At 43.6% G+C, this 461,373-nt stretch carries 437 protein-coding genes, 3 tRNA genes, 3 rRNA genes and 4 pseudogenes (1 of these 447 cut by a window edge); 262 read left to right on the plus strand and 185 right to left on the minus strand.

What is annotated here, in order from left to right; translation table 11 throughout:
• Window positions 1–95: 95 nt before the first annotated feature.
• Together FO440_RS08010 and FO440_RS08015 are read right to left on the minus strand one after the other, a co-directional pair.
• Entirely contained in the window at window positions 96–527 is a 432-nt protein-coding gene (locus FO440_RS08010; RefSeq protein WP_144247670.1) for a hypothetical protein, read from the minus strand.
• Window positions 528–656: 129 nt separating this feature from the next.
• Window positions 657–1,211 carry a hypothetical protein gene (locus tag FO440_RS08015; protein ID WP_144247671.1) on the minus strand — a complete coding sequence of 185 codons (555 nt, stop codon included), beginning with the start codon at window positions 1,209–1,211 and terminating at the stop codon, window positions 657–659.
• Window positions 1,212–1,318: 107 nt separating this feature from the next.
• On the opposite strand from FO440_RS08015, the gene FO440_RS08020 reads away from it, so the two are divergent.
• The gene (locus FO440_RS08020; protein WP_144247672.1) at window positions 1,319–1,921 is read left to right on the plus strand and encodes a Crp/Fnr family transcriptional regulator; all 603 of its coding nucleotides are present in this window, start codon (window positions 1,319–1,321) and stop codon (window positions 1,919–1,921) included.
• Between the two features lie 172 nt (window positions 1,922–2,093).
• Complete coding sequence (locus FO440_RS08025; protein WP_144247673.1) at window positions 2,094–2,915, plus strand: alpha/beta fold hydrolase; 822 nt, start codon at window positions 2,094–2,096, stop codon at window positions 2,913–2,915.
• Between the two features lie 81 nt (window positions 2,916–2,996).
• On the opposite strand, the gene FO440_RS08030 is transcribed toward FO440_RS08025, so the two are convergent.
• From FO440_RS08030 to FO440_RS08060, 7 genes are all read right to left on the minus strand, one after another.
• Complete coding sequence (locus tag FO440_RS08030) at window positions 2,997–3,719, minus strand: SDR family oxidoreductase (protein WP_144247674.1); 723 nt, start codon at window positions 3,717–3,719, stop codon at window positions 2,997–2,999.
• Window positions 3,716–4,516 (minus strand): helix-turn-helix domain-containing protein, encoded by an 801-nt coding sequence (locus tag FO440_RS08035; protein WP_144247675.1) that lies wholly within the window; start codon window positions 4,514–4,516, stop codon window positions 3,716–3,718. Before FO440_RS08035 ends, FO440_RS08030 begins: the two co-directional genes overlap by 4 nt.
• A 20-nt stretch (window positions 4,517–4,536) precedes the next feature.
• A complete protein-coding gene (locus FO440_RS08040) occupies window positions 4,537–5,442 on the minus strand; it encodes an SDR family NAD(P)-dependent oxidoreductase (RefSeq protein WP_144247676.1) in 906 nt (301 codons plus the stop codon).
• Between the two features lie 110 nt (window positions 5,443–5,552).
• Window positions 5,553–6,200, minus strand: coding sequence for a Pr6Pr family membrane protein (locus FO440_RS08045; protein ID WP_144247677.1), 648 nt, complete (start codon window positions 6,198–6,200; stop codon window positions 5,553–5,555).
• 24 nt (window positions 6,201–6,224) lie between these two features.
• Window positions 6,225–8,726, minus strand: a complete 2,502-nt coding sequence (locus FO440_RS08050; protein ID WP_144247678.1) for a YfhO family protein — start codon at window positions 8,724–8,726, stop codon at window positions 6,225–6,227.
• Window positions 8,727–8,843: 117 nt separating this feature from the next.
• Window positions 8,844–9,383 carry a hypothetical protein gene (locus FO440_RS08055; RefSeq protein ID WP_144247679.1) on the minus strand — a complete coding sequence of 180 codons (540 nt, stop codon included), beginning with the start codon at window positions 9,381–9,383 and terminating at the stop codon, window positions 8,844–8,846.
• A gap of 7 nt (window positions 9,384–9,390) precedes the next feature.
• Window positions 9,391–9,765 (minus strand): DUF2746 domain-containing protein, encoded by a 375-nt coding sequence (locus FO440_RS08060; protein WP_144247680.1) that lies wholly within the window; start codon window positions 9,763–9,765, stop codon window positions 9,391–9,393.
• 331 nt (window positions 9,766–10,096) lie between these two features.
• Between FO440_RS08060 and FO440_RS08065 the strand changes: the two genes are divergently transcribed.
• Window positions 10,097–11,599: an alpha-amylase family protein gene (locus FO440_RS08065; protein ID WP_144247681.1), complete on the plus strand. Its 1,503-nt coding sequence runs from the start codon at window positions 10,097–10,099 to the stop codon at window positions 11,597–11,599.
• A gap of 16 nt (window positions 11,600–11,615) precedes the next feature.
• Here the strand turns inward: FO440_RS08065 and FO440_RS08070 are convergent, their stop codons facing one another.
• On the minus strand, window positions 11,616–13,022 hold the full coding sequence (locus tag FO440_RS08070) for a serine hydrolase domain-containing protein (RefSeq protein ID WP_144247682.1): 1,407 nt from the start codon (window positions 13,020–13,022) through the stop codon (window positions 11,616–11,618).
• 304 nt (window positions 13,023–13,326) lie between these two features.
• Between FO440_RS08070 and FO440_RS08075 the strand changes: the two genes are divergently transcribed.
• Window positions 13,327–13,674: a hypothetical protein gene (locus tag FO440_RS08075; protein ID WP_144247683.1), complete on the plus strand. Its 348-nt coding sequence runs from the start codon at window positions 13,327–13,329 to the stop codon at window positions 13,672–13,674.
• Window positions 13,675–13,724: 50 nt separating this feature from the next.
• Here the strand turns inward: FO440_RS08075 and FO440_RS08080 are convergent, their stop codons facing one another.
• From FO440_RS08080 to kbl, 8 genes are all read right to left on the minus strand, one after another.
• Window positions 13,725–15,287 (minus strand): family 43 glycosylhydrolase, encoded by a 1,563-nt coding sequence (locus FO440_RS08080; protein WP_222103944.1) that lies wholly within the window; start codon window positions 15,285–15,287, stop codon window positions 13,725–13,727.
• Between the two features lie 172 nt (window positions 15,288–15,459).
• Window positions 15,460–16,254, minus strand: a complete 795-nt coding sequence (locus tag FO440_RS08085; RefSeq protein WP_144247684.1) for a uracil-DNA glycosylase family protein — start codon at window positions 16,252–16,254, stop codon at window positions 15,460–15,462.
• A 162-nt stretch (window positions 16,255–16,416) separates the two neighbouring features.
• Window positions 16,417–16,998 (minus strand): TetR/AcrR family transcriptional regulator, encoded by a 582-nt coding sequence (locus FO440_RS08090; RefSeq protein ID WP_144247685.1) that lies wholly within the window; start codon window positions 16,996–16,998, stop codon window positions 16,417–16,419.
• Window positions 16,999–17,001: 3 nt separating this feature from the next.
• Window positions 17,002–17,415, minus strand: a complete 414-nt coding sequence (locus FO440_RS08095; RefSeq protein ID WP_144247686.1) for a Rieske (2Fe-2S) protein — start codon at window positions 17,413–17,415, stop codon at window positions 17,002–17,004.
• Window position 17,416: 1 nt separating this feature from the next.
• Window positions 17,417–18,451, minus strand: a complete 1,035-nt coding sequence (gene pheS, locus FO440_RS08100) for a phenylalanine--tRNA ligase subunit alpha (protein ID WP_186292601.1) — start codon at window positions 18,449–18,451, stop codon at window positions 17,417–17,419.
• The gene (locus FO440_RS08105; protein ID WP_144247688.1) at window positions 18,451–18,867 is read right to left on the minus strand and encodes a PIN domain-containing protein; all 417 of its coding nucleotides are present in this window, start codon (window positions 18,865–18,867) and stop codon (window positions 18,451–18,453) included. The genes pheS and FO440_RS08105 overlap by 1 nt, the downstream gene beginning before the upstream one ends.
• Window positions 18,857–19,141 (minus strand): DUF6364 family protein, encoded by a 285-nt coding sequence (locus FO440_RS08110; RefSeq protein WP_144247689.1) that lies wholly within the window; start codon window positions 19,139–19,141, stop codon window positions 18,857–18,859. Before FO440_RS08110 ends, FO440_RS08105 begins: the two co-directional genes overlap by 11 nt.
• 48 nt (window positions 19,142–19,189) lie before the next feature.
• Window positions 19,190–20,380: a glycine C-acetyltransferase gene (gene kbl / locus FO440_RS08115; protein WP_144247690.1), complete on the minus strand. Its 1,191-nt coding sequence runs from the start codon at window positions 20,378–20,380 to the stop codon at window positions 19,190–19,192.
• Between the two features lie 122 nt (window positions 20,381–20,502).
• On the opposite strand from kbl, the gene FO440_RS08120 reads away from it, so the two are divergent.
• From FO440_RS08120 to FO440_RS08140, 5 genes are all read left to right on the plus strand, one after another.
• Window positions 20,503–22,992 carry a DUF5686 family protein gene (locus FO440_RS08120; protein ID WP_144247691.1) on the plus strand — a complete coding sequence of 830 codons (2,490 nt, stop codon included), beginning with the start codon at window positions 20,503–20,505 and terminating at the stop codon, window positions 22,990–22,992.
• Between the two features lie 125 nt (window positions 22,993–23,117).
• The gene (gene trhO / locus FO440_RS08125) at window positions 23,118–24,068 is read left to right on the plus strand and encodes an oxygen-dependent tRNA uridine(34) hydroxylase TrhO (RefSeq protein WP_144247692.1); all 951 of its coding nucleotides are present in this window, start codon (window positions 23,118–23,120) and stop codon (window positions 24,066–24,068) included.
• A gap of 76 nt (window positions 24,069–24,144) precedes the next feature.
• Window positions 24,145–24,936 carry a M15 family metallopeptidase gene (locus tag FO440_RS08130; RefSeq protein ID WP_144247693.1) on the plus strand — a complete coding sequence of 264 codons (792 nt, stop codon included), beginning with the start codon at window positions 24,145–24,147 and terminating at the stop codon, window positions 24,934–24,936.
• Window positions 24,937–25,101: 165 nt separating this feature from the next.
• Window positions 25,102–27,504, plus strand: a complete 2,403-nt coding sequence (locus FO440_RS08135) for an ABC transporter permease (RefSeq protein WP_144247694.1) — start codon at window positions 25,102–25,104, stop codon at window positions 27,502–27,504.
• Between the two features lie 43 nt (window positions 27,505–27,547).
• Window positions 27,548–28,309, plus strand: coding sequence for a DUF4846 domain-containing protein (locus tag FO440_RS08140; RefSeq protein ID WP_144247695.1), 762 nt, complete (start codon window positions 27,548–27,550; stop codon window positions 28,307–28,309).
• A gap of 140 nt (window positions 28,310–28,449) precedes the next feature.
• Here FO440_RS08140 and FO440_RS08145 read toward each other — a convergent pair whose 3' ends face one another.
• Window positions 28,450–28,776, minus strand: a complete 327-nt coding sequence (locus FO440_RS08145) for a hypothetical protein (protein WP_144247696.1) — start codon at window positions 28,774–28,776, stop codon at window positions 28,450–28,452.
• A gap of 34 nt (window positions 28,777–28,810) precedes the next feature.
• Window positions 28,811–30,181, minus strand: coding sequence for a methyltransferase RsmF C-terminal domain-like protein (locus FO440_RS08150; protein WP_144247697.1), 1,371 nt, complete (start codon window positions 30,179–30,181; stop codon window positions 28,811–28,813).
• A 741-nt stretch (window positions 30,182–30,922) separates the two neighbouring features.
• Here FO440_RS08150 and FO440_RS08155 point away from each other — a divergent pair.
• The 6 genes from FO440_RS08155 (at window position 30,923) to FO440_RS08180 (ending at window position 37,158) form a co-directional block, all read left to right on the plus strand.
• Window positions 30,923–32,444: ribosomal RNA gene (locus FO440_RS08155) — 16S ribosomal RNA — on the plus strand.
• Between the two features lie 305 nt (window positions 32,445–32,749).
• Window positions 32,750–32,824 (plus strand) — tRNA-Ile (locus FO440_RS08160).
• 95 nt (window positions 32,825–32,919) lie between these two features.
• Window positions 32,920–32,993: transfer RNA gene (locus FO440_RS08165), tRNA-Ala, on the plus strand.
• A gap of 244 nt (window positions 32,994–33,237) precedes the next feature.
• Window positions 33,238–36,112: ribosomal RNA gene (locus FO440_RS08170) — 23S ribosomal RNA — on the plus strand.
• A 252-nt stretch (window positions 36,113–36,364) separates the two neighbouring features.
• Window positions 36,365–36,476 (plus strand): 5S ribosomal RNA (gene rrf, locus FO440_RS08175).
• The 16S, 23S and 5S rRNA genes sit together here with 2 tRNA genes alongside, the layout of an rRNA operon.
• Before the next feature lie 148 nt (window positions 36,477–36,624).
• A complete protein-coding gene (locus FO440_RS08180) occupies window positions 36,625–37,158 on the plus strand; it encodes a DUF922 domain-containing protein (protein WP_144247698.1) in 534 nt (177 codons plus the stop codon).
• A gap of 80 nt (window positions 37,159–37,238) precedes the next feature.
• On the opposite strand, the gene FO440_RS08185 is transcribed toward FO440_RS08180, so the two are convergent.
• Together FO440_RS08185 and ftcD are read right to left on the minus strand one after the other, a co-directional pair.
• A complete protein-coding gene (locus FO440_RS08185; protein ID WP_144247699.1) occupies window positions 37,239–37,859 on the minus strand; it encodes a hypothetical protein in 621 nt (206 codons plus the stop codon).
• A 128-nt stretch (window positions 37,860–37,987) separates the two neighbouring features.
• On the minus strand, window positions 37,988–38,998 hold the full coding sequence (gene ftcD / locus FO440_RS08190) for a glutamate formimidoyltransferase (protein ID WP_144247700.1): 1,011 nt from the start codon (window positions 38,996–38,998) through the stop codon (window positions 37,988–37,990).
• Between the two features lie 321 nt (window positions 38,999–39,319).
• On the opposite strand from ftcD, the gene FO440_RS08195 reads away from it, so the two are divergent.
• Both FO440_RS08195 and FO440_RS08200 read left to right on the plus strand, forming a co-directional pair.
• The gene (locus tag FO440_RS08195) at window positions 39,320–42,103 is read left to right on the plus strand and encodes a TonB-dependent receptor (RefSeq protein ID WP_144247701.1); all 2,784 of its coding nucleotides are present in this window, start codon (window positions 39,320–39,322) and stop codon (window positions 42,101–42,103) included.
• A 7-nt stretch (window positions 42,104–42,110) separates the two neighbouring features.
• Window positions 42,111–42,884, plus strand: a complete 774-nt coding sequence (locus FO440_RS08200; RefSeq protein WP_144247702.1) for a GLPGLI family protein — start codon at window positions 42,111–42,113, stop codon at window positions 42,882–42,884.
• Window positions 42,885–42,888: 4 nt separating this feature from the next.
• Here the strand turns inward: FO440_RS08200 and FO440_RS08205 are convergent, their stop codons facing one another.
• Both FO440_RS08205 and FO440_RS08210 read right to left on the minus strand, forming a co-directional pair.
• Window positions 42,889–43,971: an alpha/beta hydrolase family protein gene (locus FO440_RS08205; RefSeq protein WP_144247703.1), complete on the minus strand. Its 1,083-nt coding sequence runs from the start codon at window positions 43,969–43,971 to the stop codon at window positions 42,889–42,891.
• 108 nt (window positions 43,972–44,079) lie between these two features.
• On the minus strand, window positions 44,080–45,918 hold the full coding sequence (locus tag FO440_RS08210) for a chloride channel protein (RefSeq protein WP_144247704.1): 1,839 nt from the start codon (window positions 45,916–45,918) through the stop codon (window positions 44,080–44,082).
• A gap of 269 nt (window positions 45,919–46,187) precedes the next feature.
• Here FO440_RS08210 and FO440_RS08215 point away from each other — a divergent pair, with 269 nt between their 5' ends.
• The 4 genes from FO440_RS08215 (at window position 46,188) to FO440_RS08230 (ending at window position 50,916) form a co-directional block, all read left to right on the plus strand.
• Window positions 46,188–47,384, plus strand: a complete 1,197-nt coding sequence (locus tag FO440_RS08215; protein ID WP_144247705.1) for a carboxypeptidase-like regulatory domain-containing protein — start codon at window positions 46,188–46,190, stop codon at window positions 47,382–47,384.
• 37 nt (window positions 47,385–47,421) lie between these two features.
• Window positions 47,422–48,537, plus strand: a complete 1,116-nt coding sequence (locus FO440_RS08220; protein ID WP_144247706.1) for a carboxypeptidase-like regulatory domain-containing protein — start codon at window positions 47,422–47,424, stop codon at window positions 48,535–48,537.
• Window positions 48,538–48,565: 28 nt separating this feature from the next.
• Window positions 48,566–49,675, plus strand: coding sequence for a carboxypeptidase-like regulatory domain-containing protein (locus tag FO440_RS08225; protein WP_144247707.1), 1,110 nt, complete (start codon window positions 48,566–48,568; stop codon window positions 49,673–49,675).
• 107 nt (window positions 49,676–49,782) lie between these two features.
• The gene (locus FO440_RS08230; protein ID WP_144247708.1) at window positions 49,783–50,916 is read left to right on the plus strand and encodes a putative sensor domain DACNV-containing protein; all 1,134 of its coding nucleotides are present in this window, start codon (window positions 49,783–49,785) and stop codon (window positions 50,914–50,916) included.
• 11 nt (window positions 50,917–50,927) lie between these two features.
• On the opposite strand, the gene FO440_RS08235 is transcribed toward FO440_RS08230, so the two are convergent.
• Complete coding sequence (locus FO440_RS08235; RefSeq protein ID WP_144247709.1) at window positions 50,928–51,353, minus strand: SRPBCC family protein; 426 nt, start codon at window positions 51,351–51,353, stop codon at window positions 50,928–50,930.
• 24 nt (window positions 51,354–51,377) lie between these two features.
• A complete protein-coding gene (locus FO440_RS24370; protein WP_186292602.1) occupies window positions 51,378–51,551 on the minus strand; it encodes a hypothetical protein in 174 nt (57 codons plus the stop codon).
• Between the two features lie 401 nt (window positions 51,552–51,952).
• On the opposite strand from FO440_RS24370, the gene FO440_RS08240 reads away from it, so the two are divergent.
• Window positions 51,953–52,615 carry an adenylate/guanylate cyclase domain-containing protein gene (locus FO440_RS08240; protein ID WP_144247710.1) on the plus strand — a complete coding sequence of 221 codons (663 nt, stop codon included), beginning with the start codon at window positions 51,953–51,955 and terminating at the stop codon, window positions 52,613–52,615.
• A 451-nt stretch (window positions 52,616–53,066) separates the two neighbouring features.
• Here the strand turns inward: FO440_RS08240 and FO440_RS08245 are convergent, their stop codons facing one another.
• Together FO440_RS08245 and FO440_RS08250 are read right to left on the minus strand one after the other, a co-directional pair.
• Window positions 53,067–53,258: a hypothetical protein gene (locus tag FO440_RS08245; RefSeq protein ID WP_144247711.1), complete on the minus strand. Its 192-nt coding sequence runs from the start codon at window positions 53,256–53,258 to the stop codon at window positions 53,067–53,069.
• Window positions 53,259–53,319: 61 nt separating this feature from the next.
• Window positions 53,320–53,493, minus strand: a complete 174-nt coding sequence (locus FO440_RS08250) for a DUF2158 domain-containing protein (RefSeq protein ID WP_144247712.1) — start codon at window positions 53,491–53,493, stop codon at window positions 53,320–53,322.
• 213 nt (window positions 53,494–53,706) lie between these two features.
• On the opposite strand from FO440_RS08250, the gene FO440_RS08255 reads away from it, so the two are divergent.
• Window positions 53,707–54,120, plus strand: coding sequence for a response regulator (locus FO440_RS08255; RefSeq protein WP_186292603.1), 414 nt, complete (start codon window positions 53,707–53,709; stop codon window positions 54,118–54,120).
• Window positions 54,121–54,167: 47 nt separating this feature from the next.
• Here FO440_RS08255 and FO440_RS08260 read toward each other — a convergent pair whose 3' ends face one another.
• Window positions 54,168–54,374, minus strand: coding sequence for a hypothetical protein (locus FO440_RS08260; protein ID WP_144247714.1), 207 nt, complete (start codon window positions 54,372–54,374; stop codon window positions 54,168–54,170).
• A gap of 220 nt (window positions 54,375–54,594) precedes the next feature.
• Between FO440_RS08260 and FO440_RS08265 the strand changes: the two genes are divergently transcribed.
• Together FO440_RS08265 and FO440_RS08270 are read left to right on the plus strand one after the other, a co-directional pair.
• Complete coding sequence (locus tag FO440_RS08265; RefSeq protein ID WP_144247715.1) at window positions 54,595–56,490, plus strand: DNA topoisomerase IV subunit B; 1,896 nt, start codon at window positions 54,595–54,597, stop codon at window positions 56,488–56,490.
• 225 nt (window positions 56,491–56,715) lie between these two features.
• Entirely contained in the window at window positions 56,716–57,201 is a 486-nt protein-coding gene (locus FO440_RS08270) for a cytidine deaminase (protein ID WP_144247716.1), read from the plus strand.
• 63 nt (window positions 57,202–57,264) lie between these two features.
• Here the strand turns inward: FO440_RS08270 and FO440_RS08275 are convergent, their stop codons facing one another.
• A complete protein-coding gene (locus FO440_RS08275) occupies window positions 57,265–57,690 on the minus strand; it encodes an SNARE domain-containing protein (RefSeq protein WP_144247717.1) in 426 nt (141 codons plus the stop codon).
• 155 nt (window positions 57,691–57,845) lie between these two features.
• Between FO440_RS08275 and FO440_RS08280 the strand changes: the two genes are divergently transcribed.
• Window positions 57,846–58,358: a YdeI/OmpD-associated family protein gene (locus tag FO440_RS08280; RefSeq protein ID WP_144247718.1), complete on the plus strand. Its 513-nt coding sequence runs from the start codon at window positions 57,846–57,848 to the stop codon at window positions 58,356–58,358.
• Here the strand turns inward: FO440_RS08280 and FO440_RS25090 are convergent.
• Together FO440_RS25090 and FO440_RS08285 are read right to left on the minus strand one after the other, a co-directional pair.
• Window positions 58,353–58,436, minus strand: a pseudogene (locus FO440_RS25090) (hypothetical protein); the annotation flags it as partial. The gene FO440_RS08280 and the pseudogene FO440_RS25090 overlap by 6 nt on opposite strands.
• Before the next feature lie 40 nt (window positions 58,437–58,476).
• The gene (locus FO440_RS08285; protein ID WP_144247719.1) at window positions 58,477–58,725 is read right to left on the minus strand and encodes a hypothetical protein; all 249 of its coding nucleotides are present in this window, start codon (window positions 58,723–58,725) and stop codon (window positions 58,477–58,479) included.
• A gap of 138 nt (window positions 58,726–58,863) precedes the next feature.
• On the opposite strand from FO440_RS08285, the gene FO440_RS08290 reads away from it, so the two are divergent.
• Window positions 58,864–61,662, plus strand: coding sequence for a DNA gyrase/topoisomerase IV subunit A (locus FO440_RS08290; RefSeq protein WP_144247720.1), 2,799 nt, complete (start codon window positions 58,864–58,866; stop codon window positions 61,660–61,662).
• Window positions 61,663–61,790: 128 nt separating this feature from the next.
• Complete coding sequence (locus tag FO440_RS08295; protein WP_144247721.1) at window positions 61,791–62,531, plus strand: PLDc N-terminal domain-containing protein; 741 nt, start codon at window positions 61,791–61,793, stop codon at window positions 62,529–62,531.
• Between the two features lie 9 nt (window positions 62,532–62,540).
• Here the strand turns inward: FO440_RS08295 and FO440_RS08300 are convergent, their stop codons facing one another.
• The 3 genes from FO440_RS08300 to FO440_RS08310 form a co-directional block, all read right to left on the minus strand.
• A complete protein-coding gene (locus tag FO440_RS08300) occupies window positions 62,541–63,299 on the minus strand; it encodes a class I SAM-dependent methyltransferase (protein WP_144247722.1) in 759 nt (252 codons plus the stop codon).
• Window positions 63,300–63,302: 3 nt separating this feature from the next.
• Entirely contained in the window at window positions 63,303–64,169 is an 867-nt protein-coding gene (locus tag FO440_RS08305; protein WP_144247723.1) for an aldose 1-epimerase family protein, read from the minus strand.
• Between the two features lie 63 nt (window positions 64,170–64,232).
• Window positions 64,233–65,024, minus strand: coding sequence for a 5'-nucleotidase, lipoprotein e(P4) family (locus tag FO440_RS08310; protein ID WP_144247724.1), 792 nt, complete (start codon window positions 65,022–65,024; stop codon window positions 64,233–64,235).
• Between the two features lie 163 nt (window positions 65,025–65,187).
• Here FO440_RS08310 and FO440_RS08315 point away from each other — a divergent pair, with 163 nt between their 5' ends.
• Entirely contained in the window at window positions 65,188–65,577 is a 390-nt protein-coding gene (locus FO440_RS08315; RefSeq protein ID WP_144247725.1) for a DoxX family membrane protein, read from the plus strand.
• 121 nt (window positions 65,578–65,698) lie between these two features.
• On the opposite strand, the gene FO440_RS08320 is transcribed toward FO440_RS08315, so the two are convergent.
• Window positions 65,699–66,742, minus strand: a complete 1,044-nt coding sequence (locus FO440_RS08320) for a hypothetical protein (protein ID WP_144247726.1) — start codon at window positions 66,740–66,742, stop codon at window positions 65,699–65,701.
• A 129-nt stretch (window positions 66,743–66,871) separates the two neighbouring features.
• Entirely contained in the window at window positions 66,872–67,756 is an 885-nt protein-coding gene (locus FO440_RS08325) for a class I SAM-dependent methyltransferase (RefSeq protein WP_144247727.1), read from the minus strand.
• A 176-nt stretch (window positions 67,757–67,932) separates the two neighbouring features.
• Here FO440_RS08325 and FO440_RS08330 point away from each other — a divergent pair, with 176 nt between their 5' ends.
• Complete coding sequence (locus tag FO440_RS08330; RefSeq protein WP_144247728.1) at window positions 67,933–68,757, plus strand: hypothetical protein; 825 nt, start codon at window positions 67,933–67,935, stop codon at window positions 68,755–68,757.
• A 158-nt stretch (window positions 68,758–68,915) separates the two neighbouring features.
• Here FO440_RS08330 and FO440_RS08335 read toward each other — a convergent pair whose 3' ends face one another.
• A complete protein-coding gene (locus tag FO440_RS08335) occupies window positions 68,916–69,668 on the minus strand; it encodes an ABC transporter ATP-binding protein (protein ID WP_144247729.1) in 753 nt (250 codons plus the stop codon).
• On the minus strand, window positions 69,665–70,396 hold the full coding sequence (locus FO440_RS08340; RefSeq protein WP_144247730.1) for an MlaE family ABC transporter permease: 732 nt from the start codon (window positions 70,394–70,396) through the stop codon (window positions 69,665–69,667). The genes FO440_RS08335 and FO440_RS08340 overlap by 4 nt, the downstream gene beginning before the upstream one ends.
• A 241-nt stretch (window positions 70,397–70,637) precedes the next feature.
• Here FO440_RS08340 and FO440_RS08345 point away from each other — a divergent pair, with 241 nt between their 5' ends.
• From FO440_RS08345 to FO440_RS08355, 3 genes are read left to right on the plus strand one after another with little or no spacing between them, the layout of a single operon-like run.
• Entirely contained in the window at window positions 70,638–71,342 is a 705-nt protein-coding gene (locus FO440_RS08345; RefSeq protein ID WP_144247731.1) for an SDR family oxidoreductase, read from the plus strand.
• 24 nt (window positions 71,343–71,366) lie between these two features.
• Window positions 71,367–71,966, plus strand: a complete 600-nt coding sequence (locus FO440_RS08350) for a PspC domain-containing protein (protein ID WP_144247732.1) — start codon at window positions 71,367–71,369, stop codon at window positions 71,964–71,966.
• Between the two features lie 21 nt (window positions 71,967–71,987).
• Window positions 71,988–72,977, plus strand: a complete 990-nt coding sequence (locus tag FO440_RS08355) for a LiaI-LiaF-like domain-containing protein (RefSeq protein WP_144247733.1) — start codon at window positions 71,988–71,990, stop codon at window positions 72,975–72,977.
• Window positions 72,978–72,988: 11 nt separating this feature from the next.
• Here the strand turns inward: FO440_RS08355 and FO440_RS08360 are convergent, their stop codons facing one another.
• Window positions 72,989–73,612 (minus strand): RDD family protein, encoded by a 624-nt coding sequence (locus FO440_RS08360; protein ID WP_144247734.1) that lies wholly within the window; start codon window positions 73,610–73,612, stop codon window positions 72,989–72,991.
• A 111-nt stretch (window positions 73,613–73,723) separates the two neighbouring features.
• Here FO440_RS08360 and ispG point away from each other — a divergent pair, with 111 nt between their 5' ends.
• Window positions 73,724–75,757 carry a (E)-4-hydroxy-3-methylbut-2-enyl-diphosphate synthase gene (ispG, locus tag FO440_RS08365; RefSeq protein ID WP_186292604.1) on the plus strand — a complete coding sequence of 678 codons (2,034 nt, stop codon included), beginning with the start codon at window positions 73,724–73,726 and terminating at the stop codon, window positions 75,755–75,757.
• On the opposite strand, the gene FO440_RS08370 is transcribed toward ispG, so the two are convergent.
• Window positions 75,741–76,076, minus strand: a complete 336-nt coding sequence (locus tag FO440_RS08370; protein WP_222103945.1) for a hypothetical protein — start codon at window positions 76,074–76,076, stop codon at window positions 75,741–75,743. The genes ispG and FO440_RS08370 overlap by 17 nt on opposite strands.
• 239 nt (window positions 76,077–76,315) lie before the next feature.
• Between FO440_RS08370 and FO440_RS08375 the strand changes: the two genes are divergently transcribed.
• Window positions 76,316–78,052 (plus strand): thiamine pyrophosphate-dependent enzyme, encoded by a 1,737-nt coding sequence (locus FO440_RS08375; RefSeq protein ID WP_144247736.1) that lies wholly within the window; start codon window positions 76,316–76,318, stop codon window positions 78,050–78,052.
• A 54-nt stretch (window positions 78,053–78,106) separates the two neighbouring features.
• Here the strand turns inward: FO440_RS08375 and FO440_RS08380 are convergent, their stop codons facing one another.
• The 4 genes from FO440_RS08380 to FO440_RS08395 all read right to left on the minus strand — a co-directional run bounded on the left by FO440_RS08380 (window position 78,107) and on the right by FO440_RS08395 (window position 81,212).
• A complete protein-coding gene (locus tag FO440_RS08380; protein ID WP_144247737.1) occupies window positions 78,107–78,757 on the minus strand; it encodes an energy transducer TonB in 651 nt (216 codons plus the stop codon).
• Window positions 78,758–78,886: 129 nt separating this feature from the next.
• Window positions 78,887–79,885, minus strand: a complete 999-nt coding sequence (locus FO440_RS08385) for an MBL fold metallo-hydrolase (RefSeq protein ID WP_144247738.1) — start codon at window positions 79,883–79,885, stop codon at window positions 78,887–78,889.
• Between the two features lie 51 nt (window positions 79,886–79,936).
• Window positions 79,937–80,767 carry an alpha/beta hydrolase gene (locus FO440_RS08390; RefSeq protein WP_144247739.1) on the minus strand — a complete coding sequence of 277 codons (831 nt, stop codon included), beginning with the start codon at window positions 80,765–80,767 and terminating at the stop codon, window positions 79,937–79,939.
• 43 nt (window positions 80,768–80,810) lie between these two features.
• The gene (locus FO440_RS08395) at window positions 80,811–81,212 is read right to left on the minus strand and encodes a DoxX family protein (protein ID WP_144247740.1); all 402 of its coding nucleotides are present in this window, start codon (window positions 81,210–81,212) and stop codon (window positions 80,811–80,813) included.
• 176 nt (window positions 81,213–81,388) lie between these two features.
• Here FO440_RS08395 and hemA point away from each other — a divergent pair, with 176 nt between their 5' ends.
• A complete protein-coding gene (gene hemA, locus FO440_RS08400; RefSeq protein WP_144247741.1) occupies window positions 81,389–82,612 on the plus strand; it encodes a glutamyl-tRNA reductase in 1,224 nt (407 codons plus the stop codon).
• A gap of 121 nt (window positions 82,613–82,733) precedes the next feature.
• Window positions 82,734–83,195 (plus strand): hypothetical protein, encoded by a 462-nt coding sequence (locus tag FO440_RS08405; protein ID WP_144247742.1) that lies wholly within the window; start codon window positions 82,734–82,736, stop codon window positions 83,193–83,195.
• Between the two features lie 85 nt (window positions 83,196–83,280).
• Here FO440_RS08405 and arr read toward each other — a convergent pair whose 3' ends face one another.
• On the minus strand, window positions 83,281–83,688 hold the full coding sequence (arr, locus tag FO440_RS08410) for an NAD(+)--rifampin ADP-ribosyltransferase (RefSeq protein ID WP_144247743.1): 408 nt from the start codon (window positions 83,686–83,688) through the stop codon (window positions 83,281–83,283).
• Between the two features lie 228 nt (window positions 83,689–83,916).
• Between arr and FO440_RS08415 the strand changes: the two genes are divergently transcribed.
• Window positions 83,917–84,429 (plus strand): hypothetical protein, encoded by a 513-nt coding sequence (locus FO440_RS08415; protein ID WP_144247744.1) that lies wholly within the window; start codon window positions 83,917–83,919, stop codon window positions 84,427–84,429.
• Window positions 84,430–84,486: 57 nt separating this feature from the next.
• On the opposite strand, the gene FO440_RS08420 is transcribed toward FO440_RS08415, so the two are convergent.
• Window positions 84,487–84,948, minus strand: coding sequence for a carboxymuconolactone decarboxylase family protein (locus FO440_RS08420; protein WP_144247745.1), 462 nt, complete (start codon window positions 84,946–84,948; stop codon window positions 84,487–84,489).
• Window positions 84,949–85,181: 233 nt separating this feature from the next.
• Between FO440_RS08420 and FO440_RS08425 the strand changes: the two genes are divergently transcribed.
• The 14 genes from FO440_RS08425 to FO440_RS08490 all read left to right on the plus strand — a co-directional run bounded on the left by FO440_RS08425 (window position 85,182) and on the right by FO440_RS08490 (window position 101,667).
• Window positions 85,182–87,569 carry an ABC transporter permease gene (locus FO440_RS08425; protein ID WP_144247746.1) on the plus strand — a complete coding sequence of 796 codons (2,388 nt, stop codon included), beginning with the start codon at window positions 85,182–85,184 and terminating at the stop codon, window positions 87,567–87,569.
• Between the two features lie 22 nt (window positions 87,570–87,591).
• A complete protein-coding gene (locus FO440_RS08430; protein WP_144247747.1) occupies window positions 87,592–90,033 on the plus strand; it encodes an ABC transporter permease in 2,442 nt (813 codons plus the stop codon).
• Window positions 90,034–90,202: 169 nt separating this feature from the next.
• Complete coding sequence (hemC, locus tag FO440_RS08435; RefSeq protein ID WP_144247748.1) at window positions 90,203–91,777, plus strand: hydroxymethylbilane synthase; 1,575 nt, start codon at window positions 90,203–90,205, stop codon at window positions 91,775–91,777.
• 89 nt (window positions 91,778–91,866) lie between these two features.
• Window positions 91,867–92,838: a porphobilinogen synthase gene (hemB, locus tag FO440_RS08440; RefSeq protein ID WP_144247749.1), complete on the plus strand. Its 972-nt coding sequence runs from the start codon at window positions 91,867–91,869 to the stop codon at window positions 92,836–92,838.
• Window positions 92,839–92,943: 105 nt separating this feature from the next.
• Window positions 92,944–94,311, plus strand: a complete 1,368-nt coding sequence (hemL, locus tag FO440_RS08445) for a glutamate-1-semialdehyde 2,1-aminomutase (protein WP_144247750.1) — start codon at window positions 92,944–92,946, stop codon at window positions 94,309–94,311.
• A gap of 6 nt (window positions 94,312–94,317) precedes the next feature.
• Window positions 94,318–95,184 (plus strand): sensor histidine kinase, encoded by an 867-nt coding sequence (locus FO440_RS08450; RefSeq protein ID WP_144247751.1) that lies wholly within the window; start codon window positions 94,318–94,320, stop codon window positions 95,182–95,184.
• 87 nt (window positions 95,185–95,271) lie between these two features.
• A complete protein-coding gene (locus FO440_RS08455; RefSeq protein ID WP_144247752.1) occupies window positions 95,272–95,976 on the plus strand; it encodes a response regulator transcription factor in 705 nt (234 codons plus the stop codon).
• 3 nt (window positions 95,977–95,979) lie between these two features.
• Complete coding sequence (locus tag FO440_RS08460; protein WP_144247753.1) at window positions 95,980–96,501, plus strand: tetratricopeptide repeat protein; 522 nt, start codon at window positions 95,980–95,982, stop codon at window positions 96,499–96,501.
• A gap of 114 nt (window positions 96,502–96,615) precedes the next feature.
• Complete coding sequence (gene hemE, locus FO440_RS08465) at window positions 96,616–97,680, plus strand: uroporphyrinogen decarboxylase (protein ID WP_144247754.1); 1,065 nt, start codon at window positions 96,616–96,618, stop codon at window positions 97,678–97,680.
• A 41-nt stretch (window positions 97,681–97,721) separates the two neighbouring features.
• Complete coding sequence (locus FO440_RS08470) at window positions 97,722–98,252, plus strand: CopD family protein (RefSeq protein ID WP_144247755.1); 531 nt, start codon at window positions 97,722–97,724, stop codon at window positions 98,250–98,252.
• A 163-nt stretch (window positions 98,253–98,415) separates the two neighbouring features.
• Window positions 98,416–98,985: an RNA polymerase sigma factor gene (locus FO440_RS08475; RefSeq protein ID WP_144248237.1), complete on the plus strand. Its 570-nt coding sequence runs from the start codon at window positions 98,416–98,418 to the stop codon at window positions 98,983–98,985.
• Window positions 98,969–99,739, plus strand: a complete 771-nt coding sequence (locus tag FO440_RS08480; protein ID WP_144247756.1) for a hypothetical protein — start codon at window positions 98,969–98,971, stop codon at window positions 99,737–99,739. Before FO440_RS08475 ends, FO440_RS08480 begins: the two co-directional genes overlap by 17 nt.
• Window positions 99,740–99,768: 29 nt before the next feature.
• The gene (locus tag FO440_RS08485; protein ID WP_144247757.1) at window positions 99,769–100,590 is read left to right on the plus strand and encodes an outer membrane beta-barrel protein; all 822 of its coding nucleotides are present in this window, start codon (window positions 99,769–99,771) and stop codon (window positions 100,588–100,590) included.
• 78 nt (window positions 100,591–100,668) lie between these two features.
• Complete coding sequence (locus tag FO440_RS08490) at window positions 100,669–101,667, plus strand: ABC transporter ATP-binding protein (RefSeq protein ID WP_144247758.1); 999 nt, start codon at window positions 100,669–100,671, stop codon at window positions 101,665–101,667.
• Window positions 101,668–101,905: 238 nt separating this feature from the next.
• On the opposite strand, the gene FO440_RS08495 is transcribed toward FO440_RS08490, so the two are convergent.
• The gene (locus tag FO440_RS08495; RefSeq protein ID WP_144247759.1) at window positions 101,906–103,030 is read right to left on the minus strand and encodes a sialidase family protein; all 1,125 of its coding nucleotides are present in this window, start codon (window positions 103,028–103,030) and stop codon (window positions 101,906–101,908) included.
• A 596-nt stretch (window positions 103,031–103,626) separates the two neighbouring features.
• Between FO440_RS08495 and FO440_RS08500 the strand changes: the two genes are divergently transcribed.
• The 3 genes from FO440_RS08500 (at window position 103,627) to FO440_RS08510 (ending at window position 105,942) form a co-directional block, all read left to right on the plus strand.
• The gene (locus tag FO440_RS08500; protein ID WP_144247760.1) at window positions 103,627–104,244 is read left to right on the plus strand and encodes a hypothetical protein; all 618 of its coding nucleotides are present in this window, start codon (window positions 103,627–103,629) and stop codon (window positions 104,242–104,244) included.
• Window positions 104,245–104,959: 715 nt separating this feature from the next.
• A complete protein-coding gene (locus FO440_RS08505; protein ID WP_144247761.1) occupies window positions 104,960–105,250 on the plus strand; it encodes a hypothetical protein in 291 nt (96 codons plus the stop codon).
• Window positions 105,250–105,942 carry an FRG domain-containing protein gene (locus FO440_RS08510; RefSeq protein ID WP_186292605.1) on the plus strand — a complete coding sequence of 231 codons (693 nt, stop codon included), beginning with the start codon at window positions 105,250–105,252 and terminating at the stop codon, window positions 105,940–105,942. The genes FO440_RS08505 and FO440_RS08510 overlap by 1 nt, the downstream gene beginning before the upstream one ends.
• Before the next feature lie 184 nt (window positions 105,943–106,126).
• Here the strand turns inward: FO440_RS08510 and FO440_RS08515 are convergent, their stop codons facing one another.
• Window positions 106,127–106,819 (minus strand): hypothetical protein, encoded by a 693-nt coding sequence (locus tag FO440_RS08515; protein WP_144247763.1) that lies wholly within the window; start codon window positions 106,817–106,819, stop codon window positions 106,127–106,129.
• Between the two features lie 794 nt (window positions 106,820–107,613).
• Between FO440_RS08515 and FO440_RS08520 the strand changes: the two genes are divergently transcribed.
• Window positions 107,614–109,878, plus strand: a complete 2,265-nt coding sequence (locus FO440_RS08520) for an aconitate hydratase (RefSeq protein WP_144247764.1) — start codon at window positions 107,614–107,616, stop codon at window positions 109,876–109,878.
• An 80-nt stretch (window positions 109,879–109,958) separates the two neighbouring features.
• On the opposite strand, the gene FO440_RS08525 is transcribed toward FO440_RS08520, so the two are convergent.
• Entirely contained in the window at window positions 109,959–110,306 is a 348-nt protein-coding gene (locus FO440_RS08525; RefSeq protein ID WP_144247765.1) for a winged helix-turn-helix transcriptional regulator, read from the minus strand.
• A gap of 99 nt (window positions 110,307–110,405) precedes the next feature.
• Between FO440_RS08525 and FO440_RS08530 the strand changes: the two genes are divergently transcribed.
• The 5 genes from FO440_RS08530 (at window position 110,406) to FO440_RS08550 (ending at window position 113,578) form a co-directional block, all read left to right on the plus strand.
• Entirely contained in the window at window positions 110,406–110,792 is a 387-nt protein-coding gene (locus FO440_RS08530; protein ID WP_144247766.1) for a carboxymuconolactone decarboxylase family protein, read from the plus strand.
• Window positions 110,793–110,801: 9 nt separating this feature from the next.
• Entirely contained in the window at window positions 110,802–111,401 is a 600-nt protein-coding gene (locus FO440_RS08535; RefSeq protein ID WP_144247767.1) for a short chain dehydrogenase, read from the plus strand.
• A gap of 191 nt (window positions 111,402–111,592) precedes the next feature.
• Window positions 111,593–112,165, plus strand: coding sequence for a Crp/Fnr family transcriptional regulator (locus FO440_RS08540; RefSeq protein WP_144247768.1), 573 nt, complete (start codon window positions 111,593–111,595; stop codon window positions 112,163–112,165).
• A 75-nt stretch (window positions 112,166–112,240) separates the two neighbouring features.
• Window positions 112,241–112,987, plus strand: coding sequence for an SDR family oxidoreductase (locus FO440_RS08545; protein WP_144247769.1), 747 nt, complete (start codon window positions 112,241–112,243; stop codon window positions 112,985–112,987).
• Between the two features lie 129 nt (window positions 112,988–113,116).
• Window positions 113,117–113,578 (plus strand): MaoC family dehydratase, encoded by a 462-nt coding sequence (locus FO440_RS08550; RefSeq protein ID WP_144247770.1) that lies wholly within the window; start codon window positions 113,117–113,119, stop codon window positions 113,576–113,578.
• Between the two features lie 4 nt (window positions 113,579–113,582).
• On the opposite strand, the gene FO440_RS08555 is transcribed toward FO440_RS08550, so the two are convergent.
• Entirely contained in the window at window positions 113,583–114,692 is a 1,110-nt protein-coding gene (locus tag FO440_RS08555; protein ID WP_144247771.1) for a DUF4062 domain-containing protein, read from the minus strand.
• A 121-nt stretch (window positions 114,693–114,813) separates the two neighbouring features.
• On the opposite strand from FO440_RS08555, the gene FO440_RS08560 reads away from it, so the two are divergent.
• Window positions 114,814–115,824: an LLM class flavin-dependent oxidoreductase gene (locus FO440_RS08560; protein ID WP_144247772.1), complete on the plus strand. Its 1,011-nt coding sequence runs from the start codon at window positions 114,814–114,816 to the stop codon at window positions 115,822–115,824.
• A 64-nt stretch (window positions 115,825–115,888) separates the two neighbouring features.
• On the opposite strand, the gene FO440_RS08565 is transcribed toward FO440_RS08560, so the two are convergent.
• Entirely contained in the window at window positions 115,889–117,187 is a 1,299-nt protein-coding gene (locus FO440_RS08565; protein WP_144247773.1) for an IPT/TIG domain-containing protein, read from the minus strand.
• Window positions 117,188–117,443: 256 nt separating this feature from the next.
• Between FO440_RS08565 and FO440_RS08570 the strand changes: the two genes are divergently transcribed.
• Window positions 117,444–118,181, plus strand: a complete 738-nt coding sequence (locus FO440_RS08570) for an acyl-CoA desaturase (RefSeq protein WP_144247774.1) — start codon at window positions 117,444–117,446, stop codon at window positions 118,179–118,181.
• A gap of 122 nt (window positions 118,182–118,303) precedes the next feature.
• Window positions 118,304–119,560 (plus strand): pyridoxal phosphate-dependent aminotransferase, encoded by a 1,257-nt coding sequence (locus tag FO440_RS08575; RefSeq protein WP_144247775.1) that lies wholly within the window; start codon window positions 118,304–118,306, stop codon window positions 119,558–119,560.
• A 163-nt stretch (window positions 119,561–119,723) separates the two neighbouring features.
• On the opposite strand, the gene dnaA is transcribed toward FO440_RS08575, so the two are convergent.
• From dnaA to FO440_RS08590, 3 genes are all read right to left on the minus strand, one after another.
• On the minus strand, window positions 119,724–121,151 hold the full coding sequence (gene dnaA, locus FO440_RS08580; protein WP_144247776.1) for a chromosomal replication initiator protein DnaA: 1,428 nt from the start codon (window positions 121,149–121,151) through the stop codon (window positions 119,724–119,726).
• A 363-nt stretch (window positions 121,152–121,514) separates the two neighbouring features.
• Entirely contained in the window at window positions 121,515–123,062 is a 1,548-nt protein-coding gene (locus tag FO440_RS08585; protein WP_144247777.1) for an acyl-CoA mutase large subunit family protein, read from the minus strand.
• Between the two features lie 4 nt (window positions 123,063–123,066).
• Window positions 123,067–123,597 (minus strand): DUF7935 family protein, encoded by a 531-nt coding sequence (locus FO440_RS08590; protein ID WP_144247778.1) that lies wholly within the window; start codon window positions 123,595–123,597, stop codon window positions 123,067–123,069.
• Window positions 123,598–123,691: 94 nt separating this feature from the next.
• On the opposite strand from FO440_RS08590, the gene FO440_RS08595 reads away from it, so the two are divergent.
• The gene (locus FO440_RS08595) at window positions 123,692–124,045 is read left to right on the plus strand and encodes a HesB/IscA family protein (RefSeq protein WP_144247779.1); all 354 of its coding nucleotides are present in this window, start codon (window positions 123,692–123,694) and stop codon (window positions 124,043–124,045) included.
• Window positions 124,046–124,119: 74 nt separating this feature from the next.
• On the plus strand, window positions 124,120–124,443 hold the full coding sequence (locus FO440_RS08600; RefSeq protein WP_144247780.1) for a hypothetical protein: 324 nt from the start codon (window positions 124,120–124,122) through the stop codon (window positions 124,441–124,443).
• Window positions 124,444–124,513: 70 nt separating this feature from the next.
• Here the strand turns inward: FO440_RS08600 and FO440_RS08605 are convergent, their stop codons facing one another.
• A complete protein-coding gene (locus FO440_RS08605) occupies window positions 124,514–125,023 on the minus strand; it encodes a DUF3347 domain-containing protein (RefSeq protein WP_144247781.1) in 510 nt (169 codons plus the stop codon).
• Window positions 125,024–125,156: 133 nt separating this feature from the next.
• Between FO440_RS08605 and FO440_RS08610 the strand changes: the two genes are divergently transcribed.
• Window positions 125,157–126,398 (plus strand): ABC transporter permease, encoded by a 1,242-nt coding sequence (locus FO440_RS08610; protein ID WP_144247782.1) that lies wholly within the window; start codon window positions 125,157–125,159, stop codon window positions 126,396–126,398.
• Window positions 126,399–126,495: 97 nt separating this feature from the next.
• Here the strand turns inward: FO440_RS08610 and FO440_RS08615 are convergent, their stop codons facing one another.
• From FO440_RS08615 to FO440_RS08635, 5 genes are read right to left on the minus strand one after another with little or no spacing between them, the layout of a single operon-like run.
• Complete coding sequence (locus tag FO440_RS08615; RefSeq protein ID WP_144247783.1) at window positions 126,496–127,239, minus strand: tyrosine-protein phosphatase; 744 nt, start codon at window positions 127,237–127,239, stop codon at window positions 126,496–126,498.
• Entirely contained in the window at window positions 127,240–128,292 is a 1,053-nt protein-coding gene (gene rfbB, locus FO440_RS08620) for a dTDP-glucose 4,6-dehydratase (protein ID WP_144247784.1), read from the minus strand. It abuts the gene before it with no gap.
• A gap of 13 nt (window positions 128,293–128,305) precedes the next feature.
• Window positions 128,306–129,328: a UDP-glucose 4-epimerase GalE gene (galE, locus tag FO440_RS08625; RefSeq protein WP_144247785.1), complete on the minus strand. Its 1,023-nt coding sequence runs from the start codon at window positions 129,326–129,328 to the stop codon at window positions 128,306–128,308.
• A 12-nt stretch (window positions 129,329–129,340) separates the two neighbouring features.
• The gene (locus FO440_RS08630) at window positions 129,341–130,321 is read right to left on the minus strand and encodes a UDP-glucuronic acid decarboxylase family protein (protein ID WP_144247786.1); all 981 of its coding nucleotides are present in this window, start codon (window positions 130,319–130,321) and stop codon (window positions 129,341–129,343) included.
• On the minus strand, window positions 130,321–131,631 hold the full coding sequence (locus FO440_RS08635; RefSeq protein WP_144247787.1) for a UDP-glucose dehydrogenase family protein: 1,311 nt from the start codon (window positions 131,629–131,631) through the stop codon (window positions 130,321–130,323). Before FO440_RS08635 ends, FO440_RS08630 begins: the two co-directional genes overlap by 1 nt.
• Window positions 131,632–131,811: 180 nt before the next feature.
• Here FO440_RS08635 and FO440_RS08640 point away from each other — a divergent pair, with 180 nt between their 5' ends.
• Window positions 131,812–132,900: a 3-deoxy-D-manno-octulosonic acid transferase gene (locus FO440_RS08640; protein WP_317129790.1), complete on the plus strand. Its 1,089-nt coding sequence runs from the start codon at window positions 131,812–131,814 to the stop codon at window positions 132,898–132,900.
• A 9-nt stretch (window positions 132,901–132,909) separates the two neighbouring features.
• Here FO440_RS08640 and FO440_RS08645 read toward each other — a convergent pair whose 3' ends face one another.
• From FO440_RS08645 to FO440_RS08660, 4 genes are all read right to left on the minus strand, one after another.
• Entirely contained in the window at window positions 132,910–135,180 is a 2,271-nt protein-coding gene (locus tag FO440_RS08645; RefSeq protein ID WP_144247789.1) for a Tex family protein, read from the minus strand.
• A 75-nt stretch (window positions 135,181–135,255) separates the two neighbouring features.
• On the minus strand, window positions 135,256–136,293 hold the full coding sequence (locus FO440_RS08650; protein ID WP_144247790.1) for a DUF5677 domain-containing protein: 1,038 nt from the start codon (window positions 136,291–136,293) through the stop codon (window positions 135,256–135,258).
• A gap of 79 nt (window positions 136,294–136,372) precedes the next feature.
• Entirely contained in the window at window positions 136,373–136,744 is a 372-nt protein-coding gene (locus tag FO440_RS08655; protein ID WP_144247791.1) for an iron chaperone, read from the minus strand.
• A gap of 151 nt (window positions 136,745–136,895) precedes the next feature.
• Window positions 136,896–138,773: a M1 family metallopeptidase gene (locus FO440_RS08660; protein WP_144247792.1), complete on the minus strand. Its 1,878-nt coding sequence runs from the start codon at window positions 138,771–138,773 to the stop codon at window positions 136,896–136,898.
• Window positions 138,774–139,250: 477 nt separating this feature from the next.
• Here FO440_RS08660 and FO440_RS08665 point away from each other — a divergent pair, with 477 nt between their 5' ends.
• From FO440_RS08665 to frr, 9 genes are all read left to right on the plus strand, one after another.
• Window positions 139,251–139,493, plus strand: a complete 243-nt coding sequence (locus FO440_RS08665) for a hypothetical protein (protein WP_144247793.1) — start codon at window positions 139,251–139,253, stop codon at window positions 139,491–139,493.
• Window positions 139,494–139,586: 93 nt separating this feature from the next.
• The gene (locus FO440_RS25095; protein WP_394348364.1) at window positions 139,587–139,775 is read left to right on the plus strand and encodes a type II toxin-antitoxin system RelE/ParE family toxin; all 189 of its coding nucleotides are present in this window, start codon (window positions 139,587–139,589) and stop codon (window positions 139,773–139,775) included.
• A gap of 112 nt (window positions 139,776–139,887) precedes the next feature.
• Window positions 139,888–140,325, plus strand: coding sequence for a 50S ribosomal protein L13 (gene rplM / locus FO440_RS08675; protein WP_144247794.1), 438 nt, complete (start codon window positions 139,888–139,890; stop codon window positions 140,323–140,325).
• Between the two features lie 25 nt (window positions 140,326–140,350).
• Window positions 140,351–140,737, plus strand: coding sequence for a 30S ribosomal protein S9 (rpsI, locus tag FO440_RS08680; protein ID WP_144247795.1), 387 nt, complete (start codon window positions 140,351–140,353; stop codon window positions 140,735–140,737).
• A gap of 21 nt (window positions 140,738–140,758) precedes the next feature.
• On the plus strand, window positions 140,759–141,625 hold the full coding sequence (gene rpsB, locus FO440_RS08685) for a 30S ribosomal protein S2 (protein ID WP_144247796.1): 867 nt from the start codon (window positions 140,759–140,761) through the stop codon (window positions 141,623–141,625).
• An 88-nt stretch (window positions 141,626–141,713) separates the two neighbouring features.
• Entirely contained in the window at window positions 141,714–142,565 is an 852-nt protein-coding gene (gene tsf, locus FO440_RS08690) for a translation elongation factor Ts (RefSeq protein WP_144247797.1), read from the plus strand.
• A 149-nt stretch (window positions 142,566–142,714) separates the two neighbouring features.
• Window positions 142,715–143,833, plus strand: a complete 1,119-nt coding sequence (gene nagA, locus FO440_RS08695) for an N-acetylglucosamine-6-phosphate deacetylase (protein WP_144247798.1) — start codon at window positions 142,715–142,717, stop codon at window positions 143,831–143,833.
• A gap of 51 nt (window positions 143,834–143,884) precedes the next feature.
• Complete coding sequence (pyrH, locus tag FO440_RS08700; protein WP_144247799.1) at window positions 143,885–144,589, plus strand: UMP kinase; 705 nt, start codon at window positions 143,885–143,887, stop codon at window positions 144,587–144,589.
• 44 nt (window positions 144,590–144,633) lie between these two features.
• On the plus strand, window positions 144,634–145,197 hold the full coding sequence (gene frr / locus FO440_RS08705) for a ribosome recycling factor (RefSeq protein WP_144247800.1): 564 nt from the start codon (window positions 144,634–144,636) through the stop codon (window positions 145,195–145,197).
• A gap of 57 nt (window positions 145,198–145,254) precedes the next feature.
• Here the strand turns inward: frr and FO440_RS08710 are convergent, their stop codons facing one another.
• On the minus strand, window positions 145,255–145,686 hold the full coding sequence (locus FO440_RS08710) for a hypothetical protein (protein ID WP_144247801.1): 432 nt from the start codon (window positions 145,684–145,686) through the stop codon (window positions 145,255–145,257).
• An 89-nt stretch (window positions 145,687–145,775) separates the two neighbouring features.
• Here FO440_RS08710 and FO440_RS08715 point away from each other — a divergent pair, with 89 nt between their 5' ends.
• Window positions 145,776–147,551: an ABC transporter ATP-binding protein gene (locus FO440_RS08715; protein ID WP_144247802.1), complete on the plus strand. Its 1,776-nt coding sequence runs from the start codon at window positions 145,776–145,778 to the stop codon at window positions 147,549–147,551.
• Between the two features lie 127 nt (window positions 147,552–147,678).
• On the opposite strand, the gene FO440_RS08720 is transcribed toward FO440_RS08715, so the two are convergent.
• The 5 genes from FO440_RS08720 to FO440_RS08735 all read right to left on the minus strand — a co-directional run bounded on the left by FO440_RS08720 (window position 147,679) and on the right by FO440_RS08735 (window position 153,309).
• Window positions 147,679–148,977: an MFS transporter gene (locus FO440_RS08720; protein WP_144247803.1), complete on the minus strand. Its 1,299-nt coding sequence runs from the start codon at window positions 148,975–148,977 to the stop codon at window positions 147,679–147,681.
• Window positions 148,978–149,163: 186 nt separating this feature from the next.
• Window positions 149,164–151,272, minus strand: coding sequence for an ATP-dependent DNA helicase RecG (gene recG, locus FO440_RS08725; protein WP_144247804.1), 2,109 nt, complete (start codon window positions 151,270–151,272; stop codon window positions 149,164–149,166).
• A 10-nt stretch (window positions 151,273–151,282) separates the two neighbouring features.
• Window positions 151,283–151,663, minus strand: a complete 381-nt coding sequence (locus FO440_RS08730) for a RidA family protein (protein ID WP_144247805.1) — start codon at window positions 151,661–151,663, stop codon at window positions 151,283–151,285.
• Between the two features lie 51 nt (window positions 151,664–151,714).
• Window positions 151,715–151,858 (minus strand): DUF6728 family protein, encoded by a 144-nt coding sequence (locus tag FO440_RS24375; RefSeq protein WP_186292606.1) that lies wholly within the window; start codon window positions 151,856–151,858, stop codon window positions 151,715–151,717.
• 107 nt (window positions 151,859–151,965) lie between these two features.
• Entirely contained in the window at window positions 151,966–153,309 is a 1,344-nt protein-coding gene (locus tag FO440_RS08735) for an OmpA family protein (RefSeq protein WP_144247806.1), read from the minus strand.
• 152 nt (window positions 153,310–153,461) lie between these two features.
• On the opposite strand from FO440_RS08735, the gene FO440_RS08740 reads away from it, so the two are divergent.
• Entirely contained in the window at window positions 153,462–154,751 is a 1,290-nt protein-coding gene (locus tag FO440_RS08740) for an aminopeptidase P family protein (protein ID WP_144247807.1), read from the plus strand.
• Window positions 154,752–154,907: 156 nt separating this feature from the next.
• Here FO440_RS08740 and meaB read toward each other — a convergent pair whose 3' ends face one another.
• Complete coding sequence (gene meaB / locus FO440_RS08745) at window positions 154,908–155,810, minus strand: methylmalonyl Co-A mutase-associated GTPase MeaB (RefSeq protein WP_144247808.1); 903 nt, start codon at window positions 155,808–155,810, stop codon at window positions 154,908–154,910.
• Window positions 155,811–155,894: 84 nt separating this feature from the next.
• Here meaB and FO440_RS08750 point away from each other — a divergent pair, with 84 nt between their 5' ends.
• Entirely contained in the window at window positions 155,895–156,950 is a 1,056-nt protein-coding gene (locus FO440_RS08750; RefSeq protein ID WP_144247809.1) for a glycosyltransferase family 4 protein, read from the plus strand.
• 5 nt (window positions 156,951–156,955) lie between these two features.
• On the opposite strand, the gene FO440_RS08755 is transcribed toward FO440_RS08750, so the two are convergent.
• Window positions 156,956–157,675: a glycosyltransferase family 2 protein gene (locus FO440_RS08755; protein WP_144247810.1), complete on the minus strand. Its 720-nt coding sequence runs from the start codon at window positions 157,673–157,675 to the stop codon at window positions 156,956–156,958.
• A 130-nt stretch (window positions 157,676–157,805) separates the two neighbouring features.
• On the opposite strand from FO440_RS08755, the gene FO440_RS08760 reads away from it, so the two are divergent.
• From FO440_RS08760 to FO440_RS08790, 7 genes are all read left to right on the plus strand, one after another.
• The gene (locus FO440_RS08760; RefSeq protein ID WP_144247811.1) at window positions 157,806–158,684 is read left to right on the plus strand and encodes a glycosyltransferase family protein; all 879 of its coding nucleotides are present in this window, start codon (window positions 157,806–157,808) and stop codon (window positions 158,682–158,684) included.
• On the plus strand, window positions 158,681–159,856 hold the full coding sequence (locus FO440_RS08765) for a glycosyltransferase (protein WP_144247812.1): 1,176 nt from the start codon (window positions 158,681–158,683) through the stop codon (window positions 159,854–159,856). Before FO440_RS08760 ends, FO440_RS08765 begins: the two co-directional genes overlap by 4 nt.
• Window positions 159,856–160,995, plus strand: a complete 1,140-nt coding sequence (locus FO440_RS08770; RefSeq protein WP_144247813.1) for a glycosyltransferase family 9 protein — start codon at window positions 159,856–159,858, stop codon at window positions 160,993–160,995. Before FO440_RS08765 ends, FO440_RS08770 begins: the two co-directional genes overlap by 1 nt.
• A gap of 47 nt (window positions 160,996–161,042) precedes the next feature.
• Window positions 161,043–162,878 carry an ABC transporter ATP-binding protein gene (locus tag FO440_RS08775; RefSeq protein WP_144247814.1) on the plus strand — a complete coding sequence of 612 codons (1,836 nt, stop codon included), beginning with the start codon at window positions 161,043–161,045 and terminating at the stop codon, window positions 162,876–162,878.
• 87 nt (window positions 162,879–162,965) lie between these two features.
• A complete protein-coding gene (locus FO440_RS08780; protein ID WP_144247815.1) occupies window positions 162,966–163,922 on the plus strand; it encodes a nucleotide-diphospho-sugar transferase in 957 nt (318 codons plus the stop codon).
• A 15-nt stretch (window positions 163,923–163,937) separates the two neighbouring features.
• A complete protein-coding gene (locus FO440_RS08785; protein WP_144247816.1) occupies window positions 163,938–164,843 on the plus strand; it encodes a glycosyltransferase in 906 nt (301 codons plus the stop codon).
• Entirely contained in the window at window positions 164,843–165,907 is a 1,065-nt protein-coding gene (locus tag FO440_RS08790) for a glycosyltransferase family 61 protein (protein WP_144247817.1), read from the plus strand. Before FO440_RS08785 ends, FO440_RS08790 begins: the two co-directional genes overlap by 1 nt.
• Here the strand turns inward: FO440_RS08790 and FO440_RS08795 are convergent.
• Window positions 165,904–166,974 (minus strand): acyltransferase, encoded by a 1,071-nt coding sequence (locus FO440_RS08795; RefSeq protein WP_144247818.1) that lies wholly within the window; start codon window positions 166,972–166,974, stop codon window positions 165,904–165,906. The two genes, FO440_RS08790 and FO440_RS08795, sit on opposite strands and share 4 nt — an antisense overlap.
• A gap of 327 nt (window positions 166,975–167,301) precedes the next feature.
• On the opposite strand from FO440_RS08795, the gene FO440_RS08800 reads away from it, so the two are divergent.
• A complete protein-coding gene (locus FO440_RS08800; protein ID WP_144247819.1) occupies window positions 167,302–169,020 on the plus strand; it encodes a glycoside hydrolase family 3 protein in 1,719 nt (572 codons plus the stop codon).
• A 9-nt stretch (window positions 169,021–169,029) separates the two neighbouring features.
• Here the strand turns inward: FO440_RS08800 and FO440_RS08805 are convergent, their stop codons facing one another.
• Window positions 169,030–169,263: a hypothetical protein gene (locus FO440_RS08805; protein WP_144247820.1), complete on the minus strand. Its 234-nt coding sequence runs from the start codon at window positions 169,261–169,263 to the stop codon at window positions 169,030–169,032.
• Between the two features lie 127 nt (window positions 169,264–169,390).
• Between FO440_RS08805 and FO440_RS08810 the strand changes: the two genes are divergently transcribed.
• The gene (locus tag FO440_RS08810) at window positions 169,391–172,564 is read left to right on the plus strand and encodes an ATP-dependent helicase (RefSeq protein ID WP_246104192.1); all 3,174 of its coding nucleotides are present in this window, start codon (window positions 169,391–169,393) and stop codon (window positions 172,562–172,564) included.
• A 71-nt stretch (window positions 172,565–172,635) separates the two neighbouring features.
• Window positions 172,636–174,018 carry a M20/M25/M40 family metallo-hydrolase gene (locus tag FO440_RS08815; protein WP_222103946.1) on the plus strand — a complete coding sequence of 461 codons (1,383 nt, stop codon included), beginning with the start codon at window positions 172,636–172,638 and terminating at the stop codon, window positions 174,016–174,018.
• 17 nt (window positions 174,019–174,035) lie between these two features.
• Here FO440_RS08815 and FO440_RS08820 read toward each other — a convergent pair whose 3' ends face one another.
• The gene (locus FO440_RS08820) at window positions 174,036–174,248 is read right to left on the minus strand and encodes a hypothetical protein (protein WP_144247822.1); all 213 of its coding nucleotides are present in this window, start codon (window positions 174,246–174,248) and stop codon (window positions 174,036–174,038) included.
• 202 nt (window positions 174,249–174,450) lie between these two features.
• On the opposite strand from FO440_RS08820, the gene FO440_RS08825 reads away from it, so the two are divergent.
• Both FO440_RS08825 and FO440_RS08830 read left to right on the plus strand, forming a co-directional pair.
• Complete coding sequence (locus FO440_RS08825) at window positions 174,451–175,482, plus strand: sensor histidine kinase (protein ID WP_144247823.1); 1,032 nt, start codon at window positions 174,451–174,453, stop codon at window positions 175,480–175,482.
• 1 nt (window position 175,483) lies between these two features.
• Entirely contained in the window at window positions 175,484–176,215 is a 732-nt protein-coding gene (locus tag FO440_RS08830) for a LytR/AlgR family response regulator transcription factor (protein WP_144247824.1), read from the plus strand.
• 8 nt (window positions 176,216–176,223) lie between these two features.
• Here FO440_RS08830 and FO440_RS08835 read toward each other — a convergent pair whose 3' ends face one another.
• From FO440_RS08835 to metK, 4 genes are all read right to left on the minus strand, one after another.
• Window positions 176,224–177,096 carry a TraB/GumN family protein gene (locus FO440_RS08835; RefSeq protein ID WP_144247825.1) on the minus strand — a complete coding sequence of 291 codons (873 nt, stop codon included), beginning with the start codon at window positions 177,094–177,096 and terminating at the stop codon, window positions 176,224–176,226.
• A 16-nt stretch (window positions 177,097–177,112) separates the two neighbouring features.
• Window positions 177,113–177,850, minus strand: a complete 738-nt coding sequence (locus FO440_RS08840) for a lysophospholipid acyltransferase family protein (protein ID WP_144247826.1) — start codon at window positions 177,848–177,850, stop codon at window positions 177,113–177,115.
• Window positions 177,851–177,890: 40 nt separating this feature from the next.
• On the minus strand, window positions 177,891–178,457 hold the full coding sequence (locus FO440_RS08845) for an NUDIX domain-containing protein (protein WP_144247827.1): 567 nt from the start codon (window positions 178,455–178,457) through the stop codon (window positions 177,891–177,893).
• A gap of 101 nt (window positions 178,458–178,558) precedes the next feature.
• Window positions 178,559–179,809 (minus strand): methionine adenosyltransferase, encoded by a 1,251-nt coding sequence (gene metK, locus FO440_RS08850; protein ID WP_144247828.1) that lies wholly within the window; start codon window positions 179,807–179,809, stop codon window positions 178,559–178,561.
• 205 nt (window positions 179,810–180,014) lie between these two features.
• Between metK and FO440_RS08855 the strand changes: the two genes are divergently transcribed.
• From FO440_RS08855 to FO440_RS09000, 31 genes are all read left to right on the plus strand, one after another.
• Window positions 180,015–180,890 carry a diacylglycerol/lipid kinase family protein gene (locus tag FO440_RS08855; protein WP_144247829.1) on the plus strand — a complete coding sequence of 292 codons (876 nt, stop codon included), beginning with the start codon at window positions 180,015–180,017 and terminating at the stop codon, window positions 180,888–180,890.
• Window positions 180,891–180,973: 83 nt separating this feature from the next.
• Window positions 180,974–181,315: a translation initiation factor gene (locus FO440_RS08860; protein WP_144247830.1), complete on the plus strand. Its 342-nt coding sequence runs from the start codon at window positions 180,974–180,976 to the stop codon at window positions 181,313–181,315.
• Between the two features lie 670 nt (window positions 181,316–181,985).
• On the plus strand, window positions 181,986–182,816 hold the full coding sequence (locus FO440_RS08865; RefSeq protein WP_144247831.1) for a MotA/TolQ/ExbB proton channel family protein: 831 nt from the start codon (window positions 181,986–181,988) through the stop codon (window positions 182,814–182,816).
• An 86-nt stretch (window positions 182,817–182,902) separates the two neighbouring features.
• A complete protein-coding gene (locus FO440_RS08870) occupies window positions 182,903–183,517 on the plus strand; it encodes a biopolymer transporter ExbD (protein ID WP_144247832.1) in 615 nt (204 codons plus the stop codon).
• Window positions 183,518–183,521: 4 nt separating this feature from the next.
• Window positions 183,522–184,058 carry an ExbD/TolR family protein gene (locus tag FO440_RS08875; protein ID WP_144247833.1) on the plus strand — a complete coding sequence of 179 codons (537 nt, stop codon included), beginning with the start codon at window positions 183,522–183,524 and terminating at the stop codon, window positions 184,056–184,058.
• Between the two features lie 31 nt (window positions 184,059–184,089).
• The gene (locus FO440_RS08880) at window positions 184,090–184,911 is read left to right on the plus strand and encodes an energy transducer TonB (protein ID WP_144247834.1); all 822 of its coding nucleotides are present in this window, start codon (window positions 184,090–184,092) and stop codon (window positions 184,909–184,911) included.
• A gap of 1 nt (window position 184,912) precedes the next feature.
• Window positions 184,913–185,134, plus strand: a complete 222-nt coding sequence (locus FO440_RS24680; RefSeq protein ID WP_144247835.1) for a hypothetical protein — start codon at window positions 184,913–184,915, stop codon at window positions 185,132–185,134.
• Complete coding sequence (locus FO440_RS08890; protein WP_144247836.1) at window positions 185,124–186,050, plus strand: PstS family phosphate ABC transporter substrate-binding protein; 927 nt, start codon at window positions 185,124–185,126, stop codon at window positions 186,048–186,050. The genes FO440_RS24680 and FO440_RS08890 overlap by 11 nt, the downstream gene beginning before the upstream one ends.
• Window positions 186,051–186,085: 35 nt before the next feature.
• Window positions 186,086–187,840, plus strand: coding sequence for a tetratricopeptide repeat protein (locus FO440_RS08895; protein ID WP_246104193.1), 1,755 nt, complete (start codon window positions 186,086–186,088; stop codon window positions 187,838–187,840).
• A 72-nt stretch (window positions 187,841–187,912) separates the two neighbouring features.
• A complete protein-coding gene (locus FO440_RS08900) occupies window positions 187,913–188,284 on the plus strand; it encodes an NADH-quinone oxidoreductase subunit A (protein ID WP_144247838.1) in 372 nt (123 codons plus the stop codon).
• A 161-nt stretch (window positions 188,285–188,445) separates the two neighbouring features.
• Window positions 188,446–188,988 carry an NADH-quinone oxidoreductase subunit B gene (locus tag FO440_RS08905; protein WP_144247839.1) on the plus strand — a complete coding sequence of 181 codons (543 nt, stop codon included), beginning with the start codon at window positions 188,446–188,448 and terminating at the stop codon, window positions 188,986–188,988.
• On the plus strand, window positions 188,988–189,491 hold the full coding sequence (locus tag FO440_RS08910; protein ID WP_144247840.1) for an NADH-quinone oxidoreductase subunit C: 504 nt from the start codon (window positions 188,988–188,990) through the stop codon (window positions 189,489–189,491). Before FO440_RS08905 ends, FO440_RS08910 begins: the two co-directional genes overlap by 1 nt.
• A 3-nt stretch (window positions 189,492–189,494) precedes the next feature.
• The gene (locus FO440_RS08915; protein ID WP_144247841.1) at window positions 189,495–190,706 is read left to right on the plus strand and encodes an NADH-quinone oxidoreductase subunit D; all 1,212 of its coding nucleotides are present in this window, start codon (window positions 189,495–189,497) and stop codon (window positions 190,704–190,706) included.
• Window positions 190,699–191,223 (plus strand): NADH-quinone oxidoreductase subunit NuoE family protein, encoded by a 525-nt coding sequence (locus FO440_RS08920; RefSeq protein WP_144247842.1) that lies wholly within the window; start codon window positions 190,699–190,701, stop codon window positions 191,221–191,223. The genes FO440_RS08915 and FO440_RS08920 overlap by 8 nt, the downstream gene beginning before the upstream one ends.
• A gap of 11 nt (window positions 191,224–191,234) precedes the next feature.
• Window positions 191,235–191,414: a hypothetical protein gene (locus FO440_RS08925; protein WP_144247843.1), complete on the plus strand. Its 180-nt coding sequence runs from the start codon at window positions 191,235–191,237 to the stop codon at window positions 191,412–191,414.
• Between the two features lie 17 nt (window positions 191,415–191,431).
• On the plus strand, window positions 191,432–191,602 hold the full coding sequence (locus FO440_RS24380; protein WP_186292607.1) for a hypothetical protein: 171 nt from the start codon (window positions 191,432–191,434) through the stop codon (window positions 191,600–191,602).
• A 1-nt stretch (window position 191,603) separates the two neighbouring features.
• On the plus strand, window positions 191,604–192,977 hold the full coding sequence (gene nuoF, locus FO440_RS08930) for an NADH-quinone oxidoreductase subunit NuoF (protein WP_144247844.1): 1,374 nt from the start codon (window positions 191,604–191,606) through the stop codon (window positions 192,975–192,977).
• A gap of 126 nt (window positions 192,978–193,103) precedes the next feature.
• The gene (locus FO440_RS08935) at window positions 193,104–194,102 is read left to right on the plus strand and encodes a 2Fe-2S iron-sulfur cluster-binding protein (protein ID WP_144247845.1); all 999 of its coding nucleotides are present in this window, start codon (window positions 193,104–193,106) and stop codon (window positions 194,100–194,102) included.
• A complete protein-coding gene (nuoH, locus tag FO440_RS08940; RefSeq protein ID WP_144247846.1) occupies window positions 194,102–195,136 on the plus strand; it encodes an NADH-quinone oxidoreductase subunit NuoH in 1,035 nt (344 codons plus the stop codon). The genes FO440_RS08935 and nuoH overlap by 1 nt, the downstream gene beginning before the upstream one ends.
• A 1-nt stretch (window position 195,137) precedes the next feature.
• Window positions 195,138–195,635 (plus strand): NuoI/complex I 23 kDa subunit family protein, encoded by a 498-nt coding sequence (locus FO440_RS08945; protein ID WP_144247847.1) that lies wholly within the window; start codon window positions 195,138–195,140, stop codon window positions 195,633–195,635.
• A 62-nt stretch (window positions 195,636–195,697) separates the two neighbouring features.
• Window positions 195,698–196,198 carry an NADH-quinone oxidoreductase subunit J family protein gene (locus FO440_RS08950; protein WP_144247848.1) on the plus strand — a complete coding sequence of 167 codons (501 nt, stop codon included), beginning with the start codon at window positions 195,698–195,700 and terminating at the stop codon, window positions 196,196–196,198.
• Window positions 196,199–196,209: 11 nt separating this feature from the next.
• Window positions 196,210–196,527, plus strand: coding sequence for an NADH-quinone oxidoreductase subunit NuoK (gene nuoK, locus FO440_RS08955; protein WP_394348361.1), 318 nt, complete (start codon window positions 196,210–196,212; stop codon window positions 196,525–196,527).
• A gap of 101 nt (window positions 196,528–196,628) precedes the next feature.
• Window positions 196,629–198,533 (plus strand): NADH-quinone oxidoreductase subunit L, encoded by a 1,905-nt coding sequence (gene nuoL, locus FO440_RS08960; protein WP_144247850.1) that lies wholly within the window; start codon window positions 196,629–196,631, stop codon window positions 198,531–198,533.
• Between the two features lies 1 nt (window position 198,534).
• Complete coding sequence (locus FO440_RS08965) at window positions 198,535–200,001, plus strand: complex I subunit 4 family protein (RefSeq protein WP_144247851.1); 1,467 nt, start codon at window positions 198,535–198,537, stop codon at window positions 199,999–200,001.
• A 2-nt stretch (window positions 200,002–200,003) separates the two neighbouring features.
• Window positions 200,004–201,386, plus strand: coding sequence for an NADH-quinone oxidoreductase subunit N (locus FO440_RS08970; protein ID WP_144247852.1), 1,383 nt, complete (start codon window positions 200,004–200,006; stop codon window positions 201,384–201,386).
• A 57-nt stretch (window positions 201,387–201,443) separates the two neighbouring features.
• Window positions 201,444–202,079: a DedA family protein gene (locus FO440_RS08975; RefSeq protein WP_144247853.1), complete on the plus strand. Its 636-nt coding sequence runs from the start codon at window positions 201,444–201,446 to the stop codon at window positions 202,077–202,079.
• Between the two features lie 19 nt (window positions 202,080–202,098).
• Complete coding sequence (locus FO440_RS08980) at window positions 202,099–202,644, plus strand: inorganic diphosphatase (RefSeq protein WP_144247854.1); 546 nt, start codon at window positions 202,099–202,101, stop codon at window positions 202,642–202,644.
• A 7-nt stretch (window positions 202,645–202,651) separates the two neighbouring features.
• Entirely contained in the window at window positions 202,652–203,995 is a 1,344-nt protein-coding gene (locus tag FO440_RS08985) for a hemolysin family protein (RefSeq protein WP_144247855.1), read from the plus strand.
• An 11-nt stretch (window positions 203,996–204,006) separates the two neighbouring features.
• Complete coding sequence (locus FO440_RS08990; protein ID WP_144247856.1) at window positions 204,007–204,714, plus strand: 16S rRNA (uracil(1498)-N(3))-methyltransferase; 708 nt, start codon at window positions 204,007–204,009, stop codon at window positions 204,712–204,714.
• 69 nt (window positions 204,715–204,783) lie between these two features.
• On the plus strand, window positions 204,784–205,446 hold the full coding sequence (locus FO440_RS08995) for a DUF4159 domain-containing protein (RefSeq protein ID WP_144247857.1): 663 nt from the start codon (window positions 204,784–204,786) through the stop codon (window positions 205,444–205,446).
• 4 nt (window positions 205,447–205,450) lie between these two features.
• Entirely contained in the window at window positions 205,451–205,951 is a 501-nt protein-coding gene (locus FO440_RS09000; RefSeq protein WP_144247858.1) for a biotin/lipoyl-containing protein, read from the plus strand.
• 58 nt (window positions 205,952–206,009) lie between these two features.
• Here FO440_RS09000 and FO440_RS09005 read toward each other — a convergent pair whose 3' ends face one another.
• Entirely contained in the window at window positions 206,010–207,590 is a 1,581-nt protein-coding gene (locus tag FO440_RS09005; RefSeq protein ID WP_144247859.1) for an SUMF1/EgtB/PvdO family nonheme iron enzyme, read from the minus strand.
• A gap of 217 nt (window positions 207,591–207,807) precedes the next feature.
• Here FO440_RS09005 and porV point away from each other — a divergent pair, with 217 nt between their 5' ends.
• Window positions 207,808–208,986 (plus strand): type IX secretion system outer membrane channel protein PorV, encoded by a 1,179-nt coding sequence (gene porV, locus FO440_RS09010; protein WP_144247860.1) that lies wholly within the window; start codon window positions 207,808–207,810, stop codon window positions 208,984–208,986.
• Window positions 208,987–208,989: 3 nt separating this feature from the next.
• Complete coding sequence (ispF, locus tag FO440_RS09015; RefSeq protein ID WP_144247861.1) at window positions 208,990–209,472, plus strand: 2-C-methyl-D-erythritol 2,4-cyclodiphosphate synthase; 483 nt, start codon at window positions 208,990–208,992, stop codon at window positions 209,470–209,472.
• Window positions 209,473–209,970: 498 nt separating this feature from the next.
• Here ispF and FO440_RS09020 read toward each other — a convergent pair whose 3' ends face one another.
• From FO440_RS09020 to FO440_RS09035, 4 genes are all read right to left on the minus strand, one after another.
• Window positions 209,971–210,345, minus strand: coding sequence for a hypothetical protein (locus tag FO440_RS09020; protein WP_144247862.1), 375 nt, complete (start codon window positions 210,343–210,345; stop codon window positions 209,971–209,973).
• A gap of 196 nt (window positions 210,346–210,541) precedes the next feature.
• Window positions 210,542–210,907, minus strand: a complete 366-nt coding sequence (locus FO440_RS09025; protein ID WP_144247863.1) for a hypothetical protein — start codon at window positions 210,905–210,907, stop codon at window positions 210,542–210,544.
• A gap of 150 nt (window positions 210,908–211,057) precedes the next feature.
• Window positions 211,058–214,423, minus strand: a complete 3,366-nt coding sequence (locus FO440_RS09030) for a glycosyltransferase (RefSeq protein ID WP_144247864.1) — start codon at window positions 214,421–214,423, stop codon at window positions 211,058–211,060.
• A gap of 33 nt (window positions 214,424–214,456) precedes the next feature.
• Window positions 214,457–214,618 carry a FeoB-associated Cys-rich membrane protein gene (locus FO440_RS09035; protein ID WP_144247865.1) on the minus strand — a complete coding sequence of 54 codons (162 nt, stop codon included), beginning with the start codon at window positions 214,616–214,618 and terminating at the stop codon, window positions 214,457–214,459.
• Window positions 214,619–214,786: 168 nt separating this feature from the next.
• On the opposite strand from FO440_RS09035, the gene typA reads away from it, so the two are divergent.
• The 8 genes from typA (at window position 214,787) to FO440_RS09075 (ending at window position 223,386) form a co-directional block, all read left to right on the plus strand.
• On the plus strand, window positions 214,787–216,595 hold the full coding sequence (gene typA / locus FO440_RS09040) for a translational GTPase TypA (RefSeq protein WP_144247866.1): 1,809 nt from the start codon (window positions 214,787–214,789) through the stop codon (window positions 216,593–216,595).
• Window positions 216,596–216,684: 89 nt separating this feature from the next.
• Window positions 216,685–217,461 (plus strand): hypothetical protein, encoded by a 777-nt coding sequence (locus FO440_RS09045; RefSeq protein WP_144247867.1) that lies wholly within the window; start codon window positions 216,685–216,687, stop codon window positions 217,459–217,461.
• Window positions 217,462–217,545: 84 nt separating this feature from the next.
• Window positions 217,546–218,229 carry a class I SAM-dependent methyltransferase gene (locus FO440_RS09050; RefSeq protein ID WP_144247868.1) on the plus strand — a complete coding sequence of 228 codons (684 nt, stop codon included), beginning with the start codon at window positions 217,546–217,548 and terminating at the stop codon, window positions 218,227–218,229.
• A gap of 58 nt (window positions 218,230–218,287) precedes the next feature.
• Window positions 218,288–219,058: a class I SAM-dependent methyltransferase gene (locus FO440_RS09055; protein ID WP_144247869.1), complete on the plus strand. Its 771-nt coding sequence runs from the start codon at window positions 218,288–218,290 to the stop codon at window positions 219,056–219,058.
• Between the two features lie 2 nt (window positions 219,059–219,060).
• Window positions 219,061–220,182 (plus strand): glycosyltransferase, encoded by a 1,122-nt coding sequence (locus tag FO440_RS09060; RefSeq protein ID WP_144247870.1) that lies wholly within the window; start codon window positions 219,061–219,063, stop codon window positions 220,180–220,182.
• Window positions 220,179–221,678: a lipopolysaccharide biosynthesis protein gene (locus tag FO440_RS09065; protein ID WP_144247871.1), complete on the plus strand. Its 1,500-nt coding sequence runs from the start codon at window positions 220,179–220,181 to the stop codon at window positions 221,676–221,678. The genes FO440_RS09060 and FO440_RS09065 overlap by 4 nt, the downstream gene beginning before the upstream one ends.
• A 16-nt stretch (window positions 221,679–221,694) precedes the next feature.
• Window positions 221,695–222,468, plus strand: a complete 774-nt coding sequence (locus FO440_RS09070; RefSeq protein WP_144247872.1) for a class I SAM-dependent methyltransferase — start codon at window positions 221,695–221,697, stop codon at window positions 222,466–222,468.
• Window positions 222,469–223,386, plus strand: a complete 918-nt coding sequence (locus tag FO440_RS09075) for a glycosyltransferase (RefSeq protein WP_144247873.1) — start codon at window positions 222,469–222,471, stop codon at window positions 223,384–223,386. It begins immediately after the preceding gene.
• Between the two features lie 468 nt (window positions 223,387–223,854).
• On the opposite strand, the gene FO440_RS09080 is transcribed toward FO440_RS09075, so the two are convergent.
• The 4 genes from FO440_RS09080 to asnS form a co-directional block, all read right to left on the minus strand.
• Entirely contained in the window at window positions 223,855–224,052 is a 198-nt protein-coding gene (locus tag FO440_RS09080) for a hypothetical protein (RefSeq protein ID WP_144247874.1), read from the minus strand.
• 16 nt (window positions 224,053–224,068) lie between these two features.
• The gene (locus tag FO440_RS09085; protein WP_144247875.1) at window positions 224,069–224,446 is read right to left on the minus strand and encodes a VOC family protein; all 378 of its coding nucleotides are present in this window, start codon (window positions 224,444–224,446) and stop codon (window positions 224,069–224,071) included.
• A gap of 73 nt (window positions 224,447–224,519) precedes the next feature.
• A complete protein-coding gene (locus FO440_RS09090; protein WP_144247876.1) occupies window positions 224,520–224,984 on the minus strand; it encodes an SRPBCC family protein in 465 nt (154 codons plus the stop codon).
• A 119-nt stretch (window positions 224,985–225,103) separates the two neighbouring features.
• Window positions 225,104–226,540 carry an asparagine--tRNA ligase gene (asnS, locus tag FO440_RS09095; protein WP_144247877.1) on the minus strand — a complete coding sequence of 479 codons (1,437 nt, stop codon included), beginning with the start codon at window positions 226,538–226,540 and terminating at the stop codon, window positions 225,104–225,106.
• A 187-nt stretch (window positions 226,541–226,727) separates the two neighbouring features.
• Here asnS and FO440_RS09100 point away from each other — a divergent pair, with 187 nt between their 5' ends.
• From FO440_RS09100 to FO440_RS09130, 7 genes are all read left to right on the plus strand, one after another.
• Window positions 226,728–226,958, plus strand: a complete 231-nt coding sequence (locus FO440_RS09100; protein WP_144247878.1) for a DUF433 domain-containing protein — start codon at window positions 226,728–226,730, stop codon at window positions 226,956–226,958.
• Entirely contained in the window at window positions 226,955–227,317 is a 363-nt protein-coding gene (locus FO440_RS09105) for a DUF5615 family PIN-like protein (RefSeq protein WP_144247879.1), read from the plus strand. Before FO440_RS09100 ends, FO440_RS09105 begins: the two co-directional genes overlap by 4 nt.
• Before the next feature lie 129 nt (window positions 227,318–227,446).
• Window positions 227,447–228,316, plus strand: a complete 870-nt coding sequence (locus tag FO440_RS09110; protein WP_144247880.1) for a DMT family transporter — start codon at window positions 227,447–227,449, stop codon at window positions 228,314–228,316.
• Between the two features lie 304 nt (window positions 228,317–228,620).
• Window positions 228,621–230,543, plus strand: a complete 1,923-nt coding sequence (dnaG, locus tag FO440_RS09115) for a DNA primase (RefSeq protein ID WP_144247881.1) — start codon at window positions 228,621–228,623, stop codon at window positions 230,541–230,543.
• Window positions 230,543–230,908 (plus strand): YraN family protein, encoded by a 366-nt coding sequence (locus FO440_RS09120; RefSeq protein ID WP_144247882.1) that lies wholly within the window; start codon window positions 230,543–230,545, stop codon window positions 230,906–230,908. The genes dnaG and FO440_RS09120 overlap by 1 nt, the downstream gene beginning before the upstream one ends.
• Before the next feature lie 5 nt (window positions 230,909–230,913).
• Entirely contained in the window at window positions 230,914–231,996 is a 1,083-nt protein-coding gene (locus tag FO440_RS09125; protein WP_144247883.1) for a glutaminyl-peptide cyclotransferase, read from the plus strand.
• A gap of 115 nt (window positions 231,997–232,111) precedes the next feature.
• Window positions 232,112–233,218 (plus strand): glutaminyl-peptide cyclotransferase, encoded by a 1,107-nt coding sequence (locus tag FO440_RS09130; RefSeq protein ID WP_144247884.1) that lies wholly within the window; start codon window positions 232,112–232,114, stop codon window positions 233,216–233,218.
• A 60-nt stretch (window positions 233,219–233,278) separates the two neighbouring features.
• On the opposite strand, the gene pgi is transcribed toward FO440_RS09130, so the two are convergent.
• Window positions 233,279–234,925 carry a glucose-6-phosphate isomerase gene (gene pgi, locus FO440_RS09135; RefSeq protein ID WP_144247885.1) on the minus strand — a complete coding sequence of 549 codons (1,647 nt, stop codon included), beginning with the start codon at window positions 234,923–234,925 and terminating at the stop codon, window positions 233,279–233,281.
• A gap of 255 nt (window positions 234,926–235,180) precedes the next feature.
• Here pgi and FO440_RS09140 point away from each other — a divergent pair, with 255 nt between their 5' ends.
• The 6 genes from FO440_RS09140 (at window position 235,181) to FO440_RS09165 (ending at window position 241,608) form a co-directional block, all read left to right on the plus strand.
• Window positions 235,181–235,615 (plus strand): hypothetical protein, encoded by a 435-nt coding sequence (locus tag FO440_RS09140; RefSeq protein WP_144247886.1) that lies wholly within the window; start codon window positions 235,181–235,183, stop codon window positions 235,613–235,615.
• 104 nt (window positions 235,616–235,719) lie between these two features.
• Window positions 235,720–236,812, plus strand: a protein-coding gene (gene prfB / locus FO440_RS09145; RefSeq protein ID WP_144247887.1) for a peptide chain release factor 2 whose coding sequence is annotated in 2 segments (ribosomal slippage) — window positions 235,720–235,779 and window positions 235,781–236,812 — 1,092 coding nt in all. Because the reading frame shifts where the segments join, the coding sequence is not laid out codon by codon here.
• A 233-nt stretch (window positions 236,813–237,045) separates the two neighbouring features.
• A complete protein-coding gene (locus FO440_RS09150; RefSeq protein WP_144247888.1) occupies window positions 237,046–238,773 on the plus strand; it encodes a sensor histidine kinase in 1,728 nt (575 codons plus the stop codon).
• A 13-nt stretch (window positions 238,774–238,786) separates the two neighbouring features.
• The gene (locus FO440_RS09155; protein ID WP_144247889.1) at window positions 238,787–239,551 is read left to right on the plus strand and encodes a LytR/AlgR family response regulator transcription factor; all 765 of its coding nucleotides are present in this window, start codon (window positions 238,787–238,789) and stop codon (window positions 239,549–239,551) included.
• A 278-nt stretch (window positions 239,552–239,829) separates the two neighbouring features.
• Window positions 239,830–240,849: a UDP-N-acetylmuramate dehydrogenase gene (gene murB, locus FO440_RS09160; RefSeq protein ID WP_144247890.1), complete on the plus strand. Its 1,020-nt coding sequence runs from the start codon at window positions 239,830–239,832 to the stop codon at window positions 240,847–240,849.
• Window positions 240,850–241,071: 222 nt separating this feature from the next.
• Window positions 241,072–241,608: an RNA polymerase sigma factor gene (locus FO440_RS09165; RefSeq protein WP_144247891.1), complete on the plus strand. Its 537-nt coding sequence runs from the start codon at window positions 241,072–241,074 to the stop codon at window positions 241,606–241,608.
• A 58-nt stretch (window positions 241,609–241,666) separates the two neighbouring features.
• On the opposite strand, the gene FO440_RS09170 is transcribed toward FO440_RS09165, so the two are convergent.
• Window positions 241,667–242,596, minus strand: a complete 930-nt coding sequence (locus FO440_RS09170) for a glycerophosphodiester phosphodiesterase family protein (RefSeq protein WP_246104194.1) — start codon at window positions 242,594–242,596, stop codon at window positions 241,667–241,669.
• On the minus strand, window positions 242,568–243,320 hold the full coding sequence (locus FO440_RS09175) for a ThuA domain-containing protein (protein ID WP_144247892.1): 753 nt from the start codon (window positions 243,318–243,320) through the stop codon (window positions 242,568–242,570). The genes FO440_RS09170 and FO440_RS09175 overlap by 29 nt, the downstream gene beginning before the upstream one ends.
• A 131-nt stretch (window positions 243,321–243,451) precedes the next feature.
• On the opposite strand from FO440_RS09175, the gene FO440_RS09180 reads away from it, so the two are divergent.
• The 3 genes from FO440_RS09180 (at window position 243,452) to FO440_RS09190 (ending at window position 246,742) form a co-directional block, all read left to right on the plus strand.
• Window positions 243,452–244,648 (plus strand): aminotransferase class V-fold PLP-dependent enzyme, encoded by a 1,197-nt coding sequence (locus tag FO440_RS09180; RefSeq protein ID WP_144247893.1) that lies wholly within the window; start codon window positions 243,452–243,454, stop codon window positions 244,646–244,648.
• Window positions 244,649–244,678: 30 nt separating this feature from the next.
• Complete coding sequence (locus tag FO440_RS09185) at window positions 244,679–245,743, plus strand: hypothetical protein (RefSeq protein WP_222103947.1); 1,065 nt, start codon at window positions 244,679–244,681, stop codon at window positions 245,741–245,743.
• Between the two features lie 384 nt (window positions 245,744–246,127).
• Window positions 246,128–246,742 (plus strand): trimeric intracellular cation channel family protein, encoded by a 615-nt coding sequence (locus FO440_RS09190; RefSeq protein WP_144247894.1) that lies wholly within the window; start codon window positions 246,128–246,130, stop codon window positions 246,740–246,742.
• A gap of 38 nt (window positions 246,743–246,780) precedes the next feature.
• Here the strand turns inward: FO440_RS09190 and FO440_RS09195 are convergent, their stop codons facing one another.
• Both FO440_RS09195 and FO440_RS09200 read right to left on the minus strand, forming a co-directional pair.
• A complete protein-coding gene (locus FO440_RS09195; protein ID WP_144247895.1) occupies window positions 246,781–247,578 on the minus strand; it encodes a carbon-nitrogen hydrolase family protein in 798 nt (265 codons plus the stop codon).
• Window positions 247,579–247,645: 67 nt separating this feature from the next.
• Window positions 247,646–247,993 (minus strand): hypothetical protein, encoded by a 348-nt coding sequence (locus tag FO440_RS09200; RefSeq protein WP_222103948.1) that lies wholly within the window; start codon window positions 247,991–247,993, stop codon window positions 247,646–247,648.
• A gap of 142 nt (window positions 247,994–248,135) precedes the next feature.
• Here FO440_RS09200 and FO440_RS09205 point away from each other — a divergent pair, with 142 nt between their 5' ends.
• On the plus strand, window positions 248,136–248,915 hold the full coding sequence (locus FO440_RS09205; RefSeq protein WP_144247896.1) for a DoxX family protein: 780 nt from the start codon (window positions 248,136–248,138) through the stop codon (window positions 248,913–248,915).
• Window positions 248,916–248,993: 78 nt separating this feature from the next.
• Here the strand turns inward: FO440_RS09205 and FO440_RS09210 are convergent, their stop codons facing one another.
• Window positions 248,994–249,380, minus strand: coding sequence for a VOC family protein (locus tag FO440_RS09210; RefSeq protein WP_144247897.1), 387 nt, complete (start codon window positions 249,378–249,380; stop codon window positions 248,994–248,996).
• A gap of 166 nt (window positions 249,381–249,546) precedes the next feature.
• On the opposite strand from FO440_RS09210, the gene FO440_RS09215 reads away from it, so the two are divergent.
• From FO440_RS09215 to FO440_RS09245, 7 genes are all read left to right on the plus strand, one after another.
• Window positions 249,547–250,722 (plus strand): MFS transporter, encoded by a 1,176-nt coding sequence (locus tag FO440_RS09215; RefSeq protein ID WP_144247898.1) that lies wholly within the window; start codon window positions 249,547–249,549, stop codon window positions 250,720–250,722.
• A 5-nt stretch (window positions 250,723–250,727) separates the two neighbouring features.
• On the plus strand, window positions 250,728–251,411 hold the full coding sequence (gene rpiA / locus FO440_RS09220; protein WP_144247899.1) for a ribose 5-phosphate isomerase A: 684 nt from the start codon (window positions 250,728–250,730) through the stop codon (window positions 251,409–251,411).
• A 220-nt stretch (window positions 251,412–251,631) separates the two neighbouring features.
• Window positions 251,632–253,908 (plus strand): GH92 family glycosyl hydrolase, encoded by a 2,277-nt coding sequence (locus FO440_RS09225; RefSeq protein WP_144247900.1) that lies wholly within the window; start codon window positions 251,632–251,634, stop codon window positions 253,906–253,908.
• Window positions 253,909–253,919: 11 nt separating this feature from the next.
• On the plus strand, window positions 253,920–254,693 hold the full coding sequence (locus FO440_RS09230; protein WP_144247901.1) for a 3-keto-disaccharide hydrolase: 774 nt from the start codon (window positions 253,920–253,922) through the stop codon (window positions 254,691–254,693).
• A gap of 71 nt (window positions 254,694–254,764) precedes the next feature.
• Window positions 254,765–255,373, plus strand: coding sequence for an SMI1/KNR4 family protein (locus FO440_RS09235; protein WP_144247902.1), 609 nt, complete (start codon window positions 254,765–254,767; stop codon window positions 255,371–255,373).
• Window positions 255,374–255,544: 171 nt separating this feature from the next.
• On the plus strand, window positions 255,545–257,251 hold the full coding sequence (locus FO440_RS09240; RefSeq protein ID WP_144247903.1) for a sialate O-acetylesterase: 1,707 nt from the start codon (window positions 255,545–255,547) through the stop codon (window positions 257,249–257,251).
• A 123-nt stretch (window positions 257,252–257,374) separates the two neighbouring features.
• On the plus strand, window positions 257,375–259,834 hold the full coding sequence (locus FO440_RS09245) for a glutaminase family protein (protein WP_144247904.1): 2,460 nt from the start codon (window positions 257,375–257,377) through the stop codon (window positions 259,832–259,834).
• A gap of 78 nt (window positions 259,835–259,912) precedes the next feature.
• Here FO440_RS09245 and FO440_RS09250 read toward each other — a convergent pair whose 3' ends face one another.
• Entirely contained in the window at window positions 259,913–260,515 is a 603-nt protein-coding gene (locus FO440_RS09250) for a hypothetical protein (RefSeq protein WP_144247905.1), read from the minus strand.
• A gap of 103 nt (window positions 260,516–260,618) precedes the next feature.
• Between FO440_RS09250 and FO440_RS09255 the strand changes: the two genes are divergently transcribed.
• Window positions 260,619–260,843: a hypothetical protein gene (locus tag FO440_RS09255; protein ID WP_144247906.1), complete on the plus strand. Its 225-nt coding sequence runs from the start codon at window positions 260,619–260,621 to the stop codon at window positions 260,841–260,843.
• Between the two features lie 20 nt (window positions 260,844–260,863).
• On the opposite strand, the gene FO440_RS09260 is transcribed toward FO440_RS09255, so the two are convergent.
• The 13 genes from FO440_RS09260 to FO440_RS09320 all read right to left on the minus strand — a co-directional run bounded on the left by FO440_RS09260 (window position 260,864) and on the right by FO440_RS09320 (window position 273,700).
• Entirely contained in the window at window positions 260,864–261,292 is a 429-nt protein-coding gene (locus FO440_RS09260) for a lipocalin family protein (RefSeq protein ID WP_144247907.1), read from the minus strand.
• 25 nt (window positions 261,293–261,317) lie between these two features.
• Entirely contained in the window at window positions 261,318–262,499 is a 1,182-nt protein-coding gene (locus tag FO440_RS09265) for a glycoside hydrolase family 27 protein (protein WP_144247908.1), read from the minus strand.
• A gap of 9 nt (window positions 262,500–262,508) precedes the next feature.
• A complete protein-coding gene (locus tag FO440_RS09270) occupies window positions 262,509–263,330 on the minus strand; it encodes an SGNH/GDSL hydrolase family protein (protein WP_144247909.1) in 822 nt (273 codons plus the stop codon).
• A gap of 167 nt (window positions 263,331–263,497) precedes the next feature.
• Entirely contained in the window at window positions 263,498–265,513 is a 2,016-nt protein-coding gene (locus FO440_RS09275) for a beta-L-arabinofuranosidase domain-containing protein (RefSeq protein WP_144247910.1), read from the minus strand.
• A gap of 144 nt (window positions 265,514–265,657) precedes the next feature.
• Window positions 265,658–266,104 (minus strand): DUF4395 domain-containing protein, encoded by a 447-nt coding sequence (locus tag FO440_RS09280; RefSeq protein ID WP_144247911.1) that lies wholly within the window; start codon window positions 266,102–266,104, stop codon window positions 265,658–265,660.
• Window positions 266,105–266,107: 3 nt separating this feature from the next.
• Window positions 266,108–266,950, minus strand: a complete 843-nt coding sequence (locus FO440_RS09285) for a glycoside hydrolase family 172 protein (RefSeq protein ID WP_144247912.1) — start codon at window positions 266,948–266,950, stop codon at window positions 266,108–266,110.
• The gene (locus FO440_RS09290) at window positions 266,932–267,699 is read right to left on the minus strand and encodes a DUF2961 domain-containing protein (protein WP_144247913.1); all 768 of its coding nucleotides are present in this window, start codon (window positions 267,697–267,699) and stop codon (window positions 266,932–266,934) included. The genes FO440_RS09285 and FO440_RS09290 overlap by 19 nt, the downstream gene beginning before the upstream one ends.
• 18 nt (window positions 267,700–267,717) lie before the next feature.
• The gene (locus FO440_RS09295) at window positions 267,718–268,548 is read right to left on the minus strand and encodes an SGNH/GDSL hydrolase family protein (protein WP_144247914.1); all 831 of its coding nucleotides are present in this window, start codon (window positions 268,546–268,548) and stop codon (window positions 267,718–267,720) included.
• A 69-nt stretch (window positions 268,549–268,617) separates the two neighbouring features.
• On the minus strand, window positions 268,618–269,931 hold the full coding sequence (locus FO440_RS09300; protein ID WP_144247915.1) for an APC family permease: 1,314 nt from the start codon (window positions 269,929–269,931) through the stop codon (window positions 268,618–268,620).
• A gap of 129 nt (window positions 269,932–270,060) precedes the next feature.
• On the minus strand, window positions 270,061–270,627 hold the full coding sequence (locus FO440_RS09305; protein WP_144247916.1) for a Crp/Fnr family transcriptional regulator: 567 nt from the start codon (window positions 270,625–270,627) through the stop codon (window positions 270,061–270,063).
• Window positions 270,628–270,661: 34 nt separating this feature from the next.
• Window positions 270,662–272,074: an MFS transporter gene (locus FO440_RS09310; protein WP_144247917.1), complete on the minus strand. Its 1,413-nt coding sequence runs from the start codon at window positions 272,072–272,074 to the stop codon at window positions 270,662–270,664.
• A complete protein-coding gene (locus FO440_RS09315; RefSeq protein ID WP_144247918.1) occupies window positions 272,067–272,870 on the minus strand; it encodes an isocitrate lyase/PEP mutase family protein in 804 nt (267 codons plus the stop codon). The genes FO440_RS09310 and FO440_RS09315 overlap by 8 nt, the downstream gene beginning before the upstream one ends.
• Window positions 272,871–272,881: 11 nt before the next feature.
• Window positions 272,882–273,700, minus strand: a complete 819-nt coding sequence (locus tag FO440_RS09320) for an SDR family NAD(P)-dependent oxidoreductase (RefSeq protein ID WP_144247919.1) — start codon at window positions 273,698–273,700, stop codon at window positions 272,882–272,884.
• Window positions 273,701–274,013: 313 nt separating this feature from the next.
• Here FO440_RS09320 and FO440_RS09325 point away from each other — a divergent pair, with 313 nt between their 5' ends.
• Window positions 274,014–277,040: a glycosyltransferase family 117 protein gene (locus tag FO440_RS09325; protein ID WP_144247920.1), complete on the plus strand. Its 3,027-nt coding sequence runs from the start codon at window positions 274,014–274,016 to the stop codon at window positions 277,038–277,040.
• A gap of 73 nt (window positions 277,041–277,113) precedes the next feature.
• Here FO440_RS09325 and FO440_RS09330 read toward each other — a convergent pair whose 3' ends face one another.
• Both FO440_RS09330 and FO440_RS09335 read right to left on the minus strand, forming a co-directional pair.
• Window positions 277,114–277,866: a glucose 1-dehydrogenase gene (locus FO440_RS09330; protein ID WP_144247921.1), complete on the minus strand. Its 753-nt coding sequence runs from the start codon at window positions 277,864–277,866 to the stop codon at window positions 277,114–277,116.
• An 83-nt stretch (window positions 277,867–277,949) separates the two neighbouring features.
• Window positions 277,950–278,537: a Crp/Fnr family transcriptional regulator gene (locus FO440_RS09335; protein ID WP_144247922.1), complete on the minus strand. Its 588-nt coding sequence runs from the start codon at window positions 278,535–278,537 to the stop codon at window positions 277,950–277,952.
• Window positions 278,538–278,686: 149 nt separating this feature from the next.
• On the opposite strand from FO440_RS09335, the gene FO440_RS09340 reads away from it, so the two are divergent.
• On the plus strand, window positions 278,687–278,980 hold the full coding sequence (locus tag FO440_RS09340) for a putative quinol monooxygenase (RefSeq protein ID WP_144247923.1): 294 nt from the start codon (window positions 278,687–278,689) through the stop codon (window positions 278,978–278,980).
• Between the two features lie 53 nt (window positions 278,981–279,033).
• Here FO440_RS09340 and FO440_RS09345 read toward each other — a convergent pair whose 3' ends face one another.
• On the minus strand, window positions 279,034–279,705 hold the full coding sequence (locus FO440_RS09345; protein WP_144247924.1) for a hypothetical protein: 672 nt from the start codon (window positions 279,703–279,705) through the stop codon (window positions 279,034–279,036).
• A 247-nt stretch (window positions 279,706–279,952) separates the two neighbouring features.
• On the opposite strand from FO440_RS09345, the gene FO440_RS09350 reads away from it, so the two are divergent.
• Complete coding sequence (locus FO440_RS09350; RefSeq protein ID WP_144247925.1) at window positions 279,953–280,306, plus strand: nuclear transport factor 2 family protein; 354 nt, start codon at window positions 279,953–279,955, stop codon at window positions 280,304–280,306.
• Window positions 280,307–280,312: 6 nt separating this feature from the next.
• Here the strand turns inward: FO440_RS09350 and FO440_RS09355 are convergent, their stop codons facing one another.
• The 9 genes from FO440_RS09355 to FO440_RS09395 form a co-directional block, all read right to left on the minus strand.
• Complete coding sequence (locus FO440_RS09355) at window positions 280,313–280,891, minus strand: DinB family protein (protein WP_144247926.1); 579 nt, start codon at window positions 280,889–280,891, stop codon at window positions 280,313–280,315.
• Between the two features lie 6 nt (window positions 280,892–280,897).
• Entirely contained in the window at window positions 280,898–281,728 is an 831-nt protein-coding gene (locus tag FO440_RS09360; RefSeq protein ID WP_144247927.1) for a helix-turn-helix domain-containing protein, read from the minus strand.
• A gap of 143 nt (window positions 281,729–281,871) precedes the next feature.
• Window positions 281,872–282,795 (minus strand): serine hydrolase domain-containing protein, encoded by a 924-nt coding sequence (locus FO440_RS09365; RefSeq protein ID WP_144247928.1) that lies wholly within the window; start codon window positions 282,793–282,795, stop codon window positions 281,872–281,874.
• Window positions 282,792–282,977, minus strand: coding sequence for a hypothetical protein (locus tag FO440_RS09370; RefSeq protein ID WP_144247929.1), 186 nt, complete (start codon window positions 282,975–282,977; stop codon window positions 282,792–282,794). Before FO440_RS09370 ends, FO440_RS09365 begins: the two co-directional genes overlap by 4 nt.
• Before the next feature lie 351 nt (window positions 282,978–283,328).
• Window positions 283,329–283,994 carry a flavodoxin family protein gene (locus tag FO440_RS09375; RefSeq protein ID WP_144247930.1) on the minus strand — a complete coding sequence of 222 codons (666 nt, stop codon included), beginning with the start codon at window positions 283,992–283,994 and terminating at the stop codon, window positions 283,329–283,331.
• Between the two features lie 3 nt (window positions 283,995–283,997).
• Window positions 283,998–285,197, minus strand: coding sequence for an NAD(P)/FAD-dependent oxidoreductase (locus tag FO440_RS09380; protein ID WP_144247931.1), 1,200 nt, complete (start codon window positions 285,195–285,197; stop codon window positions 283,998–284,000).
• Window positions 285,198–285,381: 184 nt separating this feature from the next.
• Window positions 285,382–285,900, minus strand: coding sequence for a GNAT family N-acetyltransferase (locus tag FO440_RS09385; RefSeq protein ID WP_144247932.1), 519 nt, complete (start codon window positions 285,898–285,900; stop codon window positions 285,382–285,384).
• Between the two features lie 295 nt (window positions 285,901–286,195).
• Complete coding sequence (locus FO440_RS09390; protein ID WP_144247933.1) at window positions 286,196–288,715, minus strand: beta-L-arabinofuranosidase domain-containing protein; 2,520 nt, start codon at window positions 288,713–288,715, stop codon at window positions 286,196–286,198.
• 213 nt (window positions 288,716–288,928) lie between these two features.
• On the minus strand, window positions 288,929–290,137 hold the full coding sequence (locus tag FO440_RS09395; RefSeq protein WP_144247934.1) for an SGNH/GDSL hydrolase family protein: 1,209 nt from the start codon (window positions 290,135–290,137) through the stop codon (window positions 288,929–288,931).
• A gap of 212 nt (window positions 290,138–290,349) precedes the next feature.
• Here FO440_RS09395 and FO440_RS09400 point away from each other — a divergent pair, with 212 nt between their 5' ends.
• From FO440_RS09400 to FO440_RS09415, 4 genes are read left to right on the plus strand one after another with little or no spacing between them, the layout of a single operon-like run.
• Window positions 290,350–292,194: a right-handed parallel beta-helix repeat-containing protein gene (locus FO440_RS09400; RefSeq protein WP_144247935.1), complete on the plus strand. Its 1,845-nt coding sequence runs from the start codon at window positions 290,350–290,352 to the stop codon at window positions 292,192–292,194.
• A 56-nt stretch (window positions 292,195–292,250) separates the two neighbouring features.
• Window positions 292,251–294,446 (plus strand): alpha-N-acetylglucosaminidase, encoded by a 2,196-nt coding sequence (locus FO440_RS09405; RefSeq protein ID WP_144247936.1) that lies wholly within the window; start codon window positions 292,251–292,253, stop codon window positions 294,444–294,446.
• Window positions 294,447–294,458: 12 nt separating this feature from the next.
• Window positions 294,459–297,407, plus strand: coding sequence for a beta-galactosidase (locus FO440_RS09410; protein WP_144247937.1), 2,949 nt, complete (start codon window positions 294,459–294,461; stop codon window positions 297,405–297,407).
• An 11-nt stretch (window positions 297,408–297,418) separates the two neighbouring features.
• Window positions 297,419–298,546, plus strand: a complete 1,128-nt coding sequence (locus tag FO440_RS09415; protein WP_144247938.1) for an acyltransferase family protein — start codon at window positions 297,419–297,421, stop codon at window positions 298,544–298,546.
• A gap of 260 nt (window positions 298,547–298,806) precedes the next feature.
• Here FO440_RS09415 and FO440_RS09420 read toward each other — a convergent pair whose 3' ends face one another.
• Both FO440_RS09420 and FO440_RS09425 read right to left on the minus strand, forming a co-directional pair.
• The gene (locus tag FO440_RS09420) at window positions 298,807–299,541 is read right to left on the minus strand and encodes a LytR/AlgR family response regulator transcription factor (protein ID WP_144247939.1); all 735 of its coding nucleotides are present in this window, start codon (window positions 299,539–299,541) and stop codon (window positions 298,807–298,809) included.
• On the minus strand, window positions 299,538–300,602 hold the full coding sequence (locus FO440_RS09425; protein ID WP_144247940.1) for a sensor histidine kinase: 1,065 nt from the start codon (window positions 300,600–300,602) through the stop codon (window positions 299,538–299,540). The genes FO440_RS09420 and FO440_RS09425 overlap by 4 nt, the downstream gene beginning before the upstream one ends.
• A 271-nt stretch (window positions 300,603–300,873) precedes the next feature.
• Here FO440_RS09425 and FO440_RS09430 point away from each other — a divergent pair, with 271 nt between their 5' ends.
• The gene (locus tag FO440_RS09430; RefSeq protein ID WP_144247941.1) at window positions 300,874–303,702 is read left to right on the plus strand and encodes a TonB-dependent receptor; all 2,829 of its coding nucleotides are present in this window, start codon (window positions 300,874–300,876) and stop codon (window positions 303,700–303,702) included.
• A 59-nt stretch (window positions 303,703–303,761) separates the two neighbouring features.
• On the opposite strand, the gene FO440_RS09435 is transcribed toward FO440_RS09430, so the two are convergent.
• On the minus strand, window positions 303,762–304,226 hold the full coding sequence (locus FO440_RS09435; RefSeq protein WP_144247942.1) for a DoxX family protein: 465 nt from the start codon (window positions 304,224–304,226) through the stop codon (window positions 303,762–303,764).
• Window positions 304,227–304,421: 195 nt separating this feature from the next.
• Between FO440_RS09435 and FO440_RS09440 the strand changes: the two genes are divergently transcribed.
• Both FO440_RS09440 and FO440_RS24385 read left to right on the plus strand, forming a co-directional pair.
• On the plus strand, window positions 304,422–305,522 hold the full coding sequence (locus tag FO440_RS09440; RefSeq protein ID WP_144247943.1) for a permease: 1,101 nt from the start codon (window positions 304,422–304,424) through the stop codon (window positions 305,520–305,522).
• Window positions 305,523–305,524: 2 nt separating this feature from the next.
• The gene (locus FO440_RS24385; protein WP_186292608.1) at window positions 305,525–305,686 is read left to right on the plus strand and encodes a hypothetical protein; all 162 of its coding nucleotides are present in this window, start codon (window positions 305,525–305,527) and stop codon (window positions 305,684–305,686) included.
• A 41-nt stretch (window positions 305,687–305,727) separates the two neighbouring features.
• On the opposite strand, the gene FO440_RS09445 is transcribed toward FO440_RS24385, so the two are convergent.
• Both FO440_RS09445 and FO440_RS09450 read right to left on the minus strand, forming a co-directional pair.
• Window positions 305,728–309,207, minus strand: a complete 3,480-nt coding sequence (locus FO440_RS09445; protein ID WP_144247944.1) for a glycosyl hydrolase — start codon at window positions 309,205–309,207, stop codon at window positions 305,728–305,730.
• 205 nt (window positions 309,208–309,412) lie between these two features.
• Entirely contained in the window at window positions 309,413–310,129 is a 717-nt protein-coding gene (locus FO440_RS09450; protein ID WP_144247945.1) for a basic secretory protein-like protein, read from the minus strand.
• A 434-nt stretch (window positions 310,130–310,563) separates the two neighbouring features.
• Here FO440_RS09450 and FO440_RS09455 point away from each other — a divergent pair, with 434 nt between their 5' ends.
• Window positions 310,564–311,148 (plus strand): RNA polymerase sigma factor, encoded by a 585-nt coding sequence (locus tag FO440_RS09455; protein WP_144247946.1) that lies wholly within the window; start codon window positions 310,564–310,566, stop codon window positions 311,146–311,148.
• Window positions 311,145–312,797 carry a porin family protein gene (locus FO440_RS09460; RefSeq protein ID WP_144247947.1) on the plus strand — a complete coding sequence of 551 codons (1,653 nt, stop codon included), beginning with the start codon at window positions 311,145–311,147 and terminating at the stop codon, window positions 312,795–312,797. The genes FO440_RS09455 and FO440_RS09460 overlap by 4 nt, the downstream gene beginning before the upstream one ends.
• Before the next feature lie 57 nt (window positions 312,798–312,854).
• Here the strand turns inward: FO440_RS09460 and FO440_RS09465 are convergent, their stop codons facing one another.
• Window positions 312,855–313,772 carry a PfkB family carbohydrate kinase gene (locus tag FO440_RS09465; protein WP_144247948.1) on the minus strand — a complete coding sequence of 306 codons (918 nt, stop codon included), beginning with the start codon at window positions 313,770–313,772 and terminating at the stop codon, window positions 312,855–312,857.
• 195 nt (window positions 313,773–313,967) lie between these two features.
• Between FO440_RS09465 and FO440_RS09470 the strand changes: the two genes are divergently transcribed.
• The gene (locus tag FO440_RS09470) at window positions 313,968–314,258 is read left to right on the plus strand and encodes a GIY-YIG nuclease family protein (RefSeq protein WP_144247949.1); all 291 of its coding nucleotides are present in this window, start codon (window positions 313,968–313,970) and stop codon (window positions 314,256–314,258) included.
• A 113-nt stretch (window positions 314,259–314,371) separates the two neighbouring features.
• A tRNA-Asn gene (locus tag FO440_RS09475) sits at window positions 314,372–314,448 on the plus strand.
• Here FO440_RS09475 and FO440_RS09480 read toward each other — a convergent pair.
• Window positions 314,411–315,700, minus strand: coding sequence for a recombinase family protein (locus tag FO440_RS09480; RefSeq protein ID WP_246104195.1), 1,290 nt, complete (start codon window positions 315,698–315,700; stop codon window positions 314,411–314,413). The genes FO440_RS09475 and FO440_RS09480 overlap by 38 nt on opposite strands.
• Before the next feature lie 40 nt (window positions 315,701–315,740).
• On the opposite strand from FO440_RS09480, the gene FO440_RS09485 reads away from it, so the two are divergent.
• From FO440_RS09485 to FO440_RS09555, 15 genes are all read left to right on the plus strand, one after another.
• Window positions 315,741–316,877 (plus strand): plasmid transfer protein, encoded by a 1,137-nt coding sequence (locus tag FO440_RS09485; RefSeq protein WP_246104196.1) that lies wholly within the window; start codon window positions 315,741–315,743, stop codon window positions 316,875–316,877.
• A 19-nt stretch (window positions 316,878–316,896) separates the two neighbouring features.
• Window positions 316,897–317,511 carry a conjugative transposon protein TraK gene (traK, locus tag FO440_RS09490; protein ID WP_144247952.1) on the plus strand — a complete coding sequence of 205 codons (615 nt, stop codon included), beginning with the start codon at window positions 316,897–316,899 and terminating at the stop codon, window positions 317,509–317,511.
• A complete protein-coding gene (locus tag FO440_RS09495) occupies window positions 317,489–317,905 on the plus strand; it encodes a hypothetical protein (RefSeq protein ID WP_144247953.1) in 417 nt (138 codons plus the stop codon). The genes traK and FO440_RS09495 overlap by 23 nt, the downstream gene beginning before the upstream one ends.
• Window positions 317,906–317,909: 4 nt before the next feature.
• Complete coding sequence (gene traM, locus FO440_RS09500; protein ID WP_144247954.1) at window positions 317,910–319,094, plus strand: conjugative transposon protein TraM; 1,185 nt, start codon at window positions 317,910–317,912, stop codon at window positions 319,092–319,094.
• A 3-nt stretch (window positions 319,095–319,097) separates the two neighbouring features.
• Window positions 319,098–319,934, plus strand: coding sequence for a DUF4138 domain-containing protein (locus FO440_RS09505; protein WP_144247955.1), 837 nt, complete (start codon window positions 319,098–319,100; stop codon window positions 319,932–319,934).
• The gene (locus tag FO440_RS09510) at window positions 319,934–320,200 is read left to right on the plus strand and encodes a hypothetical protein (protein WP_144247956.1); all 267 of its coding nucleotides are present in this window, start codon (window positions 319,934–319,936) and stop codon (window positions 320,198–320,200) included. Before FO440_RS09505 ends, FO440_RS09510 begins: the two co-directional genes overlap by 1 nt.
• A 123-nt stretch (window positions 320,201–320,323) precedes the next feature.
• Window positions 320,324–322,339 carry a type IV secretion system DNA-binding domain-containing protein gene (locus tag FO440_RS09515; RefSeq protein ID WP_144247957.1) on the plus strand — a complete coding sequence of 672 codons (2,016 nt, stop codon included), beginning with the start codon at window positions 320,324–320,326 and terminating at the stop codon, window positions 322,337–322,339.
• Window positions 322,340–322,359: 20 nt separating this feature from the next.
• The gene (locus tag FO440_RS09520) at window positions 322,360–322,773 is read left to right on the plus strand and encodes a hypothetical protein (RefSeq protein ID WP_144247958.1); all 414 of its coding nucleotides are present in this window, start codon (window positions 322,360–322,362) and stop codon (window positions 322,771–322,773) included.
• Window positions 322,774–322,781: 8 nt separating this feature from the next.
• Complete coding sequence (locus FO440_RS09525; RefSeq protein ID WP_144247959.1) at window positions 322,782–323,957, plus strand: ArdC family protein; 1,176 nt, start codon at window positions 322,782–322,784, stop codon at window positions 323,955–323,957.
• Complete coding sequence (locus tag FO440_RS09530) at window positions 323,950–324,378, plus strand: M23 family metallopeptidase (RefSeq protein ID WP_144247960.1); 429 nt, start codon at window positions 323,950–323,952, stop codon at window positions 324,376–324,378. The genes FO440_RS09525 and FO440_RS09530 overlap by 8 nt, the downstream gene beginning before the upstream one ends.
• Window positions 324,379–324,392: 14 nt before the next feature.
• The gene (locus FO440_RS09535) at window positions 324,393–325,655 is read left to right on the plus strand and encodes a zincin-like metallopeptidase domain-containing protein (RefSeq protein WP_144247961.1); all 1,263 of its coding nucleotides are present in this window, start codon (window positions 324,393–324,395) and stop codon (window positions 325,653–325,655) included.
• 5 nt (window positions 325,656–325,660) lie between these two features.
• The gene (locus FO440_RS09540; RefSeq protein WP_144247962.1) at window positions 325,661–326,443 is read left to right on the plus strand and encodes a DUF4099 domain-containing protein; all 783 of its coding nucleotides are present in this window, start codon (window positions 325,661–325,663) and stop codon (window positions 326,441–326,443) included.
• Window positions 326,443–327,075, plus strand: coding sequence for a hypothetical protein (locus FO440_RS09545; RefSeq protein WP_186292609.1), 633 nt, complete (start codon window positions 326,443–326,445; stop codon window positions 327,073–327,075). Before FO440_RS09540 ends, FO440_RS09545 begins: the two co-directional genes overlap by 1 nt.
• Window positions 327,076–327,091: 16 nt before the next feature.
• Complete coding sequence (locus tag FO440_RS09550; protein WP_144247964.1) at window positions 327,092–327,565, plus strand: PH domain-containing protein; 474 nt, start codon at window positions 327,092–327,094, stop codon at window positions 327,563–327,565.
• Window positions 327,566–327,689: 124 nt separating this feature from the next.
• Entirely contained in the window at window positions 327,690–327,914 is a 225-nt protein-coding gene (locus FO440_RS09555; RefSeq protein ID WP_144247965.1) for a hypothetical protein, read from the plus strand.
• A gap of 95 nt (window positions 327,915–328,009) precedes the next feature.
• On the opposite strand, the gene FO440_RS09560 is transcribed toward FO440_RS09555, so the two are convergent.
• From FO440_RS09560 to FO440_RS09570, 3 genes are all read right to left on the minus strand, one after another.
• A complete protein-coding gene (locus FO440_RS09560) occupies window positions 328,010–328,378 on the minus strand; it encodes an RNA recognition motif domain-containing protein (RefSeq protein ID WP_144247966.1) in 369 nt (122 codons plus the stop codon).
• An 80-nt stretch (window positions 328,379–328,458) separates the two neighbouring features.
• The gene (locus FO440_RS09565) at window positions 328,459–329,232 is read right to left on the minus strand and encodes a DNA-formamidopyrimidine glycosylase family protein (protein WP_144247967.1); all 774 of its coding nucleotides are present in this window, start codon (window positions 329,230–329,232) and stop codon (window positions 328,459–328,461) included.
• Between the two features lie 5 nt (window positions 329,233–329,237).
• Complete coding sequence (locus FO440_RS09570; RefSeq protein WP_144247968.1) at window positions 329,238–329,486, minus strand: hypothetical protein; 249 nt, start codon at window positions 329,484–329,486, stop codon at window positions 329,238–329,240.
• A gap of 20 nt (window positions 329,487–329,506) precedes the next feature.
• Here FO440_RS09570 and FO440_RS09575 point away from each other — a divergent pair, with 20 nt between their 5' ends.
• The 3 genes from FO440_RS09575 to FO440_RS09585 are packed head-to-tail and all read left to right on the plus strand — an operon-like array spanning window position 329,507 to window position 331,558.
• Window positions 329,507–330,409 (plus strand): DUF72 domain-containing protein, encoded by a 903-nt coding sequence (locus FO440_RS09575; RefSeq protein ID WP_144247969.1) that lies wholly within the window; start codon window positions 329,507–329,509, stop codon window positions 330,407–330,409.
• A 5-nt stretch (window positions 330,410–330,414) separates the two neighbouring features.
• Window positions 330,415–330,669: a hypothetical protein gene (locus tag FO440_RS09580; RefSeq protein WP_144247970.1), complete on the plus strand. Its 255-nt coding sequence runs from the start codon at window positions 330,415–330,417 to the stop codon at window positions 330,667–330,669.
• Window position 330,670: 1 nt separating this feature from the next.
• Window positions 330,671–331,558, plus strand: a complete 888-nt coding sequence (locus FO440_RS09585; RefSeq protein WP_144247971.1) for an SOS response-associated peptidase — start codon at window positions 330,671–330,673, stop codon at window positions 331,556–331,558.
• 1 nt (window position 331,559) lies between these two features.
• Here FO440_RS09585 and FO440_RS24820 read toward each other — a convergent pair whose 3' ends face one another.
• The 6 genes from FO440_RS24820 to FO440_RS09615 all read right to left on the minus strand — a co-directional run bounded on the left by FO440_RS24820 (window position 331,560) and on the right by FO440_RS09615 (window position 339,649).
• Complete coding sequence (locus FO440_RS24820; protein WP_246104197.1) at window positions 331,560–332,174, minus strand: cupin domain-containing protein; 615 nt, start codon at window positions 332,172–332,174, stop codon at window positions 331,560–331,562.
• Window positions 332,175–332,203: 29 nt separating this feature from the next.
• The gene (locus tag FO440_RS09595; protein WP_186292611.1) at window positions 332,204–333,658 is read right to left on the minus strand and encodes a serine hydrolase domain-containing protein; all 1,455 of its coding nucleotides are present in this window, start codon (window positions 333,656–333,658) and stop codon (window positions 332,204–332,206) included.
• A gap of 237 nt (window positions 333,659–333,895) precedes the next feature.
• The gene (locus FO440_RS09600; RefSeq protein WP_144247973.1) at window positions 333,896–337,108 is read right to left on the minus strand and encodes an error-prone DNA polymerase; all 3,213 of its coding nucleotides are present in this window, start codon (window positions 337,106–337,108) and stop codon (window positions 333,896–333,898) included.
• Window positions 337,105–338,607, minus strand: coding sequence for a Y-family DNA polymerase (locus FO440_RS09605; protein ID WP_144247974.1), 1,503 nt, complete (start codon window positions 338,605–338,607; stop codon window positions 337,105–337,107). Before FO440_RS09605 ends, FO440_RS09600 begins: the two co-directional genes overlap by 4 nt.
• A complete protein-coding gene (locus FO440_RS09610) occupies window positions 338,600–339,331 on the minus strand; it encodes an ImuA family protein (protein ID WP_144247975.1) in 732 nt (243 codons plus the stop codon). The genes FO440_RS09605 and FO440_RS09610 overlap by 8 nt, the downstream gene beginning before the upstream one ends.
• Before the next feature lie 12 nt (window positions 339,332–339,343).
• A complete protein-coding gene (locus FO440_RS09615) occupies window positions 339,344–339,649 on the minus strand; it encodes a hypothetical protein (protein ID WP_144247976.1) in 306 nt (101 codons plus the stop codon).
• Between the two features lie 90 nt (window positions 339,650–339,739).
• Here FO440_RS09615 and FO440_RS09620 point away from each other — a divergent pair, with 90 nt between their 5' ends.
• The 3 genes from FO440_RS09620 to FO440_RS09630 all read left to right on the plus strand — a co-directional run bounded on the left by FO440_RS09620 (window position 339,740) and on the right by FO440_RS09630 (window position 341,331).
• On the plus strand, window positions 339,740–340,048 hold the full coding sequence (locus FO440_RS09620) for a hypothetical protein (protein WP_144247977.1): 309 nt from the start codon (window positions 339,740–339,742) through the stop codon (window positions 340,046–340,048).
• Window positions 340,008–340,616 carry an alpha-ketoglutarate-dependent dioxygenase AlkB family protein gene (locus FO440_RS09625; protein ID WP_144248244.1) on the plus strand — a complete coding sequence of 203 codons (609 nt, stop codon included), beginning with the start codon at window positions 340,008–340,010 and terminating at the stop codon, window positions 340,614–340,616. The genes FO440_RS09620 and FO440_RS09625 overlap by 41 nt, the downstream gene beginning before the upstream one ends.
• A 199-nt stretch (window positions 340,617–340,815) precedes the next feature.
• On the plus strand, window positions 340,816–341,331 hold the full coding sequence (locus FO440_RS09630) for an ACT domain-containing protein (RefSeq protein WP_144247978.1): 516 nt from the start codon (window positions 340,816–340,818) through the stop codon (window positions 341,329–341,331).
• Here the strand turns inward: FO440_RS09630 and FO440_RS09635 are convergent.
• The 4 genes from FO440_RS09635 to FO440_RS09650 are packed head-to-tail and all read right to left on the minus strand — an operon-like array spanning window position 341,328 to window position 342,654.
• Window positions 341,328–341,570, minus strand: coding sequence for a hypothetical protein (locus FO440_RS09635; protein ID WP_144247979.1), 243 nt, complete (start codon window positions 341,568–341,570; stop codon window positions 341,328–341,330). The two genes, FO440_RS09630 and FO440_RS09635, sit on opposite strands and share 4 nt — an antisense overlap.
• Window positions 341,567–342,139, minus strand: coding sequence for a hypothetical protein (locus tag FO440_RS09640; protein ID WP_144247980.1), 573 nt, complete (start codon window positions 342,137–342,139; stop codon window positions 341,567–341,569). Before FO440_RS09640 ends, FO440_RS09635 begins: the two co-directional genes overlap by 4 nt.
• A complete protein-coding gene (locus tag FO440_RS09645; RefSeq protein WP_144247981.1) occupies window positions 342,129–342,359 on the minus strand; it encodes a hypothetical protein in 231 nt (76 codons plus the stop codon). Before FO440_RS09645 ends, FO440_RS09640 begins: the two co-directional genes overlap by 11 nt.
• 43 nt (window positions 342,360–342,402) lie before the next feature.
• Complete coding sequence (locus FO440_RS09650; RefSeq protein WP_144247982.1) at window positions 342,403–342,654, minus strand: DUF3253 domain-containing protein; 252 nt, start codon at window positions 342,652–342,654, stop codon at window positions 342,403–342,405.
• 49 nt (window positions 342,655–342,703) lie between these two features.
• Here FO440_RS09650 and FO440_RS09655 point away from each other — a divergent pair, with 49 nt between their 5' ends.
• From FO440_RS09655 to xth, 5 genes are read left to right on the plus strand one after another with little or no spacing between them, the layout of a single operon-like run.
• Window positions 342,704–342,976, plus strand: a complete 273-nt coding sequence (locus FO440_RS09655) for a hypothetical protein (protein WP_144247983.1) — start codon at window positions 342,704–342,706, stop codon at window positions 342,974–342,976.
• A complete protein-coding gene (gene ku, locus FO440_RS09660) occupies window positions 342,973–343,743 on the plus strand; it encodes a non-homologous end joining protein Ku (RefSeq protein ID WP_144247984.1) in 771 nt (256 codons plus the stop codon). Before FO440_RS09655 ends, ku begins: the two co-directional genes overlap by 4 nt.
• Before the next feature lies 1 nt (window position 343,744).
• Window positions 343,745–344,083 carry a hypothetical protein gene (locus FO440_RS09665; RefSeq protein ID WP_144247985.1) on the plus strand — a complete coding sequence of 113 codons (339 nt, stop codon included), beginning with the start codon at window positions 343,745–343,747 and terminating at the stop codon, window positions 344,081–344,083.
• Window positions 344,084–344,098: 15 nt separating this feature from the next.
• Window positions 344,099–344,338, plus strand: coding sequence for a hypothetical protein (locus tag FO440_RS09670; RefSeq protein ID WP_144247986.1), 240 nt, complete (start codon window positions 344,099–344,101; stop codon window positions 344,336–344,338).
• 2 nt (window positions 344,339–344,340) lie between these two features.
• Entirely contained in the window at window positions 344,341–345,117 is a 777-nt protein-coding gene (xth, locus tag FO440_RS09675; RefSeq protein ID WP_144247987.1) for an exodeoxyribonuclease III, read from the plus strand.
• Window positions 345,118–345,256: 139 nt separating this feature from the next.
• Here the strand turns inward: xth and FO440_RS09680 are convergent, their stop codons facing one another.
• The 4 genes from FO440_RS09680 to FO440_RS09695 form a co-directional block, all read right to left on the minus strand.
• Window positions 345,257–345,658, minus strand: coding sequence for a hypothetical protein (locus FO440_RS09680; RefSeq protein WP_144247988.1), 402 nt, complete (start codon window positions 345,656–345,658; stop codon window positions 345,257–345,259).
• Window positions 345,659–345,664: 6 nt separating this feature from the next.
• Window positions 345,665–348,382, minus strand: a complete 2,718-nt coding sequence (ligD, locus tag FO440_RS09685; protein ID WP_144247989.1) for a DNA ligase D — start codon at window positions 348,380–348,382, stop codon at window positions 345,665–345,667.
• Window positions 348,383–348,452: 70 nt separating this feature from the next.
• Window positions 348,453–348,629: a DUF3606 domain-containing protein gene (locus FO440_RS09690; protein WP_144247990.1), complete on the minus strand. Its 177-nt coding sequence runs from the start codon at window positions 348,627–348,629 to the stop codon at window positions 348,453–348,455.
• Between the two features lie 99 nt (window positions 348,630–348,728).
• On the minus strand, window positions 348,729–349,271 hold the full coding sequence (locus FO440_RS09695) for a DUF1599 domain-containing protein (RefSeq protein WP_246104209.1): 543 nt from the start codon (window positions 349,269–349,271) through the stop codon (window positions 348,729–348,731).
• Between the two features lie 190 nt (window positions 349,272–349,461).
• Here FO440_RS09695 and FO440_RS09700 point away from each other — a divergent pair, with 190 nt between their 5' ends.
• Complete coding sequence (locus FO440_RS09700; RefSeq protein WP_222103949.1) at window positions 349,462–353,250, plus strand: YobI family P-loop NTPase; 3,789 nt, start codon at window positions 349,462–349,464, stop codon at window positions 353,248–353,250.
• A 34-nt stretch (window positions 353,251–353,284) separates the two neighbouring features.
• Here the strand turns inward: FO440_RS09700 and FO440_RS09705 are convergent, their stop codons facing one another.
• Entirely contained in the window at window positions 353,285–354,163 is an 879-nt protein-coding gene (locus tag FO440_RS09705; protein ID WP_144247992.1) for a DUF4238 domain-containing protein, read from the minus strand.
• 12 nt (window positions 354,164–354,175) lie between these two features.
• Window positions 354,176–355,315: an exodeoxyribonuclease VII large subunit gene (locus FO440_RS09710; RefSeq protein ID WP_144247993.1), complete on the minus strand. Its 1,140-nt coding sequence runs from the start codon at window positions 355,313–355,315 to the stop codon at window positions 354,176–354,178.
• 60 nt (window positions 355,316–355,375) lie between these two features.
• Between FO440_RS09710 and FO440_RS09715 the strand changes: the two genes are divergently transcribed.
• The 6 genes from FO440_RS09715 (at window position 355,376) to FO440_RS09740 (ending at window position 362,222) form a co-directional block, all read left to right on the plus strand.
• Window positions 355,376–355,654: a hypothetical protein gene (locus FO440_RS09715; protein ID WP_144247994.1), complete on the plus strand. Its 279-nt coding sequence runs from the start codon at window positions 355,376–355,378 to the stop codon at window positions 355,652–355,654.
• Window positions 355,655–355,793: 139 nt separating this feature from the next.
• A complete protein-coding gene (locus FO440_RS09720; protein WP_144247995.1) occupies window positions 355,794–357,440 on the plus strand; it encodes an ATP-binding protein in 1,647 nt (548 codons plus the stop codon).
• A gap of 3 nt (window positions 357,441–357,443) precedes the next feature.
• Window positions 357,444–358,322 carry a hypothetical protein gene (locus tag FO440_RS09725; RefSeq protein WP_144247996.1) on the plus strand — a complete coding sequence of 293 codons (879 nt, stop codon included), beginning with the start codon at window positions 357,444–357,446 and terminating at the stop codon, window positions 358,320–358,322.
• A gap of 43 nt (window positions 358,323–358,365) precedes the next feature.
• Window positions 358,366–359,649, plus strand: a complete 1,284-nt coding sequence (locus tag FO440_RS09730; RefSeq protein ID WP_144247997.1) for a DNA-methyltransferase — start codon at window positions 358,366–358,368, stop codon at window positions 359,647–359,649.
• Window positions 359,650–359,658: 9 nt separating this feature from the next.
• Complete coding sequence (locus FO440_RS09735; protein ID WP_144247998.1) at window positions 359,659–361,449, plus strand: DGQHR domain-containing protein; 1,791 nt, start codon at window positions 359,659–359,661, stop codon at window positions 361,447–361,449.
• A 143-nt stretch (window positions 361,450–361,592) separates the two neighbouring features.
• On the plus strand, window positions 361,593–362,222 hold the full coding sequence (locus tag FO440_RS09740) for a uracil-DNA glycosylase family protein (protein WP_186292614.1): 630 nt from the start codon (window positions 361,593–361,595) through the stop codon (window positions 362,220–362,222).
• A 773-nt stretch (window positions 362,223–362,995) separates the two neighbouring features.
• Here the strand turns inward: FO440_RS09740 and FO440_RS09750 are convergent.
• Window positions 362,996–364,123 carry a recombinase family protein gene (locus tag FO440_RS09750; protein WP_222103950.1) on the minus strand — a complete coding sequence of 376 codons (1,128 nt, stop codon included), beginning with the start codon at window positions 364,121–364,123 and terminating at the stop codon, window positions 362,996–362,998.
• The gene (locus FO440_RS24690) at window positions 364,069–364,485 is read right to left on the minus strand and encodes a recombinase family protein (RefSeq protein WP_222103951.1); all 417 of its coding nucleotides are present in this window, start codon (window positions 364,483–364,485) and stop codon (window positions 364,069–364,071) included. Before FO440_RS24690 ends, FO440_RS09750 begins: the two co-directional genes overlap by 55 nt.
• Window positions 364,486–365,018: 533 nt before the next feature.
• On the opposite strand from FO440_RS24690, the pseudogene FO440_RS09755 reads away from it, so the two are divergent.
• Window positions 365,019–366,152, plus strand: a pseudogene (locus FO440_RS09755) (tyrosine-type recombinase/integrase); the annotation flags it as partial.
• Here the strand turns inward: FO440_RS09755 and FO440_RS25100 are convergent.
• Window positions 366,109–366,588 (minus strand): CHC2 zinc finger domain-containing protein, encoded by a 480-nt coding sequence (locus tag FO440_RS25100; protein ID WP_144248002.1) that lies wholly within the window; start codon window positions 366,586–366,588, stop codon window positions 366,109–366,111. The pseudogene FO440_RS09755 and the gene FO440_RS25100 sit on opposite strands and share 44 nt — an antisense overlap.
• 79 nt (window positions 366,589–366,667) lie before the next feature.
• Between FO440_RS25100 and FO440_RS09765 the strand changes: the two genes are divergently transcribed.
• Entirely contained in the window at window positions 366,668–366,943 is a 276-nt protein-coding gene (locus FO440_RS09765; RefSeq protein ID WP_144248003.1) for a hypothetical protein, read from the plus strand.
• A gap of 76 nt (window positions 366,944–367,019) precedes the next feature.
• Here FO440_RS09765 and FO440_RS09770 read toward each other — a convergent pair whose 3' ends face one another.
• Both FO440_RS09770 and FO440_RS09775 read right to left on the minus strand, forming a co-directional pair.
• On the minus strand, window positions 367,020–368,000 hold the full coding sequence (locus tag FO440_RS09770) for a hypothetical protein (RefSeq protein ID WP_144248004.1): 981 nt from the start codon (window positions 367,998–368,000) through the stop codon (window positions 367,020–367,022).
• A gap of 175 nt (window positions 368,001–368,175) precedes the next feature.
• The gene (locus tag FO440_RS09775; protein ID WP_144248005.1) at window positions 368,176–368,748 is read right to left on the minus strand and encodes a TonB-dependent receptor plug domain-containing protein; all 573 of its coding nucleotides are present in this window, start codon (window positions 368,746–368,748) and stop codon (window positions 368,176–368,178) included.
• 449 nt (window positions 368,749–369,197) lie between these two features.
• Here FO440_RS09775 and FO440_RS09780 point away from each other — a divergent pair, with 449 nt between their 5' ends.
• From FO440_RS09780 to FO440_RS09805, 6 genes are all read left to right on the plus strand, one after another.
• Window positions 369,198–370,544 carry a DUF3863 domain-containing protein gene (locus tag FO440_RS09780; RefSeq protein ID WP_186292616.1) on the plus strand — a complete coding sequence of 449 codons (1,347 nt, stop codon included), beginning with the start codon at window positions 369,198–369,200 and terminating at the stop codon, window positions 370,542–370,544.
• Window positions 370,545–370,692: 148 nt separating this feature from the next.
• Window positions 370,693–371,139: an AraC family ligand binding domain-containing protein gene (locus tag FO440_RS09785; RefSeq protein WP_144248007.1), complete on the plus strand. Its 447-nt coding sequence runs from the start codon at window positions 370,693–370,695 to the stop codon at window positions 371,137–371,139.
• Window positions 371,140–371,172: 33 nt separating this feature from the next.
• On the plus strand, window positions 371,173–371,583 hold the full coding sequence (locus FO440_RS09790; protein WP_144248008.1) for a helix-turn-helix domain-containing protein: 411 nt from the start codon (window positions 371,173–371,175) through the stop codon (window positions 371,581–371,583).
• A gap of 520 nt (window positions 371,584–372,103) precedes the next feature.
• Window positions 372,104–375,367: a SusC/RagA family TonB-linked outer membrane protein gene (locus FO440_RS09795; protein WP_144248009.1), complete on the plus strand. Its 3,264-nt coding sequence runs from the start codon at window positions 372,104–372,106 to the stop codon at window positions 375,365–375,367.
• A gap of 11 nt (window positions 375,368–375,378) precedes the next feature.
• Entirely contained in the window at window positions 375,379–377,133 is a 1,755-nt protein-coding gene (locus FO440_RS09800) for a RagB/SusD family nutrient uptake outer membrane protein (protein ID WP_144248010.1), read from the plus strand.
• A gap of 310 nt (window positions 377,134–377,443) precedes the next feature.
• On the plus strand, window positions 377,444–378,331 hold the full coding sequence (locus FO440_RS09805) for an AraC family transcriptional regulator (protein ID WP_144248011.1): 888 nt from the start codon (window positions 377,444–377,446) through the stop codon (window positions 378,329–378,331).
• A 76-nt stretch (window positions 378,332–378,407) separates the two neighbouring features.
• Here FO440_RS09805 and FO440_RS09810 read toward each other — a convergent pair whose 3' ends face one another.
• Window positions 378,408–379,964: a family 43 glycosylhydrolase gene (locus FO440_RS09810; protein WP_144248012.1), complete on the minus strand. Its 1,557-nt coding sequence runs from the start codon at window positions 379,962–379,964 to the stop codon at window positions 378,408–378,410.
• Between the two features lie 25 nt (window positions 379,965–379,989).
• The gene (locus tag FO440_RS09815; protein WP_144248013.1) at window positions 379,990–381,423 is read right to left on the minus strand and encodes an arabinose isomerase; all 1,434 of its coding nucleotides are present in this window, start codon (window positions 381,421–381,423) and stop codon (window positions 379,990–379,992) included.
• Between the two features lie 728 nt (window positions 381,424–382,151).
• Between FO440_RS09815 and FO440_RS09820 the strand changes: the two genes are divergently transcribed.
• From FO440_RS09820 to FO440_RS09850, 7 genes are all read left to right on the plus strand, one after another.
• Window positions 382,152–383,411 (plus strand): dienelactone hydrolase family protein, encoded by a 1,260-nt coding sequence (locus tag FO440_RS09820; RefSeq protein ID WP_186292617.1) that lies wholly within the window; start codon window positions 382,152–382,154, stop codon window positions 383,409–383,411.
• Between the two features lie 392 nt (window positions 383,412–383,803).
• The gene (locus tag FO440_RS09825; protein WP_186292618.1) at window positions 383,804–384,565 is read left to right on the plus strand and encodes an SGNH/GDSL hydrolase family protein; all 762 of its coding nucleotides are present in this window, start codon (window positions 383,804–383,806) and stop codon (window positions 384,563–384,565) included.
• Between the two features lie 9 nt (window positions 384,566–384,574).
• Window positions 384,575–386,521 carry a glycoside hydrolase family 30 protein gene (locus FO440_RS09830; RefSeq protein WP_144248016.1) on the plus strand — a complete coding sequence of 649 codons (1,947 nt, stop codon included), beginning with the start codon at window positions 384,575–384,577 and terminating at the stop codon, window positions 386,519–386,521.
• 586 nt (window positions 386,522–387,107) lie between these two features.
• The gene (locus FO440_RS09835) at window positions 387,108–388,052 is read left to right on the plus strand and encodes a sensor histidine kinase (RefSeq protein ID WP_144248017.1); all 945 of its coding nucleotides are present in this window, start codon (window positions 387,108–387,110) and stop codon (window positions 388,050–388,052) included.
• A gap of 5 nt (window positions 388,053–388,057) precedes the next feature.
• The gene (locus FO440_RS09840) at window positions 388,058–388,540 is read left to right on the plus strand and encodes a response regulator (RefSeq protein ID WP_186292620.1); all 483 of its coding nucleotides are present in this window, start codon (window positions 388,058–388,060) and stop codon (window positions 388,538–388,540) included.
• Complete coding sequence (locus FO440_RS09845; RefSeq protein WP_186292621.1) at window positions 388,518–388,676, plus strand: response regulator transcription factor; 159 nt, start codon at window positions 388,518–388,520, stop codon at window positions 388,674–388,676. The genes FO440_RS09840 and FO440_RS09845 overlap by 23 nt, the downstream gene beginning before the upstream one ends.
• 64 nt (window positions 388,677–388,740) lie before the next feature.
• Window positions 388,741–390,033, plus strand: coding sequence for an outer membrane protein assembly factor BamB family protein (locus tag FO440_RS09850; RefSeq protein WP_144248020.1), 1,293 nt, complete (start codon window positions 388,741–388,743; stop codon window positions 390,031–390,033).
• A gap of 113 nt (window positions 390,034–390,146) precedes the next feature.
• On the opposite strand, the gene FO440_RS09855 is transcribed toward FO440_RS09850, so the two are convergent.
• Complete coding sequence (locus FO440_RS09855; RefSeq protein WP_144248021.1) at window positions 390,147–390,461, minus strand: hypothetical protein; 315 nt, start codon at window positions 390,459–390,461, stop codon at window positions 390,147–390,149.
• Between the two features lie 132 nt (window positions 390,462–390,593).
• On the opposite strand from FO440_RS09855, the gene FO440_RS09860 reads away from it, so the two are divergent.
• The 6 genes and pseudogenes from FO440_RS09860 to FO440_RS09880 all read left to right on the plus strand — a co-directional run bounded on the left by FO440_RS09860 (window position 390,594) and on the right by FO440_RS09880 (window position 394,748).
• Window positions 390,594–391,700, plus strand: a complete 1,107-nt coding sequence (locus FO440_RS09860) for a PAS domain-containing sensor histidine kinase (protein ID WP_144248022.1) — start codon at window positions 390,594–390,596, stop codon at window positions 391,698–391,700.
• Window positions 391,700–392,146 (plus strand): BLUF domain-containing protein, encoded by a 447-nt coding sequence (locus tag FO440_RS09865; RefSeq protein WP_144248023.1) that lies wholly within the window; start codon window positions 391,700–391,702, stop codon window positions 392,144–392,146. The genes FO440_RS09860 and FO440_RS09865 overlap by 1 nt, the downstream gene beginning before the upstream one ends.
• A 118-nt stretch (window positions 392,147–392,264) precedes the next feature.
• Window positions 392,265–392,414: a hypothetical protein gene (locus FO440_RS24390; RefSeq protein ID WP_222103952.1), complete on the plus strand. Its 150-nt coding sequence runs from the start codon at window positions 392,265–392,267 to the stop codon at window positions 392,412–392,414.
• A gap of 107 nt (window positions 392,415–392,521) precedes the next feature.
• Window positions 392,522–393,285: pseudogene (locus FO440_RS09870) on the plus strand (DUF808 family protein).
• A 39-nt stretch (window positions 393,286–393,324) separates the two neighbouring features.
• Window positions 393,325–393,999: a DoxX family protein gene (locus tag FO440_RS09875; protein ID WP_144248024.1), complete on the plus strand. Its 675-nt coding sequence runs from the start codon at window positions 393,325–393,327 to the stop codon at window positions 393,997–393,999.
• A 20-nt stretch (window positions 394,000–394,019) separates the two neighbouring features.
• Complete coding sequence (locus FO440_RS09880) at window positions 394,020–394,748, plus strand: nuclear transport factor 2 family protein (protein ID WP_144248025.1); 729 nt, start codon at window positions 394,020–394,022, stop codon at window positions 394,746–394,748.
• On the opposite strand, the gene FO440_RS09885 is transcribed toward FO440_RS09880, so the two are convergent.
• From FO440_RS09885 to FO440_RS09895, 4 genes are read right to left on the minus strand one after another with little or no spacing between them, the layout of a single operon-like run.
• A complete protein-coding gene (locus tag FO440_RS09885) occupies window positions 394,725–395,513 on the minus strand; it encodes a TolB family protein (protein ID WP_144248026.1) in 789 nt (262 codons plus the stop codon). The genes FO440_RS09880 and FO440_RS09885 overlap by 24 nt on opposite strands.
• Entirely contained in the window at window positions 395,488–395,652 is a 165-nt protein-coding gene (locus tag FO440_RS24395; protein WP_186292624.1) for a hypothetical protein, read from the minus strand. Before FO440_RS24395 ends, FO440_RS09885 begins: the two co-directional genes overlap by 26 nt.
• A 3-nt stretch (window positions 395,653–395,655) precedes the next feature.
• Entirely contained in the window at window positions 395,656–396,414 is a 759-nt protein-coding gene (locus tag FO440_RS09890) for a DUF3108 domain-containing protein (protein ID WP_144248027.1), read from the minus strand.
• A gap of 1 nt (window position 396,415) precedes the next feature.
• Entirely contained in the window at window positions 396,416–397,348 is a 933-nt protein-coding gene (locus FO440_RS09895; RefSeq protein WP_144248028.1) for a PD40 domain-containing protein, read from the minus strand.
• A 147-nt stretch (window positions 397,349–397,495) separates the two neighbouring features.
• Between FO440_RS09895 and FO440_RS09900 the strand changes: the two genes are divergently transcribed.
• The 8 genes from FO440_RS09900 (at window position 397,496) to FO440_RS09935 (ending at window position 403,029) form a co-directional block, all read left to right on the plus strand.
• Window positions 397,496–398,185: a DUF3108 domain-containing protein gene (locus FO440_RS09900; protein WP_144248029.1), complete on the plus strand. Its 690-nt coding sequence runs from the start codon at window positions 397,496–397,498 to the stop codon at window positions 398,183–398,185.
• Window positions 398,166–399,227: a sensor histidine kinase gene (locus FO440_RS09905; protein WP_144248030.1), complete on the plus strand. Its 1,062-nt coding sequence runs from the start codon at window positions 398,166–398,168 to the stop codon at window positions 399,225–399,227. The genes FO440_RS09900 and FO440_RS09905 overlap by 20 nt, the downstream gene beginning before the upstream one ends.
• Entirely contained in the window at window positions 399,224–399,922 is a 699-nt protein-coding gene (locus FO440_RS09910) for a LytR/AlgR family response regulator transcription factor (protein WP_144248031.1), read from the plus strand. Before FO440_RS09905 ends, FO440_RS09910 begins: the two co-directional genes overlap by 4 nt.
• A 196-nt stretch (window positions 399,923–400,118) precedes the next feature.
• Window positions 400,119–400,460 (plus strand): hypothetical protein, encoded by a 342-nt coding sequence (locus FO440_RS09915; RefSeq protein ID WP_144248032.1) that lies wholly within the window; start codon window positions 400,119–400,121, stop codon window positions 400,458–400,460.
• Complete coding sequence (locus tag FO440_RS09920) at window positions 400,364–400,726, plus strand: hypothetical protein (protein WP_144248033.1); 363 nt, start codon at window positions 400,364–400,366, stop codon at window positions 400,724–400,726. Before FO440_RS09915 ends, FO440_RS09920 begins: the two co-directional genes overlap by 97 nt.
• Before the next feature lie 423 nt (window positions 400,727–401,149).
• Window positions 401,150–401,899, plus strand: coding sequence for an MBL fold metallo-hydrolase (locus FO440_RS09925; RefSeq protein ID WP_144248034.1), 750 nt, complete (start codon window positions 401,150–401,152; stop codon window positions 401,897–401,899).
• A 17-nt stretch (window positions 401,900–401,916) separates the two neighbouring features.
• Window positions 401,917–402,423: an FUSC family protein gene (locus FO440_RS09930; protein ID WP_144248035.1), complete on the plus strand. Its 507-nt coding sequence runs from the start codon at window positions 401,917–401,919 to the stop codon at window positions 402,421–402,423.
• A 15-nt stretch (window positions 402,424–402,438) separates the two neighbouring features.
• On the plus strand, window positions 402,439–403,029 hold the full coding sequence (locus FO440_RS09935) for a Crp/Fnr family transcriptional regulator (RefSeq protein WP_144248036.1): 591 nt from the start codon (window positions 402,439–402,441) through the stop codon (window positions 403,027–403,029).
• A gap of 150 nt (window positions 403,030–403,179) precedes the next feature.
• Here FO440_RS09935 and FO440_RS24695 read toward each other — a convergent pair whose 3' ends face one another.
• On the minus strand, window positions 403,180–403,578 hold the full coding sequence (locus FO440_RS24695) for an SDR family NAD(P)-dependent oxidoreductase (protein ID WP_394348365.1): 399 nt from the start codon (window positions 403,576–403,578) through the stop codon (window positions 403,180–403,182).
• Window positions 403,469–403,932: pseudogene (locus FO440_RS25105) on the minus strand (SDR family NAD(P)-dependent oxidoreductase). The gene FO440_RS24695 and the pseudogene FO440_RS25105 overlap by 110 nt, the downstream one beginning before the upstream one ends.
• A gap of 217 nt (window positions 403,933–404,149) precedes the next feature.
• On the opposite strand from FO440_RS25105, the gene FO440_RS09945 reads away from it, so the two are divergent.
• The 16 genes from FO440_RS09945 (at window position 404,150) to FO440_RS10020 (ending at window position 427,748) form a co-directional block, all read left to right on the plus strand.
• Window positions 404,150–404,731, plus strand: coding sequence for an RNA polymerase sigma-70 factor (locus FO440_RS09945; RefSeq protein ID WP_144248037.1), 582 nt, complete (start codon window positions 404,150–404,152; stop codon window positions 404,729–404,731).
• 79 nt (window positions 404,732–404,810) lie between these two features.
• Window positions 404,811–405,887 carry a FecR family protein gene (locus FO440_RS09950; RefSeq protein ID WP_186292625.1) on the plus strand — a complete coding sequence of 359 codons (1,077 nt, stop codon included), beginning with the start codon at window positions 404,811–404,813 and terminating at the stop codon, window positions 405,885–405,887.
• A gap of 187 nt (window positions 405,888–406,074) precedes the next feature.
• Entirely contained in the window at window positions 406,075–409,473 is a 3,399-nt protein-coding gene (locus tag FO440_RS09955) for a SusC/RagA family TonB-linked outer membrane protein (protein ID WP_246104200.1), read from the plus strand.
• 4 nt (window positions 409,474–409,477) lie between these two features.
• On the plus strand, window positions 409,478–410,881 hold the full coding sequence (locus FO440_RS09960; RefSeq protein WP_144248040.1) for a RagB/SusD family nutrient uptake outer membrane protein: 1,404 nt from the start codon (window positions 409,478–409,480) through the stop codon (window positions 410,879–410,881).
• Between the two features lie 77 nt (window positions 410,882–410,958).
• Entirely contained in the window at window positions 410,959–411,900 is a 942-nt protein-coding gene (locus FO440_RS09965) for an ABC transporter ATP-binding protein (protein WP_144248041.1), read from the plus strand.
• The gene (locus tag FO440_RS09970) at window positions 411,897–414,281 is read left to right on the plus strand and encodes a Gldg family protein (RefSeq protein WP_144248042.1); all 2,385 of its coding nucleotides are present in this window, start codon (window positions 411,897–411,899) and stop codon (window positions 414,279–414,281) included. The genes FO440_RS09965 and FO440_RS09970 overlap by 4 nt, the downstream gene beginning before the upstream one ends.
• Window positions 414,282–414,285: 4 nt before the next feature.
• Entirely contained in the window at window positions 414,286–416,955 is a 2,670-nt protein-coding gene (locus FO440_RS24825) for a MutS-related protein (protein WP_246104201.1), read from the plus strand.
• 23 nt (window positions 416,956–416,978) lie between these two features.
• Window positions 416,979–419,774, plus strand: coding sequence for a M16 family metallopeptidase (locus FO440_RS09980; protein ID WP_144248043.1), 2,796 nt, complete (start codon window positions 416,979–416,981; stop codon window positions 419,772–419,774).
• Between the two features lie 34 nt (window positions 419,775–419,808).
• Window positions 419,809–420,861, plus strand: a complete 1,053-nt coding sequence (locus tag FO440_RS09985) for a PLP-dependent cysteine synthase family protein (RefSeq protein ID WP_144248044.1) — start codon at window positions 419,809–419,811, stop codon at window positions 420,859–420,861.
• Between the two features lie 545 nt (window positions 420,862–421,406).
• Window positions 421,407–421,775, plus strand: a complete 369-nt coding sequence (locus FO440_RS09990) for a PhnA domain-containing protein (protein WP_144248045.1) — start codon at window positions 421,407–421,409, stop codon at window positions 421,773–421,775.
• Window positions 421,776–422,008: 233 nt separating this feature from the next.
• Window positions 422,009–422,230, plus strand: coding sequence for a hypothetical protein (locus FO440_RS09995; RefSeq protein ID WP_144248046.1), 222 nt, complete (start codon window positions 422,009–422,011; stop codon window positions 422,228–422,230).
• 3 nt (window positions 422,231–422,233) lie between these two features.
• On the plus strand, window positions 422,234–425,050 hold the full coding sequence (gene ligD, locus FO440_RS10000) for a DNA ligase D (RefSeq protein WP_144248047.1): 2,817 nt from the start codon (window positions 422,234–422,236) through the stop codon (window positions 425,048–425,050).
• 20 nt (window positions 425,051–425,070) lie between these two features.
• Window positions 425,071–425,619, plus strand: coding sequence for a GNAT family N-acetyltransferase (locus tag FO440_RS10005; protein ID WP_144248048.1), 549 nt, complete (start codon window positions 425,071–425,073; stop codon window positions 425,617–425,619).
• 68 nt (window positions 425,620–425,687) lie between these two features.
• Window positions 425,688–426,083, plus strand: coding sequence for a response regulator (locus tag FO440_RS10010; RefSeq protein WP_144248049.1), 396 nt, complete (start codon window positions 425,688–425,690; stop codon window positions 426,081–426,083).
• 419 nt (window positions 426,084–426,502) lie between these two features.
• Complete coding sequence (locus FO440_RS24400) at window positions 426,503–426,652, plus strand: hypothetical protein (protein WP_186292626.1); 150 nt, start codon at window positions 426,503–426,505, stop codon at window positions 426,650–426,652.
• 4 nt (window positions 426,653–426,656) lie between these two features.
• Window positions 426,657–427,748, plus strand: a complete 1,092-nt coding sequence (locus tag FO440_RS10020; RefSeq protein ID WP_144248050.1) for an AI-2E family transporter — start codon at window positions 426,657–426,659, stop codon at window positions 427,746–427,748.
• A 9-nt stretch (window positions 427,749–427,757) separates the two neighbouring features.
• On the opposite strand, the gene FO440_RS10025 is transcribed toward FO440_RS10020, so the two are convergent.
• The 9 genes from FO440_RS10025 to FO440_RS10065 form a co-directional block, all read right to left on the minus strand.
• Window positions 427,758–428,213: a DUF2147 domain-containing protein gene (locus FO440_RS10025; protein WP_144248051.1), complete on the minus strand. Its 456-nt coding sequence runs from the start codon at window positions 428,211–428,213 to the stop codon at window positions 427,758–427,760.
• Window position 428,214: 1 nt separating this feature from the next.
• Window positions 428,215–428,844, minus strand: a complete 630-nt coding sequence (locus tag FO440_RS10030) for a mechanosensitive ion channel family protein (protein ID WP_144248052.1) — start codon at window positions 428,842–428,844, stop codon at window positions 428,215–428,217.
• A gap of 27 nt (window positions 428,845–428,871) precedes the next feature.
• Window positions 428,872–430,611: an APC family permease gene (locus tag FO440_RS10035; RefSeq protein WP_144248053.1), complete on the minus strand. Its 1,740-nt coding sequence runs from the start codon at window positions 430,609–430,611 to the stop codon at window positions 428,872–428,874.
• A gap of 9 nt (window positions 430,612–430,620) precedes the next feature.
• Window positions 430,621–430,836, minus strand: coding sequence for a hypothetical protein (locus FO440_RS10040; RefSeq protein ID WP_144248054.1), 216 nt, complete (start codon window positions 430,834–430,836; stop codon window positions 430,621–430,623).
• A 10-nt stretch (window positions 430,837–430,846) separates the two neighbouring features.
• A complete protein-coding gene (locus FO440_RS10045; protein ID WP_144248055.1) occupies window positions 430,847–431,239 on the minus strand; it encodes a hypothetical protein in 393 nt (130 codons plus the stop codon).
• A gap of 4 nt (window positions 431,240–431,243) precedes the next feature.
• On the minus strand, window positions 431,244–431,678 hold the full coding sequence (locus tag FO440_RS10050; RefSeq protein WP_144248056.1) for a hypothetical protein: 435 nt from the start codon (window positions 431,676–431,678) through the stop codon (window positions 431,244–431,246).
• Between the two features lie 94 nt (window positions 431,679–431,772).
• On the minus strand, window positions 431,773–432,255 hold the full coding sequence (locus FO440_RS10055; protein WP_144248057.1) for a MarR family winged helix-turn-helix transcriptional regulator: 483 nt from the start codon (window positions 432,253–432,255) through the stop codon (window positions 431,773–431,775).
• Window positions 432,256–432,329: 74 nt separating this feature from the next.
• Window positions 432,330–432,707, minus strand: coding sequence for a hypothetical protein (locus FO440_RS10060; RefSeq protein WP_144248058.1), 378 nt, complete (start codon window positions 432,705–432,707; stop codon window positions 432,330–432,332).
• 16 nt (window positions 432,708–432,723) lie between these two features.
• Window positions 432,724–434,283, minus strand: coding sequence for a hypothetical protein (locus tag FO440_RS10065; RefSeq protein WP_144248059.1), 1,560 nt, complete (start codon window positions 434,281–434,283; stop codon window positions 432,724–432,726).
• A gap of 110 nt (window positions 434,284–434,393) precedes the next feature.
• Here FO440_RS10065 and FO440_RS10070 point away from each other — a divergent pair, with 110 nt between their 5' ends.
• A complete protein-coding gene (locus FO440_RS10070) occupies window positions 434,394–435,746 on the plus strand; it encodes a chloride channel protein (RefSeq protein ID WP_144248060.1) in 1,353 nt (450 codons plus the stop codon).
• Window positions 435,747–435,784: 38 nt separating this feature from the next.
• Here the strand turns inward: FO440_RS10070 and FO440_RS10075 are convergent, their stop codons facing one another.
• Both FO440_RS10075 and FO440_RS10080 read right to left on the minus strand, forming a co-directional pair.
• On the minus strand, window positions 435,785–437,023 hold the full coding sequence (locus FO440_RS10075; RefSeq protein WP_144248061.1) for a cation:proton antiporter: 1,239 nt from the start codon (window positions 437,021–437,023) through the stop codon (window positions 435,785–435,787).
• Complete coding sequence (locus FO440_RS10080; protein WP_144248062.1) at window positions 437,020–438,885, minus strand: mechanosensitive ion channel family protein; 1,866 nt, start codon at window positions 438,883–438,885, stop codon at window positions 437,020–437,022. Before FO440_RS10080 ends, FO440_RS10075 begins: the two co-directional genes overlap by 4 nt.
• Before the next feature lie 74 nt (window positions 438,886–438,959).
• On the opposite strand from FO440_RS10080, the gene FO440_RS10085 reads away from it, so the two are divergent.
• Window positions 438,960–439,601, plus strand: a complete 642-nt coding sequence (locus FO440_RS10085) for a DUF4396 domain-containing protein (protein ID WP_144248063.1) — start codon at window positions 438,960–438,962, stop codon at window positions 439,599–439,601.
• Window positions 439,602–439,608: 7 nt separating this feature from the next.
• On the opposite strand, the gene FO440_RS10090 is transcribed toward FO440_RS10085, so the two are convergent.
• Both FO440_RS10090 and FO440_RS10095 read right to left on the minus strand, forming a co-directional pair.
• On the minus strand, window positions 439,609–440,499 hold the full coding sequence (locus FO440_RS10090) for a glycoside hydrolase family 130 protein (RefSeq protein ID WP_144248064.1): 891 nt from the start codon (window positions 440,497–440,499) through the stop codon (window positions 439,609–439,611).
• The gene (locus FO440_RS10095) at window positions 440,496–441,287 is read right to left on the minus strand and encodes an SDR family NAD(P)-dependent oxidoreductase (RefSeq protein ID WP_144248065.1); all 792 of its coding nucleotides are present in this window, start codon (window positions 441,285–441,287) and stop codon (window positions 440,496–440,498) included. Before FO440_RS10095 ends, FO440_RS10090 begins: the two co-directional genes overlap by 4 nt.
• Before the next feature lie 133 nt (window positions 441,288–441,420).
• Between FO440_RS10095 and FO440_RS10100 the strand changes: the two genes are divergently transcribed.
• The 6 genes from FO440_RS10100 to FO440_RS10125 all read left to right on the plus strand — a co-directional run bounded on the left by FO440_RS10100 (window position 441,421) and on the right by FO440_RS10125 (window position 445,482).
• Window positions 441,421–442,023, plus strand: coding sequence for a cupin domain-containing protein (locus FO440_RS10100; RefSeq protein WP_144248066.1), 603 nt, complete (start codon window positions 441,421–441,423; stop codon window positions 442,021–442,023).
• Between the two features lie 53 nt (window positions 442,024–442,076).
• Entirely contained in the window at window positions 442,077–442,400 is a 324-nt protein-coding gene (locus tag FO440_RS10105; protein ID WP_144248067.1) for an RNA polymerase sigma factor, read from the plus strand.
• A 307-nt stretch (window positions 442,401–442,707) separates the two neighbouring features.
• Window positions 442,708–443,187, plus strand: a complete 480-nt coding sequence (locus tag FO440_RS10110; RefSeq protein ID WP_144248068.1) for an RNA polymerase sigma factor — start codon at window positions 442,708–442,710, stop codon at window positions 443,185–443,187.
• The gene (locus tag FO440_RS24405; RefSeq protein ID WP_186292627.1) at window positions 443,171–443,755 is read left to right on the plus strand and encodes a hypothetical protein; all 585 of its coding nucleotides are present in this window, start codon (window positions 443,171–443,173) and stop codon (window positions 443,753–443,755) included. Before FO440_RS10110 ends, FO440_RS24405 begins: the two co-directional genes overlap by 17 nt.
• Before the next feature lie 5 nt (window positions 443,756–443,760).
• Window positions 443,761–443,982 carry a hypothetical protein gene (locus FO440_RS10120; protein ID WP_144248069.1) on the plus strand — a complete coding sequence of 74 codons (222 nt, stop codon included), beginning with the start codon at window positions 443,761–443,763 and terminating at the stop codon, window positions 443,980–443,982.
• A gap of 687 nt (window positions 443,983–444,669) precedes the next feature.
• On the plus strand, window positions 444,670–445,482 hold the full coding sequence (locus FO440_RS10125; RefSeq protein ID WP_186292628.1) for a glycerophosphodiester phosphodiesterase family protein: 813 nt from the start codon (window positions 444,670–444,672) through the stop codon (window positions 445,480–445,482).
• A 68-nt stretch (window positions 445,483–445,550) separates the two neighbouring features.
• Here the strand turns inward: FO440_RS10125 and FO440_RS10130 are convergent, their stop codons facing one another.
• From FO440_RS10130 to FO440_RS10145, 5 genes are all read right to left on the minus strand, one after another.
• The gene (locus FO440_RS10130) at window positions 445,551–445,751 is read right to left on the minus strand and encodes a hypothetical protein (protein WP_144248071.1); all 201 of its coding nucleotides are present in this window, start codon (window positions 445,749–445,751) and stop codon (window positions 445,551–445,553) included.
• A gap of 39 nt (window positions 445,752–445,790) precedes the next feature.
• Window positions 445,791–446,471 carry a peroxiredoxin gene (locus tag FO440_RS10135; protein ID WP_144248072.1) on the minus strand — a complete coding sequence of 227 codons (681 nt, stop codon included), beginning with the start codon at window positions 446,469–446,471 and terminating at the stop codon, window positions 445,791–445,793.
• Between the two features lie 7 nt (window positions 446,472–446,478).
• Window positions 446,479–446,652, minus strand: a complete 174-nt coding sequence (locus tag FO440_RS24410; protein WP_186292629.1) for a hypothetical protein — start codon at window positions 446,650–446,652, stop codon at window positions 446,479–446,481.
• Between the two features lie 83 nt (window positions 446,653–446,735).
• Complete coding sequence (locus FO440_RS10140) at window positions 446,736–447,377, minus strand: Crp/Fnr family transcriptional regulator (protein WP_144248073.1); 642 nt, start codon at window positions 447,375–447,377, stop codon at window positions 446,736–446,738.
• Between the two features lie 92 nt (window positions 447,378–447,469).
• Complete coding sequence (locus FO440_RS10145) at window positions 447,470–447,706, minus strand: cytochrome b5 domain-containing protein (RefSeq protein ID WP_144248074.1); 237 nt, start codon at window positions 447,704–447,706, stop codon at window positions 447,470–447,472.
• Between the two features lie 377 nt (window positions 447,707–448,083).
• Here FO440_RS10145 and FO440_RS10150 point away from each other — a divergent pair, with 377 nt between their 5' ends.
• Window positions 448,084–453,654 (plus strand): carboxypeptidase-like regulatory domain-containing protein, encoded by a 5,571-nt coding sequence (locus FO440_RS10150; RefSeq protein WP_144248075.1) that lies wholly within the window; start codon window positions 448,084–448,086, stop codon window positions 453,652–453,654.
• 158 nt (window positions 453,655–453,812) lie between these two features.
• Here FO440_RS10150 and FO440_RS10155 read toward each other — a convergent pair whose 3' ends face one another.
• The 5 genes from FO440_RS10155 to FO440_RS10175 are packed head-to-tail and all read right to left on the minus strand — an operon-like array spanning window position 453,813 to window position 457,043.
• The gene (locus tag FO440_RS10155; RefSeq protein ID WP_144248076.1) at window positions 453,813–454,100 is read right to left on the minus strand and encodes a response regulator receiver protein; all 288 of its coding nucleotides are present in this window, start codon (window positions 454,098–454,100) and stop codon (window positions 453,813–453,815) included.
• Window positions 454,101–454,103: 3 nt separating this feature from the next.
• Window positions 454,104–454,820: a pirin family protein gene (locus FO440_RS10160; protein ID WP_144248077.1), complete on the minus strand. Its 717-nt coding sequence runs from the start codon at window positions 454,818–454,820 to the stop codon at window positions 454,104–454,106.
• A gap of 52 nt (window positions 454,821–454,872) precedes the next feature.
• Window positions 454,873–455,463: a Crp/Fnr family transcriptional regulator gene (locus tag FO440_RS10165; RefSeq protein WP_144248078.1), complete on the minus strand. Its 591-nt coding sequence runs from the start codon at window positions 455,461–455,463 to the stop codon at window positions 454,873–454,875.
• Between the two features lie 19 nt (window positions 455,464–455,482).
• The gene (locus FO440_RS10170) at window positions 455,483–456,106 is read right to left on the minus strand and encodes an alpha/beta hydrolase (RefSeq protein WP_144248079.1); all 624 of its coding nucleotides are present in this window, start codon (window positions 456,104–456,106) and stop codon (window positions 455,483–455,485) included.
• Window position 456,107: 1 nt separating this feature from the next.
• The gene (locus FO440_RS10175) at window positions 456,108–457,043 is read right to left on the minus strand and encodes a ring-cleaving dioxygenase (protein WP_144248080.1); all 936 of its coding nucleotides are present in this window, start codon (window positions 457,041–457,043) and stop codon (window positions 456,108–456,110) included.
• A gap of 191 nt (window positions 457,044–457,234) precedes the next feature.
• On the opposite strand from FO440_RS10175, the gene FO440_RS10180 reads away from it, so the two are divergent.
• Window positions 457,235–457,624 carry a hypothetical protein gene (locus tag FO440_RS10180; RefSeq protein ID WP_246104202.1) on the plus strand — a complete coding sequence of 130 codons (390 nt, stop codon included), beginning with the start codon at window positions 457,235–457,237 and terminating at the stop codon, window positions 457,622–457,624.
• A gap of 3 nt (window positions 457,625–457,627) precedes the next feature.
• Here FO440_RS10180 and FO440_RS10185 read toward each other — a convergent pair whose 3' ends face one another.
• The gene (locus FO440_RS10185) at window positions 457,628–458,494 is read right to left on the minus strand and encodes an AraC family transcriptional regulator (protein WP_144248081.1); all 867 of its coding nucleotides are present in this window, start codon (window positions 458,492–458,494) and stop codon (window positions 457,628–457,630) included.
• 182 nt (window positions 458,495–458,676) lie between these two features.
• Between FO440_RS10185 and FO440_RS10190 the strand changes: the two genes are divergently transcribed.
• On the plus strand, window positions 458,677–460,029 hold the full coding sequence (locus FO440_RS10190) for an alpha-L-fucosidase (RefSeq protein ID WP_144248082.1): 1,353 nt from the start codon (window positions 458,677–458,679) through the stop codon (window positions 460,027–460,029).
• 33 nt (window positions 460,030–460,062) lie between these two features.
• Window positions 460,063–461,373: the 5' portion of a UxaA family hydrolase gene (locus tag FO440_RS10195; protein ID WP_144248083.1), read on the plus strand. Its footprint extends 351 nt past the window's final position; only the first 1,311 of its 1,662 coding nucleotides appear in the window; its start codon is at window positions 460,063–460,065; the stop codon falls past the right edge of the window.

Here is a 461,373-nt window from a genome sequence, read left to right on the forward strand (position 1 = left end):
AGATAGCTATTCTTTTTTCCAATGTCCCGGCGGGATATTACGCAGGAACTTTGTGTACGATATTGTTTCTTATTCCGAAATCAGGTTTAATAATTCTATTTAACCCTGACCCAAATATCGTTGTCGATAGTGACGAAGCTGTCGGCCTTGTACTTGCTCTTTCCGCCAAACCTGATCCAGTAAGCTTTACCAAAATGGTTTGTGTGAAATTCATACAGATCGGTAGGGTAAAAGCTTATAGACTCGCCCCGGCCCTGCAATTGCTTTAAAATAATGCCGCCTTTTACAGAAATTATTGTGACATAAACGTCCCTTCCATTATCGTCCATAGTTTTGTATTTCCCTGCAAACATTGCCAATTGAGCGGCGGTAAGTTTTATAGCTTTTTGATCGATTACATTACCGGCTTTGCTATTTGATTGTTGGGCATTGGCTAAATTTATGTTGAGGCAAAACCCCATTACAAGAGACAATATAATAACATGGCTTAATGGCCTTTTTCCGGGGATCTGATTAGGATTTTTCATTTGTATATATGATAACGTATGGTATCCCAATATACACAATGAGTGTGATTTAATAAAACGTTTTACCAAGTTATATATTTCAATAGATGCAAAAAGCCTTAAGCTTAAAACTTAAGGCTTTTTGTTTGATCAGGCAGTCTGGTTAACTGTTTTTGACAGTCGCAACGCGGCCAGCAAATAATAGAATGCACCGAACGCGGCATAGCCGGCTAAACTGGTAATGCCTTTTGTAGGGTCGTGCGCCAGGATGATAAACGAGGTGCCGCCAAGCATAGACTGGCCGCCACTGATGATCATGGGCCATTGGCCGCCTAACAATTTACGGCGGCGTAAACCTAAAATCAGTTGGATCAACCCTGTACCAATGGCCCAGGCACCGAAAACCATCAGTGCTTCCGGCACGCCTTTTTGTATGGCAATGCCAACGGCCACGGTAGTAATGCTGCTGATAACCAAGTTTACATACTGCGGCGTTTTTGATGGACTGTTCTTATTGGCGCGAATATCAAGAAAAGTACCCACAACATCCCAGGCCGGGTAAATGATCAGCAAAAGGCTGCCAATGCCTGGCGATGTTTTTGCAAAAAGGGCGACAAGGATCACCCAGGTAATTGAAAATGCTGCGCGGATAAAGTATAGCTTACGTAATGATCCGGCTGTTTTTGATGAAATATTTGATGTCATGATTTTTTAAATTATTGTTTTATGATGCCAAAGGTCAGGCTTATTATCTGTCGTAATTTTCACTTAAGTGAAAATGCGTGTGTCAGATTCCTGCTATATTTGATCAAGTGATAGACAAGAACGAAATATTAACAAAGTATCTAAAGGAATTTGCGCCATTAACCGACAAGGATCTCAGCGACAGCCAGCCATTTTGGAAAGCACGTAAGATCAATAAAGGCGATTTTTTTAATATGCAAAGCATGGTTTGCAATGACCTTGGGTTGGTGGTAAAGGGTATCTTCAGGATCTATTACCATGACCCGGATACCAAAGAAGATAAGAACATCTTCTTCTTTTCTGAAAATCAGTTTGTGGTTTCTTTCAGGAGTTTCATCTCCCGCAACCCCTGCTGGTATTTTATCGAAGCGATGGAAGATTCAGAGATCTTCTTCATTTCTTACAAAGATTTGAACAATCTTTATGCGAGCCATCCCAACTGGGGGACATTTGGCAGGCTGCTGGCCGAATCGTTCTTTGCCAATGCGCAAACCCGTACCGAAGAATTTATTTTCTTCTCGCACGAACAACGTTACCTGCGTTTGCTTAAAGACCATCCCAAGATCGTCGAACGCATCCCGGCTTATCATATTTCGTCGTACCTCGGCATTACCAACCCTTCTTTAAGCCGGATCAGGAAACGGATCGAAAATAAGGCTAAGGAGGGATAGGCGAGTTATTTTAAACAACTGTTGAGACTTGGCAGAAATATTTATTGTTTTCATCAAACAAAACGATGCTATAGTTTCTTTTTTATTTCTTGATCTACATTAAGTTTAACCGCGGAAAATAGCCCCACATTTGTTTCAACAAACAAAATACTTAACTCAAAAACTAAACGACATGAGCACAATCACCACCAAAGACGGAACCGAAATTTATTACAAAGACTGGGGAACAGGCAAACCGCTGTTCTTTCACCATGGCTGGCCATTATCAAGCGACGACTGGGACGCGCAAATGATGTTCTTCCTTGAAAAAGGCTACCGCGTTATTGCCCACGACCGCAGGGGACACGGCAGATCAAGCCAGGTTTCTGATGGTCATGACATGGATACCTACGCAGCCGACGTTGCGGCAGTTACAGAAGCGCTTGACCTGAAAGATGCAGTACACATCGGCCACTCAACAGGTGGTGGCGAAGCTATTCATTACGCGGCTAACCTTGGTAAAGACCGAGTATCAAAAGTAGTGCTGATCAGCGCGGTTACTCCATTGATGGTCCAAACCGAAAATAATCCGGATGGCGTACCCATGTCTGTTTTTGACGAGATCCGCCAGGGTACCGCGTTTAACCGTGCTCAATATTTTGAAGATTTTACCATTCCTTTTTATGGATATAACCGCGAAGGTGCCAAAATATCAGTAGGCATTCGTAAAAACTGGTGGCGCCAGGGTATGATGGGCGGTGTAAAGGCACATCATGACGGTATTAAGGCTTTCTCTGAAACAGATTTCACAGAAGATCTTAAAAGTGTTGATATCCCCGTGTTGGTATTGCACGGCGAAGACGACCAGATCGTGCCGTTCCCGCTTTCTGGCGCTAAAGCTATCAAGCTTTTGAAAAACGGAAAACTGATCTCTTACCCGGGCTTCCCGCATGGTATGCCGGCTACCGAAGCTGAAACTATCAACAAAGACCTGCTGGCTTTTATCCAGTCATAAGCTTTAGATAATGACCAAAATAAAGAACGGGATGATAAAGCATTATGCTTTGTCATCCCGTTCTTGTATAGAAAGAAATTACTACGGGTTCATCCTGTTAAAATAATCCATAATAGTTTCATTATTGGCTTCTGCTCTTGCTTCGCTGGTGCCGAAAGTTAATTCGGTTTTACCTTCCTGCAATTGTTTAAATATGGATACTATAAACTCACTTACAGGAGGGTGCGCATCGTGAAGCCCCTTTGCACCAAGATCAGTATTTAATGCCGGCGGGATAATTTCAATTACCTCTGTACCGGTATCTTTCAATTGGTGCCTTAACGAAAGCGTGAACGACCGTAAGAAAGCTTTGGTACCGCAATACACCGGCACCTTTGAAAGGGGTACAAAAGCCAATCCCGATGTAACATTCATAACAGTGGTTAACGATTTCAGCTTTAAAAATAGCTGCGTTAAATGGATAGGAGCAATAACGTTAATGGTGATCTCGTTGGCGGCTTTTTCATAAAAGTTATCATCCGCAATGTTCATCCAGTTTTGAATGCCGGCATTGTTTACCAGTACATTCAGGTCCGGGTGGTTAGCCGCTACCCAATTGTAAAGTTCTGCGCGTTCTGCTTCGTTTGCAATGTCGCATACTTTGGTGATCACACCCGGGAATTTTTCAGCTACTTCGTTTAATACTGATTCCCGTCTGCCGCAAATAATAACGGTGTTGTTTTCCCGGATAAACCTTTCGGTTAGTCCCAGGCCGATGCCGGTAGCGCCGCCGGTGATCAGGATCTTGTTGTTTGCTAATTTCATAGTGATGTTTTAATGGATGTTTTTTGTTGTTCGGACAGTTGCGTAGGCGTAAGCCCGAATAGTTTTTTAAATGCAAATGAAAAATGCGACAAAGCTTCAAAGCCCAGGTCGAGATAAATTTCTGACGCTTTCTGATCCTTTGTACCGATCAGGAAATAAGCCTCCTGCAAGCGTTTTTTAACCAGCCAACGGTTAGGCGTTTCATTAAAGATAGTTTTAAAGTCACGCTTAAAAGCCGATATACTACGGCCCGTTAAATAAGCAAAACGATCTATACTTACATTGAACTTATAGTTACGGTTCATAAACTCTTCCAGGTTTATTTTCTGTGGCACGGCAAAGTCAAAAAACAACCCTGCAAGTTCGGGTTGATTTTGCAGCAGGATAATAAGTAGCTCTTCCCGTTTTACATCTGCAAAAGGGGGAGTTATTTTTCCATGATCGTAATATGGCAGTAACGACTTGATGAAATTTGGTAACAACTTATTTTCCGGCAGGCGTAAAATCGTTTCGTCTGATTGAAATTTCAGCACACGCGGTTGATGTTTTTCCTGAAATGCTTTAAGAAATGTCTCATCAAAAAAAACGAAGACTTTTTCCAGTTCTCCGTTTACTTTTTCTTTCTTAAATCTTATCAAACGATTTTTTCGGGCAAGTCCGCATTCCCCTGATTTGAACACATAGTTGCTGCTTCCGTCATACAGGTGCATTTCGCCATTGATGATATAAGCGAAAGTATGTTCGGCTACAAATTGTTCGGGTGAGATCACCCCGATATGATAATCTGATATGGGCATGTTGGCATTTCAAATTTACCTTATTTAACGATTGATAACAAGGCGCGTGTTTCATTCACTACGCGATCTTGAAACTCCGGATCGCGAACCTGCGCCGAGCCATCCATTGGCTTGCCTTTCTCGTCAAAATACATGCCTGTTTTACCGGAACCATCAGTCAGGATCTTTGTGATCACTATCGCTGATTTTTTTGGCGTACTGCTGTATGCAGAGAAAGGAGGAATGATCGCCATCAAATGACCGAACAAAAATCGGACAAATGCATTCGTGCTTTCACCACCAAGACCGGTTCCGCGGGTTATTCCCGGTTCTACGGCATTATAATTTAATTTGGGGTTTTCACGTGCAAGCGCCATTGCCGCCGCGAGAATGCATTGTTTTGATGTGGCATAAGCATCAATGCCCGGCATTTTAGACCCTCCCGTTTTCCATTCGCCGCGGGCACTGGCCTCGGCAGATAAGTAACGACCGCCTTTCATCCCCATGATCTTTGCCGGTTTGCGTTCGGGGTCCTCAATGGCTGATGCTATAAAAACAACGTTCGCTCCGTCAATAAGATGGGGCGCAAGTGCCTCGGTCAGTGCAAATGCCCCGAGATGGTTCGTGGCAAATGTCATATCCCAGCCTTGTGCACTTTTGGCTGGTTTGGCCGGCATTATACCTGCGTTATTAAGTAATCCGGCAAGGGGCAGCTTAAGCGCGATGATCTGTTCAGACGCACGCTTTACGCTTTTTATATCTGATATGTCACACACCACAGGCATGGCATTGTACCCTTTGGCTTTTATCTCGTTTTGTATCTGACTCAGTTTTTCTGCATTCCTGCCTACAAGAATGACAGTGCCATGTTTTGCCAATTCAAGCGCCGTGGCATAACCAATGCCCGATGTCGGACCGGTAATTATATAGGCTTTATTATTTTTCATGATCTGAAAATTTACACTGCAAAGTTCAATGTAAATTTTTAGATAAGCTTTCTTGGAAAGTCCAAGTTTGTTATCCTGAAAGGTCCAAAAGTAATAGGCATGTAGATTCTTTAAGCAGCACTATTACCGCGGTTAACCAACCTGCTAACCCCGATCAAAAAACTGCTCAATATCAAAAATATCACCAACACGCCGGTCGAATTGATCAACACCTGCGCGTAACCAAACTTGGCGGCGTTTAAAAACGGGTAAGGATAGTAGCCGGTACTTGCACCACGCGCCAGGCTATACACCAAATAAAGCAGCGGGAATATTGCCCAGGATAATAACAGGTTCCATTTTAGTTTTTCCTTCGGCACAAAAAGTACCCAGAATAATAAAAAACTAACCGTGCTTATTTCATGCAATAAAACATCCGTCAGTTTAAATAGTCCGTGCAATTGCCAGATGCCTTTTAATACCGTAGCGTAAACCAACCCTACTATCAGTATGTAAACCGCGATGGCTGTTAATACCGAAGCGCGCCCGAAGAAACTGCCCCAACGGGAACCCGGCGCGAATAGAATTGCGGTAAGTGCCACCGCTATCAGGAGATTGGTTTGTATGGTATAAAAGCTCAGGATCTGTACCAGCGCACCAAAAAATGACCGGCCTTCTGACTGATACATCCCGGTAGAGATAATAAACTGCAATACCAGCGCGAACCAGAGCATCAGCATATTTATCCATAAAAATATCAGCCCTGGTTTGTTTTTCATTTGTTGGTGTACTGTTTGTTTCTCCTAACTTTTCACTTCGTTATCAGGGATATATTTACGGATCTTATTACCAAATAATGCACCGCCCAACAATAACACCAGTAGTATAGAGCCGGCTGTAGAGATCTCTTCGCCCACGTAGTAAGACCTTGGGTGGAAAATAAATTCAATTTTATGCTGCCCTGCCGGGATAGGCGCGGCCCGCAACAGGTAATCGGCCCTGAAATATGGGCTCTCCGTGCCATCAATAAGCAATTTCCAGCCTTTGTTGTAATAGATCTCCGAGAAAACCGCAATACCCGCTGTTTTTGAAGATGATCTGTAAACCATGTGGTCGGGATTGTAGGCGGCCAATTTTATCGTAGCGCTGCTATCGGGCGCTATCTGTTCATTGCCTATTATAGTTTGGTACTGTTTATCCGCTATCGCTTCATCTTTAGGCTCAAAGTGGGTAAGCGCCTGCATTTCTTCATCGGCATTGGCAACATATTTTATACGCTTAACAAACCATACATTGCCACAGGCGGCAGGGTTGGGGTACAGGGTTTCTCCCTGCTTGCCTGAATCGGGTGCTATGATGTATTTGGTGTTAAGCATGTTCAATACAGCCGGGTTTGCCCGCCCGTTAAATTGATTGTCCATCAATTCATCATACCGTTTCATGCGCGCGGCAGAGTAACCGCCTAATGTTTTATGGAAGAACGGATTCTGTACGTCCTGCTTCATACTTGCCGTTGCATCGAATACCCTGAAATCTGGATCCGGGTCTTTGGCTATCTCTGTATCGACAGGCCTTTGCGGTACCGATGTTTCCTGCTTATCGGTAAAGTTGGTGTCTTTTAAATAACGTTTGTCTACCTGCCAAAGATCAACCAATATCAGCGCCAGCAGAACAACGGAAAAGGTGGCCAGGTTTAGTTTTTGTTTGATAAACAGCCATACAACACCAAACGTAAACAACACAAATACCAGCGACCGTGTAGCGTCGGCGCGTTCAAGATTGACCCTGTCCTTCACCACAGCATTAGCCAGCGCGTTGGCCGTAGCACCATCGCCCCGTAAAGCCTGGGTTAAATTGGCCACGCTGCTTACCTGGTCGCTTGGTCTGAAACTTAAAAACAATTCAGGCAGGACTATCAGTATTAATAAGAGCCCGCCGGTTATATATAACGACAGCAATAGTTTTTTAACCAGGATCTTTTTATCCGCGGTAGCTATCACTTCCCTGATGGCTAAAAAAGCCAGCACCGGCACGCACAGGCTGGTGACAGCCAGAATAGAATCAACCGTGCGGAATTTATTATACAGCGGGAAGTATTTTAAAAACAGATCCGACAAATAAGGCCAGTTGCCACCGAAGGACAGCAGCATAGTTAATACCACGGTACCCAGCAGCCACCATTTCAACCGGTCATTAACTATCAATAAGCCTAATACAAACAACAGGCAAATGCCTGCGCCGAAGTAATTCGGCCCGCTGGTGTCAGGACGTTTATCGCCCCAGTAAAGCGATAGACCTTCCATACCCGGCCTGGTGGTTATTTGTTGTATAATGTTTAACGCCTGTTCTGCCGGCTGCCCTTTATCTGTGAAAACCTTAACCATTTCAGAGTTTTCGTCAAACAGCTGCGGCCCCGAAGCACCACCCGAAGCGTTGGGCACTAAAAAGGTAAAACATTCTGCAACGCCCTGGCTGTATTGATAAATGTAATCCCTGTCAAGGCCATCCCGCGGTTCTTTGGAGTTATTGGTCAGGTTTGATTTGCCCCTGTAACTGTCTTTGCCATATTCGTAGGTGCTCCATAAAATTGACGCGTTTACCGCGAAGGCCAGTAACGATGCCGCTGCCAGGTAACACAATGATTTTACAAATTGCGCGACGGTTTTATTTTTTATGGCATGATACAATTCGATACCTATCAGTATCAAAATGGCCATCATTAAATAATAGGTCATTTGCAGGTGGTTGCCCTTGATCTCGATAGCCAGAAACAGCGCCATCAATGATGATCCAAGCAAATACCTTCCCCTTAACGTTAACAGGATACTGGCCAGTATCGGCGCAAAAAAAGCAATGGCAAAAGCCTGTTCAGAATGCCCCGCCGCCAGCAGGATCATATTGTATGATGTAAAGGTAAAAGCCACCGCACCGGCTGCTGCCAGCCACGGGCTTAACCTTAATACGCTAAATAAAAAGTACGTACCCAGTAACAGCACCAATACCAAACCTACCGGGCTGGGTAGCCAGTAACTAATGGCGGTTACAATATGTGTAGCTATGTTGGCTTTGTAAGGTGCCCACAATTGATAAGCGGGCATGCCGCCAAAGATCTGGTTGGTCCACAAAATGGTGGTATCGCGGGCGCGGTAATCCATGATCTCTTTGGTGGTTGATTGCGCGCCAAGCGTATCTCCCTGCCCCAACACCTTACCCTGAAAGGCAGGCGAAAAATAGAAAAAGCACAGTACTAAAAATATCCCGGCAACAGCAAAATGTATCCCGTTACGTTTTAACCAATCCATCATAAGCAGCAATAAGTAAACGGTTTAAAAATACAATTATAGGTCATATAATTTTTATTCTTTTTAAACGGGTTATTTATGCCGTCTAACGATTTTAACCGGGAATTTGCAAGGCCATTCTTAATGCGCTATGATCAGCGCGATAACCGCGCCTATTACCAAACCACCCAAACCAAACTTAACAGCTTTCGAGTTGCGGTCGCGTTGCTCTTTGGCCAGCAGGTCCTGCGCTTTTTTTAATTCTTCCTGGGCGGCGGTCAGGTCGGTGGTTGATTTACCTAAGCTGCTGTCAATATTATTTAACTTGCTGCTTGATTGATCGGCCATGGATTTGCTCGCGCTATACAACGAATCATACTTGCTTTTCAATTGCTGGTAGTAACCCTCTTTCACGGTGTTCAGGCTGTCCTTAGTTTGAATGATGGACATGTACTGGTCCGTCAGGCTTTTTACCTGTTTGGGATATGATTGGAATTTTGAGTAGGTCAGTTTATTTAATACAATAGCCGTATCAACTTTAATAAGCAGTAACTGGCCGTTAAAAAAACGGTTTACCTTTTCGTTCGCGGCGTCATTAAACTCGATGGTTTTTTGGGCCAAGCAATGTGTGCTTATCAACAGAAACAAAGCGGCTGTTATGGTTAGTTTTAAGGTTTTCATGATCGGTTCAATTAGCGTTTAGTATTTCCATTTCTTTAAGCAACGAATCTCTTTTTTGGGTAAGCGTTTTTACCTTGCTGTTTACCTGGCCCTGCGCTTTGGCTTCGTCAAGTTCTTTTTTCACGTTCATTACCTCTACGTTGGTTTGGATCTTGTTAATGTTGTCTTTAAAATCCTGGATATCTTTTTGCATCGCGTTTATTGAGTCGCGGGCGCTTTTTAAGTTATTAAGCGCGTCCTGGATATTGTTTTGCGACAGCGTGATGTTATTCTTGATCTCGCCCAGCTGGCTTTTTTGAAAAAGCATGATAACTACGTTAACCACCGTAACTACCAGTATGGTAATTAAGATTATCTTGAGCGTTTTGTCGGTATTTTCCATAACTGAAAAAATTAATTGTAAAACTTAGGTTAAGTATAAATTGGTTAAGGGTATCTTGATTTAAGGGCCGGAGATTGGCTGCACCGGTTTGAAGAAAGGTATTTTTAACTTGCAGGATAAATTGCTTTACCGGGGATAAAGAAACGTGCATCCATGTAAGTATAAAATAAGGTTTAATCATGTCATCAGGAATAACAGGTAATCAAATTTAAAAATAAAAATCTCTTTTCCAATAACTTACATGATTAATTATAGGTTGATAAGTTGCCCGTTTTTTTACGGGTTTATTCTTTTTTGAGTGTATAAAATCTTAATATCGCTGTTAATTAAAATGAAAAATAACATACTATTAGCATTGGCTTGCCTTGCGGCATTTGCAGGTTATGCCCAGAAAAAACAGGTTTCATTGATCCCGGCAAAACCTTCGGCAGCGGCTGATTATTTTTGTACCTGGAATGTGCAGGGCTATGTGGTTAGTTACAGTTCGACACCTGCGACAAGGCAGGCCATGAACGAGCAAAGCATTTTCGGCAATGGCAAGTTTGAGGGCTGGGCGCGCATGTTTGCTAAACTACATAAAGATCTTTTTTTGGTATTGGATGATGATTGGGAAACCCCGTTGAATGGTGATAGAAATCATTACGGAAGCTTAATTGTTAATGACGAAAGGTTCCCATCAGTAAAGGGAATGTCGCCAGCACAGAAACTTACTGTGCTATCTGATAAGGTAAAACAATTAGGCTGGAAAGGCCTGGGCCTATGGATCTGCGCGCAACAGGCACCACATTATAAAAACAATGACGACGCGGCCTACTGGACCGAACGTTTTAACTGGATGAACAAAGCCGGCATCGGCTACTGGAAGGTAGACTGGGGCCAGCAGGAAAAGAGCGCGGAGTGGCGGGCCTCGCTAACCAAACTGGGCCAAAAAATCGCACCAAACCTTGTCATTGAGCAAGCTATGACACCGGCCGTACTTTCGACCGCAGCGGCATACCGTACTTATGATGTTGAAAATATTATAGCGGTACCTCATACTATTGACCGTGTGGGAAAACTGCTGACCGCTTTGCCCGAAGGCCAGGCCGTTAGTGTAATCAATTGCGAGGACGAGCCTTATATAGCAGCCGGTTTAGGCTGCGCGACGGGTATTATGCGGCACGAATATAACGGCAAACTGCCCGACGGTAAACAAGATTACGCGTTTCCACCGGTTGGCCGCGACCTTAAAAGCAGGTTGGACGAAGTGACCCGTTGCGTGATGTGGCACCGGATAGCCCTGCCGTTTGGCATTAATAAGACCAGCGTTTTTGTTGATACCACGCTATTGCATGATTACTGGATAGTACAAGACCGCGAAACATGGATGGACCGGCCCAATGGTTTTAAAAACGCCTGGCAGGCCCCCGCCGTTATTACCCGCGGACTTGACAAACCTATCATCACCCTACAAAAAAGCGACACTATCAAACCTTATATCCTGGCATCAAAATACCCTAATGGGGCTATCGCTATCGCGTCTATCGGCCGTACCATCGGGCGCGAATACCTTACACCACGCGCCGATGTTACTTTAAAGGCTGATGCGTTGGATAAGCCTTTCGGCATATTCGGGCATTATAACAGCCTCAACATCGTTGTTGCTCAACCAGTACACTTTACCAAAGTTTTGGCGCAGGACCTTGCCGGTAATACACCTGTTGACATTACCCGACAGATTGTACACCACGGTAATAGAATAACCATACCGGGGACAATTATTGACAAAGTAGGGCTATCCGCAGCAACTAAAGGCGATAAATCAGAGCCGGGTATGGTAGTGGTGTTTAGATAATAGCAAACCCAAAAGATCAGGAAGCTTTCTGCTTTAAGATTTTCTGTATTGCTATAATTGTTTTTCCTAACTGTACTTTGTTGTTTGATAAGACCACACAACCGCTGTTTAGTTCGGGGAATATGGAGATATGCGCGGTTGATCCTTGTGTGCTGCCATTATGCTGATACTCGCGCGATGTGCCGCTGTTACGTACACCCCAGCCTAAGCCGATATCATTAACCGTTGGCCGGTGGGTAAGTTTAATGGCTGCGCTGTTTTCGGCAATTTGGGCGTTCATATAGATCAGCAGATCTTTTACTGTAGTGCATAATCCGCCGGCGGGCGAAAAATAATGTTCATCGGTAATTGGTAATATCCGGTCGTTTTCGCTGTGTGGTATGGCTATGTTGGAGTAAGGCTTTTCATTAATATACCAGGTTCTATTCATGTGCAGGGGCGATGTGATGTACTGCCTGATCAGTACCGCCATAGGCTTGCCATACACTTTCTCCAGGATGTGCCCTAAAACTGACATGCCCCAGTTTGAATAGCGGAATTTATGGCCGGGTATGGTATCAATTGTCACTTTAGAAAGCGCAGTGTAAAACCGGGCCGAGTCGTAATGTAATTCGGGATTAACAGGGTCATAACCGGCCAGGTCGCCTATATCGGCAGGTAACTCGGGTAAGCCTGAGGTATGGTTCGCTAAATTTTCGAGAGTAATGGGTACACCGTTAAAGCTAAGGTTAGGGTAATTACCCGGCAGGTATTTCCTGATATCATCCTTGAGCGATACCTTATTATCTGACACGGCTTGACCAAGGATGGTGGCCGTAAATGTTTTGGTGATAGAGCCTATTTCATACCCTGTTTGCGCGGACGGCAGCTTACCATTTTCCTTATTTGTTTCGCCGTAATTGTAAATATGTGGTTTGCCGTTTTGCAGGATACCTATGCTGAGGCTGTTAACCTTTGCATTACGGAAATAATCAAGGGCAATCGAATCAACAGCCTTATCAAGCGCAGATTTGAGCGGGTTATCTGTTAACACTTTTGGCGCATGGTCAAGCAGCACAGGCGGCACGTTCAGAAAGCCCAGTGTGGTGATCTTTTTATCCGGTTTTACCTGTAAGTGCATCACCATATCTCTTAATTCAAAATTTAACAAGTAAGACGCCACGCCTTTGTCTTCGGACTGGAAAGCAGAGCCAAGGATCTTGCCTGAGTTTTGGATCCCCTTTAAAAATCTTACCAGTTGGGCCGATGAAATATTTTTGCTGAATGATGTGTCTAAAAGGCTGTAAATATCCTGATAATCATTCCTGTTAAACTTAGACACAACGCTGTCTTTCACTTCATCATACAATGGGCGGTTAACCTGCGCGGCCACAGGCAGGCAATACAAGGACAAAAGAAAGGCTATGAGGCGAGCTGTTTTCATCAGGACATATGATTGTTTTAATCGATGAAACCTAAAACATGCCAAAGTTTTAAAATGCTTATAATTAACACTTTAAAAATTTGGTTGCTGTAAAAGCCTGTACGACAGCGAGACAACAAGTGTACGAATATGATACGCGTTGCCATGATCTGTTTAATCTTTTTGATATTCGCCAAGTTTACCGCATAATATTAAAAACACTTAAAATATATTTTAGAATGAAGTTTCAAGATTCGATCATTAGAAGACATATTAAAAATAATGACGTTACCATAATAATCGTAAATTACAATACATTAGATATATGACATCATTAAACTTTTTTAGAAAAGATGATTTGAAAACAAAGATCTCGTTGATAAAGCAAGATCTTAAAAAAATAGTATCCAATGTATGTGATGAACCAATAGTAGTATTGTCGTATGGTGTTTATGATATTAAACCTGAACATTTAATTATTTGGATAACCGTCGAGTCTGATAAAATGAAAAAATGGCTTAAATCCAACAACGCATTGAACGTTGACATACGAAAACTTTTAGATATATATGATTATCCCCAAGAAGCAAGAGATAAGGTAATAATTGATTTCGAATCACAACAAACTGTAGACAGAGAATCTGAAGGCGATTGGCATTTACATTTTAAATAAAGACATTATAGTCTCCGCACGCTCTTCAAAGAGAACCCTGTGCTTAAACCTTATTTCCCAAACACCTTAAGCTCAAATATGCTCAACGCGTTGTCTGCATTTACCGGGTCCGATTCATCCGCTGTTTTCGGGATATCAGCATGAGTGATGGTGAGGCGGACAAACCTGGCGTTAACAGGCTGCTTAACCCTGTCTGTCACCGGCGATAACTTTGCACCGGAGGCTAAACGGTCTGTAAACATCTTCCAGTTTTTTTGCGCCGCTACAGTTGCTAAACTCCCGGCATCTTTGGCGTTCAAATATTCTAATTTGTAATAATAAGCCCGGCTGGTAAATTCAAACATGGTTTCAATGCTGTCAATTTTATGGTCGGCAGCCAGGTCTACAATTATCCAGGGTTCTTTTGCGTCAAGGCCCGCATCCCAATGGGTGCCGTAGTTTTCGTCCACGGCATATTTGCCTTCATACTTAAATGAGATATCGTGCGTGCGGTAGCGTTTTGCATAAGGCCCGTTAGCATAAACCCTGTCAGACGAGGTTAAGGTTTGTTTACCCAAAGCCAGGTTTTTAGATTTAGCTGGCGCGATCTTTTTTAACTGCACACCGCGGTGTGTAGGTGTTACTTTTTTGATACTTCCGTCGGTATTAAAAAGCATTTCGTCAATGCAGGTTTGGCGCTTGCTGTCAACAAACGGAAAATGCTGGCGGTGGTATGCAATATAAGTATGCCCGTTGTAATCAAAAACCGAATGATGGCCGGGGCCAAGGATATTGTTTTTATCGTCGCGTTGTAAAATAGGCACGGTTTCAGAACTGTCCAGTTCGGTATAGGGGCCGGTAACTTCTTTAGAAACAGCGTAGCGCACATTATATTCCTCGCTGCCTTTAAACGACCACATGAGGTAATAAAGGCCCTTTCTTTTATAAATGAACGATGCCTCAAAAGCGTTCTTCAGCCCCGCAGCCAGTACGTAATGATAGCTTCCTAAAAATTCCGTAGCCTCTGTTTTGGTGAAACGCGCGTCATCGTTATCGAAAAATATCTTGCCGGCCGCGTCAAAACGGAATTTGATGATCCTGAACGGGTTCGAATTAAAGTTGAAATAAACCTTTTGGTCATCATCAACAAAAAACTGCCCGTCATAACCTTTAAAAAACATTTTACCCGGTGCTTCGCCATTGGCATCTTCCCATGGCCCCAGCGGCGAATTGCTCATGGCGATAAAAACATTAAAGTTGATGCTGTACATGAGGTAATATTTGCGCGTAGGCTGGTAGTAGATCATGCTTGGCGCCCAAACGGCGGTAGTGCCTGCAAAATCTGTCCATGATTTGGGCAGATCAATGATCTTGTTTTTCCAGGTTTTGCCATCGTAAGAGTACCAGGCCTGCGGCGGGAAAACATTGCCGCCACCGGCACCGTCATTGGTGCCGAAAGCATAGAACGCGTTGGTTTTGGCATCGTAAAAAAAGGACGCGTCGGCCAGGTAAGCCGGGATAACCGGGTTGCCGGTATGCTGTGCAAATACGCCCAGGTCTTTTACAGTCTGCGCAAAGCCCGCTGACCATATCATGACCAACAAAAAAGTTAGGTTAAGGAATATCTTTTTCACGGTTTTAAGATAGGTATTATTGGTAATTAATTACAAAATTGGCTTTTTTCGGGTTTATTTGGTTGTAATAATAGTCACAATTTAGCTGAGAGCTAAATGGATTTTGGGACAGATTTGCAAACTTTGACAAATGAGGGAATTAACTATGTATTCTCTCTCAATCTAACATATTTCAAATCGACATCACTTTGTTTGCCATATAGGCTACTTTGTTGGCAGCAGAGCAATTCATCAGAAGATTGGGATAGTGACTTGAGAACAACTTCTTCCAAGCACCATTAGCCGTTTTTGAAGGATGCAGAAACTCAATTATCTTTCCATTAGTTTTGATATCCATATTAGCCAGAGCTTGAGAAGCTTTCTTTCCATAAACAATAATAACAGATGGATTGATTAAATCAATTTCTGATTGTAATGTACTTTTAAAATGCATTAACAAATCTTGAGGAAAAGCTTCTTTTATAGCATTATCTTTCTTTAACAATATTTTATTAATATCAGTGATATATACATTAAAGTCATTGTTTAACAATGTCTCGTGAAAATCCCAGTACTCTTTTAAACTTTTTCGGCACGCATCCAAGTGACTTGCAAAAGGTGTACCTAATAGAGCATGTTGACGGGCCTCGCTAATTAAAGGGTCTAAAGGGTTTCGTAGAGGATCTTCAGCGACGATTATTGCATTCTTATTGTTGTTAGTTTTACTAATGAATATTGGCAGATCGATACCCAAACAATATGTTGCGTCATTATACTTATTTAGAAAGTCCTGATCTGAAGTATTCGGTTGAATATCTTTTCGCAGTAAATAAGGGGTTTTGTACGATATATGCGCATTTGGATCATCGGAACAGCCTTTAAAAAACAAATAAGGCGTGAGTAGCAGAGATCTATCGAAAGAAAAAGTTAAGTGTAAAGCATCCGTAAGGCGCTGAAAAGTCTTTTCGTTGAAGTTGCAAAAATCCATTATGATAGGTTTGTATATCGCAATATAGGGATATACGAATATAAACTATCCGAAATGTTTATTAATATCTTAGTCTCATTGTGCTTTGGTCTGTGACTACACTTTTAGTGATACACTATCTTATGTGAATCACTTCATTAATCATAAAGAAATTTGATGGGGCTAAATAGTTATCGCTGCCTTAACCAGGTAAGGCAGGATCTCTTTCTGGAAGGATACGAAATTCTTACGTACGTCCGAGTCGGACACAGAAGTGAACGCGAAACTGAACACAATGCTTTTGCTGCATTTGATCAAAAATCGCATGCGCTGGTGGTAGTTATCTGTTTTGCGGATAGCGGTTATGCGCGTAAATGAGGCCAGTAGCAAGTCCTCCAGCTCATTACTCAGGTTCTTTAAAAAATCCTGCGAGTTGGCGCTTTCGCGGATAAAGTCCCAGCCTATAAATTCGTTGCAAACGGTGTAGCTTAAGCGGCAGGTTTTCATGATGAGGTTACCAAGGTGGGCCTCTTCGTCCATTTCGGGCGTGTTGGTCAGTATCAGGTCGTCAACACTAACGCGGATGTAGTCCATCAGTAAGGTATGCAGTACATGCTCCTTGCTGTCAAAATACTTGTAAATTGTAGCTTTGGCTATTTTGGCCCGCTTGGCAATTTCGTTAACGCTGGTTTTGTGGTACCCAAATTTGCGAAACAGATCTTGCGCCGCACGTTTAATGCTATCTTTTATTTTATCTGCTTCCATTAATCAGTTCTGTACAAATATATTATACCCATCAGTATATGCTTGGTATTCTTTTAATGATTTTATCGCCGGTGCTTTTACTGGAGTGCCATCTTCTAAACTCCATTTTGAGCCACTACATGGATCGGTAACAGTATATGAAGGGTTATCTATAGCTAAAATACATTTATTTTGCGGTAAATAAGCACTGCAAGCGTCATACGCGGCATAAGTACCATCTGCTCTTCGATATAAAATCAAACCAGCAACACCGTATCCTTTGATATAAATAGCACCAAAGTTATGGTGTAGAACACTTAGTTTCGGATCAATAGGCATCACAAAATTAACCGAAACATTAGGGACGTAGTCGCCTGCTTTACCGCAGCCCAAGCAGCTTAGCAGCAGTAATGTTATTATCCCTAATTTTTTGACCATGCTATATAATTTCAGTTTGAAACTGTTTCAGGAAACGCTCATCGTTCTCACTAAATAAACGCAGATCACGTATAACATATTTTAGGTTGGCTATACGTTCCATGCCCATACCAAAGGCAAAGCCGGTGTAAACTTTACTGTCTATACCGCAATTCTCCAACACGTTAGGATCAACCATGCCGCAGCCCAGTATCTCAACCCAGCCGCTGTATTTACACATATTACAGCCTGATCCTTTACAGATGGTGCAAGACACATCCATTTCGGCAGATGGTTCGGTAAACGGAAAGTATGAAGGGCGGAAACGTACCTTGGTACCTTCGCCGTAAAGCTCCTGCACAAAGTGATAAAGCGTTTGCTTTAGATCGGCAAATGACACATTCTCATCAATATACAAGCCTTCAACCTGGTGGAAGAAACAGTGTGCACGGGCAGAGATGGCCTCGTTACGGTAAACACGGCCCGGCATAATAGCGCGGAACGGCGGTTTGCCGTTCTCCATCATACGCACCTGTACAGACGAGGTATGGGTACGCAAAGCGATATCATCTTTGCCATTGTTTTTCTTGATAAAGAAGGTATCCTGCATATCGCGTGCCGGATGTTCCTCTGGGAAGTTCAGGGCCGAGAAATTATGCCAGTCGTCTTCTATCTCCGGGCCTTCGGCAACTGTAAAGCCAAGGCGCTTGAATATATCTATGATCTCGTTACGCACCAAAGACAACGGGTGGCGCGAACCAACCTGGAAGTTATCGCCGGGTAAAGTAAGATCAATTTCGGATTTCGAATTTTCAACTTCAGATTTAAAAGATTCCTGCAGATCCTGGTGCTTAGCCTCTGCCAGTTGTTTAAACTGGTTCAATACCTTGCCAAATGTGCGTTTCTCTTCTGAAGAGACCGTTTTAAATTGCTCAAAAAGGTCTTTAATGATCCCCTTGGTGCCTAAAAATTTTATCCGGAACGTTTCCAGTTCATCCGCGTTAGCAGGCGAAAAGGCATTGATCTCGGCGGTGTATTGATCTATTTGGTCTTGCATTATAATGTTCTTAAAAATTGTTCGGCTGTTAAAACCGGTATTGGAAATTTTTTATAGTGTTTGATATTTCTGCTGATAATCAAATCACATTGATTTTTTTCGGCAATAAAATATTGGATGGTGTCTTCAAAATCGGCATGTTCATTATCCAACGCTTTTTTGATATCATCTGATTCAAAAGCTAGCGGATCTACAATTTTGGTCAACACTTTAAGTTGTTCTTTTGCAACCTGCCTGTTAAGATTTTTTGCCACCATGTAATGGATATTGGCAAATATCAAGGTTGATGTTTTTAAACTTAAACTACCATTTAATCCTTGTTGTAAGAGTATTTGGCTGAATGGTTCGAAAGGCTGCCTGCGTAACAGTAGATCAAGCAGGACATCACTGTCAACAAAAATGTTTTTATAAGCCATTCTTCTCTTTCAGGTATTCATATTTCACATCCCACAAATTGACATCATCAGGATATTTGCCTTTTAATATGCCTGTTAAAGACAATATCTCATCCGATATTTTCATATCCTTATATTTTTCAAGCACCGGATTTGTCTTTTCTCTCTTTGTAGCGAAGTCGGTAAGTAATTTCTTAAACAACTTAGAAACGCTTATGTCGTCCTCAGAGGCTATCCTTTTAGCCAGCTCGACTGTTTGCTCATCAGCACTTAAAGTCAATTTTGTGGTTGCCATAGCACTTTCTTTTTTATACGTACAAATATAAATAATTTATACGTAACATTATTTTATCACCCCTAACTCTTTACCAACCTTGGTAAATGCGGCAATGGCTTTATCCAGGTGTTCAACGTCATGCGCGGCAGAGATTTGTACCCTGATCCTTGCTTTGCCTTGCGGAACCACCGGGTAGTAAAAGCCGATCACGTAAATCCCTTCATCCAGCATTTTAGCGGCAAATTCCTGCGCCAGTTTGGCATCGTACAGCATTACCGGTACAATTGGGTGGACGCCTGGTTTAATATCAAAGCCTGCTTCGGTCATCGCTTTGCGGAAATATTGGGTATTGCTTTCAAGTTTATCGCGCAGCTGGGTGGTTTCGCTTAACATGTCCAATACTGCAATTGACGCCCCGGTAATGGCCGGTGCCAAAGTGTTCGAGAACAAGTACGGCCTTGAACGCTGGCGCAGCATATCGATGATCTCTTTCTTTCCTGAGGTAAAACCGCCTGACGCACCACCTAATGCCTTGCCTAAGGTGCCGGTAATGATATCAATCTTACCCATTACGTTATGATGCTCATGCGTGCCACGGCCTGTTTTACCCATAAAGCCCGAGCAATGGCTCTCATCTATCATTACCAAAGCATTATATTTTTCTGCCAGTTCGCAGATTTTATCTAATTGAGCAATAGTGCCATCCATAGAGAAAGCGCCATCTGTAACAATTATTCTGTGGCGAAGATTGGCGGTCTCTTGCAATTTAGCTTCTAGGTCGGCCATGTCATCATGCTTATAGCGATGGCGCTGGGCCTTGCACAAACGTACACCGTCAATAATAGATGCATGGTTCAACTCGTCAGATATAATGACATCCTGGGCATCAAATAAAGGTTCAAACACACCTCCGTTAGCGTCGAAAGCGGCTGCATATAATATAGTATCCTCGGTGCCTAAAAATTCGGCTATCTTTTTTTCCAGTTCTTTGTGGATATCCTGTGTACCGCAAATGAAACGTACTGATGATAAGCCGTAACCATGGGTGTCCATAGCTTGTTTGGCAGCTTCAATAACTTTGGCATTGCCCGACAGGCCCAGGTAGTTATTTGCACAAAAATTTATCACTTCCTGGCCGCCCTGCACTGTAATATCAGCCCCCTGTGGCGAAGTTATTATGCGTTCTTTTTTATATAATCCTGCTTCTTCTATTGCTGCAAGCTCTTGTTGCAAAACCGGTTGTAGTGTATTGTACATGTTGTAGTTAATTTTTGCAAAATTAAGCATTAACTGGCATTTAGCTTCAAAAGCGCGCGTTTAAAATAATAATATGGGTTAACTCAAACATTTAAGTCTTTAAAACCTTATTTGTGAACCATATGAAGAGATTTTTACTTTTAGTTTTCCTGCTGCTGAATGCTTTTATTTTTAAGGCGTCGGCGCAACAGTATATTTTGTCGGGCCATGTTACTGATCAACGCGGCGGGCCGGTTTCATTTGTATCTGTTTATATACGTAACACAACTTATGGTACCACAAGTAATGAGCAAGGAGTTTATAAGTTTAACATTGGTGCCGGCGATTATGATGTTATTTATCGCTACGTAGGCAACAAAGAACAGATAGATCACATTACCATAACTGACCATGATGTATTGCACAATGTGCAGATGGAGGATGAAGTATTTCAACTTAAGACTGTTAAGGCAGTCGACAAGCGTAACCGTGATACTGCCGCTTATACCATAATGCGTAAAGTCATTGCCAAACGCGAATTCTATTTAAATGAGGTAAATTCATACTCGGCCGCTATATATGTAAAGGGTATGCAAAAGCTTACAGGCGCGCCGAAAAAATTATTGACCAATGGGGTATCGAAAGTTTTAGATCTGGATACTAATGGCCATGGTATTTTATACCAGTCTGAGTCAATTTCCAACTACAACTTTCAACGCCCTGATAAGGTTAAAGAAATAACGGTATCATCTCGCGAGGCGGGTATTTCACCTACGTTTAGCTACAATAAGGCATCAGATCTGCAAGCTAATTTTTACGAGAACTTGTTTGAAGTAGAAGGGTTAAGCAGCCACGCGTTTGTATCGCCAATTGCAAAAAATGCTTTTAAGTACTACCGATATTATTTAGAAGGTGCTACTGTTGAAAACGGACGCACCATAGATAAGATCAAACTTATTGGCCGGAATAAAGGCGAGTACAGTTTTGAAGGATATATCTATATTCTTGACGGCGACTGGCGAATATACAGCGTAGACCTGCAACTCACCAATAAAGTGAACCGTCTTAACTTTGTGGATACCATGAAGGTTAGCCAGCAATATATACCTGTGCAGGACAATATCTGGATGCCTACATCTATACAATATAATTATAACGGCAATGTATTTGGGTTTAAGTTTGATGGATATTATGTTGGTGTATATAATAATTACAAATTTAATGTAGCGTTTCCGCCGGACTATTTTAACGGCGAGGTCATGCGGCTGGACACCAACGCCCGGATAAAAAATGCTGACTATTGGTTTAAAAACCGGCCGATACCTTTAACTGCCCAGGAAACGCGTGATTATCAGAAAAAGGACAGCATACAGCGCCTGCAAAAGTCAAAACCTTACCTTGATTCGTTACAGAAAAGCAAGAACCGCGTTTTGGTAATACCTTACACCGTGTTTGGTTTTACCATGACCAGCAGAAATAACAAGGACTCATTATATGTTTATCCTTTTAACCAAACGCTGTTTTATAACACGGTTGAGGGGGTAGGACTTAACCTGAAAGCACGGTTATCGCATACGTCTAACGATTTTAAGACTATAGGTATCACCCCTAATATCCGTTACGGTTTTGCCGATAATTTATTGAGTGCTAATATCCATTCGTATTACTATTATGATCCATTTCACGAAGGGCATTTCTTCCTTGATTTTGGTAATGATGTTTTAGACCTTAATAATGTAGGCACACGCTCGGTTTACTTTAATACATTGAGTACGTTGTTAAGTAATAACAACTACGTAAAATATTATCGCTCGGAGTTTGGCGATGTAGGCTTTATGCGCGAACTGGCAAACGGTATTTTATTTAAGGGAACGTTATCTTATGCAAACCGTACGCAAATGTTTAACAACTCCTACGCGCATATTTTTACTTCAAAAACCAGGCATTATACATCTAATAACCCATTAGCGCCTGATAGTGTCGCGGCTAATGACAGATCGGTACTGTTCCCGCAAAACCAGGCGCTGACGCTAAATACATCTGTTAAGTTTACGTTTGATCAGCAATACATTACCCGCCCTACAGGTAAGGTTTACCTGCCGTCAAAATACCCAACTTTAACCGTAAACTACCGTAAAGCTATTCCGGGTGTATTTGGCTCAGATGCTGATTACGATTTTGTTTCTGCAGATATATCGCAGGATAAAATTCGTCTTGGTGTGATGGGATATTCATCATTTAAGCTGTCAACCGGTGACTTCCTGAATAAAAACAAGCTTTATTTTATGGATTACAACCACTTTTTAGGTAACCAGGGCCGAACTTTTGACCCAACCTATGTAGGTAGCTTCCATTTCCTGCCGTTTTACCAATTTAGCGCTAACAGTTTTTACCTGGAAGCACATTACCAGCACAACTTTGCCGGATCATTGCTGAACAACATTGGCTTTATGCGTAACTTAAAACTGGAAGAGATTGTGGGCGCCAACTACCTTACGGAAAAGAATAACAAAGATTACCGTGAGTTTTACGTAGGCCTGCAACGTTTTATATTCCGGGTGGACTATGGCGTATCCTACGCCGGCAACAAGAAGTATCTACAGGGTATCAGGATCTTCTATGGTATCAGGTAAGCTAAAAGCTTAAAGCCGAAAGACCAAAGCTTTTGGGTGCTTTTTGCTTTAGTCTTTTTGCTTTCGGCTTTAATCACTAAATTTGCGCCTCATTTAACGCCGTTTGCAGCGGCATCAATGATTTTATGGGACAATACAATACACTACTTTACTATTGTTATTCAACAATAGCAGATGCGGAGCAATTTGCTGCCGATCATTTAAAATTTTGCAAATCGCTTAACCTTACCGGTCGCATTATTGTCGCCGAAGAGGGACTTAACGGCACCGTTTCAGGTTCGAAAGAATCATGTCAGCTCTATATGGATACCGTACACGCCGACCCGCGTTTCGCCTCGGTAGACTTTAAGGTTGACGAAGTGGACACCCCGTCGTTTGTGAAAATGCACGTGCGATATAAATCAGAGATCGTACACTCCGGCCTGCGCGACCCTAATATCATCGATCCGCAGAAGAAAACCGGCAAGCATTTAGAGCCTAAAGAATTTCTTGAACTGAAGAACAGCGAAGACGTAGTGATATTGGACGTACGTTCAAACTACGAACATAACCTGGGTAAGTTTAAGAACGCCATTACGCTTGACATCGAGAACTTCCGCGATTTCCCCGACAAGATCAACGAACTTGCCCAATACAAGGATAAAAAAGTGGTGACCTATTGCACCGGCGGTATCAAATGCGAGAAAGCCTCGGCATTGCTGATCCACGAAGGGTTTACCGATGTGTACCAACTGCACGGCGGTATCATTAAATACGGTAAAGAAGCCGGGGGCGAGGACTTTGAAGGTAAATGCTATGTGTTTGACAACCGTTTATCGGTAGATGTGAATACGGTTAATCCGGTTACTATCTCTACCTGTTACAATTGCGGCAAGACTACTGATAAAATGATCAACTGCGCTAACCCCGAGTGTAACGAACACTTTACCCAATGCGACGAGTGCGGCACCGTTATGGAAGGCTGTTGCAGCGATGCCTGTAAAGAGCATCCGCGCAAGCGTGTTTATGATGGCACTGGGTATTATGTAAAGGTACCGCAGCCGGTTAACGTAAAGAGCAAGATAGCGTTGGCTTAAATCATTGAAAATATGGTGAGGTGAATCACCCAAAGTGAATCACCTTATTTTAAATTAAGTTGACTAATTTGCAGCTATGGGTCTATCGGTATCGCTGATTTCTTTTCTGCTGTTATTTAATTTAAATACGCTGCCAAACAAAGTTAACCAAAGGGAACAGATCCCCGTCGTGGCACAAAAGCTGATCAGATCCTATCCTGATTTTATTACCGGCTATGCCAATAACCACATCCTGTTTAAAGACGGTACCAAACTTTTATGGGATGACGGTGGCCACGATAAGTCATTCGCGCAATTATTAAACAGTCCTGATCTTAAGGATATGTTCGTGCAAAGCTATCCGGCAGGAAAATTAGCTGACCCTCCCGCACAAAGCTACGACCCGGGACGGATAAGGAACGAGCGGTTTTTTGAGAAGATGTATGGCGCTACCGAAAAGGAGGTAAGGCGCAACCTGACGGATATAACCTGGTGCCCCAAACTTGTTGGGCAGAAAATTACGGTCACCAAAATAAACGGGGTTGATAAAAAGTTAATGCAGATCTCTAAAGAACTGGACGAACACCCCGAGTTGAAAAAATATACCATCAACATTGGCGGCACTTTTAGCTGGCGTAAAATTAACGGTACCAACCGACACAGCATGCACAGTTTCGGCATGACGATAGACATCAACACAACTTATTCAGACTACTGGCAATGGACCTGTAAATGCACCGCAGAAAACACCGCGATTAAATATAAAAACCGCATCCCTCAGGTTATCATTGATATTTTTGAAAAGCATGGTTTTATTTGGGGCGGCAAATGGTACCACTATGATACTATGCACTTTGAGTACCGGCCCGAGTTGATAAACGCCGGATAATACCCACCCGTCCGGCTAAAACCGAACATCCCCTGCATCATAAACGGACACCTGTCTAAATCCAATTAATTTATAAATTAATCATTGTCAATAAGTTAACTACTTGGCACCTGTTTTGGAAATGGTAAATAACCATTTAAACTTTGACCAATAATTACTTGAGCGATGATAAAAAACTATTTCAAAACTGCCATCAGAAACTTATCACGGCATAAGATCAACTCCGTGATTAACATTGCAGGCCTTGCCGTTGGCTTTGCCGCTTTCCTGCTGATATTTTTGGTGGTACAATATGAACAGAGTTTTGATGCTTTTCATACCAAAAAAGACAGGATCTATCGTGTGGTTCGCAACTCGACAGACAAGGTTAATCCCGGCTACCGCACCGGCGTACCTGTACCGGTTACGGCCACCTTGCGCCATGAACTGCCCGAAGTGAAAAACGCCGCCGCCATAAGCAGCGCCGGCGATGTGCAGGTGGTGGTGCCGGCAGAAAACGCATCTGCATTAAAAAAATTCAGGGAAAAAGACGGCATTTACTTTGCCGAGCCGCAGTTTTTCCAAATGTTTGATTTCAGCTTGTCAGAAGGCGACCTAAAAACTGCTCTTACCGAACCCAATACCGTATTGCTTACCAAAGCTACCGCCATTAAATATTTTGGCGATGCAAAAGGGGTAATTGGCAAAACCATTAAAATGAGCGGAAAACTTGTTAAAATAACAGGCGTGCTGAATGATCCCCCAACCAACACAGATTTCCCGATGAAAGCAGTGGTATCTTATATTACAGTTGCTGCCCGTAACGCCAATAACTGGGGCGGGATAAATGATGAGAATTATTGCTTTGTTGAACTTGCCGCCGGCGACACACAAAGCAGGCTTGACCGCGCGCTGGCAGGTTTCACCACCCGTTACATCAAACCGGTAAACCATGATTATTACCTGGCAGCGCAGCCCCTGGCCGGATTGCACTATGATGAACGCTACGGCAATTTTACCGGGCGTACTTTTAGCAAAGGCCTTATTTTGGCGCTTAACCTTATCGGTTTGTTCCTGTTGATTGTGGCATGCGTAAACTTTATTAACCTTACCGTTGCGCAGGCTATTAACCGGGGCAGGGAAGTAGGGGTAAGAAAAGTATTGGGCGGCAGCCGCTTACAATTGATGGTACAGTTTTTAGGAGAAACGGGTATCACCAGCTTTTTTGCGTTCTTGTTTTCATTGCTTATTGTTGTGTTTTGCCTGCCGGGGCTTAGCAATTTAATGGATATTCATTTATCAGCAGCCACCCTTTATAGCGGTAAGTTAATTGTATTTATGCTGGGTACATTAATTATCGTATCGCTTATTTCGGGCATATACCCCGCTTTGGTACTTTCGGGTTTTAACCCCGTGGCCGTATTAAAAGGCGGTGGTATGGGTGCTGATCATACACGGGGCGTGTTTTTCAGGCGTGGGCTGGTTGTTTTCCAGTTTGTAATAGCGCAGGCGCTTATAATAGGTACGCTGGTGGTTACTTCGCAGATGGACTACTTCCGCAATGCCGATATGGGCTTTAGAAAAAGCGCGGTCATTTATGCAAGTTTCCCGACGGACAGTGTTGCCCGTACCCGGGTTGACTACCTGCATAACGAATTAGCAAAAATACCCGGTGTTGAAAAGGTGGGCATGAGTATGTTCCCCATGGTTGATGAAGGTGGCTGGGCTACAGAGCTGCGCACGCCGACAAAGAATACGCCCGACTCATATATAGTTGTTAATATGAAGATCTCTGACCCCGGTTTTTTCAGCGTGTATAATCTCCGGCTCGCTGCAGGCAGGGCTTATTTCCCATCAGATACCATGCGCGAATATGTGGTGAATGAAACTGTGGTTAAAAGTTTAGGCATCCGCAACAATCAGGAAGCTATAGGTAAATTGATCAATGTTGGCGGGAGGATTTTACCGATAGTAGGCGTTGTGAAAGATTACCATTATAATTCGCTTCGCGATGCTATTGGCCCTATTGTAATGTCGTCCGACAAAAGGGGCTTCCATTTGGCCAGCTTGCAGATAGACCTGCGTCAATCAAAATCTGTAGTTGAGGCGATGGATCGTTTATGGGGCAAAACATTCCCGGAATACTCGTTCGAATATCATTTTATGGATCAGGCTGTCGAGAATTACTACAAACAAGAAAACCAGCTTTCAAAACTATACACCATATTTTCAGGGATTGCCATTTTTATATCTTGTTTAGGGTTATATGGCTTGATCTCATTTATGGCTGTTCAGCGTAAAAAAGAGATCGGCATCCGTAAAGTGCTTGGTGCGCCGGTAAAAAATATAGTGATGCTGTTATCAAAAGAATTTACCGTACTGGTTATCATTGCGTTTTTCATTGCCGCGCCGCTGGCCTGGTATTTTATGCACCAATGGTTGCAGAACTATACCTTCCATATTAACCTGGGCATTTGGTTTTTCGCCGCCACTATACTATCTTCGATAAGTATAGCCTGGCTAACCGTGGGTTATACGGCAATAAAAGCAGCGCTGGCAAACCCGGTAAAAAGTTTAAGAACCGAATAGAGGGGCAAATACCGGGAGTTTGCCGTTGTTTTATACTAAACCAATGAAAATCATCCTTGTATTTTGCCTTATCAGTTTATTGAGCTTTAACAAAGCCGGCGATAATGTCCTGTCGCGTTTTAAAACCCCGGTGGGTTACGCGCAGCAAAAAGTTGAGGCTGGCAGCTTTGCCGAATGGTTGCAGCAACTGCCGCTTAAACCAAAAGGCACACCAACGCGCACTTATAATGGGGCTATAGCCCGTACAGATATTTACACTGCCGCGGTAGTCGATATCAGTGTTGGCACCCAAGATTTGCAGCAATGTGCCGACGCGGTTATGCGCCTGCGCGGCGAATATCTTTATCATCAAAAAAAGTATGACGCCATATCTTTCAATTTTGTAAGCGGCTTTAAGTGCGATTATGTGCATTACGCCAATGGCTATCGCTACAAAAACAATAAATGGGTGTTAAGCGCGAAAAAGGATTATAGCTATCCTGCCTTTTTAAGATACATGAACCTGGTGTTTTCTTACGCGGGCACCTTATCGTTAGAGAAAGAGCTTAAACCGGTCAGAACGGTCAATGATGTAAGAACCGGGGATGTATTTATCCACGGCGGTGCGCCGGGTCACTGCTTTATCGTGATGGATGTGGTAGAAAATCCGCAGCATAAAAAGCAGTTTTTACTGGCGCAAAGCTTTATGCCCGCCCAAAATATCCAGGTGCTGCAAAACGGCTCGCCTTGGTTCAGTATGGATCAGCCCAGTGATATCGCCTACGGCGAACTGATCAATCCTTTTTATTTACGGCGGTTTGAGTGATTTTCGTTTTGCTAATTTTTAGACTGCTTTCAAATATTAAGATATTGTTGCTGTCAAAGATTAGCGTATTAGCAGCTTTCTTGTTTTATTGCCATATACAACTTGAAAAGAATGAGCAGAGATAACATTTTTGCATTTTATTATCTTATAAAAGCAAGCCATTCTTGTAATAATTGTAAAAAATCAGAAATTGGAATTCTTCTGTTTAAATAATTTATTTGGACAGTTTTTTCGGTTGGAAAAATTTGCAGTGATGAGCCTCTGACTTCGCCCCATTCTTCTTGAACTGGAATGCCGTGTAATACTTTTTGTAAATCTTCTATTTGGATTTCCGTTATTCTTACCTCACAATTGCTTAAATGATTTGCGATTTCAGCATTATTTATATCAGTTGAAATTGCAAAGTAATATAAGTCACCTGAAGGTGTGGTTTTCTTTTGAAATGTTATGCCGTATTCTTCTTTCATTGGCTAAATTGTGGTTGATTCCAATAAATAATTATCACTTTGGTCCCTGCGATAAAATCCTTAACTCTTTAGGATAATAATTATTAACCCGGTTGGGCAGTAACTTGGCCCAGCCAAGCGCCTGGCCCTGGTAGGTCATCAGGCTCCAACCTTTTTTGGCCTCATTAATGATAAGGTTCTCGCGACGCAGATACAATATAGCGTCATCATAGCTAAGTTCTGTCTCTGCTACCGCATTCTTATTAACTATAGTACTTAAAGCCAGCTCATGGTCAGCCACCAGATCGCGCCCTGCCAGTTTGCCAATGCGCACACCCGATTTTTTAATATATAAATGATGCTGTAATAAATTCAGGCTTTCTTTATGCTGCTGGTTTATGGCCAGCCAATCATCATTCATCTTAAAAAAGTAATAATTGGCCGGGTCATTAATATAAGGTTTAACCAGGTCAAACTCGGTATTTACCAGTTTCTGGTTCTTGTTGTTTTTAAAAGATATTAAATTGCCGCTGCTTTCCTTCTTTTTTAAGCACGATACAAACAAACCCTCGCCTTTAACCTTGCCGGGATAAAAACGATACCCCCATGCCTTTTTCTCTGCAGATTGCGTTTCAACAATTCCCCAGTCTACATTAATAGGTATGCGAATAGTTTCCAATTCAAATTCGGTACAAAGCCAATCCAATATGTCCTCGTTTTCCTGGTGCGAGTAAGAGCAGGTACTATATATAAGGTAGCCGTCTTCGGTTAGCGCCGGGTAGATATCGGCCAGTATACGTTCCTGCCGCTGGTGGCAAAGGTTAACATTGGCCTCGCTCCATTCGTCCATAGCTGCGGGGTCTTTCCTGAACATGCCCGAGCCTGAACATGGCGCGTCAACTAATATAATATCGAAAAAGCCATGCAGGCGGTTAAAGTCTTTTGGGTCGTTATTAGTTACTATGGTATTTGCTGTGCCCCATCGGCTCAGGTTATCGGCCAGGATAGGTACGCGTGTTTTAATGATCTCGTTAGCCACCAACAGGTCGTCGGGCGTCATGGCCGAGTTTAATAAAGTGCTTTTACCACCGGGCGCGGCACACAGGTCAAGTATTTTTACAGGCTCAGCTGGTTTGATCTGCTTTAATATATGGGCGATAAACATGGACGATGCCTCCTGCACATAATAACTGCCGGCATGAAAAAGCGGGTCGAAAGTAAAGGATGGGCGGGTATCTAAATAAAAACCTTCGGGGCACCAGGGGACCTGGTCATCGGTTTTTAACGTTGTTTTTTTAAAAGGATTGACTCTTATTGAGGTTGGCGGCTCATTATTTTGATGCGCTTCAACAAAATTTACGCGGTCAAAACCGGGCTCGTCACTTAATGAATCAATAAAATTAGCAGGAAATTGATGGTTTTGCATGTGATTTCAAATATACAAAATCAAAAATTTCCCCGGTATTTATCAGTAAATGTTATTTGTAATTGCTGTTTTTCAGCAGGTTATAAACATTGTTGAAAAAAGTGAAGATTTTCTTTGCCGGATAGCAGATTCTTCCTACATTTGCAACCCGCTCAATCAAAAAGGGCGGTTGTTTTTTGAAAAGCGAAGGTTAAAAATAAATATTAAAAAAGTAAAATAAATACTTTGCAGATATCGATTTAAAATGTACCTTTGCAACCCGCAAACGAAGGATCTGAGAAGTTCAAAAGTGAGCGAAGCCCCCTCAAATTATTTTAAAATAAATTTGGGAAAGAAGAAAAAGGTTTATACCTTTGCAGTCCCAAAACGGGGGAGGCCGAAAGGCGAAAAAGCTGAAAGCGAATTTCAGCAGAGAATTGAAAAGAGTTACGATAAAAAGTAACCAACAAAACAGAAGATTTAACCTTCGAAAGAAGGTCAAAATTATAAAAGGTTCACTGCGACAGTGGCACCGAGAAAGTTCTTTTAGGAAATAGAAAATCATGTAGTAAAGCGGGCCGTTTATGAGTTGGCAGTTTGAAGTTAGTAGTCAGCAATGACTTAATGACCAATGACCAATGACGAATAAATGGTTTGCGAGAAAAAGAGGAATCGGAAGATATTGTATAAAGATATATAATACAAAGATTAGAAGATTCTGTTATTTATAATAGGGTCAGAGCAATCGAACTTAGACATTTTACAATGGAGAGTTTGATCCTGGCTCAGGATGAACGCTAGCGGCAGGCCTAATACATGCAAGTCGGACGGGATTGGAGAGCTTGCTTTCCATGAGAGTGGCGCACGGGTGCGTAACACGTATGTAACCTACCCTTGTCAGGGGGATAGCCTCTCGAAAGAGAGATTAAGACCGCATAACATTGTTTTATGGCATCATAGGACAATCAAATATTTATAGGACAAGGATGGGCATGCGGAACATTAGCTAGTTGGTAAGGTAACGGCTTACCAAGGCTACGATGTTTAGGGGATCTGAGAGGATGGCCCCCCACACTGGTACTGAGACACGGACCAGACTCCTACGGGAGGCAGCAGTAAGGAATATTGGTCAATGGACGGAAGTCTGAACCAGCCATGCCGCGTGCAGGAAGACGGCCCTACGGGTTGTAAACTGCTTTTGCAGGGGAATAAACCTCTCTACGTGTAGAGAGTTGAATGTACTCTGAGAATAAGGATCGGCTAACTCCGTGCCAGCAGCCGCGGTAATACGGAGGATCCAAGCGTTATCCGGATTTATTGGGTTTAAAGGGTGCGTAGGTGGCCTGTTAAGTCAGGGGTGAAAGACGGTAGCTTAACTATCGCAGTGCCCTTGATACTGATGGGCTTGAATGAACTAGAGGTAGGCGGAATGTGACAAGTAGCGGTGAAATGCATAGATATGTCACAGAACACCAATTGCGAAGGCAGCTTACTATGGTTTTATTGACACTGAGGCACGAAAGCGTGGGGATCAAACAGGATTAGATACCCTGGTAGTCCACGCCCTAAACGATGAATACTCGATGTTGGCGATATACGGTCAGCGTCTAAGCGAAAGCGTTAAGTATTCCACCTGGGGAGTACGCCCGCAAGGGTGAAACTCAAAGGAATTGACGGGGGCCCGCACAAGCGGAGGAGCATGTGGTTTAATTCGATGATACGCGAGGAACCTTACCCGGGCTTGAAAGTTAGTGAATAGAGCAGAGACGCTCTAGTCCTTCGGGACACGAAACTAGGTGCTGCATGGCTGTCGTCAGCTCGTGCCGTGAGGTGTTGGGTTAAGTCCCGCAACGAGCGCAACCCCTATGTTTAGTTGCCAGCATGTAAAGATGGGGACTCTAAACAGACTGCCTATGCAAATAGAGAGGAAGGAGGGGACGACGTCAAGTCATCATGGCCCTTACGTCCGGGGCTACACACGTGCTACAATGGTTGATACAGAGGGCAGCTACCTGGTAACAGGATGCCAATCTCACAAAGTCAATCACAGTTCGGATTGGGGTCTGCAACTCGACCCCATGAAGTTGGATTCGCTAGTAATCGCAGATCAGCAATGCTGCGGTGAATACGTTCCCGGGCCTTGTACACACCGCCCGTCAAGCCATGGAAGCTGGAAGTGCCTGAAGTGCGTAACCGCAAGGAGCGTCCTAGGGTAAAGTCGGTAACTGGGGCTAAGTCGTAACAAGGTAGCCGTACCGGAAGGTGTGGCTGGAATACCTCCTTTCTGGAGCAATATCTTACCTCCTTTTAAAGTAAAGCAGAACTGCTTACTGCATGATTATTTCTTAAAATAGAGATCAGTGATTAAAGATTGGAGATTAGTTGAATGCAACATTCACTAATTCACTCAATCAATAACTCACTCATTATCTATTAAACGTAAACCCAAAGATGAAGCCATCATGTGGGCCGGCCTTAAGAGCCAGGACACGGTTGGCAGTTCACAGTTGGCAGATAACAATTGGCAGTTAGCACGAAAGCGAAGCTAACCACTGCAAACTGCAAACTGACAACTGCAAACTAAAAAACAGTCCTGTAGCTCAGCTTGGTTAGAGCACTACACTGATAATGTAGGGGTCAGCAGTTCAAATCTGCTCGGGACTACAATAAGGCAATGATCGAAGGAATGAATTATTGAAATATTGAATATTAAATCATTCATTAATTCAGGCATTCACTAATTCAGACATTAATCTTTCGGGGGATTAGCTCAGCTGGCTAGAGCACCTGCCTTGCACGCAGGGGGTCAACGGTTCGAATCCGTTATTCTCCACGCTTTGTAAAGTAGGCAGTAAACAGTTTACAGTAAGCAGTTAATACTGCAAACTGAGAACTAAAGACTGCAAACTAAACAAAAAACGTTCTTTGACATATTGGAAGAAGTAAATTGAAAGAGAAAACAACAGATAGAGACAGTTGTAGGCTTTCGAGGAAGAGTTATAGCAATATAACAGGACTAAGAAACGACGACTTATCTAAATAAAAGCATACCATACGGCGCAAAAGGCGTATGAGTAGAAGAAAGTAAGAAAGGGTACACGGGGGATGCCTTGGCTCTCAGAGGCGATGAAAGACGTGATAAGCTGCGATAAGCTGCGGGGATCAGCAAATATGAATTGATCCGCAGATTTCTGAATGGGGAAACCTGACTATCTGAAGGATAGTCGCAATAGCGCGAACCTGCTGAACTGAAACATCTAAGTAAGCAGAGGAAGAGAAAATAATAATGATTTCCAGAGTAGTGGCGAGCGAAATGGAAGAAGCCCAAACCTGTTATGTTACGGCATAGCAGGGGTTGTAGGACCACAACATGACTACTAAAATGAACCGGAACGGGGTGGGAAACCCGGCCATAGAGCATGAGAGCTGCGTACGGGTAAGTAATAGTAAGATAGTGGTATCCTGAGTACCGCGAGGTCGGAGACGCCTTGTGGGAATCTGCCGGCACCATCCGGTAAGGCTAAATACTCCTGAGAGACCGATAGTGAACCAGTACCGTGAGGGAAAGGTGAAAAGAACCCCGAACAGGGGAGTGAAATAGAACCTGAAACCGTGTACTTACAAGCGGTCGGAGCACGAAAGTGTGACGGCGTGCCTTTTGCATAATGAGCCTACGAGTTACTCTTCTCTGGCAAGGTTAAGTGTTTAAGACACGGATCCGAAGCGAAAGCGAGTCTGAATAGGGCGTATAGTCAGAGGAGGTAGACGCGAAACCTTGTGATCTACCCATGGACAGGTTGAAGGTGCCGTAACAGGTACTGGAGGACCGAACCGATAAACGTTGAAAAGTTTCCGGATGATCTGTGGGTAGGGGTGAAAGGCTAATCAAACTGGGAAATAGCTCGTACTCCCCGAAATGTTTTTAGGAACAGCCTGGCGGTTGAGTTATAAAGAGGTAGAGCTACTAATTGGGTGCGGGGGAGTCAAATCCTACCAAATCCAGATAAACTCCGAATGCTTTATAATATACGCTGGAGTGAGGCTATGGGTGCTAAGGTCCATGGCCGAGAGGGAAAGAACCCAGACCATCAGCTAAGGTCCCCAAATTAACGCTAAGTTGAACTAACGAGGTCCGATTGCACAGACAGCTAGGATGTTGGCTTGGAAGCAGCCATTCATTTAAAGAGTGCGTAACAGCTCACTAGTCGAGCGATCGGGCATGGATAATAAACGGGCATTAAGCGTTATACCGAAGCTATGGATTTGCAGTAATGCATCTGGTAGGGGAGCATTCTATTTGCGGTGAAGCAGGAGGATAACCGACTGTGGAGGGAATAGAAAAGCAAATGTAGGCATAAGTAACGATAAGGCGGGAGAGAAACCCGCCCACCGAAAGACTAAGGTTTCCTGATCAACGCTAATCGGATCAGGGTTAGTCGGGGCCTAAGGTGAAGCCGAAGGGCGTAGCCGATGGACAACTGGTTAATATTCCAGTACTTTTTATAACTGCGATGCGGTGACGGAGTAGTGAAACTGACGCGAACTGACGGAATAGTTCGTTAAAGGCCGTAGGTATATGGACTGTAGTTAAGTACGCAGACCATGCTGAAAGCTGATAGTACCTTGAGCCTTCGGGTAAGGGGATAGTTCAGGTAATCAGACTTCCAAGAAAACCCGCTAAGCTTCAGGTTATAAAAACCCGTACCGTAAACCGACACAGGTAGTCGAGGAGAGAATCCTAAGGTGCTCGAGTGAATCATGGCTAAGGAACTCGGCAAAATGGCCCTGTAACTTCGGGAGAAGGGGCGCTGGCAGCAATGTCAGCCGCAGTGAAAAGGCCCAGGCGACTGTTTAACAAAAACACATGGCTATGCAAAATCGAAAGATGACGTATATGGCCTGACACCTGCCCGGTGCCGGAAGGTTAAGAGGGGATGTTAGTCGCAAGGCGAAGCATTGAATCGAAGCCCCGGTAAACGGCGGCCGTAACTATAACGGTCCTAAGGTAGCGAAATTCCTTGTCGGGTAAGTTCCGACCTGCACGAATGGTGTAACGATCTGGGCGCTGTCTCAGCCATGAGCTCGGTGAAATTGTGGTATCGGTGAAGACGCCGGTTACCCGCAACGGGACGGAAAGACCCCATGCACCTTCACTACAACTTAACATTGATATCGGATACAGGATGTGTAGGATAGGTGGGAGACTGTGATCCGGCTTCGCCAGGAGTCGGTTAGTCAACGTTGAAATACCACCCTTTCTGTATTTGGTGTCTAACTCGTCCAAGACGAGGACATTGTTTGGCGGGTAGTTTGACTGGGGTGGTCGCCTCCAAAAAGGTAACGGAGGCTTTCAAAGGTAAGCTCAGTACGCTTGGTAACCGTACGCGGAGTGCAATAGCATAAGCTTGCTTGACTGTGAGGCAGACAAGCCGAGCAGGGTCGAAAGACGGATATAGTGATCCGGTGGTTCTGCATGGAAGGGCCATCGCTCAAAGGATAAAAGGTACGCTGGGGATAACAGGCTGATCTCCCCCAAGAGCTCATATCGACGGGGAGGTTTGGCACCTCGATGTCGGCTCGTCACATCCTGGGGCTGGAGAAGGTCCCAAGGGTTGAGCTGTTCGCTCATTAAAGTGGCACGCGAGCTGGGTTCAGAACGTCGCGAGACAGTTCGGTCCCTATCTGTTGTGGGCGTTGGAAGTTTGAGTGGGGCTGACCTTAGTACGAGAGGACCGGGTTGGACAAGCCTCTGGTGAATCTGTTATGGCGCCAGCTGTATTGCAGAGTAGCTACGCTTGGAATAGATAAGCGCTGAAAGCATCTAAGTGCGAAACTAGCCACAAGATGAGACTTCCATTGAGGGTCGTAGCAGACTACTACGTTGATAGGTTACAGGTATAAAGGTGGTGACATCATAGCCGAGTAATACTAATCGCCCGAAGCTTTCTTCGTGTTGGAATAATAGGGGCAGGTTCGCCTGCCCCGACCAAAACAACAGACAGATAATAATACATCTGTTGTTTTCTCGATCTACTTACTTCTTTCAATAATATGTCATTGTTTGTTCAGTGGTTCAATAATATCAATGTTTCATTGGTACTGCCCGCAACAACAAACTAATAAATACGATATCGGTCACGGAATACGGCCATTATGTTCATACTAATGAACTAATGAACCAGTAAACCAATGAACCAAAAGCATTCAGGTGCCTATATCGGCGGTGTCCACCTCTTCCCATTCCGAACAGAGAAGTTAAGCCCGCCAGAGCCGATGGTACTGCGGTAAAACGTGGGAGAGTAGGTCGGTGCCCAATTTTATAAACCCTGTGAACTAGCGTTCATGGGGTTTTTTGCGTTTGAAACTTTTGTTGATATCGACATAGATAGGGATTTGTAATCTTTTTGTTCAAAAAGCTATTGACAATAGCTCATCCTTATATTCGTTAAACCAAAACCTGCTGTATGCGCCTGTTACGAATAATCTTACTGTTATCATTGTTGTATTGTACTAACACCGTCAAGGCACAGGATATTCCATGGATCAAGGATAAGCCGCTAAAGTGGAAAGACTTTGCCGGCACGCCTGATAATGGACCTCATGATGCTACAACTCATTCTTATCTTAGATACACATTTTACCATCACCTGCAGGATACTGTGCACCAGCTTAGTTTTAAGGTAGAGTGCCTGTTCAGTACGCAGCGATCATGGGTACGACCGGGACATGAAGGCGAAAATCTGTTAAAGCATGAGCAACTGCATTTTGATATCACTGAACTTTTTGCTCGTAAATTAATGGCTGCATTTAACGCGGCAACTTATACAGCAAACTATCGCGAAGAAATTCAGGCTATATTTCAGCGGATCAATAATGATCGCCGGGATATGCAAACCAAGTATGACACCCAAAGCAATCACTCGCACGATAAAGGATTACAGGCTGTTTGGGAACAATATGTACATAATAAACTGGAGCAATTCCCCAGAAACTATTAGTAATATCGCTATATAATAGCGTAAAGAAGAGCAGAAATCACACTACCAATCTTGGATCTTCAACAACAAATCTTTAAGATCTAATCTTTAAATTTCAAACAACTACAGGCCGCGTTCATGTTCTTGAAAAATTCAGGCCCTTTTTCGTTAGAAAAGCAGATGGTGAAAACAGTGCCCACATTGGTTTTTGTGAGCGCGGTTAGCAGGGCGTATTTATAATGCTTTGTGATCGGCGAGTCGTCAAGGTTAAATAAAAAAGTGCTGCCATCGTCAGCATTATAACGCTCTAAAATATAATCTGGCACTTTTCTTTTTAGGTAGCCATCATCCGGTGTAAACGCGGCTATCTGATTCTCGGCTAACCTTACGTACAGCGAATCAGGATTAACTACATGTATATTCTTTTCGATAATGAATTTTTCGTTTTCTTTTTGTGTGCTAACCCGAAACCACACCTCGAAATCCGCGTCGGGCAGTTCCATGGCATAATCAAAAGGGAGGCTTTCTGTATCGGGGGCCTTAATTTCTTTAAATCCCTCGGGGAAAGTAAAAGCAAGGTTTACCTGGTTTAGCGCGTTAGTAAAGCTTTTAAACTGGCTTACCTGTTGTGTATGATTAGTTTGTGCAAACGCCGGGGTAATTAGCGTAAGTAATAAAATATAAATTAATAAGGAGTTAACTTTTTTTGTGACAGTGTTCATTTGCAATTAAAACCCAAAAACGTTGTTTTTTAGCTTTACATATACGCCGAACTAAAAATAAGGATAATTGTAATATTAATTAAAAATATTATACAAGATTAAATTAAAAATTAAACGGAAAGCCTGATTTAACCCAACTGGTACTCAATGATCCGTTTTTGCGGATCGAAAGGGGCAAGCTCATTTAGACCCATAGCTTGTATGGCCGCGTCAATTAACTTGCGCTCGTTAACCAGATAAGTGATTCCCTGCTGGTGCAAAAAATGACGCCCTGCTTCAACCATTGCTTTTAACGGGATCATGCCTATCAGTTCGCTGCCCGTAACGGTAACGCCATGATCTGCCGCTTTTGCAGCTACCTCGTCAAATACCTGGTGTATGGGGGTTTCGGTTATATTGGTTAAATTCATGGATACCTGCGCTTTGCCGTACTCCTCAATATACCAGCCTATGGCCTTTACATGCTTTAAAGCACCCGGGATGCGTTCCTTTCCGTTTTCATTAATGATGATCTTACCGGTTTCCCTTACTTCCTGCGCAATTTCATTAGCGATATGGGTAGACGATGTATTCAAATTGATGTTATAAGCTACCAGAAAATCGCGTGCGCCAATTACAGTGGCGCCTCGTTTGGCGTCCAGTTCGGCAGGGCCAAAATCAGGCTGCCACATGGGTAACTTTATCTTTTTAAAAAAGCCTTCGTACTCGCCCGCTCTTATCGCGGCCAGGTTGCTGCGCTTTTTGTTGGGTTGCGCGTGCTCGTATAAATAAACCGGGATCTTCAATTCATCGCCAACCCTTTTAGCCAGTTGTATGGCATATTGGGCAGTTTCATCCAGGCTGATATTACTCACCGGGATAAGCGGGCAAACATCTGTAGCTCCCATGCGCGGGTGTTCACCTTTTTGCGTTCGCATATCGATCAATTCGCCGGCCATCTTTATCCCTTGGAAAGCTGCTTCAACAACAGCTTCAGGCTCGCCGGCAAAGGTTACTACCGTGCGGTTAGCCCCGCGACCGGGATCGACATTAAGCAATTTAACTCCTTCAACCGACCCTATCGCGCCAGTAATACTGTGAATGATGCCCTGATCAACACCCTCGCTAAAATTTGGTACACACTCTATAATTGGTTTCATTGGGCGTGCAATTTAAATATTATTTGTAAACATAAAACGTGTACTGTCATTTACGGTTAGCTTACTCGTCGGCCTTTATATCCTATTGGGATTTTCATCCCCGCTTTTTATGGTTTCATCACTTTTAGTAGGGCAAAACAGCAGGCCCCCGTACCTTGGCAGTATATTATTTAACAAGATAATTTATTTACAAGACTGTAACAGAGCTAACAAACCAGTGTCTTAAGGGCGCTTATCAATGTTAAATAAAGTTAAGAGATGTTAAAATATTTTCATCACTAATAATTTAGTTATACATTAGTCTTATCTAAAACCTACCTAATGAAAATCACAATTTTGTCAATTGCGCTGCTTGTGCTGTTCTCGTTAACCAGCTATGCGCAAAGCAACTATGCCATAAAAGGAGTAGCTGTCGACACCTCAGAAAAAAAGACTTTATCAAATACCGTTATCATGGTGCTGAATGTTAAAGATTCGGTGCTGCGCAAATTTACCCGCGCTGGTAATGATGGTTCGTTTGCTGTCAACGGACTTGCACCGGGTAAGTTTATCCTGGTGATGTCCTATCCCGGTTATGCCGATTATACAGAAGATTTTACTTTAGATGAAAAGGCACAAATACATGACTTTGGAAAGACCGGCCTCACGCTTAAATCGCGCCTGTTAAAAGATGTTATTATAAAAGGGGAAGTACGGGCAATTAAGATTAAGGGTGATACCACCGAGTTTAATGCCAAAGCTTACGTTATTCAGCCTAATGACAAGGTAGAAGATCTGATCAAACAATTCCCGGGGATCCAGGTAGATAAAGATGGAAAAATTACCGCACAGGGGCAAAAAGTTACTAAAGTGCTGCTGGATGGCGAGGAGTTTTTTGGCGACGACCCAACCCTTATTACTAAAAATATTCGTGCCGATATGGTTGACAAAGTACAGCTGTATGACAAGAAAAGCGACCAGGCTACCTTTACCGGCATAGACGATGATAAAACCACCAAAACTTTAAACATCAAATTAAAAGATGGCAAAAAAGCCGGCTCGTTTGGTAAGGCGGTAGCCGCAGCGGGTACCGATAAATACTACCAGGGCCAGCTGATGTACAATAAATTTCAGAATAAAGAAAAGATCTCTGTTTATGGCATCGGTTCAAACAATGGTACCACCAGCCTTAACTGGGACGACGCTCAAAAATATGGGGATGGCAATAATATGGAGATGATGGATGATGGCGGCATGTATTTTTCGTACGGCGGCGATGACCTGTACTATAACGGCAGCGGATTACCTAAAGCTATTACAGGCGGCGTACACTATGATAATAAGCTGGACAGTGGTAAGTATGCAGTTAACGGAAACTACAAGATCGGCCAGCTAAATATCGACGGAAACCAGAGCGCCATTACCCAGAATAACCTACCCGACCGTGTAATTAACAGTAAAAGCAGCCAGGTAGATCACAAATCAAATTTTCGCCAAAAACTGGACGCTAAAGTTGAAGTTAAACTGGATACCACCGCTAATTTAAAAATCACTGCATCTGGCAGTTTCAAAAACAATAAAAGCAACAGCTTTAGTACTGATACCAGCCGGCGCGGTGATAACACGCTGCTTAACCTGAATAGCACCAGCACTATCAATAATAACGACGACCATAGATTTGACGCGAGTGTTTTCTATACCAAAAAACTGAAGAAAAAGGGGCGTACCTTGTCTGTACTCATAAGCGGCAATGCTGATAACAACGAGGGCACAAGCTTTCTTAAATCGAACCTGCAATCGTTCCAGGACGACGGGACACCAAACGCCGCGCAGCCAACTGACCAGCATAAAACGTCTGACAACAAAAGCCAGGTTTTAAATACCAATATTACTTATACCGAGCCTATTGTTAAAGGCCTTAACCTGGTTTTTAATTATGGCTTTAACATTGATCAGGCCAGCTCAAACCAACGCGCTTACAGCCGCGGTACAAATGGTGATTACAATGTATTAGTTGACTCCTTGAGCAACTTTTTTAAACTCAATCAGCACTCGCAGCTGGCCGGTGTTATTTTGAACTATAACAAGGGCAAAACTGTTATAAATATTGGCAGCAAAGCTGCTGATGTATCATTCGATCAGATCAACCTTTATACCGGTAACGAGCTAAAGCGGCAATTCATCAATTGGTTTCCGCAAGCCAGTTATGTATATAAGTTTTCGCAGCAAAGCGCCTTTAGGGTAAATTATAATGGCAATACTCAGCAGCCAAGCATCAGCCAGATCCAACCGATTAAAGACAATAGCAATCCCTTATATGTCACCCTGGGTAATCCGGACCTGACACCGTCATTTCATAATAACTTCAGGATGTCGTACAACTCTTATAAAGTTATTAGCGGCGAAGACCTTTATATAAGCGGAAATTATGCTTTTACAACTAACCCAATTGTAAGTAATACCAGTACCGACGCAATTGGTAAAACTACCAGCCAGTACTTTAACCTAAGCAGTAAAATACAGCACAGTTATTACGGATACTTTAATTATGGCCGTAAAATAGCAGGAATAAACGTCGGCATTAGCAGTAACATTAGTGGCAGGACTACTTATAATATGGTGACAAACGGTGTTAATGGAATCAGCCAGTTAAATACCACAAAAAACAACAGTTACGAAGGTGACCTCAGCGTGAGTAAATATGTTGATAACAAATATGACTTCAATATATCAGCAGGCCCTACTTACAGCATCAATCAAAGCTCTTTACAAACCGCTTACAATAGCAACAGTGCTGGTTTTAATTCAAGGGGATGGGCTGGCTTGTACCTGCCTCATAACTGGCAGATAGGCTCGGACATTGATTATACTTATACCGCCAAAACAGCTGCGCTACCACAGTTTAAACGTACCTTATGGAACGCCTCAATAAGCAAGGCTTTCTTTAAAGAGAAAAGTTTGAAAGTAATGGGTACGGTGAATGATATCCTTAACCAAAACCAGGGCTTTAACCGTTATGCTAACGGCGGCATTATTACCGAGGAGCGGTACACCACTATTAAAAGATATTTTCTGCTAACCTTATCGTACGATTTTTCAAAAATGAGTGCGGGTACATCAAAATAATTTACCTATGAAAAACCTGATCATCATTATTTATTGCTTTTTCACGTTTACAGTTGCCTGCTTGGCCCAGGAGGCGCATTTCGCCTCATCAGGCGTTATTGAGTATGAAAAAAAAGCTAACATGTATGCTTTGATCCGTAAAGAGATCAATAAAGACAACGAAGGCTGGCTGGCCAAACCTTTTGAGGACTATCAAAAATCAAATCCCCAGTTTAAGGTGATGAAGAGCACACTTAAATTCGGCGCTAATAAAAGCTTATTTGCCCCTGTGGTAGATGAAGATGAAAAACCTAATGGCTGGTTTGATCTGCAAATGGCCAATCAGTCGAACACTATTTTTAGCGATTTTAATACAGGCATGAATACGGCTCAGAAACGAGTTTTTGAGGAAACTTTTTTATTGAAAGACACCATCCGTAAGATCAACTGGAAAATAACTGACGAAACCCGCGATATTGCCGGCTACCCGTGCCGCCGCGCCAATGCCATTGTGATGGATTCTATTTATGTGGTAGCTTTTTATACAGACAAGATTATTGTACCTGGCGGGCCCGAATCATTTACCGGCCTGCCCGGTATGATACTGGAGGTCGCCCTGCCGCATGAAAATGTCGCCTGGATAGCAACTAAGGTAACCGATACCAACATCCCCGAAAGTGAAATAGTACCGCCAAAAAAAGGTAAGCCCGTGAATAATCTATCGTTTAAGCAAACATTAAACAAAGCTATAGGTGATTGGGGTACCTGGGGTCACTCTTTCCTGAAAGCTTTTATTTTGTGACGCTTTAGTTGAGCAGGTATTTGCAGAAGAATTGACAGGTCAATTCTGTATCCTTAGCGTTAAACACATGGCCCAGGTTGGGTTGAATTTCAATATCCAGTTTGTCTAAAGCATTTTTAGCTTTATAGGCTTCTGTTGCTGTCGCGAAACCTATCTGCGCGCCGGGATAGGGGTTGTTTTGGTCTTTATCTTTGCTTAATATCAGCAGTGGCCGCGGCGCAAAAAGGCGGATCATTGACGGGCAATCAAACTCGCCGGTTATGTCGGGCAGTATTTTGTCCCATACGGCTTTAACGTTGGTTTGGTTAACGGTCGAGTCGCCAAGATCATGCGCGGCCCTTTTATGCGCGTCGCCAATGGTACCAACACGGCCCTGCCATTTATTGTTATCTAAAGACCATTTAAAGCTTTGCACTGCGATACCCAATACCGCCGCGCGGATCCTGGTGTCAACCGATGCTGCCATCCAGGTTTCAATACCACCCATGGATATGCCGCCCATACCTATCCTGTCGGCTTTAACATCGGGGCGTGTAATTAGGTAGTCAACCAGTCGCCATAAGTCGTATGAGGTATCGTATAAAAACGGGTAGGCATGATGATTTTGGTCATTGGTTTTAAATGCCCGGTAAGCAGCGTCGGTATACTCTTTTGCGCCGTGTGCACCCCCGGCAATACGCTGGCCATGGTAACGCGCGTCAATAGCTACGCCCATAATGCCCTGCTTAGCCAGTTTAATAAATATCGACCTAATATCTCCCTCGTCCTTACTGCCTCCGGTACCATGCAGAAATATCACTACCGGGAACTTAGTTTGTCCCTTTACAACAGGTTTGTAAATAAGTATGGGCATTTTCTCGGTTTCTTCTGTGTAGATCGACCCTTTATCCACTTCTATAGAATCTTTGCGGACGTTGGTAAACTCGGGTTTAAAATCAACTACCGGGCGGTTTAGTAATGCCTTAAAATCCCGCGCTACCTGTGCTGCCGGTGGGTATTGCGGCGTTTGCGCAAATATTACTGATGCCTTTATGAAAAACACAAGGCACAGCAATACTGTTTTACTTTTAAGGCTGATGTTAGGCATGGCTATTTAATTGGCTGATAAATACTTATCCGGTAGGTAAATATAACCGTTTATGGATAGCTGTTGCGTAACATTTTTATTGGAGATACTCAAGCTTTAATCTATCCACTAAATCTTAGCCCGTCTTCTGCGCTTTAAAGAGATCTTCACATGGGCTGATTCGTTTTTTTTGATATTTTGTGTGTACGCGTTGATAATATCTTTATAAGATAATACCCCGATAACTTTATTATGGTTAGACAATACCGGCAGAATTTCGGCACCGGCTTTTGACATTTTCTCTATCGCCCGGCGTAAAGTGTCTGTGCCTTTAAGAGCGCTAACAGTATCGATGGTAACAAGCTCTTTTAAAGGCTTGCTATCATCCGTCGTGTTATTATATATATCGGCCAGTTTTACACTACCCGCATATTCGTTTTGATCTGTTACTACAATAAAATGATTTTGGTTGGTTTTACCAGAACCTATTCGTTCGCGCGCTTCGCGGATGATGATGTTCTGATTGAGTATCGTGTCGTCATCAGTAATAACCTGCGATACCAGCAGTTTCTGCAATAGGTCCGGTTCAAACGAATCGGGTGTAGCTACACCGCGACGAGCAATCTTTTCGGTCATTATGGTGTTTTCCATCAAAAAGAAAGATACAATATAGGCGCCTGTACAAGCGCCTAATAAGGGCAGTAAAGCGTGCGACTGCATGGTAGCCTCTAACGCGAATACAATACTGGTTAAATAAGCCCTTGATGCCCCCGCGAACATGGCCGACATACCGATGAGCGCGGCCAAAGGAATGTTGATACCAGCATCAGGAAAAAATTTTAAAACGACCATGCCGATAACTGCGCCGGCCGCGCCGCCCATCGTTAACAAGGGTGCCAGCGTTCCGCCGGATGTACCGCTGCCCAATGCTATTGCCCATGATATGAATTTAAAGATACACAAGCTAAGTACCAACGTTAACGGCCAGGTGCCCGATAAAATGCCGGTAATATTATCATAGCCAACGCCCAGCGTGTGTGGCGCGTAAAAACCTATTATGCCTACTGCCAGTCCGCCTATGGCAGGCCACCACATCCAGTGGATGGGTAGTTTTTCAAACAGGTCTTCTATCCAATATACTATTTTGGTGATGCCTAATGATAAAAAGCCGATAACGATCCCCATAAAACTATAAATACCCAATGCCAGGTTTGACGGTACGGCTACGCCTGGCATTTCAAATACCGGCCCCGATTCGAATAATAAATGATGACCCGCTGCACCGGTAATACAAGCAAGAGCTACCGGTAATATAGCACGGGGCGAAAACTCGAATAATAACAGTTCGATAGCTAAAAATATAGCGGCTATGGGCGTTCCAAATATAGCCGACATGCCGGCTGTAGCGCCGGCAGCTAAGATGATCTTACGCTCGTTAGCCGTAACCTTAAATATTTGGCCCAATGTTGACCCTAATGCACCACCGGTAGCAATGATAGGCCCCTCGGCGCCAAACGGGCCGCCTGTACCTATAGCTATGGCCGATGATATGGGTTTTAATAAGGTGATGGATGGTTTGATACTGCTCTCGTTCACCAGGATCTGTTCCATAGCTTCGGGGATTCCGTGGCCGCGAATAGCTTTTGACCCGTATAAAGCCATTAACCCAACTATGATACCGCCGATAGCCGGAATAACAATTACCCATACCCCTAAATGATTATTTGCAGGGCTATGAAAAGCCAGGCTGATAGAACCAAAAAATGCGATGTTGGTAACCAGGTTGATCAGCGAAACCAAAACCTTGGCTATGAAACTAATGGCAACAGCAACTAAAACCGCGTAAGCAGATATGGTAAGCAAACGGCCTTTTAAGATAAAGGGCTTTTTGATATTACCTTCGGCTATTTCTAAACTGTTTAATAATGGCGAAACAGGGATGCCATTTGGAGAACCGGCGTTTTTCATAATAAAGAGAAATAGATCAGTGCAGGGGCGATAGCGGATGCGCTGGAGTGTTTTTCAAATTTTCTGCAAAAATATTGCTTATATAATATAAATAACAATATTTTATTAAATATATTTCAATTTGTATTGTTTAAAATATATTATGGTATTTATTGTTTATGCTGACTAACGCCAGATTACTATATTCATGGACTACTCTTTACCCGGCACAAGTTATTTGCACTTAATTTAAAAACATGTACATTTAACTACCCTATCACACGCCTGTTATGAAACATCTTGCCTGCCGGTTGCTTTTTATTTTATTCGTTTTTTTAAGTGCCAACGTAATGGCGCAAGCGGGTTATACGCTTTCGGGCACGGTAACTGACGAGAATAATCAGCCAGTTAAAGGTACCACTGTATTTATCAGCGGTAGTCAGCAGATTACCTCTACCAACAAAGATGGTCAGTTTACATTTGGCAATATGGGCGCGGGTAATTATTTGGTCTCGACCAATATGTTGGGGTATGCCGCTTCGTCGCAGGATGTTACCATTTATGATAAATCTGTTGACATTACCATTAGTCTGAAAGTTAAACCTATTACATTAAAAGAGGTTAAAATAGGCAGCGATAAAAATTGGGCAAAACATTATGCGCTGTTTAAAGATCAATTTTTAGGCACATCGGCAGACGCAAAAAATTGTACCATATTAAACCCCGAGATCATCAACTTTAGTACGCAAAAAATACCTCGTAATATATTTGAGGCCGAAGATCATTTAATTTTAAAGGCTGATGCTGACGATTTTTTGATCATAGAAAATAAAAAACTGGGTTACCGAATAAAATACCTGCTCAAAACGTTCGAGCATAATTCAGCAAACCTCCATACTTTTTATGACGGCGACAATAGTTTTGAAGAAATGGACGGTACTGCTGATCAAAAAAAGGTGTGGGCTCAAAACCGTCTTGCAGCTTATAAAGGGTCGTTAATGCATTTTTTACGGGCGGTGTATGCCAATACCGTGTTAAAAGAAGGCTTTATTACCAATCAGCTGTTCAGAAGCAAAAATCAGTGGGACAAGCAAAATTATGTAGACCCTAACCCTGTAAGGTTCGACACTTTGGTAACTGTTATCAACAGCTCTCATGTGTCGTTTAAATTTAAGGCGATAAACATTGCTTACGATCCTAAAAAAGCGGCCCGCTTACTCAATCATGAAACGACCAAGGAAGAAAAACAGGAAGAAGCAAACGCCAGGTTATTCGGCAAGTCAAACAGCCAAACCAGCACCGTATTGGTTACCCAAACCAATAATAATTCGCAGTTATTGCTGTATTTAAAAGAGGCTGTGATTGATGCCAGGGGAAGCGTTTTTACAGGTTATATCAAAACCTTTTTGATCAGGGGCGAGTGGGCTAACAAACGTATAGGCGACCAACTGCCATTTGAATATCAGCCACCCAATAACACCAATTAAATTTATCATAATTTTAATTAATACGTTACAATCCCTGATGAAATATCTGCTTTTTATAACCGGTCTTTTTATAAGTATTAACTTATTTGCGCAGGGAAGTTACGCTGTTAGCGGAGCTATTGTTGACGAAACAGGATCGCCGGTAATACATGCCACAGTATTTATCAGCGGTACCGAAAAAACAACCGTGTCTGACGACAATGGAAAGTTTGAATTTAACGCTGTAGGCCCGGGTGCTTACCAGGTATCAACAATGATAATGGGATATTATCCGGATAAGCAAAACGTAATAGTTAAAACCGCGCCCATTGTTCTTAATATTCAACTCAAAGTAAAATCGATATTATTAAAAAATGTGGTGATAGGATCTGGCAGTAACTGGGACGGATTTTATAAAATTTTTAAAAGCCAGTTTTTAGGTACCTCAAAAAACGCCGAAGATTGCGAAATATTAAATCCCAAGGTATTAAGTTTCAACTTTAACCAAAAAACAGGCCTTTTGACAGCAGAGGCTGATGAATTTATGATCATACAAAATAAAAGCCTGGGTTATAAAATACGTTACCTGCTTAAAGACTTTCAATTTAATATTGCAAGTAATACGGCTATCTATGATGGTGATACCAATTTTGAACAACTGAATGGCAGCGTGGGGATGAAAAAAAATTGGGATAGAAACCGGCTTGAAACCTACAAAGGGTCGTTTATGCATTTTTTGCGCTCGGTTTACCGCAATACGGCATTAAAAGAAGGCTTTATAACTAATCGCATTTATAAAACTTATTTAAAGCCTGACAATTATTTGCCTATGATTTCTTTGGATGAGAATCCATTGAAGTTTGATACAGTCACGAGTGTTATTGACACCTCGTTTATCAGGCTAAATTGTAACCTAATCTATGTTACCTACGACCCCAAAAAGGCCAATGCGCTAAAAGTACATAGCGCTTCAACGTCTGCAAGAAAAGAGGTGGAAATGGATGACATTAAAAGCTCAGTAATAAAATTGACCTCGGCAGAAGCGATCATTGACAACAGGGGTAATTATACGGACTACCGTGCTTTCTTTATCCGTGGCAGCCTGGCTGCGAAACGAGTGGGCGACCAATTGCCGTTTGAATATCAACCACCGACAACGCCGATAAACCCTTAAATTGCTTTAGTAAACCTAATCCAGTCGAATGAGATACCTGCTTTTTATAGTCGCTGTTTTTTTAGGTAGTAAATCTTTTGCGCAATCGGGTTATTCGGTTAGTGGGTCTGTAGTTGATGAAAATAACAGGCCGCTTAATAACGCTACCGTTTTTATGAGCGGGTCACAGAAAATAACCATTACCAATGATTCAGGTAAATTTATTCTTAGCCGATTAAATACAGGTTCTTACCAGATGGTTATTAAACTAATGGGGTATACGCCTTTCTCTCAAAATATAATGGTCAGGCAAAACATTACCAATTTTAAAGTAAGCCTGAAAATCAATCCGTATCAAATTAATGAGGTCATTATTGGTGGCGATCGGGACAGGCCGGGAAAATATGATCTGTTTAAAGATAATTTTTTAGGCACTACAAAGAATGGCAGTCAGTGCAAAATTCTGAATCCTGAAATTATTAATTTAAAGAACAATCGTAAAAACGGGACATTAGAAGCAACCACCAATGACTTTTTGATAATTGAAAATAAGCAACTTGGGTACAGAATAAGGTACTTGTTAAAGGCCTTTGAATATCACTATAATAACAGGATAACAAATTACTATGGCGAGACAAGTTTTGAAGAAATGGACGGCCTTGATAAACTGAAAAAGGAATGGAAAAAAAATCGTTTGAAAGCTTATAAAGGCTCCCTGATGCATTTTTTAAGATCGGTATACGAAGGTAAAGACACGCCCGTTAAGGAAGGCTTTTTCGTCCGGCAGATCTACGACGAAATAGGCGACGGTAATCAAGGCCGACTTACACTTTTTACTATTGGTGTCGGCCCGGTCAAATTTGACAACCTTGTTTCTGTTATTGATACTTCATTTGTCGCGCTAAAATTTAATCGTGGTTTATATATAACTTATGATCCTCATATTGCTTTTAAAGTTAAGTTTACCGGCAATTACAACAATACCGATAAAATACAGGTAAAGTTTAGCTATGACGCGTCAGTTTTACAACTCCATTTAAACGATGCTGTAATTGACAGCAGAGGAAGTTTTACAAATTATCGTGCTTTTTTTATTCGCGGTGAATTAGGTGAAAAACGAGTGGGCGACCAACTGCCATTTGAATATCAACCAGACTAAGATTATCCTACAAATCTTAGTCAATTATTACTCTGCCGTGTTACGCCATTTAAAACTTTAAAGATACTTTTGAGTTAACAATGCAAGTGGCGATAAACGAAATTAATATGCTGTCAGAACCAACCTATATACCTGCACGTATGGTGGCTTGCACCATCGAGATGCATTTTGCCAAACACTTGGCAGCAGCACGTGCCCAGGGAACAACCAACCTTGCCGACGAACCGCAGTCGCCGGTTATTGAGGCTGTTATTGATGTGGCTTTTTGGGCAAGCCTGCGTAAAGAAGAAGGCCATTCGCCCAAAATATCCATCGCGATATTGCCGCCCGAACAAGCCACCCAGCCGCTGGTATTTGGCAACCGTTTGCGCTTAACCCCGCATAATTTGACCAAACTGGCACCCGCTGTTGAAAGCCCCGGCATACACCTGGGCGTGTGGTATGAAAACGACGAGCTTTATGTTTGGGGCACTACGCTAACCATCCCGGGTATTTGTTTTGTGTTGGAGGTTATTGAACCAGGGCTGCTAGTTATAAAGCACAGCCGAACAGACGGCTTTGGCAAATTTGTTAATATAGCCGTGTTAAAAGGCGACGAAATAAAAGTTATTGACGAGCAGAACACCGGCGATTTCCCGGCCCTGATGGACTCGCGGTTGTATATGCCTGCACCGTTTACAGACAACTCTGTGAATATCATGGTCGAGCTGGCTGCCTCTATGCGCAAGCATGGGCGTGGCGGTTTGGTGCTGATAGTCCCTGAAAATACTACGGCCTGGCAGGACTCCATTATCCACCCCATTAATTACCCCGTGGTACCCACCTTTAAGGGTGTAACCAAGCTGATTAAACAGAAGAAGTGCGACCATACAAAGGTCGACTGGCAGGAAGCGCTGTTGCGCGCCATAGATATTGTGGGCGGATTTACGGCAGTGGATGGCGCTACTATTATCGATCGTAATTACGAGCTGCTGGCGTTTGGCGCCAAGATAGCGCGGTCAGGCATCAGCTCGCCTGTAGACCAGATCATTACTACCGAACCTGTGGTTGATGGCTCCCCAACCCTGATGCACCCGGGGCAAAATGGAGGCACAAGGCATTTGGCAGCAGCACAGTTTGTGTATGATCAGCGCGACGCGATAGCCCTGGTGGCATCGCAGGATGGCAGGTTTACTATTTTTGCGTGGTCGCCTAAGTTAGAGATGGTGCACGCGCATAGGATAGATATACTGTTGCTGTAACCCGATATTGTTCACCTCTCCAAAAACTCCTTCAAACTGGTACCTGTAATATAGGTCCATCCTTTAGCGAAGCTTTCTTTAGCAAACGACGAGTTATCCGCAGGGAAGGTTTCAAGTCCGCTATGGGTTAGCCTTAACCTGGTCTTATCGCCCTCGTCAAACAGCTCGATACTTACCAGCGAGTCGCCGGGGTATTCAAGGTAACGCCAGGTGTACGATAGCTTTTTAAGTGGTATCACTTCCTGCACAATACACTCATGCCAAAAAGTTACGCCTTTATCCGTGCCGCTAAACCTGAAGGTGAAACCAACCTCGGCTTTAAAGTCATCCAGCATGAAATACCATTCCTTTAATTGGTTGTTGTCGGTTAGCGCTTGCCATACCTGGCTTACAGGTACATTGTAGGTTTGCTCAATTACAAAAGGTTGTGTACTCATATTGGTAATGGTTGTGATGGTTGTTCAGCTCGCCCGTTTCATCCTGGTGCTGCCATGCACAAAATGCCCGTCAGTGAAACCAATGACTGACATCATGTTCATTCCCGTTGTGAAATAGATTGTTCCTTTAGGGCTAACACAGTATTTGCTTTTGGGGATAACCGGGTGCTCGTTTGGTTTTGTATTGTCTTTTGTCATTTATAGATAGGGGGTTAATTTGATATATAAACGAAGCACCACGATAGATGTTTTGATGTATGTAACTAAATAGCTAAAATGATATTCCCGCGGGGACTCACCCGGTCTTTGCTTCGCTCGACCACCCTCTCTTTCGCAAGCGATAAAGAGGGTTAATTGTTTAGGCTTTTTACCCTCTTTCCGCCGAAGGCGAAGAGAGGGTCGGCCAGCGTAGCGCAGTCGGGGTGAGTCGGCGGCGCGCATTCACCGCCCCAAAACCACCCTTTACCGACCATCCCCATACCCCAGCCAATTTACCATAGCCGCCTTGCCCTGTGGGCGCTACTTTTACGGCGTCATTTAAAAGCGGCATTTATTTGCATTTGCTTAAAATGTTTTAAAAGGCTAATCGTCTAACTATTATGGAAAACAACTACCTTACCCTCAACACCACCGCCGCGCTGCCCGACAGGGAGCAGGATCTGGCTATCCTTTTCCTGGACATCCGCAACTTTACCGGCCTGATGGAGCAGCAGCCCGAGCAGACCGTTATTGAGGTGGTGCGCCGTTTGTTTACGGCCTTTAACCAGGTGATCAAGAAGTTTGAGGGTAAGGTGGTGGAGATTGCCGGCGACAGCATGTATGCCGTGTTTGGCTTGCAGGCGGGTTTAAAGGAGTCGGTGAATAATGCTTACCAGGCGGCTAAGGTAATGCTGCGCACCGTGACCTTGTTTAACGAGGCGCACGACGTTCCGTTTGATGGCGGCCCGCTCGAGATCGGTGTGGGCCTGCATGCGGGCCGCGTTTTCGTGGGCGAGTTTGGGTTGGACAACGCGCCCCAGCTATCTGTTATGGGCCTGCCCGTAAACATAGCCTCAAGGCTGCAGGCCAAAACCAAGGAACTGAATAACGACCTCATCCTGTCAGAAGATGCATGGCAACTGCTCACCGGCGAACACGGCGTAATGCAGCACCAAACCGTAAAGCTACAAGGCATAAGCCACCACCAGCAAGTGCGCCTGGCCGGCAAACCCTACAATGACCATGCCCCCGAACTTGATTACCTGCTGGCTATATCAGGATAAGGTTTCTGAATGCCAGCCAAAGCCCACTAAACATACAAGGGCCGGCCTATACGATTCCCCTCTTGAGAGGGGTGTAGGGGTGTGTCCTGCCGCTTGGTTAACACACCCCTGCCGATGCGCTGCCCACCGCGCCCCCTCTCAAGAGGGGAGCTTTATGTGAGGGGTAGGAATGTAACTGTACCAGGTGTACCAAACTGAATGTGTGCCGGTGATACACTTTGGTACACCGTTTTTTTTAATTGATTGACAGTTAGTAAATTGATTTTATAAAACTGACCTCATGATACAGTTTGGCACACTTTTTTTGATTTTTTGCTAAGTTTTAGGGTTGTGTTTAGTGACGTAATGGTGTCACCATTTTTTAATGAATGTTTATTATGGTGTACGCAAGCAGAATGCTGTATTATAAGGATGTTTGCTCTGTTGCTAAACTTTGATAAGTGAGGGGATATCAATCTTTAATCGAATAAACCGCGTCGATAAGCTCTCTTAATAACTCATTATTTTCATCAAGCGATTGTTTAATACCTCTAATCGCTTTTCCCAAAGTATCTATTTCGTTTTTCACATCGTAAATATCAGACGTGTTGCTTTTTATATCTTCTAAAACTTCTAATAAAGCATTTAATTGATTCGTTTCCATTTAAATTATTTTTATCAATGATTATTCAAGTTAAATATAATAAGGAATAATTTCCCTATCATCAAAAGGCTAAGGTTAAAGTGATAGAAGGAAATACTTCATCTTTTAAAATTTCTTCTTTTGTAAAATAATAACACTTAGCATATGTGTCATCATTATAAAGTTCATAAATTGTCATAATCGGACCGCCGGATTTTAAAAGAACGACATCGCCTTTTTTTAATTTAGTTTCCATATTTTATTTATTGTTATTTTTACTTGTTTTTATTAAGCAGCTAAATTAGGTCGGGTAAATCCCCAATGTATCGGATAAATACCATGTGGCATTTCTTTGAACGGCCAATAATGCTCTTTTAAGTAAAATTCATATCCATAGCGAGATTAAACAATGGTACACTTATTGCCACAACGTTTGGCTATTAGGCATATATTACCCCTGATTTTATTAATGGTAACTTTAAGAAAACAAACTTTACTTGTGCTGGATGACGATGATGTGTTTCACCGGATCATGACGTTGGCTAACAAGCCGCAATTTTTTAAAAATATCTGCCACTTTAATGAGGTGGATGTAGTGATAGCGTACCTTAAAAATAACAGGAACAATCATTTTAAATTACCCGATGTGATGTTTATAGATCTGGGGATGCCGGGTAAAGACGGCTGGAGTTTCCTGGATGCCTATGCCGAAATATATGGATCTTTATCAAAGCGTATAAAAGTTTACATTGTAACGGTGTCTGTCAGGAAGGTGGATCATGAAAGGTTATCCGGCTATCCGTTTATCGAGCAGTTAATTACCAAACCCATTTCGATGGATAAATTTAGAGCCCTTGCCCGCCTTAACGATTTAGCCGCATAGATAAACTAATACGCCGCATCATTGCAGCCGGCAGGGAATTAAATAGGTTAAGCCGCCTTAACCAGCTTTAAAGAATAAAGCCAGGCGATGGATGAGGCCACGAACATCGGCACTAAATACAGCAGAGCAGCTGCGCCGATAAAATGGTTGGCAAAAAGCTGCATGAGCCTAAAGAAAGTGTAAAAGGTAAAAAAGCCCGATACACTCATCAAAAAGTAAGAAATTGTTTCGCGTCGTAGTATAAATGCTTTCATAGTATGCTCTTTTAACAACGTAATCAACCTTTGGTTTTAAAGTTAGCAAAAAAAATTAAAAATTTTTCGCAAAATGGCAATGGTGCTGAATGCTATATCAAATTTTAAGCGCCTAATGTTAATAAGTTAGCAGATTTGGGTTAGGAGTTGCGCCGCTAAACTTTATTTTTGCCATAATGAGGCTTCCTGTCTCCCCCGTACAAATAACACACGTTTAAAAATGGCAGAACCAGTAAATTATAGTGAAGATAGTATCCGGTCGCTCGACTGGAAAGAGCATATCCGCCTGCGCCCCGGCATGTACATTGGCAAGCTGGGCGATGGGTCGGCTTATGATGATGGGATATATGTATTACTGAAAGAAATTGTAGATAACTCGATAGATGAGTTTGTAATGGGCTCGGGCAAAACCATCGAGATCAACATCAGCGACCACAAGGTTGCCGTGCGCGATTATGGCCGCGGGATCCCCCTGGGTAAGGTGATTGATTGCGTATCAAAAATAAACACGGGCGGTAAGTATGACAGCAAGGCCTTCCAGAAATCGGTAGGTTTGAACGGGGTGGGTACCAAGGCGGTTAACGCGCTGTCGACATCGTTCACGGTACAATCATACCGCGACGGCCGCACCAAAATTGCCGAGTTTGAAAAAGGCGAACTGATACGCGACGAACCTGAAAAAGAAACTTCGCAGCGTAACGGTACGGCCATTAACTTTTTCCCTGACGATAGCATTTTCCGCCATTATCGCTTTATCCCCGAGTTTGTGGAGAACATGATCTGGAATTATGTTTACCTTAATTCGGGCCTTACCGTAAACTTTAACGGGCAAAAATATTTCTCTGAACGCGGCCTGTATGACCTGCTTACCAAGCGTACGGATGTAGAGACGCTGCGTTACCCCATCATCCACTTAAAGGGTGATGACATAGAAATAGCCATGACCCATGGCCAGCAATACGGCGAAGAATACTACTCGTTCGTTAACGGGCAGAACACAACGCAGGGCGGTACCCACCAGGCGGCCTTTCGCGAAGCGGTAGTAAAAACCATCCGCGAGTTTTATAAAAAGGAGTTCGACGCGTCGGACGTTCGCGCGTCTATTGTGTCGGCTATCGCGATAAAAGTACAAGAGCCGGTGTTCGAGTCGCAGACAAAAACTAAGTTGGGGTCGCAAAATGTGGGGCCGGAAGGGCCTACCGTGCGCACGTTTATCAGTGATTTTGTAAAACGCGAGCTGGATAATTACCTGCATAAAAACCCGGCAACTGCCGATGCGCTGTTGAAACGCATTATGCAGTCTGAACGTGAGCGTAAAGACATTGCCGGCATTAAAAAACTGGCTAATGAGCGTGCCAAAAAAGCATCGTTACATAACCGTAAACTGCGCGACTGCAAGCTGCATTTTGATGATACCCACGAGCGTAAGCAGGATACCACGCTGTTTATTACCGAGGGTGACTCGGCCAGCGGGTCGATCACCAAATCGCGCGATGTGATGACGCAGGCGGTATTTAGTCTAAAGGGTAAGCCGCTAAACTGTTTCGGCCTTACCAAAAAAGTGGTGTATGAAAACGAGGAATTTAACCTGCTGCAACACGCGCTGAACATTGAGGACGGCCTTGACGCCCTGCGCTACAACAACATTGTAATAGCTACCGATGCCGATGTGGACGGTATGCACATCCGCCTGCTGCTGATGACCTTTTTCCTGCAGTTCTTCCCAGACCTGGTGAAAGCCGGGCACGTATTTATATTGCAGACACCGCTGTTCCGCGTGCGTAACAAAAAAGAAACCATTTACTGCTACAGCGACGAAGAGCGTAAAAACGCCATTGCCAAATTAGGCGTAAAGCCCGAGATCACCCGCTTTAAAGGCCTGGGCGAGATTTCGCCCGACGAGTTTGGCTTGTTCATAGGTAAAGACATACGCCTTGATCCGGTGATACTAAAAGATGCCAATATTAAAGGCCTGTTAGAATACTTTATGGGTAAAAATACCCCTGCAAGGCAACAGCACATTATTGGTAACCTAAGGATTGAAAAAGACGACGAAACCGTAAACCCAACCATAGTCGCGGATGCGGAAACGGAAGAGTTGCCGATAGCGGTGTAGTTATTTACTAACGTCATTGCGAACGAGGAACGAGTGTGGCAATCTCTACACGATAGGAATCGGTAACCTGTCGTGTAGAGATTGCCACGCTACGCTCGCAATGACGCTTTTTTATTTAAGATTTTATCTTTATCTTGTTTCCCCGCTCTTTAAAAAGGAGCGGGGATTTGTTTTTTTATAAACTTAAAAAGAACCCTCTCCTTTGGAGAGGGCAGGGTGAGGTAAATGACTAACCACGAAATAAAAATAGCTTTCAAAGAATATACTTCTGTAGCAGAGCTGGATAATAGTGACCGGGAACTGTGTGCCGCGGCGGTAGAGGCGATGAAAAATTCGCATTCGCCTTATTCAAAATTCAGGGTGGGGGCGGCGCTGCGGTTGCAAAGCGGTAAGATCATACAGGGCAGCAACCAGGAGAATGTAGCCTATCCGTCAGGCTTATGTGCCGAGCGGGTGGCATTATTTCACTGGGGCTCAAACCACCCGGATGATCCGATCATCAGCATGGCGGTTACCGCGCATACGGACGAGTTTGAACTTAAAAGGCCGGTAACCTCATGCGGCTCATGCCTGCAGGTATTGGCCGAGTATGAGAAAAAGCAACAACAAGCTGTAAAGGTTATCCTGTTTACCGACAAGAGCCCGGTTTGGGTTGCCAACGGTATTGAAAGCTTTTTGCCGTTCCTGTTTTTTGAGGATAGGTTATCATAAAAAAGAAAAGGGCTCCCCGCTTACGAGAGCCCTTAACCAATAAATAAACAAACTAAACTAAAATTAAGATTGTGTTTCGATCTTAGTGATCTTAAAATCGGCATGGTTCAATGCAATGGTTACCATGTTGGTACGTTCATAACCATCATATTTCATAGTTATTTTTACTACCATGCCATTGTCGGTTTCATCCTGGGTATAAGTAGTATAAGTGCAGCCTTGCTCAATGTTTTCTGATGCTTTAAATGATTCAAGGATCTGTGCCTTGTCAAGGTTGAATTCTTTTTCGCCGCGGTGCATGATCAATTTTACGTTTTTGTCGAGGATGTTTTCAAGGCCATCTATTTTGCCATGAACCAAAGCGTTTACGTAGATATTTAATACATCGTTTTTAGATAAGACAGCTGCTGCCGGTTTAACTGAGGCGTTAGTAACGGTACTAACAACTACTAATGCTAACCCAAGCATGATTGATTTAAGAGTTTTCATAATATGGTATTTAAGGTTATTAATTAATTTTTATATCTATAAGACATCCGTACTATCCCAAACGTTACACAGAAAAAACAATTTATTGCCGATTTAACCGAAATTTAACATTTGCCCTATTTTTACAGTGGCGTTAATTGGCTGATATTTATAGCATGATAGAGTTTAAAACCATCATATTGCAATTTGGCGAGCAGGGCGAAAAAACCGGCTGGAGATATATTGAGATCCCGGTTGATCTTGCACAGCAATTGAAACCCGGTAATAAGCAATCTTTCAGGGTGCGCGGGATGCTTGACAATTTTGCAATAGCAGGTTTCGCCTTAATGCCTATGGGCGATGGTGGATTTATAATGGCTTTAAAAGCCGATGTGCGTAAGAGCATTCGCAAGGAAGCAGGCGCAATGCTAACCGTAAAACTGGAAGAAGATAAGGACTATAAAGTAGAGATCCCCGCCGACCTGCAGGAATGTTTTGATTTTGATCCCGAAGCGCTCGTGCAATTTAATACCTTGCCCATGTCGCATCGTAACTATTTCATTAAATGGATAGAAAGCGCCAAGACAAATGAAACCCGCGCAAAACGCATTGTCAACACGGTAAATGCCATGTTGCGTAAGTGGACTTATAATGTGATGATCAGGGAGATGAAGAAGGAAAATTTATAGTATTGGATCAATTGTAACCACAATTCTAAACCCATCAGGATCAATTAGGGTAACACCATTAGCTGCCCAATAGGGGTTTTTGCAGGTACCTGTTTAATATTATTAGCTAAAGCTTTCGCTATAATGATAGCGTATTCTTTTTCATCAACATAAAAACTAAAAGATCGTCTTCATCGGCATGATGGTCGGCATTGTTGGCCGATGTGGTAAACTCCAAATGCCATTCCGAATTTTTGCCGCCTATAAACACACCGTCATAGCCTGCATGATCTGTAAAACTGCCAATAACATCGAGGCCTAAAACAGTGGTATAAAAACTGATTAAAGGTTTTAAGTTGGATGTATGGCGGGCTACTCTTAGTTTCATTAATGTTATAATTTGTGATAGTAAATATGCCCAATTTAAGTTAAGAACGGATAGAATGTTTATAAAATCTGCACATCAAACCCCGCGCACTTCTGTACATTTCCCTATCTTTATCCATCCAAAAATATTTTTTTAATAATGAGTGAAAATCTAAACGATCCCGATAGCTATCGGGACGAGATACCTGATAATAATGATGAAAAAATACATAACGTTACCTCACTCGACGGATTGTATGAAAACTGGTTTCTTGATTACGCGTCGTATGTAATACTTGACCGTGCCGTTCCGCATATTAATGACGGATTGAAACCGGTACAGCGGCGTATCCTGCATTCGCTAAAGGAGATGGACGACGGTCGTTTCAATAAAGCGGCCAACGTTATTGGTAATACCATGAAATACCACCCGCATGGCGACGCTTCTATAGGCGATGCCATGGTGCAGATAGGCCAGAAAAACTTGCTGATAGACTGCCAGGGTAACTGGGGCGACCCGGTAACCGGCGACTCTGCAGCGGCGCCGCGTTACATTGAGGCACGCTTATCTAAATTTGCTTTAGAAGTTGTTTTTAACCCGGATACTACCATATGGCAGGCCAGTTATGATGGCCGTAATAAAGAGCCTATTACGCTGCCCGTAAAGTTCCCGCTGTTGCTGGCGCAGGGTGCCGAGGGTATAGCCGTAGGTTTGGCCACCAAGATTTTACCGCACAATTTCATCGAGTTGCTTGATGCGTCTGTAGCGGTATTAAGGGGGCAAACGCCAAACCTGGTGCCTGATTTCCCTACGGGTGGAATGGCAGATGTGTCGGGCTATAACGATGGTCAGCGGGGCGGGCGTGTCCGTGTGCGTGCCAAGATCGTGGAGACCGATAAAAAAACGCTCACCATTACAGAGATTCCTTTTACCACCACTACGGGCAGTTTGAAAGACAGCATTATAGCTGCCAATGAAAAGGGTAAGATCAAAATAAAAAAGATAGACGATAATACCGCGCAAAACGTAGAACTGGTTATTCACCTGGCGCCGGGTATCTCGCCTGATGTGACCATTGACGCGCTGTATGCCTTTACCGATTGCGAAGTTGCCATATCGCCAAATACCTGCGTAATACAGGATGACAAGCCGCGCTTTATGAGCGTGAACGATATGCTTACCGAAAGCACCGAATTCACCAAAGAGCTGCTTAAACAGGAGCTGCAGATCAAGCTGAAGGAATTGATGGAAAAAATATTTTTTAGCTCGCTGCTTAAAATATTTATCCAGGAGGGGATGTATAAAAACCCGGATTACGAAACATCAGGAACGTTTGATGAAGTGCTGGTTGTTTTGGGCCGTTTGTTCGAGCCATTCTTGTCGCTGTTTTATCGCCCTATACTGGCTGAGGATTACCGCAAGCTGATAGACAAGCCGATGAGCAGTATCACCCGGTTTGACTTCAAGAAAACAGACGAGCAGATCAAGAACCTGGAGAACGAGATAAAGACGGTTAAAAACCACTTGAAACACCTGGTTGATTATACCATCGATTGGTTTGAAAGACTGAAAGAGAAATATGGCAAAGGACGCGAACGTAAAACCGAGCTGCGCACTTTTGATAAGGTAGAAGCATCGCAGGTTGCACTGGCAAATGCTAAACTTTACGTTAACAAAGTAGATGGTTTTATAGGTACTGGTTTAAAACGTGATGACGCGGTTACTTTTGTAGGCGACTGCTCGGATATCGACGAGATCATCGTATTCCGTGAGGACGGGCGTTGCATTGTCACCAAGGTGCAGGACAAAGTATTTGTGGGTAAAGAGATCATTCACGTGGCGGTATTTAAAAAGAACGACGAGCGGACGATCTATAACATGATCTACAAAGACGGGCAGAGCGGCGTAAGTTATATTAAGCGTTTTGCGGTTACCGGTGTTACCCGCGATAAAGAATATGATCTGACCAAGGGCAGCAAAGGTTCAAAAGTGCTTTACTTCTCTGCCAACCCTAACGGCGAGGCCGAGGTGGTAAATGTGCAGCTAAAGCCTCACCAAAAGCTAAAAAAACTGCAGTTTGATGAGGACTTTGCACAGCTAGCTATAAAAGGCCGCGCATCTATGGGTAACATCATTACCAAGTACCCGGTTAAAAAGATCATTTTAAAATCTAAAGGCATCTCCACACTTGCCGGGCGTAAGATCTGGTATGACGATATTTTAAAACGCCTTAATGTTGATGGCAGGGGTAAGTTTTTAGGCGAATTTGATGGTGACGACCGCATCCTGACTGTTTTCCCGAATGGAATTTACGAGTTAACCAGCTTTGACCTGAATAACCATTTTGATGATAAAATGGTGATCATAGAAAAATACAACCCCGAAAAGGTTTATTCGGTTGTGCACTATGATGGTAAATCAAAAAATTACCTGGTGAAACGCTTCGTGTTTGAAAACACGGCGATAGGCAAACAAACCAGTATCATCAGCGATGAAGGCGGTTCAAAAATGATCGTGATATCGGGCGCGTCGCAGGCTGTAGTGAAGGTGGATCAACTAAAGGGTGCAACCAAAACACCTGAAACGGTTGAACTTAACCTGGCCGACCTGATCGATGTAAAAGGGATGAAAGCCATGGGCAATCGTTTATCTGTGCACGTGGTGCAAAGTGTGGTTTTAGAGGCCGAACACGATGATGAAGAGGATGTACCAGATCCGGAACCGGATTCGGTTGCTGATACAGAGATTTTGATCACGCCCGAAGATAAAACGGTAACCGATGAAACTCTGCAAGCAGAAGAATCAGTAGAGTCAGCCGAAGAAGAAGTACAATCCTCTTCAAAACCGGATGAATCTCAAATAAAATCAGTGGAATCTCCACCAAAGAAGATTGATTTTGAGATCACCAACCCGGATGATATCGATATGGACGATAAAGGTCAGCTGGGATTATTTTAACAGGAACACAAGACTTACGAAGTTTCAAAAACTTCGTAAGTCTTACACATTCGGTTATCAAAAATTAACGATATTCATTGCGCTATTTTGCTATTTTTGATTAATTATCACATCAGCCTGCTTATCGTATGTTTTTTTCCGGAGGGTACTATTACTACATTACCATAGCTTTACAAATAGGCTGTGCGATACATTGTTTAAACCGGGGTACACAAGGCAAGTGGATCTGGCTGATCATTTTTTTACCGGTGATAGGCAGCTTGATCTATATCTACAGCGAAGTGCTAAGCAACCGCAGCTATAAAACCCCTAATATTGACGTTGGCGCTATAGTTAATCCCGGTGGCAGGATCAAAAAAATGGAAGCCGAGCTGCAATTTGCAGACACCTTTGCCAACAGGATCAAACTGGCAGATACTTACCTTGATGCTGGGATGAATGATAAAGCCATTGAGCTTTACACAGCAAGCCTTACCGGTGCTTTTAGCGAGAATGAGCATGTTTTGATGCAACTGGTAATTGCTTATCTGCGGGTTCAGCGCTATGAAGATGCCATCGCGGCAGCAAAAAAGGTGTATAAATTGCCTCAGTTTATCCGTTCAAAAGCGCACATAGCTTATGCCCAGGCTCTGGAGTTTTCAGGAAATACAGAACAGGCCGAAAACGAATTTAAAGCAATGAAAGGCCGTTATTCTTATTTTGGTCCGCGTTATGAATATGGCTTATTTTTGGTAAGGGCAGGGCGCGATGAAGATGCGGCCAATATTTTCCAGGATATGCTTTCAGAAGAACCCCATCTTAGCCCGGTCGAAAAGAAAAGCAACCGCGTATGGTTCTCAAAGGCTAAAGAGGAATTAAGGAAGTTATAATTATCGCCGCTAAACTTTACCTAAATAGATCTCCGTCTGGTACACAAAGTTTACCGTACCATCTGTTTGGTATTGTTCAAATAATGCTTTAAGTTCAGTAAGGAATGTTTGCCCCGCCGCTGTATCTTTCGGAGGGATGTATGACGAAGAGAAAGCCCTGCCGATCAATCCGTCTTCATTAAAAACCTGTACGTTGTTGTATTTGGCTACTTTATATTTACCACCTTTAAAAAAGTTAGTGAAGTTAACATCCGTTATATTGCGGTGGTTCACTTCATTGTAGTCAGAACTTTGCTGTTGTAATAACAGTTCGTAGGCTACGGCAAACGCATCTATATCAATTTGACGGTTGTTCCAGATCAATGCTGCCTGCCCGCCGGGTTTTAAGATCCTTTTAAACTCGGCTTTTGTTTTTTCCTGGTCAAACCAATGAAAAGCCTGCGCACATACAACCAAGTCTATGCTCTTTTTGTCGAGGGTTGTGTCTTCTGCAGCGCCGTCAACCGAATGGAAATTGGCATACCCGCTTAATTGCTCTTCGGCGCTGTTACGCATGGCTTCGTTAGGCTCCACCGCATAAACGGTATAACCTTTGTCCAGTAAAAGCCGGGTAAAGATGCCCGTACCCGAGCCGATATCTGCAATTAGCGATTGTTTTGTAAGGTGTGCTTCCTTTGCTAAAAAGTCAATGGTTTCGCCGGGGTAACCCGGTCGGTACTTTACATAATTTTCTACTCGGTTGCTAAAACGCTGGGTAGGGGCGGCCATAAATTAAACGCTGATAAAAAACGCGCCCTCAAAAACGTGGCCCATGTGTAATTTTTGTATCGCTTCTTTTTGGGTGATATCCACGTGTTTATCTTCGGTATCGGCGCAGCCCAGCCACGGCTCAATACAAACAAAATCAGCTCCCGGTTTTGCCCAGATGCCCAGGTAATTAAAATGCGGGAACTCAACTGTAAGCGTTTTATCGTGCTGCGTACTTTTAATGGTCACCACGCGCGATCTTAAATTTTTAAACACCAGCGCGTCTTTATCAAATAGCTCGCGGGTTAAAAATAGCTTTCCTTTATCTGTCGGTACAGGTAATGTTTGCCCGTTAAAAAAACCATCGGCAGATAGCTGGTGGGTTTCCAGCTTTTCATCAACCTCAAACTCCAGGTAATAATCCTCATATTTTTCGCCTTTGGTAAAAGGCACGTTAAAAGCAGGGTGGCCGCCTACTGAAAAATAGATGGTTTTTTTATCCAGGTTGATCACTTTGTAGGTAATGCGCAAAGCATCATCTATCAGATCATAATGAATCTGGAAATCAAATTTATAAGGGTACTTAGCCAGTGTTTTTTCGCAATAAGGCAAAGAGAACCACGCAGATTGCTCGTCCGAATGGATCAGTAATAATTCTGACGTACGGTTAAATCCGTGGCGGGGCAATTCATACGTCTGTCCATCAACCAATAATTCATTATTGATCAGTCCGCCTACTATCGGGAACAGGTTTGGCGCATGCCAGGGCCATATATTAGCGTCGGCCTGCCATAAATGTTCAATACCTGTAGTTTTATTGTAAAATGAAGTTAACTCACCGCCCTGCGAACGGATGGCAACTTTAAAAAGGTCGTTCTCTATAATAGTCATTGGTATGAGGTTTCAGCTAATTGTTTCTTTATAACACTACAAGTTTAAGCAATGTTTTATGAATTACTTATCCAGTTTGATAACTGATCTAATAACCGAATCCTTTTGTGCTTCGGTAAGTTTGTAATCAAATTTAAACAAAGCATTTTCAAAATCACCGTACGATGGATTAGGAATGATAATATACTTGCTGCCAAATTGCTTTTTTAATTTCTCTGTAGCCGCGTCACGATTTGCTTCGGATGGTTTGTTATCATACAAGGCATCAAAATCTGCCAGATTATCGCCGCACAGCAGCACAATATTGTATTTGGCCAATACCTGTTTACGGCGGTCTTTTTTGCTTGATGTCGATTGTTTAAAAATGAGGTGCGTGGCATCTATATACGGCAGGTTATAAAGCTTCAAATTTTTTGCTGTCCCGTCGCGTTCATTCTCATCACGATTGGTAATGTAAAAAACAGCTACCCCTTTTGATGCCGCGTGTTTAAAAAATGATGGAGCACCGGGTACGGTATCCGCAATGCCTTTGGCGGTCCATTGTTTCCAGGTTTTCAGATCAAACGGTTGATTGTTGATCGCTCTTTCGGCATCGTATGGGCTGTTATCCAGTAAGGTTTCGTCTATATCGGTAACCACGGCCAGCGGCTTTTTGCCTTTGTGTTTAATGGCTTCATCCAGGCGCCAGTGGGCAATGTTGTAAGCCTGGAAACATAGGGCTTTGTATTCAGCGGCGCATTGCTGGTACGCCAATGCCCAGACTTTACCGCCATTGGTGATGGATAATGGGGCATTTTGTGCATCGACAATCAATACGCTAAATAATAGAACTTTAAACAGCAGGAATTTTTTCATAGAGATATTAATTTAATTTTAAAGCAACTATTGGGAGCTAATCATTGTATAATCAATATATAACAAAGGTATGACACTTTGATATAAAAATTAGATGTTTAAACTCTTATTTTTGTGAAACTTAATTATCAAATTATTAGTTAATCACTTAAAACAAAAAAATATGAAAATTGCAGTATTAATTGCCCGGATTTTACTGGGTTTAATCTTTGTAGTGTTTGGATTGAATTTCTTCTTTCCTTTTATCCCAAAACAACCCATGCCAACAGGCGCGGCTGGCGCATTTAGCGGCGGACTTTACGGATCAGGTTACTTTTTTCAGTATATGAAGGTATTAGAAATTTTAAGCGGCTTGTTTTTATTAGCTAACCGTTATACTGCTTTCTTTTTACTGGTATTATTACCTATCAGCTTAAATATAGCCTTATATCATACAATATTAGCTCCGGCAGGTGCGCCTATTGGCATTAGTATTATTGTATTGAATGTGTTTTTATGTATTGCATACATCAAATACTACAGCAGCGTATTTACTGCCAAGCCTACGGTATAACCCCTCTAATCTCCCCAAAGGGGAGACTTCTAAACAAAAAAACCTTAAGGATTACCTCAAGGTTTTTTTGTTTAAAATAGCTCTTTTATAGCCCTCCCTGCTGGGGAGGGTTGGGAGGGGGTTATTGATATTGTATATACATTGGATAAGGTTTCTTTTTCAAAACCTCCTCTGGTGTTAGCATGTGGTGCGGCGCTTTTTTGATGTCGTTTTTATAGAACAACTTAAAGCCTGTAAATTGTACCGGTTCGTTATGAACAAAGTAGCGCCAGGTGCCTTCTTTCAGGTCAGGCTCGCCCCAGCCGTCCATATCAATTACCAACTGAATTTCAGGATGCAATTTGATGTTCTGATAGTTGGTCAGCATTTTCTTAGTGAAACGGTGAACGATCAGGATCTTTGGAGGCAGGTTATATTTTTTAACCAGGCCTGCTAAGTAGTTTGATACATAGTTAACATCGGCTGCATCATAAGTACCTATTTTTTTACCGGGCAAGCTGCCGTCTTTCATCGAGAATTCAGGGTCCATACCAAAATGCACTTGCGGCATCATTAGGTATTTTTCAAGCAATGGCAATTCTGTATGGATATTGCTTAGCGCAACCTGTACATCTAAAAACACAATGGCATGGGCTTTTTTGGCTAACACCAATACACTGTCAATTTGTTTAAACGGCATGCGGTTACGGTATTTTCCGTCTTTACCGGCGTTACCGCTGGCTACAACAGCAATATAGTGTAATGCCGGTTGTACCGGTACCTGCGGATCAGCTTTCTCCCAATGCTTAACTTCGCCTTTTAGTTTGGCAAGCATTTCATTAGGCGGCAATTCGCCCAGGATGCCCATTTTTTTAGCATAAAGGTTACCGTAATAGGCAACAACCCTTTTAAAGGGTAGAATAGCGCCCGGTAAAGGGTATGGCGTATTTTTAACCGGCCATTTGCCTGTAGTATCGCCATGGGCCATACGTTTCATTAATGAATCATATAGTTTCTTATCCAACGGAGGGTACACCACTTTAGCTGTTGAAGTATCTTCTGCAGCCTGAACATTTGCGGCGGTTTTTGTTTTGCTATCCTTAACGCCTGATTTGGTTTGGGTGCAGTTAGAGAACAGACCTAACGAAGACAGCATAAATACTGTTGACAGAAATATATTTTTCATTTAAAAAAATTAGATTTTTACTTTTTGTATTGTGATACAGTTACTTAAAGTATGAACTTAATGGTACTATACGTGTCGCAAAATAGGGTTTTTAATGTGCCTGTAAGTTTTAAATTATCCACAAAATGGTTATTTGTGTTTATAAAACTTACCGAATACGCCCAACGGCAGTTTAATGCCCGATGTCGCCTGCAAGTAAAGTTCGCCAATTTCCAGGTTCTGTACCTTGGGGAAAGCACTCTTGATCAGGTTCTCAACAATAACTGCCGAGAAGCCCAGCGAATAGGTGTTTAGTATTAAAAAATGCTCGTCAGGGTCAAGCAATTGTACTACATCCTGCATCATTTCGTTAATATGGTCTTCCAGTTTCCATTTCTCGCCGTTAGGGCCGTGGCCGTAAGCGGGAGGGTCAAGGATGATGCCGTTATATTTTTTGCCGCGTTTCAGTTCGCGTTTTACAAATTTCAGGGCATCCTCAACAACCCAGCGGATATCCTTTAAGCCCGATAGTTCCTGGTTCTCGTTACCCCAGGTAACTACCTGTTTTATCGAGTCGACGTGTGTGGTATCAGCACCTGCCGCGCGGGCAATTAATGATGCGCCGCCGGTGTAGGCAAACAGGTTTAATACTTTAGGATCAGGTGTTTTAAATTTTTTGATGTTTTGCGAGATATAATCCCAGTTAACCGCTTGTTCAGGGAAAATACCCAAATGCTTAAATGAAGTAAGCGCCAATCTGAATTTAATAGCTGCTTCAGGGTTTTTATACTCGATATGCCAGCGATCAGGCGTAGCAGGATTTTTCTTGATCCACTCGCCCGATGTGGCAGAGCGGCCCTTAAACCTGATATGGTGTAAACGCTGCCATTCGGTTTGCGGCAATACCTTACTCCAAACCGCCTGTGGTTCGGGGCGGATAAGTATTACGTTACCAAAGCGTTCCAGCTTCTCAAAATCGCCGCAGTCGATCAGCTCATAATCTTTCCAGTGTGTAGGCGTAAGCAGTTGGATCATTTAATATCAGGAATTAGTTACCGGCGGCAAATATAAGGATAAAGGTAATATTATCTAATGGGCTACTTGCCGGCGAGCATCTGTAGTTAACGGGTAACATATTTGTTAGATAGGGTAAAAGTTTTCACGCACTTGTGTTTAATCAGTAATTTTAGCTCACTAATAAATTTATCCGCGTGAAAAAGTTTTTTAAACCCTCGCTAACGCTGCTGTTGCCCGCTGTTTTGTTTAGCATTGCAGCTAATGCGCAAAAGTTACCTAAAATCCAGGTGACAAGTGTAGCCGCTCCGGCCAACATTAAAGTTGATGGTAAAACAACCGAATGGAACAATAAATTCCAGGCATTTAACCGTACTACCGAAGTTTATTATACACTATCAAACAGCGCTACAAAATTGTATTTAACCATACAGTCTGACGAGCAACGGATCATTCGGAAAATAACATCAAACGGGATCACGCTAACCATAATGGCCGACCCTAAACAAAATAAGGACGGGTTAGCGGTTACATTCCCGGCATATGCTAAAACGCAACGCCCGGTCTACTTTAATTTAAAAGACCCTTACCTGGCTGTAAAGGACACCAATGTAAATAATACCATGGCCGATTCTGTAATGAATGCCTACAACGCTACATTAGATGCCGCCTTTAAGGCAATAGGCGTTACAGGCGAGCCGACAATACCGGATAGTACGCTTTCTGTATTTAATACCGAGGGGTTTAAAGCGGTTGCGCGTTTCAATCGTAAATTGGTTTATACTTACGAACTGGCCATACCGCTTAGCTATATAAAATTTGCTGCCGATAAACCGGGAACATTTAAATATATGCTACAGGTTAACGGCCCTCCGGGCGAAGTTAGGGTAGTAGACGATGGCCGGCGCATGGTTTATACCGCCGGCGACGGTACCGAAGTTAATATAGGCTACCCGGGACCTAACAATTTAGGCTTTGCAAATCCAACCAATTTTACAGGGGAATATACGCTGGCGAAGTGAGTCATTAGTCATTAGTCATTAGTCATTAGTCATTAGTCATTAGTCGATTTTGAGGCTATACAAGTTACTAAAAAGGCGATAAGTGTTGAAACTTATCGCCTTTTTATTTAGCCATTGACAGGCCCTAATCTCTAATTAACTAATCTCTAATCACCTAACTAAAGCTTCGCTTTTGCCGCTTGCATAAACTTGCTGGCGAAAACGAAGTCGTTTAGCTCTTTGTTATCAGTATGGGCAATTTCTTTGTTGCTGCCTTCCCACCATTTTTCGCCGTTGTGCAGAAAGATAATATGCTCGCCAATACCCATTACCGAGTTCATGTCGTGGGTAACAATAACGGTGGTCATGTTATACTCTTCGGTCAGCTCATTGATCAGGTCGTCAATAAGTATAGAAGTTTTTGGGTCGAGGCCCGAGTTAGGCTCATCCACAAATAAATATTTGGGCTGCATGGATATAGCGCGCGCTATACCCACACGCTTTTTCATCCCTCCCGAAAGTTCGGCTGGGTAAAGCTTGTTTTTTCCAGCCAGGTTAACCCTTTCTAAACAGAAATTAGCGCGATCCAGCTTTTCTGCAGCGGTTTGTTTAGTAAACAGATTTAGCGGGAACATGATGTTCTCTTCCACCGTCATGGAGTCAAACAAAGCCGAGTTTTGAAAAAGCATACCAATATGTGTACGGATAGGTACCCGCTGCTCAAAATTCATTTCGGTAAAGTTTTCGCCGCTAAAAAAAACAGAACCCTTGGTAGGCTCATGCAAGCCTACAATACATTTTAAAAGGGTTGTTTTACCAGAGCCCGATCCACCGATGATGAGGTTGTTTTTACCGGCTATAAAGTTTGCTGAGATGCCTTTTAATACTTTATTCTCGCCAAAGGTTTTATGAATGTCCTTGATCTCGATCATAGCATAATACGGGTTATAACCAGGTCGGCAAATAGAATCATTACGCAGCTGTAAACCACGCCGCGGGTTGATGATTGCCCAACCTCAAGCGCGCCGCCTGATGTGTAAAAGCCCTGGTATGCACAAATAGAAGCTATAATAAAACCAAAAACTACGGCCTTAACCAGGGCAACCTGTATGGTTAACCCGTCAAAACCATCGCGAACCCCTATCAGGTAGTCGTCGGGCGTAATATCGCCGGATACCAGGCAGGCAATGTATCCGCCGGTAATACCCAAGGTTATAGAGATGATCACCAGTAAGGGTATCATGGTCATGCTGGCAATTATTTTGGGCGATATAAGGTAACCGGGCGCGTTCACGCCCATAATCTCTAAAGCGTCAATTTGTTCAGTAACCCGCATGGTGCCTATTTGCGACGCGATGCTTGAACCTACCCGGCCCGCCAGCACCAATGCTGATATGGTGGGACTAAATTCCAAAATGGTAGAGTCGCGCGCTATTTTACCGGCAATACTCATGGATACCAGCGGGCTGCTTAACTGAAATGCCACCTGTATGGTAGTAGCCGCGCCGATAAAAACGGAGATGATAGCGATAATGCCCAATGAACCAACGCCGATGGATACCATCTCGCGCATTACCTCGGCCCAGTAAACACTAAATTTTTCGGGTTTCCTGAAACTTAAACGTAGCAGAAGTATGTATTTGCCTAAACTGTAAAACATGCTATCATATAAAACCGGGTTAAAAATACATTTTTACCTTGAAGCCTGGTAATGCCTGCAACTGATAATTTGTGCACAGGCTTAAGATTAACTAAATATGTCATGATTTGTTTAAAAGAGTATTAATTTAATATTGATTGATTAATTGATACGCGGGATAAATTTCCATTTTCACCGACTATTCCACCCCGTTCCCCGATTTGTATAAGCGGCTTTTCTCAATTATATCTACTTTTAACCTATGAACAACGCAATAATAACCGGAGCAACTAAAGGAATGGGCAGGGCAATAGCCATTGCATTTGCAACAGAGGGCATCAGCCTGGCCATAAACTCACGTAAAGCTGACGAGCTTGACGCCTTTAAAACCGAACTATTGACAATTAACCCGGCCATAAAAGTTTTTACCGCTGTTGCCGATGGCAGTAACAAAGACCAGCTGCTGCAATTTGCAAAAAGCGCAGAGCAGGAATTGGGCACCATCAACATCATTGTTAACAACCTGGGCATGTATGAATATTCGCGGATCTTGAATGATGGAGACGCGTTGTTTCAGAAAATGTTTAATACCAACCTGATGCCGGCTTATGAGCTTTATCGCCTTTTTGGTAAAAGCATGATAGCCGCCGGCAACGGGCATATCTTCAACATCTGTTCCGTTGCATCATTAAACCCCGTAGTCGACGCGGGAACTTATAGTGTAACAAAAGCGGCCTTGTTAAGCCTGAATAATGTAATGCGCTTAGAGATGCAGGAGCATGGGGTTAAGGTAACTGCAGTTATCCCCGGCTCAACACTAACCGCTTCATGGGATGGCCAGGCTGTTGACAAAGACACAATGGTTTTACCGCAAGACATCGCATCGGCCATTGTAAATATTTATAAAATGAGCAAAGGTGCCAATGTCGACCAAATAATTATAAAACCCGCTGGCGGGCAATTATAAACAAACAATTAAAAAACTAAGATCATGGAAAAGAAACTCCAACGCGACGAACATAATAAAATGATAGCTGGCGTATGCGCCGGCATCGCGGAATATTTAAGTATTGATGTAACATTAGTGAGGGTATTATTTGTATTAGCATTGATATTGCATGGCTGTGGCATAGTGCCTTACATTATACTGTGGATAGTAATGCCTAAAAAAGTTTATGGCTTTAACACTACAGGTTTTAATAACCCCGGCCCTTTTAATTATACCGTACCGCCAAAAACAGATGGCCCGGTTGATTACACTGTACCTAACCCCTTCGGTAATTTCACCCGGCCACAGGACGCGCCGTTTGCAATGCCGCCTAAGAAAAGGTCTAATGCCGGTGTAATTATCGGTGTGGCGCTGGTAGCATTTGGCTCATTCTTTATGCTGGATAACTTTGACTTGTTACCCGACTGGCAATTTGACCGCTTATGGCCTTTAGTATTGGTTACCGCCGGCATAGTCCTGGTATTTTCACGCAGAGCCCTGCACCCATGGGAACAAGAAAACTGGCATACCACTAACACCGACCCTGCAACTACCGAAACAAAAGAAGAAGACAAAACCGGAGATAACAATCCAACTGTTTAACCAGCTATAAAAAATAAGATCATGAAAAACGATAAAATAATTCCGGGCCTGGTCCTGATATTGATAGGAGCGGTTATACTGCTTCACAACTACGGTGTAATTCCCTTCCATTGGGGTAACCTTTTTTACCTGTGGCCAATATTTATAGTTGTGGCCGGTATTAACCTGATATTTGCACACAACCGGTCAAACAGTGCTACAGCGTTAAAGATCGCTGTCATAGTTGGCGGGTTCTGCCTGATCATCTTCGGCAACTTTGATAAAAAAGAACATTTTTGGAACAAGTACAACAACAACTTTAATGATAACAGTGACGATGATGATAACGACGACGATAACGACAGCCTTAGTGTAACCAAAGTTGAAGGCAACAGTCAGTTTAATACACCTTTTGCCGCCAATACCAAGGTTGCGCGTTTAAGCATCAGCGGTGGCGGTACAACTTATACGCTAAGCGATACTACCAACCAGCTGTTTACAGCCAATACGCACGAGTTTAAAGGCAAATACGAGTTTACCCATAATCAAAAAGATTCTGTAGCTGATCTTAACTTCAGCATGAAGGGCCGCCACGGTATCAGTTTTGATTTTGACGACAATGATAAGGACAGCAGCAAAAGTAATTCTGCCGTATTTAAACTGAATACCGCGCCCGAGTGGGACATCAACATAAAAACCGGCGCAACCAAGCTTGACTTTGATCTTGCTAAATTTAAGATACGCTCACTTTCATTAAGCGGCGGCGCTGCAGATTTTGATGTTAAACTTGGCCAGCCATTGGCAGCAACCAATGTTGACGTTGAAACAGGCATGTCGGCGGTAACGATCAGGATCCCGGCTAATGCGGCTTGCCATATAAAAAGCAGCACAGGTTTATCATCAACAAACTTTGAGGGCTTTGTTAAACAAGACGACGGCACTTACGAAACCGCAGGTTTCAGCAGCGCCAAAAATAAGATCTATATAAAAATGAGCGGCGGTATGGCCGACTTTAAGGTTAAGAGATACTAAATCTCTTAACCTTAAACCGTTGTTATAACGTAAGTTTTGGCAAGGCTGTCATACCAGGCCTGGCGGTGTTCGCTAAAAAACACGCTTATAAATGGGATCCAGATGGTGAGGGATAACACCACCCCAAGGTTGCGCAGTAACGACCGCGGTAATGATAAACGTTGCCCATATATATCAACCACAATCAGTTTAAATATTGTTTTACCAACAGTGCCTTTTAAATTGGTAGCCTCGCAAATGGTTTTGTACAGCAAAAATATGGTAACCACACTTGCCGACATGATCAGCATTGATGTAGGTACAGGCTTCCTGAACGAATAATCTATATCTAAAGGCAGAACAACCAATCCGGTACGTACGGCAATATTTGATACAATGATATATATGCCGAAGTAATCAATAATAAAAGCGCTCAACCGTTTCCCTAATGAGGCCAGGTTATCCATGGTAGGAAAGTAAATGCCCTGAGCCTCAAAATAATCGATAAACTCCGGCAATTCTGACGCGTATTGCGGCTGATCACTTAACGGGGTGATCAACTCTGTATGGATATCAAGATCCATCTGGGTCAATTCATGATAAGTGTATGGCCCTTTTTTTTCTTCGCCTTCAACCAGGTAATATTCGTCGTTCATGTTGGGTGTAAATTAGCTTTAACAGCTATTTATAAATTCTTTACAAAATGTTGTAAATATAGCAATAGGTAAATCGTTAACTTTGTATTTAATTAAAAGATTATACGCTGCATGGATACTTCTGCTATAAAATTACTTCCCGGCCGTTATTGTAACTCGTTGACCGAGTATTCGCGCTTTGTTACCCGCGAGGTTAATATTGGCGATGTAGCCATGGGCGGCAATAATCCCATCCGCATACAAAGCATGACCACTACCGATACCATGGATACCATTGGTACGGTTGAGCAGTCTATCCGGATGATAGAGGCTGGTTGCGAATACGTGCGGATTACCGCGCCAAGCATAAAAGAAGCGCAGAACCTTTTAGAAATAAAGAAACAATTACGCCAAAGAGGTTATAAAACCCCTTTAGTAGCCGATATCCATTTTACCCCCAACGCTGCAGAAGTTGCCGCGCGCATCGTAGAAAAAGTGCGGGTTAATCCCGGCAACTATGCCGATAAAAAGAAATTTGACCAGATAGATTATACCGATGCACAGTACCAGGGCGAATTGGACCGCATTTACCAGAAATTCGCGCCACTGGTAAAAATTTGCAAGGAGTATGGTACCGCCATGCGTATCGGCACCAATCACGGGTCGTTAAGCGACCGGATCATGAGCCGTTACGGTGATACTCCGCAGGGGATGGTAGAGTCGGCTATGGAGTTTATGCGGATGTGCGAGACGCTGAACTATTATAACCTGGTGATCTCCATGAAGTCGAGCAATCCGCAGGTAATGGTGCAGGCTTATCGTTTACTGGTTGAAACAATGGTTGCCGAAGGTATGAATTACCCGCTGCACCTGGGCGTTACCGAAGCCGGCGACGGCGAGGATGGCCGTATCAAATCGGCCGTCGGTATTGGTACCTTGCTTGAGGACGGCCTGGGTGATACCGTCCGCGTATCCCTTACCGAAGAACCAGAAGCCGAAGCACCGGTGGCTATTGCGCTGGTAAACCGCTATGTTGAACGTGGTAAGCTTAAAGGTGAAAGGCAAAAGGTAAAAGGTGATGTCACTGTTGAAGAAAACCTTTCACCTTTAACCTTTGACCTTTTACCTCCACAATACAATCCCTACGAGTACAAAAAACGTGATACCTACGAAGCCAATGCCTTTATAGGCGGGCACATGGTACCGCGTGTGGTGGTTGATCTGTCGAAAGAAAATTTGAAGGATGCCTCGGTGTTGAATGCCGCCGGATATCTTTATTCGCCATTGCTGGATAAATATAATATGGCCGACCAGTCGGTTGATTTTGTTTATTTTGGAGATGAACTGCCATCGTTCAACCTGCCATCAAATTTAAAACAGCTGTATAATTACAAGACCTGGAAAAAACTGGCCGATAAAACCCTATGCCACCCGGTATTTACCTTGACAGAATTTATTGAAGCTGACGACCAATCATCGGCCTTAAACCTGGTGAGGATAAAACCTGCGGATATAGACTCGGATGCGTTTGGTTCCTTGCCGTTCAGTAATTCGCTGGTTTTTGTTTTAGAAACCGATGCCGCACACGGCATGGCCGACCATCGCGCGTTCTTCTTTAAAATGGAAGAGTTGGGATTGGATGTGCCGGTAATTATAAAGCGTTCTTACAGCTTTAATACTCAAGACTCGGAACTCAAGACTCAAGACTTACAGCTTTTTTCCGCCACCGACTTAGGCGCTTTGCTGATAGACGGTTTTGGTGACGGTATCTGGATTGACGCACCGGAAGTGGATGTAAAAACCATTACCTCAACAGCCTTTGGTATTTTGCAGGCTACACGCTCACGCATCTCAAAAACAGAATATATTTCATGCCCAAGCTGCGGCCGTACCTTGTTCGATCTGATGGTTACCACACAGATGATCCGCAGCCGTACCAGCCACTTAAAAGGATTGAAGATCGGTATTATGGGCTGTATCGTAAACGGACCCGGCGAAATGGCGGATGCCGATTACGGCTATGTTGGTTCGGGAACTGATAAAGTAACCCTTTATCGCGGTAAGGAAGCAGTGAAGAAAAATATCAGCGCCACAAACGCCCTTGACGAATTGATCGGCATCATCCGCGAGGATGGAAACTGGATAGAACCTAGTTTAGCGGAGTAAACTCGGCAAATAAACTGGCCGATTCAGGCAAACGGTTTAACGGGGTATATGTACAAACTTCGGCATATTCGCGCCACATTTTTTGTACCTGCTCGTTAGTGTGGGCCTTTTTCATGGCCTGTTCTGATTTCCATTCAAAAACTTCAACTATTGTTCCGTCTTTGGTTTCTAATATAAATGATTCTTTGTCTGTTGCCAGCCCTGCCTCTTTTAAACAAGGTACATACTTTTTAATAAGCGTTCGTAAGGCCGCTTCTTTACCCGGCATCGGCTTATAGGCAACTATTGCTACTCGTCCCATATCTTTATTTTGTTGCATTTTATTGCAAAAATACGAATTTTAAAGCTAATTTGGTGTTAACTTATCAATAAATCTGTTTATCTATTGCGAATGTTTATATAAAATGGCTTTAATATGATTTTATAAAAATGCGATAGACTTTAAAATTTATAGCTTATCCTGTCCTATACTTACCATTCTGATAAGCCTGGTCGTCATTTTGCAAATTTTAAAACTCTGCAGGTGCTTAATGGTTAGAGTTAAAACAAATAAGCATTATGGCAAAAAGTGTTGCAGATCAACTGGTACAAATGCTGGTAAACGCCGGTATTAAAAGAATATACGCTGTAACCGGCGATAGTTTAAACGAAGTAAACGATGCCGTTAGGCGTGAGGGCAGCATAAAATGGGTACATGTGCGGCATGAAGAGGCAGGCGCGTTCGCCGCAAGTGCCGAAGCCCAGTTAAACGGGTTTGCCTGCTGCGCAGGCAGCAGCGGCCCGGGGCATGTACACTTAATTAACGGCTTGTATGACGCGCATAAATCAGGCGCGCCGGTAATTGCCATCGCATCAACGGTAATGAGTACCGAATTTGGTACCGATTATTTCCAGGAAACCAATACCATAAAGTTATTTGACGATTGCAGTTATTACAACCAAATGGCTACTACGCCGGCGCAGTTCCCGCGGATGCTGCAGGCGGGTATACAACATGCTTTACATAAAAAAGGGGTAGCCGTAATTGGCCTGCCCGGCGATCTGACCAAAATGGATGCTGATGAAGGCGTTTCATCAACACAAAATTATAATCCTGTAGCAGAAGTAAGGCCGTTGGCAAAAGATCTGCAACAACTGGCAGACTTGATAGATCAGCATAAAAAAATCACCATCTTTTGCGGTATCGGTGCGAGCGGTGCCCATGACGAGGTAGTGGCCCTGGCCGGTAAATTAAATGCCACCGTTGGTTATTCGTTTAAAGGCAAAATGAGTATCCAGTATGATAACCCTAACGAAGTTGGTATGACCGGTTTATTGGGTTTACCATCTGCTTTTCACAGCATGCACGAGTGCGACTTGCTGATATTGCTGGGCACAGATTTCCCTTACGCGCAGTTTATGCCGCCAAAGTGTAAAATTGTGCAGGTGGATATCAAACCCGAGCGCCTGGGCCGCCGCGCTAAAGTTGACGTAGGTTTATGCGGATCGATAAAGGATACTTTAACAGCCCTGTTGCCATTGGTTGCCCAAAAAACTGATGATAGCTTTTTAAAAGCTCAACTTGAGCTGTATGCCGAAGTAAAAAAACAAATGCAAAGCTACGTGGATGACGGCGGCGAGACAGATAAGATCCACCCTGAAATGGTAGCCGGTGTATTAGATAAACTGGCTACTGATGATGCCATCTTTACGGTAGATACCGGTATGTCATGCGTTTGGGGCGCTCGTTATATTAACGCTACAGGTAAGCGCGAAATGCTGGGGTCATTCAACCATGGATCGATGGCTAATGCTATGCCGATGGCTATCGGTGCAGCTTTTGCCCAACCCGACAGGCAGGTAATAGCCATGTGCGGTGACGGCGGTATATCCATGTTGCTGGGCGACCTGGCGACAATTGCCCAATATAAATTACCGGTTAAGATCATCATATTTAATAACCGGTCGTTAGGGATGGTGAAATTGGAAATGGAAGTTGCCGGGCTGCCCGATTGGCAAACCGATATGGTAAATCCTGATTTTGCCTTGGTGGCACAGGCCATGGGCATTAAAGGCATGACTGTAACAGAACCCGCCGATGTCAAAACCGCGTTGCAGGAAGCCCTGAACTTTAATGGTCCGGTATTAGTAAACATAATGACCGATCCGAACGCCTTAGCCATGCCGCCAAAAATTGAATTTGAACAGGTAAAAGGCATGGCGCTATCCATGACCAAACTGGTACTAAACGGCAGGATGGAAGAGGTGTTGGATACCCTTAAATCAAATTATAAGCATTTGAAGGAAGTTTTGTAGCAGTTGGCAGTAATTGGTTGGCAGTTGGCACGGTTATTTTTGTCAATTATTATGTCAATTTTGAAATTTCACAGGCAAAGTAAACGACGAGTTAACGGGCTTACCTTGTAGGGTAGCCGGTGCCCATTTTGGTGATAATTTTATTACTCTTAAAGCCTCTTTGTCACTGGATGCATCTAAACTGGCTATTACTCTGAGGTTTTTTACTTTGCCCGATGTATCAACATCAAAACGTAACCTCACTTCACCGTTTCTACCTTTATAATTTAAGTGTTTTTTTAAAAAAATGTCTAATGCTTCTTTGCCGCCAATAAATTGCGGCGATGAATTAATTATCGCAATTTCTCCCATTAGAATGCGTCCCGAATGATACGCGTTGGTATCGGTTTTTGGGACGTTGTTTTGCGCTATTGCTTTGATATTAAATAAATTAAAGCCGACCAATACCATTGCAGCCGAAACCCATTTTTTCCAAACTGGAATAATGCGTGGCTGCACTGATGCCTGCGATGCCGTGAACCTTCCGCAGATATTAGAATTATTTTCTGATAAAATTAGATCGAGATCGTTTTGAGTGCTATTGGTAAAATCGAAAACCTTTTTTTGGCAAAGCTGACAATTTCTGCCGCCGGTTGTTGTTGCCATACTATCCCAATCTGCACAGCAATTAAATTTTAGTTGAGCGTTAATGATTTGCTTATCCATATTTCTTTTATTTAAAAACAGGATGCAGCATCAGCGCAAATTCCATAAAAGTATTTTATAAATAAAATTCGCAAGCTGGCAGAGATTATTTTTGCCAACTGCCAACTGCCAACTGCCAACTGCCAACTGTTAACTCATAAATGGTTTCCACCATCTCGAATTATATGCGCCATTCACTTCCGTTGGTTTGCCCGGTTCGGGTACAAAGAGTTCTATTTTTTTGTCGATGGCGTATTGTTGTAGCCGCTCTATGGGTTCAAACCAGTCATGCAGGGCAAGATTGAAGGTGCCCCAGTGTATGGGCATCATCAGTTTTGCGTTGAGTTGCAGGAACGCGTTCGATGCATTATCTGGCCCCATATGGATATCGGGCCAGTATTGGCCGTAGGCGCCTATCTCCAGCATGGCCAGGTCGAACGGGCCAAAGGCTTCGCCGATATCTTTAAAGCCGGGGAAATAGCCCGAATCGGCACCAAAGAAAATATTGTGCTTGCTGCCTTTGATCACAAACGACGACCATAAAGTTTCATTCCGCCCAAAAATACCCCTGCCCGAAAAATGCCTTGAGGGCGTAGCTGTAATTACGCAATCATGATCTATCATGGCGCTGTCGCCCCAATCCAGTTCGGTAATATAGTTTTTAACAATGCCAAAGCTTTCCAGGTGTTTGCTTACGCCCAGCGAGCAATAAAACGGAACAGTATTACCCGCAAAATATTTGATGGTGGCTTTGTCCAAATGATCGTAATGATCATGCGATATAATTATCGCATCCAACGGCGGCAGATCGCTTAGTTGTATGGGTGGATCAAAAAAACGTTTAGGCCCCATCAACTGGGTAAATGATACGCGCTGGCTCCAAACCGGGTCGGTTAAGATGGTGCGCCCGTCAATTTCAATTAATAAACTCGAGTGCCCAATCAGAGTGATGCGTAAGCCGCTTTTTGGCGGTGTTTGGTATATCGATGGATCCGTTTTAAATGGCCCTAACTTTTTTTTAGGGACAACTTCGGCTTTATTGGTGGCATAAGCCCGCATCATCGGGATAATGTCGCCCGGTTTAACCTCGCCGGTAGGTATGGGGTTTAAAAATTTTCGGCCTTGTTTTTTTGATGGAGATATGCCCATGGGTAAAATGTCTTATCAGGTAAATACCGGCAACGGTGTAATTGTTGGCATTTATTTATTAAAAAAGTTAATGGCGCGGTCGCAAAAATCATGCAACTGTGCCGGTAATGTGTTTGCAGCATAGGGGTGCGTGCCGCCAAAGGTATGGTCGCCATTCTTAATGATGGAAAGTTCAGCCTTGGGTTGCGCTTTCTTTAGATCTTCGGCATGGCTAAGCGGTACGGTTTTATCTTCGTCGCCGTGGACGATCAGCCAGGGCTGGGTTATGGTTGCCGCTTTCGCCAGGATGTCCAACCTACCCGGGTTGCGATGCATGTCATCCAGCAGGGTTGACTTTAACGGCATTTGCTGGTTGGTACGGCTGTTAAGCATGTACAAAATTCCCTGTAAGCGCCATTGTTCCTCGGCAGCTTTTGGCCATAAATTATAAAATGTGGCTAATGATGCCATGCTTACCAGTTTCTTTACGCGCTTATCCTCGGCAGTTTTAATAATGCTGATGCCGCCGCCCATGCTATGGCCTATCAGATAAACACCATCGGCACGGGGTATAGCCGAACCATTGCAGGCAAAATCAATCACCGCTTTCAGGTCGTCCAACTCAATCGAAAATGTATTATCGCTAAAGGCTATCAGGTCGGCAAAGTCAATAGGATTATCGGGCGTGGTACCATTATGGCTAAAATTGAACTTTAAAAACCGGTAGCCATTTTGTGCAAAATAATTTGCCACCAGGTTATGCGTACCCCAGTCTTTAAAACCTTTAAAGCCATGGGCAAAGATAACAAGCGGAGCGGTTTTATGCCGGCTGTCGTATGTAAGGTCCATCAGCATGGCCCTGCCTTTAGCGCCGGGGAGTGTGAAATATTCTTTTTTGATCATTGTGAGATAGTCAATATTACCACAATCAGCAACGTCAACCAAATTATAGATGATTTTTATGCGGAGTTGTTACACGTTCCGTTTTTACATACCACCACGCCCACAAAATCAACAGCGGCTGTAACAACAAACGCAGCCAGGCAACCAAAGGGGTAACAGTAAACGTACCTAAGGTAAATGGTGCATCAATGATCATCTGGATATGTACGGGCAAAAAGGCTATTAACATCAAACAAATACCTAATGTTGCATAAGTGCGGGTATTTTTAAAAGCAAGCAATAGTCCGAAGCAAATTTCGATTACGCCCGACAAATAATTTACAAATATGGGAAACGGAATATAATGCGGAATAATGCGGATGTATGACGCCGGGTTACGAAAATGATTGATCCCTGTGTACAGGTAGCCAATTATGAGAATCAGCAGACTTGCCTTTTTTATCATTTTTGTAATTTTGATGCCGTTTTGTATGGTTTAGTTACGTTTTTTGCTGTTAAACAGATGTTTTAATAAAAACAGCGCGATTATTTATAAGCATTCTAAATACCACTGTATGACAAAGTTTTGACATTGGTTGTGGTTCAAGATGCTATTTTTGTTGGGTCAAATTTAAAAATGCTTTGAAGTATTTAAAGGTAATAGCTTTTACGCACAAACAGATCGAATTGAAGGAGCTGGGGAAGTTGGTGATCTGTGAGGAAAACTTAACGGATAAGCTCCATGAAGTGAAAGCCGAATTTGGCATTTCCGAACTATTTTACCTGGCTACCTGCAACCGTGTAGAGTTTGTAATGCTTACCCCGCATGTGGTTGATAAAGAGTTTGCCAAAAAATTCATTGCTAAATTAGATACCGGCCTTTGTTCGCACCACAGCGGCTTATTTATTGATGCCGCCGTAATTTACGAAGGCCGCGAGGCATTGAACCACTTGTTACGAATGTCATGCTCGCTGGAGAGCCTGATAGTAGGCGAGAAGGAGATCCTTGCCCAGCTGCGAAAGGCTTATGACAGCGCCCGTGAAGAAGGCCTTACCGGCGATGGTTTACGAATGTTTATGAATTGTGTCGTCAAAACAGCTAAAGAGGTTTACACACATACCAACATCTCAAAAAACCCCATCTCGGTAGTATCATTGGCCTACCGCAAGCTAAATGACCTTCGCCTTTGTTCAAATGCCCGTATCCTCATCATCGGCGCAGGCGAAACCAACCAAACAATTTCAAAATATCTTCAAAAACATAAATTCAGCAACTTCGCGGTATTTAACCGCACGCTGTCAAAAGCGCAGAAGTTAGCTGTCGATCTGAATGGCGAAGCTTTTACGCTGGATGCTTTAAAAGATTACAACAAAGGTTTTGATGTGATCATTACCTGTACATCAGCAACCGAGCCTATCATTACACCCGAGATCTACGCGTCATTGCTAAACGGCGAAACCAGCAAAAAAACCATTGTCGATCTGGCTATCCCTAATGATACCGCACCCGAGGTTTTAGAGCAATTCCCGGTTAACTTTATCGAGGTATGTTCATTGAACGAAGTTGCCAAGCGTAACCTGCAGGAGCGCTACCAGGAACTTACCCACGCCGAAGCCATCATTGAAGAAAACATAACCGAGTTTTGTTTACAGCTTAAACAACGCAAGGTTGAACTGGCCATGCGCCAGGTACCCGAAAAGATCAAAGAGATCCGCAACACCGCCATCAATAGCGTTTTCGCCGACGAACTGCTTGGCATGGACGCCCAATCGCGCGAAGTATTGGAAAAAGTGATCAACTATATGGAGAAAAAATACATTAGCGTACCTATGGTAATGGCTAAAGATATTTTGATCAATAATTAGTCAAACTCCCCAACAAATCTTACGGAATGTCATGTTGAACTTGTTTCAGCATCCATGCAATTTTTCATTAATAACTTTTTTGTCGATGTAATTTAATAGCTTAGAAAGTATCTAAAGCTAAATGAAGTTTACCACGCCAAGTATTGTTGCAACCAATCCAGTCCCCGAAGAAACCAGGATATATTATTCTAAAACTCGTGCGGTGAGTAAAATGTGGTTTTCCTTGGTCATCCTTTGCGTTGGAATATTCAACCTGATATTTGGTGTTTTAATTGCAGCGTTGATATGCTTTATTTTTGCAGGACTTTCTTTATATGCCAGGATAAACATGTTTTTGGATGAATCGCCTCAAATAATACTAAATAAAAAAGGTATCCAGACTGCCTATAAACAGTTTTATACATGGCAACAAATAAAAGCAATTGATATAGATAGCATGTCGATGGGCAGAGGTGGCAGGCATTATTTCCTGGTATATAAGCCCCCCGATAATGAAAAAGTAGAAGTAAAGATCAATAATTTAAATATCGATCAGGAACTATTGAAAAAGCTGGTGCACTTTTATAGTCTATATGAAATATAGTAGCGGTAATAGACTTACGAAGTTTCAAAAACTTCGTAAGTCTTAACAAGTTTACGCATGTGTAAACATCCGATTATGTAACAGCTTAATTCTCTATAGCTTCTATACCTTGTTCTTTTAATTTTGCTAACCCGTTTTTCATGGCTTTGACTTGTTCTGCAGGGTGTTCCTGCCAGATCGTAATTTCGCCAACGACTTTAAACGGATGTTTTGAACGGTAAGACAGAGTAGGGTTACCCGGAAACTTTTTGTCTGTTAAATTAGGATCATCTTCTATCGGGCCCGTTGGCTCTACCAAATATATACGTTGACTTTCTTCGCCATGAGCCAGTTCAGCGCCCCAAATTGCAGCATCCAGCGTAGCTGTAAGGTAGATGTATTTAGCCTGGTTTCTTTGTCCGTAATTAGAGTTCATACCAATGGTTATCAGGTCGCCTATCTTTAGGTCAGCTTTGGTACCGTGAAAATATGTCTGTGAAAAAACGCTTTGCATAAGGATGATTGTCTTTATTTCGATCAAAAATACAAGGCGTATCTCGTCAAAATAAGGTTTTTCGACTATATTTTTTAGCGCGCAATACAATGGGCGTAAAGCCGTTATGTTTACAACGATACGGGTTTTCTGCCCGTGTACGTTTTTGGTGTTGTCATCCTACAGGAACTTGCCGTTAATTATTTTTTGTCAATGTAATTTTATAGCTTAGATAGCATCTAAAGCTAAATGAAATTTACCACGCCAAACATTGTTGTTACTAATCCAATCCCTGAAGAAACCAGGATATATTACTCAAAATCAAAGGAGCTAGTCACTATAGTTTTATCCATATTGGCATTGGTCTTTGGTATATATTGTCTAACACTTGGTATTGATTATTTAGCAGGTGCTTTGTTGTGCTTTGTAGTTGGCGGCGCTTTTTTGTATTTTAAATTAAAAAATTTTACAAATGAATCGCCTCAAATAATACTGAATGAAAAAGGCTTACAAACAGTTAACAACCCATTTTATTATTGGGAATATATAACCGAAGCTGGTGTAACTAAATTAGAAATGGGAAGATCTACTTATTATCATTTTACTTATAAAACAAAGCTTGATAGCAATGAAATATCTTTAAGAATTGACAATTTAAATATAAGTAGAAAAAATTTAAGCTTGTTGATTCGCTTTTATATCGAAAAAAATAAACGCCCCAGTTTTACATATTTAGATCTTAAAGATTTAAAAGACACTTAGGATTGAAAAGACTTACGAAGTTTAAAAAACTTCGTAAGTCTTAACAGGTTTAAGCATTTACGCAAACTGCCCAACCTGGTAACTACCAGCCGGCGTACGGAACGCGATATTGATGCGGTTATAGGTATTGATGGTGGTAACGGCCAGTGTCAGGTCTATCAGTTCGGTTTCTGAGAATTGTTTTCTGGCATCATTATAAACAGCATCAGGCACATCATTGCCGGTAAGTTTGGTTACGGCTTCGGCCCAGGCCAGCGCGGCGCGCTCTCGGTCAGTGTAAACGGTAGCTTCGCGCCAGGCAGCTATCATGTACAGGCGCTGTTCTGTTTCGCCTTTGGCGCGCAGGTCTTTTGAATGCATATCCAAACAGAAAGCACAACCATTAATTTGCGATACCCTGAAATAGATCAGATCTAAAAGCCGGCCCTCAACGGGGGATTTAGCCAAATAACCGCCTACACCATACAGGGCCTTTAAAGCGCCCGGTGCTTTCTCAAAAGCATTAATTCTTTGTTCCATTGTGTATTTTTTTTGTTGAAATTATACCTTAATGACGACCGGGGTTAGCAAAATTGGACAGGGGCTTAAATTATATGGAGAAATTTGCCGACGTTGTTTCGTAACCGCACGGGTACTGTTCGTTTTTATTACAATAGTGCACTCTTTATTTTTGTAATGTATTGATATATAGGTATTTATTTTAATGGCATAGTATTGTGTGCTTTTTAATGAATATTTTTATTCATTTAAGTATGATCAAAAATTACATAAAGATAGCCTGGAGAAGCCTGAGTAAAAATAAGTTTACGGCTTTGATCAACATCGGCGGTTTATCCATCGGCATGGCGGTAGCCCTGCTAATAGGCTTATGGGTTTATAATGAATTTACGTTTGATCATTACCATAAAAATTATAAAAACATAGTAAGGGTAATACAAAATGAAACCATGAACGGCGAGGTTAACACCAACAGATCATTACCTATGCCATTAGGTTACCAGTTAAGCCGCGAGTATCAGCACGATTTTAAAGCAGTAGTAATGGTTCGCCCTACCCAAAATGTTTTGACGGCAGATAATCGTAAGCTACGCGTTAATGGCATGTTTATGCAAGCAAAAGGCCCTGAAATGTTTACGCTTCGCAGGTTAAAAGGCTCGCTAAATACCTTATCAGATCCCTCGTCTGTAATTTTATCGGCATCATTAGCCAAAGCATTGTTTGGCGATGTCGATCCTATTAACCGTCCATTAAAAATCGATAATAAATTAAATGTAAAGGTTGCCGGTGTTTATGAAGACTTGCCTAAAACAACATCACTTAAAGAGCACAGCGATTATATAGCTTCATGGGAATTATACATGACCACCAGCCCCGACTTAAAAGACGCGGTAACCATGTGGGGGCGAAATTCATGGGCGATATATGCCGAATTACAACCAAACGCTGATATTAATGTGGTGAACACTCACATCAAAGATTTGAAAATGAAAGGGCTGGCGCTTAATCATGATGAGGTTGGTTTGTCGTTTAAAGCGCAATTATTTTTGCAACGCATGGGCGACTGGCGTTTATATCAGGAATTTAAAAATGGTAAAAACGTAGGCGGCGAAATTCAGTTTGTCAAAATGTTTATCATGATAGGCGTGTTTGTGCTATTACTGGCTTGTATCAATTTTATGAACTTAAGCACGGCACGTAGCGAGAAACGTGCCAAAGAGGTAGGGATCCGTAAAGCGATAGGTTCGTTACGCAGTCAATTGGTCGCACAGTTTTATGCCGAGTCGCTGTTGCTGGCTTTTCTGGCTTTTTTCTTCGCTTTGCTTATGGTACAACTATCGCTGACATGGTTTAATCAAGTTGCTCAAAGCGATATTCATATCCCTTACACTAATTATTTTTTTTGGCTATTGTGCATATTCTTTACGGTGTTTACCGGCGTGCTTGCGGGCAGTTACCCGGCGCTTTATTTATCGTCATTTAATCCGGTAAAAGTATTAAAAGGAACTTTTAAGGCAGGCCAGATGGCTGCCATACCACGTAAGGCCTTGGTAGTGGTACAATTTGCAGTGTCGGTAGCGCTGATTATAGGTACCGTGGTGATATTTATGGAGGTTAATTACTCTAAAGACAGGCCCGTGGGCTATAGCCAAAAAGGACTGCTGCTGACGCAAAATATTACCGGCGGTACTCAGCATTATGAAGCTTTTAAGCATGATCTGATTACATCAGGAGCGGTAGCGGCCATGAGTATTGCAACCAGCCCGGTTACTGAAATATGGAACAACTTTAGCGGATTATCCTGGGAGGGAAAAGATCCTAAACTGCAGGATAATTTCGGGATTGTTGCTGTTAGCCGTGATCATGGTGCAACCGTGGGTTGGAAGATAATGGCAGGGCGTGATTTTTCACCTGAATTGGGTACTGACTCTTCGGCCATTATCATTAATGAATCGGCGGCCCATTTTATGAATTTGAAAAATCCGTTGGGTAAAATAGTGCATTTTGACAGTAATTATACCATTATAGGTATTGTTAAAGATGTAGTAACGTCGCCGTTTGAGCCCGCCAAACCTACTTTGTATGGTTTTTTGAAAGGCACGGGCGATGTTTTGCAAATTCGCGTTAACCCTAAAATGAGCATGGCGGAAGCTTTGCCCAAGATCAAAAAGATCTATAACGCTTACGATCCGGAAAGCCCATTCGACTATCATTTTGTTGATACTGATTACGCCAAAAAATTTGCGACAGAAGAGCGCGTAGGCAAGCTTGCCGGCGTATTTACCATACTGGCTATTTTTATCAGTTGCCTGGGGCTGTTCGGTATGGCGTCGTTTGTAGCAGAGCAACGCAAAAAGGAGATAGGCGTACGCAAGGTTTTAGGCGCTTCGGTTGTTGGTTTATGGCGCTTACTATCAACAGAGTTTGTGGTATTGGTAACCATATCGCTGCTGATTGCTATGCCGCTGGCTAATTACTTTATGCAACAATGGTTATCGCATTATACCTACCGTGTAGAGCTGTCCTGGTGGATTTTCGCCCTAACCGGAGCAGGCGCGCTGCTGATAACCCTTGCAACCGTGAGCTGGCAAACTGTAAAAGCATCGTTAGCTAATCCGGTTAATAGTTTAAAGTCTGAGTAAAGAATCCTAATCTTATTTGATCATGATAAAAAATTACTTCAAAATAGCATTATATAATTTCAGGCGGCATAAGCTGTTAACGTTTATCAATGTTATCGGCTTATCTATAGGTATCAGTGCCTCGCTGGTTATTTTCCTGATCGTTTATCATGATTTTACGTTCGACAAGTTTCACAAAGACAAAGAGCGCATCTATCGTGTTGTTACAGATTATATGTTTTCGGGCGAGCCTTTTTACAATAAAGGAGTAACCGGCCGTTTGCCCGACGCGGTAAAAAACGAAGTTACCGGCATTGAAAATTCTGCACCGGTTTACCTGCAAAATTATAAAGTAAATATCCCCGGCCCGTCAGAGATCAAGCTTAAAAACGTTGATGATATTGTTTATGCGGATAAGCGTTATTTTGATATTTTTTCATACACCTGGCTTGCAGGCTCGGCAACTGCGCTCAACCAGTTAAACCAGGTAGTATTGTCTGCAGATCAGGCAAAGAAATATTTCCCGGCTTTATCTTACCAGGATATGTTGGGGAAGCAGGTTGTTTATGACGATTCCATAAGAACAACCGTATGCGGAATTATTGAACCATTTACCGAAAACACCGATTTTAAGTTTCATGATTTTATTTCGTATGCTACTATCCAAACAAATAAAAATCTTAAAGAACAGCAGTCGCAGTGGGCTGCAACAAACGGTTCGTCGCAATTTTTTGTTAAACTTACGCCTGCATCTAACGTAACGGGTATCGAGCAGCAGCTACGAAAAGTCCTGCTTAAATATCAGCCCGATCAAAAGGGAAAAGACGGCTATAAAACCAATTTTAGATTACAAGCACTAAACGATATCCATTTTAACGAAAACTACCATGCTATCAGTACTGAAGCTGTTAACAAGCCTACTTTATACGGTTTAATGGTTATCGGCTTGTTTTTACTGGCGCTTGCCTGTATCAATTTCATTAACCTGACCACTGCGCAAGCATCACAGCGAACCAAAGAAATAGGTATCCGTAAAACTATGGGCAGCACCCGTCTGCAACTGATCGGGCAGTTTTTAAGCGAAACATTTTTTGTTACGCTACTGGCCGTTATCATATCAGTGGCGTTAGTACCGGTTGTTTTAAAGCTATTTTCGGGTTTTATTTCTGCGGAGGTGAAATTTAATTTATTAAGCCAACCGGTTATACTTCTTTTTGCGTTGGTGCTGCTTGTGGTGGTCAGTTTCATTTCCGGATTTTACCCGGCCCTGGTGTTATCGCGCTACCAGCCTGTTAAAATACTTAAGAACCAATTTTCTGCGACCGAGGGTACAGGCAGGTCATGGCTGCGCAAATCGCTCACTGTTACACAGTTTGCTATCGCTCAATTTTTTATAATAGCTACCCTGGTAGTAAGTAAACAAATTTACTATGCCTTGCACAAAGACCTGGGGTTTAAAAAAGAAGCTATTGTATATATCAACATCCCCTGGAAAAACCAGGACGCGCACTTAAAACAAGTTTTTATTAATAAGATAAAAAGCTTATCGCAGGTTGAACTGGTTAGCCTGGGCGGCGATGTTCCGTCATCAGGTGGATGGAGCTCAAATGATGTTAGCTATCGCGATGGCAAAAAAGAGATCAAAACAGAGCTTTACCATAAATCAGGCGACGAAAATTATATTAAAATATATCAAATCAAACTTTTGGCCGGACGTAATATTAAGCAAAGCGATACATCATCGGCAATGCTGATAAATACTACTTACGCGCACATACTCGGGTTTACAAACCCTGCAGACGCCATTGGCAAACTGGTGTTTTTTGATAAAACGCAAAAACGAGAAATAGTAGGTATTGTTGGCGATTTTCACCAGGCATCGTTACACGCCCCTATCAAGCCGATGGCGATCTACCCCGAAGATATGCGATACCAGGGTACGTTTCATATTGCTTTAAAGCCCCAAAATGCGGGCGGTAATGATTGGAAGACCGCTATCGCTAAAGTGCAGGCAGCGTGGAAAAGCATTTACCCGGATGATGATTTTGACTATCATTTTTTTGATGAATCAATTATCGGCCTGTATAATAAAGAGCAGCATATTTCGCAATTATTGAGCTGGGCTACCGGCTTATCCGTATTTATAAGTTGCCTGGGCTTGTTTGGCCTGGCGGTATTTACAACTAACCAGCGCACAAAAGAAATTGGCGTACGTAAAGTACTGGGTGCTTCTGTAACGCAGATAGTAACCTTACTATCAACAGAGTTGGTTTATTTGGTAATGCTGTCATTCGTTATTATTTGCCCGGTTTCATGGCTGGCTATGCACAAATGGATGCAAGGCTTTGCCGACCGTACAAGCTTTAGCTGGTGGATCTTCGCGATAAGCGGAGCAGGGATATTTTTTACGGCATTGTTCACACTTAGTTTTCAAACAATTAAAGCGGCCATTGCCAACCCTGTAAAAAGCTTAAGAAGCGAATAATAACTTTTTAAGGGACAGTCGAAAGGCAGATTATTAATTGTTTTCCATTCACTCACTCACTAATTCACTCAATCGCTCATTAAGTTGTCACCTAATTTTCATAACATTAATAAAAACTATAACCATCGGTATAAAAAATTAAATTTGCGGTTGCAAATAAAGTAACCCTTTGGAAAGAACATTAATTATAGGAACCCGCGGCAGCGAATTGGCGCTATGGCAGGCTAATTTTGTAAAGGACAGTCTGGCAAAAGTGAATATCAATGTTGAATTGAAGATCATTAAAACGCAAGGCGACCGCATACTTAATTTAAGTTTTGATAAATTAGAAGGCAAGGGTTTTTTTACCAAAGAGCTTGAAGAAGAATTACTGGCAGGCACCATTGATATTGCGGTACACAGCCACAAGGACCTGCCTACAGAAAACCCTCCGGGACTCATCATCGCGGCAGTATCAGAACGGGAAGACCCATCTGAATTGCTGTTGATCTTGAAAGACTGCGTGGATGTTAAACAAAAACTGTCTGTTAAATACGGTGCTACTGTAGGTACCTCATCCAATCGCCGTAAGGCACAACTGCTGGCTTACCGGCCTGATCTTGAAATTGAAGACCTGCGCGGTAACGTACCCACCCGTATCAACAAACTGCGCGAAGAAAAATACGATGCCATTATGCTGGCAAAGGCCGGTGTAAGCCGTTTAGGTATCGACTTGAGCGAGTTTCATGTTGAAGAACTTACACCTAACGAAATAGTGCCCGCGCCTGCACAAGGTGTTTTAGCCATCCAGATCCGCGAAAGCGATACCGAATTATTTGAAGCCTTACAGGTACTGCACCACCCGGATGTTGCAGAAGAGTTGGCGGTTGAGCGTACCGTATTAAAACTGTTTGGCGGTGGCTGCCATTTACCTTTAGGGTGCTACTGCCGCAAAGAGGATGGCTTGTTCCAGGTATTCACCTCGAAAGCCGAAGCCGGTGATGAATTTCCGGACAGGTTGTTTTTAGAAGCACCACAAACAGAAGGCCTTTCGGCAAAAGTGGTTGCCGCGTTTAACCCTGATCGTAAGATCATCAAAAGCGTATTCATATCGCGCGAAGTATCAGACCAAAGCTATTTTAAACGCGCATTGGCAAAACATCATGTGCAGATAGATGCACGCTCATTGATCCGTACCGTACCGGTTATTACCAAGTTAGATTCATACATACTAAAGCATATCGACTGGATCTTTTTTTCCAGCAAAAATGCTGTCGAATACTTCTTCCAGCTAAACCCGCTGTTACCTAAAGACGTTAAGTTTGGGGTGATGGGTGCAGGCAGTGAAGAAATGCTGCGCCGCAAAGGGCACTTTGCCGACTTTACCGGCTTAGGCAATGACTCGGCCGACGTAGCCGAAGAGTTTGCCAAAGTAGCCAACGGCACACAGGTGTTATTCCCCGGTGCCGAGGATTCATTAAAAAGTATCCAGAAAGGTTTATCTGCCGATACCAAAGTAATAGACCTGGCAGTTTATGAAACAGTGCTTGAAGACGATGTAGAAGGCACAGGCGCCGAGGTACTGGTTTTTACCAGCCCGTCAAACGTCGACGCTTATTTTGCTGATAATTTGTTAGACCCATATCAAAAAGTGATCGCCATTGGTAAATCAACCGGCAAAAAATTTGATGAAATGGGCGTAAAATATACGTTGCCTTTCTCGCCCGATGAAGTCGGGCTGGCAGAGGCGGTGTTTGGGCTGTAAGCCCCCCGACCCCCTAAAGGGGGAGGAATAATGGGCTAAGTCAATATAAAAAATTAAGAAACTCCCCCTTTAGGGGGCTGGGGGGCTATATGTTACAAAGACCAAGAAGAAACCGTAAGAGTGAAGTTATCCGCCAAATGGTGCAGGAAACCCATGTTAGCGCTGCTAACCTGATCTTCCCGCTGTTTATTATTGAGGGTAACAATCAGAAGACTGAGGTGGCATCTATGCCCGGTATCTTCAGGTATTCTATAGATAATTTGCTGCGCGAGATAGAGAGCTGCCTGAAGCTGGGCTTAAACTCGTTCGACCTGTTTCCAAACATCAGCGAAGAGCTGAAAGATAAATATGCTACCGAAAGCCACCGTGACGAGAGCCTGTATTTACGTGCCATCCGCGAGGTGAAAAAGAACTTCCCCGAGGCTTGTGTTATTACCGATGTAGCTATGGATCCATATAGTAGTGACGGGCATGACGGCATAGTTGAAAACGGCGAGATCTTAAATGATGAAACGCTTGAGGTTTTAGGAAAAATGGCTTTGGCTCATGCACGCTCGGGCGCGGATATTATTGCGCCAAGCGATATGATGGATGGCCGTGTGGGTTATATCCGCAAAACATTGGACGATAACGGGTTTACAGGCGTGTCTATCATGTCGTACTCGGCCAAATATGCCAGCGCGTTTTATAATCCGTTTAGAGATGCCTTAAACTCTGCCCCCAAGTTTGGTGATAAAAAGACTTACCAGATGAACCCGGCTAACCAGCGCGAAGCATTAATTGAAGCAAGATTAGATGAGGCAGAGGGGGCCGACTTTTTAATGGTAAAACCGGCATTAGCTTATCTTGACGTAATAAAATTAATAAAAGACGATACCGAACTACCGGTTGCAGCCTACAACGTAAGCGGCGAATATGCCATGTTAAAAGCGTCGGTACAAAAAGGGTGGCTAAATGAGCAACGTGCGGTTACAGAAGTGTTGACAAGTATCCGCCGTGCAGGCGCTACCGCGATATTAACGTATCACGCAAAAGAGGTGTTGGGGAATAAATGGCTGTAGAGAGCGAAAAGCTGAAAGGCTAAAGCAGAAAGCTGAGTAGCAGAAACAATTTGGATAAATAAAACAAGCTTTGAGCTTTTTGCTTTCAGCTTTACGCTAAGAAAGATGTTAGATTCAATAAAAAAAATGTTTTCGGGTGAGGATGATGTGCCGGTAAATACTACAGGTAAGCCGGATATCAGCAGGGAAAAATCTGCAGAGCTGTATGCTAAGGCAAAGACGTTTTTTCCGGGTGGAGTAAACTCGCCGGTTAGGGCATTTAAGTCGGTTTACGGTACGCCGCTGTTTATAAAAAAAGGCGACGGCAGCCATATCTGGGATGCGGATGATAACGAATTTATTGATTTCTGCTGTTCATGGGGGCCGCTGATCCTGGGCCATAACCACCCAAAAGTTAAAGAGAAAGTAATTGAGGTAATGCAGCACGGCATGTCCTTCGGCGCACCAACCGCGCTGGAGAATGAACTGGCAGAACTGATCCTCAAAAACAATAAATTTATCCAAAAGCTGCGCTTTGTAAGTTCGGGCACAGAGGCTGTAATGTCGGCCATCAGGCTGGCCCGTGGTTATACCAAACGCGACAAGATCCTGAAATTTGAAGGCTGCTATCACGGCCATTCAGATTCATTGCTGGTTAAAGCAGGCTCGGGCCTGGTGACTTTTGGCGAAACATCATCGGCAGGTGTGCCTAAATCATTTGCCGACGAAACTATTGTTGTAAGCCTTAATGATACCGAAGCCTTGCAAAAAGCCTTTGCCGAATTTAAAGACCAGATAGCCGCGGTAATTATTGAACCGATACCGGCAAATAATGGCTTATTGCTGCAAACCAAAGAATACTTACAGGCATTGCGTGAAATTTGTACCGCAAACGGAACGCTGTTGATATTTGACGAAGTGATCTCGGGTTTCCGTGTAGGGTTTGAAGGCGCTGCCGGATATTACGACATCAAGCCGGACATTATCACTTATGGCAAGATCATAGGCGGTGGTTTACCGGTGGGGATGTATGGAGCTTCGGCCGAGATCATGGGGCATATTTCGCCTGATGGCGGCGTTTACCAGGCAGGTACACTTTCAGGCAATCCGGTTGCAATGGCTGCCGGTATCGCGCAATTAACCGAGTTACTACGCATGGGCTTTTACAAAGACCTGCACAAAAAGACGGAAGAGTTTACCGAAGCTATACAGCGATTTGCTACAGCGCGTAATTATAAATTTAAGGTGTTTAGCATTGGGTCGATATTCTGGTTCGCGTTTACAGGTAAAGAAACCATCAGCACAGCCGAGGAAATAGATCCTGCCAGCATGGAGAAATTTAAAGTATTACACCGCGAACTGATCAACCGCGGGATATATTTAGGCCCGTCAGGCTATGAAGTTGGTTTTATATCATCGGCACATACTAAAATTGATTTGGAGAAAGCTAAAAGAGCTATATTTGATAGCCTGGATTTAGTATTTAAAAAATAATTGATTATGAAAAGGTCCTTTGTGATTTTTTATGCGCTCATTACCTACGCCGTAGCCGAACTGATTTGGTGGGGCTATATGCTGGTTAAATCGCAACCCGGCCGCACCGGTATGATCATGGGCGAGGGGATGGTATTTGTGCTGGTTTTTGTAGTCGGCGCTATTTACCTGCATAAATCATTTAACCGGGAACAAAGGCTGCAGGAGCAAAAAAAGAATTTCCTGCTATCGGTAACACACGAGCTTAAATCGCCGTTGGCATCTATCAAACTATTGTTGCAAACCATTCAAAAACGAGACCTCAACAAAGCGCAGATCCTTGACTTTATTGATAAATCACTACTGGATATTGAGCGGTTGGACGATATGGTAGAAAATATGCTGCTGGCAGCAAAAATTGAAAACCGCTCGTACAGTTTCCCTAAAGCAAGCTTTAGCTTATCGGTATTGGTTGATAGTATTGTTAACCGCTTGCAACTAACCAAATGCGACGGCAGCCAGAAAATTATCAATGCCGAGATAGAACCCAAAATTGAATTTACCGGCGATAAGTTCGCGTTAACCTCGGTAGTAACCAACCTGGTTGAAAATGCTATAAAATACTCCGGCCCTTGCGAGCCGGTAGACGTTAAACTATATCAAAAAGAAGGCAAAATATACCTGCAGGTTGCAGATCATGGCATAGGTATAGCCGACGAGGAAAAAAGCCGTATTTTTGAAAGATTTTACCGGGTGGGCAGTGAAGATACTCGTAATACAAAAGGTACCGGCCTTGGCTTATACATTGTAAAGCAAGTACTGGATAAGCATGAGGCAAGCATCAGGGTCAAAGACAATCGCCCTGTGGGAAGCGTATTTGAGGTTGTTTTTTAAGAACGAAACACGGATTGCACGAATTTTAGCGAATTAGTCTTATTCGTAAAATTCGCCTAAATTCGATTAAAAATTAGTGTATATAACATGCAAAGCAAGAAAAGAATTTTACTGGCCGAAGATGAGGAACATCTTTTAGAGGCAATTAAACTTAACCTTGAGTTAGAAGGTTATAAGGTATCAACCGCCAATAACGGTAAAAAAGCGTTACAGATCTTTAAAGAAGAGCGCTTTAACCTGGTGATACTTGACGTAATGATGCCGGAAATTGACGGCTTTGTAGTTGCCGAAACTATCAGGCTGGAAAACTCTGAGGTGCCTATTATGTTCCTTACTGCCAAAAACACTAACGAAGATAAAATAGCCGGCTTGAAAAAAGGCGCGGACGATTACCTGACCAAACCATTTAACCTGGAAGAGCTGATACTGCGCGTAAACAACCTGGTTAAACGCAGCTTAAAAGGTGATGATCTGAAAGAATTTAACAGCTACAAGATCGGCGATAAAACCATCCATTTTAACTCGTTCGAGTTAGTTAACGGCGATGAAAGCATCACGCCGTTGACTAAAAAAGAAACCATGTTGCTAAAGCTGCTGATTGAGCGCCGTAATGATGCCGTATCGCGCGAGCAGATACTGGAAACTGTTTGGAACTATGACGTTTATCCATCAACCCGTACTATTGATAACTTTATCCTGACCTTCCGTAAATATTTTGAACCTGATCCAAAGAACCCTGTTTATTTCCATTCTATACGGGGTGTTGGCTATAAATTTACAGATCAGCACTAATTAATGTTTACCAACAGGGCACGCATATTAGTTGTAGGCGCTTTTATTATTATGCTGGCGGTAGCTGTTAACCTGCGGGTTTATGAAGTGGCCGCTGTCATAGTAATGTTTATTTTCCTGCTGATATGGGGCTATTTTAAAGAAGGCACTATTGTGCTGGCTGCCAAGGCATTCCATAATAAAGATTATGATAAAGCCGAGGCACTCCTGTTGCAGGTAAATAACCCGGAGTGGCTGAGTAAAAAACGCCGTGGCTTTTATGAATTTATATTTGGCGGTATCTGCCTGCAAAAGCAGGATTATGATGAAGCCGAAAAACATTATGAGATTGCGGCACTATACCCGCTGCGATCAGCAAACGATCATGTTGCCGCGTTGGTGCATGTAGCCAATATCAGCATAAGGCATAATGATTTTGCTAAGGCTAAAGCCTATTTGGCATTGGCCGATAAGCATGAAGAAAAAATAACCGCCAAAATGAAGGAAGTGATAAAACGCCTTCATGATGAATTAGATAAGAAATAGTAAAATAGAATCAAGAGAAAAGAATCAAGAACCAAGAGGTGATGAATCTTTCTCGGATTCAAAATAAAAGAGTGTCTTGAATCTTGATTCTTGCCTCTTGATTCTAAACAAAACATGAGAGACTCATTAATGATAAAAGCTGCATTTTCTGAACCAACCGAACGCCCACCCGTATGGATGATGCGCCAGGCTGGCCGGTTTATGCCGCAATACTGGGAAATAAAGAACAAATATTCTTTCCTGGAAATGTGTAAAACGCCCGAGATAGCGGCCGATGTAACGATGTTGCCGGTTGATCTGTTGGATATTGACGCCGCGATCTTATTTTCGGATATATTGGTTACCGGCGAGGCCATGGGCGGCGAGTTAAGCTTTACCCAAAACATAGGGCCAAAGTTTGCCAACCCGGTACGTACGCAAAAGGACATCGACAACTTAAATACCGATTGCCTGGGCGAACTGCAATATGTTGCTGACGCGATAAAAGTAATTCAGCAGCGCCTTAATGGCAGCATTCCATTAATAGGTTTTGCGGGCGCGCCTTTTACGGTGATGAGTTACCTGGTAGAGGGTGGCTCGTCAAAAGATTTTAAGCTTACCAAGTTGATGCTGCACAATGAGCCAGAAATGGCGCATCAGCTATTATCAAAAATTGCGACAGTTACCGCAGATTATCTTAACCTGCAAATTGCTGCCGGTGTAAATGCTGTACAGATCTTTGACAGCTGGGCGCAAGCTTTGGCCTGGGACGATTACAAAGAGTTTTCGCACCGCTATATCGCAGAGATCATTAGCAAATTAAACAGGAAAGATATCCCGGTTATTTCTTTTTGTAAAGGTAGTTCGGTTTTTGCCCCGCTAATGGCCGAGGCCAAACCGGATGTGATCTCGATAGACTGGAATGTTGATCTGCTGGATATTAAAAAACGTTTGCCGCAAGGCGTAGCCGTACAAGGCAACCTTGATCCGCATATTTTGTACGCCGATAAAAAAGTAATTAAAGAAAGAATTTACCGCTTGTTTGACCGCATGAAAGGTGAGAACGGTTTCATATTTAACCTGGGCCACGGCATTATGCCTGATATTCCTTTTGATAATGTTAAGTATGCGGTAGAAATAATTAAACAATACCCCCCCCAGCCCCCTAAAGGGGGAATAATAGCGGTGGGGCTATCTTAAATAAATAGGCATTAAGTTCCCCTTTTAGGGGGTTAAGGGGTATGTACCAATACATTCTTGCCATACACATTATATTTGTAGTCTGCTGGATGGCGGGGCTATTTTACATGGTGCGCCTGTTTATTTACCATACCGAAGCGCAGGAAAAACCTGAGCCTGCGCGCACTATCCTTTCAGAGCAGTTTGAGATCATGGAGCGTAAGTTGTGGTGGATCATCACTACACCATCCATGTACCTGGTTTTGGCTGCCGGTATTACCATGCTTTGCCTGGTGCCAGCCTGGTTACAAATGCCATGGATGCATATCAAGTTAACTTTTGTAGCGGGCCTGATAGCTTACCATTTTATCTGCCAGCATAAAATGAACCAGATGCGCAAAGGTATCTACAAATGGACCTCGACCCAACTGCGCCTTTGGAATGAGCTAGCAACGCTCATTCTGTTCGCCATAGTTTTCCTGGTGGTACTTAAAAATTCGCTCAATTGGATCTTTGGCGTAGTGGGGATAATAGCGTTCTCCATTGTGTTGATGATGGCAGTGAAGATCTATAAGAGGTTTAGGGAGAAATAAACCTTTCAACTGACTTAATAAACATCATCCGTTCTCTCTCCGAATTTGCGAGTGTATAAATAACCTGTTTATACTTCTCATTTTGCCTATCTTAAATAATTATCAGAATTATTTACAACCCCATGCAACCATTTGTTCATATCCTTCATCTTACTTACAAATGATGCTACTAAAACCTACCTATACAATTGATGAACTGATAGCCCGCTGCAAAGCAGGCGAACGTAAAGCGCAGGAAATGCTGTACAAGCAGTTCGCATCAAAGATGTTGGGTGTTTGCATGCGGTATGCTACGGATAAGATGGAGGCCGAGGATATGCTGCAAAACGGGTTTGTTAAAATGTTTAAGAAGCTGGATGATTACAGGGGCGACGGTTCTTTTGAAGGCTGGTTAAGGCGGATAATGGTGCACAGTGCTATCGAGTATTACCGCAAGCACCATAAACTGGTACAGGTAATGGATGTGACAGAGACAGGCAATGAGCCGTCTGTTAACCCGGCAGCTTTAACAAATATGGGCGCAAAGGACTTGCTGGCAATTATTCAGCAGCTATCGCCCGGGTATAAAATGGTGTTTAACCTGTATGCTATTGAGGGTTATTCGCATAAAGAAATTGCCGATACGATGGGTATAACAGAAGGTGCCTCAAAATCGCAGTTATCAAGAGCACGGGCAATATTAAAAGACATGGTTTTAAAAATGGAGGATAAGAAATATGGATATGCAGGATAAGGAGTTTGACGAGATCTTTAGCTCGAAGTTTGAAGATTTTGAAGCAGAACCATCACCCATGGTCTGGAACAATATTGCCGACGAACTGGATGGCAAAAAATCTACAAGAACTGTTTTGCCATGGTTAAGCATCGCCGCTACAATTGTTGTACTGCTTACCGCAGGGGCCTTGTTTTTGAGGAAAGATAAACCGACAACCGGGGATAATAAGCCGAGCAAATTAGTTGCTACACATATTAAGCCCGCAATCAGTAAAGAAGATAATCAAAATGCAGGCCCGGTTGACCAAGCTAAACCATCAGACAAGATTGCTGTTGCTGCAAATCATCAACATAAGAATAGTTTGCCTGTACACAAGGTGATAGAGCCTGTAACCGACAAGGAAAATAACCAAGACAATGAGGTGCAACAGAGTAAGCCGGACGATCAACGATTAATTGCCGCTATACCGGATGCTTCAATCGCTAATACAAAACCTGTTTTGCCGGATGTTAAGCTAAATCCCAAAGCTACCGGCATATCTGCTCAGGCCGTGACTGAAAGACCGATAGTAATGGCATCCGCAGGGAATGAAGAATCAGAACCTGCGAAAAAACATGGCATACGCAGCCTGGGAGGTTTGATAAATGTGTTGATAGCAAAGGTTGATAAACGCCAGGACAAACTGATAGAGTTTAGTGACAGTGATGATGACGACACCGAATCGAACGTAACAGGGGTAAACCTTGGGGTAATTAAAATTAAGAAACAATAATTTGCATATAATCTAAATACATACACAAAATGAAACGTTTAATAATAGCCGCATTGCTATGCGGCGCGGCAAGCCTGGGCTTTGCACAAACTACAACTACGGTTACTACCACCACTACAACTGTTAATGGAAATGATACCACCATATCTACCACAAAAAAGACAAAGGTTAAATTTGGCGACTTCAGGGCGCACCGCGATAGCGTGCTGCTTCATGACGCCAAACCATCGGGTTTTAACTTTGGGATCACCTTTTCGCGGTTCGATCTGGGTTTGACCACACTTATCGATAACGGCAGTTTCACCCTGTCGCCTAAGAATGACTTTCTAAGCTATCGCTCATGGAAATCTAGCAATGTGGGTTTTGATGTGCTGCAGTTTGGCTATCGCTTTACGCCGCACTTCAAGATCTATCTGTCAGGCGGGTTCGACTGGACATTGCTTCGCCTGCGCAAAGACATCACTATACAAAGAAACGCGCCTGTTTTAACCTATGTTACGGATAGCATCCATTTCAGCAAGAACCGTTTCTCGTCTACCTACCTGCGTGTGCCGTTATCGTTCGAGTTCAGGACAAGGGAGTACAGCAATGGCAAGCGCTTCCGATTTATTATAGGCCCTGAGGCTGGTTTACTACTGGGCGGCCGTGTTAAGCAGATCAGCGATGAAAACGGCAAACAAAAGTTTGACGACGACTACCACTTCACTAAATTGCAATACGGTGCCTTTACCCGTATTGGTTACGGCTCGGCAGGGTTGTTTGCCAAGTATTACTTTAACGACATGTTTGAAAACAGTCCTGCGCAGGCCGGTTTGAAGAACTTCGCAGTGGGCTTAACCTTCGGCTTTTAAACATCATCAACTCCATATATAAAATGACAAGGGCTGTTTTGATAGACAGCCTTTTGTCGTTTTAGCTATATTTGCGGCATGACAGACACCCCCTTTTTACAAGCCACAGCTATCTCAAAAACCTATCCCGGCGAGCGTGTCGCGGGTGTGAAAAGGACCGATCTGGCCATCCAGCCACAAAAGATAACGGCCATAATAGGCGAGAGCGGCAGCGGCAAAAGTACCTTGCTGCGCTTGCTTTACGGCTTGCTGTCGCCTGATGAGGGGAGCATCCATTTTAAGGGCGAGCGCATCTGGGGGCCTGAAGAAAAGCTGATACCCGGCCATGATGCGATGAAGATGGTTACCCAGGATACCGACGGCCTTAACGTTTACGCTAAGGTATGGGACAACATTGCCGTGCTGATGCCCAATACCGACGTCGGCGCCAAAGAGGAGCGGGCTACCCAGGTACTCAAGCAACTCAACATACTGCACCTTGCTGACAAGCAGGCCTTCTTTTTAAGCGGCGGCGAGAAACAACGCGTGGCCATTGCCCGCGCCCTCATCACCCGGCCGGAGGTTTTACTGCTGGACGAACCCTTTAACCAGGTAGACACCTCGTTTCGTGAGGGCTTGCAGCAGGATATCAGGCAGGTGGTGCATGATACCGGCCTTACGGTGATCATGGTATCGCATGACCCGGCCGAGGTGCTGTCGATGGCTGACGAACTGATCGTTTTAAAGGAAGGCCAGATCATTGAGATGGGGCACCCCAAGAAGCTGTACCAGAACCCGCAGAACCTGTACACGGCCAAGCTGCTTACCAATTGTAACGTGCTGGCCGCCGATGAAGCTAAGCATTGCGGCATCAACACCCGTGCCGCGCATGTGGTGATCTACCCCGAATGGGCCGCGCCCACCGGCAGCTGGACCCGCAAGAACTGGACGGTAAAGCAAGTGCTGTTTAAAGGCAGTTATGAAGACCTGCTGGTAGCCAAAGACGGCATCACCCTGCGGCTGCTAAATGACGAGCCGGGCAAGTACAACGTGGGCGATAAGGTACACATAAAGATCAATCGTTTTATGGAGTTTTAGGGCCTGCCTTTAGCCCGAGCGCGTGTGCCAAATGAAGTGTGTCCCAATGATACACTTTGGTACAGGTGTTTTTGTAAGTGGCTTAAAGTGAATTAGTTGATTTTGTAAATCCGGTTTCATGATACAGTTTGGTACGGATTTCCTGACTTTTAGGTCATTTTGCAGGTTCCTGTTTACTGACAATATCATGTCGCCAATAATTTCAAAACCGTTAAAACGACAAGCCCAATCTTTACAATCAATACCCCACTTCCCCCAATGCGATCTTAATATTATTGCCTCCCTGTGGGCGATGCGCCGAGGTTACCGCGCCTACCTGGTTCTTGCGCACTTCGTATAACGACGGCCAGAGCGTTTTGTCCCAGGCGGGGTTTATCTTTTTCCAGGTGAGGCCAAAATCATGGCTTACCGATACCTGGGCCGAGTTGGAAGTTACCACCAGGTCGCCGCTTTTTAGGGCGAGGATGAAGGGGCCACCCAATTGGTCGGGGATACGGGTGCCTATGCCCACGGGCCAGTCTGTGCCGTTGTCGCTGGTTTTGTTGTAAATGTTGCAGCCCTCAGGGCCGCAAACCTCAAACACAGCAATGTATCTGCCGTTTTTCATTTTGGTCCACACCGGCATGCCGGGGCGCGAGGCGCTTACGCCGGGCGTATGGGCCACAAAGATCTCGTCGCCCCAGGTTTTACCCATATCCGCCGATACCCGTTCTGAAATGATCTGGCTGTATGATGGATTTTCAACCACGTGTTTCTCGTTAGCGTACATCACCGCCAGCCTGCCGTCGCCCAACAGGTAAAAATGCGGTTCGTAAATTCCCTTGTCGGGTTTGCCCAGTTCGCCGGGCTTACCGTGGGTTTGGTCAATAATGCTCAACTTTTCCCAGCTCTTGCCCTTGTCGGTGCTTTTATATACGGGCAGCATGTATGATTCCTGCCAGCGTACCGACCGGCAGGCCAGCAGCACAGCGCCATCGGGCGTTTGTATCATCATGGCATTATCCAGGTCGCGGCCCGGGTCTGTTATGGTGCTGATGGCCTGCCATGTTTTACAATCGTCCGTACTTTTTGAAAACTGCAGTTCAAGGCCACCCTTCGGGTCGTTACGGTAACCGCTATTACGGGATATGGTATACCCGGCCAGCCAGCTGCCATCTTTAAGCCTGAGCAAGCGGCAATATTCCGAGCCATAAGTGCCCGCGTGCCGCTGGTGGTTAACCCCGGCCTCGGGCTTAGGGTCGCTAAACACAGGCTGGTCCTGCACCAGGATCTTCTGCGTCCATTTTATCGAGTCGATGCCTTTTTGCGCGAAGGTGATTGTTGTGGTAGTGAGGAGGAATAAGAGGGTGAGGGTTCTTTTCATGATTGGGTTGATGTTGACTATGCAAGATACAAAGCATGTCTGAATTTTTTGCAAGCCCCAAATACCGTTAGGCTCTCTACTATGTCATTGCGTTTTCCACGAGCGTCATTGCGAGGAACGAAGCAATCTCTACGTAGGACATTCAACATAACGCTTTCTATCGCTTGGTGACGCTCAATTGCCGCTAAGGCTAGTCCTTTTTCCTTGATGAAAAATGGACCAAAAAATCAAGTCAGCCGATATGCTTCTTTGCCGCACATGGCCTTTGCGCTGCAAAGCAGGTAAAACCACGGGCTGCATAATTTTGCCCTATGCTTCGCTCGCACAAGGCCGGTGCTTCTGCAAAAAGACGCTATGCCCTTGCCGCCGCACTTTCCCACCATTGTTTTACCTGCTTTCGCCCGAAGCTTTTCGTCTGACGGGGGCATTACTAAGACCGTATTTAATTCGTGCGCCGCCTTTGTTGTGTGTTGTCACCAACAAAATGAGCGGTGGTCCTGCTTCCTCTCCAAGCGTCATTGCGAACGAGGAACGAGTGTGGCAATCTCTACGTAGGCCGAGAAAAATTTATAAATTGCGATATTAAACCTTTATCAATGGAACGTGCCTACAAAGTTGTACTATCTAATATTGTTAAGAAACCGCTAAAAGCTTTCGGTACTATTTACGCTTACAATCTTTATAAATATCAATACGTATTCCTGGCAATTACAGGTATTGCGTTTATGACAAAGAGACAATTTTATAAACTGGCAGATACTAATAATCCCTTCTTTTTTACATTTATTACTAACATTGGCTTAGGCGCAATTTTCGGTTGGATGGGAATTGGTGTTTTTTCTCTTTTGATTTATTGGGCAGGCATATGGCTAAAAGGGAGAGCGACCTTGCATGACATTATCAATATTATGGCATATGCTACACTAATTAGTTTAGTGATTTTTGTAGCGGGGATGGGCTGTATTATAGCGTTGAGAATACTGGGCTATGCAGGCGCAAATTATCCGCATGTATGGGGAAATCCCTACTACACAATTGCAAAAAGTTTCTATTATTTCTCTAGATTAATAATGTTGTTTTATTTAACCCTCGCTGTAATAGGCGTTTCTGTTGCACAGGGTTTTACTATAACTAAAGGCGCTTTAAATGTTTTGTTAGCTGTTTTAATAGTTATTGCGCCTATTGTGTTGATAACAGGTTTGAGGGGATTATAGTTAGGTGAAATCTGAAGATTTACCATTGTTTTCTTACCATAATTATTACGCCTAATTCGGCGCGTCATCGCGAACGAGGTACGAGTGTGGCAATCTCTAATACGTCATTCTCTCCGCGCGTCATTGCGAGGAACGAAGCAATCTCTACGTAGGACATTCAACATAACGCTTTCTATCGCTTGGTGACGCTCAATTGCCGCTAAGGCTAGTCCTTTTTCCTTGATGAAAAATGGACCAAAAAATCAAATCAGCCGAGATGCTTCTTTGCCGCACATGGCCTTATGCGCTGCAAATCAGGTAAACCTGAAGGGCCCGGTCCTTTTGCCGCTTGTTGTCGCACGTGGGCTTCCGCTTCAGGCAAAATTACCAATGCCCTTGCCGCCGCACTTTCCCACCATTGTTTTACCTGCTTTCGCCCGAAGCTTTTCGTCTGACGCCTGCTTCCTCTCAGTGCGTCATTGCGAACGAGGTACGAGTGTGGCAATCTCTACGTAAGCTGAGCTATTTTCAAAGTCACGAGTACGCCAGGCTGTGGCTAGCGCTGCATACTCGCGCCAGCTGGGGGGAAGCAATCTCTACGTCAGCTAAGCAATTTGTTAAAATCACGAATATGCTCGGCTGTGGTTGGCTACGCATACACGCGCTAGCGGGAACAAAGTATCTAAAGTTTAGAGGATGTATATAATTATATCATCTGATTTCATTATATTGCATAATGGAGTTAAAAGAGTTCATAAAGCAAACAATTATTGATGTCACCGATGGTTTGATGGAAGGGCAAAAATATATTATTGCAAATAATTATGGTGAAGGAATTGATGATGGGTATAAACGTATCAAGTTTGATATTGCAGTGACATCTCAAGATGAAAATAGGATTGGTGGAGGCGGAAAAATTTCTGTAGTAAATATATTTTCCGCTAAAGGGGAAATAGAAAATACAAATACAGCCACTAATTTTAGCAGGATTCAGTTCGAAACTTTAATTGCCGTAAGAATAAAATAGTGCGAGAATTTGAAATTAATTCCTTCGAAGAATACCATTCTGTCGTATTTAAACACCGAGAGACTAATTATGTATTTCGTGGACATTCAAACATTAATTGGGAACTTATACCTAAAGTAGGCAGACCTGCTTATTCTGCAAGTTTTACATCAGGAATTATAACAGAGCAATCGATCTTAGATTCTTGGAAAAGGTATAGCCAACCTCATTTAATAATCCAGCCGAAAGACGATTGGGAGTGGCTTACTTTAGCACAACATCACGGACTTGCAACTAGATTATTGGATTGGACTCGAAACCCATTGGTTGCATTGTATTTTGCTACCGAGAACCCTACTACGGAGGAAGATGTTTGTGTTTACATATTAGATTATATTAAATCGATTGTATTAAACACGCCACATGAGCCCTTTAAATTAGATAAAAGTTTAGTGTTCTACCCCAAAGGGATTTCTGCAAGAGTTATTAATCAACGTGGAGTGCTATCACTTTCACATATCCCCAATAAGCCACTAGAAGAAATCTTGTTAAATTCAAAGTTTAAAAAACTTATTATAAAAAAGAAGGCTATACCTGAAATTAGACAAATTCTCACTTTATACTCCGTTAATGAATATACAATTTATCAAGATCTAGATTCGCTATCTAAAAATTTAAATCGTTTCATAATCGAAACTCTTCCATTAAGTTAGTGGTACAAAGAAATACCGTTACGCAACTGGGAAATCCCAAGTTGCCAATAGCCGGCCATCTAGCGCTGCGTTTATAAACTGGAAGTATTTATAGATAACATAGGCCACAAAACAAGAAGTCTGCAATAGCGTTTGTGTGAAATTCTGATTAAAATAAAAGGCCCGATCCCGGGCCTTTTATTCTCTAAACGGCTACTTTATCCCACCTGTCGACAATTTCATTGCAAGCGGCAGTAATATTTGAAATTACTCGTTTATATGCTTTTGGTGATGAATACAACACGCCATTGAATACATCTAACACTAAACAACTTTCGCTTTTAAAGTTAAAACCAAATTCTTGTTCAAAATAGTGTTTTGTCAAGCAGGCCATCGCTTCGCCCCGCAATTTGCTTAAAGGCTCATTTTTGCTGAAATATAATTTTAAGAATCCGAGTTGCTGTTTACCCTCGCTATCTCTTAAAATTAATTCAGGTCGAAGGCTAATTTGAACCCCACTAAGGATGAATTTATGCTTATTATCATTTACCGCGATTTCTAAATTATACGATGCAAGTTTTTCTCTTATCGTAAGTTCAAACTGCAAAAAAGATTTTAATGCATCGGCACTTGCTACAGCATACTTTTTTTCCATGTCATCTGAATATATGCCTTTTCTTAATCGATTAGCTTCAACCGATAATACTATTGGCTCGTCTCGTATACTTGCCAAATAAAAAGATAAAATATCTTCTGCTTGATTATACCATTTAGTAATAAAAGATATTGGTGTTTTGCTCTGCTTTATAATCGTATTTCTTCTCGAAGCTGTCGCTTCAACTACATATTCGCAAAGTGGATTTAATGATAATCGTGGGTCTTTGTTAATTTTTTTCATCTTCTTGTTTTTTATTCTGTTATTGTTCATCGTTAATCTTTTTTAGATTAATTTGATAATACAATACTCACCTTGAGTAAGGTGCTGACACAGGAACAACCCGAAGATATTTTTTGTCGCTTAAATGGGGTTACTAACAAATTGTGTATAATTAATTTTGTTCTGATAATATACTTAATACACCTTTGTCAGTAGATAAAACTACACCAACAAAACTCCAGGATATCTTTAACCTGGTGAGGTGACTAGCCTCGACTGAATGGAGTCTGAATAGTGTTGCAAGCACTTATCAGACTTCATTGTTTTAAGTCCTTAATTATTGCAAGCCAATAGTTTGACCCGCATGATTTATAAAGGTATGAGTTAAGCTTTTTAGATGTTTATGATAGTTTTACACATCACCTATAAGTTCTAAACAAAATTTTTGTGTAGATTGTAAGTAATTGATTCATAGTTAGTTAAATAATCATTAATGGAGCAATTGTTTTTGTCGAAAAAAATGATATTTTATTGAAAGATTTTTGTCTCTCACCTGCCGGCGCGAGTATGCAGCGCAGGCCAATGCCAGACGTACTCGTGACTTTGTTAATTGCTTAGCTTAATAACCAATCACTAACCTCTAATCACTAATCACTAATCAACTATTTAGAACTTATCCAAATAACGTTTGGAAATCAGTCTTCTTCACATTCAACGTTATATTTTGTAAATTCGCCGCACTCGCTTATTTTATTGGTTTTTATATTTAAAATAGCGTTTGTTTCTATTATTCTTACTACTTAAAAATACGCAAGATGGCTTTTGATTTAGATATGATCAAAAAGGTTTACGACAGGTACAGTACCCGCGTGGCTGCTGCCCGTACCGCTACCGGTAAACACCTAACTTTAACCGAAAAAATATTATACGCCCACTTAAGCGAGGGCGATGCCAAACAGGCTTTTGGCCGCGGGGTTGACTATGTTGACTTCGCACCCGACCGTGTGGCTATGCAGGATGCTACCGCGCAAATGGCGCTGCTGCAGTTTATGCAGGCGGGCCGTCCGCAGGTTGCCGTGCCTTCAACCGTGCATTGCGATCACCTGATCCAGGCTAAAGTTGGCGCCGTAGCCGATCTGAACACTGCCGTTGACGTTAACCGCGAGGTTTATGATTTCCTGGCCTCGGTATCTGATAAGTATGGTATTGGTTTCTGGAAAGCGGGTGCCGGTATTATCCACCAGGTAGTGTTAGAGAACTATGCTTTCCCGGGTGGTATGATGATAGGTACAGACAGCCACACGCCTAACGCGGGTGGTTTAGGTATGATAGCTATTGGTGTCGGCGGTGCCGATGCCTGCGACGTGATGGCCGGATTACCATGGGAGCTAAAATTCCCTAAGCTGATAGGTGTAAAACTAACCGGTAAGCTTTCAGGCTGGACATCGGCAAAAGACGTGATATTAAAAGTGGCCGGCATACTAACCGTTAAAGGTGGTACAGGCGCTATTGTTGAATACTTTGGCGAAGGCGCGCAATCGCTTTCTGCTACAGGTAAAGGTACCATCTGTAACATGGGTGCTGAGATCGGTGCTACTACATCTATCTTCGGGTATGACGAAAAACAAGGCGCTTACCTGCGCGGTACCAAACGTGCTGAGATAGCCGACGCTGCCGATGCTATTGCCGAACACTTAACAGGTGACGCTGAGGTTTACGCCAACCCTGAACAATATTTTGACCAGGTGATCGAAATTAACCTGAGCGAACTGGAGCCGCATATCAATGGTCCGTTTACCCCGGATCTGGCATGGCCTATCTCTAAATTCGCTACAGCGGTAAAAGAGAACAACTGGCCTGAGAAACTGGAAGTTGGTTTGATTGGTTCATGTACCAACTCATCTTATGAGGATATTACCCGTTCGGCTTCGATAGCAAAACAGGCTACAGATAAAGGCTTAAAAGTTAAGGCCGAATTTACCATCACTCCGGGCAGTGAGCTTGTGCGTTACACTGTTGAGCGCGATGGTTATTTAGATACCTTCGGCCAGATGGGTGGCGTGGTATTAGCTAATGCCTGCGGCCCTTGTATAGGCCAGTGGGCACGTCATACAGACGACCCAACCCGCAAAAACTCTATCATTACTTCGTTTAACCGTAACTTTGCTAAACGCCAGGACGGTAACCCAAATACACATGCCTTCGTGGCATCGCCCGAGGTAGTAACCGCTTTGGTTATTGCCGGTGACCTGACCTTTAACCCGCTTACCGATTACCTGACCAACGAAAAAGGCGAGCAGGTAAAACTGGATGAGCCACTGGGTATTGAAATGCCGGTTAAAGGCTACGCTGTTGAGGATGCCGGCTACCAGGCCCCTGCCGAGGATGGCAGCCAGGTAGTGGTTAAGGTTGATCCTGCATCGTCACGTTTGCAGTTGCTTGATCCGTTTAAACCCTGGGAAGGTACAGATATTACCGGCCTTAAATTGCTGATCAAAGCTAAAGGTAAATGTACTACGGATCATATCAGCATGGCCGGCCCATGGTTGAAGTTCCGCGGCCACCTTGACAACATCAGCAATAACATGCTGATAGGTGCTATCAACTACTTTAATAACACTGCCGACAGCGTTAAAAACGAACTGACCGGCGAATACGGCCCCGTACCTGCCACCCAGCGCGATTACAAAGCACACGGCATTGGCAGTATTGTAGTAGGCGACGAGAACTACGGCGAAGGTTCATCACGCGAGCACGCGGCTATGGAGCCACGTCACTTAGGTGTGCGTGCCATATTGGTAAAATCTTTTGCCCGTATCCACGAAACCAATTTGAAGAAACAAGGTATGCTGGCCATTACCTTTGCCGATAGCAATGATTACGACAAGATCCAGGAGGATGACAAGATAGACATTACCGGTTTAACCACCTTTGCCCCGGGCAAACAGTTAACGGTTGTATTGCACCACCAGGATGGTACTACCGAGTCGTTCCTGGTTAACCACACTTACAATGCACAGCAGATAGAGTGGTTTAAAGCCGGCGGCGCGCTGAACATCATCAGGAGGCAAATGGCTTAATTGAGGCGAAAGCCGAAAGGTAAAAGCTAAAAGGTACAAGGCGTTCCGATTGATCGGGACGCCTTTTTTTGTGGCCGATGTTAAGCCGGTTCCAAAATATTCTCACGCCCCCAATCCGCCAGCAGGTCCATAACGCCTTGCAGCGAGCGGCCTTTTTCTGTTAACGAATACTCTACCCGTGGTGGCACTTCGGCATAAACTTTACGGCTGATGATGCCATCGGCTTCCAGCTCTTTTAAATGTCTTGACAATACCTTTAACGCAATGCCGGGGATGGTTTTATGCAGTTCGCCAAAACGTTTAGGGCCAGGCATTAACACCCAGATCAGCACGGGTTTCCACTTGCCGCCAACTATGCCAATGGCCGCAGTGATGGGGCAGTCGCAGGCCTGGTTATATTTTTTTTCAATTATTTTTTCTTCTAACATACTGATAGCTAACAATAGTGACAATTTTGTCAATACTTGACTAATTGGTTATTACTTGACAAATGTAAAGTATTGGCTTAATATTGTCAAAAAAACGCTATGGAAAACACTAAATCAGACACTTACCAAAAAGGACTGGCGCTGCTAAACCACCTGCACGGCGGCCAGGCGGGCGAGCAACTGGTAAATAATTTAAAAGACATCTGCCCCGATTTTGTAGACATGACCATTGAGTGGGCCATGCAGGGCGTAATGGCCAGGCCGGGGCTTGACCTGCTTACCCGCGAATATCTGCTGATAGCGTCATGCACCACGCTCGGTCATACCGTGCCGCAATTAAAAGCACATATTGACGCTGCGCTGAAACTTGGCAGTAGCAAACAACAAATTGTTGAAGTAATTTTACAAATGACTTTTTATGCGGGCGGTGCCGCGGTAAGCAACGCGCTGGCCCACGCTAAAGAAGTTTTTGCAAACCATAAATAAACTCACATCATGAAAATTATTATTGTAGGTGCCAGCGGCACTATTGGCAAACACGTGGTAGCTGCCTTAAAAAACGACCACGAGATCATTACCGCAGGCTCAAAAAGCGGCGACTACCAGGTAGATATCAGTTCTAACGAATCGATAGAAAATTTCTTTAAGCAGGTGGGTAAGTTTGACGCGTTGGTAAGCGCCAGCGGCGACGCGCACTTTGGCCCCCTGAATGCTATGAAGGATGCCGATTTTAGAAAAGGTATCGACAGTAAATTTATGGGGCAGATCAACCTGGTGCTGATCGGTCAGCATTATATTAATCCTAAAGGTTCATTTACGTTAACCTCGGGCTCATTAGCGATAGATCCGATAGCCTACGGCAGCGCGGTAACGGCCATCAATGCCGCTATCGATGGTTTTGTACGCTCGGCAGCATTCGAGTTAGACAATGGCGTGCGGATCAATTCAGTAGCGCCCGATGTGGTAGAAGACTCGCCGGCTTATTTTCCGTATTTTCCGGGGCGTATCCCTGTTAAGATGGATAAAGTTACCCAAGGCTATGTAAAAAGCGTATTGGGCAACCAAACCGGGCAGAATTATTTGATAGTGGAGTAAATTTAATAAGAGCGTCATCGCATAAGTTCCCCTCTTGAGAGGGGGCGCGAGAGATTGTGCGGATGCAGGGGTGTGTTAATAAAGCAGCAAGGACACACCCCTACACCCCTCTCAAGAGGGGAATCGCGCAAGCCCGCCCCACGGCGTAAAACCATTATTCATAATCATCGGTATTTCCCTATTTTTGATGAATGACCAATCCGCTCATCGCTTTTCTTAAATTATTCCACGCTATCCCTGATGCCGATGAGCAACTCATCATAGCAGCGACAGAAACACGTACCTACAAAGAAGGCGAGTACCTGTTTCACGCCGAAAATATTTGCCGCGAGATGTATTTTGTTTGCAATGGTGTATTGCGCATTATGGTGCTGAATGAGCATGGCAACCAGGTGACGTATTTCTTTTTAAAAGAGAACCAATTTTGCTGTATCCTCAATAGTTTCAATAACAATACCATCGCCCACGAAAGTATCAGCGCGGCTTGCGATGTGGAGGTAATTGTTTTCAGCAGGGCATCGCTTACTAAACTTTACGCCGAATTGCCTTATTTAAAACCCCTGATAGACCAGATCACCCAGCAGGCCTTGCTGGATAAGATCGACCTTAAAAATGGCTACCTGGGATATGACTCGACCACCCGCTATAAAATGTTTTTGATGCGGCAGCCTGAGATCGCTTTGCGGGTACCCTTAAACGATGTGGCATCATACCTGGGCATTACGCCCCAATCGCTTAGCCGTATCCGGAAAAATATCCGCTGAGATCGCTTTTTACCATTTGTTAAGTGTGGCCCGTTTTCAGCTGCGGACATTTGTATTATCAAAATATTTAAACAAATGGAAAACACAGTAAACGTTTCAAGATCATCATTAGCTAACAAAAAAATAGTTATACTGGGTGGTAGTTCGGGCATAGGCCTGGCAACCGCGCGGGCCGCGGCTGCAGAAGGGGCCGAAGTTATTATTGTATCGAGCAATCAATCGCGTGTTGACGCGGCTTTGGGGCAACTGCCCGCAAATAGCAAAGGCTTTGTTACCGATTTAACCAATGAGCAGCAAATTAAACACCTGTTTAATACCATCAGCAAATTTGACCATTTAGTATTTACAGCAGGCGAGAGCCTGCACCTTGCTAACATCAGCGACCTGTCGTTAGTCGACGCGCAGCGCTTTTTTAACGTGCGTTACTGGGGAGCTTTTACCGCGGTAAAATACGCGTCGCCAAATATTAACCCGGGTGGCTCTATCACTTTAAGCGGCGGCACAGTAAGCAGAAGGCCGCAAAGCGGATGGTCGCTCGGCGCCAGCATTTGTACAGCTATGGAGGGTTTTACCCGGGCAATGGCTGTTGAATTGGCGCCTATACGCGTAAATATGGTATGCCCAGGCCTGGTAAAAACAAATTTATGGAGCAACATGCCACAGGCCGATCAGGATAGCCTTTTTAACAGTTACGCCAACATTTTACCTGTAAAATTTGTGGCAGAAGCCGATGACGTGGCCGAAAGCTACCTGTATCTGATGCGCCAGCGTTACAGCACCGGCGAAGTAATTGTTGTTGACGGGGGCGGTGTTTTGGTATAACAAGCCGTTTTTTCTTTTCAGTAAAACAGCATGGTAATTTACCATTGCTGTTTTTTTGTAATCTATCCTTTTATCACGTGGTTTATTGTATTACCTTAACGGTCTGTAAACCCAGATAAATACTGATAGATGAAAATTATAAACAACCATGCCGAGTTTGAAGCACTTTTAGGTTTGGAGATAGGCGTATCTGACTGGCACACTATAACCCAGCAACAGATCAACCAGTTTGCCGAAGCTACGATAGATCATCAATGGATCCATACCGATCCTGAAAGGGCCAAAACCGAAAGCCCGTTCAAAGCTACCATAGCGCATGGTTATTTAACGGTATCATTGTTGCCATACTTCTGGCACCAGATAGCCGATGTGCGTAATCTTAAAATGCTGATCAATTACGGCGTTGAAAATATCCGCTTTGCGCAACCTGTAGTGGTTGAAAGCAGGGTGCGCTTAATTGCCAGATTAGATACCATTGCTAACTTAAGGGGAATAACCAAGGCAACCATTGGTGTTACCATGGAGATAGAGAATGAAAAGAAACCGGCCTATACCGGCGCGGTGGTTTTCCTTTATCACTTTAAAAGTTAATATGCTAAAAATCAATATTTTTGTGCCTGTACTCATGGCTATTTAGCATGATTTCAAACACACTTTTTAATTCGGTTTTAAATTGCTTTTTAATAGCATTTGTATTAATTAAAGGCTTTAATTTCTCTTGATAATCATCGATTAAAAATATCTCAAAATCGATTACTATTACGTCCTTGTTAATTTTCATTAAAGCCGAGTTTATTGCGGTTAAAAGATTCTTTTCACTTTTCTCAAATTTATATTCTTTATAATATTCTTCGACCAGCTTTTCATTAGATAAGATCTCATCTATAAAAACAGTTGTTAGTTTGTTTAGTTGGGTAGAATTTAGCGTTAAATCGGTATTTTGGAATGAACAACCTGACATTAATTTATCAGTAAAAAATGTTACTAATATTTCCAACTGATTAGAAATCACTTTATCATAATCCGTAGGATTTTTAATTACAATTTTGCCTACAGCATTTACCATTTCATTCATGCTTGCTGTCAGACTTTTCAATTCAGAAACAGCATCTATAATAACTTTTTGATTTTCTACGACTTTAAGTGATTCAAGATATAGATAAAACATTCCACTTATCTGTTCTTTTAAATAAGAAACTATATCATCTAACTTTTCGAATGTTTTTATTCCTTTGCTACTAAAGAATTCGATAAATCTAAATACATTAATACTGTCAACATGGAAAAACTTAAATTCAGAATCTTTTAAACGTTCATAGAAGCTTTTGTTTGCTTTGTAGGTTTGAAATTCAGCAAAAACATTTCTTTCGACAAAAATAAAAACCGGGATATTTTGTTTCAATGCTGTTTCATACTCTTTCCTTGTAATTGAGATGTACTCTTTGTCGTATATATTTTTCTCTTCGATAATATTTTGTTCGCTGATTGCAGATCCATATCTTCCGCCTACGACAAGCACCATCATTTGACATGTTTTCACTTCATTAAAGCAGGATGCATCAAGAGTTTTTCCTATTTCAAAAGTTACTTTGTTTGCTTCAAAAAGTATCGATTCAAAATTGATTGTTGAGAAAAAAGCATCCAAGCTTTCTCTCAAGAATTTTAAATCATAATAAGTTGAACTTATAAATACACGTGGTCTCATTAGAATATTAGGTTTGATAAATTTAATAATAATTATTCACTCTGTAACCCTAATGCCATAATAGCGGCAAATAGTATTTTGCTGATGCCGTCGTCCGTACTTTTGTGTTTCATCATCAGCTATGGATACAAAGATCAAATTAAGCGTATTAGACCAATCACCCATCAGGAAAGGTGTTACAGCCGAGCAGGCTGTACAGGAAACCATCGCTTTAGCAAAATATACCGACCAGTTAGGCTTTACCCGTTTTTGGGTATCAGAACATCATAACACAGGCAGCCTGGCGGGTTCAACACCCGAGGTGCTGATTGCTTACCTGGCATCGCAAACAACAAATATCCGCATTGGTTCGGGCGGTGTCATGATGCCTAACCACAGTACTTTAAAGGTTGCAGAAAATTTCAGGATGCTTGAAGCTTTGGCTCCGGGCCGGGTTGACCTGGGCATGGGCCGCGCGCCGGGTACCGACCGCATTACGGCTTCGATATTAAACCCGTCAAACCATTTTGCCGAGCAGGATTTCATGGAACAGCTGGCTGATCTGCGCAATTACTTTCATGATACGGCAGATCCGGGAACTATACAACAGAAGATCCGAGCCATCCCGCAGGTGCAAACCGTGCCGGCCATGTGGCTGCTCAGCTCAAGCGGGCAAAGCGGTTTGTTTGCCGCGCATTTTGGTATGGGCTTTTCGTTCGCGCATTTTATTAACCCTGTTGGCGGCGCGCAGGCGGTGCAGTTGTATAAAGATCGTTTTCAACCATCGCAAGACCTGGCACAGCCCGAGGCCAACATGGCCATATTTGTTTTCTGTTCTGAAGATGAAGAAAAGGTAATGCAGCACAAAGCTGTGATGGATCACCGTTTCATTCAGTTTGAAAAAGGCCTGGGCATACAACCCTATGTTTACGACGATATAAAGGATACCGAATATACCCTGCAAGAGCAGGACCGCATGCGTTACAATCGCCAGCGTGTTGTGGCCGGTAACCCAACCATGGTAAAAAATCGCTTAAGCCAGCTGGCAGAAAGCTATGGTGTTGACGAGATCATAGCGGTAACAATTGCCGAAGATTTTGACGACAGGCTGCAATCCTATAAACTACTGGCAGATCTGTTTGAGCTGAAATAAAAAAAGCCGTTCAGGGTTTAGGTGGCTGAACGGCTTGGCACTATGTACAAGATTTAGGTTGTTGTTACTTGAATGTTATTTTGCTGATAATATTTGCGCCTGTATTTGCGATGTATAAATTCCCCTGCTTGTCAAACACCATCCCGTCAGGCGCGTTTACAGACGCAGTAGCTATCGGGCCATTAACTACCCCGGTTAATGAATTACCTTTTATAAGGGTTGATACCACACCAAGCTTATTGATCATGCGGATGGCAAAGTAAGGTTTTGTCTTATCGCCATCGGCTACCAGGATGTTGCCGTTCGGGTCAATAGCTAAATTTATCGGGTCTGAAAATTGCGCGCTTGCGCCCGGCCCGTCTGCAAAACCGGCACTGCCGCTGCCCGCTACTGTGGTTACAGTACCATCGGTCGCTATTTTGCGTACGTTTAAATAGGTGCGGTCGCTTACATACACGTTGCCATCTCCATCAACAGCAATGCCTGATAAGTTGCCAAACTGTGCTGCCGCGCCCTTGCCGTCGACGTAACCGGCCGCTTTATTCCCTGCCAGGGTAATTACCTGCCCGGTTTTTATTTGACGAACGCGATAGGTATCGGTAGTATATAAGTTGCCCGCAGGGTCAATAGCCAGGCCTGTAGGGTTTGAAAACCTGACTTCGGCGCCAAAGCCATCCTTGTAATCTTGTACGCCTGTTCCGCTATAGGGCAATAAACCTAATGTTGAATTTATCCTGTAAATATAATAGCTATCACGGTCTGCCACGTAAACATCGCCCAGGTTGGAGTTTGTTGCTATACCCCAAAGGGATTTAAAGCCACTGTTTGCGCCGGCAAACACTTTTAATTGCCCGGCCAGCGATACTTCAAGTATCGAATTGCTATTTTCCCCGTACAGGTTTCCTGTACCGTCAAAAGCGATGTGCTCAACATAATTGGTGCCCAGGTTATAAAAAGTAGTTACAGTACCATCAAGTACTTTAAAGTCTGTAGTTGAAGTTAAAGTTGTGCCACCTGTTTTAAGTACTATTTTACCTGTTGTGGCATTGGTAGGGATAGTTATTACAATTTGGGTTGCGCTTACAGAATTTACTGTCGCGGCCACCCCGTTAATGGTAACCGTGTTATTGGCCAATGTTTGATCAAACTCATTCCCCACAATGGTTAACACTGTATTGGGTAGACCACTGCCCGGTTTAAAGCCGCTTAGGATAGGAATTGCAGTGCCCTGTGGCACCGGTGTGCCGGTACCATAACCCCCATTAGGCTTAAAGCTCCTGGGTTTATTGCAGGCACTTAAAATTACCATTGACGCTATTAATGAATAGCCAACGGCAAAACAATATAATCGTAAAACTCTCATCTCTATGGCTATTTAGGTTAGCGGTTTAGGTAGTATAAATTTAATCAATTAAAAAAGTAATTATCATCATGTAATTAAAATTTATGACTTATAAGTCAGTAAAAGTAACTCAAAAGTTAATTTTTTTACTGATAATATGCTTATTGGGGTGTTGCAGAGGTGGTATCATATTAATTTAATAATTAGTTTATTAGCTCATGAAAACTTAAATCGTATCTTTGACGTTAATTATAAATCATCAAATACATATTAATTCGTGATCATATTAATATTCTTCCTGGCGCATTGGTTCTTATCATTGTTTTTCCAAACATTCTTTTTGCACAGGTACGCTTCACATAAAATGTTTACCACCCATAAAGTAAATGAGCGCATTTTTCATATGCTTACGTTTATTTGCCAGGGCTCATCGTACTTAAATCCGCGCGCGTATGCTATTATGCACCGCGAGCACCATGCTTATAGCGATACCGAGAAAGACCCGCATTCGCCATACTTTTTCAGGGACGTTTTCCAAATGATGTGGCGCACCGCGCAGAGCTATAAATTATATGAGAAACGCTTAAAAGAACCCGATGCAAAATTTGCAGGTAATTACCCGGAGTGGCGCCTGCTTGATTTCTGGGGGTCAACCTATGTATCACGCATATTATTTGGGATAGGCTACATAGCCTTTTATATAGCCTTTGCAACACACTGGTGGATGTTTTTATTATTGCCTATCCATTTTATGATGGGGCCTATTCATGGTGCTATTGTTAACTGGTGCGGCCATAAATATGGTTATGCTAATTTTGACAATGGCGATAAATCAAAAAACTCTATCCCATTGGATTTTTTAATGCTTGGCGAATTGTTCCAGAACAACCACCACAAGCGTCCTAATAATTCAAACTTCGCAGCCAAATGGTTCGAGTTTGACCCTGTTTACCCGGTAATGAAAGTAATGCACTGGGTCAGGATCATTAAATTACGTAAACCACTTGCGGGATAATTAATAATAAGGTAAAAGGCGAAAGGTTAAGGGTAAAAGGTTTAGTATAACTTTTTAGCTTTAACCTTTTTCAGTAAACAAAAACCTTTTACCTTTACCCTTTTACCTCTACATCCTCTAAAATGAAAGTATCTGCATTAGCCGAAAATCTACGCGGCTCTGAAATCATCAAAATAGCCGGAGAAATAAATGAACTGAAACGCCAGGGCCAGAATATTGCTAACCTGACCATCGGTGATTATGACTCGAACATATACCCGATACCTGCCGAACTAAAGCAGGGCATTGTTGATGCTTATGCCGATAACCAAACCAATTATCCGCCTGCAGACGGTGTGCTGCTGCTGCGCGAGAGTGTTTCGGTGTTTTTGAATAAACGCTTAGGATTAGACTATAAGCCTAACCAGATCTTAATTTCGGGCGGGTCAAGGCCGTTGATCTATTCAACCTACCTGGCCGTTGTTGACGAAGGCGATAAGGTTGTTTTCCCGGCCCCGTCATGGAACAATAACCATTACTGCGACTTGTTAAAAGCCGAAGGGGTAATGGTACAAACCAAGCCTGAAAATAATTTTATGCCTACGGCAGATGAATTGCGCCCGCATATAAAAGGGGCTGCTTTATTGGCATTATGCTCGCCGCTTAACCCAACCGGTACTATGTTCCATAAAAAGGACCTGGAAGAGATTTGCGATATGGTAATTGCCGAAAACAAAACCCGTATCGCCGACCAAAAACCGCTTTACTTTTTGTACGACCAGATCTACTCGCAATTAACATTTGGCGACAACCAGCACTTTGACCCGGTTACCCTACGCCCCGAGTTGAAGGATTACGTGATATTTATTGACGGCGCATCAAAATGCTTCGCTGCTACCGGTGTACGTGTGGGCTGGGGCTTTGGCCCTGCGGGTGTTATTGATAACATGAAAGCTATAGTTGGCCACATGGGCGCATGGTCGCCAAAGGCCGAGCAGGTTGCCATGGCAAAATACATTGTAGAAGATGACAAGGTTAACGGTTATTTGGATACCTTAAAGTCGCGCGTACAGGCCAGCCTTAACGCGCTGCACAATGGTTTCCAGGAGCTTAAAGCTGATGGATTCAATGTTGACTCGATAGCGCCAATGGGAGCCATCTACCTGACTTTAAAAATTGATTACAGCAGCAAAACAACCCCTGACGGTACTGTGCTAAAAGATTCGGCTGACATTAACTTTTATCTGATCAAAGAAGCTAAAATAGCATTTGTGCCTTTCTCTGCCTTCGGTACAGACGATAGCGTAAACTGGTTCAGGGCATCTGTTGGCGCTTGTACGTTAGAAGACATCGAGCAGGCTATCCCAAGGATCAGGGTAGCGTTGTCAAAACTGGTTTAATATTCTTTTAGATAATATTTGAGGCGGGTTATATGCAGCTTAATTGGCTGCGTATAACTCGCTTATTTTTTTAGTACTACTTAGAAAAAGATTGCAAACAAAAAAACGCCATCATGATCAAAATCACAATGGCGCTCATTAAATTATTTACAGGGATGTATCTTTAAGACATCTTTAGCTTTTTCTGGATATCAGCTACGTAGCCTTTAAATTTCTTATCGGTATCAATCAGATCCTCCACAGTTTGGCAGGCGTAGATAACTGTCGAGTGGTCGCGGCCGCCAAAAAAGTGGCCGATAGATTTAAGCGAGCTTTTGGTATGCGCCTTTGCCAGGTACATTGAGATCTGGCGGGCCTGTACAATTTCGCGTTTGCGGGTTTGTGATTTTACCATATCAATAGGCACTTCAAAATACTCGCAAACCAGGTTTTGGATATACTCCATTGAAATTTCTTTCGAAGAATTTTTTACAAAGTTCTTCAGCATTTGCTTGGCCAGGTTCAGGTCAATTTCCTTGCGGTTAAGGGTTGATTGCGCCAGTAATGATACCATTGCACCCTCAAGTTCACGCACGTTATTATCAATGTTGTGCGCTACATATTCAATCACGTCATCGCCCAGCTCAATACCGTCCTGGTAAGTTTTATTTTTCAGGATAGCCATGCGGGTTTCCAGGTCAGGGATCTGCAGATCGGCGCTCAGGCCCCACTTAAATCTCGACAATAAACGTTCTTCTAAACCGGCAAGGTCTTTAGGCGCTTTGTCAGAAGTAATGATCAGTTGCTTGCCTGACTGGTGCAGGTGATTGAAAATATGGAAAAAGAAATCCTGTGTTTTTTCTTTACCTGCAAAGTTGTGCACATCATCCATGATCAGCACATCAATAGCCTGGTAAAAGTTTACAAAATCGTTAATGTTATTATGCTTTAAGGCATCAACAAATTGCTGGGTAAATTTTTCGCATGATACATAAAGTACCAGCTTATCAGGTAATGAACGTTTAATTTCATTACCAATGGCTTGCGCCAGGTGGGTTTTACCTAAACCTACACCGCCATATATCATTAAAGGATTAAATGAGGTACCACCGGGTTTAGCGGCAACGGCGTATCCGGCCGAGCGGGCTAAACGGTTGCAGTCGCCCTCAACAAAATTCTCAAAAGTATACTGACGGTTTAATTGCGGGTCTACATTCAGTTTTTTAAGCCCCGGTATTACAAAGGGGTTCTTAATATCCTTATTTATAGAAATAGGGATAGGCATAGACTGATTTTTTGACTCCGCGCCGTTTCCGTTTGAAGGCATATTTGTAGTATATGGTTTACTTGCAGACGATTGTTCTACAACTATGTTGTATTCTAAACGTCCGTCATCGCCCAATTGTTTCTTAATTGTTTTACGCAATAGCTGTACATAATGTTCTTCAAGCCATTCGTAAAAGAATAAACTGGGTACTTGTATCGTAAGGACACTGCCTTCCATACGTAATGCTTTAATTGGCTCGAACCAGGTTTTAAAGCTTTGCGCAGGTATGTTGTCTTTTATGATTTGAAGGCAGCTATTCCAGACGTTAGTACAAGTTTTTTCCATATTGTATTTAATAAAAGATTGATTTCCAACCCCCAGCGACACTTTCTTTGGGATTGCTACGGAACATCGAATATTCAGAAAAAAAGCGAATTAAAAAACTCTTTTTTCACTTTTTGCAAAAATAAATTTCAAAAAAAGTGCTTAAAAAGTTACATGATTTTAATATTAAAAGTTATATTTCGCATGACCGAAACCTGTTATAACACCATTAATAATAAACATTGCGTTTCCTGCCCGTTTAGCCACATTATTATAATTTATGTTCTTTTTAAAGGGGATAATTGAATAAAAAAAATCGACGACGGCGGGGCTTTTTTCTGACGATGCTATCTTTTAGATAGTTCTATGTTATTCCGTAAAGCTCTAATATTCTCCAAAAACACTGCGAAGTGTATCGGCTATCTCGCCGAGGGTGGCGTAGTTGTCAACAGCCGTCAAAATGTAAGGCATCAGGTTATCTGTACCTGCCGCGGCTGCCTTTAACTGTTGCAGGTTATTTGCTACCGCGGCGTTGTCACGGCTTGCTTTCAGCGCAGCTATTTTTTGTATCTGATGGGTACGGATAGCATCATCAACCCTGAATATATTGGTCAGCGGTGCTTCGGGTTGTACAAATTTATTTACGCCTACAATTATCTTTTCGCCGCTTTCAACTTCAGTTTGGTATTGGTAGGCAGAGCTTGCAATTTCCTGCTGGATGTAATCCTGCTCAATGGCTTTTACCGAGCCGCCCATGGCGTCTATCTTATTTATATAGTGTAGTGCCGCTGCTTCCAGTTCGTCCGTCAGCGCTTCAATAAAGTACGAGCCCGCTAATGGGTCAACCGTGTCGGTGACGCCACTTTCAAACGCTATGATCTGCTGGGTGCGCAGGGCAATCTGTGCAGCGGCCTCAGTAGGCAGCGACAAGGCCTCGTCGTAACCATTGGTATGTAATGACTGCGTACCACCCAATACAGCAGCCATAGCCTGGGTTGTGGTGCGCACAATATTATTCATGGGTTGCTGGGCGGTAAGTGTTGAGCCACCGGTTTGGGTGTGGAACCGTAGTTTCTGCGCACCTGCATCCGTCGCGCCCAGCTCTTTGGTGATATGTGCCCACATCCGCCTTGCAGCCCTAAATTTGGCAATCTCCTCAAAAAAATTACTGTGACAATTAAAAAAGAAGGATAGCCGTTTTGCAAAAACATTAATGTCTAATCCTTTGCTTAAGGCTGCTTTTAAATAGGCTTTGCCATTGGCTAAGGTAAAAGCCAGTTCCTGTACCGCTGTAGATCCCGCTTCGCGGATATGATAGCCAGATATGGATATGGTGTTCCATTTTGGTACTTCCTTACTGCAATATTCAAACACGTCGGTTATCAGTCGCATGGAAGGTGCGGGCGGATAGATATAGGTACCCCGCGCGGCATACTCCTTTAATATATCATTCTGTACTGTGCCCGAGAGTTGGTGCAGATCGGCTCCCTGTTTTTTTGCTAACGCGATATACATGGCCAGCAAAATTGGCGCGGTGGCATTAATGGTCATGGAGGTGGTGATATCCTTTAATTTGATACCATCAAACAGCAACTCGATATCTTTTAATGAATCAATGGCTACACCTACTTTGCCTACTTCGCCTTCGGCCAGTTCATGGTCGCTGTCATAACCTATCTGTGTCGGCAGGTCAAAAGCTACCGACAGGCCCATAGTGCCCTGGCTTAATAAATAATGGTAACGCTTGTTTGATTCTTCGGCGGTAGAAAAACCGGCGTACTGGCGCATGGTCCAGGGTTTGCCCCGGTACATATCTTTCTGAATGCCGCGGGTAAAAGGGTATTCACCGGGCAATTCGGTCATGTTTGAAGGTTCAGTATAAACCTCCCTGATCTCGATCCCCGATGTAGTAACGCGCTTTTTATCCGGCATAGTATTAAAATAATTCTTCTAACTCTTTCCTGATCAGGCTCAGGCCAATGTCATAAGGGTTATTTTCAGACTGGCTGATTTGCGTCAGGATAGTTTTGCTTAACTCAAGGCCCGATGCAGTTTCAGGTAATTCTTTAATAGCCTTGTTTACCACGCCCAGTGTTTCGTCCTTTAAGCGTTTTACTATAGCCCAGGTATTGGTGCTCACATAAATTTGCTGTGTAACGTTGTGCTGGTATTCATTGCGTAATTCGGCTACGATCAGCACATATAATTCGGCGGCCGAGTAATCGGGATTGTTCAGGCGGATCAGCATATTTGACGGATTGATCCGCTCTATAAATAAAACCACGCGCTCGTACGCCTGTAAACGTAAGGGTAGGGCTTGGCTGCTGATAGTCTTCTTAAGTTCAACCAGCTGCATACTTTCAGACCGGTCAAGATAGGGGCGTACCAGGTAAAAAGCTATCCAAACCACACCAAGGCCGGCAATGGTATATTTTATAATATCTAATAAATAAGCGTAAAGTATCATGTGTAATTTGTATGTTAGGCGTAAGTCATAAATAACGCGGCAGAAACAAAAATCTGCATTTTACATTATATTTGTGTAGTTAATTAAAAATAAGATGAGTACAGCTGTTGAAATTGCACCTGCCCCGGTTACCCTTACAGAAGGAGCGGTTAAAGAATTATATAAATTAAGAGATCAGCAAGAAATTGGTGAAGATTTTGGCCTGCGTATTGGCGTTGAAGGTGGCGGCTGTTCGGGCATGAGCTATGTTTTAGGCTTTGACCAGAAAAAAGACGGCGACCAGGAATTTTTAATTGAAGGACTACGTGTTTTCATGAATAAAGCACACGGCATGTACCTTTTAGGTATGGAAATTAACTTCCAGGACGGTTTGAACGCACGCGGCTTTACCTTTGACAATCCTAACGCTGCTAAAACCTGCGGTTGCGGTACGTCGTTCTCTGTATAATACCGGGGCAGATATTTTGATTTGATTATATTTTTATTTAGGTTTGATTACCAATGCTTTAAAACCATATAATCATGAAAAAATATCTTTTATTATTTGTGATGGCTTTATGTTTAAGCACATCATTCGCTGCCAACAAACCTACGCCGTATACCGGCTACATTACCTGCTCTAACTGCGGCGACGCCAGTAAAGAACCCGGTGGAATAGCCAATCATGGAAAATGCGCAGAGAAGTGCATTAAAGGTGGCAAGTCTGCTGTATTACTAATGTCAGACGGGAAAACGTTGAAGTTTAAAAGCCAGGATAAGGTAATGGCTTTTATAGGCAAAAAAGTAAGTATTAAGGGCAAACTTGATGGCGATACTTTAGATATCACTTCTGTTAAAGCCATTTGATTTAAATCATAACAAAATAAAAAGGCCTTTCTGAAATTTCAGAAAGGCCTTTTTCATATCGCTTTTATTTCTACTTCGTAGCCTTCAAAGTTTCTTTAACGCTGCCGCAAGTCAGCATACTTTTGCCGTAATATGGGTTTTCAATTGCGGCCTTATCACTTAACCAGCCGGCTTTTTTCATAGGGCAATACTCCATATATAGATCATTACTGTTTACCGGGAAAGCTTTTAATACCGTGTACATATTTTTCGACAGGGAAGCAAAATGCTCACGCTGGTGATCAATGGTAGCCGTTTCGCTGATATGGCGGCTGTCAAAACCCAGTTTATCTACACAGCTTTTCCAAACGGTCTGCTGTTTTGCCGACATATCTTTAGTTTGCACCGCGCTTATTTGATCGCATAGCGTTTTTGCTTTGCTCTCTGCAGTCGCGGCATCATCTTTTACCAATGCATTCTTTACATCAAGATACGCGGTAGTGACATTATTTATAGAAGTACTTAAGTTTGCTTGTGCGTTTGCGCTGATAACTGCTGTTAATAATAACAGTGTTGCGCCAATTAACCTGATGCTTTTCATAAAGATTTTTAATTTTTTTAAGTGAAGTTAGGACATTCAAATTGAATTTTACGTCAACTATTTTTAATATTTATCTGCTGTAACAAACAGATAGCCCGCTTAGTCTTAAGTTTAAGTTTTTTATATTTATACCATGCCGGTAAAAACCACGCTCAGAGAAAACATATCCATAGCTTTACAGTCAATAGCAGGTAACAGGTTGCGCACCTCGCTTACCTCGCTGATCATCGCTATCGGTATTATGGCTTTGGTGGGGATATTGACCGCAATTGAAGGGATAAAACAATACACTACCGATGCATTTGCCAGCTTGGGCGCTAATGCTTTTACCATACAAAACAGGGGATCGGGTGTTAGCTTCGGCAACGGGGGGCACAGAAAATGGTACCCATCCATTAGGTATGACCAAGCACAGCGCTTTAAAGAAACCTTTAAGCTGCCCGCGCTGGTAGCTATTAATTTAGATATTTCGGGCACTGCCATTGTTAAATACGGCAGCGAAAAAACGAATCCAAACATTTCTGTAACCGGCACAAACGAAAATTACCTGCTCACCAACGGGTACAAGCTGGCACTGGGTCGCAATTTTTCAGAAACCGAACTGGAATATGGCGCCAACGTAGTTATCATCGGCGACGAAATAAAAAACAAGCTTTTTAAAAGCGAAGACCCGATAAACAAATCCATTTTTGTGGGCAATAATAAATTTAGGGTCATCGGGGTTTTTGCTCCTAAAGGATCAAGCGCGGGTATGGGCGGCGACAGGTTATGTACCATTCCTATATTAAAGGCAAAACAGATCGCCGATATTTCCAATCCCTCATTTGCCATTACCGTAATGGTTACCGGCGGTGGCGGCTTTGACGCTAGTATTGGCGAAGCAACCTCGCTTTTCAGAAACATTCGCGGGCTTAATGTGGCAAGTGCTGATAATTTTGAAATAACCCGCAGTGATTCTGTACAGCAGGAATTGTCAGGTCAGCTTACGGGTATGACCATTGCCGGGTTTGGTATTGGTATTATTACCTTAATTGGTGCGGCCATAGGGCTGATGAATATTATGCTGGTATCTGTAACAGAGCGCACCCGCGAGATAGGCATCCGTAAGGCCATCGGCGCAACACCCGCTGTTATCCGCAAACAGTTTTTAATTGAAGCTATTGTAATTTGTTTAATAGGGGGGATAGGCGGCATCATATTAGGTATGGCTGCCGGTAACCTTATAGCGGTACAAATAAGCGGCAGGTTCATCATTCCATGGGCCTGGCTATTCTCGGCCATTGCGTTGTGTACCTTAATAGGATTGCTATCCGGCTTTTATCCCGCCAAGAAAGCATCAAAACTTGACCCGGTAGAGGCGTTGAGATATGAATGATTTTCGATATCGGATTTCGGATTTTAATAATTAAAGAGTTCAGATTTACCGATTCAATTCATTAAAATTTCTGATCGGTTAAATCCGAAATCCGATATTATTGCAGCATTATATTTTTAAGGGGATAATCAAAAAGGAGTTTCTCAAGGTATGGAAATGTCAATGCATTTTTAAAAGCCGCGGCATGCCTTGGGTGGTGCATATCGCTTGATATAAAATCAACTATGTTGTTATCTACCATGCTTTCGGCTTTTTTCTTTACGTCCTTGCCATAATAGCCGGTAAGGGATATTGTGTTCATCTGCATATTACATCCCCATGAACGAAGATTTGCCATTTGTTCAATAGTCATGTAGCTGTACCTTTCGGGATGTGCCAATATCGGTTTGTAATTACCTAACTCTATCATCTTTTGTATTACCTCAAACGCGTTTGGCGGTGGGTTGATAAAAGAGTATTCAAAGAGCGCGTAATTGTCGCCCATGGTCAATAAGCGGTGCTCTTCAACACGTTTTTCAAAAGTTTCATCAAAATAGTGTTCGGCCGCGGCTTCAACTTTTATGTCGATGTTTTGATTTTTTAGTTCGGCTTTAAGCACTTCAAGTGCACCATTTATTGTTTCGGGGGTGTTCCGGTAAAAATCGACCATGATGTGCGGGGTAGCAATTATTTTTTTGATACCCAGCTCCATCATTTTCTTTACCAGCACAATTGACTCTTCAAGATTTTGTGCGCCGTCATCAATGCCGGGCAATACATGCGAGTGCATGTCAACGACTATTGATCCGTAGTTGAAATTTATTGCTTTCTTTTCTTCTTTCTTTTTAAAGAAATTAAACATTTAACGATTGTTGTATTGATCGGTATAGTACTGCTGGTAATGGCCCGATGTTACATCACTTAACCACTCCTCATTTGCAAGGTACCAATCTACCGTTTTTTCTAAACCTTCTTCAAACGTAATGCTTGGCACCCAACCTAACTCATTTTTAAGTTTGGTGGCATCAATTGCATAACGCAGATCATGTCCGGCACGGTCTGTCACAAAAGTGATCAGCTTTGCCGATTCGCCTGCTTCCCTGCCTAATTTTTTATCCATTATGGTGCATAATGTTTTTATCAGATCAATATTTTTCCACTCGTTATGGCCGCCAATATTATAAGTAGTGCCGGTTGCCGCTTTATGGAAAATCAGGTCTATTGCACGGGCATGATCTTCAACCCATAACCAATCCCTTATGTTTTCGCCTTTACCGTAAACAGGTACAGGCTTACTTTGCTGGATGTTATGGATTGCCAAAGGTATAAGCTTTTCCGGGAAATGGAAAGAACCGTAATTATTTGAGCAATTTGATATCACGGTATCCATACCATAAGTATCATAATAAGCGCGTACAAAATGGTCTGAACTTGCTTTTGATGCCGAATATGGCGAATGCGGATCATAAGCGGTTTCTTCGGTAAACATGCCATCATCGCCTAAAGTACCGTATACTTCGTCGGTTGATACATGGTAAAAACGCTTTTTATCATATTCACCTTTCCAGCTTTCGCGGGCGGCGTTCAGTAAATTTACCGTGCCTACAACGTTGGTCATCACAAACTCAACAGGGTTGGTTATTGACCTGTCCACATGCGACTCTGCTGCCAAATGGATTACCGCGTCAGGTTGCTCGTCAGCAAAAAGCTGTTGTATAAATTTAAGATCAACAATATCACCCTTTACAAATTTGTAATTTGGCGCGTTCTCAATATCTTTTAAGTTTGCCAGGTTACCGGCGTAGGTTAGCTTGTCTAAATTAATAATAGAATATTCCGGGTAGCTTTTCACAAACCTGCGTACTACGTGCGAACCTATAAAACCTGCACCACCGGTAATTATAATTTTTTTCATTTGTTCAATTTTATTATAAAGGATTTTGAGCAATATATTTCTCCCATTCCCACGCCGATTGCATCATCACATCCAGATCCAGTTCAGTTTGCCATTTTAAAACATTTTTTGATTTGGTAACGTCTCCCCAAACTTGCTCCACATCACCTTCGCGGCGCGGGCCTATCTGGTAGTTCAGTTTTTCGCCGGTTGATTGTTCAAACGCTTTGATAACCTGCAATACAGAGCTGCCGGTACCGGTACCAATGTTAAACATGTCATAACCTTTAAATTCTTCTGTTTCCATCAACTTCAAGGCTGCCACATGTGCTTTTGCCAGATCAACTACGTGGATATAATCACGTATGCAGCTACCGTCGGGTGTATTATAGTCATCGCCAAACACAGTGATTTTTTCTCGCTTGCCAATAGCCGTTTGGGTGATAAATGGCACCAGGTTTTGCGGCACGCCATTGGGCAGCTCGCCAATTAAAGCGGTGCCATGCGCGCCTACCGGGTTAAAATAACGTAATGAAATAACCTTGTAGCTGCTACCTGCCTTTTGCATGTCTATCAGTATTTCCTCGGCAATTTGTTTGGTGTTGCCATAAGGCGATTCGGCAGGTTTTACCGGTGCATCCTCTGTAACCGGCAGCTTGTCAGGCTGGCCGTAAACGGTGCAGCTTGATGAGAATACAAAATTTACAGGCTTACCATTATAACCATTTAACATGTTAATTAGCGAGTAAAAATTATTGCGGTAATATTTTATAGGATGCTGTACAGATTCGCCAACTGCTTTAAAAGCGGCAAAGTGAATGATACCTGCAACATCAGCTTCTTTTTTAGCCAACTCTGCAACGCCTTGCTCGTCGCAAAGGTCAAGTTTGTAAAATGGTGGTTTATAACCTATGATTTTAGCCAGCTGATCTAAAATTTTTGGATCAGAGTTTGAAAGATCATCGACAATGATAGGTTCATAGCCTGAATTTATCAGTTCGACAACAGTGTGCGATCCGATAAAGCCTAATCCTCCGGTTACTAATATTTTAGCCATTTTTTTTGATAGTTATTTGTTGTAGTAAGTAAAGTCTTTGTGTTGTATTTCTTTTTCAGGCAATGATTTAAAGTACTCGTAAGTGATTTTCAGGCCTTCGCTTCTTGACACTTTAGGCTCCCAGCCCAGGATAGCCTTCGCCTTGGTAATATCCGGGCGGCGCTGTTTAGGGTCATCGGTAGGCAATGGCAGGCTGATCAGCTCCTGATCGGTACCGGTTAGCTTGATAATCTCCTCGCCAAACTGGCGGATAGTGATCTCGTCCGGGTTACCGATGTTCACTGGCTGAGCATAATCACTATGTAGCAAACGGTAAATGCCCTCTATCAGGTCATCCACATAACAGAACGAGCGGGTTTGTGAACCATCGCCGAACACTGTCAGTGGTTCACCCCTTAAAGCCTGGCCAATAAAGGCAGGTAATACGCGCCCGTCATTCAGGCGCATTCTTGGCCCATAGGTGTTAAAGATCCGCACAATGCGGGTCTCTACCCCGTGAAAAGTATGGTAAGCCATGGTGATCGCTTCCTGGAAACGTTTAGCTTCGTCATATACGCCACGAGGGCCTACCGGGTTTACATTGCCCCAGTACTCTTCCGGCTGCGGGTTAATATTAGGGTCACCGTAAACTTCTGATGTCGATGCGATCAGCATACGGGCTTGTTTGGCACGGGCCAGCCCCAGCAGGTTATGCGTACCTAATGATCCTACTTTCAAGGTTTGGATCGGGATCTTCAAATAATCTATCGGGCTTGCCGGCGACGCGAAATGCAGAATATAATGCAACTCGCCGGGCACATGCACAAACTTGGAAACATCATGATTATAAAACTCGAAGTTTTCCAGGTTAAACAAATGTTCAATATTACGCAGGTCTCCTGTTATCAGGTTATCCATGCCGATAACATGATAATCTTCTTTAATGAACCTGTCGCATAAGTGCGATCCCAAAAAGCCGGCAGCACCGGTAATTAATATTCTTTTACGTGCCATTAGCCTATTACTTTTCTACCTATGCTGTTATAATAAAATCCACAGTCAATCATTTTCTGAATATCGTACAGGTTACGTCCGTCAAAAACAACCTTTGCTTTTAACAGCGATTCCAGCTTGTCAAAGTCAGGGGTACGGAAGACAGACCACTCTGTCAGCACCAGCAGGGCGTCAGCACCTTCTAATGCTTCGTATTGTTCTTTGGTGTAAGTGATCTTGTCGCCTATAACACCTTTTACGTTCGGCATTGCTTCCGGATCAAAGGCCGCTACGGTAGCACCCTCTTTCAGCAGCTCATCGATGATGTACAAAGCAGGAGCTTCGCGGATATCATCGGTCTCCGGTTTAAAGGCAAGCCCCCAGATGGCAAACTTCTTGCCCTTCAGGTCGCCGCCATAATATTTTCTTACTTTCTGTACCAAGATCTTGCGCTGGATATCGTTCACCTCCATCACCGCGTTCAGCACCTTGAAATCATACTCAGCCTCTGCCGCAGATTTAGCCAGCGCCTGCACATCCTTAGGGAAGCAGCTGCCGCCGTACCCGATACCTGAGAACAGGAAACGCCTGCCTATCCGCTCGTCAGAGCCGATACCCCGTCTTACCATGTCTACATCGGCACCTACCAGTTCGCACAGGTTAGCGATCTCATTCATGAAAGAGATCTTGGTAGCCAGGAACGAGTTGGCCGCGTACTTAGTCAGCTCAGAAGAACGCTGGTCCATATAGATGATTGGGTTACCCTGGCGCACATACGGCGCGTACAGTTCGCCCATCAGCTTGCGGGCACGTTCGTCCAGCGTTCCGATCACGATACGGTCAGGCTTCATGAAGTCTTCTACCGCTACGCCTTCGCGCAGGAATTCTGGGTTAGATACTACCGCATATTCTACCTTGGTATGCTGTTCAAGCACCGCCGTGATCTTATCTGCGGTACCTACCGGTACGGTAGATTTGGTAACAATTACTTTATAGTCTGTGATCAGTCCTGCAATATCTTTGGCTGCACCAAGTACATAACTCAGGTCGGCCGAGCCGTCTCCGCCCGGAGGCGTTGGCAAAGCCAAAAAGATGATCTGGGCTTCGGCTATTGCCTCGGCCAAATTACTGGTAAAATGCAGACGGCCCTGGTTAATGTTCCGGTGGAACAAAAGCTCCAAGCCTGGCTCATATATCGGAAGCTTACCTTCCTGCATCATCTTTACCTTATTCTGGTTGATATCTACGCATATCACCTGGTTGCCCGTCTCGGCTAAACAAGTACCGGTTACTAAACCTACGTACCCTGTTCCTACTACAGCTATTTTCACTTTAGTTTCGTTTAGATTGTTTTATATTTATCCCGACGAATATAATCATTTCACATTAAAATGTTAATGTTATACAATATTGGAATACGAGTTTACTATTTGTTAATATTATTTTTTTCCATTTTTAATAAAAAAGCTGCACTCTGGATAAAAGGGCGACAACAAAACAGGCCGGTTACAATGAATGATAGCATTTGGTTTCACTTTGCATCATTGGGCGAATTTGAGCAGGGCAGGCCTGTTTTAGAACAAATGAGAGTTGCCCGTCCGCAAAGCAAAATAGTGGTTACCTTTTTTTCGCCATCTGGTTATGAGATCAGAAAAAACACCCCTTTAGCCGACGCTGTTTATTATTTGCCGTTAGATACGAAAAAGAACGCCCACCAGTTTCTGTCAATAATAAATCCCACCCTGGCTGTATTTACCAAATACGAATACTGGTATCATTTTTTTAACCAATTGCATAATCGGCAGATACCTTTATATATTATATCAGGCATATTCAGGCCCAACCAGGTTTTTTTTAAATGGTATGGCGGCCTGCACCGTAAAATGCTGGGTTTTGTAACCCATTTTTTTGTCCAGGACGATCAATCAAAACAGTTACTGCAAACACTTAATATTAATAATGTAACCATAAGTGGCGATACGCGCTTTGACCGGGTTTGGGCAAATGCGGAAAATCCTAAGCCCCTGCCTGTAATTGCGGAATTTATAAACAACCAAAAAACTTTTATTGCCGGCAGCACCTGGCCCGCTGATGAACAACTGATAGCAAAACTGGTTACACAATATCCGGACTGGAAATTCATCATCGCCCCGCATGAGATCAGCGAAGAGAAGATCAATAAGCTTATCACCCTATTACCACAAACAGCTGTCACAAGGTTTTCTCAAATCTCAAATCTCAAATCTCAAATCTTAGTTATAGATAACATCGGGATGCTGTCGTTGTTATATCAATATGGTGATATTGCTTTTATAGGTGGTGGGTTTGGCGCGGGGATACATAATACCTTAGAAGCGGCGGCATTTGGCCTGCCGGTTATCTTCGGGCCTAATTATGCTAAATTCAAAGAGGCTAAAGATCTTATCGCTATCGGCGGCGGGTTTAGCATTGATGATGAAACATCACTAAAAAATGTGACTGACAAGCTGGTTAATGACCAGGCTTTTTGCAAGGCTGCGGGCAATAAAAGCAAAGCTTATGTTCAGGATAGCATAGGCGCTACTAACGCCATCATGTCTGAACTAAGCTTTGCCGGGTAATAATTAAAATTATTTGAACATTTTTTTCAAAGCCGCTAACTTAACCGCCATATCGGTTTCAGGTTCGGCTTCTTTTCTTTTAGGCTGATGGTTATAAGCCGGTTTGGCAGGCTGGTTTCCTTTTGGATTTGCCGGGCGATTATCTTTTTTAGGCTCATCCGTCTTCATGGATAATGAGATCCGTTTGCGGGCCGCGTCAACCTCGGTCACAGTTACCTCTACCTGTTGGTGCACTTTTAGTACCTCGTTAGGGTCTTTAATAAAGCGATTGGTTATCTGACTTAAATGTACCAGTCCATCCTGGTGCACTCCGATATCCACAAAAGCGCCAAACGCGGTAATGTTGGTTACAATGCCCGGCAGTTTCATGCCTGCTTTCAAATCGGTAATGCTGTTTATACCTTCGGTAAAGCTAAAGGCCTCAAACTTTTCACGCGGGTCGCGGCCGGGTTTGGCCAGCTCGGCCATGATGTCATTAAGTGTAGGCAAACCCACTGTATCGGTAATATATTTTTGCAGCGGGATGCTTTGGCGCAGTTTATCATCGCGCATCAGGTCATTCACGGTGCAACCTTTGTCTTTTGCTATTTGTGCTACCAACGGATAACGTTCAGGGTGCACAGCACTTGCATCCAATGGGTTCTCTGCATTGTGGATACGTAAAAATCCTGCAGCCTGCTCAAAAGCCTTATCACCCAGGCGGGGTACTTTTTTAAGCTGATCGCGATGTTTAAACGCGCCGTTCTCGTCGCGGTATTCAACTATCTTTTGCGCCAGTTGCGGCCCCAGCCCGGATACATAAGCAAGGATCTGTTTTGACGCAGTATTCAACTCCACACCAACAGCATTTACCGCGCTGATCACCGTATCGTCCAGCGACGCCTGTAATTTATTCTGATCTACATCATGCTGGTACTGCCCAACGCCGATAGATTTCGGATCGATCTTTACCAGTTCGGCCAGCGGGTCCATCAGCCTGCGGCCGATTGACACAGCGCCCCTTACGGTAACGTCCTTGTCCGGAAATTCCTCGCGTGCCACTTCAGATGCCGAATAGATAGAAGCGCCGCTTTCATTTACCATTACCACATCAACGCCCGGTAAATTAAGCTTGCGGATGAACAATTCGGTTTCGCGCCCGGCTGTACCGTTCCCTATCGCTATAGCTTGTATGCTGTATTTCTCAAATAAATGCTGAATAGTTTTTTCGGCTTCCTTTGCCTGCCCCGCGCCGGTGTGCGGGAAAACGGCGGTGTACTCTAACAGCTTACCCTGTTCATCCAGGCAAACCACCTTGCAACCGGTACGGAAACCAGGATCGACAGCCATGGTGCGTTTTTGCCCAAGCGGCGCGGCTAAAAGTAACTGGCGGGCGTTCTCTGCAAATACGCGGATAGCTTCTTCATCGGCTTTCTTTTTGGTGAGCAGGCGCACTTCTGTTTCCATCGACGGGCGCAGCAGGCGTTTGTAGCCATCCGTCAGGGCTTGTTTAACCTGGTCAGCAGCGGCGTTATTGCCGGTGATGAACGCTTTTTCCAATTGATCTATCGCCTCATCTTCGGGCGGTAAAACATCCAGGTAAAGAATTTCTTCTTTCTCGCCCCGGCGCATGGCCAGTATGCGGTGCGATGGCGCTGATTTTACAGGCTCTTCCCACTCAAAATAATCTTTGTACTTAATGCCTTCGGTCTCTTTACCCGGAATTACCCGGCTTTTGTACGAGCCTTTCTCCATAAACAATTCACGGATCTTGGTACGTACGGCGGCATCCTCGCTGATGTGCTCGGCAATGATATCGCGTGCACCGCCCAACGCTTCCTCGATAGTAGCAACACCTTTTTCTTCCGAGATATATTTTTCAGCCTCGGCTTCTATATCAAACTTATTTTGCGCGAAAAGCAGATCGGCTAAAGGTTGTAAACCTTTTTCGCGGGCTATGCTGGCGCGGGTTTTTCTTTTTGGGCGATACGGCAGATAAATATCTTCAAGCAGTACCATTGTTTCGGCGGCTTTGATCTGCGCTTCCAGTTCGGGCGTTAGTTTGCCCATTTCGGTAAGCGAGTTTAATATGGCTTCGCGGCGTTTGTCCAGTTCGCGCAGTTGTTGTATGCGGTCGCGGATGCCGGCTACCTGCACCTCGTCAAGGCTCCCGGTCAATTCTTTACGGTAACGTGATATAAACGGAACGGTGGCGCCCTCGTCTAACAAATTAACGGTGGCAATAACCTGCTTTTCGGCAATTGAAAATTCGGCAGCTAATTTTTTATAATGGGTTGTCATTTTCGGTATCCTTCTATTGGGATAGCGAAAATCGGGTTATGGGTTGGAATGTCAAAGGGGTGTTGGTAAATAAGCTTATACTATTTGCTGACCATATTTTTCGTAATCCAACTTATTTCCTGCTTTTTTAAATTCATTACATGTTTGATGATAAAGATCAATAAGGCTTTGTTTAAGTACTGCAAATTCGTTTTCTTCTCTTAAATCTAAAAGGTCTGATATAACTGTAATTAGTGTCCAACAACAAAAATTTGCAGGCTCACTTATCCCATATGATGTCGGTTTAGACATTTTAAAAAAATCCTTTCTGTTAATATGATTTACGTAAGTTTCAAAACTATCAGCGCCAGCATGAATGGATTGTCCAGCATACATATAAAACGATCTCATGGCTGAAATTCCTGCTATTTCCTCCAAACCTCTTAAGTTTCTCTTATGTACCTCAGGTAAAATTTTTATTGCCCAGCCATAAGGTTTCTCAAAGTCTTTCCCATATTTACTAGTTGATGCATTTTTCCAATTTTCCCAATATTTTACTGCATTTTCATTGAAAGGTCTTAAATTTAACTTAGGACAATTTTCCTGGAAAATCTTTATTTCTCTGCATTTATCAATTGGTAAATAATCATAATACATTTTTACCGTTTTAATTTCACTTTTAATCAAGGTTAACAAAACTGCACTTAATTCATGCATCGTTCGCCAACGTCCTAAAGCATCATCGGAAAAACCATTTTTTAACAATGAAAAAATTGATTCTGCTCTTTTTAGGAGCATAGCAACAAATCTAAAGGCAAACATTACTTTGTATTTTTTGTCGCTATCTTCTTCGAATTCAAAACGCCTTAAAATCAAGTTTCCTGCACTTCTGTTCAAATCAATGAAAACTCTTAATAAATTAAAAGCTTCATGAAACTCAATCTCTAATTCAGTTGTTAGCTCAAATTCTTCATTTAATGCTTTTGCGAATTTTGAATTTTCATATGTTTCCAGTACAATAGCAAGAACGATTGGGCTTATTTCTTTTAAATATATTTCAGGTTCCAATTGAGCAAAACTCCAAAAAGCAGATTCACTACACTCTTTTCTTTCTAGGAGTTCATTGTTCGACATGTTAATAATATCGGCTATCCTAATTTTAAACATACTAATATTTTTTGTAATATTACTAAAAATATTAGTATGTTTAAAATTATTTATTCTTTTCCCCCTTCGCCAAATTCTTTTCTACCCTAAATTTTACGATCTTCCCGATCAAATCTAAAGGCAACGGCTGATCAACCGGGAATTGCAATGTGCCTTTGCCGGCCTCATATTGCGCGGTTTCTTCTTTAAAGGCTTCAATGCCCATAGGTGCCGGGTAAAAGCCGATGTGGTTTTTGTAACCGCCAAAATGCACCAGGTTACCGTTTAGTTTAAACGTAGGGATGCCGTATGCTATGGCTTCTTCTGCGTCAGGCGCTGCGTTATGGATGGTAGTGCGAATGGTTTGCAGCAGTTGCTGCACATCTGTTGGGTAACCGGCTATGTATTCGTCTATGGTTTTGGCTTGCTGGGCTTTCATTATATTGGCAATTGGTGTAATGCAAAACTATAACATGATGGTCAATTATATCAGGGGTGAACAGGACTTGTTTAGGGGTAAATAGTGACAAAAAAAAATAGCGATGGGTTTTAAAGCCATCGCTATCTGGTATGAGCGTTGTATAATTAGCTTACTTAGCAACCCACGTATTATTACTTAAATCAGCATCCATAAAGATCCCGCAATCCAGTTTGATGGACTTTGCGGTTTTATTGGCCTTAACGGTAATGGTGATGAATTTCTCGTTCTTCTCCCAAACGGCAGGTGTGGCATGCGTGCTTGAAGTTGTACCGTCGGCATAAGTAATTATAGCATCAAACGGAACTGCAAACCCGCCTACATTATTAATTGTCACCTTATATCCGCCCGCAACGGGTTTTACATCCTGTAAACCAAGGTCAATGTAGTTATTGGTGAAGAACCAGTTTTTAAAGAACCAGTTCAGGTTTTTGCCTGACCCGGTGTTCATCGAGTTGAAGTAATCCCATGGGATAGGGTGTTTGCCATGCCAGTTATCCATATAGGTATGCAGCGCTTTTTTAAACAAGGCATCGCCCAGCATATCCTTTAAAGCCAGGTAACTTAATGATGGCTTGCCATAAGCGTTATTGCCATATCCCTGGCGCAGCTCGCTGGTAGGGGTGATGATCGGCAGATCTTCCATGGTAGACGGATTGTTAATATAACTCTCTACGCGGAAGCTTTTATACAGGTCATCGGCTTTCTTTTTACCTCTTTCCGCTGTGCCGATCAGTATTTCAAAGGTAGTTGCCCAGCCTTCGTCCATAAAACCGTAGCGGGTTTCATTGATGCCCATATAAAAAGGGAAGTAGGTATGTGCTATCTCATGATCCTGCACAAATTGGGCGAAGTTTACATCTTCCTCATGGCTGTCATTCACCATCATGGGATACTCCATATCGGCAAAACCCTGGAAAACGGTCATCTTTGGGAACGGATAAGGTACGCCTGGCCAGTTGTGCGAGAACCAGCCCAGCGCATTACGGCTAAACTGCACCGAATGGTGAAAGTCCTCTGACTTGTCGGGATAAGCTGCCTGTACACTGGCGATACGGTGCGTGGCATCATCAACCAGAACGCTTGCGCCGTCCCAGTTATAATGATCGCTTACGCCAACGGCCATGTCAGATATATCGGTGGCCGTCCATGTCCAGGTGTTGGTGGCGTTTTGCGCGGTGATGTTCTTAGCGGCTAGGTCGGCAGGTGTGGCAATATGGATGGTGCTGTCGCTGGTCATGGATTGCTGCAGGCGTTTTGCAAACTCGGGTTGTAACACCTGCGCGGCATTTTGCAGTGTGCCGGTACTCCATACGAGGTAGTTTTTAGGTACGGTTACGTTAAGTGTGTAATTGTTAAAGTCGTTGTAAAACTCCTGCGCGTCTAAAAATGGCAAGGTGTCCCAGCCGTTGTAATCATCATACACAGAGACACGCGGGTAGAAGTAAGCTAGGTAAAAGGTGGTGGAGTCTATCACCCCTTCGCGGCCGCTTTCTTTAGACAGGTCGAAGTGCCAGTCGATGTTCAGCTTTACAGAGTCATGCGGCATTAAAGGTTTAGCCAGGCCTATCATTTGGTTAGTGCCTGATATGGCAACGTTGTCCCATTTGTGGGCAGCGCCGTTAACGGTAAAGTTGTCTATCTGCAGACCTGATGTCAGGTAATCATCGCTGGCCCCGCTAAACCGGGCTACACCCGGGCGGTGGATGTTCAAGATCAGCTTCATGTTGAGCCGCTTTAAAGTATCCGGGCTGTTATTAAAATAGGTGATCTGCTCGGTGCCTTTAACCAGCCGGTTAGGCGGTGTCATGCTGATAGCGATGTTATAATTACCAGTGTTTTGCCAATAGTTTTTGCCGGGCTTGCCGCTGATATCGCGGGTGCCTTTATTATAGGCTTTATGGATGTCGCGGGGGGTATACAGGTCCTGCGCGTTTGCCTGGATCAGGACAAGGCAAAACAATGCCGATAGGGAGATCGATTTGAACATAGATTAGCGTAATTGAAATCAGTTTTTAATGGGCTAAATATAGGAAAGAAATGCATAGTTTGTAAGCAGGAATTGCTTTTAACTTGCACTGGTGTGCTGTACCAAATTGAATGTTTTTCAATGATACACTTTGGCACACCTGTTTTTGCAAGTATATATAAATGAGGTAATTGGTCTTATGGATTTGGTTTCATGGAACAATTTGGAACACTTTTACTTGATTTAAGTAGGTTTTGATACAGCGATTTAGTGACGGAATAGTGTCACCATGATGTATGGATATTTGTGTTTGAGGGGGATAAGAGCTTATGGATAACCGCTGTCCGAAGTTTATAACTTCGGACAACTATGCACATAGTCTTTAGACTATTGGCAATGAAGCATATAGTTGGAAACTACATGCATAATCGTCCGAAGTTGCAAACTTCGGACAGCATAAGTGTTATATTTAATCATCCCAATAGTTAAATTTGTAATATGACTATACAGGTTTATACGTTTAACGAAGAGGAAGAAAAAGCGTTGCTGGATTTTCTTAATAACGGGCACTATAAATATAAGTCCGCCGAAGAAGATGCTCTGACTGATGTTGAGTTTATAACCCAATATAATAAAGAGTTAGAAGAAGCTGAAGCGCAAATGGATGCAGGCGATTTTCTGACACATGACCAGACAAAAAAACATTTCGCAGATAGAAGGAAACGCACCAGTGGAAGTTAAATGGTCTAAACCCGCACTTGCTCAATTAGAAAAAGCTTTAGATTTTATAATTGAAAAAGGTTTTTTTAAATATGCTATCGAACTCGAAGATGCATATTTTTAACAGTAGAAAACCTTATCGAAAATTATAATATTTATCCTACAGATAAATACAAAAAAGATAATGATGGTACCTATCATGCTTTTGAGATTGATGAATATCGTATCTCTTATCGTGTTAAAAACAATCAAATAAAAATATTGAGAATAAGGCATACCAGCCGAAAGATCAGCAAGTATTAATATTTCCAATTATTTCCTTAAAAACCACTTGCAATTAAACTAAATAACCGTATCTTTGCAGTCCCGAAAAAGCGGGGTTATATTAACATTTTAATAATTTAATTTAAAGCAAGTGAATACGTTAAGTTACAAAACTGTCTCAGCCAACAAAAAAACCGTTAACAAGCAATGGGTTGTTGTTGACGCACAAGGCGAGATTTTGGGGCGCTTGTCTACTAAGATCGCAATGATCATCCGTGGAAAAAACAAGCCAGATTTTACCCCAAACGTAGACTGTGGTGATAATGTAATAGTTATCAACGCAGACAAGGTAAAGTTGACCGGAAACAAATTCAGCGATAAGCAATATGTTTCTTACACCGGTTATCCGGGTGGTCAGCGTTTCATTTCTCCTAAGGAGTTAATGGCAAAACATCCTACACGCGTAATTGAAAAAGCGGTACGTGGTATGTTACCTAAAAGTCGTTTGGGCAAAGCATTGTTTGGCAATCTGCATGTATATGCAGGCGACAAACACCCGCATGAAGCACAAAACCCAAAAGCCATTTAATTTAAAAAACTAAGGAAAAAGAAAAATGCCAACAACTAACACTTCAGGCAGAAGAAAAACAGCCGTTGCACGGATCTACCTTACAGATGGTAGCGGTGCAATTACCGTTAACGGTAAAGATTACAAAGAATACTTCCCTACATTGCCATTGCAATACGTAGTTACCCAGTCAACAGAAGTTGCCGGTGTTGCCGGACAATATGATGTTAAAGTAAACGTAGCAGGTGGTGGCGTAAAAGGACAGGCAGAAGCCGTTCGTTTAGCTATTGCTAAAGCTATTGTTGAACTTGATGCTGATAAGAAACCTTCATTGCGCGCTAAAGGCTTAATGACCCGCGATAACCGTATGGTTGAGCGTAAAAAACCAGGTCGCAAGAAAGCACGTAAGAGATTCCAATTCAGTAAACGTTAATATTTTAAGGAGGACAACAAAATGGCAAGAACAACATACGACGAGTTACTGGATGCAGGTGTACACTTTGGTCACCTTACCCGTAAATGGGATCCTAAAATGTCTCAATACATTTTCATGGAGCGCAACGGTATTCACATTATCGATTTAAATAAAACCTTATCAAAGGTTGAAGAAGCTGCCGCAGCTATAAAACAAATTGTAAAATCAGGACGTAAAGTATTATTCGTAGCTACAAAGAAACAAGCGAAAGATATCGTTGCTGAATATGCAAAAGGTGTAAACATGCCTTTCATCACCGAGCGTTGGTTGGGTGGTATGTTAACCAACTTTGCTACCGTACGTAAGTCGATCAAAAAGATGTCAAACATCGATAAACTGACCAAAGACGGTACTTACACCAACCTTTCTAAAAAAGAAAGATTGATGATACAGCGTGAGCGTATCAAATTAGAAACTTTATTAGGTGGTATTGCTGACCTTAATCGCTTACCAGCTGCATTGTTTTTAATTGACGTTAAAAAAGAGCACATCGCGGTATCTGAAGCGTTGAAGTTAAATATCCCAACCTTTGCAATGGTTGATACTAACTCTGATCCTTCAAACATCGATTTCCCTATCCCTGCAAATGATGACGCTACCAAATCAATTTCATTGATCACCGGTATCATTATCAAAGCGATAGAAGAAGGTTTGGACGAGCGCAAACGCGAGAAAGACGACGAAGCTGAAAAAGAAGCAGCACAGGCAAAAGCAAAAGCTGATGCTCCTGAAGTTGCAGACAGAGCTGCCGGCGCTGAAGGTAAAAGAGCCCGCAAAACAGCTGTTGAAGCTACTGCCGCAGTAGAAGACGAAACAACTGCAGCTGCTGATACTACAGAAGAGTAATAATATTTAGTCGTAAGTCTTGAGCCTATAGTCCTGTGCGACTTCCAGACTCAAGGCTTGCGACTTTTAACTTATAATCAAAAACAAGATGTCTACAGTACAAATATCTGCATCCGATGTAAACAAACTGCGCCAGCAAACCGGTGCCGGTATGATGGATTGCAAAAAAGCTTTAACTGAAACCAATGGCGATTTTGAAGCAGCTATTGATTTTTTAAGAAAAAAAGGTGCTAAAGTAGCAGCCAGCCGTCAGGACCGTGAGTCAAACGAAGGTGTGGTTATTTCACGCACATCAGCTGATTTTAAACGCGGTGTGATCATCGAGTTAAATTGCGAAACTGATTTCGTAGCTAAAAACGCTGATTTTATTGCTTTTGCTAACGCGATAGCTAACGAAGCTGTTGAGCAAAACCCAAAATCATTAGAAGAGTTAAACAACTTAACTATCGATATTGAAAATTCACGTTTAACTATTGCCGAAGCTTGCATTGACAAGACCGGTAAAATTGGCGAGAAAATTGGTGTATCTAAATTCGAGATCATCGAAGGCGAAAAAGTTGTTGCTTACATACATGGTAACTACCGTTTAGGTGTATTGGTTGGCTTAAGCAAAAATGTTGCAGGTGCTGACGAAGCAGGAAAAGACGTTGCTATGCAAATTGCAGCTATGAACCCTGTTGCTATTGATAAAGACGGTGTTGATGCATCAATTATTGAGCGTGAGCTTGAAATTGCTAAAGACCAGATCCGTGCAGAAGGTAAACCAGAAGAAATGGTTGAAAAAATTGCTGCCGGTAAATTGAACAAATTCTACAAAGACTCAACCCTGTTAAACCAGGAGTTTGTTAAGGACTCGTCAAAAAACGTATCTCAGTTTTTAGATACTGTTGAAAAGGGTCTTACGGTAACAGCCTTTAAGCGGGTTGCTTTAGGAGCTTAAATATTTTAATCCCCCGATAATTATCGGGGGATTTTTTTTGCCAAAAATGTTTCCACGTAGAGACGCAATACTTTGCGTCTTTTGTAATGATTGGCCGGAAACACAAAACGAGAGACACAAAGTATTGTGTCTCTACAGAGTTAATAAAAATGATAACCGCTATATACAATCTTCAGCTGATATCTGATGGTGTTATTACCACGGGCAAAGCTGTTTTGATAAAAGGCGACAAGATCATTGACATTATTGCCGATACTGATATTCCCGCCGGTGCAACGCGCATCGATCTGAATGGTAACTATCTCGCTCCGGGGTTAATAGACCTACAGATTTACGGCGCAGGCTCACCCTTATTTTTTGGCGGCGATCCATCGTCCAATGCTTTGGCACAAATGGAGCAAGTTTTGCTGGCGCAGGGATGCACAGGTTTTTTTGCCACCATTGCCACCAATACCGATGATATTGTTGAGCAAGGCATCGATGCCGCATTGCAATATTGGGATAAACGCATAGGCAACTTTTTAGGTTTGCACCTGGAAGGGCCTTATTTAAACTCTAAACGCTGTGGCGCTCATCCACCTGCGTTAATTAAAAAAGCTACACTCGGGCAGGTAAAAAGTTGGGTTGAAAAAGCCAATGGCTTAATTAAAATGATAACCCTTGCGCCCGAATTACAGGACACCGAAGTTTTAGCATACCTGAACGGGCAAGGCATCGTATTATCATCGGGCCATAGCAATGCTACATATGCTGAGGGAAAATCTTTTTTAAATAAACAAATACAAGCGGTAACGCATTTATACAATGCCATGCCGCCCATGCACCACCGCGATCCGGGTTATATCCCCGCGATATTTGAAGAGAGACCATACACCAGCATAGTCGCAGACGGTATCCATGTTGACTTCGCCATGATCCGTCTGGCTAAGCGCGAACTGGGCGATAAACTATTTTTAATTACCGACGCGGTAACCGAAAGCAGTACCGGGGCGTATAAGCACCAGCTTAAAGGCGACAGGTATGCTATGCCCGACGGAACGTTATCCGGCTCATGCCTTACCATGCTGCAGGCTGTACAAAATTGCGTGGAGCATGTTGGCATCAGCCTGGCAGAAGCTATCAATATGGCTGCCTTATATCCCGCGCAATTGATCGGTGATGCCGGCATCGGGAAAATAGAAAAAGGCCTGGATGCAAACATGGTTATTTTTGATGACAAGTTTGAAGTTACCGGCGTGATCTTTAATGGCATAACAAAAACAACATAAAATTTTAACAATAGCTTTAATTACATATTTTTGATAAATCCCATACCATCCATGAAATATAAAAGAATCTTACTTAAGCTTAGTGGCGAGTCGCTAATGGGCGACAGGCAATACGGCATTGATAACAAGCAGGTTTTACAATACGCGCATGATATAAAAGCTGTTAAAGATAAAGGAATGGAAATAGCGGTTGTTGTAGGTGGGGGAAATATCTTTAGGGGATTAAGTGCCGAAAAATCAGGCATGGAACGTGCCCAGGCAGACTATATGGGTATGCTGGCCACCGTTATCAATTGCATGGCCCTGCAAAACGCTTTAGAAAGTATTGGTGTTGAAACCCGTTTGCAATCGGCCATTAAAATGGAACAGATATGCGAGCCTTATATCCGCCGTCGTGCCATGACCCATTTAGAAAATGGTAAAATTGTAATATTCGGCGCCGGTACCGGTAACCCTTATTTCACTACAGATACTGCGGCATCGCTTCGCGCTATCGAGATGAAATCAGATGTGGTACTGAAAGGTACCCGTGTTGACGGTATCTATACAGCCGACCCGGAAAAAGACCCAAGCGCTACCCGTTATGACGAAATTACTTTCCAGGAAGTTTATGACAAAGGTTTGAACGTAATGGATATGACCGCCATAACCCTTTGCCAGGAAAATAAACTGCCTATTATTGTGTTTGATATGAACAAACCTGGCAACTTCATGAAAATTGCCGAAGGTGAACCAATAGGAACACTGGTTAAATAAGGCTATTTCACAGATTTTACTATTTTTGTCAAAAAAATAAAGCAATGAGCGAACTCATTAAAAAACAAGTAACCGAAGCTAAAGCGGCGATGGAACGCGCTATTGAACACGCGGACAACGAGCTGAATAAAATACGTGCCGGTAAAGCAAGCCCGTCTATGTTAGACGATATTTATGTTGATTACTACGGTGCATCAACCCCGTTAAGCCAGGTAGGCAGCGTTAATACGCCTGATGCACGTACCATTGTTGTACAGCCATGGGAAAAATCATTGTTGGGTGCTATCGAAAAAGCTATCATGGAAGCTAACCTTGGTGTTAATCCACAAAATGATGGTGTGATCATCCGCATTAACGTACCTCCGTTGACAGAGGAGCGCCGCCGCGACCTGGTTAAAAAAGCCAAAGGCGAAGCCGAGAACGGTAAAATTGCTATCCGCAACGTACGTAAGGATGCCAATGAAAAGATCAGGAAACTAAAAGCCGAAGGTGTATCAGAAGATGAAATGAAAACAGGCGAGGGCGAGATACAAAAACTGACAGATGCCTATATTGTTAAGGTAGATCAGTTATCAGAAGCCAAAGAAAAAGATATCATGACGGTTTAATACCGGTCCAAATTAATACAAAAGGCCACCCGGAATTTTCGGGTGGCCTTTTTTGTTTCAGTTTATTTCTTCGACGGTAAAAAATGGTAAGCCTTTATCGTTTTTTACGCCTTGGTAAACTGTGCATTTCATCTTAATGATTTTCCGCGATTTGAGTTTGTTTAAATTGAGGCCCTGCTGCACCGTGCCATAATAAAAAGGAGTTGGGCAATTAGCGATAGAAAAATCAATATCGGTACCGCCAATGCCGCCCTCGCCCTTAAAATCAATATTGGCGTATTTTTTACCGTCGATTATTTTCTTTTTGTGAAGTTGCTCAATGATTTGAGGATTGTTGGTTTCAGTAAAGCCCAGATAGGTGGCTTTTACAATTGCTGTAGCTTTCCCATTTTTAAAATGTAGCGGCCCTAAAAAGTCGCATGGTTTTTGGGCTGATGACTTGAATGATATCAAAAAAAGGATAAGCGCGTATGTTACAGGTAGTTTCATAAGCGTCAAGTTAAGTAAAAATGGATATAATGTCAAATTAAAGGGAATGAGCTACTTAGCCACTCCCTTTTTTTATTTTTGCGGCATATATGAAAATACTTTTATCATACCTAAAAGATCATCGCTGGACGGTAGTGCTTGCTTTAGTACTTGCGGGCTTCAATATTGGCTTCTCGCTGGTTGACCCTATGATCACACGCAATATCATCGATAATTACATTGTACCACCACACTTGCCACCACACCATGCATACTTTACATTTGAATACCGTTTACACGGTTCGCTGATATTAGTTGGTTTGGCTTTGGGTGCGGCAATGGTATCGCGGATAGCAAAAAATTTCCAGGATTATTTCACCAATATCATTGTGCTTAAAACAGGCGCAGCTATGTATGGCGACGGGTTAAAGCACTCGCTTGAACTGCCTTACCAGGTATTTGAGGACCAACGCAGCGGCGAAACACTTGGCGTTTTACAAAAAGTGCGTTTGGACTGTGAAAAATTTATTACCTCATTTATCAGCGTGTTGTTTGTGAGTTTGGTAGGGATGATATTCGTAATTGTATATTCGCTAAGTGTTAACTACAAAGTTACTTTGGTATACTTTGCCGCTATACCGATTATAGCTTTTGTTAGCTCGGCTTTAAGTAAACGCATAAAAACCATTCAAAAAAACATAGTTGGCGAAACTACGGCTTTGGCAGGGTCTACTACTGAGTCTTTAAGAAATATCGAACTGGTAAAAAGCCTTGGCTTAGCCAGCCAGGAAATAGAGCGCCTTAACAAAACAACTTTTAAAATCCTCGATCTTGAGCTAAAAAAAGTAAAATTTGTACGTAGCATGAGCTTTATACAGGGTACTATAGTAAACTTAGTACGTAACTGTATGGTGGTAATTTTGCTTATGTTGATTTTTAAAGACGAGCTAACTACCGGTAGCTACCTGCAGTTTTTATTCTACTCTTTCTTCCTGTTTAACCCTTTGCAAGAGTTAGGTAACGTAATCCAGTCATGGCGTGAAGCACAGGTATCTTTAGCTAATTTTAAGAAGATAATTGAAACGCCTATTGATGTTAAACCGGAAAAACCGGTATTGGTTGAAAAAATCACCAAACTGATATTTAATAACGTAACGTTTAAACACTTAACCGCTAACCGCAACGCGCTTAACCATATTACCTTTGAAACCAATAGCGGCGAAACCATCGCTTTTGTTGGTCCATCGGGTTCGGGTAAAACCACGCTGGTTAAATTATTGGTGGGCTTATACCAGCCTTTAGAGGGGGATATCACTTACAACGGTATTGCCAGCAAGGAAATAGACCTGGATCAGCTGCGCGAGAAAATAGGTTTTGTGACCCAGGATACCCAATTATTCTCGGGTACTATTCGCGAAAACCTGTTATTTGTACGCCCTGATGCTACTGATGAAGAGTGCCTTGACGTATTGCAACGTGCCGCATGCCAAACCCTAATGGCCCGTGCCAGCAATGGCCTGGATACCATAATAGGCGAGGGCGGCGTAAAAGTTTCGGGTGGTGAGAAACAGCGTTTATCAATCGCCCGTGCATTGCTGCGCCAGCCTGATCTGTTGGTATTTGATGAAGCGACATCATCATTAGACTCGCTGACTGAGGAAGAAATAACCGAAACCATTAAGGACGTTTCTGAGTTTCACAACCATATCACCATTTTGATAGCGCACCGATTATCCACCATTATGCATGCCGATAGGGTATATGTGCTTGAAAAAGGCAGGATCATTGAATCCGGCAAACATACAGAGTTGTTAGAGCAGAAAGGATTATACTATGCCATGTGGAGACAACAGATCGGTGAGAAATTTACGGCTGGAATAGATTAGTTATTTTATACTTTAAAATAAAATTGTCATTTCGAAACGAGGAACGAGTGAGAAATCTTATACAAGCGATCAGTGATATGGCGTTTAAGATTTCTCGCTATGTTTCGAAATGACAAGAAAGTAATCTTTATATAGCAATCTCTTCCTTAGCCTCAGGCGACGAGATCTCGTTTAATGATAACGGAATTAGTTTCCTGGTTTTAAAGTAAGTAATACTTACGATCAACAAAGTCATGCTACCACCAAATAATACAGATGGTACTGTACCCAGCAATTTAGCCGCGGTGCCTGATTCAAAGGCGCCGATCTCATTAGACGAACCGATAAACATTTGATTTACTGCCGATACACGGCCGCGCATACTATCGGGTGTTAAGATCTGCATAATGGTACCGCGGATCAATACACTGATGCTGTCAAAACCACCCTCGGTAAATAAGAATAATAGCGATAAATAGAAATTACGCGATAAAGCGAAGCAGATAATGGATAAGCCAAAGCCTGTAACCGCTATCAATAAATTACGCCATGGTTTGCCCATAGGCGAGATCCTGGCCATGGCCAGCATAACCAATACCGCGCCTAACGATGATGTAGCACGCATAATGCCCAAACCTTGCGGGCCTACGTGTAAGATCTCATTAGCAAACACTGGTAACAAAGCCACCGCCCCGCCAAAAAATACCGAGAACAAATCAAGGCTCATAGCGCCTATCATCATTTTATTATGGAACACAAAGTGGATGCCTTCTGACAGGCTTTCCCAGATGCTTTCTTTTGGTACATAAACGGGCGGGTATCTTTTCAGGAAGAACACGCAAACCAAGGCCACGGTTAAAAATACAATGATCACGCTAAACGTTACCGTGATGCCATAAAAACCATACAGCAACCCGCCAACAAGCGGACCTAATATCGAGGCAATTTGCCAGCTCGAGCTGTTCCAGCTGCTTGAGTTTGGATAAATTTCTTTTGGTACGCTGTGCGCCATAATGGTAAAGGCTGCCGGGTTGTAAAACGCGCGTGCAACCCCATTACAAAACACCATCACATATAAAATTGGGATGATCCACCCGGCGTGAATATAGCTTTCCATACTTTTTAAGGTGATGGTAAACATGACGATAGACGAGATCAGTACCGCGAAGAATACGAATAAAAGCATCTTCTTTTTTTCTGATTTGTCCGCAATGTAACCGCCATATAAAGCGATACCGATGGACGGAATAGCTTCACTTAAGCCGATCAAGCCTAAAGCGAAAGCGCTTTTGGTTAACTGGTATACGTAAAAGCCTAAAATAACGGCCTGCATCTGGTAAGCAAAGGTGAAGAAAAATTTCATGCCCAGGTATGAGCGGAAATCTTTATAACGTAAAGCTACGAAAGGGTCCTTTTCAGGTAGCGGTTGACTAGCGGGATCTGCCATGCGACAAATTTACGATTCGGCAGTGAAGATTTGAGATTAAAAGATTCTAATACGGCAAAATGATAATGTGATGAAATAAGATTGTCATTTCGATACGAGGTATGAGTGAGAAATCTTAGACAAGCGATCCGTAGCATGACGTTTAAGATTTCTCACTTCGTATCGAAATGACACATAGATTTAACTCTATGAGATCTTATCCCAACTCAACCCTGCATTCTTAGCCTGGAACGCCAAGTTCAATATTTGATTTTCGGGCGAGGCCAATTGCGGGTCTACGGCAAAGATGTCTTCTACGCATTTGCGGCATTGCATGAGTAGTTCCTGGTCGGTGGTCAGGTCGGCAACTTTTAGGTCAAGCAGCCCGCTTTGTTGTGTGCCTTCAATGTTTCCCGGGCCGCGTAATTGCAGGTCGGTTTCGGCAATCTCAAAACCATTATTGGTTTTAACCATGGTATTTAAGCGGATCCGCCCTTCAGGGCTTAGTTTTTCCTTGCTCATTAAGATACAGAAGGATTGCTCGGCCCCGCGCCCTACACGGCCGCGTAACTGGTGCAATTGCGATAGCCCGAACCGCTCGGCATTCTCAATGATCATTACCGAGGCATTGGGTACATTTACACCTACTTCTATCACCGTAGTGGCTACCATTATCTGCGTTTCGCCTTTAACAAATCGCTGCATTTCAAATTCCTTTTCGGCAGGTTTAATTTTACCGTACACAACACTTATCCTGTATTGGGGTAACGGAAACTCGCGCGATATTACTTCATAGCCATCCATCAAGTTTTTAAGATCAAGCTTCTCGCTTTCTTGTATCAGCGGGTATACAATGTAGATCTGCCGGCCTTTGGCTATTTCCTCTTTCATAAAGCCAAACATCCGCAGGCGGCTGTTCTCATAATAATGAACAGTTTTGATGGGTTTACGCCCGGCAGGCAGCTCGTCAATTACAGAAACATCCAGGTCACCATATAAGGTCATGGCCAAAGTACGCGGGATAGGAGTAGCTGTCATCACCAAAATGTGCGGTGGCACAGTATTCTTTCGCCAAAGTTTGGCACGTTGTTCTACGCCAAAGCGGTGCTGTTCGTCAATAACCACCATACCCAGGTTTTTGTATTGCACCTTGTCTTCAATAAGGGCATGGGTACCGATGAGTATTTTAAGCTCGCCGTTCTCCAGTTTTTCGTGGAGTATCTTTCTGTCTTTAGGCTTGGTCGACCCGGTAAGCAATGCGACCTCTACAAAATCATCGCCCACCAAGCTTTTTATAGTTTGATAATGCTGACTCGCCAGGATCTCGGTAGGTGCCATAATGCAGGTCTGAAAACCATTATCAATAGCTATCAGCATACTCATTAAAGCCACAACAGTTTTACCGCTGCCTACGTCGCCCTGCAATAGGCGGTTCATCTGTACGCCCCGCTGGCTATCCAGCCTGATCTCTTTTAAAACTTTTTTCTGTGAGTTGGTTAATTCAAACGGGAGTTTATGGTGGTAAAACTCGTTAAAATACGGCCCCACTTTATCAAAGATATTGCCCTTGAATTTTTGTACCCGCAGTAACTTATTCTTTAACAGTTTTAATTGTAAAAAGAAAAGCTCTTCAAATTTTAAGCGATGTTTGGCTTCGGCAAGTTTAATGGCATCCTCGGGGAAATGAATATTTCGATAAGCATCGGCCCTGGTCATTAGCTTAAATTTGTTCAGGATGTAAGCAGGCAGGTTTTCGTGGATCTCGCGGCCGTATTGATCTAATAAGCCGGTTATCAGCTTTTGCAGGCCTTTGCTGTCTAAGGTAAATTGCTTGAGCTTTTCGGTCGAACTGTATACGGGCTGCAGGGTCATATTCCCTTTACGCTGCATTGCCTCGGTCGAATATGGATCAAACTCGGGATGCGACATCTGGGCTTTGCCGTTAAATGATCCCGGCTTACCAAACAAGATGTAGGCCTTGCCAACTACCAGGTTTTTCTCAACCCATTTTATCCCCTGGAACCATACCAGCTCCATCACGCCGGTTTCGTCCTGTACCTGGGCTACCAGCCGCTTGGTATGCTTTTCGCCCAGTATTTCTTTATGGGTTAAACGCGCAATGACCTGCACATAGGGCAGGTCATGCTGGATATCTTTTATTTTATAATACCGGGTACGGTCAATATGCCTGAAGGGGAAATGCTGTAACAAATCTTCCAGGTTTTTTATGCCCAGTTCTTTTTTCAGCACATCGGCACGGGCAGTACCAACGCCCTTTAAATATTCAATGGATGTTTGAAATGACTGACCGTTCAAGGGTTGTTTATCAGGCTTTAACTGCTATTACAGAAATTTCGACACTTACACCTTTAGGTAAGGCTGATACCTGTACTGTTTCGCGCGCAGGGAAGTTATCTTCAAAATATGAACCGTAAACTTCATTTACTTCAGCAAAATCGGCCATGTTGGTTAAAAATATGGTGCTTTTAACAATGTGCGTAAAATCGGCCTTTGCCTGGGTTAGTATGGCGCCAATGTTTTCCATCACTAAATGTGTGGCGGCGGTAATGTTATCAGTAACCAACTCGCCGGTAAAAGGGTGTAAAGGTATTTGCCCTGATACAAAAATAGTATTGCCTGCTTGTATAGCCTGGTTGTATGGCCCAATAGGTGCAGGGGCATCGGTGGTATTAATTACTTTTTTCATGTTATAATTGATGATTGTTTTGCCGGCCGGATCATCAGCGGGCTGTGGATGTTATTTTTTTAATATGAACCAGTAGATCAGTTTCCAGATTATCCCCAGCAAAAACACAGTTATGGCAATGGCATTGATGGTATGCATTACCTTTAAATTAAAACTTGTTGGCCTGTTTGGGTCTTTTTTGCGGAAAAAGTACATGCTGCAAATTTAATAAAATTTCGCTTGGAGTATTATCTCATAAATATAGTTAAACAAAAAAGGCTCCCCAAATTGGAGAGCCTTTGTATTATTTAACTGAATTCAAATTATTTTTTGAATTGTACACGGCGGTTTAATACACGTCCGTCTTCAGTTGAGTTGTCAGCAATTGGGTGAGTTTCACCGTAAGCTTTAACTTTGATCTTTTTAGCATCAACACCAGAGTTAACTAAGTAAGTTTTTACTGAGTTAGCACGGTCTTTAGATAAAGCTAAGTTGTGAGCAGCAGTACCTTCAGATGAAGCGAAACCATCTAATTCAACTTTAGAACCTGATGCACGTAAGTCAGAAGAAGTAGCATCTAACACTGGGTAAGATGAAGTTCTTAATACTGAGCTATCAAATTCAAATTGGATGTTAGAGTAAGCGGCAGCTGGAGCAACTTTAGCAGTTGTATCTGGTTTAGGGAACACGATAGCGCAACCAGAACCGTCAACCACTGTACCAGCAGGAGTGTTAGGGCATTTGTCAAATTGATCAGCAACACCGTCACCGTCAGAATCTTTTTTCAGATCGTTAACTGCGTTTTCAACGTTAGTAACACGACCTTTTAATGCCTCAACTTCTTTACGTAAAGCTTCGTCATATAATTCGTCATACATCATAGCTACCGGGTTAACCCACTCTAAGTTCGGTTTTGATTTTGAACCTAAAGTGAACTCTAAACCAGCATAACCGTAAGAGTAGTGATCTTTAGTAGGGTAACCTTTTTTAACGCCGTCAAAAATATCGTCGTCAACAAAGTTTTCGTTGTAACCTAATTTCAAGCCAACAGCGTCAGAGAATCTGAATTTAACACCAGCACCTACAGGTATTACAAATTCAGTAACGTTGTTAGGATATTCTGCAGAAGCTGTAGTTGGGAAACCAGGAGTGTTAGCACCAAATACAGTTGGTTTGAAGCTTACGATACCTGCACCTGCATTAACGAAGAAGTTAATAGCGTTTTTACGGCGTAAGTAATCAATAGTAGCAACGTTTACAACGCCGCTGATAGTTCCTTGAAAAAATTTGGTAGAATAGCCAATGTAGTTGTTACCTGTAACACCATCAGTGATGTAAGGAACATTGCCTGAATTACCTTTTACTTTACCGGCATTAACATCTAATTGCAAAGCAAAAGAGTGTGCCAGTTGTTTTTTAATGTCGATACCGAAGCCTAAGTCAACTTTGTTGCCATTGAAATCGCTTGATCCGCCAGTTGCAAGAGCGCCTGATGTTGCACCAACGTTAAATCCAATACTCCAGGTATTGTACTGTCCTGCACCACCAAATACCTTGGCAGTGGATGTAGTCGACGTTGTTTCAGTGGTTTGAGCGTTTGCTGCGCCTATAGCCATCAAAGAAACAAGAGAGAGTCCGACTGTTTTTTTTAATGTAGAATAGTTCATAGTTTTAAGATTAAACAAATGTTTTAATTGTGATTTTTTCCAAAAATAGTAATTATGTTTGAAACGGTTACCAAATACTGTTCCAAAAATTATAATTCTAACACAAAGAAATGAAAAATGTTCTATAAGTAGTACAAAATAAAATAAATACAATGAAATATTTACCTGTCGAAAATAATTTATTTATTAATAATAGAAAAAATTTCGTTTCACGCATAAAACCATCATCTTTGGCGATATTTCATGCTAACGATGAGTTCCCACGTAGTGGAGATCAGGCCTTTATCTTTAAGCAGAACCCTGATTTTTTCTATCTTACGGGTATTGACCAGGAGCAAAGCATCCTTTTGTTATTTCCTGATTGTCCTAATTCTGCATACAGAGAAGTACTTTTTTTAAGACAAACCAACGAACACATAGCTGTTTGGGAAGGACATAAGTATACAAAAGAGGAAGCCAGGCAGGCATCAGGCATTGAAAGCATTTATTGGCTGAGCGATTTTGATAATATATTACATAGTATTATAAACTATGCAGATAATATTTATATCAATACAAACGAGAATGACCGCTTTAGCTTTTCAGTACCCTATCGCGACCTGCGCATGCTTGAGGCTTTACGTGTAAAATACCCGCTGCATCATTACGAAAGGTCTGCACCCATAATGCGTGACTTGCGCCCGGTAAAGTCTGAAACAGAAATTGAACTGACCAAAAAAGCCTGCGCCATTACTAAGGATGCTTTTGAGCGTGTATTGAAATTCACCAAACCCGGTGTTACCGAATATGAAATTGAAGCGGAGATCATTCATGAATTTATCCGCCAGCGGGCTACAGGGCATGCTTATAGCCCAATCATTGCTTCGGGAAAGAATGCCATTGTATTGCATTATATTGATAATAACCAGGTTTGCAAGGACGGTGATGTGATATTATTTGATTTTGGTGCAGAATATGGTAACTACAATGCAGACATGAGCCGCTCTATCCCGGTAAACGGCCGTTTTACCAAGCGCCAGCGTGAGGTTTACGATGCTGTGCTGCGCGTGATGAAGGCCGCCACCAAAATGATCGTTAAAGGCGCGGTATGGAACGAATACCATGATGAAGTTGGCAAAGTAATGACCGGCGAATTAATTGGCCTGGGTCTGCTAACCAAACATGATGTGGAGAAACAAGACCCTAAAATGCCGGCTTATAAAAAATACTTTATGCACGGCACATCACACCATTTGGGTTTAGATGTGCATGATTACGCCAGCCGTTATAAACCGTTTGAGGTGGGTAACATACTAACCTGCGAGCCGGGTATCTATATTCCTGCCGAAGGCTTGGGCATCAGGCTTGAAAATAATATCCTGATAACGAAAGGCGGTAATATTGATCTGATGGCTGATATTCCGTTAGAGGCAGAGCATATTGAGGAGATCATGAATTCTTAATATCGGATTTCGGATGTTCGATTTTCATCCGCCGGATAAAGCGTCCACGCTTTATCCCCCCAAATTATGAGCGTCCACGCTCATGACGTAATACGTAAGCGTGGGCGCCTACCATGTAGTTCAGTAAAGCGTGGACGCTTTACCGGGCTAAGATTTTTAAGACGCAAAGTATTGCGTCTCTACGAAATGATAAAGGTTAAATCCTTCAGTTTTTAAAGCTTCAGCAAGATCCTGCTGGAGCTTTTTTTTGTCGATATCGGCCATCCGTTTTTGCTGGATGAGTTTGTATGCTTTTTCGGTCAGCAAAAATTCTTTTCGGGTATTTTTAATGTCTTTAGCGGTTAAAATAAAGTCTGCCACTTCGTTAATGCCGGCATTGGTTGTGGCTACAGTTTTAAAAACAGGTGTTTCTGTAGTTTCTTTTTGATGGATGATCTTTTTAAGGTTATTGGCAAACAGATCGGCATCATCCCTGTCGGCCTTATTGATAATGAAGGCGTCGGCAATTTCCATTAGGCCCGACTTAATATTCTGGATCTCATCACCCGATTCGGGCACCAATACCACAAATGTCAGGTCCGCCAATCCCGCAATTTCAATTTCCGACTGTCCTACGCCAACGGTTTCTATCAGCACATAATCAAAACCTGCCGCGCGCAATACATCAGCCATTTCAATAGTTTTGGCCGACAGGCCGCCCAATGATCCGCGCGTAGCTAACGACCGGATAAAAACATTAGTATTATTAAAATGATTGGTCATCCTGATCCTGTCGCCCAATAAAGAGCCAAAATTAAACGGCGAAGTAGGGTCGATAGCCAGCACAGCTATTTTATTGCCTTTGCTAACCAGTTGTTCTACCAGGCTGTTTACCAGTGTGCTTTTGCCGGCACCGGGAGGGCCGGTTATACCTATTATAGGTGTAGTTTTTATATAGCGGAGATTCTTTAATAACTCGTTTGCACCGGGCAGCTCATTCTCCACCACAGTCAACGCCCGCGCTACCGATTTAAAATCGGTACAGGTAATATGAAGTGGTTTATGAGATGAAGCTGCCATTAATGGATTTGGATACTGCAAATGAATAAAAATATCGCAACATAAATCAATATAATCTCTATAATTGCAGCAAAGCGCCAATTAATGTCAAAGCCCGCAGTACTTGTAACGTTCGATTCGATGAAGAACCCTAACTCGGGTTATTTCACTTACGGCAAGGGCCTGGGCGACGCGCTGATAAAAGAAAACAATAACAGGTTTAAGCTAACTTATTATATGTTTAAAAATACCATCTATTTTTTTAATAAGATGGTAGATATTATTTTTTTATACCGTTTTCATCGCATATTTTTTCCGTATTATAATAAGTTTGATGTGGTGCACTTTACAGACCAAACCTGCCGCCTTAGGCCTTACCGTGTAAACGGCAAAAAGATCATGACCATACATGATATTAATAAGGTGCACCTGCCGGGCAGTAAACCAAATAAAATCAAAAAGCACATTGATAAGCTGCGTTATTTTGCATCGCTGTGCGATAGGGTGGTCACCATATCACAATTTGTAGCCGACGATATCTTGCGGTTTATCCCCGAGCTGAAAGATAAAATAAGCGTGATATACAATGGTGCGGAAAAACTGTCCGTGCCCGAAAATCATCACCCTGGATATCTTCCGAAAAAGCCCTTTTTATTTACTGTAGGATTGTTGTCACCTCAAAAAGGCTTTCATTATATCCCCTCGCTTTTACAGGGTAATGATTATGAATTGGTCATATCAGGTATTGAAACCCCGCACAAGGCCCGCATTATTGAAGAAGCGCAGAAATACAATTGCCTTGACCGCGTAACCATTACCGGGCCCATAAGCGACGACGATAAAGCCTGGTACTTTAAAAACTGCAGCGCTTTTGTGTTCCCCTCAATAGCCGAAGGTTTTGGATTGCCGGTAATTGAAGCGCAGTATTTTGGTAAGCCGGTGTTCCTGGCAAAAGCTACGTCATTACCCGAAATAGGCGGCAGTGAAGCTTATTATTTCGATAATTTTGAACCTGAACATATGCAGGCGGTTTTTAATAAGGGGATGAAAGATTACGCAGATAATAACCGTGAGTCGGCCATTATAGCAAATGCTAATAAATTTTCGTGGGAGAAAACAGCACAACAGTATATGCAGCTGTATGAGGATTGTTTGAAATAATAGTATTATTCCACCTGTTTTTGCCCCTTCAAATTTTTTTTAAATCGCCAGAACAAAAAGCGCAGCCAAATTTTATTACCGAAATATTTGCGCACCAGTCCGCCCCTTTCTTTTTCAAAAACTTTATCAACAGATGTGCTTGATACCCCGGTCTGGTTAAAGTTGGCAACCAGATGGTCTTTAAACTCAAAGTGAAACTCGCCGCTGTTATACAATTCCATGTTTAAAGCGTAGTCGGCTGATATTTTATAGCGCGTGTTAAAAAGGTATTTATCAAACACCGCCTTCGGGTAGATCATAGCCTGGTGACAAAGGCCGTATTTGGCAAAACCATACTCATTTACCGGAATGGTTGGCCCGCCTAAGGTCATTACCCGGCCGTAATATATGGTGTCGTTATTTTTAAGTTCATAAGCCAGTTGGGTAAAATCGGCGAAGAGTATATCATCCGCGCCTAAAAAATATACCCAATCGCCGGTAATGTGTTTAACGCCTTTATTCATGGCATCATAAATGCCGGCGTCTTTTTCACTTTTCCAGTAGGCTATCCTGTCAGTATTAGCCTCAAGTATCTTAACCGTTTCGTCGGTGCTTAAACCGTCGATCACCACAATTTCAATAGCCGGATATTTTTGCTGATAGATACTATCTAAACAGGCCTGCAATGTTTCAGCTGCATTGTAGGTAACTATAATTACAGATATTTTTGGGGTATTGGCTTTCACAATTTTCCGAGTGGTTAATATGTCAATTATTTATAACGAGTAGCGTATATTTGGCGCTTGCCGTTTAATACTGTAACGCAAAGTAAATACTTTATTTAAGTACGCTGTCAAATAAATATAATATCACTAAATGAAAGTTGCAGGTTTTACTTTTATACGCAACGCGGTAAAAAACGATTATCCTATTGTTGAGGCCATTACCTCTATTTTACCCATTTGCGATGAGTTTGTTGTTGCCCTGGGTAACAGCGAAGACGAAACCGAGCAATTGGTATTAGGTATTAACTCGCCAAAAATTAAGATCATCCATACCGTTTGGGATGAAAATAACAGGGAAGGCGGCGCCGTATTCGCGGTGGAGACAGATAAAGCTTTTCATGCTATTTCGCCGGATGCCGACTGGGCCTTTTATATCCAGGGTGATGAGTGCGTGCATGAAAAATACCTGCCGGTAATAAAAAAAGAAATGGAAGACAATTTGAATAATAAAGCCGTAGAAGGCTTGTTATTTAAATACCTGCATTTTTATGGGTCGTATGATTATTACGGGCATTCGCGCCGCTGGTATCGCCGCGAGATAAGGGTGTTGCGCAATAACAAAGCTATCCACGCCTACCGTGACGCGCAGGGCTTTAGGTGGGACGACAGGAAGATCAACGTAAAACTGATTGACGCTTATATTTATCATTATGGCTGGGTAAAACCTCCGGCCGGACTAAAACACAAACTGCGCAGCTTTAATAAGTTTTACCATGACGATGCCTGGATTGAACAGAACGTACCCGAAACCTACGAGTTTGACTATAAAAATGCCGACAGGCTGATCCCGTTTAAGGATACGCACCCGGCCGTTATGAAAAAGCGTATAGCTGCCACCAACTGGCAACTGGACATTGACCTGGGTAAACTGAAAAAGAAAATGACCCTGCGCAGGCGGGCATTGCAAAAAATAGAAGATTTAACGGGCTGGCGCGTTAGCGAGTACAGAAACTATAAATTGCTTAAATGAAACGGATCCTTTACTTCTTTCCGGATAATGTTGGGCAACAAACCGCTGGCAATAAAACCCGGGCCATACAACTCTTAAAGTATTTTAAAGAGAAAGGTTACCACGTAGATTTTGCCAGCCTGAAACATGAAAAGGCAGACCAGGACACCGAGCAGGATACCATCGACTTTTTGATCAATAATAAATTGGCCGATAATGTTTACCTGTTGCCGCGTAAACCCGGTAAGGGCAACCCTGTTATATACTTTTTGAAATATAAGCTATGGGACCTGGTCTATTACTGGTTTGCGTATCCTTTAAGGTCAAATATTCCTACGTTTTTAACTATCAGGCTTAAACATGCTTTTGAGGATATTTTAAGGGCTAATACCTACGATGATATCATTATCAGCTATGTTACCTGCGCCGGGCTGGTGTCAAACAAGTCATTATTAAAAGGGGCCAAGACCATTATTGATACGCACGATTTTATTACCGCCCAGTTTAAATACAAAAAGCGGTTTAATTTGGGTGTTACCTTCCAGGATGAAATAAACCGGTTAAATAGCTTTGATGAGGTATGGGCCATATCGCACGAGGAACAATATGTTTTTGGCCAGTTCTGTACAGCCAACATGAGGCTGGTACCGTTAATGATAGATACAGATCACTTAACCGGGAAGCCTGCGGCGGAAAAAAAGTACGACCTGATCTATGTAGCCAGCGACAATGTACATAATAAACGGTCGGCGGATTGGTTCTTTGAGCATGTTTACCCGTTATTGCCTCAAGATATCCGGATTTGTGTGATCGGGCTGATCAACAGGTCTATCCCCGAAAAATATAAAATTGAGCGCGTTGCCTATGCCGAAAGCCTTGACGATTATTATGCCGCTTCAAAAATTGCGCTTTGCCCTATGTTAACCGGCACCGGCGTTAAGGTAAAGGTGGTTGAGGCCCTGGCGCATGGCCTACCAGTTGTAAGTACCTTACGGGGTATTGACGGCTTGCCAAATAAAAGGCTGAACGGTTGCCTGGTAAGTGACGACCCTGCCGGGTTTGCCCGAAACATTATTATCCTTTTAAATAACAAAGAAGAATATACCACGCAAAGCACTTTTGCAAAAGAGCTGTTTAACAACAGTTTTAGCAAAGCAGTGCTTTATAAAGAGTTGGACAGCGCATTTAAATAATGGATATCCAGAACCGTAAATTATTTAGGTTAACCCGTTTTGTACTGCTTAAGCTGCCGGCGTTTTTTAGGTTTCTGGCTAAGTTCAGGAAGACTAAAAAGCGTTTGTTGCTGATAAAGACAGATGCCATTGGCGATTACATTTTGTTCAGGAATTTTATCGAGATCCTAAAGCGATCAGAAAAGTATAAGGATTATCAAATAGATCTTTTAGGCAATACCATTTGGCGCGACCTGACTGAAACTTACGATAGCCAATTCTTAAACGCGGCTTACTTTATAAACCCCAGAAGCTTTTACGAGGCCCCGCTTAAAACCCTTAAGCAAGGCTGGCAATTGTTTACCAATAACTATGAGGTAGTATTACAGCCAACTTACACCCGCCTTTTTATAACCGATGGTTTTGCAGCGCTTACCGCTGCTAAGCAGATCATAGGCTATGAAAGTGATAACGAGGGTATAGTACCCCGCTACAAAAAGAAAACTGATAAGTTTTATACGCAACTACTGCCGTTACCTGCAGACAGCTATTTTGAGTTTAACCGCAATGTGCATTTCTTTCAAACGGTTTTAGGCGAAAAGATCTATCTGACATCGCCACAAATAAAAACTGATGCGGTGGCTAAAAATGGCATTGCCATACTGCCGGGCGCGGGCGCTTTTAAACGTGGCTGGGAGAATGACAAGTTTTTACAATTGATAAAACGCCTGCTGCAACAAACCAAACAGCCTGTTTATTTAATAGGCGGCCCTGCCGAGGTTAAGGCCGGCGATTATATCATGCAGAACCTTCCGGCAGGAAGTATTGATAATCGCATCAACAAAACATCATTGCCGCAATTGATAGAACTGATAGGCGGTTCGGGCTTGTTAATTGCCAACGAAACCAGCGCTATCCACATGGCTGTTGCTACACAAACGCCATCGGTATGTATTTTGGGCGGCGGGCATTTCGAGCGGTTTGCGCCTTATCCTGCGGGGACTGCAAACGCGCCGATTTGCATTTATGATAAAATGCCTTGCTACCACTGCAACTGGCTCTGCATTTATAAAACAGAAAGCCATGATCCGTTTCCGTGTATCTCAAACGTCGGCCTTGAAAATGTATGGCAGGCAACGTTGCCTTTGCTTACCTCATAACACTAATTGAATTTTTACGTTAACTTTGCAGACTTTTATAATAGTTAATGAAAACATACTTCCGGCTACTTTCATTTGCCAAACCAATTGAAAAATTTGCTATCCCATATATCATCTTCACGCTTTTATATGTGTTTTTCAGCACCATGGTACTGGCCCTGTTAGGCCCGCTGTTAAATACCTTATTTATTACAGATCATGCCGCGCAAACAAAAGTAGTACTGTCTGCAAATGCCCCCTCTATATTGCACATGCAAGCTATGTTTGAGTATTATCTGCAATACTACATTAATAATTATGGCTCATGGGGCGCTTTGAAATTTGTATGCGGGGTTATTATAGCAGCTGTTATATTAAGTAATTTGTTCAGGTATCTGTCGCAGCGTATTATGGAAAATTTGCGTTTGCACACGTTATTGAACTTGCGCCGTACGGTATTTAACAATATTATGGATATGCATCTTGGCTATTTTAATAATGAGCGTAAAGGTGACATTCTTTCAAAGATAGCGTCGGATGTACAATTAGTACAGTTTTCTGTCACAGGTACGTTGCAAGTTGTATTTAAAGAACCAGCTACTATGATAGCTTTTTTGATTACATTATTTGTCATCTCGGCAAAACTTACTTTATATTCTTTACTGGTCATACCTATATCAGCATTTGTAATATCAAGAATTGTTAAACGCTTAAAAGCACAGGCAATAGCCGGACAGCAATCATACAGCAACATGATCAGCTACCTGGATGAGGCACTTTCAGGCATAAAGATAATTAAAGCGTTTAACGCGACAGATTTTATAAAAAAACGCTTTAATGATGAAAATGAAAAATATTCATATATAGGCCGTGCCATTGCAAGGCGCCAGCAATTGGCATCGCCTATATCAGAAACGTTATCTGTTACCATGATCTCGTTTATAGTCCTTTATGGCGGCTATTTGATATTAAACAAACGATCTGACCTTAATGCCGGCCAGTTTATTGCATATATTGCGCTCTTCTCGCAATTGATGCGCCCGGCTAAATCCATATCAGATTCTTTCAGTAATATCCATAGTGGTTTAGCCGCCGGCGAGCGTGTTTTGGGATTAATAGACGAAAAACCATTGATCAAAGATCTGCCTGACGCGGTTACAGTTACAGATTTTAATAGCGGCATCTATTTTAAAGATGTATCCTTCGCTTATCAGGAAAAGGTGGTATTGTCTGATATTAATTTCACGGTGCCTAAAGGTAAAACCGTGGCGTTGGTAGGGCCGTCGGGCGGTGGTAAATCTACACTTATGGACCTGATCCCCCGGTTTATGGATCCGCAATCAGGAACTATATTTATCGACGATAAGGATATTAAACACATTACTGCGACATCATTAAGAGCTTTAATGGGGGTGGTTAACCAGGAATCTATTTTATTTAATGACTCCATTTATAATAACATAGCATTTGGTAACCCCAACGCTACACAGGCCGAGGTTGAAGCGGCAGCACGTATTGCCAATGCCCACAATTTTATTTTAGAAACAGACGATGGTTATAACACTAACATTGGTGATCGTGGTACCAAATTGTCGGGCGGGCAGCGCCAGCGCATCTGTATAGCACGGGCGATATTGAGTAACCCGCCAATAATGTTGCTGGACGAAGCCACATCTGCGCTGGATACCGAATCAGAAAAACTGGTGCAGGGCGCTTTGAATAACCTGATGAAGAACCGCACTTCGCTGATCATTGCACACCGTTTAAGTACTATCCAAAATGCCGACATTATTGTGGTGTTAGAAGCGGGCAAAATTGTCGAGCAAGGCAACCACCAGGAATTGATGAATCATAACGGAGTATACCGCAAGTTAATTGATATGCAGACTTTTAGTGATGATTAATAAACCACATTGAGTTTATTGTTTCCCGGCTTTAGTATTTGTTTGCTTTGAGAGTAAGCTTAAGTTTTATGATTTAGCCTGTTTTTTATGAATGAGCTTAAATACCCCTACAAAACCAAATCGGCTGTTCTGTTCATTATATTTAATCGCCCGGCAGAAACTGCTGCTGTATTTGAAAAAATAAGAGAAGCGCGGCCGCCGCGTTTATATATCGGAGCTGACGGCCCGCGTGCCGGCAGGCCCGGCGAAGACGAAATTTGCCGGCAAACCCGCGAAATAGCAAGTAATGTTGATTGGGATTGCGAAGTAAAAACCCTGTTTAAAGATGCCAATGTTGGCTGTAAGCTTGGCGAAGCAACGGCCATGCAATGGTTTTTTGATAACGAAGAAGAAGGGATTATTTTAGAAGATGATACGCTGCCTTCTAACAGTTTTTTCAGGTTTTGTGATGAGATGCTGGACAGGTATCGTCATGACACCCGGGTAAGGATCATTACCGGCTCAAACTTTCAGCAGGGGAAAAAATGGGGCGATGCCAGCTATTATTTTTCAAACCTGATCCATTCATGGGGCTGGGCCGGCTGGAGGCGCGTATGGAACGAATATGACATGGATTTAAAGCAGTATGATGAAAAAGACGTAAAGAAAAAATTAGCCAATGTTTTTAATGACCAATTGATCATCGATACCTGGCATGATCTTTTTGTACGTACCAAGTCAGGCAAGATTGATACCTGGGATTATCAGTTTGGCTTCAGTAATTTTTTTAATAACGGGCTTTGCATAATACCAAATTATAATTTGATCACTAACATAGGGTTTGGTGCTAACGCTACAAATACTTTTAACGAAGGCAGCGCGTTCTCAAAAATGACTTTAGAAGAGATCGGTGAAATTACCCATCCCTTATATATTCTTCCTGAAAAGGAGGCAGACCTGTTTACGCTACATAAGGAATTTTACATTGTCGAAAAAAAACGTCAGAATTTGCGCCGCAATCGCTTTAAACGTTGGGTGCGATCGCAGATAATGAAAAAAAAATAATTAATTTGTTTTTCTATGAGGCCTATACCTATTATTTTCTTTCACTACGGTAACTCCGATTATTTAAAGTACAGCCTTAAGCAAGCCCGCTACTTTAACCCGGATGCCGAAATTTATCTTATCGGCGATAAGAGCAATAATAAATATTCTTTTGTAAAACATGTAATGGCTTCTGATTTTTCAGACGCTGGAGCACAGTTTACACCGGTTTATAAACATCAATCGCCAAACAGCTATAATTATGAATTGAATTGTTTTTTACGGTGGTTTTATGTAAGGGACTTTTGCAAGGCTAACAATATTGAAGCTTTTATTTATTTAGACTCGGATGTGTTGGTTTTTCAGGATTTTACAAAGTTAGTACCACTGTTTAATAAAGCCCGTATAGCCAATACCTGCGAAGAAAATGGTGTTCCGGCCTTTACTTATTTCAAAGATTATAAAACCATCAGCAGCTTTTGCGATTATATGGTTAAAAGCTATACGGAGAAGGCTGCCGTAGCCAGATTAGATTCAATTTATGAGTCATTTGAAAATGATCCTGAAATGGTAGGCGGCATATGTGACATGATATTGTTCCATCTTTATTTTCATGATCATCCGGAAGGGGCGTTAAAAGTTGATTTTGTTACTGATGATATTGCCATTGATAGCAATATTAAACGCCCGGATATTTATGAAATGGAAAATGGCTTTAAAAAAATATATTGGAAAGAGGGCCTGCCATACGGAAAAAACGCGGTAAGCGGTAAATTGATCAGGTTTGCCGCGCTGCATTACCAAGGTAATGCTAAAGATGTCATGCGTCAACACTACACCGCCGGAGGATATCGCGTAGCTAAATATTTAGAAGATAGAGGAGTTAAAAGCAAGGTGAAACAGGCTAAAAAGTCAATTAAAGGTTTATTTAAAAACAAGTAATGCTATTATACCCGTCTAAAACAATAAAAAGGAAATTTCCTGAAAATTATAAAGAAGGCGAGCTGGATTTTTGCCGGCCTGAATTTGAGTATGATACCAAAAACGCGCAGCTTTTAACCTTTAAAAAATGCTATGTCAGGTTTAACGGCTATTTGTATGATAGTAACTATAATATAGTTGAAGCAGCTTTAATAGATATTGATAAATACCGTCCCACAAGTTTATTTATACGCTACAAAAAGCTGATCTTAAAACCTAAACGCAGGCTTGCACGCAATCAAACTTACCTTTTGGCATTTGATGAATGGTCGGGCAATCATTACCATTGGATAACTGAGGTATTGCCAAGACTAATAGTAGTGGCCGACCAATTGCCAGGATATATACTGTTGCTGCCCGATATGCCTTACGTACGCAATGTAGGTGTTAAGCTGATGGAATACGCGGGTTTAAAGCCGCTGGGTATTGAGTGGATCCAACAGAAGGAAATAGTTAAAGTACCTGAGCTTAAATTAATAACATCTGTTATACTGTCCGGCCGCATTCATGACGACCTGATGAAGCAGGTACAAAACCGTTTTTTAAGCCTGCCTCAGTTGGCCCAGGCACCACCGGCCAGGCGCAGAATTTATATAACACGTGCTAATGCAACTAACCGGCGCGTATTAAATGAGGATGAAGTAGTAGCCGTTTTAAAACAATACAATTTTGATGTAGTTGCTTTTGAAGGCTTAAGTATTGATGAGCAAATGCAATTAGCTAACAGCGCATCAATTATGGTAGCCATACATGGCGCCGGTTTAGCTAATGCCATTTTTATGCAAAGCAATACAGCTGTGCTTGAGTTTAGGCGCGATAAAGTTTACCATAATCAATGTTATTGGCATTTATCATCTTCTGTTGGGCAAAAATTTTACTATTTGTTTGGCCAGCCCGATAGTGATAATGTTATCGAAGGTTTAGATGCCTGTAATTTAACTATCCCTATAAAACAATTGCAGTTAACCATAGCGCAGATGATCAAAGATGAGCAGGCAAATGATGCTGTTAAGGATAACGGCTAATTGCCAATCAGTTTTTTTGCCCGGGTTTTGTTTAGCAATATCACAATACCGAGCGTTATACCGTAAACCAGTATAAAATCTGTCAATTTTAGCGATAAATATCCCGGTACGCTTAAATGTGGCACATCTATATTGAAATGAATAAATATCTCCGGTAGTACAATTACAACAATTATAAGGTGTATAAGATATATACCAAATGTTGTTTGTCGCGGGTTAAGGTAGTTGATAAACTTAAAATTTTTAATTTTTAGCAATAAAACAAAAGCCGCGAGTGAGAATAAAATATTACTGATACGTAAAGTATTAAGCGGATCAACACTGGTAGGGGTTAAGCTTAGCATTTCATAAATAGCCGCTGTAAACATCACTAAGTTTAAAATAATTAGTAACGTATTCGGTATTTTCTCTATCGACTTTTCAAGCCATTCCCAGTGCCTTCTCATTTGAGCACCCAGCCATAAAAAGAAAACAAAGCCCAAAATAGCGGTGGTATGCCATGGCGATACCCATTCATAATGAATATTTATAGTATAAAAAATAGTAAACAGGCACAGTATTGTTCCCAGGTAAATTGAGTACAGGTACCGCCTGAAAACCAATAAGATAGTGAGGCTTACTATAAAGTTAATAATGAACCAATAATTGCTATATAAATAAGTGAGCTTAACGTTTTCAAGTATATTGGCCATGTTAAACCGCCCGTCATGATATATACGGTTTTTAACATAGAGGTTTACAAGCACGCAAAGCAAACACACTGTTGACCAAAATAACCATGGCCAAAATGTAGAAGCCATACGGCGTTTAAGGTATTGTGCAGGCGAATACTCGGAAAACTTCTCGCTTATTAAAAAACCCGCCAGCAAAAAGAAAATTACGGTGCCAAACTTAAACAGTTGTATCATGATAGTGTACGCCCAGTATTTTGGCGTGCCGTAAGCAAAGTCATAAGCGCCGGCAGCTACGCAATGTTCGGCCACTATACTCATCATCGCGATGCCGCGGATAGCATCTATAAACTGGTAGTTTTTCTTGGCAGGGGCTTCATTAACTAAATTCTGCATAGGCAGCAAAGATATAATTTGCGATTATTAACGTCTGTCACAATTATATAGTACTAAAAAAAGCAGCAGGAAATGCTGTAAATGAAAAAAGCCACCCATTACAGGCGGCTTTAGCATTTATTATTCATTGAGATCAGTTTAATAATAAAGGATATTTTAATAAACAAAACTGCGTCTGCTTATCAATTAGCGTTTGTTGTTGCAATCAGGGAGGAAACCGTAGTAACCAATAGTTAATTTTATCTTCGGTAGATAAGATATCTAAATATACGTTAATTAATACGAAGGTTGCAAATTTTTTTAACCATTTTAATTTACTTTTGATTTATGCTGCCAGTCAAAAAACACGTAATACCCGCGCTACTCTTCGTCTTTAATTTTTTTGCCTTTAACGCCCTTGCCCAGCAGGATAATTATATCCAAATGCTGGAAAAGAAAAATCATTGGGTGGATTCTGTTTACAACAAATTAAGCCGCAAAGAGAAAGTAGCCCAGTTATTTTTTGTACGTGCGCATACCAATAAAACAAAGGCTTTTGAAGATTCTATATCGCGGGTGATACAGGATGAAGAAGTTGGCGGGTTGGTGTTTTTCCAGGGTGGCCCGGTGCGACAGGCCAATCTGATCAACCGTTATCAGAAAGATTCAAAAGTACCGCTGCTGATAGCTATGGACGGCGAGTGGGGCTTAGGCATGCGCCTGGATTCGACCATCTCTTATCCATACCAGATGACCTTAGGCGCCATACAGGATAATAACCTGATCTACAAAATGGGGCAGCAGGTTGCTTATGATTTTAAGCGCCTGGGGATGCAAATGAACTTTGGGCCGGATATGGACGTGAACAATAACCCGGATAACCCGGTGATCAATTACCGATCATTTGGTGATAATAAATATAATGTGGCTAAAAAAGGCATTGCCTATTTTAAAGGGATGCAGGATGCCGGTTTGTTAACCACCGCGAAACATTTCCCGGGCCATGGGGACACCAATGTCGATTCGCATTTGGAGCTGCCGTTGTTGCCTTTCACCCGCCAGCGGTTGGATTCGTTAGAAGAATATCCCTTTAGGGAAGCCATAGCCGAAAACATATCTGGCATTATGATTGCCCACATGAGTATACCCGCGCTTGATAGTACAAAGAATCAGCCGTCTACACTGTCACGTAAGATTGTTACCGGGGTGTTGAAGGATTCGCTCAGGTTTAAAGGTTTGATAGTGTCTGATGCGATGGAAATGCGGGCCGTAACCAAATACTACCCTAATGGAGAAGCCGAGCTTAAAGCGCTTATTGCAGGAAATGATATTATTGAGTTATCACTTGATTCAAAAAAGGCCATTCTTAAGGTAAAAAAAGCTATTCGCAAAGGATTGATTTCTGATACTGAATTTGAAGCAAAAGTAAAAAAGGTGCTTGCTGCGAAATATTGGGCGGGTTTAAATATCCCTACAAATGTAAAGACCGCCAATTTGGTTGCCGATCTTAACCGCGAACCGGCGCGCGACCTGGTACAGCAACTAAGCGATGCCGCCATTACTCTGGTGAAAGGTACGCCGGATGCAATCAGGATAAACCCATTGGAAAAGACCGCGATAGTAAGTATCGGGGTCGACCAGCATACGGTTTTCCAGTCTGAACTGGCAAAATGGTCCAGCGGTTGCCATTTGTTTACCGTTAATAAAAGTACACCGGTAGCAGACCTTAATCGAATACTTGAATTGTTAAAGCCCTATTACCAGGTGTACGTAAGCATAAATGATACCCGCACACGCCCGCAAAGCAAGCTGGATTACAGTAATGGCGTAAAAGAATTTATAGCAGCTATTGCGGCCCGTAACAATACGGTAATAAGCGTTTTTGCAAATGCCTACACCATTGCCGGCTTGCCGGGGATAGAAAAAAGTACGGGGGTGCTGGTTGGTTATCAGTATAGTCCAGAAATGCAACGGTCGGCAGTAAGGGCCATAACCGGGCAACTGAAGCCAATAGGTAAGTTGCCGGTAAGTGTAAATGTATATTTCCCTACAGGGGCTGGGTTGTAAAGCCTGAGATTACATTCGTAAACGCAGTGACACCGAGCGGCCAAGCGCCTGTATCAATTCAGGGTCGATAGTATTGCTTTGATCTTTTTGTACCCAGGTTTTTTTATTATCCATCACCAATTCTACTTTTTCACCATTAAAAATTATTTCTAATTCGGTAGTGTCCTTATTTATCAGGTTGGTGTTAAGTATCTGATAGGTATAGTCTTTGTCGTCAAAAGTTATTCTTAGCGGTAATCCCATGGTCTCAATCCTCGGTCGTAAAGATAATAGTTATGTTGTTATTGTTATTTTATTAATTGTTAAAATATGTGAACATTTCCACAACCGCCGTTAATATATGCGTTATACCTTTGTTATCTTTACGTAAATGAGTATGCAATCTAATCCCAATAAATACAACCAAAAATTTCAGGAAGCATTGGCTGGATTAAACCCCGAGCAGCTTGCTGCCGTTAATAAAATGGATGGCCCGGTGCTGGTTATTGCCGGCCCCGGCACAGGTAAAACACAAATTTTAGCCGCCCGGATAGGCAAGATCTTAACTGATACTGACGCCCTGCCCGGCGAGATATTGTGCTTGACCTATACCGATGCAGGCGCGGTGGCTATGCGCAAGCGCCTGTTCGAATTTATTGGCCCGGATGCTTACCGCATCCATATTTATACCTTCCACGCGTTTTGTAACGAGGTGATCCAGGAAAATTTGGAGTATTTTGGTAAGCTTAATCTTGAGCCGCTGTCTGACCTGGAATCGGCCATGTTGTTCAGGGAGTTGGTGGACGATTTTCCGAATGATCATTTATTAAAGCGCTTTACCGGTGATATCTATTACGATGTGCCCAGGTTGAAAAGCCTGTTCTCGACCATGAAGCGCGAGAACTGGGATGAAGCGTTTATAGAAAACGCGATAAATGAATATCTTGAAGATCTGCCCAATCGCGAAGAGTTTATTTACAAGCGCGCCAACGCCGCAAAAGGTATAGCCGTTGGCGATCCCAAGCAAAAAGATATTGACGCCGCACATGACCTGATGAAAAAGCTGCTGGCAGCAGTGGCCGAATACCAGCGCTATGATGCCAAAATGAAGTCGCGAAGCCGTTATGATTATGACGATATGATCATTTGGGTGTTAAAAGCATTCCGCGAAAATGAAGAGATATTGCGCCGCTACCAGGAACGTTACCACTACATCCTGGTGGACGAGTTCCAGGATACCAGCGGATCACAAAACGAACTGCTTAAATTCTTACTGAATTATTGGGCAACACCAAACGTATTTGTGGTAGGCGATGATGACCAGTCTATCTTCAAGTTCCAGGGGGCTAACATGATGAATATACTGGATTTTGCCAATGATTATGTAAGCACGTTGCAAACCGTGGTGCTTAAACATAATTACCGGTCAAACCAGCATATCCTGGATATATCAAAGGCGTTGATCAATAATAACAATGAACGCCTTACAAAAAAGCTTTCGCTGGATAAAAGCCTTAAGTCGTCGCACTCGCGGTTTGACGAGTTGGTGGTAAAACCGGTGATCCGCGAATATGAAAATCCCGACCAGGAAATGGTTGATGTGGCTATCAGCATAAAACATTTGGTTGAAAGCGGCGTAAAACCCGGCGAGATTGCGGTGATCTACCGTAATCACAACCAGGTTGAAGATTTGATCCATTTCCTGGATACGCAAAAGATAGCGGTTAACACGCGCCGCAAAATTGATGTGCTGACTATGCCGTTTGGTGAAAAGATCATCAATATATTGCGCTATTTATCCATGGAACTTGACTCGCCTTACAGTGGTGATGAGCTGTTGTTCGAGATTCTGCATTATGATTTCTTCAGCATCCCACCGATTGAAATTGCCAAGGCCAGCATAGCGGTATCTAAAGAAAACTTTGTTACCACGGCTAATAATATGCCCAAAACATCATTGCGCAGGTATATCCATGAGATCCGTGTTCCGGCGCAGCAAGGGCTATTTGACGCTGCACCTAACATGGATATGAAATACCTGTTAAGCAATATCGATCTGCTGTTGACAGAAGCTGTAAGCGTTACGCTGCAACAGCTTTTTCAGCAGGTTATTGGCAAGATGGGCATATTGCGTTACATCATGCAGCAGGCCGATAAGGGGACTTATATGCAGGTGCTCACCAATTTTTTTGATTTCCTAAAGGACGAAAGCCGCAAGAACCCGGAGATAAAACTGCCTGACCTGTTGGCTACCATTGATACCATGAAGGAACACCATATCCGGCTTGATTTGAACCAGGTTATCTTTTCAGAAAACGGGGTTAATTTCTTTACCGCGCATGGGTCAAAAGGACAAGAGTTTGAATACGTGTTCTTTATCGGCTGCGATAAAAAAACATGGGACAGTAAGGGCCGTAACACCGGCTTTAGCTACCCTGACACTTTAACACAAGCTGCTAATGACGATATCGCCCAGAAAGAAGAATCGCGTAGGTTATTCTATGTGGCGCTTACCCGGGCAAAACAATATCTGATGGTGTCGTTTGCCGGTAAAGATAAAAAGGGCAAAGACCAGGAATCATCACAGTTTATCGGCGAGATCCTGGCCGAAACAGATATGGAGGTTGAACACCCTAAAGTTGCCGAAGCGGCTATGATGGAGTTTTACGCCACCCAATTCAGCGAGGATGATAAGCCTAAAGTGGAATTGCTTGATCATAACTACATTAATCAATTGCTGCAAAACTATACACTATCGGTTACCCACCTAAGCAATTACCTTGATTGCCCGTTGCGGTTTTATTTTCAGTGTTTGATCCGTGTTCCTTCGGGCAAGAGCCCGTCGGCTACGTTTGGGCAGGCGGTGCACTGGGCGTTGAACAAAGCTTTCAGGTGGTTAAAGGATGATGACGATAATTTCCCGTCGACAGAGCAGTTTATGAAGGAATTTAAGTGGTATATGTTCCGCAATCGCGATTCGTTCACCAAAGAAGAATTTAAGCTGCGGGTAGATTACGGCGAAAAGATCCTGCCGCCATACTATGAACAAAACGTTACGCAGTGGAATAAAGTGGCCGTTACCGAACGCAGTATCAAAAACATTGAAATTGACGGTGTACCAATTAAAGGTAACCTGGATAAAATAGAGTTTGACGGCAAACTGGCAACCATTGTAGATTACAAAACAGGTAAGCTAAAAAACGCCAAAGACAAGCTGTTACGCCCAGTTGACGAAGAAGATAATGGTGGTGACTACTGGCGCCAGGCTGTATTTTACAAGATCCTGATTGATAATGACCGCAGTAACGACTGGGAAGCAACCACAACCATTTTTGATTTTGTTGAACCGGTAAGCGAGGGCGAATACCATAAAGAAAAGATCGTGATAAGCCCGCAGGATATTGAAATAGTAAAGGGGCAGATCACCACCGTGTATCAAAAAATTATGGCGCACGATTTTAACACCGGTTGCGGCAAAAAAGAATGCGACTGGTGCCATTTCGTTCGCAGCAATTTTAAGCAGGTAGATGATATGCTGGCGATTGTGGGGGATGAGGAAGAGTAACAATATAATGCAGGGACGTTATGTTTTACGTGACGTTTTGTATCTTTTCGATGTTTTATAAATTATTACGTATGAAATATCTAAAACTCCTCATCCTCATAACATTGGCCCTACCCACCCTGGCGCAAACCACCATCCGCCAGGATGCCAAAATCAAAAGCATGGTTGATGAGGTGTCATCAAAAAATATTGAGGCTATTGTGCGTAAGCTGGTGAGTTTTAAAACGCGTAATACGCTAAGCGATACCAGCAGCAAAACAGAAGGTATCGGTGCGGCGCGCAACTGGATAAAAAGTGAAATGGAACGTTATGCCGCGGTATCAAACGGTAGGATGAAGGTAGAGTTTGACAGCTTTGTACAACCCGCAGGTGGCCGGATTGATAAACCTACCGTGTTGAAAAACGTATTGGCTATACTTAAAGGTACCGACCCAACAGATACGCGAATTTATGTGGTATCGGGCCATTATGATTCTCGGGTAACGGATGTGATGAATGCCAACGCGGTCGAACCGGGGGCGGTTGATGATGCGTCAGGCACGGCAGTGTCCATGGAGATCTGCCGGGTGATGGCGAAAAGTTCGTTCCCGGCTACTATCATTTTTATGACGGTGCCGGGCGAGGAGCAGGGGCTTAACGGATCGGCACATATTGCCAAACGTGCTAAGGACGAACACTGGAACGTCGACGCGATGCTGAACAACGACATTGTTGGCAATACGCATGGTATGGATAACGACCTGAAAGATAATACCCACGTGCGGGTGTTCAGCGAGGGGATCCCGACCATTGACCTGGCCGCGAAGGGCGATACCCTGGCTGCCAAACGTGCCGCTGCGGCCATCAGCGCCCTGATCAATAATGGTGGCGAAACCGATAGCCCGTCGCGCCAGCTGGCGCGGTATATTAAAGAAACCGCCGAACGCTATGTAGAACAGCTGGATGTAAAACTCATCTATCGCCGCGATCGTTTTTTAAGGGGTGGTGATCAGTCTTCTTTTCAGCAGCAGGGCTTTACCGCGGTAAGGTTTACAGAAATGAATGAGGATTTTACCCATCAGCACCAGGACCTGCGCACAGAAAACGGTATCCAGTATGGCGATCTGCCCGAATTTGCAGATTATAACTACATCCAAAAGGTAGCCCGCATGAATTTGTCGGTATTGGCTAACCTGGCTTCGGCGCCGGCATCTCCTATAAATGTCGGGGTTACTACGTCAGGGTTAACTAACAATACCACCCTGAAATGGGAAGATCCTAAAATTGGCCGTAAACCTGCCGGTTATTATATACTAATGCGCGAAACTACCAGCCCGTACTGGGAAAAGAAAATATTTGTAACCGGTAACGAAACAACATTGGGTTACTCAAAAGATAATTACTTTTTTGCCGTGCAATCGGTAGATGCAGAAGGGCACGAAAGCTTACCTGTATTCCCGAAACCGGTCAGATAATTTTAAATAGCGGGATATTACCAAACATCCTGTTTGTTAACAGAACAAACGGCTTTTACCAGGTTAACACCTTTAATAAATAATGAGGTTGCGTGTGCTGTAGATGCGGCAATGCTTGACGCTTCATGCTTTTTTTGTTCAAACTGGTAACTAACGCCCATAATTAATGCAAACAATACCGGGGCAAGTAACAGTATAAATGGATTTGTGTTAGTAAATAGCTTTTTCATTGCGAGTGATTTTTGATACAACAAAGAAATATCAAATTCCCGACCCGCTAAAAAAAATTATACCAACCCTGCTAATTTGTAGATAAACTCCCGTTTACAAATATTTGCCCGTTCGTCGAAGATAAAAGCCAGTTCATCGATAAATTATGCAACGCTGTATAAATAATACAGCGCCAAAGTTCAAAATATTAATTTTGATACGATGAAAAGAAGCTGGCAGCTATTCTGGCACGTATTGGTTTGGACGGGCGTTATCCTGTTTTTTGTGATTGTTGTACACAATAATACGCCAATGTCTACCCATGCCATTGTGGTTAATTTTGTTCTTTTCGGGTTGATCAATATAACGCTGTTCTATCTTAATTACCTGGTTTTTATTCCGCGGTTTTTAAACCGGAAGCGCTATGGCGTATATATAGCCACCATACTCGTCACCATAATTGCTTATGGCCTGGCAAAATATAGCCTCGCGCTTATATTTAAGGAAGATGTGCTGATGCATGCAAAGGGTATGAAAGATGCTAAGAAAGAACTGATCGGCTTTTGGTCCTATTTTTCAAGTACATTATTTACCAGCATCATCTTTGTTTTTCTGAGCGTTTTATTAAAGTTTAGTGTCGATTGGTTCCTGAATGAGCGTATCCAGCGCGACCTGGAGAACCAGCGCCTCACGGCTGAGCTTGCCTTTTTAAAATCGCAGATCAACCCGCATTTTTTGTTTAACTCCTTAAATAGCATTTATTCGCTGGCCTACCAGCGGTCAGAAAATACGCCGGGTGCCATCCTTAAGTTATCAGAAATTATGCGCTACATGCTCTATGAGTGTAATGATAACAAGGTTGATCTTTCAAAAGAACTGCAGTACCTGCAAAATTATATCGATCTGCAAAAGATCAGGTTTGGTCATAATGCCTATATCGACTTTAAAATAGATGGCAAGGTGACCGATCAGAAAATTGTTCCGCTGCTGTTAATAGCCTTTATCGAGAACGCCTTTAAACATGGTATAGCTAATGATTCATTAACCCCTATTACCTTGTTTATCAACATCAATCAGCAAAACCTGCAGTTTTATATCCAGAATAAAAAGAATAACAATAACCGTGATGCCATAGGCGGTATTGGCTTACATAACGTAAAACGCAGGCTTGACCTGCTATACCCGGGAAAATATAATTTAGACATCCGCGACGAAATTGATACCTACACTTGCGAATTATCCTTAGTTTTATAGCATGATAAGATGCCTTATAGTTGATGATGAGCCTTTGGCGCTGCATATACTGGAAGACTACATATCCAAAGTGCCTTTTATGGAATTGGTAAAATCAACCACCAATCCTATCGAGGCTTTAACTTTAGTACAAGACGGTAATATAGACCTGGTATTTCTTGATGTACAAATGCCCGAGCTTACCGGTATCCAATTTCTGCGGATTGCGAATGGTAAAACCAAGGTGATCTTAACAACGGCTTATCCGCAATACGCTTTAGAGGGTTATGAGCTTGATGTGGTTGATTACCTGCTCAAACCAATAGCGTTCGACCGTTTTTATAAAGCAGCCCAAAAAGCGCAGGGAATAATCCAGCCATCAAAAACGCCGGTAGTAGAGCCTGTTCAGATCCAGCAACAGCAACATGATTTTTTAAGCGATTTTATCTTTGTTAAAAGCGAGCACAAGATCCAAAAAGTGTACCTGCATCAGATCCTGTTTATCGAAGGGTTAAAAGATTATATATCCATCTTCACTACCACAGAGCGCATTATCACACTACAAAACATGAAGAGGATGGAAGATACCTTGCCCGGCAAACACTTTATCCGTGTACATAAATCATACATCGTAGCCCTGAATAAAATAGACAGCATAGAGCGCAGCCGCATCCGCATCGGCGACAAAATTATCCCGGTAGGGGATACATATCGCGATGATTTCTTCAAGGTTATTGACGGGAAGAATGTGTGAGTAGGGCCTTATATTTTAACCGGCTTTAGTGTATACCCTTTTAGTCTTAATTGTTTAATTAAACCGTATTGTCCTACCAGGTGCGCTGCCCCTACAACTACAAAAGTAGGTTGCTCTTTTAATATTGGGGGCAGTTCAGCTATCCATTTCAGGTTGCGGTTTTTAAGCATTTTGTCGGTTTGCTCGGGTGTGTCATGCTCGGCATCCATCAGTTTTTCTATACCATCAAGGTCCTGGTCAAGGTAAAGTTTATAAAGTTTTTCGCCTTTTATTTTCTCTTTATCTTTTTTCGATATGCTTTCAAGCAAATCCTTTTTCTGGTCTGCAATCGGGGCGTTAAATAACAATTCGGCCTGGTCCTCTAGTGTTTCTAAACCAATAATTTTATAATTGCGGCGCTTAGCTTCTTCCTGGAAATAACTGTCCAATGCAGGGTTTGTATCAGAAACTGTTTTTGGAGACGTGAAGCCTGATAATATAGTAGACACCGTAGCCGGTTTGCACAGGTTAAAATCTTCCAGGTTCATTTTGGTTACCTGTTTTACATAGTCATCAACAAGTTTAAATTCGGCGGGAGTAAAGATTTTATCAAGCGTGGTACTGTCTTTAAAAACCATGTAAGCGGCAAGCTTTGTTGTCATGGTCGAGTCGATCAATATCTCGCCAGCTACTGTTTTGCAATTATTAAAATACTTTTTAATGTCAGACAGGCTGTCAACCAAATTTTTACCTGCAAAATGATAAGTGCCAAATAAATAAGATGGTGAGGTTAAGCCGTTGCCACTTATTTCCCAAAGCAAGCTTTTATTACCTTTAATTTGGGCATGCGCTGTGTTTAAAACCAGCGTAAAGGCCAGTAGTAATAATATTGCTTTTTTCATGATGACAAGATTTTGTTTAGGCTTGATTGAGCGCTTTTTTTATCCGGTTCTCTGCTTCGTTAACCCGTTCTTCAACAGTGCCGAAATCTGTTTCAATAGGTTCCAGCACTTCCCACGTCATTTTGGTGAAAGTGTTTAATGGGTATAAACCATAACGGATCATTTTCCATGAATTATTAATAGCTATGGGTACTATTAAAGCGTTGGGGCATTTTTTAAGAATGATAGCAATACCACCCGCCTGGAACGTTTTTACCTGCCCGGTTTTAGAGCGCGTGCCTTCCGGAAATATAACTGCCGACCAGTTGTTCTCCTTCATCCGCGTACCCAGCTTACCCATTTCCATTAAGGATTGACGGGCATCGTTACGATCAATATTAGCGCCACCACCTACTTTTAAGTTGTAAGATATGGAAGGGATACCCCTGGTAAGCTCAATTTTTGAAATGAATTTCGCGTGGTATTTGCGCAGGTAATAAATAAGCGGCGGTATATCTAACAGACTTTGGTGGTTAGCCATAAATATCATGGGCCTGCCGGTTGGTAAATTCTGTTTGTTGGTAAAGGTAACGGTGTTGCCTACCAGGTAAACCGTACTAAACAGGCATAAATTAAGAATATCAACCACTTTTTTGTGGGCGCTGTAACCAAACACTTTATAAGCCACCCATTGTATAGGCTGAAAAATTACCAGTACCAGCATAAAGGCAATAATGGCAATTGGTGATAAAATGTAGCCCAGGAATTTTCTCATGCGTTAATTTGATCCCGCGAAATTAAAAATATTTTAACAATTACACAGGCAGGGTGTTTTCAAGCAGCATCAGTTTTACCTTTAAAACAGCCGCCACGGTAACAGAATCCATGATCTCGCCGGCACATACCATGCGGTAAACTTCGTCAAACGGAACTTTATGAACCATCAGCTGCTCGGTATCTTCGGGTTCGGCCTCGAACTGCTCAAGCCCGGTTGCAACGTAGGTAATGCTCAGCTCGTCGCTTACAGAATTGCTCAGGTGCATATCCAGTATTTTAGTCCAGTTTTTAGCTATCAGGCCGGTTTCTTCCAGTAGTTCACGCTTGGCTGCTTCTAAAGGATCTTCATTTAATGGTCCACCTCCTTCGGGGATCTCCCAGCTGTATTGATCAATTACAAAACGGTACTGGCCTACCAGGTAAGTATTCATATCCTCATCCAGCGGTATAACGCCTATGGCCCTGTTTTTAAAATGCACCTTGCCGTAAATGCCGGGATTGCCCGACGGGTTAATCACCTGGTATTCGGTTAAGTTTATCCATGGGTTATCATATATGGTTGCTTCAGATGTTATTTGCCAGGGGTTTTCTTCGGGATGGTGCATGATGTAGGTTGATCAGGTTATTTTTTCTGTTGCCGGATATAAAAAGAGCGATAGATTATCTATCGCTCTAAATTACTATTCAAATATTAATTTAAAGTTTATTACAAACCAAAGGCTGCTTTAACTTTATCAACGTAATCTAATTTTTCCCAGGTAAACAGTTCAACCTCTTTGGTTATTACTGTACCGTCATGGTGGGTAAAGCTTTTGGTTACTGTTTGGCTTGGTTTGCCAAAGTGGCCGTAAGCAGCGGTTTCGCTATATATAGGGTTACGCAGTTTAAAACGTGTTTCGATAGCGTAAGGGGTCATGTTAAAAATAGACTCCACCTTTTTTGCTATCTCGCCGTCATTAAGGTTAACTTTTCCGGTTCCGTAAGTGTTAATGTAAATGCCCATTGGCTGTGCAACACCAATAGCGTATGATACCTGTACCAATACCTCGCTGCAAACACCGGCAGCAACCAGGTTTTTAGCAATGTGGCGTGTAGCATAAGCGGCAGAGCGGTCAACTTTTGACGGATCTTTACCTGAAAAAGCACCACCACCGTGCGCGCCTTTACCACCATAAGTATCAACAATGATCTTACGGCCGGTTAAGCCGGTATCGCCATGCGGGCCGCCGATAACAAATTTACCGGTTGGGTTAATATGGTATTTAATATCGCTGTTAAAGAAGTGCGCGTATTTGGCATATTTAGCTTTTACGCGTGGTATCAATATACCGATGATGTCCTCGCTGATCTTGTCAAGCATGGCTTTTTCATCACCAAAATCATCATGTTGGGTTGATATTACAATAGCATCGATACGGGTAGGCACGTTGTTATCATCATACTCTAAAGTAACCTGCGATTTTGCATCCGGGCGAAGATATTTGATGTCGGCATTTTCGCGGCGGATAGCGGCAAGCTCAATTAATAAAGCATGCGCGATATCCAAAGCCAATGGCATGTAGTTATCGGTTTCGCTGGTTGCATAACCAAACATCATACCCTGGTCGCCGGCACCCTGCTCTTCTTTCGACTGGCGATCAACACCCTGGTTAATATCAGGAGATTGCTCATGTATTGCCGACAATACGCTGCAAGAGCTGCCATCAAACATATACTCGCCTTTAGTGTAGCCAATTTTATTGATCACCTCGCGGGCAATTTTTTGTACGTCAAGGTACGCCTGTGATTTTACTTCGCCTGCTAAAAAAACCTGACCGGTTGTTACCAATGTTTCGCAGGCAACTTTTGATTCAGGGTCATGTGCTAAAAAATTATCTATTAAAGCATCCGATATCTGGTCGGCAACTTTGTCCGGGTGTCCTTCTGATACGGACTCTGATGTAAATAAGTAGGGCATTTTTAAAATGTGTTTTTACGTAAAATAGGAGGGAGGGATTTAACTGAACTTTGTAAAGAAGTTGGGCTTTAGCACTTTTTTACGTGGTTGCAATCCGGTCCCGAAACGTCAGGACAACTAAATCAGTCCACTATTGTGCGCCAAAAATAAAACAATTTTTACAAAGCCGAAAATACATTTACTTTTGGCAGCTAAAAATATATAGTTGGAACGGAAAACGTTATTTATTATAAACCCCATATCGGGCGGGAAGAAAAAGGATGATGTGCCGGGGCTTATCGACACCTATTTTAATGGTGACGCTACTATCGTTTTTACTACCGGCGCGTCGCATGCAAACCGGGTAGCCGGCGAGGCCATTGGCAAATATGATATGGTAGTAGCCGTAGGCGGCGATGGTACAATAAATGAAGTGGCATCGGCCCTGGTAGGCAGTGAAGTTGTTTTAGGCGTGATACCATGTGGGTCGGGTAATGGTTTGTCCCGTTTCCTGGGTATCCCCATGAGTATTACAGCGGCGATTAAGAACCTTAACAATTATAATGTAGCGGTAATTGATTCGGCGCAGGCAAATGGTAAGCCTTTTTTTAATATGGCCGGGATGGGTTTCGACGCGCATATCAGCCAGGTTTTTGCGCATGGAAAAAAGCGCGGGTTTATCTCTTACATCAAATCATCCCTGCAAGAGGTTATTAATTATAAACCGCAAAACTATAATATCGAAATTGACGGTAAGACTTACTTGCGTATAGCTTTTATGCTGAGTTTTGCCAACTCGTCGCAATACGGTAACAACGCGCATGTGTCGCCACATGCATCGGTGCAGGATGGCCTGCTTGACGTTTGTGTGATCAAGCCTTTTCCTTTATATAGGTTTCCGGCACTGGTTGTTCGTATGTTTACAAAAACGGCCAATCAATCCAGCTTTGTCGAGATCATTTGCGGTAAGCACATTGTGGTTAAACGCGACAGTGAAGGCCCGATGCACCTTGATGGCGAACCCGAGATTGAAGGTAAAAAGATCGACATTAATATATTACCGGGTTCATTAAAAGTAGTTGTTGGCAGTAGCTTTAGATAAAATTTATACATTGAGTATTGTTTATAGTATATATAGTATATAATAAGTATTAACTGTAACCCGGGACTGATAATCTGAAAAACATGTCAAAAAAGAATAAAAGCGTTACAGGGGTAATGTACTCAACAGACCCTGATTTTAAATACCAGGAAAGCAATATGGCTAACGTTGCTACCTTACCACCCCAGCAGCAAAATTTAAAGCTTTATCTTGATCGTAAAGGCGGCGGCAAACTGGTTACCGCCATCGGCGGGTTTGTGGGCGCAAACGCAGATCTTGAAGCTTTGGGCAAGACATTAAAAACAAAATGCGGCGTGGGCGGTACCGTTAAAGACGGAGAAATACTGATCCAGGGTGATTTCAGGGACAAGATTTTGGTATTATTACAGGCCGCAGGCTATAAAGCAAAGAAAGCCGGCGGGTAATTTTCATCTTTTTTTCATCTTTGTTTTCCTTCATTTTACTTTTCTTGATATTTTAAGTTATTCATTATCAGTTCAATAAAAATATATTTACTGAAATTGTTTAGTAACTATTTTTTTAGTTAATATTGTATTTGATAAAAAATATTGACGATTTATTTGTTTTACTGTATAAACTGTTAATATTGCGTAACCAATTATAAGTTGTATAACTTATACAAAGGCGGTGCTTAAATTACATGATGAGGAAAAGAAGATAGATAGGAAATATGTAAAACAGTATAGCAAAGTAATAGTTATATAATTTATTATTTATTGCCTGCATGAAAAACGAGCTTTACAAAGTAGGTAGCAAGATTTCAAACTTGCCTTAAAACTATACATTATATAACAACATAATTACAAGATTATAACAGTATAATTACACAACTTTTGTAACGTATTGCTTGCTATTATAAAAAATAATAAGTTTCATTGTAAAAAATTGTTGTAACAAGTATTAATATCAGGCTTTATAACGTTAACGATTATTACAACAAAAGATTAAATAATTATTAAAGAATAACAAAAGTGTTTTTTTATTTCATTAAAATTCTATTTTTGTTATCCGCTTAAAAAACACGCAATTAACTAACTAAAAATAAACAAAAACTAAAAACTAAAATTTAAAGTAATGGCAAACGCACCAACAAAACCAACTACCGTTAAAAAAGAAAGCTCAAGTGCATCTGGCTTGTTTGCAACCCTGACTATTCCTCTTTGTATCGTAGTTACAATCTGTATTTACGCATTTATATTAGCAGATCCAAGCCATTACAAAGGTGGCGACGTTGAACACGGTGAGCCTTCAGATCCATTTGGTATTATCCACAGAGGTGGTGTATTGGTACCGTTGGTAATGGGTTACGTATTAATGGTAATTGTATTCTCAATTGAGCGTTTTATCGTTATCGGTAAAGCATCTGGTACAGCAAGCATTGATGCTTTTGTTAGAAAGATCCAAGGTTTCTTAACTGCCGGTAACATTGATGCTGCTTCTGCAGAGTGCGACAAACAAAAAGGTTCTGTAGCTAACGTTATCAAATCAGGTTTGAAAAAATACCGCGAAATGGAATTGGAAACAACTTTAGACGTTGACCAAAAAACATTAGCTATCCAAAAAGATATTGAAGAAGCAACCGCTTTAGAGATGCCTATGTTAGAGCAAAACTTAACTATCATTGCTACATTGGTATCAATCGGTACGTTAACAGGTCTGTTAGGTACGGTAATCGGTATGATCAAGGCCTTCGCCGAGTTAGCGGGTACAGGTGCTAATACATCAGCACTATCTGCAGCTATCTCTGAAGCATTGGTTAACACAGCTTTGGGTATCAGTACTTCGGCTTTATCAATTGTAATGTATAACGTATTTACATCAAAAATTGACAGCCTGACCTACGCAATTGACGAAACTGGTTTCAGCATCGTACAAACATTTGCTGCAAGCCACAAAAACAAATAAATTTTAGTGTTAATATCAAGCCCCCGCAACGGTCGGGGGCTTGCAGTTAATTAATCCGATAACACTATATTTAAATAAATTTAACTATGCCAAGAGCAAAAGTCTCAAGAAAAAGCACAGCAATTGACATGACCGCCATGTGCGACGTTGCGTTCTTGTTGTTGACCTTTTTCATATTATCAGCAAAACCAAAAGTTGAAGACCCTATCCATGCGGATATTCCTGCTTCAACCACAATACAGGCTTTGCCCGAAGTTGATTTTGCACAGCTTTTAGTAGCTCAGGGAAAGGTGATTTTTAGCGTAGAAGGCGCGGACGTGCGTTTAGAAACGTTAAAAGGTATGGCCGATCAGTACAAAATAGACTTTACACCAGAAGAATTGAAAGCATTTCAAGGCCTGGATAACGTGAGTGTACCTATAGGTGTTTTAAAGCAATATTTAAACATGACTAACCAGGAAAGAGCCGGCGTGGCAAAAACTGGTGTACAGGTAGATACAACTGACAACAATGAATTGTACTGGTGGGTTAAAAATGCCCGTAAAGCCGATAAGCTTGTTCACAACAAAGAGTTGAAAATAGCAATAAAAGGCGACAGCAAAGAGGAGTACCCTACAATTGCAAAAATTATTAAAACGTTGCAAAAGCAGAAAGTTAACAAGTTTGGTTTAATCACGTCATTAAAGGCGGCAACAAAATAAAAATATGGCAGAATTAGATACCTCCGGTGGGGGTAAGCACAAGGGCGGTAAGGTAAGGAGTAAAAAAGCATCAACGCGTGTAGATTTAACAGCGATGGTGGATTTGGCTTTCTTGCTGATCACCTTCTTTATCCTTACCACAACACTGCAAAAGCCAAAAGCAATGGATTTAACCATGCCGGATAAAGACGATAATCACAATCAGTTACCGGTTCCTGAAACCAGGACAATGACTGTGTTATTAGGCAAAGACAACAAATTAGAATGGTATATGGGTTTACCTCAAAAACCATTAACCCCGCCGTCGGTTACCAATTTTGGTAAAGCCGGTATACGTGAATCTTTGATCGAGCAGGGTAAAAATGTTTTGGCAAAATCCGGTAAAGAAATGATCGTTTTGATAAAACCAAGCGACAAATCGACCTACTCGGATATGGTTTCCATGATGGATGAATTAAACATTGTTGGTAACCAACAGCGTGCCATTGTTGATATTAGCCCAATGGAAGTTGATCTCTTGAAAAGAGATAATATTTATTAATAAATTAACGTAAAATTTAAAGCTTCAAATAATGCTGGGATCTAAATTAGACATATTAAAGCAGGAGTGGATTGACGTTGTTTTTAGCGGAAGAAATAAAGCATACGGTGCTTACGAATTAAGAAAAGAAAGCGCTGGTAGAACCAATCGCGCGCTGATTTTCGGTGCCCTATTTTTTATATTTGTAATTTCGTTACCAACAATCATCAATAAGATCAAGGGTTTTATACCTAAGGCGCCTGTTAAAGTAAAGATCACCGATGTGGTGCTTACTCCACCGCCGGTTGATGCAAAAAAATTACCACCGCCGCCACCGCCTGAACCACCTAAACCAAAAGTGGACCAGGTTAAATTCCCTCCTCCGATTGTAAAACCGGATAACGAGGTGAAAGAAGAACCGCCTACACAAAAAGATCTGAAAACTTCTGACCCTGGTCAGAAAGATCAAAAAGGTGATCCGAACGCGGATGTGCGTATTGACGAGCCGGTGGGTAACAGTGATGTTAAATCGGTTACAGAAGATGATAACAAGATCTTTAGCCAGGTAGAAAAACAACCGGAGTTTCCGGGAGGTTTGGATGCCTTTGGTAAATACCTTGGAAGTAACATTAAATTCCCGGCTGTTGACAGGGAGAACGGTACAAGCGGTAGAGTTATCTGCACGTTCGTAGTAGAAAGAGACGGCAGTTTGACCGATATTAAAGCGGTACGCGGACCAAGCCAAAGCATGATGGACGAGGCGATCCGTGTGTTAAAGAAATCTCCGAAATGGAAACCAGGTATCCAAAATAACCGCCCGGTTCGTGTTTCTTACACCGTTCCGATCAGCTTTACGCTGGGAGAAGAGCAATAATATGCCACAAAGGTTTAACAATGAGCAGAAATCGCCCCAAAGGCGGTTTCTGCTTATTTTAAGAGCAGCCCTATTCTTTGCTGCAGGGATAACAGTCATTTTATGGGACAAAGTATTACCAGGCTACGGTTACAAAAAAACTTTGTTTGGTGTCCTGCTTATGATATACGCCATAGTGCGTTTGGTACTTTTGTTAAAAAAAGAAAAGGTTGATGAAGAATAGGTTTGTATTTATTTTATTAACTTGTGCTGTGGTTACGGGTTTGCAGTCATGCAAACAGAAACCAGCGGCATCTACCCAGGAAGAAACAGTTAATACCGGTACAGCCCGCATAGCGGCTGACGAATCTTTTCAACCTATAGTAGAAGAAGAAGCTTACGTTTTTACGCAGTTAAACAGTAATGCCAAGCCTGTTTTCTCATACCATACAGAAAATAGTGTGTTGCGGCTTTTGCTTAACGATAGTGTAAGGTTTGCGATCTTATCGAAACCTTTAAGTCCGGAAGAAACAAAGTTGCTGACAAGCCGCACATTGCCACCCGTTACTAACCGTTTTGCTATTGATGCCATAACATTTATTGTAAACCAGGCGTCGGGCGATACGTTAATGACCGTGAGCGACATAAAAAAAATGCTTAACGGCCAGACTAAAACAGGTACAGATATCGTTTTTGATAACCCAAACTCAAGTTTGGTAAGGTATTTGAAAGAGTTTTCGGGTAATAAGGAATTTAAACTAAAAAATATTTTTGCTGTCAAAAATAATAAAGAAGTAATAAGGTATATCAGCCAGCATCCGCAGGCCATTGGCATAACCGGCTTTAGCTGGCTTAATGACCCGGACGCCGATTACGCAGATGCGGTAAAAAAAGTTAAAATAGTGGCAGTTAAGGATGAAAATAGTAAAGATGCCAATCAATACTTCAAACCATCGCAAACAACACTGGCATTAAAACAATATCCTTTTATAAGAGGCCTGTATCTTATAGACTGTACCGGCAAAATGGGCGTAGCCAGAGGATTTGAACTATTTGTAATGGGCGAGCGGGGACAAAGAATTATTTTGAGATCAGGTTTATTACCGGACTCAATACCACAAAGAGAGATTAACTTAAAAAGCACTATATCTAATAATTAAACATTTATCTAACTAAAATTAAATAAATAATGAAAATGATCAGTAAAATAGCTAAAGTAGCATTAGGGCTGGTATTTATCGGATCAGCAGTTTTTGGGCAAAGTCTTGCTGACGCTAAAAAAGCTATTGACGCCGAACAATACCAAAAAGCCAAAGGGATGCTGAAAAACCTTACGGTTACACAGCCAACTAACGATGAGAACCTTTTTTACCTGGGATGGGTGTATTTAATACAAGACTATCCTGACTCTGCAAAAGCATCATTTACAAAAGGTGTTGCTGCTAACGCAAAATCAGCGCTAAACTATGTAGGTTTAGGTGCCGTGGCACTTTCAACAAAAGACGATGCAGGTGCAACATCTAACTTTAACCAGGCACTTACAGTTGCAGGTAAAAAAGACAGCGCGCCATATTTATATATTGGTAAAGCTTATTTGCTTGACGCTAAAGATGGTAAATTCCCGCCTGCTAAAGCAAACGCTGCTATTGATGCTTTAAACAAAGGCAAAGCGGTAAATCCTAAAGATGCCGAGATCCAGGTAGTATTAGGTAATGCTTACCGTTCGCAATTAAACAGTAACTCTGCCTATGACGCTTACCAGGCAGCTTTAGCGCTTGATCCAAAATCGCCTGCTGCAAATGTGGCTACAGGTGTATTGTGGAGATATGCTGATAACTTTGAAGATTCAGAGAAACAATTCCAGGCAGCTATCGCTATCGATCCTAACTATGGCCCCGCTTACCGCGGATTAGCAGAAACAGACCTGACAGAAGCACAAAGCAATATTAAAGTTGCGTCTGCCAAAGTAAAAGAAGGTGTTGAGAATTATAAAAAATACCTGAGCTTAACAGATGAGTCGCTTGAGTCATTATTGCGTTACGCCGACTTCTTGATCAACGCCGGTGATTATGCTACCCTACAAGAAGTAACTACTAAATTATCAAAATCAGCAGCTGTAAATCCAAGAGTATATCGTTATTTAGGTTATGCTGCTTATGAAAATAAAGATTATGCCGCTGGTATGACAGCTATGGATAGCTGGTTTGCAAAAGCAGACGCAAGCCGTATTTTACCGCGGGATTATTTTTATTTAGGCCGTTTACAGATCGCAAGCGGAAAAGATACAGTAAAAGGTGTTGAAAACCTGAAAAAATCTGCTGCGTTAGATTCTACTAAAGCAGAAGATGTTTATACAGAATTAGCTAATATGTATAAAACTAAGCGTAATTGGGCTGAAGCTGCTAAGGCGTATGAGGATTTGATCAGTAAAGTTCATGGCAAAGCGTTGCTTAACGAGCATTTCTATCTTGGTTTTAGTGATTATTTTGCATTCAGAGGCCAGTCATCTGCCGCAAAAAAAGATCCGTCAATAAAACCTGACTCGACTCTATTAATAAAGGCTGATTCTGCGTTGAGCTATGTACAGCAAAAAGCCACAACACAACTGTATTATTATCCAATGTACAGGGCCTATATAAATGATTATAAGGATGCCGATTTTAAAAACTTTAAAGGTGTCTCAAAACCTTTTTATGATCAGTTAATAACGCTTTTAGGAACCAAAACGCCTTTAACTGCCGGCGAAAAATCAGCCTTGGCAGAAGCTTATGCTTACATGGGTAATTATGCACAGTATCATGACAAAGATGATGCTAAAGCGCTCGAAAATTTTACAAAGGCCCGGGACACCGATCCTAATAATTCTTCGGCCAAGTATTATTTTGACAGCAAGAGCGCGCCTACCCCGCCAGCAACGCCGGCTAAGCCTGCTGCTCCGAAAAAGAAATAATAAGTTTAACGAAATAAAAAAGGCCTCAATTGAGGCCTTTTTTATTTACGCACCATTTGTATATTTGCACCCATGGAAGTACAAAGTTTACCTGTCAATTATTTACCTATCATTTTTCAGATGATAGTTGCTATTGGGTTTGTGGTTGGTACCATGTTTGTAACACACAAAATTGGCCCTAAGCGTGTAACTAAAGATAAATTAACCCCATTCGAATCAGGTATCGAAGTTATAGGTAATGCGCGTACACCCATATCTATCAAATACTTTTTGGTGGCTATCCTGTTTGTACTGTTTGACGTTGAAGTAATATTTATGTACCCGTGGGCAGTAAACTTTAAAGACCTTGGTATGGATGGTATGCTTGAGATGTTTATTTTCATGGCTACCCTGTTGCTTGGCTTTATCTACGTTATTAAAAAAGGCGCTTTAAACTGGGATTAATTACCGGGGTACACACGGCATATACCCGTTGGATGGTATTTGTTTAGAATAATTCTAAATATATTTCCTGTCGTTAATAGTGTACTATATACAATGTTTTTTATCATAAATTTGCGCTTTCTATCCATTGTTTTGGATAAGAATTTGTAGTAATAGATTTCATGAGTGATATTCAAATAGTTGGTGCTCCTGCCGGTGTAGAGGGATCAGGATTTTTTGCTACTTCGCTGGATAAAGCGGTAGGTTTAGCCCGTGCAAATTCTTTATGGCCATTACCTTTTGCAACCTCATGCTGCGGTATTGAGTTTATGGCTACCATGGCTTCACATTATGATTTGTCAAGATTTGGTGCAGAGCGTTTAAGCTTTTCGCCGCGCCAGGCAGATCTTTTGATGGTTATGGGTACCATAGCCAAAAAAATGGGCCCGGTATTGCGCCAGGTTTACCTGCAAATGGCCGAGCCGCGCTGGGTTATGGCAGTAGGAGCATGCGCGTCAAGCGGTGGCATATTTGATACTTACTCTGTTTTACAGGGTATAGATGAAATTATACCGGTTGATGTTTATGTGCCGGGATGCCCGCCACGCCCTGAAGCTATTATTGATGGCTTTATGCATATCCAGGAATTGGTTAAAACAGAATCAGGCCGCAGGCGTAATTCGCCCGAATACCAAACACTATTAGCTTCATACGGAATTCAGTAATGGGTAAAATAACTAACGAAGAGCTTTTAACAAGCATCAATAGTAAATTTGAAGGACAAGTAACCGTAGTTGGCGAGCCATATGGCTTACTGACCGTAGAAACCACTCCTGAAAATATCATCGCGCTGTTAAGCTTTATAAAAAACGACCCGGCCCTTCAATTCATTTTTTTGACAGATATTACGGCCATACATTATCCTGAACAGGAAAAAGCTATCGGCGTAATTTACCATATCCACAGCCTTGTAAATAACCTGCGTTTACGCGTTAAGGTGTTTATTGACGGCGTTAATTGCCATATCCCAACTGCAACCACAGTGTGGGAGGGTGCTAACTGGATGGAGCGCGAAACGTATGACTTCTTTGGGGTTATATTTGACGGCCACCCGGATTTACGCAGAATATTAAATGTTGACGACATGACGGCCTTCCCGATGAGAAAAGAGTTCCCGCTGGAAGATCCTAACCGTGTTGATAAAAAAGATTATTTTTTCGGAAGATAAAAGATGCAGAACCATCCGGTATATACAGATAACGATCCGCAGAACGAACTATCGACCCTTAACTTAGGGCCAACACACCCGGCTACGCATGGTGTGTTCCAAAACGTACTGCAGTTAGATGGCGAAAGAATTGTTAGCGGCGTATCTACCATCGGGTACATTCACCGCGCTTTCGAGAAAATTGCCGAACACAGGCCATTTTACCAGATAACCCCATTAACAGACCGCTTAAACTATTGCTCGTCGCCTATTAATAATATTGGTTGGCATATGACGGTTGAAAAGCTGTTAGGCATCACCACGCCAAAGCGTGTAGATTATCTGCGCGTAATTGTAATGGAGTTGGCCCGTATAGCCGATCACATTGTTTGTAACGGTGTATTGGGTGTTGATACCGGCGCGTTTACAGGTTTCCTGTACATGATGGAATACCGCGAATCTATCTACGAAATTTATGAAGAAGTTTGCGGCTCGCGCTTAACTACCAATATTGGCCGGATAGGCGGTTTTGAGCGTAATTTCAATACCATTGCTTTTGCCAAGCTGCGTAAGTTTTTGGTTGATTTCCCTAAGACATTAAAAGAGTTTGAATCGCTGTTTAACCGTAACCGCATATTTGTCGACCGTACTAAGGATGTAGCTGCTGTTACTGCCGAAGACGCGTTAGCATATAGCTGGAGCGGCCCGCTGTTGCGTGCTGCCGGTGTAGACTATGATGTAAGGGCCATGAACCCGTATTCATCGTACGAAGATTTTGATTTTGAAGTGCCTGTAGGTACTAATGGTGATGTTTATAACCGTTTCTTAGTGCGTAACGAAGAAATGTGGCAAAGCCTGCGCCTGATAGAGCAGGCATTAGTAAAGCTGGAAAAAGAGCCTAAGGATATTTTCCACGCTGATGTACCTGAATTTTACCTGCCTCCAAAAGAGGAAGTATACAATAACATGGAAGCCCTGATCTATCACTTTAAAATTGTGATGGGCGAGATACCTACCCCTGCTACCGAAGTGTATCACTCGGTTGAGGGCGCTAACGGCGAGTTAGGTTTTTACCTGGTGAACGATGGCGGACGCTCGCCTTACCGTTTGCATTTCCGCAGGCCAAGTTTTATTAATTACCAGATGTACGCACCCATGAGTAAGGGTATGCTACTGTCTGACGCGATTATTAACATGAGTAGTTTAAACGTTATAGCCGGAGAATTAGATGCTTAGAGTTGAAGATACCGTACAAGTTCCGGTTGAATTTTCGGCCGCATTAGTAGCTCAGTTTGATGATATTGTAAGCCGTTATCCTGAAGGTAAGCAAAAATCGGCCTTGTTGCCAATACTGCACTTAGTGCAGGCTGAATTTGGGTGGACAAGCCCGCAGGCAATGGATAAAGTTGCCGAGTACCTGAAACTGCAGCCTATTGAAGTTTATGAGGTAGCCTCATTTTACAGCATGTATTTTTTACGCCCGCAAGGTAAATATGTTTTAGAGGTTTGCCGTACCGGGCCATGCTGCCTGGTAGGTGCCGAAAAAATCATGGACCATATTGAGCAGCAATTAGGCGTTAAAGAAGGCGAAGTTACTGCCGATGGCCTGTTTAGCTGGCGCGGGGTTGAGTGTTTGGCGGCGTGTGGTTTTGCACCTGTCTTGCAAATTGGCCCTGAATATACCTTTTATGAAAAATTGACCAATGAGTCTGTCGATCAGCTGATAGCAGATTTAAAGGCGAGAGGAAAATAATTACAAATGGAATGGACAATGCAAATCTGATATTAGGAGATTCATTATTTGCATTAGGTTTAATTTTAGTGTTTGTAACTGGCGGATTAAAAGAGAACGGCATTATACTGGTGCCGTTGCTGGTTGTAGCATTTGCCAGTTGTGTGGTAAGACATATTAATTATTATAACGAAACCGGGAGATATTTTTAAAGCGAATGACAAGAACGATGATGATATTAAGGGACGTAGCATACGCAATACTTGTAGTATTGTTATTGTTACCTGTAAGCCCGTTGCCATTATCACTTACCGTACGCGTGCTGATAGCGGCTTTGGCTGTTGCTACACGGGTATGGCAACACATTACTTATTACAAGCAAACCGGTAAAATATACTAAGATGGGACGCAAATTACTTTTAGAACATATTAACGTACCCGGCATCAACACATTTGATGTGTACCGCTCAAAAGGTGGCTACGCATCTGTTGAGAAAGCTTTGAAGAAACTTACGCCCGATGAAGTGGTGGAAGAGGTTAAAAAGTCGGGTTTGCGTGGCCGTGGCGGTGCAGGTTTCCCTACCGGGATGAAATGGGGCTTTTTGGCCAAGCCTGAAGGCGTTGCCCGTTACCTGGTTTGTAACGCTGACGAATCTGAGCCCGGAACATTTAAAGACCGTTACCTGATGACCCATATCCCTCACTTACTAATTGAGGGAATGATAGTAGGCAGTTATGCTTTGGGCGCGGCTGTATCTTACATCTACGTTCGTGGTGAGATGATGCCGCAGATCCGCATCCTTGAAAAAGCCATTGCCGAAGCTAAAGTAGCAGGTTTCTTAGGAAAAAATATATTAGGCACAGGTTATAGCCTGGAATTATATGTACAGCCGGGTGGTGGTGCATATATCTGCGGGGAAGAAACCGCGCTTTTAGAATCACTGGAAGGTAAACGTGGTAACCCGCGTATCAAACCGCCATTCCCGGCTATTGCTGGTTTGTATGGCTGCCCTACAGTGGTAAATAATGTTGAATCAATTGCTGCTGTAGTGCCTATCATAAATGATGGCGGCGAGGAGTATGCTAAAATAGGTATCGGCCGTAGCACAGGTACCAAATTGATCTCTGCAGGTGGTAACCTGGTTAAACCCGGTGTTTACGAGATAGACCTTGGGTTGCCTGTTGAAGAATTTTTATACAGCGATGAGTATTGCGGTGGTATAGCCAATGGTAAACGCTTAAAAGCGGTTGTTGCAGGCGGATCATCTGTACCTATTCTGCCGGCTAACCTGTTCATGAAAACCATTAACGGCGATGCCCGCCTGATGAGCTATGAATCTTTGTCAGACGGTGGTTTCGTTAGCGGTAGTATGATGGGTTCAGGCGGTTTCATTGCTTTTGATGAAGACCAGTGTATTGTTAGAAACACCTGGAACTTTGCCCGTTTTTATCACCATGAAAGCTGCGGACAATGTTCGCCTTGCCGTGAGGGTACAGGATGGATGGAGAAAGTATTGCACCGTTTAGAGAACGGACATGGCAGCATGAGCGATATGGACCTGTTGGTTGATGTATCTAAAAAGATTGAAGGTAATACCATTTGCCCGCTGGGTGATGCGGCAGCATGGCCTGTAGCCAGCGCTATTCGCCATTTCAGGGACGAGTTTGAGTGGCACGTGTCGCATGCAAGCGAAGCGGTTACCAGGAATTACGGATTAGCTCATTATGCTGATCCATTGCCGAAGCCTGAACCGAAACCGGAAGCAACGGCTTAAAAAATAACTGTCATTCTGAGCGACAGCGAAGAATCTGCGAATAATGCAAACGCCGCATGGCAGATGCTTCGTACCCTCAGCATGACAAGAAGATTAAATAGAAAACTTGACTAAGATAAGGTGTCAATGAAAGTTACAATAGACGGAATATCAGTAGAAGTACCGGACGGAACATCCATCCTAAACGCCGCAAGGATAATAGGTGGTGATGTGGTGCCGCCTGCTATGTGCTATTATTCTAAACTGGCCGGTAGTGGTGGTAAATGCCGCACCTGTTTGGTAAAGGTGAGCAAAGGATCAGAGAAAGACCCGCGCCCTATGCCTAAACTGGTAGCTTCATGCCGTACCAACGTAATGGACGGTATGGAAGTGCAAAACCTTACCTCGCCCGAAGTTATTGAGGCGCGTAAAGGTGTGGTTGAAATGTTATTGATCAATCACCCGCTTGATTGCCCGGTATGTGACCAGGCCGGCGAGTGCCATTTACAGGATCTTGGCTTTGAACATGGTGCAGTTAAAACCCGTTATGAGTTTGACCGCCGTACCTTCAACAAAATTGATATCGGCGATAAGATCCAGCTGCACATGACGCGCTGCATACTTTGCTACCGTTGTGTTTATACTGCCGACCAGATCACCGATCATCGTATCCACGGTATCCTGAACAGGGGCGACCATTCTGAAATCTCAACTTACATACAAGCGGCAGTTGATAACGATTTCTCTGGAAACGTTATTGATGTTTGCCCGGTAGGCGCGTTAACTGATAAGACATTCCGTTTTAAAAACCGTGTTTGGTTTACCAAGCCGGTTGATGCCCACCGCGATTGCGATCACGAAAAATGCAATGGTAAGGTAACGCTTTGGTATAAAGGCGAAGACGTGATCCGCGTTACAGCACGTAAAGACGTGTATGGCGAGGTTGAAGAATTTATTTGCAACACCTGCCGTTTTGATAAAAAGAAAACTGCCGATTGGGTAATTGAAGGCCCGCGCAAGATCTCGCATCACTCGGTTATCAGCTCAAATCATTACGAGACTTTAAAACCACTGCCGGTTGTTAAAACCAACCCGGTATTGCAAGAGGCTAATAAAACACAATTTGAACGCGAAACACGCTTATAATGGAATTAGCAGACATCATAGTTAAATTTATATTAGTTGTTATCATCTTCGCGATAAGCCTGGTGGTAGCAATGTATTCTACCTATGCCGAACGTAAATTGGCAGCATTTTTCCAGGACCGTGTAGGCCCTAACCGCGCAGGCCCGTGGGGCATATTACAACCCCTTGCCGATGGTGGTAAAATGTTTTTGAAAGAAGAGATCATCCCAACCAATGCCAGCGGTTTTCTGTTTATCGTGGGCCCGTCACTGGCTATCATGACCGCCTGTATCGGCTCGGCAGTTATTCCATGGGGGCAAAAACTGGTAATTGGCGCACACGTAATTGACCTGCAGGTTGCAGATATTAACGTAGGGATACTTTATATTTTCGGTGTGGTATCATTAGGTGTTTATGGCATTATGATAGGTGGCTGGGCATCAAACAACAAATATTCATTGTTAGGTGCTATCCGTGCTGCATCGCAAAATATCAGCTATGAAATTTCAATGGGTTTATCCATCATAGCATTGTTATTGGTTACCGGTACTTTAAGCTTACGCGAAATTGCCGAACAGCAACATGGCTGGCACTGGAATGTATTGTATCAGCCGGTTGGCTTTATCCTGTTCCTGATCTGTGCATTTGCCGAAACTAACCGCTCGCCTTTTGACTTGCCTGAGTGCGAAACCGAATTAGTAGGCGGTTACCATACCGAGTATTCGTCAATGAAACTAGGTTTCTATCTGTTTGCAGAATACATTAACATGTTCATATCATCGGCAGTAATGGTTACACTTTACTGGGGCGCTTACAACTATCCGTTTATGGATACTGTTGCCGCCAGCGTGGGCCCAAATGCTGCTGTAATACTGGGCGTTGTTTTAATGTTCGCCAAGATATTTTTATTCATATTCTTTTTCATGTGGGTACGCTGGACGATCCCGCGTTTCCGCTATGATCAGTTAATGGACCTGGGTTGGAAAACATTAATTCCATTGGCTATAGCCAATATAGTTGTAACCGGTATAGTTATTACTTTAATAAACAGATAAGATGGAATCGTTAAGTAATAAAAGAAAAGAAGTTAATAATAAGCCACTGAACTTTTTAGAACGTGCTTACCTGCCTGCTATAGGGCAAGGTTTGTTAATCACCATGAAGCACTTCTGGAAAAAACCAGTTACCATTGCGTACCCGGAAGAAAAACGTGAATTTTCTGAGAACTTCCGTGGCATGCACTCGCTTAAACGCGATGAGAATGGTAAAGAGCGTTGCACAGCCTGCGGTTTATGCGCGCTGTCATGCCCTGCCGAAGCGATCACCATGACCGCGGCAGAACGCCAGCCCGGAGAAGAAAATTTATATCGCGAAGAAAAATACGCGGCTGTTTATGAAATTAACATGCTGCGCTGTATTTTTTGCGGCCTTTGTGAAGAAGCCTGCCCTAAAGAAGCTATTTATTTAGATGGTGATATTGTACCGTCTGACTATTTAAGGAAAGATTTTATTTACGGCAAAGACAAATTAGTTGAGGCCCCGTTAAATCAATAAAGAAGTTTTATACCTTTGCCCATCTTAATTTAAAAGGCAGGGTATTTTGTAATAGATAACAAATGAATACATTTTACTTCATCGCGTTTTTATCCGTATTCTTCTCCATTTTGGTGATCTCTGCCAAAAATCCGGTGCATAGCATACTTTACCTGATATTAACGTTCTTCACGTTCACTATTCACTATATTTTACTGAACGCGCAGTTTCTGGCCATAGTAAACTTTATAGTTTACATGGGCGCTATACTGGTATTGTTCCTATATACGCTGATGCTGATGAACCTGAACAAAGATTCAGAACAGCCTAAATCAAGCCTGGTAAAAATAGCGGCAGTAATTGGCGGCGGTTGCTTTTTAATTACCATTATAGCAGCGGTAAAAGCATTAGCACCGTCTGACTATGTTGTTCTTAAAGATACCAACTTAGGTTTGGTAAAAAACCTGGGGAAAACATTATTTAACGAATATTTATTGCCTTTTGAGGTATCATCTGTATTGCTGTTATCGGCAATGGTTGGTGCCGTTTTACTGGCTACTAAAGATCCAAAAGCTACAGCATAATGGGAGATTTAATGAGTACCATACAATCCGTGCCGCTTAACGCATATATTCTATTAAGCTCGGTTATATTTTCAATAGGTGTTATTGGTGTGTTAGTACGCCGCAACGCTATCGTAATATTTATGTCGGTTGAGTTGATGCTGAACGCGGTGAACCTGTTATTAACAGCTTTCTCGGTTTATTTAGGCGATGCAAGCGGACAGGTTTTTGTATTTTTTATAATGGCGCTGGCCGCTGCAGAAGTAGCAATAGGCCTGGCCATTATTGTAATGATCTATCGCAACACTAACTCGATAGACATTAATGTGCTGAACAGGTTGAAATGGTAAAAGCCCCCTGCCCCCTGAAGGGGGAGTATGAGGAGCATATAAAATAATATAAAAAAACTCTTGTTCCCCCTTTAGGGGATTAGGGGGCAGAATACAACAAAATGGAGAAATACATCTGGCTTATTCCTTTATTACCGTTAGCCGGTTTCGTTATTAACGGCCTTGGCCGCAATGTACTTTCAAAAGGCGTTATCGGCTTTATCGGTAGCCTGTTGGTTTTAATAGCTTTCGGGTTAAGTATCGGCGCTTTTTTTCAGGTTAAGTCATCAGGGCTACCTATCAATGCCGACCTGTTCACCTGGTTCTCTGTAGGAGGGTTACATGTTAATTTTTCTTTTTTGGTCGATCAGTTAAGTTCGATCATGTTACTGATCATCACCGGTGTAGGTTTCCTGATCCACCTGTATTCAATAGGCTATATGCATGACGATGATGGTTTCGGCAAGTTTTTCGCTTACCTTAACCTGTTTGTTTTCTTTATGCTTTTACTGGTATTAGGCTCAAACTACCTGGTAATGTTTATTGGCTGGGAAGGCGTAGGGCTTTGCTCTTATTTACTGATCGGTTTCTGGTATTCAAACCCAAGTTATGCAGACGCCGCCAAGAAAGCGTTCATCATGAACCGTATTGGCGACCTTGGATTTTTAATAGGCATATTCGTAATATTCAACACTTTTGGTAGCATAGCTTACGCCGATGTGTTCAGTAAAGCGGCACATACTCCGGGCGCGCCATTTGTACTGATCACTTTATTGTTATTTATAGGCGCTGTTGGTAAATCAGCACAATTGCCGTTGTTTACCTGGTTACCTGACGCTATGGCCGGCCCAACCCCGGTATCGGCATTGATACACGCTGCTACCATGGTTACAGCAGGTGTGTACATGATAGCACGCTCAAACATTTTATTTACGCTTGCGCCGCAAACAATGGAGGTTATTGCCATTATAGGTTTGGCTACTGCAGCATTCGCGGCGTTAATAGCCTTAACGCAAACAGATATTAAAAAGGTACTGGCTTATTCAACCGTATCGCAATTGGGTTATATGTTTTTAGGTTTAGGTGTTGGCGCTTATACCGGCGCATTCTTCCACGTATTAACGCACGCGTTCTTCAAAGCATTATTATTCCTGGGCGCAGGTTCTGTTATCCACGCCATGGGCGGCGAGCAGGATATGCGCAAAATGGGTGGCTTAGCCGGTAAGATCAAAATTACCTTTGTCACTATGCTTGTTGGTACTATCGCCATTGCAGGCATCCCACCATTTTCAGGTTTCTTTTCAAAAGACGAAATTCTGGCTGCGGCCTTTGCACATAGCACTACGTTTTATGTAGTGGGTGTTATTACCGCCATGCTTACCTCATTCTACATGTTCCGGATGATGTACCTTACTTTTTGGGGTAAATTCCGCGGGACACATGAGCAGGAACATCATTTACATGAGTCGCCGCCAAGTATGACCATCCCGTTAATTGTATTAGCTATATTATCTGCTATTGGCGGTATGATAGGCGTACCTGCAGTTATGGGCGGACATCACGAATTAGGCGCTTACCTTGCGCCGGTTTTTGAAGCATCGCACAAGATCCTGGGCGAGCACGAATTAAGCAGCAGCACAGAGTGGACCTTGATGGGCTTATCTGTTGGCGGCGCTTTAATTGCCATGATATACGCTTATGTAAAATATGTTAAAAGTGCTGATGTACCGGTTGAAGATAGCGAAGAGCGTCCGTTACTGGCAAACCTGTCATACAATAAGTTTTATGTTGATGAGATCTATGATTTCCTGATCCGTAAACCACTTGATGCTTTATCAGGCTTCTTCTACAATGTTGTTGACCGCCTGGGTATTGATGGCCTGGTAAATGGTTTGGGTAAAGGTACAATTGAATCGAGCAAGGGCCTGCGTTTGTTACAGACGGGCAATGTCGGTTTTTATATATTTATGATGGTAGTTGGTATTGTTGCCATTTTACTATACAATTTAAATTTGTTTTCAAAATAAAATGACGGTTAGCATATTAATATTTTTGCCGGTACTTGCGGCGCTTGCTGTTCTCTTCTTTAAGAACGAAACTGCAAAACACGCGGCATTATTTTTCTCTGTTGTTGAACTGGCAATTGCAGGCGTTTTTCTGGCAAATTTTAAACCCGATGCCAGTACACAGTTTATAATCGATACTCCCTGGATACCTCAATTTAGTATTTATTTTGATGCCGGTATAGATGGTATAAGTATGGTAATGGTATTGCTTACTACCTTACTTGTCCCACTCATTATTTTAACTACTTATAAGCACCAATACAAAAACGCCAATGCCTTTTATGCCTTGATATTATTCATGCAGGCAGGTATGCTGGTTGTATTTACAGCCTTAGACGGTTTCTTGTTCTACGTAGGTTGGGAAGCGGCGCTGATACCTATTTATTTTATCTGCTCGCTTTGGGGCGGGGAGAACCGGGTGCGTATCACCATTAAGTTTTTCATATACACGTTTGCTGGTTCACTGTTTATGTTGCTGGGTATTATTTTTCTTTACATACAATCGCCAAACAGTAACTACGATCTGCATGACTTATATGCTGCCGTACAAAGCCAATATATAACTAACCGCCAGGGTGTAGTATTCTGGGCATTTTTCCTGGCATTTGCTATAAAGATGCCGTTGTTCCCGTTCCATACCTGGCAGCCGGATACTTATACCGAAGCGCCATCCGCAGGTACCATGATGTTATCAGGTATTATGCTAAAAATGGGTGTTTATGGTTGTATCAGGTGGTTGATCCCGATCACACCAATGGCTATGGTGACTTACCAGCACATGGTTATCATATTGGCAGTAATAGGAATTGTTTATGCTTCGGTTATTGCGTTTACGCAAACTGATGGTAAGCGTTTGGTAGCTTATTCATCAATAGCGCACGTTGGCTTGATCGCTGCGGGTATATTCGCCTGGAACGCGCAAGGTTTACAGGGATCTATGGTGCAAATGCTTAGCCACGGTATTAACGTGGTAGGGATGTTCTTTATATGGGATATTATAAGTAGCCGCTTAGGTACCCGTGATATTACTAAACTGGGCGGCATAGCTAAAGTTGCACCCAAGTTTGCGATCGCTTTTTTAATTATTGTGCTGGGCACAGTGGCATTACCATTAACAAACGGTTTTGTAGGCGAGTTTTTATTATTGAACAGTGTTTATCAATATAATATATGGTTTGCCGTTATTGCCGGCCTCACCATTATTTTTGGCGCGGTATATATGCTGAGGATGTACAAAAATGTAATGCAGGGCCAAACCAATGAACTGACCGCGACTTTTGCAGACGTTCATGGTTCAGAAAAAATTGTGCTGTGCATTATTTGCGTATTGATAATTAGCTTGGGGATCTATCCGCAGTTTATACTGCACATATCTTCAGCCGCGGTCGAAAATTTATTGCACACTGTAAAAATACCAGGTAAGTTTTAATCATGAATACTCTAATCGTCATATCTGTTTTACCTATAGTGCTATTGTATTTAGGTTTATATAAAATGCAAAAAGCATTGTTACCTGTAACTGTTATAGGGTTACTTGTTGCATTGGGTTTGGCAGTAGCAAAATGGCAGGATGCAGCTTTTGCCGCGCCTGAATACCACGGCATGATATTGTTTAATCAATTTTCTATCGCTTTTTCAGCTGTCGCTATTGTTTTAACTATACTAATACTATTACTTTCTAAAGGATATTTTGAAAAAATAAGTGACCACATAGCCGAGTATTATGCCATCATTTTATTCTCGCTTGCGGGCATAATTGTAATGGTTTCATATTATAACCTGACCATGTTATTTATCGGCATCGAAATCATGTCGGTAAGTTTATACATATTGGCAGGTATTAAAAAGAATGACTTTGCTTCAAACGAAGCCGCGTTAAAATACTTTTTAATGGGCGCGTTTTCTACCGGTTTTTTGCTGTTTGGCTTTACGTTGGTTTACGGCTCAACAGGTTCATTCGCGCTTGAAGGTATCCAGAAATGGGTATTAGATCATAACCAGATGCCTCCAATGTTGTGCACCGGGGTAATATTGATCCTGGTTGGTTTATGCTTTAAAGTAGGTGTGGCACCTTTCCACTTCTGGACACCAGACGTGTACGAAGGTTCACCGGCATTGATAACGGCATTCATGTCTACCGTATCAAAAACAGCCAGCTTCGCGGCATTTTTACGGTTGTTTTCAATATGCTTCCCACTAATCTCAAATATCTGGAGCCCGGCTTTGGTTATCGTAGCAATTTTGACCTTATTCATCGGTAACATAACCGCGCTTTACCAGCAAAGCTTTAAGCGCATGCTGGCTTATTCAAGTATATCGCACGCGGGTTATTTATTGTTCGCTATTGTGGGTTTAGGAGCAAGTTCTGCAAATACCATATTTGTTTACGCTACCGCTTATTCAATTGCCTCTATCGTGGCATTTGGGGCTTTAATATTGGTAACCCAGTCAACAGGAAGCGATAGCTTCGATAGCTTTAATGGCCTTGGCAAAAAGAATCCCTTTCTGGCTTTGGTAGTAACTATAGCTATGTTGTCGTTAGCAGGTATACCGCTTACCGCAGGCTTTATCGGTAAGTTTTTCACCTTTAACTTAATCATGCGCAAGTATTTGATATTACTGGCTATTGTAGCGGTTATTAACGCTATCATCAGTATATTTTATTACTTCAGGGTTATTGTGGCCATGTATTTTCGTGGCGAAGAACGTGAAGAGATCGTGGTGCCGCCGTACTATGTTTTTGTTTTAGGCTTCGCTGCTTTGGCAACAATAGTTATCGGTGTATATCCGCAGCTGATAAACGGACTTATTTAATCAGAAATCAAAATCCCGAAATTTGATATAATATTTGTAGTTTTACAAATATAGTGAATGGAAAATTTTTGGGAACACCTGCAAAATTTAACGGACGCTCAATCCATTTTAAGTAAGGGAGGGTTTTATTTCCTGCTTATAGTAGTTTTTGCTGAAACAGGTCTTTTTTTCGGTTTCTTTTTACCCGGGGATTATTTGTTATTCCTGGCAGGCCTGTTATGTTCTTCAGGGATGATTGATGTATCATTAGGTACATTGGTTTTATCTGTTATAGTTGCCGGTATTTTAGGCAACTACACCGGTTACTGGTTTGGTTATCGAACGGGGCCGGTATTATTCAGCAAAAACGATTCATTGTTCTTTAAAAAGCGTTATGTAACACTGGCCGAAGAGTTTTACGCAAAACACGGCGGTATGGCATTAGTTTTAGGCAGATTTTTCCCTATAATAAGAACTTTTGCGCCTATCTTTGCAGGTGTAGTGAAAGTGGATTTTAAAAAATTTACCATCTACAATCTGGCAGGCAGCATAACGTGGGTAAATACATTCATATTATCCGGTTATTTTTTGGGGAGGCGATACCCTCAACTTAAGGACTATCTGCAATATGTAGTGTTAGGATTAATAATAGTTACAACAATTCCGCTTGTTTTTGCTTTCTTTAAAAAACGATTGGCAAGCAGCGATAAATAAAAACAACATAAAAGAATAAATGAGCACACAACATCCCTGGCACCAGGTTTCTCCGGGTGATAACGTACCCGAAATTGTAAATGCTATCATTGAGATCCCTAAAGGCTCAAAAGCAAAATATGAAATTGATAAAGAATCTGGTTTATTAAAACTAGACCGCGTATTATTTTCATCTGTAATGTACCCTGCTAACTATGGCTTTATCCCGCAAACTTATTGTGATGATAAAGATCCATTGGATATCTTGGTTCTTTGCTCGATAGATGTATTCCCAATGTCTATCATTGAGGCAAAAGTTATTGGCGTAATGCACATGGTTGATAATGGCGAGCAGGATGATAAAATTATAGCGGTTGCTAAAAATGACCAGTCCGTAAATTATATTAATGATTTGAACGAGCTGCCTCCGCATGCTATGAAAGAGATAGTACGTTTCTTTAAAGATTACAAGGCGCTTGAAGATAAAAAGGTAACGATTGAGCATATGCTTGGCAAAAAATATGCCTATAAAGTAATTAATGAAAGTTTAGAACTTTATAAGTCTACTTTCCCTGTGTACCAATAATTAGTAAATGGGCCCCGAAACGCACGACATAAATGGTTATTCTATACTCCTAACCTTTTTACTGGTTTTACTGAACGGCTTTTTTGTTGCTGCCGAGTTTGCATTGGTTCGCGTTCGCGGATCGCAGATCGAGATCAAAGCTAAAGCGGGCAGTCGTATTGCCAAAGTTACTCGGGGCATAGTTGCTAACCTGGATGGTTACCTTGCTGCAACACAGTTGGGAATTACTATAGCCTCATTGGGCCTTGGTGTTATTGGAGAGGAAGTATTTAGCAATGTAGTACTAAGAGGCTTTCAGTCTATAGGAATTGATATTTCATCGAGTTTTGTTAATACATCAGGGCACGTTGTCGCCTTTATATTCATCACGGTATTAAGCATTGTATTTGGTGAACTGGCACCTAAAACGCTGGCTATCCAAAGATCGGTGCGTACTGCTTTGGCAGTATCTGGCCCATTAAGAATCTTCTTTATTGTTTTCAGGCCCATTATATGGGTGCTTAACGCCTTCGCCAATTTTATTTTGAGGCTGATAGGTATTAATATTATTCCGGGCCATGAAGCGCACCATAGCTCGGAGGAATTGCAGTATTTGTTAGAGCAAGGCAAGGAAACCGGCGCTATAGATTCGAGCGAACATGAACTGATCCAGAATGTGTTTGAGTTTAACGAGCGCGTGGTAAAAAATATCATGGTGCCCCGTACTAAGATATCAGGTATTGAGGTAAGCACGCCTAAAGATGAATTGCTAAATATCCTGATCACAGAAGGTTATTCGCGCTTGCCTGTTTATGACGAGGTGATCGACAAGATAGTTGGTATAGTACATGCCAAGGATATCCTGCCGCTGCTGGCACGTAATGAGGAGATAGTTTTAAAAGATATTATCCGCAAGCCATACTTTATCCCAGAAACAAAAAAGATCAACGATCTGATGGCCGAACTGCAGCAAAAGCGCATCCAGATAGCCATTGTATCTGACGAGTTTGGCGGTACTGCCGGCATGGTTACGCTTGAAGATATTGTTGAAGAACTGGTAGGCGAGATCCAGGATGAATATGATGAGGAAAAGCCGATTGTTGAGGCGTTAAATGAGCGTGAGTTTATTGTAAACGCCCTTGCGCCGATATATGATGTGAATGGCCACTTACCGCATGACCTGCCTGAAGACGGCGATTTTGATACTGTATCAGGTTGGCTTGGCGATATTTTTGGCAAGATCCCTGACGTTGGAGAGCAAAAGGAAGCGAATGGCTATAACATCACCGTATTAAAAAAATCTGATCAAAACATTGAGTCGGTTAAGTTAGAGCTTTTGCTAAACGAAGAAGATACGGTAGATTTACACTAATCTGCTTGCCAATGCATCTTTTTCATACACCCGATATTGCCCCAACACATCCACAATACTTTCTTAACGAAGAAGAAAGCAAACACGCCGTACGTGTTTTGCGCTTAGAAGTTGGCGCAGAAGTGCAGCTGATTGACGGGAAGGGTGGTTTATACACCGCCCAAATTAAAGACGCGCACCCAAAGCGCGTTATCCTGCAAATTACCAATGTTGTAACCGGTTATAATAAACGTAACCATTACTTACACATTGCCATTGCGCCTACAAAGAATCTGGACAGGCTGGAGTGGTTCCTTGAAAAAGCTACCGAAATAGGTATTGATGAGATCTCATTGATCATCTGCCAGCGGTCTGAGCGCAAGGAGGCTAAAACCGAACGCTTAAATAAAATAATTACATCAGCTATAAAACAATCGTTAAAGGCTTATCACCCGGTTTTAAATGAGCCGGTAGCATTTAATAAATTTTTATCCCAGCCGTTTGGAGGCCAGAAATTTATAGCCCATTGCGAGGATAGTGAAAAGACAAGCCTGAGCCATGATCTGCAAAAGCAAGACGGGTATTTGATATTGATCGGCCCTGAGGGTGATTTTTCGCCTGCCGAGATAGATGCCGCTTTGCATAACGGATATAAAGCCATAACTTTAGGTGAAAGCAGGTTGCGAACAGAAACCGCCGCACTGGAAGCTTGCTTTGAAGTGAATTTTTTGAACAGGTAAGGCCCCACCCAAACCCTCCCCGATAGGGAGGGCTTTAAAGAGGAGAGAGTCAAAGGATATTGAAACAAAATGAAAAAGGTTATCCATATAGTTTGTGCCGTTTTACTGCTGATCACTATCAGCAGCTTTAATGCGCCTACCTATAAAATGGCTAAGCTTAAATACAGTGGCGGGGGTGATTGGTATGGCGACAGGACCGCGTTGCCCAATCTGATCAAGTTTTGTAATGAAAATTTGAAAACCAATTTCCAGGCAGAGGATGATGTGGTTGAACCGGGCAGCGCCCAACTATTCAACTACCCGTTTGTTTTTATGACAGGGCATGGCAATGTTATTTTTACCGACCAGGAAGCTGGTAACCTGCGTAAGTATTTAACAGGCGGAGGCTTTTTACATATCGACGATAATTACGGGCTGGATAAGTTTGTAAGGCCCCAAATGAAAAAAGTATTCCCCGAGCTTGATTTTGTTGAATTACCCACCAATTATCCTATCTATCATCAAAAATATCCGTTCCCTAATGGTTTACCCAAGATCCATGAGCATGACGGTAAACGTCCACAAGGGTTTGGTCTGATATATAAGGGAAGGCTTGTTTGTTTTTACACCTATGAGTGCGATCTGGGTAATGGTTGGGAAGATTATGGAACCTATGCCGGCGACACCCAGGAAACCCGCTTAAAAGCGCTTAAAATGGGCGCCAATCTTGTTCAATACGTTTTAACGCAATAACAGTATGTATCAGCTAAAAATAAACGACAAATATGACTACACTGCTGACAGCAACGGCGAGGAAGTACTGATCAATAACTGTAAAGTTGAGGCTGATATTAAACAGTTAAGCCAGGGTACCTGGCATGTTATTGAACAATTGCGGTCATATAATGTGGAAGTGGTGAGCTTTGATAAAACTGCGAAGACGGCACAGATCCGTGTTAATAATAATATCTATAGTATCACAGCAAAAGACCGATTTGATGTGCTGCTTGAAAAAATGGGCATGAGTGGTTTAGCTGCCAATAAAATAAGCGAGCTCAAAGCCCCTATGCCTGGGTTGGTACTTAAGATCTTTGTTGAAGAAGGTATGGCAATAAAAAAAGGCGATAGCCTGATTATCCTTGAGGCCATGAAGATGGAGAATATCATAAAATCGCCGGTTGATACGGTGGTCAGATCGGTCAAAATAAAACCCGGAGATAAGGTAGAAAAAGGACAGATCTTATTGCAGTTCGCATAAAAAAAGAGGCCTGAATTTTCAAGCCTCTTTTTATATCTGAGATTAGTAAGTTATTAGCTTATTTAGCTTTTTTAACACTAAAGTGTGGTTTGCCTTGCGGGTGTATCTCTGGTGCGCCCACTAAGTCCATCGCGCAGCGGAAACCAACTTCTGCACTGGCATCGTCTTCATTTAAGAAACGACGGGTTGCAGGGTTTAACCAGTAAGCCATGTCATTCCATGAACCACCTTTGTAAACCTTAGAGTGGTCGCTTACCAAAGTAGTAGTACCGTATAAGCTGGTGTTAACCGTATCTAAAAATCCTCTCGCGTCGGCATTGTAAGCTTTACCTGCCAATGGATCTTTAGCGTTTGCCGGTACAGTTGTGTTAGTAGCAGCCTGTGCCTGTTGCGAAGCGATAAGGTCTGCATAAGACATTTTTTTAGCTGATTTTGCAGGATCCTTTATTGGGCGGCCATATTTGTCTTTTGCATATTTTCCGGTTGCCGGGTCAGCCAAACGTTTATCAGTAAATTGGTTACCACGGAAAGGGTTAAAATCATCCACATCGTCAAATGTCATCTGGCGATAGGTATCCTGTACCCACTCGTTAACATTACCGGCCATGTTATACAAACCAAAGTCGTTTGGCTGGTATGATCTTACCGGTGCAGTGATAAAGGCCTTGTCATTCAATGAACCACCAACACCACCGTTATCACCCTGTCCACGTTTAAAGTTGGCCAGAATTAAACCACGTGTAGCTTTTTTGGCAGAGCGTACGCCTAAGCCATTCCACGGATATATTTTACCGTCGGTAATATTTTCAAATTGGGTGTTACCTGCATAAGACAAAGCAGCATATTCCCACTCGGCTTCTGTAGGTAAGCGGTAAGCGGGTTTTAAAATACCATCCTCAACACGTACCGGCCTAACTGATTTTTTTGAACCTGCGGCAGGTTTTCCATTCAGATCAACCGGCATACCTTTACCATCAATACCTGTACCTCTAAACTGGTTGTTTAAATACATGTCTGTATTGAACGGTGTTTTTTGCGCATTAGCTGCAGTAGCGTTTTGATTAGCCTTGCCGCTTTTAGGGTTAACAATTACGTTTTTTTGTTGCAAAATATATTCGTTCATCCTGTCTGTACGCCAAACACAATAATCCTGTGCCTGGTCCCAGGTAACGCCAACTACAGGATAATCCTGGAAAGCCGGGTGACGTAAATAGTTATTAACGTAAGGCTCGTTGTATGACAAAGGCCTGCGCCATACTAATGTATCAGGCAGTGCATTATAATATAATTCATGATCTGTAGGGAAGGTAGTTTGGATCCAGTGTAAATAATCCAGCCAATCCTGGTTAGATACTTCCGTTTCATCCATGTAGAAAGCGGGTATGGTTACACGCTTACGTACGTTGTTATATTCGTAATTAACATCCTGATCTGCACTGCCGCCTAATACAAATGTACCGCCTTCAATAGCAACCAGACCCGGTCCCGGTGAAGGGTGGGTTTGCCTGAATTTTTGGTAGCCGTATTTCTTATCATTATAAGGGATACCCGTTTTTTGCGACTTTTGATGTTTACAGCTACTCAACAATGTTCCGATACTCACTAGTACTAAAGCAGCATTAGTAAAAAGTATTTTCATATTTTTACAATTATATATAGGGGTAAATTTATAAATTTTAAATTAAATACTAAACTTAATTAAGGGTTAATAGTAATTAAACTCTTTTAACGAAAAAACTTATGATAGTGTTGCATTGCCTTATTACTATTTTATAAAACAAAAACTTTTGTCACTTTTATTAGTAAAAGATATAATTAATCTATATTTATCCAATTAATTTTAAACCGATTGACTAATGAAGATACTTTACAGTAAGGCATCCTTTGTATTTACTATATTGTTATTACCCCTGTTTGCTATTGCTCAAACCGGTGCAAACACTAACGGTAGTAATTACCCTAATGCTATCCCTACCGGCGTTCCGTTTTTAAATATATCGCCCAACTCAAGGTCGGGTGGTATGGGCGAGGCAGGTGTAGCATTGTCGCCCGATGTAAATGATAATTACTGGAACCCGTCAAAACTTGCTTTTTTAGACGACAGCGCCAAAAACAGTGTGGCTTTGTCCTATAGCCCATGGCTGCGCCACCTGGTGCCTGATGTTAGCTTGTCATACCTGAGCTTTGCCCACAAACTGGATAACAGGAATACCATTGGTGCATCGCTTCGTTATTTTGATCTGGGTACTATTCAATTAACAGATCTTCAGCAAAATAACCAGGGGACATTTCGCCCCAGCGAGTTTTCATTCGACGTGTCATTCGCGCGCAAGTTTGGTAATAACTTTTCACTGGGTTTAACAGCGCGGTATATCCATTCAAGTTTATCTGACCAGTCGTTCGCTACCGGTACAAGCCAGGATACCAAGGCCGGCAACGCATTTGCCGCCGATGTGTCTATGTACCACACCTCAAAGGTGCAGCAGTTTGGTAAAGATGCAACCTTTAGCTATGGCGTTAACATTTCAAACATTGGTACCAAGATCAGTTACTCTGATGTGATTCCGGGTTACTTCTTACCTACCAACCTAAAGATAGGCGCGGCCAATACGATTGTTATCGACAATTTAAACCAGATAACCGTAGCGCTCGATTTGAATAAGCTACTGGTGCCAACCCCGCCGATCAGGGATATTAACGGTAACATCATTAAAGGGCATGACGACAACGTATCTGTACCTGCAGGTATCTTCGGGTCATTTGGCGATGCGCCGGGTGGTTTTAGCGAGGAGATCAAAGAGATCTCGTTCTCTCCGGGTGTTGAGTACATGTATGATCAGCAATTTGCCATCCGCGCGGGCTACTTTTACGAGAATGCCGACAAAGGTGGCCGCAATTACCTGACTTTAGGCCTTGGCCTTAAATACAGCATGTATAGGTTTGATTTCGCTTATATAGCTGCCAGCCAGCAAAACAGCCCATTAGCCAATACGCTTAGGTTTACCCTGGCTGTAAACTTTGGGGGTACCAGGTAGTTTATGGGTAAAGTTAGGGTAGGATTTGGGTTTGACGTACACCAGTTACGCGAACACCACCCGTTTGTTTTGGGCGGCGTTAATTTAGAACACCATGCTGGCGCCTACGGTCATTCTGACGCAGACGTATTACTGCATGCCATTTGCGATGCTTTATTAGGCGCGGCTAACCTGCGCGATATCGGCTTCCATTTTTCAAATACCGACGACCGCTGGAAAGGCATCAGCAGCCTGAAACTGTTACAGCACGTAATGGTATTGCTGCGCGAAAAGGGGTGGGAGATAGGCAACATAGATGCCATGGTATGCCTTGAAGCGCCTAAGATCAATCCGCATATCCCGGCTATGAAAGTGCATATAGCTGCCGCTGCCAGCATCTCTGAAGACGATATCTCCATCAAAGCCACCACCAACGAGAAGCTGGGCTTTATAGGCCGCGAAGAAGGCGTAGTAGCTTACGCGGTTTGTTTGATAGAGAAGGCTTAGTTATTAAAGTTTAAAGATTGGGCCCTGCCGGCAGGATTAGACCGCTACCTGCGTGTACCAGATTGAAAGTGTCCTGATGATACACTTTGGTGCACCTGTTTTTGAAATTGACTGTAAAATAGTTAGTTAACTTTTTAATATTGACCTGGTGGTACAATTTGGTACACTTTTTCTTGCTTTTAGCGGAATTTTGGTGCTGTGTTTAATGACAAAATAGTGTCACCATATTTTTAATTTATGTATATTGTGCCTGTGCCTGTGCCCTGTGTTATCAACTTGCCGGCAACACGCGCAATTATTGCGGTGATATGCTAATAAGGCACAAGTTGCTTTTACTCCCATTCCCAACCCGACATCTTGCGCCAGCTTGTGGGATAAGAAAATTAATGGCTGTTTTTGCAATAATATTTGTAGGTTAGCGATACCTCTTTAAACGCCAATGCCAGCGCAAGTATGTCGGGCAGGCCAGCGTGTGAAAGGCTACTTGTGCCTTATATATCAGAACCCCGATGTGCTATTTAATATCTTATCAACTTTAAATACACCATTTTCTTTTACTATAGCAAGATATATAGTAGTGGTACGTTTGTGCAGGTTTTTATCTTCACGATACTCATCATTTGAGTATGAAACGCTGTAATGACCGGCAATTTTTGGGTCACGTTTAATGACTAATGTCTTTGTCCATTTTTCATCGCTGTCCTGGCCATTGATTACTGCATCTGAGTCGGTCGACTCGCCCAATTCTACAAGTTGTTTCCGGCATTTGACAGTGCAGTATTTTTTGCGCAACTCGATCGCTTTTACATCGCCATGTTTTAGATCCGGGTCTGAAAAGGTCGACATATAAGCCGTATAAAAGGTTTTTAACATAGCAGCAACCTGTGGCTCATCGGCCGCAGTTGTGACTGTGTTTTCGCCGAAAGCAAAATCAGGATAAACGATAAAATAAGGATTGGTTTTTTCATGGTGATAAAGTTTACCATGAATATAGGTAGGAAATGTAGAAGTGCAAGAATTTTTGACACTTCTGTCTCAGCGGGACTCCGTTGGAAGACCCTGTGGGGACTTAAAATGTAGACCTCACCAAAGGAGTAATTAAAAAACGGTCATCATTTTCTTTATCCCACCTTGCCCAATAAGATAGAAGGTCTTTATATATTTCTCTATCAGGATTTATCAAATCAGTTATTTTTGACCATAATAATTGATTCGTATCTTCTTTGACAGCTAAAAAATCGTCATAAGAAGCTAATATTAAAGATATAACTGCGTACTTTTCAGAAACAGAGAGGCTTGAATGTTGAGCTATCTTTATGAAGTCATGCACTCTATTTGAATCAGCAAATTCAATATCCCAGTCCTGTTCCGCTCCGGTATAGTTTAACCCTAATAAATTGTTTAATCCGAGTAATACAGATTGGTCAATGATCATTTATTTCAGTTTTAGCAGGGTCTCTCGAAGAGGACCCTGCGTTAATTGTGCAACCACAGGGTCTCCGCTGAAAGACCCTGTGGGGACGTTTAAAAATAAAACCGCCCCATAATTAATTTACAAGGCGATTTCTATTTATCGATCAGACATTTACTTCTGGTCTTCTACATTCTTCACATTCCCCGTACGTTTCAATACGCCCCAGCCGCTATGCTCACCTTTTAAGGCGCGGCGGATAGATTTAAACAGGATATAGTACATCAGCTGGCGCCATACAAAACGCTGCGGTATAATGTATACCAGCTTTTTGTAATCCTCTTTTTCCATCCAGAAGGCAATGATGCCTACAATAAAATCAACCAGTACAAATACTACATAGTAGATAATGATCTTACCGGGTTTGTCGCCAAACAGGCCCAGGATCATAAACAGATCCGCCAGCGGCGAAAACAGCGGCAGTATGATCTGGAAGATGAGGATATTTGGCATACCCACCATCCCGAAGAATTTGTACTTTTTGTTAAACAGCGCTTTGCGGTTTTTCCAGAAGCTTTGCATTACCCCATAGCTCCAGCGGAAACGTTGTTTCAACAACGCGTTGATGGTTTCAGGGGCTTCGGTATAGGCAATAGCTTCGGCGCAATTCCTGATGATGTAACCTTTCCGCAATATCCGCATGGTCAGGTCGCAATCTTCGGCCAAAGTATCGGTGGTAAAGCCGCCCGCCTCAAAAACAGCCGACTTGCGGAACGCGCCGATTGCGCCCGGCACAACGGTTATACTGTTGATCAAATCGAATGCGCGGCGGTCCATGTTCTGCGCCGTAATATATTCTATCGACTGCCAGCGGGTAATGATATTGTTTTCATTACCAACTTTTACCGTACCTGCCACCGCGCCAATTTCGTCGTCGGTAAAATAGGTCATCAGCTGGTAAATAGCATCGTCCTTAAGCTGCGTATCGGCATCAATACAAACCACAAAATCAAACCTTGCGTGCGAGATACCAAAGTTCAGTGCCGATGCCTTACCGCCGTTAGGCTTGGTCAACACCATTACCTGCGGGTTATCGCCATAAGCCTTATAAACAATATTATAGGTATCGTCCTTTGATCCGTCGTCTACGAATATTATTTCAAAATCTTTATACTCTGTTTTAAGCAGGCTTTCGATGGTTTTTAGAGCCGTAATGTCCTCATTATATGCAGGTACTATAATGCTTACCGGTTGCAGCTGCATTTTAGCCACCCTGTCGCGGTAGCGTTTAAAACTTTTGTTTTCTGCATATTGCCTTACCGCTAAAATACCTATCAATACAATGCGGCCTATGGCCAGGAAAATAGCCGATAAAAACAGGTACAGCAAGAACCAGTTGCCATAAAAGAAGCCTACAACAAATACATCATACAAAGAACCAAAGATCCCGCCTTCGTGCTTAACCGGCGGCATCAGTTCGTCCTTGCTTTTATCTAATATATCGGCAATGGTAGTAAACTGGTAGCCGTGGGTTTTAAAGTAGTGGATGATCTCAGGCAGTGCCTTAACCGTTTCTTCGCGGGTATCGCCGCCGGCATCATGCAATAACAACATCGAGCCATTGTTTGCCTGCCTAATGGTACGGGCTACAATACTGTCTTTGGTTACGCCCGGCTGCCAGTCCCATGGGTCTATAGACTCGCCGATGTTGATATAGCTTTGTTTACGGCTCTCTGCTACCGGGATAACCTCGGCCAGGGTTTGCGGCTCGGCATCGGCGTTAAACGGCGGCCTGAACAGGATGGTACTGTGGCCGGTTACTGATTCGATGAGCTTGCGCGTAGCATTCAGCTCTAAATTAACCCGATCAATACTTACCGTTGAGATGTCAGGATGGAAGAAAGTGTGATTACCAATTTCAAATCCGTCATTATACTCGCGGCGCAGCAACTGCATGTTTTTTTCGGCCATAGAGCCTACTACGAAAAAGGCTGCAGGAACTTTTTCCCTTTCTAAAATGTCTAATATTCGTGGGGTGAAATCAGGGTCGGGGCCGTCGTCAAAAGTCAGTACAATTTTCCCCGGTTTATAACCGTATTTGCGGATAACGTATTTGGTTGGCAGCTTGATATAGTTTTGATTGGTGATAACGAAGTTGGTAGTGTCCATCTTTACATCGATCTTACCTTCAACCGGAGTGGTGATCAGGTCGAGCACCTCGCCGTTACCTTCGTAGTATATTTTGGTATTCAGGCCCACATAAGTAAGACGCCTAAGGTCGACACCGGTTTTTCTCAGCGAGTCGATAGCCAGGTTTTTCTGGAAGAAGCTCCACAAACGCGGGTCTTCGCTGCCTAAGCGCCACAGTGCCACACCGCCGGTGTCCCAGTCGTCGGCCATGCGGATAATGTTAAAGTTGGTAGCCGCGTCTGTAAAGTAAACCGTATGTTCAAGCCCGTCCTGCCCGTCATATTTAAAATGCAGGTTGGCCGAAAAGGGATCGAAAGTGATAGCGCTCTTATTTTCATGCGCGGTACTGATGGCGGCCTGGTAACCTATGCCCTTGCCAACACTGTTTTCCGGCCAGTCAACACCTCCGCCAAAAACAGTTAGAATAACTTTTTCGCTCGGTATTTCGTCGCAAACCTCATCCAGTATTTCTTCAACCCAATGCTGGTTTGAAATATCGCCTGCGTTACTGTCTTCAGTATGCTGGCTTATGGCCATTACAAACAGGAAGTCGTTATAATGCTGCAGTTTCTTTAAATCATACTGCTCATCATCGGGCACAACGTTTTGCGTAACTAAAAAGCCTAAGGGGTGCAGTGTATTGTAAAGCTCCTGCTCAAACTTAACAAAATCAGGTTCATTACGATTTTTTATATCGTCAAATTCAAGATTGATACCTTGAAAATGATATTTGTTTAACTGCTTTACAATGCTGCTGATGAAAGTAGTGCGCAGGGTTTTATTTTTAACAATGCGCTCAACATCTTTCGAGTCAAAACCGCCATTCGCGGCATCATAATTCACATAGTTTGACAGCGTGATGAGTACCGGTTTTTTGTATTTTTTATTAAGGTTGATCAAGCCGGTATCAACGTTAGCTACAATGGTGTCCGCGTCCTTCTTCATCATGAAGCCTTCGCTCACGATCATGTCCAGGTGGCTGATATTGGTAACCAATGAAGTATATGCCTGAGCTTCCCAGGGGCGGTAAAACGCGGCGTTTATACGATCTTTGTTATTGGGGTGCTTTAAACGGTAAGCGCTGCGGGTGCGTTCCAGCTTTTGGATCCCTGCCTTATCGATCTTGAAATTTTTAAATTGCTTTGATTTTTTTAATTGGTCCAGTTCCTCTTTGGTTAACTTTTTAGGGGCTGGATTTAAATCAGGAAGATCAGGGTATTGCCTGGATGTGATGGTAATTACAGCGCCCACTACGCTACAGATCAGCACCAGCACTATAATCCGGCTAAGCCATTTAAATCGGTTCCATCTACCCGGGGTATCAGCTTGAAAAACCTGCTTTTCGGCCATTAAAATTTAATTAGTAAAATATTTAGGTTGATGCTATTTAAAGTTTTTCTCGGGGTCGATATTTGAAAAATCAACACCGCATTTGCAGTTACTGCCGCAACTTTTCTTTGCAAATAGATTTTTATACATAAGCCGGCCAATATAGAATACGGCACCGGCAAATATGATCAAAACAAGTATTGCCTGTATATTCATGGTCACAAAATTAATACATTTTATTAACAAACGCAGATATATTAGATATGTTCTCCATGCCCCTGCTTTTTTACGTTAAAGTGAAATATTGAGCTTGTTAAAAAGATGTTAAAGCTTTTAATTACCATATATTAACCGTACCTTTGCGCCAAATTTTAGAGGCATTTCATGCAAAAAATAAGAAACATTGCGATCATCGCACACGTTGACCACGGCAAAACTACTTTGGTTGATAAAATTCTGCACAGCTGTGCAATTTTCCGCGAAGGCCAGGAAACTGGTGAGCTGATACTGGATAATAATGACCTGGAACGCGAACGTGGTATTACCATCGTGTCAAAAAACGTTTCGGTAGTATATAAAGGTGTTAAGATCAACATCATTGATACCCCTGGTCACGCCGACTTTGGCGGCGAGGTTGAGCGTGTATTGAAAATGGCCGACGGCGTTTTATTACTTTGCGACGCTTTTGAAGGCGCTATGCCTCAAACACGCTTTGTAACCCAAAAAGCTTTGGCTTTAGGCTTAAAGCCAATTGTGGTTGTAAACAAGGTTGACAAAGAGAACTGCCGCCCTGAAGAGGTTTATGAGCAGATCTTTGAATTGTTCTTTAACCTTGAGGCTACAGAAGATCAATTGGATTTCCCGGTAATTTACGGTTCATCAAAACAAGGATGGATGAGTACTGATTACAAGAAACCAACAGAAGATATTTTCCCGTTAATGGATGCTATCCTGGAAAACATTCCGCCGGCACCTATTAATGAAGGTTCATTACAAATGCAGATCACATCTTTAGATTACTCTTCATTTGTGGGCCGTATTGCTATCGGCCGTGTTGCCCGTGGTACCATCAAAGAAAACATGCCGGTATCATTGGTAAAACGCGATGGTACTATCCAAAAAACAAGAATAAAAGAACTTTATACATTTGAAGGCTTAGGTAAGGTTAAAGCTACCGAAGTTAGCGCAGGCGATATTTGCGCGGTTGTAGGTATTGAGGGTTTTGATATTGGCGATACCATTGCCGATTTTGAAAAACCTGAACAACTGGAGATAATCCATATCGACGAGCCTACCATGAACATGTTGTTCACAATTAATACATCACCGTTTTTTGGTAAAGAAGGTAAGTTTGTTACTTCACGTCACTTACGAGATCGTTTATACAAAGAGATGGAGAAAAACCTGGCGCTTAAGGTTGTTGAAACCGAGTCGCCTGACTCTTACCTGGTTTATGGCCGTGGTATCCTTCACTTATCAGTATTGATCGAAACCATGCGTCGCGAAGGTTATGAATTACAGGTAGGCCAGCCGCAGGTTATCGTTAAAGAAATTGACGGTGTTAAATGCGAGCCGGTTGAAACTTTAATTGTTGACGTACCGGGTGATGTTGCAGGTAAAGTAATTGAGTTGGTAACCCAACGCAAAGGCGACCTGTTGATCATGGAGCCAAAAGGCGATCTGCAACACTTAGAATTTGAGATCCCGTCACGCGGTATCATTGGTTTACGTAACAACGTATTAACCGCTACCGGCGGCGAAGCTATCATGGCACACCGTTTTAAAGATTATGAGCCATGGAAAGGTCCTATCCCGGGCCGTTCAAACGGTGTATTGGTATCAATGGATACCGGTAAAACTACCGCTTTCGCTATCGATAAATTACAGGACCGTGGTCGTTTCCATGTTGATCCGGGAGTTGATATCTACGAAGGACAGGTATTAGGCGAGCATATCCGTGATAACGATTTGGTGATCAACTTAACCAAAGGCAAGCAGTTAACCAACATGCGTGCATCAGGTAGTGATACCAACGTACGTATAGCGCCTGCTATCAAATTCTCGTTAGAAGAATCGATGGAATATATCCAGGCTGATGAATACATCGAGGTTACTCCTCAAAGCATTCGTCTGCGTAAAATATATTTGAATGAAAACGAGCGTAAAATAAACGCTAAGAAGTTTCAGTCATAATAAATTATTAACTATCCAGATTAAAGAGCCGCAATAACGCGGCTCTTTTTTTGTTTAGCTATTATTACATTTGCAGCCGCGTCTGGATCATGAAAAAGTATTCATCTGTTTGGGTTATTTTATTGGCAGTGGTGTGTTTCTACGCCTGTAAAAAAGAGGTTAAGGACACGCAGATCTGCCTGCACGATTCCTCTGTTAATTATTTAAAAAGATGGGCGGTGCAAAGCATCGAAACCAATGTGTATAATAACAATAAAGAGCTGCTAAGCCATACCGTTGTTTATCCGCAGGGATACTTCCAGATCAATGATGATTTTAGCTACAGCCTGTTTAGCGATGGCGACCCGGTAAACGGCAAATGGAATATCAATAAAAATTGCGAATTTGTGCTTAACCCGGCCACAGCCAAAGAGCGCGATTTTTCTGTTATCAAGCTATCTGATGATTCATTGGTGCTACGCCAAACATTGGGCGGCATTATTATAACGCAGCACTACGCGGCATTTAAGTGCCCCGACCTGCCCAGCCTGCAGTTTAGGTGGGATAACGCCTTCACGCTTGCAGCGCCTTACGGCCCTGATACTGTTATCAAGACCATCTATTTAAGGCAACCCGGCTTTTTTCAGCTAAATGCTGATGCCAGCTATAACCTGGTGCAGGCCCCGATGAACGGTATGCCTCCGCCTCCGCCGTTAATGGGTACCTGGGGTATTGCACAGCCCGGCTGCCTTGTTGTACTGGATAAACGGAAGCCAAATCAGCGGTCGTTCGAGGTGCAAAAACTTACAAAGGACTCGCTGGTAATTTGGCGAAAAGATACCACGGCCAAGGTAAACTACCAGCAGCATTATAGTAAGCATAAGTAGCGAGAATTAATGGAAGCGCTCATTACCCATCCAATTTTAAGCAAGGTTTTTTACAGGTCGGTAAAAAAGAATTAACTTAGCCGGATGAAAGGTAATGACCGCCTGTACCCCAGTATATTTAATCCGCGTTACGTAGTACTTACACAATTAAGAGACGCCACTGTTAAAAAAATTGAAGAGCTTACCGCCAGCAATAAAAACTTTGTCTTAATAGATTTTGGCTGCGGCGATATGCCCTACAAGCCGGTTATTGAACCTCACGTAGGTAAATACCTGGGTGTCGACCTTGAAATGAACCCCAAAGCCGATCATCATATTGATTTCGACAGCAAAACCACCCTGCCTGATGACTATGCAGATATCATCCTGTCGAACCAGGTGCTGGAGCATGTCGACTCGCCCGAAGGTTATTTGCAGGAAGCCTGGCGCTTGTTAAAGCCGGGCGGCTCTATGATCCTGACCACACATGGTTACTGGCTGTATCACCCAACGCCCAATGATTACTGGCGTTGGACAGGGGCGGGGTTGAGAAAGACCGTCGAAAAAGAAGCCTTTAACATCAGTTCATTTACTGGTGTACTGGGCCTTACCGCCAGCGGAATGCAATTGTTCCAGGATGGCGTATTGTTTAAACTGCCCAAATTTTTGGTGCCGGTTTGGTCTGTGATCATGCAGGGTATTATTAACCTGTTTGATAAGATCCACACGCAGGCCCAGCGCGATCGTGACAGTGCTTTGTACATTGTGGTTGCCCAAAAACCACTATAATGAATATTTAAGTACTTTTGTGAACGACTAAAATCAAATCTATTCCTCGTATTTATAAATGGAAGAAAAAGTAGACCGTGAAAACGTAGTGTCATATTATGACGAGCACGTAAAATATAAACTGAACGACTATATCATAGTTAACCCCCGCATTGAGTTTGGATGGAAAACTATTATGCAGTTTGCGCCGAAACAACCCTTACGTATTTTAGAGGTAGGTTGCGGTATGGGCAGCATTTGTAACCGTATGCACAAGCAATGGCCAAACGCACATGTTACCGGTATAGATATCAGTACCATGTCTATCCAGATTGCACAAAAGCTGTTCGCGGATGATAAGCTTGATTTTAGAGAAACCATATTAACACCCGAAACTTTCAAAGATGACCAGTTTGACCTGATCGTTTTTATGGATGTTTACGAGCATATAGCTGTTGAAGACCGGCCCGCAGTACACGCCGCCCTGGCTAAAATATTAAAGAATAAAGGCAAAATCATACTTACCGTACCAACACCACATAACCTTAAATGGTGCCTGGTTAACCGCCCTGAAACCATGCAGCCGGTTGATGAGCATATCACCTTTAGTGTAATAGGCAAACTGGCAGCCGATACAGGTACCGAGGTGATACTATATCACCAGAAAGATGTTTGGCATACCGCCGATTACACCCACATCGTACTTGAAAAAAGCGATGACTTTTTAACCGCGTTCTTTACACCAAAACCGGTAACCGCGGCACAGCGTACAGAAAGAATAATAGGTAAGGCAAAAGCCAAATTTGGCAGTTATTTCCGTAAGGCTTTTGTTCGCCGCAAATTAGGATAAACATGGATAGCGGCTACACATTATGCATTATAAAGCCTAATAGATCCTCGTTTTCTGAAACATTTGTACAGGCACATATCGACATGCTGGCCGGCAATAGGCTGGTACTGTATGGCGGCGCCTTCCCTGTTTATGATAATGAAGATAAGCCGCTGATCAAATCAAAATGGGGCCTGTTAAGCTACCTGTTCCAGAAAAAGATATTAAAACGCAAAAGTATAGCCGTAAGGACAAACGCCTTAAAAAACTACCTGGTTGACCATAAAGTAGATGCTGTATTTGCCGAATATGGCATGGTAGGCGCAATGGTGACAGAAGCCTGTAAACAAGCCGGCATTCCGTTGATCATCCATTACCACGGTGCCGATGTATATAACCGCGCCGCTGTTTCAGAATACAAAGATCTTTACCAGGAAGCCTTTAAATACGCCAGTGCTTTTATCTCCGTATCGGCAGATATGGTTGAGACATTGAAAGAAATGGGTGCGCCTGCGGATAAGATCTACAACGCTTCATGCGGCGTGGATACAGAGGATTTTCCGCTGATGGATATTTCAAACTCGCCCATTAATTTTTTAGCTATAGGGCGTTTTGTTGAAAAGAAATCACCATCATCGGTAATTAAAGCATTTAAAATAGTGGCCGATAAATTCCCTGCTGCCAAGTTATGGATGGTCGGCGATGGGCCCCTGTTTGAAGATACCAAAAAACTGGTAGCCGACTTAAACCTGCAATCGCAGGTAACTTTAGCCGGGGTATTGAACAAGGTGCAGATCAAAGACCTGATAAAAAATACGCGTGCCTATGTGCAGCATTCGGTAATAGCTGCCGATGGTGACAGCGAGGGTACACCGGTTTCGGTCTTGGAGGCTTCTTCATCCGGTTTGCCGGTAGTATCAACACGCCATGCGGGTATTAAAGAGGCTGTTGTTGATGGTGTAACCGGCTTTTTAACTGCCGAACATGACATTGAGGGCATGGCGCAGGGAATGATTAAATTAGCCGGATCGCCGGAGCTGGCGGTTAAGTTGGGCAAAGCAGGCCGCGAACACATGATACTCAATTATCATATTAAATCGCGCATAGCATTGCTTGACAGTGTTATACAAAAAAGTATTAAATGAACTTATTAAAGAGACAAGGCTTTTACAACAGCATTATTTTATATGCCGGTACCGCGCTTGGCTTCTTAAACCTGATAGTTTTATTTCAGCATATATTAACGCTCGAAGAAATTGGTTTTTTCACCATCATGAATACTATTACTGCACTGTATGCACAAATAGCATCGGTAGGTATAAAAAACATCATCTTTAAATATTTGCCGCATTTTCGCAGCGATGATAAAAAGCATGGTGGCTTTGTCACCTTTGTAATAGCCTGGTGTACCATAAGTTTTATTTTATTTACGCTGATATTTCTGTTTTTCCAACATTCTATTATCCATTATAATAAAAGCAAAAATGGTGCAGAGTTACTGGTAAGATATTTTTACTATTTGATACCGCTTTCATTTTTGACTTTAGTTTATACGGTAATAGAAAGCCTGGCTATGACTGTTTATAAAAATGTGCTTTCCTCGTTTTTAAACGAGGTTTTTTTAAGGCTATTTACAATGGCAGGCGTATTGTTAATAGGTGCATCACTTATCACTTATCACGATTTCTTATCTATATACATGGCTGCCAACGTGGCTATGGTAGCTATACTATTATTCACAGTTTATAAGGGGGGCGATTTTAAAATAGCCCGCATATCCCCGCAGATCTTAAATAAAAGAAACGAGTTTGTAAAGTATGGTTTTTACACGCTCTTAAGCAGCACTTCGGCAGCGTTGATCGTCAACCTGGATAATATCATGCTGATAGCTATCAACAAAACGCAGAAGCTGGAAGTACTTGGCGTTTATGCTACATTCTTCGCCATAGCGGTAGTGATCAGTTTGCCGGCAAAAGCATTAAATCGCACATCATTACAAATTATAGCGCAGGCCTGGGCCGATAATGACCTGCCTAAAATTGGGAAGATTTATTACAAAACATCGGTAATGCAAATGCTTATCGGCGCGTTATTATTTATCGGTATCGTTGTAAATAAGAATTTTTTGGTGAAGGCATTGCTGCATAAGCATGTAAATGAATTTACCGAATATTTTAACGTGTTTATTGTAATAGGGATCGGTTTTTTAGTAGATATAACCGGCGGTATTAATGGTTACATTGTTAACCTGTCTAAATATTACAGGTACACTACTTATTTTATAGTTGGGTCGGTGATTTTTTGCGTGGCGTCAAACTGGTTGCTTATCCCTAAAATAGGTATGATGGGTGCTGCTGTTTCTTACTCGCTGACCATGTTTGTACTCAATTTTTTATATTGGATATTTGTAAAAATAAAATTTGGGTTGCAGCCTTTTGATAAGACACATTTTTTGATCCTGGTAATAAGCGCCATCTCTTTATTGGCAGGCTTGTATTTGCCGCTTGGCCATAATATTTATATTGATATGATCTTACGGTCGGCCATAGTAGGGGCGATTTACATAGTGTTAGCCTATCTGCTTAAAATATCAGAGGACGTAAACCAGGTAATTAACAAAGTTTTAAATCTTAAAAAATAACAATTGATATCCGGCCATGCAGGAAGTTAACAGCAGCGAAAACCTTAAAACGGCTTATGACAGTTATTATGAAAATAATGACGAAACATGGCGCATGTTGGGTGCCAAATACAAGGTTGAGCATATTATAACCGTTTGTAAGGGTTATACCTTTAACAAAGTGCTTGAAGTTGGCGCAGGCGACGGTGTTATTTTAAAGCTACTTGCCGATAAAGGCTTCGCGACAGAATATCACGCGGTCGAGCTATCTGCCAGCGGGGTTGAACGCATCAAGGAAAGAAACATTGCCAGTATCAAATCTGTACAGGAGTTTGATGGCTATCATTTGCCTTTTGCCGATGAAAGCATGGACCTGATCATACTTACCCATGTGTTAGAGCATGTAGAGCATGAGCGTTTGCTGCTGCGCGAATTAAAACGTGTTGCCAAAATGGTGGTAATTGAGGTGCCGCGCGATTACCGTTTCGGGGTGGATACCCGCATTAAACATTTCCTGGCTTACGGACATATTAATATGTACACGCCAACCTCTTTACGTTACCTGCTGGCTACAGAAGGGCTGGAGGTAATAAAGGACCTTACCGATACCATTGCGCCCGAGGTGACCAAGTTTTATACTTTTGAGACATTAAAAAAGCCGAAGAACTTTATAAGTAGTTTGAAGATAGACCTTGAGCATAACGTGAAGAAAATTGCCGCATCGGTATTCGGTAAAAAAATGGAAGAACAATTTGCCAACTATTATACCGTTCTGTGTAAAAAAGCCGACCACCAGCCCGAGATATTTTAAATGCAGAAGCTTGCCCCTATAGCCTTGTTTGTTTATAACCGGCCTGATCATACGCGCCGTACATTGGCATCGTTGCAAAAAAACGTGCTGGCGTCCGAGTCGCGCTTGTTCATTTTTTCTGACGGGCCACGGACCGATGCCGATATGGAAAAGATCAACGAGGTTAGGGATCTGGCTAAAGAGGTCGTAGGCTTTAAATCGGTGAAGTTAATAGCACGAAATGAAAACCGCGGGCTTGCCAATTCCATCATCAGCGGTGTTACACAACTGGTGGACGAGTTTGGAAAAGTTATTGTTTTTGAGGACGACCTGATCACATCGCCCTATACCCTTGAATATTTTAACGAGGCCCTTACCAAGTACGAAAACGATGAGTCGGTTATGCACATTGGGGCATATATGTATGGCCTTGCCGATAAAACCCTGCCCGATGCTTTTTTTTACCGCATAGCCACCAGCTGGGGCTGGGCCACCTGGGCACGCGCCTGGAAAAATTTTGAACCGGATATTGATAAGCTGATAGACCAGTTCGACAAAAAAAAGATCCACGATTTCTCGGTAGAAGGCACCATGAATTTCTGGAAACAGATCCAGGAGTTTAAGGCCGGTAAGAACAACTCCTGGGCCATAAGGTGGTACGCATCCATATTTCTAAAAGGAGGGCTTGCGTTGCATCCCTCGCGCTCACTGGTGCATAACATAGGCCATGACGGTACGGGCGTACACTCAAACATCGAACACATGTACGGCGTTAACATCGCCCAAAAGCCGGTGAAAAATTTCCCGACAGAAATAAAGGAAAATCAGCAGGCACATATCGCCATCAGGCGTTTCCTTAAAAACAGGAAGGGCAGCCTGATGCAAAGAGGCGTAAGGCTGGTGAAACAGTTACGGATAAAATACGCGGGGAAAAAATAATAGCTATTATCGGGGTTAAATATAATGTTAGTTCGGGATAAGAAAACCGCATTGTCATTTCGAACGAACATGAGGGGTATTGTGCCTTGGAGTGAGGAGAAATCTTTTACATCAAGCATTTTTGCACTGTATTTTGTATAAGATTTCTATTTCGCGGCTTCCCGCAACCTCCCCCGCATTGCTCTATCGAAATGACACCCTTTATTTAAGAATGCTCAAGCTACGTACGTTATAATAACTATAAGCTTATTTAACTTTCGGCACTATTTTATAGCTTTCTTTAATCACTGCTTCGTTCACGGCTTTTATCCTGTCCACGTCCATTTTCTCCATCGGCCGGTTAAGCGTCCACGCTTAACTGAACTGCCGAAGCAAGCGTCAACGCTTGCGATATGTTTAAGTGAGTGTGGACACTCACAACGTAAAGTATTCAAGCGAAGATGCTTGAATAGGCGTTAGGTAACGTATTTAACTATCTTCTACTATGAAACCGTCGTATTTTAAAACAGCTTTGATGTTGCCATCGCCTATTTCAATTGTTTTAAGTATAGCAATAGCAGTATTCAGATCTTTTTTCTTTACGGCGTCACGATAATTGTCACTTTGCCCGCTGACATATAAGCGTTCATTAACTGTCATTCCCGAAAAATCATGTTTATCTGCCATTATTAAAGATAGGTTATTACAACTGCGTCAGCGACAAAACATTGCCGTCCACATCCTTAAACCAGGCCACCCGGGCACCGCTGGGCGATACCCAGATACCTAAGTCGTCCTGCCTCATAAAGTCGAAGTTGTATTTTTCGCAATAAACGCCTTTTTCATTCAGCTGCTTTATGCTGTCTTCAATGTCAGACACGTTCCAGCCTAAAACGGTAAATATTTGTGGTTTAAGTGTTGGTACAGTAATTACTCTTAACAAAGTACCATGCGCGTTAAACTCCATCCCGTAATCATCCTCACTTAAAAAAGTTAAACCCAATATGTCGCGATAAAAAGTTCTGGCCGCGGCAGGTTTTACCGTTGGGATAAAAGTTTTGGTGATGGCGTTGCTGAACATAAACTAAAGGTAATTAAGATGTTGCTAATGCACAACAAAAAAGCAAGGGGGATGTTTTTGCATCGCAGGTTCCTCATTGAGCCCACTTATCCGACTCGGCAACTTGCTTGATCACAAGGTTGCGCTGCTTTAAAAGGCTGGTCATGTATGCTTTCAGGGTGATCAGGTTAAACAGCTTACCCAGAATCCAAAATGGCGACTCGAACATAAAAATATCCTTCATTATAGTTTTTCCATCCACATAAAAAAAGTAATGCTCATGCCTGAAACTTTTAAAAGCGCCCTTAACCATTTCATCAGCAAAAAAATGCGGCGATTTAAGTTCGACAACCTTCGAGGTTAAGGTTTGCCAGATAAAGAAATGTTTGGCCCGCCAGGCAACTGTTTCATTAAGCTCGATCAGGCCAGATGTTCTGCCTGCAATTGCAGTTTCGCCGGTATGATTGGTGGATATTAAATGCAGATCGATACTCCTTGCCAGATCAAAGCAGCGTTTTGCAGGGGCGTTGATCTCGGTGATGAGTTCGATGGTTGGCATAATATTAAAGTGATTACACAGATTTTTAAGAAAGATTCCACCGATTATTTTAGTGAGATTACACCGATTGATCAAACAAAATCGGTGCAATCAAAAGCCAATCGGTGTAATCCAAAAAATTAAAATTCCGCGTTCTTAGGGAACCTTGGGAAAGGGATCACATCACGGATGTTGCCCATGCCGGTAACAAACAGCACCAAACGCTCAAAGCCTAAGCCAAAGCCGGCATGTGGGCAGGCGCCGAAACGGCGGGTATCCAGGTACCACCATAGTTCGTCTTTTGGTATGCCCAGGTCGTCCATACGTTCTTCCAGCTTATCCAAACGTTCTTCACGTTGTGATCCGCCTACGATCTCGCCAATGCCCGGGAACAAAATATCCATAGCTGCAACGGTTTTGCCGTCCTCGTTCTGACGCATGTAGAATGATTTGATCTCCTTAGGATAGTCCGTCAGTATCACCGGTTTTTTAAAGAGCTTCTCTACCAAATAACGCTCATGTTCTGATTGCAGGTCGGTGCCCCAGCCCTCAACCGGGTATTGAAACTTCTTCTTTTTATTCGGGGTCGATTCTTTTAGTATCTCTATTGCTTCAGTATAAGTCAAACGCTCAAAATCGTTAGCTAAACAAAACTGTAGCTTTTCAGTCAGGCTCATTTCAGAGCGTTCATTCTGCGGTTTTTGCTTTTCTTCGTCCAGCAAGCGTTGGGTTAAAAACTCAATATCGTCCTTGTTCTTATCAAGCGCGTAGGCTATCACATATTTCAGTAATGCCTCGGCGGTGTCCATGTTATCCACGATATCTGCAAAGGCCATTTCAGGCTCAATCATCCAGAACTCGGCCAAATGGCGGGTAGTGTTGGAGTTTTCGGCACGGAAAGTAGGGCCGAAGGTATAAATATCGCTCAGCGCCATCGCACCCAGTTCGCCTTCCAGTTGACCAGACACAGTTAGGTTGGTGGCACGGCCAAAAAAATCCTGTTTAAAATCAACCTCGCCACCGTCTGCCTTTGGTACATTATCCAGGTCGAAGTTTGTTACGTGGAATGTCTCGCCGGCGCCTTCCGCATCGCTGGCGGTAATAATCGGTGTATGCAGGTAAACAAATCCTTTCTCCTGGAAAAACTGGTGTATAGCAAATGCCAGGCTGTTACGCACCCTGAAAATAGCGCCGAAAGTATTGGTACGGAAACGCAGGTGCGCTATCTCGCGTAAAAACTCAAGGCTATGTTTTTTAGGTTGCAGCGGGTATTTCTCCGGGTCGCTGTCGCCTAATATTTCAATTGTTTTTGCCTTAACTTCAACCGTTTGCCCTTTACCTAATGACGCTACCAGCAAGCCGAACACGCTAATGGCGGCACCGGTGGTTATGCGCTTTAACAGGGCAGGGTCGGTGTTTTCAAAATCTACTACAACTTGTATGTTATTATTGGTCGAGCCATCATTTAAAGCGATGAATTGATTGTTGCGGAAGGTACGTACCCACCCCTTAACGGTTACATCAATATCTGTTTGTGTGCTTTCTAATAATGCTTTGATCTTAATACGCTGACTCATTGTTGTAAAAAATTTAGAGCGGCTAAATTACAATTATTATACGATTAGACTTACGAAGTTTTTAAAACTTAGATTTACTGTATAATGGTACAGCCAATAGTCTGTGCTGTCCTTTTTAGCTCAAATACATTGCATTGATTTTTTTGCTATTTATTATTTAACTTTGAATAATAGCAAGAAGTAAAAAATGAAAAACCTGGAACGGATAACTTTAAACCCAAATGTAATGGGGGGCAAGCCTTGTATAAGAGGCTTGAGAGTGACTGTTGGTACTATTATCGGTTTACTGGCTTCTGGTCAAACTAACGAAGGTATTTTAAAAATGTATCCTTATTTGCAAGCAGAAGATATTACCGCGGCTTTATCATATGCAGCCTGGCGATCTGAAGAAATTGAAGTGCCGCTTGCCACGGCATGAAAATATTAATTGATATGAATTTATCTCCTGAATGGGTTCAGGAATTTAAACTTCATAAAATTGAAGCCGTTCATTGGTCTGAAGTTGGCAGGTTTGACGCACCCGACGAAATAATTATAGATTGGGCTGTAAAAAAAGATTATGTGATATTTACTCACGATCTGGATTTCGGCACAGCATTGGCATTGACTAAAGCTAATAGACCCAGCGTTATACAAGTCAGAACTCAGAACGTAACTATCAAAAATTTGTCAGCCATGCTTTTCACTACACTCACAAATTATTCTGATCTGTTAGAAAAGGGTGCATTGATCGTCTTGGATGAAGATAAAAAACGCATAAAAATACTTCCTATATAATTAAACTACTAAAAAGGCCGGTCGTGGTGAGCCCGTCGAACCATAGCAGGTAAGGTCATCGCACTTCGAGGTGCCATCTCGATGATAACGCTCTTTATTCATCGGGCAAAATGGTAAGTTTGCGCTGTCATGAATCCCAAACTAAGCCTGGTTATCGGCATCATCTGTATTTCGTTTTCGCCCATATTTGTAAAGCTGGCAGATGCCCCGCCCATAATCTGTGCTTTTTACCGCATTTTCTTCGCTTGGATATTGTTGCTGCCTTACTGTCTTTACAAAAAGAACCTGGCCATGGCACGTAAAGATATTTTGCTGGCGCTGATAGGCGGTATGGTGTTCGCCAGCGATATAGCTACCTGGAATTTGTCGCTAAAATTGATCAGCGCAACCGTGTCAACCCTGCTGGCCAACCTGGCACCCGTTTGGGTAGGCCTGTTAAGCTACCTGTTGTTTAAAAAGAAATCGGGCTGGCTGTTCTGGACAGGTACCTGCATTGCCATTACCGGTATGGTGGTATTGGTTGGCGTGAGCAATTTTATTCATTTAAAATTAAGCCTGGGGATGATTTACGCCGTAGCGGCCAGTTTGCTGTACTCTATTTATATACTGATAACCAAGGATATTTTAAAACGGATTGCGACAGTTCCGTTTATGTTTTATAACATGCTGGCGGCAGGTGTTTTTTTACTCATTATCTGCAATTTATTAGGTAAGGACCTGTTTCATTACGACCTGAATACCTGGGGCAGCCTGATCAGTATGGGTATCATTTGCCAGCTAACCGGGTGGATCACCATTAATTATGCCATCAGCTTTTTAGAGTCTACCAAAGTCGCTATAGCCTTACTTAGCCAAACCGTTATTGCAGGCCTGTTAGCGGTGTTTATGTTGGGCGAGCGGCTTGATCTGATGGAAATTATGGGCAGTGTGATCGTGTTGGTTGGGATAGCGATAACATTTTTGAAGCCGAAGCAGGTAAAAGCGGTTTCTGTAAAATAGCGATGGGTTTTAAACCCATCGCTATTTTACCGGATTGTTTGGTGGCGCTATTTTGTCAGTAAACCATGTTCTGAAAAAATACTTATAAGTCAGAAAAAGTGTTCCAAACTGTATCATGAAACCGGATTTAAGAAATCAACTGTTTTATTACCAGTTCATTGCAAAAACGAGTGTATTAAAGTGTACCACCCGGGGCACATTCATGTGGCACACCCCGGCCATAGCTAAGCTTTAAATAAAATGCGTAAATTACCTCTCGCTATTTATGGCAATCAATAATTGCCCTACATTTGCATTTTAACGTATGATACTAAAATCAACTGTCGACCGGATTATGGAAGCCACAGATATTGTGGAGGTGATAGGCGAGTTTGTGCAGTTAAAAAAGCGTGGCGCCAACTATGTAGGCCTGTCGCCGTTCGCTAATGAGCGTACGCCCTCGTTCACGGTGTCGCCGGCAAAGGGCATCTTTAAAGATTTCTCATCCGGCAAGGGCGGCAGCGCCGTTACCTTTTTGATGGAGCTGGAGAAGTTCACCTATCCCGAAGCATTAAAATGGCTGGCCAAGAAATACAGCATCGAGGTTGAAGAAACGGTAGAGACTGCCGAGAACAGGGAGGAAGAGAACCGGCGTGAAAGCCTGATGATCGTATCGGGGTTCGCTGCTAAGTTCTTCCATGAAAGCCTGCTGGATACCGACGAAGGTAAAGCCATAGGCCTGAGTTATTTTAAAGAACGCGGCTTTACTGCCGATACCATAAAGAAGTTCGAGCTGGGCTACTCGCCCGACCAATGGGAAGCTTTTACCGGCCAGGCTATTAAAGAGGGCTATCAGCCTGAGTTTTTGATAGACAGCGGCCTGTCGGTAAAGCGTGATAACGGTAACCTGTATGACCGTTACCGCGGGCGCGTGATGTTCCCGATCCATAGCTTTACAGGTCGTGTGATCGCCTTTGGCGGACGGACGCTGAAAAGCGATAAGAACGTGCCCAAATACGTCAACTCGCCCGAGTCGGAGATCTACCATAAATCAAACGTGCTTTATGGTTTATACTTCGCCAAGAAGTCCATCCGCGAAGAAGATAACTGTTATCTGGTTGAGGGCTATGCAGATGTCATATCGGTACATCAGGCGGGCATTGAGAACGTGGTGGCATCGTCGGGTACGTCGCTAACTGTTGAGCAGATCAGGCTGATAGGCCGCCTAACCAAAAACATCACCATCTTATATGATGGCGACGCGGCGGGTATAAAGGCGGCAGTACGTGGACTTGACCTGATCCTTGAAGAAGGGCTGAACGTAAAGGTAGTGCTCTTCCCTGACGGGCATGACCCCGACTCGTACGTTCGACTGGTAGGTACCAACGGCTTTAAGAAGCACATAGAGGACAATAAGAAGGACTTTATCCTTTTCAAAACCAACCTGCTGCTTAAAGAGGCCGGTAATGATCCCATAAAGAAATCAGAGGTGATCAGGGATATCGTTGAGAGTATTGCTAAGATCCCCGATTCGATAAAGGCTTCAGTGTTTATAAAAGAATGCAGCAACCTGTTGCAGATAGACGAGCGCGCACTGCTATCCGAACTGAATAAAATGCGGCAGGCCAAAGCCAAAAAGGACAGCCAGCAACCCAATGGCCGCATGATAACCCCGGTTGAGGATTACCCGGTAGTTGAGGAGCCTAAAGAAGAACCTAAAGAAACCTACTCGCAGGAGAAGGAGATAGTACGCCTGCTGCTGTTGTACGGCAATAAGATGATAGACTGGGATGGCATTGCCAACACCTACATTGGCCCGTTTATGATTGCCGAACTGAACGACGTGGAGTTTGAGTATCCGGCGGCTAAAACGTTTATAGAGATCTACAGCAAAGAGGTGGAGAACGGCGTATTGCCCGAGGATCAGCATTTTATCCATTACCCTGACAAAGAAATTGTTGACCTGGTGGTTACACTAATTGCCACTAAATATACGTTAAGTGAAAACTGGTACGAGATGCATAAGATCCTGGTGAGCGATGAGCAGGCCAATATGAAAGCTACCATACTAAGTGCCATATTCCATTTAAAAATGCATAAGGTTGGCAAAATGCTGGATAACTTACGTACTGAACTGCAAAACGCTAAAACTGATGAAGACCAGGATATATTGCTTACCCAATACATGCGGATGAAGAAGGTAGAGAAAACCATATCTGATTACCTGGGATCAGTTATTTTGAAATAATGGCGCAGCACAATGACCTGGGCCGACTGGGCGAAAGCCTGGCAAAAACGCATTTAGAACAGGCAGGCTACGAGATACTTGACGAGAACTGGACACACGGAAAAGCCGAGATTGACCTTATTGCTTATAAGGACAAGGTTATTATATTTGCCGAGGTAAAAACGCGCACCGGCACCGGTTTTGGCGAGCCCGAAGATTTTGTTGATACACGCAAGCAAAAGCTACTGGCCGATGCTGCCGCCGAATACATTTTTTTGATGGATCACCAGGGCGAAGTGCGCTTTGATATTATTGCCATACTATTTAAAAACGAAACAAGTTACCGGCTAAACCATATTGAAGATGCGTTTTGGCCATCTGCCTAATAATTATGAAAAACAGATCGATACTGCTTATTGCTGCCTTAGCGCTTATTATCTATAGCTGCCAAAGCTGTCAAAACAAAACTGCCGATACCGGCAGTGACATTACTATAAGCCCCGATGCCGGTACAAGCTATAAAGCGGGTACTGACATCAAAGTAAATGTGCACTATGCCGGGGCGGTAAAGCCCGACTCGATAGTGTATTTGCTGGATTCTGTAAGGTTATCATCTAAAAAAGATTCATCGGCTTTTAGCATTAAAACGGATAGATTGCCTATGGGCATCAGGATGATCACGGCTAAAGTGTACCAGGCAGGCAAGGCGCAGGACGTATCGACCAATGTTGTGGTGATGGCTGCCAAAGCACCCGAAGAATTGACCTATAAGGTTGAAAAAGTATTCCCACATGATACCAGCGCTTATACCGAAGGTCTGTTATACCACGATGGTTATTTATATGAAAGCACTGGTAGCAAAGGAACCTCAGATTTACGTAAAGTAGATTTGACAACAGGCAAAGTTGTACAAAGGCAGGCAATAGACCCTAAAATTTTTGGCGAAGGCAGTGCTATCATCGGCGATAAGATCGTGATGTTTACTTACACTGAGAAAATAGGGTATGTGTTTGATAAGAATACTTTTAAGTTGCAGAAAACCTTCACAAACAACGTTGGTGTTGAGGGTTGGGGCGTAACCTATGATGGCAACAAAATGTATCTTGATGATAGCACCAATCGTATTTGGTTTTTAGATAAAAATGATTACCATCAAACCGGCTTTATTGATGTTTATGATGATAAAGGCCCTATCGAGAAAGTAAACGAATTAGAATACATCGACGGTAAACTATACTCCAACGTTTATACTACTGATACCATCTTAGTTATCAACCCTAAAACCGGCGCCGTGTTACAACGTGCCGATATGAAAAATTTATTACCAAAGTCGCAGTACCCGGCAAACTGGACAGAATTTGATAAAGGCGAAAACGTACTAAACGGCATAGCCTGGGACGAAAAAGGCAAACGCCTGTTTGTTACCGGCAAAAAATGGCCGCATCTTTACCAAATAAGTTTAGTAAAGAAATAATACAGTTTACATTACCTTGTTAATGTAAGCGCGGTTACTATATTTGCCCGTATAAACTAATTATAAGATTAAACCATATAAAGAGGGAAAACATTTTCCTTTTGCTGAATAAATTATGAAGAAAACATCAATGTTATTTATTGGTACCGCAGTTATTTTAGCGGCAGGTTGTAAATCCAAAAATGGTGCAGTTGAAAATATAACCATTTCCCCAAAACCAGGGGTTCTTTCCACTAATGATAAACCGCTTGCTTTCAATGTCAGTTACGAAAAATCTTACAGTCCTGACTCGGTTGTGTATTATTTAGATTCAATACGCGTAGGCGTAAGGAAGGATTCGTCCGTGATCAGCATAAAAACCGATACGCTGCATATGGGCAAACGGGATGTTACTGCAAAGGTGTATAAAGATGGTAAAATACAAAATGTGCAAACTTCCTTTTTGAAGATGCCAAAATATGCGCCGGAACAATGGACCTACACTGTCGTCAAACAATTCCCGCATGATTCGACAGCTAATACAGAAGGATTATCTTATGAAGATGGGTTTTTATACGAAACAACCGGTGACTCTACAAAAGCCTCTGAGCTTAGAAAGGTGGATATTACAACCGGAAAAGTTGTGCTTAGCCAAAAAGTAGATAAGCACTACCTAAAAGGCAATACAATTGTTGGCGATAAAATTATTGCGTTTGCACAGAACGATACCGCTGGCTTTGTGTTTGACAAAAACACTTTGAAACTTTTAAGTAGATTTAACCCTAAAGCTGCTAATGCAAATTGGGGTGCCGCCTTTGATGGCAGTAAAATATACGTAAGCGATGGTAATAACCGTATTTGGCTGCTCGATAAAAACAACTATAAAAACAGGGGCTATATTGATGCCTTCGACAATCAAAGGCCTCTGCCGCCAATAAATGAGTTAGAGTATATTGATGGTAAGATATATGCCAACATTTACGGGTACGATACATTTGTTGTAATTGATCCAAAGACCGGATCAGTAGACAGAGCCTTAAATATGGTTAATATCTTCCCTTACGAAGAAAGACCTAAAAGATTTGATGCTAAAGAAAATGTGCTAAACGGTATAGCCTACGATGCAAAAGGCAAGCGTGTTTTTGTTACCGGTAAAAGATGGCCTCATGTATACCAGATAGACGTTGTGAGAGGGTTACCTGCTTCTTTAATGAAGTTCTTAAAGAAGAAGAAAAAATCTTAGGGCATAAAAAAAGCTCTCCGGATTCCGGAGAGCTTTTTTTTATAGGACTCAAACCAAAGATTATCTCCAGGCTTTATACTTGTTGATCAAGCCGTTGGTTGATGAATCATGCGATTTGATCTCATCGTTATTTCTAAGCTCAGGTAAGATCTTTCCGGCTAATTGCTTGCCCAGTTCAACGCCCCATTGATCAAAGCTGTAAATGTTCCAGATAATACCTTGTACAAATATTTTATGCTCGTACATGGCAATTAATGACCCTAAGCTGTGTGGTGTAATTTTCTTAACCAGGATAGAGTTGGTAGGGCGGTTACCTTCAAACTCTTTAAACGGTGCCAGTTTCTCAATTTCTTCAGGCGACTTACCAGCTGCTTTCAGTTCGGCTACTACCTCTTCATGGCTTTTACCATTCATTAATGCTTCGGTTTGCGCGAAGAAGTTTGACAGCAACATAGTATGGTGCTCGCCCAGCGGATTATGTGATTGTGCAGGCGCTATAAAATCGCAAGGGATCAGTTTAGTGCCCTGGTGGATCAGTTGGTAAAAAGCGTGTTGCCCGTTAGTACCCGGTTCGCCCCAGATAATAGGTCCGGTTGAGTATTCTACATGATTGCCGTTACGATCGACATGTTTACCGTTACTTTCCATATCGCCTTGCTGAAAGTATGCGGCAAAGCGGTGCATATATTGGTCGTATGGTAAAATAGCGTTGGTTTCGGCCTCAAAGAAATTATTGTACCAGATGCCTACCAAAGCTAATATAGTCGGCAGGTTTTGTTCAGGTTCGGCAGTTTTAAAGTGGTTGTCCATAGCATGAGCACCTGCCAATAGCTCGGTAAAGTTTTCAAAGCCAATGCTTAAAGCAATTGATAAACCAATGGCACTCCACAAAGAGTAGCGGCCACCAACCCAATCCCAAAACTCGAACATATTTTTGGTATCAATACCAAATTTGCCAACACCATCAGCATTGGTTGATAATGCCGCGAAATGTTTGGCAACATCCTCATCCTTGCCACCGCTTTTAATAAACCAGTCGCGGGCGCTATGAGCGTTTGCCATGGTTTCCTGGGTGGTAAATGTTTTTGATGCGATCAGGAACAGCGTGGTTTCGGCATTTAAACCTTTTAACGTTTCGGCAATATGTGTGCCGTCAACATTTGATACAAAGTGCAGGTTCAAATGGTTCTTGTATGATTTAAGCGCTTCGGTAACCATCACGGGACCCAGGTCAGAGCCGCCTATGCCAATGTTCACCACATCGGTAATAGGTTTGCCGGTGTAGCCTTTCCATGATCCGGAGATGATGGCTTCGCTAAATTCTTTCATGTGCTGCAATACCTTGTTTACATCTGGCATTACATCTTTACCGTCAACTAAGATTGGCGTGTTGCTGCGGTTACGCAGGGCAACGTGCAGTACCGGGCGGCCTTCTGTAGCATTAATAACTTCGCCGCTAAACATGGCGTGTATTGCGTCATTTAGCCTACATTCTTTAGCTAACTGTAGCAATAAAGCTATAGTCTGGTCGGTAACGCGGTTTTTAGAGTAATCAAGCAGAATATCTTCAAACTGAACCGAGAATTTAGCAAATCGCTCATTATCAGAATCGAATAATCCTTTAAGGCTTTCTGATACTACGTCGATGTAATGATCGGCTAAGTATTTATAAGATTGAGTGGTAGTAAAATCAATGTTTGGCAGCATAATTGGTTATGTTTTATAAGCAAAAATATAATTTAATATTAACGTCCATATTAAATTTTAAACTATGTGACATTAGCGTTATTTCAACACGCTTACTAACAAGTTTGTTTTAAATTCATTGAATTGTAATATTTATAATGATAAAGCAAGTTTGCTATCATAATTAAAATTTTTATTTGATATATTTGATTCATTGATAAATAAAATATTTGTTTATCATTATTTTGTTAATTCAAATTATAAAGTGTAACCGTCATGTTTGAGAAACTTTTTATGCTTGTAAAAAATAACGCCGGGATGGCTGTTGTTAACAACCCTGTAATTCCTGTAAAATACCATGAAGCTGTGATCAACGAAGCATCGAGCTCGATCATAGAGGTATTAAAGGGCCAAATGGAAAATGGTAAGCTAAAAGATCTGATCAAATATTTTCAATACCCGGGCATCTATAATAATCCGTTAATTAACAGCACTGTTAACAAGTTTGCAAACAAGCTGAACAACTATTATGGTATTGTGCCGGTTGAGGCTTTGTTGATTGCCAAGGAACTGATCCCGCCGGTAATGCAGGAAATGATCCAACAATCAAAAAACGAACAAAATACCGATTTCGCTTTAGGCAAGCTATTGTCAATGTTGAGCGGTAACTATAACATGAATAATTTGCTGAGCCAGTTGGCTATAGCCTAAACATATTTTGATCTACCCATGGAGAGCCTGTTTGCTGATGCGGACAGGCTTTTTTATTGCATGGCGATGGGTTTTAAACTCATCGCTATTATTATATTTGCCACATGACTAAAGAACAGATCCAGGATTTAAGGGATAGACTAATTTCCCTGAGGAGGCATCTTTGACATCGACAAGAAGCTTGATGCATTAAAAATAGAACAGGACGAAACACTCGGCCCTCATTTTTGGGATCACCCCAAAGAGGCCGAAAAGGTTTTGGCATCCATCAAAACAAAAAAAGTTTGGACAGACGAGTATCAGAAAGTAGCATCAGTTATTGATGATACCGGCGTTATGTTTGATTTTTACAAAGGCGGCGATGCTACTGAGGCCGAAATGCAGGAGCAGTATGACGAAGCCATTAAAGTGGTCGAAGAACTGGAGTTTAAAAACATGCTCTCGGCCGAAGAAGATCAGTTTAACGCCGTACTGCAGATAACCGCAGGCGCTGGCGGCACAGAGAGCTGCGACTGGGCCGGCATGCTGATGCGGATGTACATTATGTGGGGCGAAAAGAACGGCTATAAAGTAACCGAGCAGGATTTCCAGGAAGGGGAGTCGGCGGGGGTTAAAACCGTTACGCTGCAGTTAGAGGGCGAGTTTGCCTACGGCTATTTAAAAGGCGAGAACGGTGTACATCGCCTGGTCCGCATTTCGCCGTTCGACTCGAACGCTAAACGGCATACCTCATTTGCGTCGGTTTATGTTTACCCTTTGGTCGACGATACCATTGAGATAGAAGTTAACCCTGCCGACATTGAGTTTGAAACTTTCCGTTCTGGCGGCGCGGGCGGCCAAAACGTAAATAAGGTTGAAACCGCCGTACGTTTATACCACAAACCATCGGGCATTATTATCAAGAACCAGGAGTCACGATCGCAGTTGCAAAACAAGGATAACGCTATCCGCCTGTTGAAATCTCAGTTATATGAGATCGAGATGCGTAAGCGCCAGGAAGCCACCAACAAAATTGAAGGCAGTAAAAAGAAAATAGAATGGGGCTCGCAGATCCGCAACTATGTGCTGCACCCGTATAAGCTGGTTAAGGACCTGCGTACTGATCACGAAACATCAAACGCCTCGGCTGTATTGGATGGTGATCTGAACGATTTCCTGAAAGCCTACCTCATGGAGTTTGGCGGACCGAAGGGGTAACCAAATCAATTCCATTGTCATTTCGAAACGAGGAACGAGTGAGAAATCTATACACAGAAAAGTAGCCTATCTGCATGTGTATAGATTTCTCCCGTTGGTCGAAACGACAGCATAATTATGTAATATTTCCCCAAATTCTCACCCGCAACCCCCACTTACTCATTGCGGGTTGATACATATTCCTGCCAGCCTCATCTTTGGTGATAATTATTAACTTTAAATACTTTATCGCCATGAAAATCAATATTTTTTTAATCATTTTTTGCTTTGTAAGCTTAAACTTATCTGCACAGTTTGAGGGGCATCATGGTACACAGTTTGGTAATTATATTTATTTTGATGCCTTGCCCGATCAGCATAACGTGCTCTTTAAAAATAATATTCATGGCATTTACGTGCCTGATGATGCTGTGTTTCGTATTTTTAGTAAAGACGTGTCAGACCAAAAACTGGCATCGCCTATAGCATTAGGGGTTAAATTGAATCCTAATGAAATGTTTTACGGGATGATGCCTGTTCAATCGTTTAATAGAAGTTTTCCGGCGTTTCATATCAAAGGCACTTCGTCAGCTGTGGTTATTGCCATGGGTATTAACAAAAATAACATAGGCGACTATCGCTATAGAGTGGTACTTAATGACAGTGTCGAAATTGTGCACTGGTCGAATATACCCAGGCTTGATCAGCAATATGGAGCCAAACAGCCTTACGGTTTTATTGGCAATTTTAGTTATCCCGGCAAACAGACACTAGTAGAGGTAATTAACATTAAAAATTATAATCTGCGCACAGGAGTAGTTTTTGATTGGCGATCAAACCTGAAGCCTTTCCCTTTTGGCGTTATCGCATCAGTGTCCAAAAATAGTCCTTCCGGTTCAGCTGATTTTAGTGCGAAAAGAGATTCCGCAACGCAAAGGATAACAGAAATCAGTTGTGTAAAAGGTACCGTGGGTACAATTAACGTACATTTAAGGCAACATCCGGGTGTTGCTTATGGGTCATCTATCGACCGTTTTGGTACCGACGGCAAGCCAATTTACCGAGGTTTTGGATTAGACGAGGATGCCTCGGGCGAAATTAAGTTTGATGTGGATACTTTACCGCCAGGAAATTATACGATATCCATTTTCCCTTTTGGCGGTGGCAATAATGGTATCATGGTTTCGGCAGATCAGGCAATTAGTATTGATTTGATTATAACTGCACCGAAATCCACGTCCATCCTTGAGAAGAAAACGTCATATAAGCAATTATTACCTTACCTTACCGGGGCAGCGCTATCAATAGCGCTGCTTTTTTGGCTTTATCGCAGGCAGGTAAATATCCGCCTCACCAGGTCTGTACAAGCCAGGCAAAATGTCAATCTTAAAATACGGGCCATACGCGCGCAGCTTAATCCGCATTTTATGTTTAACGCGCTAACCTCCATTCAAAACCTTGTAAATAAAAATGATATGGAAAGCGCTAATCATTACCTGTCGCGGTTTGCAAGCCTTACCCGTAAGGTGTTAAATACAGGCGAAAAAGAACTGATCAGCCTTGAAGACGAACTGAAAATATTGGACGATTACCTGCAAATGGAACAATTGCGTTTCGGCTTTCAATATCATATCCATACTGATGCTGACATAAATGTTGCCAATATAGAGATACCGGCCATGCTGCTGCAACCATTTGTTGAAAACGCGGTTAAACATGGCGTAGCCGATCTTCGCGATCGCGGAGAAGTTAAGGTTACCATCCGTAAAGAAAATAATAACCTGAACCTTATCATTACAGATAATGGCATGGGTTTTATACAAACCGGGGCGATGAGTAATAGTAATTCATTCGGTTTAAAACTAAGCGAAGAGCGGATAGAATTACTGAACCAACTCTACACCGGGCAACCGTTTAAGCTGAACATAAAAACCGGCGATACGGGCACTACGGTAACTATTACTTTAACCGATTGGATATAGTAAATTGCAGCGCATGAATATCCGCAGTATAATTATTGACGACGAGCCGAACAACATAGAAAATCTGCAAACCATTATTGCTACCTATTGCCCCGGGATCGATATTGTTGCCACGGCCAATAACGCCGCCCAAGGTATAGTCGTAATTAAAGCCAACCAGCCCGACCTGGTTTTTCTGGATATCCAGATGCCGGGCGCATCGGGTTTTGACGTTTTAAAGGCATTTGCTACTGTAAACTTCGAAGTTATATTTATTACTGCTTATGATCAGTATGGTATCCAGGCCATCAAGTTTTCGGCGCTTGATTACCTGCTTAAACCAATAGATATTGCCGAATTTAAAATAGCTATTGAAAAGGCGAGGGTAAAGATCAATTCCAAAAAGCAGAACCATAACATTGAAAACCTGCTGGAATATATCAGATCGGGCCAGCGTGATTCGCCAAAAATTGCCCTGCCTACCTTGTCAGAAATCCGCTACATTAAGGTGAACACCATTGTAAGGTGCGAGGCCGAAAATAATTATACTACCTTTTTTCTTGACGGCGGCGAGCAAATACTGGTATGCAAAACATTAAAGGAATATGATGAGCTGCTGCAACCTCACCAGTTTATCCGTACCCACCAATCGCACCTGGTTAACCTGCAATTTGTAAAAAGCTATTTAAAAGAAGATGGCGGCACTTTGCTTTTAACAGATCAAACTAAAATACCTATATCACGTCAAAATAAAGACAGGGTGCGGAATATTTTGGTTAGCGGTAATTTTTTAAGTTGATGCTTTATATATCGCACATAGTAAAATTTAGAAACACAGATAAATTTTATCGCCCTCTTTACGCGCAGCGAAGAGAGGGCCGACCAGCGTAGCGTAGTCGGGGTGAGTAATCGCCGGTGTACTCTGCTTCGTCAGGACTCACCCCGCGGCTCTTCGAGCGCGACCCTCTCTTCGCTGCGCGTAAAGAGGGTAAAACAAAAAAATATTTACAAACGATTTCCCTACTTCACAATCTTGAAGAAACTGATTATTCCAAATTAATTCCGAAATTCGCCCGCATGCTGCAGATCCAGGAAAACGTTTCGCTTAAAAACTTTAATACTTTCGGCGTTGAGGCCAACGCTCGCTTCTTTGCCGAAATAAACCACGAAGACGAACTGGTGGAACTGTTTATGGATCCGCAATGGCAGCAAACCGAGCGCCTTGTTATTGGTGGCGGTAGCAACCTGTTGCTCATTAATGATTTTAATGGGCTGGTTATTCGCATGAATATCCGCGGTATCGAGCATCGCATTAACCATGACGAGGTATTTGTTGAGGCCGGAGCCGGCGAGGTTTGGAACGACCTGGTAAATTACTGTGTGCAGCGTAACTATGCAGGGTTGGAAAACCTAAGCCTGATACCGGGTTCGGTAGGGGCGTCGCCTATACAAAACATTGGTGCATACGGGGTTGAGTTAAAAGATGTTTTCCATACCTGCCGGGCATTTGAGATCAGTACTACTAAATTCAGAACTTTTACCAAAGAAGATTGTGGTTTCGGCTACCGCGAAAGTGTTTTTAAGAATGAGTTGAAGGGCCAATATATCATTGTATCGGTTAAGTTTAGCTTATTCCTGATCCCGAATCTTAACCTGCGCTACGGGGCTATAGAGCAGGAATTGGCTAATCGTGGTATTGCAGCGCCTACTATTAAAGATGTGTCGCAGGTGGTGTCGCATATCCGCGTAGCTAAACTGCCGGATCCATCAACCATAGGTAATGCTGGCAGCTTTTTCAAAAACCCGGTTATTACTGCTGCCGAGTTTGCGCCTATTTATGCCAACTATCCCGAAGTGGTGAATTATCCTGCCGGCGATGGTTTGGTAAAACTGGCCGCGGGCTGGCTAATAGAACAATGCGGCTGGAAGGGAAAAGTTGTAGGAAATACCGGTACCTGGAAGAACCAGGCATTGGTTTTAGTGAACCATGGCGGTGCCACCGGTGCTGAAGTGTACAACTTTTCGTCGCAAATTATAGACAGTGTGTACTCCAAATTTGGCGTTAAACTACAACGCGAAGTAAATATTATCGGTTAATTTTTTTTATTGAGCAGCACTTTTTGAAGTGTAATCCTATTGTCATCAAGGTGATTTATTGTCATAAATTAAACATAAACAACTGTAAATCAGTTTATTTATGTTTTAATATTGTTTGAAGGTCAATTCGCGATATTGTCTTTATAGTTATGGCATATGCCGTTAATGAAAATTTATAGTGGTATAGGGTTTGTCTATATACTAGTACAAAACATTAACAGAATGACAAAGATTGAGTTTAACACCCTAGTACTACGTCAGGCAAGTTCATTAAGGTCATACGCCTTACACTTCACACACGACGCAGATGATGCTAACGACCTTGTCCAGGACACGATGTTGAAAGCCATAACTTATTACAATAAGTTTAAAGAAGGCACCAATTTAAAAGGATGGTTATATACTATCATGAAAAATACCTTCATCAACAATTACCGCCGTTTTGTTAAAATGAGCACTTTTGTTACCAAGTCTGATGAAATTTCATCACCTAACCTGGTATTCAGTTCTACCAAAAACCAGGGCGAAGCTAAATTTGTGATGGACGATATAAAGAAAGCTTTAGACAGGCTGCCTGCTGATTATTATGTACCCTTCACTATGTATTTTGAAGGCCATAAATACCATGAAATTGCTGATCATTTGATCATCCCGATAGGTACGGTTAAAACCCGCATACACGTTGCACGTAAGCTGCTTAAGAAAAATCTTAAAGCTTATGATAATGGTATCAAAAAACCTATCTACGCAGAAAACTAAGGTTATTAACTCAATAATTTATAAAAAGAAAACCCGCTGATAAAGCGGGTTTTTTATTTTACTGTTTTTGATAACTGCCAAACAGTTTTACCAGTTTGTCAGGATAATCAGATATCAATCCGTCAACCTTCAGGTCTGCCAGTGCTTTCATATCAGTTTCGTTATTTACCGTCCAGGGGATAACCTTTACATGGTTGCTATGTGCCGCTGTTACCATATCGACAGTAACAATTTTTTGCTCGGGGCTAAGTATGGTAGGGATAAAGCCCAATAGTTTCATGTTGCTTTCGTAATTACCGGTTTGTACTAAAAAGGCTGTCTTAACCTGCGGCATTTGTTGATGCAATATCTGTAAAGTGCGCACATCAAATGATGGGATAATTACCCTGTCGGTAATGTGTTTTTCGGTAATAACTGCCATCAGCAGCTTTACAAATACGGCAGGCACGGGGTTCTCTATATTGTCGCCGGCCACGGTGCTTTTGGTTTCGATATTGTAATAAACCGGTTTTAGGTGATGCGCTTTGGTATAGGTCTCTACGCTGTCAATCAGTTCGGATAGTAAAGGCTTATAAGTTTTAATTTTTTGCTGTTGCGGAAAAGCCGGGTAGTTTTTTAGTCCTTCGGTATACATCCTGATACTGTCGTAAGTCATTTTGTACAAGACATGTTGCTTTTCTTCGGCTTTGGTAATATCGCTGCCGTCAGGTTTTTGCATAATATTGGCCGACATAAACCCGTCATGCGATACCACTACTTTCCCATCCGCAGTGATATGGGTATCCAGTTCAAGCGTATTTATGCCTAAGCGTACACCGTTTAGCATAGCGGGTATAGTATTCTCGGGCATCAACCCGCGACCGCCACGGTGCGCCTGTGTGTCAAATGTGTCCTGCGCTTTCAATGTCGAAAAGCTGACCACTGCCAGTAATGTTAAAACGTATTTCATAAAGTCGATATTATTGGTGTGCCACCCATTTAACGGCATTACGCAAAAGGGTTTTATAAGGATCGATATCATGCGACTCGCCATCATGGCCCAGCGCGATACAGACTATCCGCGTCTTTGGGTTCTTTACTATAAATACAGACGGATACACAACGTCCGATCCAGCAACATGGTTATTGGCCAGCACATCAATGCCCGGCCCGGCAGGGTCAATGATGTAATGATAACGTTCGTCTTTAAGCGTAAAATTTTGTGTTACGCCATTGGTGACCGGGTGATGGTTGTTGATGATGGTTTCGTCAAAGCTGCTATAGCGGTCATGCTCGCTCGCACCGCCACTTACCAATTGTAAATTATATTCGGGCCAGTCTTTCCAGTTATACCAAAGCGCGGGGTGGCCTAATATCAATCCTTTGCCTGCATTTGCAAAATCAAATATCGCCTTGCGGTTTTCAGCAACGATAGGCTGGTTGGTCACCAAATAAAGAACATCGGCTGTTTTCAGGTAGATGCCTATCGAGTCGGTATTATGGGTATAAGTAACCGTACATAAACCGTCTTCACTAAGTGTAGTAGCATCTGCTTGTTTGTACCATCGGTCAAAATCATGCGATGTGCCGCCGCCGACGATTAAAACACGGATACTTTTACGGGGCTTGGATTTTGTACCTGATATGTGACCGATAGCAAGCCTTGGTACCAGGCAGATCAGGATCAGCAGCGCTGACAGCCGGCTGAATTTAATGAAAATTTGTTGTTGCATTGGGCAGATAAATTGTACAGCTAAAATAATACTAAGTCTGCAATATATGCTGATTTATTACGCTGATGTGGCAGTGAGCTATAAAACTATAGGCAAACAATTAGTTACTTTACCTAAATAAAATAAGGGATATGGCCAACACGTTAACCGAACAGGAAGTACAACAACTCCGTGCCGAAACAAAGGGTGCTGATAGGATTGCCCATTTTAACAATGCCGGATCGGCCCTGCCGCCCGACGTGGTTGTGGATACCGTGATCAGTTATTTGCAGGAAGAAGCCGTAAACGGTGGCTATGAAACCGAAGCGAAATATAAAGACCAGTTAGAAAACACCTACGATCTGATTGCCAAACTGATCAATGCCGGTAAAGACGAAGTCGCTATTGTTGAAAATGCCAGCACCGCCTGGGGTTTGGTGTTTCATGGTATTGATTTTAAACCGGGCGACGAGATCATTACCACCGAAATGGAATACATCACCAACCTGATCGGTTTTATTAACATGCAGAAAACGCATGGGGTAGTGTTAAAGATCATCCCGAACGATAAGCAGGGTAAATTTAATGTTCAGGCTTTGCAAGATGCCATATCGCCCCAAACAAAACTGATAGCGGTTACGCATATGCCGTCGTCAAGCGGAGCGATGATGCCGATTGTTGAAATAGGGGCTATTGCGCGCAAGCATAACATTCTTTACTTGGTTGATGCCTGCCAGACCGCAGGCCAGGCACCGATTGATGTAGAAGAGATAGGTTGTGATATGCTTTCGGTAACGGGGCGTAAATACCTGCGCGCGCCGCGTGGCACAGGTTTTTTATATGTGCGCAAAAATGTGCAGGACCAGTTCAGGCTATTGTTTATGGACGGGTTCAGTTCGCCAACCGTTAGCCTGCATGATTATACCATACGGCCCGATGCACGCAGGTTTGAGTTATATGAAAAAAGCCGCGCGCTAACATTAGGCCTGGGCAAAGCCATTGAATACGCGCTTGAAATAGGGGTAGTCCGGATCTGGCAGCGTGTACAGCTATTGGCAACCAGCCTGCGCCGTCAACTAACAGCTATTGACGGAATAACTGTCCATGATAACGGCGATGAACTATCAGGCATTGTTACATTTTCGGTTAGGGGGATAGATAGCCAGTCAGTCAAAACCAAGCTATCCGAAGAAAATATTAATGTATCAATAGGTGTTGCTAAAGCTACATTGATCTATATGGAAAAGAATCACTTGAGCAGCATTGTGCGGGCGTCTGTACATTACTACAACACGCAGGACGAGATCAGAACCATGTGTACCGTATTGGCCGGAATTGCTAAAGGGTAACCAATCTGCCTGCTGCTACGTTAAAGTAGTATGAGATTATTTAGGTTGATCCTGGTTTTGGTTGTAATCGTACTATCCGCTTGCGGAAAAAAGGATGGTACCCAACCTGCTACCGCCAATACCGGCAGCAAGGGCACTACCGGTACAACGGGCACTAAAGGCGGCACCGGCACGACAGGAACGACCGGCACCACCGGGAATACCGGTACCACGACCACCACCTGCAAAGCCCAACTGACCGACGCGGAGAACATTGCCATTTTTCCGGCTGATAATGCCTGGAACCAGGATGTATCAGCTGCCGCGGTTGACCCCTACAGCAGCCAGATCATCGCGCAATTCAGCACATCTAAATTAAAGGCCGACTTCGGCAGCGGCAACTATGACGGCGCGCCAATAGGCATTCCGTATGACGTAGTTTGCGGCAGCCAGCCAAAAGTATCCATCACTTTCAGGGCAAATGCCAATGACGGCAACTATGGCGATGAAAGCGACCCCGGCCCGTATCCCATCCCAGCTAACGCAGCCATTGAGGGCAACGGCGTGGGTGACTCGCATGTTATCGTGGTAGATAAAGACAACAAAAAGCTATATGAATTATACAACGCCAGTCTTACCGCTGGCAAATGGCAGGCATCGTCGGGCGCTGTGTTTGATCTGTCGTCCGACAAGCTGAGGCCAGCGGGCTGGACATCTGCGGACGCGGCGGGCTTGCCTATCTTCCCCGGCCTGGTGCGTTATGACGAGGTGCTGAAAGGTACAATTGATCACGCTATCCGTTTCACGCTGCAATCTGCAAATGTGAAGCCCGCTTATATTGCGCCCGCACGGCATAGTGTAAGCAGTAAAGGCGGCCAGTTTACTTCATTGCCGTTTGGAGCTAAGATCAGGCTAAAGGCCGGTTTTGACATCAGCGGCTTCTCGGCAACCAATAAGGTTATCCTCACCGCGCTTAAAAAATACGGACTGATCCTGGCCGACATCGGCAGTAACATGTACATCAGCGGCGCGCCTGACAGCCGGTGGAATAACGACGACCTGCAAAAACTGGGCACAATCCCTGCGTCTAACTTTGAGGTGGTGAAGTTTAATTAGGTTACACGGGTATCGGCGGCTTAGCCCGTAGTAAAAATTACCGTTTTTCTGGTATCAAACGTTTTACCGGTAGTAATTTTTGCCGTTTTTCGGGTATCCGGGGTTTTGCCGGTAGTAAAAAGTGGCATTTTTCGGGTATAAGCATGAATGCCGGTGTTAGGTTTTTATGCTAAATGATTGTTTATGAGTTGTTTGCTGTTTGTGGTAGATAAAAAAGCTTATTTTAAAAGTATTTCAAAGATCGTGGCTTCACAAAAGCCATTTGCATTTGGTCCCTTAAGCAAATGCCTGGTTGGCTTATAAATTTTAACCGAATTTTGGCGAAATAGTAATTTAACCATTACTTTCATACCGGTATTTCAAACAGCCGGTTACCAATTATTCATGATTGCATCTTTAGCGACATTTTCTTCGGTTATAGAAACGTTGGGTATTGTGGCTTTTGCTATGTCGGGTGTCTTTGCCGCCCTTGGTAAAAAGCTGGATATGTTTGGCGTACTGGTTATAGCATTTGTAACATCTGTCGGCGGTGGCACGGTTAGGGATTTGTTGATCGGTGCTACACCTGTTGCCTGGTTAAAGGATACGCATACCCTGCAGATCATATTGGTGACTACCATACTTACTTTATTGCTGCGTAAGCGCATTGGTAATTTTCAGCGTACGCTTATGGTTTTTGATGCTTTGGGGCTGGGCTTATTTACCGTTATCGGCATACAAAAAGGATTAGCTTTTGGGCTCAATCCCGGCGTTTGCGTTGCCTTAGGTACCATCAGCGGCTGTTTCGGCGGGGTGGTGCGCGACATATTGCTTAACCATATCCCGGCGCTTTTTCATGCCAAAGAGTTGTATGCTACCACTTGTATTGCGGGTGGTACAGTATACTTTTTGCTGAATGGTGTGTTGGATCAGGAAGCGGTGCAGACTATCGCTGCGCTTGTTATCAGTTCGTTCCGCATCATCTCCTATTTAAGAAAGTGGCACCTGCCCAGCTTATAAACTGATAAAGCGTAAAGATACCGAAAAACAGGCGCTTTTCAAAGCGAATTCGCATATAACTGTGGCTTAAAGCGCTTTGCCAGCAGTCCTGTTGCCAGTTCAGGATCGATGTCGGCAATTATCACACCCACTTGCCCATAACGCTCATGTATAATGCAGGTACCGTCTGGTGCTATGATAGACGATGCTGATTCAGGATATTGTGAAGCATAATTCGAGCTGGCAAAATATATGGTGTTCTCTAAGGCCCGCATCATTATGGCCTGTTCGTAATAGGGATTGTCTTTATGACGGTAACCTATAAGCATCGCCCCGTCAACATTACTGCCGTTACAATGCGGGTGGAACACAACTTTTGCATCATTACGTGCAGCCCATCGTACAGATTCGGGATACCTGAAACCTTCATGGCATATAGTGATGCCAAACTTAAGCCCGTTAACTTCAAAAATGCTGCGCTCTGTTCCCGGGATCCATATGGCGTCTTCGGTAGGGTCAAGTTGGTTTTTGGTCTGGTAGCCTAATACCTTACCTGTTTTATCAATTACATGGGCAAGATTTAATTTTCCGTTAGGTCCGTACCAATCCATCGGTAATATAATAGCGATGTTATTTTCGACAGCTATGGTGCAGACTTTGTTCAGCGCGGTTATCAATTTTTCTGGCGAGGTTTCTTCAATGGTCAATTCTTCCAGCGGATAACCGGGGATATACGACTCAGGAAAACAAATGATCTCCGCCTTTTGCCTTGCCGCGTCTTTAACCAATTTTTCAAGCCGGTGTAATCCGTCAGCTATTGATGACGGGAAAGGAGGGGAGGCAACGGCTATCTTCATGATAATGCTTTGAAGGTATAAACAGGCAATTAAGTTAGTAACTATCTATTTAATGTTAGCGCAATTTCTACTTTTTCCAAAAGGTAATGATCAAGCCACCAGCCACCACAAGTGCGCCACCAACTATAACAGGTATAGTGGGCAGGGTTTTAAATGTAAGGTAATTGATAACCTGCCATACTACAAACAAGGTAGCGATATACAGACCTACAACTTCGCCAAATTCTACCGGTGCCAGGTTCAGAAAAAAGCCATAACCAAATAATAGCAACATACCCAACAGCGCAAACAATATCCGGGTAGTACCCGAGTATTCGTAAATGGTTTTCCTGATCAGGGCATCACCGGTAACTTCTAAAGTAGTGGCAACTAATAAAAATATAATAGGGTGGATGTTTTGTAAATATTGTTTCATCGTAGATGCTATGGGTTTTGTCTAATATAAGCATAAATCGCCGCTTTTGCCTGTTTACAGGTTATTATCGAACAGCAAAGTGTTCAACATCTGCAGTTTTTTGATAAATTGCATTAACTAAATCGCACAATATCACTTTAATATGGAAAAATACAGTAGTATCTGGCGTTTGTTTTATGCCCTCGCCATCATCGGGATAGCCGTACAGCAAATGGTGCTGGGCATTTTTATGCCGGTAATTATCCCGCCCAATGCCCCGCTGCTTTCAGGCAGTTTAGCCTGCGTTTGGATCATCAGTGTTTTGCTGCTTTCAGCATCATTGGTAATTATCATTTCGGGTAGGTATGCGAGGGCCGCTTCATTATTGACAGGCGGGTTTCTACTGTTGCTATTTATTGTGTTTCATTTACCCTACCAGTTAAAAAATAATCTTCATTTTTTGGCCGGATGGTCTGACGCGTTGAAGATCCTGGCACTAAGCGGCGGCGCGTTTGTAGCTGCAGGCTCGGTAGCAACTAAAAGCAGGCTGGTAAAAACCATCCCCATTCTGCAAAGCTTTATCCCTTTAGGCCGTTTTTTCTTCGCCATAGACCTGTTGGTTGCAGGCATTATGCACTTTGTGTATATATCTTTTGTGGTTATGCTGGTGCCGGCGTGGATCCCGTGGCATATCTTTTGGAGTTACCTGGCGGGTATAGCGCTGATAGCAGGCGCGTTGGGCATTATCCTGGATATAAAACTGCAACTGGCGGCAACATTATTGGGTGCTGTTATTTTTATCTGGCTAATCACCCTGCATATTCCACGCGCCATTGCCGACCCTGTAAGCGGCCATGGCAATGAAATAGTGAGCGTATTTGAAGCGCTGGGCTTTAGCGGTATAGCGTTTTTAATAGCGGGTAATGCTAAGAAAAAGAGATAACCTCACCCCGGCCCTCTCCAACGGAGAGGGGGTAATAATATTTAAAAGTCCTCTCCTTTGGAGAGGATTTAGGAGAGGTCAATGCTCCTCTATCACCGATAAAATATTATGTGCCGGGTCCCTGAACCAAGCTATGTTTGGTCCCTTACCGTCACCGCGCACAATACCTTTATCATCTGTTTTTAAATGCTCGGTAGTATAATGCTCAAACACAACACCTTTTTTGGTAAGCTGGTCAACGGCATCGTCAATATTTTCCACCAAAAAATTCAGCACGGTAAAAGTTGCCGCCTCGTGGTTAGGCTTTGGATAGATCATGATATTGCTGCTGCCTGCAATATGCAACTCAAGTACACCCATTGGGTTATCACTTAGGGTTAGCCCTAAAATGTCGCCGTAAAATTGTTTAGCCTGCTGTAAATCGTTTACAGAAAAACTACTGAAAGCCTTTGAATCTTTAAACATAATTTTTTGTTTTTGCTAAGTTAATTTTCTTTGCAACGAGGTATGGTGGTTATAAACGCCAATTATAAAGGGCATTTAAGACATTAACATTTGGCTCTGTGATTAGTTTTTTATAACATCGCATTGATTTTTGAAAAATCACAGATATTTGCGCAACAACTTATCAATGAAAAGGATACTACCTGTAATCGTTATCGCCCAGTTTTTTTGTACTTCGGTTTGGTTTGCAGGCAATGCCTTTATGGGCGACATAGCCGAGCAGTTTCATTTTGACCCCGCAGATCTTACCCGGTTAAGCAGCTCGGTACAATTTGGGTTCATCGCCGGTACTCTAATCTTTGCCATCCTTAGCATAGCCGACAAGTTCTCGCCGGTAAAAGTTTTTTTTAGTTGTGCCATCATATCCGGCTTTATTAATTTAGGCGCAAGTATTGATCATATAACATTTGGCCATTTAATGTTATTCAGGTTTGCTACCGGGTTTTTCCTGGCGGGGATCTATCCTGTAGGCATGAAGATCGCTTCAGACCATTACCAACAGGGTTTGGGCAAATCATTGGGCTTTTTAGTAGGGGCCCTGGTATTGGGTACGGCATTTCCGCACCTGCTTTCAAGTATGGGTGCCTTTTTATCTTACAGGTTGGGAATCTATACCACATCTTTACTTTCTGCTTTGGGCGGTGTAGCTATATTGTTATTTGTGCCTGATGGTCCCGGGCGTCAGCAGGGGCAAAAACTTAATTTCTCAGGCTTTTTAAGCAACTTTAAAGACCCGCAGTTTAAGGCGGCCGCCTTTGGTTATTTTGGGCACATGTGGGAGCTGTACGGTTTTTGGGTTTTTGTACCGCTGATATTGAAGTTTTACGAAGAACACAATTCTGAGGCAAGTTATAATGTTCCGCTTTTATCATTTTTAATTATCGCTTCGGGTAGTATTTCCTGCGTTTTCAGTGGTATAATATCACAAAAACTTGGGGTCAGAAAAACTGCAGTTAATGCTTTGCTGATCTCCTGCGTTTGCTGTTTAATGTCACCATTGTTGTTTTTTAGCAATACAACAGAAGCTTTCATTGCTTTTATGTTTGTATGGAGTATGGCGGCCGTGGCCGATTCTCCGTTGCTCTCAACGCTTGTGGCACAAAACGCGCCGGCAGCATCAAAAGGCTCGGCTTTAACTATAGTAAACTGTATTGGCTTTGCTATCACTATTGTGAGCATCCAGTTTATCAGCAGTTTACGCACGTCCGGAAACGCATGGTATATTTATACATTGCTTGCCATAGGCCCGATATTGGGATTATCAGCATTGTCGGGCTATAAAGAGACAGATCCAACAACTTAAACATCATGGCAGACTACAAAATGGAAGCGGCAAAAGCTGCCATTCAATTTATAAAACCGGGACAAACCATTGGCGTAGGTGCCGGATCGACCATTGCTAATTTACTTGCTTTGTTAGCCGCTGATAAGGAATTGGCAGCTACGCTTAGTTTTGCAACGTCGTCGTTTAAAACCGCTAACCTAATAGCACAGCTTGGCTTTACATTACAAAGCAGCGCCCATGTAAAAAGCATCGACATTTATTTTGATGGCTGCGATCAGTTTGACGCGCAGCTTAACGCCCTGAAATGTGGCGGCGGCATCCACACGTCTGAAAAGATCATGGCCAGCCTGGCTAAAGAGTTCATACTATTGGGCGATGCGTCAAAATCAGTAGAAAAATTAGATACGACTTATCCTTTGGTCCTTGAAGTTTTGCCAACCGCTTTGCAGTTGGTGACACAATGGCTTCAAGAAAATATCCCGACTGCAAAAACCATCATGCGCATAAGCACACAAAAAGACGGTGCCGTTATTACCGAAAACGGCAACTATTTGTTAGATGTTTATTTTGCCGAAACCATGGGCCTTGACAAAATGAACGCCATAAAAATGGTACCCGGTGTTGTAGAGCATTCTTTGTTTTTGAGCATAGCATCTAAGGCGATAATTGCAGGTGAGAATGGGGTGAGGGTGATTGTGCCACAATAAAAATTGTCATTTCGAAACGAGGGACGAGTGAGAAATCTTATACAAGCGATCCGTAGTATTGCGTTCAAGATTTCTCGCTATGCTTCGAAATGACATTTTTTAAGTGCAAGCTAATTGTATCAAAACAATTACCAACCACACCCGCCATAAATAGCTAAAATTTCATAGTATTGAATACCAATACGTTTTAACCAATAAACGCCTTTTTTAATTCACTGTTATGAAAATAAAATATACTTTTTTAGCATTTTTTATGCTGGGCAGTACCGCTTTTGCGCAGCATAAGGTAAGCCATAAAACAGCCGCGGTAACTGCCGGCAAAACCCCGGCCGATTATGTCGACCTGTATATTGGTTCCATCAACCCTAAAACCCGCAGTACGGCACCTGTAATAAAAGCGCCGGGCGGTAACATGAACATCTTCCCCAATTTTACGCCTGATATGGAGGATTTTTACCTGGCCGATAAGATCTACGGTTTCCCGCTGGGTTTTGGTAACCTGATGATCAGCAAAGGTGATTTTAAAGCCGGGGCGCATGAGAATGCATCGGCTTTTGATCATGACCTGGAACCTGCTAAGCCTTACTATTACCAGGTTTTATTGGAAGACCCCAATATCAATACCGAGTACACCATGACTGATAACGCTGCCATCTTCCGGTTTACCATTCCGGCTAATCAGGCTACTAATTTGCTATTATCTGGTAATGCTGCCGTCGAAGTAATGGATAATAAAATCCTGCAAGGTTCGGGTGCTTCATTCGGTCGTCGTGGTGGCACGGCAGATAAGAGATATTTTTATGCCGAAGTAAGCAAAGCGGCATCAACCCATGGCGACTGGAAGGACGATGCTACCGCAGGTAACGGTCGTAACCGTGGCGGCGCCGGCAATTATTTGCATTGGGCAGCTTCACCACAACCACAAACAATTGAATTTAAAGTAGGCATCTCAAACATCAGCGAGCAGGATGCCAAAGCATCATTAGATAAAGAGATCGGCACATCAACCTTTGAGCAGGTAAAAGCTAAACTGAAAGACCGCTGGAACGCCGAACTGGGGCTGATAAAAATAAAGGGCGGTACCGAGCGCCAGCGCGGCATATTTTACAGCACACTTTACCGTACCCGCGCTTTGCGTATGGGCAATGTTTGGGATACCTACCGAAGTGCCTATGCGCTACAGGATTTGATAGAACCCAAAGAAACAGAAAAGGCTATCAATGGCTTTGTTGATGCTTATGAAAAAACCGGCTGGCTGACCAATTCGGGCGCTATGATCGGTAACCATTCTACATCAGTTATTGTGGATGCCTATTTTAAAGGCATCCGCGGGTTTGATGTGCAAAAGGCTTATGAAGGAATGCGTAAAAATCATACCGAAGGCACCATGATCCCCTGGAAGGATGGCGGGCATATTACCGAGCTGGAACAATGTTATTTTGATAAAGGCTTTTATCCGGCATTACCCGTCGACCCCAACGCTAACCCAAAACCAACCCTTGACCTGCATGACCGTCTGCCTTACCAGGTGAGGTGGACACCGACTTTAGAGGTAAAAGAATGGGTGCCCGAGGTAGATGGCTGGCACCGCAGGCAATCTGTTTCGGTAACGTTAGAACATTGTTATGACGACTGGTGCCTGGCCCAAATTGCCAAAGCATTGGGCAAGGATGACGATTATAAATTGTTTATGAAACGAGCGCATAATTACCAAAACCTGTATAAACCGGCAATAGGGCTAATGGCGCCAAAAACTGCCGATGGTAACTGGGTTGAGCCTTTTGACCCAAAATACTCAGGCGGTTTTGCCGGCGAGGGTTATTTTGCCGAATGTAATTCATGGGTTTATACCTGGAGTGTACAGCATGATATACAGGGGCTTATCAACCTGATGGGCAGCCGCAAAAACTTTACTGATAAATTGGACGAGCTGTTTACCACCGGCCATTCTATGGATAAATTAACTTTCTTGGGCCAATTCCCGGACATGACGGGATTGGTGGGTATGTATCCGCAGGGTAATGAACCTGCTTATCATATCCCATATTTATACAATTACGCGGGCCAGCCATGGAAAACACAAGCTAAAGTCAGGATGCTGATGGACCTGTGGTATGACATTACCCCGCAAGGTTTAGCGGGCGATGAAGACGGCGGCGCAACCTCAAGCTGGTACGTATTTAACGCCATGGGCTTTTATCCCCAATGCCCCGGCAGGCCTGTATTTGATATTGGCAGCCCGATATTTGATGAAACTACCATTAACGTAGGCGGCGGCAAAACCTTTGTGGTTGAAGCTAAAGGCGTATCGGCACAAAATAAATATATCCAGTCGGCAACGCTTAACGGGGTGGCGTTAAACAAACCGTGGATGAACAATAGCGATGTGGTAAAAGGCGGCAGGCTGGTACTGGTAATGGGTTCGCGCCCAAACAAAAGCTGGGGCAGCGCTCCGGGCGACGCGGCCCCGTCAATTTCTGAGGCGACGGTTAATTAAAAAGGGATCTGATGAAAAAGAACATACAACTATCCGGCGGGATCATTATGCTTGCTTTGTTAATTTTCGCGGCTTTTGCAGGTCATGCACAGACGCTTAATACCTTATCTGCTGCCGAAAAAGCCGCAGGCTGGAAACTGCTTTTTGACGGCAAGACTTTAAACGGATGGCACAGCTATTATGATACCGATAAACCATCAAAAGGCTGGAGTATTAAAGAAGGTTGCTTAAAGAACGCCAAAGGAAACGGCCGCCCGCGTACCGGTGGTGGCGACCTGGTGACTGATGATATATTCACCGATTTTGAATTTAGTTTTGAGTGGAACATTCAGCAGGGCGGTAACAGCGGTATTTATTACTTGATGCAGGAGCGCCAGCATAAACCCGGAACACTAATGTACCGTGGCGACGATGGCACCAGCGCCGTCGCATTTGAGTACCAGTTGGTTGATGATGAACGGCACCCGGATGTGTTGCAAAACGGCCCCATCCATGCTACAGGTTCGCTCTACGCGCTTATCCCGCCAAATAGTTCTAAAAAATTAAAACCAGCCGGCGAATTTAATGAGTCGCGCATTATTGTGAAGGGCAACCATATAGAACACTGGTTAAACGGCGCGAAGATCGTCAGCTTTGATTTGGGCAGCCAGGAGTTGCTTAACGCGATAGCCAACAGTAAGTACAAAGATGTACCGGGTTTTGCCAAGAAAGCAAAGACACATATTTTGTTGCAGGATCATGGAGATGAGATCCTGTTCCGGAATATGAAGATCCGGATATTGTAGAATATTAGATTTAACAGACGATACGCTGTTAAAATTGTAGACAAGGATTATATGGATTATAAATATATATATTGAATAATAAAAACACTGATGCTCAAGAATTAGCAATAAGTGATAGTGATATATTAGAAATAAATCATAACATTAAAGACAGTGGCTATTTGAAATTTATAACAGTCAGTAATGGAGGCTTTTTTTTTGATAATTCACTACAGATTTATTCTGTTAACAACATACCTGATTTCAGAAGTATTTATGCAATTAACGAAGTAATAAAACGAGCATACTCTTCAATTATAAAAGACGACTTCTTTTTTGCTCAAGAAATTTTTGGTAATCAATTTGGATTTACCTCAAATGGAATCGTGTTCTTGAACATCGAAACCGGAGAGAGGAATATAATTGCATCTGATTTTGATGATTGGATAAATGTTCTTAAATCTGACCTGAATTTCTTAACCGGAAAAAACATTATTCAGTCTTGGAATAATGCCAATGAGTCTATAGATTATAATGAACGTCTTTGTCCTAAAAAACCTTTTGTTATAGGGGGAGATTACAAAGTCGAAAACTTGTATCCGTCAGTTTTTCCGAAGTATCTCTTATTAAATGCCAATATTGCAAGTCAAATATTTAACCTTCCGGACGGAACTGCTGTAAAATTAAATATTAAAAGTTAATAAGATATTTCTTTATTACCATTGTTGGTGACAACACCAACAATAGAGAAAGCCTCGCACATCTGCGGGGCTTTTTTCTTCAAACGGCAATCGTTTGCACAAAATACGCTTCCACGTTGTTTTACTTCTTGGCTAAACATCGTATCCTTGTATAAACCACTTATAATCTTTATGAAAAAAATATTGTCATTCGCCTTTATAATATTCCTGGTAGGCAACGCCGCTTTTGCACAGGTTACCTTACCCGCCATATTTGGCGATAATATGGTACTGCAGCGCGGCATTCATGTGCCGGTTTATGGCTGGGCCACCGCGGGCGAAAAAGTGCAGGTTGATTTTATGGGTAAAACCTACACTACCACCACCGGTGCCGATGGTAAATGGCTGGTAAAGCTGGGCAGCTACAAAGCCGGCGGCCCTTATGAAATGCACATTAAAGGCACATCCATCACTATCGACTACAAAAACATTTTGATAGGCGAGGTATGGCTGGCATCGGGGCAATCAAACATGGAGTTCGGTATCCAGACAGAAAAACATGCCGCTGACGTTATCCCGAAAGCCACCGACAACCTGATCCATGTTTTTTATGTGCCAATGGCTTTGTCATTACAGCCCTTATATGATATTGCCAAACAACCCGCCGACTCGCCCAATGGTAAGTGGCTGGTTTGCTCGCCTGATGTAATGGCCAACCCAAAATTTGCCTGGCATGGTATTACCGCCGTGGGCTATTATTTCGCACAGCAGATCCGCAAAACCACCAATGTTCCGGTTGGGTTAATTGGCAGCTATCGCGGTGGTACGCCGGCACAATCGTGGATAACTGAAGATGGTTTAAAAGAAAGCCCGGCCTTTACCAAATATGTAGATATCCACAAAAAGCTGGTTGACAACTATGACAATGCTAAAGCCACCTATCCGCAAAGAATGGCACTTTACCAGGATAGCATGAAAGTATGGAACACTGAAGTGGGTAATCCTTATAGCGAGGCCATAAAGAAATGGCAAGACGATGTAGCGAAGGCAAAAGCGACTAATCAGCCGCAACCACCACAACCCCGACTGTCGCGCCGCACACCTATTTACCCTGCTGATCCGCTGGGTGGTTATAACTCGCCAACCATTTGCTATAATGGTGTGATAGCGCCGCTGCAAGGCTATGGCATAAAAGGAGTGATATGGTACCAGGGCGAAAGCAATGGCGATAACCTTGCCGACGCTGTTGAATATAAAGACCTTTTCCCGCGAATGATCAGCAACTGGCGAGAAAAATGGGGGCAGGGTAATTTCCCGTTCTTGTTTGTGCAATTGCCAAATTTCAGGAATCCGGCATCTGCACCGTCTGAAGGTAACTGGCCGTGGGTGCGCGAAGGGCAGCAAAATACATTAAAGGCTTTACCTAAAACCGGTATGGCTGTCGTTACCGATGCTGGCCAGGCAACAGATATCCACCCGGCCAATAAACTTGTGCCGGGCAACAGGCTTGCTCTGGTTGCCCGCCATGATATTTATGGCGAAAAGGTAGTTTCGTCAGGCCCTGTATATAAATCCATGAAGATTGACGGCGATAAGGTCATCATCAGCTTTAACGAAATAAATAAAGGACTGACAGCGGCAAGCCTTGTTGGCGATGATCTGGTAATTGCCGATGGACAGGAACTAAAAGGCTTTGGTATAGCCGGCGAAGATCATGTATTTGTTTGGGCAAAAGCGGTTATACAAGGCAATACGGTTGTGGTTAGCAGGGACGTTATTCCGAACCCGCAAGCGGTAAGATATAACTGGGCAGATAACCCGCCCGGAAACTTATATAATAAGGATGGCCTGCCTGCAAACCCGTTCCGTACAGACAATTGGCCCGCGCTTATTAAATGATTATTGAAAATAAATAAGCGATTTTAGCATAAAATGATGTTATTTAGCAAATAATTCTGTGTGATGTAAAATCGGCAGAATAATGCTATTAAAAACAAAATCCAACGAAACAAACTTAACTTCATGAAAAAAAATCTGTTATTTGGACTCGCGGCCATCCTGGCAAGTTTCCAATATACATCAGCACAGGAGCGCAAGGCGCCTTCTTATCCCCTGATCACGCATAATACTTATTTCAGCGTTTGGTCAAACTCTGATAAACTGGCCGAATCAACCACTACCCACTGGACCGGCGCAGACCAATCATTAATTGGTATTATTAATGTAGACGGTACTGATTACAGATTTTTAGGTAAAGAACCTGAGCAATACAAAACTATCTTGTCGGCATCTGACGAAAGATCATATCCTGTAAAATATACCACTACCAAACCTGATGGCGACTGGACTACATTACAATACGTACCTACCGATTGGAAAGACGGCGTATCGCCAATTGGTGACAGCCATGACGATAAACTGAAATGGACTACCAAAGATATCTGGATAAGGAGGGTATTTACCATTGCGCAAACCGACGATATCAATAAGTTGCTTTTGAAATTATCATGGGATGATAACATAGAAGTATCATTAAACGGCGAGCAGATCTTTGATCGTGTGGGTGTTAGCAAAGGCTTTGAAATGACCCCGATAGACAAAAGCAAGCTTAAGGTTGGTGATAACATCATTGCCATGCACGTGGTTAACACAGGCGGCGGCTCGCGTGCCGACGTTGGTTTGGTAGATAAAGAAAAACCATCTATCGCCAAAGAATTAGAAGTTGCTGATCAGAAAAGCGTTAACATCAATGCTACGCAAACAGTTTACCGCTTTACCGCGGGTAAAGTTGATCTTGACCTTACGTTCACTTCGCCATTGTTATTGTCTGATCTGAACCTGTTATCACGTCCGGTAAGCTACATCACCTACAAAGTAAAATCGAATGATGGCAAAACGCATGATGTGAAAGTGTTTTTCAGCGCTTCAACAAATCTTGCAGTTAACCAGTCGAAACAACCGGTTACCGCTTCAAAATACAGCACAGCTTCATTATCCCTGCTTAAAGCCGGAACGGATGAGCAGCCCATCCTTCAAAAAAATGGCGATGATGTGCGTATAGACTGGGGCTATGTTTACGTAGCTGCCCCAAAAACAACAGGCGCTACCCAATTCATTACCAATGCCAACGAATCTGTTAACGCATTCCGCAAAGGCAGCGTTGAAACAACCGTAACACAGGGTACTGGCCTGGCTTTAAACACGGTTATTCCATTTGGTAAAGTTGGCCCGGCGGGTACTTCAAAATTTATAGAGCTTGGATATGATGATATCTTCTCTATGCAATACTTTAAACAAAACTTAAGGCCATGGTGGAACAACTCGGGTAAAGAAACTATCGAGAGTCAGTTAACCAAAGCTGCTACCGAATACCCGGCGGTAGTACAAAAATGCGCCGCGTTTAACAAAAGCATGTATGCCGACGCTTTTAAAGCAGGCGGTAAAAAATATGCCGACCTATGCGTATTGGCTTATCGTCAAAGTATAGCTGCTCATATTTTAGTGAAAAGCCCGCAGGGCGAGATCCTTTGGTTCTCTAAAGAAAACTTTAGCGGCGGCTTTGTTAACACGGTCGACGTAACTTACCCATCGGCACCATTATACCTGATCTATAACCCTAAATTAATGCAAGGCATGCTGAACGGTATTTTCTACTTCAGCGAAAGCGGTAAGTTTGACCATAAATTTGCAGCACACGATCTGGGAAGCTACCCGCATGCTAATGGCCAAACTTATGGCGAAGGCATGCCGGTTGAAGAATCAGGCAACATGATCATCCTGACTGCCGCTATCTGTAAGGCACAAGGCAGTCCGGCTTATGCCAAACTGCATTGGAAAACCTTAAGTACCTGGGTTGATTACTTAGTGAAAGAAGGTTTTGACCCGGCTAACCAATTATGTACCGACGACTTTGCGGGCCACCTTGCACGTAACGCAAACTTATCTGTTAAAGCAATTGTGGGTATAGGTTGCTACGCGCAAATGGCAGAGTCATTAGGCGATAAATCGGCAGCTAAAAAATACCGTACCATTGCCAAAGAAATGGTAGGCAGATGGATGAAACTGGCAGGCGATAAAGACCACTATACCCTGACGTTTGAGAACCCGGGCAGCTGGAGTCAGAAATACAACCTGGTTTGGGATAAAGTATTGGGCCTTGACCTGTTCCCGCAATCAGTTTATGATACCGAGACCAAATTCTACCTGACCAAACAAAACGAATTTGGCTTACCGTTGGATAGCCGCAAAACTTACACAAAATCTGACTGGATCTTGTGGACTGCTACCTTTGCGCCAACCCGTAAAGAGTTTGATGCACTGGTTGACCCGGTTTACAAATACGCTTTAGAAACGCCAACCCGTGTACCGTTGAGCGATTGGCATGAAACTACTAATGGCAAACAAACAGGTTTCCAGGCGCGTAGTGTTATAGGTGGTTACTTTATGAAAGAACTGCATGATAAGCTACAGGCTAAAAAGTAAGATTCGTAAGATTTTATAATCATAGAGCGTCGCTTCAGTGTATGAAGCGACGCTTTTACTAAAGACTAAGTTTTCGTATTAGAACTCATGCGTATCATCTGTTAAGCTTTTATAATTTTCTGTAACGTCAGATAATGAGTCTAAAAAAAAGGCTAATCTCTCCATAACCTCACCAAAGTTTCTAATATTTAAATTTATTTTCTCGATAGAAATTAAGTTTCCTTTTTTATCCGTTGGATAACGAAATGACATAGAATTCGGATCATTTTTGTCGAATTCATGTATTAATCTTTCTGCATTTCGAAAATCTTCTTCGTCATTTTCCTCTCGAAAGTCATCATATAATATAATTAATTCGTCCCATAAGGTTTTCAAATTATGTGAATCAAACTTTACATTTTCATGTCCGCTACAATATCTCAATCCAATTATAATTTCTTTCAATCTTAACTCTATGTAATGGCGATAATTAAATACAATCGGATAAATTAAGACATCTATATCACCTCTTCCTAATTCTCTTTCCGAAATGCAGATTTTAATCAAACGATCAGCAGCAATTTTATAACCATCAGCATAAAACGAAAATTGTTGGAAACAGTATTTTAAAACAGCGTTGTTGCGTACATCCGGCAAATCGTCTCTAAATAGTATGTCATTATTAGTTGCAAAATCTCCCATAATTTTTCCAGCTTATTTATAAAAATAAGAAAAACTGATTTTGTTGATCATTTATCGGAATTTTTAGTTTAAAACAAGTGAGTGCAGACGATGTTTAAATACCATGAGATCACACACAGCAACCGGTATCTTCAGGGATATGGACCACGCGGAAGACGCGCAGCAATATTTACTGGCACAGGAGTTTACTGAAGACGACATCGTTACAGAAGCATTAAAAGACCAAACCGTACTTTTAAAGGTTCATGCCGATAACTCCATTGAAATGCAGGAAGCGGTTGATGTACTCAGAAACTATGGCGCGGTGGATATCACTATGACCAAATAAATACAGGGTAACGAATGCTGCTATGAATCTTCTTTGCTAAGCGTAATAGTTTGATCGACCGTCAGATCTGGCGATGATTCAGAACGATGTAGCTCTAAGCTGGTATTTGTGAGCGTATTAATGTCAAGCACTTGTGCTATACCGTTTTCGTTTGTTACACCTAATACTAATTTGTTGTTGCTTACTTTCCAGACGGTATTTTCTTCGGTATCGCTCTCCTTAATGAATGCTGTACCATTAACGTTAAACTGGTAAGAATCATTGCTGTTGAATGTAGTATCATGTCGTGTAATGCCCTGGTAGGTTTGATGTGTAATAGACTTTTTTACAAGCCACTTACCCACGATTTTGACAGATGCTGATCCGGAATTATCTTTTTTACAGCCTGTTGATGCGATAGCAAAAACTAAAACAACAATTGCCGTTAGGTTTATTAAGATCTTTTTCATTGGGTAATTTAGGCTTTAAATATGATTATTTAGCAGCAATTAATTTGATCATATTTACTCCATGCGGGGCAATCTTAGCGCTGTATGTATCGGTAAAGGTGCCCTTATCACTGTGGCTCCACAGGTCACGGATCTTTGCTTTTTTAGCGACATTGATATCCTTGAAATTAAGCGATAATGTAGCTTCTGTATCTTGCTTATTAAATATCACTACGGCTTTACTTCCGTCGTTTAATTGTTTTACCCATACCTCTTTTTGATCATCGCTGATAACGCGTGAGCCGGGTTTGGTGGCTTTGTCCTGGTCTACCGCTATGATCTCTTTGTTCAGCAGGATCTGTTTTGTGGCATCAAACATATTGCGTACATCATTACCCAGTATCAGCGGGGCGGATACCACGCTCCATAAACTAAACTGCGCCTTTTGCTCTTCGTAGGTTTGTTTATTGTTGCGCGGGTAATCAACAATTAAATTATCCGGGTCGTTCCAATGCCCGTTGCCAGCGTAGTTTTCTTTGCCTACAACCTGGCCCAGGTTTTCATACCAGTTTTTGTAAGTAACCTCGGGTGTGCGTTCAATAAACTTTACAATATCGCCGCCCGTGCGCCACATGTCCGCAATTTCAGCACCCCATAAATGCGTATCACCGCTTGAAAATATGCAGATCTCAAACATAATAGGCCTGCCTATAGCCCTTAGCGCCTTGCTCATGCGGGTGTGCAGCTCCCTGTCGGTATGGTTCTCTTTTTCGCCGCAGGCATCATATTTTAAATAATCTATACCCCACGCTGCATAGGTTTTAGCATCAAGCTCTTCGTGGTTGTAACTGCCCGGGTAACCCGCGCAAGTTTGTGTTCCGTTTGATGAGTAAATACCGATCTTTAACCCGCGCGCATGCAGGTAATCTGCCAGGTATTTCATCCCATGCGGAAAGCGTGAGGTATCCGCATATTGGCGGCCTTCCTTATCTCTTGTGGCGGCCATCCATCCGTCGTCCAACTGTAGTAGTTTATAGCCGGCATCCCTTAACCCGCTTTTAACCATGGCATCCGCCACTTCCATGATCTTTTTTTCATTGATCTTATCAATAAACGGGAACCAGCTCATCCAGCCCATTGGCGGCGTGGTAGTAATGGGTTTATCCTGTGCTTTTGCCGCGAATGCAATAGTGGCAATAAATGCCAGTGCAATAATAGGTTTTCTCATTTTTCGGGATTAAAATTTCTTCATGATTTTTACAACACTCTTTGCTATGATGGCACATCCTTTATCAGAAGGGTGCAAGCCGTCATAAGTTAAATCGATAGCTTCCTTTGGATAGGGATAGTCATCCGTAGCCGGGTTAAACGGAACGTCGATAAATTTGGGATAAGGCAGGTCTGCATACTGCCCGCTTTGATCTTTTACGCGTTTAAATTTTACCAGTTTATCCAATGTAAAATCACTGTCGTGGTACAGGTCATCAACCGGGATGTTTTCCAACTTACCGATAGACGCGATGGCATTGGCTACAGCTTCGAGCGTTTGGCCTTTATTGTCGCGGTACGAGCCGTGGGCATTATTATTTTTGTCGAACAGGTACACAAAGTCCACCCGTTGCAATGGTGTCATCAGGATAATTTTAGCATCGGGGTTCAGGGCTTTGATCTTATCTAAAATAATGCGGAATGAACCATAAATGGTATTGTTACCGGCATTGTTCTTGTAATCGTCGATAGTGCCGATCGGTCGTCCCTGCCACCAGTCGTTAGTGCCTAAAAATATGGTGTAGATATCACCTTTCGGGATATTCAGTTTATCAAAGCTGTCGGCAATCCCGCCGGATGTCCAGCCATTATAGCCTTTGTTAATGTAATGGATATTAGGCAGCTTTTCGGTAACCTGCGTCAGGTAGCCCCTGGTTAACCGGTTTTGCGTTTCGTCTTTGTGGTCGTTCAGGTAAGTGATCGAATCGCCTATGGCAACCCAGGTCAGTTCTTTTGCCTTAAAAGAAGTTAAGAGGCAAACGGTAAGTAGTAGAAGTGTTAGTTTTTTCATTTTTTAAAAATAAAATAAAAAAGATTGTCATCTCGAAACGAAGTGAGAGATCTTAAACGCCATGCTACGGATCGGATGTATAAGATTTCTCACTCGTTCCTCGTTTCGAAATGACAGTGATTTATTGTATCATCTGCACATCTGCATATCCCCACATCCGCACATCACTACCGCCCCACAACCGGGAACTGCGAAATACGCAGCTTGGTACATCCATAAGGTATCAGTGTAATTTCTTCTTCTTTCTCTTTCGGTGTGCCTTCGTTATAAATCACGCTGTAGGGCACAGGGCCGGCCATGTCGTTGTACAATTTCCAGTCGGGTATTTTGCGGGCTTTGGTGGTTAACTGCAGCGGCGCGTTTGCTACACTCCAGGGGTAAGCCTTTACCTCATTTTTCTTTTGTACGGTAAATGCCTTTTCAAGCTGATTGTTATGCGCCTCTATTAAACCATAATTCCACGGGGTGGTGGGTGTTATTTCATAATATTCGCTGCCGTAGGCGATAGGGTCCTTGTCATTCTTTATAAGTTTAACGTCTTCGCCAATTTTAAGGGCGTAAACCAGTGGGCCGCGCTCTACAGACACCGAATTTTCATACCAGGTATTTTTAAAGATGTGCATAGGTAATTGCAGTTCTACCACATCACCGGTTTTCCATTCTCGGTTTATTTTCACGATCTGGTTGCCTTTAGCCTGTTGAAAATCAGCACCGTTAATTTTGATCGTGGCGTTTTGGCACCAGGCCGGTACGCGCAGGTGGAACGGAAATGAAACAGCTTTGGTTTTCTTGTCCACCGTTAAGGTAAAGCGGATATTCTCATCGAAAGGGTAATTGGTTTCTTCTTTAAAAGTAACCGGTACGCCGTTACCTACCTTTGTATTTACTTCGCTGGCAGAATATACCAAAGCGGCTATGCCTTTATCGGCAGTAGCATACCATAAGTTTTGGGTGAATTTTGGCCAGCCCTGGTGCATGTTCGAGGTGCAGCATGGGTAGCCGGATAACAAGCCGAAGCAAACATCGGTACCTGCATGGTTCACATTAAAGTTATGCGATGCGCGGGTAAGCATTACCTGGTTAGCCTGTTGAAAATACTGGCGGGTCATATAATCTTCTGACGTTTGCGATGGCAGCGCGTTAAATGCTATCTTCTCCAGGCGGTCGGCATAATCAACATCGCCGGTAATGGCTAAGGAGTTCTCCAAAGTAAACATCATCTCTACAGCGGTACAAAGCTCAGAGCCCTGGGTAGGGTTGTTGCCGTGCAGTGATTCGTCCGCACCGAAAAGGCCGTGCGCCATACCGTCGTATTTGTTAAGGTCATGCAGGCCTTTGTTCATGGCATCTACATATTTCTGCTCGGGGTGTTGCTGATAATAGATCAGCGGCTCTTTCATGCCTTCGGCCAGGTTTACACCGTGGGCACTGCCCGATTCTGTCAGCATATCGCCTTTCAGGAAAGCGCCTGTAAAATCAAAGGTCTGTTTATGGATCATGTCGCCCAGGTCCAATAAAAATTTGTCGCCGGTAATATTGTACAACCAGTAAACCACCATCAGGTTATCGCCGCCGCGCCACTCACCCCAAAAGGTCCAGTTGTTTAGCGGTGTTTTGGGCAGTTGATTAAGCTGGTATTTGAAATAGTTGGTTAATAAAGTGATGACCCGCTTATCGCCGGTTGCCGAATAGTATTGCTGCAATACTTTCAGCATCACCATTTTTGGCCACCAGTCGCGGCTGTTATCACGCTGGATGCCCGGCTCGGGGCTATAATCTTTCGACGGGCCGAAGTAACCATCCGGCTGTTGGCTTTTTATGCTCCATTCGATCCAGGGCTTTACCTTGGCAATTAATTCTTTATCCTGTAAAATGTAGGCTAAGGGTAGCAGGCCGTCTATCCAATAGGGGCCGCGTTCCCATTGGTCGCCGTCGCCGCCAAGCCAGCCGTTGCGTTTACCCATCACCAGCGGATACAATTTATCCAGGTTACCGGTAGCGCCTTCTTTTTGTTTGATCAGCATCTGGCGCAGCCAGCCTTCGGGCTTTATAGCGCCCAGTGGCAATTCAATATATGGGTTTTGCCTTAAAGGGGCCTTGGCTTCAATAAAGTTTTGGCTACGGCCGATTTTTGGAACAATAGCTAAACAGACCAAGACAGCCGACAGATAGAAACATCTCATAAAAAAGAATAATTTGCCCCTAACATAAGCAGATTTATTGAAAAATTGGCGTGTTAATTAATCGTCACGGTAGAGACGCAATGCATTGCGTCTCTACAAAATATCCCATGTAGAGACACAATACTTTGTGTCTCTTATTCACACCTACCTGATCACCCCGAACTTTTTCAAATACGTATACACATAACAACCAACACAAATCCCCGCCAATGATTCTAAAGCGGCACAGATCAGCAAAATAATCAGCATGACCACTGCAAGTGTAATAAGGTGAGCAATTAACGCCAGCGCGATAACAGCATTAAATATCATCCCCATCAAAGCCGCGAAACGTTTGGGCGCCCGGTCGGTAGGTTTGTTGCCGGTCCTGAATAATGTAACCAGCTTACCCGCCAAAAAGCTTAAGGGACTGTAATTATTGAAGTTGAACGTCCGCAATGAAAAATCGGCTAACAAAAACAGGGCTACGCCCCAGTTTAACTGCGCAAGGCATATTATGCCCAGTATCAGCACCAAAAATGCCACCATGCGCGCACGATTCTCGTTGATCAGCACAAAGTCTACGGGGCAGTCTAAATTATTGTTGGCCATATGTTATTGAGGTAACTTACCGGGGATGGATTGATGCGTTGCCGCGCTGCTTTTTGCGCCTTTTACGCCGTACCAGTAAGTGGTAGCGGCAAAATCGGCAAAGCCATCCTGCCAGCCCAGGGTTTCTAAACTAAAACGGAAAGACTTGCTAAATGGTACAGCATCTAAATTACGGGTGCGCGTAAATGTATTGTAACCGAACGAATCGGCATTGTCTGCCCTTGGTGCGTTGGCAAATGGCGTTTGGTAAAGCACTACCGGCGCCCATGATGTATTGTAATAATCTTCGGTGCCTGTGCCATATTCAACCGGGAATTTCGCGCCGTCAACCCATAATTTCTGGTCGCCCTCGCCATACCAAACGTGCATGTGGTTATACACGGCAAAGGTTTCGCCTACAAAAACACCGCTGCCTTCAATGGTGTTCAGGTCCCAATCCATGGGGTAGTTTTTATCTGTAGGGTACACCGGCACGTCAACCTGGCGCAGCGGTACGTTGTTTTGATTTTTCCAGTCGGCATGAAAATACATACCTTGTTTTTTATTCCAGGCCCAGGTGCCGTTCCTGGCTTTTAGCAAAATGCTAACCCGTTTATCGCCCACATTTAATACTGTTATTTTGGCCGTATGCTGATAAGGCATTACCCAGCGACTGATCATTTCGCCATCCCCGGTTACTGTACGGTACCAGCTTTTTAAAGGCTTGCCGCCAACGCCCGAGCCTGAAAAATCACCAATGGGGCACCATACGGTTTGCTCGCCGTCAAACTCAATTTTCAGAACAGTCGACCGTAGCGCCTGCGCGTAATCTGCCGGGTTATCAGTTTTTAATTTGATAGACAACATACGTATGCTGGACGAACCCGCAGGCAAGTTAACCAAGCCTCGCCATTTGGCGCTATTTGCTGATCGATATCAGTTGTACGGCCAATTAACACACTGTCAGGGTGCAGCAACTTGTCGTTTGTTTTGTCTACAAGCATTTTTAAATCATCCAGGTGTTTTTTTGAAAACGTTTTAGCCTGGTTAAGCTTAACATAATTGATCTGGTAATAACGAGGCTGATTGTCGGTATCCTTGTCCTCAAAAGTAACCTTGCAATGTTTGGCGTAAGGCATAGGCAGGTAAAGCGTGCTGCCGCCTTTTTCTTTAGGCTCATAACTTGAATGGGCTTGTAAAAGCGCGCGGCCTAAAGGCAGGCCTATCTTCATCAGGTCATAGGCAGGTATGGTGATCTCAGGTTCCGGCTTGTTATCAAAATAGATGCGGATGATACCATTGCGCTTAAACGTAGTCAGCCAAAAGCGTACAATGGCACCGGGGCCTTCTACATCAAGCATTACATTTTCCTTGTGTCCGTTTACATCTTCTGTACGGATATATTGCGAAGCATCGCGATTGGTAAACCAGCCCGGCTGATCAAAAGCTATTGAGCGGCGATCATAACTGCTGGCCTGGTATTCTTGTACAGAATCAGGCATTAATGTCCTGAACCTGTTATCTGTCATGGATATTAAAAGCGATTTGATTGTATCAACACCGCAGCCGGCCAGTAATACCAATGATAAGATCGTAAAGAGAAAACGTTTAAGCATATGCGAAAAGAACCCCGGTTAATATTTCTTCATGATCTTAACCAGCATATCGGCAATGCGCTGGTGCCCTTTGTCTGATGGGTGCAGGCCGTCATACACCCAGTTCATGGCATCAATGGGGTAGGGATAATCGTCCTTGTCCGGGTTTAAGGGGATATCGATATAGTCAGGATACTTGTAGTTTTTGTATTTGCCGGTTTTAGGGTCGCGCATGCGTTTAAAATTTACAGCGTTGGTAAGGTTTGCGCCGCTTTTGTAATAAAGGTCAACTAGTTCAAAATGCTCTTTTTGGGCGATATCTTTAATAGCATCGGCATAAGCAGATAACAGTACGCCCGAATTGTTTGGCTTGTAATCGCCGTGGATGGTGCTGTGGATATTGTTGATGTCTACATAGTCGGTCCGCTGAAAAGGGGTAATGAAGATGATCACCGCGTGATCATTCAAACTCCTAATCTTATCCACCACGGTGCGGTATGATCCGTATGCTGTGGCGTTACCTGTAGCGTTTTTATAATCATCATAAGTACCAATAGGCAGGTTGGTCCACCAGTCGTTGGTGCCTAAAAACACTGTATAGAAATCAGCCCTTTCAAGATTCAGATTATTGATGTTATCGGCAATGCCTTTAATAGTCCAGCCCGGATATCCTTTATTGGCGAATTTTAGGTAAGGTAATTTCTCAACCACCCTGGTCATATAGCCCTTGGTTATGCGGTTTTTAGTTAACTCGGGCCTGGTATCAAGGAAGGTTATCGAATCGCCAATGGCCATCCAGTTTTTTTCTTTCTGCGGGGCGAAAGCGCTTAACAAGCCTATAAAGGCAACTAACAATAATACCTTTTTCATACGCGGATAATTGGTTTTTAACAAGCTCAAACTTAATAAACATCTGTTAAAATAGTAACAGACGTAGCGCTAATTTGTCAGGTCTTTCTTTTTAAACCACCGCATTATAAAATAGATCACGCAAACAATGGCAATAAAAATAGCGGTAGACAAGATCTCATTACCGCTAAGAGTGGTTAACAACCATATAATTGCAGCGATAGCAATTAGCGGAATTAATATCCCGCCCGGTATTCTGAATGTTTTTTCGGCCGAGGGGTCTGTTTGCCTCCTGAACTTTAGCATGGCTAATATCACCGCCAGGTAGATGATCAGCAATGTACAACTGGCTAATATGGCCAGCTGTTTAAATCCGCCCGAAACTGAAAGTATAAACTCAAGCGACGCGTACACGATCACCGCCATATAGGGTGTGGCATATTTTGGGTGCACCTTGGCCAGAAATTTAGGGAAAAGGCCATCCTTTGCACCTGCATACAACAGGCGCGGCGTGGCCAGCATATCGCCGCTTTCATTACCCAGGCATGAAATAACAGCCGCCGCTACCAAAATAGTTGCGCCAACCGGCCCGATAATATCCTCGGCCACGGCTGCCAGCGGGGCGGCTTTATAAGCGCTTATGTGCGTGCCCAATATCCCCTGGGTGACCACTTGCAGGGCAATATAAATGATATACGCGGTTATGCTCCCGAGAAAAACACCGCGGGGGATGGTTTTTGTGGGATCTTTTATCTCGCCGCTTGAACTGAGCGAGGTTTCAAAACCTACAAAGGCAAAGAAAAGAGCCAATACACTACTGCCCGTTGTTTGCAGCGTAGGTAAATGGTCCCAGTGTAAATTATTGGTTTTGATATGGCTTATACCAAAAATGGCTATCGCTATCAGCGGGACGATCTTTATGACTGTTATATAAGTGACAAACTTTACACTGTTTTTTGCACCCGTTACATTAATAATAACCAAGCTGCCAAGCAATACAAAAAAGAGCAAGCCACGCATTACAGGGTTTAAAAAAACGGGGAACAGCACGGCAAGCGAGTCGGCAAGGACATTCCATATAGCGGCGCTGCCTAAAACACCCCAGCCAAAAAAGAACAGCCAGTTAATAATAAACCCCGCCAGCGGGCCAAAGGCTTTTTCTACATAGATGTATGAGCCGCCGCTTTCGGTTATCTTGGTGCCTATTTCCATGTAGCAAAGCATAATGCTTATTACTATTAAGCCGCAAAGTACATAGGCCAACACGCCCGAAGCGCCCATTGCTATACCCACTACAGCCGGCAAAGCAAAAATACCCGCCCCAATGGTATTATTCACTACTGTAGCTGCCAGGCTTGGTATGCCTATAACACGCTTTAAGCCATCGTTATCGTTTAAACCCATAATAGTCTGTTATTAAGGGTATAAGATATTAAATTAAATGGCTAAATAAGAAATTTACAAGTTATTTGCCGAAGTTGTAATCTGAAATTTAATTCTTTATAGCGATGGGTTTTAAACCCGTCGCTATGATTAACCCAACCTGCTCAGCGACTCCCTTGAAACACCCAGATAAGCGGCAATGAGTTGTTTGGGTACCAGGTTGTACAGTTCGGGGTAAAGTTTCATCAGGTCCTGGTAGCGGCCTTTTACGTCGTTGTTCATGAAGGACAGCAGGCGTTTATTGGCTGCAACATAACCCCTGTACGTGCGCCAGCGGAAGAAATGCTCTACCTGGTGGATCTCTTTACACAACTTCTCGCGGTCATCACTGCTGAGCTCGAGTACCTCTGCATCGGCAATACAATCAACACCGGTAGTAGCTTTAACATGATAGTACAAACCATTATAATCTGATGCCCACCAATTAGGCATAGCAAACATCAGAATAAACATTTTCAGATCATCATTGATATGGAACGACTTTAAACAACCGCTTACTACAAAATATTCGGCGTTAACATCATCACCCACCGCAATAACCGTTTGTCCTTTTTTAAAGGACATCGGTTTAAAATGCGAGAATACATAAGCGAATTCTTCGTCGGTAAGGGCTATCTGCTTTAAAAAATGTTGTTTTAATACTTCCTCGGCTTGCATCCGATAAAGTTACATTTCCCGTCAGATATTTTTATTATTCGGCGGCATGTGTAATGGTGTTATTTTGCACTGTCTTAGGTAAACAAAACAACATAATGCTCACCAATACACCACAGCCTATCTGAACCGCCAATGCATAATGGTAAGCTAATTGAACGCTGTGTGTGTTATCAACCAAGTAAAAGTATAACCCGCCGATAAGGCAAATACCAAGCGCTGATGCTGTTTGCTGTACCGTTGAATAAACCCCTGCGGCTGCGCCTGCAAATGCGGGCGGCAGGCTGCGCAGTGCCACGTTTAGCAATGAGGGCAACACCAGCCCATTACCTAAACCGTAAGTAGCCTGTAGTATAAAAAGCGCTGCCACGCCGGCGCCGGTCTTGAAAAATACAATCTGTAATGCAAAAGTGATCAGGATAACGGCTACACCAACCTGCAAAACTACCGTGCCATAACGCGGAACCAACCTGCCTGCCACAACAGAGCTTATGGTGAACAGTATGCCCGGGGCAACAAAATATAAGCCGGCTACTAATGGGTGCAAGCCAAGCCCTGTTTGTAAAAACACCGCGCTTAAAAACAGGTAACAGGTATGCAGCATAAAATGAAACAGAACCGCGCCAAGGCCAATGTTAAAATCCCTGAAAGCAAACAAGCCTTCGTCTATCAGTAAAGCTTTGCCGTCTGCTTTTTTACGGCGCTGATCTTTGAAAAAATAAACAAATATCAAAACAGAGCCTATAAGCAATGCGAAACTCCACCATGGCCAGCCTGATTCCCTGCCCTGTATCAACGGGTAGATGAGGCAAAAAAGACCGATAGTAAGAATAGCTACGCCGGGCAGGTCCATTTTTGCGCCTTTGTGGCTTTCAGTTTCGGGCAGATACCTGTGCGCAGCCAATAACGCAAGCACACCGATAGGCAAATTGATCAGGAATATCAGCCGCCAGCCTTCTACAAAAAAATGGCCGCCTGCAAAATAGCCGCCCATCACCTGGCCGATGATGGAGGCCATGCCAAGCGTAATACCAAACCAGCCGAAAGCTTTTGATCTTTCTTTGGCATCAGGAAACAGCACTTGTATAAATGCTATTGCCTGCGGCACCATAAAAGCGGCACTTACACCTTGCAGAAAACGCATGGCGTTAAGTTCCAAAGGTGTTTGTGACAGACCACATAAACACGAGAATATGGTAAAACCTATCATTCCCCATGAAAATATGCGCTTGCGGCCAAAGTGATCGCCGGAGCGACCACCGGTGATGAGGAAAGAAGCATACCCCAGCAGGTATCCCGCTATAACCAGTTGTACCTGCGCATTATCCGCGTGGATCCCCGCTTTAATTGAGGGTATGGCCACATTGATAATAAAAATATCAATTACAGAAAGTAATGGCGCGGTCAATACGATGGCCAGCGCCAACCAGGGTGAAACATGCTTATTCATTTGAAAGCAAAGATTGAAGATTGATAATTTGTGCCGCGTCGGTATCAAAAACAGAAGAATCTCCGGTTGTTAAGAAATCACCGGCAATTTTGGCTGTAGCCTGCCAGGCAATTTGTGATACACCTGTACCTACGCTTAGTCTTTTCACACCCAGATTAGCCAACCTGTCGGCTTTAGGCAGTCCCGGCATAGCCATTACGTTTAAAGGTAAGGATGTGTTTTCTGCAATATGGGCAATCTCTTCGCCGTTGGTGATCACCGGTACAAATAATCCGCCGGCACCGGCTTCGGCATATAGCTTTGCGCGACGGATGGTTTCTAATACCTGTTGATCAGCAGGCACCAGCGTGGCAAGATAAACGTCTGTACGCGCGTTGATGTATAAGCCTGATCCGTGAGACTCCACTACCCGTTTAATAGCCTCGATCTTTTTCGCCAATAGGTCCGGGCTGTCTTTACCATCTTCCAAATTGATGCCTGCTACACCTGCATCCAGTAATGGTTTAATGTTTTCGGCGACTGTTGACGGGTCATCGCTGTACCCATTTTCAAAATCTACCGATAACGGTACATTAATAACACGGGCGATACGCTGTGCTGCGTCAGCATTCAATTTGGCGGTCATTTTATAACCATCGGTATAACCTAAACTCCATGCAACGCCTGCACTGGTAGTAGCGATAGCTTTGGCACCGGCTTGTTCAATAATTTTTGCGCTGGCCGCATCCCAGGCATTTGCTAACAGTAGCGGAGTAGCCTGCCTGTGCAGGCTACTGAATTTTTCAAAATTGTTCATGATCTTAAAAATTATAGTCCGTGTGCCTGATCTGATACTTCTTTCCATGCGTTCCATTCGGCCCAGCGCGATTCGTAATTTTGTTGTACAAATGGATAAGCTATCTTGCCCAAAAATAACCTTAACGGAGGATTTTCGGCATCTATTAACTTCAATACGGCATCTGTTGTTGCTTCGGGGTTACCATAAAAATCAGCAGGGAAACTACCAAACAGGTCTGTTTTTACCTTGTCATAAAGCGGGTTGGCTTCTGTTTGTACTGCTGACGCGCCGCCCCAGTCGGTAGAAAACCCGTTTGGTTCAACCAATGAAACTTTGATACCAAACTGTGCTACTTCCGGTGCAAGCGATTCGGTCAAGCCTTCTACCGCAAATTTCGAGGCATTGTAAAGCCCTAATATCGGCAAGGTTACCACACCCAAAACACTTGATACCTGGATAATGTGCCCGCTTTTTTGTTCGCGCATAACGGGGATAATGGCTTGTGTTACCCATAATAAGCCAAAGAAATTGGTTTCCATTTGTTCGCGTGCCTGTTGTTCGGTAGTTTCTTCAACCGCGCCAAATAAGCCAAAGCCCGCGTTGTTGATCAGTACATCTATCCGGCCGAAATGATCCTTGCCGGCTTTAACAGCCGCAAATACGGCTTCGCGGTCATTAACATCCAGTTTCAGCGGCAAAATGTTTTCGCCATACTGTTGTACCAGGTCATCTAAATTGCTAAGGTTGCGTGCGGTGGCTATTACTTTATCGCCACGTTTTAAAAATGCTTCGGCCCAGATCTTACCAAATCCTTTTGAAGCGCCTGTGATAAAAATTGTCTTTTTCATTGTTTTTGATTGTTTTGTTGACACAAAATTGCAGCAGAAAAAGACAGAAGTTGTGTGACGTAAGTCACATTCACGGCAGCGCGGTAATTATGTGACATACGTCACAATTTTACTGTTCTTACACTTCTGATAAGAAGCTATCATAGTAGCTATTAAGGCTGTACGTTAAAATGGTCCCACGAGGAAGCGTCATGGTAAATGTTATCAAAACGTTAAATAAAGTTAAAAGATGTTAAACTCAAGCTGTTCATTTTAAACAGGTTATAAAAAGGCAGATATTTAGGTCATGATAAAACCTTTACACTAAAATCTTATGCAGTACAACAAGATCAATAATTTGCTCGGCTGGCTTTGTTTCCTTATCGCCGCTGTTACCTACATTTTAACTTTAGAGCAGTCCGTCAGTTTTTGGGACTGCGGCGAATTTATTGCCTGTGCTTACCGCCTGCAGGTATCGCATCAGCCGGGTTACCCGCTTTTTGCCATGATCTGTAAGGTATTCTCGCTGCTTTCATTGGGCGATGTTACCAAGGTAGCCTATTTTACCAATGTAGCCTGCGCGCTGGCCAGCGGCGCAACCATCATGTTTTTGTTCTGGACGATCACCATGATGGCGCGTAAGCTATTGATAAAACCAGGCGAAGAGGCAGATAACAAAAAATATACACTTATCTGGGGCGCGGGATTAGTTGGCGCGCTGGCGCTTGCCTTTACGGATACCTTTTGGTTTTCGGCAGTAGAGACTATTGTATTTGCCATGTCGGCCTTGTGTACGGCGGTAGTGTTCTGGGCCATATTGAAATGGGATGCAAGCGCCGATGAGCCGGGTATTGATAAATGGATCGTATTTATTGCTTATATGATAGGCCTTTCAATCGGTATCCACCTGCTTAACTTATTAACCATACCGGCCGTTGTACTGGTATACTATTTCAGGCGACATAAAAATATCAACCTTAAAACCGGTATAGTGGCCTTTTTGGTCAGTATAGGCATATTGGCTTTGGTGCAGTTTGGTATAAGGGGGTACACCGTAGCGTTTGCCGCCTATGCCGACCTGTTTTTTGTAAATACATTGGGGTTGGGTTTTGGCAGCGGGGCTATTTTTGCTTTGGCTTTGATAGTCGGCGCATTGGTGTATGGAATTTATTACAGCATCCGTAAACGTAAACCGGGGCTTAACTTAGCTTTATTGTGCATAACCTTTATTTATTTCGGTTATTGTTCGTTCGCTTATATCCCTATCCGCGCCACGGCTAATACCGATCTGAATAACTCGTACCCTGACAACGCCTTTATGTTGTACTGGTACCTTAACCGCGGGCAATACGGCGACGTACCGTTATTAAGCGGGCAGTATTATGACGCGAGAGTTATCGACCAGAAAGATGGCAGCACTAATTACGCCAAAGGGAAAGACAAATATGAAGCAACCGGTAAAAACGTAACTAATATTTACGACCACACCACTGTTTTGCCGCGGATGTTTAGCGACCGTGAGCAGGACCCTCAATTTTATAAATCCTGGCTCGGCCTTTCAGATAAGGACGTACCCACCTTTGCCGATAATCTGAAATTTATGTTTAGCTGGCAGATCTGGCAAATGTATGGCCGGTACTTTTTGTGGAACTTTGCCGGGCGCTACAACCAGCAGGACGGCCAGTTTCAGATGGGCGGCTTCCACGGTTACGTTGACGGCGACTGGACAACCGGCCTGTTTGATAAAGGCAAGCACCTGCCAAAATCGATAACACAAAGTAACACCTATACCCCGCTTTATGCCCTGCCGCTTATCTTAGGTTTGTTTGGGCTGATCTATCATTATCGACACAACAGAAAAGACGCTATGGTGATCACCTTGCTTTGGTTTTTTACCAGTATAGCCATTGTGATGTATGTGAACCAGGCTGTGCAGCCGCGCGAAAGAGATTATTCGTATGTGGGCTCATTTTATGCTTTCGCGATATGGATAGGCCTGGGGGTAATAGCCCTTGCCGAACTTATTCGCAAAAAAGTAAATGCCCGTACGGCAGGTTACCTTTCTATAGGCTTGTGTCTGCTGGCAGTACCCGCATTAATGATAAAACAGGAATGGAAGTCGCACGACCGCTCAACCAAACGTACCGCGCATGATATGGCTTACAACTACCTGATATCATGCCCCAAAAATGCCATACTTTTTACAGGGGCCGATAATGATACTTATTCACTATGGTATTTGCAGGAAGTTGAAGGCGTTCGGCCTGATGTGCGTATCATCGTCAATACTCTATTTGGCAGCGACTGGTATATCCACCAGATGCAAAAGAAAATGAACCAGTCTGAACCATTGCCTATAACCATGCCATTTGAAAAATACAAGGCCGGTACGCGCGACTATATTCCTTACAACGATGCCAAAATATCCGATTCGGTAGAGTTGAAAGATGTATTTGATTTTGTGACGTCAGAAGATGCGCAGGCTAAAGTGCAGATGCAGGACGGATCAGTTATCAATTACCTGCCTACCAAAAACTTTAAGCTTACTGTAAATGCCGACGAGGTGGTTAAGAACGGCGTAGTAAGCGCCGACCAGAAAGACAGGATAGCCGATACAATGCAATGGAAGTTCCAGGGAAGTTACATGTTAAAAGACAACCTGGCACTGATGGATATCCTGGCGCACAACGACTGGAAAAGGCCGATATGCTTTACCACCACCATGGGTAACGACGGCTTAAACGGCTTGCAATCATACCTGTACAAAGAAGGGTTTGTTTATCACCTTATTCCGTTTAAAACTGACGCATCTGTAAAAAATCAGTCGCCAAAACTGAATACCATGGTGATGTATAACAATGTGATGAACAAGTTTAAGTGGGGTCATTACAAAACCGCCAAGTACCTTGATGAGCAATCAAGCGGGTTGTTCTATGGCGTGATCAACAGCACGTTTGTTGAATTGGCCAACGGCCTGATGGCCGAAGGACGCCATGACCTGGCTGTAAAGGTGTTGCAAAAATATGATAAGGAAATGCCCGATATCTTTCCGTTTACAGGTATTGAGCAAAGTAAGATCCGCGTTATTGATACGGCCTATAATTTGCATGAACATGGCCTGGCCAACAAATACGTATCCAGTATGGACGATCATATCACCGACATGCTTGCCTATAACTACAACCTGATGCAAAGCAGCCCCGGCGATGTCAATGCGGATAATGTACAATTTGAGCTGTCTGTTTTAAATACCATTGCGCAGCTTACCAAGCAAAACCAGCAGTTGGCGTTAAATAGCAAATTAGAGGCGCAATTAAATGATTACGCCAATAAGTTTTCGGCCATAATAACAAAGCAATAAATACCCACCTGCCTATGAAGCAAAGCCCCGGTATCGAAAGATCCGGGGCTTTTGTTTTTATAAGCAGGAAATATTATAGATCGCGCAGGCCGCCATCTAACAGTAGCTCTGTACCCAGCATAAAGGTAGAGTCGTCTGATGCCAGGTAAAGCGCCGCGGCTGCCAGTTCTTCCGGCTGTGCTACGCGTTTAACCGGTGTGAAATTGCCCATCGCTTCCATCATGGCCGCAGCTCCTTCAGGGCTGTCGGTTACTGTAGCAAATACCGGTGTATTAACAGGGCCCGGGGTTAAGGCGTTTACACGTATTTTGCGGTCAAGCAGTTCTACAGAAAAGCTGCGGGCCAGTGAACGTACTGCCGCCTTGGTAGCCGCATAAGCAGCATGGTTAGGAATACCCTTACTGTTTACCATCGAAGAAAGCAACACTACCGACGCACCATCATTTAACACCGGCAGGGCTTTTTGTACCGAAAAGAAAGCTCCTTTAAAATTGATATCGCTCACCTGGTCAAATTGCTCTTCGGTAAAATCTGCCAGCGGCCCTACCACATAAACACCTGCATTAACAATTAGTGTATCTACCTTACCAAAATGATCTGCAACTGTTTGATAGATGCGGGTCAGATCGTCCAATTTTGAAACATCGCCCTGGATGCCCAGTCCGTTAGGGCCTATCTCGGCGATAGCCTGGTCAATAGATTTTTGATTACGACCGGTAATAGCTACCTGTGCGCCTTCCTGTGCAAAACGTTTGGCAATAGCTAAACCAATACCACTGCTACCCCCGGTAACAACGGCTACCTTATTTTTTAATTTTTGTGACATAATATTAAATTTTAGACCACAAAATTGGAGGCAATCGGGCTTGCAGAACGATGAACTATCTTAAGAAAAATGCGTGAACTGGTTCACTTTTTTCGCACCTTAGCATTACGGATCTTCGACAGGAACTCGCGGGTCATGTTAAGGTATGAGGCGAGCGCGTATTGCGGCAGACGTTGTAGCACCTGCGGGTATTTGGCAACAAATTCATTATAACGTTCTTCGGCGCTCTGCGTTAAATTAGATACGGTGCGCCGTGCAAGGTAAGCCGCCGTTTGCTCGGCCATCAGCCTGAACAGTGTAGCCAATTCCCAATTGGTATTTTTGAGCTGCTGCTCGGCCTGGTGATCTATCTGCAGGATGGTGCTGTTTTCAAGCGCCTCTACAAACTGCGTAGCAGGTACCTGGTGGACATAACTATTATAGTCAGACAGCCACCAATCCTCCACAGCAAATTGTATGGTATGTTCGTTTCCTTTATCATCTATCACATAAGAATGGAAAGCACCTTTCAACACATAAATGCGGTATTTGGCAACAAATCCGGGTTGAATGAGCAGTTGTTTCTTTTTTACCTTCACCACTTTGAACGCGGCCGTCAACAACGCCATATTTTCGGGCGAAAGTCGGGTCTTACGATTGATATTGTCGATAAAGGGCGAAAGGTCTTCCATTGAGCCAAATTACAAATTAACACAATTTTTAGAGAAGCCTATTTTGTGAACCAGTTCATCTTTTTTGAGGGGCGGGCCGGGTAATTTTGTGATCTGCTGTCAGGACTGATCCTGATTGGCGATTTTAACGCATTCAACAAATAAACATCATGGAAAAACTTGCATTACTCGCGCGCCTGGAAGCTAAACCCGGCAAAGAACAGGAAGTAGCTAATTTTATAAAAAGCGCCTTGCCACTGGCCCTGGCCGAAACAGAAACCGTATGCTGGTACGCCTTTCAGATCGGGGAATCCACATTTGGTATTTTCGACACTTTTATGGATGAAGCCGGCCGCAACGCCCATCTGGGCGGCGAAATAGCCAAAGCACTGATGGCTAAAGCGCCTGAATTACTGGCTACCAGTCCTGTAATTGAAAAAGTGGACTTGCTGGCGATAAAATAAATTCGAGTTGTTTAACGCAGTATGACGCTTGCGGGATAGGCTGGCATTGGCGGTCATAAACTTTTCAGACCCGGATGATCACCCATTTTTTTCTGCCATTTACGGATGAGGTGGCCTAATTCAGACGTGTCAAATTGTTTTTTACGGATAGATGTTCGCCTGAGCAAAACAATTTGGGCGGTAACTACCGCCGCCAGAATAAACAGGGTGTAGCATATCTTTTCTGTGCTATGTATCTTTAAACACTGGAAATTCCATATCGCAATGATCTCCAGGCACTGTAGCGATACCATGCTCAAAAAATAATAATACTGTACTTTAGAAACTATCTCCCCGGTTTTTTGGGACAGCACGATATTGATCCTGATAGGGGGGAGCCAACTGTCGTATTTAAGCTCTAACAGCACACCCTGGATAAAGAAAGCGCCTAAGAGCGTTTGGTACACCTTCAGGTCCATCAGCCATAAAATGCCCAGGCCCATACTGGCTGCTACGCATATCCCGAAAACGATGTACCATCCGTCGAAAGATAATTCGGCAGACGACTTCAGGCAGTAACCGCAGGCACCGAAAGCAGCCAGCAGCCAGGTAGAGGCCAGCTTGCGGTAGTCAGTCTGCAGGTGATTAAAATGCTCCTCTTTGTCACCGATCTGGTCAACCAGTTTCATCACCTGCTCAAACAGCGCGGTATCTACTTTGTCTAAAGCTGGTGATGAAGTGTTCATCGGCTGATTTACAGTGGTTTATTAGTATAAATTTAATAAACTTCCGGTAAGATATCCAAAAATCCTGTAAGGTTTTCTTTATGATATCTTTCTTCACAAACTTGTGGCCCTTGCACGGGCAATGTGGGTATAACAAATAGATACACCTTAAGCTAAAAAAATGTCGCGTTTGCCCCGTTGATCTGTCCCGATAACACAGCTTTTACTTTGCTTTAAGTGCTTACCTTTAATTAATAAAACAATAATCATGAAAAGTAACCGGGAGATCATCATTGCATTCAATACCGCTTTTGATAACAGTAACAGCTACGACATCGCTAAATTTATAGCAGACCATTTTGAGTGGCACCTGCTGGGCGACAGCGTTATCAAAGGAAAAGAAAATGTGCTGCAATTTTTTGCAGACCATCCTGACATGCGGGTGATCACCGTAACCAAAGACCATATTATTGTCGATGGCGATAGTGCCTCGGTTGCGGGCGAGGTGCAATGTACCGACAAAACCGGGCAGATCTATGATATGTACTATTGCGACGTTTACGAACTTGCAAATGGGCTCATCACCAAAATGATCTCTTACACGGTAAACAAGAAGAAATAAAATGCTTTAACGGGATATCCGGAGCGATGTGTCCTTCGTCGCAGTATCCCTATTGCCGGTGTTTGCGTGAGCGGGCAAAGACACGGCAGAAGAAGACATGATAAAGTAAGTAGCCATATCGATAGATGAAAATTGACTGTAGCCTGCCTGGCGCAATAGCGTGACCAACTGGCCGCGGTGATAAGTTGAATGATTCATGATATGGGCAAAAGTTTGCCAGTAAACCATTTGGCTAGTACGCCCGTTGGGATATACAAAGGTAACCGGGTCATGCAGGTTTTCTTCGGGATGATTTTCGATAAAGTACTGCATTCCCACTGATGTCTCCTCCCAAATGTCAATGAGTTCTTGCCTTGAACCCTGGAAATAGGATGAAAGATAAACCGGATTGGGCGCTTTTGTCCAAAAGTCGATCCATATTTTTTCTGCACTGGCAATGTGCACCGCGGTTTGTTTAACGCTGCTAAAACTACTGGCATTAATTTGTTCCCATTGTTCATCGCTGATCTGTAGGAGCCAGCTCATAGCTTTGGCGTTCGCCCAGCTGTTGTAAGCAGCTAAGGCCGTAAAATAGGCTTTGTTCATATATTTTTAATTATTTAATTGATACTGTTTGGGCGTGACCCCATACGTTTGTTTGAAGGATTGGATAAAACTGGACAAATTCTCATAACCCAGGTCGTAATAGATCTCGCTGGCTTTGTGGCCGCCTTGTTTAAGCCGCTCTGCCGCTTTCTCCATTCTTTTTTCAAGCAGCCATTTATTTGGCGATGTGCCATAAATTTTAGCGAAGCGCCGCTTAAATGTCGATAAGCTGATGTTACATAAAAAGGCCAGTTCACTTACAGTTACCGACTGGCCGATATTAGCCGACACTGCCTGCCGTATCATGATCTCGTCGCCGTCTTCCTGGCTGTTACGCAGCTTTTGCAACTGGCCGGGATAGTTTTCGCCAAGGTATAAAAGCAATTCATTGAGTTTGAGCAGCTGCATATTGGCAGAAAGCGGCTTGCCGAGCATATACACCAGCGATTCAATAAAGTTATGCAGGAAGGCATCTTTTTCAAATAGCAATACGGGTTCCTCCTTAAACTTGCCGGCTTTAATGTAGAGCAGGTCCGGGTGCGCAGTGAAAAAATCAACAAGTACCTTATTGTCAAACTTTATCAGCAGGCTGCGGTAAGCCCCGCCCTTTAAAGCGGTCATTTCGCTCATGAGGCAGTTCCCGGCAGAAAGCAGCAGGAATTTTTCAGGATTGATCATAATAGTTGAACCGGCGTAATAAACCGTTTTTTCTCCTTCAAGCAGGAAACTGAATAAATTTTGCTGCAGGCTAACCTTGTTCTTAACACTGGCGACTTCGGTATCGTAGCGAAAGATGGTTATAAGTTCTGTGGCGGTATTTGTTGCTCTGATCTTCATTTTGATAAACCAAAGGTAGCTTATTTACAGGCTAAGGCCGATAGGGCAACGTTCAAAAAGTGTTGCCAAACGTTCAAAATATTAATGAGCGGATAGTCAGTGACCAGTAGCAAAAGCTACCTGCATTTTTATAGTAACATCAATTAATCTTTTAATTTCTTCAACAAATCGATCGCTGTCTTTTCAGGGTTTGTATTATAGACATTATAATTATACATCAATATGACTGCATAACGTGTATCCTTATCTATAAAAAACACTGAAGTATAGCCCGGAACCCCGCCACTATGGCCCATAAATTTCGTCCTTTCAAATACAGCTAATCCTAAACCATAATTTTTTCCTGCCTTAGGTACCTCTTGCATTTGTTGCAGGCTTGATGCCTTTAGCAGATAAGGTTTTACCATCATGGATATGGCAAATTTTGAAAGATCGCCGATAGTTGTAAAAATACCGCCGTTGGGCACTTTATAACCGCGTCCGGCAAGTTCAGTAACAGGCCTTACAGTGTCTGCTACCGCTTCCCTGTAATTGGATATGCCTTGAGCAAGGTGGGGCAACTTATCGGGTGTTATCACAAAAAAAGAATTGTTCATGTGCAAAGGTTTGAATATTCTTTGCTGAACCATTTGTATGTATGGAACTCCCGTTGCCCGTTCTAAAGCAAGGCCCAAAATAGCAAAGCCTATATTACTATACATTTGTTGTTTATCCGGTTTACTGTTAAATGCTGTTTTTGGCAGCAGTGATATGAGCTTATCCTGCCATTTTTCTATCGGTCCCACATCAAAGCCCGGCGTATCCGGTTCCCTCTTTAATCCGGAAGTGTGCGAAGCTAACTGCTTTAGAGTGAACTTGGTATCGGCAGCATAGCCTGCAATTGTTTTAACCTCAGGCACGTATTTTTCTGCCGGGTCATCCAGCTTTACTTTTCCTTCTTCAACCAGTTGCATCAATAAAGTGGCTGTGAATGTTTTGGTAATGGAGCCTATGCGATAAATGTTTCCCGTATCAGCAGGTACATCTTTAGTCATGTTAGCATAGCCAAACGCGTGCGACCAGATCACTTTGTCATTTTGATAATAGCTGCAGAAACCCCGGCGTGCTGGTTATCGTGCGTTATATCATCTGTTAGCTGCTTGCCGAAATCAGAAATTATTGCCTGTTGAGTAGGGGGTGACTGCGTGCAGGATGTTTGCGCTATTACCAGGATGGATAGCAGAAGTTTGGGCAGATGTTTTAGGTTCATACAACTAAGTTACTGATTTTATATCATGCAAATCATCGGTTGGCGCAAGTATGTCGGGTTGTTAAGAGGGCAAAGGCTACTTGTGTCTTTATTACTATAATTAATGGCACAAGTACTCAGCCCACATGCCATTGCTGCATACTTGCGCCAGCTCTGTGGTATTTGTTGCTCTGATCTTCATTTTGATAAACCAAAGGTAGCTTATTTACAGGCTACGGCCGATAGGGCAACGTTCAAAAAGTGTTGCTAAACGTTCAAAATGTCGATATGATAAATGAATGGACATTGGTCGAAGTTTAATGAGTGCAACTTCGACCGGTGAGGAGATAAGCCTGTAAAAAACAGATATTCTTATTGATCCTCTTTATCGCTTTCTTCTTCTGCCTTTTCAGCTGCATCATTCAGATTTGTTGTAATAGGATGATCAGCGAGGAGTTTGGCAAAAAAAGCCAGGTTGCCGGTCATATAACGCAGGCTTTTGTTAGTATACAGGTATCGTTCTCCACCGGCTTCCACGTAATCTTTTTCACCGCCTGCCATACCTACCCAATAAGCATTAACATTAGGCGGAATAGTAAATCCAACTTCCTGCAATGACCAAAGCACTTGCGCTGCACAACTGTGTGCGCCGTCTTCATTACCTGTTACTAAACAGCCTGCAACTTTATTGTAAGGCATATATTGTCCTGTTTCCTTATCCATCAAGTCCTCATCTCTGAAAATAGCATCGAGCCTTTCTATAACTTTTTGAGAAGTGGATGCCAGATGCCCCATCCAAATAGGGGTGGCAATTACAAAAATGTTGCAGGCTTTGATTTTTTCCAGGATCAGCGGCCATTCGTCACCATTTCCTTCGTCCGATGTATTGCCGGTTAATACGTTATAATCATTCAGCCTGATGATCTCTGTTGCAAAACCTTGTCCGCGCAATTGTTGGGCAGCTTTTTCGGCAAGCGCGCCGGTATTGCTGAAATCCGGCTTGCGTTTAAGTGTGCAGTTGATGAATAATGCTTTCATGGGTTATCGGTTAAATTCAAACAGATGTGTATTGTTATTTTTTTTATTTAAGATCAGGTCGCGAATGATCTCTGCTGCAATAACACTAAAGGTGATGCCATTACCGCCAAATCCCAATGCGAAATAGGTATTGGGGCGTTCGGGGATACTGCCAATATAAGGCAGTCCGTCTTTTGTACTTGCGAAGGCTCCTGCCCAACTAAAATCTGCCTTTAAAGGAATGTGAGGCATCCTTTTTCTAAATGCCGCTACTAATTGGTTAGTTTTCCCGGCGATAATATTTGGCGCGATATGCGGATGATGATAAGGATCGTCGCAGCCGCCTATCAGGATGCGGTTCTCGCTCACCACCCTAAAATATTGATAGGGAACGGCGGTTTCCCAAACAAGACTGTTTTTATGCCAGAAATACTCTTTTGAAAGCGGTTCAGAAACCAGCGCATAGGTCGAATTGATATCCGCAATTTTCTTTGGGATATATTTCAGGCTTTCATACCCGCAGGCTATTACCAGTTTTTTGGCTTTTACCTTTACACCATTTTTCATGGTTAATGTAACTCCATGGTTATATTCAATATCTTGCACCTGGGTATTATTAAAAACCCGGTGGCCATGTTTTACCAGGTCTTTAAATAACGCGTGTGTTAATAAATAAGCGTCAACCTCGCCGCCGTCTTTGCTGAAGACAGCTGCCGGCGCATCGAAATTAAACTTACTTTGAATGTCTTTGGGGTCTAGCCAGTCGATCACAAAACCATGCTTTTTTCTTAGCTCATATTCTGCCCTGAGTTTGGCGACATGGGTTTGATAAGTAGCATATTGCAGGCTGGGGACGATATGAAAATCGAAATGTGGTTTCAGTGTCGCGCAAAGGTTCTCGATGGTATAGATCGATTCACGGCAGAGTTGGTAAGCCCGTACTGCGTTTTGTTCGCCTACCAATTTGGTAAGTTCGGTAAGTGGCGTGTCTATCTCATACTGCAGGAAAGCTGTACTGGCAGCAGTACTGCCAAGCCCTACGTGGCGACGGTCAAACACAGCAATACTTAAGCCGGCTTCTTTAAGGTGCCAGGCGGTAAGCGCGGCGCTTATGCCCGCGCCCATCACGGCTACGTCTACCTCAAGGTTTTCATCTAATGAAGGATACTGGGCCACAAGGCCGTCCTTCATTAACCAGTAAGGCAATTGCTCGTACAGATTCATCAAAAACCAAACCCGGGTTTTCGATAAAAGTTTTTAATTTAATTATTAGTTATTTTTTAAAACAAAGGCGATAGGTTAAGCAACTCAGATAGTTAGTTTTCCTTTCACTCCTGCAAGCCCAGGCTGGCGCAAGTATATTGGGCAGTTAAGCGGGCAAAGGCTACTTGTGCCTTTATTGTAAAAGTTATAAGTTTTTTTTCATCATGATATCTGTCTGTACATCGCTGCCTAATTTGAAGATATGCTTATCAAAAGGGACAAATCCGTTTTTTGTATAGAAACTGATAGCTCTGGGATTTTCTTCCCATACGCCAAGCCATACATAATTTGCATTGATTTCAAAAGCAGTTTCAATGGCCTGATCATATAACATATTTGCTACTCCTTTACCATAATAGGCTTTCATAACGTAGATTCGTTCAATTTCAAGAGCAAGATCATCTTTTAACTCTGTCTGAGCCTTGCCGGTATTGATCTTTAGATAGCCGATTGTTGTGTCTTCAAACACCGCAAAATAGAATGTCGATCCCTGATTGTTTATTTCTTCAGTAAGTTTAGTCAGTGATAAGTTTTGTTCAAGATAATGTTTCATATTCTCTTCGGTATTTACGGCCGAAAAAGCTTCTATAAACGTTTCACTTGCTATTTTCTGCAATTGGTCCGCATCGGCGCTCGTTGCCTTAACTATCTTTACATTTTCCATCTCAGAAATTTCTTATACTGTTATATCCCCATCAGACCCCTGGGTAGCACAAGCATGTCGGGCAGTTAAGCGGACAAATGCTACTTGCGCCTTTGCGTTTTACAGAAAAATACAATAATCTTATATACAACTATTTGTAACATTTTCAGCTATAAACTCACTGACTTATCCTGTGTGTTATGTTGTACCAATCTGTACCACCTGTTTTTAGCAATTGCTTAATTTACAGTAGTTTAATTAAAAGTGCTGTTCCAACTGTACCAACCGTCACACATTCGCGTGGAACACCACACGCCTACAACGCATCCACCTCCACATTATCCATTTTAGCCAAAGCACGGTATGTCCTTAAACCTACACTGCCTGTTTTGTATTCACTATCGGTAGCGGTAATTACAGGCGCGGCAGCATCGTTTAAAAACACCTCGAATTTATCGCCGTTGGCTTTAACTTTTATGCGGTAGGTTTCGGCGGTCTTAAGGTCCTGCTTGGCCGAGGCTATCACCACCCATTTGCCATTGCTTGATTTGCCCAGCTCGATGGTGCCTTTTTGCGCGTTAAGGCCCAGATAATAACCTTCGTACGCTTCAGAACCAATGGCCGGTTTAGCCACCCTGAAGATCAGGCCCGCGTCGCCCTCGCTGTTAACCGCCACGTTGGCACTGTAGGTAAAGTTGGCAAAGTTGGTGCCTGTAGCCACTATCTTGGCGCCGGTGCCCGAGTTGTTAACGTCTATCGATCCGCAGTTGATGGCGTTGTTTTCATAATACCACCTGCCGCCGTAAATCACCCAGCCTTTTGCGGTGTTGTCGGTAAAGTCTTCGCTTAAATGCTTGGTGTTCCAAACGGTTGTACCAATGGTAGGGAACACGCTGATGCGGATGTTCTGCGAGCCGAACGGCACAAGGGTAACATCCTCTGTCTTTGCGGCTGATGGTACAGGGCTCAACGGTACGTCAAACGCAGATGTGCCGCGCTGATCTAAGGTCCATGAAGGGATCTGTTTGGCCTTTACTTTCAGTTCCACAGGGGTTTGGTCCGCCAGGAAAGGGTCGTCGGTCATCTTGCCTTTAACCACTTTGAACTGCTCGTTCAGTTTGCTGTTATCCAGCAGCAGGCCATAGTTCCACGGCGATGAGGGAACGATCTGGGTATCATAAAAGCCTGCAACCTTATGTTCTTTGATGTTGGTTACCGCCTGATTGATCTTTAGCGAGTAAACGATAGGCCCGCGTTCAACGCTTATGGCATTGTTTACCTGTTTCTCGGTTTCCACATGCATCGGGAAGTTGATGCTGATCTTGTCGTTATTGTTCCATTTCCTGCTGATCACCAGCATCTCGCCGCTTTGAACGCCCGGCAGCGCTTTGCCGTTAACCGAAACTTGCGGGTTTAAGCACCATGCCGGAATGCGTAAATGAACAGGGAACGAAGCCGGACCTGACAAGGCCACATTTAACCTGATCTGCTCTTCAAAAGGATAGTTGGTATCTTCTGTCACCTTAACCTTTTTACCTTTACCCACAAGGGCGCTGATCTCCATTGGTCCGTAAGTATTGATAGCCAGACCGCCATCAGGGGTGGCCATAGCACTGTTTTTAACAAAGTAGGGCCAACCCATGTGCATGTTATAACGGCAGCAAGGGAAGCCCGAGTAGGGGCTTAACAACAAGCCGTTGCCATAATCCTGGTTAAAGCCATGCTGGCCGTCTGCCGCTCGGACCTCGTTGGGCAGGGTATAGTACGAGTGTTCTTTCAAATCGCGGCTAAATTGGGCGGGTAGGGCATTAAAGGCCACTTTCTCCAAATGATCGCCAATTTTAGCGTCATGAAATACGCGCGACGCGGTTTCCAGGCTTTGCATCCACTCCACCACGGTACAGGTTTCAACCCCCTCTACCGAGCTATGGCCCGACATGTGTTCGGTACCCGCGCCCAAGCCCTCGGGCTGCCCGTTCTCATACAGGATATGGGCTATACCTTTTTGCATAGCGGTGTTGTAGATCGGCTCGGCCGAAAACTCGGACACAACCGCCGGGAATTTCAAGGCCTGAGCAACGTTTACCATGTGCCTTGGCTGGTAATCATCGCCATAAAAATGAAACTTGTTATTGGTAAAGATATCCTGCCATTGATAGGCTTGTGTTTTTAGCTTATTGGCCAGCTGCAGTAAGGTAGCGTCGCCGGTTTTGTTGTACACCCATAGCACCAGCTCAATATTATCACCGGCGCGTGATTTGCCCCAGGCATCTAACGGCTCGGCATCTAAATGAGCCAACTGGTATTTAAAGTATTTGCTTAAGCAAGGTATTACCCGGTTGTCATTTGTGGCCTCATAATAGCTTTGCAGCGCATACATGTAGGGCATGCGCGGCCACCAGTCCTTCATTTTAGGTGGACCGAAAAGCCCGTCTTCCTGCTGGTGCGACAGGGTATAGTCTATCCACTTTTTTGCCTTTGCCTTAAGCGCAGGGTCATCCAAAGTATAAGCTAATGACACCAGGCCCTTAACGTAATAAGCTACCTTTTCCCATCCGTTACCGGTGCCACCCAGCCAGTCGGAGTTTGGCCCCAGGTCGTTATCGCCGGGGTACAGTTCTTCAGCATGGCCGGTAAAGCCATCTTTTTGCATTTCCAACTGTTTAAGCAGCCAGCCTTTGGCCTTAATGCTGCCCAGCGGTAATTGCACATAGGCACCCTGCTTTAACGGGGAGCGGTTAAATGAATAGTTGGCTGTCGGGCTTTGCTGCGCAATGGTAGTGTTTGCCAAAAACAGGCCTGCAAAACACCATACGGATAGGCTATATAATTTCATAATGTGGTTTTAACTGTAAGGACAGCAAACTTAATTATTTAGCCAAAGAAAAGTGCCGGGAGGCGCATAAAAACAATAAGATCATTTTCATAAAGATCAAGAACCAAAGCATTATGCCATCATAGCGATGGGTTTTAAACCCATCGCTATGAAAAAGCCGTGCAAAACGGCCCGAAATTTATCCGAATCATCATAAAGAAAGATGATGTTTGTTTACTTATTCACCAAAAAGTAAACAATGCGGCAGGCATTGCCGGCGCTGCCTTTGTTTTTATCGCTGCTGATGGTCAGCCTAAGCTGATGCGACCCTTCTTTTAACCCGCTGGCAAATAGCACATACCAGGGCAGGTGCAGCGACGAACTCCATTGCGTATAAAGATCGATCTGTTTTTCGGGCCCGTTGTCAATGCTATACTTTACTATTCCCGCATCCGCGCCCGACACCACGGCCATCCCTATGGCATTGCCTTTAAACGGCAGAGTTAAGGTTGAACCGGCTTTGGTACCCTCTAATACCGGCACTTTCACAAAGCCATCTCTAACGCCAATGTGGTCGGTTGGTGTCCAGCTTTTGTATAGGGTCCAGTCGGCACCTGTATGCGCGTTGCTGATGTTTAAATAACTGCCATTGGTGAAGCTGTCTGGGTTAAGCAGTGGTATTTTAGTAATGTCGTGTTTATCGGTATGATCGCGGGTCTTGGCTGGGACGCTTAGTTCGGCAGCCAGCAAAGTCCTTATCGCTTCAAAATACAGGCGTTGGCCAAAAGGTGCGGGGTGCAGGTCCTTAAAATCCTTATCCCAGTCAAACTCTTTGTTGGCCAGTTTGTCGGTTACCGCTTTTGCCAGGTTGATGGATGGCAGGTTATAATGCCCGGCAACCAGTTCATGGTTGGCTACAGATGTAGGCACCAGCCCTTTCCGGTAAAGGTTGGTTTTATCGGGATCGGCAAAGGACATCATCACGATATCCATATATGGATTGCTTTTCAGGGCATGCCTTACAATACCTTCTAATGACTTCACCTGCGTAACGCTGTCAGTGCCGTTCACCTGGTCGTTTACGGCGGCTTCAAGAAATAACAGGTCTATTTTGGCCGAATCCAACACATCGCGCTGCAACCTGAAAACATGCGGCAGGCTACCCAGGGAGGGAATGCCCGCGGCTATGAACCTGAAGTTGACCTTGGGGTAGCTGTCTTTCAAATACCCGCAAACCATTTGTCGCCACCCCGGATTATAGGTGATCGACCCGCCTAAGAAGGCTACCGTTACGTCTTTACGAGTATTGATCGCGTGTTCTACATTTACCAATCCGCCCCGTTTTTGGATATAGTTACTAAAAGGCAGTGACTGCACTTGCGCCGATACCTGCATACAGAGAACTAAGGCAAACACTATAATTGGCAGGCACTTTTTAGTCATATCGTATCAGTAAAAGTTTATTGGTTGTTGGTTGACCGGCTTGGATTTAATGCAAACCATCACAAAGCTAAGGTTAACAATTAACGCCGAATTATGCAATACTGCCATTGTATTTAATGATATTATCTAAAGCCCGCTTTAGGACGACATGGGGTTAGTTAATCAAATATTTATTGCTGATAATTGTGTTGCTACACCAATTTAACTAAATAATGCAGACCGGTAATCTATTTTCAAGATCATCTATACTGATAGTCCTCGCGCTTTTCTTCGCGCTTGGTCTGAAAGCGCAGGCTAAGCACACGCGCCCGTCGGCAGGTATTACCTATTTTATAGATCCGGCCAAAGGCAATGATCATAATACCGGCACAGCTGTTGGCAAACCCTGGAAGACCTTTGAGCAGCTTAACCGGCTTACGCTTTCGGCGGGTGACGGGGTTAAGGTAATTGCTCCCGGCTCTTTTCACACTTCGCTGGTATTAAAAGCCATGGGAACCAAAGAACGACCGGTTAAAGTATGGTTCGCGCCGGGCAGGTATAACTTCTTCCCGGATGGCGCGACTAAAAGGCAACTGCATATCACCAATACCAATGATACGCCTTACGCTTTAAAAGCCATCGCGCTGATGTTTGACAGTTGTAAATATGTTGACGTCGAAGCGTCCAACGCTGCCACCATAGTATTGCGTGGCAAAATGATAGAAACATTTGTAAACGCCTGCGATCATATCCGCTTAAGCGGCTTAAATTTTGATTACCAGCGCCCAACGGTATCCGAATTGAAGGTGCTGTCGGTTACAAATAATTATGCTGATGTGCTGATCAATAAAGACTCAAAATATACCATCAAAGATAGCCTGCTTACCTGGCAGGGCGAAGGTTGGAGTTATCGCCCCGGCTGGTACTGGCAGGTTCTTGACCCTGCTACAAATGAGCTGGAAAGAACAGATATATCTATTGAAAAAGCTAAATTCAGTTCGATGGGCGGTAACAAGGTCCGGATCCATTTTGCAAAGAATCCCGGATTTAAAGCCGGACTGATCTATCAGAACCGCGACGTAACCCGCGACTGCGCCGGCATATTCATGCGTAACAGCAGTAATCTGTGGTTAAAAGATCTTAACATCTATTTTATGCACGGTATGGGTGTAGTGAGCCAATATTGCAATAACATCAAAATAGATCACGTCGCAGTAAAGCCGTCGGCATCATCTGGTCGTACTTGTGCCGCCTGGGCGGATATCCTGCATTTTGCAGGCTGTAAGGGCAAGATCGAGGTTGGCAACTCTTACCTATCTGGCGCTAATGACGATGCTATTAACGTGCACGGCATTCACTTGAAGATCATTGAAAAGCCAGCCGCAAAACAACTCAGGGTAAAGTTTATGCATGACCAAACCTATGGCTTTAATGCTTATGCCGAGGGCGATAGCATCGATTTCATCAAACCCCAAACGCTATTGGCTTATGGCAGCAATGTGGTTACCGAATCAAAGATGTTAAATGATAAAGAGATCCTGCTCACTTTGCAATCGCCTGTTACCGCTGATGTACAGTTGGGCGATGCTATTGAAAACACTACCGCAACACCACAGGTGTGGATCCATCATACTACTATAGCAAGGATCCCGACGAGGGGAATACTTACCACCACAAGGCGCAAAATCGTGATCGAAAACAATAACTTTCAGCGTACGCACATGAGTGGCGTGTCCGTTAGTGATGATGCCGCTAACTGGTACGAGTCGGGCATGGTTAAGGATCTTACTATCAGCAGCAATAACTTTTATTATTGCGGCGAACCGGTGATTGCCATCCATCCTGAAAACCAGGAAACGGGTAATGTTGCTGTACATTCAAATATCACTATGATCGGCAATCATTTTTACTTAAAGGATAACAACATATTATCTGCGAAGAATACGGCCAGTATCCGGTTGATCAATAATGATATTCAGCTTAAAGGTCAATTAAAAAAGATAGATGATCTGGTTAAATTGGATCATTGCACTGATGTTAAAATATCGCCAAATAATATAAATGCGCTGAATAAATAGGCGTTTTGCTGTAAAAGCTTAATTTTAGATGATTTTTAAAATTGCTTGTACGCTCAATGAAAAAAAGCCTGATCATATTTGTTGTTTTTGTATGTAGTTTAAACGTTCATGCCCAGGTCGACCAAAAGGCGGTGCATGATTTTATTGAGCGTGTTGTTCCCGGTAGATCAGGGTCGTTTCTAATTGAATCCATTGCACAGGATAACGGTAAAGATGCCTTCGAGTTAGACAACCACGATGGTAAAATAATTCTGCGCGGCAGCAACGGGTTATCAGTTGCCGGGGCCTTAAATTACTATCTTAAAACTTATTGCTTTGCAGATATCGGGTGGAACGGCACAAATTTAAATTTGCCTGCAAGCCTGCCAATGGTTAAAGGCAAGGTTCATAAATCAACTCCATACCAATACCGCTATTACCTCAATTACTGCACTTTCAATTACTCCATGGCCTGGTGGGACTGGAGTCGCTGGCAAAAGGAAATTGATTGGATGGCGCTGAATGGTATCAATATGCCGCTGGCTATTACCGGCGAAGAAGCCATTTGGCAGGGCGTTTATAAAGACATGGGTTTTACCGATAAACAATTGGACGCGTTTTTTTGCGGCCCTGCTTATTTTTCGTGGTTTTGGATGGGTAACCTGGATGCCTGGGGTGGCCCGCTGCCGCAAAACTGGATGGATACCCACAAAGCACTACAAAAAAAGATCCTGGAGCGCGAAAGATCCTTTGGCATGACTCCGGTGTTGTCCTCGTTCACCGGGCATGTGCCACCATCGTTTAAAGATAAGTTTCCAGGCGCTAAGGTTAAAAAGACCAACTGGGGTGCCGGTTTCCCTGATGTATATATCCTTGACCCGGACGACCCGATGTTTGAGACCATCGGCAAAAAATATATCGATGCACAGACAAAAGAGTTTGGTACGGATCACTTGTATTCGGCCGATACGTTTAATGAAAACACACCGCCAACTAATGATTCTACCTATTTGGATGGCATGAGTAAAAAGGTTTTTAACTCGATGGCTGCTGCCGATCCGAAAGCGGTATGGGTAATGCAGGGTTGGATGTTTCATTATAACAACCAGTTTTGGCAGCCACAGCAGATCAAGGCCTTATTAAATGCTGTCCCCAATGATCAGATGATCGTACTGGACTTGTACAGCGAGTCGCACCCGGTTTGGAACCGTACCGAGGCTTATTATGGCAAGCCCTGGATCTGGAGCATGCTGCAAAACTTTGGCGGCAATATCAGTTTGTTTGGCAGAATGCGCCACGTGGCCGCCGACCCGGCAATAGCGTTGCATGACCCCGAATCGAAAAACTTAAAGGGCATAGGCCTTACTCCCGAGGGGATAGAGCAAAACCCCGCCTTATTTGAGCTGATGCTGGAAAATGTATGGCGCGATACACCTATTGATGCTGATGCCTGGGTGAGCGATTACGCGCGCAGGCGCTACGCGCAGGATAACAGCCAGGCAAAACAAGCATGGCACCTGTTATTAAACAGCGTTTACAGCAGCGGACTTAGTGAGGGTGGACCAGAGTCGATCATTGTAGCCAGGCCAACCATGAAGCCGACCATTGACAGGGTATTGACCCAGTTAAGTTATGACCCCAAGCAATTAATAAAAGCCTGGGGATTGCTCATAAACGCTGCCGACAGCCTGAAACAAAGTGATGGTTTTCAATATGACCTGGTGGATGTAACTCGCCAGGTACTGGCCAACTATGCCCTGCCTTTACAACAAAAAATGGTTGCCGCCTACAAATCCGGCGATAAGCAAGGCTTCAAAACTAACAGCACCGCCTTTTTGCAGTTAATGGACGATATAGATGCTTTACTAAGTACCCGCAAGGATTTTCTGTTAGGCAAATGGATCAGCGATGCGCGGGCCAACGGGATCACCGAAGGTGAGAAGAACCTGTACGAACTTAACGCCCGCGACCTGGTAACTTTATGGGGCGATAAAGAAAGCGAGCTGCGCGAATACTCAAACCGCCAATGGGCAGGCTTGATAAAAGGATTCTACAAACAACGCTGGCAGCTTTATATTTCGGCCTTAGATAAAGCAATGGCAGCAGGCGCTACGTTTGATGATAAAGCATTTGATAAGCAGGTGAAGGACTGGGAGTGGGGCTGGGTGAACAAACATGACAATGCTTATCCTGATAAAATAAAAGGCGATGCCGTTGAGCAGTCAAAATTATTATTCGCAAAATACAACAACATCATACAACAATCCTATTAATCCCCAATACAAATGACCCGGAGTCTTTACGCGTTTTTAACAATACTCATCTTATTAAACTTTTCTTTGACGGCCAATGCCCAGTCAAACGACCATATTTTCCCGGCATCGGCGGCAGCCAAACCATATATAGATTTTGACAGCAAAGGTTTTTTGGTTAACGGCAAACGTACGTTCATTGTATCGGCAGGGTTAGAATATGCCCGCATTCCGCACCAGCTTTGGTATGACAGGTTGATGAGGATAAAACGCGCCGGCTTTAATTGTATTGAGATCTACACCATGTGGAACTTCCACGAGCCAACCGAAGGCAAATTCGATTTTACCGGCGACCGTGACCTGGGGGCTTTCCTTAAATTAGTTAAAGATCTGGGCTTGTATGCCATAGTGCGTGTCGGTCCGTATTATTGCGCCGAATGGGACCTGGGCGGTTACCCGATATGGCTCAAATTTAAAAAAGGTGTAAGCGTACGCGAGGATAATAAACCTTTTGAGCAATATGTGGATCGTTTCTTTGACCATTTGTTGCCGATAGTATTTAAAAGTCAGATCAACAATGGCGGCGCGGTAATACTGGTGCAGTTAGAAAACGAGCATCCAAAAAGCTGGGGCGATATAGTGGTAGACGGGTATTTTAAAAGCCTGCAGACAAAAGCCCTGCAATTGGGCCTGCAAGTACCTTACTTTTTCAGTGGTTTACACCATGGCAGCGACCCTGCGGGCGATGATCAACTGGATGACGTAAAAAGACCCAACCCATGGATGTCGACCGAGTTTTGGAGTGTTTGGTACTCGCAATACGGCGCAAAGTCGGGTGATGATGACTTGTATGACAGACGTACCTGGAAAATAATTTCGCGCGGTGGTAACGGCTACAATTATTACATGGCACATGGCGGTTCAAACTTTGGTTATACCAATAATGATGAGGACGCGGCATCGTACGATTACGGTTCGGCAATAGGGCAGACCGGAGATCTGCGGCCATTGTATTACACTTTTAAACGCGCGGCATGGTTTTCACGCAGTTTTGAAAATGTGTTGGAAAACGGTACAGATGCAACCTCGGCTTACCCGCATGTAGCAAGCGATTCGGCGATAAAAGTTACCGCAAGGACAAGCCTGGCGGGCGATATCATATTTCTGGATAATCCCGGCAAAAAAGAGGTGAACACAGGTTTGAATATCAGCGGTGCCGAAAGCCTTACGGCTGATAAAAAAATCACGATCAAGCCGGGAGAGATCTATCCGTTAGTTCACAACTTTAAAATAAACGGTGATGTTACCCTTAACTGGGCGCTTACCCGTGTTTTTGCTGTGGTGAAACAAGAAAATACCACTACGATTATTGTTGATGCCGAGGAGAAGTCGCCAGTGTTATTGCAATTCGGCGTGAAAAGTGGAGCTTTATCAACATCGTCCGACGTGAAAATAAGTAACGGCACGGCAACCATCAATGAAACTATGCCATCGGCAGCAAAACCTGTAACCTATACTTTTAAAAGCGGCAATCAAACCATCCGCATTTTAGCCATGAACAGGCAACAGACGAATAAAACGTGGATCACCGAAATAGCCGGCAAAAACTATATCATTAGTGGGTTAGCCTATGTTGGCGACGCGTCGATAAAAGATCAGCAACTGCATATCACTACAGAAACGCCATTAAAGCAAAACGGTCAGCAAGTTGCCGTTTTGTATACAGCTAATGCGGCAATTCCATTTAATGTTGGCGCCGTGGCAGATCAAACGGTTAAAAATATAACGCTGAATAACTGGGAATACAAAAGCGGGGCATTATCTGCTGCTACAACGGTAAATACAAGCGGCTGGCTTAAGTCAAAAGATCCCCAGCCTATGGGTGCTGATGGCGATATCACTGCCGATGCCTGGTACCGCACAACTGTAACCGCGCCATCAGAAGGTAAATACACCTTACAGATAAAAGGCAACGGCAGGGGGCAGGCTTTTGTTGATGGTAACCTTGCCGCCACATGGAACTTAAGTAAAAATGAGGTATCGTTAAACCTGAAAAAAGGCAAACATACGCTGGCTATTTTCACCGCGCATGATGGCAGGGATAAATTGGTGTCATACATCGGGCCGATAGATAAGATCGATAACAAAGGGGTGTCCGGCAGCGCCGTCATCAAAAAGGGCGGTCCTTTTATTACGGGGTTAACCGATTGGTATTTTGCTAAAGCGACTCAAAAGAGTGATGTTAAATTGGGACCGATAGCTGACGCGTCAGCCTACAAAAAATATAAAATTGGCGATGATGCCTTTAACCGGAAAGAAGGTTACGGTTGGTTTAAAACTACTATACCGCAACAACCTGCAGGTACCGCAAAAATAACCTTGTACTTTAAGAGTGTTGACGAAAATGCCACGGTATTTATTAATGGCAAAGAAATGGCCCATCATGAAGGTTGGGATCAGCCTTTTGAGGTAGCTATTAACGATGCCGAAGCCTTAAAAAAGCCGTTAACCTTGAGCGTATTTATAGAAAATCATTCTAACGAGGGCGGGATAGATCAGCCTGTTAAAATTAACGCTATCGGTGATGCTACTGCTGTAACCGGATGGGAACTGAAAGGTGGCCCGGGCGATGCGTTGAGTGTTAAAGGTTGGGCAAAACTTACACAAGTTAAAGAAACCAGCGGGCCTGTTTTTTACCGTACCACATTTAGTGTACCGCAGGTAAAAGACCGTACACTGATCTGGCGTTTTGATCCTGTAGGATTAGGCCACGGGTCGGTTTGGGTTAACGGGCATAATTTAGGCCGGTACCCTGAAAAACTGGATATGAAAAGCCTGTACATTCCTGAGAGCTGGTTAAACGCGGGTGTGAACCACCTGGTGGTATATGATGAGGATGGCAAACCGATCAGCAAGACACAGGTAGTTACCGAGCCTGACGCGAACAGGAGTGTAGTTAACGTTACCGCTAAACTTAATTAATACATTACCATATGGCTATAGCGACCGAAAGATTTACAGCACTTGATGTTTTCCGCGGGATGACCATTTGTTTTATGATCATTGTAAACGCGCCCGGATCAGGGGCCGATGTTTGGGCACCGCTTGACCATGCGCCCTGGATAGGTTTTACACCAACGGATCTTGTATTTCCATCTTTCTTATTCGCTGTGGGTAACGCGCTTAGTTTTTCAAAAAAGAAATTTGAAACCGATGCTGCCTTTATCGGCAAGATCTTAAAACGCACGGTCATTATTTTCCTGTTAGGCTATTTAATGTACTGGTTCCCCTTTTTTCACCGCGAAGCTGGTGCGTGGGTGTTTAATCCGTTAAGCCACACCCGGATAATGGGGGTTCTGCAGCGTATTGCCCTGTGTTATTTTTTTGGCGCTTTGATAGTTCATTATTGTTCGCAAAAAATGTCCATCATTATATCCGTAGCGCTGCTGATAGGTTACTGGGTTTTCCTGCTGTTGTTTGGCGAAACAGGGAAGGAATATACCATGCTTGGAAACGCGGGTACACGTATGGATATAGCCATTTTAGGTAATGACCATTTGTACCATGACAAAGGTGGCCCTATAGCCTTTGATCCCGAAGGTTTCTTGAGTACCATGACCGGTATAGTGAACGTGATCGGTGGTTTCCTTGCAGGATCATTTATTCAGCGTAAGGGTAAAAACTATGAATCGGTTGCACGGCTGTTTATGTGTGGTGTGTTACTGATCGCTCTGGCTTTATTCTGGGCCCAGTTTTTCCCGATCGCCAAAAAATTATGGACAAGCACATTTGCTTTACTGACCATTGGTATAGATCTTTTACTATTGGGTTTTATGGTTTTTGCTATCGAAATAAAACAAATAAAAAGAGGGACTAAGTTTTTCCTCATTCTGGGCCGTAACTCGCTGGCCATATACTTACTGTCAGAATTGATGCTTACTGTTTTCCAGACGGTTTGGGTAAAGCCACAGCTTAGCTTTTACGATTGGATAAACCAGGTGTTTTATCAGCGCCTGTTCCCCGGTGCGTTTGGTACTTTAGTATTTGCAATTTGTTATACGATGCTTTGCTGGTTAGTTGGCTATGTGCTTGATAAAAGAAAGATCTATATCAAGATTTAATTTGTTTAATGTGCCGGATAATCTAAATACAGTGTTTTAGTGTTTTGGGAAATTAATCAAGGCAAAAAATCAAGGCAAAAAATTAAGGCAAAAAAAATCCCCGGTACCACTACCGGGGATAAACCTAAACCTTATCACAGAGTCAATAGCTTGACTTTATGACTACTAAATTATAACAAGTAAATCATAAAAATTACATGTATCGACAGAGAGGGTGTTTTTGCCGACGAAAGCCTTAAATGTGGCCGACGATATTTCTACTATCCCCATTTTTTTACAAACTGGTTGAACGTTTCTTTGTATTGGTCGCCAACGGTAATGTTTATATTATTGATATTAATGGCGTTACGGTTAATGGCGTTGATCTTGTCAAGCGCTACAATATAAGATCTGTGTACGCGCATAAAACGACTGGCAGGCAGCTTCTCTTCCAGGGCTTTCAGGCTGGTTAATGACATCACCGGCTTTTCGCCGTTATTTAGCCAAACCTTGACATAATCTTTTAACGATTCAATATAAACTATATCCTTAAAAGCTATCCGCATTAATTGATACTCCACTTTTAAAAACAGGTAATCATTCTCTATCGACTCTTTTTCTGTGATGGTAGTACCGGGCTTGTTTACCAGCTCATAATAAGCCATTGCCTTATGTGCCGACCGTAGAAACTCTTCATAGTTAAACGGTTTAAGCAGGTAATCAAGGGCATCAACCCGGTAACCCTCCAATGCAAACTGGTTATACGCGGTAGTGAATATGATGCGGGGCTTATTAGGGCTGTGGTCAAGTACCCGTGCCAGTTCAATACCGTTCAAATCAGGCATTTGAATGTCAAGGTACATTACATCAATTTTTTGCTGATGGATAACTTTCAAAGCCTCAATAGCGCTTGAAAATTTACCCACAAGGTTTAAAAAGGGTGTCTGTTCAATAAATGCGCAAACCAACCCCAGGGCCAATGGTTCGTCATCAACAGCAATGCAGTTTAACATCATGATAAATTAAGTGTAAGGTGGACATGATATTCATTGGCCTCGACCAGTTCGTCTATTTTTAGTTTATAATCCCCGGGATATAAAAGGTCTAACCTGCGCCGGGTATTGTTAAGGCCGATGCCGCCATAAGCGTTCAGGTCTGCGCTCTGAATTTTACTTACAGAATTGGTAACAAACAGCTCTAACATCTTATCTTTTTGTGTGATCAGGATATTGATATAGCTTGGATCTGTAGTGCTGATACCGTGTTTAAAAGCATTCTCTACAAAAGGCAAAAATATCATGGACGCAATAGGCATATCATTTAAATTATCCGGCGACTCGAAATTTATTGTAACCGCGTTGGTAAGGCGTAATTGCATTAAACTAATGTAGTCCTTAATAAAGACAATTTCCTGGCTGATCAATTGATCGGCCTGCGGGGTTTCATACAACAAATAACGCATCATACGCGAAAGCTGGTGAATTGCCTTGCGTGATGTATCTGCGTCTACATAAGTAAGCGCGTAAATATTATTTAAGGTATTAAAAAAGAAATGCGGATTGATCTGCGCCTTCAAAAAGGAAAGCTCTGACTGCGTTTTTTCCTGCTTTAACACCTGGTTATGCATTTTGTCTGCCTGCCATTTTTGTACAGTAGTAATACTGATGCTGATACCGAACATTAAGGCCACAATCATAAGGGTAATAAAGTCTATCCTCGGGTGCTTATCGTGAGGGCCGTGGTGATGAAACGCCGCATCCATGATCACGTGCATATTGAGCCACCTGTCAGTATATTCATTTATCAATAAAATAGCCGCTGTGATCAGCAAGATTATGCCGAGGTAATACCCGATACGATTTTTAAGCAGGAACCGCGGCACTAACACCATGGAGTTTAAATAGAATGCTATTACCAGCATAACCAATACCACGCTTTGTTTTATCCAAAACTGGTAAGGCACGTTCATGCCGCTGGTTAATGGCAGATTAAATAACAGCACTAATGCAAATACCAACCAAACCAATATCTGGATTAATATGGAAACTACGCCCGCCCTTGATTTTTGTATGATCATTCCTCACTATCCCGGCATTTTAACAGCGCGGGATTAAACAATATTACAAATGATTGTGGCTTGTTTCAATTAAAATCTATCAGCACGGCATATTTACCGATGGATGAATAATTATCATCTATAAAAAAGTAATAGGGAGGCTTTCAATAAGAAAGTGTTAAGTAACAGGATAAAAATAGCCTTCTATCGGTTAACTCCGTCTGTCTGTCTATTTCAATTTTATAGACGTGGGCAATTGTTTTGCTTTGGGGTATTAAAGCAAGGTTATCCCATGAAATTAAGCTGTATTTTAACGCTGCTGGCGTTTATAACTATCACAAACGTTTATGCGCAAACAGGGCGTACAATTAAAGGTTCGGTTACCGATACGGCAAAAGTATCTATACCCGGCGCTACGGTAAAGCTATTTACCGATAAGGACAGTATTACCACGATTGCCGATGTTAACGGACAGTTTAGCTTTCCGGCAGTTAAAGTCAACCAGTTTAGCCTGGTAGTTTTTTCTATTGGTTATGACGCGTTAAAACGCCGGATAATTTTAGATAGCGCCAATACGGCTGTGATGCTCAAGCCTATCATGCTAAAAAACTCGTCGACTACATTAAATACGGTAAATATTGTTGGGATAAATCCGGTTAAGCTAAAAGAGGATACGGTTGAGTTTAACGCGGCTGCCTATAAAGTTCGTGACGGGGCAATGGTAGAGGATGTGATCAAGAAACTGCCGGGTGCCGATGTAGATAAAAACGGTAACATCACCTTCCAGGGAAAGACAGTGAGTAAGGTACGGGTGAATGGGAAGGATTTCTTTGGAGGTGATGTAAAAACCGCTACACAAAATTTACCTGCCAATGCGGTAAGCAATGTGCAAATGATCAATGACTATGGCGACCAGGCTAACCTGACAGGTATCAAATCCGGCGAACCCGAAACCGTTTTGAACATTAATGTAAAACCCGGTAAAAATAATGGTCGTTTTGGGCAGGTAAGCGCAGGCGGCGGCGCAGATGCCTTACCGCAGGTTGACGGCACAACTAACAAAGGTCGTTACATAGCCCAGGCCAACATTTTTAGATTTGATGATAACCGCCAGATAGCGATTTTAAGCAATTTGAATAATACCAATACCAGCCTGTTTAATTTTGGCCCTCCCGGAAGTGGTAACGCGCCAACAAACGGGATCACTACTGCGCGTTCTTTAGGGTTTAACTATCGAGATAGCTGGGGTAAAAAAATAACCGTTTATGGCAGCTATAGCTTTGCAGATAACTCGGTAGACCTGGTGAGTTCAGTTTTGCAAAATAACCTGTCGACAACCAGCCCTACCACCAATACGCAAAACAGCACCGAAAAAAACTCGAAAATAAATCACCGCTTCACTTTTAATATGGAGTATAAAATTGATACGGCCAATTATTTAAAGATCAGTCCTTCATACTCATACGGTGGTACAAACAACAACGCCAACGGCAGTAACCTTTTGGTGAGCGATACGGCTACGCTGTCAAATTATAGTTATAAAACATTAAGCAATTCGTCAGCCCCAAATTATGGGATTAATGTATTGTATAATCATAAGTTTATTAATTCGCACAGCAATTTCAGTATTGATTTTGGCGCAGGGCGATCAACCAGCAGGGCCTATCAAAATCCCGTATACACTTACATCAATACAGCTGCTACCGCGCCTTTAAGTCAGTTTATCAATACCAACAGCCATACAGACACCCTTGGAGCAGCAGTATCTTATATTAATCCGTTGAGCAAGCGCTCATATTTTGAGGTGAATTACAACTACCACCGCGCCTATACCACTGCCGATAAGGTAACTGATACCTCTACAACAAATAATATCCAAGACAATTACGCGATGCTGAGTAATAATTACAACTTTACTTTAACTACTAATCGCTTTGGGTTAAATTATCGATTTATTGAGAAGAAGTATAACTACGTAATAGGTGTGGTAGCACAACCTTCACTGCTGGAAGGATATTCGCCGACCACCGGCCTTACTACCAGTAAAAGCACTTTTAACTTTACGCCGGCAGCGCATTTTGTATATAATTTCTCAAGATCACAGTCATTGAGTGCCAATTATAGCGGTACTACGGTGTCGCCAACTTTTTCTGAATTGCAGCCGGTTACCGATTTCTCAAACGCCGCGTACCCCATTACCGGTAACCCTGACTTGAAGCCCGAGTTTAACAATAGCTTCTCGTTACGATATAATAAATTCAATTTTGAAAGTGGTAATGTGTTTTTCGGCAACCTGTCGTTTGTAAAAACCAATGATAAAATTGTATCAAACACCATCACTTATCCGGCAAATTATACGCCTAATACCAAACTTTCAAACACAGTAGCTACCCAATATTTAAATGCTGATGGTTATTATTCTGCATCGGGCTTTTATGTATTCGCCAAACCTTTTGACGACCGTAAATACAACCTGTTTTTTATTGGTAACATAGCTTACAATAACAATATATCATACGTGAGTACTGTCGCACCCGAAACGTTTGCTTTGACCACCGAAAAAAACATAGCTAAAAACCTGGTTTACACACAGGGGCTAAAATTCAGGATCGATATTGCCGATGTAATAGATGCTGAACCAAATACCAGCTATAGTATCAACTCGTCAAAAAACTCATTGACCCAACCGGGGATAAACGATAATTTCAGAACCTGGACCTTAGGGCTAACCGGCAAAAACTATGTGTTCAAAGACTGGACGATAAGCTATGATTACAACAAAACATTCTACTATGGATACAAAGGTTCTACAAACCCAAATATCTTTAATACATATATTGAGCGTCGCTTTTTACCTAATAAACTGGCAACGGTTCGTTTATCGGCATTTGATCTGTTTAATCAGAATACAGGTTATACCAGCACCCAAAACGGTAATTACATAACACAATCAAATGTAAACAGGTTGGGCAGGTATTATATGCTAACCCTTACGCTGCGCCTGCAAAATACATCCGGAAAAAACAATGACCGTCATATGGGCCCTCCTCCGGGCGGCGGCCCTCCGCCCGATGGCGGCGGACCGGGTGGGGGTGGCCCTCCGGGCGGTGGGTTTAACTAACTGTCATCAGGTTGTTAAGATAAATATCTCCGATAAAGCATTGTTGATTTACTATCGCGTTATGAAGATTTATGTTCCTTATCGTCAGGAAACAGGTTTTTTAAAACATTATCAATAGAGAGCGGGCCTGAGCCGATTACTGTAAAAAGCATCAGCAACGCCAGTACCATAATGGAAAGCCAAAGCTCTGAGTTTACATAATAACTCATGATGTTCACAAAAAATACCGCGCCAAATACTACCGGGATCTGCAGTATGGCGGCAAGCCGGGTAAATAACCCGAGGAATATCAACACGCCGCCGATCATGTGCACCAATGTAACGTAATGAATAAGCCAGTCAACGGCTTCAGGCGACCAATTGAACGTGTGGGTGCTCATGATTTTGTCCATTAAAAAAGAATGCTGATTTAAAAACACGGATCCTTTTATTAGTAAAAAGATACCTAACAGCATGCGGATCAAATCCAGTATTTTGGGGTGATGCGAATCGCCCCAGGTTTGGACATTATTAATGACTTTCATGGCTAACAGGTTAATTGGATATCAAATTTAACGAATAAAAATTTAAATATGATGTCACATTATTTCTCCCAAAAGCATCTTCAAAAAATTAAGGCACTGTAAATTAGGTGTATCGAAATAAAATATTATATTGCATACAGTTATTCCCCAATCCAATTTAAACTAAGCCGTACAACGCGGTAATTTATTGATTAAATGAACAAAGAGAATGTAATAAAGCTGGTTATGCTACTGGCTTTTCTTGCCTTGTTTTTGCAAGGCAGCAGGTTTAAAGCCGAAGCAAAAAAAGTGGTTTGTGTTGAGGGTAAATGCCAAAAGCCCCATGACCACGGCGAGTTAAATTTCCATGAACGCTTTCACGTAACACAGGCAGACATTTACCCAACCGCGGTATTAAAATCATGCGCTAATTTTTGGGAAGCTAATGCCACCGGGATGACCTTCGCGGTTATTATTGGCGCAGCCGCGCTTTCATTGGCACTATCCTATAAAAAATTTGATGTCCTGCTACAGTTAAAAGGTGTTAAAGGTGCTACCATTGGCAGTATTATAGGAATGCCGCTTAATATGTGTGCCAATTGTTCGGCTGTTACCAGTATGAGTCTTACGTCTCAAACAGGCAGTTCTGAAACTTCATTAGGCATTATAATGGGTGGTGTACTGCTTAATTTTATTGGTATTGTAACCATGTTTGGCATATTTAGTCCGGCAGTAGTTATATCAAGAATTGTATTCAGTATTTTAATGATAACTGTTGTGGTGCCCTTTGTATCAAAAATGGTTGCCCCGGGTGTTGAATCTCCCGTAATGAAAACGGCATTGCTGGATCAGATCACTTGTCATTTTCCTGAAAAATCATTCCCTGCAACTATCTTAAAATCTTTTGAAGACTGGATGATCTCGGTTGGCAGTATAGCTATCAAACTTATCCCCTTAATGTTATTGGGTACTCTTATTACTTCGTTGTTTAGGGTGATATTTCCAAATTCATATTTCGAGCATATAGAGAGCTACAGCCCTATACTGGTTATTGTTATCATATCTTTTATTGCTACACTATTATCGGTGCCGGTATTGTTTGAGATCTTATTAGGGACAGTACTGCTGCACCTCGGTTTTTCAAACGGCCCCATCGCCTCAATGGTGTTTGCCGCACCTGCATTCGGATTATTTACCGTTGTACTTACCAGGAAAAAATTAGGAGGTCTTAAAGTGCCTGTAATTTTATTGGTCATTACTTTTTTATTTGCTGTAGGAGCGGGGCTATTGGCTGATTTTTTAACCAAATTCTTTTAATCATGACAAAAACAATCCTCGGGATCATTCTTTTCCTGGTACAGATAGGCCTGGCTTTATTTTATAATCAAACGGTCGATCTTATTTATATAGCAGTTTTTGCGGTGCTGACTTTTGTGTACATACTTTACAAATATTTCACCGGCAAATACAAAGCAGTTTGATCATAAGGGGCCAGCCCAAAAAAGCTGACCCGCATTTGGTTCTATAATTTTTTATGCTGATAAGTCCGCAATAATACCGGCCCTAAAAGGCCTGATGGCTGCAATACCGAATTAGCATCCCAATGTTTCCATGTGGTGAAAGTAATGCGCTTTGAGTCGCGTTTAACATTCTTGTCTAACAGCCATTCAGGCCATACTTTCGGAACGTAAGGCGTCCAGGTCATATCATCGGGCAATTGCGCATCGCCAATCAGGCGGTTTGGCCATAAATTAGTGATCCGTATCTCAAGATCATTTTTTCCCGGATGTACGGCGTTACCAAGGTCTACCCTGAAAGGGGCAGTCCAAAGCACACCAAGGTTTTTCCCGTTTACAATAACCTCTGCAATTACCGACACGCTTCCCAGGTCTAACTCAACGGAATTACCTTTCTTGATCATGTCTTTGGTTAACACAAATTGCTTTTTATAAGTAGCCGTACCTGAAAAATAACGTATTCCTTCATCAGAAGACTGTGGCCATGAGATCAGTTTTGAGAATGTGGCTGTTGCCGGTGCACCCAGGTTAGGAGGGAAACTCACTTTCCACGGACCGGATAGTTCAATGGGTTTAGGCAATCCTTTTACTTCGGTAGTTTTAACCGAGCCGGCATCTGTAGTATAAATTATTTTGCCGTTGTAAGGTGTAACCCAGCTGGGCATTCCGTTTTCATAGACAAGCTTTGGTTGCGGCGTATCCTGTTCAAAGTGGGCCGCTGCACCGTTTTGAATGGCGGTTTTACGTGTTTCGCCCGCTGCTGAATATACTAACCGGAGTTCTCTCTTAATGTTACTTTGTGCAGCCGGTACGCCAAATAAACTGTCAGTAACAGTAAAAGCCAATTTGTTTGAGTTAATGAGACTATTTATGTTGGCACTAACATCATATACCGGATATTTTGGAGCCATATCTTTTACATCCTCCGGAAACCTGCCGTAAATAGCCCTGATCAGCTTAAATTCTTCATTGTTGAATTTGATATCCTGTTGTTTGTTTTCAAGCAGGTTTAACTGGTGTCGTTGCCCGCCTAATTCGTAGGCTACGCGCAGTTCTTTAACAGAACCCGGGGCGGGGTCGCTTGTTGATAAATGATTATCGGCAGCCAGGTGAATGCCATCTTTTGTAATAAGCGGTGATAGAACATCCGTAACATCAACCAACCCATCTTGCAGGAAAGTACCATATTCGGCCTTGATAATTTTCAGATCAAGAAGAGGTTTTGATGGCTGATGCTGCAACACGGTCTTTACATTGGTAATATGGTAGTTAGGCGAAGAACTGTTTTTACGAAAGACCACAAAAACAGATCCGTTAGGATCAAAGGTCATCGGGATCTGAATAGTATTATCAGGGCCTTTTTTCCAAAGTAAGATATCTTCTGTTTTGCCGGTTTCAGGGTTCCACAATTCCGGTTTTTTGCCCGGCGCTCTAAAGCTGCATATTTCTTTGCGGCTTTCATTTTGAGGGTTGGCAACAAAATAAATATCGTCATCACCAGCTTTACGATGGATAAAACTCAAATCAGAACCCGTAGGGCCGCCAGAAAAATCAGGTGCCAGGTCAAGTTTTGTAAAAACATCGGTAACAGATGCTTTCGTCGTTATTTTGTCCCAGATCTCGTCAGCCAGTTTTGTTACCTTTTCATCGCAGACCGGATAAGCCTGCAGGCTTGGCGATTTGACAGGTTTAGGCCCGGTAATTACTGCGCCGCCAAGTACTAATTCTTTAATTTTTGACAGTAACTCAGGAGTGGCCCATGCTGTTTCAGGAAGGATCAGCAATCGATATTGCAAGCCGGTACGTGTGTAAATTTTACCGTCTTTGGCAGTCAAACCCGCTAATTCATCCGGACCGATCTGGTCATAATCATAACCGAGCGCTTTAATGTCAGGTCTTGAAATAGCATCATTAGGCGATGACTCGCCTGAAAATACCAGAACATCTGCCGTGCTTTGCCCTTGTTGTAACAAAAATTGCGAGCGTGCAAGATAGCTCATGTAAGCATGGCTTTGTTCCCACCAGGTGTTTAGTCGGCTCATCTCTACGCCATACATGTGGAAAGTAACTCCCGGTGCCAGGTTCCACGGTTGATGTACGTAAGTATGAAATATAATACGATTCACGCCTTCCGTCCACTGGTGGTCACCCACAGGTTTCATAGTTGCGGGATGGTTACGCCAGCCGCCTGTACTGGTAAAGGACTCGGCACCCACAAGTGTATTACCATTAAGATGCGCAATAGATGCCGCTAATTTTGGAGACTCGGAATACACTGTATTGCCCAGCCAAAATTCGCCCATAACAATATCGCCGGTTGCACCCACCTTAGACGATTCGAACGGCCCACCGTATGGCTCGACCGAAAATTTCATGCCGTGTTTGTGACATAATTCGCTAAAATATCCGTAATAATTATCAGCCATCAGATCGCCAATAGTTTTGCGAAAATCCCACAGGAAGCGTTCAGATATTTCGCCGCTTTCTACATAGTAACCGGCCAGTGTAGGCAAAAAAGTAAAGCAATCATAATGGCGGCGTTTTTTAAAATCTTCTCTGAAACCCTCTGTCCAGTTATTACAACCCACCTCGTAGCTGTCTATTAAGCAATTGGTAAGAGTTGGCCCAACAAGCGAACCTAATTTATCAAGTATCGGCTGTACACCTCCGGCCCAATAGGCATCAAGAGCGGTACGGCTCATTTTATCAACCTCAAGGCCTTTGCCACCTAAACCGGCAGGGCGGTTTTGTGTACCGTTAGGCGTATGTCCAAACCTTATTACTGTCCATTCGCCGGCGGGGGCCTCCCAATTTAAAGTTTCGCCTACCATCTTTGAAGTAAGGTCAATTATTTTGCTCTTATCTATAATTGATGCATTATCTATTATTTTGTCGCTTGGGTCTAAGCGGACTTTGAAACCATCGCCACTCAGCGTTTTAAGAGCAAGGTCATCTATCCGCTGGTTGCCTTTAGGGGTTGGAAAGGCTATTACAGCTATGTCCTTATAAAAGTTAAATTTTGTGTTTGGCTGTGGCAGGATTTGATGTATAGTATTGCCACCGGTAACCTCGGTTTGTGTGTACACAACAGTTTGCATAGCGTTTTCAGGAGTGACCCATGGGCCGCCGCTTGATGACCAGCCGGCGCTGTTACCAAAACCCATTTCAAGGCCAAGCCGTTTTGCCTCTGATACCGCGAAGCGGAAAAGCTCAAGCCATTTGGGGCTCATGTAGGTAGCAGGTCCTTCGGGGTATCCCTGGCCAACATTAACTATTTGTGCCTCCTGGATGCCTACACGTTTCATCGCTTCCAGGTCGGCTGTTATGCCTTCTTTTGATACGTTTCCATCTATCCAATGCCACCAGGTACGTGCCTTTGCCGCAGGTGGCGGATTTTTAAAGCCGGCCAATAAAGTATTTTGCGCCGCTGTGGGCCTAACAAAGCATAACGTTAAAATAGTTATGATAAAGATTATCCGATTCATTAGAGGTCATTGTATTGGTGGGGCAAAGTAAAAACAATGACAGAATGAACCGTCCTTAACTGTCTTCTTTAATGATAGTCATAGCTTATTGGCATATTGGCCGCTGTAACCAGTTTCAACAGGAACGTTTTTTAATTTTAAAGGCAAAAAAAATGCTAAGATCGAATTATTCAATCTTAGCATAAGCAATGTAAACTTTCAGCTTTTAACCTTTTGGGGTATTGGCAGCGGCATAATCGGCCCAAAGCTGATCAAACGTTTTGCCGGTTAAATCTTTAATGGTGTTATCGGTATAGGTATGAGCGCGTAATTTAGCGTCAAGACTTATTACTAAACCCGGTTTTATATTTTTCTCAACCCAAAGAAAAAAACGAGCGGTTATGCGATAACTGTTGGTATAGCTTTGGGTGCTTTTAAATTTAGGCAGGTACCATTTAGCGCCTACATTATCAACACCAAAAACAGCACGGGCATAATCGGCTATGCCTTCGGTAAGCCATCCAGGGCCATTGCTGTCGCCATAATCCTGCACAATATGCATTACCTCATGTGTCACTACATCAAGGTCCGTAGGTTTTTTTAACATCCATGCAGGGTTAAAAGTTACTACACCATTACCTGTAGCGGCCACGCCATCATAGCCGGGGTCAATTACAAATGTTACTTTATTTAAAGTGTTTTTATTAAAGGTTTCTGCCTCGGCAGGGTAAACCAGGAAAAATGCATCGATCATGCGTTGTTTAACCGCGCTGCCTTCTTTTGCAAAAGTGGCGTCTTTGTTTATAAAAATAAGGGTGTAAGTTTTGCGACTTATCGAGTCGTGCGTAAGGGTATAGGTGCTCCTTGTTATGGTATCAGTAGTAACCTGGGCGCTTGCCTTTAATCCGGCACAAAGGCCGATAATCAATAATAGTTTTTTCATTGTGGTTATATGGTAAATCGTTTTATCATCTGTTCAAATATCGTTTAATTTGGAGTATTTTCAATAGCAATAAACATAATTAAAATATTTTATATCACTCTTACCCAACGTTTCTACGCCACGGTGCGATGATGTAATAAAGGATGTTCAAAATCAATATAAACAACAAAAACCTGGACAATGGCATATATAGGCGTTTTATCATTCGGATTGTATTTATTTATGTCGATAATATGGGTTGCTGATAAGAAAAGTAACAGTTATCGCGACTAAGCAAATAAAAAAGACTAACCCAAACTGCGCGATTAGTATTTACAACAGTTTGAGCTTAGGCGTACTTTTGTCTACTTAAAAATATTTTTAAATAGACCCAACGTTTCTGTAACTCGCTTCGAAGAACCTGTGTAGGATGCTATCTTAGCGATAATTTTTTAATGAATCTGCCTAAACACCAAACCGACGAACTGGTTAACGGATGTATGAACAACAACCGGGCGGCACAGGAAAGTTTATATAAGCTTTTCTATGCCGATATGCTACGGGTATGTCATAGCTATTTGCCGGATAAAGAGTTGGCTAAGGAGGCATTTAATACCGGGTTTTTAAAGATTTTTCAATCCATCAAAAATTTCGATAAAGAGAAAGGGGAGTTAGGTGGCTGGATGCGTAAGATCATGATATTTTCTGCTATTGATCTTTGTCGTAAGGAGTTGAAATTTACCTCGCTAACCCTGCAGGACCAGGATAAAGACGAGTTTTTTATATCGCCGCTGGCTTTAGAGAGATTATATTTTGAAGACATCTTAGCTAACATCAGGTTACTGCCCTACGCTACCCAAACCGTATTTAATTTATATGTATTAGATGGTTTTACCCATAAAGAAATAGCCGATCAGTTGAATATAAGTGAAGGTACCTCTCGCTGGCATTTAGCGGAGGCCAAAAAGAAATTAAGAGAACTGCTTGATCCATCGCGGCCAAACGACCAAAGAACAGAAAGGAGTGTTAAGGCAAAATGAAAAATCAGGAAAAATACCTTAAACTTTGGCAGCAAAAACGCGATGACCTGCATGTTGATATGGATGCGCAGGCAGATTGGTCTGCAATGCACCAGCTTTTAGATGCACAAATGCCGGTTGTTAATACAGCGGTTGGTACACAATCATTGTTAAAAACTACCTTGTTGCATATCGCTAAGTTTAAACTGTTATATACATTGGCGGCATTATTAACAGCAGGCACATTAACATACTTTGCAGTTCGCAATAATCCGGTGGTAAATAAGAAACACAACCATCATGAAATTAATAAGATTTCAGGGGATCATAATACTAAAGCTATAACAACAGAAGAGCCGGTAAGTGGCTACAGCGCGCCTATTAGCGAAAATAACAATGTGCCTAAAGATGCGGGCAAGCCAGTATTGAACACGTCAGAAAAAGCAGTTAAAAACGTGACAGATAAAACCGTTAACGCAGTCGCAAATAATAATTCCGTAACAAGTAATAATACATCAACAAACAATAACAGAAAAAGACCGGCCAATAATCTTACAGGTGCTTCATCGACGAGAAATAGTAACGGTAATAGCAACACAAAACCGGGCTTAAACAACACAGCAACATTATCGTCAGGTAACGGATCAAACCTTAACTCGAATTCATTAAGCAATATATCCCCTAATTCAAGATCATCACATCTAAATAATAATCATACCAACAACTATATAAGGGTGAATAAAGCTGGCGTTAAAAAAGATCAAGTACGTAGGGGTACAATTAACACAGGTTTTAGCGGAACGGCTAATGGCGAGTCCGCCACTGGTTCACAGGGCTACAGCACTCTTAATACAAATCCCCTTGTTCTGCAGGCATGGCCGCCTCAGGCTATAATAGGCCGGGATGTGCATGATTTAGCAGGTAATAATGCAACTTCTTCAACTATCATCAGTAAGACGCCTGTTGATCCGACAATGACAAGGAAGCTTGCATCTACAAAGACAAAAAATAAGAGTTCGTTTTCATTGCCTTTTGATTGGGGGATTTTAGCGGGAATAAATACCCCCGGCAGCTTTGGCCAGGCAAAGCAAAACAATAGCAAGGGTATGCCTTTTGATATGTATGGCGGCTTGTTTGCAACGTATAACCTAAACAATAAATGGGCTATTAACCTGCAAACCAGGTTACCTGTGCCGCACCTGGCAAAAGGCAGTTATTTACACACCGAAGAAGGAAAAACTGATACCGGGCAGGCTATAAAAACGGTAAATTCAAAAATAACCGATTCACGGAAAATGTATACGACTGATATTGCCTTGCATATGCTGTATAGTGTGGCCCCTAATATTGGCGTAAAAGCCGGACCGGTGCTAAGTATCCCGTTGACACAGGCCAACGGTGTAAGCGTTGTTTCAACAACAGGTACGCCTAAAGACACGATTGCCTATTACAGTAAATTAGCCGATGCTATAAACGGCACCAGTATTGAGAAAAAGATCCGTTATGGCATATCGGGTGGGGTAAGCCTTAATTATAAACGGTTTTTGTTGGATGCTACTTATTATCATGATCTTCAAAAGCAAAAAGTAAGCTCATCATTAGGGGGCTATACATCAAATACCAATAACTTGCAAATAGCTATTGGTTTTAGGCTCAATAAGAAAAAATAACAAGAAAGGCCGGGTACTATCCGGCCTTTCTTGTTATTGAAGTAGCTATAGGTTTTTTTATTTGATCTCAAAAGATGCTAACTGTACAAACTCCTGGATCCGCGCATTTACTTCAGCCTCGGCAAGGTTTTTGATTTTTTCAGTACCGAATTTCTCAACACAGAACGATGCTAGTGCCGAACCGAAAATAATGGCATTTTTCATGTTATGAAAGTTCACGGTATCAACCTTGGCCATATAGCCGATAAACCCGCCCGCGAAAGTATCGCCTGCACCGGTTGGGTCAAACACCTCGGCCAGCGGTAATGCCGGGGCCGAAAAGATCTTATCTTCATGGAAAAGCAGTGCGCCATGTTCGCCTTTTTTAATGATCAGGTATTTAGGCCCCATGGTCAGAATCTTACGGGCAGCTTTAACCAGCGAGTATTCGCCTGATAATTGGCGAGCCTCGGCATCATTAATAGTTAATACATCAATTAGTTTAATGGTTTCCAACAGGTCGTCCATTGCAATGTCCATCCAAAAGTTCATGGTGTCCATAACAATTAATTTAGGGCGATTTTTAAGCCGTTTAATAACTGTTTGTTGTACTTGTGGTGTAAGGTTGCCTAACATCAGGTATTGGCAGTCCTGGTAGTTGTCAGGTATTATAGGGTCAAAGTCGGCTAATACATTTAACTCGGTTGCCAGTGTATCACGGCTGTTCATGTCATTATGGTACTTACCACTCCAGAAAAAAGATTTTTCGCCTTGTTTAATTTGCAAACCTTCGGTGTCAATACCATGGTTGTTAAAGTCGGCTATCTCTGTTTGCGGGAAATCATCACCTACCACGGCAACAATTTTTACCTTGTCATAAAAGTAAGAAGCGGCCAAACCTGCATAGGTTGCAGCGCCGCCAACAATTTTATCTGTCTTACCAAAAGGTGTTTCAATGGCGTCAAATGCCACAGTACCAATAACTAATAAACTCATCTAATATTTTTTATAAATTTTTTTTGACAAATATTGTGAAATTAGCTCAGAAATCATGTCTTTGAACGCATCGAACCTGAAAATGATTCCTGGGTATCTCAGCCGGCCCCGATAGCTATCGGGGGAGAATCTGACTGTTAATCAGAGGGCCGTCTCCAAATGTTGGTAATGCTTAATAACAAATCAATTTAACACATGCTTTTTTACACCTATATTATTTACTCTGCCTCAACTAAGAAATTTTATGTTGGCCAAACTGACAACTTAATTTTAAGATTAGAGCAACATAACTTGTACACTTTTATAAAATCCTCAACCAAATATGGAATCCCTTGGGACGTTTACTTAGTTATTGAATGCTGCAATCGCAAACAGGCGGTAAATATCGAATCACATTTAAAGAAAATGAAATCAACAAAATATTATCAATCTCTTAAAATGTATCCTGAAATAGCTGAAAAGTTAAAAGAAAAATATCCTGGTTAACACAGCATTAAAATGAAATAAACTCATCTTTAGTGTTTTATATTTTTTTTGAAAAAACATTGTGAAATTAGCTCAGAAATTATACTTTTGCACACTCCAAACCGGAAAATGATTCCTGAGTAGCTCAGCCGGTTAGAGCATCTGACTGTTAATCAGAGGGTCGCTGGTTCGAGCCCAGCCTCAGGAGCCAGAGTGGGCAAGCACGTTTTACGGTCGCTTGCCCTTCTTTTTTTATCCCCTAACTGACTGTTTATCAGATATATAAAAGAATACAAATCATTTACAAAACCGGTTCGATGTTGTATATCTTCAAAAGTGAATTTTTGAGGGTACATCGAACCAATAAGCTCTCTTTTTTCGCAAGTGTTTGATTGACTGAATATTACATTAAGGCGGGTCAAAGTAAATATCGCACCTGTGATCAAAGGTTCTATATCCAAAATTCTTCGCTGATTCTGGTTGTTATCGGCCAGTTCTGCTAACTTAGCTTCCAAGACGATAATCCGGCCCTCTGACATAGTTTTGATCGCTTTGTAATCAGCCGCATCAATATCGCCATTAAGTAGCAGCTCACGGGCCTTGCCAACTTTGTCATTGAGAGCATTAATTTCATTTAGCAATTCGGAACGATTATCTCTTTTGCTCGAATGCTCGCTGTAGTAGGCATCGATGATTACCTTCGAGAATAGTTCCGAAAAACGGTCATCAATGCAGTAATTTTTCAGCTCATCTGTAAAAACGTCATTGACCTCCTCAGCCTTATACCGACAACCGCATGCGGAGGAACAATGATAATAGTGATAATAAGACTTTCTGCCTTTTGAAGCACTCCCACAAAGTGTGCGGCTACATTTAGAACAGCGGATAAAGCCGCGAAGTGGCAGATGATCAGGCGAGTGAATTTTCACTTTCATGAGACGCTTTTTCCCGTCTAATATGTCCTGAACATCATAAAATAAACTTTCAGGTATTATAGCTTCGTGCTGACCCTTAACCGTGTGCGCGTCTTCATCTTTGTATTTAACGATCAATATTCTGCCACAGTAAACCGGGTTTCGTATAGCATATAAGAAGTTATTCTTTTTGCAGTTAAGCCCTTTTTTCACGGCCTCTCTAAAAATTTGCTCTGAAGGAAACATTCCTTTCGATAGTTCTTCAAACGCCCATTTCATTATTTCACCTTGTTCTTCGTCGATGCCAATATATTTTTTACCTCTTTCATCATGTTTATTCACGTATCCAATCGGTGCTTGCGACACCCAACGACCTTCTTTTCTCGCACGCCGCATACCATAGAAAGTATTTAATGCGCGGCGGTCATTTTCAATTTCAGGTGCAGTGAGATAGATGGCTAGCATCATTTTATTTTCCGGTACCGACATGTCAAGTGGCTGTTCAATCGCTTGTGGCTCTACGCCTAAAATTTTTAAGGTATTAATCATTTGGTAAGCATCAGGTGCATTACGGCTGAATCTGTCCCATTTGCTGTTCACCTTTTGGGGAACAGCAGGCTTCGCCCAAACCGCGACGGTTGACACCGCCATCAGCCGCAAGTCGCTGCAATACTTGCAGGGAGATGCTGTGTATGAGACTGGTGTCATGGTGTTTTTGAAGGGCCTCAAAGATTCGATCTGGAACCATTTCAGCCTTTTTATTGGCGACGCGCAGGCGCTGGCCGCTATCTTTATGATCATATTTTTTGCCATTAAGAGTTATGAAATGATGGTTGGTGATAAGCAGATGGAGATCATGCCGCTCTTACGTCCTTTTGGTCTGGCCATGATCATTATCTGGTGGGGCGGCTTCGTGAAGATGGTGGCCTTTCCGACAGATCTCGTAGCGAATCAGACGGAGCAAATGTTTGAAAGCGTACAAAGCGATGTCGATGGTTTACGGTTCACGCGCGCTAACCTCATGCTTCAGGTCGCTAATTCGTTGTACACTTTCCAGGCGCAGGCAGATGTGGCCGAAAAGGAAAGCGATACCTGGTATGGTCAGGCCTGGAACGCGGTCACCAGTACCGTCAAGCAAGGCATTGCCGATGTCGTATCGCCCTTGCTGGAACTGAAAAACCGGCTCACCGTCGGCATGCAGTTATTATTTACGCAGCTACTGGAACTCTTGGGGATATGGATACTGAGAGTCAGTGTATATATAATTTTCATGATCCAAATTATCTATTCTTCAATCCTGATTATCCTCGGGCCATTCTCGGTTGCAGTGAGTATTCTGCCTGCCTTTCGTGATAGCTTCAGCACCTGGGTCGCCCGATTTGTATCGGTCAATTTGTACTCGGGCATTGCTTACCTGATCATGTATTTATGCGGATTGATGCAGCAATATGCGTTGACCTCTGAGATCAGCAAATACCAGGAACTGGTCGGCAAGACGGGCGCGCCTGCGGATATCGCCAAGCTGGCGGTTTTCGCTGGCAACGGCATTTTATCTTTTGGTACCGTCATCATCGTTTTTGTGATCGGTGCTATATGTATGTTCACCGTTCCCAGCATTTCAACCTGGATAATTTCCACCTCAGGTGTCAGCTCAGCCGCTTCCAACTTCGGCCGTGGCGCCAGCACCATGGCGGGTGCTACCCGTATTGTCGGCAGCTTTATCTAATCTTTTTCCATCCTTTCTTATGATCGTAAAAAATATCGAAGCCAAAGTAAGGCTGGCGACCTGGGTGGCCGTGGGCAGTTTCCTGACTTCCATTATCCTCTCGGGTATTTGCTGCTCCTATGCCTACCGGCAGGTTTCAGATTCCCGAAAAAGCATTTATATCCTAAGCAATGGTATTCCCTTACAGGCCAACCAGACGGATATGCAGGTCAACCGACCGGTCGAATATCGCGCCGACATCGATCTGTTTCATGCGCTTTTCTTTTCGCTGACGCCGGATGATAAGTATATCGAGTACCAGTTGAAAAAAGCGATGTACCTCGTAGATGAATCGGGAGCCGACCAGGTGAATAACCTGAAGGAAAATGGCTTTTTTAATTCCGTACTGTCTTCCAGTTCGGTGATCACCCTGCAAACGGATTCTATAAGTTTAGATCTGCCTAAAAAATATTTTCGTTACTACGGAAAATTAAAGATCGACCGGCGCAGCTCAACCGTGATCCGTTCCTTGATCACTGAAGGCTATTTAAAGGATATCCCGCGCAGCGATAATAACCCGCATGGCGTGCTTATCATTAACTGGAAAACGCTCGAAAACAAAGACCTCGAAAATGTTCAGAAAAATTCATTCTAACCGCGATCCCAGGGATACGCTGTACAGTGAGCTGCGCAAAGAATTTTCGGTGTACGCTGAAAAAGGTAACCGTTTCGGAAGGCATCTTGCCGGTCAATACCCCCGTTTTCTATTCGGCTTGATGATCGTCTTACTGACTCTTTCGGCTGTTTTAGCAGTCGTACTGCACAGGCAAATGCTGCCGCCGAAAAAAGTGGCGACCAATAAGCCGATAGTTATCGACAGCAGCTTCGACCAGATCCTGGCAGCAGGCACCGCGCTAAAAACGACTATTCATTTGAGGCGGCAGGTGGATAGCATCACTGCTAAGAAAGTACTCACCAAAGACGACAGCCTGATGCTTGTCCGCGATCTCGACAGCCTGCAGCATATCCGTCTCACCTTACCCCATTAGCATCATGAAACTTAATTTTAAACAACCCAAATACATCCTGCCGCTGATCCTGCTGCCGTTCCTGTGTTTGTTCTTTTTCGTTTACCATAGCGGCTTTGCCACGAAGAAAACTGAGGAAAAACCTGTCAATGGCATCAACACATCAGTGGGCCAGGTTTCCGGGGACGTCCAGAAAAAACAACTGGATGATAAGCTGGATGCTTATCGCAATACCTACAAACAGGGCGATGGCATGACGGCCGTAAACGCGCTGCCCGCGGAAAAAACCAGTAATCCCACCTTTCAAAGCAGTTATTCAGATAAGGAAAAGAAAATGCTGGATTCAATCAATGAGGCGATGAAAGCAAAGTATGCGCAGAATCCCGTTAGTTTACCTGCGCGCAAACCTGCCAATAACGACCAGGCAATGCTGACTGCGCTTAATGGTTTAAGGAACCGGCAAAAAGTCTCCCCTTCCGGGGAAAATTTAGAGGCGACTAAGATCAGGGACCCGATGGAAACGTTTAGGCAACAGATGGCCTATCTCGACAGCATGAACAAAGCCAATGACCCGGCGGTCAAGGCTGAGCGACAAAAGTCCGATGCGTTGGCGAGGATCAATGCGCAAAAAGCAGCAGAACCTAAATTAGCCGTGAAGCTGGCGGATGGGCCGTTAGCTGACTTTAATACCGTGTTGCCCGACAAACACCCTGATTTTATCAAAGTAGTGATCGATGAGAACCTGACCGGTTACGCCGGTTCTCGAATCCGCCTGCGTCTGCTTGATGATATCGACGCGGGGAATTACCGCATAGCCAAAGGCACTTACGTATATGCGCTGATCACCGGCTTTTCGGGACAGCGCGTGGAGCTGACGGTCAAATCGATTCTCTATGAAAATAAGATCCTGCCGGTCAAATTGCAGGTGTATGATCTCGATGGGCTATCCGGGCTGTATGTACCGGAATCCGCTTTCCGGGATTTTACCAAAGATCTGGGCACCAATACCGTGCAGGGCGTCACCATAGACGGAGGCGGGACAGGTTCCGTGGCCAGTCAGTTCGCCATAAGCACCGCCAGCAAAATGTTCCAGTCTACATCCTCTGCCATAGCAGGCCTGATCCGCAAGGACAAAGCGAAGATCAAATACAATTCTTACCTCTATTTAATCGATAACGAAGCGCTCGAAAAAGCGCAGCAACACTATTAACCAATGAAACGATTAGCTCTTTTATTTGTCGCGATTATCGCGGCCCTGCATAGCTATGCCCAATTAACGCCGTTCGCGGATGGCGTTAAAAAGAATGACTTGCCGGTTATTTGCCTGCCCGAGAATGTATCCGTGCAGTTCATTTCGCCAGAACCTATTCAGTACGTGGATATTTCGGCGAAAAGCCTTGTCGGCGACCTGCCGCTCAAAAATGTGCTGCGCATCCGCCTGCGTGATTCGGTGAATTTCACTGATGCTGTAGTCACCATTGCCGGTGAGAAGTTTATCGCGCAATACCATGTCATCCGTGCCGATTCCATTACAGCGCGGGATGCCCGGACAGCAATTCCTGTTGATCTGGCTGACAGTAAACCGCTGGATATTTCAGGGATCGGGCTTTCACAAAACCAGCTGAAGGCATTGGCATTGAACCTGTTTTGTAAGCGGCCGGGCCATGCGATTGAAAAAACAAAGGCCTTTGACCTGAAGGCCGAACTCTACCATATTTATACGGCCGGGGATTATGTTTTTCTTGACCTGGGTTATCGGAACAAAACGAACCTGGCCTACAACATAGAGGACTTTCGTTTTCATATCGATGATAAGAAGATCACCAAGGCTACCAATGTGCAGTCCCTGGAGCTGCACCCCGAATTCGTGCTTTTTAATCAACCCCTATTTCAAAAGACCTACCGCAACATCATTGTCCTGAAGAAACTGAGCTTCCCCGGTAACAAAGTGCTGCATATCGAGCTGAGTGAAAAGCAGATCTCCGGACGGGTGATCACCTTGACCATCGCTTACCAGGATCTCCTTGATGCGGATATCATCCCCATCTGATGAACCCACTGAAGTTACTAGAGCCGGACGAACGCGAACACTACGAGTTTTTAAAAACTGTTTTCGAGCACGAATTTGAAGAAACTCATCTGGCTTTCCGGTTGAGCGGCAAACTAACCAGTGAATTACTAAATCTGCTACCGCTTTGTGCTTTCCTGTTTGAGGAATATGGCTTTCCTGATCCGGAATACAGTGGCCTGCTATACCAGGCATTAACGAATGCCCTTGCGCAATACCTGGCGGTATTTCATTTCTTGGTCAGCTGATTATACCGAACAAAATATATGGAAAAACCCGCCAAAAAGCGGCTCCCTCCGTACCGCTAAAAAACAATTAAACTTATGGAGGAACGGCGTAAGCCCTTCTGACTTCCTATAAAAAATAACATTATGGAAGAAACCCACGAGCAGCATAAGCTGCATGGCTTTATGCAATGCTTGATCTATGTCTCCATTGCGCTGGAAGCTGCCATCTTTGTTTATAAGCAAGCCCCGTTCTGGGGCTTTTTTTATGGGCCGATAGAAAAGTTGAGCCATGTGGCTGTTTACAGCCATTTGCTGTACAGTAAGCTGGCGACTTTGTTGCTGCTCTGTCTGGTCAGTATCGGCACTTTGGCCAAAAAGAAACAAGAACTCGATCCGAAGCTACATATCCTTTACCCATTGGCTTTGGGGCTGCTGTTGTTTTTTGGCAGCGCTTTCCTGTACGGGCGTGTTGGTGCGCTCGCCTTTACATTGACAACTTGGTGGAATTTGGCTTACATGCTTGGTTCGTTGTTCGGGACCATTTTACTGAGTGTGTCACTGGACAACGTTTCCAAAATGATCCGCTCGGGTTTGGGCAAGGACATCTGGAATGTAGAAGGTGAAAGCTTTATGCAGCCGGTGAAACCCATCGTGACGCCATATTCGGTAAATATCCCGATGTTGTTCTATTATAAGGGCAAGGTCAGGGATGGCTGGATCAATTTGGTCAATCCGTTTCGGGCGACGATTCTGATAGGTACACCGGGCTCAGGTAAGTCCTTTGGTATTGTTAATCCTTTTATCCGGCAACTCATTGCCAAGGAGTTTTGCTGCTGTGTCTATGACTATAAGTATCCCGATTTAGGAAAGATCGCTTATTATCATTATTTACTGGCTAAACAGCGGGGCAAGTGTAAGGGCTACGATTTTCATGTGATTAATTTGAACGATGTCGAACGCAGCCGCCGTACCAATCCCTGGCGCGCCGATTATTTGAAAACGCTGGCCGACGCTTCGGAAAGTGCGGAGGGTCTGGTGGAAGCCATGAAGAAAGGCGATAAAAGTGGCGGCAGTGACCAGTTCTTTACCCAATCAGCGGTCAATTTCTTAGCGGCCTGCGTCTATTTCTTTAGCAAGCACGCCGGTGGCAAATACTCCAGCTTGCCGCATGTACTGTCTTTCCTGAATCATTCTTACGAGGATATTTTTAATACACTGTTTTCAGAACCGGAACTGGTTTCATTGCTATCGCCATTTAAGACGGCTTATGTCGCTAAAGCTTTTCCCCAATTGGAGGGACAGATCGGCACCCTGAAAATATTCATATCGCGGCTGGCTACGAAAGAGACGTTTTGGGTGTTTTCCGGCGATGACTTTAATTTGAAAATATCGGATAGGTCGTCCCCTGGTATAGTGGTGCTGGCTAATGACCCGAGCACGCAGAATATTAATTCGGCCTGCTATTCGGTCGTGATGAACCGGCTGACCAAGCTGATCAACAGCAAGGGGAACCTGCCATCTGCACTGATCATTGATGAGATCCCGACTTTATATGTCTATAAAATTGATAACCTACAGGCCGTTGCACGATCTAACAAGGTGGCCATTTTAATGGGGCTTCAGGAATTGCCGCAGTTCAATCAACACTATGGTAAAGATACCGCTGCAACGATCACGGCTGTAGTGGGTAACGTGCTCGCCGGTTCCGTGCGGAACAAAGAAACCCTGGACTGGCTCGAACGCATCTTTGGTAAGAACAAACAGATCGGCGAAAGTCTCTCTATAGATCGCAATAAGACTTCCACTTCTTTACAGGAAAAATTAGAGCCGCTGATCCCGGCCGGCAAGATGGCCTCCCTGAATACGGGGGAAATGGTAGGGCTGATCGCTGCAGATGTGCAGGAAGTCTACACCGGCAAGTTTGAAACCTCCGCCATCAACTGCAAAGTGAACTTAAATGCGGCTGAACTTGCCGTCGAAGAAGCGGCTTACCGTGAGCTGCCCGTGTATTATGATTTTGCCGGGCGCAAAGACGAATTATTGCGGGAAAACTTCATGCGCATAAACAGCGAGGTCGATGCCATCGTCGAAAGTTTTCGCAAACCTATCCCGCAGGTAGAAGTGCTACCTAAAGGCAGCATGACCCCGAAGAAAAAATAACACCTTTTAATTATTAGCTTATGAAGCCAACGGATGAACTCACCGGGACATCGGTATTGGTGCACCCTGAATTAACTGACGACCCGGCGCAAAAGCAGGGACAGGTCGGAATGATCACCGGCGCGGATCTGGAAACGGATGATGTCTATGTCAGCTTTGGCAGGGGCGAAAATGCGCGTTACAGCACCAATGCGCTGTTAGTGTTTAAGCCTGCCGATAAGATTTATGAACTACTGATGAACGATGCCCGACAGGCAAACTACGATGACTTTAAGGCGCTGTTCCAGGTGAATTTGATGCAGCAGCATGGCTTAACGCCCCTGGTTCGCAAGGCAATGGAATTTGTGAAGGACAACAAAATCGTGCGGGAGTTCGCCATGGATACCATAGAGAGCCAGCTGAAACTGGAACAGAACCGCGGTTATGAATACTAACAGCTACGATGAGCAAGAACTTTAAAACATTACAGGAGCAGGTTGCCGAAAAGCTGATCACGGCCTTGCAGGATGGTACTTCGCCCTTTCAAAAACCCTGGACGGACGACAACTCTTCCGGCTACCAGACACCCTTCAACCCGACAACCGGTGCCAAATACCGCGGAATGAATGCGCTTTGGCTGGCCATGCAGGCACACCAGGATCCGCGCTGGCTAACCTTTAAACAGGCCGCTGCCAACAAATGGTCGGTCGCAAAAGGCTCACGCGCGACCTTGATCACCTATGTAAAAAAATATGACCTGCGGCCATTGCTGGATGAAAAAGGCAAGCCAGTATTGGATGCTGACGGCAAACCCAGAAAAGTGCAGGTAAAGCTCGACAAACCCATGTTCATCAATGCGCTGGTATTTAACGGCGAACAGATCAATGGAATTCTACCCTGGCAGCAAGATTTAAATGAAGAAAAAGCAGGACATGCCTGGCCGGCTATTGAGCGGGCCGAACATATCGTCCGTGCCAGCGCTGCAACGATCCGGCACGGCGGCAACGAAGCTTATTATGCGCCGTCTGCTGACCGCATCCAAATGCCGAAGCAACACCAATTTGATTCCGCCGCAAAATACTACGCCACACTACTGCATGAGCTGGGCCATTGGAGCGGGCATGAAACCCGGCTCAACCGGGACCTGACGAACAGGTACGGCACGCCCGGCTATGCAAGGGAAGAACTGCGCGCCGAGATCGCCTCACTGATGATCGGCAGCGAACTGAATATCGGGCACAACTTCGGACAGCATGCCGCGTACGTCGCCTCCTGGATCAAAATCTTAAAGGATGACCCCGGTGAGCTTTTCAAGGCTTCGGCCGACGCACAGCGGATCACGGATTTTATCATGGAGTTTGAACGAAAACAGGAATTGTCTGTAGAGGCTTCAAAAACTACAGTTGGCCGTTTAGTGGATGGTGACAGCATCACCTATAAAGACACCACCTACCTGGTATCGGGCGGGGCGGCGAAAAACACCTGTTATGTTCAAGACAGTTCAGGTGCCAAAACAAAATTAAATGTCCGGGACGGCTTATATCAGTCGCTGTTAAATGCCAGGGATAACGTGCCGGAACAGGAAACCCAAATCGAAGTAGTGGCAGACCCGCAATTCGAAGCACGAGGCTATGAATAGGGTTATATGGCTGGCAGTTTGCTGTCTGCCGCTGCATCATTTAACCTTAACTTCCGGGTACGGTTACCGCCTGCACCCGGTAACAGGCAAAATACGTTATCACGACGGTATCGACCTCCGCGCACATCGCGATACGATTTTCGCTGTTATGCCTGGTCGGATCGCTGCTGTAGAATATGATCACCTAACAGGCGTCCACATCAGGCTGCGTTCCGGCGAGTTCGCTTTCCTTTATGGACACCTTTCGCAGGTTTTTGTATTGCCGGGCGATTCCGTAGAAGCGGCTACGCCTTTGGGTCTTACCGGTTCATCCGGCCGCGTGACCGGTGAGCATTTACATTTCAGTGTTTCTTTCAGACAGGTTCCTGTCAACCCGCTGCTTTTTCTGCGTGGCTTAATGAACAATCAATTAACAAATTAAATAAGGAAAAAACCATGAGTACACCTTTTAAACCCCTGTCCGAACAGATCACCAATAAGATGATCGCGGACCTGAAAGCCGGAACTTCTATCTTTCAACGGCCAAACAACAGTTTGAATTCGGCTTTGCCGTTTAACCTCGAAAGCGGGCACCGCTATGCCGGGCCATCGGCCCTGATCCTGTTGATGCAGAAGCGGGACGACCCGCGCTGGGGAACTTCGAACCAGGCCAACCGCAATCATACGGCGGTGGTTAGAGGCGCGACCGGTACACTGATCCAGTTCATGTCCAACTATGAATACCAGAAAATGGTGGACGGTGCGGGCGAGCCGGTATTGAAAGAGAACGGTAAGCAACGCACAGAACGGGTAAAGCTCGACGAACCCAAGCAGGTTGACGCCTGGCTGTTCAACGGTGAACAGATGCGGAATATCCCAAAATGGGAAAAAGAACCCTATATCCTTTCGCCCGCCGAACGCGCGCAGCTGATCCTCGATAACAGCAAGGTCCTGATCGAACATGGTGGCGACGATATGTTCTACGACCGCCAGCTGGATGCGATCATTATCCCCGAACAGGAACAGTTTGCCAGCCCCGAACAATATTATGCCGAAGCCCTGCACCAGCTGGCGCACCGGGTGAACGCCCAGGAAGCACTTGACCGTCCGCAGATCGGCAACGATCCGGGCGGTATGGTCAGCGAGGAGCTGCGCACCAACCTGGCTTCCTTGCTGATGAGCAAGGAACTCAATTTGCCGTATGACCTGAACGACCATGTGGGCTATGTGCAAAGCTGGTCGCTGCTGATGAAGCAGGACCCTGCGGAATTGTTTAAGGCGGCATCCGATGCGCAGCAGATCGTTGACAAGATTTTGGGCTACGAGCAGCAAATCGAGGAAAAGCAGGAAACCGAACAGGATGAGCAGGTTGAGCAAGGGCAAGCCAATGAAGCCGGGAAAGTCGCCGACAGCAAGATCGATACGCCAAAGGTTGACCCAACCAAACTGTACGAGGGCGAAGTGATTCCGCATAACGGTACCGAGTTCAAGGTGATCAAGGCACAGAAAAACAATGTGTACCAAATGCAGGACTTGGGCAGCGAGCGCAAGTTTAAAATGAGTTCAAAGGATGAACTGTTTGGCTTGTTGCTCGAAGCGCGTAACAACTCGCAGGAAGTAGGTATAGGCCGGGGTGCTGCTGCTGCTGAAGAAGCAGCTTACCATGAAACTGAGGCAGTGGAACAATACCTGGATGAACAGTTCCAGATAGAAAGGTAATCGTTATGCTGAGACAACAATTTAAACGGGAGGAACTCCCGATGGAGCAACTCCAGCAATTAGGGCTGGCAGACTGGAATGTTTTGCATATAGATGATGATGACCTGACCGCTTTGCTGGCCGGGCGGCGCACCGATATGCTGCGTTTAGAAAACCTGGAACAGCAGGGTTTGCATATCCCGGCTTTGGATGCCAAATTATCTTTGCGGCGTAATGACGATGGTAAAGTAGAATTATTGGCACACCCGATCTATAAGTTTGCCGAAGGTCCGGAGTACCTGACCGATACGGAAAAAGAAGCTCTGGAAAAAGGTGAAGCGGTGAACGTGCTTAAAACCCTAACCGATGGTGAGGGCGATAAGCGGGAGGTGCTGGTCGAATTTGACAAAGAAACCAATGAGTTTATTGAGGTTGATACCGGCAAGATCTTCCCGCCCGAGGAAATTAACGGCGTCCCGCTGACGAAGGAACAAAAGAAGAATTACCGTAAAGGCAAGGAAGTGGAAACCGAAGATGGTACGACCATTCAGTATTCGGCGCAAGATAAGCATGCGATACGTGCCAATAAGCTGGCGCTCATCGCCTCGGTATTGATCGATGGCGGTGTCTCTTATGTGCTATTCAAAGGATTGAATGCCTTATTCAACAAAAAGCAGGAAGCTGCGCCGGGCAAAAACTTTCAGCAGGCTTTGGAGAAAATGCGGGCGGCAGAAGCCAGACAGGCAGCGCCTGCTGTTAAGGCAGAACCGGGTGAGGACGAGGAACAGGCCGAAACGATCAGCCGCTGATGCATCCTTATATGACCCGTTTAGGTATCAAGCCGGAGGTGCAGCGATTCGTCCGGCCTTTTTATAGCATTGATGCTATCGGTAACCTCTTATTTGCTTATGGCGAAGACCGGGAACATTTTGGTTTTGCTTTTCATAAGGTGCCGGTAACGGACGGGCTTTGGCTGGCGGGTAATGTAGTTTTTTCGCAGGTCTGCCTCGTCATTCTGTCCGCTTCGGCGCTCGATGCCGTTTCCTGGCTGAATAAAAACCTGCCTGCCTTTCCACAAACCGGGAATTTATTGTTGGTGAGTCTGGGGGCCGGGATCAGCGAGGCGCAGGTCTTATGGATCAGGAAGCATCTGGCGGGCAAGCAATACTGCTTGTCGTTTGGTAATGACCTGCTGGGGCGTATGGCTGACCTGAAGCTGGCAGCTGCCCTGAGAGGCTGGCCTTTGTCGGTGTTCCTGACTGAAAAAGAAATGGTCATGGTGGATTTCCGTTCCCGGCATTTTGTTTTCAGCCAGGAAAACCTGAGCCTGTCCGCTTTTGAAAAAGCGGCCGGGATGCGCTTTGGTGTGGCTACGGACAAACCGAAAGTGTATACTACTTTTTTTGAGGAGCTAAAGGCGGACGCCGGGCTGATGCTTTAATTAATCTTTAAATTTTATGGAATCTGTTATAATCGATGGGCCGCAGGTGATCACGATCCGGCCTGCGCGTGTTTTTGCCTTCGTGCATGTAATTACGTTCATGCTCTGCAGTCTGGGCTTTTTATTGCTGGCCTGGCGCTTTTGGCCGGGGCTGGTCTGGATCAGTTTATTATCGGCTTTATTCGGTCTGTACCGCTTTTGGTTTATCCGCTGTGTGTGTTATACCATCACGCCGGAGATCATCCGCATCAGGCGGGGGATCTTTTTTAAACGTACCGACCAGGTAGAGCTTTTTCGTGTAAAAGATTACATTTTGACGCAGCCGTTTCTGCTCCAGATCCTGGGGCTGATGAACCTGACTTTGAAAAGCACGGACCCCGAAAATCCGGTGATCTGGCTGCGCGGCATACCCGCCTCCGACCTTGTGGATACGCTTCGTGGCTATGTCCAGCAGGCCCGGCTAAACAATAAGATCGTCGAATTGAATTAAACTTTTTGCTTAAAAATGTGTCAAATAACTAATAAATTTAGTATCTTTAAGGTATAAAACACAAGGGCTTTTTGACCAATTTGCCCGAGGTTGCTTAGCAAGAGATCCGATCATTTTTACTGTAATGAAAACCTTTGTTTATCTGGTATTTACCTGTTTTATTTCTACTGGTGCCTTTATGGGCGCTTTGTATTCCCAAACGCCGATGTTGTTATACGCCGTTGGTTTCGGCATCTGGGCGCTGTTTATTTGGGGTGTTTTCCGCCGCATCAAAAAGAATGACGAGCGTCGCAGCATGGAGCGCCAGTTTAGTGAATTCATGCGCGCCACGCGCCAGCAGCGCTATTAAGGCATTTTTTGTACTTTTGTAAGATTATAGCGGACACCTCGTTCGCATGTGATAAGGTTTAGGTTTAAAGGGCAAGACAGCGAGTGTCAGGCCCTTTATATTTTTAGCCTCAAGCTTTTACACAGTAACGGCGTGGCAAATTCACCATCGGTTTCCGTTGATCTCACCGTTCTCATCCCTGTAGTCCCGTTCCGTTGCTGAAAATTATTGTACCTTCTCTGCGGCTCCTTTTCTTCCGCCGCTTTCAGCGTGATCCTTCTGCCATGAACTTCCTTTTCGTTCAAAGCCGCAATTGCGGCTTTCGCCTGGTCTTCGACCGGCATCTCGATAAAACCCCATCCCTTTCTTTTACCTGCCTCATCGGTTTTGAGTTTGACCGAAGCCACCTGACCGAATTGGGTCAGCATTTTTTTAAGCTCCGCTTCCTCCAGCTTATGCGGCAGATTAGCGACAAATAGTTTCATAATTGAAGATAATAAAAATAGCCGAAGCTGTAGGCTGCGTTTTTGAAAAGTAGGTCTGTCCAGCTATTCAGGATCAATAATTACTCATAGAGTTCCTGATCTGCCGTATAATAAGTTTTTCGTTTTGCAATTTCCGCCACCAGGATTGCTTCTCCTTTCGGAGTCAGCTTGTGTTTGGGCAGGTGAACTTTTAGAAAATCGCGCTCTTTTTCCGTAATGGTATCCGGGAAATTCTTGCGGATATGTTCTTCGGCCTCGCTTAAGACCTCGGGAATGGCTTTCGCCAATAGCTTCACTTTTCGTTCGGGGATCTTAGCCGCTATGGAAAATGGGGAAAGCTTGACGGCATATAAGATCTCATCTACATAGGCGTTCCCAATACCCTGCACGACCTTGCCTTCTTGCAGCACCGTTTTGATGGGTTTAGCTACTTTTTTCAGCGCGGTTTGCAGGTATCCCTCCGGCAGCGCCATTGCATCGGGAACCGTTGATATTTCCGGGTCGAGGGTCAGGATAACGGCTTTTTGCCAATCCGTGATCGCGAGCCCGGTACCGTCGGTAAAATCCAGCGTAGCGATGGTAAATTTGTTTTCATTTTTACCCTCGTACCAGTGCATTGCTCCGTAGAGCATCAACTGAATGCTCAGCATATGCGATTCACCAAAAACAAAATAGAGTTGTTTGCCAATGCGGTTGATAGCGGTCAAAACCTGTCCTTCCATTGCAGATTTAAAATCAGCTTCCGGGCTTTTCAGCCTCCGGTCGATCAGTATGCTGATATGGCTTAGCTTTTTACCAGCCAGTCCCTTGGCCAGGTTCGTGCAGAAAACATTCAGATCAGGTATTTCAGGCATATGATTTATTTATAATTAATGTCTATTCTAAAACCAATTTCATCAATAATGGCCTGGGGCAGGATCATACCGGCGGTCTGGCTCCATTCCATGTCATCATTATGTGCGAGGGCTGCTTTCCATTCCCCGTCAAAATGCACATCATAAAAGTTTTCCTGCATCACTGCTTCGCAAAAGATCAGCTGGCCCGCATATTCCAGGCCAAATCCGATCACCGGGTGTTGTGCCTCTTCCATGATTACAAAATAAGCCATTAATCTTTTAATTTTACCAAATGGAATTTGGACATATAGAAGATTTAGATACGGTCGATTTTACGCTGCCACCGGATAGTCAAGGTACGATCAGTACGCTCAAATCAGCCGGTACCGGCGAAAAGCTGCAGATCTATGTCGGCGCGTCGAAATGGGGCGAAAAAAGTTGGACCGGCAAGATTTATCCACCGAAAACACCCGATAAAGAGTTCCTGCCGCTTTATTGCCAGAACTTTAATGCGGTTGAATTCGGTGCTACCTTCTATACCAATTATACCGCCGATGACATGAGTCGCTGGATACGGCACGTGGCTGACGCGCCGGATTTCAAGTTCTGTCCAAGAATGCCGCAGCAGATCAGCCATATCCGCAGACTGGTGAACGCCGAGGAAAGGACCGCGCAATTTTACCAGAGCTTGAGCGTTTTCGGCAATCACCTGGGGCCGTTGATCCTACAGCTGGGAGAAAACTTCTCACCGAAGCTTTTTCCCAATCTCCAGAGCTACCTGCCAGGCCTGCCACGTACCATCCCCGTTCATGTTGAAGTGCGTAACAAAAAATGGTTTGTTGAGGGAGAAGACCGGGACAACTATTTTAATTTGCTACGAGAGCTGGGTGTGGGCACGGTGATCTCCGACACCGCCGGTCGCCGCGATGCAGTACATATGGAGCTAACCAGGGACGAAGTACTCATCCGTTTTGTCGGTAATAATTTAGCGCCGTCGGATTATACGCGGATGGATGCCTGGGTGGAACGATTTAAGGACTGGCAAGCACTCGGACTAAAAAAGATCTGGTTCTTTATGCACCAGAATGATGAGCGTTATGTGCCGGAGGCCTGCGATTACCTCATCAAGCGGCTGAATGAAAAACTGGGCACGCAGGTTGCCCGGCCAAAGTTCCTCAACCAAACTTTATTTTAAGAGCTATGCGGGAACTGGAAGCGCCATTTACGATCAGCGATGGAGATGCTGTGATTCAGGTTTCTGAGCATGAATTGAAAGAGATGCGGTTATTTCATCTGGTTTTTCCGGACAAAAGAAAGCCTTTGAACATCACCGTGGCGGAAAGGCGCGGTACGGGTGAAAAGTTCTGGACCTCGGTGCCGGAAGGCAGACAGGATGAGGCCGAACAATTCGGCAGGTTAATTGCTGTTTATATCAGGAGCAAAAGAAAGACATAGCATGTGTTATTATAACGGGCAGAAAGTAACCAGGGCCGAATTTATCAAATTGAAGTCCCTGGAAAGGGCAGTCAGCCGGTACGCCTTCCTGGACAAGGGCGTCATTAGTGGTTTTACCGATACCCAGGTCGCAGTGATCGTCGCCACGCCGGATAGAACTAACTTTGATATCGTACAGATGGAATGGGGCTATATTCCTAATTACCTCCGCAACCGGGAGGAAGTGCTACGGATGCGACAGGGCTATACCGATGAAAAGACGGGGAAATGGGTTGAGGGCCAGCCACAGCTCAATGCCAAAGCGGAGAACCTTTTTGTCAGTGAACGCAGCGGGCGCCGGTCGATGTTCTACGATGCGGCAAAAAACCGCCGTTGCCTGATCCTGTCAACGGGATATTTTGAATGGCGGCATATCTACCGCCGGCATAAAAAAAACGGCAAGCGTTTAAAATCGCAGGATAAATACCCTTATTATGTGAGCCTGCCGGAACATGAATATTTTTTTACGGCGGCGATCTGGAATCCCTGGACGGATCAGGATACGGGAGAAATGGTGAATACTGCCGCCATGGTAACAGCAGTTGGCAACCGCCTGGCGATGTGGGTGCATAATTCCAAAAGAAGGATGCCTGCCATTTTGAACGACCATCTGGCCTGGCGCTGGATATCAGAAGATCTGACTGAGGAAGAAATTCTGGAAATTGCTGCCACCCAATATCCTTACGAAGAAATGGATGCCTGCCCGGTCGCCAGCGATTTCTTAGGCAAGCTCGATCCTAACGAGCCCTTTGCCCATGCGAAGCTGCCGGCCATCGATCTGTCTATCGAACCTACCGACGAACACCAGGTAGAAGTCGCCGAGGTATCGCAGCAAGCTTCTTTGTTTTAGCTCAAACGTTCGTATCGTCAATTTTCACGGTAGTCGTATTCCCGCTTTCGAAAGTCAGGTTGACCACCCGCTCACCCTTAGGGCGCGTTCGGTGAACGACATTGCGTGGGATCGTATAGAGCTGATTGGGCTGCAGCTCTACAGTTTTGTTTTCCAATTCAATGATCAGGACGCCTTCAATCACCAAAAAACATTCGTCTGAATTCGGGTGCAAATGCCAAAAATAAGGTTCCGTCATTACAGCCAGCCGCACCACATGGTCATTCGTTAAAGCGACCGGCAGATTTTTATAGGCTTCGGTGGTTGTGGCTTCTTCAGCCAGGTCAATGACCTTCAGGTTTTCGGTGTGGATCTCCGGGATATCAAATTCGTCATCGATCGGGATCGTAAAATCTGTGTCTTCTTCGTCACCACTCAGCCACACTTCCTTTATATAGCCGCAGAACACATCAAAGTGCATCGTGGCAAAAGCGATCTTTTCCTCCCATTCATCGTCATTACTCATTTCACACTGGTTATAAAAAGAGTTGATGACTATGTCCTGCATGGCTGGCTCAGCTGTATGGACACCCACCTCGTCTAAGTAGTCATGTAATTTTTTTTCGTCTGTGGACATCCGGTAAAGCTAAGCATTCACATTTTAACTCACTGTCCCGATAGCTTTTTTAACTTTTCCTGGCTTTCAACATCATTGGGATTTAAGTGTAGCGCTGTTTTATACGCCTCGATCGCTTTCTCTTTTTGACCGTATTCGGCAAGTGTTTGTGCATGATCTTTGTAAGCGTCTCCGCTTTGAGGAAACAAACGCACGTGCATTTCGCAGGTGGCCAGTGCCTGCGCTTTCAGCCCTGCCCGCCTAAATTCCAGCGAGGCCCGGTCCAGTTCGCTTTCCCGCATCGCGTAGGTTGCGGTGTCGGCAACCCTTTGTAATACGTTTCTATCAGCCTGTTCACGCGGCAAGGTATACAGGTCATGCGCGTATTGAAAAGCCAGTGCAGCATGATAGGCCAGCGGCTTTCCGTTCAGGATAGCCAGTGCATCAAGGTCATGCAATGGGTTGCACTTGACATTATGCAGAACGACGAAGCATTGCTTTTGATCCAGGTTGGATGCAAAGAAACTAATGGTACCGGGATTGGCGCCCGAACCCCAGACGATGCGACCTTGCGAACTGTCTTTAAAGATGAACCAGCCGAGGCCGCAGTAGGTAATATCGAATGGCTGTGCAAACTGCCCATCATTCAGGCGATAAGGGGAACAAGCTTCCTCCCAGGTTGCCGGCCCCAGCAGTTTCCCTGAGCGAAGCGCTTCATCAAATTTCATCAGATCACGCGTCGCGCTGATGATGCCGCCACCACCCGTGATCAGGCCCAGATTATGCGTCCATTCTTTCCAGTCACCCAGGGTGTCGACCCATTGCAGCTTCATCTCGTAATGGTTGTTGTACATATAATTCCGGGTACGGTGCGCTTCATTCTTTTGGAGGAAGGATGTTTGAATGTAACTATGTTCCATTCCGGCGGGTTTAAAAATGTGGTCGCGGGTGTAATCCGCCAGGGTCTGGCCTGATACTTTTTCGACCAGCAGCGCCAGCAGGTGGTAGCCTAAGCTGGAGTAGGACCACTTATCGCCCGGTTTAAAGCCCAGCGCATGATCCTTACTGAAAGGGATCAATGCCGCCAGGTCATCATGTATGCTCCAAACCGTATCCGGGTGCTTCGCGAAGATGGGATTTACTAAAGCCTCAATGTCAGGAAGCCCGGAGGTATGCGACAATAGGTGGCGTAGTGTTATTCCCGGATAAGGAAATGTTGGGAAATAATGCTGGAAGGTCTGGTCAAGATCGACCAGGCCTTTGTCTCTCAATTGCAGGACGGCTGTAGCGGTAAACAATTTAGAAACGGAAGCCAGCTCGAATTGTGAATCGGGGTTGTTGAGTTTGCCGCTTGCCGCATCGCTAAAGCCAAAGGACTTTTGGTACAGGATATGGTTATCCTGCGCAAAGAGGACATTGCCGTTCATTTCATGGTCAGCAGCTAAGGCCCGGTAATACTTATCTAGATTTTGACTGGTCGACTGGGCTGACACGGCGGTGCTCATCAAAAGCAGGGTTGTCAAAACCAGAAAATGATGTTTGCGATTCAACATAGTTGCTTAGGGTTTAAGGATTAATCTTTCTGATTTACAAACCTACGAAACAATTCGTAATTCAATGAAAATACTTAAATGGTTTACTTTAACTACAAGACACTACTGAAAGAAAAGTAGTTACAGGATTTTGAATATTTCGTATGTTATTACACGTGGTAAAAGCGCGTGCCATTAAAAGAGATTTTTTTACTTAAAATTCCTGCTCTTTGGGAAAGGGTTTTTCAAGTCCTCGGCGCTCAGCGTATTTTCGAAATAGGCATCGGCATAAGGGTTGAGCTTTTTGGCCGCGTCTGAGTTTTTAAGGAGGCGCGCTTCCGCTGCCTTATCCTGACTTAGCTGAGCGACCAGTCTGGAATAATCATAACATTTCGTCACGATCAGGTGCGTGCTGCCGCCTTCCTGCTGCACGCGCCCCTCCACGCATAGTACATCGGAATACAGGATCTCCTTGACAAACTTTTTAAAGTTCTGTTTGAACACCACCAAATTGCAGGTGTCTTCCTCATCCTCCAGCGTGATGAAACAAACGCCTTTTGCGGTACCGGGGCGCTGGCAGAACAGCATGATCCCCGCCAGACGCACATAGGTACCGTTCGTTACCTGCTTCACCTGTTTAGTGGTCAGCGCGCGCAGCTTTTGCAACTGCGGGCGCAAAAAGCTCATCGGGTGCGCCTTGATCGACAGGCCGGTTGTAGCATAATCTTGCAACACATGCTCGGAAAGCTGCATGAATGGCAGATGCAATTGTGGCTCAAAGGTGCTGTTCGATTCCTGCCCGGCAAACAGGCCGATGGGCCGGTCTTTTAATGCTTCGGCCTCCCAAAGTGCCTGCCTGCGGTCCAGGCCGATAGAGCGGAAAGCGTCAGCCTTAGCCAGGCGCACAATACCCGCCTGCGACACCCCGGCTTCAGCCAGCTGTTCCATGCTGGTAAATGGCGAAGTTCTGGCGGCAGTTAGAAAATGAACATCTTCTTCCTTCAGACCCTTGACTTGCCTTAATCCCAGGCGCAGCGCGCAGAACTTCCCTTTGGTCTCTTCCAGCGTGTAATCCCATTGCGAATGATTGATGTCCACATGCCGCAACGATACCCCATGCTTATAGGCATCGCTGACCAGCTGGGCGGGCTGGTAAAAACCCATGGGCTGGCTGTTAAGGATCGCAGCAGCAAATACATCCGGGTAATAGCATTTGATCCAGCAGGATACATAGACCAGGTGCGCGAAGCTGATCGCATGACTCTCCGGAAAGCCATAGCTGCCGAAGCCTTCGAGCTGCTTAAAGATCCGCTGCGCAAATTCCAGGCTGTAACCCCGGCTGGTCATACCGTTAATGAGCTTATGCTCGAATTTGGTCACCAGCCCGTTGAACTTAAAGGTGGCCATACTTCGGCGGAGCAGATCAGCTTCTGTCGGCGTAAAACCGGCGGCAACTATAGCCAGTTCCATGGCCTGCTCCTGGAATAGCGGGATACCCAGCGTGCGCTCCAATATGGCTTTGATCTCATCGGACTCATAGGTCACCGCTTCCAGCCCCTGCCGTCTGCGGATATAGGGATGTACCATGTCGCCCTGTATCGGGCCGGGACGCACCAATGCGACCTGGATCGCCAGATCATAAAAATTCTTCGGCCGAAGCTGCGGCGCCATCACCATCTGCGCGCGGCTCTCCACCTGGAAAGTGCCCGCCGTATCCGCCGCCGTCACCATCTCGAACACCTTAGGGTCATCCTGCGGGATATTGGCCAGCGTCAGGTCAAGGCCATGATGCTTTTTAGCCAGGTCAAAAGCTTTGCGGATGGCGGTCAGCATACCCAGCGACAGCAGATCAACCTTCATAAAACCCAGCGCATCGATATCATCCTTGTTCCATTCGATATTTGTCCGGTTGATCATGCGCGCATGAAAGACCGGGCACAGGTCGCTGAGCTTACCCTGCGTAATCACAAAGCCGCCCGTATGTTGCCCTAGCTGCCGCGGGAAACCGATCAGTTGCCCGGTCAGCTGGATCACTTTGCGCAGGTGCCGTTCCTTTGGATTCAGGCCAAGCTTGATGATCGTTTCCTCATCAATGTGATCATCGGCCAGTTCCTCGAAAGCTTTGGATAGCTTTTTAACCGTATCGACCTGCAAACCCATCGCCCGGCCCACATCCTGGATCGCGCCCTTGCTTTGCAGAATGGTCACCGTGGGCAGGATCGCTGCGCGGTCCCGCCCGAAGCGGTTGAATACATATTGCATCACTTCTTCGCGGCGCTCATGCTCGAAGTCCACGTCAATATCCGGTGGTTCGGGCCGGTCATCCGACATAAAGCGGGAAAACAGCAGCCGGTATTTCATTGGGTTCACAGGTGTGATGCCCAGGCAGTAGCACATGGCCGAGTTGGCCGCTGATCCTCTGCCCTGGCAGAGGATCTTTTGTTCACGCGCCCAGGCGACATAATCATGCACCGTCAGGAAATATTTGGCGTGGCCGCGCCGCCTTACAAAGTCCAGCTCGAAATGCAGTTGCTTTTCCAGTTTCGCGGCCAGCTTTTCGCCGAAGAACTCATGCGCACCCTTAAAGGTGATCTCGGCGAGATATTCGTCAGCGGTCATGCCCTCCGGCACCAGCTCATCTGGATACTCATACTGCAAGCTCTTCAGGTCGAAGTTACAGGCGGCAGCGATTTTTTGGGTATTAGCGATGGCTTCGGGATAGCCCTGGAACAGGCGCTCCATCTCTTTCACGTCCTTCAGGTAGCGTTCGGCATTCTGGTGCAAAAGATAGCCGGCGTTAAAAATGTTGCGTTTATGCCGGACACAGGTCAGCACGTCCTGTAACTCCCGCCGGGATGGGTCATGGTAATATACATCATTGGTCGTCACCAGCGGGATACCCAGCTCTGAGAGCAGGAACATTCTCTTGGCATCCCCGTCGGTAAAGGTGCGACTGGCGGCTAGGTACAACTCTTTAAGGTTTTGCCGGTATTCCGCAGCTTCTTTTTTAAAAGTTTCGGGCAGCTCAAAATCTGCCGTGATGCTTTGCGGCGGAATCAGCACGAAAATGCTGCCCTCGCTGTGTTCGTAGACGTCCTTTTTATGGAGAAAGCATTTCTCTTTTTCAGCGCGGAGGTTGCCCAGGGTCAACAGGCCGGAAAGGCGTGAGTAAGCCGCCTGGTCGGTCGGGTAAGCCAGCAGGCTCGGGCCATCCAGCAGGTCCAGCCGCACGGCAGGAATAAATTTGATGCCGCGGTCTTTGGCCACCACGTAAGCCCGCACCACGCCGGCGAAAGTATTCCGGTCGGTGATCGCGATAGCGCTGTAACCCAGGTCAGCTGCCAGGTCAACCAGTTCCTCCGGGTGGCTGCCGCCCAGCCGGAAGCTGAAATTACTGGTGACCTGTAGTTCGGCGTAACTCACGGGAAGTAACCATGGATGAACCAGCGCCGGGTCTGGCCAGGCTGGTCGGCGGCAGTTCCGAACAGCCAGTAGCGCATGCCTTGTTCATCTTCGGCGACATAGTAGTCGCGGTAACCCCCGTCCTCGATCCACCACTCTTCGCCGATGCGCTCCGGGCCGTCCGCGTTAACGATGATGTGCCGCTCATTGCGGTACACAAATTGCCTGGGTGCATAATCCGGCGTAAGCGCCATCGCCTCAATGGGTTCAGGCGGCTCCAGCAATTGCACCGGGCGGATCTTATCCTCCGGCCAGTCGCTTTCGGGCTTTTCGGTCAGGTCTGTCGTATTGCCTGCCACCCGTTCCGGCCAGTGATGTTCCTGCGGCAAGTAGCGGTGGATCTGGTCTTTACCGACCCGCGCGCCCACATTATCCAGCAGCTCGGCTACCTCTTCGCTGTCGGCGGCAGGTTTGCCGTTCCAGAGCAGGTTCTGCTTGTCGCTCGCCGACTCGGTCTTTGGCGCATCCAGGATAAACAGCTCGATACCCAGCCCCGGCGCGACCTGGTCAAACTGCAAAGCAAACAGTTTAAAGATATGATCGGTCCGCTGGCTGGGATGGTTGGTGCCAATGCTCAACTGGCCCGACTTACCATCGATCCGCAGGTAGGTCAATACCGCGCTGCGCAGGCCGAGCCCTTCACCATAAAGGCGCTTGCAAAGCGTATCGATCAGCGCATGCACGGTGGTTTCGATCACCTCGCGCGTACGGATCGGTTCGAGTAATGCGACCCGTTCGCTATAAGGTACCGGTTCTTTCAATGGCAGCAGGAACTCGGCTTCCTGCCCGAGCGCCTGGTACAGGCGCAGCACCATATTGCCGCCGAAGCGTCGCTTCAGCACCGACTTGGGCAAATGGATAAAACTGCCCACCTGGTAAAAACCCAGCTCGCGCAGCTTGGTCAGCAGGTCGAGACTCAGGCGCAGCGAGAAAGGCGGTAGCGGCATCAGCGCATTGCGCTGCCCGCCCGGTGGAACGATCAGGCCGCTTTCGGCGCAGCGCGCAACGGCCCAGGCGCAGCCGATGGTATCGGCCATGCCCGGACGGATGGTATAGCCCAGTGCCTTCAGGCGGCTGACCATATCTTTTAGGAACTCTATCTCGCCACCCTTCAAATGGGTACAGCCCGTGACATCCAGCAGCAAACCGTCTGGCGGGTCGACCATCACCAGCGGCGTATAACGCAGGCACCATTCCGCCAGGCCTTTTAATAACTTGATATTCCGGCCGGCTTTGTTCTCAAACAATTGTATGCCGGGTGCGATCACTCGGACATCCGCGGCGGCCATCCCTGGGCGCACCCCGCAATTCTCAGCATGGTTGTTCATCGCCATGACCATCATGCGCCCGTGATCCGGTTCGGTAAAAGCCACCGGCACGTCGCGGAGCGACTTCAGCCGAATGGCTTCCCGGTCGGTCAGTAAATATTTGAACCATATGGACACAAAGCGCTTAGGCATAGTGGCGCTGCGTATCGGGTTGAACCATCTGTTCCTGCTGCGGATGCAAGAAGCTGTTATTTTTCCATTCCAGTATCCAGGAACCGGGCTGTCCGTTTTTGACTTTCAGTAATTCCACCTGCCAGCGCGGATAACCAACGCCGGGCATGCCCGGACGCAGGCGGCTGCGCAGTGGTTTCACCGTCCAACGGGCGGTGCAAGCCGTAGTGTTCAGTATCTTCGCATCCTTCCGCAAAATAAAGCCGGTCACCCGGCTCTGCTCAATGGCAAGCTGTAAACGGCGGGATTCCATAAAGCTCAATAAGCGCGTCTCGCAGATCACGGCGGCAATACCGCTGCACTTCAGCGCTTCCTCGGTCACCCAAAGCACATCCTTTTCCCGCGCCACATCGATAAAGATGATCCGGTCGGGACTGATCCCAAAACGCTTGAGTGCGGGAGGATAGATCCGGCGCGTATAACTCACCCAGACGCAAACACCGCCCTTTTCCAGCAGGGTTTGCAGCACCCCGGCGATAAAACCGCCGATGGCCGCCGTGAATTCGGGCCTTGTGCTTATAAACTCATGCAGCGCCCCTGTCGGGAAAACCCGGTTGGGAAAGGCCTGCTCAATTGGGCCCAGGCCAAAGAAAGGCTGTTCTTCCGGCGCAAGCGGACGGAAACCCTCCCAGTCCAGCAGGTCACGGCGCAGCTTCTCGATCATCTCTTGTTTGGTCGCGTTCATGGGTTTCTGCATTTAAGGGTTTAGTGGCAATCGTTGCTGTTGCGGTGTCGGCTGGTGCTGCTGCTGATCACGAATCGCTTTAATGATCGCCAGGAGTTCATCAGCACTGAACGCTTGGTCTTCCGCCTGCATCGCCTCGAAGGTAAAGTCCAAGTGTTCCGGATCGCTTTCGATATTCACCGAAATCACCGCCCGCCGGGCATCGCCGCGCACGTCAAAGCGCATTAGTCCGTTCTCATCGGCCAGGTAATCCAGCTGCTCAACCCACAGGCTGACAGGCACATCATTCCATTCTATCTCAATCTCAAAAGGCACCATAACATCTTCAATTTGGGGACTATAAAGTTATGCTAATATTTTTAGCATTTTCCTAAGGTTTTCTACAATTTTTTTTCCACCTTTGTTTTAATGAGAAATAAATTGTTCCCGGAAACGCCTAAATCGGTGAAGATCAGTACCGGTAAATGGGTGCGTATTTTGCCGGATGAAGGCGAAGGTTATGCCCTTTATGATCCCATTGCGGAGCTGGACCTCGGCCGTATCTTGTTTGACACTGCTAACAACTGGATCTATGACGGTGACTTGCTCAGCGTTATCGAACAGGAAGAACTGGCCGGTGCAATTAACGGGCACGAAAAGAAAATGGACGATTTATTGGAAAGATGGAGAGGTGATGATGGAACAGCTATGTTTTTTCCCAGAGGCGGGACAGAGTAAGGGCCTGCCGGTCGATTTTCTGGAATACTTTCCGGGGTTATTCAGTCCCGAAGAAGGCGACCTATTTTTGCAAAAGTTTATCTCAGAGGCACCCTGGAAACAGACCGTTCAAAAAATGTATGATAAAGAGGTGCTGACGCCGCGGTTAACAGCCTGGTATGGCGACCGTGGTACCGATTATTCCCATCCCGGTCGTATCAGTAATCCAACGCCCTGGACGCCGGAACTGCTGGCGATCAAAGCTAAGGTAGAACCTTTAGCGGGTGTCAAATTCAATAGTGTTTTGCTGAACTATTACCGGGACGGAAACGATTCGGTCGCCTGGCATAGTGATAAAGAAAGCATCCTGGGCAAGCACCCGGTTATCGCCTCGGTCAGCTTCGGGCAGGTTCGGAGTTTTGATATCCGCCGCAAGACCGACCACAAGGAACAGTATTCGGTAAGGCTGGAGCATGGCTCCTTCCTCCTGATGAAAAGCGGTTTACAGGAACATTGGGAACACCGGATCGCCAAATCAGCTAAAGCGATGAAGCCGCGCGTTAACTTGACGTTCAGGCAGGTGATTTAATTTTTTATAAATAATTCCTATCTTGCGCCTGATGACCAGCCAAAGAATCAATAGCTTAATCCTTAACGCCATAATTATTATTGTGGTGGCTGTCATTATTATTCCGATTTCTCCGGGAGTGCATTAACGTATCTGTAAATTCAACAATACATATGAGCCTCCCGGAAACCCGGGAGGCTTTTTTTTAACCCAAAAATTCATGAAAAAGCCAGTACCTACTACCAACCAGTTTATTTTCTCCCTGTATGCCGATGATAAGAAGGGATTGATCGGTCAGATCCTGATCTATTTTAACCGCAGCAGCTATGACGTACAAAGCCTGAATGTCGCGCGTACTGATATCAGCGACCTGGTGATGGTGACTTTAGAGGCGGAAGTTCCGGCGCAGGCCATCGGCCCGTTTAGTGAAAAGCTGAAAAAGATCGTGGAGGTGTATGCCGTGACGGTTTACCCGGCTGGCGAAGGCTTGAAGAAAACCGGCTTTTACCGCCTTTCGGCCGCCGCGCTGAACGCGCAGCTTTGGGCGCTGATGGCAAAGTATGGCGCAACGCTGAGTAGTATGGGAGAAAACAGCCTGGTGATCTCCAAGACTGGATCGGATAAGGATTTGGCCGAATTGTTTGCACTGTTGGAAGGGCCGCATTTATTGGGATTTTGCAAAAGCGGGCTGATCGTGGAAGAAAGCCTGGTGCCCTATGAGTCGCTGGTGACTTAGGCCACCTGCCCTAATTTATGGATGGCCTCGTTAAAGGTGCTTTCCAAATGTTGATAGGGCTTTGGGCAAACATCTTCGCCCACGATCTTAAAGAGCCCGTCTTCACCGGCCTGTACGTGGAAGCGGCATTCTTTGCCTTCATGCTGTACGTACACCTGGTATAACTGCAGGCGTACCCGGTTCATGGTATGGAAGCGGAATTTCGCCCCGTCCAGCTCTATTTCAAAATTTACGATCATTGGGCAAAATTAATGACCCGGCGCAGGATTTCTGTTTCGAGCTGAAGGTCGGCCAAATCGCCGCTGGTGACCTCCCATTCAGTTTCCATCAGCTCGATTTCGGCACTGAAGCCTCCATTGATAAAAACCAGGAAGCGGCCCTCATCGGCCATGAGCTGAATATATTTACGTTCATGAAAGCGGTCATAGGTAAACGAAAGCTGGGTATCCGGGTCGTTGCCGGAAAGGAAAACAGGCTGATGATCCTGCAAGATATCCACGACCTGTAAAACTTCGGCTTCACTCAGGCGGTTGCCCAGGTATTTCCATTCAAAAGTGGTCGTCCCTTGAAAATGCAGTTCGCCTAAAAATCCGGGATGGGCGATGCCTTCCAGCGCTACATATTCCAGATAGTTTTCGAGGCGTTGCTCAAAGTCTTCGCCTTCTTCAGCCGGGTACCCCTCATAAATGCGGAAAGCTTGGGTAGCGACATACAGATCGCCTTCCTGCCGGTAGACCGGGAAAATATCGATGGGCTGATGGCTGCCATCATCCCGGGTTATCTGTATGAGCGCGGGGTTATTGAGCATAATGATCTTCGATGCGGTCACATATTTTTTGGAACAGCTGGTTCTCCAACGGGTTTCCCGAAAGCTGTTTCCAAACACTGTCAAAGCTAAGTTCTGCAATCAAAACGCCATCTTTCTCTACTCCAAAAACATGGTCTGCTTGTTCAGTGATCCGGTATGCGTGCTCGACTCCGGATATTGCTTCGCAAAAAGCAAAACTATGCAGTTCTTCGGATTCCATATTGCAAAATAAACAAAGTTTATTGAATACGGTTTGCAAGCGTTCAGGATGTGCAGGTCGAACGACTGATCCTGATCCGAACAGGTCCCTTGATATGATCAGGGTCTACAGGGTTGCCCTTTTGTGTTAGCAAGACTTGCCCGCTTTTATGTAATTCAATAGCAGCGTCTCTGATCTCACCCATGTGTTTGCGCCAGTCATCCGGAAATAAGGCACGGGCAATTTCAGAAGGACATGTGCTCTTGGATGTTCCGCGTTCCCGCGCAGTTTGCAATATGGATTGGGTGATATTCATGGATTTATATTAAGGTTAAACAATGCAGTTGCCAAACGGTTATCTTTTTATGGAAAATTATGCAATAACCGTGGGTAAGGGCAAAGAAGAGCATCATTTCGAGGTAGGCGAATATGCGCACCACGAGGAGGATAAATGTAAATACCGGGTGTATGAGAACGGGAGTTATGTTGCCAGCTTCACGCCGGACAGCCACGACTTTCTGCAGATTTGCCAGAATCCCGGTCAAATTGACGAAGAAGTTCTTCACCTCCTGGCCGAAAAGATCGAGGCGCATCATCCGCATGGCATTAATGATAACATTAGAAAATTGAAATTATGAGAAGTATCTGGACAGGTTCAATCGGCTTCGGCCTGGTGAGCATCCCCATTAAATTATATTCGGCTGTACAGGAAACGCGCTTGGATCTGGATATGCTGGACAGCCGCGATCACGCGCATATCAAATTCCAGCGGGTAAACGAGAACACCAAAAAGGAAGTCCCTTATGACAAGATCGTCAAGGGTTATAAATATGATGATGATTATGTGATCATCGAGGACGCCGATTTTGAGGCCGCCGCCCCGGAAAAAAGCAAAGTGATCGAAATTGAGAACTTTGTGGATCTGGCCGCAGTGAACCCGATGTTTTATGAAAGTTCTTACTATACCGCTCCGGCCACAAAAAAGAACAAAGCTTACGCGCTTTTGCTGGCAGCATTAAAGAAGTCAGGAAAGGCCGGTCTGGCGCGTTTTGTTTTACGAAGCACCGAAAGTATGTGTATCGTTCACCCGGTTGAAAACGACCTGGTGATCACCCGAATCCGTTTTGCCCAGCAGATCCGCGACCAAAGTGACCTGGAACTGGATGAAAAGATAGAAGTAAGCGATAAGGAACTGAAAATGGGATTGGCCCTGATCGACCAGTATACGGAGCCGATGGATCTGGAAAAGTATAAAGACGAATATCATGACGAACTGCTCAAGATCATTGAGCAGAAAGCCAAAGGTAAACGTCCGACCATCAAAAAACTGAAACCGAAAGTGGCTAAGAGTGACGACCTGTATGATCAGTTGATGAACAGTTTAAACGTTAAGAAGGGGGCGTGATATGATGAATCCCGTACAAACCAGTATTCCGCAGGCCGACGGAAGCGACCGCCAGGTGATTATTGAACCGATCCTGGAAAAGCACGACCACGGTTACAGTTCAACCGGCGTTTATATAATTTATAAGGATGCGTTCAGCGATGAGACGCACCTATTTACCGAGCCACCGGAAAGCGACGGCCCGGCAGATGACCTGCCGGACGAGCAGAACCCGGATTACCTCGGTAAATTCGTATTTGATGACGGCAGTCTTAACCATTTCGAAGGGCAAGTATTGAGCCACGCGGAGCAGGCATATCTCGCTGTATTTATTGAAAACTGGCAGGAGCCGGATGTTTAACCTTAAAAAATAATCATGAAAAATCCCTTTGAAAAAGAAAACCATACTACGCTGATCGTAGCTGTTTCCGTTCTTGCTGTAGCCGCCGGAGCAGCAGCATTTTTATTCCTGACCGATAAAGGCGAGGATACCCGCAAGAGCCTAAAAAAGAAAATTAAAAAGATCGCTAAAAATGCCGCCGTCGAAGCAGTGCATAAAAGGACCAAGGTTTCTAAAAAAGCCTTGAAAGGTGTTGCCGACCATGTGGTGAAATAACAGTGAAGATCGCTACTTATAACATCAATGGCATTAATGGCCGTATCGCTAGTTTGCTGCGCTGGCTGGGAGAAGCCCAGCCGGATGTAGTTTGTTTGCAGGAACTCAAATGTGAAGATCACCGCTTCCCGAAAAACGCATTGTTGGAAGTGGGATATCATGCCATCTGGCACGGACAGCAAAGCTGGAACGGCGTAGCGATACTTTCCCGTTACGGCGAGATCCAGGAAACCCGACGTGGGTTGGATGATGACCCAGATGATAAGCATAGCCGTTACATCGAGGCGTTTATAAACGGCGTGGTGATCGGTTGTCTTTACCTGCCTAACGGCAATCCCTGGCCGGGACCAAAGTTTGATTACAAGCTGCGCTGGTTGGAACGCTTACAGGCGCATGCCGATAAATTGTTGTCTTTTGGTTTACCCGTTGCACTTATTGGCGATTACAATGTTATGCCAACCGAACTGGATACTTATAAGCCGGTTAAATATCTAAAGAATGCCTTGTTTCGTCCGGAAAGCCGCGAAGCTTTTAGGAAGCTTATTGATTGCGGCTGGACAGATGCCATCCGCGAACTCTACCCCGATGAGCGGATTTATACCTTTTGGGATTACCTGCGCGATGCCTACGGCCGCGATGCGGGCTTGCGGCTCGATCATTTTTTATTGAATGAAGTGTTGAAGAACCGCTTACTTTCGGCAACTGTAGACAAGGCGGTTCGTGGCTGGGAACATTCCAGTGATCATGCACCGGTTTGGATCGAGTTAAAGGAAAATTAAAATAGCCAGTCAGTAGACGACCGGCTATCTATCGAAAGTTTGACGAACGATCGGGTTATTATTTTAATAACCTTTGGGAATGTAAAAGATTTGCACTAAACGCTTTTGCCCCGTAATGCCCGAATCGTTAAAGCGGTCATTAACCTCCCAATGTATAATAAGCAACGGTCAGGGCCTGCGTTTTTTCGGTGCGGGTGGCGGGGGCGTCACTCAGCCCCATAGGTTTGGTTAGTTTTAATGCGCCAACCCCGGCGGCGGCGCCATAACCTAAGCCACGCAGGATCAAATATTTCTTTTTGCCGGCACCGATCAAACTATAGTAGAAGGCATTGCTTAGGATATCCCCGGCTAAGGTAGCCGCATATAAGGAATTACCTTCAAGCGGCTCGGTGCCGATGGCTTCCAATCCTTTGTTCAGCGCCTCTTCGCCCACCAGGTCGACTCGCGGAGCATCATGGTCAAATTGCTTTACGGTCTCATGTAAAATGTTAAGCGCGATGGCTCCGGCCAGGCCACCGATAATGTTTTTAATAATTTTCATAGCTGTTTATTTAAATACGCTTTGTGCTTTTTTTAGTGTCTTTTCCAAATCGATGCCTTCACCTAATATGCCTTTGAACAAATCGCCGGTTTCTTTCAGCCGGTCCAGCGCGTTATGAATATTGAAATGCTGAATGGTCAAACCAGGCTTCACTTCGTCCCAGCTGAGTGGCATCGAAACCGTAGCGCCGGGCTTCGGTCGAAGTGAGTAGGGACCGGCAATGGTGGCACCCGGACGGTTCTGCAAAAAATCCAGGTACATCTTACCATTGCGGGCAGCGATGCTTCGCTCCAGACTGGTATAATCCGGGATTTGTTTGTGCACCAGCTTGACAATGATATTGGCGAACAACTGGCTTTGCTGGTAAGTGTATTTGGCTTCCAGCGGGATATAGATGTGCATCCCCGTCGAGCCGGAGGTTTTGGGATAGCTCGGCACATCAATGGCATCCAAAATATCTTTAGTGATGCGCGCCGCTTCGACGACTTGATCGTAGGTATGTTTATCCGGGTCAAGGTCAATCACGCAATAGTCCGGGTTATCAGGCGTTTCAGCCCTGCTGAACCAGGGGTTGATTTCGATGCAGCCCAGAGAATTCATCCAAAGCAGGCTCGCTTCGTCCGTACCTACCAGATATTTAGTTACTTTGCCTTCATCGGTCACATGGTCAAAAGTTTTCGCCCAATCCGGCGCTTTGTCCGTTACATTCTTTTGGTAAAAGCTTTGACCGTGGATTCCACCCGGAAAGCGGTTGAGCGACATCGGGCGATCCTTCAGGTAGGGGATCATATATTCGCCAACCTTATAATAATAATTGAGCATATCGCCCTTGGTCACTTTATCTTCTGGCCAATACAATTTTGTAACATGATTGAATTTCAAGTCGTGTCCACAAACTTTTTTGGTCTGGGTATCTTCGGTCGGATTCAATAAAGTTTTTCGTTCCGTACTTTTTATGGGTTCCAGCTTCGGCTCGGCTTTTTTGCTTTTGCTGGTTGGCTTTTTTGCCGGTTCGGGGGCGCTGTCTGCTTCTGCCACCGTTTGTTCCGTATCGGCGGGTGTTTCCAAAACGACATCCTTGGCTTTTTTGTCGCTGCGCATTCCCTTAAAAGAGGCCTGACGGAAAACGCCATCACTTGTCACTTCGGCAAAGCCAACCTCACAAACCAGTTCCGGTTTGAGCCAGGTGGGTTTAGCGCCCATGCGTTTCGGGCGGAAGCGGGTCGGCTTGTCAACGTCCACTTCATAGTCGAATGGGCTCGTTTTACTAATTAGCGGCTCGAATTGCGCCATCATTTCTTTTTGGAGTTTATCTGAAAAACCGGTACCGACCTTGCCGACAAATTGCAAGTCACCTTTCGCATCATACACGCCCAAGACCAGTGCACTGAAGGATTTGCCGGTGCCTTCATTCTTGGTGAAGCCGGCGATGACCACTTCCTGCCTTCTTTGTACTTTGACCTTCAGCCATTCCTTGCTGCGCAGGTCAGATGTATAAACGCTGTCCGCTTTTTTCGCAATGATTCCTTCCAGCCCCATGCGTTCCGCTGCGGCGAAAAAATCGATACCGTTTGCGTCAAAAACTTTACTTTGACGAATATGCTCATTATCGGTCGGCAAAATATTTTGCAGGATGGCCTGGCGTTCACTGAGCGGCAGGCCCATCAGATTCTTGCCTTCGTACCACAAAATGTCGAAAATGTAGAACACCAGGTTACCGTCCGCTTCGCTGCGCCAGTTCTGCATTGCACCGAAGTCGGAAATGCCTTTGTCGTTCAATACTAATAGTTCACCATCCAATACCGCATTCATGCCCCACTTTTTCAATGCATCGTTGATGGGATAATATTTTTCGAACGGGAGATTATTGCGTGAAATCAGCGAGACTTCATCCTTTTGAATATTAGCTATAGCGCGGTAGCCATCCCATTTGACTTCGAACAGCCAGCCCGGTTCGTCAAAAGGTTCATCTACCAATGTTGCTTTCATCGGTTTGATGTTAGCCGGTATTTTTGATTTGGGTGCGGATTTTAGGATTTTTGCTATATCGGCGTTTGTCGTTTCGGGTTCTGTTGTTTCAACTTCATCCGCGAGTTCCTCTTCCTGTTTTATATCTTCTTCCTGCCCATGCTGCCATACTTTCTCGCTGGTTTTTTCCATCGTTTCAATGGTCTTCCCGGATAAAACCGATCTGTCTTTTTTGGTGATATCTTCGCTCGTGGCAAACTCATCTTTATGTTTGATCATGAGCCAGCCATTCTCGCCCATGCCACGCGTTTTCACCAGGGCAAATTCACCGTTCAGCTTTTCGCCATGCAGTTTGATCTTCAGTTGGCCGGAAGCCAGTTGTTTTAACAAGTGTTTTTCCTGGGCCTTCTTGCCTTTGATCGGTTCGATGGGTTCATAGGTGCCTTCATCCCAAACGATGACCGTGCCGCCGCCATATTCGCCTTTGGGGATGATGCCCTCAAAGTTCAAATAATCGAAAGGGTGGTCTTCGACTATCATCGCCAGGTGCTTCACTTTCGGATCAAGACTTGGGCCCTTTGGTACCGCCCAACTTTTCAATACGCCGTCCATTTCCAATCTGAAATCGTAATGCAGGCGGGAGGCGTCATGCTTTTGCACGACGAAGATTAAATGATCTTTGTCTTTACTTTTTCCGGCTTTGGGTTCGGCGGTCTTTTTAAAATCCCGCTTTTTGGCGTATTCGGTTAAGCCCATAGTTGTATTTTTTTAAATAGACAAAAAAGCCCCGTTACCGGGGCGGCTTCTGCATGATGCGGACTATCGGCTAAGATTTTTTTGCGGTTAATTTCTTCTCCACTGCGCTGCGCTGGTTACTGCCTGCGGACTTCTTAGCAGCTTCGACTTTTTTAGGCGTAGTACCTTCTTTCTTTGCCTCGTACTTCAACTCGTGCGGCTGTTCCGATACGGAATGGCGCTCAACTTTGGTTCCTCTTGTGCTCATAGGTATATGTATTTGTTTTTCTTAAAAGTTAACAAAATTTATACCAACACATTTTTAATACACACAAATTGGTTTGATTCACCGGCCTTAAGTGTTACCTCACTGAAGCCCCAACTTGATCAACGCAAAAACGGAATAGTTCAGCATATCCTGAAAGTTAGCGGCGATGCCTTCAGAAGCCAGCGTCAGCCCCTTATTGTCTTCGATTTGCTTCACCCGTAGCAACTTCATCAGGATCAGATCCGTTAATGAACTCACGCGCATATCGCGCCAGGCCTCACCATAGTCATGGTTTTTGGCAAACATCAATACTTTGGTTTCCCGTGCTTTGTCATCATACCATTGGCTAACTTTATCTTCTGAAAGTTCCATAGGCGTAGCACTGTCCGACTCCAGTTGCATCATGGCAATGATGCAATAGTTAATAATACCGATGTACTCCCCGGTAACGTCTTCATCAACCCTGGCTACTTTTTTGTCTTCCAATGTGCGGATGCGCTGCGCTTTGATAAATACCTGATCGGTGATGGACTCCGGTCGCAGTATGCGCCAGGCGGTGCCGTAATCATGAGTTTTCTTTAAGAAAAGCGTTTTACAAATAGCCATTACGGCATCGTATTCAGCGGAGGTATTGTTCAAAATCCTGATATATAAAAAAATACAGGATAAAACTAAGTTAAATTTACAGTCCCGCCAATCGATGTTGAAAGATAGCTGCTATACATGCCGGATACCAGCATGAAAACAAACGAGGTTTTTTCGGCTTCGTAATATCACTCAATAATCCAAGGTCACTAAAAGGCTACGGTCTTACGTTTTTTATTTAACTTAGTTGTTTGTAGGCCTTTACCGACTATCCAATATGCTATTATTCATTCAATTTTCCTTTTTTACATTGCTTATAGCAATTTTGCTTCTTGTACCTTTAGTGCTATACATTCTTAGGGAAAATCGTAGGGAGGTCTCCACTGAACCCATCCAACCTGTTGACAACCCATCCAGCTTTGACGATCTGGCTCCTGTTGACGATGCTGAGCAATCCGAACCCTATCTCAAAAGTCTTCGTTGGGCATTGGGTAATGGAAACGTACGCAACATTGCACTGACCGGGCCCTATGGTTCTGGCAAGAGCAGTCTGTTGGCTACATTCAAGAAGAATTACCCTAATGATTTTGAGTACCTGAATATTTCCCTGGCTTCGTTTACCGATGGTAATCCGGACGTCATCAAAAAAAATGATACAGCCGTTGTTATTCCTCCGGTGGTCGTTGAGGGAACTGACACAAAGCAATCGGAACAACAAGAGCGCCATAAAAATGAGGCCCAGCAATTGATCGAACTGAGCGTTTTGCAACAAATATTCTACAAGGTAGATCAGGCTGATATCCCGGATTCGCGCTTTAAACGCATTAGTTTGGTGAGAAAGGAAGACCTGAATTATTTTGTTGTAGGCGTTTTTGCTTTTGTAACGGGCATCCTTTCACTCGTCTTCCCTGCGCAGTTAAAAAAACTAAGTGTCTTAAATGATTTCTATGTTGAACACCCGGATGCCTGGTTTATCCTAACAATCGGACTGCTTATACCCGGACTGATCTGGTTAACGAAAAATGTGTTCCGCTTTTTTAGGAGCAGTGGATTGAAAAAGCTAAATATCAGCAGCGGGGAAATTGAAATCGACCCCAAAAGCGAGGGTTCGATTTTAAACAAATATCTGGACGAGCTCGTCTATTTTTTTAGTGCCACCAAATTTAATGTCGTGCTGATCGAGGATATGGACCGCTTTAATGATCCTGAGATTTTCACGAAGCTGCGGGAGCTTAACACCCTTTTAAATAACTCCAGCCAAATTCAACGCCGCATTGTTTTTGTTTATGCTATTAAGGATAACCTGTTCGTAGATGAGCGTACGCGTACAAAATTCTTTGACTTTATTGTTCCGGTAATTCCCATAATCAACTGGTCTAATTCCTTGCAAAAACTGAAAGATAAACTGGATGCTGCCGGTTTTGAGATCGAACCGCGGTTTATCACGTCGATCACTCTCTACATTGACGATATGCGGGTATTAAAAAATATTTTCAATGAATTATTGCTTTATAATCAAACGCTGGAGGTACCTAGAGAAAGGCAAACGAAACTGTTAGCGATGATCGCCTATAAGAACATGTATCCAAATGATTTTGCCGATCTCCACGAAGAACGCGGTATGGTCTTCGACACGTTCAAAAAAGCTCAAACTGAACGGGAAGAAATTGTAAAAAACTTAGATACGGAAATTGCAGCAAAAGTGAAGCAAATTACCGATGCAAAGGGTTTATTGCCCTATAATATTAAGGAATTGAGGGCTGCCTACATTCAGGCGATTGTCGATAAACTGAGTTCATTCAGTTACTTTTATATCAACAGCGAACGTCAAAGCTTTAGCGATGTACAGGAAGATGAATATTTTGATATACTCAAGACCGGGAAAAACATTCGCTTTGTCGGCACAAATACCGGTAACAGTTTGGGCAATTACAAATTTGAAGATATCGAGAAAAAGGTTGCGCCCGGTGTAACTTACGATGATCGCGAAGCGGCAGTTCAAAATAAAAATGCGGCGGCTATCTCCAAACTGGAAAAGGAGTTGGCGCACTTGAAAGCAAACCGCACTGCGGTTGCGGCATATTCGGTAACAGAGGTGATCCGTCAAAGGCTCGATCAGTTTCCAGACCTTTCCGAAAAGAAAACAGAGAACCGGCTGCTTCGGTATTTGCTATCTGAAGGTTATGTCGATCTTTCCTACCCGTATCTCATTTCCTACTTTTATCCTGGTGCCATCGGGCGGGCCGACCTTAAATTTCTTACGTATGTCAATGATCGCGTCGCGCTGCCATTTGAGTATGTATTGGAAAAACCGGCCGGCTTGGTGGAAATGCTGGCAGATTATGACTTCGAAAAAGATGCTATTTTGAACATATCGCTTTTGGACGAACTCTTGTCGCGCCGGGCCGATCTAAGCAATATTGGCGATAAGGTGATAGCACAATTGAACACCGAAAAAGACCGGGCAGTAAAATTTGTCGCCGCCTACGTCGAAAAAGGTGCCCATATTGCGACCTTCATTAAGCTGCTTTGTAAGCAATGGCCGGGCATTTTTAATTACTTCCTTTTTAAAGAAGATGAAGCCTTGATCGCGCAATACCTGACACTGATCCTGACTCACGCAGAGCTGGAAGACCTGGAATTGCTCAATACCGAAAGGCATTTAGAGGATTATCTTGACGACCATTTTGATGAAATTGCCATTGCTGTTTCGGGTTTAGGTTTGCCGCGAATTGGAGGTATCCTGGAAAAGTTACAAACCCGCTTTGTTAAGCTGAACCCCAATTTACCGGATCAAACCCTTTTTGACCTGGCGTATGTTGGTGATCATTATGTGATCGCATTTGATAACATCAAATCCATAATTGAAAAGAAGAATACCAAAGCAATCAATCTAAACGAATTAACGAAAGCGAACTATTCGACCCTGGTAGCTGCCGATACGGAACAACTTTACAACTATATCGATCAGGATAAAGACATTTATGTAAAGAATGTATTATTGAAGCTGGGCGACAATCTTTCAGATGCGGAAAAGGATGTTGTTGACCTCCTGAATGATGAAGATATTGATTTGGAGAACAAAAAAAAGCTGATTGGAAAGGAAACTGCTGTTATCGCTGATTTCGATGACGTTGACAATGCCGACCTTTACCCGGCCTTATTGGCGCACAGCCGCATCAGTCCCACCTGGCAAAACATATTGCGTTACTTTAACGATTCGATAGATGAATCTTTATTAAAATTCCTGAACTCGAAAAAGAATGCGGAATCTCTCGGCGAAACCAATCTGGAACCTGATAGCACCTACGAAAAAAAACAAACCGATGCGCTTGAACTCGCACTGATCCGGGAAAACCGCCTTACGACTGACGCCTATAAAGCGATCATCAAAGCCTTTACAGTAGCGTATCAGGACCTGGATACGACGCCACTCGATGCAGATAAAATAGAAGACCTTATCTATGATGGTTTGCTTGACCTGAGCACCGTCAATTATAACCGGGTAAAAGCGAAGAACTCTCCATTGCATGTTGATCTTTTGATGGAAAATTTGGATGCTTATCTCGATGATCTCGAAGAATATGATGTCGATAATAATGATCGGTTGCTGATGTTAAAGGACGGCAACCTTACACGGGAAAATCAGCTTAAACTGATCGCAACTTTTACACCGGAAATTATCCGGAGTAGCGCCGGCCTGGCAACGCGCTTCATTGAAATTTTACTGGCCTCCGGCAAACTCGGTTTGGACGAAGAAAAATTAAAGGCCCTTGTTGCTACCGCGACTGGCGAATACGGCAAAGTGGTTCTTCTTAACCATCATATTAGCGCCTTAGATACTTCCGTCATACGCGAATTGCTAAATAGCATCGGTGGCGAATATAAACGCCTAAATGCCGGTAAGCGTCCGCAATTCCCCGCGGATGACTTGCATAAAAGACTGGCGCCGGTATTATATGATAAGGGAATAATTTCCAGCTTTAAACCGATTGACGACGAACATGCGATAAAAATGGTAGGCCGCGCCATGTAATTAGGCTTGAGCATCCGCCTGGTCGCGATATAGTTTAGGGTTGTTCGCGGCCTGTTGTCAAATGCTCAAAAATAAATTCCCTAACATGGTCCGCTGATTTGAAATTTTGCTCGTACACGGCTATCAGCCACGGAATATAATCCTGATCAACACAGCAAACATATTCCTTCGCCTGGAGCACTACGAGCATATCGATGTAGAATTTGATATTGGGTGCAAATATTTCACGCATGCCCTTGATACGAAAGAAAACCTTATTGGGTGCCAGCGGAAAGACGATGTCATCAAGGAACGGGTCAGGTTTTTCGGGGTGGCGCAGAATCACCGGGTTATCGCTGCAAATGGCAGGAAATGGATTAGGTAAGGTGACAACCCTGCACGGCCAGGTGCACTCCAGCATATTCCAGTAGTTCGTCGCCGCCACGACGTTTCGCAGTCTTTTGAAATAAAAAGGATCGGCTTTCACCGCTGCTGCATGTAGCTTCGGATCGATTTGTCTCATCGTCCGTCTGTCGATCACGGCCACGCCTAATTGGTTCAGTTGCTCAAGATTGGTAGCCGAGCTAAGCAATTCCCGCTGGGCAGGCACCCGCCAAAACAATTCTCCTGCAAAGTAATTTAGCCAGACAGCATCATCGTTGGTTAAACCGAACCCTTGATCGACTGCTTTAATCTTGTCCAAAATCCGGGCGGCACGGCTTTCATTGCCCGAATAGATCCCTTCAAGATAATCATCAGCCCAGCCTTCTGCGGGAGCAAAATTGTCATCTTCTAAAAAGAAATGGCTGGCCGGTGAGAACCATTTGCCGCCACCCTTGAAATGACGCTTCACTACTGAGTAGATCAGAAATTTTCCGCCTTCATTGGTAAAGCCCTTCAGGTAGAATTGCGGCAAGTAATGATGCTTGGCCATGGCGGAATCGATTTAATGGCCTTTGATCAGGTAGCCGATGATCAGACCTATGACAACGGCGACGACGACGGCGAGCCAGTTTACAATGCTTTGTCGATTCAGTTCAGCGATGCGCTGCTCAAATAGGGCCTGCTTTTCCTGTTGCAGCAAGTTTAAGCCACTGATCTTTTCCTCGTATACCTTTTGCATATCGGCGGAACTTTGCTTTTTAAGTTCCTCAAGGTTTTTGACCTGCTCTTTCATGTTGTCGATCTCTTTCTGGTATCCGGCGGATAATTGTTTGGTGACCGACTCCACCAGTTGCACACGTGAATGCTGCGCTTCTTCAATGGTCTGGTTATAGGTGTCATTCAGGAACTGACCGAACTCGGACGGCGTAATAAACGCCTTGTCTGCAACTTTTTGTAGCAGCGTTACATCATCTTTATGGCCAATAGCCGTAATGAATAGTGGCTTTAGCTTTATTGCCTGTTCAGCGATGCTTATCTTGTTGAATATTTCCAGGTTTTCACCACCGCCTCGCGATACGACAATAATATCGGTGCCCCTCTGATCTAATTGCTGGATCGTATTGATGATTTCCGTTTCAGAACTGAGGTTAATGCGATGAAAATCTAATTGATAAAAGGCAATGGATTCCCGCAGTTGGTGTTTGATATCATTATCGATAATAGCGGTTTTTCCGATGATAACGCCGATCTTAAACGGATGTTCCAGCAGGATCTGTTCCTTGATCCAGCCCTGCACGTCGCGGAATCCGGTTGCTGCTTTCGCCTGCTGCAACTCAATGCGCTTGAGTTCCTCTTCTGAATATTTGTTTTGTGTTTCGCCAACTAACTCGGTGACTGTTAGCTGGATCTCGATGCGGCTGGCGTTGTTCACCACCCTTCGGGTGATATAACCATTGATCGTTACGGTTTTGTTGTGTTGCAACTCATTCCTAATCAGGGCAGGTACCACCAGCGTGATCTGCGCATCCGTTGATTCATCCCGCAGGCTATCATAGTAGCTGCCATTATAGAAAGCACCTTTACCCATTACGAAGATACCCCGCAACTGGATGATCCGCTGTGTTTGTTTCAGCGAGATCGAATTGTTGAAAATATTTAGTACCGCTGCCGGTGAATAGATAATGGCTTCCTGGTTTTCCATGGACTGTAAAAATACCAAAAATATCGCTGGGCTGTTTTGAGATTTGACGGAAGCTGCCCGATGCTATCGGGCACCGCGCTTTCCACTGTATCTTTTCTTTCCGAAAAGGATGCCGTTCCAATCGCTGCTTCGGCCATGCCTGCCGGTCAGGTTCACTACCGTTCACCAAACCTGCAGCCCGCGCGCAAGACCCGCCCCGGCATATTGCTGCCACACAGCCAAACCTGCCCGTACCGCTGCGCCATACCAGCAGGTTTTCGCGCCGCCAGGCTGGAACTTGCCGTTGCCGTTCATGTACGGTCGGCTTTTGCTTCGATCAAATCATTCGGAAATGAATAAAACTCCTACGCCAAGTGTGATATACCAATGCGCATAGATATTACAGAGACGGGTAATTGAGCATTATATCCTAAAATATTAGGTTTTTTATCGATTTATTTTAATAAAATTGTAAATACCTTAACACCGATTAGACTCAATGATACCAGAAGAACATATTCCTGAAGAAACTGGTAATCACATTACTCTTGAATTGGGTATAAGCCAAGAAGGCAATATTAAAGTCCATTCCCAAATTATTAATGATTTAAGTTCTGGAATATACAGCTCACCAGCCAGCTGCGTTAAAGAATTAATCAACAATTCATACGATGCGGATGCCACCCTTGTTACCATCAGGCTTAAACCCATCGAGGATACCATAACAATTATTGATAATGGCAGTGGGATGAACGCACTGGATTTTGATAATAATTTTGCCTGGATCAGTAAATCAAACAAGCGAAATGATGGCGAGTTATCAAAAAAGCTAAACAGACCATTGATTGGTAAAATCGGTATAGGGTTTATCGCTGTTAATGAATTGTGCGAAGAACTTGAAATCACGTCGTCGAAAGCAGGCGAAGCCATACGATTTACCGCCAATATTAACTTCAAAAATTACTACGATCAAGACGTTTCGACTTCAGATGGAATCATTAAGGCTGCTTATACCTTAGTTAATGATGAAGAGGATGCAGAAGAACATTATACTATTATACGGCTACTTGGCCTACGGGATTCTGTAAAGGTCATTTTAGACGACCGTCAATACCTGGCGGAATTGAATCGATCAAAGAACAAAAATTTTGATCTTTCGCATTTCAAGAGCATGAAACATTTGCTTGACTATCATGTGGCGAAGCGTTTAAAATCATTTAGTGAAGATAACGCCTATTTACAATTTGTGATTGATCTCGCCTCTTATATCCCGGTGGAATACATAGACGGCGGGCCTTGTGAAGGGAAAAATGATCAACTCATTGATAACTTAATTGAACTTCACAAGTCGCTGCATTTTAAGGTTGACCTTGATGGGATGTACCTTAAAAAGCCTATATACCATTATTATAAACAACTCTCCGCCGTGGAATCGTTTGAAGATTCCATAACCGTTGGAGAGAATATCATAAAGTTCAAGGGTTATTTTTATGTTCAGCACGGGTTGCTTACTCCCCGCGAACTTAACGGCGTTGCAATAAGGGTTAGGAATATACCTATTGCAGAACAATACGGTTTTGATCCGACGTTTATGCGTTATCCGAATTATATGGATCAGCTATTTAGGAATTGGGTATCCGGTGAAATATACGTGGAAAAAGGGCTCGAAGACGCCATGAATATTGACCGTAAATCATTCCGGGTTACTCATGCGCATTATCTCGCCTTGCAGGATTTTGTACACCGTTTCCTAAAAACTACCGTTTTTAAGATTGCCAACCAAAACATCTATGAAGTTGCAAGGGATGTCCGCGAGGAAGCAACAACAAAAGCCACAAATGAAAGTCAAAAGAAAATTTTGAATACTGATCTGGTGAAGTATGTTCCAAAACAACAGCCTAAAAAAGACGAGAAAAAGGTAACACCCCGAGAAGTAAGCCCTATTCGAATTGTGGAAAATACGGCAACGCGAACCACGGTCGAAGTTGACGAAACCGCTGCCAAACAGTTTAAGAAAAAGGATTGGGAAGTGTTGGAAAATGTATTCTTGATTTTTGAAACTGCTTACAACGAGTGTAATGGCGATCCCGAATTGCTCAAAAAACTATTTTATGAAAAAATTAATTCCTGGAAAGACATTAAATAATACATGGCTAAAGTTTACCTGCACAATTCTGGACATAAAGAATTCATTCGTGACAAATGGGTGGAATTTGCCGCGCTAATGGCAGATAATGAAAATGGTCTAAGCGTTATTACCCTGCCTGCTGAGGAAATGCATGACCTGCATTTATTTGTTGAGAATGGATTGATTGAATGGGAGGTTAGTGAAACCGGCACGTATTATATAAAAAAAGGAAAAATTGTCTGTTTTGAAACAGTGCCGAAATTTTTCAGGACTATAAGGAACAACCTGACCAACGCAACGGTTGAACAAACCGAAATAGGTGCTTACCTCCGCCAGAACTATCATGCGATTATGGGCGGTAGTACAAAAGTATTCCCGGTCGATGCTATCAATCTTGATTATGATGGCAACCTGTCCAAAAATAAGGTGCCCATAGCGGAAGTTGTAAATTTGGTATTCGAATATCAAGCTAAACATGCAAAAAGCTTTTCACTTTTTTTAACATGGCCGCAAACAGAAAATGAGGATGAGGAAGGGTATAAAAACTTACTAAAGCAAACAATCACGGAAAATCTGGGTGATCCTCGGGCTGTCCCATTTAAAGAGATATACGAAGCGGGCCACCCTGCTGTTGATGATCTTCATTATGATAAACTTTCCATAATCGGGATTTCAAAAGTTATTATACAAAAGGCCTCCAGACACAAATTCAATCTCCATAAAAACGAGTTTTACATTTATGGCGAAGAGGGTCGGAGACAAATGTATTCCATCCTGCTAAACTTTGATTTTCAGGCGGAAACAGCGGAACATGCCGTGTACACTGCATGTGTTGCTAAAAGCCTGGATGAAATAAATGATTTACGGCAAGCTGATGCCGCAGTTGCTGAGGAAGCTTAACGCTTTGCGACTTGATAATATGTAACACAATGAGAATTAACTAATGCCGGAAGAACTATATAAAATTCATCATCTCGACGCCAGACAAATTAATACCCTGCTACCCACTCCAATTGTGGATGTCACGGTAACATCACCCCCGTATTTCGACCTGAAGGACTATGGCTATGATGAACAAATAGGATTTGGACAAACTTACGAGGCTTACCTAACTGACCTTTTTACTGTATTCAGCAATGTATATACCTGCACCAAAGACACCGGAACCCTATGGGTCATCATTGATGTATTCAGAAAAGAAGGTGAGACCATTACCTTGCCATTTGATTTTGCAAATAAAATAAAGGAGATCGGCTGGAAGCTGCAGGAAATTATCATTTGGGGAAAGGACAAGACGGTGCCATGGGCGCACAAGGGACAAATGCGAAACTCATTCGAATACATTTTAATGTTTTCAAAAACCCAAAACTATAATTTCTATCTTGATAGGGTTCGTGACTATGAGGCATTAAAAAAATGGTGGGTAAAATATCCGGAAAGATATAATCCAAGAGGAAAGACACCGGAAGCTATCTGGCATTTTGACATACCGGTTCAAGGGTCATGGGGAAAAGGATATATTAGGCACTTTTGTCCACTACCTGAAGAAATGATCGCCCAAATTTTAAAATTAACTACAGTTGAGGGTGATGTCGTGCTAGATCCTTTTTCGGGTACCGGGGCAGTATTATCTAAAGCCGATAATATGAAAAGGAAATTTATCGGCACTGAATTGAATCCTGAATATATTCAAATGTTTGAAAATTATTTGGAAAAAACAGGAATAGAAAAAAGGAACGAGTACGAATTAGGAGAAAGCAATCTTCTGCCTCAAAATGAATTTGAACGGCTGATTTTAGAACTGCGTGCACTAAAATATGCCCGTTTATTCTATCAAAAATTGAGGGACTCAAAAATTGATGAAATTTCATTAATTTTTGTAGAATTGACTGATCAAGCCCCTCAAAAATCCCACTCGCTTGTTGTGGTACGCTATACAATTTTGTTTAAAAAGCCTGATAATAATGCCGATGTGTTAACCGCACTTGAAAAGATGATTAAGAAAGCCCCCCTTTCAAAGTTTGGTGTAGAACCTCAATTTGTATTCATCAATAGTCCAGCTGAATTTTCGGAACGCCTTATCGACAAAAATCTGAAAGTTTATACAAACAAAGTCACTCATGCCTTTAAGAAAGCGCTAAATATCAATGAAATAGGTGAGTTAGCGAATGGCGAAGTAATATTAAGTGAAATAATTGTAGATTTAAATGAGAAAGATTATGAGTAAGTAATAAAAATGGCAAAGACAGCTAAACCAAAACCTAAATCGAAATCTAAGAAGCGCCCTAAAAAACCAAAAATTGTTCTAACCGAGCAACAAAAAGCGCAGCGGCAGCAAGAGAAAGAAATTAGAGCCCTCATGGCTAATATGGGCTTCAAACGTGCGCCGAATATTGATGGTACTCATTTTACATATGATGGGCGATCATCTGAATTGGATGACTTATTTTATTATGATAATATAGTCTTGTTTGTTGAATATACGGTTGAAATAAAACCGGCTGGCCATTTAACTAATAAAAAACTTATTTACGATAAAATTTCCAGTGACCCCGGAGCTTTTGTTAAATTTCTTTTGGAACAGGAAAAGCTAAAAAACTTTTCTGATGCTTTTAAAGCTGACGTTTTATCGAAATTCACTATTAAACAGCTTCAAGTAAGAATATTATATGCTTCAAAGTACCAAATCCCAACGGAACATAAGAACTTGGTCAATAACATAAAGTACTTTGATTACCCAATAGTGAAATATTTTGAAAGCTTAGCGAAGGTTATCAAGAAAACAGCAAGACATGAATTTTTTGATTTTTTAGAAATTGACTTTGGCAAAATTGGTAACAATGTAAAGGGTACTGCTACTGGATCAGCGGATGATTTCTCAGGGCATATCCTTCCTGAAGAACATTCTTCATTTAAAGATGGCTATAAAATAGTTACCTTTTATATTGATGCTGAATCTCTTTTAAAAAGGTCTTATGTTCTGCGGCGAGAAGGCTGGCGAAATACAGAAAATGTCGGATTATATCAGCGTATGTTTGTCGGAACGAAAATGCGAGGCCTTCGAAAATATTTGCATGATGAAAAGCGTGTCTTTATAAATAATATTATAGTTACCATTCCGATAGATCATATTAAGCTTTTAGATGCGGATAGCAATGAACTGGTGATAGATGATAACGGAATTATTAAAAACTCTGAGGATACTAAGGTACAGCCTACCACCATCAAAATTTCAAACGTAAACAGCATTATAGGTATTATAGATGGTCAGCACAGGGCTTACGCCTATTATGAAGGCGACGATACCTACGAAGATTCGATATCTAAGCTCCGTGGCATTCAAAACTTACTGGTTACAGGTATTCTCTATCCAAGAAACGAAATTGAGGATAAACGCTTAAAATTCGAAGCCAAATTATTTTTAGAAATTAACGCAAATCAATCAGGCGCGGCTTCTGCCCTTAAGCAAGAGATAGAATACAACTTAGCTCCTTTTTCAACTACTTCTATAGCTAAATATGTCATTAATCAGTTGAATTTAGGTGGGCCATTGGGAACTTTGTTCGAACAGTATTCCTTCGAAAAGGATAAATTAAAAACAGCTTCTATTATAAGTTTTGGATTAAGGCCGTTGTTGAAGCTTGACGGAAATGACAGTATTTTTAAAATATGGCCAAACGCTGAAAAAAATAAATTGACAAGCAAAACTGCTGAGGACTTCTCTTTATTACAGGAATATAAGCAATTTAGTGTTGAGCAGGTTAGAAATATCTTAATAGCATTTAAGGACAATATTTCAAAAGCAAAATGGATTATGAATAGATCTGAACCTGAAGCAATCCTAAACGTGACAACTATAAATGGGATGATTAATTGCTTACGTATTCTCATCGAAAACAACCTGACCGGCGATGTCCCTTATTATCGGTCAAAATTGGCTAGTGTAGACAGTTTTGATTTCAAAAAATATAAATCAAGCCAGTACCGACAGATGGGCCAAGATTTATATAACATATACTTCAAATAACAGATCAAATGCTTTTCGCCGACATTTCAATTCCTAAATCGACCCGAGAGTATCATCCATGGATTAACATAGACACGCCTGTAACCCAAGAATCTCGGATAATATTAGGGAGTTTTCCCATTTGGTCACTGACTAAGCATGAAATGGATGTAAATGATCAACCTCATTTTGTGTCGAGTCGGATTAAAAAAACAGGCGAATTTCCTTTTTTTTACGGGAGTACGGTAAATCGTTTTTGGTCCTGGTATCGAACTTATTTAGACGGCAACATAGAATTATTGAACAAAGAAAGTATTCTATGCAGTTTGCGAAAAAATCAAATAGCAATTACCGACACAATTTTAAGTTGCGATCGCAAAGAAAAGTCAGCGTTAGATAAGTATCTTTCAAATCGAGTTTACAATCACAAGTTTTTTTCTTATCCCTCATGTGGAGAAGTTACAAAAATCCTTTGTACGTCTAAAGGGGTGATGAATGAGATGTTGCTTCACAAAACATTTTTTAAGTACCACGACAGGTTGCAATTAAATGAGCCGGCATCTAATCAGTTTCAGGATCAATTTATTAAAAACATCATAGGCGACCCACAATTGATTACCAAACCAATTTTTAGACAGATAGCTGTAAAAGATGGTGGCGTTATTCAGTGCTTGGCATTACCGTCACCAGGAAGCCCCTACAGAAGACTTATAGATTTTGGACTTCACGAAGCCGAGACAAACACGTATCTGGAGAACTATCTTAAAAATGCTTTTGCTTGGTTGCAAACCTAAAATCTAAAACGAAAAAATAACTACATTCGTCGATAACGTACTTCAATATATGGCGGAGCAATCCAGCATTTACAAGTCTCCGGCTTTGGTCTGCGACGCTCCTGGCTGAAAAGAAAATACCTTGCGCGGGCTTTCGTGTATAAACCAAAATAACACGAAGATCACCTGCTTTGCCAGTGATCTTCGTGTGCGGACATTTCGAAACAGTGCTTCTTATTAATCCCACCTTTAGTCGGTAACATTGACCTGTTGTTTCAATAAATACCCGTATCTTCAACCGATCTAAAAAAGAGCTGTTTGGACATCTATCATATTGTGGTTCGAATATTTCACCACTATGGTTTTGAATTCTGCCCCAGTTTGTTTAAAACGCGTAATTGATCGATGAAATTTTGGTCAAAACGCACAACGTGGGAGCTTAAGGAAACGCAAATATCACGCGTTTCCTTTTTTTATGCCCGTAACTTTTTGGCAATGAGAAAGTTAAATAGACAAGCAAAATGGTTCGAAATTTCGTGGCAAAAAATCCGTTTGGTTCGCAATGAGTTCAAAAACCGCATTTTTGGCATCTTCAATGCACTTTTTTGCGGTTCGATGTTGCGTTAAGGGTCTTAATAGTTTCCACAGACTTCAAATTGTAGTAGGCGGTTGCAATTTGATATAGAAAATCTAATATCACGCTCGCTTCATCTTCCGTAACTTCAACATTATTTCTAGCTAATACGGAGACGGCTTGTTTCAATGAAACTCTTTTCTCCCTATAATGGCTAATTCTATAGCTTACTTGGTTCATTGTTTGGACTGATTTTTCCTTTGGATATAATTTTAGATAGACCTTGATTTACAAGCAATGAAAAATCGCCAGTAGAAGGATTAACGTTAGCTGGAGGAATTAGATTTACTATATATTTTTTGTCAGCGACATCTAAACTGGCAAATCCACGAAATATCCGGGTAAGTGGCCTTCCAGCTAATCTTGATTGATCATCGATGTTTTTCAGTTTATTGATAACCGAATCTAATTCTATTTTTAGAGGTCCTACATTCAACTGGTATTCTTTTTTGATAGCTCTGTAATCCTCATATTTCAATTTATTCGCGACGAAAAGTTTTCTGGCTTTAGAAACAAATAGATCGTTTTCATCAATTTGCCTTAACAAAAATTTTCTTTCATTTAAATAGGCAGTCTTACGGGAATTGATATTTACATCTTCTAATACCATTGAAAATAGTTCAATAGCATTCTTGGTTAAAACTAGTTGTTGTAGTCGATCATTGTAGGTATCGTTGACTCCTTCAGCTTTATATCTTGTTTTGCAACTGCTTATTGAACAATGGTAATATGGATACTTTTTCGATCTACCAGCTGATAAGCTACCACAAAGCTTGCGTCCGCAGACAGGGCACGTCAAATATCTTTTGAGAAAAAACAAATCATTTAACTCATTGCGTTTACAAAGAAGTCTCCTTTTTGTATTGATTATATTTTGCACATCTTCAAATAATTTTTCTGGAATTAGCGGTTCGTGAACACCCTTTACAAGTAGCAGTTCTGAACTTTCAATTTTTAGCTTGACAAAGCCACAATAAACAGGGTTACGGATAAGTCTCCAAAAATTAGTGCGTGAACATTTTAGTCCTTTATTAAATGCCATTTTTCTTATATCCTCTACTCTGTGCGTATTTCTTGCAATCAGATGAAAAGCCCATTTAAGAATTTCAGCCTCCGGTTGTTGTGGAGCAATGTACTTTCTACCGTCCAACCCAGTTAAATTAATATATCCGAGAGGAGCCTTATTAGGGTATCTTCCCATCTGTTTTGCCCTTCGAATACCATTGGCAGTATTTAGGCCTCGGCGCTCATTTTCTGCTTCTGGGATAGATAAGTAAACAGCAAACATGACAACACTTTCGGGAACAGTAAGTCAATTGGTTGATCGATAGCAATTGCAGTAGTATTGTATTTTCGCAGTATGCCAAGCATTTCATACGCGTTTTGAATATTACGGCTAAACCGGTCCCATTTAATAAACAGTATATTGTTACAGGTACTAGATTTGTCCTTTTTAATAACGGCTAACAATTGTTCCCAAGCAGGCCTCCTAAACGTTTTGGCGGAATGATCTTCACTAAAAATGCCTTTAACTCTGATATCGTTATCCTCACAATATTTTAGTAGTCTATCTTCTTGTTCAGGTAGAGAATATCCTTTCTTTTTCTGTTCGTCTGTACTAACTCGAATATATAAATACGCCGTTTCCATTGGATTAACTAATTGATTATTATCAATTTAGTGAAAATTTGATAAATTCAAAAATATATTACCTAGTAACGACCTAATATCCATGCAATAGCAAAGAACAATGGCAACTAAATCTCTGAAACAACCTACAAGTTAATTGACAAATATTAGATGCGATTTTAAAAGTCACTACCGTAAGTATCTCAAATAATAAGGGTTTGTGATTATTTAGCAACCGGTGTTCTCGCTGAGAATAGTAGCTGTAACTTAGAAAACTCCTTTAATACATAATAAATAGTTATCCGTCATAAAGTAATCTTTATCAGTTATATCTCCATCCGGTTTTTAGCAAATTTAAATCAGTTTTAAATTTCATGCAAATGTCTAATTATCAATAATTTATCCAAATTTTTTTGCTCAAAATTTTGGCATTTTAAACCCATTTTTTCTACTTTTGTATTACCTGTGTATTACCTGAGGGAGCGAAAAAGTGCCATGGAAATTACGATCAAACCCGTCCTTTGGACATATAAAGAGATAAAAGAAAACAGCAAAATCAAGTTATTGGCCAGCACGAAGTAAGGGTTAGAATGACCCAAAACCGCAAGTACACCTATATGGGTACCGGCTTTAGTGCGGCCATCGAAGATTGGAATGAAGAAACGGACTACCCGCAATTTACTCATCCCAAATATAAAGAGCTATCCAAACGCATAGATAAGATCATTGAGGATATCAACTTCGAGATCAAGCTGGCCGAAAAAGCACAGCGTTTTGTTATGCCTGTTGAGATCAAAAACAATCTGACCAGCGCTTTAAAGATCAATCTGCCTGCTGATAAACCGAACAAAATCATCGCTTATATTAAGATGGTTGAGTGTGGTTACAAAGTGGTCGAAAATCCAGGTTACGCTGCCATCTTTTACAATTGCCGCCTAACCGTTCGTAAACTACTTAATGATAAGGATAAGATGTTCCTGACATTTACTAAAGCAGATCACGAGGCTTATGAAAACCAGTTTCTCGGTTTATCAGAGTCTACCAAAAGTAATTACCTGCGTACGTATTGTCGTATATGGAACCTTGCGATTGCAGATGGGCTAGTAACAAAAGACCACCATCCCAAGCAATATTTTAAGTTCAAAGTCTATAAACGGGTTAGAACCAAAAAACGTTCAATCAAAGCGGATTACTGGAAACGCATTTTAAAATTAAAACCGGCACCGGACACGCGCATTTATCGTTCTCACCTCATGGCGCAATTCATGTATTACGCTCGTGGCATGAATTTCAACGATATGATCAAGCTGAAATGGACCGATATTCAGAATAATGGTGTTGCATACAAAAGGTCAAAGAACAAACGCAGTTATGATTTCGAGCTGCATCCCAAAGCGCAGGCTGTATTGAACTTATTGCGAGAATATCCCGTTCAATCGGATAGCGGTCATGTTTTTCCTATCTTAATGAAAGAACATGATGATGTGTTTAAGATCGATGCACGTATTGATTCTGCATTAAAAGATTTTAACGAGGATTCTCAGGCGATGGCCGACGCTATTGGCTGGAAAAAACGTTTCACATCCAATTGCCTGCGTCACGGTTTCGCCAGTCATTTGAACGAAGCCCGTGTAGATATTCGCATCATCCAGGAATCATTAGGTCACGAAACCCAGTTACAGACACGTACCTATCTTGATGATATTGAGGACGGTCCCTTGTTCTCGGTAGTTCCGATTGCAATCCCAGCTCAAATACCTGGAGCTGGTGCGTTGAAAAAGAACTGTTCAGCCGCTCCAGCATTTCCGCCACCGAACAATTATAATAACGCAGTAAAAAATCAACAGGGTTACCGCCTATAGCCAGCCCGAAATCATACCACTCATTATCCACACGGTCAATGTGAAAACTTGCGGTGCGCTCATTACGCAACGGTGATAAATACCACCAGTCCGTGTCATTTTTCTTTCGCGCTGTCGGCTCGTGGCCCAGCTTTTCTAAAAGATAATTCAAGTCTAACTCCCGTACACGGGAGAGCGAAAAAACTTCATTCGTCATATCCATTACACAAATCCCTTTCACTATTGAAATCAAAAGTAACCCCCCAAAACCACATCCACCCATCCCGGCTAAATTTTGAACAGGAACGTTTCAAGGAAGCCACCTACCTTTGGCACATGGTTTAACCTTAAAATTTTACGAAATGGGAAAAGATGTGTTAGGAACGGTCTACGAAACCTTGTTGTGTAGTCCAGGGATGAATGAAGCCGTAAAAATTGATGCAAAGATTAGCCGGAAAACGATCTTGCTATTAAGCAGACTGATCGAGAACGGTGCAGGACAAGATGGAAATGTGCTGGGGCTGCTCGGCCTGATACCCGCTGAAGATCGCGAGGAATTAAAAAACTTTGGCGATGAGTGCCTGAAAAAAGCAGGGCTGAAAGAACTGAGCGAAAAAATAAAAACCCTCAAAAACTAAATGGTAAGGCCAGCATATAACTGGCCTTACTCTTTACCTATATTAATTTCGGGTAAGTTCAAGGGCAACAACTCAGTTAATGACCATTTGGGCTTACGTTTGAGCACGGCTTCATTTCTGCATCTACGTCGCAATACAAATGTCCAATAATACCACTGTTAAATGCGACCTGATCAAGAGCTGCTCTCCGCTGGGCCAGGTCTATGAAAAACTTTTGATGCCTCATGTCGCCTTGTTTCATTTGTTCAAACGATTTGCACAAAACATTCAGATCGTAAGTGTCAATCAATTTTTCCATTTCTAACGCGCAGGCGGCCATCGCTTCCTGATCCCTTAAAAAATGATTGATCTCATAACCCGTACGCAGACTATTAAATTGATTTTCTCGGTGCTGGAGCCGGTCATAATTTTCAGCAATTTTCCCGACATCCTCTAATAGCTTCAGCAAATGTTTACGGTCTTCCGCAGACACGGTTGCCATAAAGCCTTGCAGCTCTTTGACCCAATTGTTGAAAGCATTATAATGATAAATTTTTCGAAACTGCCATTCTATTTGCTCCATCATCAAGTTACTGATCGCTAAAAAATTCTGATGCTTGAATGCATAGGTACTTAGGTCCTTTAGCTGCCCCAAAAATTGCGTATCAAAATCGATCCATTCTGTTGTCAGTACATCCCGGTAAACATCTACCTTTCGGCCCAATGTATGCAAAGCATTTTTGGCTAATTCATGAAGCAACAAGGTGGCTTCCAGGTTCAAGACTTTTGCGTGTGCCACCACCGTTATTTCATGAAAATCGGGATGCTTGGCAATAATTTGCATCGCTTCATCATAAAATACTTTGATCCGTTGGCCGTGGTCGCGTCCTTCGCTTTCAAAAAACTGCTCGGTCAAATTCTCTAATTGTAAAAAAGTTCCTGAATGTTCGTTGGAAACCAATTTGGTTTTCTCTGCCGGAATAACTGCTCGTTTACCATCCCCAGCAAATATTTTGCATGCAGCAAGGTATAGGATAACATGTTGCTGTCTTAGGGATGCAGGCTGGCGGTAGTTCAAATTAATGCCGCCGTTTTTAAAGTCCCGGTGTTGCAGGTTATCCGCAAAAATGGTGGAATCAATTGGCTGCCGGTGCTCAGGTGGCTGGTGCTCCGGGTATGGTCGTCACCTTTATTGAATAAGCCATTCAGCTGGACGCCGACGGTGGTTTTTTCCGTGGCATAGAAGTCAATGTTCAGGCGCCCATTGTAGCTGTTACCCCTATACCGGCCGAACGACTGCTGTAAAAAGTCGGGCGCAACACCGGTAATGCTTTGGTCGAAATAGCGATTAAGGTCAACCGCATTGTAGCTATCATTATGGTTGTAACCCAAATTGAAAGCGACATTGAGTTTGTTTGCCGATAATTGAGGTTCAGGCCGTTATTACTCCGCCCATAAACACCTTGGACATAAGCCAGGTTGAGGTTGCCGTTGAAACCTTTCTCGGCGATCCTTTTGGTACGGATATTAATAATGCCGCCATTGCCCGCCGCTTCATATTTGGCAGGCGGCGTACTCATCAGTTCCAGGCGGTCGATATTCGAGGATGGCAAGGACCGTAAATAATTTGCCAGGTCATCGCCGGACAAGTAGGTGGGGCGGTCATCGATATAGATTTTGACGGCCTTTCCCTGCAAATTGATGACATTGTTTTCATTGACCTGTACGCCCGGCGATTTGGCTAAGACATCCATCACCGTACCGCCCGCATTGCTGAGCAAGGCGTCGACATTGACGACGGTCCGGTCCAGCAGGTGTTCGATCATGGGCCTGCTGCTGACAACCTTCACTTCCTTTAACCGGATGGTCGAAGCGGTAACCCATCAAAAAGTTACGATATCATCACTAATTGAAAAATGGCGACCTCAACTTTAAATAAAAGGACCACCGTAATTAATAAAGTTGATTAGCAGATCAAAATTCGTCTTAAAATTACCATTTTGTGTGGGTTAGTTGAAAAGACGCGATTTACTTTTGTTACATATTAGTAATAAATTATATAGTTAAAAGGCATTCTCTTCAAAAAGGTCTCGCTCGAGACATTAATTGGTAGGACCCTGATTTGGTTGATCAGGGTCTATTTTTTTATCGGCATACCACAATGGTTGAATATCAAATTTTGTCTGTCAATTATCAAAAAACGCAGTTTATAATAATAACATGATTTTATTTTTGATGGATAAACCTATTATATTATTTAAGTATTATGTGCATTATGATAACAAAAAAATATTTATTGATTTTTACTTTTTTTGTGGTTTGTTCATCTGCAGTTATCGGTCAAAAAAAGCAGATCATAAAAGACGGCCTGATTGGGCATCGGTTTCTTACCTGGAACGCTGTTATACGGCTGAACCAAATTGAGGTAACCAGGGATCGGAATGTCGGCGTGGATGAGCGTAGCCTCCACACGCCGGAACGTGTAAAGGCTTACCGAGAGGCCATAGCAAAGGGAATGCCAGGTGGAAAGATTACCTGGGCGTTAAGTTGGCTAGCGCTTAAAGATACGTCTGCTAATTACAGAGCAATTCACAAACTTATGGCAGAATATCATAAAAAGTACGGAGATGAGGTTACTTTTATACCTGGTGGTTATTTTGCCAATGCTTATAATACTCGTGCTCAAGTTAATCTCGATCTTCATGATGCTTTGCAAATGGTTAGCAGGATCGTAGGTAATGGCTATCGTCCTAAAAGTATTGTCGCAGGCTTCCTTTCAGCGGAAAACCAGCAGTACCTTGCTGAAAAGGAAGGCATTCATGTTTGCCAGGGAAATATTTGGAGTCAATTCAGTATAGATAATCAAGATGGTGATGGCTCAATAAGTTACCCATACTATCCATCAAAGGAACATTTTTGTAAACCTGCGCAGGGCAAATCTGATTTCATCGATTGTGTAAATCTCGATGGGTGGACCATCGACTTTTTGGCGGGTAGAAGAGAAGGATTTAAAGAGGGTTTCAATAGTCGTATGGGGGTAGGACCAATTGAGACGATCGGAAAATATGGACAGGAAAAGGGTACACGTGAAATGATGCATTCGACAGCTATTCACTTCGATAAAGGCGTTGAGTTAAACGGGTTTGGTTGGGTAGCCGAAGGATGGGAACTTTGCCTGGAGTATAAATTTGATTATATAACTGAGTATTTGAAACAGGTCAAAGCGCGTTGGCCTGATGTTGAGATGGTCACACAAGGTGAATTTGGATTGACTTGGAGGGGACATTATAAAGATAATAGCTTCGATTATCGGTTTGTGGAACAAGGATCTGGTATAGGAGGGTCAGATATTGATAAAGAAATTCGATGGTATATGAATAAAGATTTTAGACTTGCATTACTGAAAGATCTAAACAAGTCTACAGGTTTCAAAGTCATAGATCTAACAAGATATGACCTTAAAGCTGTCGAGCCAAAAGATATGACGCGTAGGTGGAGCCTAATGGGGGAAATCAATCAGAAGCAAACTCGCCTGCAAGATAAACCACGCCCGATAGACTCGATTTCCCAAAGTTCTCATGCGTTGATCTTTAAGCGATACAAAAATCTTCCAAAAAATTAAGTTCGTCTAAGTTAGCCCCGTTCGTTGATGAAAATAGAGGTTCGGTTTTTTTTGGCGTTATTTTATTCAGCTTAATGCAGATTATTGCCGGAATAATTAGATATACTTAATTAAAAAATTATTAATTTTTTAATTAAGTTATAATCGTATGAATTATAAAAAAGATGGTTTCGATGGGCAACGAGCTATTATTTTACCTAAGTCGATCATTAATAAGGTCTGCCTTCCCGACCCTATCATTAATAGTTGTTATATAACGGCCTTTGGCTATTACCCAAAAGCAAAATTTCATTATCGTAAACGACCTAACGGCAGCGAACAAAACATACTGATTTATTGTTTGGAAGGTACAGGGAAAGTATCAATAGCTGATAAAAGTTCCAACGTGTCACCCGGAGAATGTTTTGTCATACCTTGTCATTTAGCTCATCAATACAAAAGCGATGAAGAGTCGCCATGGACAATTTACTGGTGCCACTTCAAAGGCGAGCATTCTGATGATATTGTGCGGGCTATGCTTGTCAAAATGTCTTCTTATAATTCACAAATTCCATTTTTGGATGAACGTATACAGCTTTTTGACAAGCTATATTAGAACCTTGAAAAAGGTTACAGCAAAGAAAATCTAATGTTCGTAAATTTGTTGTTCATCCAGTTTTTAACTAGTTTTTTATTCAACGAACGGTTATCAGCCACACAAAAAGTTGACTCCGATGATTTTCTGGATAAATCAGTTGGCTTTATGCAAGGAAACCTTGACAAAGCATTGGCCCTTACGGAAATTGCAGACTTTCTTAATTATTCAGTGAGCCATTTCTCCTTCCGGTTTAAAAATAAGACCAGCTTTTCTCCTATAGAATATTTTAATGATCTAAAAATTCAAAAGGCCTGCCAGTATCTCAGGTTTACAGAGTTGCGCGTTAAGGAGATCGCTGAAAAGATCGATTTTGAAGACGCCTTTTATTTTAGCAGGTTGTTTACGGGCGTAATGGGTTCATCACCTAGGGCTTATCGGAATTCGTTTGTCAAAGTAAAATGATACATCTGGGATTTTATTTCCTATATATGTGCTATCTAATAATATTTATTTAGGTTATCATTCCAGGTATAAATCTTATTTAGGATAACAATTGTCCTCATTCACAAATGGATTTTTTAACTATTACCCTTTAATCTGCCTGAAAATCTGATGGCGATATGATACTCTAAAGAAAGAAAAACATGGATTTAATTATTAAAAGCATGGACTATTTTCTGACCCTAGCCTAAAGTCAAAAATCATAAAGTATTGTTGATTTGTCAAATTACAACGCAATGGGTTTGATTAGATAGCGAAATTAGTGTAATAAAAATTTTTACCAATTGTTGTTGCTGATATACGGACTTATGAGAACCGTAAAAATATCAGGTAACCTAAAATGTGAAAGGAGGATACTTTCTGACGATATAAAATTTGAACTTTAAAAACCAAGGACGTTGAGACCGTCCTTGGTAGCCAGTCTAGGACTGTAGAGTTTCATTAAATATTAACCAATTAGTTTAATAAACCCCATAATCAAATGTATAAAAATTTTACTGAAACGTTTTTCAGCCGGAAGAGTCATGCCTATCTCAGAAGGATAGCTGGCGTAATGATTTTTTTCGCTTGCGTCAACGGGGCGCATGCGGACCCTGTGTCCAATTTTTTGTTAATAAAAAGCGGCAACAACCTAAACGAATCACCAAGCACTAATAAGTCGAAAATAAACGCTTTGCCTATAATAATTAAGGTATCTGGTACCGTAAGAGATAGTGTAACCAATGAAACCCTTCCGGGTGTATCAGTTGGTATTGCCGGCGTAAGTGGTGGAACGGTAACCGACCTGAATGGTAATTTCATCTTAGAGGTGCCGGACAAAAATTCAATTATCAGATTTTCATTCGTTGGTTACAATTCTAAAAATGTTCTGGTGGGTAATCAAACAAATATCACAGTACATCTTTCAAAAAACGATACTAGATTAAACGAAGTAGTTGTGATCGGCTACGGAACACGCCTAAAAGGTGCTGTTACTGGTGCGATTTCGACTGTAAAATCTGACGTCTTTGAGAATAGGCCTGTAACAAGTAGCTTCGATGCGCTCCAGGGTACTATTCCAGGTCTGACTATTACAAAGCAAAGTGGCAGACCCGGCGGTGGCAACTTTGACCTTGGAATCCGTGGTGCTTCGTCTATTAATGGAAACAAACCGCTGATACTTGTTGACGGTGTCCCGGGAGATATCAATACGATTAACACGAATGATATCGCAGAAGTGACCGTATTAAAAGATGCTGCGGCCGCAATTTATGGGGCTCGAGCTGCTGATGGTGTAATCATCGTGACTACCAAACGTGGTAAAAAGGGTTCGCCGGATGTAAATGTCACAAGTAACGTAGGCGTTAAATCTCCATCATATCTTAAAAAGATGATGAATACTCTCGAATTTGCTGAGTTTTTAAGCGATGGTTTGAAAAACGTTGGTTTGACTCCTTTTCCTCAGGACGTATTCGATAAGATCAAGGCCAATGCTGCACCTGACACTACAAAGGGATGGATGTATGGTTTAACCAATTTCCCTAGTTTTTATGGTTACACCGACTGGAACAAGGTTTTATATAAAAATGCTATTCAACAGATTTATAATGTGGCGATATCCGGAGGCGGAGAGAATAATAATTATCTCATTTCTGCCGGTTATAAACGTGATAATGGTTTATTACGATACGGGCAGAACAACGAAGATAGTTACAATCTTCGACTGAATTATGACGTACGTATCAATTCTAAACTATCTCTGGAAACGCGTACGAATTTTGACAATCAGGCAACTATTGCACCATCACAATTGGACGCCGAAAGTCCGGTTGCGAATGTGCTTACACAATTTCCATTTGCGCCACTGTACAATTCGGTAGGACAATTCTACAGTTATCAGGGCTATGCGAATCCCGCCGTATATGCAACCCAAGGAGGTGTTCGTACAGACAATTTTTCAAGATTTGCGACTAATTTTAAATTAGATTACAACATAATTCCAGATTTAAAGCTAACAGGTCAAGGAGCATTCCGCTTTGATTACCTTAACTACAAAGCAACTTTTCCGACATTTACACGCTACAACTATGCGGGAGGTGTTCAGGATATACGAGACAGTCCAAACTCGGCAACATTTAGTAACTCTAAATCGCTTAATAAGCTTTATCAGATCTATCTAGATTATAATAAGGATCTTTGGCCCGGTCATCATATTAATTTTACGGGTGGTGCTTCACTGGAACAAACGAGCAATACCGGCGAAACTATTACAGGTTATAATTTTCCAAACAATGAGATATTCAGCCTAAATCTTGCCGATCGTACCAGCGTTGCTTATTCAAACTTTACCGGTCAAATCACTGACCAGGCCTTAGCATCTTATTTTGGCAGGTTAAGTTATTCGTATAATAATAAATTCATCCTGGATCTCACAGCCCGTGCGGATGGCAGTTCTAAATTCGCGCCTGAAAAGCGCTGGAGCGCGGTATTCCCTTCTGCTCAATTTGCATACGTGCTATCTGATGAAAATTTCATCAAAAAAACCAATCTGTTTGACCTTTTAAAACTTCGGCTTTCTTATGGGAAAGCAGGTAATCAGGAAATAAACAACTTAGGCCTGTATGATTATATTCCACTGATCAGTATTGGTGGGAAATATCCACTCGGTTCCCCAAACGCAGGTTTAACAGGCGCTAACGCTAATCCAGCATCGTCAGATCGCACTTGGGAAACGGTTACAAATAAGAACATTGGTATTGATGTAGCAGTCTTAAATTCTCGTTTGAACTTGTCATTTGACTATTACAATAAGACCAACAGTGACATGCTGGTGGACATTGCTGTGCCTGCTACATTCGGTGCTACACCTCCATCTGTCAATCAGGGAAAATTAGCAACCAAAGGGTTTGAAGCCACGGTGAACTGGAAAGACCAGATCAAAGATTTCAAATACAGCATATCGCTGCAGGTAAGCGATAGTAAAAATAAACTGATAGAACTAAAAAACTCTGATGTTTTCGGAGAAGGGCTAAATAGTACACGTATTGGCTATCCCATCAATTCTTATTTTGGTTATGTCTCTGAAGGAATTATTAAAACCCAGGCACAGTTAGATGAGTATAAAAAAATGGGGGGGAATGTTCCTGCACGCATAGGGTTAGGAGATGTGATGTATAAAGATCTGGACGGTGATGGTAAAATTACCGCGTTCGGTGACAAGTCAAAAGGACTGGCGGGCGATATGGTCTATTTGGGAGATGCGAATCCTCGTTACACCTTCTCGTCAAATATCAATTTGGCATATAAAGGTTTGGACCTGCAAGTATTTATACAGGGTGTCGGTAAAAGAAACGTGATTTATGGAGGCGGAATCACAAGACCAAACTACTGGTTTTGGCAAACGCTGAGAACTTTCTATGGAAATACTTATACCGCCGCTAATCCGGACGCGAAATACCCAAGAAACATTCCTCGCGGCTTAGGCTATGACGATATAACGGATTATGATTATAAACCATCTACAGCGACCATTAAGAACGTATCCTATCTTCGTTTCAAGGTTATAACCCTAGGTTACAATCTTCCGACAAATATCACCAAAGCGATCAAATTAAAATCTGCACGTATTTATGTTAGTGGACAAGATCTTTTTACAATATCTAAAGGCACCTTCGACGGGAACTTCGATCCGGAGGATGGCCTTCTAAATGAATATACTTACCCGTATAACAAGGTATACTCTTTGGGTTTAAATGTTAGATTTTAAACAAAAAAATTATGAAAATTAATTATAAGAATAAACGATCTATATTAGGGTATGAACCTAACGATCGGAGTTTTATTTATGAAAGTCAATTAAAACCAAATTTTGTTTTTGGTGTAATAGGTGTGCTTATTTTAACTTTTACAGTTAGCTGTAAAAAAAATCTAAATCTTGTATCTAAAGACAGTGTTACCGATGCGACATTTTGGAAGCAAGGCAGCGATTTTAAACTGGCTGCAAATTATCTGTACAATGGTTTAGACCGATTAGGTACCGAGGATTTACAATCTGACATTGCTTTCGCTAATCCAAACCCGGTAAGTAATGGTACCTTACTGGCACCAGAAACTGACGACAATTGGACCAACGATTATATTTATATCCGATCGGCCAATAATATTATTGCAAAAGCCGCGGGATCTGCTGACGCAGAGATTAAGCGTTATGCAGCTGAAGCCAAATTTTTCAGGGCATTTTATTATTGGAAATTGTTAAGGGTTTACGGTGGAGTTCCTTTGATTACGAAGGTGTTGACGACTGACGACCCTGCGCTATTTTCTCCAAGGTCGTCGAGAATCGAGACAGCCGATCTGATTCTGAAGGATCTAACCGAAGCCGCTGCCGATCTACCGCTGCAAACGGCGTTGGCAGCCGCTGATATTGGCAGAATCACCAAAGGTGCGGCTCAAGGATTAGCAGCTCGTGTGGCATTGTTTGAAGGCACTTGGGAAAAATTTCGTGGAGATGCCAGTGCAACTAAATATCTTGATGCTGCAATATCCAATTCGTCAGCCGTGATGAGTAGTAATGCATATGCTCTGTATACAGGAAGTGGTGCGCAAAGCTATCGCTACCTGTTTATTGAAGCTGGTGATGATTCTAAGGAATGTATTTTGGATCGTCGTTATGCACGTGGTATATTAGGGCAAAGCTACCCTTATGACCTCGATGGCAGCGGCTACAATCCGACTCGAAAAATGGCAGACTTGTACCTGGATAAAAACGGTTTACCTATCACTTCACCAGGTACCGTTTTTCAGGGCTATGCAACTTTTGTTTCAGAGTTTCAGAATCGTGATCCGCGGATGACCCAAACTATGATCATACCGGGCACATTAACCATTCGTCCTTTTTATGGCGCTACCAAAGTCGCTAATTGGCCAAATACGCCACAGCGTAACTTCAACACGGGATATATACTTTATAAATACATGTCAGAAGATGTGGTTGCTAATAATTCCAGTCAGCAAGGTGATAATAGTATATTTGACTTTGACCGTCATTTGATCCGTTATGCCGAAATTTTATTGATCTACGCTGAAGCGAGCTATGAAAAAAATAGTTCAATTAGCGATGCCGATCTGGATCTTTCTATAAATAAAATTCGGAGTAGGGTAGGTATGCCTAATTTGACCAATGCCTTCGTTACTGCAAATGGCTTAAATATGCGTACTGAGATCAGACGCGAAAGAACTGTAGAGCTTTGTTTGGAAGGATTTAGATATGATGATCTTCGCCGCTGGAAAACCGCTGAAACAGAGTTGCCTCAAGACATAAAAGGTATTAAGATTACTGGTTCAGAATGGGCTACACGAGCGCCTTACAATGACCCTGTATATACTTCTAAGGTAGATGCGAATGGCTTTTTAATTGCAGAAAAGAACAGAAAATTCGATCCATCAAAAGATTATTTGCAGCCGTTGCCGACCAAAGAGGTGGCATTTTATGCTACCAATGGTAAAGTACTTGCCCAAAATCCGGGTTGGTAAGTTCAAATTTTCTCATCGTAAAGCCGGGCGTCTTTGATGCCCGGCTTTTTTATGCTTTTTACTGAACAATAAACTGGTTTAATTAACCCGAAATAGTAATATAATCCAGTATTTTGATAAGAAAGTCTATGGGTTTTTGTCGGACAAATCACAAAATTTGTTAAGATTGAAACCTTTTTTATGATCTGAAGATCTTTTCTTTGCTAGACGATGCATCATTACGAATTTTAGACCGCGGTGGAAATCTATTGAATACGTGAATTTCAATAAGACGAGTATTTATGATTAGTTGAAAAATTGGTAATTGGTTATGAAGAATTATTATAAATATTTGCCGGTAAGTAAAGAAGATGAAAATTGGGGATTGACTGTTTTGAATGTCGGGGCCACTCATATTCTTCCCTCAGATGTTTACCCGCAAAAAACGCATCCTGACCATCATAATTTTAACTGGAAAGCAGGCCGGGTACTAAATGAATACCAGGTTATCTATATAATCAATGGTGAGGGGGTTTTTGAGTCAGAAAGTCAGCCTTTAACTAAAATAAATGCCGGTACAATAATTTTTCTATTTCCGAATGAACGCCACCGTTACAGGCCTGACAATAGAACAGGTTGGGATGAATATTGGATAGGAGTTAATGGACCTATTGCTGAAAATTTGTTATCAGTGGGCTATCTTAACCCTAAAACAGCTTGTAACTATGTAGGCTTTCATCAGTCAGTTTTGGATATATTCCTTAATATTATTGAGCACACAGTTGCGGAAACTTCCGGTTACCAACCATTAGTTTCAGGTGCCGCCTTATACTTACTGGGGACCATTCATGCTATAACCAAACAAAATTTCCTGGAAAATTCTGAAGACGAAGTTATTGTTAATAAGGCAAAATGTCTGTTCAGATCTAATGTCAGTTCAAAATATAGCGCTGAAAAAGCCGCTGCTGACTTGAATGTCGGGTATTCGTGGTTTCGTAAACATTTCAAATTTCATACCGGCATCTCACCAGGTCAATATTACCTGCAGTTGAAAATTGAGCAGGGAAAAACGCTGCTTTTAGCAAAAAACTATTCTATAAAAGAAATTGCATTTGAATTAAATTTTGAGTCAACTTACTATTTTTCAAATGTCTTCCGAAAGAAAACAGGTCTAAAACCAACCGAATATCGTAAACAAGTAGCTGCAATGGTTAAATAATCATATTGATCAGGGTTAGTACGATGTGTACCAACCCTGTATATTGTTGTACCTTTTTATATCAGATCAGCAGCAATTATTTAGCAGCGACTGTCGAAAGTTTGAAATTGAGTTTTTTTCCTGATTCAGGTATGATAGTTGAGTTTTCCAACTTTCCAAAGGATGGCTTGGCTTTATTATCGTTTTGTACGTTATATGTGTAGCCATAGCTTCCTACACTGGTTTCAGATGACAATACGATACAATAAGTTGTTCCTTTAATAACCTTAATTCGCGGTTCGAAAACCTGGTTTTTAACAGACCATCCCAGGGTATTTCCTGTTAATGTCTTTGTAGTTAAAGCTTCACCTGTTATACTATTACCGTTGGTGGCATAGATCGAGGTTTTCAAGCCACCCTTAGGTGCGCCTTTTAAAAACAGCGGTATTTCGATCCTTTTTAATATACCGCTATTTACTGCAACAAAATTTTGAGCTATTGCAGTCCCTGCTTTAATTTCCAATTCTCCTTTAAAGCTTGAATTTGCTGCAAACTTAGCGGGAGTTTTAACGATAGCTTTTCCGGTTATATTAAAATCATGGACACACTCAATAGGGATGATAGATCCATCTGGATTAAAAGATAGCGGCGCCCAAAAATAGTTACCCAGAGCTTCATTTCGCGCCGCGTTGTTCCATAGATCACTTCCGAATAAATACACAGTGCCTGACAATAGTTTGATGGTTGACACAAAAGAGGGCTGGCCACCACAAGAATTATCACTGATTTTTTTAGATGCCGACCATGGCCCTAAAGGGGAACTTGCAGTTTTGTAGGATGCTCCGGTTCCGCCACAATAACCGCAGTTCGGATCAGAATAAACCACATAGTATATACCATTACGTTTGAACATCCCCGGAGCCTCGGTACTTTTTTCTGTTACTGGTTCGCTAACTTCGCCCGTTCCTGTTAAATAATTGTCGCTTAATTTCTCGATCATTATTCGGCCATGTTCGCGCCAATCGGTTAATGCGATATAAGCAGTACCGTCATCATCTACAAACAGATCATGATCGCCATTATTAAGGCCTGCAGCTGGAGCATTTTCATTTACCTTAAGTTTTGGCTCTGCGACCTCCTCAAATGGGCCCGATGGTGTCCTGCTTGTAAATACACGATAACCGGAAACATTATCATAAACATTTATCCAGAGCACGTATTGTTGGGTGTTTTTATTATAAACCACATGTGGCCTGAAACAACCATAAGTACTGCCATTGCAACGGGTCTGCCATATTTTCGTGTTCGCATTAAATAGTTGGCCTTTATCCGTCCAGGTAAGCATATCCTTAGAAGTATATACTTTAAATCCGCAAAAAGCGGCATTCTTGTTCTGCCATTCAAATCCGCAATCGTAACTCGTTCCATATAAATAATAAGTGTCACCAAATAAGGCGATCTCACCGTCATGCGCGTCTATTGCATCACCTACTTTACTATAACGGATAATTTGATTACCGTCTTTATCAAAATTAGTCACCTTGAAGCTAACCGGTGTTTTTTTTGTCTGACCCAATACGCCGGTATGCGTTAAAGTCATCATTAGCGCTACGATTAAATTAACACATAGCTTATTTAAAATTCCTGATTTCATCGTTGATTTAGTTTATTTTAGCTCATTAACATACTTGAACATATTGTATTCCCAGTAAGAAGGATAGTTTGATTAATTTGTTGGCGATGTGTCCTTTACCAACAGCGCAGTGATGGGCCGGACCGTTGTTATTCCAACTTTCGACAAATTGTTTAGCGCCGATAGGAAATTTATAACGGCTGTTAGTATTTCCGATTTCAAGGATTTCGCCGGGTACAGATTCCCCCTCGGCTATCAGGAATCCAATTCCCTCTTTGCCGTCCTCCAATACGGATAGAAGCGTAACCGGGCCATGCGCCACAGACATTTCGACCGATAGGCCTTTACCTACCTTCCCGTGATAAACCTGTAAAGGTTTTACTTTTATCTTGCCTTCCGCAATTTTCGGATGGCAGGGTCCATCATGGCCCATCAGCACTACATCATCCGCAAAATCCATCGCATAAAATTCTGTAAATGATCCGCCGCAGCCAAAAGTGTCCATGATCTTCATGGCAATTACATTTTTTACCTCGTATTCACCGGCTACAGGGACATTGCAGCCGGTCAACAAAGAAGTTCCGAGAATTATTGAAGACATTGTATTTTCATTTGCCACATTACCGCTGCCTTTATGGTAGTATGCAAATGCCCCAAGTTTATACTTGCTCACAATCTTATCAAGGGCCACAGCGGTAATTGCCGCTCGTTCAATCTCATCTTCTAAACAGTCCTGCTGAACTTCGAAAGTTTGATGAACATCCCGGATCTTTAAATCCGTCTCGTCTTTGGAAACCGATTCCCGCAGTGCCGACAATTCATCAACCTCTATTATTTCCATATGACCGCCAAATGTGGCGTTTATAAGGGTCAGATCGGTATAAATATCCATCATACCCCCATAATAATTCCCCATCAAACCTATTCTTTGATAGGATAATGTCCTCGCAACTCTTACAGCCTCTATCCATTGTTTAACTTCCGTCCAAACTGATGGATCGTTGTGTAACATTCCGGTAATCTGAGCATATTTTAGACTGTGCCGATTGAGCATGTTCACAATTTCAGGAATAGGACAGGCAGAACAAAAGGCAAGCCAATCTCCGGTCATTTTCGTCCGATCCCCCATTGCATTAAATTTTTTATAATCAATGTTGGGTTCAGGTGATAGATTCAAGATCACTACCGGGACTTTCGCTTTCCGCAAAACCGGAGCAACGGTTGCAGATAATGCATAGGTTGTAACATGTATGATGATAAGATCTACATCCTCACGTTTGAAACTATCGCCAGCTTCAAAAGCCTTATCTACAGAATCGATCAGACCGAGATTGATCAAATCAGTGCCGTGAGCTATGATTTTTTCAGCTACCACGTCCAAATACCCTGTCAGGCGTTCTTCTAAGCCGTCAAATTGATCCCAATATGCTTGAAGGCCAATGCCAAACAATCCGATTTTAGGACGTAAAGTTTTTTGCATAATTTTTAAATGTTATAAATTGATTGTGTTTACTAAAGTAATAGGTGTTAGCTGTCCAATAACATTACGTTATGATATTTGAACTTGAAATTTTGATTTCTTATTCTGGCATCTGAACGGAGATGATAGTTATAATATGAGGTAGTAATTTAATAATGTTAAATCGAGTCATATCTGTTATATGTATATGCTTTGATACCGTAGAACCAAATAAACACTAAATAGGTCGGCATGCATATCTTATTTAGTCCTTAAGTCTTTTTATTAAAACAATGCCGTCAAAAGTTTTCCATTCAAATCGCAATTGAAACACAATACTTTTCTTAGATAGAAATATAACTACGAATTTATGGTGGCATTCGGCCATACTTCATCATTTTTTGACATTAATACCCAAAATTTTGACCCGTTTTAAAGGTAGCCTATAATGGATCAAATAGTTAAACTGTAATTTACATTAAAATCGATCAAGAATAGCGTGTAACTACATGATCAGAAATTTGTTGCCGTTTTTTAGTTCATTTTTTGAGTAAAAAAGTACATTCTTGATGATTTGGTCGGGCAGGTGTTAGACTGGTAGAAAGTTTAATATAGAGAACCCTGACTGTTTGATAGATGTTAATAAAATGTACAAAAGTCAAAAATTACATTTAAAGTGTCAGAATTCGATGCGCGTCAAATGTCGTTTCAAATTACTTTTGATAGTAAACCGTATTATTATTTTACAGATGAGAAGATTACTAACCAGCATATTTATTTTATGTGCTTTTTTTACCAGTGCAAAATCCTTAAATAACAGACTATTTCACTTTACCAAAACAGGCGAAGATCCATTTACTCCTTATTTGAACAGTATCCCAACTGTTTTACAGGTTATCAGTACGGTAAACTCAGGATCTGGCGATGAAGCCATTGTCACCAAAGAAATTGTTTTTAGTTCAAAAAATGGTGTAAATAAAATTTACGGTATCATGGCATTCCCGCAGAGGGCAGGAAAGTTTCCCGGTGTTTTGGTCATTCATGCAGGTGATGGAAATGCTCAGAACGCCAAAGGCATAATTGAAAGATTGGCTCGTAAAGGATATGCGGCATTTGCTTGTGATATGGCAGGTTTTTGTAACACAAACACAACTCCTTATTCCAGCGGTCCCTGGAAAGCAACCCCCGCACCTGATGAACGTCCCCGTTTTTATTTAAAAAATGGCCCCAAAAGCAGTTCGCTGGTTGATGCGGAAGTAGCGGGTATAGAAGCATTTAATTTATTGCGTAGCCAACCAAATGTGGATGCAGAGAAAATGGGCATTACCGGATATTCCTGGGGAAGCTATTCAACCACTATGCTGTCAGGCTTATTAGGTGATAAAGTAAAAGCGGCTTATGCCTTTTGGGGCGCTGGATTTTTTGACAAAGGCACTTACTGGAAAAAAATCATAGAAGATCTCCCCGATTCCATCAGAACAACCTGGCTCACTTATTTTGATGCAGGGCGTCGGGCACCTCATATAAAAGCCAACTTTTTTATGGAGGCTGCAGTTAACGATACCTATTTCTGGGTGGAATCTGTAAATGCTACTTTGCAGGCTATCCCAAAGGCTAAAAATCATGTTTGGGGGCCAAATGTAAATCACAGAGAAGCACCAACGAGTGCTTTAATGCAAGGTTTGTTTTTTGATTACAATTTGAAAGGTTTAGGAAGCCCTTTTGGCCATGTGGCAATATCTGATGTAAAGAGTATGAAAGATAGTACGAAGGAGGTTACGATCAAGCTTGACATTCCTTCTGGAGTTGCTATTAAAACTGTACAGGTTTATTACAGCGAACCTCAGGCCAGATGGGACGCAAGAAAATGGATGCCTTTAACTGCGACGGAGAAAAATAAGAAAACATACACAGCTACCATTCCTGTTGATCTGGTTAAAAAGAACGTTAATTTTTATGCTCACTTAACAGATACACGGGGTGCAGTTACATCAAGTGATATCTATTGACCATGCTCAAATTAAATGCTGGTAAAAAAATAGTTTCTTACCTTATTTGTGCTTTTACCGGCCTTAGCGCACAGGCACAAATGAGGGATACTATTTCCTCCCGTTGGAAATCTTATATTAGTCTTAATAATTATTGCGTCCCTTTTTGGAAGGCTGACACGATTGTAGACGAGACAATACTGCCGATCATTGATAACGGTAGCATTAATTGCAGACTATTGTATAATGCGGAACAGATACTATCTGTAAAAAGCTCGGACTATCATAAAATATTTAAAAAAGGTAAAGATTGGGATATACGCGATGGAAGGTTAATCCTCTTACCTGGGTCAGATATACCCATTACAAAAAAACAGGATCTGGTTTTTAAAAGCTTTAGGCCCGATTTATCAATGACGGGAAAAAAGCCGGGAACTTTTGTCCTGTTCACCGAAAAACCATTTTTTAGTGCACTACAAATAGCGTTGACCTATGTTAAAGCTATAGGTGAAAAATGGCAAGGGCCAATACCTCAATTTTGTAAAATGGGTCTGCCGGTAACCTTAACAAAACTCAGAAATGAAAAACATTTAAAGATCGTATTTTATGGTAACAGCATTGAGGCCGGCTACAATACCAGCGATTATATGAATACGCCGCCATTTATGCCTACCTGGCCCGAACTCATAGTCAATCAACTTTGTAACCAATACCATTCTCCGATAGCCTACGTTAACAATGCCATCCCCGGAAAACTTGCGAGTTGGGGGTTAGAACAGGTAAACAACGAAGTAAATTCCGAAAAACCGGATCTCGTGATTATCGGGTTTGGAATGAATGATGGTGCCGCGAATGTTTCACCGGATAAATACCGCCAGGATATTGCCGGAATGATCGGGCAGATACGGCAAGTAAACGCCAGGGCTGAATTTATTCTAATAGCCCCCATGTTACCCAACCCTGATGCTACACAAAATGGGATACAATCTTTATATATGGCCGAACTGGAAAAATTAATAAGGAAAGGCATTGCAGTTGCCGATATGACCGGAGTACACGCGGAACTGCTTAAGCGTAAATCTTATCAGGACATGACAGGAAATAATGTAAACCATCCCAATGATTACCTGGCAAGGTGGTATGCCCAAACCATCCTGGGACTTTTAATTAAATAAACTAAATCTATGTTGAAAAAGTACGTTAATTTACTCATTATTAGTGGTTGTATCCTGATCACTGGGTCAGCTCAGGGACAAAATATAAAGTTAAGCGCCAAAGATAGTGGCAGAACTTTTGAAGGTATCGGCGCGGTAAGTGCTGGTGCCTCCAGCAGGAACCTTGCAGATTATCCCGAAAAACAGCGTTCGGAAATTCTGGACTTTCTATTTAAGCCAAAATTTGGCGCAGGGTTCCAACACCTGAAGGTAGAAATAGGCAGTGGCGAAAACTCGACTTGTGGCAGCGAACCTTCACACGTTATCACCAAGGACGAGTTGAACGCACCAATTGAGCGGGGTTACGAATTATGGTTGATGTCCGAAGCACGAAAAAGAAATTCCAAAATTTTCTTAGACTGCCTGCCGTGGGCATTCCCTCGTTGGACAGGAACTCGTTTTTCACAGAATTCTGCGGATTGGATAGTTTCCTTTTTAAAGCTTGCCAGAAAAAATTATGGGCTGGAACTGGATTGGATAGCGGCCGGGGAAAATGAAATGGGAACTGATCTTAATTGGGTGGCTAATACCTTGAGGCCTACACTTGATGCCAAAGGATTTTCAAAAGTCAAATTGCAAGCGCCGGATGATGACAGCGAGTACTGGCAAATATTCGATAAATTAGAAAAAGATCCCAAATTGGATAAACTGATCAGTGCGGTAGGTTATCATTATGTTGACGGTCGGGAGCCATGGAACATTGATCAGAAAGCAAATCGTCGCGCTACGGAAAAAGCGAAAAAATCTGGTAAATCTCTGTGGGCAAGCGAGGAATGGAGTCAATCAGGTGAAACCTGGGGTGGTGTTGGCACTATGTATCTAGCAAGGCTGATGAATAAGCTCTACTCCATGGACAGAATTACTAAATATGAGATATGGTGCCCGGTAGATGGTATTTATGACCAAATTATCTGGGCAAATACGGGGGCTTTACAGTCTGACTCTCCCTGGAGTGGTCATTACACAATTTGGCCATCAGTATGGGCCTTAGCCCATACCACCCAATTCGCTGAACCCGGTTGGGTTTACATGAATGAGGCTTGCGGTCAATTAGACAAATCAACCTGGCGAGGAAGTCATGTTGCTTTGAGAGATCCCAAAACGGGCGATTGGTCGGTGATCATTGTCACCGGCGATAAACGAAAAGTAAAGCTGAACATTGGCGAAGGTTTAAAGAAAGGTCCGATCCATATTTGGAGATCAACAGAAAAAGAGCAATTTGTGGAAATGCCTGTTCGAAAACTTTTAGGCAGCACTCTGGAATTAGAGTTGGATGCCGACGCAATTTATTCTATAACAAACACCACCGGGCAAAAGAAAGGGACATTCGGGCCGCCGCCGCCGGCAAAGGCTTTCCCTTTTCCCTATGAAGAAAATTTTGAAACCTACAAAGAACACCAGACACCTCGTTATTTTTCCGACCAAAAAGGAACGTTTGAAACCTGCAAATATCCGAACGGATCCATGTGCCTGGCGCAAGATGTGCCAGCTGAGGGTTTATTATGGTATACTAATTGGTTATTAAAACCTCATTCTTTATTTGGAGATCAAAATTGGTCTAATTACGCCATTGATGGCGATGTTTTTCTCGGAGGGGGAGACGCCGAAATTGGAGGCAGGTATGCCCAGAGGGACAGCCTAGGCTATAGATTGATACTTACTCGCGATGGCCGTTGGCAACTTAATTGGAAATATTCTACGTTAGCTTCCGGCCAGATCACACAATTCGTGCCTTCAAACTGGCACCATTTACGCTTGGAAATGGCTGGTTCAAATATAAGTGGCTACATAGATAATAAAAAGCTTGCATTTGTACAAAATAACGGGGGGGCAAAAGGAATGGCATTTATTGCCAGCACTTATGATAAAAATCTATTCGATAATATTAAAGTGTCACCTATAAAAAATGATCGATGACGATACAGTTTTGGAAATATAACTTTTTCGAAGTTTTGGCGAGTTTATGGTCGATAATAGCATTCTTTTACAAATAAAAACGTTTTCTTGCTTAATTTTAGATTCATGTGAAGTCGAACTAAAATGACAATAAAATTACAACTGTTATTTTATTGTATAGATTGCCGATAACGTAGGTTTTGAACACTTCATTTGATTAGTCGACCTTCAAATTCCGAGTAAAAGTTTAATTGAGAGCTACCAAACTTATACATGATAAAATTTAAGAAAATTCAAAAATTGAAAAGCGGTGCACAAAGCGAACGTCGCTTTTTTTTAAGCTTTGAAAGTTAAAACTCATATTTTGTAGAAAAGTTAAAAAATGCCCTTTAATTCCCCACTAAGGGCTATTTTGTCCATTACCTTCGACCTGAACAAATACAATTTTCATGGAAAATCTGATCAACAAAACATTTAAAGATTTCGAGAACATTCCGGGTATGGGGCCTTATGAACGAGCGGCGGAATGGAATACTTATGTAGCTGACTGGCGTTCTCGGCGCTGACCTGTTACTGGATCCTTTATGGTCTGGTAGCCGATTCGGGAATGATCCATTCGCCGAATGTCGCGATCATTCATATGTACCTGCTCGTTTCGATCTGGGCCGACAAAAAATGGGGCTGGCTGGCAATTATCGGCAATCTCTGTTTTTTCGGCTTTCTTTACTACGCAACGCTGCGGGCCCATTTGGCGGCTCCGATAGGAATGGTGCTGGGAGAACCGCTTTATGCTTTCGGGATGAATGAGCTGATCACCCTGTTTTTTGGCGGCTTCCTGGCTTACCTGCAGCTTGATCAGGAAAAGGCAAGGCTGAAGTTCAACGCTTTGCAGGAACAAAAGATCACCGTACTGGATGAAGCGGTCAAATCCAGGACGGATCAGCTCAACAGCATGCGGGAAACGATGGCTACCGACTTTCACGACCAGACCGGGAATATGCTCTCCGCGATAACGAGGCAGGCATCGCTGCTCAACATGAAACTGGCCCAGGACCATGAGGTCCGGCCCCTGGTAGACAGCATCATAAACAATAGTAACAGCTTATATGCCAGCAGCAAGGATTTTCTCTGGCACCTGAATCACCACAGTGATGAACCAGGCACCTTGTTTGATTACCTGACCGGTTACGGGCAGCTCTACTATAACCAGTTCGATATCGCCTTTTCCGCGGAAGCTGAAGCCACCAGGCAAATGCAACTGCCGCCATCTGCCGCGCTTAATATCATTTCCATATTTAAAGAGGCGATGACCAATGTGGTAAAACATGCCGGTGCCAGTGAGGTCAGGCTCAAGATGTGGATCGTACCGGGAAATGTAGTCTATTGGCTGTCCGACAACGGCTCCTGGAAAGAGGCCGATCCGGCGACCACGCATTATGGCCTGAGTAATATGGAGAAAAGATGCGCCCGGAACCATTTCCGGCTGGCGATCCACCAGCAACCCGTCGGTACTGCCGTGGAAATTACCGTTCCGATAGCGCATTTAATTTAATTTTTATGAAGAAACGAATCGTCCTTGTAGAAGATAATCCCAGGATCAGCGAAGGTTTTGCCGCCGTAATTGATGAAACCCCCGGTTACCAGGTAACCGGCAATTATGCCACTTGCGAAGCCGCACTGAAAAACCTGGCGGCCGATGCACCGGACCTGGTGTTAATGGATATCGATCTGCCGGGCATCGACGGGATCGAAGGCACACAGCGCATTAAAAAATTGCGCCCCGACTGCATCGTATTGATCATTACGGTGTTGGAAGACAGCGAAAAAGTGTTCCGTTCTTTATGTGCCGGGGCGGGTGGTTATATCGTTAAAAAACTCGGACAGCGGTCATATCGTTCAGAATATCTCGGAGGCCTTTGCCGGCGGCGCGCCGATGAGCCTGCAGATCGCAAAAATGGTCGTCCGGTCATTTTCCCGTTCTGCCGGGTCGCCGCTCTCCGAACGGGAAACCGAAGTTTTGCAGGGGATCGCCACGGGTAAAAGTTATACCAAGATCGCGCTGGACCTTTTCATCAGCAAAGAAACCGTACGCAGCAAGAATATCTATCAAAAGCTGGCCGTCAGCAGCAAGGCCGAGGCCCTGAAAATTGCGGGCACCAATAACTGGCTCAACTAATCCCCAGATTGGGGGATTGCAAGCCTTTGGTAAATCCGGTACTTTTGCCGGAAAAGGATACGGTGTGAAAAAAGTATATTTGTTGCTGGCCAGCGTTACGCTGCTGCTGTTTAGCTGTAAAAAGGATGGGAAGAAACCGGGTAGTGAACAAATAAACGTTTCGCTGCCCGATTCCACGCTTTTTGTGAACACGGTTGACCCAACCAGCGGTGGATCTGCGATCTATATACTTAATGCAGCCACCGGGAAATCCCTTGCTAAATTTACTTATCCTGCAGATGCAAGTACGACCTGGAGCTGTCCGGTCGCCGGTAATAATCTCCTATACACCCTGCAAACCACCAAAATCAATGCGGTCGACATCCACACCGGCCAGTTGGTATGGACCGACGCTGTCAATAATGCATTAACGCCAATTTTGCACCAGCAAACTTTTTTTGGGGTCAGGAAAGATAATATATCTTCATACGAAGTATATGCGCTGGACGCGACCAGGCAAAGCAATGATTTCTTATGGAAGTTTGGACTGTCTGGCGCGCCGATACAAATCAATTATTATAACGAGCTGCTGTATGTTTTTACCGATGCCACGCATCTTACTGCGATGGATGCCAAAACCGTTTCCGTCAAATGGAGCATTGCTGCGGCCTCGAATATCTCAGCCAACGCGCTCAGTGACGGCATACTTATAGCAGGCAACATAATTTACAACGCTTCATCCGGTGTGCAGATCGGTACAGCGGGTACCGTGGACATTCCGCTATTTTATTGGCCGGGTACTATTGTAAAATCACAATTATTATACGCCACACCTACGGTTTATTATGTAAAGACCGGACATTACCGGCCGGACGTATATGGGGGTTATGATTTCAACCAGGATTTCCTGAGTGAGGTAGACCTCGCGTCCGGCACAGAAAAACAGCGCAGCAAGTTTAGCGACGGTTATATTTTAGTACCTAATACCAACACCATCACCCAGCGGTGGAACAATAAGCTGATCATCAGTCAATACCATATGCAACCGGCTAAATTTGATGGCAGCTACATCAGCGACCGTTATGGCAGCATTCCGGCCGACTTGTCGGCTGAACCGGTCTTTTTTGAGACGGATTTTTCAGGACGAAGTTCCGCGTACTTCATCGCCGGTAACCTTATGTATTATTTTAAGGTTTTTTTGCCCCCCACAGCGATCAATCCATTTGTGCCAACGACCGCCAACCAGTTTCTGGCCATTGATTTAGTAACAGGTAAACAGCAATGGGCTAATGCCAAAAGTTTCGATGACTACAAAGGTTGGGCTATGGCGGCTTGCGTGTATGCAGGCGGTAAAGGGTATTCGCCCTTTATGCAATAGTGCATGACGACAGCTTGCACCCCAATCACCATTAGCGCAACTTTCCGCTCTCATTTTTTTTTCTTTGAGCAATCACCGGTTATAAAACCTGACGTGGCGCAACAATTCTAAACTTAGACCGACGGCGATATACTGTTGGCGGCAAGGATTATATTTAAGCGGTGTTCGCAGGCCATGCGGTCAATTTCAGCCAGAATAGCCGGTGCAACATCGGGCAACTGGGCGATCGCCTGCTGCAGATTCGTCAATACTTGCTCCTGACTAGCATAAAGGTGCTGCATAACCGGATCGTCGGGTTCATGTAAGACCCTTACTATACAGATCAGATTGACGCTGGATTTGAACTGCAGCAACAATTCGCCGATCAGGATGCGTAATGCCTGTTCATCTTTCATGTATGCGTGTTTTCCTGTTAACAATTTTTCCATCTTCCTGTTTGGATCAGTTGGCCCGACGAGGGTTTCCTGCAAACATTAAAAGGATGGGGTTGTTAAGCTTTTAAAACTTTGCCTTTGGTGCGGCCAGGGTTAATTTAATCTTTTAATGACAGTTTGTGGCCAATGATCACTTTCAAGAACGACCAAATTTCGTTTAAAGCGGAACAACACGAGGCGAGTTCCATTAATAATCGAAGCCTCCACATCATAAAAACGGATCTGCAAGGCCATTTTACTTATCTCAACCGCTTATTTTGTGAGACCACGGGTATTCTTGAAAGCAATTATATTGGCAAACACTACCTGGAACTGGTATTGACCGAGGACCGTGCTTTATGCAGCAAAGTTTTCGAAGAATGTCTTAAGGATCCGGAAAGGGTTCATACTGCCCGGCTGGGCAAACACACACCGCTGGGGATCGCCTACACGCAATGGGAATTTATCAGCTTAGTGGACGAGATGGGAAACCTCAAAGAGGTACTTTGCATGGGTCATGACGTGACCAGCCTGATCCTGCGGCAGGAAACCCTGGAAAACCTGGTGGCCAATACCTCCCGCCAGAATGAACGGCTGACCGAATTCACGTATATCGTGTCCCATAACATTCGTTCGCATGTAGCCAATTTAAGCGGAATTATCGATGGTATCGATCAAAACGACCGGGAGGATGTTTCCTACTCTCTCGAACTGTTAAAACTTAGTATCAATGCTTTGGACAGTACCATTCATTATTTGAATGACATCATTACCATACAGGCCGAAAAGAGTCTTCCGCTGGAAAAGATCAACCTGTTACGGGAAGCGACCAAGGTTTGCAAACTCCTGCAACTCCCGCTCGCTGAAGCAGGCGCAGAACTGCGTATGCAAATTTCGGAAACCGTTATCCTGCTCACCAACCCGGCTTACCTTGAAAGTATTTTGCTGAACTTGCTGACCAATGCGCTGAAATACAGGGATCCAGCCAGGCAGCTTGTGATCGAAATGTCGCTGGTGATCGAAGGCGATTGTCAGGTGTTGCGAGTAAAGGATAATGGTTTGGGCATTGACCTGCGACGGCATGGTGACAGGCTGTTCAAAATGTTCGGGAAGTTTCATGGCAACGATGATGCCAGGGGAGTTGGGCTCTTTATCGTAAAAACCCAAGTGGAGGCCTTAGGTGGGGAGATCACAGTAGAAAGTGAGCCTGGGAAAGGTTCCATATTCAATGTATGCTTTAAGATCGGAGAATAATGCTGTTTTCGCTAATTTATATGAGTAAAGCCTGTGGACCGATGGATCATGGCGCACTCCATCAGTTACTGGAAACGGCGCGAGCTTATAATCATGACCATGGGATCACGGGCATGTTGTTGTATAACAAAATGGGACAAGCAACTGATGATGCCGGCCGGTTCATCCAGGTATTGGAAGGTGTAAGGCCAGAAGTACTTACGCTCTTCGAGAAAATCAAAACGGATGATCGGCATCTGAAGGTAAAATTGCTTTACCAGACGGAGATCAGGGAGCGTAGCTTCCGGGACTGGTCCATGGGTTTTGCGGCCTTAACCGAGGAAACGGCGGCCGGGTTTCCCGGTTATTTCGAACTCAACGATGATTTTTTGCTAGAAAAACCCAAAGAACAGTTTGATATGGCAATGATCTTTTTACGCAGTTTTTACCAGTTAAGCGGACGCTGATATCGGCTACAATGATAGCATTAGGAACCCAACAGGGCAGAACCGCTTCAAGAGGATTTTCGAGGCTTTCGGACGTAGCGAGATCAACGAGGGCATGTGCCAGTTGCTGGATTATCCCATGCAAGAGATCCTGGGCACCAAGATCATGGTTTATACCCATCCTGACTATCGGGAAAGATGGCACCAGCTGCAACTAGCATTATGGCATCACGAATTGGCGGAAAGCAGTTTTAATCATGAGCTTAGTACGTCGGGGTACAACTTTTAGTTTTTAAAGTTACGATAGATCGTCCGCAACGCCTAATTTTGCCCCTGTAAAGAGAAAATTCCATGGCTTCAGGCATTTTTGCAATTCTGGATGATATCGGCGCACTTATGGATGACGTGGCGGTAACGACCAAAGTGGCTGCTACCAAAACGACGGGCATTTTAGGGGATGACCTGGCGGTAAATGCCGAGAAAGCTACCGGCTTTGTCGCCTCGCGCGAATTGCCGGTGCTTTGGGCGATCACCAAAGGTTCGCTGTTCAACAAGCTCATCATCGTACCGCTGGCCTTGCTGCTGAATGCCTTTTTCCCGGCAGCTATTACAGTCATTCTGCTATTAGGCGGGATGTACCTGGCTTATGAAGGTGTTGAAAAGATCGTGGAGTTCCTGTTCCATCGCGCACATCAGCCGGAAGTAGTCACTGCCTCAGAGCCTGTTGACCCGGTGACGGCCGAAAAAGCCAAGATCAAAGCGGCGGTAACGACTGACCTGATCCTATCGGTGGAGATCGTGATTATCGCGCTGGGGACGGTGGCGTCTATGGCATCGTGGCGCTGATCGTCCGCATGGATGATGCCGGTTACCGCCTGATCGGCCGGACGAAGAACAAGGGCTGGCTTGCCGTGTTAGGGCGCCTACTGGTGCGCGCGTTACCCGTCATTATCAAAATGCTAAGCTTCGTCGGCACCCTGGCCCTGTTGCTGGTGGCCGGCGGTTTATTTGTCCACCAAGTGGAGGCGCTGCACCACCTTTGGCCGGCGATGCCAGGTTTGCTTAAAGAACTGCTGTCGGGACTGGCCGGCGGCCTGCTCGTGCTGGGAATGGTCAGCGGTGTAAGGCGCTTGAAAAGAGTCCGGACGCCAGGGCATTGAGGTTAAAGATTCTTTGTGCCTTTTTCGTAGTTTTGTTTTATGACCCTGCAGGAAGCCCGCCAAAACCGCTGGATGCGTTATTTTACCACTTTTGTCAGAGTGGCCCTCGCCTTTGGCTTTTTTACTGCCGGGATGGTTAAGATCATGGGCGAACGTTTTGCCAGCGGCCTCTCGGTGAATCATCCCATGGGGCATTACCTGGAAGCGCTGTCGCATACCGGCAATTATTACCTCTTCATCGGTATTGCCCAGGTCCTGGCCGCTGTCTTACTGCTCATCCCGCGCACGGCCTTGCTCGGTGCCATCCTGTATTTTCCGGTCATCCTGAACATCTGCATCCTTTCACTGGCGGTTCGTTTTGAAGGCTCCCTCATTACCTCCCCGCTCATGGTCTTGGCTAATTTGTACCTGCTGTTATGGGATTGCGACAAACTCAAACCCCTATTCCAAAGGGCTAACCGCCCGCAAACGCTCAGCAACCAATTCCCCTGGAAATTCTTCGCAGCCGGTTTGGCCATAGTCGCATTGGTCGTATTGATCCTGACCCACGTCTACGACATCATGCCCCGCAACAGCCTTTCCGATTGCGAAACGCAATGCAAAAACAGCAAAGACCCCGCGGCCTGCAAAGTCTTTTGCGAAGGGATTCACAGCAAAGGCGAACCGCTGGACAAAGCGCTCGACGATTATCACCGCGCCATTCAAAACAAATAGCTGATATTGCAATCCATTAAATGAAAAAGATCAATTTATTTTTATTATCGCTTGGTTTGTTTGCTTTTATAAACCATGCTAACGCCCAAAACGATAGCACAACCAAAGCTCACCAAATACTGCGCTTAGAACAGCAACTGGCAGATGCTTTGCAGATTGACACCGCCTTATGGTCGAAATATCTTGATCCTACCTGGCATATTGTCGACGAAGATGGCAACGGTATGTTTAAAAAGGAGTTTCTGACTTCATTCAAACCCTTTCCTAAAAGTATTGCCATTCATGCCGAAGTAACGAAACCTGTATTTTCCTTTCACGGCGACGTGGCGGTAGTACAATATGTGGCTGATGAATATGAAACCGCTTACGGGCAACAGGTCCACACTACCTACGGCACCATGGATGTGTGGTACCGTAAAGGTGACTCGTGGCGCATGCTAAGCATGGAAGATTTCGAGATCCCTGCCCTGCCGCCAGCCGTTAAAGTCAGCGATGATATTCTTAAAAGCTACACAGGCACTTATCGCTTGGATGACGACCATATTGCCATTGTAGAATTAAAAGATGGCAACCTTAACCTACAAAAGAATAAAGGCGCTATCGTGCCTTTACATGCCGAAACCTACAACGTTTTTTTTAGAAAAGAAGATGCGCGGGGGCGCAAACTGTTTGTTAAAGACGAGAACGGACAGTGGCAGTTACGAGAGCGGCGCAATGGGCAGGATTTAGTGTGGAGGCGGATTAATTAATCCCTCCAGCGCTATCTGGTAAATGTTTCGTAGTCCGTTTTTATTGCTGTGCAGTTGTTGTAATATTTTTTGGGTACCGGCCGGCTTTTCGCGTTCAGCAGGCGCTATTGTTTCTCTGGCCGACGAAAAATAGAGTGTTTTATTATCGCGCGACAGACCGGCAGAACCGTCCGCGCCCGGGGTATTTACCTGCGGGCCCAAGTTAATGGGCGCTGACCATTGCCCGTCTGTATTGCGAGATATCCATAAGTCTGTGCTGCCTATTCCCTTGCGGTTATTGCTTGAAAAAACGACAAAGTTTTCATCGCTGGCTACCATCGGGTCAAAATCAATGAATTCTTTAGCGTTAAATCCTAATTTTTCAGGCGGCAGGAAATTGCCGTTTTTATACACGCAGCGATAGATCTCCGAATCCCCGTCAGCCGACATGGAGAAATAAATGTTTCCGTTTGCGGTAAAAGTGCAGTGGTTAGCTATCGCGCTATCGGGTATTGGTAAATTAACCAAAATCGGCTCTGAAACAACCTCCGCCCCTTTTAATTTCACGCGGTACAATTTATAGGCGTAGTCCTTAAACGGCTTACCGGGAACAGGTCTGTCAGACGAGAAATACAAATACTGCCCATCAGCCGATACAAAAGGATCGCAATCGCGGTATTGCCCGGTAAATTTTACGGCCTGTGGCGCGCTCCAAGCTCCGTTCTTTAACTTGGAATAAAACAGGGCGATGTAGGACCAATTAACGCTGGCTTTTGTAAAGAACACTGTTGCGATCAGGTGTAAAACTGGCGTTAAAGGTCATATCACCATTATTGATAACGCTGCCCCCAAATAGTTGTGCCGGGCTTTGCGCGCGGGCAATAATGGCGTTAAATGATAGCACGATTACAATTAATCTTTTCATCGCTTAATTAACATTAACGGGCATTCTTATTTTTGATCGGTGCATGCCCTGGCCGTAGTCGTCTTCTTCCCGTAAAAAGTCATGGCCGGCCTTGCTGATCCAATAAGTTTCTGAGTAAGTGATTTTACCGGATGTACCCTTGGTGAATAATTTCCAGCAATCTACCTGCTTACCGCCGTAATTGAGGACTTCGCTGCCGATAACCGTGTATTTTATAAATTCGGGTGGTGAAAGTCCGGCGTCGTAAAAGTTGATCGCAAATACTTTACCAGCAGCCAGCGGCAGCATTTCAAAAATTTCAATGTCGACGTTCCAGTTATAATTAGGCGCATGAAAATCGAGTTTAAAGTCTTTTCTAAAATTATTTGCTACGCTGTCCGCTCCAACAATATTGCTGTCTGTCCAGTTATAGGCACCGGTTTTTCCCTGTACCATTTCTTTGTGATAGATGGGCGCAAAATCCGAGGCCCGATTGATCGAATAAGCCTGCCGGTAACGTAAGGTGTCGGAAGCATACCAGTGTTGCGTAGTGGTGAATACCAGTTGGCCACTGCGTTGCTCTTTTTTGATCTCACGCATCCAATACCACAAAAAGCGGCTTTTAGGTGTTCTGGGATCGGTGATTACAATCATATATTGCCGCATCCCGGGTTTTAACCAGGCCGTGTTTAAAGCTTTACCCGGTAAACGGATAGTATCGGTTTGGGCATATCCGCTTGTGGAAAGGGTGATCAGCAAGATGGGTATTATTATTTTTTTCATGTCAATGATTTAAATGGATCGGGATCATTAGGATATTACCTCTGTTGTTATACAAACTGTTGTTTTCGTTTAGCAATTGATCATACGTTAATGCAGGGCCGTTCAGGTCGCGTTTGTAAAATCCGGCAATCCGGTCAGAAGTGTAGTATAAAATTTTACCATCGGCCGAGACGTGGGGAGAGGATAAATTGTTGCCATTGTTCACTTCGGGTCCCAGCTTTTCTTCCTTTGTCCAGGCGCCATTCTGCTTAAAACTCACGCATAGGTCGTTTCCATCCAGGTAAACCAGGTAGGATTCATCCGGCGCTATAAAGGGATCCTGTATCTCGGTTGCACCAGGGATAAGAAGTTGTTGAGGTTTATCGTAATGATCACCTTCGCGGATAGCGAAAAAGCTTTGCATACCAGTCAGGCCCTTGCGGGGCGAACAGTAATACAATGTACCCTTAGCACTTACCGATGGTGCGTAGTTGCCAACGCCGGTTAAGTTAATTGTCGAATCCAAATGAGCAGGTGTTCCCCAACTACCGTCTGTTTGTTTTTTTACCTTCCAGATGTGAATAGCCGCCTGTGGCACATTTGGTGCGGCACCAGGCAAATAAGGCCGGCTTGATATAAAAAACAACGCCTTACCATCCGGTGTAACAAACGGATCGGTATCCCTGAATTTGCCGGAAAATGGTACGACCTCCGGTCGCTGCCAGGCGCCATTCACTTTTTTGGCAGTGATGATGGTCCAGAAAACGTCACCTAGTGAACTGTAAGCGGTATTGCCATCGGGTGAAAAAGAAACCGACCATTCACTATAGGGTGTTGAAAGTATACCGGGCGCAAATACCTGCGGCATTGCGCCGCTGTCAATTAACCGGCGGCTTTGGGCCAACGTGCTTATGGTTATTGATGAAGCAAAAAACAGGAGAAGATACTTTTTCATATTCCAAACCTGCTCACTGGTCGTGCTATTGGCAAAATAAATCAATAACTACCCTATTTTTTTAAACGAATACCGCGACCATTTAAAAAACCGGGCAGGCGATTGAAAAGCTGCCTTTGGGTTGACAGCAGTAAATAATTTAGTAGCATGAAAAAAATCTGGATTTTATTTACGCTACTAACTTTGTGTATCTATAGCAATGCGCAAAACATCATAAGCCCGGGCAGTCCGGAGATTAAAACCGAACGCATTCACCCATCGCACGATTTTTATAAAAATGTAATTACGGGGCCGGATGGTAAACTGCTATACGAATTTATGATGGAGAACTACCAGTGGTTGGATAGTGCCAAGCAACAGTGGGTATTTGCCCGTTACCGGCAGGTGCCGCGTGGTTATTTCTCTACCGATACTTCGTATACCGATCTGCGTTTGATGCCGTTACACATGCACGAAATTCATTTTCAGCAAAATGTAGATATTCAAATGCAGTTTGAAGCTGAAAAGGCTACTGTAACCACCATCCGCAAGGGACAAAGCACTACTAAAACGTACGCAATGACACCCGGCTACTTTGAGGATAACATGATCGAATACCTGTTCGGTTATCTTGAACTGAAAAAGGGCGTTACTTACAAGTTAGACAATTTCAATCCGGCAACGTCAGGTTCAGACCCTTTTACGGTAACTTACAGCGGCGACGGAGATCATTCAAAGGTTTTTACATTTACCCATGGCGACACCCGCGGACGCATATGGATAGATAACAAAACCCACCAGATTTTGCGGCAGGAAGGGCAAAGCCCAAAATGGCATCATGTGGTTACCAAACAATAAAAAAATAACCGAACTTGGGCGTGTGCAAAACAAATGGAACATTGCCGGGCTTTCGGTTGTGCAACTGCAGATACTCATCTGGTGCGGGGTGGCTATGGTGGTTTTCTTCAGCACTATTGCCGAAGACCCACTTTCGCAAACGCTCATTTACACGCTGATCAACACCAGCTTTTATGCGATAATTATTTACGGCAATATCCTTTGGCTGTATCCGCGCTTTTATGAACGGGGGAAAACGGCTCAATATGTAATCTTCTCGGCTGTTTATGTAGTAGCTTTTGCGCTGGGCCGGGGTTATTTAGCGGTAGGTATTTATAACCGTTATTTCGCCAAACAGCCGGAGGAAGTAAGCGCGGGGCTGATCATTGCGTTTATTGCCGGTGGCTGTCTAGATTTTTTAATGAGTTTGGTATTTCGCGTGGCGCTGGCTTATTTTAAACTCAAAAAACAGTCAGAGGAAATTCTTTTACAAAAAAGTAAAGCGGAGTTGAACCTATTGAAGGCACAGTTACAACCACATTTTTTGTTTAATACGCTTAACAATATCTATTACGAAATTTATACCGAGGCACCTCGTTCTGCCGATCTGATCGGTCAGCTCTCAGAGATCATGCGTTATTTTGTGGACGAAAGCCCGAAGGATCAGGTGCCCCTGTCTGCAGAGATCAGCTTCTTAGAAAACTATATCGCTTTAGAAAGTATCCGTTTGCCTTACGGTGCCGATATAAAAATAGACAAACAGCTTTCGGCCGACTTTCAGGTACCGCCGATGCTATTGATGACGCTTGCCGAGAATATTTTTAAACATGGCATTGATAAGGGAAACCCAAACAATCCGGTAAGTATAGGGCTGTATGACAAAGAAGATTGGCTATATTTTGAAACCGCTAACCCCATTGCCGATCAACCACAAACGCCTCACGGAATTGGCTTAAAGAATTTGAGAGAGCGATTGCAGATTTTGTACGACGGGCGGTTTGAACTGAATTGTAATGCAGAGGGCGTAGTTTACAAAGCATCCTTAAAAATACCTTTAACATGAAGCTAAGTTGTATGATCATTGACGACGAACCCAACGCGGTAAAACTGCTGCAGGTGCTTATTGAAGAGCAAACACGATGGGCCTGTGCCGCGACTTGTTATAATGCCGCAGAGGCACATTCTTTTCTGAAGGAACATCAAGTTGATTTTATATTTCTGGATATTAATATGCCTAAGTTAACCGGCATGGAGCTGGCCGGCTTACTGCCCTCGTCTACCCGGATAGTTTTTACTACCGCTTATTCGGAATACGCCGCCGAAAGTTTCAATTTCCAGACCATTGATTATTTGTTAAAACCCATTACGCTTAAGCGCTTTTTGCAGGCGGTAGGCAAAATAGAGGGTTACTTCACCACGCAAATTTCAAATCCGGTAAAAGAACCTGAACAGTTGTTCTTTAAATCGGGTAAAACGCTTAAACGTGTTTCGTTGGCCAGCATCCTGTATTTTGAAGGGGAACAGGAATACGTACGAGTGGTAACGCCCGATGATCAGTTTCTCATTTACCGCCGGTTGAAAGATGTACAGGAGCAATTACCCGATAACTTTATTCGTGTGCATAATTCCTACATCGTCAATACGGCGCATATGCAAAAGATACAGGACAACCACGTTTATATAGGCGATAAGCAAATACCGGTTAGTGAAAAGTTTAGGGAATGGTTGATGCGGGTTATTGGTCAGCGTTTGTTTTAAACGGTTTAAAATAATCGGTAAGCGATTGAATAAGTTTGTTTAGTGCTTCCCATAACCGGAGTTTAGGTGAATCATTAAGCGAATTTTATTTTTAGCAGCCTGCTACTTTTTTGTTTTTAATTGCGCCTACGCCCAAAACAAGGACAACTACTTTAAATTCCACCTGAAGCCCGGCCAGCAAACCGGGACGGTTTTTATGCGGACGATTTCAATTTCAGGGAAAGACTTTCCGGAGCTGGTAAGCCGGGTAAGCGGTACCGGAGATTATACCGTTAAAATGGCAACGGCAGACTCAGCTTCCTTCGATGCCATTTTTAGGATAGACGGACACCCCGCAAGTAACCTGCAAATCACCATTGGCGATGAAGGCCGCTCTATCGCTTTTTCAGAAAAAAAGTCTGCCAATCATGAAGGCAGCGGACTGGCCTTTAACGCTTTTTTATGGGGAACGCCACCTGCGCATTTAGAGGCCGGCGAAGCTGGATCACAAACGTCGATCAAGCCTGGGAAAGCGGGGGCCCGGGCCGTCAAAAGATAACGGTTATATACACCGATCCTGCCAACCATACCATCTGTTTGCGCCGCGACGGCGATAGCGAAGGCTTTTATGAAAATGAACGCCCTGAATTAAACATCAGCAAAGATGGCAAGCCGCTTAGCGTAAAAATCAACCCGGGTAAAACACATTGGACAGGTTTTACTATTTTTAGAGACGGATTGATCATCAGTGATGAATTAGTGGCAGAACGGCCGATGACTTTAACCGCCGCAGACGGTACTGTTTACAAACGCGCAGCAGCGTGAATACATGATGCTGAATGCCAAACCGTTTGAATAAAATAACACCAGGCAGATACCAGCAAGCTGACAAAGCGTTGTCCCATATTTGACCTGCAGGTTGCTGGTCTGAAAAATCGCCTGCTGCGCCGGACTTATCCCTATGCCGCTGTCTTTGCAACTACACGGTTCAACAAAGTGGCCGGACAGGTTGATGTCAAAAAAAAAGCTTCCTTAAGGAAAAGTCTACAAGTATCTGCTATTGACAACATTGCAACGAAAACAGCAGATTCATCCGCTGTGGTCACTGTCAGGAATCCGCAAGCCGTGGTACCTTCTTTAGATTCCCGGTCAGATCTTTGCTATCCCGCCGGCTTGAAACACAACTTATCTTTTGTTAATTTTTAGAAGGCGCTGTTGTCGTAAACTTGCCGGCAGATTCAACAAGCGATGAAAAGTGATTTTAAAGTGATTTACTTAGGCGGCCCTACCGTGATCATTGAGATCGGCGGCCTGCGGCTGATGACCGATCCTACACTGGATCCCGCGGGAGAAACTTTTATGGTTGGCGACAAGCCGGGTTACTGGAAGACGGCCGGTCCCGCTACCACGGAGACCGGACCTATCGATGCGGTATTATTGAGCCATGACCAGCACAAGGACAATCTGGATAATGCGGGAAGGAAATTACTGGAAACGGTTGAAAGAACGTTTACCACGACAGATGGCGCCAAACGCTTAGGAGGAAACGCAGTAGGCCTCCAACCCTATGAGCAGGCAGTGCTTAATGAAAAAGTAAGCATCACGGCTATGCCTGCCCGGCACGGTCCGGCCGGCACTTTGCACCTTACCGGTGAAGTAACAGGCTTTTTAATTGAAACCCGTGATATTCAACTCTACCTCACCGGTGATACCGTCTATTATGAGGGCATCAAACAAATTGCAGCAAGATTTCAGCCCAAATATGTATTCGTTTTCGCCGGTGCAGCAAAACCCAGGGGGCCCTTTAACCTTACTATGGGCGCGAATGATGTGCTGGATACAGCCGGCGTTTTTCCTGAGGCGACGATCATTCCTTTACATTTTGAAGGCTGGTCACACTACACAGAATCTGACGCAGAATTACGGACAGCTTTTGAGGCTGTTGGAATCGCTGAAAAACTGCTGATATTAAAACCCGGCGTACTTTATTCACTATAAATCCGTCAGGCACGAACATGAACAAACGAAAATTATTTCTGGTTTACCTGCTGAACTGTATAGCCGGCGTAAGTATAGGATTTTATTGTTTACAAAGGAATGCCGAGACCGGGGCCTGGGTACTGGTTTCCGTGGTGATGGTGCTTGCTCCCGACAGAGATGACGCTGTAAAATTTGATTTTAACCGGATCAAGGCCAACCTGATCGGGGCATTGACCGGACTATTGCTCACCCTGATCCACCCGTCAAATGTCCATACCATGGCTTTGGGTGTGTTACTGGCAGCAACAATTTGCGAGTTCCTTAACGTAAAATCGGCCACGCGGTCCGCCACCGTTGCGGTTATCCTGATCTCGCTGGCACCTGCCGGAAAAACATTTTATGAAGTTGCCGCAGCCCGTGCCATAGGTGTCGGATCGGGTTGCAGCATTGCTTTATCGCTTACACTCCTAAGCCATGCCATTATCCCTGTATTCCGGAAGAAAGCTGAGCACTATTCCTCCCAATTTGGTAATTTTGAATGAAGCAGGAGAATTCAAATGATAGATATCAATGAGATCAGTTCGTATTTAGACCTTTCGGATAAACTTACACCGGCCGATTACGTGTCGTTGGGGAAGTTTACAAAAGTGAAGGGGCTGAGGCCCGGTGACATTTATATTGCCGAAGGATCATCACAGCAAAAAATAGGGTTTATTACTCAGGGGATTTTGCGCACTTATTTTCTGGAGCCCGGTGGTGATGAAATCACCATCATGTTACGATGCGAAAACCAAATCATTGCTTCCATTGATTCCATTTTGCTTCAACAGCCCTCCCGTTTTTATTACGAAGCGATCGAACCCGTTATCCTGATCGAGCTGGATTATCAACATGCTAAAGCTTGTATTGATCGAGACGTTCACCTGGCGGCCTTACGTCACGAAGTATTGGTGGGCCTGCTGTTACAAACAGTAGACCGCCTGGAAGATTTCATGTTACTGAATCCCGAGGAAAGATATATCCGGCTGATCGCACAGCGGCCCTATATTGCTAATCGTGTGCCGGATAAGTTTCTTTCCACGATGCTGGGTATCACTCCAGTATCGCTGAGCAGGATAAAAAAGAGGCTGAAGAAAAAGGATTCCTGAGTTTTATAGCTGCTTCGTCAAATCCTCTCGCCATAAAACTTAACGGTAGCCGCTTTTTTCCGCATTTCCCGTTTCTTCTATCATATGAATCCAGGACAAGTATCCCCTGCAGAAATAGACGAATAAATTCAAAAAAATCGACTTCCTTCCTTACAACTGCCCCCAGCCGCCATCCACCAGCAGATCGCCGCCGGTCATATAGGATGAATCATCGGAGGCAAGGAACAATACTGCTTTAGCCACTTCTTCTGCACTGCCCCAGCGTTTCATCGGCACTGCATCCGTGATATAGTCATCAATAGCCTTTTGCATACCTTCATCATGTTGCGCCGTCAGCGGAGTTTGAATCGCGCCGGGACTGACCACATTGACCCGGATTTTTTTAGCCAGCACCTTTTCATCCATTGCGAAGGTCCTGCCTAAAGTCCGCACCGCAGCTTTACTCGCCGCATACACCGGGTCGCCCGGCCGGCCCTTGAAATGTGCCAGTGAACTGGTGAAAATGACCGACGCATTTTCCGCCAGGATCGGGAAGGCTTTGGTGAACAGAAAAAATACACTTTTGACATTTGGTATCCAAGGTGAGGTCATAAGCTGCCTCATCCGTTTCAAACAGTTCCGGCGAATCGGACATCCCTGCATTTGCGAACAAGATATCGATGTGTCCATATTGTTCTCTTACCTCGCTGACCATCCTCTCGATCTGCGTGATGTCGGCAACATCTGCAATCACTGAGCAGGCATTTTTCCCAATCTGCTCAACTGCCTCATTCAATTTATTGGCATTCCTCCGGCAATGATTACCGTAGCGCCCTGATTATTTAACAGCTTTGCGGTAGCCAGCCCGATCCCGCTGCTGCCTCCGGTTATCAGCGCAACCTTATTTTTTAATTTGTATTCCATGCTGATTTGACCAACCTTTATCTGGGATGTTACAATAATCTTTCAGCGACTTGCTCGGCCGTTATTTCAAATCTTTCCATACGTCAGAAAAACCTTTCGCTAAAATTCCGGCAATTTGTCTACGTAGCCTTATAAAAAAGCAGGCGTAATTATTGAACGGCAGTCAAATTTTCGGCTTTAATTCAAAATTGCTACATTTATCATTAATAAAGGCAAAATGACTAATTATCGGAATGTTTCAGACCAAGCACTAGTGGCCTTTTTAAAAGAAGGTGCTCAAGGCGCTTACACGGAAATTTACGATCGATACATTTTCAATCTTCTCAACCATGCTTATAATATAACCAGGAATCGTGAAGAAGCTAAAGACATTGTTCAAGAAGTTTTTACTAAGCTTTGGGCAAAGCGGCACGAGGTAGAAATCACAACCAATCTTGCAGGTTTTCTTTATACCGCCGTTAAAAATATTATTTTGAACGAGGTTAATCATAAAAGCGTGCAGAGTAAATATTATTCGTCCATTCTAAGATTTTCGGTGACGCCGGAAATTGTGACCGACCACCGTGTCAGAGAAAATCAGCTTACTGCAATCATTGAGAAAGAAATCGCCGCACTTCCTCCAAAGATGCGGCAAGTTTTTACGTTAAGTCGCAAAAAGCATTTAAGTCACCGGGAAATTGCTGAGCGTCTGGGCATCAGCGAAGCAACGGTCAGTCGGCATATTTCCAATGCCCTAAAAGAACTAAGAGTAAAACTTGGTCTTTTCACGTTTATTATGCTCATATTAAGCCAAAAATAATTTTTTATTTTTTTTTACATGTTTGGCTTGAGTTACTTGTCTTACATTTTATATGCAAGAACGAGAACTCAAAGCATTATTGCAAAAGCTTAAAGATGGCAGTGCAAGCCAGGAAGATAAAGACTTTATTGAAAGTTGGTATTTGCAATATGTAAAAGATGCCCCATCAAATCACTTAAGTGCTGAGGAAATTGCTGAAGACGCTGTTGAAATTTGGTCCGTCTTGCAGCCTACAGTAGCCGCACGCAAAATAATGCCATTGTGGACACGCATTGCAGCAGCTGGATCAATTATTATTTTTTTTAGCATTGGCATTTATTTCATTTTACGTAATCGATACGCTACCAATGATAATGTTTCAAAAATAAATCAAAGCCACGATATCGCTCCGGGTAGAAATCAGGCAACTTTAACCCTGGCCAATGGTCAAACGATCCTGTTGACCAAAAACATGAGCGGGCAAATCGCGAAGCAGGGAAAAACTACTGTTCAAGCAGCCAATGGCCAGCTTATTTACCAGGCCTCGGATGCCGAACAAATCATAGCTTATAATACCATTTCAACCGCCAAAGGAGAACAAAGTCCATATCCAATAACATTAGCCGATGGTACCAGGATCTGGTTAAACGCTGAATCTAAAATTTCCTTTCCGACCGCCTTCAACCAAAAGGAACGTGTTGTTAAATTAACCGGAGAAGCCTATTTTGAAGTTAAACATAATGTTAACCACCCTTTCAAGGTAGAAACCGCAGGGCAAATTATCGAGGATATTGGGACATCATTTAATGTAAATGCTTATCCTGATGAAAAGGTGATCAAAACCACCCTTGCAGAAGGGATAGTTAAGGTTAATAACCTCACCCTCAAACCCGGACAGCAAACCGACGGGCTAAGCGTTAAAAATGTCAATGTGGCGCCTTATACGGCTTGGAGAACCGGCGATTTTGATTTTCAAGATGAGAATATTGAATCCATTATGCGTCAACTCGCCCGCTGGTATAACATCGAGGTCGAGTACAGCGGTAGGATTCCCGAAGATGGCTATACCGCCACCATTTCCCGTAAAAGAAATATCAGCGCGATTTTAAGGGCTCTGGAACGGGCCCAAAGCATACATTTTAGAATTGAAGGAAGGAGGGTAATCGTTTCAAAATAATCATTGATAAACCATCCCCTAATTAAAAAAGTCACCCTGAAAATCAGGATGACTGGATCGAATTATTAACTGCCCAAGCCGTCTCGTCTGGAAAACTATCGGCAAAGGCTAAACTCAAACTGAACAAATGTACAATTTCTACTCACAATTTGTACGGCAAAACCGTACATCAAAATTTCTGCTGGTCATGAAACTCACCAACCTTATCATGATACTGGCGATCATGCAAGTGAGCGCTATCACCCGTGCGCAAAAAGTGACAATTGCGGTAAAGAATGCACAACTTGCTACTGTTCTTCAGCAAATACGCGCTCAAACCAGCTATGATTTTGTTTATAAAACAAAAACGTTAGAAAACGCTCTTCCGGTGACCATCAATGCCTCCAACCAAGATCTCAAAAAGGTTTTGGATGAAATATTCAAAAACCAACCCATATCTTACTCTATAGAAGATAATTTAGTGGTTTTCAAACCGAAAGAGCTCTCGCCATTAACACAGCTTAAGGAAAAGATCGTTTCCATGTTGGACTTTAATAAGGACATTAAAGGGAGGGTTTCCGATTCTACTAATTTGTTATTGCCAGGTGCCAGTATTACCTTAAAAAATGCAAACTACACGCGCACCGCGTTATCGGATAATAACGGATATTTTGAAATCCCGGCGGTTCCGGATGGCAACTATACGTTAACCGTAACCTTTGTAGGTTATGAAAAATATCAAATTCCGTTAAATACTAAGGCTTTTGAAGGTTCATTATCGATTGTTTTGGCCAAGGCGACATCGCCACTCGATCAAGTTCAAGTGATAGCCTACGGCAATAATACAAAGCGGTTTAGTGTAGGCTCAGTTGCCACTGTCACTTCGGAAACAATTGAGAAACAACCCGTGACAAACGTTCTACTCGCATTGGAAGGGCAGGTTCCGGGGCTGATGGTCACTCCTACTGGCGGGGCGCCAGGTTCGGCGGTGAAATTGCAAATCAGGGGTCAGAACTCACTAAGACCGACTTCAAGCCAGTTTGCTCCCCGCCCTTATGACCAGCCTTTGTTTATCGTTGACGGAGTGCCTTTTGCCACGCAGAACCAAAGCGTGGGTAACTTATTAACTTATTATCTTACGGGTAACCAGCAAAGTGTCATACCTGGAAACGGTGTTAGTGCTTTAGGGATAATTGACCCTGCAGACATTGAAAGTATCAGTGTCCTGAAAGATGCAGATGCCACATCAATTTATGGTTCACAAGGGGCTAATGGTGTTATCTTGATCACCACTAAAAAGGGAAAACCGGGCAAAGCTCAAATGGCGGTAAATGTAAATTCTGGCTTTAACGCTCCGACCCGTTCGCTTCAAATGATGAATACAGCTCAATTCCTCAGTTTGAGGCGCGAAGCTTTAGCAGTGGATAAAGTTACGCTTACCCCATCTAATGCAAACACGTATCCAGATCTTCAGCTTTTTGATGCCTCAAGAAGCGTTAACTGGTACAACCGCTTTTTGGACCGAACACCTTTTAATACTGATGTTCATGCCAGTTTCAGCGGAGGAGAAAAAAATACCACCTTCATTCTTTCGGGCGGTTATAACCATACCACTTATAATTTCCCGGGAGATTTTGCTGATAACCGGCTAACGCTACACAGTGCCTATACTTATCATTCAACAAATAACAAATTGTCAGTCCAGTTCGGTGCGGATTATGCCTACGATAAAAATAATGCCAGCGCAGCGCCATCAGTTGCGGCAGCGATGGCATTGGTTCCAAATTTCCCGGAAATGGTCGACCCTCAAGGTAACCTGATATGGTCCTATAGAAATTACCACTTTTCCAATTTAAATCAATACAGTAAACTCCGGCAGCCCGCAAGTGTTCAAATGTATAATCTGAATAACACTGCCCGATTAGCTTACCAAATCATTCCTAATTTATCAATAAGCACAAATATAGGCTATAGCCGTACTGATAATAAAAACTATGCAGCGATGCCGAAGAATACACTGGACCCTTTTACAACATATCTTCAGTCATCAGCAACTTTTACTAACAGCAGCTATCAAGCGATTAATATTGAACCGCAAGCAACCTATGAGCACCAACTGGGATCAGGCGTGTTGTCGGCTTTGATCGGCGGAACTTATAAAAAGCAATTTTCTAATTCCAATACGCTCACCGGGTCAAATTACCCAAATGATGACTTGCTGAACTCTGTGGGTGGCGCGGCTAATATTTACGCTTACGATTCCAATTCCATCTATAAATACACTGCAATTTATGCTCGTATCGGCTACCTCTATGATCAGAAGTATATCATAAATTTAACAGGTAGAAGAGATGGATCAAGCAACTTCGGGCCAGCTCATCAATTTGGCAACTTTGGTTCAATCGGGCTAGGTTGGATATTTTCCGAAGAATCGTCTGTAAAAAGCAATTTACCGTTTTTAAGCTTTGGCAAATTGTCAGCCAATTATGGAACAAACGGAACTGATGGTGTCGCTCCCTACAGTTATCAGGCCTTTTACGATGTTGCTTATCCAACTCAATACGATACCTATCAAGGAGCGCGTCCATTTTTACCCTCGAATTTGTACAACCCAAACTATAGCTGGTCAATCAAAAAATCATATAACGTGGCCGTCGATCTCGGATTTTTTGGAGACCGTTTGCTGTTCAATGCCACCGGTTATTTGAATAGGACCTCAGACGAATTGATCAATTATGCATTACCCACTCAAACCGGTTTCCCCGGTGTATTAGGTAATTTTCCTGCCACCTTACAAAATAAAGGTCTTGAGTTTACGATCAATTCAACCAATATCAAGACCAGCAATTTCAAATGGAACTCAACCTTTAATATAGGGTTAAATAAAAACACCTTAGCAGCGTTTCCTGGTTTAGCAACATCCTCTTATTCGCAATTATATCAGATAGGTAAAAGTCCTAATCTTTTCTACGGATATCGTTATAAAGGGGTAAATCCAACGACCGGCCTTTTTGAGTTTTATAAAGCCGATGGGACAGTTACGAGTAAACCCACTCAGTCCAATGTTGCTGCGGGCGGTGATCAACAGCCGCTTTTTGATTTAGACCCGAAATTTTCCGGAGGATTTGGCAATACAATCACTTACAAAAACTTTAGCTTAACGGTATACTGTCAATTTGCTAGCCAAATGGCCAACAATTATTTGGCTGGCATCTATTCGTATGCTTCCCCGGGTAGCTTTAATAACCTACCTACAGCAGTAATTGGAAAGTATTGGCAAAAACCTGGCGACAATGCTATTATGCAAAGGCTTATCGGTACTTATGGAAATGGTCAATCTACTACCGCAGCAACTGCCTTCCTACAATCGTCAGGTGCTTACAGCAATGATACTTATTTAAGGGTAAAGACGGTATCATTAAGTTATAGTTTTCCGGAACATTTATTAAAAGGCACTGGCATTAAAAACCTACGGGTTTATGTAAATGCACAAAATCTGTTCACTATTACTAATTATAAATTGGGGGATCCAGAACAGCCGGGCATGTTATACACTATACCACTACAGCGAAATATCGTAGGCGGTCTATCTTTCAACTTTCAATAATAAGATGATGAAAAAATATTTGAAAAATCAATATACAAAGGTTATAGCTACCGCTTTAGTGATACCCGCAATGTTGTTAGGTGCATGCAAAAAGCTTATCGAAATTCCGCCCAGTTTAGCTACTCAGGTATCGACAGCCAGGGTATACTCAGACAGCACCAACGTTATCAGCGCTTTAGCAGGAGTTTATGCGGGATTTGGTGCAGGAAGCTATGTGTTTAATATCAATGGTGGACTGCTAGATGTGTACACAGGCTTATCCTCGGACGAAACCGTCTACTCTTTTCCAGGTTATGCACCGCTTGACGCAATTTCTGCCAACAACATACAGCCCGATAATGCAATCACGGCTGGCTTTTGGTCTACTGGTTATCAAGGCATTTATAGTGTTAACGCATTCCTGGAAGGAGTGACAGGAAACACCAAAATCTCCGCATCATTTCAGAATCAGGTTAGAGGTGAAGCACTGCTTACAAGATCGTTATATTATTTTAATCTGGTCAATATTTTCGGAGGAGTTCCCATCATTACCAGTACAGATTATAAAATTAACACAACAAAAGCCCGCGCAACTGTAGACGAAGTTTATTCGCTGATAATTAGCGATCTGACGACTGCTATTTCACTGATGAGCGATAAGTATCCCAGTGCCGGTAGGCTTAGACCTGACGTCAACGCCGCCCGAGCGTTACTAGCAAGAGTGTATTTGTACCGCGGCAGGTGGAAAGAAGCATCCGATATGTCCAGCTTAATCATTAATAGCGGCTTGTATGATCTGGTGGCGCCGAACGTAACTTTTACCGATGGAAGCCGCGAAGCCATCTGGCAGATGTTAACCTTAGACCCTTACAATCAAACCGCTGTAGCCCAAAGTTTTGTACCCTATGATACCACTAGCCAGCCAACATACATACTATCCGATAATCTTATAAATGCTTTTGAAGCGGGAGACAAAAGGTTTACAGCTTGGACTGGAAAAAACACAGACGGCATCACATCTTGGATATATCCGGCCAAATATAAAAATCATACTAAAACAGATTCCCCGCTGGAACAATGGATGATTTTCAGAATAGGCGAACAATACTTGATCCGAGCCGAGGCCCTGGCAAACCAAGGGTTGTTAGATGAAGCCCGAGCTGATATCAATAGGATTCGCACAAGGGCGGGGCTTGGCAATACCACAGCGGTTACTAAAGATGAGGTGCTTGCAGTTATAGCCAAAGAGCGGCAAACGGAGTTATTTGACGAATGGGGACATCGTTGGTTCGATTTAAAAAGGACTGGAAAGGCCACAGCTGTTCTTGGTCCGCTAAAACCAAATTGGACGGCATCAGATGAACTTTACCCTATACCCCTGTCAGAAATTAAAACGAATCCCTTTTTAGTACAGAATCCAGGATATTAATAATCGCCTCTTACATACTTAACCTGCCAGTCAGTGCATTGGCAGGTCAAGTCTCTTATTGTCAAAATTTTAAAAACATGCAAGAATCAATTCTAAAAATTAAACACTTATCACACAGATATTCAAGCAATTGGGCTATACGTGATATTAATATGGAGATCGGTCAGACCGGAATTGTCGGGTTATTGGGATCAAATGGTGCCGGCAAATCCACGACAATGAATATTATCTGCGGTGCACTTAATCAAACAGAGGGTGATGTTTACATCAATGGCGTTAATATAAAAACTAACCCTCAGCAAGCAAAAAGCAACATTGGTTTTTTACCTCAAAATCCACCCTTATACATGGACTTTACGGTAGATGAGTATTTAAATTATTGCGCCGGTCTGCGATTGATGTCTAAAGATTCGATGAAGCAGGCTATCAAGGATGCCAAAGAACGCTGTGGAGTAGAACATTTCAGTAAGCGGTTGATTAAAAACCTGTCTGGCGGCTACCGTCAGCGCGTGGGGATTGCGCAAGCAATTGTACACAAGCCGAAGTTGGTGGTCTTGGATGAACCAACTAATGGATTAGATCCAAATCAAATTACTGAGGTGAGAGCCTTAATCAAGGACATCGCAAAAGATCGAGCCGTTATTTTTTCGTCCCATGTTCTATCAGAAGTTCAGGTACTATGTAAGGACATTAAAATGATTGAAAACGGCAGGATAGTTTTTGCCGATACGATGGACGCTTTCAACAACTATGTAGAACCGCATAGTTTGCTTGTTAGTATGGAAAATTTACCTCCCGAAGAAGATCTTTTGAGAATAAACGGAATTAACAGAGTTGATACGCTTACAGCTCGCCAGGCGCGGATCTATTTCAACGGAGACCAGGACATCACTGAACGAGTGGTTGCAGCGAGCGTCGAAAACAATTGGCGGTTACGGGAGATCGTTCTGGATAAAACATCGATCGATGAAATATTTGCCCAATTATCAAACAGTTCAAAACAAATCACAAACTCATGAAAACAATTTTAAGAATCGCAAAAGCAGAATTGCTAACCTTATTTTATTCTCCGATCGCCTGGTTTTTAATAATTGTTTTCTTAATTCAATGTGGGGTAGTCTACGTCGGGCAACTGGAAGCTAACGCTCGCTCGCAGGAAATGAGCGGTAGTGTACCGACCTACTTCGGGTATTTAACCGAAACCATTTTCGTGGCTCCGGGTGGCCTGTTCAATACGGTGATGCAAAATCTATATCTCTACATCCCTTTGCTAACGATGAGCTTAATCAGTCGGGAAACAAGTAGCGGTACCATAAAGCTCTTATATTCTTCGCCGATTGACATACGTGAGATTGTATTAGGCAAGTTCGCTGCGATGATGGCTTACAGCTTAGTATTGGTTGGCGTGATCGCAATCTTTATCATATCCGGAATGTTCCATATCGATCATCCTGATAGGGGTATGCTGATGACAGCCATGCTGGGTTTTTATCTGTTGTTATGCACTTATTCTGCCATCGGCTTATTTATGTCTTGTCTGACGACCTATCAGGTGGTTGCGGCCGTTTCTACTTTTGTCATGATCGGCATTTTAAGTTTTGTCGGATCGCTATGGCAAAACGTGGCTTTTATCAGAGAACTAACCTATTTCTTGTCGATAAATGGCCGTACGCGCAACCTCCTAGGAGGCTTGGTAACAACTAAGGACGTGATTTACTTCCTGGTAATTATTTACATGTTTTTGGCCCTGAGTATCTATAAACTTCGTGATGGCATGGAGTCAAAGCCAGCTTTAATCAGAGCCGGCCGTTATCTATCGGTTATTGCAACAGGCCTTTTTATTGGCTGTATAAGTTCAATACCTAGTTTAATAGGCTACTATGACGCTACGGCGAACCACCTTCGTACATTAACACCCAACGCGCAGCATATTATCAAACAATTGGGAGATGAACCGCTCGAGGTAACGGTTTATAATAACTTATTGAGTAAGTTTTGGTTTTTGGGTGGTCCTGAGTCCTATAAGGAAAATCAATCTCGCTGGGAATATTACCAACGCTTTAAACATAATATTGATCTGGATATGGTTGTATATTATGACAATCCACTGAACGAAAACTATGTGTTGCCAAGTTATCCCGGAAAAACCATGAAGCAGGTAGCCGAACTCTTGGCTAAAGGCAGAAAGTTAAAGCTAAAGGATTTCAAAACACCGGAACAAATGCGTAAGCTGATAGACCTGCGACCAGAGATGAATCAATATGTTATGCAATTGAAATGGCGAGGACGAAAAACTTTCTTGAGGGTTTTTGATGACCAGGCCATATGGCCATCTGAAACAGAAGTTGCTGCAGCTATCAAAAGATTGTTGCAGGCTAAACTGCCCAGAATTGGCTTTTTAACGGGACAATTAGAAAGAGATGTGAATAAAATGGGCGATAAAGATTACAAGGCGTTAACCAATTTAAGTACGTTTCGCAATTCGCTGATCAATCAGGGTTTTGATGTCGATTCAGTGGACTTGGAGGGAAAAGAAGTTTCACATGATATATCTACGCTGGTTATTGCCGATCCCAAAGTCCCTTTCGCACCCGCCGTTTTAATCAAACTGGAAAAATACGTTGACGATGGTGGTAACCTGCTTATTGCCACTGAACCAGGTAAACAAGACATTTTAAATCCTTTACTAGCTAAAATAGGCGTTCAAATAAATCAAGGAATCATCGTACAGGAAAGTGAACAATTTTCTCCCGACATGGTGACTGCAAAATTGACTGATTTTGCGGGTACATTCTATAAGCCTTTAATCAAAAGCGTAGCAGATAGTATAAAAGTATCGATGCCTTCTGTAACAGGATTAACCTACAGCACAAATGGAATGTTTAAGGTTGAACCATTACTACTTACTGATGCCAAAAAATCCTGGACTAAGAAAACGAAGCTGGATCTTGAACTGTTTAATAAGGCTAGTGCATCCGTTATCACCGGTAACGTTACAGGTTCAATCAATGCTCCAAAACCACCAGTTTTGGGTACATTATTATTTTCAGCTAATGACGGAGACGTACGCGGCGTTGTTCCCACAGCCATTGCGCTTACGCGCAAAATTCATGGGAAAGAGCAACATATTGTAGTAACCGGTGACGCCGACTTCCTGAGTAATTCAGAATTGGGAAGGCGCAATATGAGGACATCAAATTTTCTGTTTAGTACGGGCTTATTCAGTTGGCTGAGCAACAAGCAATTTCCTATCGATACCTCCCGCCCGGATTCCATGGACAAAAAAATTAAGGTTACAACGGACCAGGTAGATGTACTACGAATAATTTACCTATGGGTACTGCCAGGCATTTTGCTCTTATTCAGTATTATTTTATTAGTAAGACGCAAAAGAAAGTAACCAAATGGCTTTTTCAACGGATAAACAAACATTGGATGACCTGAATATCTTTGGTCGTCATGGCAGCGATTCTATTTATAACCTATTCAACTGCTGCGCTACGAGAGGAGGCGCAGCAGTATTAGAAGAAATGTTCAAGTATCCGCTTTCGAGCGCGGAAGCTATCAATCGCCGTAGCGCCATCATACAGTTTTTTTCGTCAACCGGCATTCCATTCCCATTTCGAAACACAATTTTTGATGAATTGCAGGTTTACCTTTCAAATACAGACGAACGTTCTAAACTAGTTGCGGCAGATCAGACCATGACAAAAAGGCTAACCAACGCACTCTCAACGGATGTAGTCAAAACGCAAATCTATAAAGGCATAGCGGCTATGTCAGAGTTAGTGAAAGAGACGGCGAAATTTATAGCAAAAATTAATGTCAAACCCAGCGAAGAATATAGCTATGAATTAAATGAAATACGTAGTTTATTGCAACTGCCAATGTTCATTGCTTTACTTGAAAGTCCAAATCGTCTTTCTCCTAACGAAATGGTGAAATTTGATGATTCGCTGCGGTTTCGAAACCCTGGAGCCGTAAATAAATTACTAAGCTATCTCTATAATATTGATGTCTACGTGGCGGTCGGTAAAATCGCTAACAGCCGGAATTTCAATTTTCCAATTGCGCTAGCTAACGCTCAATCTATCACCTACCTGGTTGATTTATATCATCCGCAAGTGATCAATGCGGTCCCTAATACCGTATCGATCTCACCAAAACAAAATGTTATTTTTTTAACAGGCGCTAATATGGCCGGCAAATCCACCTTCATGAAATCGTTAAGTATTGCGGTTTATTTAGCGCATATGGGTTTTCCTGTCGCAGCGTCCAGTATGGAGTTTTCTGTTTTGGATGGTTTGTATACGACGATTAACCTGCCGGACGACCTAGGTATGGGTGCCAGTCATTTTTATGCAGAAGTGATGAGGGCAAAGAAAATTGCCAGTGAGCTTCGCACAAAAAACCTCTTTATCGTATTTGACGAATTATTTCGGGGCACCAATGTAAAAGATGCGGCCGAGGCCACCATAGCGTTTACTGAAGCCTTCGCAAAAAAAAACGCCAGTATTTTTGTTATTTCCACACACATTATTGAGGCGGGAGATGTGTTACACGAGCGGTGTAAAAATATCAATTTTCTTTATCTGCCTACTGTAATGAATGCAAACAGGCCGGTATATACTTACAAGTTAGCACAAGGTATCACCGGGGATCGCCATGGCATGGTAATTATCAACAATGAGGGTATCGAAAAAATACTGAAAAAAGGTTTAGATCGTGAAATTTCTATAAATAACAAGTATGGCTTTACCGTGGATAAGCAAACGCTTGCAGACTTAAATCTACTTGATAAATATAAACCAAATTCCGTTTACAGTCTTTTTAATCAGGTTCGGACCGATGGTGGTGAACGTTTGCTGCGAGAAATGTTTCATCATCCTTTGACGAACGCAGAACAAATAAATAAACGCAGCGATTTGTTCAAATTTTTTACTGGCCTGAATATAGAGTTCCCGATAACTAACGAAATCTTTACTAGAGCGGAAAATTATCTTGATACCGGAACGTACCCAAACTACCTTGCTTCTATATCGGGGCTGGCGGCTCAAAAAATTCAAAGCAATCTTGTTAACGACGAACGATATCCCCTGCTTTTTAATGGATTACTAGCGACCATAGAAATGTTAAATCATTTCCGTGACTTCATTGTCAAGCTCGCAGCAAAATACAGCAACAATAGCCCTTATCAGGAAGAACTGAATTTTTTATCAACACTTTTTAAAGATCCACGTCTTCAATGGCTTTCAGCTGAACGTAATGTGCAGGAATTACCCTTTTTAAAAGTAACGCGTTATGATTTCCTGTTAAAAAACACCTTGCGCAAGGAGATGGAAATTGTCATGTCCAGCCTTTATCATTTGGACGTCTATATTGCTGTCAGCGCGACAGCCAAACAAAGAAACTTCTTATTTGCCAACGCCTCAACGTCTGAAATGCCTTATATCCGCAGCAAGGCCTTATGGCACCCATCTTTAATAAAGGGTATACCGAACCCGGTTAACTTTAATTCGAGAGAAAACCTGCTGTTTCTAACAGGCGCAAACATGGCTGGGAAATCTACGCTGATGAAAGCTTTCGGAATAGCAATTTACCTGGCCCATATGGGTTTTCCGGTCGCAGCGAAAGACCTGGAATTTTCAGTAATGGACGGTTTGCGTTCATCCATAAATGTAGCTGATGATTTGAGTATGGGCTATAGTCACTTTTATGCCGAAGTATTGAGGGTTAAGACCGTCGCTAAAGAAGTTGCTAAAGGCAAGAACCTGGTTATTTTATTTGATGAACTATTTAAAGGCACTAACGTGAAAGATGCCTACGACGGTACATTGGCCATCACTCAAGGGTTTGCTGCCTATCGAAACTGCTTTTTCATAATCTCTACCCATATCGTTGAGGTGGGTGAAGCATTAAAAGCACTTACTACCAATGTTAGATTCGCCTATTTGCCAACCGTGATGAATGGCCTTGCCCCCCAATACACTTACCGGATCGAAGAAGGTATTACAGCAGATAAGCAGGGGATGATTATTATCCAGAACGAAGGCGTATTGGACGTCTTGAAATAAATACTTTACACAAAAAATTAATTATGAAATTCAGATTAGTAGCCGCTATTATTTTGATAGCATACTTTGGCAATTCTGCCAAAGCACAACAAATTCCACTGGATCCGGCCGTGCGGACGGGTAAGCTTGCCAATGGATTTACTTACTACATTCGTCATAACGAGGAACCCAAGAACCGCGTGGTATTCTATCTGGCTAACAAAGTCGGATCGATTCTGGAAGCTGATGACCAACGGGGGTTAGCCCATTTTATGGAGCATATGAGTTTTAACGGTACCAAACACTTTCCCAAAAACGAGTTAGTGAATTATCTGCAAAAGGCGGGTGTTCGCTTCGGCGCAGACATTAATGCTTACACATCCTACGACGAAACTGTTTACCAGCTGCCATTGCCTTCAAACGATCCTGAAATATTAAAGAATGGTATCGAAATTATGCACGATTGGGCACACGGCGCCACGCTTGACCCCCAAGAAATAAACAATGAGCGTGGGGTCGTGCTGGAAGAAAAACGATTAGGAAAGGGTGCCGCGGAGAGGGTGCGAGCCAAATATTTCCCCGTTATTACAAATGGTTCCAGCTATGCAAGTCGTAATCCTATTGGCACGGACGAAGTGTTAAACAACTTTAAGCCGGAAGCGATCAGGCGTTTTTATCGGGATTGGTACCGTCCAGACTTGCAAGCTATTATTGTCGTAGGTGACGTAGATGTGCATGAAATGGAAAAAACGATAAAAACAAAATTCAGCGACTTAGTTAATCCGCCGAAGGAATTGCCCAGAACGATCTACAAAGTAGACCTAACCGGCAAGAATCAATTTATCGCTGTCACTGACCCTGAAGTCACTACGATATCGGCTCAGGTGATCAACAAATTTCCCGAAGTTCCGTTACACACCATCCCGGAGTTTCGCCAAAGCATGGTCAGGCAGTTGTTTAATCAAATGCTTGGTGAGCGATACAGTGAATTGAAACAGCAAGCGGACCCGCCTTTTTTGCAGGGTGGTGCCGGAATAAGCGGATTTGTTGGCGGGCTTGAATCTTTCGGCGTTTTCGTTACAGCAAAGCCAGGAGAACTAGAACGAGGTTTTAAAGCGGTATGGCGTGAGAACGAACGGGTGAGGCGTTTGGGTTTCATTCCCACTGAATTAGAGCGCGTTAAACACAACTTTTTGAATCGTTTTGAATCGGCTCTATCAGAACGAAACAAAATAAGGTCAGATAGCTATGTGCAAGAATATTTACAGTATTTCCTCCATGGGACGGCATCGGCTGGTATCGTCTATGAAGAAGATCTGGTTAAAAAAATCCTGCCGACTATTACACTAGATGACGTCAACAAATTGGCGATGAAGGTTAACGACGATACGAACAGGGACATCGTATTAACGGCTTCAGAAACGGCAAAGGCAACGCTGCCAAACGAAGCTGTGATTAATAATTGGATAAAAGCCGTCGAATCAGAAAATATTGCCGCTTTCAAAGATGTGACCAGCAAAGAAACCCTACTCCGAAAAGAACCTATTCCGGGTCGAATAATGGATCAGCGTACCGATCATAAATCAGGCATTACAACGCTACTGCTTAGCAATGGCATCAAAGTACTCTTAAAGCCAACCAGCTTTAAAAATAATCAAATAGTTTTTACTGGGTTCGCACCTGGGGGCACATCTATTTACAGCGATGCCGATTTTCAGTCTGCTACAGCTGCAAACATCATTCCCTCCTACGGTGCCGGAAACCACAGTCCATTGGAATTAAGTAAATACTTATCAGACAAGCAACTAGCAATCCAATTATCAATCTCCGAGCGTTCACAAAATATCAGCGGCAGTAGTGTAAACAAAGATCTTGAAGCTGCGCTGCAGCTAATGTATGCCTACATTACCGAGCCGCGTCAAGATTCACTGCTATTCAAAGGTATGATCGCTAATGCCAAAGCTGCACTTGCGAATCGGCAAAACGATCCGAACACTGTTTTTCAAGACACTATCAGTTCCGTATTGGGTGATCATAATGTTCGCCGAACAGGACCCACATTAAAAAAATTGGAACAAGTAAAACTTGATAGGGCTTATAAAATTTATAAAGAGCTTTTTGCAGGGAACCAAGGCTTTACCTTCGTTTTTGTCGGTAACATCGACACCTTAACGATTTTTCCGTTGTTGGCAAAGTATGTGGCCAGCCTTCCCGTTACAACTACTATTTTAAAGCCAAGGGACTTGAATATTGATATCCCTCCGGGTCAAATAGAAAAAAGAGTTTATAAAGGCACCGAACCTAAAGCAAGTGTAAGTTTAGTTTTCTCGGGAGCATTTGACTATAATTTTACCAATGCGTTAATAATGGACGCGTTGAAAGAAGCGTTACAAATTCGCCTGATCGAACGACTGAGGGAGGACGAAGGGGGCGTCTATGCTCCCAGTGTTACCATGGGAACCTCAAAAAAACCGCAACCGCGATTCAATATGACCGTAAATTTCGGATGTGCGCCTGAAAACGTGGAAAAGTTGATTGCTTCAACCATTGACGAAATCACCAAGGTAAAAACATCAGGTCCATTGCCGGTAAACATAGAAAAATTCAAAGCGGAAACGCAACGATCGCTAGAGACAACGTTGAAAACAAATGGTTTTTGGCTTACTTATTTAGCGCGTCAATTACAAAATGAAGAAGCGCTTAACGAGGTTGATACCTACACGGAAAAACTAAGTGCCATCACAACTAAAGATGTCCAAAACGCAGCTAAAAAATACCTTACCGGCAAAAATTATATCAAATTGATTTTGATCCCTGAAAAAATAGAAGCAACCAAATGATGTGGCACATCATAAAAAGTGATCGGAAAACGAAATGAACGATATAGAAGAAAAGATGACTTTGGATCAAAATAAAGCTGATTTACTCAACCTTTGGCAGTTCATAGGGAACACTAAGTTAATTGAGATACGGTATCGGTATGAAAGGGGCCCATTACAACGCATCCTTGCTAAATGCGAATATGGCAGTCTTACTGGCAGTATAAAAGATCGGATGGCACTTTATATACTTGAAAAGGCCTATGAGATGGGACAAATTATGCCAGGCGATCAAATAGTAGAAGCCACCTCAGGTAATACTGGAATTGCATTTGCCGCGATTGGTACCAAGTTAGGTCATCCCGTTAAAATTATAATACCGGATTGGATGAGCAAAGAGCGCATGAGCCTTTTACGCGCATATGGCGCGGACGTTCAATTGGTAAGCAAAGAGGAAGGTGGCTTTCTAGGCAGTATTAAGATAGCGGAAGCGATGTCGTATGATGATAAGGTATTTCTGCCGCGGCAGTTCCAAAACAAATATAATATTGAGGCACATGAAAAGACCACCGGGCGTGAGATAGATTTGCATTTGCTCCATCTAAAAATAAAGCCTCATGCATTTGTGGCAGGAGTCGGTACAGGCGGAACAATAATGGGCGTCGGCGGCTATTTGAAAAGTATTTACCCAGATATCAAAATTCATCCTTTGGAACCAGCTGAAAGCCCAACGCTTAGCACAGGCTTTAAAGTTGGCTCACATCGCATCCAGGGTATTGGTGACGAATTTATACCATCAATAGTTGACCTCTCCAAGCTTGATGAAGTAGTTCAGGTTTGTGATGGAGATGCTATTATAATGGCACAACGGCTGTGTAGAGAATTGGGTTTGGGTGTGGGAATATCATCGGGCGCGAATTTATTAGGTGCCATTAAAATACAAAGTAAATTGGGATGTGATAGCAATGTCGTTACAGTTTTTCCGGATAGTAATCAAAAATACCTCAGTACTGCCTTATTCCAGGAAGAACCCATAAAAGCAAATTACTTTGGTTCAAAAGTCACCTTGGAAGGCTATAAAGTCTACGATAATTTTTTTAATTACTAAGCACTGCTTTTCCATCTTTCCAAAAAAGAATCAGGTCATAGAATCAAAGGATATTCTCCCAGTTCTTTATGTTAACAAATTAGATCAGTTATAGAATTCGTTAACCAAGTAAAAAAGTTTGCCGAGGGAGCGGCAAACTTTTTTTTAATTTTAGTCAACATGTTTAAAGCGATTCAATCAACCGTTTGAGGAACGCGGGAACTCGTTGTCCGGACAGTCATCAAATAAGATGATTAGCAGGTAGCCAATTGGTTAAACCAAGAGTTACGCACTATGATTGATACAGCATCTGTTTTTATGCTAAATCTGACCCTGTCTACCCGGATCTGCGGGCAGCTATTGCAGCCTGTGAGGAACGCCTGGTCAGCCGCGCGGCTGCTTTAACGGAGGAAACAATGGCAGGGATCGAAGATTTTGCCGCGCCTACGGACGAATCGGTGCAAAAGCTGATCGCGATGCTAAAGCGAACGTAAGCGTAGAAGAACGAGCCGTCCTGGATAAGCTCTAATGATTACCTTTGCGCCGCGAAAACGATAATACGCTTTATGATCAACTACCCCCTTACCCGGTCTGTCAGATCTTTTATACCTATAACAAATGGTTTGCGGATTACCCGGGATGACGATGATACGGTGATCACGATCAAAAATTTGCCGGTGAAGGGCACTTGGCAAAGTATCAAGGCCGTTACTGCAGTAAAAAATATCCGTTCGGGTGCGGGCGATCATTACATCGATTGCCGGATCGACAGTGTTGGGGCGATCACGGAAACTGGCCAGCCGTTTTCCGGTCAGCCAGTTTCCGGAAGCCTTTCCGCGTTAATCCCCTATTTTGTGGTCGTGCGGTTTGAGTGCCGGGTTATTGTTCGGCGTTTCTTTGTTGTCGCGCTGGCGTTTATCGGACTTACCGGTTGATTTGGCGGTTTTTTTTGGCCCTGTTTTGATTCCCATGATTTAAATGATTTGATCTGTAATTAAATACAGCCGAGCTGAGCTTTTGTTTCGGCTTAAGCTAACGCATAAGATGGAATTCATAAGCGTAAAAACAGGACACAAACTACTTGAACTCCTGTTTGTTAGTGCTTTGGTAATTCCGCCGGCCGAAATCTCCCAGAAAAGGGGTTTTCTGTGTTATAACCGTATTAATTATGAGCAGTGCATTTATCAAAGAAGGGGAAAGTGAACAACTCAGGGATATAGCGCCGAACATGGCCTCCCTGCTGCAACACCTGGCGCGAGAGTATGGCGGGCCGGTCCGCGAATTGCAAACGCGTACCCATCCAAAGCATCAAAAAGAGGTGCATGAAATGAGCGACGGGCTGGGTTATATGCTGAACGAGCAAAACCAGTGGCAGGTCATTTTGGATTAGCCTATGAAGATCGCGACCTATAATATCAATGGCATTAACAACCGGCTCCCGGTGTTGCTGCGCTGGCTGAAGGAAGCCAGGCCGGATATCGTTTGCCTGCAGGAATTGAAGGCGGAGACCTCGGCTTTCCCGAAAGCAGCCATTGAGGCCTTAGGTTACCAGGCGATCTGGCTGGGCCAGCGCAGCTGGAACGGGGTGGCGATCCTGTCCACGGCGGATATCCGTGAACTGCGCAACGACCTGCCGGGCAAGGATGAGGAATTTACGCACAGCCGTTATATCGAAGCCTTCACGCACAATATCGTGATCGGCTGTCTGTACCTGCCCAACGGCAACCCCTGGCCGGGGCCGAAATTTGATTACAAGTTGCGCTGGTTCGAGCGGATGGCTGAACATGCGCAAGGTCTGGTCAACCGCGACCTGCCGGTGATGCTGGTCGGTGACTATAACGTAATGCCGGCCGACCTGGATACCTACAAGCCGGAAAAATATGTAAACAACGCCTTGTTCAGGCCCGAAACCAAACAGGCGTATCAAAATTTAGTAGCCCAGGGCTGGACGGATGCGATCCGTACCTTGTATCCAAACGAACGCGTTTATACGTTCTGGGATTATTTGCGCGATGCTTTCGGAAGAAACGCCGGTCTGCGCCTTGATCACTTTCTGCTGAACCCAAAGATAGCCGAAAGACTGGTCGATGCCGGTGTGGATAAGCATGTGCGCGGCTGGGAGAAAACCAGCGACCATGCGCCGGCCTGGATCGAGCTGGCGGACGAAGGCGGCAAGGCTAAACCAAAGCGCAATCCCACAGCGGTAAATCCCGCAAAAAAGGATGTAACAGTACTGCTGAAAGCAGCGCCTAAAAAGAAAATGCCGGCCAGTATTAAACCCATGAAAGCGACCCTGGTCGACGAGGCATTCGATGATGCCGGCTGGATCTACGAAGTCAAATGGGATGGCTACCGGGCCATCGCCAAAGTCGAGCCAGGCCAGGCGGAACTCATCTCCCGGAACAACCTGCCATTCGACCAGTTCACGCCAGTAAACCATCAACTGGGAAAGTGGAACATCAATGCGGTACTGGATGGCGAGATCGTCGCACTCAATGACAAAGGCAACGCCAACTTCGGCGCGCTCCAGAACTGGCGCAACACAAAAAGTGCGAAACTGGTTTATTATGTGTTCGACATCTTATGGTACGACGGTAAAGACCTGACCGGGCTGCCGCTGAATGAGCGTAAGGAGATTTTAAAAGCGGTCATCCCTGCAAGCGAACTGATCAAAGCCAGCGAGTTCTTCGAGGTCAATGGCACCGAGTTTTTCGAAACGGCCAAAAAGATGAACCTGGAAGGTGTTATCGCCAAAAAAGCCGATAGCCTGTACACCGCTGACGCACGTTCGCGGGAATGGCTGAAGATCAAAGCCAAGCGGCGGCAGGAAGTCGTGATCGCGGGTTTTACGAAAAATGAGGGCACGGGCAAATATTTCAGCGCCCTGGCGATCGGCGTTTATGATCAAAACGAAACACTCCACTATATCGGTAAGGTCGGCAGCGGATTTAATGACCGGATGCAAAAGGAGATGATGGCGCAATTCAAGCCGCTGATCACAAAGGACAGCCCCTTTGATGTAGAACCCGATGTGGAAGAGCCAAGCCAGTTCCGGCCGCGTCGCCTGGGCGCCAAAGCCACCTGGCTGAAACCCGAACTGGTCTGCGAGATCGAATTTGCGGAGATCACCGGCGACGGCAAGGTGCGCCAGGCGTCGTTTAAGGGGATGCGCAACGATAAGAACCCCAAAGCAGTTATTTTGGAGACCGAAGCCGATACGGCTGAAGTCGTCGCCGAAGCAGATGAACCCACAAAATCAACCACGATGAAAAAAGAAATACCCGGCTTTCTGGATCCCGCGAAAGACAGCCAGACCGTCAAAGTCGACGGTTGCCCGCTCATCTTTAATCACCTCTCTAAAGAATACTGGCCGGAAGATCATATCACCAAGCGGGATATGTTCAACTATTACGACGCGGTCGCAGCATATATGGTTCCGTATCTTAAAGATAGGCCCATGTCCCTCAACCGGTTCCCGAATGGCATCCACGGCCCCAGTTTTTACCAGAAAAATGTGAAGGATAAGGCGCCGGACTGCATGCAGAAAATGCCGCATACCAATGATAAAGGCGAGCAAAAGGAATACCTGGTGGCGACCAATAAAGCCAGCCTGCTCTGGATGGCCTCGCTGGGCTGTATTGAGATCAACCCCTGGTTCTCACGGGTCGGTTCCCCCGACCACCCGGATTTCTGCGTGATCGACCTGGACCCGGACAATCAGCATTTCGACCAGGTGATCGAAGCGGCGCTGGTGGTCAAGCAGGTATGTGATGCGATGGGCGTACCGGTCTATCCCAAGACCTCGGGTTCTACCGGTATGCATCTTTACATTCCGCTGGGCGCGAAATACACCTATGAGCAAAGTCAACTATTCGCGAAGATCATTGTAACCCATGTGCACGAGCAGATACCGGACTATACCAGCCTGGAACGCATGGTCAAAAACCGCGCGGGCAAAATGTATTTGGATTTTCTGCAGAACCGGCCGGATGCGACCATTGCGGGCGTGTATTCGCTCAGGCCAAAGCCCGGCGCTACGGTATCCATGCCGCTAAGCTGGGACGAGGTTAAACCCGGGCTGACGATGCGCGATTTTACGATCCATAATTCCATTTCGCGCTTAAAAGAAACCGGCGATCTATTCAAAGGGGTATTGGGCGAAGGCGTTGACCTGGCAGCGACTTTGAAAAAAGCGCAAAGCGTGTTTTAATTCTTTTAAATTTGCGGCTAATGCTTCAACCCCTTTACCTGGAAACCGGCCGCTTACTGCTGCACCCTTTCCGGCCTGCAGAGTTTTCGCGTTACCAGGAGCTGATCGGCGAGATCTTTGCGCTGCTCAGCCATGAGGAGACGTTGCGGTTCATCCCGGAAAAGCGGTTAAAGCATCGCAGCGAAGCCGAGCGCTGGCTAAAGGCCGCCGTGCTCAATGCCCATGCCGGCCGCAATACCGTACATTTTATCAGCGATAAAAGTTCCGGCAAGCTGGTGGGCATCGTGGATATCATCCCGCCGGCGGTAGCCAGGGAACATTACCGGTTAGCCGCCTACCCGCACTTCATCGAATTTTACCTCAAGGCCGAATGCCGGGGAAAGGCGGTCATGAGCAGCCTGCTTCCCGAGATCATCAAGGCGCTAAACCATCAGCATATCACGCAAATCGCTGCCGTCGTCAACCGCCGGAATGCCGCCGCAAGCAAGGTGCTGCAAAAGTGCGGCTTCAGCTACCGCTGTCCTTTCGATGGCCTGCAGGACTTTTACCAGCTGGTTTCCGTGGCCTGAAACTTTACTTCTAATTTATATTTTTAATTTTTATTTAAACGTATCTTTGCGGCACTAATTCAACCGTCATGCCCAAAACGATCCTGCTGGTCGAGGACGACCAGGATATTTTAGATATTATGATGTATATGCTGAGCGATGAGGGTTACCGCCTGCTCCGCTCGAACGGCGATGATGCTTTACAATTGGCGACAACGGAATTGCCGGACCTGGTTTTACTGGACCACCGCCTGCAAACGGTCTGGGGTGCGGATATCTGCCGGGCTTTGAAGGCCGATGAACGGACGAAAGCTATCCCGGTGATCATGGTTTCGGCTGCGATGAATATCGAAGCGACCGCTAAAGCCGCCGGGGCCGACCGTCTCGTGGCCAAGCCTTTTGGCCTGCAAGAGATGCTGGCCGTGGTGGCGGATACGCTGGAACAGGGCGGCCGCTCATCAGGGTTCGGTGACATTCCGGCCTAATTTTTCCAGGCGGTCTATGGCCCGGACGGCGGCATCTAAACTTCGCTCGAAAAAGGCTGGATCAGAATGAATCCCTTTTTGTTTTAACAACTGCAGTGTGGGCGCGATCGCCAATGTAGTATTCCCACCGGGACCGATCGCCGGGATGATATCGGCGAGCCGGAACGAATCGATGTATACTACGGTATGGCGGACAACCGGATCGGCGTAGCCAAAATGGAGATCCCCGATATTTATAATACATTGATGGGCTTTTGGCTCTTAAATTTTCAAGGGAACGCAAAGCGAGCCAAAAAGTCATTCGCTATAGTTGTGCAATTGTACACATAACCGAAACAATTACCGCTCATTCAGGTAGTATCTATAGATAACTTCGACAAAGCCGTTAACGCGGCGCTATCATCCGTAAATTTTTTCTCATGAAAAATTTCTTAATGCCAAAAGGCAACTTATTATATTTTGCATCGGTGTCGCCTTACCGGCCGGTCGAGGTATTTATTACTGCTGAAGATAATTCCAATTTACGGACTCGGGGTACGCAGATCGTGATGACCACCAAATCATTTTAACGCTATGCCCGCATCCGCATTCCACCCGCTTCAAAGAACAAGTAATATCCTGTTTATCCTGATCGCGCTGACGGCGATCCTGTATTTTGCCGAGCCTTTACTGGCCCCGATGGTGTTCGCACTGGTGCTCGCCATGCTGCTGGCCCCTTTGAGTAAAAAATTAGAAAACTGGGGGATCAATCGCGGCTTGGCTGCAGTGATCTGTATTTTGGCCCTGATTCTGACCTTCACGGTCATTATCGGTTTATTATCCTGGCAGATGAGCACCATTGCCCGGGACCTGGATCAAATCAAATCCAGACTGGGTGAAGTGACCGGCCAGATCCAGGCTTATATCAGTTCGCATACCGGTATCAAACTCAAACAGCAGCAGGCGATGATCAAAAATGCGGATACCGGCAGCCCGCTGGGCATGCTGGCCCAGACTACGGGTAATTTTTTAGGGTTCCTGGTTAATGTCATCCTGGTACTGGTTTACATCTTCCTGATCCTCTATTACCGCGACCATCTGATGAAGTTTATCCAAAAGGCCGTGCCAGCCTCCGAAAAAGGGAATGTGGCCGGACTGGTACACCAGGCCAGCCACGTATCGCAGCAATACCTGGGCGGCCTGGCGATGATGATTGCGGCTTTGTGGGTAATGTATGGCATCGGATTTTCTATCGTCGGGGTCAAATACGCCATATTTTTCGCCATCTTATGCGGGACGCTGGAGATCATCCCTTTTATCGGCAATATTACCGGAACCACGCTGACCGTGACGATGGGTATCGTGCAGGGCGGTGATCTGAAACTGGTTGCCGGCATCCTCATTACTTACGGGCTGGTGCAATTCATCCAATCTTACATCCTGCAGCCTTTGATCGTAGGAAAACAAGTCGACCTTAATCCGCTGTTTACGATTGTCAGCATCATTATCGGCGATGCGGTCTGGGGGGTACCCGGAATGATTCTGGCGGTGCCGGTGTTCGGAATGTTAAAAATCGTTTGTGACCATTTTGAACCGTTGAAACCTTACGGCTTTTTACTCGGCGGCAGCGAAAAAGACAAAAAACCTGGTGGGTTAATGGATCGCATTAAAAAAATATTTAAATAAAATATCTTTTCAAATTCGCCTGAACGTCATGGTCTTGCCCATAAATTTAAAGTGCCAGTAACCCCGCACGTGGAGCAACCCTTTCTTGCCGATATAGGCGGCCGCGTTCCATTCTTTGCCGTGTTTGGAATCGTAGATCATACCGTCTTCCCATGTCCGGCTCTCCGGGTCATAGCGCAGCTGTTTGATAATGTTCATGCCATGGATGGTGCGCGAGCGTAAAGCCGGGTCCGGGTTGCGTTTATCCTTCCAATAATCCAGCGGTTTACCTTCCGTATCGCTGAACCAGTCAATGATCGCGCGGTACTGACCTTTATGAAGGGTAATGGTAATGATCAGGTTATTGTCTGTCGATTCCCATTTGCCGCATATGCGCGCTTCCGGACGGTTTTGCGCCCAGGAAAACTCAATCGTTCCCAAAAACAAAAGTGTGCAAAGTGTTATATATTTAATCAGGTTCATCATTTTAAGCTTGCGGTTTGTTCACTTCATTCCAGGCCACACCGCCCTTGATCCCGAAATCAAGCGTCCGGATCGGGAATGGGATCATAATCATATAAGTGATCTGCTCGGGCGAACTGATCCACATCCTCAGCTGGAAATTAATACCCGCCTGACTTTTTTCCAGGTCATCGCCATAGGAAACGCCTATGGACAAATCAAAACGGCGCTTACCTAACAATGAGTAGTTTTCGATCGGGTTCTGGAATACGTCTTTATTAGGGATGATGACCATCTGGCCCTGGAAAGTGCGGATGACGGTATGGCGCTTGATTTTGACTACATCGCCGATCTGTATCGGGCTGCGAAAGGAAATAAGGATGCCGGAGATAAAATTCGCGGCGATATCCTGGAAGGCGAGTGCTAAACTTAAGATACCCGCGCCAGCCCAAATAGAAGTTACCGCCTTATCCAGCTGTAAAACGCTCAATCCGGTGAAGAGCGTAGATTCAAAAAGGTTGTTTAGCGCGGCGTGAACAAAGCCGGTCACTAAAACGACCGCCACCAGCAGGATATTCGGCAGTAAACGGATAAGGTCATGTAACCAGGCCAGCAGTTTGCCGGTAATGAGCTGGTGAGCATTGTTGATATCCATAGCGATACTATTTATTTATTAAAAAAATCAAATGATTAAACGTACCCCGTGCAGGTCGGCGATGCGGTGCGAAAAATGATCGCCAGGTGAACTGATGAACATGAAGTTCGGCGGGATGTGCCATTGCTCGCTCAATGCTTTGATCAGGGGCGGTCCGAAAATACCCTCGATACGAACAAACTCAATATCGATATCGGGATATGCCCGGTCCAGCACTTCAAAGTCCGCCATGAAGGATGATGACAAAGCATGCTCGTGGTTCAAAACGCTTACGATCTTCAGGTTGGTCGTGATCTCGTTCTCCTGCACATAGATCATCACCTTATTCAGGATAGAAATATCATCGCCTTTGCTAAAATAAACAAAGTGCTGTTCCGATAAGTGCTTGATATGCCTGCGGATATGGAAGCGGCTGAAAACCGCCCATTTTTTAATGCCGTCAAATGCGCCCTTGTCCAGCAAGGTCAGCAGGTATTGCAGGATCTGCTTACGGTTCAACAACAAATAGATACAGAGGATAGATGGGATAAAATACTGCAGAAAAACAATTAAATAATAAGGGTGTAAGCTAACATTGACATAGAGCGCAACCAATATGAAAAGGATGGCAATACCTACAGCGACCGGTTTGGCATATTCCGGTCGGGGCAAGCCTGCGCGTTTGAGCTTCAGCAGGTAATTGCCGAAACCGAAGTACACCATGACCAGCAAAAAGGAAATGGTATAAACCCCGGCCAATGGCCCCAGCAGGCCTTCGGTTATCAACAAAACAGAGATGCATAAGATGAAGAAAAATATAAAGATCCGGGGCGAACTTCCCGCTTTATTTTCTTTTAGTAAGGCCTGCGGTAAGATTCTGTCCAGCGTCATCCGCTTCATCAAACCACCTACACCTACATATGAGGTCAAAACCGCGCCGCTCAAGACTAAGGTAGCATCAATAGCGATAATGACCGCCAGCCAGTGCCCACCAGAGTGGTACCCTAAATAAGATAACAACGCTTCCTTATTTTGGACCGCGCTAGCCAGCGGTAACACCAATACCGCAGTTAAAGCCATCAAGGGGTTAATGACCGATACGGCCACCCACATATTGCGCAGGGTTTTCGGGAATACGCCCGGAGCCTGTTCCTCCACGAAATTTGCCGAGCTTTCAAAACCGGAAATACCCAGCATAGCGGTGCTGAAGCCTAAGACCAGCGCCACCAGGATGCCGCCGTGAACAGGGGAATGGAAATTAGCGGCAGCGATACTGAAACCGTTCCTGACCACAAACCAAACACCGCTGCCGATAAGCAGCAGCATGGTGAGCAGGTGAATGATAAAGATGCCCGTTGCCACAACTGCCGATTCCGAGATCCCGGAAATAACCAGTATGAGAAAAGCACTTAGTAAAACGATCGTCGCGATAAACACATTGATCGACAGAAATAGGCTGTGTAAATACTCCATCGCTTCGCTGGCCGAGATCACTGCCGTAACCATGTAGGAAAGGATAGTCAGGCAGGCGGCGATAGAAGCATTGCTTTTGCTGGTGGTGTTGAGCAGGACATTATAGGCGCCGCCGTTCAGCGGCAGCGCGCCTACCACCTCGCCATATATTTTGCGAAAAAGGTACAGCACTGCCGCTACGATCAGCAAAGCCAGCCAGGCATACTGCCCGGCATAAACAATGGTGAGCGCGGAAACATACAGGCAGGAGGAGGTGATATCGTTACCGCAAATGGCAGTAGCGGAGAGCTGGCTTAACTTTTTAGGTGCCCCCATCCTGTTTGGTTAGGTTGTTTTCTTAGCGGTCACCATCACAATAATGCCGCCAATGACCAGGATACCGCCGGCATAAGGCGACCAGTTCACGGAATGCTCTTTATCGGCCGATACCTGGATCGGGCCCGCGTCGATCACTTTTTCTTTTTTAGTGTAGGTAAAACCTGTCCAGATCAGCATGGCAATGCCGATGACGATCATAATAATTCCAATAGTTCTGTTCATAATTTTAATTTTAAGGATTTGAATGTGCCGGTACGGCGGAAACTACGCTATCCACCACGAAGTGACTGAATCCCCGCCACGGTAAAGCGTGCAGGTATTCTTTATAATGCAACTGGACAAAGGCCCCGGCATTTTGATCGAGCTTTGCTGCGACTTTGTCATCTGTAACCGAAAATATAAATTCGTTCGAGGTGATATTTCCGGGTTGCTGAGACTGGATCCCGGCCAGGATCAGCCTTCCTTCGGCCGTTTTAAAAACATAACCTTTTTTGACGAAGTAGTTCAGTTGCCCCGCCTTAACGCCTTCGCCGAAAACAAAATAGTAGCGGTAATAGACAATGCCAACAAGGACCACAGTCAATATCGTGATCAGGCCGTAAATGATTTTTTTCTTTGTGGTCATCGTGCTATTCAGTTAGTCCTTTAATAGGGATGGGGAACAAAAAATCTTCCAGCACATTATGGTGCGCGGCAGATACATGTTCTTTAAACGATTTCATGCTTTGGTGCATCGCTTGTGCATAGGCCGGGCTGAAGTTTTTCAATAGCTCCTTTATTTTTCGCAGTTCTACTTTGATCGCTACATCCCGCTGAAGTTTGCCTTTCGGCAACTGATTGTCCAGCTCTTTTAGGTTCGATTCAAAGTGTTGATCAGCCGCCGCATAAAAATCAAGCAGCAAGGGATCTGCGGTATAGGTCTTGGTATGGTCAAATTTAATGGCTGTGTTTTCTTCCGCCTCATCCGTTTCACCATTCGCATTAGCAGCCAGCAGGGAAATATAAACGGGAAATTTCAGGAATGTGTTTTGATCTTCTTCGGATAGTTCTTTGTAGGAGTCCATGGGTTTAATTTTTAAATTAATAGATTCAGTCTTACAGCAGGGGCAGCAATACAATGGTGAGTCTGTTGGATCGGCGGTTAAACAGCGAAGGTATTTAACTAACCCGCAGTCCTTCCTTTTGTTTGAATGGGGATCTCAAATGCCGGGGATTTAAGGCGCTGGGGGCTCCTACCAAGTTTTCTTCCATTTGGCGGAGCACCTGGTAGAAGGCATGCAGCGTGCGTTCATCTAATGTTTTATAAAGCTGGCTATTAATTTGATCGATAACCTGTTGAATGAGCGGAATCAACGCCAGGCCTTTCGCTGTCAGGAATACGTGATGCTCCCTCCGGTCTGCCTCATTTCGTTCCGTATAAACAAAGCCCCGCTCCGCCAAACTGAAGATCATCACCGCGATTCGCGATTTATCGACCGCCAGCCATTCGGTCAGTTGCTTTTGCGTGATCTTGGAATTGTTGGCGTAAATCGTGCATAGCATAACCATGTCTGACTCGGATTGCAGCCCGGGAAGTTCCGCGATAATCAGTTTATTATAAAGCTTGCTTAAATGCAGCAGCTTTTTCGATAGTAATTGCATAACCAAAAAATTGATAATAAAAAAAACGTGCAACCCGGAAGGTTACGGTAGATTAAAAGAAACAGCGAAAAGCATCAGATACGCAGACAAGCCGCTAAGGGCGGAGAAAAGGAGATAGGAAGGCGGTACTGAAAATTTTTTACCCGCGTGGCGGCTGTTAATTTGCATTCTTGAAAGAGCCTGACGAATAAGCGCACGTGACCAGAGATCAGCGCCCTGACATCGCAGTTACCTTTGGATAAGATCTTGTCCGTCCGTTTGATCAGGTTCAACGCGGGGTTGCTGAGCCCGTCACTGGCCTGTCTTTTGAAAATAGAATTGTAACGGGCAGCGGTCCGGCCGGGCGAGTTGCTGCCGTCAGGCCTGATAAATAAGATATGGGTCAGCGCAATAAAAAGATAGGCTGCTGTTAACAGCAGTACCGATACTTTTCTTTTAGCGTGGATCTCCATGTTTTATGAAAATGAATTATTCTTTTTTAACGGTCTGGCTGTTCACTTCTATTTCTTTCAGCAGACCGGGTGAATTGACGGAGGTGCTGAAAGTCTGGTCGGGTTTGGCCGTGGTGATCCTGGCCAGATCATTTTCCGTCTGGTCCAGGTCTTTGATCAGGTGATTCAGTTGTTTCAGGTGCGAGTTAAAGAATTTAGCCTTGTTATTATAAGTGTCGATCTTATAGTTATTAGCCGCCGCGCTAGCTTGTTTAGTCGTGTCTGCGGGCAGGTAATTATAGGGTGACAAATTGTCGACGGTCGTCTCTATCGGCAGGACTGAAGGATGAACATCTTTAGGGTCGATTGCCTGCAAGGTCAACCGTACCGGGTCTGGATTATAAGCTACCAGGCTTTTATATTCATCCACTATCGCTGTACTCAGCTGTTGCTGGTGCACGTAAGTATCGGCGATAATTTTGTTTTTGACATTCGCTTTGAACCCGTTGAACAACTGCGAGGTAAAATCATAGGCTTTGGTTCGCAATACGGCTCCCTGTACGGAAAAATAATTGCTTAACGTTTTGTTCTTGGTATACATCACGCCCAGGTTGGTGCTGAAAACCTGCGCCGGTGTGCTAAGTGAAAGATCTGCCTCATTGCCGAAATTATAAAACTGCTTTCCATAGACCTCTAGGTCATCAATGCGTTCGTAAGATGACAGGAAATAGAGTCGGTAACGTTGGTATTCTTTGTCCGGGTCGGTGATCTGGGCATAACAATTCTGCAAAAAATCGTGTACGGCCTTGTCATTGAATACCTGGTAAATATCCGCTGCCGCGGTGGGTTTCCATCTAACCAGTGAAAGCCTGGCCTTGAATTCCAATTCGGCGGTATTATTGACCCGTAAAGAGTCGAACATCTTGGCGACGAAATAGGCGACCTGTGCATTGGCAGTTCCCCGGCGGTCAGCATTGACCATCGCATATAAGCTGTCCTGGATGGTCAGGTAATTCTCACTGCTGTTCCAAAAGGAAGGTTCCAGCGGCGGCAGCAGCAAACGGTTGGTCTTGGTATCCACAAACAGAAAGGTACCAAGGGGATAAATGTTCTGGAAGTTATGTTCCAGTAGCGACAGGCTGCTCATGGAGGCCGAGTCCATTTTTAACAAGAAATTGAGTACCTTATTATGTTCCAGCTTAACACTGAGGCCCTCCAGTGATTCGAAATTACTGCTTTGCTTTTCGGGAATAATGATCGGGATATAAGTGATTCGGTGCGCATCTTGCTTTAATGCAGCATATACTTTTTTTACGCTGACCGAAGTGTTGTTCTCGGCATCCTGACCGTAAAAAGCAACGGTATCACCCTTGCTCAGCGAAATTTCCTTGATCTTTTCCTCGCCGGGTTTCAGGCTGAGCAAAGCCTTTACTTTAAAACCTCCCGAGCGTTTATTGAGCTTATAGTATACAGCCACATTTGTTTTGGCGGTATTTTTCAGCCGAAACTTAAAGCCGTCTGCCCGGGCTAAAGCTGGCAAAAGGAACAGTAACGGAATTATCCGCAATACCGGACGAAGAAAAGCGAAATCGGACATTGTTTATCTGATTGATATAAACTCAACGCTCTAAACCGCCTTTTAGTTTGCGCTTTATTAAACCTCACTGCCATTTAAATGGTATATTAGGCTTTTAGCAAAACGTTAAAATGAAGTGGCTGCGCAAGTTTATTAAAGGCAAAAGTTTTCGTACTAATCTTCTGCAAGCCCTGCCGTTCTGGATAGGTTCACTGCTAACCGGCATTGTCGCGGTTTTATATACCAAGCTATTTGAACAGGCAGAAAAATGGGGCCAGCAGCTGATCCGCGCACATGGCTGGATTATTTTCATCCTGGCTCCGGTCGGCTTCCTGCTGGCCTGGCTGCTGGTTAAACAGGTGGATACCTATGCCAGCGGCAGCGGTATACCCCAGGTGATGGCGGCTATTGAGCTGACTACACCGGAGGAGGACAGCCAGGTTAAACGCCTGCTCAATATCCGGATGATGCTGGTTAAGATCGGTTCCAGCTTGCTGATGGTGTTCGGTGGCGGAGCGATTGGCCGCGAAGGTCCGACGATCCAGATCGCGGGCACGGTTTTCCGCAAAATCGATGAATGGCTGCCTGCTTCCTGGCCTAAAATATCCAAGAAAAACATGATCCTCACGGGGGCCGCCGCCGGTTTGGCGGCCGCATTTAATACACCACTGGGCGGTATCGTGTTTGCGGTGGAAGAACTGGCCAAAACACACATCAGCCAGTTCAAGACGGCTATCTTTACTTCAGTGATCATCGCAGGCTTGACCGCTCAGGCTTTTTTAGGACCGTACTTATATCTGGGTTATCCGGTCATAACGCAATCCTCGGCTTATATGATTCTGGCCGTTATCCCGGTCGCCTTGCTGGTTGGATTGGGCGGAAGCGGCATGGGGCTGCTCATTTTAAAGATACTCAACTGGAAAGCCAAATTAAATAAACCGGCCGAAATCATGTTTGTACTGCTTTGTGCTTTTTTGATGTGTACTCTTGCCTATTTTGTGAATACCAGCATACTCGGCTCGGGAAAAGCAGAAATGTCCCAATTGCTTTTTACCAATAATAAGAGGATCGGCTGGCAGATCCCGGCGGCCCGGGTATTGGGGCCGGTGCTTTCCTTTACGACCGGCGCCTCGGGCGGCATTTTTGCGCCGGCACTCAGCGCCGGCGCCACCTTTGGTGCCTTTATTGCGGGAATATTCGACTTTTCTACATCCAATACCAATCTTTTGATTCTTTCCGGTATGGTGGCCTTTCTCACAGGGGTGACCCGTTCCCCTTTTACTTCAGCGATACTGGTATTGGAAATGACCGACCGGCATAATGTGATCTTTTTCCTGATGCTTGCCGGAATTGCGGCCAGCCTGGTTTCTTCCTTGGTAAGTAAGCATTCCCTGTATGAATACCTCAAATTACAGTACATTCTCAAATTACGCAAGGAAGCTGCTTTGGATGAATCCACGAGTGTTCCGCGCGCTGAGTTATAATTCATGGATACATAAATCCCTCATGAAAAAGAAAAACTTTAAATTTTTTGCAATCGCTTGACCAGAGGTCCAATGCTCAGGCCTTGTACTAAAATGGAAAAGATCACGATCATGTAGGTGACCAGCACAAACTCGTCGCGGTGCATTTCGGGACTTAACGAAAGTGCCAAAGCTACCGACAAACCGCCGCGCAAGCCGCCCCAGGTAAGAATGGCCACAGCATGCTTTTCAAAGTTAAGCTTATAACGCAACAGCAGCATTGGGAACCAGACCGAAAGCCAGCGGGCCAGTAAAACGATAAGGATACAGATGGCGCCAATGATCAGTATTGTGGGGTTGACCTTGATGATCAGCATTTCAAGCCCGATCAGTAGGAACAAAACCGCGTTTAATATCTCATCGATCAGTTCCCAGAATTTGCCGAGGTAATCCCGGCTGAGATCTGACAGCACTTCATCACTGACTTTATTGCCGGTAATAATTCCGGCGACTACCATTGCCAGCGGACCTGAGATGTGCAGATGAGACGCGATCATGTAACCACCCATAACCATGGCCAAAGTGATCAGCACTTCTACTTTATAATCATCAATGGATTTAACCGCATAATAACCGACATAACCTAAAAGCGCGCCGAACAGCAAGCCCCCGACCGCTTCCTGTAAAAAAAGTTTGCCGATACTTATCGCCGAAACATCGGCGCCACCGGAACGCGCGGCCTCTGCAATAGTAATGAATATGACGACGGCTACGCCATCATTGAAAAGCGATTCGCCGGATATTTTCAGTTCAAGCGAGGAGGGAATTTTGGCTTGTTTTAAGATAGCCAGTACGGCGATAGGGTCAGTCGGCGAAATCAGCGAACCGAACAGCAGACAATAAATAAAGGGGATGTCTAAATGAAACCAGCCAAATAAAAGCCATACGGCGCCGCCGACAAAAAAAGTAGAAATCAGTATACCCAGCGTAGACAGGATGAGGATAGGCCAACGTTCTTTTTTAAGTTTGCCGGCATCGATATGGATGGCGCCGGCAAACAGCAGAAAACTCAACATAAAATTCATCAGTACATCCTGGAAGTCGATGGAAGCAGCCAGTTTGACCGCATTTTCAGATAGCAAGGAATGCGAGTTACCGAAAATTACCAGTAACAGGGAACATGCCAGCGATAGCACCATAATGCCAATCGTTGGCGGCCACTTGATCCAGCGGTGATTGATATAGGCGAACACAGCCGCCAGGATAATAATAATACTGATGATCTCGTTTACGTTCATTTCTTTTTACGCTCCTCGGTATTAAAGGCCGGTGCCTGGTAATCTTTGGAAAGATAATCGGTTGGTATGGTCGTAGCATTACCATCCCTTAATGCCTTGTAGTGCGGTGACATGATCTCGACACCAGCTTCGTTGAATTTATCCTGTATGTTCGCATGCAGCATAGAGTAGATCCTGGCCTGCTTATTAGGCTCCTTCGTGTAGGCGTTGATCCTGTAACTCACATAATAATCATCGAGGCTGGTTTGCAACACATAAGGTGCCGGTACCTTTTCTACCATGTCGGTACAAAGGGCGGCATCGATCAGTAGCTGGTGCACCTGCTTCCAGGGAGCGTCGTAACCGATGGTTACAGTGGTATAGAGGATCAGGCCATTCTCGGCCACATCACTGCTGTAATTGACAGTGTGGTTGCCCATCACTGTAGAATTCGGAATGGAGATAATCTCATTTTGGATAGTGCGGATACGGGTAACCAGCAGGGATTTACCGATTACATCGCCGGTAACTTCTCCGATCTTTACCCGGTCGCCGATCTTGAAAGCACGCATATAGGTCAATACCAGCCCGGCTACGATATTACCCAGAGCACCAGCGGAACCAAACGTAAACAGTACACCGACAAAAACAGACACACCTTTAAATACCCCGGAATCAGAACCAGGTAAATAAGGGAATATAATAATCAGCATAAAGGCGAGGATCAATACCCTTAAGATTTGATAGGTCGGATTGGCCCAGTCCGGATAGAAACCGGGCACAGTCAGCCGCCCGGCTTCGATCTCAGATTTAATGAAGTGAAAGAATTTCAGGACATACCGGAAGACAATGACGATCACGATGATGGTGATGAGATTGGGTACGTAGGCCCATATGGCCAGAGCGATGTTTTTCAGCGGGCTAAGTATATATCCGATCAGGGTATGTGAAATATCCTTGGTGAAGGGAAATATGCCGAAGAGTACCGGCAGGGCCAGGTAAATGACCAGTATAATGGTAAGCCACTTGATTACGTTGATAACTGAATATAAAACGCTAAGTTGCCGGGCGGCATCAAGCAGTTGAAAGTTTCGTATTTTGATACCGCTGCTATACCAGGATTTCTCTCTGGCAGTTTTCGCATGTACCCATTTAAACAAGCGGTTTACCGCGTAAATAAGCAGCCCGCCTACCACGATGACCAGCAGGGCGAGTAAAGATTCTTTTAATAACGTTTCCCAACTTGTTTCTTTTTGATATGCAATAACGGATTTTCCAATTGCGGTTTTATAACGAGCGGCCAGCGCCTGTTGTGTCGTACCTGCCCAAAGCGCATCCTGTTCAGACACCGATAAGACCAATTTTCCTTTATAATAGAGATCAGTAGATTGTTCGGCAGCCACCAGCTTCAGCGAATCCACACTGAAATTGTAGTCATCATTCAAATGATGTATCCGGCCCCCAATTACATCGGCGCGCTCTTTAGGGAGAAAACTACCCTGGCGGGTGAAAATTTCAAACAAGGTATCCAAGAACGGATGGACCGGAAAACCCGTTACGAATAGCCGCAAGGAATCGACCTGGTGCTTTTGCTGGACACGCTTGATGGAATCCCGGTCGCGGAGAAGATTTAATTCTTTGGTAAGCGCGCTCCGTTTTAAGTGGTCATCAGCACTAAGGGCTAGCATCTGGCCTTGGAGTTCTGCTTTTTTCAGTGAGTCTGCCAGGCGTTCTGCCGAAAGCTGCTGTACCTTAATAAGCTGTTTGTCAAGTTTGACTTCTAATACAGAATCTTTCTTTTGCTGCGCAATCGAATCCTGCTGAGCAAAGGCCAGCTGTGTACCGGCTATAAAAAACAGAAGAACAGCTAAATATTTGATCATGCTTGTACAATATCCCCCACAAGGTAAACATTAAATGATTTTCATTGTCATCAGATCAGTTAAATCGGCCCGCGATGAATTATTTAGCCATTATTCCGATCATTTTCTTAGCGCTTGGGCTGATCTCCGCCCTAATTATCGGCTTGGATATCCTTAGCGGACACCGGCAGCCTATGATGGTCATGAATTTCGTATACCCGCTATCGGCGCTATATGCCGGGCCCCTGGCGGTGTGGTTTTATTACCAAATAGGCCGGAAGCCGGGAAAAAAGCCTTTTTGGCAAAGCGTAGCGATAGGCGCGCTTCATTGCGGAAGCGGCTGCACGGTGGGCGATGTAATGGCCGAAGGCTTTCTTTTGATGCTGCCGGTCACCATTTTTGGCAGTAAGCTGGCGGGCACCTGGACGATCGACTTTGTTTTCGCTTTTGTGATCGGTATAATTTTCCAATATTATGCCATTAAGCCTATGCGCAAGATCGCTGCGAAGGATGCGCTGGTAGCCGCCTTAAAGGCCGATACGCTTTCGCTCACCTGCTGGCAGATCGGTATGTATGGCTGGATGGCGGTTTGCTTTTTTGTCATTTTCGGTCACCGGATTCCCGTGACAAAACCACTTTTTTGGTTTATGATGCAAATCGCTATGTTGTTCGGTTTTTTGACCGCCTATCCCGTGAACTGGTGGCTGATCAAAAAAGGCATCAAAGAAGCCATGTGACCGGCTGTTATTCGTTTACTAGCTCGACGAGTGCCCTTAAGGGCTCGGTATCTTCACGGCTGTAATATAACCAAATCGTATGCTCGTCATGTAGTATGGCTGAAGCCGCGAAAGCGATATCCACACCCCCGCCTTCATTCGGCGGTGGGGTGATTAAAGGGTCTATGCAACGCTCTTTGATATGCCCGTCATCGTCCATGGTCACCCAGCCGATACGCCAGTGGGCATCAGGATTGGCGCCATTGTAAAACATGACCGTCTCATTTTTAGAATCCTGCAGCATGGGCCCGGTACTTAAATGATAGCAGTCCCAGGAGTTTTCGCGTGCCTTTAAAAATTCTTCGTCGATGTTCCAGGGGCCTTCCGGAAAGGCGCTGGTGGCTTTGCCCAGTTTAGAATGGCCATCCCTGGCAAATTCAAAAAAGAGCGCCCAGCGTTTGTTTTTCAGTTGCGCAACGGTCGCCTCTTTGGGGTTGCGATAGCCTTCATGTGAGATCAGGGCTTCGCCGCTGTATTGTAATCCGTGAAGTGTTTCGCCTTTTGACAGCATCAATTCACCCCGTTGTTTGGTCAGGTTCCAGCCGGTATAGTAAACCAAGTAACCGTCAGGAGTGGTAACGACGGTAGGGTCTTCAACGCCATCTTTACTGATTTCCAGTATTCCGGGCGCGATCACCGGTCCGTCATCCATCTTGAAATTTAGACCATCTTTGGACTCGCCGTAAAAAATGCGGGCGACTTGCTGGGTTGGATCATCAGAAGGATTGACGGCCCGCACGAGCATCCGGTACAAGTCCTTTTCTTTCCAAACGAACGGACTTAATTTATACATCCCCCTGAGCGGAATCGAGCACTCCAGTTGGAGCACCTCTGTTTTGATCAACCTATAATTACTCATGCCCCCTGTCCGATATTGATTTTTAAGCCGCCATCCAGAAAAAAAGTCTGGCCGGTAGCATAGGCCGAGTCTTCAGATACGAGATAGGCCGCCAGTTTGGCCACTTCTTCAGGTTTGCCGGCCCGCTCCAGCGGGATATGTTTGACGGCCTTTTTTAAGGCTTTCGGGTCGTCCATGACTTTTTGGTTCATGGGGGTGAGGATCATCCCTGGGCCAATGTTGTTAACATTGATTTGCAGGGATGCTATCTCCAGCGCGAGCACCCGGGTCAAGTTGCGGACGCCGCCTTTACTGGCGCAGTATTCCGCTCCGCCGGCATGCGCCACATCTTCGTGTATGGAAGAGATGTTGACGATTTTGCCTTTCCCGCCGGCGGCCTTCCGGATGGCGATAAATTCCTTACAATGGTAAAACGTGCCGTACAGATCGGTTTTTAGTGTACGGTCGAAAATCTCGACCGGCATATCGACGGCATAAATACCGGAAGAATTGATCCCGGCGCTATTGACCAGGATATAAGGCGTACCCAACTCCTTGACGACCTTTTTGTAAAGCTCTTGCACCTGCTGATAATCAGATACGTCACCTTGATAGATGATACCGTCGCTGCCGTTATTTTTTACTAATGCCAACGTTTTTGAAGCAGCCGCTTCGTCTTTGTAGTAATTGATCGCGATGATGGCGCCTAAACGTGCCAATTCCGCTGCGATGGCCTGTCCGATCCCGGATTCAGCGCCGGTCACAACGGCAATTTTGCCGCTGAGCGGCGACTGTTTATTTTTTTTCATGAACGTTTATTAGAACAGGGACATTGATTTAATGACAAACGGCAAAAACAATAGTTTTACTTTGGCAAAATATCCTGACAGTATGTTTGAAAGCTACGCTGATTGTAAACGCGTTTAACGATTGTCGACTATAATGAGTACATTTAACCCGATGGATTGTAACGCTTATATCAATAATGGCAACCTTGAGCAATATTGTTTCGAGCTGTTCAACGCCCAACTTGGAAACGAAATTCGGGCCTTGCGGCTTTTGCATCCGGAAATCAGTTCTGAACTAAAAGAGATTGAGCAGACTATTAAAAAATTTGCGCTGAGCCAGGCGATTCAGCCGCGCCCGCAATTAAGAAACCGGATACTGTCTGCGGTCTTTGCGGAAGATAGCATCAGTCTGGATAACCTGCCGCCGACCAGCAAATTTTCGAACTATGAAAGCTGGCTGAAAGCCGTAGCGCATCTGATTCCAGCCGAACCCTTTGATGATTTTTTTGCGCAGGTCCTGCTGCAAAATGAGCAGATCGCCCAAACGCTGGTTATCACCAAATTGAATGTACCTGAAGAAGTGCACGAAGAGGTAGCGGAAAGCTTCTTTATCCTGAAAGGCTCTTGCGCCTGTACCGTTGGCGAAGAGGTGTTTACCCTCCATGCAGGCGATTACCTGGATATCCCCTTACATACCAGCCACGACATCAAAATTCTTTCGCCTTATGTGGTGGCGATCCTGCAACACCAGTTCTAAACATGGCATACTTTTGGCGTGCATTTCAATTCATCATCTTTTAATCCTACAGGATGGCCTCGATTCTACTTTCCAACGATAATTTATTGAAAGCGATACGAGCTAAAAGCCGTGTCGGTGCCGAGGCTTTGTATGATCAGTACGCGAAGGTATTGTCTTTAGCCATCTTTCGTATCGTCCGGGACCGGGAGCTGACCGACACCCTGCTCGAGGAAACCTTTCATCAAATATGGGACGATGCCGTCCAGTATAACGAACACGAGACGCCATTGCTGGCCTGGATGTTAGGGATCGCTAAAAATTTAGCTTTGCAGCAAACCACCGTAATTAAAACGGAAACGACCGAATCTGTTATTTTGGAATTTAAATTAGCCTGATCCCAGGGAAATGGCAATAGATGTAACCGAAGCGGCAAATGCAATATCGCATTTACCAGCCTTTGAGTTAGAGGTTTAATAAGTATTTCCTTACTGCGTTTTAGTACTTTCCCTTCCTCGCTGATCATAGCCCAGCCGGTCCGCCAGCAGCCTCGCCTTTGTCCAGCCGGTAACCCCCGGTCAGGCTATCGCCAAATAATAAGACCTGTTTCAGGCGGGAAAAACAGGCGAAGCTGCCAGCTTGTTTCCGTTTTTTTGTAACATTAGGGAAAAGTCCGTATCCAACCCGGCAAATCAAAGACCCTAGATGACCCCTTTCGAGGAAATATACTCACGCTACGCGCAGAAGATCTACCGCGTTTGCCTGGGTTATACCAATGACCCGGCGCAGGCGCAGGACCTGGTGCAGGAAACTTTTATTTCGGTCTGGAAAGGGCTGCCCGGCTTCCGGCAGGAGGCGCAGCTGGGCACGTGGATCTTCCGGATCGCCACTAACCATTGCCTGCGGGCGCTGGAAGTGGCCAAACGGATGCCAAAGGAAGAGCTGCCAGCTGACCTGGTGCAAACCGCTGAGTTTTCGCAGGAAGCCCGGCTCCGGTTTTTGTACCATTGTATCGCGGAGCTGGAGGAGACCGAGCGTATCATTATCTCGCTGGAACTGGAAGGCTTGCCGCAAGCGGAGATCGCTGCCATCGTCGGCCTCAGCCATGGCAATATCCGGATAAGGATCCACCGCATCAAGGAAAAACTCAGCTTAAAATTTAAAGCCCATGGACAATTTGAATGACCTGAAATTACTGTGGCAGACGGCTAAGACGGATCGCCTGCCGGGGGCCGGCGAAATGCTGCGGTTGGTAAAGCGCTTCCGCAGCCAGAAGTTACGCAATAAATGGCTGGTGATCGCTTTCTCGCTTATCCTCGCCGCCATCATGCTGTTCGCTATTATCCTGGGGCATTTTCAAATGCTCAGCACCTATATTGGCGGAAGCCTGATGATGTCGGCTTGCCTGTTGCTTTCGGCAAGCAATATCCGCTCGCTCAAACGTTTCTATCAACTAGCGGATTCCAGTAATGCCGAGTTCCTGGCCTTTATCGAAAAGACCCGCCAGAACCAGCAGCGCTATTACCAGAAAACCATGCGCGTGATCATGGTCTTGCTGTCCGCCGGCTGGCTGTCATACCTTTATGAGCCCGTCAGCAAACAGGGCGGCTGGCTGATCGCGCTTTATGCCGCGCTGATCGCCTACCTGGCCTTCCTATGGTTTTATATCAGGCCGCGTAACTATCAGAAGAACGCGGCAAAGCTAGATGCGCTGGAGGAGCGCCTGGAAAAAATCAATCAACAACTTAAATAAACGTTATGAAACAACCCCGCTTTTCAAAACCTGTACTCTTGCTGATCGTTACCGGTTTATTACTGACCACCGGTACGCCCATGATCAGTCGGTTCATCCCCTTACCCGATGCCCTCAAAGGCTTTTTGAGCGGCCTTGGCCTTGCACTGGAATTTATGGCGCTCGTCAAAGCAGACCGTTATAAAAAGAAAAAGATATGTCAAACTTCAGCTCCTGAGCTACCTTGATGCAAACCTGCGCGGGTTTTATTGGTTTATTCAATATGAGAACAATTGCTTTGCTTGCCGTTATGCTACTAATGAATAAGATCAGTCAGGCGCAATCCACCGTTTAGATGGAGGTGGCCAGCTTCGGCCAAAACCAGTGCATTGGCACTAAGATCGCACCGGCGGGGAACCGCCTATTTGTGTCCTTTCCGCGCCATGAGCCGTTCCTGTATGTGGAGAATACGCTGATATTGTCTGCGACGCTCCTGGCTGAAAAGAAAATACCTTGCGCGGGCCTTCGTGTATACACCAAGATTACATGAAGATCACCTGCTTTGCCAGTGATCTTCGTGTGCGGACATTTCGAAACATTGCTTTATATTAATCCCCATTTTAATCAGTAACATTGACCTGTTGTAATAAATACCCGTATCTTCAACCGATCTAAAAAAGAGTTGTTAGGTCATCTATTATATTGTGGTTCGAATATTTCACCACTATGGTTTTGATTTCTGCCCCAGTTTGTTTAAAACGCGTAATTGATCGATGAAATTTTGGTCAAAACGCACAACGTGGGGAGCAAGAGTAAACAAGCCGACAGAAATGTCGGCTTGTTTGTTTTATTCCCTTAGCCAACCCGCCGCAAGTAATCAAAAGCTTCATTTTTGCTTAACACCTTGCCTGAAAATACTTACTAATTTCGGCGACATGAAAACAGTTGCCTTATTCGCACTTTTACTGATCTGCCATTGTCAAATCAACGCGCAAATGCCATTACCCAAAAGCAAGCATAAGTTCATCGTGATCGCTCACCGTGGCGACCATGTTGAAGTGCCTGAAAACACCATCGCGTCTTTTGAGCATGCTATAAAAAATACGGTAGACTATGTAGAAATTGACTTGCGTACTACTAAAGACAGCGTGCTGGTAATTATGCATGATAATACCGTAGACCGGATGACCAATGGTAAAGGTAAAGTAAGCGACCTTACATTCGCCCAGTTGTCACGCCTAAGTATTATCGACAAAGCCAAAGATTCAACTAAAAAATACCCGGTACCTACGTTTGAAGATGTTTTGAAAACCTGCCGTAATAAAATACATATTTACCTTGATTATAAGAGCGCTGATGTAGCGAAAACATACCAAATGATCAAGAAGTACGGCATGGAACATCAGATTATTGTATATATAAATGCACCTTCTCAATATACCGACTGGCGAAAAATAGCGCCTGAAATGCCATTGATGTTAAGCCTGCCGAATGACGTGAAAACCGCGGACGATCTGAATAAATTTTTATTGGCAACACCGGTTGCTTTGTTAGATGGCGATTACAGCGATTACACTTCTGCTGTTCTTCAGGCAGCAGTAAAGACAGGTATCCCGGCATGGCCGGATATTCAAAGCCCTAATGAAGCTGATAATTGGGCTGCCGCGATAAAAATGGGATTCCGCGGCCTGCAAACCGATCACCCTGCGGCGCTTATTGAGTATTTGAAAAAGAACGGGCTTAGATAAAGGGTTTTAAGCCCCGCATTTTTCGCGGGGCTTTGTTTTATACATTCGGTTGTAGACAGGCCGCTATATTATTTTCTTTGCCCTTCGCCCAACATTTTGGCAATCATTCTCTGTACAGGGCAAAAGCCCATCGCCAATGCTATCATTAACCCTGTCGCCGGTACATACAACAACCAACTTGCGTTAGTAAAACCTGTGATATAAATACCGGCCCATAACATAGCAGCCATCATAGCAAACCATATACGCATTGAAGTTAAAGCTTCCATAATACTTAATTTTTAAATTAATTGATATTGTTACCCAATTTAGTTCATAAGCGTTTCGCGGCTGCCTGGTTGTGCTGTTATGCGTAAATAAGGCTTTACGGTTTTCCAGCCGTCAGGAAATCTTTCTTTTGCTTCATCGTCTGATACTGCCGGAACGATGATCACATCTTCGCCATTCTTCCAGTTTACCGGTGTGGCAACCTTGTAGCCTGCTGTGAGTTGTAGCGAGTCTAATACGCGTAATATTTCGTCGAAATTGCGGCCTGTTGCCATTGGATAGGTTAGCATCAGTTTGATTTTTTTGTCGGGGCCAATAATAAAAACGGATCGTACTGTTTGGTTAGTCGCGGCAGTTCTGCCTTCTGATGTGCCGGCTTCGTCAGCAGGTAACATATCATACAATTTTGCTACAGTAAGGTTAGGGTCGCCAATCATAGGATAGTTTACCGCATAACCTTGCGTTTCCAATATGTCTTTTGCCCATTCGGCATGTCTGTCCACCGGATCAACACTTAGCCCTATAACTTTGCAGTTACGTTGCAGAAATTGCGGGGCTATCTTGGCCATGTAGCCTAACTCGGTGGTGCAAACCGGTGTAAAATCTTTAGGGTGAGAAAAAAGGATTGCCCATCCATCACCTATCCAGCTGTGAAAATTGATGGTGCCTTCTGTGGTTTCTGCCTGGAAATCCGGAGCGGTGTCGTTTAATCTGATACTCATGATGTTTTTAGTTTAAATGGTTAAAAATGATTTGATCAACTTTGCATGAAAAAAGATCAACAGAACCAATAGAACGAAAGGATTTTATCAGCATAGGTATGCAGATAACCGTAACGGCTTTGTTGCCGGTTAATGGTAATACATTAAATACAATTGCTATTTTACTACCCTGTGTTTTCATTGCCTGTTGTTTTGATACAACAAATATGCAACAGGCAGCAGGGCAGATTTTGTAACAAAGGATACAAAGCCTTGTAACAAAAGTTACAATTCGCTAAGCAGTTTTATTTGATTATAGTAAAGCAGTAGTTTATTGTCCATCTCGAGCTTTTTCAGTAACCGTGATACAACCACACGATTAGTGCCAAGGTCGTCACCAATTTGCTGGTGGGTAAGATTGATTAGTGAGGTGCCTGTTGCCTTTGATTTCTCTTTAAGATAATTGATCAGGCGGTCATCCAGTTTTTTGAAAGCTAAATCATCAATACTCTTAAGTATCTCAGTAAAGCGGCTCAATATGGTCGACATCACAAAGCGTTTCCAGGTAGGGTATTTTGCCATCCAACCATCCATCATATTCACAGGCACGCACAGCAGTTCGCTGTCTTCTTCGGCTGTGCCTTTGATCATACTAAAATGCGACATCATACAACAGGTAAATGTCATAGCACAGCTTTCACCTTCCTTTACATAATACAGCAACAACTCCTGCCCTTCGTCATTCACCCGGCTTACCTTAAAGGTACCACTAAGCAACAGCGGTACAGCACGGATAGTTTGCCCGGGGTTGAGCATGGTATCACCTGCCTTTACAGTCATCAGCATGGAATTGGTTTCCATCTCAACCAGCAAAGCAGGCTCAAACACCGGTTCGAATTTATTAAAGGCAGACTTAACATCAATCATGATCAGGCTTTTTAGAATCTAAATATAGTTAATTTTAGAGATGATGGTTGTATCATGATATAATAATGCCTGGCGACGTTGATAACATGTCTTTACGGCAATCTGCCTATCGCGTCAAAGTTTTGAAACACCCATTCGTCGTGTGGCGCGTCGCCAAGTTCGTGGGTTAGGTCCTGGCCGGCCCAGTGCTCATAATGTTTGCCATTGCGCCAAAGGCGGCTGCGCGTAACATCATATATCAGCCCCTTGTAGGCTATCCAAACCTCGGGCTTGTCCTGCCCGTTGCGCAGGGCCAGTTGTGATTTGGTGTATACAGGCAGATCGGTCATTGCAGCTTATTTGTTTGTCTTCAAAAATACATAATCCGGGCCGCCCGCAAAACCGCTCGTGTGCTTTGAATATTCAAACAAACTTGTCTCATCTGTTCCACGCGAATGTGTGACAGATGGAACAGTTGGTACAGTGTTTTTTACTAACTAATTGAAAAATAATGATTTGCTAAAAACAGATGATACAAATTGGTACAAAATGAAACAAAGGATAAGTCAGTAAATTTACAGCTAAAAATTGTATAAATGTCTGTATATTAGGTTATTGTAATTTTAGTTTCCAAATCTTTTTAGTTTGTGATAAATTTTTGATTAAAACTAAAAAACTAATTGTTAACTTAGAACTACCCTAAGCCTAAACCTATCTAACCTATTTTATGAAAACATTTATCACTTTACCTGTAAAGCTCTGCCTTTTATTTTCTCTATTTGTACTATTTGCCTTTACCCGAAAGGGGGATGAACCCATTGATAAGCTTGTAACGGCTTTGCAACACTGGACGGACAGCATCCCGCAGGAAAAAGTATACCTGCACATGGATAAACCTTATTATGCCCTGGGCGATACTATCTGGTTCAAAGGTTATCTCACCATCGGTAGCCGTCATCAGCTTTCGGCACTGAGCGGTGCGGTGTATGTCGACCTGATCACCGAGCAGGATTCATTGGTGCGGTCATTAAAACTGCCGGTAACCTCGGGCATGGTGATGGGCGATTTTATTTTGAGCGATGATTTGAAACAAGGCAGCTATCGTATTCGTGCCTATACGCAGTGGATGCGCAATGCCGGGCCTGAATATTTTTATGACCATACCTTTACCGTGGGTGACCTGTTGAGCAATAATATTATTACCAAGGCAGATTACAGGTATAAAGATGAAGCAGGTAAATCGGTATTGACAGCCATGCTCAACTACACCGACGACCAGGGTAAACCCCTTGCAGGCCGTGATGTGCGGTATACCATCATGATAGGTAAGAAAGCAGTATGGTCGCAGAATGTAAAAACGGATGCATCGGGTAACGTGCCGATAAAGATAAGCAATGATAAACATACCGACTTGGCGGGTTCTTATATCCATACCAGCATACAGGGATCAAATAAGCAACCTTTGTACCGTGATTTCCCCATCAAGGCCGGTTTACTGCAAACCGATGTACAGTTTTTCCCTGAAAGCGGTAACCTGGTAAATGGTATAGCCTCAAGAGTTGCTTTTAAAGCTGTAGGGATTGACGGACTGGGCACAGCCATAAAAGGTAAGATCACCGACAATGAAAATAAGGAAGTGGCTACCATTGAAACCCTGCACGCCGGCATGGGCAGCTTCTCGTTAAAACCAGAAGCAGGTAAAAGTTATACGGCCAATATCACCTTTGCAGATAATACCACAAAAAATATTGCCCTGCCCGGGGCGGCAGATGGCGGTTATGTGTTGAGCGTATATCAGCCAAATAAAGACAGTGTATTGGTCAGGATCCACGCTTCGGCAAATAAGCTGAACAGCACAGTAAATCTCATCGCTCACAGCAGTGGCGAAACCATTTTTGCCGCGCCGGTAAAGATAAATGGCGTACTTACATCCATCTGGTTAGAGAAGAAATCTTTTCCAAGCGGTATCGCCCAGTTTACGCTTTTTGGCAACGATAACGAGCCGTTGAACGAGCGGATAGCTTTTATTAAAGCAAATGACAAAATGCACTTGGCTATCAGTACCGCTAAAACAACTTATGGCAGTAAGGAACATGTACTGATGGACCTGGAAGCAAAAGACAGCAAAGGCAAACCTACGTTCGGTAACTTCTCTGTAGCGGTTACAGATGAAAGCAAGGTGCCTGTTGACGAAAGCGCCGAGAGCACCATCTTTTCAAATATCCTTCTTACTTCAGACATTAAGGGGTATGTAGAAAAGCCCAACTACTATTTTATCAACGATAATGATGAAACCGATAGAGCATTGGATAACCTGATGCTTACGCAAGGCTACCGCAGGTTTGAATGGAAAGATTTAAATAACACGGTAAGTACAAAACCTATATTCGCGGTTGAGGGATGGGGTAGCAAGATATCGGGCACTGCAACTACACTTGGCCATAAACCACTGGCAAATGCCAATATAATACTCATGGCTTTAAAAGCCGGTGTTACTAAGGGCACCACTACCGATGCAAACGGCAGGTTTAAATTTGATAGTTTGTTTGTTACCGACAGTATTAAAATTACCATACAAGCCCGCACTGCCAAAAACAGCGATAGGGTAATTCTCACCTTAGATACTACCCCGACGGTAAAAAGGAATATTAACCCCAACTATCCGGATGTAAGTACCAATATCAGCGCTACGCTTAAAACCTATCTCGATATGGGTAAAAGGGAAGATGATATTTACGAACAAACAGGGCAATTAGATAAAGTACACCGGTTAAGGGAGGTACGGATCAATGCCAAAAAGGTAGAAGCGAGTAGTGGTATCACTCCGCAAGGCATGTTCAAAATACCTGAAGGATCGGCGGATCAGGTTATTACTATCCCTAATCCTGATGATTATACTACATTGGGAATGGCTTTACAGGCCAGGCTACCCGGCGTAAGTGTAACATCCAACCTGGGTTATACCACACTAAAAGAGCTGCGATCTGGAAGTCCGATATCACTTATTCTTGACGGAAGAAAGATAACCAATGCCGACGAGATCTCGGAAATATTGGAAGGAAGTGTAATGCCGGAAGATGTGGCCAAGATAGAAATGGTAAGAACCAACCAGGCTATGCTTAGCTTTTTGCGCGGGCCTGGTGACAATAGTGCAGGATATGTGTTGATCCTGACCAAGCTGGGTTACACGCGTAAACAATATAACCCCAACATAGCCAACATTATCCCTAAAGGTTTTAACAAAGTACGCGAGTTTTATTCGCCGCGTTATGACCGGCCGGGCAATGCGGCCAAACTGCCTGATCTGCGCACCACCGTTTTCTGGAACCCATACCTGAAAACCGATATATCAGGCAAAGGAACATTTAACTTTTTTAATGCTGACGGCCCGGGCACTTACCGCGTGGTGGTAGAGGGTATCAACGCCGCCGGCGAGCTGGGCAGGCAGGTGTTTCATTATACGGTTGATGGCAGCCAGGCGGCTACCGTAAGCAGCGCAGGCGCTGCATTAACCGCTTCTGCCGATAAAGGTTTATCATTGATAACAACGCCATTGGATAATCTGAACAAGCGCCTGCCGGTTGAGAAGGTTTACCTGCATACCGATAAATCATACTATAATATTGATGATACGCTTTGGTTTAAAAGTTATTTGGTGGACGGGGCGAGCCTTGCACCTTCTAAATTAAGTAAGTTTTTGTATGTTGATATTATTGATGATACGGTGGTAGTGGCGCGCCGCATAAGCATCCCCATAAAAGATGGATTGGGCTGGGGACAGATACCCTTACCAAAGAAAATTTTTCATCCGGGAGGCTATACTATACGTGCCTACACTAACTGGATGCAGAATTTCGGCGACGATTATTTCTTTACGCAAAGATTTTACCTGGGTTTACCAACGCAGGCCGGGTGGCTTGTAAAATCAAACGCGGTGATTAAGCCAGCCGGCGATAAAGATCAATTGCAGGTAGAAATAAAACTAAACCGGTCAGACAAGCTTAACAGCCCCGTTGCCGTACACAAAGTACAGGTGAAAATATTTGAGAGCCGTGATTCATTGTACAGAAACGAATATTACATCTACAAAGAAAACATGCAGACAGGTATTGACGGCAGTCTTAAATTTAGCCAGGAGCTTGATAAAAAAGCCAAAACAGGCTTGTTAACAGTTACTATAACCCCGCTTGAAAAAGATGATAGCGGAAACGTGCTGCGGGTACCTTTAAACCTTAACCTTGATAAAAAGATAGATCTGCAGTTTTTACCCGAAAGCGGTAAACTGGTTGCGGGTTTAAAATCGGTAGTCGGATTTAAGGCCGTTGGGCAGGATGGCACCGGCGTCTCTGTAGCAGGCGGTGTTTATGATAGTAAAGGCAACCAGGTAGCGCATTTTACAACGCTTTATAAAGGCATGGGCTCATTCGAGTTTACACCGGCCGCTAACGAAACGTACAGCGCCAAATTAGACGCGCAAACCACCAAAAAATTCTGGTTCCCGAAAGTAAATCCTGCCGGAACGGTTATGCATATTGATAACCCGGAAGGCGACGGCCAGATAAAAATAGCATTGTCGGGATTAAAAGATTTGAAAGCTGACAGCGCCTGTTACCTGTTAGGAATGTCAAGAGGTGTGGTATATTACACGCAACAGGTGGCGTTGAACCAGGCAGATCTCACGGTCGACAAAAAGCTGTTTCCGACAGGTGTAGTAAAATTCACCTTTTTTAAAGGCAAAACACCATTAAATGAGCGCGCGGTATTTATCGATAATCATGATCAGCTAAGCATTAAGATCACATCAAATAAAACCGGTTACCAAAAAAGAGATAGCGTTGGGTTGGACATCGAAGTAAAAGACAAAAGCGGTATCCCGGTGCAGGGCAGTTTCTCGCTGGCTGTAACCGACGATTCACAGCTAAAACCGGATAGTTTGGATAATAACGGCATAGCTGCAAGCCTGCTGATCAATTCTGAACTGAGGGGACATATCGAATCGCCGGGATATTATATCACCAGGACAGATAAAAGTGCATGGCAGGCGCTGGATAACCTGATGCTTACCCAAGGCTGGACAGGTTATGACTGGAAAGACATTTTTGCTCCTGCAAAACCGGTACAATTTGAAGCGGAAAAAGAGTTCAAAGTAACCGGCCGGGTATCAAATCTATTCAATAAGCCGGTTGCCAACGCGCAGGTGCTCATATCATCACAAAAACCAAACTTTATTGCAACTACTAATACCGACGAAAAAGGTATTTATACATTCAAAAAACTGCCCCAGATAGATTCAGGTTCCTTTTTTATACAGGCCAACAACAAGAGCGGGAAAAAAATGTCATTTGGCGCTATCACCGTTGATAAATTTAAACCTCCCGTTGTGCCCGAAAGTTTAAGGGGATCACAAAATCCATGGTATGTAAATGCCGACACTGCCGAGATAAACTATGCAATGCGGAAAGCCCAGGCGGCAGATGATGCCAATATAAAACTTACCGGCAGGGTGTTAAAAGAAGTCAATATCAAGGCAAAAACTATCATAAAAAATACATACAATCCGTTGGGGGCGGGCGAATCTGACTTTGCCTATACTGAAAAGGACATCAAACAATCGGGCACTATGAACCTGTATGATCTGTTAAGGCAAAAAGTGCCCGGTTTTAATATTTCCAATAATGCAAGCAACCATGATTCCTACGGAAACCTGGTAAAACTAAAAGCGCCCAAAGCAATAACGCCCGGCAGTGCAGGCACCAGGGATGGCTTCGCTGCGATGAAAATTAATGGCCAGGCTTGCACTGTCACAATTGACGGCAGCAAACTGCCTATAACTATGGATGATCCTTACTCGGTAGAGGAAATGATAGATGAAGTGAGCCAATTTCAGATCGCTACTTTAAGCGGATTGGAAGTGATAGAAAGCACTCCGTTACGCGAAAGATTAAAAGCAAAAGGATACCCTGACGGCCCCTGGATAGTAATAACTACCATTAATGGTAACGGCTGGTACAAATCGCCAAAAACCGGCACCGTGACCTACCGCCCGTTGCCTATACTATATCCGCAGCAGTTTTATAGCCCTAAATATAATGTGATATCAAATGTTAAAGTGCCTGATTACCGCCCTACGCTATACTGGGAGCCAAATATTACTACCGACCAGAACGGCAAGGCTAAGGTTTCTTTTTACACATCAGACATTAAAGAAAAATACACCGTTAAAGTGGCAGGGGTAGATGGTAACGGCGGCATTGGCGATGGCAGCTTAAAATTGAACCAACCGGCAACAATTAATTAAATAACTGATGGCCCATGTCCTGTAAAGCGTCCACGCTTTACAGCATAAATGATGAGCGTCTGCGCTCGTCATTTATGCATGATCAGTATATAATTTGCGAGCGTGGACGCTCGCATTTGTGTTTCGATAAAGCGTGGACGCTTTATCGGGCAGTTAGTCTAATTGTCCAGCGCCTGGTAAATTTCTGCAAACAGCAGCCCGCTGCCACCGCCGTAATGCTGTACTACGGGTATTTTAAAAAGCGCCTTTATTTGTTGTGCTTCAACCTCATCTAATCCCGCGCACAGCAGCACAACATTAAAGGCAGTGTTTTGACTTAAGGCAACTGCCTCGTCTGTCGAATTGGCTATGGTGCCGTTCCATTCAGGTTTTGAGTTGATGAGCCTTAAAACGGTCTTCATTATTTCCGGGTGCTTGCCAACGGCCAGTATTTCAACTTTTTCCATTTTTTAGAAAGTCATTGGTACTTCCATTAATAAAAACTCGGCATCTTCCAGTACCTCAATATTGAATTTATCGGTATCCCAAATGCCAAAGCCATCGCGGGTATTTAAAATTTGGCCGTCAATTTTTATTGATCCGCTTAATACAAAAACATATACACCGTTGCCTTTTGCTTTTAATTGATATTCGGTATTCAGCCCCTTATCAAAATCGCCTAAGTGGAACCATGCGTTTTGATAGATCCAGACCCCTGCATCGTCCTTATTTGGCGATAATACCTGTTGCAATTTATTATGCCTGTCGGCTTTATTTAACGTTAGCTGGTCATATCTTGGTTCAACGTTCAAAACGTTAGGGTACACCCAGATCTGTAAAAATTGCACGGCATCATGCTGGTCATCATTATGTTCCTGGTGAAAAATACCCGTGCCTGCGCTCATCACCTGGATATCGCCGTCGCTTATTACTGCTTCGTTATCCATGCTGTCCAAATGCTTTAAGCCACCCTTTAACGGGATTGATATGATCTCCATGTTATCATGCGGGTGTTCGCCAAAGCCTTTGCCGCCGTCAACGGTATCGTCATTTAAAACACGCAGCGCCCCAAAATTCATGCGCTCAGGATTATAATAATCACCGAAACTGAAGCTATGATAACTTTTTAGCCAACCCAGGTCGGCTTTGCCGCGGGTATTTGCCGCGTGATATATTGTCTGTGCCATAGTACAAATTTACGGAGTGTTTCGCCCGTAAAACTTAATGTAGGTCAAGAAATTACTTCTTGTCTTTAAGCAACATTTTATGCTGCATCCGGCTGAAAAACTCGGGGGTAACACCTATGTATGATGCGATCTGCTTTTTGGGTAGCGTATAAATAAGGGTAGGGTAGCGGCGGCAAAAGTTATGGTAACGTTCCTCAGCCGTGAGGCTCAAGTTATCTATCAACCGCTGCTGAAAAGAAACCAGCGAATTCTCGGTAATTATCCTGAAGAAGCGTTCAAACTTGGGAATCTCGTGGTACAGTTTTTCCTGGTCGGCTTTTGATAACAGCAGCACTTCGGTATCCTCTAACGCCTCGATATTTAAAATGCCCGGCTTTTGGGTAAGCAGGCTGTACATGTCTGCTATCCACCAGCCAACAGGCGCGAAGTTTAGCACGTGTTCAAAGCCGTTTTGATCTACCGTAAAACCCCGCAGGCAACCACTGGTTACAAAGGTAGAGTATTTGCAAACCTGGCCATCCTGTAAAACAAACTGCTTGCGCTTATAGGTTTTGGGTTTTAGCAGCGATAAAAAATGCTGCTGTTCATCAGCCGAAAGCTGTACATGACGGGTAATGCTATCAATAATTAAGTTGGCGGACATTACCCGAAAGTACAGCTTATTAAGCAAATATCAATGTGTTTGCCAGGTCAATTTCGGGCTGGGTTATGGTATGCGGGCGGCCGCTATAAACTTTAACCGTAACATCAGCACCCATGCTTTTTAAAATAGCGGCGCTTTCTTCCACACGACTTAGCGGCACATGCGGGTCGGGGTTGCCGGTGGCTATTAATACCGGGGTATTGTTAAAATTACCTTTGTAATTCTCGAGGGCTAATTGCCGGCCTATCAATCCGCCTGTAAAGGCTACCACACCGCCATATTGCTGTGCATTACGGGTAACATGCTCTAACGTTAAACAAGCGCCTTGCGAGAAGCCCGCGAAATAAATATTTTCTGCGTTAATGCCTGCGGCGAGGATGTCATTAACTGTTTCGCCAATTACCTGCAAAGCCGAATCTAAAGCAGGCTGGTTTTCATCAACCGGCGACATAAAGCTGTATGGGTACCAGCTGTTATTTGTTGCCTGCGGGGCTATGATGGCTATATCTTCCAGGTTAAACTCGCCGGCAAGCGAAATGATATTTTGCGCTGTACCGCCACGGCCGTGCAGCATAACCAGCGCGCCTTTGGCATTGGCCAAAGGTGCGCCGGCGGTTATTATATTTTTTTGATGCGTGTACATATTAAAATAATTGAGGTAATTGTTGTTCAATATCGGCACGGCGGCTTTCATACTGTGGTGGCAGCATCAGATGTGTACCCAACTCGTCAACAGGTTCGTCAACCGCGAAACCCGGGTTATCGGTAGCAATTTCAAACAATACGCCTCCCGGTTCACGGAAATAAAGCGAGTAGAAATAATTACGGTCTATCTTGTCGGTAATGTGTAAGCCAAGCGCCGCTATCTTTTCGCGGTATTCCATTAATGTTTTCTCGTCGCTTACCCTGAATGCTACGTGGTGTACGGATCCGCCGGCTACATGCCCGGCAATCTCGCCTGCAACTTCAACCAAGTCTACAATATTTGCATTTTCGACGGTGTCGGTTACAAAACGGTAACGGTTAACGTGTTGTTCCAATAATTTATAACCCAATACTTCGGTTAAGATCCTGGCAGTAGGCTCAATTTTATTGGTGGTTATAGTGATATTATGAAAGCCTTTAATGGCGTTGTCAGCTTTTATTTCGGTTGTTTCCCATGGCAAACGGTTGTCTGCATTTTTAGCAACGGTAAGTTCCAGTTTTAAGCCATCGGGATCAAGTACGGTAAGGTATTGCTCGCCAAATTTTTCGGCCACTTTATTGTGGATGATGTTATGATCATCCATCCGTTTCAACCAGAAATCAAGACTGCCTTGCGAAATAGAATAACCGATCTCGGTAGCCTGGCGTGCGCCGCGACGGCCCGCGCTTATGCCCTCCCAGGGGAAAAAGGTCAATATTGTACCCGGCGCGCCTGTTTTATCGCCGTAGTATAAATGGTAAGTATTAGGGTCGTCAAAGTTTACCGTTTTTTTAACCAGGTGTAAACCCAGGGTATCGGTATAAAATTTAACATTGCGTTTTGCGTTACCGGCAATGGCGGTTATATGGTGTAAGCCTTTAATTTGATTTTCCATTTCTTTATTTGTTTAGTGATTGTAGTACAAATTTACGGTGAGTTTGCAGCAGGAAACTTGATGTAGGATAAGAAATGAAAGTAGGGTGACTCATCGGTTGCACTACTCAATTAGGTTAAGTAACGGCCACCAACCAACCCAACTAAAACCATATCCCATCCCAATTGTACTCAATGGGTTAAATCTATTTTATGATGCCCTTGTGTACCCAGGTTGCCTGGTTGTTTTTGGTTGCTATCCCCGTTGCTTGTATTGCATGGACGGTTACGCACGAGGAAATTTTCAGGGAACCGCGTGATTTTTGTGTGAAGGGAAGTAAAGAAGGTAAAACCATCCTGGCCCGTAAGTTCTTTTACGTTTTTACTTGCGAGTATTGCTTTAGCCACTACGTAACCATATTAATGTTGGTATTTACCGGCTACAAATTGTTAATAGACGATTGGCGGGGCTATGTCCTGGCGGGATTTTCTATTGTTTGGATAGCCAATTTTTACATGGCTATTTTCGCCCTCATAAAGGTTGATGTAAACCGTGAGCGCCTGCAGCTAAAAAAGGAGCAGGAAGATGCGGACCTCAAATAGATCTTATTTAAAAACCGTCTTTTGGTAAATGAGCGGGCTTTTGCCGGTAATGCTTTTAAAATATTTATGAAAGCTGGTAAAGTTATGAAAGCCGCTTTCGTAACAGATCTGCTTCAGGTTCATTTTATTTTCTATCAGCAGCTTACAGGCATGGCCAACCCTTATCTCGTTAATAAACTGCGAGTAAGTTTTACGCGTACGCGATTTAAAGTAACGGCAAAACGAATTTGGGCTGATGTTGGCCACCTCGGCCATTTCTTCGATCTGGATCTTGCGTTTAAAGTTTGCTATCGAGTAATTATAAATAGCGTTAATGCGGTCGTTCTCTGACGATGCAAAATCTATCCGCGAGCCTATTGATGAGATCACTTTGATCTGTTTTGAGCCGCCAATTTTCATCAGCGCTTCCATCAGCAACATGATCTTTTTAGGGCCCTCGGCATAAACAATAGTTTCAATCAGCTTACCTAATGCCGAGCGCTCATTACCAGTTATCTCAATACCGTGCTTAGCTTTCTCTAATATATTGCGGATAGCGGTGTTTTCAGGCAGTTGTAAAAAGCCATCTCCCCAAAAATTATCGCAAAAGTGTATCACACTTACGTCGGCGTGGTTGTTGGCTTCGTCCTCAAAATAGATATTGTCAAACCGCCAGTAATGAGGCAGGTTTGCACCCAAAAGGTACACATCGCCCGACTGAAAATGCTGGATGCTGTCGCCAATGAAACGCGTACCGTTTCCCTTCCTGAAATAGATCAACTCCACCTCCGGATGATAGTGCCAGTGATTGTTCACATAGGGCACCTTATCCTGCCTTGAGCTGAAGGAGTGTACCAGGTCATTAGATACTTTGAGTAACTGCGGTTTCATTTGAGATTTTAATATTATCTAATTTATTCTTAAAATTAGTGTATAATATTTTAATATGCCAAAATTGATTAATATTTAGACAATAACGCAAATTTTTTTTAGGGCATATTCTGCTTTCTTTGATATAACCGAATTATAAGCCATCAAATTAATTATGGCAGCTAACCAAAAAATGTAACCATATGAGATCAGGAAAATTACAATTAGCATTATTAATGTTTCTTCTATGTTTCTCGGCCGCTAACGCCCAGAAAATGATTGGCAATGAAACCGACGCGCAAAAGCAGCAACGTATGGCATGGTGGACCGACAGCCGTTTCGGCATGTTTATTCACTGGGGCCTTTACTCGGGTGCTGCAAGGCATGAATGGGTAAAGCATAATGAGGCTTTAAGCAATGAAGATTACCAAAAATACTTCGACGCGTTTAACCCTGATCTGTTCGAGCCGCAAAAATGGGCTAAAGAAGCTAAAGCGGCCGGTATGAAATATGCGGTATTAACTACCAAGCACCATGAGGGCTTTTGCTTGTTCGATTCGAAGTATACTGATTACAAAGCACCAAATACCCAGGCCAAACGCGATTTGGTACGAGAATATGTAAATGCTTTCAGGGCGCAGGGCTTAAAGGTTGGGTTTTATTATTCGCTTTTGGATTGGCACCATCCTGATTATGTGATGGACGAGATCCACCCGTTGATGCAAAAAGATAAAAGCAAAGAGCATTACGACAAGTTGAATAAAGGCCGTGATATGGCTAAATACCGTCAATACATGCGTAACCAGATCACAGAGTTACTAACTAACTATGGTAAAATAGATATCCTTTGGCTTGACTTCTCTTTCCCTAACAAAGAAAAAGGTAAAGGAAAAGGTAAGGATGATTGGGGATCTGTAGAGCTGTTAAAGCTGATCAGGAAACTGCAGCCGGGCATTATTGTAGATAACCGCCTTAACCTTGAAGAATATAAAGACGGCGCCGATTTTGAAACACCAGAGCAGGTTAGCCCTAAAGAGTTGGAGAAATACCGAGGCCATACCTGGGAAACCTGCCAGACGTTTTCAGGTTCATGGGGATACTATCGTGATGAGAACACCTGGAAAACACACCGTCAGTTGCTTGATCTGCTTATCACCTCAGTAGCTAATGGCGGTAACCTGATCCTGAACGTAGGCCCAACCGCCCGCGGCGAGTTTGATTACCGTGCCAATAACGCCTTGGATACCATGGCATACTGGATGCACGCCAACAACCTGTCTATTTACAACTGTACCTACGCGCCAAGCAGCTTTGCCGTGCCGGAGGGTGACAGGTTAACGTATAACCCCAAAACCAAAAAGCTGTATGTTCACTTATTCACTTACCCGGCCGACGGCGTTTTAACATTACCGGGCTATGCAGGCAAGGTTAAATACGTGCAGTTTTTAAATGATCACTCAGAAATTGCAAGTAAAGCAAATAATACAGATTTGGTTGTAACTTTGCCAAAAAACAAACCACCTTATGAGATCCCGGTTGTTGAGCTTAGCCTTTAACCCCGTTCTCATAAATCACATATAACGTATACAATGTCTGATAAGAAAGAAACTGTTTTAAGAATCCATCCGCATGATAACGTATTGGTTGCCCTCCAGGATCTCCCTGCGGGGACAACCATTACGTTTGATGGTGATAACATAACGCTGGTTACCGATGTAGCCGCCAAACATAAGTTTACCATGACCGACCTGGGCACCGACCAGGAGATCTATATGTATGGTGTACTGGTGGGTAAAACAAACGGGCCCATTGCCAAAGGCAGCGCTATAACAGTTGACAACATACACCATGCCGCCAGCGACTTTAAACTGGGCGAACGCAAGCTAAACTGGCACAAACCCGAGGTTGATAAGTTTGCACAACGTACCTTCTTAGGCTATCACCGTGCCGATGGTTCGGTAGGTACGGCTAACTACTGGCTGGTGATACCGCTGGTGTTTTGCGAGAATCGCAACATCATGGTACTGAAGGATGCGTTGGTTGAGAAACTGGGTTTCCGCAAGGCTAAGACTTATGAGACGGAGGTAGACAGCCTGATAGACCTGTACCAGGCGGGTAACTCGGTCGAGTCTATCCTGAATGCCGACCTGCAAATGGAGTCGGGAGAGAGAAGTCAGAAGAAGCTGTTTGAAAATATAGATGGTATCAAGTTCCTTACTCATGATATGGGCTGCGGCGGTACCAAGTCAGACTCTGACGCTTTGTGCGGATTGCTGGCGGGTTACATTACCCACCCCAACGTGGCAGGCGCTACGGTTTTAAGCCTGGGCTGCCAGCACGCGCAGGCCAGCATCCTTGAAACCGAGATCAAGAAGCGCGACCCCAACTTCAGCAAACCACTTATCATGTTGGAGCAGCAGAAGATAGGCAAGGAAAGCACCCTGATGCAGGAGGCTTTGAAGCAAACCTTTGCCGGCCTTATCGAGGCTAATAAGTTAGAGCGGACACCTGCGCCAATCACCAAGATCTGTATTGGCTTGGAGTGTGGCGGGTCTGACGGTTTCTCGGGCATCTCTGCAAACCCGGCGCTGGGTTACGTGTCTGACGTGTTGGTGAGCCTGGGCGGCAGTGTAATACTGGCCGAGTTCCCCGAGCTTTGCGGGGTAGAGCAGGAGCTAAGCGACCGTTGTGTCGACGTGGATACCGCCCAGAAGTTCATGCACCTGATGCGCACCTACAATGCGCGCGCCGAGGCCGATGGCTCGGGCTTTTACGCCAACCCGTCGCCGGGTAATATAAAGGACGGGCTGATCACCGATGCCATCAAATCGGCAGGGGCAGCTAAGAAGGCGGGCAGCTCGCCGGTTACAGCCGTGTTGGACTACCCGGAGAAGGTAACC

It is taken from the genome of Mucilaginibacter corticis (assembly GCF_007558865.1).
In the GTDB taxonomy this organism is placed as follows: domain Bacteria; phylum Bacteroidota; class Bacteroidia; order Sphingobacteriales; family Sphingobacteriaceae; genus Mucilaginibacter; species Mucilaginibacter corticis.

What these genes read in the sequence shown, in the direction of transcription:
- FO440_RS09930 (WP_144248035.1), top strand. Translation starts at nt 401,917, where the DNA reads ATGAACAAACGAAAATTATTTCTGGTTTACCTGCTGAACTGTATAGCC.
- FO440_RS09580 (WP_144247970.1), top strand. Translation starts at nt 330,415, where the DNA reads ATGCGGGAACTGGAAGCGCCATTTACGATCAGCGATGGAGATGCTGTG.
- FO440_RS09825 (WP_186292618.1), top strand. Translation starts at nt 383,804, where the DNA reads ATGACGGGAAAAAAGCCGGGAACTTTTGTCCTGTTCACCGAAAAACCA.
- ku (WP_144247984.1), top strand. Translation starts at nt 342,973, where the DNA reads ATGAGAAGTATCTGGACAGGTTCAATCGGCTTCGGCCTGGTGAGCATC.
- FO440_RS08910 (WP_144247840.1), top strand. Translation starts at nt 188,988, where the DNA reads ATGGGTAAAATAACTAACGAAGAGCTTTTAACAAGCATCAATAGTAAA.
- FO440_RS08415 (WP_144247744.1), top strand. Translation starts at nt 83,917, where the DNA reads ATGAAATTTACCACGCCAAACATTGTTGTTACTAATCCAATCCCTGAA.
- FO440_RS09800 (WP_144248010.1), top strand. Translation starts at nt 375,379, where the DNA reads ATGAAAATTAATTATAAGAATAAACGATCTATATTAGGGTATGAACCT.
- FO440_RS09710 (WP_144247993.1), bottom strand. Translation starts at nt 355,315, where the DNA reads ATGGAAAACCAGGAAGCCATTATCTATTCACCGGCAGCGGTACTAAAT.
- FO440_RS09210 (WP_144247897.1), bottom strand. Translation starts at nt 249,380, where the DNA reads ATGTTTAAAGATTCAAAGGCTTTCAGTAGTTTTTCTGTAAACGATTTA.
- FO440_RS09560 (WP_144247966.1), bottom strand. Translation starts at nt 328,378, where the DNA reads ATGAAACTATTTGTCGCTAATCTGCCGCATAAGCTGGAGGAAGCGGAG.
- FO440_RS09325 (WP_144247920.1), top strand. Translation starts at nt 274,014, where the DNA reads ATGCAGTACAACAAGATCAATAATTTGCTCGGCTGGCTTTGTTTCCTT.
- FO440_RS08590 (WP_144247778.1), bottom strand. Translation starts at nt 123,597, where the DNA reads ATGATACTTTACGCTTATTTATTAGATATTATAAAATATACCATTGCC.
- hemB (WP_144247749.1), top strand. Translation starts at nt 91,867, where the DNA reads ATGTTACAAAGACCAAGAAGAAACCGTAAGAGTGAAGTTATCCGCCAA.
- FO440_RS08645 (WP_144247789.1), bottom strand. Translation starts at nt 135,180, where the DNA reads ATGACAACCCATTATAAAAAATTAGCTGCCGAATTTTCAATTGCCGAA.
- FO440_RS09720 (WP_144247995.1), top strand. Translation starts at nt 355,794, where the DNA reads ATGATACCAGAAGAACATATTCCTGAAGAAACTGGTAATCACATTACT.
- FO440_RS08280 (WP_144247718.1), top strand. Translation starts at nt 57,846, where the DNA reads ATGATAGAGTTTAAAACCATCATATTGCAATTTGGCGAGCAGGGCGAA.
- FO440_RS09045 (WP_144247867.1), top strand. Translation starts at nt 216,685, where the DNA reads ATGAAAAAGTATTCATCTGTTTGGGTTATTTTATTGGCAGTGGTGTGT.
- FO440_RS09150 (WP_144247888.1), top strand. Translation starts at nt 237,046, where the DNA reads ATGAAAATCAATATTTTTTTAATCATTTTTTGCTTTGTAAGCTTAAAC.
- FO440_RS09140 (WP_144247886.1), top strand. Translation starts at nt 235,181, where the DNA reads ATGTTTGAGAAACTTTTTATGCTTGTAAAAAATAACGCCGGGATGGCT.
- FO440_RS09060 (WP_144247870.1), top strand. Translation starts at nt 219,061, where the DNA reads ATGGATAGCGGCTACACATTATGCATTATAAAGCCTAATAGATCCTCG.
- FO440_RS10165 (WP_144248078.1), bottom strand. Translation starts at nt 455,463, where the DNA reads ATGTCCGCCAACTTAATTATTGATAGCATTACCCGTCATGTACAGCTT.
- FO440_RS08040 (WP_144247676.1), bottom strand. Translation starts at nt 5,442, where the DNA reads ATGAAAAATAATAAAGCCTATATAATTACCGGTCCGACATCGGGCATT.
- FO440_RS08025 (WP_144247673.1), top strand. Translation starts at nt 2,094, where the DNA reads ATGAGCACAATCACCACCAAAGACGGAACCGAAATTTATTACAAAGAC.
- FO440_RS10100 (WP_144248066.1), top strand. Translation starts at nt 441,421, where the DNA reads ATGAGTACATTTAACCCGATGGATTGTAACGCTTATATCAATAATGGC.
- FO440_RS10085 (WP_144248063.1), top strand. Translation starts at nt 438,960, where the DNA reads ATGAATTATTTAGCCATTATTCCGATCATTTTCTTAGCGCTTGGGCTG.
- FO440_RS10135 (WP_144248072.1), bottom strand. Translation starts at nt 446,471, where the DNA reads ATGAGTATCAGATTAAACGACACCGCTCCGGATTTCCAGGCAGAAACC.
- FO440_RS08310 (WP_144247724.1), bottom strand. Translation starts at nt 65,024, where the DNA reads ATGAAAAAATTCCTGCTGTTTAAAGTTCTATTATTTAGCGTATTGATT.
- FO440_RS10140 (WP_144248073.1), bottom strand. Translation starts at nt 447,377, where the DNA reads ATGATTGATGTTAAGTCTGCCTTTAATAAATTCGAACCGGTGTTTGAG.
- FO440_RS08760 (WP_144247811.1), top strand. Translation starts at nt 157,806, where the DNA reads ATGAAAGTTGCAGGTTTTACTTTTATACGCAACGCGGTAAAAAACGAT.
- metK (WP_144247828.1), bottom strand. Translation starts at nt 179,809, where the DNA reads ATGCCCTACTTATTTACATCAGAGTCCGTATCAGAAGGACACCCGGAC.
- FO440_RS09440 (WP_144247943.1), top strand. Translation starts at nt 304,422, where the DNA reads ATGAACAAAGAGAATGTAATAAAGCTGGTTATGCTACTGGCTTTTCTT.
- FO440_RS08775 (WP_144247814.1), top strand. Translation starts at nt 161,043, where the DNA reads ATGAAAACATACTTCCGGCTACTTTCATTTGCCAAACCAATTGAAAAA.
- FO440_RS09605 (WP_144247974.1), bottom strand. Translation starts at nt 338,607, where the DNA reads ATGCCTAAGCGCTTTGTGTCCATATGGTTCAAATATTTACTGACCGAC.
- FO440_RS08665 (WP_144247793.1), top strand. Translation starts at nt 139,251, where the DNA reads ATGACTATACAGGTTTATACGTTTAACGAAGAGGAAGAAAAAGCGTTG.
- FO440_RS08610 (WP_144247782.1), top strand. Translation starts at nt 125,157, where the DNA reads ATGCCGGTAAAAACCACGCTCAGAGAAAACATATCCATAGCTTTACAG.
- FO440_RS08090 (WP_144247685.1), bottom strand. Translation starts at nt 16,998, where the DNA reads ATGGAAGCAGATAAAATAAAAGATAGCATTAAACGTGCGGCGCAAGAT.
- FO440_RS09185 (WP_222103947.1), top strand. Translation starts at nt 244,679, where the DNA reads ATGAGATTATTTAGGTTGATCCTGGTTTTGGTTGTAATCGTACTATCC.
- FO440_RS08355 (WP_144247733.1), top strand. Translation starts at nt 71,988, where the DNA reads ATGAAAAACGATAAAATAATTCCGGGCCTGGTCCTGATATTGATAGGA.
- FO440_RS08865 (WP_144247831.1), top strand. Translation starts at nt 181,986, where the DNA reads ATGGCAAACGCACCAACAAAACCAACTACCGTTAAAAAAGAAAGCTCA.
- FO440_RS09170 (WP_246104194.1), bottom strand. Translation starts at nt 242,596, where the DNA reads ATGCCGTTAAATGGGTGGCACACCAATAATATCGACTTTATGAAATAC.
- FO440_RS08890 (WP_144247836.1), top strand. Translation starts at nt 185,124, where the DNA reads ATGAAGAATAGGTTTGTATTTATTTTATTAACTTGTGCTGTGGTTACG.
- FO440_RS09280 (WP_144247911.1), bottom strand. Translation starts at nt 266,104, where the DNA reads ATGGCCAACAATAATTTAGACTGCCCCGTAGACTTTGTGCTGATCAAC.
- FO440_RS08815 (WP_222103946.1), top strand. Translation starts at nt 172,636, where the DNA reads ATGAAATATCTAAAACTCCTCATCCTCATAACATTGGCCCTACCCACC.
- FO440_RS08070 (WP_144247682.1), bottom strand. Translation starts at nt 13,022, where the DNA reads ATGAAAACAGCTCGCCTCATAGCCTTTCTTTTGTCCTTGTATTGCCTG.
- ligD (WP_144247989.1), bottom strand. Translation starts at nt 348,382, where the DNA reads ATGGGCTTAACCGAATACGCCAAAAAGCGGGATTTTAAAAAGACCGCC.
- FO440_RS09705 (WP_144247992.1), bottom strand. Translation starts at nt 354,163, where the DNA reads ATGGCCAAGCATCATTACTTGCCGCAATTCTACCTGAAGGGCTTTACC.
- FO440_RS09265 (WP_144247908.1), bottom strand. Translation starts at nt 262,499, where the DNA reads ATGAGAAAACCTATTATTGCACTGGCATTTATTGCCACTATTGCATTC.
- FO440_RS24390 (WP_222103952.1), top strand. Translation starts at nt 392,265, where the DNA reads ATGCAAGAGATCCTGGGCACCAAGATCATGGTTTATACCCATCCTGAC.
- FO440_RS10025 (WP_144248051.1), bottom strand. Translation starts at nt 428,213, where the DNA reads ATGATGAACCTGATTAAATATATAACACTTTGCACACTTTTGTTTTTG.
- FO440_RS09925 (WP_144248034.1), top strand. Translation starts at nt 401,150, where the DNA reads ATGAAAAGTGATTTTAAAGTGATTTACTTAGGCGGCCCTACCGTGATC.
- FO440_RS09175 (WP_144247892.1), bottom strand. Translation starts at nt 243,320, where the DNA reads ATGCAACAACAAATTTTCATTAAATTCAGCCGGCTGTCAGCGCTGCTG.
- FO440_RS08935 (WP_144247845.1), top strand. Translation starts at nt 193,104, where the DNA reads ATGAAAGTTACAATAGACGGAATATCAGTAGAAGTACCGGACGGAACA.
- FO440_RS08715 (WP_144247802.1), top strand. Translation starts at nt 145,776, where the DNA reads ATGAAAATACTTTTATCATACCTAAAAGATCATCGCTGGACGGTAGTG.
- FO440_RS09105 (WP_144247879.1), top strand. Translation starts at nt 226,955, where the DNA reads ATGAAAATATTAATTGATATGAATTTATCTCCTGAATGGGTTCAGGAA.
- nuoL (WP_144247850.1), top strand. Translation starts at nt 196,629, where the DNA reads ATGGAGAAATACATCTGGCTTATTCCTTTATTACCGTTAGCCGGTTTC.
- FO440_RS09970 (WP_144248042.1), top strand. Translation starts at nt 411,897, where the DNA reads ATGAAAACAATTTTAAGAATCGCAAAAGCAGAATTGCTAACCTTATTT.
- FO440_RS10055 (WP_144248057.1), bottom strand. Translation starts at nt 432,255, where the DNA reads ATGCAATTACTATCGAAAAAGCTGCTGCATTTAAGCAAGCTTTATAAT.
- FO440_RS24690 (WP_222103951.1), bottom strand. Translation starts at nt 364,485, where the DNA reads ATGGAAACGGCGTATTTATATATTCGAGTTAGTACAGACGAACAGAAA.
- FO440_RS10120 (WP_144248069.1), top strand. Translation starts at nt 443,761, where the DNA reads ATGAAACAACCCCGCTTTTCAAAACCTGTACTCTTGCTGATCGTTACC.
- FO440_RS08265 (WP_144247715.1), top strand. Translation starts at nt 54,595, where the DNA reads ATGGCAGAACCAGTAAATTATAGTGAAGATAGTATCCGGTCGCTCGAC.
- FO440_RS09520 (WP_144247958.1), top strand. Translation starts at nt 322,360, where the DNA reads ATGAAGCCAACGGATGAACTCACCGGGACATCGGTATTGGTGCACCCT.
- FO440_RS24400 (WP_186292626.1), top strand. Translation starts at nt 426,503, where the DNA reads ATGAAAAATTTCTTAATGCCAAAAGGCAACTTATTATATTTTGCATCG.
- FO440_RS08275 (WP_144247717.1), bottom strand. Translation starts at nt 57,690, where the DNA reads ATGAAAACTCTTAAATCAATCATGCTTGGGTTAGCATTAGTAGTTGTT.
- FO440_RS09350 (WP_144247925.1), top strand. Translation starts at nt 279,953, where the DNA reads ATGAAAAGTAACCGGGAGATCATCATTGCATTCAATACCGCTTTTGAT.
- FO440_RS10150 (WP_144248075.1), top strand. Translation starts at nt 448,084, where the DNA reads ATGAAAACATTTATCACTTTACCTGTAAAGCTCTGCCTTTTATTTTCT.
- FO440_RS08900 (WP_144247838.1), top strand. Translation starts at nt 187,913, where the DNA reads ATGGAAGTACAAAGTTTACCTGTCAATTATTTACCTATCATTTTTCAG.
- FO440_RS09360 (WP_144247927.1), bottom strand. Translation starts at nt 281,728, where the DNA reads ATGAAGATCAGAGCAACAAATACCGCCACAGAACTTATAACCATCTTT.
- FO440_RS09610 (WP_144247975.1), bottom strand. Translation starts at nt 339,331, where the DNA reads ATGAACGCGACCAAACAAGAGATGATCGAGAAGCTGCGCCGTGACCTG.
- FO440_RS08870 (WP_144247832.1), top strand. Translation starts at nt 182,903, where the DNA reads ATGCCAAGAGCAAAAGTCTCAAGAAAAAGCACAGCAATTGACATGACC.
- FO440_RS08720 (WP_144247803.1), bottom strand. Translation starts at nt 148,977, where the DNA reads ATGGCAGATCCCGCTAGTCAACCGCTACCTGAAAAGGACCCTTTCGTA.
- FO440_RS08790 (WP_144247817.1), top strand. Translation starts at nt 164,843, where the DNA reads ATGCTATTATACCCGTCTAAAACAATAAAAAGGAAATTTCCTGAAAAT.
- FO440_RS09995 (WP_144248046.1), top strand. Translation starts at nt 422,009, where the DNA reads ATGAGCAGTGCATTTATCAAAGAAGGGGAAAGTGAACAACTCAGGGAT.
- FO440_RS10070 (WP_144248060.1), top strand. Translation starts at nt 434,394, where the DNA reads ATGAAGTGGCTGCGCAAGTTTATTAAAGGCAAAAGTTTTCGTACTAAT.
- FO440_RS08525 (WP_144247765.1), bottom strand. Translation starts at nt 110,306, where the DNA reads ATGTTAGAAGAAAAAATAATTGAAAAAAAATATAACCAGGCCTGCGAC.
- FO440_RS10110 (WP_144248068.1), top strand. Translation starts at nt 442,708, where the DNA reads ATGACCCCTTTCGAGGAAATATACTCACGCTACGCGCAGAAGATCTAC.
- FO440_RS08315 (WP_144247725.1), top strand. Translation starts at nt 65,188, where the DNA reads ATGAAAATTGCAGTATTAATTGCCCGGATTTTACTGGGTTTAATCTTT.
- FO440_RS09545 (WP_186292609.1), top strand. Translation starts at nt 326,443, where the DNA reads ATGCATCCTTATATGACCCGTTTAGGTATCAAGCCGGAGGTGCAGCGA.
- FO440_RS10190 (WP_144248082.1), top strand. Translation starts at nt 458,677, where the DNA reads ATGAGATCAGGAAAATTACAATTAGCATTATTAATGTTTCTTCTATGT.
- FO440_RS10065 (WP_144248059.1), bottom strand. Translation starts at nt 434,283, where the DNA reads ATGTCCGATTTCGCTTTTCTTCGTCCGGTATTGCGGATAATTCCGTTA.
- FO440_RS09820 (WP_186292617.1), top strand. Translation starts at nt 382,152, where the DNA reads ATGAGAAGATTACTAACCAGCATATTTATTTTATGTGCTTTTTTTACC.
- FO440_RS08335 (WP_144247729.1), bottom strand. Translation starts at nt 69,668, where the DNA reads ATGATCGAGATCAAGGACATTCATAAAACCTTTGGCGAGAATAAAGTA.
- FO440_RS09125 (WP_144247883.1), top strand. Translation starts at nt 230,914, where the DNA reads ATGAAAAACAGATCGATACTGCTTATTGCTGCCTTAGCGCTTATTATC.
- ispG (WP_186292604.1), top strand. Translation starts at nt 73,724, where the DNA reads ATGGATACTTCTGCTATAAAATTACTTCCCGGCCGTTATTGTAACTCG.
- FO440_RS09305 (WP_144247916.1), bottom strand. Translation starts at nt 270,627, where the DNA reads ATGCAAGCCGAGGAAGTATTAAAACAACATTTTTTAAAGCAGATAGCC.
- pgi (WP_144247885.1), bottom strand. Translation starts at nt 234,925, where the DNA reads ATGCTGCCAAACATTGATTTTACTACCACTCAATCTTATAAATACTTA.
- FO440_RS09315 (WP_144247918.1), bottom strand. Translation starts at nt 272,870, where the DNA reads ATGAACAATTTTGAAAAATTCAGTAGCCTGCACAGGCAGGCTACTCCG.
- FO440_RS09815 (WP_144248013.1), bottom strand. Translation starts at nt 381,423, where the DNA reads ATGCAAAAAACTTTACGTCCTAAAATCGGATTGTTTGGCATTGGCCTT.
- FO440_RS25100 (WP_144248002.1), bottom strand. Translation starts at nt 366,588, where the DNA reads ATGGGTGGATGTGGTTTTGGGGGGTTACTTTTGATTTCAATAGTGAAA.
- FO440_RS08555 (WP_144247771.1), bottom strand. Translation starts at nt 114,692, where the DNA reads ATGAGACCACGTGTATTTATAAGTTCAACTTATTATGATTTAAAATTC.
- FO440_RS09670 (WP_144247986.1), top strand. Translation starts at nt 344,099, where the DNA reads ATGAAAAATCCCTTTGAAAAAGAAAACCATACTACGCTGATCGTAGCT.
- FO440_RS09430 (WP_144247941.1), top strand. Translation starts at nt 300,874, where the DNA reads ATGAAATTAAGCTGTATTTTAACGCTGCTGGCGTTTATAACTATCACA.
- ispF (WP_144247861.1), top strand. Translation starts at nt 208,990, where the DNA reads ATGGGTAAAGTTAGGGTAGGATTTGGGTTTGACGTACACCAGTTACGC.
- FO440_RS09195 (WP_144247895.1), bottom strand. Translation starts at nt 247,578, where the DNA reads ATGAAGATAGCCGTTGCCTCCCCTCCTTTCCCGTCATCAATAGCTGAC.
- tsf (WP_144247797.1), top strand. Translation starts at nt 141,714, where the DNA reads ATGTCTACAGTACAAATATCTGCATCCGATGTAAACAAACTGCGCCAG.
- FO440_RS08050 (WP_144247678.1), bottom strand. Translation starts at nt 8,726, where the DNA reads ATGATGGATTGGTTAAAACGTAACGGGATACATTTTGCTGTTGCCGGG.
- FO440_RS08545 (WP_144247769.1), top strand. Translation starts at nt 112,241, where the DNA reads ATGGAAAACACAGTAAACGTTTCAAGATCATCATTAGCTAACAAAAAA.
- FO440_RS09250 (WP_144247905.1), bottom strand. Translation starts at nt 260,515, where the DNA reads ATGGGAGATTTTGCAACTAATAATGACATACTATTTAGAGACGATTTG.
- FO440_RS09025 (WP_144247863.1), bottom strand. Translation starts at nt 210,907, where the DNA reads ATGATCATTGACCAATCTGTATTACTCGGATTAAACAATTTATTAGGG.
- FO440_RS09450 (WP_144247945.1), bottom strand. Translation starts at nt 310,129, where the DNA reads ATGAAAAAACTATTATTGATTATCGGCCTTTGTGCCGGATTAAAGGCA.
- FO440_RS10090 (WP_144248064.1), bottom strand. Translation starts at nt 440,499, where the DNA reads ATGAGTAATTATAGGTTGATCAAAACAGAGGTGCTCCAACTGGAGTGC.
- FO440_RS08860 (WP_144247830.1), top strand. Translation starts at nt 180,974, where the DNA reads ATGTCAAAAAAGAATAAAAGCGTTACAGGGGTAATGTACTCAACAGAC.
- FO440_RS08830 (WP_144247824.1), top strand. Translation starts at nt 175,484, where the DNA reads ATGATAAGATGCCTTATAGTTGATGATGAGCCTTTGGCGCTGCATATA.
- FO440_RS09835 (WP_144248017.1), top strand. Translation starts at nt 387,108, where the DNA reads ATGATCCATTCGCCGAATGTCGCGATCATTCATATGTACCTGCTCGTT.
- FO440_RS08110 (WP_144247689.1), bottom strand. Translation starts at nt 19,141, where the DNA reads ATGGCAACCACAAAATTGACTTTAAGTGCTGATGAGCAAACAGTCGAG.
- FO440_RS09570 (WP_144247968.1), bottom strand. Translation starts at nt 329,486, where the DNA reads ATGGCTTATTTTGTAATCATGGAAGAGGCACAACACCCGGTGATCGGA.
- FO440_RS08105 (WP_144247688.1), bottom strand. Translation starts at nt 18,867, where the DNA reads ATGGCTTATAAAAACATTTTTGTTGACAGTGATGTCCTGCTTGATCTA.
- FO440_RS08845 (WP_144247827.1), bottom strand. Translation starts at nt 178,457, where the DNA reads ATGCACCATCCCGAAGAAAACCCCTGGCAAATAACATCTGAAGCAACC.
- FO440_RS09215 (WP_144247898.1), top strand. Translation starts at nt 249,547, where the DNA reads ATGAAAAGGATACTACCTGTAATCGTTATCGCCCAGTTTTTTTGTACT.
- asnS (WP_144247877.1), bottom strand. Translation starts at nt 226,540, where the DNA reads ATGAGTCAGCGTATTAAGATCAAAGCATTATTAGAAAGCACACAAACA.
- FO440_RS09355 (WP_144247926.1), bottom strand. Translation starts at nt 280,891, where the DNA reads ATGAACAAAGCCTATTTTACGGCCTTAGCTGCTTACAACAGCTGGGCG.
- FO440_RS08290 (WP_144247720.1), top strand. Translation starts at nt 58,864, where the DNA reads ATGAGTGAAAATCTAAACGATCCCGATAGCTATCGGGACGAGATACCT.
- FO440_RS08950 (WP_144247848.1), top strand. Translation starts at nt 195,698, where the DNA reads ATGAATACATTTTACTTCATCGCGTTTTTATCCGTATTCTTCTCCATT.
- rpsB (WP_144247796.1), top strand. Translation starts at nt 140,759, where the DNA reads ATGGCAAGAACAACATACGACGAGTTACTGGATGCAGGTGTACACTTT.
- FO440_RS08340 (WP_144247730.1), bottom strand. Translation starts at nt 70,396, where the DNA reads ATGTTTTACAGTTTAGGCAAATACATACTTCTGCTACGTTTAAGTTTC.
- FO440_RS08730 (WP_144247805.1), bottom strand. Translation starts at nt 151,663, where the DNA reads ATGAAAAAAGTAATTAATACCACCGATGCCCCTGCACCTATTGGGCCA.
- FO440_RS10050 (WP_144248056.1), bottom strand. Translation starts at nt 431,678, where the DNA reads ATGGACTCCTACAAAGAACTATCCGAAGAAGATCAAAACACATTCCTG.
- FO440_RS09965 (WP_144248041.1), top strand. Translation starts at nt 410,959, where the DNA reads ATGCAAGAATCAATTCTAAAAATTAAACACTTATCACACAGATATTCA.
- FO440_RS09425 (WP_144247940.1), bottom strand. Translation starts at nt 300,602, where the DNA reads ATGATCATACAAAAATCAAGGGCGGGCGTAGTTTCCATATTAATCCAG.
- FO440_RS08595 (WP_144247779.1), top strand. Translation starts at nt 123,692, where the DNA reads ATGAGTACAGCTGTTGAAATTGCACCTGCCCCGGTTACCCTTACAGAA.
- FO440_RS08065 (WP_144247681.1), top strand. Translation starts at nt 10,097, where the DNA reads ATGAAAAATAACATACTATTAGCATTGGCTTGCCTTGCGGCATTTGCA.
- FO440_RS09240 (WP_144247903.1), top strand. Translation starts at nt 255,545, where the DNA reads ATGAAAAAAATATTGTCATTCGCCTTTATAATATTCCTGGTAGGCAAC.
- FO440_RS08210 (WP_144247704.1), bottom strand. Translation starts at nt 45,918, where the DNA reads ATGAAAAACGCCGGTTCTCCAAATGGCATCCCTGTTTCGCCATTATTA.
- FO440_RS09880 (WP_144248025.1), top strand. Translation starts at nt 394,020, where the DNA reads ATGAAAAAGATCAATTTATTTTTATTATCGCTTGGTTTGTTTGCTTTT.
- FO440_RS09905 (WP_144248030.1), top strand. Translation starts at nt 398,166, where the DNA reads ATGTGGTTACCAAACAATAAAAAAATAACCGAACTTGGGCGTGTGCAA.
- FO440_RS09645 (WP_144247981.1), bottom strand. Translation starts at nt 342,359, where the DNA reads ATGGAATCCGAAGAACTGCATAGTTTTGCTTTTTGCGAAGCAATATCC.
- FO440_RS10040 (WP_144248054.1), bottom strand. Translation starts at nt 430,836, where the DNA reads ATGAACAGAACTATTGGAATTATTATGATCGTCATCGGCATTGCCATG.
- FO440_RS08995 (WP_144247857.1), top strand. Translation starts at nt 204,784, where the DNA reads ATGAAAAAGGTTATCCATATAGTTTGTGCCGTTTTACTGCTGATCACT.
- traK (WP_144247952.1), top strand. Translation starts at nt 316,897, where the DNA reads ATGATCGTAAAAAATATCGAAGCCAAAGTAAGGCTGGCGACCTGGGTG.
- FO440_RS09340 (WP_144247923.1), top strand. Translation starts at nt 278,687, where the DNA reads ATGGAAAAACTTGCATTACTCGCGCGCCTGGAAGCTAAACCCGGCAAA.
- FO440_RS09860 (WP_144248022.1), top strand. Translation starts at nt 390,594, where the DNA reads ATGATCACTTTCAAGAACGACCAAATTTCGTTTAAAGCGGAACAACAC.
- FO440_RS08130 (WP_144247693.1), top strand. Translation starts at nt 24,145, where the DNA reads ATGGGTCTATCGGTATCGCTGATTTCTTTTCTGCTGTTATTTAATTTA.
- FO440_RS09635 (WP_144247979.1), bottom strand. Translation starts at nt 341,570, where the DNA reads ATGATCGTAAATTTTGAAATAGAGCTGGACGGGGCGAAATTCCGCTTC.
- FO440_RS09735 (WP_144247998.1), top strand. Translation starts at nt 359,659, where the DNA reads ATGGCAAAGACAGCTAAACCAAAACCTAAATCGAAATCTAAGAAGCGC.
- FO440_RS08360 (WP_144247734.1), bottom strand. Translation starts at nt 73,612, where the DNA reads ATGAACGACGAATATTACCTGGTTGAAGGCGAAGAAAAAAAAGGGCCA.
- FO440_RS09920 (WP_144248033.1), top strand. Translation starts at nt 400,364, where the DNA reads ATGGGGAACGCCACCTGCGCATTTAGAGGCCGGCGAAGCTGGATCACA.
- FO440_RS08535 (WP_144247767.1), top strand. Translation starts at nt 110,802, where the DNA reads ATGAAAATTATTATTGTAGGTGCCAGCGGCACTATTGGCAAACACGTG.
- FO440_RS08320 (WP_144247726.1), bottom strand. Translation starts at nt 66,742, where the DNA reads ATGAAAAATATATTTCTGTCAACAGTATTTATGCTGTCTTCGTTAGGT.
- nuoH (WP_144247846.1), top strand. Translation starts at nt 194,102, where the DNA reads ATGGAATTAGCAGACATCATAGTTAAATTTATATTAGTTGTTATCATC.
- traM (WP_144247954.1), top strand. Translation starts at nt 317,910, where the DNA reads ATGAAACTTAATTTTAAACAACCCAAATACATCCTGCCGCTGATCCTG.
- FO440_RS08500 (WP_144247760.1), top strand. Translation starts at nt 103,627, where the DNA reads ATGGAACGTGCCTACAAAGTTGTACTATCTAATATTGTTAAGAAACCG.
- FO440_RS09255 (WP_144247906.1), top strand. Translation starts at nt 260,619, where the DNA reads ATGAGATCACACACAGCAACCGGTATCTTCAGGGATATGGACCACGCG.
- FO440_RS09740 (WP_186292614.1), top strand. Translation starts at nt 361,593, where the DNA reads ATGGATGTAAATGATCAACCTCATTTTGTGTCGAGTCGGATTAAAAAA.
- FO440_RS09320 (WP_144247919.1), bottom strand. Translation starts at nt 273,700, where the DNA reads ATGAAAAAGACAATTTTTATCACAGGCGCTTCAAAAGGATTTGGTAAG.
- FO440_RS09550 (WP_144247964.1), top strand. Translation starts at nt 327,092, where the DNA reads ATGGAATCTGTTATAATCGATGGGCCGCAGGTGATCACGATCCGGCCT.
- FO440_RS08660 (WP_144247792.1), bottom strand. Translation starts at nt 138,773, where the DNA reads ATGTTCAAATCGATCTCCCTATCGGCATTGTTTTGCCTTGTCCTGATC.
- FO440_RS09180 (WP_144247893.1), top strand. Translation starts at nt 243,452, where the DNA reads ATGGCCAACACGTTAACCGAACAGGAAGTACAACAACTCCGTGCCGAA.
- FO440_RS09075 (WP_144247873.1), top strand. Translation starts at nt 222,469, where the DNA reads ATGCAGAAGCTTGCCCCTATAGCCTTGTTTGTTTATAACCGGCCTGAT.
- FO440_RS09915 (WP_144248032.1), top strand. Translation starts at nt 400,119, where the DNA reads ATGCGGACGATTTCAATTTCAGGGAAAGACTTTCCGGAGCTGGTAAGC.
- FO440_RS09535 (WP_144247961.1), top strand. Translation starts at nt 324,393, where the DNA reads ATGAGTACACCTTTTAAACCCCTGTCCGAACAGATCACCAATAAGATG.
- FO440_RS08140 (WP_144247695.1), top strand. Translation starts at nt 27,548, where the DNA reads ATGAAAATCATCCTTGTATTTTGCCTTATCAGTTTATTGAGCTTTAAC.
- rfbB (WP_144247784.1), bottom strand. Translation starts at nt 128,292, where the DNA reads ATGAAAAAAATTATAATTACCGGTGGTGCAGGTTTTATAGGTTCGCAC.
- FO440_RS08145 (WP_144247696.1), bottom strand. Translation starts at nt 28,776, where the DNA reads ATGAAAGAAGAATACGGCATAACATTTCAAAAGAAAACCACACCTTCA.
- FO440_RS09385 (WP_144247932.1), bottom strand. Translation starts at nt 285,900, where the DNA reads ATGGAAAATGTAAAGATAGTTAAGGCAACGAGCGCCGATGCGGACCAA.
- FO440_RS10005 (WP_144248048.1), top strand. Translation starts at nt 425,071, where the DNA reads ATGCTTCAACCCCTTTACCTGGAAACCGGCCGCTTACTGCTGCACCCT.
- FO440_RS09805 (WP_144248011.1), top strand. Translation starts at nt 377,444, where the DNA reads ATGAAGAATTATTATAAATATTTGCCGGTAAGTAAAGAAGATGAAAAT.
- FO440_RS09460 (WP_144247947.1), top strand. Translation starts at nt 311,145, where the DNA reads ATGAAAAATCAGGAAAAATACCTTAAACTTTGGCAGCAAAAACGCGAT.
- FO440_RS09395 (WP_144247934.1), bottom strand. Translation starts at nt 290,137, where the DNA reads ATGACTAAAAAGTGCCTGCCAATTATAGTGTTTGCCTTAGTTCTCTGT.
- FO440_RS09055 (WP_144247869.1), top strand. Translation starts at nt 218,288, where the DNA reads ATGGAAGAAAAAGTAGACCGTGAAAACGTAGTGTCATATTATGACGAG.
- FO440_RS09680 (WP_144247988.1), bottom strand. Translation starts at nt 345,658, where the DNA reads ATGAAAATTATTAAAAACATTATCGGTGGCCTGGCCGGAGCCATCGCG.
- FO440_RS08605 (WP_144247781.1), bottom strand. Translation starts at nt 125,023, where the DNA reads ATGAAAAGCATCAGGTTAATTGGCGCAACACTGTTATTATTAACAGCA.
- FO440_RS10125 (WP_186292628.1), top strand. Translation starts at nt 444,670, where the DNA reads ATGAAAACAGTTGCCTTATTCGCACTTTTACTGATCTGCCATTGTCAA.
- FO440_RS08370 (WP_222103945.1), bottom strand. Translation starts at nt 76,076, where the DNA reads ATGCAACAAAATAAAGATATGGGACGAGTAGCAATAGTTGCCTATAAG.
- FO440_RS10075 (WP_144248061.1), bottom strand. Translation starts at nt 437,023, where the DNA reads ATGAACGTAAACGAGATCATCAGTATTATTATTATCCTGGCGGCTGTG.
- FO440_RS09530 (WP_144247960.1), top strand. Translation starts at nt 323,950, where the DNA reads ATGAATAGGGTTATATGGCTGGCAGTTTGCTGTCTGCCGCTGCATCAT.
- FO440_RS09370 (WP_144247929.1), bottom strand. Translation starts at nt 282,977, where the DNA reads ATGAACCTAAAACATCTGCCCAAACTTCTGCTATCCATCCTGGTAATA.
- FO440_RS08305 (WP_144247723.1), bottom strand. Translation starts at nt 64,169, where the DNA reads ATGACTATTATAGAGAACGACCTTTTTAAAGTTGCCATCCGTTCGCAG.
- FO440_RS08750 (WP_144247809.1), top strand. Translation starts at nt 155,895, where the DNA reads ATGTCAAAGCCCGCAGTACTTGTAACGTTCGATTCGATGAAGAACCCT.
- FO440_RS08225 (WP_144247707.1), top strand. Translation starts at nt 48,566, where the DNA reads ATGAGATACCTGCTTTTTATAGTCGCTGTTTTTTTAGGTAGTAAATCT.
- FO440_RS24680 (WP_144247835.1), top strand. Translation starts at nt 184,913, where the DNA reads ATGCCACAAAGGTTTAACAATGAGCAGAAATCGCCCCAAAGGCGGTTT.
- FO440_RS09110 (WP_144247880.1), top strand. Translation starts at nt 227,447, where the DNA reads ATGAATCCCAAACTAAGCCTGGTTATCGGCATCATCTGTATTTCGTTT.
- meaB (WP_144247808.1), bottom strand. Translation starts at nt 155,810, where the DNA reads ATGGCAGCTTCATCTCATAAACCACTTCATATTACCTGTACCGATTTT.
- FO440_RS09410 (WP_144247937.1), top strand. Translation starts at nt 294,459, where the DNA reads ATGACCCGGAGTCTTTACGCGTTTTTAACAATACTCATCTTATTAAAC.
- FO440_RS09865 (WP_144248023.1), top strand. Translation starts at nt 391,700, where the DNA reads ATGCTGTTTTCGCTAATTTATATGAGTAAAGCCTGTGGACCGATGGAT.
- hemE (WP_144247754.1), top strand. Translation starts at nt 96,616, where the DNA reads ATGAGAGACTCATTAATGATAAAAGCTGCATTTTCTGAACCAACCGAA.
- FO440_RS09005 (WP_144247859.1), bottom strand. Translation starts at nt 207,590, where the DNA reads ATGAAAATACTTTTTACTAATGCTGCTTTAGTACTAGTGAGTATCGGA.
- FO440_RS08905 (WP_144247839.1), top strand. Translation starts at nt 188,446, where the DNA reads ATGAGTGATATTCAAATAGTTGGTGCTCCTGCCGGTGTAGAGGGATCA.
- FO440_RS09190 (WP_144247894.1), top strand. Translation starts at nt 246,128, where the DNA reads ATGATTGCATCTTTAGCGACATTTTCTTCGGTTATAGAAACGTTGGGT.
- dnaA (WP_144247776.1), bottom strand. Translation starts at nt 121,151, where the DNA reads ATGGAAAAAACTTGTACTAACGTCTGGAATAGCTGCCTTCAAATCATA.
- FO440_RS09750 (WP_222103950.1), bottom strand. Translation starts at nt 364,123, where the DNA reads ATGTTTGCTGTTTACTTATCTATCCCAGAAGCAGAAAATGAGCGCCGA.
- galE (WP_144247785.1), bottom strand. Translation starts at nt 129,328, where the DNA reads ATGGCTAAAATATTAGTAACCGGAGGATTAGGCTTTATCGGATCGCAC.
- FO440_RS08325 (WP_144247727.1), bottom strand. Translation starts at nt 67,756, where the DNA reads ATGATCCAACTGCTTACGCCTACACACTGGAAAGATTATGAGCTGATC.
- FO440_RS08835 (WP_144247825.1), bottom strand. Translation starts at nt 177,096, where the DNA reads ATGAAAAAAGCAATATTATTACTACTGGCCTTTACGCTGGTTTTAAAC.
- FO440_RS09910 (WP_144248031.1), top strand. Translation starts at nt 399,224, where the DNA reads ATGAAGCTAAGTTGTATGATCATTGACGACGAACCCAACGCGGTAAAA.
- FO440_RS08480 (WP_144247756.1), top strand. Translation starts at nt 98,969, where the DNA reads ATGGATATGCAGGATAAGGAGTTTGACGAGATCTTTAGCTCGAAGTTT.
- FO440_RS08560 (WP_144247772.1), top strand. Translation starts at nt 114,814, where the DNA reads ATGGATACAAAGATCAAATTAAGCGTATTAGACCAATCACCCATCAGG.
- FO440_RS09935 (WP_144248036.1), top strand. Translation starts at nt 402,439, where the DNA reads ATGATAGATATCAATGAGATCAGTTCGTATTTAGACCTTTCGGATAAA.
- dnaG (WP_144247881.1), top strand. Translation starts at nt 228,621, where the DNA reads ATGATACTAAAATCAACTGTCGACCGGATTATGGAAGCCACAGATATT.
- FO440_RS08600 (WP_144247780.1), top strand. Translation starts at nt 124,120, where the DNA reads ATGAAAAAATATCTTTTATTATTTGTGATGGCTTTATGTTTAAGCACA.
- FO440_RS10045 (WP_144248055.1), bottom strand. Translation starts at nt 431,239, where the DNA reads ATGACCACAAAGAAAAAAATCATTTACGGCCTGATCACGATATTGACT.
- FO440_RS08640 (WP_317129790.1), top strand. Translation starts at nt 131,812, where the DNA reads ATGAATGATAGCATTTGGTTTCACTTTGCATCATTGGGCGAATTTGAG.
- FO440_RS09980 (WP_144248043.1), top strand. Translation starts at nt 416,979, where the DNA reads ATGAAATTCAGATTAGTAGCCGCTATTATTTTGATAGCATACTTTGGC.
- FO440_RS09270 (WP_144247909.1), bottom strand. Translation starts at nt 263,330, where the DNA reads ATGAAAAAACTAACACTTCTACTACTTACCGTTTGCCTCTTAACTTCT.
- FO440_RS24820 (WP_246104197.1), bottom strand. Translation starts at nt 332,174, where the DNA reads ATGTCCACAGACGAAAAAAAATTACATGACTACTTAGACGAGGTGGGT.
- FO440_RS09795 (WP_144248009.1), top strand. Translation starts at nt 372,104, where the DNA reads ATGTATAAAAATTTTACTGAAACGTTTTTCAGCCGGAAGAGTCATGCC.
- FO440_RS08740 (WP_144247807.1), top strand. Translation starts at nt 153,462, where the DNA reads ATGAAATATTTACCTGTCGAAAATAATTTATTTATTAATAATAGAAAA.
- FO440_RS09690 (WP_144247990.1), bottom strand. Translation starts at nt 348,629, where the DNA reads ATGAGCACAAGAGGAACCAAAGTTGAGCGCCATTCCGTATCGGAACAG.
- FO440_RS09525 (WP_144247959.1), top strand. Translation starts at nt 322,782, where the DNA reads ATGAGCAAGAACTTTAAAACATTACAGGAGCAGGTTGCCGAAAAGCTG.
- rpiA (WP_144247899.1), top strand. Translation starts at nt 250,728, where the DNA reads ATGGCAGACTACAAAATGGAAGCGGCAAAAGCTGCCATTCAATTTATA.
- FO440_RS08655 (WP_144247791.1), bottom strand. Translation starts at nt 136,744, where the DNA reads ATGAAAGCCCAGCAAGCCAAAACCATAGACGAATACATAGCCGGTTAC.
- arr (WP_144247743.1), bottom strand. Translation starts at nt 83,688, where the DNA reads ATGCAAAGCGTTTTTTCACAGACATATTTTCACGGTACCAAAGCTGAC.
- FO440_RS08735 (WP_144247806.1), bottom strand. Translation starts at nt 153,309, where the DNA reads ATGAACTATTCTACATTAAAAAAAACAGTCGGACTCTCTCTTGTTTCT.
- FO440_RS10175 (WP_144248080.1), bottom strand. Translation starts at nt 457,043, where the DNA reads ATGGAAAATCAAATTAAAGGCTTACACCATATAACCGCCATTGCCGGT.
- FO440_RS08470 (WP_144247755.1), top strand. Translation starts at nt 97,722, where the DNA reads ATGTACCAATACATTCTTGCCATACACATTATATTTGTAGTCTGCTGG.
- FO440_RS08250 (WP_144247712.1), bottom strand. Translation starts at nt 53,493, where the DNA reads ATGGAAACTAAATTAAAAAAAGGCGATGTCGTTCTTTTAAAATCCGGC.
- FO440_RS08230 (WP_144247708.1), top strand. Translation starts at nt 49,783, where the DNA reads ATGCTGTCAGAACCAACCTATATACCTGCACGTATGGTGGCTTGCACC.
- FO440_RS08825 (WP_144247823.1), top strand. Translation starts at nt 174,451, where the DNA reads ATGAAAAGAAGCTGGCAGCTATTCTGGCACGTATTGGTTTGGACGGGC.
- FO440_RS08380 (WP_144247737.1), bottom strand. Translation starts at nt 78,757, where the DNA reads ATGGATAAGCAAATCATTAACGCTCAACTAAAATTTAATTGCTGTGCA.
- FO440_RS09890 (WP_144248027.1), bottom strand. Translation starts at nt 396,414, where the DNA reads ATGAAAAAAATAATAATACCCATCTTGCTGATCACCCTTTCCACAAGC.
- FO440_RS08010 (WP_144247670.1), bottom strand. Translation starts at nt 527, where the DNA reads ATGAAAAATCCTAATCAGATCCCCGGAAAAAGGCCATTAAGCCATGTT.
- FO440_RS24380 (WP_186292607.1), top strand. Translation starts at nt 191,432, where the DNA reads ATGATGATATTAAGGGACGTAGCATACGCAATACTTGTAGTATTGTTA.
- nuoK (WP_394348361.1), top strand. Translation starts at nt 196,210, where the DNA reads ATGAGTACCATACAATCCGTGCCGCTTAACGCATATATTCTATTAAGC.
- hemL (WP_144247750.1), top strand. Translation starts at nt 92,944, where the DNA reads ATGTTAGATTCAATAAAAAAAATGTTTTCGGGTGAGGATGATGTGCCG.
- FO440_RS09875 (WP_144248024.1), top strand. Translation starts at nt 393,325, where the DNA reads ATGACCCTGCAGGAAGCCCGCCAAAACCGCTGGATGCGTTATTTTACC.
- FO440_RS09375 (WP_144247930.1), bottom strand. Translation starts at nt 283,994, where the DNA reads ATGAAAGCATTATTCATCAACTGCACACTTAAACGCAAGCCGGATTTC.
- FO440_RS09955 (WP_246104200.1), top strand. Translation starts at nt 406,075, where the DNA reads ATGAAACTCACCAACCTTATCATGATACTGGCGATCATGCAAGTGAGC.
- FO440_RS08810 (WP_246104192.1), top strand. Translation starts at nt 169,391, where the DNA reads ATGAGTATGCAATCTAATCCCAATAAATACAACCAAAAATTTCAGGAA.
- FO440_RS09080 (WP_144247874.1), bottom strand. Translation starts at nt 224,052, where the DNA reads ATGGCAGATAAACATGATTTTTCGGGAATGACAGTTAATGAACGCTTA.
- FO440_RS08395 (WP_144247740.1), bottom strand. Translation starts at nt 81,212, where the DNA reads ATGATAAAAAAGGCAAGTCTGCTGATTCTCATAATTGGCTACCTGTAC.
- FO440_RS09665 (WP_144247985.1), top strand. Translation starts at nt 343,745, where the DNA reads ATGATGAATCCCGTACAAACCAGTATTCCGCAGGCCGACGGAAGCGAC.
- FO440_RS08615 (WP_144247783.1), bottom strand. Translation starts at nt 127,239, where the DNA reads ATGTTTAATTTCTTTAAAAAGAAAGAAGAAAAGAAAGCAATAAATTTC.
- nagA (WP_144247798.1), top strand. Translation starts at nt 142,715, where the DNA reads ATGATAACCGCTATATACAATCTTCAGCTGATATCTGATGGTGTTATT.
- FO440_RS08300 (WP_144247722.1), bottom strand. Translation starts at nt 63,299, where the DNA reads ATGGCCGCCCCTACCCAGCGTTTTAGCAACCGAGTAGAAAATTATGTA.
- FO440_RS24405 (WP_186292627.1), top strand. Translation starts at nt 443,171, where the DNA reads ATGGACAATTTGAATGACCTGAAATTACTGTGGCAGACGGCTAAGACG.
- FO440_RS09070 (WP_144247872.1), top strand. Translation starts at nt 221,695, where the DNA reads ATGCAGGAAGTTAACAGCAGCGAAAACCTTAAAACGGCTTATGACAGT.
- FO440_RS08540 (WP_144247768.1), top strand. Translation starts at nt 111,593, where the DNA reads ATGACCAATCCGCTCATCGCTTTTCTTAAATTATTCCACGCTATCCCT.
- FO440_RS08055 (WP_144247679.1), bottom strand. Translation starts at nt 9,383, where the DNA reads ATGAAAACCTTAAAACTAACCATAACAGCCGCTTTGTTTCTGTTGATA.
- FO440_RS10105 (WP_144248067.1), top strand. Translation starts at nt 442,077, where the DNA reads ATGGCCTCGATTCTACTTTCCAACGATAATTTATTGAAAGCGATACGA.
- FO440_RS08385 (WP_144247738.1), bottom strand. Translation starts at nt 79,885, where the DNA reads ATGGGCATATCTCCATCAAAAAAACAAGGCCGAAAATTTTTAAACCCC.
- FO440_RS09295 (WP_144247914.1), bottom strand. Translation starts at nt 268,548, where the DNA reads ATGAAAAAGGTATTATTGTTAGTTGCCTTTATAGGCTTGTTAAGCGCT.
- FO440_RS08980 (WP_144247854.1), top strand. Translation starts at nt 202,099, where the DNA reads ATGAGCACACAACATCCCTGGCACCAGGTTTCTCCGGGTGATAACGTA.
- FO440_RS09495 (WP_144247953.1), top strand. Translation starts at nt 317,489, where the DNA reads ATGTTCAGAAAAATTCATTCTAACCGCGATCCCAGGGATACGCTGTAC.
- FO440_RS08575 (WP_144247775.1), top strand. Translation starts at nt 118,304, where the DNA reads ATGAAAGTATCTGCATTAGCCGAAAATCTACGCGGCTCTGAAATCATC.
- FO440_RS09725 (WP_144247996.1), top strand. Translation starts at nt 357,444, where the DNA reads ATGGCTAAAGTTTACCTGCACAATTCTGGACATAAAGAATTCATTCGT.
- FO440_RS09540 (WP_144247962.1), top strand. Translation starts at nt 325,661, where the DNA reads ATGCTGAGACAACAATTTAAACGGGAGGAACTCCCGATGGAGCAACTC.
- FO440_RS08795 (WP_144247818.1), bottom strand. Translation starts at nt 166,974, where the DNA reads ATGCAGAATTTAGTTAATGAAGCCCCTGCCAAGAAAAACTACCAGTTT.
- FO440_RS10095 (WP_144248065.1), bottom strand. Translation starts at nt 441,287, where the DNA reads ATGAAAAAAAATAAACAGTCGCCGCTCAGCGGCAAAATTGCCGTTGTG.
- FO440_RS08195 (WP_144247701.1), top strand. Translation starts at nt 39,320, where the DNA reads ATGAAAATCACAATTTTGTCAATTGCGCTGCTTGTGCTGTTCTCGTTA.
- FO440_RS09390 (WP_144247933.1), bottom strand. Translation starts at nt 288,715, where the DNA reads ATGAAATTATATAGCCTATCCGTATGGTGTTTTGCAGGCCTGTTTTTG.
- FO440_RS09335 (WP_144247922.1), bottom strand. Translation starts at nt 278,537, where the DNA reads ATGGAAGACCTTTCGCCCTTTATCGACAATATCAATCGTAAGACCCGA.
- FO440_RS09505 (WP_144247955.1), top strand. Translation starts at nt 319,098, where the DNA reads ATGAAACGATTAGCTCTTTTATTTGTCGCGATTATCGCGGCCCTGCAT.
- FO440_RS09330 (WP_144247921.1), bottom strand. Translation starts at nt 277,866, where the DNA reads ATGTCACAAAAATTAAAAAATAAGGTAGCCGTTGTTACCGGGGGTAGC.
- pheS (WP_186292601.1), bottom strand. Translation starts at nt 18,451, where the DNA reads ATGCAAGACCAAATAGATCAATACACCGCCGAGATCAATGCCTTTTCG.
- FO440_RS08880 (WP_144247834.1), top strand. Translation starts at nt 184,090, where the DNA reads ATGCTGGGATCTAAATTAGACATATTAAAGCAGGAGTGGATTGACGTT.
- FO440_RS08520 (WP_144247764.1), top strand. Translation starts at nt 107,614, where the DNA reads ATGGCTTTTGATTTAGATATGATCAAAAAGGTTTACGACAGGTACAGT.
- FO440_RS10145 (WP_144248074.1), bottom strand. Translation starts at nt 447,706, where the DNA reads ATGACCGATCTGCCTGTATACACCAAATCACAACTGGCCCTGCGCAAC.
- FO440_RS09585 (WP_144247971.1), top strand. Translation starts at nt 330,671, where the DNA reads ATGTGTTATTATAACGGGCAGAAAGTAACCAGGGCCGAATTTATCAAA.
- FO440_RS08075 (WP_144247683.1), top strand. Translation starts at nt 13,327, where the DNA reads ATGACATCATTAAACTTTTTTAGAAAAGATGATTTGAAAACAAAGATC.
- FO440_RS08630 (WP_144247786.1), bottom strand. Translation starts at nt 130,321, where the DNA reads ATGGCACGTAAAAGAATATTAATTACCGGTGCTGCCGGCTTTTTGGGA.
- FO440_RS09165 (WP_144247891.1), top strand. Translation starts at nt 241,072, where the DNA reads ATGACAAAGATTGAGTTTAACACCCTAGTACTACGTCAGGCAAGTTCA.
- FO440_RS09405 (WP_144247936.1), top strand. Translation starts at nt 292,251, where the DNA reads ATGAAAAAAAGCCTGATCATATTTGTTGTTTTTGTATGTAGTTTAAAC.
- FO440_RS08285 (WP_144247719.1), bottom strand. Translation starts at nt 58,725, where the DNA reads ATGAAACTAAGAGTAGCCCGCCATACATCCAACTTAAAACCTTTAATC.
- FO440_RS08220 (WP_144247706.1), top strand. Translation starts at nt 47,422, where the DNA reads ATGAAATATCTGCTTTTTATAACCGGTCTTTTTATAAGTATTAACTTA.
- FO440_RS08475 (WP_144248237.1), top strand. Translation starts at nt 98,416, where the DNA reads ATGCTACTAAAACCTACCTATACAATTGATGAACTGATAGCCCGCTGC.
- FO440_RS09345 (WP_144247924.1), bottom strand. Translation starts at nt 279,705, where the DNA reads ATGAACACTTCATCACCAGCTTTAGACAAAGTAGATACCGCGCTGTTT.
- FO440_RS08135 (WP_144247694.1), top strand. Translation starts at nt 25,102, where the DNA reads ATGATAAAAAACTATTTCAAAACTGCCATCAGAAACTTATCACGGCAT.
- ftcD (WP_144247700.1), bottom strand. Translation starts at nt 38,998, where the DNA reads ATGAAACCAATTATAGAGTGTGTACCAAATTTTAGCGAGGGTGTTGAT.
- FO440_RS08375 (WP_144247736.1), top strand. Translation starts at nt 76,316, where the DNA reads ATGGCAAAAAGTGTTGCAGATCAACTGGTACAAATGCTGGTAAACGCC.
- FO440_RS09380 (WP_144247931.1), bottom strand. Translation starts at nt 285,197, where the DNA reads ATGAATCTGTACGAGCAATTGCCTTACTGGTTAATGAAGGACGGCCTT.
- FO440_RS09515 (WP_144247957.1), top strand. Translation starts at nt 320,324, where the DNA reads ATGGAAGAAACCCACGAGCAGCATAAGCTGCATGGCTTTATGCAATGC.
- FO440_RS10180 (WP_246104202.1), top strand. Translation starts at nt 457,235, where the DNA reads ATGATGCCCTTGTGTACCCAGGTTGCCTGGTTGTTTTTGGTTGCTATC.
- FO440_RS08350 (WP_144247732.1), top strand. Translation starts at nt 71,367, where the DNA reads ATGGAAAAGAAACTCCAACGCGACGAACATAATAAAATGATAGCTGGC.
- FO440_RS08345 (WP_144247731.1), top strand. Translation starts at nt 70,638, where the DNA reads ATGAACAACGCAATAATAACCGGAGCAACTAAAGGAATGGGCAGGGCA.
- FO440_RS09855 (WP_144248021.1), bottom strand. Translation starts at nt 390,461, where the DNA reads ATGGAAAAATTGTTAACAGGAAAACACGCATACATGAAAGATGAACAG.
- FO440_RS08205 (WP_144247703.1), bottom strand. Translation starts at nt 43,971, where the DNA reads ATGCCTAACATCAGCCTTAAAAGTAAAACAGTATTGCTGTGCCTTGTG.
- FO440_RS10155 (WP_144248076.1), bottom strand. Translation starts at nt 454,100, where the DNA reads ATGGAAAAAGTTGAAATACTGGCCGTTGGCAAGCACCCGGAAATAATG.
- FO440_RS08965 (WP_144247851.1), top strand. Translation starts at nt 198,535, where the DNA reads ATGACGGTTAGCATATTAATATTTTTGCCGGTACTTGCGGCGCTTGCT.
- FO440_RS08975 (WP_144247853.1), top strand. Translation starts at nt 201,444, where the DNA reads ATGGAAAATTTTTGGGAACACCTGCAAAATTTAACGGACGCTCAATCC.
- FO440_RS08970 (WP_144247852.1), top strand. Translation starts at nt 200,004, where the DNA reads ATGAATACTCTAATCGTCATATCTGTTTTACCTATAGTGCTATTGTAT.
- FO440_RS08085 (WP_144247684.1), bottom strand. Translation starts at nt 16,254, where the DNA reads ATGGATTTTTGCAACTTCAACGAAAAGACTTTTCAGCGCCTTACGGAT.
- FO440_RS09420 (WP_144247939.1), bottom strand. Translation starts at nt 299,541, where the DNA reads ATGATGTTAAACTGCATTGCTGTTGATGACGAACCATTGGCCCTGGGG.
- FO440_RS09840 (WP_186292620.1), top strand. Translation starts at nt 388,058, where the DNA reads ATGAAGAAACGAATCGTCCTTGTAGAAGATAATCCCAGGATCAGCGAA.
- FO440_RS08295 (WP_144247721.1), top strand. Translation starts at nt 61,791, where the DNA reads ATGTTTTTTTCCGGAGGGTACTATTACTACATTACCATAGCTTTACAA.
- FO440_RS09575 (WP_144247969.1), top strand. Translation starts at nt 329,507, where the DNA reads ATGGAATTTGGACATATAGAAGATTTAGATACGGTCGATTTTACGCTG.
- FO440_RS08485 (WP_144247757.1), top strand. Translation starts at nt 99,769, where the DNA reads ATGAAACGTTTAATAATAGCCGCATTGCTATGCGGCGCGGCAAGCCTG.
- FO440_RS08765 (WP_144247812.1), top strand. Translation starts at nt 158,681, where the DNA reads ATGAAACGGATCCTTTACTTCTTTCCGGATAATGTTGGGCAACAAACC.
- FO440_RS08425 (WP_144247746.1), top strand. Translation starts at nt 85,182, where the DNA reads ATGATCAAAAATTACATAAAGATAGCCTGGAGAAGCCTGAGTAAAAAT.
- FO440_RS09020 (WP_144247862.1), bottom strand. Translation starts at nt 210,345, where the DNA reads ATGTTAAAAACCTTTTATACGGCTTATATGTCGACCTTTTCAGACCCG.
- FO440_RS08805 (WP_144247820.1), bottom strand. Translation starts at nt 169,263, where the DNA reads ATGGGATTACCGCTAAGAATAACTTTTGACGACAAAGACTATACCTAT.
- FO440_RS09960 (WP_144248040.1), top strand. Translation starts at nt 409,478, where the DNA reads ATGATGAAAAAATATTTGAAAAATCAATATACAAAGGTTATAGCTACC.
- FO440_RS09275 (WP_144247910.1), bottom strand. Translation starts at nt 265,513, where the DNA reads ATGAGATGTTTCTATCTGTCGGCTGTCTTGGTCTGTTTAGCTATTGTT.
- FO440_RS09715 (WP_144247994.1), top strand. Translation starts at nt 355,376, where the DNA reads ATGCTATCGGGCACCGCGCTTTCCACTGTATCTTTTCTTTCCGAAAAG.
- FO440_RS08515 (WP_144247763.1), bottom strand. Translation starts at nt 106,819, where the DNA reads ATGAAAAAAATTAACAAAGACCCACGATTATCATTAAATCCACTTTGC.
- FO440_RS08530 (WP_144247766.1), top strand. Translation starts at nt 110,406, where the DNA reads ATGGAAAACACTAAATCAGACACTTACCAAAAAGGACTGGCGCTGCTA.
- FO440_RS10160 (WP_144248077.1), bottom strand. Translation starts at nt 454,820, where the DNA reads ATGGCACAGACAATATATCACGCGGCAAATACCCGCGGCAAAGCCGAC.
- trhO (WP_144247692.1), top strand. Translation starts at nt 23,118, where the DNA reads ATGGGACAATACAATACACTACTTTACTATTGTTATTCAACAATAGCA.
- FO440_RS08260 (WP_144247714.1), bottom strand. Translation starts at nt 54,374, where the DNA reads ATGAAAGCATTTATACTACGACGCGAAACAATTTCTTACTTTTTGATG.
- FO440_RS10035 (WP_144248053.1), bottom strand. Translation starts at nt 430,611, where the DNA reads ATGGGGGCACCTAAAAAGTTAAGCCAGCTCTCCGCTACTGCCATTTGC.
- rpsI (WP_144247795.1), top strand. Translation starts at nt 140,351, where the DNA reads ATGCCAACAACTAACACTTCAGGCAGAAGAAAAACAGCCGTTGCACGG.
- FO440_RS09630 (WP_144247978.1), top strand. Translation starts at nt 340,816, where the DNA reads ATGAAAAAGCCAGTACCTACTACCAACCAGTTTATTTTCTCCCTGTAT.
- FO440_RS10185 (WP_144248081.1), bottom strand. Translation starts at nt 458,494, where the DNA reads ATGAAACCGCAGTTACTCAAAGTATCTAATGACCTGGTACACTCCTTC.
- FO440_RS08565 (WP_144247773.1), bottom strand. Translation starts at nt 117,187, where the DNA reads ATGAGAGTTTTACGATTATATTGTTTTGCCGTTGGCTATTCATTAATA.
- FO440_RS08985 (WP_144247855.1), top strand. Translation starts at nt 202,652, where the DNA reads ATGGGCCCCGAAACGCACGACATAAATGGTTATTCTATACTCCTAACC.
- FO440_RS08405 (WP_144247742.1), top strand. Translation starts at nt 82,734, where the DNA reads ATGAAGTTTACCACGCCAAGTATTGTTGCAACCAATCCAGTCCCCGAA.
- kbl (WP_144247690.1), bottom strand. Translation starts at nt 20,380, where the DNA reads ATGTACAATACACTACAACCGGTTTTGCAACAAGAGCTTGCAGCAATA.
- FO440_RS08710 (WP_144247801.1), bottom strand. Translation starts at nt 145,686, where the DNA reads ATGAAACTACCTGTAACATACGCGCTTATCCTTTTTTTGATATCATTC.
- FO440_RS09655 (WP_144247983.1), top strand. Translation starts at nt 342,704, where the DNA reads ATGGAAAATTATGCAATAACCGTGGGTAAGGGCAAAGAAGAGCATCAT.
- FO440_RS09245 (WP_144247904.1), top strand. Translation starts at nt 257,375, where the DNA reads ATGAAAAAAAATCTGTTATTTGGACTCGCGGCCATCCTGGCAAGTTTC.
- FO440_RS08215 (WP_144247705.1), top strand. Translation starts at nt 46,188, where the DNA reads ATGAAACATCTTGCCTGCCGGTTGCTTTTTATTTTATTCGTTTTTTTA.
- FO440_RS09285 (WP_144247912.1), bottom strand. Translation starts at nt 266,950, where the DNA reads ATGTTGTCTATCAAATTAAAAACTGATAACCCGGCAGATTACGCGCAG.
- nuoF (WP_144247844.1), top strand. Translation starts at nt 191,604, where the DNA reads ATGGGACGCAAATTACTTTTAGAACATATTAACGTACCCGGCATCAAC.
- FO440_RS08895 (WP_246104193.1), top strand. Translation starts at nt 186,086, where the DNA reads ATGATCAGTAAAATAGCTAAAGTAGCATTAGGGCTGGTATTTATCGGA.
- FO440_RS09300 (WP_144247915.1), bottom strand. Translation starts at nt 269,931, where the DNA reads ATGGGTTTAAACGATAACGATGGCTTAAAGCGTGTTATAGGCATACCA.
- FO440_RS09260 (WP_144247907.1), bottom strand. Translation starts at nt 261,292, where the DNA reads ATGAAAAAGATCTTAATAAACCTAACGGCAATTGTTGTTTTAGTTTTT.
- FO440_RS10010 (WP_144248049.1), top strand. Translation starts at nt 425,688, where the DNA reads ATGCCCAAAACGATCCTGCTGGTCGAGGACGACCAGGATATTTTAGAT.
- FO440_RS08450 (WP_144247751.1), top strand. Translation starts at nt 94,318, where the DNA reads ATGAAAAGGTCCTTTGTGATTTTTTATGCGCTCATTACCTACGCCGTA.
- FO440_RS09990 (WP_144248045.1), top strand. Translation starts at nt 421,407, where the DNA reads ATGATCAACTACCCCCTTACCCGGTCTGTCAGATCTTTTATACCTATA.
- FO440_RS09790 (WP_144248008.1), top strand. Translation starts at nt 371,173, where the DNA reads ATGTTCGTAAATTTGTTGTTCATCCAGTTTTTAACTAGTTTTTTATTC.
- ligD (WP_144248047.1), top strand. Translation starts at nt 422,234, where the DNA reads ATGAAGATCGCGACCTATAATATCAATGGCATTAACAACCGGCTCCCG.
- FO440_RS09120 (WP_144247882.1), top strand. Translation starts at nt 230,543, where the DNA reads ATGGCGCAGCACAATGACCTGGGCCGACTGGGCGAAAGCCTGGCAAAA.
- FO440_RS09565 (WP_144247967.1), bottom strand. Translation starts at nt 329,232, where the DNA reads ATGCCTGAAATACCTGATCTGAATGTTTTCTGCACGAACCTGGCCAAG.
- FO440_RS09435 (WP_144247942.1), bottom strand. Translation starts at nt 304,226, where the DNA reads ATGAAAGTCATTAATAATGTCCAAACCTGGGGCGATTCGCATCACCCC.
- FO440_RS10060 (WP_144248058.1), bottom strand. Translation starts at nt 432,707, where the DNA reads ATGGAGATCCACGCTAAAAGAAAAGTATCGGTACTGCTGTTAACAGCA.
- FO440_RS09130 (WP_144247884.1), top strand. Translation starts at nt 232,112, where the DNA reads ATGAAGAAAACATCAATGTTATTTATTGGTACCGCAGTTATTTTAGCG.
- FO440_RS09555 (WP_144247965.1), top strand. Translation starts at nt 327,690, where the DNA reads ATGAAAACCTTTGTTTATCTGGTATTTACCTGTTTTATTTCTACTGGT.
- FO440_RS10130 (WP_144248071.1), bottom strand. Translation starts at nt 445,751, where the DNA reads ATGGAAGCTTTAACTTCAATGCGTATATGGTTTGCTATGATGGCTGCT.
- FO440_RS08840 (WP_144247826.1), bottom strand. Translation starts at nt 177,850, where the DNA reads ATGAGAAAATTCCTGGGCTACATTTTATCACCAATTGCCATTATTGCC.
- typA (WP_144247866.1), top strand. Translation starts at nt 214,787, where the DNA reads ATGCAAAAAATAAGAAACATTGCGATCATCGCACACGTTGACCACGGC.
- FO440_RS10080 (WP_144248062.1), bottom strand. Translation starts at nt 438,885, where the DNA reads ATGATCAAATATTTAGCTGTTCTTCTGTTTTTTATAGCCGGTACACAG.
- FO440_RS08945 (WP_144247847.1), top strand. Translation starts at nt 195,138, where the DNA reads ATGGAATCGTTAAGTAATAAAAGAAAAGAAGTTAATAATAAGCCACTG.
- FO440_RS08255 (WP_186292603.1), top strand. Translation starts at nt 53,707, where the DNA reads ATGGTAACTTTAAGAAAACAAACTTTACTTGTGCTGGATGACGATGAT.
- FO440_RS09050 (WP_144247868.1), top strand. Translation starts at nt 217,546, where the DNA reads ATGAAAGGTAATGACCGCCTGTACCCCAGTATATTTAATCCGCGTTAC.
- FO440_RS09290 (WP_144247913.1), bottom strand. Translation starts at nt 267,699, where the DNA reads ATGCTTAAACGTTTTCTCTTTACGATCTTATCATTGGTATTACTGGCC.
- murB (WP_144247890.1), top strand. Translation starts at nt 239,830, where the DNA reads ATGCTGCAGATCCAGGAAAACGTTTCGCTTAAAAACTTTAATACTTTC.
- FO440_RS08915 (WP_144247841.1), top strand. Translation starts at nt 189,495, where the DNA reads ATGCAGAACCATCCGGTATATACAGATAACGATCCGCAGAACGAACTA.
- FO440_RS09400 (WP_144247935.1), top strand. Translation starts at nt 290,350, where the DNA reads ATGCAGACCGGTAATCTATTTTCAAGATCATCTATACTGATAGTCCTC.
- FO440_RS09595 (WP_186292611.1), bottom strand. Translation starts at nt 333,658, where the DNA reads ATGAGCACCGCCGTGTCAGCCCAGTCGACCAGTCAAAATCTAGATAAG.
- FO440_RS09775 (WP_144248005.1), bottom strand. Translation starts at nt 368,748, where the DNA reads ATGATCGAACACCTGCTGGACCGGACCGTCGTCAATGTCGACGCCTTG.
- FO440_RS08060 (WP_144247680.1), bottom strand. Translation starts at nt 9,765, where the DNA reads ATGGAAAATACCGACAAAACGCTCAAGATAATCTTAATTACCATACTG.
- FO440_RS08920 (WP_144247842.1), top strand. Translation starts at nt 190,699, where the DNA reads ATGCTTAGAGTTGAAGATACCGTACAAGTTCCGGTTGAATTTTCGGCC.
- FO440_RS08585 (WP_144247777.1), bottom strand. Translation starts at nt 123,062, where the DNA reads ATGCCGGATAAAAAGCGCGTTACTACATCGGGGATCGAGATCAGGGAG.
- FO440_RS08785 (WP_144247816.1), top strand. Translation starts at nt 163,938, where the DNA reads ATGAGGCCTATACCTATTATTTTCTTTCACTACGGTAACTCCGATTAT.
- FO440_RS09945 (WP_144248037.1), top strand. Translation starts at nt 404,150, where the DNA reads ATGACTAATTATCGGAATGTTTCAGACCAAGCACTAGTGGCCTTTTTA.
- FO440_RS08200 (WP_144247702.1), top strand. Translation starts at nt 42,111, where the DNA reads ATGAAAAACCTGATCATCATTATTTATTGCTTTTTCACGTTTACAGTT.
- FO440_RS24385 (WP_186292608.1), top strand. Translation starts at nt 305,525, where the DNA reads ATGACAAAAACAATCCTCGGGATCATTCTTTTCCTGGTACAGATAGGC.
- FO440_RS08490 (WP_144247758.1), top strand. Translation starts at nt 100,669, where the DNA reads ATGACAGACACCCCCTTTTTACAAGCCACAGCTATCTCAAAAACCTAT.
- pyrH (WP_144247799.1), top strand. Translation starts at nt 143,885, where the DNA reads ATGAAATATAAAAGAATCTTACTTAAGCTTAGTGGCGAGTCGCTAATG.
- FO440_RS09785 (WP_144248007.1), top strand. Translation starts at nt 370,693, where the DNA reads ATGAATTATAAAAAAGATGGTTTCGATGGGCAACGAGCTATTATTTTA.
- porV (WP_144247860.1), top strand. Translation starts at nt 207,808, where the DNA reads ATGAAGATACTTTACAGTAAGGCATCCTTTGTATTTACTATATTGTTA.
- FO440_RS09510 (WP_144247956.1), top strand. Translation starts at nt 319,934, where the DNA reads ATGAACCCACTGAAGTTACTAGAGCCGGACGAACGCGAACACTACGAG.
- FO440_RS09455 (WP_144247946.1), top strand. Translation starts at nt 310,564, where the DNA reads ATGAATCTGCCTAAACACCAAACCGACGAACTGGTTAACGGATGTATG.
- FO440_RS09205 (WP_144247896.1), top strand. Translation starts at nt 248,136, where the DNA reads ATGGAAAAATACAGTAGTATCTGGCGTTTGTTTTATGCCCTCGCCATC.
- FO440_RS08800 (WP_144247819.1), top strand. Translation starts at nt 167,302, where the DNA reads ATGCTGCCAGTCAAAAAACACGTAATACCCGCGCTACTCTTCGTCTTT.
- FO440_RS09650 (WP_144247982.1), bottom strand. Translation starts at nt 342,654, where the DNA reads ATGAATATCACCCAATCCATATTGCAAACTGCGCGGGAACGCGGAACA.
- FO440_RS08120 (WP_144247691.1), top strand. Translation starts at nt 20,503, where the DNA reads ATGAAGAGATTTTTACTTTTAGTTTTCCTGCTGCTGAATGCTTTTATT.
- FO440_RS08780 (WP_144247815.1), top strand. Translation starts at nt 162,966, where the DNA reads ATGAATGAGCTTAAATACCCCTACAAAACCAAATCGGCTGTTCTGTTC.
- FO440_RS08650 (WP_144247790.1), bottom strand. Translation starts at nt 136,293, where the DNA reads ATGTCGAACAATGAACTCCTAGAAAGAAAAGAGTGTAGTGAATCTGCT.
- FO440_RS08770 (WP_144247813.1), top strand. Translation starts at nt 159,856, where the DNA reads ATGGATATCCAGAACCGTAAATTATTTAGGTTAACCCGTTTTGTACTG.
- FO440_RS09065 (WP_144247871.1), top strand. Translation starts at nt 220,179, where the DNA reads ATGAACTTATTAAAGAGACAAGGCTTTTACAACAGCATTATTTTATAT.
- FO440_RS09480 (WP_246104195.1), bottom strand. Translation starts at nt 315,700, where the DNA reads ATGATTAATACCTTAAAAATTTTAGGCGTAGAGCCACAAGCGATTGAA.
- FO440_RS08505 (WP_144247761.1), top strand. Translation starts at nt 104,960, where the DNA reads ATGGAGTTAAAAGAGTTCATAAAGCAAACAATTATTGATGTCACCGAT.
- FO440_RS09445 (WP_144247944.1), bottom strand. Translation starts at nt 309,207, where the DNA reads ATGAATCGGATAATCTTTATCATAACTATTTTAACGTTATGCTTTGTT.
- FO440_RS24370 (WP_186292602.1), bottom strand. Translation starts at nt 51,551, where the DNA reads ATGACAAAAGACAATACAAAACCAAACGAGCACCCGGTTATCCCCAAA.
- FO440_RS09625 (WP_144248244.1), top strand. Translation starts at nt 340,008, where the DNA reads ATGGAACAGCTATGTTTTTTCCCAGAGGCGGGACAGAGTAAGGGCCTG.
- FO440_RS08030 (WP_144247674.1), bottom strand. Translation starts at nt 3,719, where the DNA reads ATGAAATTAGCAAACAACAAGATCCTGATCACCGGCGGCGCTACCGGC.
- FO440_RS08045 (WP_144247677.1), bottom strand. Translation starts at nt 6,200, where the DNA reads ATGAAAAACAAACCAGGGCTGATATTTTTATGGATAAATATGCTGATG.
- FO440_RS09780 (WP_186292616.1), top strand. Translation starts at nt 369,198, where the DNA reads ATGATAACAAAAAAATATTTATTGATTTTTACTTTTTTTGTGGTTTGT.
- FO440_RS09615 (WP_144247976.1), bottom strand. Translation starts at nt 339,649, where the DNA reads ATGGTGCCTTTTGAGATTGAGATAGAATGGAATGATGTGCCTGTCAGC.
- FO440_RS08235 (WP_144247709.1), bottom strand. Translation starts at nt 51,353, where the DNA reads ATGAGTACACAACCTTTTGTAATTGAGCAAACCTACAATGTACCTGTA.
- FO440_RS08150 (WP_144247697.1), bottom strand. Translation starts at nt 30,181, where the DNA reads ATGCAAAACCATCAATTTCCTGCTAATTTTATTGATTCATTAAGTGAC.
- FO440_RS08095 (WP_144247686.1), bottom strand. Translation starts at nt 17,415, where the DNA reads ATGGTCAAAAAATTAGGGATAATAACATTACTGCTGCTAAGCTGCTTG.
- FO440_RS09895 (WP_144248028.1), bottom strand. Translation starts at nt 397,348, where the DNA reads ATGAAAAAGTATCTTCTCCTGTTTTTTGCTTCATCAATAACCATAAGC.
- FO440_RS10030 (WP_144248052.1), bottom strand. Translation starts at nt 428,844, where the DNA reads ATGGATATCAACAATGCTCACCAGCTCATTACCGGCAAACTGCTGGCC.
- FO440_RS09470 (WP_144247949.1), top strand. Translation starts at nt 313,968, where the DNA reads ATGCTTTTTTACACCTATATTATTTACTCTGCCTCAACTAAGAAATTT.
- FO440_RS08990 (WP_144247856.1), top strand. Translation starts at nt 204,007, where the DNA reads ATGCATCTTTTTCATACACCCGATATTGCCCCAACACATCCACAATAC.
- FO440_RS24410 (WP_186292629.1), bottom strand. Translation starts at nt 446,652, where the DNA reads ATGAAAACACAGGGTAGTAAAATAGCAATTGTATTTAATGTATTACCA.
- FO440_RS09415 (WP_144247938.1), top strand. Translation starts at nt 297,419, where the DNA reads ATGGCTATAGCGACCGAAAGATTTACAGCACTTGATGTTTTCCGCGGG.
- FO440_RS09830 (WP_144248016.1), top strand. Translation starts at nt 384,575, where the DNA reads ATGTTGAAAAAGTACGTTAATTTACTCATTATTAGTGGTTGTATCCTG.
- FO440_RS08455 (WP_144247752.1), top strand. Translation starts at nt 95,272, where the DNA reads ATGCAAAGCAAGAAAAGAATTTTACTGGCCGAAGATGAGGAACATCTT.
- FO440_RS09085 (WP_144247875.1), bottom strand. Translation starts at nt 224,446, where the DNA reads ATGTTCAGCAACGCCATCACCAAAACTTTTATCCCAACGGTAAAACCT.
- FO440_RS09640 (WP_144247980.1), bottom strand. Translation starts at nt 342,139, where the DNA reads ATGCTCAATAACCCCGCGCTCATACAGATAACCCGGGATGATGGCAGC.
- FO440_RS08240 (WP_144247710.1), top strand. Translation starts at nt 51,953, where the DNA reads ATGGAAAACAACTACCTTACCCTCAACACCACCGCCGCGCTGCCCGAC.
- frr (WP_144247800.1), top strand. Translation starts at nt 144,634, where the DNA reads ATGAGCGAACTCATTAAAAAACAAGTAACCGAAGCTAAAGCGGCGATG.
- FO440_RS24825 (WP_246104201.1), top strand. Translation starts at nt 414,286, where the DNA reads ATGGCTTTTTCAACGGATAAACAAACATTGGATGACCTGAATATCTTT.
- FO440_RS24395 (WP_186292624.1), bottom strand. Translation starts at nt 395,652, where the DNA reads ATGAAAAGATTAATTGTAATCGTGCTATCATTTAACGCCATTATTGCC.
- FO440_RS09225 (WP_144247900.1), top strand. Translation starts at nt 251,632, where the DNA reads ATGAAAATAAAATATACTTTTTTAGCATTTTTTATGCTGGGCAGTACC.
- FO440_RS09035 (WP_144247865.1), bottom strand. Translation starts at nt 214,618, where the DNA reads ATGAATATACAGGCAATACTTGTTTTGATCATATTTGCCGGTGCCGTA.
- FO440_RS09465 (WP_144247948.1), bottom strand. Translation starts at nt 313,772, where the DNA reads ATGAGTTTATTAGTTATTGGTACTGTGGCATTTGACGCCATTGAAACA.
- FO440_RS09230 (WP_144247901.1), top strand. Translation starts at nt 253,920, where the DNA reads ATGAAAAAGAACATACAACTATCCGGCGGGATCATTATGCTTGCTTTG.
- FO440_RS08460 (WP_144247753.1), top strand. Translation starts at nt 95,980, where the DNA reads ATGTTTACCAACAGGGCACGCATATTAGTTGTAGGCGCTTTTATTATT.
- FO440_RS24375 (WP_186292606.1), bottom strand. Translation starts at nt 151,858, where the DNA reads ATGTACTTTTTCCGCAAAAAAGACCCAAACAGGCCAACAAGTTTTAAT.
- FO440_RS09090 (WP_144247876.1), bottom strand. Translation starts at nt 224,984, where the DNA reads ATGCCAACCATCGAACTCATCACCGAGATCAACGCCCCTGCAAAACGC.
- FO440_RS09030 (WP_144247864.1), bottom strand. Translation starts at nt 214,423, where the DNA reads ATGGCCGAAAAGCAGGTTTTTCAAGCTGATACCCCGGGTAGATGGAAC.
- FO440_RS09200 (WP_222103948.1), bottom strand. Translation starts at nt 247,993, where the DNA reads ATGAAACAATATTTACAAAACATCCACCCTATTATATTTTTATTAGTT.
- FO440_RS08550 (WP_144247770.1), top strand. Translation starts at nt 113,117, where the DNA reads ATGAAAATTATAAACAACCATGCCGAGTTTGAAGCACTTTTAGGTTTG.
- FO440_RS09310 (WP_144247917.1), bottom strand. Translation starts at nt 272,074, where the DNA reads ATGAATAAGCATGTTTCACCCTGGTTGGCGCTGGCCATCGTATTGACC.
- FO440_RS08185 (WP_144247699.1), bottom strand. Translation starts at nt 37,859, where the DNA reads ATGAACACTGTCACAAAAAAAGTTAACTCCTTATTAATTTATATTTTA.
- FO440_RS10170 (WP_144248079.1), bottom strand. Translation starts at nt 456,106, where the DNA reads ATGTACACGCATCAAAAAAATATAATAACCGCCGGCGCACCTTTGGCC.
- FO440_RS08270 (WP_144247716.1), top strand. Translation starts at nt 56,716, where the DNA reads ATGACTAACCACGAAATAAAAATAGCTTTCAAAGAATATACTTCTGTA.
- FO440_RS09620 (WP_144247977.1), top strand. Translation starts at nt 339,740, where the DNA reads ATGAGAAATAAATTGTTCCCGGAAACGCCTAAATCGGTGAAGATCAGT.
- FO440_RS10020 (WP_144248050.1), top strand. Translation starts at nt 426,657, where the DNA reads ATGCCCGCATCCGCATTCCACCCGCTTCAAAGAACAAGTAATATCCTG.
- FO440_RS09810 (WP_144248012.1), bottom strand. Translation starts at nt 379,964, where the DNA reads ATGAAATCAGGAATTTTAAATAAGCTATGTGTTAATTTAATCGTAGCG.
- FO440_RS09730 (WP_144247997.1), top strand. Translation starts at nt 358,366, where the DNA reads ATGCCGGAAGAACTATATAAAATTCATCATCTCGACGCCAGACAAATT.
- FO440_RS09765 (WP_144248003.1), top strand. Translation starts at nt 366,668, where the DNA reads ATGGGAAAAGATGTGTTAGGAACGGTCTACGAAACCTTGTTGTGTAGT.
- FO440_RS08245 (WP_144247711.1), bottom strand. Translation starts at nt 53,258, where the DNA reads ATGGAAACGAATCAATTAAATGCTTTATTAGAAGTTTTAGAAGATATA.
- FO440_RS09900 (WP_144248029.1), top strand. Translation starts at nt 397,496, where the DNA reads ATGAAAAAAATCTGGATTTTATTTACGCTACTAACTTTGTGTATCTAT.
- FO440_RS08015 (WP_144247671.1), bottom strand. Translation starts at nt 1,211, where the DNA reads ATGACATCAAATATTTCATCAAAAACAGCCGGATCATTACGTAAGCTA.
- FO440_RS08180 (WP_144247698.1), top strand. Translation starts at nt 36,625, where the DNA reads ATGCGCCTGTTACGAATAATCTTACTGTTATCATTGTTGTATTGTACT.
- FO440_RS08420 (WP_144247745.1), bottom strand. Translation starts at nt 84,948, where the DNA reads ATGGAACAAAGAATTAATGCTTTTGAGAAAGCACCGGGCGCTTTAAAG.
- FO440_RS08430 (WP_144247747.1), top strand. Translation starts at nt 87,592, where the DNA reads ATGATAAAAAATTACTTCAAAATAGCATTATATAATTTCAGGCGGCAT.
- FO440_RS08875 (WP_144247833.1), top strand. Translation starts at nt 183,522, where the DNA reads ATGGCAGAATTAGATACCTCCGGTGGGGGTAAGCACAAGGGCGGTAAG.
- FO440_RS09155 (WP_144247889.1), top strand. Translation starts at nt 238,787, where the DNA reads ATGAATATCCGCAGTATAATTATTGACGACGAGCCGAACAACATAGAA.
- FO440_RS09100 (WP_144247878.1), top strand. Translation starts at nt 226,728, where the DNA reads ATGAAAAACCTGGAACGGATAACTTTAAACCCAAATGTAATGGGGGGC.
- FO440_RS08390 (WP_144247739.1), bottom strand. Translation starts at nt 80,767, where the DNA reads ATGATCAAAAAAGAATATTTCACACTCCCCGGCGCTAAAGGCAGGGCC.
- FO440_RS08820 (WP_144247822.1), bottom strand. Translation starts at nt 174,248, where the DNA reads ATGAAAAAGCTATTTACTAACACAAATCCATTTATACTGTTACTTGCC.
- FO440_RS09000 (WP_144247858.1), top strand. Translation starts at nt 205,451, where the DNA reads ATGTATCAGCTAAAAATAAACGACAAATATGACTACACTGCTGACAGC.
- FO440_RS09985 (WP_144248044.1), top strand. Translation starts at nt 419,809, where the DNA reads ATGAACGATATAGAAGAAAAGATGACTTTGGATCAAAATAAAGCTGAT.
- FO440_RS08035 (WP_144247675.1), bottom strand. Translation starts at nt 4,516, where the DNA reads ATGCCCATATCAGATTATCATATCGGGGTGATCTCACCCGAACAATTT.
- FO440_RS08495 (WP_144247759.1), bottom strand. Translation starts at nt 103,030, where the DNA reads ATGAAAAGAACCCTCACCCTCTTATTCCTCCTCACTACCACAACAATC.
- FO440_RS08925 (WP_144247843.1), top strand. Translation starts at nt 191,235, where the DNA reads ATGGACAATGCAAATCTGATATTAGGAGATTCATTATTTGCATTAGGT.